This is a genomic window from Streptomyces sp. NPDC104226, assembly GCF_055584085.1.
On the sequence record NZ_JBVJMS010000002.1, the window covers coordinates 169686 to 624929 of the forward strand.

Annotated in this window: 393 protein-coding genes and 6 pseudogenes (2 of these 399 running past the window's edge); 194 read left to right on the plus strand and 205 right to left on the minus strand. The window is 72.6% G+C overall.

What is annotated here, in order from left to right:
- Together ACZ60J_RS06140 and ACZ60J_RS06145 are read left to right on the plus strand one after the other, a co-directional pair.
- Positions 1–37, plus strand: the 3' end of a protein-coding gene (locus ACZ60J_RS06140) for an MFS transporter (RefSeq protein ID WP_469679243.1). Its footprint begins 1319 nt before the window's first position; the window shows 37 of its 1356 coding nt (coding positions 1320–1356); the start codon falls outside the window, past its left edge; its stop codon occupies positions 35–37.
- 42 nt (positions 38–79) lie between these two features.
- On the plus strand, positions 80–1558 hold the full coding sequence (locus ACZ60J_RS06145; RefSeq protein ID WP_469679244.1) for a pyridoxal phosphate-dependent decarboxylase family protein: 1479 nt from the start codon (positions 80–82) through the stop codon (positions 1556–1558).
- Between the two features lie 80 nt (positions 1559–1638).
- Here the strand turns inward: ACZ60J_RS06145 and ACZ60J_RS06150 are convergent, their stop codons facing one another.
- Positions 1639–1827: a DUF4236 domain-containing protein gene (locus tag ACZ60J_RS06150; RefSeq protein WP_469679245.1), complete on the minus strand. Its 189-nt coding sequence runs from the start codon at positions 1825–1827 to the stop codon at positions 1639–1641.
- 207 nt (positions 1828–2034) lie between these two features.
- Between ACZ60J_RS06150 and ACZ60J_RS06155 the strand changes: the two genes are divergently transcribed.
- Positions 2035–2391 (plus strand): hypothetical protein, encoded by a 357-nt coding sequence (locus tag ACZ60J_RS06155; protein WP_469679246.1) that lies wholly within the window; start codon positions 2035–2037, stop codon positions 2389–2391.
- A gap of 28 nt (positions 2392–2419) precedes the next feature.
- Here the strand turns inward: ACZ60J_RS06155 and ACZ60J_RS06160 are convergent, their stop codons facing one another.
- Complete coding sequence (locus ACZ60J_RS06160; RefSeq protein ID WP_469679247.1) at positions 2420–3367, minus strand: LysR substrate-binding domain-containing protein; 948 nt, start codon at positions 3365–3367, stop codon at positions 2420–2422.
- Positions 3368–3602: 235 nt separating this feature from the next.
- Between ACZ60J_RS06160 and ACZ60J_RS06165 the strand changes: the two genes are divergently transcribed.
- The 11 genes from ACZ60J_RS06165 (at position 3603) to ACZ60J_RS06215 (ending at position 15578) form a co-directional block, all read left to right on the plus strand.
- Positions 3603–5018: a 2-hydroxymuconic semialdehyde dehydrogenase gene (locus tag ACZ60J_RS06165; protein ID WP_469679248.1), complete on the plus strand. Its 1416-nt coding sequence runs from the start codon at positions 3603–3605 to the stop codon at positions 5016–5018.
- Positions 5015–5917, plus strand: a complete 903-nt coding sequence (locus ACZ60J_RS06170) for a 2-keto-4-pentenoate hydratase (RefSeq protein ID WP_469679249.1) — start codon at positions 5015–5017, stop codon at positions 5915–5917. Before ACZ60J_RS06165 ends, ACZ60J_RS06170 begins: the two co-directional genes overlap by 4 nt.
- Positions 5914–6753 (plus strand): 2-keto-4-pentenoate hydratase, encoded by an 840-nt coding sequence (locus ACZ60J_RS06175; RefSeq protein ID WP_469679250.1) that lies wholly within the window; start codon positions 5914–5916, stop codon positions 6751–6753. The genes ACZ60J_RS06170 and ACZ60J_RS06175 overlap by 4 nt, the downstream gene beginning before the upstream one ends.
- A complete protein-coding gene (locus ACZ60J_RS06180; RefSeq protein ID WP_469679251.1) occupies positions 6750–7211 on the plus strand; it encodes a RidA family protein in 462 nt (153 codons plus the stop codon). Before ACZ60J_RS06175 ends, ACZ60J_RS06180 begins: the two co-directional genes overlap by 4 nt.
- Positions 7208–7777, plus strand: coding sequence for a 3-hydroxyanthranilate 3,4-dioxygenase (locus ACZ60J_RS06185; RefSeq protein WP_469679252.1), 570 nt, complete (start codon positions 7208–7210; stop codon positions 7775–7777). Before ACZ60J_RS06180 ends, ACZ60J_RS06185 begins: the two co-directional genes overlap by 4 nt.
- Positions 7774–8904 (plus strand): amidohydrolase family protein, encoded by a 1131-nt coding sequence (locus ACZ60J_RS06190; protein WP_469679253.1) that lies wholly within the window; start codon positions 7774–7776, stop codon positions 8902–8904. Before ACZ60J_RS06185 ends, ACZ60J_RS06190 begins: the two co-directional genes overlap by 4 nt.
- A complete protein-coding gene (locus ACZ60J_RS06195; RefSeq protein ID WP_469679254.1) occupies positions 8901–9860 on the plus strand; it encodes an acetaldehyde dehydrogenase (acetylating) in 960 nt (319 codons plus the stop codon). Before ACZ60J_RS06190 ends, ACZ60J_RS06195 begins: the two co-directional genes overlap by 4 nt.
- The gene (dmpG, locus tag ACZ60J_RS06200; protein ID WP_469679255.1) at positions 9857–10924 is read left to right on the plus strand and encodes a 4-hydroxy-2-oxovalerate aldolase; all 1068 of its coding nucleotides are present in this window, start codon (positions 9857–9859) and stop codon (positions 10922–10924) included. The genes ACZ60J_RS06195 and dmpG overlap by 4 nt, the downstream gene beginning before the upstream one ends.
- Positions 10918–12153 (plus strand): kynureninase, encoded by a 1236-nt coding sequence (gene kynU / locus ACZ60J_RS06205; protein ID WP_469679256.1) that lies wholly within the window; start codon positions 10918–10920, stop codon positions 12151–12153. Before dmpG ends, kynU begins: the two co-directional genes overlap by 7 nt.
- Before the next feature lie 105 nt (positions 12154–12258).
- Positions 12259–14034, plus strand: coding sequence for an LVIVD repeat-containing protein (locus ACZ60J_RS06210; protein ID WP_469679257.1), 1776 nt, complete (start codon positions 12259–12261; stop codon positions 14032–14034).
- Between the two features lie 95 nt (positions 14035–14129).
- Positions 14130–15578, plus strand: coding sequence for an amino acid permease (locus tag ACZ60J_RS06215; protein ID WP_469679258.1), 1449 nt, complete (start codon positions 14130–14132; stop codon positions 15576–15578).
- A 208-nt stretch (positions 15579–15786) separates the two neighbouring features.
- Here the strand turns inward: ACZ60J_RS06215 and ACZ60J_RS06220 are convergent, their stop codons facing one another.
- From ACZ60J_RS06220 to ACZ60J_RS06230, 3 genes are all read right to left on the minus strand, one after another.
- Complete coding sequence (locus tag ACZ60J_RS06220) at positions 15787–16533, minus strand: ABC transporter ATP-binding protein (protein WP_469679259.1); 747 nt, start codon at positions 16531–16533, stop codon at positions 15787–15789.
- A gap of 6 nt (positions 16534–16539) precedes the next feature.
- Positions 16540–17925: an FtsX-like permease family protein gene (locus ACZ60J_RS06225; protein ID WP_469679260.1), complete on the minus strand. Its 1386-nt coding sequence runs from the start codon at positions 17923–17925 to the stop codon at positions 16540–16542.
- A 77-nt stretch (positions 17926–18002) separates the two neighbouring features.
- Positions 18003–19280 carry an FtsX-like permease family protein gene (locus ACZ60J_RS06230; RefSeq protein ID WP_469679261.1) on the minus strand — a complete coding sequence of 426 codons (1278 nt, stop codon included), beginning with the start codon at positions 19278–19280 and terminating at the stop codon, positions 18003–18005.
- A 159-nt stretch (positions 19281–19439) separates the two neighbouring features.
- On the opposite strand from ACZ60J_RS06230, the gene ACZ60J_RS06235 reads away from it, so the two are divergent.
- Positions 19440–20102 (plus strand): response regulator transcription factor, encoded by a 663-nt coding sequence (locus ACZ60J_RS06235; RefSeq protein ID WP_469679262.1) that lies wholly within the window; start codon positions 19440–19442, stop codon positions 20100–20102.
- Positions 20093–21319 carry a sensor histidine kinase gene (locus tag ACZ60J_RS06240; protein ID WP_469679263.1) on the plus strand — a complete coding sequence of 409 codons (1227 nt, stop codon included), beginning with the start codon at positions 20093–20095 and terminating at the stop codon, positions 21317–21319. Before ACZ60J_RS06235 ends, ACZ60J_RS06240 begins: the two co-directional genes overlap by 10 nt.
- Before the next feature lie 32 nt (positions 21320–21351).
- On the opposite strand, the gene ACZ60J_RS06245 is transcribed toward ACZ60J_RS06240, so the two are convergent.
- Both ACZ60J_RS06245 and ACZ60J_RS06250 read right to left on the minus strand, forming a co-directional pair.
- Positions 21352–22305 (minus strand): tellurite resistance/C4-dicarboxylate transporter family protein, encoded by a 954-nt coding sequence (locus ACZ60J_RS06245; protein WP_469679264.1) that lies wholly within the window; start codon positions 22303–22305, stop codon positions 21352–21354.
- Between the two features lie 157 nt (positions 22306–22462).
- Positions 22463–23149: an alpha/beta fold hydrolase gene (locus ACZ60J_RS06250; RefSeq protein WP_469679265.1), complete on the minus strand. Its 687-nt coding sequence runs from the start codon at positions 23147–23149 to the stop codon at positions 22463–22465.
- A 213-nt stretch (positions 23150–23362) separates the two neighbouring features.
- Here ACZ60J_RS06250 and ACZ60J_RS06255 point away from each other — a divergent pair, with 213 nt between their 5' ends.
- A complete protein-coding gene (locus ACZ60J_RS06255) occupies positions 23363–24004 on the plus strand; it encodes a carbonic anhydrase (protein WP_469679266.1) in 642 nt (213 codons plus the stop codon).
- A 9-nt stretch (positions 24005–24013) separates the two neighbouring features.
- On the opposite strand, the gene ACZ60J_RS06260 is transcribed toward ACZ60J_RS06255, so the two are convergent.
- Together ACZ60J_RS06260 and ACZ60J_RS06265 are read right to left on the minus strand one after the other, a co-directional pair.
- A complete protein-coding gene (locus ACZ60J_RS06260; RefSeq protein WP_469679267.1) occupies positions 24014–25003 on the minus strand; it encodes an L-threonylcarbamoyladenylate synthase in 990 nt (329 codons plus the stop codon).
- 110 nt (positions 25004–25113) lie between these two features.
- The gene (locus tag ACZ60J_RS06265) at positions 25114–25863 is read right to left on the minus strand and encodes a GntR family transcriptional regulator (RefSeq protein WP_469679268.1); all 750 of its coding nucleotides are present in this window, start codon (positions 25861–25863) and stop codon (positions 25114–25116) included.
- A gap of 378 nt (positions 25864–26241) precedes the next feature.
- Between ACZ60J_RS06265 and ACZ60J_RS06270 the strand changes: the two genes are divergently transcribed.
- Positions 26242–27477, plus strand: a complete 1236-nt coding sequence (locus ACZ60J_RS06270) for a PTS transporter subunit EIIC (RefSeq protein ID WP_469679269.1) — start codon at positions 26242–26244, stop codon at positions 27475–27477.
- Between the two features lie 148 nt (positions 27478–27625).
- Here ACZ60J_RS06270 and ACZ60J_RS06275 read toward each other — a convergent pair whose 3' ends face one another.
- Positions 27626–28840 carry a cation:proton antiporter domain-containing protein gene (locus tag ACZ60J_RS06275; RefSeq protein WP_469679270.1) on the minus strand — a complete coding sequence of 405 codons (1215 nt, stop codon included), beginning with the start codon at positions 28838–28840 and terminating at the stop codon, positions 27626–27628.
- 923 nt (positions 28841–29763) lie between these two features.
- Here ACZ60J_RS06275 and ACZ60J_RS06280 point away from each other — a divergent pair.
- The 3 genes from ACZ60J_RS06280 (at position 29764) to ACZ60J_RS06290 (ending at position 32845) form a co-directional block, all read left to right on the plus strand.
- Complete coding sequence (locus ACZ60J_RS06280; RefSeq protein WP_469679271.1) at positions 29764–30831, plus strand: YVTN family beta-propeller repeat protein; 1068 nt, start codon at positions 29764–29766, stop codon at positions 30829–30831.
- An 89-nt stretch (positions 30832–30920) separates the two neighbouring features.
- Complete coding sequence (locus tag ACZ60J_RS06285) at positions 30921–31934, plus strand: SPFH domain-containing protein (protein ID WP_469679272.1); 1014 nt, start codon at positions 30921–30923, stop codon at positions 31932–31934.
- Positions 31931–32845: a hypothetical protein gene (locus ACZ60J_RS06290; protein WP_469679273.1), complete on the plus strand. Its 915-nt coding sequence runs from the start codon at positions 31931–31933 to the stop codon at positions 32843–32845. Before ACZ60J_RS06285 ends, ACZ60J_RS06290 begins: the two co-directional genes overlap by 4 nt.
- A gap of 19 nt (positions 32846–32864) precedes the next feature.
- Here ACZ60J_RS06290 and ACZ60J_RS06295 read toward each other — a convergent pair whose 3' ends face one another.
- Positions 32865–33521, minus strand: a complete 657-nt coding sequence (locus tag ACZ60J_RS06295; protein ID WP_469680249.1) for a TetR/AcrR family transcriptional regulator — start codon at positions 33519–33521, stop codon at positions 32865–32867.
- A gap of 198 nt (positions 33522–33719) precedes the next feature.
- Here ACZ60J_RS06295 and ACZ60J_RS06300 point away from each other — a divergent pair, with 198 nt between their 5' ends.
- Positions 33720–35174, plus strand: a complete 1455-nt coding sequence (locus ACZ60J_RS06300) for an MFS transporter (RefSeq protein WP_469679274.1) — start codon at positions 33720–33722, stop codon at positions 35172–35174.
- Positions 35175–35305: 131 nt separating this feature from the next.
- Here ACZ60J_RS06300 and ACZ60J_RS06305 read toward each other — a convergent pair whose 3' ends face one another.
- Positions 35306–35878, minus strand: coding sequence for a snapalysin family zinc-dependent metalloprotease (locus ACZ60J_RS06305; RefSeq protein WP_469679275.1), 573 nt, complete (start codon positions 35876–35878; stop codon positions 35306–35308).
- A gap of 264 nt (positions 35879–36142) precedes the next feature.
- On the opposite strand from ACZ60J_RS06305, the gene ACZ60J_RS06310 reads away from it, so the two are divergent.
- Positions 36143–36574: an OsmC family protein gene (locus ACZ60J_RS06310; protein ID WP_469679276.1), complete on the plus strand. Its 432-nt coding sequence runs from the start codon at positions 36143–36145 to the stop codon at positions 36572–36574.
- 99 nt (positions 36575–36673) lie between these two features.
- Here ACZ60J_RS06310 and ACZ60J_RS06315 read toward each other — a convergent pair whose 3' ends face one another.
- The 8 genes from ACZ60J_RS06315 to ACZ60J_RS06350 form a co-directional block, all read right to left on the minus strand.
- Positions 36674–36976: a hypothetical protein gene (locus ACZ60J_RS06315; protein ID WP_469679277.1), complete on the minus strand. Its 303-nt coding sequence runs from the start codon at positions 36974–36976 to the stop codon at positions 36674–36676.
- Positions 36977–37066: 90 nt separating this feature from the next.
- Complete coding sequence (locus tag ACZ60J_RS06320) at positions 37067–37873, minus strand: NAD-dependent epimerase/dehydratase family protein (RefSeq protein WP_469679278.1); 807 nt, start codon at positions 37871–37873, stop codon at positions 37067–37069.
- On the minus strand, positions 37870–39033 hold the full coding sequence (locus ACZ60J_RS06325) for a hypothetical protein (RefSeq protein WP_469679279.1): 1164 nt from the start codon (positions 39031–39033) through the stop codon (positions 37870–37872). Before ACZ60J_RS06325 ends, ACZ60J_RS06320 begins: the two co-directional genes overlap by 4 nt.
- Entirely contained in the window at positions 39030–40271 is a 1242-nt protein-coding gene (locus ACZ60J_RS06330) for a glucarate dehydratase family protein (protein WP_469679280.1), read from the minus strand. Before ACZ60J_RS06330 ends, ACZ60J_RS06325 begins: the two co-directional genes overlap by 4 nt.
- On the minus strand, positions 40271–41194 hold the full coding sequence (locus ACZ60J_RS06335; RefSeq protein ID WP_469679281.1) for a 5-dehydro-4-deoxyglucarate dehydratase: 924 nt from the start codon (positions 41192–41194) through the stop codon (positions 40271–40273). Before ACZ60J_RS06335 ends, ACZ60J_RS06330 begins: the two co-directional genes overlap by 1 nt.
- 76 nt (positions 41195–41270) lie before the next feature.
- Positions 41271–42119 carry a carbohydrate ABC transporter permease gene (locus ACZ60J_RS06340; RefSeq protein WP_469679282.1) on the minus strand — a complete coding sequence of 283 codons (849 nt, stop codon included), beginning with the start codon at positions 42117–42119 and terminating at the stop codon, positions 41271–41273.
- Positions 42116–42910, minus strand: a complete 795-nt coding sequence (locus tag ACZ60J_RS06345; RefSeq protein WP_469679283.1) for a carbohydrate ABC transporter permease — start codon at positions 42908–42910, stop codon at positions 42116–42118. Before ACZ60J_RS06345 ends, ACZ60J_RS06340 begins: the two co-directional genes overlap by 4 nt.
- 101 nt (positions 42911–43011) lie before the next feature.
- Entirely contained in the window at positions 43012–44364 is a 1353-nt protein-coding gene (locus tag ACZ60J_RS06350) for a sugar ABC transporter substrate-binding protein (protein WP_469679284.1), read from the minus strand.
- 119 nt (positions 44365–44483) lie between these two features.
- On the opposite strand from ACZ60J_RS06350, the gene ACZ60J_RS06355 reads away from it, so the two are divergent.
- Positions 44484–45263 carry an IclR family transcriptional regulator gene (locus tag ACZ60J_RS06355; RefSeq protein ID WP_469679285.1) on the plus strand — a complete coding sequence of 260 codons (780 nt, stop codon included), beginning with the start codon at positions 44484–44486 and terminating at the stop codon, positions 45261–45263.
- Between the two features lie 10 nt (positions 45264–45273).
- Here ACZ60J_RS06355 and ACZ60J_RS06360 read toward each other — a convergent pair whose 3' ends face one another.
- The 3 genes from ACZ60J_RS06360 to ACZ60J_RS06370 all read right to left on the minus strand — a co-directional run bounded on the left by ACZ60J_RS06360 (position 45274) and on the right by ACZ60J_RS06370 (position 50096).
- A complete protein-coding gene (locus ACZ60J_RS06360) occupies positions 45274–46755 on the minus strand; it encodes a cellulose binding domain-containing protein (protein ID WP_469679286.1) in 1482 nt (493 codons plus the stop codon).
- 16 nt (positions 46756–46771) lie between these two features.
- Positions 46772–49129, minus strand: a complete 2358-nt coding sequence (locus ACZ60J_RS06365) for a cellulose binding domain-containing protein (protein WP_469679287.1) — start codon at positions 49127–49129, stop codon at positions 46772–46774.
- Between the two features lie 334 nt (positions 49130–49463).
- The gene (locus ACZ60J_RS06370; protein WP_469679288.1) at positions 49464–50096 is read right to left on the minus strand and encodes a TetR/AcrR family transcriptional regulator; all 633 of its coding nucleotides are present in this window, start codon (positions 50094–50096) and stop codon (positions 49464–49466) included.
- Positions 50097–50234: 138 nt separating this feature from the next.
- Here ACZ60J_RS06370 and ACZ60J_RS06375 point away from each other — a divergent pair, with 138 nt between their 5' ends.
- The 8 genes from ACZ60J_RS06375 (at position 50235) to ACZ60J_RS06410 (ending at position 61192) form a co-directional block, all read left to right on the plus strand.
- Positions 50235–51689 carry a purine-cytosine permease family protein gene (locus ACZ60J_RS06375; protein ID WP_469679289.1) on the plus strand — a complete coding sequence of 485 codons (1455 nt, stop codon included), beginning with the start codon at positions 50235–50237 and terminating at the stop codon, positions 51687–51689.
- Positions 51690–51699: 10 nt separating this feature from the next.
- On the plus strand, positions 51700–53331 hold the full coding sequence (locus tag ACZ60J_RS06380; RefSeq protein WP_469679290.1) for an amidohydrolase: 1632 nt from the start codon (positions 51700–51702) through the stop codon (positions 53329–53331).
- Positions 53328–54428, plus strand: a complete 1101-nt coding sequence (locus ACZ60J_RS06385; protein ID WP_469679291.1) for a C45 family autoproteolytic acyltransferase/hydolase — start codon at positions 53328–53330, stop codon at positions 54426–54428. Before ACZ60J_RS06380 ends, ACZ60J_RS06385 begins: the two co-directional genes overlap by 4 nt.
- Before the next feature lie 189 nt (positions 54429–54617).
- A complete protein-coding gene (locus ACZ60J_RS06390) occupies positions 54618–55958 on the plus strand; it encodes an MFS transporter (protein ID WP_469679292.1) in 1341 nt (446 codons plus the stop codon).
- Positions 55959–55983: 25 nt separating this feature from the next.
- A complete protein-coding gene (locus tag ACZ60J_RS06395) occupies positions 55984–57174 on the plus strand; it encodes a PucR family transcriptional regulator (RefSeq protein ID WP_469679293.1) in 1191 nt (396 codons plus the stop codon).
- A 129-nt stretch (positions 57175–57303) separates the two neighbouring features.
- Positions 57304–58791 carry a long-chain-fatty-acid--CoA ligase gene (locus tag ACZ60J_RS06400; RefSeq protein ID WP_469679294.1) on the plus strand — a complete coding sequence of 496 codons (1488 nt, stop codon included), beginning with the start codon at positions 57304–57306 and terminating at the stop codon, positions 58789–58791.
- Positions 58788–60221, plus strand: coding sequence for a carboxylesterase/lipase family protein (locus tag ACZ60J_RS06405; protein WP_469679295.1), 1434 nt, complete (start codon positions 58788–58790; stop codon positions 60219–60221). Before ACZ60J_RS06400 ends, ACZ60J_RS06405 begins: the two co-directional genes overlap by 4 nt.
- Before the next feature lie 122 nt (positions 60222–60343).
- Positions 60344–61192: an SGNH/GDSL hydrolase family protein gene (locus ACZ60J_RS06410; protein WP_469679296.1), complete on the plus strand. Its 849-nt coding sequence runs from the start codon at positions 60344–60346 to the stop codon at positions 61190–61192.
- A 60-nt stretch (positions 61193–61252) separates the two neighbouring features.
- Here ACZ60J_RS06410 and ACZ60J_RS06415 read toward each other — a convergent pair whose 3' ends face one another.
- Positions 61253–62347, minus strand: a complete 1095-nt coding sequence (locus ACZ60J_RS06415) for a 2Fe-2S iron-sulfur cluster-binding protein (RefSeq protein WP_469679297.1) — start codon at positions 62345–62347, stop codon at positions 61253–61255.
- Positions 62344–64008: a hydroxylamine reductase gene (hcp, locus tag ACZ60J_RS06420; RefSeq protein WP_469679298.1), complete on the minus strand. Its 1665-nt coding sequence runs from the start codon at positions 64006–64008 to the stop codon at positions 62344–62346. Before hcp ends, ACZ60J_RS06415 begins: the two co-directional genes overlap by 4 nt.
- 147 nt (positions 64009–64155) lie before the next feature.
- Here hcp and ACZ60J_RS06425 point away from each other — a divergent pair, with 147 nt between their 5' ends.
- Positions 64156–64848 carry a Crp/Fnr family transcriptional regulator gene (locus tag ACZ60J_RS06425; RefSeq protein WP_469679299.1) on the plus strand — a complete coding sequence of 231 codons (693 nt, stop codon included), beginning with the start codon at positions 64156–64158 and terminating at the stop codon, positions 64846–64848.
- Between the two features lie 19 nt (positions 64849–64867).
- On the opposite strand, the gene fdhD is transcribed toward ACZ60J_RS06425, so the two are convergent.
- From fdhD to ACZ60J_RS06440, 3 genes are all read right to left on the minus strand, one after another.
- On the minus strand, positions 64868–65692 hold the full coding sequence (gene fdhD, locus ACZ60J_RS06430) for a formate dehydrogenase accessory sulfurtransferase FdhD (protein ID WP_469679300.1): 825 nt from the start codon (positions 65690–65692) through the stop codon (positions 64868–64870).
- A 12-nt stretch (positions 65693–65704) separates the two neighbouring features.
- Positions 65705–68017 (minus strand): FdhF/YdeP family oxidoreductase, encoded by a 2313-nt coding sequence (locus ACZ60J_RS06435; protein WP_469680251.1) that lies wholly within the window; start codon positions 68015–68017, stop codon positions 65705–65707.
- A gap of 180 nt (positions 68018–68197) precedes the next feature.
- Positions 68198–72157, minus strand: a complete 3960-nt coding sequence (locus ACZ60J_RS06440) for an nSTAND1 domain-containing NTPase (RefSeq protein ID WP_469679301.1) — start codon at positions 72155–72157, stop codon at positions 68198–68200.
- Between the two features lie 368 nt (positions 72158–72525).
- On the opposite strand from ACZ60J_RS06440, the gene ACZ60J_RS06445 reads away from it, so the two are divergent.
- The 5 genes from ACZ60J_RS06445 (at position 72526) to ACZ60J_RS06465 (ending at position 80990) form a co-directional block, all read left to right on the plus strand.
- Positions 72526–75882 carry a S8 family peptidase gene (locus tag ACZ60J_RS06445; protein WP_469679302.1) on the plus strand — a complete coding sequence of 1119 codons (3357 nt, stop codon included), beginning with the start codon at positions 72526–72528 and terminating at the stop codon, positions 75880–75882.
- Between the two features lie 192 nt (positions 75883–76074).
- Complete coding sequence (locus ACZ60J_RS06450) at positions 76075–76596, plus strand: hypothetical protein (protein ID WP_469679303.1); 522 nt, start codon at positions 76075–76077, stop codon at positions 76594–76596.
- Between the two features lie 2 nt (positions 76597–76598).
- Positions 76599–77810, plus strand: a complete 1212-nt coding sequence (locus ACZ60J_RS06455; protein WP_469679304.1) for a sensor histidine kinase — start codon at positions 76599–76601, stop codon at positions 77808–77810.
- Positions 77807–78481: a response regulator transcription factor gene (locus tag ACZ60J_RS06460; RefSeq protein ID WP_469679305.1), complete on the plus strand. Its 675-nt coding sequence runs from the start codon at positions 77807–77809 to the stop codon at positions 78479–78481. The genes ACZ60J_RS06455 and ACZ60J_RS06460 overlap by 4 nt, the downstream gene beginning before the upstream one ends.
- 166 nt (positions 78482–78647) lie before the next feature.
- Positions 78648–80990, plus strand: coding sequence for a M9 family metallopeptidase (locus tag ACZ60J_RS06465; RefSeq protein WP_469679306.1), 2343 nt, complete (start codon positions 78648–78650; stop codon positions 80988–80990).
- A gap of 100 nt (positions 80991–81090) precedes the next feature.
- Here the strand turns inward: ACZ60J_RS06465 and ACZ60J_RS06470 are convergent, their stop codons facing one another.
- The 8 genes from ACZ60J_RS06470 to ACZ60J_RS06505 form a co-directional block, all read right to left on the minus strand.
- Entirely contained in the window at positions 81091–81543 is a 453-nt protein-coding gene (locus ACZ60J_RS06470; RefSeq protein ID WP_469679307.1) for a hypothetical protein, read from the minus strand.
- Between the two features lie 158 nt (positions 81544–81701).
- Entirely contained in the window at positions 81702–82637 is a 936-nt protein-coding gene (locus tag ACZ60J_RS06475; RefSeq protein WP_469679308.1) for an SDR family oxidoreductase, read from the minus strand.
- Positions 82634–83248: a TetR/AcrR family transcriptional regulator gene (locus ACZ60J_RS06480; protein WP_469679309.1), complete on the minus strand. Its 615-nt coding sequence runs from the start codon at positions 83246–83248 to the stop codon at positions 82634–82636. The genes ACZ60J_RS06475 and ACZ60J_RS06480 overlap by 4 nt, the downstream gene beginning before the upstream one ends.
- Positions 83249–83349: 101 nt before the next feature.
- Positions 83350–83790, minus strand: a complete 441-nt coding sequence (locus ACZ60J_RS06485) for a hypothetical protein (protein WP_469679310.1) — start codon at positions 83788–83790, stop codon at positions 83350–83352.
- A 54-nt stretch (positions 83791–83844) separates the two neighbouring features.
- On the minus strand, positions 83845–84720 hold the full coding sequence (locus ACZ60J_RS06490) for an oxygenase MpaB family protein (protein WP_469679311.1): 876 nt from the start codon (positions 84718–84720) through the stop codon (positions 83845–83847).
- A 53-nt stretch (positions 84721–84773) separates the two neighbouring features.
- Complete coding sequence (locus ACZ60J_RS06495; protein WP_469679312.1) at positions 84774–86882, minus strand: MMPL family transporter; 2109 nt, start codon at positions 86880–86882, stop codon at positions 84774–84776.
- A 134-nt stretch (positions 86883–87016) separates the two neighbouring features.
- On the minus strand, positions 87017–88027 hold the full coding sequence (locus tag ACZ60J_RS06500) for a questin oxidase family protein (RefSeq protein WP_469679313.1): 1011 nt from the start codon (positions 88025–88027) through the stop codon (positions 87017–87019).
- Between the two features lie 474 nt (positions 88028–88501).
- Positions 88502–89962 (minus strand): nucleobase:cation symporter-2 family protein, encoded by a 1461-nt coding sequence (locus ACZ60J_RS06505; RefSeq protein ID WP_469679314.1) that lies wholly within the window; start codon positions 89960–89962, stop codon positions 88502–88504.
- Positions 89963–90314: 352 nt separating this feature from the next.
- Here ACZ60J_RS06505 and ACZ60J_RS06510 point away from each other — a divergent pair, with 352 nt between their 5' ends.
- Together ACZ60J_RS06510 and ACZ60J_RS06515 are read left to right on the plus strand one after the other, a co-directional pair.
- Positions 90315–91007, plus strand: coding sequence for a helix-turn-helix domain-containing protein (locus ACZ60J_RS06510; protein WP_469679315.1), 693 nt, complete (start codon positions 90315–90317; stop codon positions 91005–91007).
- 394 nt (positions 91008–91401) lie between these two features.
- Complete coding sequence (locus ACZ60J_RS06515; protein ID WP_469679316.1) at positions 91402–92832, plus strand: nucleobase:cation symporter-2 family protein; 1431 nt, start codon at positions 91402–91404, stop codon at positions 92830–92832.
- Between the two features lie 177 nt (positions 92833–93009).
- On the opposite strand, the gene ACZ60J_RS06520 is transcribed toward ACZ60J_RS06515, so the two are convergent.
- On the minus strand, positions 93010–93684 hold the full coding sequence (locus ACZ60J_RS06520) for a deoxynucleoside kinase (RefSeq protein ID WP_469679317.1): 675 nt from the start codon (positions 93682–93684) through the stop codon (positions 93010–93012).
- A gap of 357 nt (positions 93685–94041) precedes the next feature.
- Between ACZ60J_RS06520 and ACZ60J_RS06525 the strand changes: the two genes are divergently transcribed.
- A complete protein-coding gene (locus tag ACZ60J_RS06525; RefSeq protein WP_469679318.1) occupies positions 94042–95457 on the plus strand; it encodes an amidase in 1416 nt (471 codons plus the stop codon).
- 37 nt (positions 95458–95494) lie between these two features.
- Here the strand turns inward: ACZ60J_RS06525 and ACZ60J_RS06530 are convergent, their stop codons facing one another.
- The 3 genes from ACZ60J_RS06530 to ACZ60J_RS06540 form a co-directional block, all read right to left on the minus strand.
- The gene (locus ACZ60J_RS06530; protein ID WP_469679319.1) at positions 95495–97417 is read right to left on the minus strand and encodes a DUF2264 domain-containing protein; all 1923 of its coding nucleotides are present in this window, start codon (positions 97415–97417) and stop codon (positions 95495–95497) included.
- 107 nt (positions 97418–97524) lie between these two features.
- Positions 97525–98256, minus strand: a complete 732-nt coding sequence (locus tag ACZ60J_RS06535) for a hypothetical protein (RefSeq protein ID WP_469679320.1) — start codon at positions 98254–98256, stop codon at positions 97525–97527.
- A gap of 217 nt (positions 98257–98473) precedes the next feature.
- Entirely contained in the window at positions 98474–99169 is a 696-nt protein-coding gene (locus ACZ60J_RS06540; RefSeq protein WP_469679321.1) for a TetR/AcrR family transcriptional regulator, read from the minus strand.
- 105 nt (positions 99170–99274) lie between these two features.
- On the opposite strand from ACZ60J_RS06540, the gene ACZ60J_RS06545 reads away from it, so the two are divergent.
- Complete coding sequence (locus ACZ60J_RS06545; RefSeq protein ID WP_469679322.1) at positions 99275–100309, plus strand: aldo/keto reductase; 1035 nt, start codon at positions 99275–99277, stop codon at positions 100307–100309.
- A gap of 186 nt (positions 100310–100495) precedes the next feature.
- Here ACZ60J_RS06545 and ACZ60J_RS06550 read toward each other — a convergent pair whose 3' ends face one another.
- The 4 genes from ACZ60J_RS06550 to ACZ60J_RS06565 form a co-directional block, all read right to left on the minus strand.
- A complete protein-coding gene (locus ACZ60J_RS06550) occupies positions 100496–100756 on the minus strand; it encodes a hypothetical protein (protein WP_469679323.1) in 261 nt (86 codons plus the stop codon).
- The gene (locus ACZ60J_RS06555) at positions 100753–101058 is read right to left on the minus strand and encodes a DUF6247 family protein (protein WP_469679324.1); all 306 of its coding nucleotides are present in this window, start codon (positions 101056–101058) and stop codon (positions 100753–100755) included. The genes ACZ60J_RS06550 and ACZ60J_RS06555 overlap by 4 nt, the downstream gene beginning before the upstream one ends.
- A gap of 95 nt (positions 101059–101153) precedes the next feature.
- Positions 101154–101774, minus strand: a complete 621-nt coding sequence (locus ACZ60J_RS06560) for a TetR/AcrR family transcriptional regulator (protein WP_469679325.1) — start codon at positions 101772–101774, stop codon at positions 101154–101156.
- Positions 101771–102823: a redoxin domain-containing protein gene (locus ACZ60J_RS06565; protein ID WP_469679326.1), complete on the minus strand. Its 1053-nt coding sequence runs from the start codon at positions 102821–102823 to the stop codon at positions 101771–101773. The genes ACZ60J_RS06560 and ACZ60J_RS06565 overlap by 4 nt, the downstream gene beginning before the upstream one ends.
- 113 nt (positions 102824–102936) lie before the next feature.
- On the opposite strand from ACZ60J_RS06565, the gene ACZ60J_RS06570 reads away from it, so the two are divergent.
- Positions 102937–103845, plus strand: coding sequence for an NAD-dependent protein deacetylase (locus ACZ60J_RS06570; protein WP_469679327.1), 909 nt, complete (start codon positions 102937–102939; stop codon positions 103843–103845).
- A 132-nt stretch (positions 103846–103977) separates the two neighbouring features.
- Positions 103978–104517, plus strand: a complete 540-nt coding sequence (locus ACZ60J_RS06575; protein WP_469679328.1) for an EF-hand domain-containing protein — start codon at positions 103978–103980, stop codon at positions 104515–104517.
- Between the two features lie 68 nt (positions 104518–104585).
- Here the strand turns inward: ACZ60J_RS06575 and ACZ60J_RS06580 are convergent, their stop codons facing one another.
- Positions 104586–105647 (minus strand): oxygenase MpaB family protein, encoded by a 1062-nt coding sequence (locus tag ACZ60J_RS06580; RefSeq protein WP_469679329.1) that lies wholly within the window; start codon positions 105645–105647, stop codon positions 104586–104588.
- Between the two features lie 99 nt (positions 105648–105746).
- Here ACZ60J_RS06580 and ACZ60J_RS06585 point away from each other — a divergent pair, with 99 nt between their 5' ends.
- A complete protein-coding gene (locus tag ACZ60J_RS06585; RefSeq protein WP_469679330.1) occupies positions 105747–106394 on the plus strand; it encodes a TetR/AcrR family transcriptional regulator in 648 nt (215 codons plus the stop codon).
- A gap of 162 nt (positions 106395–106556) precedes the next feature.
- On the plus strand, positions 106557–108017 hold the full coding sequence (locus tag ACZ60J_RS06590) for an MFS transporter (protein ID WP_469679331.1): 1461 nt from the start codon (positions 106557–106559) through the stop codon (positions 108015–108017).
- A gap of 25 nt (positions 108018–108042) precedes the next feature.
- Here the strand turns inward: ACZ60J_RS06590 and ACZ60J_RS06595 are convergent, their stop codons facing one another.
- Together ACZ60J_RS06595 and ACZ60J_RS06600 are read right to left on the minus strand one after the other, a co-directional pair.
- Complete coding sequence (locus ACZ60J_RS06595; protein ID WP_469679332.1) at positions 108043–109680, minus strand: glycoside hydrolase family 13 protein; 1638 nt, start codon at positions 109678–109680, stop codon at positions 108043–108045.
- Positions 109681–109689: 9 nt separating this feature from the next.
- Entirely contained in the window at positions 109690–110664 is a 975-nt protein-coding gene (locus ACZ60J_RS06600; RefSeq protein WP_469679333.1) for a helix-turn-helix domain-containing protein, read from the minus strand.
- A gap of 141 nt (positions 110665–110805) precedes the next feature.
- Between ACZ60J_RS06600 and ACZ60J_RS06605 the strand changes: the two genes are divergently transcribed.
- Entirely contained in the window at positions 110806–111849 is a 1044-nt protein-coding gene (locus ACZ60J_RS06605) for a saccharopine dehydrogenase family protein (protein ID WP_469679334.1), read from the plus strand.
- Positions 111850–111945: 96 nt separating this feature from the next.
- The gene (locus tag ACZ60J_RS06610) at positions 111946–112557 is read left to right on the plus strand and encodes a GOLPH3/VPS74 family protein (RefSeq protein WP_469679335.1); all 612 of its coding nucleotides are present in this window, start codon (positions 111946–111948) and stop codon (positions 112555–112557) included.
- A gap of 4 nt (positions 112558–112561) precedes the next feature.
- On the opposite strand, the gene ACZ60J_RS06615 is transcribed toward ACZ60J_RS06610, so the two are convergent.
- Positions 112562–113563 carry a terpene synthase family protein gene (locus tag ACZ60J_RS06615; protein ID WP_469679336.1) on the minus strand — a complete coding sequence of 334 codons (1002 nt, stop codon included), beginning with the start codon at positions 113561–113563 and terminating at the stop codon, positions 112562–112564.
- A gap of 401 nt (positions 113564–113964) precedes the next feature.
- On the opposite strand from ACZ60J_RS06615, the gene ACZ60J_RS06620 reads away from it, so the two are divergent.
- A complete protein-coding gene (locus ACZ60J_RS06620) occupies positions 113965–114888 on the plus strand; it encodes a hypothetical protein (protein ID WP_469679337.1) in 924 nt (307 codons plus the stop codon).
- Between the two features lie 76 nt (positions 114889–114964).
- Entirely contained in the window at positions 114965–116344 is a 1380-nt protein-coding gene (locus tag ACZ60J_RS06625; RefSeq protein ID WP_469679338.1) for an MFS transporter, read from the plus strand.
- 84 nt (positions 116345–116428) lie between these two features.
- Here the strand turns inward: ACZ60J_RS06625 and ACZ60J_RS06630 are convergent, their stop codons facing one another.
- The gene (locus tag ACZ60J_RS06630) at positions 116429–116671 is read right to left on the minus strand and encodes a hypothetical protein (RefSeq protein ID WP_469679339.1); all 243 of its coding nucleotides are present in this window, start codon (positions 116669–116671) and stop codon (positions 116429–116431) included.
- 257 nt (positions 116672–116928) lie between these two features.
- Between ACZ60J_RS06630 and ACZ60J_RS06635 the strand changes: the two genes are divergently transcribed.
- On the plus strand, positions 116929–117969 hold the full coding sequence (locus ACZ60J_RS06635) for a vWA domain-containing protein (protein WP_469679340.1): 1041 nt from the start codon (positions 116929–116931) through the stop codon (positions 117967–117969).
- Positions 117970–117977: 8 nt separating this feature from the next.
- Here ACZ60J_RS06635 and ACZ60J_RS06640 read toward each other — a convergent pair whose 3' ends face one another.
- Positions 117978–118370, minus strand: a complete 393-nt coding sequence (locus tag ACZ60J_RS06640) for a YciI family protein (RefSeq protein WP_389693351.1) — start codon at positions 118368–118370, stop codon at positions 117978–117980.
- Between the two features lie 154 nt (positions 118371–118524).
- Entirely contained in the window at positions 118525–119061 is a 537-nt protein-coding gene (locus ACZ60J_RS06645) for a hypothetical protein (protein WP_469679341.1), read from the minus strand.
- Between the two features lie 340 nt (positions 119062–119401).
- On the opposite strand from ACZ60J_RS06645, the gene ACZ60J_RS06650 reads away from it, so the two are divergent.
- Positions 119402–120958 (plus strand): MDR family MFS transporter, encoded by a 1557-nt coding sequence (locus ACZ60J_RS06650; protein ID WP_469679342.1) that lies wholly within the window; start codon positions 119402–119404, stop codon positions 120956–120958.
- A gap of 17 nt (positions 120959–120975) precedes the next feature.
- Here ACZ60J_RS06650 and ACZ60J_RS06655 read toward each other — a convergent pair whose 3' ends face one another.
- The 6 genes and pseudogenes from ACZ60J_RS06655 to ACZ60J_RS06680 all read right to left on the minus strand — a co-directional run bounded on the left by ACZ60J_RS06655 (position 120976) and on the right by ACZ60J_RS06680 (position 127231).
- Positions 120976–121617 (minus strand): gamma carbonic anhydrase family protein, encoded by a 642-nt coding sequence (locus ACZ60J_RS06655; protein ID WP_469679343.1) that lies wholly within the window; start codon positions 121615–121617, stop codon positions 120976–120978.
- Between the two features lie 56 nt (positions 121618–121673).
- A pseudogene (locus ACZ60J_RS06660) lies at positions 121674–122136 on the minus strand (transposase); the annotation flags it as partial.
- 343 nt (positions 122137–122479) lie between these two features.
- A complete protein-coding gene (locus tag ACZ60J_RS06665; protein WP_469679344.1) occupies positions 122480–124045 on the minus strand; it encodes a multicopper oxidase family protein in 1566 nt (521 codons plus the stop codon).
- An 81-nt stretch (positions 124046–124126) separates the two neighbouring features.
- Entirely contained in the window at positions 124127–124693 is a 567-nt protein-coding gene (locus ACZ60J_RS06670; protein ID WP_469679345.1) for a 2'-5' RNA ligase family protein, read from the minus strand.
- Positions 124694–124752: 59 nt separating this feature from the next.
- A complete protein-coding gene (locus ACZ60J_RS06675; RefSeq protein ID WP_469679346.1) occupies positions 124753–126144 on the minus strand; it encodes a M1 family metallopeptidase in 1392 nt (463 codons plus the stop codon).
- Between the two features lie 187 nt (positions 126145–126331).
- A complete protein-coding gene (locus ACZ60J_RS06680; protein ID WP_469679347.1) occupies positions 126332–127231 on the minus strand; it encodes a LysR family transcriptional regulator in 900 nt (299 codons plus the stop codon).
- A gap of 58 nt (positions 127232–127289) precedes the next feature.
- Between ACZ60J_RS06680 and ACZ60J_RS06685 the strand changes: the two genes are divergently transcribed.
- A complete protein-coding gene (locus ACZ60J_RS06685; protein WP_469679348.1) occupies positions 127290–128105 on the plus strand; it encodes an NAD(P)-dependent oxidoreductase in 816 nt (271 codons plus the stop codon).
- 31 nt (positions 128106–128136) lie between these two features.
- Here the strand turns inward: ACZ60J_RS06685 and ACZ60J_RS06690 are convergent, their stop codons facing one another.
- Positions 128137–128811, minus strand: a complete 675-nt coding sequence (locus tag ACZ60J_RS06690) for a lysophospholipid acyltransferase family protein (RefSeq protein ID WP_469679349.1) — start codon at positions 128809–128811, stop codon at positions 128137–128139.
- A gap of 129 nt (positions 128812–128940) precedes the next feature.
- On the opposite strand from ACZ60J_RS06690, the gene ACZ60J_RS06695 reads away from it, so the two are divergent.
- Positions 128941–129390, plus strand: a complete 450-nt coding sequence (locus tag ACZ60J_RS06695; RefSeq protein ID WP_469679350.1) for a ribosomal maturation YjgA family protein — start codon at positions 128941–128943, stop codon at positions 129388–129390.
- Between the two features lie 226 nt (positions 129391–129616).
- On the plus strand, positions 129617–130366 hold the full coding sequence (locus ACZ60J_RS06700; RefSeq protein WP_469679351.1) for a TRADD-N-associated membrane domain-containing protein: 750 nt from the start codon (positions 129617–129619) through the stop codon (positions 130364–130366).
- Positions 130367–130413: 47 nt separating this feature from the next.
- Here ACZ60J_RS06700 and ACZ60J_RS06705 read toward each other — a convergent pair whose 3' ends face one another.
- Positions 130414–131976 (minus strand): serine/threonine-protein kinase, encoded by a 1563-nt coding sequence (locus tag ACZ60J_RS06705; protein ID WP_469679352.1) that lies wholly within the window; start codon positions 131974–131976, stop codon positions 130414–130416.
- Positions 131977–132105: 129 nt separating this feature from the next.
- On the minus strand, positions 132106–132831 hold the full coding sequence (locus ACZ60J_RS06710; protein ID WP_469679353.1) for a DUF4232 domain-containing protein: 726 nt from the start codon (positions 132829–132831) through the stop codon (positions 132106–132108).
- Between the two features lie 313 nt (positions 132832–133144).
- Between ACZ60J_RS06710 and ACZ60J_RS06715 the strand changes: the two genes are divergently transcribed.
- The 4 genes from ACZ60J_RS06715 to ACZ60J_RS06730 all read left to right on the plus strand — a co-directional run bounded on the left by ACZ60J_RS06715 (position 133145) and on the right by ACZ60J_RS06730 (position 136074).
- The gene (locus tag ACZ60J_RS06715; RefSeq protein ID WP_469679354.1) at positions 133145–133576 is read left to right on the plus strand and encodes a hypothetical protein; all 432 of its coding nucleotides are present in this window, start codon (positions 133145–133147) and stop codon (positions 133574–133576) included.
- Between the two features lie 30 nt (positions 133577–133606).
- Positions 133607–134950, plus strand: coding sequence for a hypothetical protein (locus ACZ60J_RS06720; protein ID WP_469679355.1), 1344 nt, complete (start codon positions 133607–133609; stop codon positions 134948–134950).
- Positions 134951–134994: 44 nt separating this feature from the next.
- A complete protein-coding gene (locus ACZ60J_RS06725) occupies positions 134995–135492 on the plus strand; it encodes a hypothetical protein (RefSeq protein WP_469679356.1) in 498 nt (165 codons plus the stop codon).
- Positions 135493–135561: 69 nt separating this feature from the next.
- A complete protein-coding gene (locus ACZ60J_RS06730; protein ID WP_469679357.1) occupies positions 135562–136074 on the plus strand; it encodes a hypothetical protein in 513 nt (170 codons plus the stop codon).
- A 14-nt stretch (positions 136075–136088) separates the two neighbouring features.
- On the opposite strand, the gene ACZ60J_RS06735 is transcribed toward ACZ60J_RS06730, so the two are convergent.
- Positions 136089–136517: a hypothetical protein gene (locus tag ACZ60J_RS06735; protein ID WP_469679358.1), complete on the minus strand. Its 429-nt coding sequence runs from the start codon at positions 136515–136517 to the stop codon at positions 136089–136091.
- Between the two features lie 5 nt (positions 136518–136522).
- Positions 136523–136723, minus strand: a complete 201-nt coding sequence (locus tag ACZ60J_RS06740; protein WP_469679359.1) for a hypothetical protein — start codon at positions 136721–136723, stop codon at positions 136523–136525.
- Between the two features lie 208 nt (positions 136724–136931).
- Here ACZ60J_RS06740 and ACZ60J_RS06745 point away from each other — a divergent pair, with 208 nt between their 5' ends.
- Together ACZ60J_RS06745 and ACZ60J_RS06750 are read left to right on the plus strand one after the other, a co-directional pair.
- A complete protein-coding gene (locus tag ACZ60J_RS06745) occupies positions 136932–137297 on the plus strand; it encodes a hypothetical protein (protein ID WP_469679360.1) in 366 nt (121 codons plus the stop codon).
- A 91-nt stretch (positions 137298–137388) separates the two neighbouring features.
- A complete protein-coding gene (locus ACZ60J_RS06750) occupies positions 137389–137802 on the plus strand; it encodes a TraR/DksA family transcriptional regulator (RefSeq protein ID WP_469679361.1) in 414 nt (137 codons plus the stop codon).
- A 14-nt stretch (positions 137803–137816) separates the two neighbouring features.
- On the opposite strand, the gene ACZ60J_RS06755 is transcribed toward ACZ60J_RS06750, so the two are convergent.
- Both ACZ60J_RS06755 and ACZ60J_RS06760 read right to left on the minus strand, forming a co-directional pair.
- Complete coding sequence (locus ACZ60J_RS06755) at positions 137817–138245, minus strand: VOC family protein (RefSeq protein WP_469679362.1); 429 nt, start codon at positions 138243–138245, stop codon at positions 137817–137819.
- A gap of 47 nt (positions 138246–138292) precedes the next feature.
- Positions 138293–139111 (minus strand): alpha/beta fold hydrolase, encoded by an 819-nt coding sequence (locus ACZ60J_RS06760; protein WP_469679363.1) that lies wholly within the window; start codon positions 139109–139111, stop codon positions 138293–138295.
- A gap of 408 nt (positions 139112–139519) precedes the next feature.
- On the opposite strand from ACZ60J_RS06760, the gene ACZ60J_RS06765 reads away from it, so the two are divergent.
- On the plus strand, positions 139520–140464 hold the full coding sequence (locus tag ACZ60J_RS06765; RefSeq protein ID WP_469679364.1) for a helix-turn-helix domain-containing protein: 945 nt from the start codon (positions 139520–139522) through the stop codon (positions 140462–140464).
- Here the strand turns inward: ACZ60J_RS06765 and cynR are convergent.
- A complete protein-coding gene (gene cynR / locus ACZ60J_RS06770) occupies positions 140449–141366 on the minus strand; it encodes a transcriptional regulator CynR (protein ID WP_469679365.1) in 918 nt (305 codons plus the stop codon). The genes ACZ60J_RS06765 and cynR overlap by 16 nt on opposite strands.
- A gap of 122 nt (positions 141367–141488) precedes the next feature.
- Between cynR and ACZ60J_RS06775 the strand changes: the two genes are divergently transcribed.
- Positions 141489–142088, plus strand: a complete 600-nt coding sequence (locus ACZ60J_RS06775; protein ID WP_469679366.1) for a carbonic anhydrase — start codon at positions 141489–141491, stop codon at positions 142086–142088.
- A 132-nt stretch (positions 142089–142220) separates the two neighbouring features.
- The gene (gene cynS, locus ACZ60J_RS06780) at positions 142221–142691 is read left to right on the plus strand and encodes a cyanase (RefSeq protein WP_469679367.1); all 471 of its coding nucleotides are present in this window, start codon (positions 142221–142223) and stop codon (positions 142689–142691) included.
- 39 nt (positions 142692–142730) lie between these two features.
- Here cynS and ACZ60J_RS06785 read toward each other — a convergent pair whose 3' ends face one another.
- Genes ACZ60J_RS06785 through ACZ60J_RS06795 form a run of 3 tightly spaced genes read right to left on the minus strand, consistent with a single transcriptional unit; the run spans position 142731 to position 146211 of the window.
- On the minus strand, positions 142731–143084 hold the full coding sequence (locus ACZ60J_RS06785; RefSeq protein WP_469679368.1) for a UBP-type zinc finger domain-containing protein: 354 nt from the start codon (positions 143082–143084) through the stop codon (positions 142731–142733).
- A complete protein-coding gene (locus ACZ60J_RS06790; RefSeq protein WP_469679369.1) occupies positions 143081–144538 on the minus strand; it encodes an ATP-binding protein in 1458 nt (485 codons plus the stop codon). The genes ACZ60J_RS06785 and ACZ60J_RS06790 overlap by 4 nt, the downstream gene beginning before the upstream one ends.
- Positions 144535–146211 carry an NAD(P)/FAD-dependent oxidoreductase gene (locus tag ACZ60J_RS06795; protein ID WP_469679370.1) on the minus strand — a complete coding sequence of 559 codons (1677 nt, stop codon included), beginning with the start codon at positions 146209–146211 and terminating at the stop codon, positions 144535–144537. The genes ACZ60J_RS06790 and ACZ60J_RS06795 overlap by 4 nt, the downstream gene beginning before the upstream one ends.
- 181 nt (positions 146212–146392) lie before the next feature.
- Here ACZ60J_RS06795 and ACZ60J_RS06800 point away from each other — a divergent pair, with 181 nt between their 5' ends.
- A complete protein-coding gene (locus ACZ60J_RS06800) occupies positions 146393–147046 on the plus strand; it encodes a TOPRIM nucleotidyl transferase/hydrolase domain-containing protein (RefSeq protein WP_469679371.1) in 654 nt (217 codons plus the stop codon).
- A 52-nt stretch (positions 147047–147098) separates the two neighbouring features.
- Here ACZ60J_RS06800 and ACZ60J_RS06805 read toward each other — a convergent pair whose 3' ends face one another.
- Entirely contained in the window at positions 147099–148010 is a 912-nt protein-coding gene (locus ACZ60J_RS06805; protein WP_469679372.1) for an alpha/beta hydrolase family protein, read from the minus strand.
- A 54-nt stretch (positions 148011–148064) separates the two neighbouring features.
- Entirely contained in the window at positions 148065–149294 is a 1230-nt protein-coding gene (locus ACZ60J_RS06810) for a serine hydrolase domain-containing protein (protein ID WP_469679373.1), read from the minus strand.
- A 316-nt stretch (positions 149295–149610) separates the two neighbouring features.
- Here ACZ60J_RS06810 and ACZ60J_RS06815 point away from each other — a divergent pair, with 316 nt between their 5' ends.
- Positions 149611–152523, plus strand: coding sequence for a collagenase (locus ACZ60J_RS06815; RefSeq protein ID WP_469679374.1), 2913 nt, complete (start codon positions 149611–149613; stop codon positions 152521–152523).
- Positions 152524–152600: 77 nt separating this feature from the next.
- Here the strand turns inward: ACZ60J_RS06815 and ACZ60J_RS06820 are convergent, their stop codons facing one another.
- Positions 152601–156005, minus strand: a complete 3405-nt coding sequence (locus ACZ60J_RS06820) for an endo-alpha-N-acetylgalactosaminidase family protein (protein ID WP_469679375.1) — start codon at positions 156003–156005, stop codon at positions 152601–152603.
- Between the two features lie 160 nt (positions 156006–156165).
- Positions 156166–158175, minus strand: a complete 2010-nt coding sequence (locus tag ACZ60J_RS06825; protein WP_469679376.1) for a hypothetical protein — start codon at positions 158173–158175, stop codon at positions 156166–156168.
- A 178-nt stretch (positions 158176–158353) separates the two neighbouring features.
- Here ACZ60J_RS06825 and ACZ60J_RS06830 point away from each other — a divergent pair, with 178 nt between their 5' ends.
- Entirely contained in the window at positions 158354–159670 is a 1317-nt protein-coding gene (locus ACZ60J_RS06830) for an ROK family protein (protein ID WP_469679377.1), read from the plus strand.
- Between the two features lie 35 nt (positions 159671–159705).
- Here the strand turns inward: ACZ60J_RS06830 and ACZ60J_RS06835 are convergent, their stop codons facing one another.
- The gene (locus ACZ60J_RS06835; RefSeq protein WP_469679378.1) at positions 159706–160266 is read right to left on the minus strand and encodes a hypothetical protein; all 561 of its coding nucleotides are present in this window, start codon (positions 160264–160266) and stop codon (positions 159706–159708) included.
- A gap of 290 nt (positions 160267–160556) precedes the next feature.
- Between ACZ60J_RS06835 and ACZ60J_RS06840 the strand changes: the two genes are divergently transcribed.
- The 5 genes from ACZ60J_RS06840 (at position 160557) to ACZ60J_RS06860 (ending at position 169363) form a co-directional block, all read left to right on the plus strand.
- The gene (locus ACZ60J_RS06840; protein ID WP_469679379.1) at positions 160557–162299 is read left to right on the plus strand and encodes a glycosyltransferase family 2 protein; all 1743 of its coding nucleotides are present in this window, start codon (positions 160557–160559) and stop codon (positions 162297–162299) included.
- 17 nt (positions 162300–162316) lie between these two features.
- Complete coding sequence (locus tag ACZ60J_RS06845; protein ID WP_469679380.1) at positions 162317–165343, plus strand: acyltransferase family protein; 3027 nt, start codon at positions 162317–162319, stop codon at positions 165341–165343.
- Between the two features lie 74 nt (positions 165344–165417).
- Complete coding sequence (locus ACZ60J_RS06850; RefSeq protein ID WP_469679381.1) at positions 165418–166146, plus strand: SOS response-associated peptidase; 729 nt, start codon at positions 165418–165420, stop codon at positions 166144–166146.
- 374 nt (positions 166147–166520) lie between these two features.
- Positions 166521–168290: an IPT/TIG domain-containing protein gene (locus ACZ60J_RS06855; protein ID WP_469679382.1), complete on the plus strand. Its 1770-nt coding sequence runs from the start codon at positions 166521–166523 to the stop codon at positions 168288–168290.
- Between the two features lie 182 nt (positions 168291–168472).
- Positions 168473–169363 carry an aminoglycoside phosphotransferase family protein gene (locus ACZ60J_RS06860; protein WP_469679383.1) on the plus strand — a complete coding sequence of 297 codons (891 nt, stop codon included), beginning with the start codon at positions 168473–168475 and terminating at the stop codon, positions 169361–169363.
- A 4-nt stretch (positions 169364–169367) separates the two neighbouring features.
- On the opposite strand, the gene ACZ60J_RS06865 is transcribed toward ACZ60J_RS06860, so the two are convergent.
- The 3 genes from ACZ60J_RS06865 to ACZ60J_RS06875 are packed head-to-tail and all read right to left on the minus strand — an operon-like array spanning position 169368 to position 172332.
- Positions 169368–170120, minus strand: a complete 753-nt coding sequence (locus tag ACZ60J_RS06865; RefSeq protein ID WP_469680252.1) for an amino acid ABC transporter ATP-binding protein — start codon at positions 170118–170120, stop codon at positions 169368–169370.
- A 23-nt stretch (positions 170121–170143) separates the two neighbouring features.
- Entirely contained in the window at positions 170144–171109 is a 966-nt protein-coding gene (locus ACZ60J_RS06870) for an ABC transporter substrate-binding protein (RefSeq protein WP_469679384.1), read from the minus strand.
- Positions 171106–172332, minus strand: a complete 1227-nt coding sequence (locus tag ACZ60J_RS06875) for an LLM class flavin-dependent oxidoreductase (RefSeq protein ID WP_469679385.1) — start codon at positions 172330–172332, stop codon at positions 171106–171108. The genes ACZ60J_RS06870 and ACZ60J_RS06875 overlap by 4 nt, the downstream gene beginning before the upstream one ends.
- Before the next feature lie 693 nt (positions 172333–173025).
- Between ACZ60J_RS06875 and ACZ60J_RS06880 the strand changes: the two genes are divergently transcribed.
- From ACZ60J_RS06880 to ACZ60J_RS06925, 10 genes are all read left to right on the plus strand, one after another.
- Positions 173026–174018 carry an amino acid ABC transporter permease gene (locus ACZ60J_RS06880; RefSeq protein WP_469679386.1) on the plus strand — a complete coding sequence of 331 codons (993 nt, stop codon included), beginning with the start codon at positions 173026–173028 and terminating at the stop codon, positions 174016–174018.
- 194 nt (positions 174019–174212) lie between these two features.
- On the plus strand, positions 174213–175175 hold the full coding sequence (locus tag ACZ60J_RS06885) for an amino acid ABC transporter permease (protein WP_469679387.1): 963 nt from the start codon (positions 174213–174215) through the stop codon (positions 175173–175175).
- Positions 175172–175990 carry an amino acid ABC transporter ATP-binding protein gene (locus ACZ60J_RS06890; RefSeq protein WP_469679388.1) on the plus strand — a complete coding sequence of 273 codons (819 nt, stop codon included), beginning with the start codon at positions 175172–175174 and terminating at the stop codon, positions 175988–175990. Before ACZ60J_RS06885 ends, ACZ60J_RS06890 begins: the two co-directional genes overlap by 4 nt.
- Before the next feature lie 174 nt (positions 175991–176164).
- Positions 176165–177187 (plus strand): transporter substrate-binding domain-containing protein, encoded by a 1023-nt coding sequence (locus tag ACZ60J_RS06895; protein WP_469679389.1) that lies wholly within the window; start codon positions 176165–176167, stop codon positions 177185–177187.
- A gap of 55 nt (positions 177188–177242) precedes the next feature.
- Complete coding sequence (locus ACZ60J_RS06900; protein WP_469679390.1) at positions 177243–178028, plus strand: GNAT family N-acetyltransferase; 786 nt, start codon at positions 177243–177245, stop codon at positions 178026–178028.
- 77 nt (positions 178029–178105) lie between these two features.
- The gene (locus ACZ60J_RS06905) at positions 178106–179146 is read left to right on the plus strand and encodes an LLM class flavin-dependent oxidoreductase (RefSeq protein ID WP_469679391.1); all 1041 of its coding nucleotides are present in this window, start codon (positions 178106–178108) and stop codon (positions 179144–179146) included.
- Positions 179147–179238: 92 nt separating this feature from the next.
- Positions 179239–179628: a GntR family transcriptional regulator gene (locus tag ACZ60J_RS06910; RefSeq protein ID WP_469679392.1), complete on the plus strand. Its 390-nt coding sequence runs from the start codon at positions 179239–179241 to the stop codon at positions 179626–179628.
- A complete protein-coding gene (locus tag ACZ60J_RS06915) occupies positions 179625–180518 on the plus strand; it encodes an ABC transporter ATP-binding protein (protein ID WP_469679393.1) in 894 nt (297 codons plus the stop codon). The genes ACZ60J_RS06910 and ACZ60J_RS06915 overlap by 4 nt, the downstream gene beginning before the upstream one ends.
- On the plus strand, positions 180515–181447 hold the full coding sequence (locus tag ACZ60J_RS06920; protein WP_469679394.1) for an ABC transporter permease: 933 nt from the start codon (positions 180515–180517) through the stop codon (positions 181445–181447). Before ACZ60J_RS06915 ends, ACZ60J_RS06920 begins: the two co-directional genes overlap by 4 nt.
- A gap of 151 nt (positions 181448–181598) precedes the next feature.
- Positions 181599–185012, plus strand: a complete 3414-nt coding sequence (locus tag ACZ60J_RS06925; RefSeq protein ID WP_469679395.1) for a molybdopterin-dependent oxidoreductase — start codon at positions 181599–181601, stop codon at positions 185010–185012.
- A gap of 39 nt (positions 185013–185051) precedes the next feature.
- Here the strand turns inward: ACZ60J_RS06925 and ACZ60J_RS06930 are convergent, their stop codons facing one another.
- From ACZ60J_RS06930 to ACZ60J_RS06950, 5 genes are all read right to left on the minus strand, one after another.
- Positions 185052–186392: a radical SAM protein gene (locus ACZ60J_RS06930; protein WP_469679396.1), complete on the minus strand. Its 1341-nt coding sequence runs from the start codon at positions 186390–186392 to the stop codon at positions 185052–185054.
- Between the two features lie 129 nt (positions 186393–186521).
- Positions 186522–186998, minus strand: a complete 477-nt coding sequence (locus ACZ60J_RS06935) for a hypothetical protein (protein WP_469679397.1) — start codon at positions 186996–186998, stop codon at positions 186522–186524.
- A 6-nt stretch (positions 186999–187004) separates the two neighbouring features.
- On the minus strand, positions 187005–188033 hold the full coding sequence (locus tag ACZ60J_RS06940; RefSeq protein ID WP_469679398.1) for an SCO0930 family lipoprotein: 1029 nt from the start codon (positions 188031–188033) through the stop codon (positions 187005–187007).
- Between the two features lie 114 nt (positions 188034–188147).
- Entirely contained in the window at positions 188148–189599 is a 1452-nt protein-coding gene (locus ACZ60J_RS06945; RefSeq protein ID WP_469679399.1) for an NADH-ubiquinone oxidoreductase-F iron-sulfur binding region domain-containing protein, read from the minus strand.
- A complete protein-coding gene (locus ACZ60J_RS06950; protein WP_469679400.1) occupies positions 189596–190759 on the minus strand; it encodes a hypothetical protein in 1164 nt (387 codons plus the stop codon). The genes ACZ60J_RS06945 and ACZ60J_RS06950 overlap by 4 nt, the downstream gene beginning before the upstream one ends.
- A 381-nt stretch (positions 190760–191140) precedes the next feature.
- Between ACZ60J_RS06950 and ACZ60J_RS06955 the strand changes: the two genes are divergently transcribed.
- Entirely contained in the window at positions 191141–192430 is a 1290-nt protein-coding gene (locus tag ACZ60J_RS06955; protein WP_469679401.1) for a PucR family transcriptional regulator, read from the plus strand.
- Between the two features lie 64 nt (positions 192431–192494).
- On the opposite strand, the gene ACZ60J_RS06960 is transcribed toward ACZ60J_RS06955, so the two are convergent.
- On the minus strand, positions 192495–193889 hold the full coding sequence (locus ACZ60J_RS06960; RefSeq protein ID WP_469679402.1) for a DUF1996 domain-containing protein: 1395 nt from the start codon (positions 193887–193889) through the stop codon (positions 192495–192497).
- A gap of 9 nt (positions 193890–193898) precedes the next feature.
- Positions 193899–194678 carry a DUF4142 domain-containing protein gene (locus ACZ60J_RS06965; protein WP_469679403.1) on the minus strand — a complete coding sequence of 260 codons (780 nt, stop codon included), beginning with the start codon at positions 194676–194678 and terminating at the stop codon, positions 193899–193901.
- 362 nt (positions 194679–195040) lie between these two features.
- Between ACZ60J_RS06965 and ACZ60J_RS06970 the strand changes: the two genes are divergently transcribed.
- The gene (locus ACZ60J_RS06970) at positions 195041–196720 is read left to right on the plus strand and encodes an alpha/beta hydrolase (protein WP_469679404.1); all 1680 of its coding nucleotides are present in this window, start codon (positions 195041–195043) and stop codon (positions 196718–196720) included.
- Positions 196721–196845: 125 nt separating this feature from the next.
- Here ACZ60J_RS06970 and ACZ60J_RS06975 read toward each other — a convergent pair.
- Both ACZ60J_RS06975 and ACZ60J_RS06980 read right to left on the minus strand, forming a co-directional pair.
- Positions 196846–197122 (minus strand): annotated as a pseudogene (locus ACZ60J_RS06975) (SRPBCC family protein); the annotation flags it as partial.
- 9 nt (positions 197123–197131) lie between these two features.
- Positions 197132–199228: an FUSC family protein gene (locus ACZ60J_RS06980; RefSeq protein ID WP_469679405.1), complete on the minus strand. Its 2097-nt coding sequence runs from the start codon at positions 199226–199228 to the stop codon at positions 197132–197134.
- A 129-nt stretch (positions 199229–199357) separates the two neighbouring features.
- On the opposite strand from ACZ60J_RS06980, the gene ACZ60J_RS06985 reads away from it, so the two are divergent.
- From ACZ60J_RS06985 to ACZ60J_RS06995, 3 genes are all read left to right on the plus strand, one after another.
- On the plus strand, positions 199358–200002 hold the full coding sequence (locus ACZ60J_RS06985) for a TetR/AcrR family transcriptional regulator (protein WP_469679406.1): 645 nt from the start codon (positions 199358–199360) through the stop codon (positions 200000–200002).
- An 86-nt stretch (positions 200003–200088) separates the two neighbouring features.
- The gene (locus ACZ60J_RS06990; RefSeq protein WP_469679407.1) at positions 200089–201309 is read left to right on the plus strand and encodes a cytochrome P450; all 1221 of its coding nucleotides are present in this window, start codon (positions 200089–200091) and stop codon (positions 201307–201309) included.
- Between the two features lie 301 nt (positions 201310–201610).
- Positions 201611–202195 carry a TMEM165/GDT1 family protein gene (locus tag ACZ60J_RS06995; protein WP_469679408.1) on the plus strand — a complete coding sequence of 195 codons (585 nt, stop codon included), beginning with the start codon at positions 201611–201613 and terminating at the stop codon, positions 202193–202195.
- Positions 202196–202270: 75 nt separating this feature from the next.
- On the opposite strand, the gene ACZ60J_RS07000 is transcribed toward ACZ60J_RS06995, so the two are convergent.
- The 4 genes from ACZ60J_RS07000 to ACZ60J_RS07015 all read right to left on the minus strand — a co-directional run bounded on the left by ACZ60J_RS07000 (position 202271) and on the right by ACZ60J_RS07015 (position 205381).
- Complete coding sequence (locus ACZ60J_RS07000) at positions 202271–203050, minus strand: VOC family protein (RefSeq protein WP_469679409.1); 780 nt, start codon at positions 203048–203050, stop codon at positions 202271–202273.
- Between the two features lie 161 nt (positions 203051–203211).
- A complete protein-coding gene (locus ACZ60J_RS07005) occupies positions 203212–203829 on the minus strand; it encodes a hypothetical protein (protein WP_469679410.1) in 618 nt (205 codons plus the stop codon).
- A 50-nt stretch (positions 203830–203879) separates the two neighbouring features.
- Positions 203880–204851 (minus strand): RNA polymerase sigma-70 factor, encoded by a 972-nt coding sequence (locus ACZ60J_RS07010; RefSeq protein ID WP_469679411.1) that lies wholly within the window; start codon positions 204849–204851, stop codon positions 203880–203882.
- 164 nt (positions 204852–205015) lie between these two features.
- A complete protein-coding gene (locus tag ACZ60J_RS07015) occupies positions 205016–205381 on the minus strand; it encodes an iron chaperone (protein WP_469679412.1) in 366 nt (121 codons plus the stop codon).
- A 126-nt stretch (positions 205382–205507) separates the two neighbouring features.
- Between ACZ60J_RS07015 and ACZ60J_RS07020 the strand changes: the two genes are divergently transcribed.
- The 3 genes from ACZ60J_RS07020 to ACZ60J_RS07030 are packed head-to-tail and all read left to right on the plus strand — an operon-like array spanning position 205508 to position 207163.
- On the plus strand, positions 205508–205954 hold the full coding sequence (locus tag ACZ60J_RS07020) for an SRPBCC domain-containing protein (RefSeq protein ID WP_469679413.1): 447 nt from the start codon (positions 205508–205510) through the stop codon (positions 205952–205954).
- Positions 205951–206322, plus strand: coding sequence for an ArsR/SmtB family transcription factor (locus ACZ60J_RS07025; RefSeq protein WP_469679414.1), 372 nt, complete (start codon positions 205951–205953; stop codon positions 206320–206322). Before ACZ60J_RS07020 ends, ACZ60J_RS07025 begins: the two co-directional genes overlap by 4 nt.
- Before the next feature lie 7 nt (positions 206323–206329).
- Positions 206330–207163, plus strand: coding sequence for a class I SAM-dependent methyltransferase (locus ACZ60J_RS07030; RefSeq protein WP_469679415.1), 834 nt, complete (start codon positions 206330–206332; stop codon positions 207161–207163).
- A 29-nt stretch (positions 207164–207192) separates the two neighbouring features.
- Here the strand turns inward: ACZ60J_RS07030 and ACZ60J_RS07035 are convergent, their stop codons facing one another.
- Positions 207193–207726, minus strand: a complete 534-nt coding sequence (locus tag ACZ60J_RS07035; RefSeq protein ID WP_469679416.1) for a rhodanese-like domain-containing protein — start codon at positions 207724–207726, stop codon at positions 207193–207195.
- Between the two features lie 124 nt (positions 207727–207850).
- Positions 207851–208882 (minus strand): helix-turn-helix domain-containing protein, encoded by a 1032-nt coding sequence (locus ACZ60J_RS07040; RefSeq protein ID WP_469679417.1) that lies wholly within the window; start codon positions 208880–208882, stop codon positions 207851–207853.
- 246 nt (positions 208883–209128) lie between these two features.
- On the opposite strand from ACZ60J_RS07040, the gene helR reads away from it, so the two are divergent.
- Positions 209129–211294 (plus strand): RNA polymerase recycling motor ATPase HelR, encoded by a 2166-nt coding sequence (gene helR, locus ACZ60J_RS07045; protein ID WP_469679418.1) that lies wholly within the window; start codon positions 209129–209131, stop codon positions 211292–211294.
- Positions 211295–211321: 27 nt separating this feature from the next.
- On the opposite strand, the gene ACZ60J_RS07050 is transcribed toward helR, so the two are convergent.
- Positions 211322–212830, minus strand: a complete 1509-nt coding sequence (locus ACZ60J_RS07050; RefSeq protein ID WP_469679419.1) for a cellulose binding domain-containing protein — start codon at positions 212828–212830, stop codon at positions 211322–211324.
- 339 nt (positions 212831–213169) lie between these two features.
- Between ACZ60J_RS07050 and ACZ60J_RS07055 the strand changes: the two genes are divergently transcribed.
- The 9 genes from ACZ60J_RS07055 (at position 213170) to ACZ60J_RS07095 (ending at position 222865) form a co-directional block, all read left to right on the plus strand.
- Complete coding sequence (locus ACZ60J_RS07055) at positions 213170–213769, plus strand: acyltransferase (RefSeq protein ID WP_469679420.1); 600 nt, start codon at positions 213170–213172, stop codon at positions 213767–213769.
- Positions 213770–214205: 436 nt separating this feature from the next.
- Positions 214206–215375 carry a hypothetical protein gene (locus tag ACZ60J_RS07060; protein ID WP_469679421.1) on the plus strand — a complete coding sequence of 390 codons (1170 nt, stop codon included), beginning with the start codon at positions 214206–214208 and terminating at the stop codon, positions 215373–215375.
- The gene (locus ACZ60J_RS07065; RefSeq protein ID WP_469679422.1) at positions 215372–216151 is read left to right on the plus strand and encodes a WecB/TagA/CpsF family glycosyltransferase; all 780 of its coding nucleotides are present in this window, start codon (positions 215372–215374) and stop codon (positions 216149–216151) included. Before ACZ60J_RS07060 ends, ACZ60J_RS07065 begins: the two co-directional genes overlap by 4 nt.
- Positions 216151–217407, plus strand: a complete 1257-nt coding sequence (locus tag ACZ60J_RS07070) for a nucleotide sugar dehydrogenase (RefSeq protein WP_469679423.1) — start codon at positions 216151–216153, stop codon at positions 217405–217407. The genes ACZ60J_RS07065 and ACZ60J_RS07070 overlap by 1 nt, the downstream gene beginning before the upstream one ends.
- 4 nt (positions 217408–217411) lie before the next feature.
- Positions 217412–218539 carry a non-hydrolyzing UDP-N-acetylglucosamine 2-epimerase gene (gene wecB, locus ACZ60J_RS07075; RefSeq protein ID WP_469679424.1) on the plus strand — a complete coding sequence of 376 codons (1128 nt, stop codon included), beginning with the start codon at positions 217412–217414 and terminating at the stop codon, positions 218537–218539.
- 93 nt (positions 218540–218632) lie between these two features.
- Positions 218633–219391 carry a YveK family protein gene (locus ACZ60J_RS07080; protein ID WP_469679425.1) on the plus strand — a complete coding sequence of 253 codons (759 nt, stop codon included), beginning with the start codon at positions 218633–218635 and terminating at the stop codon, positions 219389–219391.
- Positions 219388–220896, plus strand: coding sequence for an oligosaccharide flippase family protein (locus tag ACZ60J_RS07085; RefSeq protein WP_469679426.1), 1509 nt, complete (start codon positions 219388–219390; stop codon positions 220894–220896). The genes ACZ60J_RS07080 and ACZ60J_RS07085 overlap by 4 nt, the downstream gene beginning before the upstream one ends.
- A 4-nt stretch (positions 220897–220900) precedes the next feature.
- The gene (locus ACZ60J_RS07090) at positions 220901–222025 is read left to right on the plus strand and encodes a hypothetical protein (protein WP_469679427.1); all 1125 of its coding nucleotides are present in this window, start codon (positions 220901–220903) and stop codon (positions 222023–222025) included.
- An 18-nt stretch (positions 222026–222043) separates the two neighbouring features.
- Entirely contained in the window at positions 222044–222865 is an 822-nt protein-coding gene (locus tag ACZ60J_RS07095; RefSeq protein ID WP_469679428.1) for a glycosyltransferase family 2 protein, read from the plus strand.
- A gap of 3 nt (positions 222866–222868) precedes the next feature.
- On the opposite strand, the gene ACZ60J_RS07100 is transcribed toward ACZ60J_RS07095, so the two are convergent.
- On the minus strand, positions 222869–223780 hold the full coding sequence (locus ACZ60J_RS07100) for a glycosyltransferase (RefSeq protein WP_469679429.1): 912 nt from the start codon (positions 223778–223780) through the stop codon (positions 222869–222871).
- 2 nt (positions 223781–223782) lie between these two features.
- Entirely contained in the window at positions 223783–225822 is a 2040-nt protein-coding gene (locus ACZ60J_RS07105) for an O-antigen ligase family protein (RefSeq protein ID WP_469679430.1), read from the minus strand.
- An 82-nt stretch (positions 225823–225904) separates the two neighbouring features.
- On the opposite strand from ACZ60J_RS07105, the gene ACZ60J_RS07110 reads away from it, so the two are divergent.
- Positions 225905–226600, plus strand: a complete 696-nt coding sequence (locus ACZ60J_RS07110) for a hypothetical protein (protein ID WP_469679431.1) — start codon at positions 225905–225907, stop codon at positions 226598–226600.
- Positions 226601–226656: 56 nt separating this feature from the next.
- Here ACZ60J_RS07110 and ACZ60J_RS07115 read toward each other — a convergent pair whose 3' ends face one another.
- The 7 genes from ACZ60J_RS07115 to ACZ60J_RS07145 all read right to left on the minus strand — a co-directional run bounded on the left by ACZ60J_RS07115 (position 226657) and on the right by ACZ60J_RS07145 (position 236340).
- Entirely contained in the window at positions 226657–227703 is a 1047-nt protein-coding gene (locus tag ACZ60J_RS07115) for a glycosyltransferase (RefSeq protein ID WP_469679432.1), read from the minus strand.
- Complete coding sequence (locus ACZ60J_RS07120) at positions 227700–230999, minus strand: DUF4082 domain-containing protein (RefSeq protein ID WP_469679433.1); 3300 nt, start codon at positions 230997–230999, stop codon at positions 227700–227702. Before ACZ60J_RS07120 ends, ACZ60J_RS07115 begins: the two co-directional genes overlap by 4 nt.
- Before the next feature lie 45 nt (positions 231000–231044).
- Positions 231045–232160, minus strand: coding sequence for a DegT/DnrJ/EryC1/StrS family aminotransferase (locus tag ACZ60J_RS07125; RefSeq protein WP_469679434.1), 1116 nt, complete (start codon positions 232158–232160; stop codon positions 231045–231047).
- Positions 232157–232945, minus strand: coding sequence for a NeuD/PglB/VioB family sugar acetyltransferase (locus tag ACZ60J_RS07130; protein WP_469679435.1), 789 nt, complete (start codon positions 232943–232945; stop codon positions 232157–232159). The genes ACZ60J_RS07125 and ACZ60J_RS07130 overlap by 4 nt, the downstream gene beginning before the upstream one ends.
- Positions 232942–234120: a DegT/DnrJ/EryC1/StrS family aminotransferase gene (locus tag ACZ60J_RS07135; RefSeq protein ID WP_469679436.1), complete on the minus strand. Its 1179-nt coding sequence runs from the start codon at positions 234118–234120 to the stop codon at positions 232942–232944. Before ACZ60J_RS07135 ends, ACZ60J_RS07130 begins: the two co-directional genes overlap by 4 nt.
- On the minus strand, positions 234117–235139 hold the full coding sequence (locus tag ACZ60J_RS07140; RefSeq protein ID WP_469679437.1) for an NAD-dependent epimerase/dehydratase family protein: 1023 nt from the start codon (positions 235137–235139) through the stop codon (positions 234117–234119). Before ACZ60J_RS07140 ends, ACZ60J_RS07135 begins: the two co-directional genes overlap by 4 nt.
- Before the next feature lie 88 nt (positions 235140–235227).
- Positions 235228–236340: a Gfo/Idh/MocA family protein gene (locus ACZ60J_RS07145; protein ID WP_469679438.1), complete on the minus strand. Its 1113-nt coding sequence runs from the start codon at positions 236338–236340 to the stop codon at positions 235228–235230.
- Between the two features lie 418 nt (positions 236341–236758).
- Between ACZ60J_RS07145 and ACZ60J_RS07150 the strand changes: the two genes are divergently transcribed.
- The 4 genes from ACZ60J_RS07150 to ACZ60J_RS07165 all read left to right on the plus strand — a co-directional run bounded on the left by ACZ60J_RS07150 (position 236759) and on the right by ACZ60J_RS07165 (position 240545).
- On the plus strand, positions 236759–237625 hold the full coding sequence (locus ACZ60J_RS07150; protein ID WP_469679439.1) for a glycosyltransferase: 867 nt from the start codon (positions 236759–236761) through the stop codon (positions 237623–237625).
- Positions 237626–237752: 127 nt separating this feature from the next.
- On the plus strand, positions 237753–239117 hold the full coding sequence (locus ACZ60J_RS07155) for an MFS transporter (protein WP_469679440.1): 1365 nt from the start codon (positions 237753–237755) through the stop codon (positions 239115–239117).
- Positions 239114–240127 (plus strand): TolB-like translocation protein, encoded by a 1014-nt coding sequence (locus tag ACZ60J_RS07160; RefSeq protein WP_469679441.1) that lies wholly within the window; start codon positions 239114–239116, stop codon positions 240125–240127. The genes ACZ60J_RS07155 and ACZ60J_RS07160 overlap by 4 nt, the downstream gene beginning before the upstream one ends.
- 82 nt (positions 240128–240209) lie before the next feature.
- Positions 240210–240545: a hypothetical protein gene (locus ACZ60J_RS07165; RefSeq protein ID WP_469679442.1), complete on the plus strand. Its 336-nt coding sequence runs from the start codon at positions 240210–240212 to the stop codon at positions 240543–240545.
- Between the two features lie 21 nt (positions 240546–240566).
- On the opposite strand, the gene ACZ60J_RS07170 is transcribed toward ACZ60J_RS07165, so the two are convergent.
- The 6 genes from ACZ60J_RS07170 to ACZ60J_RS07195 form a co-directional block, all read right to left on the minus strand.
- A complete protein-coding gene (locus tag ACZ60J_RS07170) occupies positions 240567–242087 on the minus strand; it encodes a DEAD/DEAH box helicase (protein WP_469679443.1) in 1521 nt (506 codons plus the stop codon).
- A gap of 277 nt (positions 242088–242364) precedes the next feature.
- Positions 242365–242568, minus strand: a complete 204-nt coding sequence (locus ACZ60J_RS07175) for a cold-shock protein (RefSeq protein WP_469679444.1) — start codon at positions 242566–242568, stop codon at positions 242365–242367.
- 166 nt (positions 242569–242734) lie between these two features.
- Entirely contained in the window at positions 242735–243499 is a 765-nt protein-coding gene (locus tag ACZ60J_RS07180; RefSeq protein ID WP_469679445.1) for an SDR family NAD(P)-dependent oxidoreductase, read from the minus strand.
- 52 nt (positions 243500–243551) lie between these two features.
- A complete protein-coding gene (locus ACZ60J_RS07185) occupies positions 243552–244931 on the minus strand; it encodes an MFS transporter (protein WP_469679446.1) in 1380 nt (459 codons plus the stop codon).
- 93 nt (positions 244932–245024) lie between these two features.
- Positions 245025–245609 carry a TetR/AcrR family transcriptional regulator gene (locus tag ACZ60J_RS07190; RefSeq protein ID WP_469679447.1) on the minus strand — a complete coding sequence of 195 codons (585 nt, stop codon included), beginning with the start codon at positions 245607–245609 and terminating at the stop codon, positions 245025–245027.
- Between the two features lie 54 nt (positions 245610–245663).
- Positions 245664–245963 carry a hypothetical protein gene (locus tag ACZ60J_RS07195; RefSeq protein ID WP_469679448.1) on the minus strand — a complete coding sequence of 100 codons (300 nt, stop codon included), beginning with the start codon at positions 245961–245963 and terminating at the stop codon, positions 245664–245666.
- A gap of 332 nt (positions 245964–246295) precedes the next feature.
- Here ACZ60J_RS07195 and ACZ60J_RS07200 point away from each other — a divergent pair, with 332 nt between their 5' ends.
- Complete coding sequence (locus tag ACZ60J_RS07200) at positions 246296–247861, plus strand: oleate hydratase (RefSeq protein WP_469679449.1); 1566 nt, start codon at positions 246296–246298, stop codon at positions 247859–247861.
- A 59-nt stretch (positions 247862–247920) separates the two neighbouring features.
- The gene (locus ACZ60J_RS07205) at positions 247921–248406 is read left to right on the plus strand and encodes a peroxiredoxin family protein (protein WP_469679450.1); all 486 of its coding nucleotides are present in this window, start codon (positions 247921–247923) and stop codon (positions 248404–248406) included.
- A 61-nt stretch (positions 248407–248467) separates the two neighbouring features.
- Here the strand turns inward: ACZ60J_RS07205 and ACZ60J_RS07210 are convergent, their stop codons facing one another.
- The 4 genes from ACZ60J_RS07210 to ACZ60J_RS07225 all read right to left on the minus strand — a co-directional run bounded on the left by ACZ60J_RS07210 (position 248468) and on the right by ACZ60J_RS07225 (position 253537).
- Positions 248468–248668 (minus strand): hypothetical protein, encoded by a 201-nt coding sequence (locus ACZ60J_RS07210; RefSeq protein ID WP_469679451.1) that lies wholly within the window; start codon positions 248666–248668, stop codon positions 248468–248470.
- A gap of 424 nt (positions 248669–249092) precedes the next feature.
- Positions 249093–250010 carry a MurR/RpiR family transcriptional regulator gene (locus ACZ60J_RS07215; protein WP_469679452.1) on the minus strand — a complete coding sequence of 306 codons (918 nt, stop codon included), beginning with the start codon at positions 250008–250010 and terminating at the stop codon, positions 249093–249095.
- Positions 250011–250152: 142 nt separating this feature from the next.
- Entirely contained in the window at positions 250153–251460 is a 1308-nt protein-coding gene (locus ACZ60J_RS07220; protein ID WP_469679453.1) for a M14 family zinc carboxypeptidase, read from the minus strand.
- Between the two features lie 157 nt (positions 251461–251617).
- Complete coding sequence (locus ACZ60J_RS07225) at positions 251618–253537, minus strand: HelD family protein (protein WP_469679454.1); 1920 nt, start codon at positions 253535–253537, stop codon at positions 251618–251620.
- A 6-nt stretch (positions 253538–253543) separates the two neighbouring features.
- Between ACZ60J_RS07225 and ACZ60J_RS07230 the strand changes: the two genes are divergently transcribed.
- A complete protein-coding gene (locus ACZ60J_RS07230) occupies positions 253544–253891 on the plus strand; it encodes a hypothetical protein (RefSeq protein WP_469679455.1) in 348 nt (115 codons plus the stop codon).
- Between the two features lie 172 nt (positions 253892–254063).
- Here the strand turns inward: ACZ60J_RS07230 and ACZ60J_RS07235 are convergent, their stop codons facing one another.
- Together ACZ60J_RS07235 and ACZ60J_RS07240 are read right to left on the minus strand one after the other, a co-directional pair.
- The gene (locus ACZ60J_RS07235) at positions 254064–255137 is read right to left on the minus strand and encodes a DNA polymerase Y family protein (RefSeq protein WP_469679456.1); all 1074 of its coding nucleotides are present in this window, start codon (positions 255135–255137) and stop codon (positions 254064–254066) included.
- Positions 255138–255142: 5 nt separating this feature from the next.
- Positions 255143–258652 (minus strand): DNA polymerase III subunit alpha, encoded by a 3510-nt coding sequence (locus tag ACZ60J_RS07240; RefSeq protein ID WP_469679457.1) that lies wholly within the window; start codon positions 258650–258652, stop codon positions 255143–255145.
- A 299-nt stretch (positions 258653–258951) separates the two neighbouring features.
- Here ACZ60J_RS07240 and ACZ60J_RS07245 point away from each other — a divergent pair, with 299 nt between their 5' ends.
- Both ACZ60J_RS07245 and ACZ60J_RS07250 read left to right on the plus strand, forming a co-directional pair.
- Positions 258952–259395: a hypothetical protein gene (locus ACZ60J_RS07245; protein WP_469679458.1), complete on the plus strand. Its 444-nt coding sequence runs from the start codon at positions 258952–258954 to the stop codon at positions 259393–259395.
- A gap of 47 nt (positions 259396–259442) precedes the next feature.
- Entirely contained in the window at positions 259443–259574 is a 132-nt protein-coding gene (locus ACZ60J_RS07250; protein WP_469679459.1) for a hypothetical protein, read from the plus strand.
- A gap of 67 nt (positions 259575–259641) precedes the next feature.
- Here the strand turns inward: ACZ60J_RS07250 and ACZ60J_RS07255 are convergent, their stop codons facing one another.
- Positions 259642–260601 carry a helix-turn-helix transcriptional regulator gene (locus tag ACZ60J_RS07255; RefSeq protein WP_469679460.1) on the minus strand — a complete coding sequence of 320 codons (960 nt, stop codon included), beginning with the start codon at positions 260599–260601 and terminating at the stop codon, positions 259642–259644.
- Between the two features lie 93 nt (positions 260602–260694).
- On the opposite strand from ACZ60J_RS07255, the gene ACZ60J_RS07260 reads away from it, so the two are divergent.
- The 5 genes from ACZ60J_RS07260 (at position 260695) to ACZ60J_RS07280 (ending at position 266016) form a co-directional block, all read left to right on the plus strand.
- On the plus strand, positions 260695–261414 hold the full coding sequence (locus tag ACZ60J_RS07260; RefSeq protein WP_469679461.1) for an NADPH-dependent F420 reductase: 720 nt from the start codon (positions 260695–260697) through the stop codon (positions 261412–261414).
- A gap of 517 nt (positions 261415–261931) precedes the next feature.
- The gene (locus tag ACZ60J_RS07265; RefSeq protein ID WP_469679462.1) at positions 261932–262639 is read left to right on the plus strand and encodes an ABC transporter ATP-binding protein; all 708 of its coding nucleotides are present in this window, start codon (positions 261932–261934) and stop codon (positions 262637–262639) included.
- Positions 262636–263961, plus strand: a complete 1326-nt coding sequence (locus ACZ60J_RS07270) for an ABC transporter permease (protein ID WP_469679463.1) — start codon at positions 262636–262638, stop codon at positions 263959–263961. Before ACZ60J_RS07265 ends, ACZ60J_RS07270 begins: the two co-directional genes overlap by 4 nt.
- A gap of 62 nt (positions 263962–264023) precedes the next feature.
- Positions 264024–265328 carry a sensor histidine kinase gene (locus tag ACZ60J_RS07275; RefSeq protein WP_469679464.1) on the plus strand — a complete coding sequence of 435 codons (1305 nt, stop codon included), beginning with the start codon at positions 264024–264026 and terminating at the stop codon, positions 265326–265328.
- A 31-nt stretch (positions 265329–265359) separates the two neighbouring features.
- Positions 265360–266016 carry a response regulator gene (locus tag ACZ60J_RS07280; RefSeq protein WP_469679465.1) on the plus strand — a complete coding sequence of 219 codons (657 nt, stop codon included), beginning with the start codon at positions 265360–265362 and terminating at the stop codon, positions 266014–266016.
- A gap of 186 nt (positions 266017–266202) precedes the next feature.
- Here ACZ60J_RS07280 and ACZ60J_RS07285 read toward each other — a convergent pair.
- Positions 266203–266588, minus strand: a pseudogene (locus ACZ60J_RS07285) (barstar family protein).
- A gap of 374 nt (positions 266589–266962) precedes the next feature.
- Here ACZ60J_RS07285 and ACZ60J_RS07290 point away from each other — a divergent pair.
- Positions 266963–267259 (plus strand): hypothetical protein, encoded by a 297-nt coding sequence (locus tag ACZ60J_RS07290; RefSeq protein WP_469679466.1) that lies wholly within the window; start codon positions 266963–266965, stop codon positions 267257–267259.
- A gap of 103 nt (positions 267260–267362) precedes the next feature.
- Positions 267363–268532, plus strand: a complete 1170-nt coding sequence (locus tag ACZ60J_RS07295; protein WP_469679467.1) for a barstar family protein — start codon at positions 267363–267365, stop codon at positions 268530–268532.
- Here ACZ60J_RS07295 and ACZ60J_RS07300 read toward each other — a convergent pair.
- Positions 268438–269358: a hypothetical protein gene (locus ACZ60J_RS07300; protein WP_469679468.1), complete on the minus strand. Its 921-nt coding sequence runs from the start codon at positions 269356–269358 to the stop codon at positions 268438–268440. The genes ACZ60J_RS07295 and ACZ60J_RS07300 overlap by 95 nt on opposite strands.
- A gap of 323 nt (positions 269359–269681) precedes the next feature.
- On the opposite strand from ACZ60J_RS07300, the gene ACZ60J_RS07305 reads away from it, so the two are divergent.
- Complete coding sequence (locus tag ACZ60J_RS07305; protein WP_469679469.1) at positions 269682–270677, plus strand: DUF6236 family protein; 996 nt, start codon at positions 269682–269684, stop codon at positions 270675–270677.
- Between the two features lie 30 nt (positions 270678–270707).
- Here ACZ60J_RS07305 and ACZ60J_RS07310 read toward each other — a convergent pair whose 3' ends face one another.
- Positions 270708–271976: a DUF2716 domain-containing protein gene (locus ACZ60J_RS07310; RefSeq protein WP_469679470.1), complete on the minus strand. Its 1269-nt coding sequence runs from the start codon at positions 271974–271976 to the stop codon at positions 270708–270710.
- 296 nt (positions 271977–272272) lie between these two features.
- Between ACZ60J_RS07310 and ACZ60J_RS07315 the strand changes: the two genes are divergently transcribed.
- The 4 genes from ACZ60J_RS07315 to ACZ60J_RS07330 all read left to right on the plus strand — a co-directional run bounded on the left by ACZ60J_RS07315 (position 272273) and on the right by ACZ60J_RS07330 (position 273902).
- Positions 272273–272611, plus strand: a complete 339-nt coding sequence (locus tag ACZ60J_RS07315) for a Ser-Thr-rich GPI-anchored membrane family protein (RefSeq protein WP_469680253.1) — start codon at positions 272273–272275, stop codon at positions 272609–272611.
- Positions 272608–272853, plus strand: a complete 246-nt coding sequence (locus tag ACZ60J_RS07320; RefSeq protein ID WP_469679471.1) for a hypothetical protein — start codon at positions 272608–272610, stop codon at positions 272851–272853. The genes ACZ60J_RS07315 and ACZ60J_RS07320 overlap by 4 nt, the downstream gene beginning before the upstream one ends.
- A 226-nt stretch (positions 272854–273079) precedes the next feature.
- The gene (locus tag ACZ60J_RS07325) at positions 273080–273409 is read left to right on the plus strand and encodes a hypothetical protein (protein ID WP_469679472.1); all 330 of its coding nucleotides are present in this window, start codon (positions 273080–273082) and stop codon (positions 273407–273409) included.
- Positions 273410–273506: 97 nt separating this feature from the next.
- Complete coding sequence (locus tag ACZ60J_RS07330; protein WP_469679473.1) at positions 273507–273902, plus strand: hypothetical protein; 396 nt, start codon at positions 273507–273509, stop codon at positions 273900–273902.
- Positions 273903–273973: 71 nt separating this feature from the next.
- Here ACZ60J_RS07330 and ACZ60J_RS07335 read toward each other — a convergent pair whose 3' ends face one another.
- Positions 273974–276223, minus strand: coding sequence for a helix-turn-helix domain-containing protein (locus ACZ60J_RS07335; RefSeq protein ID WP_469679474.1), 2250 nt, complete (start codon positions 276221–276223; stop codon positions 273974–273976).
- Positions 276224–276466: 243 nt separating this feature from the next.
- Between ACZ60J_RS07335 and ACZ60J_RS07340 the strand changes: the two genes are divergently transcribed.
- Positions 276467–277489 carry a ribosome-inactivating family protein gene (locus ACZ60J_RS07340; protein WP_469679475.1) on the plus strand — a complete coding sequence of 341 codons (1023 nt, stop codon included), beginning with the start codon at positions 276467–276469 and terminating at the stop codon, positions 277487–277489.
- A gap of 184 nt (positions 277490–277673) precedes the next feature.
- Here ACZ60J_RS07340 and ACZ60J_RS07345 read toward each other — a convergent pair whose 3' ends face one another.
- Positions 277674–277901, minus strand: coding sequence for a hypothetical protein (locus ACZ60J_RS07345; RefSeq protein ID WP_469679476.1), 228 nt, complete (start codon positions 277899–277901; stop codon positions 277674–277676).
- A 325-nt stretch (positions 277902–278226) separates the two neighbouring features.
- Here ACZ60J_RS07345 and ACZ60J_RS07350 point away from each other — a divergent pair, with 325 nt between their 5' ends.
- The gene (locus ACZ60J_RS07350; RefSeq protein WP_469680255.1) at positions 278227–278559 is read left to right on the plus strand and encodes a GmrSD restriction endonuclease domain-containing protein; all 333 of its coding nucleotides are present in this window, start codon (positions 278227–278229) and stop codon (positions 278557–278559) included.
- A gap of 11 nt (positions 278560–278570) precedes the next feature.
- On the opposite strand, the gene ACZ60J_RS07355 is transcribed toward ACZ60J_RS07350, so the two are convergent.
- Positions 278571–278765 (minus strand): hypothetical protein, encoded by a 195-nt coding sequence (locus ACZ60J_RS07355; RefSeq protein WP_469679477.1) that lies wholly within the window; start codon positions 278763–278765, stop codon positions 278571–278573.
- 237 nt (positions 278766–279002) lie between these two features.
- Here ACZ60J_RS07355 and ACZ60J_RS07360 point away from each other — a divergent pair, with 237 nt between their 5' ends.
- The gene (locus ACZ60J_RS07360) at positions 279003–279554 is read left to right on the plus strand and encodes a YciI family protein (RefSeq protein ID WP_469679478.1); all 552 of its coding nucleotides are present in this window, start codon (positions 279003–279005) and stop codon (positions 279552–279554) included.
- Between the two features lie 270 nt (positions 279555–279824).
- Here the strand turns inward: ACZ60J_RS07360 and ACZ60J_RS07365 are convergent, their stop codons facing one another.
- From ACZ60J_RS07365 to ACZ60J_RS07395, 7 genes and pseudogenes are all read right to left on the minus strand, one after another.
- Positions 279825–280529, minus strand: coding sequence for a hypothetical protein (locus ACZ60J_RS07365; protein ID WP_469679479.1), 705 nt, complete (start codon positions 280527–280529; stop codon positions 279825–279827).
- Positions 280519–280950, minus strand: coding sequence for a hypothetical protein (locus tag ACZ60J_RS07370; protein ID WP_469679480.1), 432 nt, complete (start codon positions 280948–280950; stop codon positions 280519–280521). The genes ACZ60J_RS07365 and ACZ60J_RS07370 overlap by 11 nt, the downstream gene beginning before the upstream one ends.
- A gap of 148 nt (positions 280951–281098) precedes the next feature.
- The gene (locus ACZ60J_RS07375) at positions 281099–281416 is read right to left on the minus strand and encodes a hypothetical protein (RefSeq protein WP_469679481.1); all 318 of its coding nucleotides are present in this window, start codon (positions 281414–281416) and stop codon (positions 281099–281101) included.
- Positions 281417–281528: 112 nt separating this feature from the next.
- Positions 281529–281990 (minus strand): hypothetical protein, encoded by a 462-nt coding sequence (locus tag ACZ60J_RS07380; RefSeq protein WP_469679482.1) that lies wholly within the window; start codon positions 281988–281990, stop codon positions 281529–281531.
- Between the two features lie 96 nt (positions 281991–282086).
- Positions 282087–282497, minus strand: coding sequence for a transposase (locus tag ACZ60J_RS07385; RefSeq protein WP_469680256.1), 411 nt, complete (start codon positions 282495–282497; stop codon positions 282087–282089).
- A gap of 22 nt (positions 282498–282519) precedes the next feature.
- Positions 282520–282928 (minus strand): annotated as a pseudogene (locus ACZ60J_RS07390) (DUF4253 domain-containing protein).
- Positions 282929–283153: 225 nt separating this feature from the next.
- Positions 283154–284041 (minus strand): barstar family protein, encoded by an 888-nt coding sequence (locus tag ACZ60J_RS07395; protein WP_469679483.1) that lies wholly within the window; start codon positions 284039–284041, stop codon positions 283154–283156.
- A gap of 26 nt (positions 284042–284067) precedes the next feature.
- Here ACZ60J_RS07395 and ACZ60J_RS07400 point away from each other — a divergent pair, with 26 nt between their 5' ends.
- The 3 genes from ACZ60J_RS07400 (at position 284068) to ACZ60J_RS07410 (ending at position 286458) form a co-directional block, all read left to right on the plus strand.
- A complete protein-coding gene (locus ACZ60J_RS07400; RefSeq protein ID WP_469679484.1) occupies positions 284068–284550 on the plus strand; it encodes an ATP-dependent DNA ligase in 483 nt (160 codons plus the stop codon).
- Positions 284551–284934, plus strand: a complete 384-nt coding sequence (locus tag ACZ60J_RS07405) for a DNA ligase-like domain-containing protein (protein WP_469679485.1) — start codon at positions 284551–284553, stop codon at positions 284932–284934.
- A 465-nt stretch (positions 284935–285399) separates the two neighbouring features.
- A complete protein-coding gene (locus ACZ60J_RS07410; RefSeq protein ID WP_469679486.1) occupies positions 285400–286458 on the plus strand; it encodes a helix-turn-helix transcriptional regulator in 1059 nt (352 codons plus the stop codon).
- On the opposite strand, the gene ACZ60J_RS07415 is transcribed toward ACZ60J_RS07410, so the two are convergent.
- The 6 genes from ACZ60J_RS07415 to rox all read right to left on the minus strand — a co-directional run bounded on the left by ACZ60J_RS07415 (position 286449) and on the right by rox (position 292218).
- Positions 286449–287429, minus strand: a complete 981-nt coding sequence (locus tag ACZ60J_RS07415; protein ID WP_469679487.1) for an SDR family oxidoreductase — start codon at positions 287427–287429, stop codon at positions 286449–286451. The genes ACZ60J_RS07410 and ACZ60J_RS07415 overlap by 10 nt on opposite strands.
- 182 nt (positions 287430–287611) lie before the next feature.
- The gene (locus tag ACZ60J_RS07420) at positions 287612–288046 is read right to left on the minus strand and encodes a hypothetical protein (RefSeq protein ID WP_469679488.1); all 435 of its coding nucleotides are present in this window, start codon (positions 288044–288046) and stop codon (positions 287612–287614) included.
- An 11-nt stretch (positions 288047–288057) separates the two neighbouring features.
- A complete protein-coding gene (locus ACZ60J_RS07425) occupies positions 288058–289053 on the minus strand; it encodes a transposase family protein (RefSeq protein WP_469679489.1) in 996 nt (331 codons plus the stop codon).
- Positions 289054–289166: 113 nt separating this feature from the next.
- Positions 289167–289565, minus strand: a complete 399-nt coding sequence (locus tag ACZ60J_RS07430; RefSeq protein WP_469679490.1) for a YdeI/OmpD-associated family protein — start codon at positions 289563–289565, stop codon at positions 289167–289169.
- A gap of 116 nt (positions 289566–289681) precedes the next feature.
- The gene (locus tag ACZ60J_RS07435; RefSeq protein WP_469679491.1) at positions 289682–290734 is read right to left on the minus strand and encodes a hypothetical protein; all 1053 of its coding nucleotides are present in this window, start codon (positions 290732–290734) and stop codon (positions 289682–289684) included.
- A gap of 29 nt (positions 290735–290763) precedes the next feature.
- Entirely contained in the window at positions 290764–292218 is a 1455-nt protein-coding gene (gene rox, locus ACZ60J_RS07440) for a rifampin monooxygenase (protein ID WP_469679492.1), read from the minus strand.
- Between the two features lie 182 nt (positions 292219–292400).
- Between rox and ACZ60J_RS07445 the strand changes: the two genes are divergently transcribed.
- From ACZ60J_RS07445 to ACZ60J_RS07470, 6 genes are all read left to right on the plus strand, one after another.
- The gene (locus ACZ60J_RS07445; RefSeq protein ID WP_469679493.1) at positions 292401–292970 is read left to right on the plus strand and encodes a DinB family protein; all 570 of its coding nucleotides are present in this window, start codon (positions 292401–292403) and stop codon (positions 292968–292970) included.
- Positions 292971–293076: 106 nt separating this feature from the next.
- Positions 293077–293796 carry a hypothetical protein gene (locus ACZ60J_RS07450; protein ID WP_469679494.1) on the plus strand — a complete coding sequence of 240 codons (720 nt, stop codon included), beginning with the start codon at positions 293077–293079 and terminating at the stop codon, positions 293794–293796.
- 302 nt (positions 293797–294098) lie between these two features.
- Positions 294099–295451, plus strand: a complete 1353-nt coding sequence (locus ACZ60J_RS07455; RefSeq protein ID WP_469679495.1) for a discoidin domain-containing protein — start codon at positions 294099–294101, stop codon at positions 295449–295451.
- A complete protein-coding gene (locus tag ACZ60J_RS07460; protein ID WP_469679496.1) occupies positions 295451–296836 on the plus strand; it encodes an MFS transporter in 1386 nt (461 codons plus the stop codon). Before ACZ60J_RS07455 ends, ACZ60J_RS07460 begins: the two co-directional genes overlap by 1 nt.
- The gene (locus ACZ60J_RS07465) at positions 296833–297888 is read left to right on the plus strand and encodes a TolB family protein (protein WP_469679497.1); all 1056 of its coding nucleotides are present in this window, start codon (positions 296833–296835) and stop codon (positions 297886–297888) included. The genes ACZ60J_RS07460 and ACZ60J_RS07465 overlap by 4 nt, the downstream gene beginning before the upstream one ends.
- Before the next feature lie 163 nt (positions 297889–298051).
- Positions 298052–300379: a family 20 glycosylhydrolase gene (locus tag ACZ60J_RS07470; protein WP_469679498.1), complete on the plus strand. Its 2328-nt coding sequence runs from the start codon at positions 298052–298054 to the stop codon at positions 300377–300379.
- Here ACZ60J_RS07470 and ACZ60J_RS07475 read toward each other — a convergent pair.
- The 8 genes from ACZ60J_RS07475 to ACZ60J_RS07510 form a co-directional block, all read right to left on the minus strand.
- Positions 300372–301625 carry an alpha-L-fucosidase gene (locus ACZ60J_RS07475; RefSeq protein WP_469679499.1) on the minus strand — a complete coding sequence of 418 codons (1254 nt, stop codon included), beginning with the start codon at positions 301623–301625 and terminating at the stop codon, positions 300372–300374. The two genes, ACZ60J_RS07470 and ACZ60J_RS07475, sit on opposite strands and share 8 nt — an antisense overlap.
- A gap of 32 nt (positions 301626–301657) precedes the next feature.
- Complete coding sequence (locus ACZ60J_RS07480) at positions 301658–302686, minus strand: hydroxyacid dehydrogenase (RefSeq protein WP_469679500.1); 1029 nt, start codon at positions 302684–302686, stop codon at positions 301658–301660.
- The gene (locus ACZ60J_RS07485; protein ID WP_469679501.1) at positions 302683–303642 is read right to left on the minus strand and encodes a carbohydrate ABC transporter permease; all 960 of its coding nucleotides are present in this window, start codon (positions 303640–303642) and stop codon (positions 302683–302685) included. Before ACZ60J_RS07485 ends, ACZ60J_RS07480 begins: the two co-directional genes overlap by 4 nt.
- Positions 303639–304499, minus strand: coding sequence for a carbohydrate ABC transporter permease (locus ACZ60J_RS07490; protein ID WP_469680258.1), 861 nt, complete (start codon positions 304497–304499; stop codon positions 303639–303641). The genes ACZ60J_RS07485 and ACZ60J_RS07490 overlap by 4 nt, the downstream gene beginning before the upstream one ends.
- A gap of 179 nt (positions 304500–304678) precedes the next feature.
- Positions 304679–305986: an ABC transporter substrate-binding protein gene (locus tag ACZ60J_RS07495; RefSeq protein ID WP_469679502.1), complete on the minus strand. Its 1308-nt coding sequence runs from the start codon at positions 305984–305986 to the stop codon at positions 304679–304681.
- Positions 305987–306101: 115 nt separating this feature from the next.
- Positions 306102–307205, minus strand: a complete 1104-nt coding sequence (locus tag ACZ60J_RS07500; RefSeq protein WP_469679503.1) for a substrate-binding domain-containing protein — start codon at positions 307203–307205, stop codon at positions 306102–306104.
- A gap of 136 nt (positions 307206–307341) precedes the next feature.
- Positions 307342–308055: a ribonuclease H family protein gene (locus ACZ60J_RS07505; RefSeq protein WP_469679504.1), complete on the minus strand. Its 714-nt coding sequence runs from the start codon at positions 308053–308055 to the stop codon at positions 307342–307344.
- A 7-nt stretch (positions 308056–308062) separates the two neighbouring features.
- The gene (locus ACZ60J_RS07510; RefSeq protein ID WP_469679505.1) at positions 308063–310345 is read right to left on the minus strand and encodes an MMPL family transporter; all 2283 of its coding nucleotides are present in this window, start codon (positions 310343–310345) and stop codon (positions 308063–308065) included.
- Between the two features lie 114 nt (positions 310346–310459).
- On the opposite strand from ACZ60J_RS07510, the gene ACZ60J_RS07515 reads away from it, so the two are divergent.
- From ACZ60J_RS07515 to ACZ60J_RS07530, 4 genes are all read left to right on the plus strand, one after another.
- Positions 310460–311095: a TetR/AcrR family transcriptional regulator gene (locus tag ACZ60J_RS07515; RefSeq protein WP_469679506.1), complete on the plus strand. Its 636-nt coding sequence runs from the start codon at positions 310460–310462 to the stop codon at positions 311093–311095.
- Positions 311092–311832, plus strand: a complete 741-nt coding sequence (locus ACZ60J_RS07520) for an LmeA family phospholipid-binding protein (protein ID WP_469679507.1) — start codon at positions 311092–311094, stop codon at positions 311830–311832. The genes ACZ60J_RS07515 and ACZ60J_RS07520 overlap by 4 nt, the downstream gene beginning before the upstream one ends.
- Before the next feature lie 126 nt (positions 311833–311958).
- Positions 311959–312381: a hypothetical protein gene (locus ACZ60J_RS07525; RefSeq protein ID WP_469679508.1), complete on the plus strand. Its 423-nt coding sequence runs from the start codon at positions 311959–311961 to the stop codon at positions 312379–312381.
- 136 nt (positions 312382–312517) lie between these two features.
- Positions 312518–312928, plus strand: coding sequence for an SgcJ/EcaC family oxidoreductase (locus ACZ60J_RS07530; RefSeq protein ID WP_469679509.1), 411 nt, complete (start codon positions 312518–312520; stop codon positions 312926–312928).
- 22 nt (positions 312929–312950) lie between these two features.
- Here the strand turns inward: ACZ60J_RS07530 and ACZ60J_RS07535 are convergent, their stop codons facing one another.
- Complete coding sequence (locus ACZ60J_RS07535; protein WP_469679510.1) at positions 312951–313685, minus strand: SDR family oxidoreductase; 735 nt, start codon at positions 313683–313685, stop codon at positions 312951–312953.
- Positions 313686–313756: 71 nt separating this feature from the next.
- Between ACZ60J_RS07535 and ACZ60J_RS07540 the strand changes: the two genes are divergently transcribed.
- From ACZ60J_RS07540 to ACZ60J_RS07565, 6 genes are all read left to right on the plus strand, one after another.
- Positions 313757–314701, plus strand: coding sequence for a LysR family transcriptional regulator (locus ACZ60J_RS07540; protein ID WP_469679511.1), 945 nt, complete (start codon positions 313757–313759; stop codon positions 314699–314701).
- Between the two features lie 99 nt (positions 314702–314800).
- Entirely contained in the window at positions 314801–315748 is a 948-nt protein-coding gene (locus tag ACZ60J_RS07545; protein ID WP_469679512.1) for an ADP-ribosylglycohydrolase family protein, read from the plus strand.
- A gap of 25 nt (positions 315749–315773) precedes the next feature.
- Positions 315774–316529 carry a class I SAM-dependent DNA methyltransferase gene (locus ACZ60J_RS07550; protein WP_469679513.1) on the plus strand — a complete coding sequence of 252 codons (756 nt, stop codon included), beginning with the start codon at positions 315774–315776 and terminating at the stop codon, positions 316527–316529.
- Between the two features lie 107 nt (positions 316530–316636).
- Entirely contained in the window at positions 316637–317383 is a 747-nt protein-coding gene (locus ACZ60J_RS07555; protein ID WP_469679514.1) for a VanZ family protein, read from the plus strand.
- Positions 317384–317446: 63 nt separating this feature from the next.
- Complete coding sequence (locus ACZ60J_RS07560; RefSeq protein WP_469679515.1) at positions 317447–318142, plus strand: response regulator transcription factor; 696 nt, start codon at positions 317447–317449, stop codon at positions 318140–318142.
- 16 nt (positions 318143–318158) lie between these two features.
- Entirely contained in the window at positions 318159–319238 is a 1080-nt protein-coding gene (locus ACZ60J_RS07565) for a sensor histidine kinase (protein WP_469679516.1), read from the plus strand.
- Between the two features lie 5 nt (positions 319239–319243).
- On the opposite strand, the gene ACZ60J_RS07570 is transcribed toward ACZ60J_RS07565, so the two are convergent.
- Complete coding sequence (locus ACZ60J_RS07570) at positions 319244–320590, minus strand: D-alanyl-D-alanine carboxypeptidase family protein (protein ID WP_469679517.1); 1347 nt, start codon at positions 320588–320590, stop codon at positions 319244–319246.
- A 1138-nt stretch (positions 320591–321728) separates the two neighbouring features.
- Here ACZ60J_RS07570 and ACZ60J_RS07575 point away from each other — a divergent pair.
- Together ACZ60J_RS07575 and ACZ60J_RS07580 are read left to right on the plus strand one after the other, a co-directional pair.
- The gene (locus ACZ60J_RS07575; RefSeq protein WP_469679518.1) at positions 321729–322421 is read left to right on the plus strand and encodes a peptidoglycan recognition protein family protein; all 693 of its coding nucleotides are present in this window, start codon (positions 321729–321731) and stop codon (positions 322419–322421) included.
- An 84-nt stretch (positions 322422–322505) separates the two neighbouring features.
- A complete protein-coding gene (locus ACZ60J_RS07580) occupies positions 322506–323123 on the plus strand; it encodes an NIPSNAP family protein (protein ID WP_469679519.1) in 618 nt (205 codons plus the stop codon).
- Between the two features lie 14 nt (positions 323124–323137).
- Here the strand turns inward: ACZ60J_RS07580 and ACZ60J_RS07585 are convergent, their stop codons facing one another.
- Entirely contained in the window at positions 323138–324865 is a 1728-nt protein-coding gene (locus ACZ60J_RS07585; RefSeq protein WP_469679520.1) for a chloride channel protein, read from the minus strand.
- A 617-nt stretch (positions 324866–325482) separates the two neighbouring features.
- Positions 325483–327960: a YfhO family protein gene (locus ACZ60J_RS07590; protein ID WP_469679521.1), complete on the minus strand. Its 2478-nt coding sequence runs from the start codon at positions 327958–327960 to the stop codon at positions 325483–325485.
- A gap of 364 nt (positions 327961–328324) precedes the next feature.
- Between ACZ60J_RS07590 and ACZ60J_RS07595 the strand changes: the two genes are divergently transcribed.
- Positions 328325–328945, plus strand: coding sequence for an L-threonylcarbamoyladenylate synthase (locus tag ACZ60J_RS07595; RefSeq protein WP_469679522.1), 621 nt, complete (start codon positions 328325–328327; stop codon positions 328943–328945).
- A gap of 60 nt (positions 328946–329005) precedes the next feature.
- Here ACZ60J_RS07595 and ACZ60J_RS07600 read toward each other — a convergent pair whose 3' ends face one another.
- The 6 genes from ACZ60J_RS07600 to ACZ60J_RS07625 all read right to left on the minus strand — a co-directional run bounded on the left by ACZ60J_RS07600 (position 329006) and on the right by ACZ60J_RS07625 (position 335002).
- A complete protein-coding gene (locus tag ACZ60J_RS07600) occupies positions 329006–329266 on the minus strand; it encodes a hypothetical protein (protein ID WP_469679523.1) in 261 nt (86 codons plus the stop codon).
- On the minus strand, positions 329263–329856 hold the full coding sequence (locus tag ACZ60J_RS07605; protein WP_469679524.1) for a TetR/AcrR family transcriptional regulator: 594 nt from the start codon (positions 329854–329856) through the stop codon (positions 329263–329265). The genes ACZ60J_RS07600 and ACZ60J_RS07605 overlap by 4 nt, the downstream gene beginning before the upstream one ends.
- Positions 329853–331319 (minus strand): MFS transporter, encoded by a 1467-nt coding sequence (locus ACZ60J_RS07610; RefSeq protein ID WP_469679526.1) that lies wholly within the window; start codon positions 331317–331319, stop codon positions 329853–329855. Before ACZ60J_RS07610 ends, ACZ60J_RS07605 begins: the two co-directional genes overlap by 4 nt.
- Positions 331320–331478: 159 nt before the next feature.
- Complete coding sequence (locus ACZ60J_RS07615; protein ID WP_469679528.1) at positions 331479–332393, minus strand: hypothetical protein; 915 nt, start codon at positions 332391–332393, stop codon at positions 331479–331481.
- 78 nt (positions 332394–332471) lie between these two features.
- Complete coding sequence (locus ACZ60J_RS07620; protein ID WP_469679530.1) at positions 332472–333875, minus strand: uracil-xanthine permease family protein; 1404 nt, start codon at positions 333873–333875, stop codon at positions 332472–332474.
- The gene (locus tag ACZ60J_RS07625; protein ID WP_469679532.1) at positions 333872–335002 is read right to left on the minus strand and encodes an aryl-sulfate sulfotransferase; all 1131 of its coding nucleotides are present in this window, start codon (positions 335000–335002) and stop codon (positions 333872–333874) included. Before ACZ60J_RS07625 ends, ACZ60J_RS07620 begins: the two co-directional genes overlap by 4 nt.
- Before the next feature lie 203 nt (positions 335003–335205).
- Here ACZ60J_RS07625 and ACZ60J_RS07630 point away from each other — a divergent pair, with 203 nt between their 5' ends.
- On the plus strand, positions 335206–335787 hold the full coding sequence (locus ACZ60J_RS07630; protein ID WP_469679534.1) for a helix-turn-helix domain-containing protein: 582 nt from the start codon (positions 335206–335208) through the stop codon (positions 335785–335787).
- Between the two features lie 30 nt (positions 335788–335817).
- On the opposite strand, the gene ACZ60J_RS07635 is transcribed toward ACZ60J_RS07630, so the two are convergent.
- Entirely contained in the window at positions 335818–336984 is a 1167-nt protein-coding gene (locus tag ACZ60J_RS07635; RefSeq protein ID WP_469679536.1) for an AI-2E family transporter, read from the minus strand.
- Between the two features lie 307 nt (positions 336985–337291).
- Here ACZ60J_RS07635 and ACZ60J_RS07640 point away from each other — a divergent pair, with 307 nt between their 5' ends.
- The 7 genes from ACZ60J_RS07640 to ACZ60J_RS07670 all read left to right on the plus strand — a co-directional run bounded on the left by ACZ60J_RS07640 (position 337292) and on the right by ACZ60J_RS07670 (position 346326).
- Entirely contained in the window at positions 337292–337663 is a 372-nt protein-coding gene (locus ACZ60J_RS07640; protein ID WP_266901870.1) for a hypothetical protein, read from the plus strand.
- Positions 337664–337879: 216 nt separating this feature from the next.
- Positions 337880–341932 (plus strand): nSTAND1 domain-containing NTPase, encoded by a 4053-nt coding sequence (locus ACZ60J_RS07645; protein WP_469679538.1) that lies wholly within the window; start codon positions 337880–337882, stop codon positions 341930–341932.
- A gap of 225 nt (positions 341933–342157) precedes the next feature.
- Positions 342158–343006, plus strand: a complete 849-nt coding sequence (locus ACZ60J_RS07650) for a C40 family peptidase (RefSeq protein WP_469679539.1) — start codon at positions 342158–342160, stop codon at positions 343004–343006.
- 176 nt (positions 343007–343182) lie between these two features.
- Positions 343183–344397 carry a serine hydrolase domain-containing protein gene (locus ACZ60J_RS07655; RefSeq protein ID WP_469680260.1) on the plus strand — a complete coding sequence of 405 codons (1215 nt, stop codon included), beginning with the start codon at positions 343183–343185 and terminating at the stop codon, positions 344395–344397.
- Between the two features lie 116 nt (positions 344398–344513).
- The gene (locus tag ACZ60J_RS07660) at positions 344514–345314 is read left to right on the plus strand and encodes an NPP1 family protein (protein WP_469679540.1); all 801 of its coding nucleotides are present in this window, start codon (positions 344514–344516) and stop codon (positions 345312–345314) included.
- 146 nt (positions 345315–345460) lie between these two features.
- Entirely contained in the window at positions 345461–346042 is a 582-nt protein-coding gene (locus ACZ60J_RS07665; RefSeq protein WP_469679541.1) for an HPP family protein, read from the plus strand.
- A gap of 98 nt (positions 346043–346140) precedes the next feature.
- The gene (locus tag ACZ60J_RS07670) at positions 346141–346326 is read left to right on the plus strand and encodes a DUF6381 family protein (RefSeq protein WP_284717145.1); all 186 of its coding nucleotides are present in this window, start codon (positions 346141–346143) and stop codon (positions 346324–346326) included.
- A gap of 39 nt (positions 346327–346365) precedes the next feature.
- Here ACZ60J_RS07670 and ACZ60J_RS07675 read toward each other — a convergent pair whose 3' ends face one another.
- Complete coding sequence (locus tag ACZ60J_RS07675; RefSeq protein WP_469679543.1) at positions 346366–346716, minus strand: hypothetical protein; 351 nt, start codon at positions 346714–346716, stop codon at positions 346366–346368.
- 119 nt (positions 346717–346835) lie between these two features.
- Between ACZ60J_RS07675 and ACZ60J_RS07680 the strand changes: the two genes are divergently transcribed.
- Complete coding sequence (locus ACZ60J_RS07680; protein ID WP_469679545.1) at positions 346836–347420, plus strand: YdeI/OmpD-associated family protein; 585 nt, start codon at positions 346836–346838, stop codon at positions 347418–347420.
- Positions 347421–347446: 26 nt separating this feature from the next.
- Here the strand turns inward: ACZ60J_RS07680 and ACZ60J_RS07685 are convergent, their stop codons facing one another.
- A complete protein-coding gene (locus tag ACZ60J_RS07685; protein ID WP_469679546.1) occupies positions 347447–348640 on the minus strand; it encodes a cytochrome P450 family protein in 1194 nt (397 codons plus the stop codon).
- Positions 348641–348755: 115 nt separating this feature from the next.
- Between ACZ60J_RS07685 and ACZ60J_RS07690 the strand changes: the two genes are divergently transcribed.
- Both ACZ60J_RS07690 and alc read left to right on the plus strand, forming a co-directional pair.
- The gene (locus ACZ60J_RS07690) at positions 348756–349520 is read left to right on the plus strand and encodes a dienelactone hydrolase family protein (RefSeq protein WP_469679548.1); all 765 of its coding nucleotides are present in this window, start codon (positions 348756–348758) and stop codon (positions 349518–349520) included.
- Between the two features lie 209 nt (positions 349521–349729).
- Positions 349730–350860, plus strand: coding sequence for an allantoicase (gene alc, locus ACZ60J_RS07695; protein WP_469679550.1), 1131 nt, complete (start codon positions 349730–349732; stop codon positions 350858–350860).
- An 82-nt stretch (positions 350861–350942) separates the two neighbouring features.
- On the opposite strand, the gene ACZ60J_RS07700 is transcribed toward alc, so the two are convergent.
- The gene (locus ACZ60J_RS07700) at positions 350943–351353 is read right to left on the minus strand and encodes an organic hydroperoxide resistance protein (protein ID WP_382742284.1); all 411 of its coding nucleotides are present in this window, start codon (positions 351351–351353) and stop codon (positions 350943–350945) included.
- A gap of 127 nt (positions 351354–351480) precedes the next feature.
- Between ACZ60J_RS07700 and ACZ60J_RS07705 the strand changes: the two genes are divergently transcribed.
- Complete coding sequence (locus ACZ60J_RS07705; protein WP_250741572.1) at positions 351481–351954, plus strand: MarR family winged helix-turn-helix transcriptional regulator; 474 nt, start codon at positions 351481–351483, stop codon at positions 351952–351954.
- Here ACZ60J_RS07705 and ACZ60J_RS07710 read toward each other — a convergent pair.
- The 5 genes from ACZ60J_RS07710 to ACZ60J_RS07730 form a co-directional block, all read right to left on the minus strand.
- Entirely contained in the window at positions 351917–352609 is a 693-nt protein-coding gene (locus tag ACZ60J_RS07710; protein ID WP_469679552.1) for a cytochrome b/b6 domain-containing protein, read from the minus strand. The genes ACZ60J_RS07705 and ACZ60J_RS07710 overlap by 38 nt on opposite strands.
- The gene (locus tag ACZ60J_RS07715) at positions 352593–353393 is read right to left on the minus strand and encodes a molybdopterin-dependent oxidoreductase (protein WP_469679553.1); all 801 of its coding nucleotides are present in this window, start codon (positions 353391–353393) and stop codon (positions 352593–352595) included. Before ACZ60J_RS07715 ends, ACZ60J_RS07710 begins: the two co-directional genes overlap by 17 nt.
- A gap of 196 nt (positions 353394–353589) precedes the next feature.
- Positions 353590–354951: an FAD-dependent oxidoreductase gene (locus tag ACZ60J_RS07720; RefSeq protein ID WP_469679554.1), complete on the minus strand. Its 1362-nt coding sequence runs from the start codon at positions 354949–354951 to the stop codon at positions 353590–353592.
- A 104-nt stretch (positions 354952–355055) separates the two neighbouring features.
- Positions 355056–355385: a hypothetical protein gene (locus tag ACZ60J_RS07725; RefSeq protein ID WP_469679556.1), complete on the minus strand. Its 330-nt coding sequence runs from the start codon at positions 355383–355385 to the stop codon at positions 355056–355058.
- A 64-nt stretch (positions 355386–355449) separates the two neighbouring features.
- A complete protein-coding gene (locus ACZ60J_RS07730) occupies positions 355450–356256 on the minus strand; it encodes a hypothetical protein (RefSeq protein ID WP_469679558.1) in 807 nt (268 codons plus the stop codon).
- A 102-nt stretch (positions 356257–356358) separates the two neighbouring features.
- Between ACZ60J_RS07730 and ACZ60J_RS07735 the strand changes: the two genes are divergently transcribed.
- Positions 356359–356892: an HAD domain-containing protein gene (locus ACZ60J_RS07735; protein WP_469679560.1), complete on the plus strand. Its 534-nt coding sequence runs from the start codon at positions 356359–356361 to the stop codon at positions 356890–356892.
- Between the two features lie 90 nt (positions 356893–356982).
- Positions 356983–357717 carry a GmrSD restriction endonuclease domain-containing protein gene (locus tag ACZ60J_RS07740; RefSeq protein ID WP_469679562.1) on the plus strand — a complete coding sequence of 245 codons (735 nt, stop codon included), beginning with the start codon at positions 356983–356985 and terminating at the stop codon, positions 357715–357717.
- Positions 357718–357744: 27 nt separating this feature from the next.
- Here ACZ60J_RS07740 and ACZ60J_RS07745 read toward each other — a convergent pair whose 3' ends face one another.
- The 4 genes from ACZ60J_RS07745 to ACZ60J_RS07760 all read right to left on the minus strand — a co-directional run bounded on the left by ACZ60J_RS07745 (position 357745) and on the right by ACZ60J_RS07760 (position 361741).
- On the minus strand, positions 357745–358902 hold the full coding sequence (locus ACZ60J_RS07745) for a YncE family protein (protein WP_469679564.1): 1158 nt from the start codon (positions 358900–358902) through the stop codon (positions 357745–357747).
- Positions 358903–359045: 143 nt separating this feature from the next.
- Complete coding sequence (locus ACZ60J_RS07750) at positions 359046–359579, minus strand: GNAT family N-acetyltransferase (RefSeq protein ID WP_469679566.1); 534 nt, start codon at positions 359577–359579, stop codon at positions 359046–359048.
- 42 nt (positions 359580–359621) lie between these two features.
- Positions 359622–360617, minus strand: coding sequence for an isopenicillin N synthase family dioxygenase (locus tag ACZ60J_RS07755; protein WP_469679568.1), 996 nt, complete (start codon positions 360615–360617; stop codon positions 359622–359624).
- 59 nt (positions 360618–360676) lie between these two features.
- Positions 360677–361741: a GNAT family N-acetyltransferase gene (locus ACZ60J_RS07760; protein ID WP_469679569.1), complete on the minus strand. Its 1065-nt coding sequence runs from the start codon at positions 361739–361741 to the stop codon at positions 360677–360679.
- Positions 361742–361948: 207 nt separating this feature from the next.
- Between ACZ60J_RS07760 and ACZ60J_RS07765 the strand changes: the two genes are divergently transcribed.
- Complete coding sequence (locus ACZ60J_RS07765) at positions 361949–362701, plus strand: VOC family protein (protein ID WP_469680262.1); 753 nt, start codon at positions 361949–361951, stop codon at positions 362699–362701.
- 24 nt (positions 362702–362725) lie between these two features.
- Here the strand turns inward: ACZ60J_RS07765 and ACZ60J_RS07770 are convergent, their stop codons facing one another.
- Both ACZ60J_RS07770 and ACZ60J_RS07775 read right to left on the minus strand, forming a co-directional pair.
- Complete coding sequence (locus ACZ60J_RS07770; RefSeq protein WP_469679571.1) at positions 362726–363760, minus strand: PHP domain-containing protein; 1035 nt, start codon at positions 363758–363760, stop codon at positions 362726–362728.
- Between the two features lie 79 nt (positions 363761–363839).
- Positions 363840–364844 carry a hypothetical protein gene (locus ACZ60J_RS07775; RefSeq protein ID WP_469679573.1) on the minus strand — a complete coding sequence of 335 codons (1005 nt, stop codon included), beginning with the start codon at positions 364842–364844 and terminating at the stop codon, positions 363840–363842.
- Positions 364845–365028: 184 nt separating this feature from the next.
- Here ACZ60J_RS07775 and ACZ60J_RS07780 point away from each other — a divergent pair, with 184 nt between their 5' ends.
- From ACZ60J_RS07780 to ACZ60J_RS07790, 3 genes are read left to right on the plus strand one after another with little or no spacing between them, the layout of a single operon-like run.
- Positions 365029–365541, plus strand: a complete 513-nt coding sequence (locus tag ACZ60J_RS07780) for a mycothiol transferase (protein WP_469679575.1) — start codon at positions 365029–365031, stop codon at positions 365539–365541.
- Complete coding sequence (locus ACZ60J_RS07785) at positions 365541–367424, plus strand: carboxylesterase/lipase family protein (RefSeq protein WP_469679577.1); 1884 nt, start codon at positions 365541–365543, stop codon at positions 367422–367424. Before ACZ60J_RS07780 ends, ACZ60J_RS07785 begins: the two co-directional genes overlap by 1 nt.
- A complete protein-coding gene (locus ACZ60J_RS07790; protein ID WP_469679579.1) occupies positions 367421–368566 on the plus strand; it encodes a serine hydrolase domain-containing protein in 1146 nt (381 codons plus the stop codon). The genes ACZ60J_RS07785 and ACZ60J_RS07790 overlap by 4 nt, the downstream gene beginning before the upstream one ends.
- A 57-nt stretch (positions 368567–368623) precedes the next feature.
- Here the strand turns inward: ACZ60J_RS07790 and ACZ60J_RS07795 are convergent, their stop codons facing one another.
- The 3 genes from ACZ60J_RS07795 to ACZ60J_RS07805 all read right to left on the minus strand — a co-directional run bounded on the left by ACZ60J_RS07795 (position 368624) and on the right by ACZ60J_RS07805 (position 371155).
- Positions 368624–370147, minus strand: coding sequence for an MFS transporter (locus ACZ60J_RS07795; protein WP_469679580.1), 1524 nt, complete (start codon positions 370145–370147; stop codon positions 368624–368626).
- A 92-nt stretch (positions 370148–370239) separates the two neighbouring features.
- Entirely contained in the window at positions 370240–370797 is a 558-nt protein-coding gene (locus ACZ60J_RS07800) for a TetR/AcrR family transcriptional regulator (protein WP_469679582.1), read from the minus strand.
- A gap of 97 nt (positions 370798–370894) precedes the next feature.
- A complete protein-coding gene (locus tag ACZ60J_RS07805) occupies positions 370895–371155 on the minus strand; it encodes a DUF6158 family protein (RefSeq protein WP_469679583.1) in 261 nt (86 codons plus the stop codon).
- A 113-nt stretch (positions 371156–371268) separates the two neighbouring features.
- On the opposite strand from ACZ60J_RS07805, the gene ACZ60J_RS07810 reads away from it, so the two are divergent.
- Positions 371269–371949, plus strand: a complete 681-nt coding sequence (locus ACZ60J_RS07810; protein WP_469679585.1) for a TetR/AcrR family transcriptional regulator — start codon at positions 371269–371271, stop codon at positions 371947–371949.
- Positions 371950–371987: 38 nt separating this feature from the next.
- Positions 371988–373220, plus strand: a pseudogene (locus tag ACZ60J_RS07815) (MFS transporter); the annotation flags it as partial.
- A gap of 24 nt (positions 373221–373244) precedes the next feature.
- On the opposite strand, the gene ACZ60J_RS07820 reads toward ACZ60J_RS07815, so the two are convergent.
- The 4 genes from ACZ60J_RS07820 to ACZ60J_RS07835 all read right to left on the minus strand — a co-directional run bounded on the left by ACZ60J_RS07820 (position 373245) and on the right by ACZ60J_RS07835 (position 377062).
- Positions 373245–374159, minus strand: coding sequence for a LysR family transcriptional regulator (locus ACZ60J_RS07820; protein ID WP_469679587.1), 915 nt, complete (start codon positions 374157–374159; stop codon positions 373245–373247).
- Between the two features lie 198 nt (positions 374160–374357).
- Positions 374358–374756 carry a YunG family protein gene (locus tag ACZ60J_RS07825; protein ID WP_469679588.1) on the minus strand — a complete coding sequence of 133 codons (399 nt, stop codon included), beginning with the start codon at positions 374754–374756 and terminating at the stop codon, positions 374358–374360.
- Positions 374757–374864: 108 nt separating this feature from the next.
- Complete coding sequence (locus tag ACZ60J_RS07830; RefSeq protein WP_469679590.1) at positions 374865–375986, minus strand: LLM class flavin-dependent oxidoreductase; 1122 nt, start codon at positions 375984–375986, stop codon at positions 374865–374867.
- Positions 375983–377062, minus strand: a complete 1080-nt coding sequence (locus ACZ60J_RS07835) for an amino acid--tRNA ligase-related protein (RefSeq protein WP_469679592.1) — start codon at positions 377060–377062, stop codon at positions 375983–375985. Before ACZ60J_RS07835 ends, ACZ60J_RS07830 begins: the two co-directional genes overlap by 4 nt.
- Positions 377063–377376: 314 nt before the next feature.
- Between ACZ60J_RS07835 and ACZ60J_RS07840 the strand changes: the two genes are divergently transcribed.
- Positions 377377–378150: an SDR family NAD(P)-dependent oxidoreductase gene (locus ACZ60J_RS07840; RefSeq protein ID WP_469679594.1), complete on the plus strand. Its 774-nt coding sequence runs from the start codon at positions 377377–377379 to the stop codon at positions 378148–378150.
- On the opposite strand, the gene ACZ60J_RS07845 is transcribed toward ACZ60J_RS07840, so the two are convergent.
- Positions 378125–379117 carry an aminoglycoside phosphotransferase family protein gene (locus tag ACZ60J_RS07845; RefSeq protein WP_469679595.1) on the minus strand — a complete coding sequence of 331 codons (993 nt, stop codon included), beginning with the start codon at positions 379115–379117 and terminating at the stop codon, positions 378125–378127. The two genes, ACZ60J_RS07840 and ACZ60J_RS07845, sit on opposite strands and share 26 nt — an antisense overlap.
- Before the next feature lie 123 nt (positions 379118–379240).
- A complete protein-coding gene (locus ACZ60J_RS07850) occupies positions 379241–382441 on the minus strand; it encodes a TIM-barrel domain-containing protein (protein WP_469679596.1) in 3201 nt (1066 codons plus the stop codon).
- A 259-nt stretch (positions 382442–382700) separates the two neighbouring features.
- Between ACZ60J_RS07850 and ACZ60J_RS07855 the strand changes: the two genes are divergently transcribed.
- Both ACZ60J_RS07855 and ACZ60J_RS07860 read left to right on the plus strand, forming a co-directional pair.
- Positions 382701–384035 (plus strand): chloride channel protein, encoded by a 1335-nt coding sequence (locus ACZ60J_RS07855; RefSeq protein ID WP_469679598.1) that lies wholly within the window; start codon positions 382701–382703, stop codon positions 384033–384035.
- 137 nt (positions 384036–384172) lie between these two features.
- The gene (locus ACZ60J_RS07860) at positions 384173–385303 is read left to right on the plus strand and encodes an alpha/beta hydrolase (RefSeq protein ID WP_469679600.1); all 1131 of its coding nucleotides are present in this window, start codon (positions 384173–384175) and stop codon (positions 385301–385303) included.
- Here ACZ60J_RS07860 and ACZ60J_RS07865 read toward each other — a convergent pair.
- The 3 genes from ACZ60J_RS07865 to ACZ60J_RS07875 form a co-directional block, all read right to left on the minus strand.
- A complete protein-coding gene (locus ACZ60J_RS07865; protein WP_469679602.1) occupies positions 385275–385568 on the minus strand; it encodes a hypothetical protein in 294 nt (97 codons plus the stop codon). The genes ACZ60J_RS07860 and ACZ60J_RS07865 overlap by 29 nt on opposite strands.
- Before the next feature lie 152 nt (positions 385569–385720).
- A complete protein-coding gene (locus tag ACZ60J_RS07870) occupies positions 385721–386389 on the minus strand; it encodes a response regulator (RefSeq protein ID WP_469679604.1) in 669 nt (222 codons plus the stop codon).
- Positions 386386–387744, minus strand: a complete 1359-nt coding sequence (locus tag ACZ60J_RS07875; RefSeq protein WP_469679606.1) for a sensor histidine kinase — start codon at positions 387742–387744, stop codon at positions 386386–386388. The genes ACZ60J_RS07870 and ACZ60J_RS07875 overlap by 4 nt, the downstream gene beginning before the upstream one ends.
- 211 nt (positions 387745–387955) lie before the next feature.
- On the opposite strand from ACZ60J_RS07875, the gene ACZ60J_RS07880 reads away from it, so the two are divergent.
- A complete protein-coding gene (locus ACZ60J_RS07880; protein WP_469679608.1) occupies positions 387956–390169 on the plus strand; it encodes an MMPL family transporter in 2214 nt (737 codons plus the stop codon).
- A 115-nt stretch (positions 390170–390284) separates the two neighbouring features.
- Here ACZ60J_RS07880 and ACZ60J_RS07885 read toward each other — a convergent pair whose 3' ends face one another.
- The 5 genes from ACZ60J_RS07885 to malX all read right to left on the minus strand — a co-directional run bounded on the left by ACZ60J_RS07885 (position 390285) and on the right by malX (position 397524).
- On the minus strand, positions 390285–392090 hold the full coding sequence (locus tag ACZ60J_RS07885) for an ABC transporter permease/substrate binding protein (protein ID WP_469679610.1): 1806 nt from the start codon (positions 392088–392090) through the stop codon (positions 390285–390287).
- Positions 392090–393163 (minus strand): quaternary amine ABC transporter ATP-binding protein, encoded by a 1074-nt coding sequence (locus tag ACZ60J_RS07890; RefSeq protein ID WP_469679611.1) that lies wholly within the window; start codon positions 393161–393163, stop codon positions 392090–392092. Before ACZ60J_RS07890 ends, ACZ60J_RS07885 begins: the two co-directional genes overlap by 1 nt.
- A gap of 183 nt (positions 393164–393346) precedes the next feature.
- Entirely contained in the window at positions 393347–394378 is a 1032-nt protein-coding gene (locus tag ACZ60J_RS07895; RefSeq protein ID WP_469679613.1) for a SigB/SigF/SigG family RNA polymerase sigma factor, read from the minus strand.
- Between the two features lie 299 nt (positions 394379–394677).
- A complete protein-coding gene (locus tag ACZ60J_RS07900; RefSeq protein WP_469679615.1) occupies positions 394678–395925 on the minus strand; it encodes a MalY/PatB family protein in 1248 nt (415 codons plus the stop codon).
- Positions 395926–395928: 3 nt separating this feature from the next.
- Positions 395929–397524: a maltose/glucose-specific PTS transporter subunit IIBC gene (malX, locus tag ACZ60J_RS07905; protein WP_469679617.1), complete on the minus strand. Its 1596-nt coding sequence runs from the start codon at positions 397522–397524 to the stop codon at positions 395929–395931.
- 202 nt (positions 397525–397726) lie between these two features.
- On the opposite strand from malX, the gene ACZ60J_RS07910 reads away from it, so the two are divergent.
- A complete protein-coding gene (locus ACZ60J_RS07910) occupies positions 397727–399289 on the plus strand; it encodes a S8 family peptidase (protein WP_469679619.1) in 1563 nt (520 codons plus the stop codon).
- 95 nt (positions 399290–399384) lie between these two features.
- On the opposite strand, the gene ACZ60J_RS07915 is transcribed toward ACZ60J_RS07910, so the two are convergent.
- Both ACZ60J_RS07915 and ACZ60J_RS07920 read right to left on the minus strand, forming a co-directional pair.
- Complete coding sequence (locus ACZ60J_RS07915) at positions 399385–400869, minus strand: cellulose binding domain-containing protein (protein WP_469679621.1); 1485 nt, start codon at positions 400867–400869, stop codon at positions 399385–399387.
- A complete protein-coding gene (locus tag ACZ60J_RS07920; protein ID WP_469679623.1) occupies positions 400866–402449 on the minus strand; it encodes a beta-N-acetylhexosaminidase in 1584 nt (527 codons plus the stop codon). The genes ACZ60J_RS07915 and ACZ60J_RS07920 overlap by 4 nt, the downstream gene beginning before the upstream one ends.
- A gap of 231 nt (positions 402450–402680) precedes the next feature.
- Between ACZ60J_RS07920 and ACZ60J_RS07925 the strand changes: the two genes are divergently transcribed.
- Positions 402681–403526 (plus strand): GntR family transcriptional regulator, encoded by an 846-nt coding sequence (locus tag ACZ60J_RS07925; protein WP_250741612.1) that lies wholly within the window; start codon positions 402681–402683, stop codon positions 403524–403526.
- Between the two features lie 13 nt (positions 403527–403539).
- On the opposite strand, the gene ACZ60J_RS07930 is transcribed toward ACZ60J_RS07925, so the two are convergent.
- The 3 genes from ACZ60J_RS07930 to ACZ60J_RS07940 all read right to left on the minus strand — a co-directional run bounded on the left by ACZ60J_RS07930 (position 403540) and on the right by ACZ60J_RS07940 (position 407850).
- Positions 403540–405117: a M12 family metallo-peptidase gene (locus ACZ60J_RS07930; protein ID WP_469679625.1), complete on the minus strand. Its 1578-nt coding sequence runs from the start codon at positions 405115–405117 to the stop codon at positions 403540–403542.
- A gap of 112 nt (positions 405118–405229) precedes the next feature.
- Positions 405230–406051 (minus strand): GntR family transcriptional regulator, encoded by an 822-nt coding sequence (locus ACZ60J_RS07935; RefSeq protein ID WP_469679627.1) that lies wholly within the window; start codon positions 406049–406051, stop codon positions 405230–405232.
- A 125-nt stretch (positions 406052–406176) separates the two neighbouring features.
- The gene (locus tag ACZ60J_RS07940) at positions 406177–407850 is read right to left on the minus strand and encodes an IucA/IucC family protein (RefSeq protein ID WP_469679629.1); all 1674 of its coding nucleotides are present in this window, start codon (positions 407848–407850) and stop codon (positions 406177–406179) included.
- 109 nt (positions 407851–407959) lie between these two features.
- Here ACZ60J_RS07940 and ACZ60J_RS07945 point away from each other — a divergent pair, with 109 nt between their 5' ends.
- From ACZ60J_RS07945 to ACZ60J_RS07960, 4 genes are all read left to right on the plus strand, one after another.
- Complete coding sequence (locus tag ACZ60J_RS07945) at positions 407960–409537, plus strand: IucA/IucC family protein (RefSeq protein WP_469679631.1); 1578 nt, start codon at positions 407960–407962, stop codon at positions 409535–409537.
- A 33-nt stretch (positions 409538–409570) separates the two neighbouring features.
- Entirely contained in the window at positions 409571–410227 is a 657-nt protein-coding gene (locus tag ACZ60J_RS07950; RefSeq protein ID WP_469679633.1) for a class I SAM-dependent methyltransferase, read from the plus strand.
- Between the two features lie 127 nt (positions 410228–410354).
- Positions 410355–411875 (plus strand): FAD-binding oxidoreductase, encoded by a 1521-nt coding sequence (locus ACZ60J_RS07955; RefSeq protein WP_469679635.1) that lies wholly within the window; start codon positions 410355–410357, stop codon positions 411873–411875.
- A 101-nt stretch (positions 411876–411976) separates the two neighbouring features.
- Positions 411977–412903, plus strand: coding sequence for a serine protease family protein (locus tag ACZ60J_RS07960; RefSeq protein ID WP_469679637.1), 927 nt, complete (start codon positions 411977–411979; stop codon positions 412901–412903).
- Here the strand turns inward: ACZ60J_RS07960 and ACZ60J_RS07965 are convergent.
- Complete coding sequence (locus ACZ60J_RS07965; protein WP_469679639.1) at positions 412857–413249, minus strand: hypothetical protein; 393 nt, start codon at positions 413247–413249, stop codon at positions 412857–412859. The two genes, ACZ60J_RS07960 and ACZ60J_RS07965, sit on opposite strands and share 47 nt — an antisense overlap.
- Before the next feature lie 58 nt (positions 413250–413307).
- On the minus strand, positions 413308–414285 hold the full coding sequence (locus tag ACZ60J_RS07970) for an AEC family transporter (RefSeq protein WP_469679641.1): 978 nt from the start codon (positions 414283–414285) through the stop codon (positions 413308–413310).
- Positions 414286–414456: 171 nt separating this feature from the next.
- Between ACZ60J_RS07970 and ACZ60J_RS07975 the strand changes: the two genes are divergently transcribed.
- The 6 genes from ACZ60J_RS07975 (at position 414457) to ACZ60J_RS08000 (ending at position 420521) form a co-directional block, all read left to right on the plus strand.
- Positions 414457–415491, plus strand: a complete 1035-nt coding sequence (locus tag ACZ60J_RS07975) for an MDR family NADP-dependent oxidoreductase (RefSeq protein ID WP_469679643.1) — start codon at positions 414457–414459, stop codon at positions 415489–415491.
- A gap of 60 nt (positions 415492–415551) precedes the next feature.
- Entirely contained in the window at positions 415552–416004 is a 453-nt protein-coding gene (locus ACZ60J_RS07980) for a MerR family transcriptional regulator (protein WP_469679645.1), read from the plus strand.
- Positions 416001–417344 (plus strand): sensor histidine kinase, encoded by a 1344-nt coding sequence (locus ACZ60J_RS07985; protein ID WP_469679646.1) that lies wholly within the window; start codon positions 416001–416003, stop codon positions 417342–417344. Before ACZ60J_RS07980 ends, ACZ60J_RS07985 begins: the two co-directional genes overlap by 4 nt.
- Entirely contained in the window at positions 417341–418021 is a 681-nt protein-coding gene (locus ACZ60J_RS07990) for a response regulator (protein ID WP_469679648.1), read from the plus strand. The genes ACZ60J_RS07985 and ACZ60J_RS07990 overlap by 4 nt, the downstream gene beginning before the upstream one ends.
- A 170-nt stretch (positions 418022–418191) precedes the next feature.
- Positions 418192–419235, plus strand: coding sequence for an alpha/beta hydrolase (locus ACZ60J_RS07995; protein ID WP_469679649.1), 1044 nt, complete (start codon positions 418192–418194; stop codon positions 419233–419235).
- Positions 419232–420521 (plus strand): acyltransferase family protein, encoded by a 1290-nt coding sequence (locus tag ACZ60J_RS08000; RefSeq protein ID WP_469679650.1) that lies wholly within the window; start codon positions 419232–419234, stop codon positions 420519–420521. Before ACZ60J_RS07995 ends, ACZ60J_RS08000 begins: the two co-directional genes overlap by 4 nt.
- A 92-nt stretch (positions 420522–420613) precedes the next feature.
- On the opposite strand, the gene ACZ60J_RS08005 is transcribed toward ACZ60J_RS08000, so the two are convergent.
- Positions 420614–421036 carry a DUF350 domain-containing protein gene (locus ACZ60J_RS08005; RefSeq protein ID WP_469679652.1) on the minus strand — a complete coding sequence of 141 codons (423 nt, stop codon included), beginning with the start codon at positions 421034–421036 and terminating at the stop codon, positions 420614–420616.
- Positions 421037–421150: 114 nt separating this feature from the next.
- Here ACZ60J_RS08005 and ACZ60J_RS08010 point away from each other — a divergent pair, with 114 nt between their 5' ends.
- Positions 421151–423175: a GNAT family N-acetyltransferase gene (locus tag ACZ60J_RS08010; RefSeq protein WP_469679653.1), complete on the plus strand. Its 2025-nt coding sequence runs from the start codon at positions 421151–421153 to the stop codon at positions 423173–423175.
- Between the two features lie 932 nt (positions 423176–424107).
- On the opposite strand, the pseudogene ACZ60J_RS08015 reads toward ACZ60J_RS08010, so the two are convergent.
- Positions 424108–425319, minus strand: a pseudogene (locus tag ACZ60J_RS08015) (AMP-binding protein); the annotation flags it as partial.
- On the opposite strand from ACZ60J_RS08015, the gene ACZ60J_RS08020 reads away from it, so the two are divergent.
- The 5 genes from ACZ60J_RS08020 (at position 425318) to ACZ60J_RS08040 (ending at position 431096) form a co-directional block, all read left to right on the plus strand.
- Positions 425318–425701 carry a VOC family protein gene (locus ACZ60J_RS08020; RefSeq protein WP_469679655.1) on the plus strand — a complete coding sequence of 128 codons (384 nt, stop codon included), beginning with the start codon at positions 425318–425320 and terminating at the stop codon, positions 425699–425701. The pseudogene ACZ60J_RS08015 and the gene ACZ60J_RS08020 sit on opposite strands and share 2 nt — an antisense overlap.
- Before the next feature lie 117 nt (positions 425702–425818).
- Positions 425819–427474, plus strand: a complete 1656-nt coding sequence (locus ACZ60J_RS08025) for a hypothetical protein (protein WP_469679657.1) — start codon at positions 425819–425821, stop codon at positions 427472–427474.
- 102 nt (positions 427475–427576) lie between these two features.
- Complete coding sequence (locus tag ACZ60J_RS08030; RefSeq protein ID WP_469679659.1) at positions 427577–429505, plus strand: ABC transporter ATP-binding protein; 1929 nt, start codon at positions 427577–427579, stop codon at positions 429503–429505.
- 65 nt (positions 429506–429570) lie between these two features.
- The gene (locus ACZ60J_RS08035; protein ID WP_469679661.1) at positions 429571–429951 is read left to right on the plus strand and encodes a VOC family protein; all 381 of its coding nucleotides are present in this window, start codon (positions 429571–429573) and stop codon (positions 429949–429951) included.
- A gap of 119 nt (positions 429952–430070) precedes the next feature.
- Entirely contained in the window at positions 430071–431096 is a 1026-nt protein-coding gene (locus ACZ60J_RS08040) for a phytase (protein ID WP_469679662.1), read from the plus strand.
- A 32-nt stretch (positions 431097–431128) separates the two neighbouring features.
- Here ACZ60J_RS08040 and ACZ60J_RS08045 read toward each other — a convergent pair whose 3' ends face one another.
- The 3 genes from ACZ60J_RS08045 to ACZ60J_RS08055 all read right to left on the minus strand — a co-directional run bounded on the left by ACZ60J_RS08045 (position 431129) and on the right by ACZ60J_RS08055 (position 435569).
- Positions 431129–433276, minus strand: coding sequence for an ATP-binding protein (locus ACZ60J_RS08045; RefSeq protein WP_469679664.1), 2148 nt, complete (start codon positions 433274–433276; stop codon positions 431129–431131).
- A 54-nt stretch (positions 433277–433330) separates the two neighbouring features.
- Positions 433331–434563 carry a collagen-like domain-containing protein gene (locus ACZ60J_RS08050; protein WP_469679666.1) on the minus strand — a complete coding sequence of 411 codons (1233 nt, stop codon included), beginning with the start codon at positions 434561–434563 and terminating at the stop codon, positions 433331–433333.
- Positions 434564–434792: 229 nt separating this feature from the next.
- Entirely contained in the window at positions 434793–435569 is a 777-nt protein-coding gene (locus tag ACZ60J_RS08055) for an NAD(P)H-dependent oxidoreductase (protein WP_469679667.1), read from the minus strand.
- 137 nt (positions 435570–435706) lie between these two features.
- Between ACZ60J_RS08055 and ACZ60J_RS08060 the strand changes: the two genes are divergently transcribed.
- Entirely contained in the window at positions 435707–436591 is an 885-nt protein-coding gene (locus ACZ60J_RS08060; protein ID WP_469679669.1) for a helix-turn-helix transcriptional regulator, read from the plus strand.
- 36 nt (positions 436592–436627) lie between these two features.
- On the opposite strand, the gene ACZ60J_RS08065 is transcribed toward ACZ60J_RS08060, so the two are convergent.
- A complete protein-coding gene (locus ACZ60J_RS08065) occupies positions 436628–437356 on the minus strand; it encodes a FadR/GntR family transcriptional regulator (protein ID WP_469679671.1) in 729 nt (242 codons plus the stop codon).
- Between the two features lie 160 nt (positions 437357–437516).
- On the opposite strand from ACZ60J_RS08065, the gene ACZ60J_RS08070 reads away from it, so the two are divergent.
- Both ACZ60J_RS08070 and ACZ60J_RS08075 read left to right on the plus strand, forming a co-directional pair.
- Positions 437517–438032, plus strand: coding sequence for a gluconokinase (locus tag ACZ60J_RS08070; protein ID WP_469679673.1), 516 nt, complete (start codon positions 437517–437519; stop codon positions 438030–438032).
- A gap of 88 nt (positions 438033–438120) precedes the next feature.
- Entirely contained in the window at positions 438121–439518 is a 1398-nt protein-coding gene (locus ACZ60J_RS08075) for a GntT/GntP/DsdX family permease (RefSeq protein ID WP_469679675.1), read from the plus strand.
- A 6-nt stretch (positions 439519–439524) separates the two neighbouring features.
- On the opposite strand, the gene ACZ60J_RS08080 is transcribed toward ACZ60J_RS08075, so the two are convergent.
- The 7 genes from ACZ60J_RS08080 to ACZ60J_RS08110 all read right to left on the minus strand — a co-directional run bounded on the left by ACZ60J_RS08080 (position 439525) and on the right by ACZ60J_RS08110 (position 445934).
- Positions 439525–439830 (minus strand): hypothetical protein, encoded by a 306-nt coding sequence (locus ACZ60J_RS08080; RefSeq protein WP_469679677.1) that lies wholly within the window; start codon positions 439828–439830, stop codon positions 439525–439527.
- A complete protein-coding gene (locus ACZ60J_RS08085) occupies positions 439827–440984 on the minus strand; it encodes a hypothetical protein (RefSeq protein WP_469679679.1) in 1158 nt (385 codons plus the stop codon). The genes ACZ60J_RS08080 and ACZ60J_RS08085 overlap by 4 nt, the downstream gene beginning before the upstream one ends.
- Positions 440985–441121: 137 nt before the next feature.
- Positions 441122–442072, minus strand: a complete 951-nt coding sequence (locus ACZ60J_RS08090; protein WP_469679681.1) for a cytochrome P450 family protein — start codon at positions 442070–442072, stop codon at positions 441122–441124.
- Positions 442073–442258: 186 nt separating this feature from the next.
- The gene (locus ACZ60J_RS08095) at positions 442259–442822 is read right to left on the minus strand and encodes a protein-tyrosine phosphatase family protein (protein ID WP_469679682.1); all 564 of its coding nucleotides are present in this window, start codon (positions 442820–442822) and stop codon (positions 442259–442261) included.
- 40 nt (positions 442823–442862) lie between these two features.
- Complete coding sequence (locus ACZ60J_RS08100; RefSeq protein ID WP_469679684.1) at positions 442863–443732, minus strand: serine hydrolase domain-containing protein; 870 nt, start codon at positions 443730–443732, stop codon at positions 442863–442865.
- Positions 443733–443877: 145 nt separating this feature from the next.
- The gene (locus ACZ60J_RS08105) at positions 443878–444774 is read right to left on the minus strand and encodes a DUF4436 family protein (protein ID WP_469679686.1); all 897 of its coding nucleotides are present in this window, start codon (positions 444772–444774) and stop codon (positions 443878–443880) included.
- Positions 444771–445934, minus strand: coding sequence for an agmatine deiminase family protein (locus ACZ60J_RS08110; RefSeq protein WP_469679688.1), 1164 nt, complete (start codon positions 445932–445934; stop codon positions 444771–444773). The genes ACZ60J_RS08105 and ACZ60J_RS08110 overlap by 4 nt, the downstream gene beginning before the upstream one ends.
- 267 nt (positions 445935–446201) lie before the next feature.
- Here ACZ60J_RS08110 and ACZ60J_RS08115 point away from each other — a divergent pair, with 267 nt between their 5' ends.
- Positions 446202–447749 carry a serine/threonine-protein kinase gene (locus ACZ60J_RS08115; RefSeq protein ID WP_469679690.1) on the plus strand — a complete coding sequence of 516 codons (1548 nt, stop codon included), beginning with the start codon at positions 446202–446204 and terminating at the stop codon, positions 447747–447749.
- Between the two features lie 94 nt (positions 447750–447843).
- On the opposite strand, the gene ACZ60J_RS08120 is transcribed toward ACZ60J_RS08115, so the two are convergent.
- Positions 447844–451428 (minus strand): S8 family serine peptidase, encoded by a 3585-nt coding sequence (locus ACZ60J_RS08120; RefSeq protein ID WP_469679691.1) that lies wholly within the window; start codon positions 451426–451428, stop codon positions 447844–447846.
- A gap of 182 nt (positions 451429–451610) precedes the next feature.
- Between ACZ60J_RS08120 and ACZ60J_RS08125 the strand changes: the two genes are divergently transcribed.
- A complete protein-coding gene (locus ACZ60J_RS08125) occupies positions 451611–453107 on the plus strand; it encodes an MFS transporter (protein WP_469679693.1) in 1497 nt (498 codons plus the stop codon).
- A 19-nt stretch (positions 453108–453126) separates the two neighbouring features.
- Here ACZ60J_RS08125 and ACZ60J_RS08130 read toward each other — a convergent pair whose 3' ends face one another.
- Positions 453127–455244 carry the 3' portion of a glycosyl hydrolase family 28-related protein gene (locus tag ACZ60J_RS08130; protein ID WP_469679695.1) on the minus strand. It continues 24 nt past the right edge of the window, so the window shows 2118 of its 2142 coding nt (coding positions 25–2142); the start codon falls outside the window, past its right edge; its stop codon occupies positions 453127–453129.

Here is a 455244-nt window from a genome sequence, read left to right on the forward strand (position 1 = left end):
CCGCGAGGATCCCGTGCCCGAGTACACGGCCGTCTGAACCTCTCCCTCCGAACCGCCCTTCAGGAAGTGAAGAAGCCCCGTGTCCACTGAACCCACCCGTGCCCTGCCGGCCGGCCGCACCCCGGACGACGTCCTCGCCGAACTGCGCTCTCTGCGCGCGGCCGACGCACCCACTCGGGGAGGCCGCACCTTCGCCTACGTCTACGACGCCGGTCTCGACGGCCTCGACGAGCTGGCCGCTGCCGCGTACGGCGCGTACGCCACCGTCAACGGGCTCGACCCGACCGTCTTCCCGAGCGTGGCGCGGCTGGAGAACGACCTGGTGGGCGCGGTGGCCGCACTCCTCGGCGCACCCGGGGCCCAAGGCACGTTCACCAGTGGCGGGACCGAGAGCATCCTGCTCGCCGTGAAGACGGCGCGCGACCACGCGCGGGCCGCACGGGCGGTCACGGAGCCCCAGCTCGTACTGCCCTCCACCGCGCACGCCGCTTTCCACAAGGCCGCCCACTACCTGGGGCTGGAGACCGTCGTCGTCCCCGTCGACCCCGTCACCTTCCGCGCGGACGCCGGTGCCGTCGCGGCGGCGATCACGGACCGTACGGCGCTCGTGGTGGCCTCCGCGCCCTCGTACGCCCACGGGGTCATCGACCCGGTGGCCGAGATCGCCGGTGCCGCCGCCGCACGCGGTGTGCTCTGCCACGTCGACGCCTGCATAGGCGGGTGGCTCCTGCCCCACCTGCGGCGGGCCGGCCGGGAGGTCAGCGCGTTCGACCTGTCCGTCCCCGGGGTCACCTCGATCTCCGTGGACCTGCACAAGTACGGGTACGCCGACAAGGGCGCCTCCGTCGTCCTGTACCGGGATGCCGAACTGCGGCGGTACCAGTACTTCGCCCATGCGGGGTGGCCCGGCTACCCCGTCGTCAACCCGACCGTGCAGGGCACGAAGTCGGGCGGACTGCTGGCCCAGGCATGGGCGGTCCTCCAGTACGTCGGCGAGGAGGGCTACACCGCCCTGGCCGCCCGCGTGGCCGAGGCCTCGGACCGGGTGCTCGCGGGCCTGCGCGGCATCGACGGGCTGCGCGTGCTGGGTGAACCGGCCGCCGGACTGGTCTCGTTCACAGTGGAGAGCCCCGAGGCCGGCCGGGGGCCCGACCTCAGCCTGGTGCTGCACCTCGCGGACGAGATGCGCGAGCGCGGCTGGTACCTGCAGCCCCAGCTCTCCTTCGACGGCCTGCCGCCCAACCTCCATCTCACCCTGACCCCGGCCACCGTCGGCCAGGTCGATGCCCTGCTCGCGGACCTGCCCGACGCCCTCACAGCTGCCCGGAAGCTCCCGGCGAACACCGTGGACCCGGGGCTGGTCGAACTGGCCGCCGGCCTCGATCCGGCGAACCTCGGCCCCGAGGAGGTCGCCGCCGTACTGGCCTTCGCCGGCCTCGGCGGCGACACGGGACTGCCCGCGCGGACGGCCCCCGTACTGGCCCTGCTCGACGCGCTGCCGACGCCGTTGCAGGAACGGCTCCTCGCGGAGTTCGTCGGGTCCGTGTTCCGCGTCTGAACGGCGCCGCCCGGCACCGCGGTTCCCGCCAGGGCGTCGGCGGCCTCCGGGTCGCCGTCCGGGGGAGGCATCCGGGCGGCTCAGCCGCGGCGCGTCTTGCGCCAGCCGAAGGGGCCCGGCAGGTTCATCGAGGTGGTGCGGCGTCCGTTGCTGCTGCGGGTGCGGCGGGGGCCGTGCTTGCCGCCCGTGGTGATCGACCACGACTTGCGGTTGATGTTGAGCCGGACGCCCGGCAGGATCCTGAAGCTCTTGCGGAATGTCAGCGGCATGGCGTCTCGCCTTCTCCGTGCACGTAGGGACGACGGCGGCCCGACTGCTGCCGCATTCGGGCCAGTTGACGTACGTGTGTCCTGCGCGGGCCGGTCCATGCGCCCTCGGACCGGCCGAACCGCGCGCACAGGAGGCGGCGGATCGGCAAAGGGCCTTTGTTGCCGCCGGACGTAGACCGCACGGGCGCACCGTGGGAAAGTCGGCCTGTGATAGGTCTGGCGGACCCGCTCCGCTTCCTCAGCATGCTGGCCGCCTGGACTGCCACTCCGTGGGCGCTCGCACCGTATTCCGTGACGCTCGCCGTGGCCTCGGTCGTTCTCCTTCTCGCCACGGTGGCCCTGTTCGGCACCCCCGGTGACCACGGGATGGCGAGGGAGCACATCCTGGTACCCGTTCCCGGCGTGGTGACCGTCGGCCTGGTCGTACTCCAGCTGGGCGCGGCCGTCGCCGCCTCATGGGCGGCTTGGCCCACATGGGCCGCCGTCACCGTGACGGTGCTGGCCTCGGCGAGCCTGATCGCCGAGCAACCGCGCTGGCGGCAACTGCTCACCGCACGGGATTAGTTCGGCCGTACCGAGGTGGTGCGGCCCGCTACGCGTGGCCTTCGGCCAGGGTGTCCCGTAGGAGCGCCGCCTCCTCTTCGAGATGGTGGAGGAGGGCACGCAGGGCGGGGGTGCGGGTGCGGTGCGCCGCCTCCGTCGTGCCCACCGTCCGGCCCACCGACGGGAGGTCGACCGGCAGCGCCGCCAAACGCTCGTCGTCCCGCAGCACCAGCTCGGGCAGCAGCGCCACCATGTCCGTCTGCAGGAGCAGGGCCCGCATCGTCAGGATCGACGTGCACTCCACCCGGTCCGCCGGGAGCGGCAGGCCTCGCTCCACGAGCAGCGCGCCCAGCTCCTGGCGCAGGGCGGTCTGTTCCACAGGCAGGATCCAGGGGTGTTCCAGCGTGTCCGTCAGTGTGACCGGCCCGGTGTCCGGCCTCAGCAGGGGATGACCCGCGCGGACCGCCAGCATGATCCGCTCCCGGTACAGCAGTCGCTGGAGCAGCGGTTCGCCCGGCTTCGGAGCCGGCCCCACCCGGCCCACGATCACGTCCAGCTCCCCTCCCAGGAGGGCCGGGCAGAGCACGTCGAGCGTGCCCTCGCGGACGACCACGGTCAGCCGCGGGCGTTCCCGTTTGAGGCGGGCGATCGCCCGGGGTAGCAGGACGTTCGCACCGGCCAGGAGCGTTCCCACCGTGACGGTCCCCTCGTGGCCCTGGCGCAGCCCCTCCAGGTGCTCCCCGGCCCGGCGGATCTCGGTGATCACCGACCGCGCGTGTCCGGCCAGGGCCTGGCCGTAGACCGTGGGGCGCATGCCGCGCGGCTCGCGTACGAACAGCGGCAGGTCGGCGATGGCCTCCAGCTCCCGCAGCGTGCGGGTCGCGGCGGGCTGGGTCAGGTGCAGGGTCTCCGCAGCCCGTGCCACGCCCCCGTGCTGCACGATCGCGACCAGGAGGGTCAGGTGCCGGAACTTCAGCCGGCCGTCCAGGAGGTCCATCGGTCCGGTCCGCTCCTTCCAGAGGGGGTCGATCCCCCGTACGAGCCGCCGGGTGGCCGGTTCTCTTGTGTCCTGCAGTCTGCATTTCGCTCTTCCATACCCGAATGGCTATGGGAACGGCATCAATTGGCATTGGTTCGGCATATCGATGTCAGCGCATGATGTCCGCACGATCCGGGGTTCCGCAACCGAACACCCCGGCCTGGTATGGGAGGTCTGCAAGGTGAGTTCACCTGTGCGGCATTACGTGGGAGGCCGGTTCGACGCCTCCGGCGATCCGTTCCCCTTGGTCGACCCGGTCCACGGGCGCACCGTCGGCGAGGTGCCCTCGGCCCCCGTCGAACTGGTCGACCGCGCGGTGCGCGCCGCAAGGGAGGCGCTGCGCGGGCCCTGGGGGACCTGGAGCCCCGCCGACCGGGCGCGGATGCTGCACCGCATCGCCGACGGCATCGAGCGGCGCTCCGAGGAGTTCGTCGCCGCCGAGTGCGCCGACACCGGCAAGCCCCGCGAGCTCGCCTCCACCGTCGACATCCCGCGCGCCGTCGCCAACTTCCGTGCGTACGCGGAGCTCCTCGCCGGGCGCGCCGAGCAGTCCTGGCACACCCCGACCCCCGACGGGCGCGGCGCCCTCAACTACACCGTGCGCAAGCCGCTCGGCGTGGTCGCGGTGATCTCGCCCTGGAACCTGCCGCTGCTGCTGCTCACCTGGAAGGTCGCGCCCGCCCTGGCCATGGGCAACACGGTCGTCGCCAAGCCCTCGGAGCTCACGCCGGCCACGGCCTGCCTGCTCGCCGAGGTGATGGCCGACAGCGACCTGCCCGCAGGGGTCTTCAACCTCGTCCACGGTGAGGGCGCCGGCGCCGCCGGGCAGTGGCTCACCGAGCACCCGGGCGTGGACGCGATCGCCTTCACCGGCGAGTCCGGCACCGGCAGCACGATCATGCGTGCCGCGGCGGCCCGCCTCGCCCCCGTCTCCTTCGAACTCGGCGGCAAGAACGCCGGGCTGGTCTTCGCCGACGCGGACCTCGACCTGGCCGTGGCGGGCACCGTCCGCTCCGCCTTCACCCACAGCGGCCAGGTGTGCCTGTGCACCGAGCGGCTGTACGTCGAGCGGCCGATCTTCGACGAGTTCGCCGCCCGGCTCGCCGACGCGGCGCGTCGGCTCGGGGACTACGGGCCGATGATCTCCGCCGCCCACCGCGACAAGGTGCTCGGTCACCTCGCCCGGGCGTCCGCCGACGGCAAGGTCCTCGCGGGCGGCGGCGTGCCGGTCTTCGGGGACGACCGCGACGGCGGCTTCTTCGTCGAGCCGACCGTCCTGACCGGGCTCCCCGAGGACCACGCGGCGGTGCGCGAGGAGATCTTCGGACCGGTGGTGCACCTGGCACCGTTCGACACGGAGGCGCAGGCCCTCGAACTCGCCAACGCGGGTCCCTACGGACTGGCCGCCACGGTGTGGACCGGCGACCTCGCCCGCGCCCACCGGGTCGCCCCCGCCCTGGACGTGGGCATCGCCTGGGTCAACACCTGGAACCTGCGGGACCTGCGCACCCCCTTCGGCGGCGTGAAGGCCTCCGGCATCGGGCGCGAGGGCGGCGACCACTCCCTCGACTTCTTCTCCGAACCGATGAACGTGTGCGTGAAACTGTGACCGTTCAGCATCCGGCATCCGCCGCCACCGATCCCACCGCCGACCGTGCCTCCGGCTCCGGCTCCGGCCCCCGCCCCGGCTCCAGCCCCGTCGAGCAGGCCGCCGAACGCCTCGACCGCGCGCGCCGTACCGCAGTGCCCTGCACCCCCGTACGGGACGTCCTCGCGGCCGGCGACCTGGACGCGGCGTACGCCGTCCAGGCCCTGCTCACCGCGCGCCGGATCGACGAGGGGCGCCGTGTCACCGGCTGGAAGGTCGGGCTGACCTCGGCCGCCGTGCAGGCCCAGCTGGGGGTGGACACCCCCGACTTCGGCGTCCTGCTCGACGACACCGCCGTACCCGACGGCGCCGACCTGCCCTGGGGCGCCGTACTCCAGCCCAAGGCTGAAGCGGAAGTGGCCCTCGTCCTCGAACGCGACCTGGACCACGAGCGGCACACCGTCGCCGATGTCATCCGGGCCACGGCGTTCGTCCTGCCCGCCATCGAGATCGTCGGCAGCCGCATCCGCGACTGGGACATCACCGCCGTCGACACCATCGCCGACAACGCTTCCAGCGGCGCCTACGTCCTGGGCACCCGGCCCGTCCTGCTCCGCGACCGCGGGCTCGACCTGCGCACCGCCGGCATGGTCCTGGAACGGCGCGGCGAGCCCGTCTCCACCGGTGCGGGCGCCGCGTGCCTCGGGAACCCGCTGCACGCCGCGCTCTGGCTCGCCGACACCCTCGTACGCCTGGGCAGCCCGCTGCGGGCGGGCGACACCGTACTGACCGGCGCGCTGGGCCCCATGACGGCCGTCGCCCCCGGGGACGTCCTCGAAGCGCGGATCGACGGCCTCGGCTGCGTCCGCGCGGCCTTCGGTGCCGACCCGTCCGACCGACCCGAAGGGGACGCCCGATGAGCCCCACCCCGCATCACCCCGGCCCCATCGCCCTCGACGTCGCCGCCCTCGCCGAGCGGCTCGACACGGCCGCCCTCGATGCCCGTACCCTCCCCGGCGGAACCACCGGACTGACCACGACCGCAGAGGCGTACGCCGTCCAGAAGGCCCTGGTGGCCCGGATGACGGCACGCGGCGAGCGGGTCACCGGCTTCAAGCTCGGCTTCACCAGCCTCGCCAAGATGCGGCAGATGGGGGTGTCCGACCTCATCCACGGCCGGATCACCGACCGGATGCGGATCCCGGACGGCGGCCGCCACGACATCGGCGGGCTGATCCACCCGCGGGTCGAACCCGAGGTCGCCTTCCTGCTCGGCGAGACCCTCGTCCCCGGAGGCGACCCGGCGTCCGCGGTCGCCGCGGTGGCCCCCGCGCTGGAGGTCATCGACTCCCGCTACGACGGCTTCGCCTTCTCGCTGCCCGAGGTCATCGCCGACAACACCTCCGCCGCCGGGTACGCGGTGGGCCCGTGGACCCCCGCCGACGACCTGACCGCTCCCGGCGGCCTCGCCCACCTCGGCGTGCTCCTGGAGCTCGACGGGCGCACGGTGCAGACCGGATCGACCGCGGCGATCCTGGGGCACCCGCTCCGGGCCCTGGACGCCGCCGCGCGGCTCGCGGGGTCCCTGCCCGCGGGGACCGTGATCCTCGCCGGGGCGGCCACCGCCGCCGTCCCGCTGCCGTACGGCACGCACGTACGGGCCACGGTCGCCGGCCTCGGCAGCGTCCGGTTCAGCACGGCGGACCGCACGCACGAAGCCGCCGCCCCCGGTGCGCCGGACGGGGAGTCCGCATGATCGTCCCCGGAGCCGCGGAGCCCCGCGGCCGCTTCCCCCACCTGCGCCGCGCCGGTGACCTCGTCTATGTCTCCGGCACCAGCGCCCGCCGCCCCGACGGCACCTTCGCCGGCGCCGCCGCCGACCCGATGGGCGTCACCGACCTCGACGTCCGCGCCCAGACCCGGGCCGTCATCGAGAACATCGCCGCCCTGCTCGGTGCCGTCGGCGGCAGCCTGGCCGACCTGGTCTCCGTCACCACGTACCTCGTGAACATGAACGACTTCGGCGGCTACAACGAGGTCTACGGGGAGTACTTCGACGAGGGCGGGCCGGCCCGTACCACCGTGGCCGTCCACCAACTCCCCCACCCCCACCTGCTGATCGAGATCAGCGCCGTCGCCCACCTCCCGCAGGCCGGGGGGACCCGGCGTCCGCCGGGCCCGGCCTACGCACATGAGCAGGAGCAGTCCGCATGACCGTGACCCCGTTCAACTTGCACGCCTGGATCGAGGAGCACCGCCACCTGCTGCGCCCGCCGGTCGGCAACGTGCAGATCTGGCAGGAGGCCGACCTGATGGTGACCGTCGTCGGCGGCCCCAACCGGCGCACCGACTTCCACGACGACCCGATCGAGGAGTTCTTCTACCAGCTCGAGGGCGACATGGTGCTGCGCGTCATGGACGAGGAGGGCAGTCCGCCCCGCGACATCCACATCCGCCAGGGCGACGTCTTCCTGCTGCCGCCGCACGTACGGCACTCCCCGCAGCGCCCGGAGGAGGGCAGCATCGGCCTGGTCGTCGAGTTCGCCCGCCCGGCGGGCATCCGCGACGCCTTCGAGTGGTACTGCATGGACTGCCACCACCTCGTGCACCGCAGCGAACTCCAGCTCACGTCCATCGTCGAGGACCTCCCGCCGGTCTTCGACGCCTTCTACGCCGACGAGGCCGCCCGCACCTGCGGGAACTGCGGATCGGTGCACCCCGGGCGGGAATGGCCGCGGGCGCTGCGCCCGCGGACCCGGCGGGACGGGGCGGACGCATGACCGTCGTCGACATCCACGCGCACGTCTTCCCGGAGATCACCCGCGCCGAGTCGCGCGTCCTCACCGGGTCCGACGAGGGACCGTGGCTCCGCACCTCGGACGGTCCCGACGCCGGGATGATGATGGCCGGCGCCCAGGAGTACCGGCCGGTGCGCCGCACCCTGTGGGACCCGGCCGCACGCGTCGCCGACCTCGACCGGCTCGGCGTGGACGTGCAGGTGCTCTCCAGCACCCCGCTGATGTTCGGCTACGCGCTGCCCGCGGACCGCGCCACCGACTGGTGCCGGACCGTCAACGACCGCATCCACGCCTACAGCGCGTACGCCCCGGACCGGCTCGCGCCACTGTGCCAGGTACCGCTCCAGGACACCGAGGCGGCCTGCGCCGTGCTCTCCGAGGCGATGCTCCAGGGATTCCGCGGCGTCCACATCGGCAACCACCTCGGTGACCGCGACCTGGACCACGGCGCCCTGCTGGAGTTCCTCACCCACTGCGCCGACGAGGGCGCCGCCGTCCTCGTCCACCCCTGGGACCTGCCCACCGGGCCCCGGTTCTCCCGCTACATGCTCGCCTGGCTCGCCGGGATGGCGGGCGAGACCCACCTGACGATCCTGACGCTGATCCTGTCCGGTGCCTTCGAGCGGCTGCCCGCCTCGCTGCGGCTGCTGTTCGCGCACGGCGGGGGCAGCTTCCCCTATCTGCTCGGCCGCGCCGACAACGCCTGGCACCGCCGGGACCTGGTGCGCGCCGACAGCCCGCGGCCGCCCTCGGCCTACACCGACCGGTTCTCCGTCGACTCGGCCGTCTTCGACCCGGGCGCACTGCGCCTGCTGGTCGACGTGATGGGCGCCGAGCAGGTGCTGCTCGGCTCCGACCACCCCTTTCCGCTGGGCGAGGAGGAGATCGGCCGGCTGGTGCGGGAGAGCGCGCTGACCGAGGACGAGCGACAGGCCGTGCTGGGTGGCAACGCCGTCCGGTTCTTCGGCCTGGAGGACCTGGCCGGGAAGCGGGCCGCGGCCCGTACCGGTGCTCGTACGGACGCCCGTACCGATGCCCGTACGGACGCCCGGACAAAGCCCTGCGGCGTGGGACTGCGCGCCGACGAAGCGAAGGAGGCCCTGCGATGAAGGCCGCCGTCATCGGTTCCGGCAACATCGGCACCGATCTGCTCATCAAGCTCATCCGCGGCCGCGGCCTGGTCACGGCCGCGGCGATGATCGGCATCGACCCCGCATCCGAAGGGCTCGCCCGGGCCGGCCGCCTGGGCGTTCCCACCAGCGCCGGCGGGGTCGAGGGCCTCATCGCGCTGGACGGGTTCGAGGACATCGGGATCGTCTTCGACGCCACGTCCGCCGCCGCCCACCACGCGAACGCCGCGGCCCTCGCCCCGTACGGCAAGACCCTCATCGACCTGACTCCCGCCGCCATCGGCCCGTACGTCGTCCCCCCGGTCAACCTGGACGCCTGCCTCGACGCGCTCGGCACCGAGGGCGCGCAGGGCACGCAGGGCACCGCGGCCATCGGCAACGTCAACATGGTCACCTGCGGCGGCCAGGCCACCATCCCCGTCGTCGCCGCCGTCTCCCGCGTCACCCCGGTCCGCTACGCCGAGATCGTCGCCTCCATCGCCTCCCGCTCCGCGGGCCCCGGCACCCGCGCCAACATCGACGAGTTCACCGAGACCACCGCACGCGCCCTCGAACAGGTCGGCGGCGCGGCCAGGGGCAAGGCCATCATCGTCCTCAACCCGGCCGAGCCCGCGCTGCTCATGCGCGACACCGTGCACTGCGTGGTCGACGACTGCGACACCGCCCGCATCGCCGACTCCGTCCACGAGATGGCCGCGTCCGTCGCCGCCTACGTACCCGGCTACCGGCTCAAGCAGCAGCCCCAGTTCCGCACCCTGGCCGCCGACGACCCCCTGGTCGCGCTGGCCGGGGGCGGCCGGCTCCTCGTCTCGGTCTACCTGGAGGTCGAGGGCGCCGCCCACTACCTGCCCGCGTACGCCGGGAACCTCGACATCATGACCGCCGCCGCGCTGCGCACCGCCGAGCGTCTGGCCGAACGGAGCACGGCCCGATGACCCGCGTCTACGTCCAGGACGTCACCCTGCGCGACGGCATGCACGCCGTCTCCCACCGCTACACCGTCGACCAGGTCCGCGCCATCGCCGCCGCACTCGACGCCGCCGGCGTCGACGCGGTCGAAGTGGCCCACGGCGACGGCCTGTCCGGCTCCTCCGTCACCTACGGACCCGGCGCCCACACCGACTGGGAATGGCTGGAGGCGGCTGCCGACGTCCTGCACCGGGCCCGCCTCACCACGCTGCTGCTGCCCGGCATCGGCACCGCGGCGGACCTGCGCCGCGCCCACGCCCTCGGCGTCACCTCCGTACGCGTGGCCACGCACTGCACCGAGGCCGACATCTCCGCACAGCACATCGGCCTCGCCCGCGAGCTGGGCATGGACGTCGCCGGCTTCCTGATGATGTCCCACCTCGCCGAACCCGCCGAACTCGCCGTCCAGGCAAGGCTGATGGAGTCGTACGGCGCCCACTGCGTGTACGTCACGGACTCCGGCGGCCGGCTCACCATGGACGGGGTGCGCGACCGGGTCCGCGCCTACCGCGAGGTCCTCGATCCCGGCACCGAGATCGGCATCCACGCGCACCACAACCTCGGCCTCGGCGTCGCCAACAGCATCGTCGCCGTCGAAGCCGGAGCCCACCGCGTCGACGCCTCGCTCGCCGGACAGGGCGCGGGCGCCGGAAACGCCCCGCTGGAGCCCGTCATCGCCGTGTTCGACCTGATGGGCCTGGAGCACGGCTGCGCCCTCTTCCCCCTCATGGACGCCGCCGAGAACCTCGTACGCCCCACCCAGGACCGGCCCGTTCGCGTCGACCGCGAGACGCTGACGCTCGGCTACGCCGGGGTGTACTCCAGCTTCCTGCGGCACGCCGAGACCACCGCCGCCCGCCACGGCCTCGACACCCGGGAGCTGCTCGTCGAGGCGGGGCGCCGCCGGCTCGTCGGCGGTCAGGAGGACCTGCTGACCGACATCGCACTCGACCTGCGGCGGGAGCACGACTCCGCCGGCCCAGCCGCCACCGCCGCTCCTTCCTGTACCGAGGAGGTACCCGCATGCTGAACCAGCGCGCCGCCGATCTGGACTCCGCCGACCCGATCGCGTACGTACGCGACCGCTTCACCCTCCCCAAAGGCCTCGTCTACCTCGACGGCAACTCCCTGGGCGCCCTGCCCACCGCCGTCCCCGCCGCGGTCGAGGACGCGCTGCACCGGCAGTGGGGCACCGACCTGATCCGCTCGTGGAACGCCAACGGCTGGTGGGAGGCTCCCGTCCGCACCGGCGATGCCATCGGCCGGCTGATCGGCGCCGCCCCCGGCCAGGTCGTCGTCGGGGACTCGACGAGCGTCCAGCTCTTCAACACCCTGCTCGCCGCCGCCCGTCTGCGGCCCGGCCGCCGCCTGCTGCTCACGGACCCGGACCACTTCCCCACCGACCAGTACGTCGCCGACTCCATCGGCCGGCTGCTCGGCCTCGACGTCCGCCGCGTGCCCGCCCGGGAGGCAGCCGCCGTGCTGGCCGCCGAGGGAGCGCAGGTGGCCGTCGCCGCCTACGCGCCCGTCGACTACCGCACCGGCGAGCTGTACGACATGGCGGCCCTCACCGCCGCCGCTCACGCCGCCGGCGCCCTCGTCCACTGGGACCTGTGCCACGCCGCGGGCGCGCTGCCCGTCGAACTCGACGCCATCGAGGCCGACTTCGCGGTGGGCTGCGGCTACAAGTACCTCTCGGGCGGCCCCGGCGCCCCCGCCTTCGCCTACCTCGCCCACCGCCATCAGCAGGACTTCGACCAGCCCGTCACCGGCTGGCACGGCCACGCAGAGCCGTTCGCGATGTCCGGCAGGTACACCCCCGCGCCCGGGATCACCCGTGCCCGCATCGGCACCCCGCCGCTGCTCTCGCTCATCGCCCTGGAGGCGGCGCTCACCGCCTACGACGGGGTCCACATGAGCGCGGTGCGCGCCAAGAGCCTCTCCCTGACGGGCTTCTTCCAGGAATGCGCCGACGTCCTCCTCGACGGCCTCGGCTTCGACCTGGCCACCCCGCGCGACCCGCTGCGCCGCGGCAGCCAGGTCGCACTGCGCCACCCGGAGGCGTACCCCCTGATCGCCGCCCTCACCGCGCGCGGGGTCATCGGCGACATGCGCGCCCCCGACCTGCTGCGCTTCGGCTTCAACGCGCTCTACCTCACCCATGCGGACGTACTGCACGCCGTGGAGGCGCTGCGGGACGTCGTGACGACGCAGGCGCACCGGGCCGCGGAGTTCCAGCAGCGCCCGACCGTCACCTGACAGCCGCCGTCACCCGACGCCCGTCACCCGACGCCCGCCGTCACCTCACCCTCCGCCCCGCCTCCGCCCCGCCTCCCCCACCGGCCGAGAACCCCTAGGACTTACGTGAGATCCCTGCGCACCAAGGCTTCCCTGTCCGTGGCCGTCGCCACCGTCGCCGCCCTGCTCGTGCCCGGCACCACCGGCGCGAGCCCCGCCGCCTCGGCCACCACCGCCACCGCCACCGACCCCAACATCCCCGACGTCTGCGAGGACCGCCGCCCCGCTCCGGCCGACCCCGGCGCGTACGGCATGCAGCTCGACGGGAGCTTCCGCCATCCCGCCCTCACGCCGGTGGACGAGGAGCACGAGCATTCCTTCCCCGGCCGCGCCAAGGAGTACGACACCCGCTCGTACATCAAGAACATGAAGGTCGAAGCCGCCTACGAGGGGGCCGACTTCACCCCCGACTACTTCCACACCTGGCAGAACGTCGTCGACTTCGACGGCCGCCGCTACCTCTTCCAGTACGACCGCTCCGAAGGGCGCGTCTACGACATCACCGACGTGAAGAAGGTGAAGGTCGTCGAGAAGATGTCGCGAAGCGACGTCGGCGGTGACGAGAGCAGGGCCAACGGCTCCTGGGCCGCCAACGACTACTGGGGCGCCTCCACCATCCAGTGGAACAAGGCGATCGGCGCCTACGTCATGGTGCAGAGCTTCGAGGACAAGAGGCAGATCTCCGAGCTCACCGACGAGCCCGGTCACGACAAGTACGGTGACCCCGACGGCGTCCGCAAGCTCCGCGAGAAGCCTGGCCTCAAGGGCTTCAAGGTCTTCCGGCTCGACGGACCCCGCAAGAAGGACTGGAAGCTGCTGAGCACGGTGTCCACCGACTCCACGCAGAAGGACCCGCTGAAGTCCGACCCGAACACCGCGCAGCAGGGCTCCGGCTCGCTGGACGTGCCGTACTGGACCGGCGGCCGGTACATGTTCATCGCCACCGCCCCGAACGACACCTACTCCGGCACCGAGTACCCCACCAACCTGCACTCGGCCGGCTACCAGTCCTGGGACATGTCCGACCCCGCGCACCCGAAGCTGCTCGACACCTGGCACCTGCCCGGCCAGCTCACCGGCGAGGACGCGGCCTACCGCGCCAACCCGCGCTGCGGCAACCGCACCAGCTGGATGGGTGCGCGGATGCCGCTCTTCATCCCCAAGCCGGTCGAGCAGGGCGGACGGTACGCCTTCGCGGCCATGGGCGGCTACGGCCTCACGGTCCTGGACATCTCCGATCCGGCCCACATGAAGGCCGTCGGCCACCTCGACCTGCCGCCGTCCGTCTCCGGCACCGAGGGCGACAACATCGACGTCTCGCAGTACGAGAAGACCGGGCTGATCTACTACTCCGGCTACCCGCTCACCGAGGACTGCTACGAGCCGTACAAGGACGTCTACCAGATCGACGCCAAGGACCCGGCGCACCCGCGCGTCGTCGGCACCCTGCCCCGTCCGGTCCCGCCCAAGTCGGCGGGCTTCCAGGACTTCTGCCAACGGCGCGGCAGCTTCGGCCCCAAGCGCACCGGCTACTACACCAACCCCGGCAAGCACGACGCCGGAGTCCTCGGCTACGGGTTCTACAACGCGGGCGTGCAGTTCTTCGACGTGAAGGACCCCGCCGATCCCGAGATCGAGGCCTACTTCGTCCCCAAGGCGTACGGACCCGAGACCCCGGACTACGCGTACGGCAACCAGACCCACGGCGTGTACGTGGAGTGGGACCGCAACATCGCCTGGGTGCTGACCAATCACGGCATCTACGCGCTGTCCTCGCAGCAGGTGCTGGGCAAGCCGCGCCTGACCGCCCCCGACAAGCCCTTCCGCACCAGCGAGTTCTGAGCGGCGCGGCGCGCCCGCACCCTCGTCCCCCAAGCCGCCCACGCGCAGGCCGGCCTCCCCGCCGGCCTCCCCCCTCCCAGAAGGACGTCCCCGCCATGGCTGCTCCGGAAAGACCCGCCCCTGCCGGCACCACCGAGCCCCTGCCCCCGCACGCGGCGGAGGGCGGCGCTCCGGCGCCGGGCGGGGGGCTGGTCAGATCGCTCACCCACCGCCAGACCACCATGATCGGCCTGGGCTCGGCGCTCGGCACCGGTCTCTTCCTCGGCTCCGGCTCCGCGATGGGCGCCGCCGGACCGGCAGCCATCGTCTCGTACGCGATCGGGGCCTTCCTCGTCGCCGTCATCGCGGTGCTGCTGGGCGAGATGTCCGCGGCCCATCCGGTCCAGGGCTCGTTCGGCTTCATCGCGCACCGCTACCTCGGGCCCTGGGCCGGGTTCCTCACCCGCTGGACGTACTGGTTCAGCGCCGTCGTCGTCATCGGCACCGAGGTGGTAGCCTCCGCGCTGTACATACGCTGGTGGTGGCCGGCCGTGCCGATGACGGCCGCCATCCTCGCGGTCGCGGCGGTGGTCCTCGCGGTGAACGTCATCAACGTGAAGTCCTTCGGTACCACCGAGTTCTGGCTGTCCACCATCAAGGTGACCGCCCTGTGCGCGTTCATCCTGTGCGCCGGCTTCCTGGCCTTCTTCGGCCTGCCCGACGTCGGGGGCACCGGCTTCGCGCACCTCACCGACGACGGCGGCTTCATGCCGCACGGCGCGAAGTCGATCTGGATCGCGATGTCGGTGGTGATGTTCGCGTACGCCGGCTTCGAGGTCGTCGCCATCGCCTCCGCCGAGGCCGCCGACCCGCAGCGCACCATCCGCACGGCGATGCGGCAGCTCGCGTGGCGGCTGAGCGTGTTCTACGTCCTGTCCATCACCCTGGTCATGTGCCTGATCCCGTGGCGGCGCCTCGCCGCCGGTGACGGCAGCGTGGAGGCGAGCCCGTTCGTGCGGGTCTTCTCCGACGTCGGCGTGCCCGCCGCGGCCACCCTCACCAACCTCGTGGTGCTGATCGCGGCGATCTCCGCCGCCAACGCCCACCTGTACGGCGCCTCCCGGCTGCTGCACTCCCTCGGCGACGACGGCCTCGCCCCGGCCCCGCTGGCCCGCCTCACCAGCCGGGGCGTGCCGGCCGCGGCCCTGGCCGCCTCCACGCTGGGCATCGCGGTCGCGGCGCTCCTCGCCTTCTACGACGTGGGCGGCATCTTCGGCATCCTGATGTCCATCGCCCTGTTCGCCGTCCTGCTGGTCTGGCTGCTGATCCTCGCCTCGTACGTGGCCTTCCGGCGCCATCGGGACGCGCACCCGGCCGAGTTCACCGGCTTCAGCGTCCGCGGCGGCCCGAAGTTGGCGGTGGTGGCCGCCCTCGGTGTCCTCGCCGTCGCCGCCACGGCGATCGAGGTGCCGGACATGCGGCAGGCGGCGGGCGTCGGCACCGCGTTCACCGCCGTGCTCCTGGCCGCGTACGCCCTCATCGCGGCCCGCCGCCGAGCAGCCTGACCGACAACCCCCGCACGCCCGGAACGGACGGCCGCCCCCACGACGGGGACGGCCGTCCGTTCCCGCAGCGGGGCCGAAGTCCTCGGCAGGACCATGCGCCGACGCGCGTGGATGCCGTCGGCATCGCCTCCGACGACCTCACCGATCTCCTCCACTGCGGCGACGGCCGGACCTGTCCCTCGATGGGCAGCATCCGGCCCGACACGGCTTACCGCCTGTCGGCGGATCGGCGGCCCGGCGTCACGTCCAGTTCTGTGAGCTTGCCCTTGCGGAGGTTGAGGATGCGGTCGGACTGGGCTGCGAGTTGCTGGGAGTGGGTGACGACGACCACGCATTTGTCCTGGTGGTGGGCGAGGTCGCGGAAGGTGTCGATGATGCCCTGGGCGGTGTCCTCGTCGAGGTTTCCGGTGGGTTCGTCGGCGAAGAGGATGTCGACGTCGCAGGCGAGTGCGCGGGCGATGGCGACGCGCTGTTGCTGTCCGCCGGAGAGGTGCATGACGTTGCGGGTCGCCATCGCCTTGTCGAGGCCGATGTCTTCGAGGAGTTGCAGGGCGCGTGCCTTGCGGTTTCCGGTGGCGGGTTTCGCACCGGTGATCTCCATGGCGGTGGTGACGTTCTGGAGGGCGGTCATGTAGGTGAGCAGGTTGTACTGCTGGAAGATCGTGGCGGCGTGCTTGTTGCGGTAGCGGCCGAGGCCGAGCCGGGTGAGGTCCTGCCCGTTGAAGCTGATGGTGCCTTTGGTGGGGGTGTCGAGGCCGCTGGCGAGGGAGAGCAGGGTGGTCTTGCCGCTGCCGGAGGGGCCCAGGATGGTGTAGAAGGTGCCGCGTTCGAAGGTGTGGTCGACGTCGCGCAGGACGGTGGTCCTGCGGCGCTGGCCGGAGTAGGTGTGGCTGATGCCGGCGAGGCGCAGGAGCGGCGGGGCCGTGGTGTCGGGGGTCGTGGTGGGGGTGGTCATGGCGGGTCACTTGCCCTTCGTGAGGATGGTTCGGGGGCTCAGGCGCAGTACGGAGGCGGCTGGGACGACGGTGGCGAGGAGGCCGATGCCCAGGCCGATGCCGCCTACCGTGGCGAGGTCCGCCGGGTCGAGGGCGACGGTGATCTTGTCGATGGGGTCGGCGTTGTCCACGGGCCGGTCGTTGGGGTCGATGCCCTGACCGAGGCCGGTGCTGCCGGGGGCCGGGGGTTTCCAGGAGCCGAGCCTCTCCGCGGCGGCGGAGGCTTCCTTGCCGAGCAGGGCCTGGCCGGCGCTCTGGGTGAGCTGGGGGGCGAAGAGGGAGCTCACGCCGATGGCGACGGCCGCGACGAGCACGATCTCCAGGACCTGCTGGGCGATGAGCCTGCTCTTCTTCTCGCCCATGGCCAGCAGGATCCCGTACTCGGTACGGCGCTGCTTGACGGCAAGGTTCGCCAGGAGGGCCAGTACGGCGGCGCCGGCGAGGCCCATCAGCCACATGCCGAGCGTGGCCGTGGAGCGGATGCTCTTCAGGGGGCCCGTCATCTGCTGGACGGCCTTGTCGTTGGCGTCCAGCTTGAAGCCGGTCAGCGCCTTGCCCGCGAGCTGCTTCGCCCGGCTCTTGAACGCGTCCTGTTCACCGGCGTCCTTCAGGAGGAACGTCGCCTTGCCGACCTTCCTCGGACCTTCGCTCTCGGAGCCGAGGGCGGACAGGCCGCCCACCGTCGTGTAGAGCATGTTCGCGGGGCTGATGCCGTACTCGGGGTCGGCGTCCGTGGTCGGGCGCGGGTCCCGGTAGATGCCTCCGACGGTGAACTCGCCCGTGGTCTTCTCGTCGTTGCCGGTGAGGGTGATCCTGTCGCCGACCTTGAGGCCGTTCTGCTCGGCCAGGCGCTCCTCGATCAGGAGCTGCTTCTTGTCCTTGTCGGCGGCCGTGATGTGCGAGCCGGAGACGAGGGCGGACTTGCCGCTGCGGAAGTCGGGCAGCAGTGAGGAATCCAGGATGCCCATGGCTACGGTCCCGCCGGGGCCCATGTCCATGGGGCCCTTGGTCCCGCCGTCGACGAGTTTGTTCCTGCCTGTCAGGACGGCTCGGTCCCACGTGGAGTAGGTGTACTTCTGCACCTGGGGCAGCGAGCCGATCTTGTCGACGGTCGCGGCGTCGATGCTCGGTGCCTGCATCTGTGCCGCACTGCCCAGCTGGCTCATGTCCATGCCGAGGTTGACCTCGGCGCCGACCGAGCGTTTGGCGTCCTGTTCGGCCCGGGCCGTCGCACCGTTGATCAGGACGCCTGCCAGCACCATCACGGAGATGACGAGGAAGGTGGCCAGGGTGATGAGGGTCCGGCCCTTACGGGCCCACAGGCTCAGGCCTGCGCGTTTGACGAAGTTCATGGAACGGGCTTTCTCGGTGTGTGTCGGCGGTTGGCTGTTCAGTGCGGCGGGCCGGCTGGGCGGCGCCGGTGATGGAGCTATTCGGCATCGGTGAGGATGGATCGGGGGTGCAGGCGCAGGATCCCGATGCCGGGGACGACCGTGGAGACCAGGGAGATGCCCAGGGCGATGCCGGCGACCTTGCCGACATCGGCCGCCTCGACCCGTACGGTGGGCGGGGCGACCCCGGTGTCCGGCGTGCGGGCGGCCGAGACCGGCTTGTCGTGGTAGCGGCCCAGGAAGGCGTCCCCGGCGCTCTGTCCGGCGATCGAGCCGGCGAGAGCCGCGAGTGCCACGGCGGGCAGGGCCACGGCGGCCACCTCCACGGCGTGCTGGCCGATGAGCTTCCACTTCTTCTCGCCCATCGAGAGCAGCACTCCGAGCTCGGAGCGGCGCTCTCGGATCTGCAGCATCACGATGAGGCCGAGGATCAGTGCTCCGGCCACGGCGATCACCCAGACGAGCAGTCCCGCGAAGGCGCCGACCCGCCGGATGGGCACGACCTGGTCCTTGTACGCCTTGTCGTTGACCTGGAAGTCGAAGCCGCCCCTGCCCAGAAGCTCCTCGGCTTCGGAGTGGAGCTGTCGGGCCTGGTCAGGCGAGCCGATCTTGAACACCGCTTCGCTGACCGTCGCCGTACCGGAACCGAGCTTCTGCGCCGTGGCGACCGGAACGTAAAGGGTGTTGCCCGGCAGTTCGTCCGGCGCGACCCACATCGTCGGCTCCTGGGCCGGATCCTGGTAGATGCCTACGACGGTCACCGGGACGGTGTGCTTGCCGTCGGCGGAGCGCACCTGGAGGGTGTCGCCCACTTTCAGGTTGTTCTTGTCGGCCAAGCGCTGCTCGACCACGGCGACGTCGCGGCCGGCATCCTCAGGGGTGATGCCGCGGCCCGCCGTGAGCTTCGCCGAGCCGTACGAGAAGGGCAGCAGCATGCCCGAGTCGCGCACGCCGTCCACGGCCAGCTCGCCCTTCGCCTTCTCCGCGACCACGGTGGCGCCATCCGGCTCCGGGACCTTCGACGTCAGCGGCTCGAACCCCTGGGCCGCGGCCCGCACCCGGGTTTCCACGTTGTAGCGGTGCACCAGGCCCGAGCCTGCGAGGCGGTCGGCCAGGGCCGGAGTCAGACCCTCCTTCCTGACGGTCACGTCGACGCCGATGGTGCGCTGCGCGTCGGCTTCCTGGCGGGCCGCGGCGGCCTGCAGCAGAAAGCCGCCCAGGAGCAGGGTGCAGATGACCAGGAAGATCGCGAGCAGGGCGGCGGTCCTGGATTTTCTGGCACCAAGGCTCGTCCCGGCACGTTTGACGAAGTTCATGGCGATGACGAAAGCAGCCCGCTGTTTGCTGGGGGATAAGCGTGTTACAGCGGTATAAGGACCTGCTCTCGCAGTCCGGCCGCAGCCAGTCGTTCAGCTCTCCGGGAGCGCCCGCGCGTCCTTATCCGGCTGTAATCCTGATCTTGATTTCCTGGATCCATGAGAGTCCTGGTAGCCGAAGACCACCGTGTCCTGGCCCGCACCATCGCCACCGGTCTGCGCCGCCAGGCCATGGCCGTGGACATCGCCGGCACGGGAGACGAGGCCGAGCGGATGTGCCTGCTCACCGCCTACGACGTGCTGATCCTGGACCGCGACCTGCCGGTGATGAGTGGGGACGAGGTCTGCAGACGGCTGCGCGAGCTCGCCGACCCGCCCCGGATCCTGATGCTCACGGCGGCCGGCGAGCTAACGGACCGGATCTACGGTCTCACCGAGCTCGGCGCCGATGACTACCTGGCCAAGCCCTTCGATTTCACCGAGCTCGTCGCCCGGGTCAGGGCGCTGAGCCGGCGCACTCCCAAGCCTGCCCCGTCCCTGCTGCACTTCGGGCACATCACCCTCGACCAGACGCGCCGCGAAGTGTCCGTGGACGGGACGACGCTGGAGCTGTCCGCAAAGGAGACCGCGGTCCTGCGCATGCTGATGCGGGCCGGCGGTGGGCTGGTCGCACACGACGAGATCGTCCGCACCGTCTGGGACGAGCACCTCGACACCGGCACCGGCGTGGTCCGCACCACCATCAGCCGCCTGCGCGGCAAACTCGGGGACTCCTGCCTGATCCTCACCGACAAGGGAGAGGGATATCGGCTGTGCGAATGACCCCCCGGGCCCTGCTCGACCGCCTGCCCTTCCGCACCCGCCTCGCCCTGGCCTTCTCCGGCCTCTTCCTGCTGACCGGCATCCTCCTCCTCACCTTCGTCGTGGTACTCGCCCGCTACGGAACGGCCCAGCAGGTCCAGGGCATCGCGATCACCTACCACGACGCGCCCGACGGGCAGAGGACCCCCACCACGCCCGACCCCCAGACAGACCCCCAGGCCGAGCTCGTGGAGCCGCTCCCCTCACGGCCCGACCAGCTCCCCGAACCGCCGGGCGACAGCGCGTCGATCCAGAAGATCGACCAGACCGTGCAGGCCGTCCAGAACGCCGCACTGCGCCAGATGATGCTCTGGTCCGGCATCGGCCTCCTCGTCATGGCGTTGATCGCGGGGCTCCTCGGATGGTGGCTCGCCGGACGGGCGCTGCGCCCTGTCGCCTCGATGACCGAAGCAGCCCGCCGCATCAGCGAAGAGAACCTGCACCAACGCCTCGCACTGACCGGCCCCGACGACGAACTCCACCGCCTCGCCGACACCTTCGACACCATGCTCGACCGGCTCGAGCGGTCCTTCGAGAGCCAGCGCCGTTTCGTGGCCAATGCCTCGCACGAACTGAAGACCCCCCTCGCCGTCCAGCGCGCCACCCTCCAGGTCGGCCTCGCCGACCCCCTGCCCGACGGCCTCACCGAAGTCCGTGAGGACCTCCTCGACGCCAACCGGGAAGCGGAACGGCTCATCAACGCGCTCCTGCTCCTGGCCCGCAGCGACCGCGGCCTGGAGAACACCGAACCCGTGGACCTCACGGCGACGGCCCGGATCCTGACCACCGAACTGACGCCGCTCGCGGCCGAAAGCGGCCTGCGCATCAACACCGACGCGACCGCGCCCCTGTTCGTTCCCGGCGATCCCGTCCTGCTGCGCCACCTGCTGACGAACCTGATCCGCAACGCCATCCAGTACAACCACCCCGGCGGGCACGTCCTCGTACGATCCGGGGCCTCCACCGTGACGGTGACCAACACCGGCCCCCGCATCCCCGCCGACCGCATCTCCGACCTCTTCGAGCCCTTCCGTCGCCTCGACGCCGACCGCACCGCCACCACCGGCCACGGCCTGGGCCTGTCCATCGCCGCCTCCATCGCCCGAGCCCACCACGCCACCCTCACGGCCCGCCCCGGCCCCGACGGCGGTCTCGCCGTCACCCTGCGCTTCCCCTGAGCGCCAGAGGTGTCGGCTTCACCGCGCCCCGGTCAGGGCGCGGGGTGGCGGCGGGCCGGCACGCCCGTGTGGAGCATGCCGTAGGCGGTGAGGAGCCAGGCGGCTGCAGCGATCCACAGGAGGACCCGGCCGAGGGTGCCGAGCCAGGGCACCGAGGCTGCCGTGCCCGTCGACAGGGCGGCCACGGAGGTCATGCCGAGGGGGAAGACGGTGGCCCAGCGTCGCAGGTCGTAGCGCGGGCGGGGCCGCAGCACCTCGCCCGTCGCGAGGACCGCGTACCAGGCCAGGGCGAGGCCGAGCAGGACGAAGGTCGCCACGCGCAGCGCCTCGTACGCCGTACCGGACCAGACCCCGCAGGCCAGCAGCTTCGAGCCGGCGAGGGCCGAGATGGCCATGGCCCCGCCGGCCACCCAGTGGTCTCCGGCCCCTGCCAGGACTTGGCGGAAGTCGAAGCGGATCAGCGCGTCCAGGTACAGGATCTGTCCGAGGAGGAAGAGCACCAGCCCGGCCCACGCCAGCCAGTGGCCGGTGTGGGGCGCGAGGGTCGCGGAGAGGACGACGAGGCCCTGCGTGGCCACGCAGATGAGGAAGACGGCTCCGGGCGCACGCCACGCCAGATGGCGCAGCACCCCGGTCAGGAGCACCGGCCAGACGAGGAAGGCGAGGATCAGCAGGACCGCGGCGGCCGCGTCGCGGCCCAGGAGCGACAGCCGGACGCCCAGCACGGTGGTGGCCGCCACCGCGGTGAGGGCGGGCGGCGTGTCCGACCGCTCCTGCCAGGCGTGCCGGTCGCCGAGGAGCAGGGCCGCGAAATCGTAGGCGAGGACCAGCCACAGCGCCGCCGCGAGCGCGAGCAGCGCCAGGGACACCGTCTCGTACCCGGTGAGGTGGAAGCCGACGGAGACGATGCCCGTCGCCATCACGGCCGCTCCCGCGGCCGGGGGGAGGGTGGCCCACCAGGAGGTTCTGCCCGCGTCCAGGTCCATGCCCCCTATGGGATCGCCCGCTCCACGGCCCCGCCACCGGAGCGCCGGGACACGGAGGTGATCCGCCCGTGAGAGGGACGCCGGCGTCCCTCGGCCGCTGCGGGCGGACCCGCCCGGCCGGAGCAGACGGGCCGGGCTTCGTGCCCCGGTGGGGAACTCAGGCTGCGGCTGCGGCGGCCTTGCGGATCAGGTCGAGTACGGCTTCGGGCTGGGAGAGCATCGGGACGTGGCTGCTGTCGACCTCCACGGTGGTGGCGCCCATGCGCTCGGAGACGAAGCGTTGCAGGTCGGGGTGGACCGCCTGGTCGCCCGTGGTGAGGAGGTACCAGGCCGGCTTGGACTTCCAGGCGGGGTTGTCGGTGGTGGAGGCGAGGATCTCCGCGCGGGGTGCGCCCTGGGTCGCCCAGACGAGCTGCTGGTCCTCCGGGGGCAGGTCGCCGCAGAAGTAGGAGATGCCGTCGGCGGCGATCCAGATGCGCCCGTTCTCCTCCTGGAGGTGGGAGAACAGCTCGGGCGTGGTGAAGCGGCCGATCAGCTCCTGGGGAGTTTCGCCGGAATCCGGGCTCAGGGCCGCGATGTAGACGAGACCGGCGACCTTCTCGTGGTTTCCGGCGGCGGTGATCACGTATCCGCCCCAGGAGTGGCCGACGAGGATCGCCGGGGCGCTGACTCGGTCCAGGGCGCGGTGGACGGCGTCGACTTCGCTTTCCAGCGAGTCCAGGGAGTTCTGGACGGAGATCACCTCGTGGCCCTCGCGCTGCAGTGTGGGGATCAGCTTGCTGAAGCAGGAGCCGTCGGCCCACAAGCCGTGGGCGAATACGACGCTCGGTTTCGTCGGTGCCATCGGTACGTTTCCTCCGCTCGGCGCGGATCGCAGGGTGATCCGCACACCTGACTGACGGAGCCAGTCCACATCGGGGAGGGTGCTGCTACATCCGGGGTGACCCGATCAGGCGAGCGCGGTGAATCGGCTGCGCGGCTGCTGGGCGCAGCCGTCGGGATGGCCCGCCGGGGACCAGGCGGTGCGGCAGCCGGGGTCCGGTCGTAGGCTGCGGGCATGATCGAGATCCAGAACCCTACGCCCCGTGACGCCTTCGACCTGCTCATATCCGGCAATCAGCGCTTCGTCGCGGGCACGCCCGAGCACCCGAACCAGGACGCCGTCCGCCGCACGGAGACGGCTCCCTCCCAGCAGCCGTTCGCCGTGATGTTCGGCTGCTCCGACTCCCGGCTGGCAGCCGAGATCATCTTCGACCGCGGTCTGGGCGACCTGTTCGTCGTCCGCACCGCCGGGCACGTCGCCGGTACCGAGGTTCTCGGTTCCATCGAGTTCGGGGCGAGCGTCCTGAACGCACCGCTCGTGGTGGTCCTCGGCCACGACTCGTGCGGCGCGGTCGCCGCGGCCCGTTCCGCCCTGGAGAACGGGCAGACGCCGGGCGGCTTCGTCCGGGACGTGGTCGAGCGGGTGACCCCGAGCGTGCTCGCCGCCCGCGCCGCCGGACGCGACAGCGCCGACGAGATCCTCGCGGAGCACATCGAGCAGACCGTGGACCTGCTGCTGGAGCGCTCCCGAGTACTGGCCGAGGCCGTTGCCGCCGGGCGACTGGGTGTCGTGGGGATGTCGTACCGGCTGGCCGACGGCAGCGCTCAGGTCGTCACCACGCGCGGGCTCGACCCCGTGGACGCGACCGCTTCCTGACCGCCCGGCTCAGCGGGTGTCGTCGCGGGGTCCCGCCGCCCGGCGGAGCCGGTTGGCGATCGCCAGGCCCAGGCCCTCCTGGGCGGGCAGGGACGCCACGATCAGGTCGCAGCCCGCTTGGTCGAGCTCGCGCAGGTACCCGTACAGCCCCTGCGCGTAGGCGTCCATCGCCTCGGGCAGGGCCACGACGGCGTGGGCCTTCACCTCTGCGCCGGCGAAGGCCGCGGGCAGGAAGACGCCCACCCGGTGTCCCTGGTCCCGGGCGAGCCCGGCCTCGGCGAGGACGTCCTCCGGCTCGACGAGGACGACCCGCGCGGTGGGCGCGTAGTGGGAGGGGTGCTGGCCCGGGACCCGGACGCCGCTGGTGGCGGGAACCGCGAGCGTGCCGCCCAGCACCGCCTCGAGGTCTTCGCGGGTCACACCTCCGGGCCGCAGGATGCTCGGGGTGTCGCCCGTGACGTCGACGATGGTCGACTCGACGCCGACCTGGCAGGCGCCGCCTTCCAGTACGAAGTCGACGGCGTCGCCGAGCTCCTGCCTGACGTGGTCGGCGGTGGTGGGGCTGACCGCGCCGAAGCGGTTGGCCGACGGGGCCGTGACGCCGCCGCCGAACGCCGACAGCAGCGCGAGGGCCACGGGATGGTCGGGTACGCGCACGGCCACCGTCTCCAGCCCGCCCGTCGCCTCCAGCGGCACGCGCGGGCCCCTGCGCAGGACCAGCGTCAGCGGACCCGGCCAGAAGTGCTCCGCCAGCAGGCGCGCGGTCTCCGGTACCTCCGCCACCCAGTCGTCGAGCTGGTCCGCGGCGCCGATGTGCACGATCAGCGGGTGTGTGGGCGGGCGGCCCTTGACCTGGAAGATCCGCGCGACTGCCGCAGGGTCCTCGGCGTTGGCGCCCAGTCCGTAGACCGTCTCCGTCGGGAGGGCCACCAGGCCCCCGGCCCGCAGCACGTCGGCCGCCTTCTCGATGTCCATGCTTGTCGCCGTCACCCGCGCCATCCTAGGTCCGGCGGCGCGCCCTCGATGACGCGTCGGCTTCGGCTGGGACCGGAAGGGGACCCGGGCACGGCCGTCGAGTCGCGTCAGTTGCGTCAGTTGCGCCAATTGCGTCAGTCGAGCCTCAGGCGGAGTTCGTAGCGGCCTGCGTGATACACCTCGCGGCTCCATGCCAGGGGCGTGCGGGAGTCGCCCAGGAAGGTGAGCCGGCTGGCGTTCAGTACGGCGGCGGGCCGGGTCAGCCCGAGGAGGGCCGCCTCGTCCGCCCCGGCGAGGGCGGCGCGCGCGGTGTACAGCGCCGCACCCGCCGCAGCTCCTGCGTCGCGGAGCGCACCGAACAGGGAGGCGGTCGAGAAGTCCGTGTCCTCGAAGCCCGCGGCGTACGCGTCGGGTACGAGATCGTGCGAGACGCACACCGGCAGGCCGTCCAGGAAGCGGGTCCTGCGGAGTTCGAAGGTCCGGGTCCCGGTGGGGATGTCCAGCTGTTCGGCTTCCTCGGAGTCCGCCGGTCGTACGCGCTGCACCAGCACCCGGGCCGTGGCGGCGAAGCCCAGGGCCCGGTTCAGGTCGGCGAAGCCAGGCGCCGCGGATCCGGGTGTATGGGTGAAGGCGACGGGCCGCACCCGCCACCCGCGCCGGGCCGACGACTCGATCAGCCCGCGCTCCTGGAGCTCGGCGAGGGCGCGGCGGAGCGTCACCCGGCTCACGCCGAGCTGCTCCGCCAGGAAGCGTTCGGAGGGGAGGCGGCGGCCGGCCGGGAGCGCCCCGGTGGAGATCGCCCGGGCCAGGGCATCGCGGGTGAGGACGTAGGGCGGGTGGGAGCCGTCCTGGACCACGGGCGCGAGATCGGGAGACACGGACACGACGACGGCTCCTCCAGGGGTCGGTGCGGCGAGGGACGGCGCAGGCCGGGGGCACGGCACCCCCACCTCCCAAGTCTCCCCCACGGGACCTTCCGGCCGCCGCCGCGGAGTCCTGCGGTTCCGCGGTCCTGCGGTTCCGCGGCGCCGCGGTCCCGCGCCTGAGGACCGGTGGGCAGTTTCGGGGCTTTCGCCCCTCCCCTGGTGAGTCCGACGGCCTCGGATCATCTGGTCTGCATCTGGTACATCTGAGGTGTAGGAAACGCAACAGTGCGCGGCCTTGGCCCCGGGCGTGAGCCACAGCGGGTGGAGAGTCACCGGCCGCCCCCGGGTCCCACCCGAGTTGCCCACCTCCTCCCCTCCCCCTTCCGAAGGACGACGATGAGTACCGCCACCACAGCGAAACCGGCGAAGAAGAAGACCGGCGCCGTACTGATGCAGGGCCTGCAGAAGGTAGGCCGCAGCCTGCAGCTCCCCGTCGCCGTGCTTCCTGCCGCCGCCATCCTGCTGCGCCTCGGCCAGGACGACGTGTTCGGCAAGGACGGCCTCCACTGGGGCACCGTGGCCGACGTCTTCGCGACCGCCGGCAACGGCGTCTTCGCCAACCTCCCCCTGCTGTTCTGTGTCGGAGTCGCCATCGGCTACGCGAAGAAGGCCGACGGGTCCACGGCCCTGGCCTCCCTGGTCGGCTTCCTGGTGTACAAGAACGTGCTGACGGCCTTCCCCATCGCCGGATCGGTCACCGAGGCCCTGCCCAAGGGCGCGCCCCAAGACCCGGGAGTCCTGGGCGGCATCCTCGTCGGCCTGGTCTCCGCGATCGTCTGGCAGCGCTTCCACAAGACCCAACTCGTGGACTGGCTCGGCTTCTTCAACGGCCGCCGCCTCGTGCCGATCCTGATGGCCTTCATCGGGACCGCCTTCGGTGTCGTCTTCGGCCTGGCCTGGGGACCGGTCGGCGAAGCCCTCGGTTCGTTCTCCCAGTGGCTGATAGGCCTCGGCTCGGCGGGCGCCGGCATTTACGGCGTGTTCAACCGCGGACTGATCCCCGTAGGCATGCACCAGTTCCTCAACACCTTCTTCCAGCAGCAAGTGGGGTCCTTCACCAAGCTGGACGGCACGGTCGTGCACGGTGAGATCCCCCGGTTCTTCGCCGGTGACCCCACGGCCGGCCAGTTCATGTCCGGCTTCTTCCCGATCATGATGTTCGGTCTTCCGGCCGCGGCGCTCGCCATCGCCCACTGCGCCAAGCCGCACCGGCGCAAGGCCGTTCTCGGCATGATGGTCTCGCTCGCCCTGACCTCGTTCGTCACCGGTGTGACCGAGCCCATCGAGTTCACCTTCATGTTCCTGGCGCCGGCCCTCTACGCGATCCACGCGGTCCTGACCGGCCTGTCGATGGCGGTCACCTGGGGGCTCGGCGTCCACGACGGCTTCGGCTTCTCCGCCGGTCTGATCGACTACCTGCTCAACTGGAAGCTGGCCACCCAGCCGTGGCTGATCATCCCCATCGGCCTGTGCTTCGCGGTCGTCTACTACGTGCTGTTCCGCTTCACCATCATCAAGTTCAACCTGCAGACCCCGGGCCGCGAGCCCGACGACGAGGCGCCGGACGCATGACGCGCGACGGACGGCGTTGACGCCCGGGTCACCGCACCCTCCTCACGCGGCTCCTCCCCCGGATCCCGTACGGCCCTTCGGCCGGGCGGGATCCGGAGGCGCGCCCTCCGGGTCTCTCGGTCCGCTGCGCGGCCTGGGGAGCGCGCCTTCAGACCTTGTCCGTCTCCGGGGCGCGCGTCGCCGCCCTGCGCTGGAAGGCGAGGGCGATCGGCCGGGCGGACAGGCCGTGCAGGAGCACGCTCAACAGGACGGTCAGGCACATGGCCGCGACCACGAAATCGCCCTCCTCGTCGGGGAGCCGGCCCGCGGCCAGGGTGGCGAAGACGATCGAGGTCACCCCGCGGGAGCCGAGCCAGCCCACGGCCGCACGTTCGGGCAGCGACAAGGCCGTCCCGGTCAGGGAGAGCACGACCGGGAGGAACCGGGCCAGCGTGAGGGCGATCAGGGCGAAGCCGACCTCGGCCGCCGTGATCCCGTCGGCGAACTCGTCGACCGCCAGCCCGCCGAGGAGGAACCAGACCGCGAAGGCCAGGAGCTGCCCGACGTGGTGCACCAGGGACAGGTTCGCGTGACCGAGCGCGCGGGCGGCGGGCGCGTAGCAGACACCGGCGACGAAGGCCGCGACGAAGCCGTTGCCGTGGACGAGGACGGCCGCCGCGTAGGTGAGGAACGGCAGTGCCAGTGTCCCGAGCCTGAGGCTCTCCGTCGTGGCCCACTGCGCCGCGAGGGCCCGCCTGACCAGCCATGCCGCCCCCGCCCCCAGCAGACCGCCGATGACCAGTGCCAACGCCGACTCCCGCACCACCCTCCACAGCAGCGAGGCCACACCGCCGTCGCCGACCGCCGTCACGTGGGCGACGGCGAAGAGGAACACCGGGGAGATCAGCCCGTCGTTGAGACCGCCCTCCACGTTGAGCGCGGCACGCACCCGCAGCGGGATGCGCTCGTCGGCCAGCAGAGTGGAGATGGGCGCGAGGTCGATCGGCATCACCACCAGCGCGACCACCAACAGCAGCCACCACCCGGTACCGGGGAAGAGCAGGCCCCCTGCGAGAGTCGCCGCGCCGATGGCCAGGGGCAGTGCGAGACCGAGCAGGCGCCATGCGCCGACCGTGGTCTTCAGCCGGTGGTACTCGGTGGACTCGCAGGCGTCCAGGAACAGCAGCAACGCCAGGACGATCTCCACGCCCCGTTGGAAGCCGTGCCCGCTCAGGTTCTCCTGCACCCACGGATCGTCACCGGTGGTCAGGAAGGCACCCGCGACCGCGAAGGCTAGCGGCGCCGTCACGCTCCACCGGGCGAACCGTTCAGCGGTCACCGACCAGGCCAACAGCAGGCACGCCACGATGAGAAACGCCAGCATGAGCACTCGCACGGGGGAAGACCGGGCGAGCCTTCCGGCCCGTCCGGGAGCCGGACCTGATCACCATGGCCCGTCACGCGCCGGCGAAGACCGCCGCGGCGAGACCAGCCTCCTGGCACGCCGCCTACCGGCCCCGGGAGGCCCATGGACGGGGACGCTAACCCAGGAACCGCGCACGCGGACGGGGAGGATCGCAAGCCACAGGGCAATTACCCCCGGTTGGCCGCTCACGAAGGCGTGGGCGCAGGGGAACCGCAGCGCCTCTCGGCAGGCAGGACGTTCGAGGCCGCATTGATCGGAGCGGTCCTGCTCTGCGAGGATGTCGTCCATGACGAACCAACGAAAGGCCCATGGCGCGTAGACGGCCAGGCCAGGTGCGCGCCAAGCTGCCGCGCAGGCTCCGAGCGGCGCACGGCAGGAAGATGGTTTCCGGGGTCTCGGCGCGCACGCAGAGCGAGATCGCCACGTTCGAGGATTCAGGTTTGTGGCCAGGAGCTGTCGCCGACGCGATGGCCCGGTGGGTCCGTACTGTTCACGGGCCGACCCGCAAGCTGACAGAACCACAGGACCGTGGCTGCGGAGTCCAAGCGTGCTGTCCCTCTGACGCCCATCCCCGCGACATGCTGGAGCAGGCCCTGTGCGGACTGCCGCGACATGCTGCGCGGGAGCTCCAGCGGCTGGTGCATCCCCTTGACGAGGTTTTCCTTTCCCGCACGATCGTGGACTCCTATGGCGATCCGTCCCAGCCGTGGTGGATGCGGAGATGCTGAGGCTCGCACGGGGAGATGCCTCGTAGACGCCCCTCCGCCATCCGGCCGAAGTCCGGATCGTGCCTGCGCTGCGGTACCAGGCAGGACTACTGCGAACGGTTCGACGCAGCGTGGCTCGCGTGGGTTTCCGCTGCGGCGTTTTAGTTTGGCCCCATGACGAGGAGTCAGGACCTGGTGCGGCGAGCGGCCGTGGTGCTCTGCGGGACAGTGGTGCTGATGGGCCCGGGAAACCTGGCCGGCGCAGCCGTCGGGGCGACGGCGGTCGGGTCGTCGCCGCGGCCTGATGTCCTCGTCTACATCGCCGATCTCCACTCCGACACGGTGTCGGTCGTCGACTCCGACACCGGCACCGTCGTGGACAGCGTTCCCGTCGGGGACGGTCCGGACAGCGTGGCCGTCAGCCCGGACGGCTCCCGCGTCTACGTCACCAATTCCGCGGCGGACACCGTATCGGTGATCGACGCCCGTACCAGGACGGTCATCGACACCGTCGCCGTCGGGGACGAACCGAGCAGAGTGACGGTCTCTCCCGACAACCGGAACGTCTACGTCGCCAATGTCGGGTCGGACGACGTTTCGGTGATCAGCACGCGCACCCGCGCCGTGACGGACACCCTCGCGGTCGGCGATGCTCCCCTGGGTGTGGCGGTGGCGCCCGACGGACGCACCCTGTACGTCGCCAACGCCTCGTCCGACACCGTCTCGGTGGTCCGCACCGCCACCGGGACGGTCACCGGCACCATCCCCGTCGGCAGCGGACCGACCGCCCTGGTACTCACCCCCGACGGCCGTCGCCTGTACGTCTCCAACCTGACCTCGGACGACGTGTCGGTGGTCGACGTCCACGGCGGCACGGAAACGGACCGCATCCCGGTCGGGGACCAGCCGGCGGGGATCGCGGTGCGGCCGGACGGGCGACAGGTGTACGTCGCCGACATCGGGTCCGACACCGTCTCCGTGATCAGCACCCGGGCCCGCGCCGTCACGGAGACCGTTGCCGTCGGACACGGCCCCAACGGCCTCGCCGTCAGCCCGGACGGCTCGCTCGCCTACGTCAGCAACTTCGACTCGGACACGCTGTCCGTCATCGACACCTCGACAGCCCGTGTCACGGACACGGTGGCCGTGGGCGACGGGCCGACCGGCGTGGCAGCGATGCGCGGAGACGGTGGGCACGGCCCGAGGTCCGAGCACCGCGCAGGTGCGGCTCTCCCGCGTTGACGAGGCGCCTCGTTGCGCCCCTTTTCGTCCCCTTGACGATATGACCATGTGTCGTTATCGTCGCCTTGACGAAATTAAGGGGGGCCGCCATGGCCGACATCACCCGGCGCTTCGGCTGGCGTCATCTGCGCTCCGCGCCCACCGCCCACATCCGCCACCACAAGCGCGGCCGGCTCGTCCACGACGGGCTGGGGCTCAGCTTCTGGTACCGATCGCTCTCGGCGGCACTGTCCGAAGTCCCCGTCGACGACCGGGAGCTGGCCATGGCGTTCCACGCCCGTACGTCCGACTTCCAGGACGTCGCCGTGCAGGCCACCGTCACCTACCGGGTCAGCGACCCCGCCGAAGCCGCGGCCCGGCTCGACTTCTCCGTCGACCCGGACACCGGGAGCTGGCGCGGAGCCCCCTTGGAGCAGATCGCCACGCTCCTCACCGAGACCGCGCAGCAGCACACCCTGGACGTACTGGCCCGCACTCCGCTGGCCGTCGCTCTGGTGGACGGGGTCGCCTCCGTGCGGGCGAGCGTCACTGCCGGTCTCGCCGCCGAGCCCAGACTTCCGGCCACCGGCATCGAGGTGGTGGCCGTACGGGTCGTGGCGATCCGCCCCGAGGCCGAGGTGGAGCGCGCCCTGCGCACCCCCGCCCGCGAACAGATCCAGCAGGAGGCGGACCGGGCCACCTACGAGCGACGGGCCGTCGCCGTCGAGCGTGAGCGTGCCATCGCCGAGAACGAGCTGGCCAGTCAGATCGAACTGGCCAGGCGTGAGGAGCAGTTGATCGACCAGCGCGGCACCAACGCCCGCCGCGAGGCCGAGGAGAAGGCTGCGGCGGACGGCATCCGTACCGAGACCGAGGCGTCCCGCAAGGTCAGCCTGGCCCGCGCGGACGCCGAGGCGGCGCGCGAGACGGGCGCGGCGCAGGCAGAGGTCCAGGCAGCCTGGCTGCGGGTGCACGACGAAGCCGGCCCGGGCACGCTGCACGCCCTGGCGGCGACCCGGCTGGCGGAGAACCTGCCGCGGATCGAGAGCATCACCCTGTCCCCCGACGTCCTCACCGGGCTCCTCGCCAAGCTCGGACGCCCGGAAGGCGGCGCGGGCGCGTGAGCCTGGCCCCGAGGGCGGTGGTCGTGTACCGCAGAACGGAGTACGAGGAGCTGCTCGCCCGGCACGGGACGCACGGGCAGGCCGCGTTCTTCCTGTCCAGCCGGGGCCGGTCGATCGACGAGGTGGTCCGCCGCCACGAACGCACGCGGCAGGCGCTGCGGGAGGTGGCGGCGGCCGTGCCGCTCACCTGGCGCAGCTCCCGGGTGGAGCGGTCGGACCTGGACCGCTTCCTGTTCGCCCCGGAGGACGTGGTGGTCGTGGTCGGCCAGGACGGCTTGGTCGCCAATACCGCGAAGTACCTGCACGGACAGCCGGTGGTGGGCATCGACACCGACCCGGGGCGGAACCCGGGGGTCCTGGTCCGGCACCGCTGCGCCGACACGGCCGCGCTGCTGCGTGCGGCCATCGCCGCCGGAGGCCGGGCGGAGGAGTTGACCATGGTCGAGGCCGTCGCCGACGACACCCAGCGCCTGCTCGCGCTGAACGAGATCTACCTGGGCGCGCACGGTCACCAGACGGCCCGCTACCGCCTGGGTTCCGACGGTGACAACGGCGACGGCGACGGCGGCCAGGGTGAGGCCCAGGCCTCCTCCGGCGTGCTGGTGGGCACCGGCACGGGGGCCACCGGCTGGCTGCGTTCCCTGTGGCTGGAGCGCGGCAGCTCCGCCGCGCTGCCCGCACCCTGCGAGCGGCGGCTCCTGTGGTTCGTACGGGAGGCATGGCCCTCCCCCGCGACCGGTACGACGAGGGTCGCCGGGGAGCTGGAGCCTGGGCAGGCGTTGCAGCTGACCGTGGAGTCGGACCGGATCGTGGTGTTCGGCGACGGGATGGAGAGCGACGCCCTGGAGCTGACCTGGGGCCAGAGCGTACGGCTGGGCATCGCCGGAACCTCGCTGCGCCTGGTGACGTAAGCGCGTCACTCCCCTCGGTTCAGACGGCGCGCGCCGCGGCCTGGAGGCGGAGGCCTGCCAGCGTGAGGTCGAGTGCGGCGCGGAACTGGTCGATGTCCTGGTGGCCTTCGAACTCGTCGACGATCTCGTGGACGAAGGGGAATTCCGCCGGGTCCAGTTCCCGCCAGGTCTGGGCGAAGCGGCCGAGGTAGTCGTCGCGGTCCACCTCTCCGTCGAGGACTTCCCGGGGTGGTTCCTGGCCGAGGTCGATCGCGGAGCCGACGACGACGCCGGTGATGGCGGACACGGCGTGGAAGCGCTGGCGGGCGGTGAGGTCCAGGCGCAAGGTCTGCCTGCCCAGCAGTTCGTACAGGCGCAGGGTGTTGCTCTGGACGTCGGTGTTGCGCATGAAGTACGCGCCGAGCCAGGGGCGGTCGACGATGGCGTCGAAGAGGGTGAGGGCCATCGCGCGGAGGTCGTCGACGGGGTCCTCGGTGCCGGGGAGCTTCTCCACCTCGGCCAGGATCGAGCCGATCACGTGGTCGGTGGCGAGGTCGAGGAGCTCGTCCTTGTTCTCCACGTACCAGTAGATGCTCGCGACGCCGCCGCCGAGGCGCTGGGCGAGCGCCCGGAACGTCAGGGCCGGCGCCCCGGCCTCGTCGAGCAGGGCGACCGCCTCGGCCAGCACCGACTCCATGGAGTGCGATGCCCGGCGACGAGTCTTGCCGGTGCCGTTCTGTGGACGTGGCATGACGGAGTCCCCTTCTCGCTTTCCCGCCTTCTCACCTTCTCGCTTGCATCGTATCGAACGGTGTTCTACCTTAGCGAATGGAACAGCGTTCGATACTCGTGCGTCGTTCGATACTCGTACCGCGTTCTATCGGAAGGGGTCGCCATGACCACCACCACGACGCACGCTCCCGTCCCGCGCACCTATCCCTCCCTACGGGCGGCGTGGATACCCATGGCCGCCCTCTGCCTGGCCTTCTTCGTCGAGATGGTCGACAACACGCTGCTGTCGATCGCGCTGCCCACCATCGGCCGCGATCTCGGCGGCGGCACGACCGCACTGCAATGGGTCACCGGCGCCTACTCCCTCACCTTCGGCGGCCTGCTCCTCACCGCCGGATCGATGGCCGACCGGCTCGGCCGCCGCCGTGTGCTGCTCATCGGGCTGGCCGTCTTCGGTTCCCTCAGCCTGGCGGTGGTCCTGGTCACGACCACGGGGGAACTGATCGTCCTGCGGGCCGCCCTCGGGATCGCCGCGGCCGCCATGGCGCCGATCACGAACTCCCTGGTCTTCCGCCTCTTCGACGACCAGGCCCTGCGGATGCGCGCCATGACGGTGATGATCGTCGTCGGCATGTCCGGCTTCGTCCTGGGGCCGCTGCTGGGCGGGACCGTCCTCGCCCACGTCGGATGGCAGTGGCTGCTGATCGTCAACGCGCCCATCGCCTTGATCGCCTGCATCGGCGTGCGGCTCGGCGTCCCGGCCGACCGCCCCGAGGACCTCACCCGGGACGCCCTCGACCTGCCGGGCGCCGCCCTGAGCATCGCCGCCATCGGACTCGCCTGCTACACCCTGACCAGCGGCGTCGAGCACGGCTGGGGCTCTGCGATCACCCTTGCCTCGATCGCCGGCGCGGTGGCTTCCGCGATCGCCTTCGTCCGGCACGAACGCCGTACGGCCGCCCCGATGCTCGACCTGAGCCTCTTCTCCCGGGGCACCGTCCGGGGCGCGGCCGTTGCCCAGATCGGCACCTCCGTCGCCATGGCGAGCGTGATGTTCGGACTCATCCTGCACTTCCAGTACGCCTACGGCTGGAGCCCGATGCGCGCCGGCCTCGCCAACCTTCCGATCATCGTCACCATGCTCGTCGCGACCCCCCTCTCCGAGTGGCTCGCGCACCGCTTCGGCCACCGCATCGCCTGCCTGGTCGGCGCCGCCTGCATGGCCGGCGCGCTCGCCGGTCTCTCGTGGGGCGTCGGGCACGGCTACCCGGCCATCGCGGCCTGCATGGTCCTGATGACCATCGGCCTGCGCACCGTCATGACGATCTGCGCGGTCGCCCTCGTCGAGGCGATGCCCGCCAACCGCACCTCCCTGGGCGCCGCCCTGAACGACACCGCTCAGGAAGTCGGCTCCAGCCTCGGCACCGCCCTCGTGGGCACCCTGATCGCCGTCCTCGTCACCACGCAGCTGCCCGTCGGCACCTGGAGCGACGAGCTCGTCGCCTCCTTCTTCCACGGCGAACGCATCGCCTACGGCCTCCTCGCGATCGTCGTCGGCATCATCTCCGCCGGTGGCGCCCTGGCCCTCACCGACTCCCGCACCACGGACGAGCACTGAGGCCCCGAACGGGGCGCGGGGGTCAGAGCATGTTCTCGTAGATGTTCACGCGCGTGGGCCGGGACGGCGCCCTGCGGGAGTCGTGTCCCCCGTCAGGGCGCCGCACCGGTCCGCCCCTGGTGACCCTCCGGTCAGGGGGCGTCGATGAGCATCCGGCCGTCGGTCGGCACCACGGCCGCGAGTCCGTTCGCGTACGCGTTCTGCACGCGGGAGCGCTCGGTCGCGTTGGGCACGGCGTTGGTGCAGGCCGTTCCGGCGCTGGACCCGGACATCAGCTGGGAGCACGGGCCCGGCTTGGTGTCCGGGAGGCCCAGGCTGTGGCCCAGTTCGTGGGCGGCGATGCGCGTCTTGTCGTACCCCTGGCTCACGGCCTGCGCGCCGAGTTCGACGCGCACCTGTCGCCCGGGACGGACCGGACCGAGGGTGGCCTGCGGCCAGCCGGTGGTGGCCACGATGACGATCTCGGCCCGGACCCCGGGCGGGGCCTCCACCAGCCGAACGTTGCTGACGTTCGCGTTCCAGGAAGCGACGCCGGCGGTGATGGCCGCTTCCCAGCCGACGGCCCGGCTGTCGTCGTAACGGAGTGTCACTACGGCCGCGGAGGCGTCCGGCGCGGGCGTGGGGGCCGCGGTCGCGGCGGTTGCCGCCGCGAGGACCAGTGCGGCGGCGGAGGTGCCGACTTTCAGCCAGGTGCCCAGAGACATGGTCGTCTTCCTTCATCCGTGGGGGGACCCGGCCCCTCGGCGGAACCGGGGCACTGGAGACGCCGCCACCGCCCGCCGGTGGGCCCGCACGTTCGGACGGCCGCCCCTCCGGAGCCCTAAGAACGTAGCCCCGCACCCGGCCAACCCGTCATGCACCTGCCAGCCATTTCCGGCAGGCACTCCGGCCGCTGCCCGGTCAGCGGGCGCGTGATTCGAGGGTGCCGTGCGCGGGGTTGTGGTGGTGGGGGGACTACCGTCCATGGCATGACTGCTGATTCTCTGCGCTCCGTTTCCGTCGAGCGGACCGGTCCGGGCATGTTCACCGCGACCAACTCCCGCGGTGACACCATCACCTTCGGCACCGGGTCCGGCGGGGGCTTCACCCCCGTCGAGCTCTTCCTCGCCGCGATCGGCGGGTGCTCCGCGGCGGACGTGGACGTCGCCACCAGCCGGCACGCCGAACCCACCGAGTTCTCCGTCGCCGTCCAGGGACACAAGGCCGAGGACGCGGGCGGCAACCGCATGACCGACCTTCAGGTCGCCTTCACCGTCCGCTTCCCCGAAGGTGAGGGCGGCGACCGGGCCGCAGCGATCCTGCCGCGCGCCGTGAAGACCTCCCACGACAAGCTCTGCACGGTCAGCCGCACGGTGGAGGCCGGAACCCCGGTCACCGTGACAGTCGTCGACACGGACTGACGAGCCCTGACCGCCCTCGAGGCGAGTTCTTCCCCCACCGTGCCGGCGGCGACGCCCTGGGGAACGCGTCGGCGCCGGCAGGGCCCACCCGGGGTTCGACTACTGGACGAACAGGCTCATGCCGGGGGCGGGGCGGACCAGCTGACCGGGCAGCACGGTGCCCGTCACCTGGCCGTCGCAGTGGGGGCCCGACCACACGAAGGCGGTCTCGTCCGTGAAGTTGGCGACCTCCGAGGGCGCGAAGTCGCCGAGCGGGTAGCAGCCGGACGGGTCGTGCACCGGCGCCCGATCGATGAACAGCACCCCGTCCGCCGCCTGTGCCGTACCCGGCGCCGCCAGCGCCAGGGTCAGCGCCGCCGCGCACGCCCCCAGCACCCGTGCCACGCTTCGTGTTTCGCGCATCCCGGTCCACCTGCCTCTTTCGCCTTGCCGTGACCACTGCCGTTCGTTCGTCACCGAGGGTAGGGCATCCGCACTCACGGTGATGACGGGTCAGGGGGTGAGGCCCTCGCGGGTGAAGTGTCCACCCACGAAGCGGGCGTCCACGTGGTCGGGGTCGAGCTCGCCGTACTCGGCCAGGAGTCCGGGCGCGTAGGACTCCGCGTCGTCCTGCGGCACGTAGCCGAGGGCGCGGGCAGAGGTGAGGTCCCACCAGGCGCGGGTGTTGGCGCTGATTCCGTGGACCACCGTGTGGCCGACGTCGGGAGCGGTCAGGGCGGCGTGGACCAGACGGGCGCAGTCGGCCGGGCTGAGCCAGGTCGACAGCATCCGCACGGTACGGGGGCGTTCGAAGCAGGAGCCGATGCGTACCGACACCGTCTCCACGCCGTACTTGTCCGCGTACAGGGAGGCCAGGCCCTCGCCGAAGGCCTTGGACAGCCCGTAGTAGGTGTCCGGCCGGACCGGCAGCTGCTCGCCGGCCGGGAGGGGCCGGCCGGTGAGCGGGACGAATCCCTCGACGTGGTTGCTGCTCGCGAAGACCACGCGGCGCACGCCCTCCGCCCGTACCGCCTCGTAGAGGTGGTACGTACCGCGGATGTTGGCGTCGAGGACGGCCTCGAAGCCGTCCTCGAGGGAGATCCCGCCGAGGTGGACGACGGCGTCCACTCCGCGCACCGCCTCCCGTACGGCGTCGGTGTCCCGCAGGTCGAAGGTGAGGCGGTCCGGACCCCCGGCACCGTCGACCGACCGGACGTCGGCGAGGCGCAGTGTGTACCCGTAGGCGGGCAGGAGCGGGCGCAGCAGGGTGGCGACACCGCCCGCGGCGCCGGTCAGCAGGATGGTGCGGGGGCGGGTCATGCGCGGAACTCCTTCGCCAGGGCCGCGAGCAGCGGCAGTCGTTGCCTGGGTAGCAGGCCGAGGTGGTAGAGGCTGAGCCGGGTCGCGCCCGCGGCACGCAGCCGCCGTACGTGGGCGGGCAGTGCGGCCGGGGCGGCGGGGGGCAGGGTGGTGACGTACGCGTTGACCGGGAGTCCCGACTCGACGGCCTGCCACACCAGTTCGGCGCTCTCCGGTCCCGTCGGCCAGCAGGGGACGAGCAGGGCGTCCGCGTCCGCGGCGGCGCTCTCCGTGAGGCCGGGTGACGGGCCCGTGGCCCACGGGTCGGGGTGGGCGTGCAGGGTCACCTCCGCCCCGGGCAGCGTGGTCCGTACGGATTCCAGGACCCGCGCGCGCAGGGCGTCGGCGGCCTCGTGCCTGACGTGCAGGAGCGCATCCCCGAGCTCCGCCGGGAGGTCCCCTCCGCCGCGCAGGTGCCCGGTCACGCGCTCCGGATCGAGTCCCGCGGCCTGCCACGCGGCGCGGCAGGCCGCGCAGCAGCACACCGACAGGGCCCGCAGCTCGGCTGGCGAGTAGGCCCCGTCGGACTTCTCGTGGCAGCCGGCGTGTACGGCGCCCAGCTGGCCCGCGGATTCCAGCGAGACCCCGTGCACCGCGTGCGGGGGCAGGTCGCGCAGGGCTTCGGAGGCGAGGGTGGCGCAGTACTCCCGTACCTCTTCCTGTGCGGGGCAGAGCGCATAGGGGTAGGTCTCGCCGAAGCAGTTGGTGACGGCGAGATCCGGGTGCCGGGTGCCCAGGAGGCTGTTGTGGGCCAGTACCAGCCAGGCGCTCACCGGAATCCCGGCCTCGGCCAGGGCCAGGGCCGCGGCGGCCGCCGGGTCGGCGTCCTCCACCCAGGCGGCGCCGGCCGGCACCAGGCGGCGTCCCGCCCAGGCACCGGCCCGGACGGGGCGGTAGAGGGCGGAGTGCCGGGCGTCGACGAAGCGGTGGCGCGGGTGCAGCGGGGTGGCGGCCCGGGTGGAGTGGTAGCTGACGGCCAGGGTGACGGAGTCCAGCCCGGCTTCGCGGACCCGGTCCGCGAAGCCGGGATCGCCGACGACGTCCCAGGGGTAGGCGTGGCCGGAGACCGTGGGGGGCGGGGCCTGGGTCGGGGTCAGGTTCGGGGTCGGGTTCGGCGTCACCAACGCGGGCGCCTCTTCTCGTAGCCGGGGTCGAAGGTCTGCATGTGGCCGGTGTCGTCGCGCTCCCGGATGCCGCAGCGCAGGTAGTTCTCGTGCAGCCGGGCGAGCGCGTCGGGATCGAGCCGGACCCCGAGGCCCGGCCGGTCGGGGACCGGCACCGAGCCGTCCTCGATCGCCAGGGGTTCGGCGAGCACGTCGACCCCGCACTGCCACGGCGTGTGGGTGTCCGCCGCGTAGGTCATCTCGGGCAGTGCCGCGCCCAGATGGGTCATGGCGGCGAGGCTGATCCCGAGGTGGCTGTTGGAGTGCATGGAGACGCCGACGCCGAACGCCCGGCAGATCGCGGCGAGTTCGACGGAGCGCCGCAGCCCGCCCCAGTAGTGGTGGTCGGCCAGTACCACGCCTACGGCGCGCTGCCCGAAGCCCTCGGGGATGTCCTGGGTGCCGACGACGACCATGTTGGTGGCCAGCGGCATCGGAGCCGTCCGGGCCACCTCGGCCATGCCGGGTATTCCGGGAGTGGGGTCCTCCAGGTACTCCAGCAGGCCCTCGGTCTCCGCAGCCACCTTCGTCGAAGTCTCCACGCTCCAGGCCTGGTTGGGGTCCAGTCTCAGCGGGTGGTCGGGGAAGGCATCACGCAGGGCGCGGATCGCGTCGATCTCCTCCTCCGGCGGCCGCACACCGCCCTTCAGCTTCAGCGAGCGGAAGCCGTAGGTGTCCACCATCGCCCTGGCCTGCGCGACGATCCCGTCCGGGTCCAGCGCCTCCCCGTACGGATCGGGGCCGGCCCATTTGTAGAAGAGGTAGCCGGCGTACGGCACCCGGTCGCGGACCCGGCCGCCCAGCAGGTCGGCGACGGGCCGTCCGGCCAGCTGTCCCTGGAGGTCGAGGCAGGCCACCTCGAACGGGCTGAGCACCCGCAGGACGGTCTTCTCCGGGGTGGAGCCGCCCGTCAGGCCGTGCCGGTCCGGGGCGTCGGCACCGCCGAGCACGGACCGGATCCGGCGCAGCAGGCCGTTCGTGTCGTACGGGTCCAGGCCCACCAGGGCCGCGGCGGCCTCCCGTAGCAGCGCGAGGTGCGGGGCGTCCCCGTAGGTCTCGCCGAGTCCGGTCAGCCCGTCGCCGCAACGGAGTTCCACGATGGCGCGCAGGGCCCACGGCTGGTGCACCCCGGCCGAGTTGAGCAGGGGCGGGTCGGGAAACGCGACCGGGGTGACGACCACCTCCCGGACGCGCATCACACCTCCAGTGCGGCGAGGGCGGCGCGGCCGCGGGCGATGATGCCGGCGAGGCGGCGTTCGTGTTCCGGTGAGGCGTCCACGAGCGGCGGCCTGACGTGGCCCACGGCCAGCCCCGCGAGCCGCGCCCCGGCCTTGACCAGCGAGACGGCGTATCCGGGTGCGGCGTCGCGCAGGGCGACGAACGGCAGGTAGAACTCGGCGAGCAGTACCTGCACGGCCTCCGTGTTCCCGGTGCGCACCGCGCGGTGGAAGGCGGTGGCGAGGTCGGGGGCGAAGCAGAGCACGGCCGAGGAGTAGCAGGCCACGCCGATGGCCTCGTAGGCCTGGACGGAGAGTTCGGCGGTGGGCAGGCCGTTGAGGAAGCCGAACTCGGCGGCGCGCGGGTGGCCGCTGGTGCGGATGGCGGTGACGAGGCGCAGCATGGCGTCGACGTCGCCGCGTCCGTCCTTGATGCCGGTCACGGTGGGGATGTCGAGGAGCCCGACGGCGGCGGCCTCGTCGAGGACGGCGTTGGCCCGTTGGTAGACGGTGATCGGGAGCGTGGTGGCGGCGGCGACGTAGCGGATGTGTTCGAGGAGCCCGGCCGGGGTGGAGGCGATGAGGTACGGCGGCAGGAGCAGCAGGCCGTCGGCTCCGCACTCGGCGGCGGTCGCGGCGAACTCGCCGGCCATCCGGGGGCCGCCGCCGCAGCCGGCGACGACGGGGAGGCGGCCGTCGGCGACGCGGACGGCGGTGGCGACCACGTCGCGGTACTCGTCGGCGGCGAGCGCGGTGAACTCCCCGGTGCCGCATGCCACGAACAGGCCGGCCGGGCCGGCGGCGATCTGCTGCTCCAGATGGTCGGCGAAGACGGCCAGGTCGACCTTGTCGTCGGTGGTGAACGGGGTCAGTGGAAAGGACAGCAGCCCTTGCAGGCGCATGGGTTCCCCTTGTGAGTGGGTGCGGACGTGCGTGAGGTAGCGCGTGTGGATGTTTGTGTGGGGGGCCGTGGGCGGTTCAGCCCTTGACGGCGCCCGAGGTCAGGCCGCGCATGAACTGGCGCTGCATGGCGATGAAGGCGATGACGCTGGGCAGGAGGGCGAGGAGGGCGGCGGCCAGCAGCACGCCGATGCCGACCTCCTCGTCGGCCCGCAGGGTGCGCAGGGCGAGCGGCAGGGTGAACTGCCGCGCGTCGGTGGCGACCAGCAGCGGCAGCATGTACTGGTCCCAGATCATGGTGAATCCGAAGATGCCGATGACTCCGAGCGCGGGTCTGCACAGGGGCAGGATCACCGACCAGAAGACCCGCAGGTCGCCGGCTCCGTCGAGGCGGGCCGCCTCTTCCAGCTCCACCGGGATCTCCTTCATGAACTCCGCGGTGACCAGGATGGAGAAGGCCCAGGCGCCGACCGGGATGATCATTCCCCAGAGGCTGCCGGTGAGCGACAGGTCGGAGAGGACCAGGGACAGCGGGATCGCGAGGATCTCCTCGGGCAGCATCATGGTGCTGAGGATGAGCAGGAGCACGAGCCGCAGTCCCGGGAAGCGCTTGCGGGCGAGCGCGTAGGCCGCCGAGATGCTGACCCCGATCTGGAGCAGCAGCCCGCCGCCGACCACCAGGAAGGAGTTCAGCAGGTAGAGCAGTACGTCGCGGTCGATGGCGGCCCGGAAGTTCTCCAAGGTCGGCCTGGTCGGCAGCAGGGTCAGCGCGGTCGGGTCGGTGCTCCGGTTGAAGGCGCTGGCCAGCAGGGCCAGCAGCGGCCCCGCGAAGACCGTCACCAGCAGTACGTACAGCAGCAGCTTGCCGAGGGCGGCGAGCGGACCGCGCCGCTCTTCCAGTCCCAGGGCGGTGTCGAGACGGCTCACCGCGCCACCTCCTTTCCGCGGGCACCGGAGAGGCGTACGGCCAGGGTCAGCGCGACGGAGGCCGCGAGCAGCACCATCGACCCGGCGGCCGCGACGCCCAGCTCGCCCCGCTCCAGGCCGAGCTTGTAGATCAGGGTCATCAGCACCTCCGTGGAGCCGTTGGGCCCGCCGTTGGTGAGCAGGAAGATCTCGGTGAAGACCCGTAGCGAGCGGATCGCGGCGAGGGTGAAGAGGATGACGAACGCCGGGCGCAGGGCGGGCAGCGTGACGTGCCAGACCCGGCGGCGTACTCCGGCGCCGTCGGCGGCCGCGGCTTCGTAGAGGGACCGGTCGACGCCGGCCAGCGCGGCCAGGAAGATCATCATGTCGTAGGGGGCGCCGCGCCACACGCCCACCGCCATCACCGACCACAGGGCGCTGTCGGGGCTGCCCAGGAACTGCGAGGGCCCGGCGCCCAGCCAGCCCAGCAGGGTGTTGACGGCGCCGTCGGCGGCCGGGTGGTACAGGATCCGCCAGACCTCCGCGACCACCGCCATGGCGGTCACCGTCGGCAGGAAGACGGCGGTGCGGACGATCCACAGCCTTCGGGCGGTGCCCTCCAGCAACAGGGCGAGGACCAGCCCGAGCACGACCGAGCCGCCGGTCTGGCCGACGGCCAGGACGAGCGTGTGCCCGATGGCGTCGAGGAAGGCCTCGTCGGTGACCACCTGCCCGTAGTTGGCCGCGCCCACCCAGCGGTCGCCGAGGTAGGGCCGCACCTCGTGGAAGCTCATCTCGATCGCCCGCCACATCGGCAGGAACTTGAAGAGCGCGAAGAGGAGCAGGGCCGGGGCGAGGAACAGCCAGGGGGTCAGCCACCCCCGCCGGGGGCGGGTCGGCCGGGTCGGCCGGGTCAGGACCCCGCCCCCTGCTTCTTCAGCTCCTCGGCGAACGAGGCGGCGAGCTTGCCCAGCACGGCTCCGGGGTCGGAGCCGCAGTCGGCGACCATGCCGTTGAGCGCTTCCGCGGAGGCCTGGCGGAACGGGGTCCACTCCTTGACCACGGGCGAGTAGCGGCCGGACTCGCGGTAGACCCGGTCGAAGACCTGCCAGCGGGTGTCCTGGCGGACGGCGGACAGCTGGACGGACTTGTTGACGGGCAGCCGGACCACGTTGCCGGCGGTGTCCCCCGCCATGCCGGCGCTCTGTCCTTCGGCGCCGATGAGGAACTCGGCGTACTTCAGCTGGCCCTTGGGGTTCTTCGAACCGGCCATCAGGTAGGTGTTCTCGCCTTCGGCGAGTACGGCGCTCTTGCCTCCGGGGCCGGGTGGCAGGGGCAGGACCTCGTACGCGTCCTTGCCCAGGGCCTTGTCGAAGCGGGCCATGTTGTAGGGGCCGGTGAGATAGATCCCGCCCTTGCCGGCCTCGAACAGCGGGTGCGCCTGGGTGGTCTCGGCGGTGACCGCGCCCGGCACCACGCTCTTGTCGGCGCAGAACTGGTCCTTGAGGTGGCGTGCGGCCAGGACGGCCTCGGGGCTGTCGATCGCGGGCTTCAGGCTCTTGCCCTCCCCGGTGAAGTACTCGCCGCCCGCCGACCAGAGGAAGCTGGAGAAGTACCAGTCCATGTAGCCGCGCTTGGTGGTGCCGGGGATGACGTAGCCGTAGGTGTCGGCCTTGCCGTTGCCGTCGGGGTCCCCGGTGGTGAAGGCCGTGGCGAGGGCGTCGAGCTGGTCCCAGTCCGCGGGCGGTGCGATGCCCAGCTTCTCGCGCCAGTCCTTGCGCACGAAGAGGGCGAAGGTCTGCGCGGAGAAGGGCACGCCGTAGTACTTCCCGTCGGCGGCCCGGGCGGCTTCCCAGGAGCTGGGGATCAGCTGGTCGGCGCCCGCCACCTCGGACTGCCTGACCTCGCGGACCAGGCCTTGTTTGACGAGGGTGCCGAGCTGGGCGGTGTCGTTGACGATCAGGTCCGGCAGGTCCTTCTGGGCGGCGGCCTGCTGGAGCTTGGTCTCGAAGTCGTCGAACAGGGCGGTGACCTTGGCCTCGACTCCGGTGGCCTTGGTGAAGGCGGCGGCGAGGTCCTGGTGGGTCTTCTCGGTGGGCGAGCCGGGGGGCTTGCGGACCCAGATCTCCAGGGGGGCCTTGTCGTCCCCTCCGGCGCTGTCGGACCCGTCGTCCGCACCGCAGCCGGCGAGGGTCCCGAGGGCGAGTACGGCGGCCAGAGAGGCGGCCAGGACGGTGGGTGCTGTTCTGCGATCCGTGCGATTCATGAGAGGTGGACCCTCGTCTAGATATGTGGACAGGATCTGAGAATGTGGCTGCTCTGCAAGGGAAAGTAAGCGTCCGCTACCATGCCGGTCAACAGCCGTGCGGAACTTGGAGGATGTACATGCCCGAAGCCACGCCGGACGTCGCGACGGTCAAGTCCGCCGAGCGAACCGTGCGCATCCTGGAGGCACTTGCCTCCTCCCCGGAGAAGCTCACGGTGTCCGAGCTCCAGGACCGCCTCGGGTACCCGCGCAGCAGCCTGCACGCCCTCGTGCGGACCCTGCGCGAGCTCAAGTGGGTGGAGGCGGACGACAGCGGTTCCGCCTTCGGCGTCGGCCCGCACGCCCTGCTGTCCGGCACCGCCTACCTCGACCGGGACCCCGCCCTGCCGTACGCGCACGCGGTCATGGAGGACCTCCGCGAGGAGACGGGCTACACCGTCCACTTCGCCCGCCGGGACGACGCGTACGTCCTCTACCTCGCCAGCCGCGAGGCACGCGACAACGTCCGCGCCATCTCCCGGGTCGGTCGCCGGCTGCCCGCCCATCTGACCGCGCTGGGACAGGCGTTGCTCGCCGACCTCACCACCGGGGAGGTGGATTCGGTCCTGCCGGAGCACCTGGAGGCCTTCACCCCGAACACGGTCACCGACCGCGCCGAGCTGTACGCCGAGCTGGCCCGGGTACGGGACCGGGGCTGGGCCCTGGAACGGGAGCAGGGCACCACGGGGGTGGCCTGCCTGTCCGCGCCGGTGCACTACCGGATCCCCGCCACGGACGCCATCAGCTGCTCCATGCCGGTGGCGGCCGCGACCGAGCTGGAGACCGCACGCGTCGCGAGGGCGGTCGTGGCGCATGCCACGGCCCTCGCGAACACGCTGCGCCGTCACGGCATCAGATGATCCGTCACCTTCACGGGACGACGGGGACGTTGGTCAGGCCGGCCGTCGCTCCCGTGACGGTGTTGGAGGAATGGACGACGTTGGGCCGGGCGGAACACTTCGACACCGAGGTGACCTTGACGGCGTAGGCGCCGACGCCGCCGAGGTCCGACGTGTTGTTCCGCCACACCGTGCCGCAGCCGTTGGGGAAGGCCGGCGTGGTGGAGGGGTTGTGCGTCTCGTAGCCGTTGGCGAAGGTGCCCGGCGGGGCGAAGGTTCCCCTGTTGCCCTCGATCACGTAGTCGACGCCCTTGACGTCGACCCAGGAGTCGGCGGAGTTCTGCCCCGTGATCCCCCGGCCGTCGAAGGTGTTGCCCCGGATGGTCCCGGCGAAGGTCCCCTCCTTGATGTCGATGGCCTCGGCGGCCACGTAGGGGCCGATCCGGTTGTTCTCCACGAGCACCCGGTCGGAGCGGTCCACCCCGCCGGAGTTGCCGTGGCAGCCCCAGTTGGAGCCCGCCGAGCCGAGGTAGACGCCCTCGCCGTAGCCGGGCTGGACCAGACCGGTGTACTCGACGACGGAGTTGCGGATCACACCGTCGGCAGAAGACCGCCTGAAGTGCACCCCTTCCTCGTCGACGTGGTGGACGTACAGCCCGTCGGCCTTGACGTGGTGGGAGTTGTCGATCACCACGCCCTTCTTGGACTCCTTCACCGTGAAGCCGGTGAGGTTCCAGTACGGCGCCCCGTACAGCCACAGCCCGTAGCCGGAGTCCCAGCCCGTCGTGGGCACGGGGCAGGACGGGGCCTCGCCCGAGGGACCGTCGTTGACGAGGACGGCGGTACGCGGCCCGGTCAGGGTGATCGGCGCGGCCGCGGTACCGGCCCGCTCGGTGACGAAGGACCCCCGGTACTCGCCGGCCGCCATCCGGATGGTCTGGCCGGGTGCCGCCGCGGCCAGCGCGCTGCGGAGTTCGGCGGAGGTGCCGACGTCGACCACGGGGCCGGGCGGGAGGGTCGGCGTGGGGGTGGGTGTGGGAGTCGGTGTCGGTGTCGGTGTGGGGCTCGACGTCGGTGTGGGAGTCGGAGTCGGCGTGGGAGTCGGGGTTCCCGGGCCGCCAGCGCACGGCGCACCGTTGATCTTGCAGTTGAGCGGCAGTCCGAGGCCGGCGGCGTTGAAGCCGAAGCCCTTCGAGCCGCCCGGCGGGACTTCCCCGTTCCAGTTGACGTTGGTGAAGGTGAAGTGCTGGCCGCTCTGGGTCTTGTTCGCCGACCAGTGGCTGCTGACCGTGGTCCCCGCTGGCAGGTCGAACTCGACCTGCCAGCCGCCGGCGGCGGCGTCTCCGCCGTTCGTCACGGCCACGTCGGCTCCGTAGCCCGAGTCCCAGACGCTGGTCTGCGCGATGCGGGCGGTGAGGCTGGGTGCGGCGGCCTGTGCGGGCAGGGTCAGGGTCCCCGCCGCCACCAGACCGGCGACGGTCGCCACGACGGCTCCCGGTATCGCTCTGCGCATGTGTGCGGCTCGCTTCCTACTGGCGGACGACGGTGAGTTGGTCGGGGAGGCCGAGCCCGGTCGCGTTGAAGCCGAAGCCCTTCTCCTGGCCTGCGGCGACGGCTCCGTTCCAGGCCACGTTGGTGAAGCCGAACCGCTGGCCGTTCTGCGTCTTGTTCGCCGACCAGTGGCTGGACACGCCGGTGCCGGAGGGCAGGGTGAACTCGACCTTCCAGCCCGAGACCGCGGTGGTGCAGTCGTTCTTCACGAACACGTCCATCCCGTAGCCGCTGCTCCAGGCACTGGTCCGGACGGTCCGTACGCTCAGGCAGCCCGCCGGCGGAATGGTTGGCGAGGAGGTCGGCGTGGGGGTGGAGGTGGGCGTAGGTGTGGGTGTCGGCGTGGGGGTCGGCGTCGGCGTAGGTGTGGGAGTCGGTGTTGGTGTCTGGCCGCCCGTCAGGGACTTCAGGAAGAGCGAGGCCCCGGCGTCCGTCCTGGTGGCGTCCACGCCGTGGCCGCCCGTGTAGTCCAGCCGTTCGCGGCCCGCCCAGTCGGGGATCGCCGTACCGCCCTGGTCGAGATGCTTCCAGGCCGTGCCGCTCCAGCCGAACTGGTAGACCCGGCCGGTGTCGGAGTAGTAGGGGGTGTAACCGGCGCCCGCGGCGGCCTGCTTGCTCATGGTGTTGTTGAAGAAGACGTTGCGCGGCCCGCTGGAGCCGGACCACTTCACCGCCTTCTTGCCCGCGCCCCACCAGATCGGGTACCAGGTGGAGGCGTCGGGGCCGCCGCCGCCCTCCTCCCCGCAGTTCGCACGGCAGTTGCCGGAGCGGTGGTCGAAGGGCACGGTCACCGTGTTGTTCTCGAAGAGGTTGTTGCGCTCCCAGCCGCCGTGCAGGTTCAGGTCCGAGTCGAAGTCGTTTCCGATGACCACGTTCCCGGAAGCCGACCACTGGAAGGTGAAGTGGCGCAGGTTGCGGGAGGTGTTGCCCGCGTAGAGGGAGTCCCAGACGCGCGAGCCACGGAAGTACCCGTTGCCGCCCTTGCCCTTGTTCCACGACCCGTCGAGCCGGCTGTCGACGATCTGCAGGTGGTACGCCTCCTCGGTGACGATCGGGTGCGAGCCGGTCATCTCCGTCCTGATGCCACGGACCCAGGAGTCGGCGGCCCATTTGAAGACGATGCCGTGCATCTCCTCGGCCGGCGCCATGTTGCCGTAGTTGAACTTCGCGTCCGCCGCGTCGAGTCCGGGGATCTGCTGGGTGAGCGCGAAGTCCTCGAACCCGACACCGAGGACCGGGTCGACGAGCGGCGCGGCCTTGGAGTCGTAGACCGCACCGGCGATCGGCGCCGAGCCGTCCGAGGTGGAGCTGACGGGGACGTCGAACTCCAGCGGCTTGTCCAGGGTCAGCGTGCGGTTGGCGGTGTCGACGGCCGCGATGGTGAAGATCTGCTGGCGCATGTGCATGTTCAGGAGCGTGCCGTCGGCGGGCTGGACGTCCTGCTGGGCGTAGAACTTCAGCGTGTTTGCGGCCCGGATGTTGACCAGTCCGCCCGGCTGGAAGGCGCCGAGCGCCCCGGAGGAGGCCAGGTGCACGACCTTGTCCCCGGCACGGGCGGCGAAGCCGGTGTCGCCCGCCTTGTCTCGGAGCTTGAGCCCTGCCTTCCAGTGGACGTTGACGGTGCCCTCGAAGAGGTCCTTGCGGTTGGCGGGGGCCGCCGCGTACTCGGATGCGTAGGCGGAGTGCACGCCGCGCGACTGGACGCGGAACAGTCCGCGGCCCGGCCAGATCCAGCCGCCCTTGGCCGAGCCGGCGGTCATGCCGTCCTCGTCCCAGTCCGAGCCGTCCGGAGTGAGCGCGTCGTAGCGGGTGTTGGCGTCGGGCCGGAACACGAACCGGGTGCCGCCGACGCCGCTGCCCGCCCCCCGCAGGGTGAGGTAGTCGGCGTCGACCGCTATCTGCCGGCTCACGTCGAGGACGCCGGCGGGGAAGGTGATCAGCGACAGCTTGCTGTGGCCGGCGCCGGGCGAGCAGGTGGTGCGGATCTGGTCGATCGCCGCCTGGAGTCCGGCCGAATCGTCGGCTCCGTCGTTCGGTGTGACTCCGAAGCCGGCCAGTTCCGTGGGGGTGATCTGGCAGGCCGCGTCGGGGTTCGTCTGGGCGGGGCCGGGTAGGTCGGCGCCGCCCCGGTACCCGGCCTTCGACCAGTCGTAGAGGCCGTTGACCGGCGTGCGCCGGTTGTTCTGGGACAGGTCGAGGCCGCTGGTCACAGCGGCGGAGGCGGTCGCGGCAGCGGCGTGCGCGCCGCCGTCCAGGGAGCCCAGGACGGCGCCGGAGGCCATGAGCAGGGCCGTGGCGCCGCCGCATGCGGCGGCGGTTCTCCATCGTGCGGACAACGTTCCTCCTGCGGTGGTGGGGGGAGTTGGGGAGGCAGCCGCGGTACATCGTGCTGGCAGACGTCCACTCGGTCAATGGCCGTCTCAGGATCAATTCCGAGTCCACATATGTGGATTGATGGCAGGAGTCTTGTAGCGGGTCACGGGGGCTGGTACTAATTCCATGCCGTTAGGAAACTTTCCTTACGATCGCAGGATCGTCAACGCCCTGGAAGGATCCCGAGGCGGGCAGTCTGCCCGTCACCCCGACCCACGCTCCCCCGCACCGCGGCCACACCGCCCCGGAGACGCCGAGAGGCCGGCCCGGCCCAAACCCCGCCGGCCGGCGAACGCCTCAGCCGGCCTCGCGCAACGCACCTGCCCGGAGGCCGAGTTCGCGCTCGGCCGTGGTGAACACCAGCGTGTCGAGGGCCGGATGGGTGAACGGCGGTTCGTCGTTCGCGTAGGAGCCGAGCCCGTCGATCGCGACGAGGATGACCACACAGGCCCCCAGGGCATCGCCGGTGGCGAACTCGCCGCCGCGCACGCCGTCCTCGATCACCGCGGTCAGCGCATCGCGCATGACCGCCTCCTGGCCGGCAACGGCACGCTGCAGGTTCGGCCGGTAGCGGGCGAGGTGGCGGGCGTTGAGCCAGAGCCGGCCGAGGTCGGTGAATTCCTCCCCGCCGAGACGGTGCAGGAGGCGGCTCAGCCTCCGCGTCGGCGGGAGCGCGGCCTCCTCCTCCGGCAGCAGGGCATCGCGTTCGCGGGTGACCGCCCGGACGAACGCCTCGCACAGCAGATCGTCGACGGTCGGGAAGTAGTGGCTGATCAGACCGGGCCGCACCCCGAGCTCGTCGGCCACGAGCTGCATGGTCACGCGTTCCAGTCCCCGCTCCAGCGCGAGGCGGGCGGCGGTCCGGAGGATCTCCGTCCGCCTCTCCTCCGCGGTCTTGCGCGTCCGGGCGGGGCGGGGGGTTGACGTCATGCGGAACAGCCTATTGGATGGCGCACCAACAGCTTATTGGTGACGACACCAATAAGCTGGGTCGCCTGCGGCCCCTACCCTCCCGGACGCCTCGGTGCGAGGGCAGTGCCGTCTCCTCGCCTCCTCGAAGGGCCACTCATGCAGCGTTCCCCACAAGGCACCGACACGTCCGCACCTGCACCCGCACCCGCTCCCGGCCGCGACCGGGCCGGCTCGGTCGAGAGCCGGGGCATCGACGTCGTACCCGCCGCGGAGCGCCACGGCGCGCCACGCGAACTGTTCTCCCTCTGGGCCGCCCCGAACGTGAGCTACCTCAGCTTCGTGGTGGGCGGAACCCTGGTCCTGATGGGGATGTCGCTGGCCGAGGCGATGGCCGTCATCGTCGCCGGGAACGCCTTCTGGCTCCTGACCGGCTTCATCGCCGTCAGCGGCCCCGCCGCGGGCACCTCCGGTTCCGTGATCTCCCGCGCCATGTACGGGGTCGTGGGCAACAAGGTCGTGGTGGCCCTCACCGGCTGGCTGATCGCCTCGCTCTACCTCGCGCTGAACTGGTCGGCGGCCTCCACCGCCGGTCTCGGCCTGGCGGCCCGGCTCGGCCTGCCGCGGTCCGCGGCCCTGGACGCCGCGGTGGTCTGCCTGATCGCCGGCATCACCATCCTCATCGCCATATTCGGGCACGCGACGATCGTCCGGCTGTACGGCGTGCTCACGGTCCTGCTCACGCTGGTGTTCCTCGCCCTGAGCGCGATGGTCCTGGCGCACGCGGACTGGTCGTACGCGCCGGCCGAACCGCTCACCGGGATGCGGCACCTCGTCGTCCTGGCCTCCGGACTCACCATCGTCGCGTCCGCGCCGCTGTCGTACGCCAACAGCCCCGACCTCGCCCGCTACCTCCCGCAGCACACCAGCGGCCGGGCCATCACCCTGTGGACGGCGGCCGGCGCCTTCCTGCCGAGCGTGGCCTTCACGGCGGTCGGGGCCCTCGCCGCCACCGCGCTCGACATGAGCGATCCGCAGACCGCGCTGGAGAGCATCATGCCGCCGTGGTTCGTGCCCGCCTTCGTCGCCGCCGTGGTGGTGAACACCGTCGCGAACAACGGGATCACCGCCTACAGCTCCGGCCTCTCGATGCAGTCGATCGGCGTACGCCTGCCCCGCACGATCGCCGTGCTGGTCATCGGGGTCATGGGCACCGTCATGACCCTGTTCGCCCTGCTGGTCTTCGATTTCCTCGCCGCCGTCAACACGATGATGGAGCTGGTCGTGGTGATCACCGGTCCCTGCATGGCCGTCTACGCCACCGACATCGTCCTGCGGCGCAACCGCTACGACGGACACCAGCTCCACGACGAGAGCCGCACCAGCCCCTTCTGGTACCGCGGCGGCGTCAACTGGCCCGGCGTGCTCGCCACCCTGACCGGCATCGGCGCGGCGACGCTCTGCGCCGGCTCCACGTCCTGGTCCGGGCCCGTCTCCTCGGCGATGGGCGGCCTCAACCTCGCCGTGCCCGTCGGCGTCCTCGGCTCGGCGGTCCTGTACGGGGCCCTGACGCGCGCCTTCGGCACCCTCCCTCCCACGACCGTCCAGCACTGAAGGACCGACCATGAACGCCGACCTCATCGTGCGCGCCGCACGGGTCGAGAACTTCGACCCCGCACCCGACCGGAGCACCGCCACCGTGGTGGCCGTCCAGGACGGCAGGATCGTCGCCGTCGGCGGCGAGGACCTCCTGGGCGAGTGGGCGGGCGCCGCCACCCGGGTGCTCGACTTCCCCGGAGCCACCCTGGTCCCGGGCCTGACCGATTCCCACGCCCACCCGGTGTGGGGATCGATCGAGGTCGGCACCGGCCTGGACCTCGGCGGAGCGCGCACCCTCGACGAGGTCTCCGCACGGATCGCCGGCCGTCTCGCGGAGCAGGACGGCGGCCCCGGCTGGGTGACCGGCTTCGACCTCGACGTCAACGTCTTCGACGGGGAGCCCACCGGGCAGCCGCTGGAGGACCTCTTTCCGGGGGTGCCGATCTCGCTCATGACCCGCGACGCGCACTCCCTGGTGGTCAGCCCGGCCGTGATCGACCGGGTCGGCCTGACCGGTACGGAGACCTTCGACGACGCCTCGCGGATCGTCGTCGGCCCGGACGGCCGGCCCACCGGCTTCGTCCTCGAGCTCCAGGCCATGGACCTCGTGTTCGCCCACTACCCCGCCGTGCCGCCGGCCGATGCCGTCCGGCACGTCACCGAGCGGCTGCGCACGTTCGCCGCGACCGGGCTCACGGGGCTGCACGCCCTGGACTTCGCCTCGCCCTCCGAGGAGGTCTACCGCGCGATCGAGCGGGCGGGAGACCTGCCCGTGCGCGTGCGCTGCTCACCTCTCGTACCGGCCGACTCCACGCGGGAGGACTGGGAGGCCGTGGTCGCCCAGCAGCGGCTCGCCGGCCGCCGCTGGCACGTCTCGGGCGCCAAGTTCATGCTGGACGGCACCGCCGACAACGGCTCCGCCTGGTTCGAGCACCCCGACGTCTTCGGACAGAACCGCCTGCCGCTGTGGAAGGACGTGCAGGGCTACCGCGAGGCCGTCCGCTTCTTCACCGAGCACGACGTTCCCACCGCCACGCACGCCATCGGCGACCAGGCGGTCCGCACCGCCCTCGACGTGATCGAGGAGACCGGCCACGCCGCGTCCGCCCCCCACCGGATCGAGCACATCGAGTCGATCCCCGACGACCTCCTCCCCCGCTTCGCGGCCCTCGGCGTCGTCGCGGGTCTCCAGCCCGTCCACGCGACCCGGATGACCAGGGCGGACCGGAGCGACAACTGGTCCCACCGGATCGGCCCGGAGCGTGCCGCCCACGGCTGGCGCACCCGTGACCTGCTCGACCACGGTGCCGTCGTCGCCCTCGGATCCGACTGGCCCATCGGGATCGGCGACCCCCGGACCGCGCTCGCCGACGCCCAGCTGCGACGCCCCGTGGACGAGCCGGCGACCGCCCCGGTCCAGCCCGGCCAGCGGATCAGCGCCCGGGAGGCCTACGCCGGGATGACCCGCTCCCCCGCCATCGCCGCGGGCTCCTCCGACCGGCTCGGCCGGATCGCCCCGGGCTACCTGGCCGACCTCACGGTGTTCGCCCGCAACCCCCTCGACCTGGGCCCCAAGCAACAGGCCGACAACCCCGTCCTCGCCACCGTCGTCGACGGTTCCGTCCTCCACCACACCCCCCAGGAGTGCGCCTCGTGACCACTGCCCCGTACCCCCGCCCCGCACAACGCCTCCACGTGACCGCCGACGCCGCCGACCCGCGGGCCCGCGGCCGGTCCCGGGGCCGGCAGCTCGCCGACGGCCTGCACGGCGCGCTCGACGCCTACGACCGCCTCTTCGCGCTCGCCGGCATCCGGCCCGCCACGGTCCGCTCCGACGCGCAGCTCGCGCTCGACGCCGTCGACTCCTTCCGGCCGGCGCTGCGCGAACAGATCGAAGGCATCGCCGACGCGGCCCGCGTCGAGCCCTGGCAGATCGCCGCCCTCAACGCCCGCACCGAGATCCTCGCCCGCAGCCGCACCGTCCCGCCCGGCGAGTGCTCGACCGTCGTACGGCGCCTGCCGGGTCCCGGCGGCGCCACCGCCCCGGTCGGCGTGCAGACCTGGGACTGGCACGTCGAGCTCAGCTCCTCCTGGCACACGGTCGCCAGTACCGGCGCGACGTACCGGTACACCGGCATCACCGAGCACGGCATCCTCGCCAAGATCGGCGTCAACAGCGCCGGACTCGCCCTGCACTTCAACATCCTCGGACACCGGGACGACCGCGCCGGCGGCGTACCGGTGCACGTCCTCGCCGCCGCCGTCCTCGAAGAGGCGAGCAGCACCGAGCACGCCCGGGAGATCCTGCGCGACGCCCCGCTCACCTCGTCCGGATCCTTCGCCCTCTTCGACCGGGACGACGTCCTGCTCCTCGACCTCAGCCCGGTGGGCGTCTTCGAGGTTCCCGAAGCGGCCCCCGGAACGCACCTGCGCACCAACCACTTCCTCACCGCCGTCCCGGCCGCGCACGAGAAGAACTCCCTCTACCAGCCCGATTCCGGTGAGCGCTACGCGTTCCTCCGCGACCGCATCGAGCGGGCCCCCGTGGAGCGGGCCGAGGACCTGGTCGAGCGGCTGATCACCGGTCCGGGGGAACCCCCGCTGACCTGCATCCCCGACATGAACGCCCCGTCGGGGCACCGTTGGGCAAGTCTGGCCACCGTCGTACTCGACCCCGCCACCCGCACGGCACGGGTACTCGACGGCACTCCCGCCGAACACGCGAGCCGCCCTTGGCTCACCCTGCGGGCCTGACGGCCGGGTGCCCGTGCCCATCCGCCGGGGGCTCATGGTGGGCACGTGCACATGGCCCGGGTGCGCGGCCGTCCTCGAAGCTGAACGTCCACGAGCGGAGCACCCGCGACCGCCGGGCGGCGGGGTGCGGACGGCTCCGACTTCCACGACGGCCTGCCGTGCGCACCCGCGCCCGCGGGAAGGACTCCCATGCTCACTCCCCCCGAAGCGGTCCACGCGATCGCGACGCGCAAGGCGATGCGCCGGCTGCTGCCGCTGCTCGGGCTCGCGTACTTCATGTCGTACGTGGACCGGACGAACGTGGCGCTGGCCAAGAGCCAGCTGGAGGCCGACCTCGGCATCGGCGCCGCCGCGTACGGGCTCGGCGCGGGTGTCTTCTTCGTCAGCTACGCGCTCCTGGAGATCCCGAGCAACCTGCTGCTCTACCGGATCGGGGCCCGCGCCTGGATAGCGCGGATCGCGGTCACCTGGGGCCTGGTCTCGGCCGCGATGATGTTCGTGCAGGGAGAGACCTCCTTCTACGTGCTGCGGTTCGCCCTCGGCGCCGCCGAGGCCGGGCTGTACCCGGCCCTCATGTACACGGTCACCCTCTGGTTCTCCCAGCGGCACCGCGTCACCGTCGTCGGCCTCGTGTACACCGCACCGGCCGCCGCGACGATCCTGGGCGCCCCGGCCGGTGGAGGCCTCATGACCCTCGACGGGGTGGCCGGGATCCACGGATGGCAGTGGATGTTCCTGGTCGAGGGCCTGGTCACGGTCGGCGTCGGAGTCCTGGTCTGGTGCGCCCTCCCCAGCCGCCCGCAGGACGCCCGCTGGCTCACGGCGCAGGAGGCCGACGCCCTGTCGGAGGGCGCCGCCGGGAACGGCGAACCCTCGCCGCACCGGCTGCGCGGAAACCTCGGGCGTGCCTTCGGGCGCCCGGTGGTGCTGCTGCTCGCCGGCACGTACTTCCTGAACCAGATCGTCGGGTCCGCCATCGGGTTCAACCTGCCGTCCATCGTGGGAGGGCTGGGCGTCAAGGGTCCCTTCGCGATCGGGCTGGTCACCGGCAGCATGGGCGTGGCGATCCTCGCCGGTGTCCTGTTCTTTCCCTGGCTGCACGGCCGTACCGGCAAGGACACCGGACTGATCGTGCTGTGCGCCGTCGGCGCCACCGCCGTCATGGGCGCCTACCTGCTGACCGACTCGGTGGTGGCCCGCTACGCGCTGCTCTTCGCCGGGAACTTCTTCCTGACCGGCACCCTGCCCCTGTTCTGGTCCGTGGCGATGTCGCGGATGTCCGGTCTGATGGCCGCCGCGGGCTTGGCCTTCATCAACACCGTGGGCCTGCTCGGCGGCTTCTTCGGGCCGATGCTGTTCGGCCTGATCGAGGGCCGCACCGGGAGCGACCGCGCCCCGTTCTTCTTCGTGGTCGCCGCGGGCCTGGCGGGGATCGCCCTGGCCGGCCTCCTCAAGCGGACCGTCGCCCGTGAGAACGGGGACGGGGAGCGGGCCCAGGCCGCCCGGGTGCCCGTGATCGCCGCCGACTGACAAAGCGGCCGCTTATCCTTCGGGCATGAACGAGGAGCTGGCGCTGCGCCGCGAGCTGTCACAGACGCTGGTCGCCGACATCGACCGGCTCATCGACAGCCTGGTGGCCGACATCTGCGCCCACAGTCCGCGGTACGCCAGCGGCAGCCCGGTCACGCGCGAGGACCTGCGGCTCGCCCTGCGCGGCAACATGGAGCTGGCGCTGCTCGAGTTCGCCGGGATGCCCGCAGCCGAGCGCGGCTTCGAAGCCGCGGCCGCCGAGAACGGCCGACTGCGCGCCGAGCAGGGCATGCCGCTGGCCACGGTCCTGCAGGCGTACCGGCGCGGCGGGCGGGTCCTGTGGCAGGCGATGGCCGACTGGATGCGCGACCGCTCGCCCGACCAGCAGCACCTCGTGGGAGACATGGCCGGCGCCGTGTGGGAGACCATCGACCGGTTCTCCTCGGCGGTCGCGGACGCCTACCGGCTGCGCACCCTCGAACTCCAGCACCGCGAGTCCTCCCGGCGCGGAGCCCTCTTCGAGGCCCTCCTGGACGGCCGGGGCAGCGATCCGGCCGTGGCCGGCGCAGCGGCCGCCGCCCTCGGCGTGCCGAGGCAGGGCCGGTACGTCGCGGTCGTCATCGCCCAGGACGCCCAGGACCCGGCTTCCCCGCCCGACCCCGGACCCGCGCTCGAAGCCCTCGGCACCTGGTCGTTCTGGCGGCCCCGCGCCGAGACCGTCGCAGGGCTGGTCCGGGTCAAGGGCCAGGCCGGCGACCCCGGTCTGCTCGCCGGCGTCCTGCGCGGCCAGGCCGTCTGCCGTGCCGGGATATCGCCGCCCTTCGAGGAACTGGCGGCCGCCGCGCAGGGGTTCCGGCTCGCCCGGCGCGCCCTGGACACCCTCCCTCCCGGGAGCGGCGAAGTAGCCTCCCTCGACGAGCGCCTGGTGCACGCGGCCCTCGGCGCGGAGCCCGAGATCGCCGACCGACTGGCGGTCCGCTACCTCGCTGCGGTGCTGCGCAGCGGCCCCGAGCGGCCGGTGCTGCTGGAGACCCTGCGGGTGTGGCTCGACTCGGGTTGCTCGGCATCCAGTGCCGCGACCCGGCTGTTCTGCCACCGCAACACGATCCTCAACCGCATCAGCCGGGTCGCCGAGCTGACGTGCTGGCCGGCCGACTCCGGTGAGGCCCGGCTGGGTTGGGCGCTCGCCCTGCGCGCCCTCGAACTGGAGCACTGAGGGGCGGACCCGTGCCGCTGCCCACCGCGGGCACGGCGACCTTGGGCCCTTGCACATGGCTCAGCGACCGCGGGGTGCCGGAAGCTGAGGCCGTCGGACACCCCCGTCCGTACGTGCAAGGGAGCAGCCGTGCAGTTGAGCGTCGCCACCATCCTCAAGGAATCCGCCGTCCGCCATCCCGACCGGACCGCGGTCGTCGACGGCGGGGTCCGCGTCTCCTACCGCGCCCTGTGGCTCGACGTCCTGCGCTTCGCGGCCCGCTTGCGCGACCACGGCGTCGGCCCCGGGGACCGGGTCGCCCTGCTCCTGCCCAACACCGCCGACTTCCCGCGCGCCTACTACGCCGTCCTCGCGGCGGGCGGCACGGTCGTCCCGGTGCACGGCCTGCTCGTCGCCGACGAGGTGGCCTACGTACTGCGGCACAGCGGATGCCGCACGGTGGTCACCGCCCCCGGTCCCCTCGCGGCCGTCGCCGAGGCCGCGGCGGCCGGCGCCGGCGCCGACGTCCTGCGCGTGAGCACCGACGGCGAACCGCTGGAGCGGGCCGTACCCCGCGCGGCCCAGGACACCGCCGTGATCCTCTACACCAGCGGGACCACCGGCAGGCCCAAGGGCGCTCTCCTCACGCACGCCAACCTGGTGCTGAACGCGTCCGTCTGCGCCCAGGACCTGTTCGCGCTGACCCCCGAGGACGTGGTCCTCGGCTGTCTGCCGCTCTTCCACAGCTTCGGCCAGTCCTGCGCCATGAACGCCGCCCTGCGCGCCGGCTCCGCCCTCGTGCTGTGCGAGCGCTTCGCCGGCCCCGACGCGCTCGTCCTCATGATCCGCGAACGGGTCAGCGTCTTCATGGGTGTTCCGACGATGTACCACGCCCTGACCGAGGCGGTCGAGCGCGGAGCCGCGCCTCCCCGCAGCCTCCGGATGGCCGTGTCCGGCGGGGCCGCCCTGCCCGCGGCGCTGCTCGAACGCTTCGAGGCCGCCCTCGGCACGGTCGTGCTGGAGGGCTACGGACTGACCGAGACCTCGCCCGCCGCACTGTTCAACCACCCCGCGACCGGTCGCCGGCCCGGCACCGTCGGACACCCCGTCTGGGGGGTCGAGGCCGCCGTCGCCGACCCGGACACCGAGGACCGGATCGTGCTGTTCCCCACCGGGAAGGTGGGCGAGGTCGTACTGCGCGGCCACAACGTCTTCGCCGGGTACCTCGACGACCCGGAGGCGACCGCGGCCGCCGTCGTCGACGGCTGGTTCCGCACCGGGGACATCGGTGTGCACGACGCCGACGGATTCCTGACCATCGTCGACCGCAAGAAGGACCTCATCATCCGCGGCGGCTTCAACGTCTACCCCCGCGAGGTCGAGGAGACCTTGGCCCGCCACCCCTCCGTGGCCCAGGTCAGCGTCCTCGGCCTGCCGGACGAGACGAGGGGCGAGGAGATCTGCGCCGCCGTCGTCCTGCGCCCGGGCGCCGCCGACACCCCGCAGGAGATCGTCGACTGGGCGCGCGAACACCTGGGCAAGCACAAGTACCCGCGCGTGGTGCGCCTGTTCGACGAGCTGCCGCTCGGCCCGAGCGGCAAGGTCCTCAAGCGCGAGCTGAAGGCGGCCTGCGCATGAGCGTCGTCGAGACGGGGTGCGGTCCGGTCCGCGGCAGGGTCGAGGACGGCATCGCCGTCTTCCGCGGGATCCCGTACGCCGCCGCGCCCGTGGGCCCGCTGCGGTTCGCGCCGCCGGCGCCCGTACCGGCCTGGGAGGGTGTCCTGGAGGCCACCGCCTTCGGTCCGACCGCGCCCAAGAACCCGTACGCCCCGCCCCTGGACGCGCTCCTGCCCGACCCGGAGGTCCCCGGCGACGCCTGCCTGAACCTCAACGTCTGGACGGCCGCGCCCGATGACGGCGCCCGCCCCGTGATGGTGTGGATCCACGGCGGCGCCCTGCGCAACGGCAGTTCGGCCGTGCCCGGCTACGACGGGCGGGCCTTCGCCCGCGACGGGGTCGTGCTCGTCTCGGTCAACTACCGGCTCGGCATCGAGGGGTTCGGCGTCTTCCCGGACGCCCCGGCCAACCTCGGTCTCCGGGACCAGATCGCGGCGCTCGCCTGGGTCCGCGACAACATCCGCTCCTTCGGCGGCGACCCCGGCAACGTCACCGTCTTCGGCGAGTCCGCGGGCGCCGTCAGCATCGCCGCCCTCCTCGCGAGCCCGCACGCCGAGGGCCTCTTCCGGCGGGCGGTCCTGCAGAGCGGGGCGCCCTCGGCCGTCGACCCGGCCCGGGCCGCCCGCACCACGAGCGCCATCGCCGAACGCCTCGGCGTCCCGGGCACGGCCGCCGCCTTCGCCCGAGTCGGCCGTGACCGGCTGCTGGCCGCACAGCGCTCCGCCACCGCGGGCGGCACGCCGCTGACCGGCGGCCCCGGCTTCCACCTCGTCGTCGACGGCGACGTCCTGCCCGTGGACCCCGCCACCGCTCTCGCCGCGGGCGCCTGCGACGGCATCGACGTCCTGATGGGCGGCAACACCGACGAGTACCGGCTCTGGTTCGTGCCCGGCGGCCTCGTCGAGCGCATCGGCACCGCGACCCTGTGGGCCGCGGTCCTCAAGGACCGGGCGCCCTGGAGGGCACCGGGCGTGTACCGCGCGTCGAGGCCCGAGGCCCCGCCGGGCGAGATCCTCGGCGCCATGGTCACCGACAAACTGCTGCGCGTCCCCCTCAACCGCCTCGCGGACGCGCGCAGCGGCCGGCCCGGCCGGACCTGGGTCTACGAGTTCGCCTGGCCCTCGCCGCTCCACGATCTGCGCGCCTGCCACGCGCTGGAGATCGGCTTCGTCTTCGACACCCTCGACACCCCGGACAGCCTGCTCCTCGCGGGGCCGGCGGCGCCGCGCCACCTGGCCCGGTCCATGCACGGCGCATGGGTCGCCTTCGCGCACGGCGACGGTCCCGGCTGGACGGAGTGGAACGCCGAGCGGCCCGTCATGACCTACGGGGCCGAGGGCGCCCGGGTCGTCCTCGCACCCCGCGAGCGGGAGCGGCTCCTCTGGAGGTGAGGGCGGCGGGGACGCCCCGCCGTAGTCCGGCACGTGCCCGGCAACCGCCCGGCGCCACCCTCAGCGCACTCCCCCACGCACCGACCCACCAGCCTCCGTACCGCCACGAAGGGACTCTCCTGATGAAGACGCCACTGCGCGCGCTGCTGGTCACCACCCTGCTCTGCGGATCCGTCCTCGCCGCCCCGACCGCCACCGCGGCGGCAGGGGACCGCCTCCAGTACGTGGCCCTGGGCGACTCCTACGCCGCCGCCCCGCTGGTCCGCCCGGCCGACCCCGCCGACCCGAAGTGCGTGCGTTCGCTCGCCGACTACCCGCACGTGGCCGCCGCGGCGCTCGGCGCCGCCCTGACCGATGTGACCTGCTCGGGCGCGACGGCGGCCGACTTCCACTCGCCCCAGTTCCCCGGCACGGCGCCCCAGTACGACGCCCTCTCCGCCGACACCGACCTCGTCAGCATCACCGTCGGCGCGAACGACAACGCCCTCTCCGGCCTCACCGTCGGCTGTGTCAACCTGCTGCCCCGGCCCTTCGGCAGGAGCTGCGCCGCAGACAACACCGAAGGCGGCGCCGACCGGTACGGCACCGCCATCGACGCCTGGGCACCGACCTTCGACGCGGTCCTCGACACCGTCCGCCGGCGTGCGCCGCACGCGCGGATCTTCGTCGTCGGCTACGGCTCGTACTTCCGCGCCGGGGGCTGCTTCCCGTTCCAGCCCTACTGGGGCCAGGACGCCGACTACGTCCAGGCGAAGGTCGACCAGCTGGGCGCGGTGCTGCGCGCCGCGGCCGCCCGGCACGGCGCCCAGTTCGTCGACACCGGGGCCCTGGGCGCCGGCCACGACGCCTGCGCCCCCGCGGCCGACCGCTACATCGAGGGCGCCGTCTCCACCCGCGACGCCTTCCCGCTGCACCCGAACGCCCAGGGCTCCCGCGCCTTCGGCCTGGCTCTGGCCGACGCCGCGCGCTGACGGCCCGTACCGGCGGACCTCGGACGGCAGACCTCGGACAGTGGACCTCGGCAGTGGACCTCAGACGGCGGACGAGGCGAACTTCTCGCTGAGGATCCGTTCGGGGGCCACCCCGTGGTCCGCCGCAAGGCGTTCGACCGCGTCGATGAGCCCGGGAGATCCGCAGACGTAGAGGTCCGGGTCGGCCCCGCCCCGTGCCCGGAGCTCCGCGAGGTCCGAGGCGAGCGCCTCGATCATGCGGCCCTGCCGGTAGCCGGGGCGGTCGACCGGTTCCTTCACGGAGAACACCGTCCCGAGCTGCGGCAGCTCGTCCCGCAGCGCCTGCACGGCGTCCGCGCCGCACAGCCAGGCGGCGGTGTCGGCCCCGCTGTAGAACCGCAGCGGATGGCTCTCGCCGAACTCGGCCATCCTGCGGGCCATCGACAGGAGCGGCGCCACACCGGTGCCGCCGGCCACGAACCAGCGGGCCCGGAGTCCCGTCTCCACCAGGCCGAACGCACCCTGCGGGCCCAGGACGGCCAGGCGGTCGCCGAGCGCGGCCCCTTCCCGCAGCCAGTTCGAGAAGTACCCGTCGGGGCGGAGCCTGATGTAGAACTCCAGCTCGCCGTCCCAGTTCGGGGCGTTGGCGTACGAGTAGGCCCGGGACTCCGTGTCCTCGCCGGGGATGCGCAGCTGGGCGAACTGGCCGGGTTCGAACTCGGCGCCGCTGCCGAGCCCGGGGTCCTCGTCCAGCTGGAGCACCAGGCGCACCAGGTTCCCGGGGAGCGGTTCGAGGACGGTGACGGTGGCGGTGCGCTCCGCGATGCGGCCGGTCAGGACCCGGGAGCGTTCGTAGGGGAGGCTGATCGACAGCGGTTCCAGGGGGTACGTGCAGCACAGCAGTGCACCGCCCGCGCGGGCCCGTTCGGCGCTGAGGGCCTCGGGGTTGTGGGCGCCGTGGTCGTACGTGCCGTCGGTGACCGTGGCGATGCACGCGCCGCAGGTGCCCTTGCGGCACAGGGAGGGCAGGAGGTATCCGGCGTCGGCGGCGGCGTCCAGGACGGACTGGCCCGGGTCGCAGGGTGCCTCGATGGACTCGCCGTCGAGGGTGGTCATGCGCAGGGTGACCGGTTCCGTGCGGGCGGCGGCACGGGCCGTGTCGGGGGCGGCGGTCATCGGGCGGTTCCCAGTGCCTCTGCGAGGTCGTGTTCGACGCTCTGGCTGGCGCGCAGTCCGAAGCGCTCGCACAGGAGCTGCCAGACCGGTTCGGTGACGAAGGCGGGCACGGTCGGGCCGGTGCGGACGTTGCGCAGGCCCAGGTAGAGGATGGTGGTGAGGACGGCGAGGGCCTTCTGCTCGAACCAGGCCAGCACGATGGTCAGGGGAAGGTCGTTGACGTCGGTGTCGAGTGCGGTGGCGAGGGTCTGGGCCACCCGGATGGCGGCGTAGGTGTCGTTGCACTGGCCGACGTCGAGGAGCCGGGGCAGGCCGCCCGGAGTGGCGCCGTGGGTGAGCTTGTTGAAGCGGTACTTGTTGCAGCCCAGGGTGAGGATCACCGACTCGTCGGGGGTGGCCCTGGCGAGTTCCGTGTAGTAGTCGCGGCCGGGGGCGGCGCCGTCGCAGCCGCCGATGAGGAACATGTGGCGGATGTCGCCGGAGTGCACGGCGTCGATGATGTTCTGGGAGATCGACAGCAGCGCCTTGCGGCCGTAGCCGATGGTGATGATCTCCTCGGGTGCGGTCTCGGGGAACCCGGGGGTGGCCTTGGCGGCACGGACGACGCCGCGGAAGTCGTAGTCGTCGACGTGCCGGACGCCGGGCCAGCCCACGGGGCCGGTGGTGAAGGTGCGGGTCTTGTAGGCCGGCAGGGGTTCGATCAGGCAGTTGGAGGTCATGACGATCGGACCGGGGAAGGCCGTGAAGTCCTGCTGCTGGTCCTGCCAGGCGCCGCCGTAGTTCCCCGCGAGGTGCGGGTACTTGCCCAGCTCCGGGTAGGCGTGGGCCGGGAGCATCTCGCCGTGGGTGTAGACCTGGATGCCGGTGCCCTCGGTCTGCTTGAGCAGTTCCACGAGTTCGTCGAAACCGTGGCCGCTGATCAGGACGGCCTTGCCGGCCACCGGGGATATGCGGACCTTGGTGGGCGCGGGCGAGCCGAAGGTCTCGGTGTTGGCGCTGTCCAGCAGGGCCATGACCTCCAGGTTCACGCGTCCGACCTCCAGTGCGCGCGCCAGCAGGTCCTCCGCGTCGGCGGGTTCGCCCGCCAGGTAGTCCAGGGTCTCTTCCATCCCGGCGTCGATCTCGGCGCTGCGGTAGCCGATGACCCGGGCGTGGTGGATGTACGCGCAGACACCCTTGAGCGCGTACAGGACGAAGGCGCGCAGTCCGACCACGGCCTCGCCGACCTCTTCCTGCCCGACCCGGATGCCGGCCAGGTCCGCCTGCGCGAGGAGCCCCTCCACGTCACCGGCCGGCTCGAAGGCGGCGGGGCCCTCCGGGATCCAGGGTTCCTGTCCGGCGGCCCGCGCCGCGGATTCGTAGGCGGAGCGGACCCGGGTGCGGACCTCGGACGCCTCGTGGATCAGCTTCACGAACCGGGTGGCGTTGAAGTTGACGTTGGTCAGGGTGGAGAAGAGCCCGTAGGCCACGAAGGCGGAGGCCTGCGGATCGGTCGCGCCGAGCGCCCGGCCGCGCACGGCGTACTGGGAGATGCCCTTGCACAGGTGGATGAGCAGGTCCTGCAGTGCGGCGGTGATCTCGTCCTTGCCGCAGCTGCCCTTGGTGTGGCACCCGGGGGTCGGTCCGGTCCGGTCGGTCTGCTCGCACTGGTAACAGAACACGTTCGTCCTTCTGGTCTGGCCGGGCCGCATCGTCGCCCGGCCGACCCGGGCGGTGCGGCTTCCGGCACCTTCGAACACGACCGTAGGGACGGATCGGCGCAATGTCCTTGACCGAGGTCAAACCTGGTGAAATCTATACTCAAGGACATGTCGCAGCCTGTGCCCGTGCCCGACCTCGCGCTGATTCCCCTGTTCAGCGCGGTGAGCCCCGAAGACCTCAGCCGGATCCGCCGGAGCGTGAAGGCGGTCGGCCACCGCAAGGGCGAGGTGATCGTGGAGGCGGGTGACGCGCACCGGTGGTTCTACTACGTGCTCAGCGGGGACGTGCGCCTGGTCGTCTCCTCGGACACCGCCGAGCAGAAGGTGATCTCCCTGGTCTCGGCCGGCCAGACCTTCGGCGAAGCCCTCCTCTTCACCGGGCGGCCGTACCCCGTTTCGGCCGTGGCGCTCTCTCCTGTGCGACTCCTCGCCATCCCGCACGGCCCGGTGCTCGAACTCGCGCAGCAGAGCCCCGACTTCGCCCTGCGGATGGCCGGCGGCCTGGCCCGGCGGCTGCACCAGCTCGTCTCCGACGTCGAGTCCTACGCCCTGCACAGCGGAACGCAGCGGGTGCTGGCCTACCTCGAACAGCTCGCCGCGGACGGCCGCGGGCGGCCCCTGCGCTACCCGGCCCGCGTCCAGTTGCCCGCGGACAAGGGCGTCATCGCCTCGCGCCTCAGTCTCAAGCCGGAGACCTTCTCGCGGGTCCTGCGCCGGCTGTCCCAGGCCGGCACCATCCTGGTCGACGGGCGCCGCATCACCCTGCTCGCGCCGCCCGAGCCGGGCACCGGCCTGCTGTAGCCGGCCCGGTGCCGGACGCTCAGGCGCTCAGCCGCTGCGCGCCCGTGTACACGTTGCCCTCGCGTCCCCGCAGGAATCCCACGACGGTCACGCCGAGTTCGGTGGCGAGGTCCACGGCCAGCGTGGAGGGTGCGGAGACGGCGGCGAGCACCGGGATGCCGGCCATGGCCGCCTTCTGGGTCAGCTCGAAGGAGGCGCGGCCGCTGACCATCAGGATCCGCCCCCTGAGCGGGAGTTGCCCGCTGCGCAGTGCCCAGCCGACGACCTTGTCCACCGCGTTGTGCCGGCCCACGTCCTCACGGGCGCACAGGAGCTCCCCGTCCGCGGTGAACAGACCGGCCGCGTGCAGACCTCCGGTCGCGTCGAAGGTCTTCTGCCGCGCGCGCAGCCGTTCGGGCAGGGCGTACAGGACCTCCGGCGCGAGCCGTACCGGATCCCCGGCGACGTCCCAGCGGGACGCGGTGCGGACCGCTTCGATGGTGTCCTTGCCGCAGACTCCGCAGGCGCTGGACATCAGGAGGCTGCGGTGGGTGGACAAGGGCAACGGGGCTTCCCCGTCGCGCAGTTCCGCACTGATCACGTTGTAGGTGTTGTGACCGTCGGTGCCGGTGCCCGCGCAGTAGCGCAGGGACACCAGGTCCTCGGTGGTCGCGGCGAGGCCCTCGGACACCAGCAGTCCGGCCACCAGGTCGAAGTCGTCCCCGGGGGTGCGCATGGTCACCGTCAGCGGCTCCCTGCCGAGGCGGATCTCCAGGGGCTCCTCCCCGGCGAGCGTGTCGGGGCGCGTCGTGGAGGTGTCGCCGCGCAGCTTGAGGACGGGGCGTCGTCCGGTGACCCGGCTCATGGCGGCTCTCCTTCAGATGACGGCGACGGCGCCGGGGCCGCTGTCGGGTTCGAAACGGATGATGACGGCCTTGTAGACGGGGGTGTTGCTGATGTCCGAGGTGGCTTCCAGGGGCACGAGGACGGTGGCTTCGGGCATGTAGGCCGCCGCGCAGCCCCGGGCCGTCGGGTAGGAGACGACCTTGAAGTGGGCGGCCCGGCGCTCGCGGCCGTCGGGCCCGTCGGAGACCAGGTCGACGTAGCCGCCCTCGCTCAGTCCGAGACCGTCGATGTCCTCGGGGTTCACCAGGACGACCCGGCGCCCGTCGTGGATGCCGCGGTAGCGGTCGTCGAGTCCGTAGATCGTGGTGTTGTACTGGTCGTGCGAGCGCAGGGTCTGCAGCAGCAGCCGGCCTTCCGGGACGGCAAGGACCACCATGTCGTTGACGGTGAAGTTCGCCTTGCCGGTGTGGGTGGGGAAGCTGCGGCTGTCGCGGGGTGCGTGCGGGAGGGCGAAGCCTCCGGGTCGGCGCACCCGTGCGTTGAAGTCCTCGAAGCCGGGCACCACGCGCTCGATGCGCTCGCGCAGGGTGTCGTAGTCCAGGGCGAACTCCTCCCAGGGCACGTCGTCGCCGGGTCCCAGGGCGGCGCGGGCCATCGCGCAGACGATGGCGGTCTCCGAGCGGAGCGCCGGCTCGCTCTTCAGGCGGCCGCGCGAGGCGTGGACCAATCCCATGGAGTCCTCGACGGTCACGAACTGCGGTCCGGCCTCGGTGTGGTCGGCGTCCGAGCGTCCGAGGGTGGGCAGGATCAGGGCGCGCCGGCCGGTGACGAGGTGGGAGCGGTTGAGCTTGGTGGAGATCTGCACGGTCAGCGCGCAGCGCCGTACCGCTTCCTCGGTGACCGGGGTGTCGGGGGCCGCGGCGACGAAGTTGCCGCCCATGCCGACGAAGACCCTGACCTTGCCGTCGCGCATGGCACGGATGGCGTTGACCGAGTCGTAGCCGTGGTGCCGCGGCGAGGTGAAGCGGAACTCGGCGTCCAGAGCCTGGTGGAAGGCCTCGGGCATGCGCTCGAAGATGCCCATGGTGCGGTCGCCCTGGACGTTGGAGTGCCCGCGTACGGGGCAGACGCCCGCGCCCGGCCGGCCCACGTTGCCCCGCAGCAGGAGGAAGTTGACGATCTCGCGCAGGGTGGGCACGGAATGCTTGTGCTGGGTGAGCCCGAGGGCCCAGCAGACGATGACGCTCTTGGCCTCGCGGACCATGCCCGCGGCCTGCTCGATCTGGGTGCGGGGCAGCCCGGTGGCCGCCAGTACGTCGTCCCAGCGGGTCGTGCGGGCGTCGCGTTCCCAGGCTTCGAAGCCCAGGGTGTGTTCCTCGATGAAGGCCCGGTCCACGACGGAGCCGGGGGCCGCGTCCTCCTCTTCGAGGAGGAGCCGGTTCAGGGCCCGGAAGAGGGCGAGGTCGCCGCCGGCGCGGATCTGCAGGAAGAGATCGGTCAGCTTGGTGCCGTCACCCACGACGCCACGGACGTGCTGCGGGTTCTTGAAGCGTTCCAGGCCCGCTTCGGGCAGCGGGTTGACGCTGATCACCTTGCCGCCGTTGCCCTTGGTCTTCTCCAGGGCGGCCATCATCCGGGGGTGGTTGGTGCCCGGGTTCTGGCCGGCGACGATCACCAGGTCGGCGTGGTGGATGTCGTCGAGGGAGACGCTGCCCTTTCCTATGCCGAGGGTCTCGACCAGGGCCGATCCGGTCGATTCGTGGCACAGGTTGGCGCAGTCGGGCAGGTTGTTGGTGCCCAGGCGCCGGGCGAAGAGCTGGAGGGCGAAGGCGGGTTCGTTGGGCGTGCGGCCGGAGGTGTAGAAGACGGCCTGGTCGGGAGAGTCCAGGGCGGCGAACTCCTCGCCGATGATCTCGTAGGCCCGCTCCCAGCTGATGGGCGCGTAGTGGCTCGCGCCCTCGTCGAGGAACATCGGCTCGGTGAGGCGGCCCTGCTGGCCCAGCCAGTACCCGGACCGGCCGAGCAGTTCCGCCACTCCGTACCGGGCGAAGAAGGCGGGGGTGACCCTGCGCCGGGTGCCCTCCTCGGCGACGGCCTTCGCCCCGTTCTCGCAGAACTCGGCCTTGTGGACCTTCGACTCCTCGGGCCAGGCACAGCCGGGGCAGTCGAAGCCGTCGGGCTGGTTGACCCGGAGCAGCGTACGCGCGCTGCGCACGACGCCCATCTGCTGCTGGGCCATGCGCATCGCGTTGGTGACCGCGTGCACGCCCACCGCGTGGTGTTCGGGCGGGGTGATGCGGGGGTCGTCCTGAACGGGATCGGACCCGGGTGCGCGGCCGGCCATCATGCTCCTCGATGCGGTCGCCGTGCCCGCACCGGTCCCCTTCGGGTCCCGTGGGACCGGCGAAGCGATCACAACCCTACGAGGCTACGGCGGCCCGGACGGTCCACCGGCGGGACCAAAGCACCTGTTCGGCCGGCTGAAGGTCGCCGGTCCTGCCGGCCGAAGGTCCGGGGGCGTGCGTCAGCAGGTCTTCCGGTAGGGGAGGTCCGGAAGGTAGGTGCTCCAGTCGGACCGGGAGAGGCCGGTTCCCGAGCGGGTGCAGACGGACTCGGCCAGGCGGTCCGGGGTCACCTGGTGGGTGCGCACGGTGCTGTGTTCGCCCGCGCTGTGCAGGGTCGTGCCGTCCGGTGAGAAGGCGACGGCGACGATCCCGTCGCCGGGGGTCGGCAGCGGCGGTCCCAGAGGCCGGCCCGAGTTCACGTCCCAGAGCCGGAGCGTGCCGGAGGCGCCCCCCACGGCCAGGGTGCGGCCGTCGGGGGAAAAGGCCACGGCGGTGACGGCCTTCTCCGTCGCGGAGTCGAGGCCGATCGCGTCCGCGCCGGCCGGGAGGGTGGCCAGACGCCGCTCGGCCTCGCCGTCCCACAGGGTGACCCCGCCCGTCGTGTCGCCGACGGCCAGGCGCGTGGTGTCGGGGCTGTAGGCCATCACCCCGCCCTGTTCCGTGGTGGGGCCCCGTTCGGTGCGCCGGCCGGTGGCGATGTCGAAGGTCTCCGAGGAGGTTGCCAGCAGCCGGCCGTCCGGGCGGACCGCGACCCGTGCGGACCGGTCGCTCCGCGGGGTCGCCACGGGGGAGGTCCGGTCCTTCGTGAGGTCCTGGGGGCGGGTCCGGCGCCCGCTCTGCACGTCCCGGACGTCCAGGGTGTCGACGCCCGCCCGGGTCGTGAGCAGCGACCGGCCGTCGGGTGAGACGGCCATTCCCGTGATGGGCATCCGGGCGGCGAAGGGCGGTTCCGGGTCCGTGGGGAGGGGCCGGGCCGTGTTCGCCGGTACGTCCCACAGCGCCGGCTCCCGGGAGCGCGGTGCGCGCGCCCCGTCTGCCGGCCGGTCCTCCCCCGCGTCGGAGGCTTCGGCGAAGTCGGTCCGGGCGTGGGCGAGGGTGCGGCCGTCCGGGCTGAGCGCGAGGAGGCCGCGGCAGTCGTGTCGCGCGGGAGTTCCGGTGGGTTCCGGTACGGCTTTCGGGCAGTCGGCCGGCGGGGTACGGGCCGTGCGCCGGCCGTCGGCGACGGAGTAGGCCTCGAACCAGGTGCTGTCTCCCTGCCGGCGGTCGACCGCGACGGTCGTGGCGTCCGCGCTGAAGGTGCCCGTCGATGCCGGTTCGGCGTTCCAGTCCGCCGTCGCGGCCGTTCCGTAGGAGATCGTGCGCACCACGGTGTCGCCGAGCCTGCGTTCGGTCAGGTACCGGATGACGCCGTCCTTCGGGTCGATCCGGAGCTGGGAGGCGGCCCCGTTGGTGAGGGAGTACCGGAAGACCGGCCGTTCGGGTGCGGAGAGCCGCCACATCAGGATCTCCCGGCCGTCGACGGCCGCGGCGAACCGGCCGTCGGGGCTGGTGGTCACCTCGGTCAGGCCGGGGTGGTTGATCCCCTCCGGTTCCCGGCCCGTGACCGGGTCCCACAGGCTCAGGCCGGCCGCCTCCTGGGCCGCGAGGACGGCGCCGTCGCCGGTGAAGCGGAACGAGTCCACGGCGCACGCTCCGGGCCGGGAGGCGGGGAGCTCGGCGCGCCGGGCCACGTCCCAGACCCTCAGGGGCACGTCGGCCCGTTCGTAGGCGCCGACCGCGTCCCCTCCCCGGGCGCACACGGCCAGGTGGCGTCCGTCCGGGCTGAGCGCCCACATCGGATGCCGCCCGGTCGGCACCTCCAGCAGGGTGCGGCCGCTCCGTGCGTCCCGGAGCGAGAGCCGGCCGGCGGCGCCGTCCATGTCCAGGTCGGCGAGGACCTGTTCGGCGGCCGTCCAGCCGATGGAAGCGCCCACCGGGACGGGCACGGCGTCGAGCGCAGTCCCGGACACCAGGTCCAGCCGTCGCGCCCCGTTCCCGGTCGCGGGCTCGGGCTTCGCCCGGCCCCCCTGCACCAGGGCGGTGCGGCCGTCCGGGGAGACTCCGCGGAACAGGGACATCGGGTCGAGGGCCGTCTCCGGTCCGACGGCCGTCTTCTTCGTGACGTCCCAGGCGCGCAGGGAGTCCACGTCGACGGTGACCGCGATCCGGCCGTCCGCGCTCAGCCGGACCGGGGACGCGGGGTGGGTGGTCCAGGGGCCGGCCTCGTCCGGTACGTCGTAGGCGTCGACTTCGGCCTGCACGGACGCCGCGAGCAGCGCCGACCGGGTCTCGGCGGTCTCGGCGACCCGCCAGGCGGCCACGCTCAGCCGCATCGCCAGTGCGGGGTCGGAGCCCCGTAGGCCCTGGGCCACCGCTGCCAGCTGGGCGGCGGCCAGCTCCTGCCCCTTGGCCTTGCGGATCTCGGCGGCGACGCGCTGCCGGACGTTGTCGCGGCCCTGCTGCCAGGCGGTCGTGCTCGCGACCGTGAGGAGGACGAGGAGGAGGCCGACGACGGAGGTGACGCCGCGACGGATGCGGCGCGTGCGGGCGCGGGACGCCAGGCCCGCACGCAGGAACTCGCGCTCCGCCGGGACCAGCTCGGCGGCGCGTCCCGCCTCTGCGGCGAAGGTGGCCTCGGCCTCGGCCAGTTCGTCTCCGCGCAGGAGCGCCCCGGCGTCGCGTCGGCGGGTCAGCCAGTTCTCGGTGGCCTGGGTCAGCCGGCGGTGGCGCCGCAGCCGTTCGCGATCGGTGTCGATCCAGCCGCGCAGCCGCGGCCACGCGGTGATCAGGGCCTCGTGCGCCAGGTCCACCACGTCCCGGTCCAGGGTGACGAGCCGGGCCCGGGCCAGCCGGTCGAGCACGGCACCCGCTTCGGCGGCCTCCGGCGAGTCCGGGGGCACGAGGGTGTCGCGGGGTACGGGCCGCCGGGTGTCGGGGGCTCCGTCGCCGGGGGTGATCAGGTTCAGCAGGAGGCGGCGCGCGACGGGGGCGCGGTCGGGCCCGAGGGCCGCGTACACCTCCTCGGCGGTCTGGGCCAGGGCGCCTCGCAGGCCGCCGGCGGCCTCGTGTCCGGCCAGGGTCAGCGTGCGCCCGCGGCGGCGCCGCCAGGTTTCCAGCAGGGCGTGGGAGAGCAGCGGCAGGCTGCCGGGTTCGCGGGTGACCTCTTCCACGAGCCGGGCCGTAAGGGCGCGTTCGACGGTGAGGCCGGCCGCCGCCGCGGGGCGCACGATCGCGCCGCGCATCTCCTCGGCGGTCAGCGGGCCCACGGGGAGGGCCGCGGCCCGGGCGGCCTCGGCCAGGGCGGGGTGGGCCAGGCAGTTCGCGTAGAAGTCGGCGCGCACGGCGAGCACCACGCGGAGCCGGCTTCCGGGGTGGCGGGCGGCGAGGAGGGCCGCGAGGAACTCGCGTCGCTGGACGGGGTCCGTGCAGAGGGTGAAGACCTCCTCGAACTGGTCGACGATCAGCCAGGTCTCGCCGTCTCCGGCGGCGGGGGTGAGGACCGGTGCGTGGGTCTGCATCGGGTGTTCGCCGGGGGTGAGGACGCGCAGGGCCGCGGCGGGCGGCAGTGGTGGTGCGCAGCGGCGCAGTCGCGGGATGAGACCGGCCCGCAGCAGGGAGGACTTGCCGCTGCCGGAGGGGCCGAGGACGACGACGAAGCGGTGTTCGGCTACCAGGTCCGCCAGTTGGCCGGTCAGCCGTTCCCTGCCGAAGAAGACGGCCTCGTCCTCGGGTTCGAAGCGGGTCAGGCCCCGGTAGGGCGCCGTGCCCGCGCCGTCGGCGCCGGGTCCGAGGGAGGCCGGCGCGTCGGTCGCGGCTTCTGCTTCGGCTTCGGCGGCGGCCTCGCGCCACCGGCGTTCCCATTCCGTCCGGGCGCCTCCGCAGGCCCCGGCGTAGGCCAGGGTCACGGGCAGGCTCGGGAGGCGGTTTCCGGCGGCGGCCTGGGAGAGCGCCGTCACCGAGTAGCCGGCCAGCGCGGACAGTTCCCGGTAGGGGACGGAGCCGGCCGCGCGGCGCAGTGCGCGGAGCTCGGCGGCGAGCCGGGCCGTGGGACCGGCTCCCGGATCGAGCTCCTTCTCCGGCCTTCCCGCACCGCGTCCCATGGTGTTCCCTCCCCCGGGATCAAGATCTTTTCCACCGTATGCGGGGGCACCAGCAGCCACAAGGGCCTCTTCGGCCACGGAAAACAATTGTTCAGCGGCCCGGATCGAGGCTGCTGAACAATCCGTGAGCCGGTGGACTGCTGCCGTGCCCCGGTCGCCGAGCGGCCCGGACGGTCCGCCCCGCCCACCTCTGCTTCTCCCCCTGGAGGCTGGTGGGACCCGGGCCTGCCGGGCCCCGGCGGCCGGCGGCACCCCCAACCCCACGCACACACCGCGTACGCCACGTACGCCACACGACGGGGCGCGCGCCACGGCTCCGGCCGCCGTGCGCGCCTTCCACAGGAGCAGAGTTGTTCACACGGACACACATGCCTCGACGCGCCGCGGGGGCCCTCGCCCTCGCGACCGCCGTCGTCGCCCTCAGCACGGGGCTGACCGGCCCCGCGGGGGCGGCACCCGCCTCCTCCCCCACCCGGAGCACCACGGGTGCGCCCGTGACCGTCACGCTGATCACCGGTGACCGGGTGACCGTGAACGGCAGCGGCGCCGTCGTGCGCTTCGAGCCCGGCAAGGGCCGCGAGCGCGTACCGGTCCAGATCGAACGCGCCGACGGTCGCACCCTGGTCCTGCCCGCCGACGCCCGGGCCCTGCTGGCCGCAGGCAAGCTGGACCGGCGCCTCTTCGACGTCACCACGCTCGCCGACCCGGCGCTGCGCTCGCTGCACCGCGGCGGGCTCGGCCTGATCGTCCAGTACGAGGGCTCCGCCGGGGCGGCGCGTGCGGAGCTGCGGTCCGCCGCCGGCAAGGGTGCGGGGCGCACCCTCCCGACCGTCAACGCCGAAGCCGTCAAGGCCTCGCCCGCTGATGCCACGAAGGTCTGGGAGGCCCTGACGCAGCCCACCGCGCGCGGCCTGCGCGCCGCCGGCGCCGGCATCGGCAAGGTGTGGCTGGACGGGGTGCGCAAGGCGAGCCTGGACAAGAGCACGAAGCAGATCGGTGCCGACCGGGCCTGGCAGGCCGGGTTCGACGGCACGGGCGTGAAGATCGCCGTGCTGGACACCGGTGTCGACACGTCCCACGCGGACCTGAAGAGCCAGGTCGTCGGGGAGAAGAACTTCTCCGACTCCCCCGACACCATCGACCGCGTCGGCCACGGCACCCACGTGGCCTCCACCGCGGCCGGGACCGGGGCGGCCTCCGGCGGGGCGATGAAGGGCGTGGCGCCCGGCGCCAAGGTGATCAGCGGCAAGGTCCTCGACGACCGGGGCTACGGCTCCGATTCGGCGGTCATCGCGGGCATGGAGTGGGCGGTCGCCGAGGGTGCGTCCGTCGTCAACCTCAGCCTCGGAAGCCGCGACTTCCCCGGCGTGGACCCGGTCGAGGCCACCGTCGACCGGCTGTCGGCGGAGAAGGGGGTCCTGTTCGCCGTCGCCGCGGGCAACGACGGTGCCGGCGAGTCCACGGTCGGCTCGCCCGGCAGCGCCGACGCCGCTCTGACCGTGGGCGCCGTCGACAGCAAGGACGTCCTCGCGCAGTTCTCCAGCCGGGGCCCGCGCGTCGGCGACGGCGCGGTCAAGCCCGACCTCACCGCGCCCGGCGTGGGCATCGCCGCCGCGGCGGCCCCGGGGAGCAAGCTCGACACCGACCCAGGGGCCCAGCACCCCGCCCCGGGCTACCTGCGGCTCAACGGCACCTCCATGGCCACCCCGCACGTGGCCGGAGCGGCGGCGCTGCTGAAGCAGAAGAACCCCGGCTGGACCGGGACCGAGCTCAAGGGCGCACTGACCGCGTCCACGAAGGACGGCGCGGCCGGCGTCCAGGAGCAGGGCACCGGCCGCGTACAGGTGGACAAGGCCCTGACCCAGACGGTGATCACCGAGCAGCCGTCGGTGTCCCTCGGTACGGCCCAGTGGCCGCACTCCGACGACAAGCCCCTCACGAAGAAGATCGCCTACCGCAACCTCGGCGCGAGCGACATCACGCTCGACCTCGCGGTGGCCGGCACCGACTCCCACGGCAAGCCGGCCCCGGCCGGGTTCTTCGCGCTCGGCGCCACCAAGGTGACCGTGCCCGCCGGCGGACGGGCCGAGGTCGACCTGGCCGCCGACACCCGGCTCGGCGACGTCGACGGCGCCTTCTCCGCCTACGTCACCGCCACCGGCGGCGGCCAGTCCGTCCGTTCGGGCGCGGCGGCCGTCCGCGAGGCCGAGGCGTACGACGTCACCATCACGACCGTCGACCGCGACGGCGCCCCGGCCCGCGAGTTCGCCCACTCCCTGTTCGGAATCGGGGGCGCCGCCGACGGCATATGGACGGGGGTCGGCAACGAGTCCGGCTCCGGCACCCTGCGTCTACCCAAGGGCACCTACGCCCTGCACGGCGCCGTGTACCAGGACGCCTCGGATCTCACCAAGGGCGTCGACTGGCTCGTCCAGCCGCGGCTGGAGGTCGCCGGAACCACCAAGGTCACGGTCGACGCACGCACCGCGAAGCCGGTGGACATCACCGTTCCCGGTCTGGCCACGGCCGACTTCGCCCTGCCGTACTACCAGCAGGAGGTCGGCGAAGGCCACCTCGGCAACGGGTGGGTCCTCCCCAAGGGGTACACCGGGTTCCGCTCCGCCCACATGGGGCCGGAGGTGACCGACGGTTCGCTCACGCAGAGCTGGCTCGCGACCTTCCTGAAGGCGCCGGCCTCCCAGTACAACGTCGCCCTCGGTGGCGTCACGAAGCGTCTCGCCACCGGGTACGAGCGGCACCTGAAGGCCACCGAACTGGCGAAGCTCTCCGTGGAGATGGGCGCGTCCGCCCCCGGCAAGTCCGGTTACGCCTACGCCGCCCCCACCCTGCCCGGCATGGCCCAGGGCGACTTCTACGGGGCGGTCCAGCCCGCTCCCGGCACCCGTACGCTCATGCTCTCCGCCGTCGACGGAGCCACCTGGCGCAGCGGGTTCTGGCAGCTCGGCGCCCCGAACGCGGACGGCGAGCAGCGCGTCGAGGCGGACCAGGCCGCCCTGGAGCCGAAGCGCTACGCGGCGGGCTCCACCCACCGCGAGACCTTCAACACCGGCGTCTTCTCACCCCTCCTGGGCAGCCCGGGCCTGGGCGTGTTCCGCAGCGCACCCGACCCGGAGACGGGCAAGCAGACCATCACCGGAGCGGTGCCGCTGTTCGCCGACGGCGCCGGCCACGCGGGTTCCTCGGCGCTCACCAAGACCGCCACCACCCTGTACCGGGGCGGAGTCAAGGTCGGCGAGAACGAGGACCCGCTGAGCGGGTGGGAGCCCTTCACGGTCGACGCCGCCGATGCCGAGTACCGGCTGACGACCTCCGTCGAGCGGTCCGCGGACGTGTCCGCCGTCTCGACCCGCATCGACACGAGCTTCACCTTCCGCTCGGGTCAGGTCGCCGCCCACACAGCGCTCCCGGTTTCGACGGTGCGCTTCGCGGCCCCGCTCGACATCTCGTCCCGCGCCCCGGCGGGCAAGGTCACCCGGATCCCCGTGACCGTGCAGGGATCGGCCGCAGGGAAGAACCTCAAGTCGCTCACGATCTCGGTGAGCCTCGACGGCGGCACGACCTGGAAGCGGGTCAAGGTCACCGACGGTGCGTTCTCCGTCCGGAACCCCGCGAAGGACCAGGGCATCTCCTTCCGGGCCCAGGTCACCGACAAGCAGGGCAACGCGTCCGAGGTCACGATCGTCAACGCCTACCTGGGCAAGTGATCCCGGCTTCCTGAGCCCCGCTTGACCGCTTGATCGCCCGCCCGCCCGTCACGACACGGGGCGGGCGGGCGCTCGGGCGTCCGCCCGGCTCGGATCACGTGCGTGCAGGTGGTCCGGCCGCTGCCGATCTCCACCCCCCTTTCCACCCCTGGGTCCAGGTGTCGCGCGCCGCCCCGTAGCAGCCTTGAGGGCATGACAACGACCGAGTGGATCACCGACATCGCCCTCATCCTGATCGTCTTCCGGCAGCTCCGGGAAGGACGGCTCGACCTCAAGTCCTTCCTGCTCCCGCTGGGGATCGTGGCCTTCGTGGCCTACTCGTACCTGGACACCATCCCCACCGCCGGCCACGACCTGACGCTGATCGCGGTCCTGGTGGGCGCGGGCGCCGCGCTCGGCATCGCGGGCGGCGTCTACACCCGGATCCGGACGGTCGACGGGCACGTCCTCATCAAGGCCGGAGTGGTGTCGGCCGTCCTGTGGGTCGTGGGCATGGGGGCCCGGATGGGCTTCCAGCTGTGGGTCGAGCACGGCGGCGCCGCCGATGTCGCCCGGTTCAGCGTCACCCACCAGATCACCAGCGACAAGGCCTGGGTGGCGGCGTTCGTCCTCATGGCCCTCACCGAGGTGGTCACCCGGCTGGCGACGATCTTCATCCGGAGCCGCGCCCACACGGTGCTCCGCCCCGTGCCCGTCCTCGACCGCACGGCCTGACCATGCAGTATGTTCTGCGCATGCCCCCTCACGAGAGCCCGCCGTCCCCCGGGACGGCAGCCTCTCCGGAGGCCGCCCGGCGTCCGGTCCCCGGACAGGATCCGCGGGTCCGCTGGGCCATGACCCTGGCGGTCATCGTCGTCGGAGTCCTGACGATCCGGCCCTTGGGCTTCAGCGGCCAGGGCTTGGCCGTCCTCGTCCTCTTCGTGCTCAACACGGCAGCGTTCCTGGCCCGGGGCCTGCCCGAGACGGCCGCGACCCAGCGGTTCGCCCCCGTCTGGCTGACCGCCGGTGTCCTCGCGGCGGCCGCCCTGATCGGTGTCAGCAGCAGCGGAACGGGCTACCTCTTCGCCTTCTTCATCACCGGTCACATCGGATACCGGCTGGAGACCAGGTGGGCCCTCGGCCTCGCGGGACTCTGCAGCGTCCTCTGCGCCGCCGTCCTGTACTTCCACCTCGGGCCGGGGTACGAGCAACTGCCCTGGGTGCTCGGCCTCGCCACGGGCACACCCGTCCTGGTCGGCATCCTCAACCGCAGTCAGCGCCAGGCCGTACGGGCGGTGATCGCCGCGTCCGAGGCGGCGGAACGCGCCGCCCGGGCCGAGGCGCGGACGGCCGTGCTGAGCGAACGCGGCCGGATCGCGCGCGACGTGCACGACGTACTGGCGCACTCGCTGGCCGGGATCAACATGCAGCTGGAACTGACCGACGCACTGATCGACACCGGCGACCTGGAGAAGGTCCGGGAGGCCAACTCCAAGGCCCACGCCCTGGTCAAGGAGAGCCTGAAGCAGGCGCAGTGGACCGTGCACGCGCTGCGCGAGGACGCGCTGCCGCTCGTGGAGAGCCTGGCCGCGATGGTCGAATCCTCCGGTCACCACGACGCCCTCACGGTCATCGGCACGGCCCGTGAGCTACCGACCCACGTGACCCAGAACCTGCTGCGGATCGCCCAGGAGGCACTGACCAACGCCGCGCGGCACGCGCCCGGAGGCGACGTCGGCGTGGAGCTGAGGTTCACCGCGGCATCGACGACGCTGACGGTCCGCAACCGCCCCGGCACCCGCGAGGTGCACGCGGGGCCCGGCAGTGGGATGGGGCTGATCGGCATGCGCGAACGCGTCGCGCTCCTGGACGGAACCGTTACGGCGGGTCCGGTCACCGAAGGACCGGACCGGGGCGGCTGGCACGTGGAGGCAGTGATTCCGGGATGAGCGAACCGACCGAAGAGCCGCAGAAGTTGAGGGTGGTCGTCGCCGACGACCAGGCCGCCGTCCGGGAGCCGCTCGCCGCGGTGCTCGGCCTGTCCGGGGACATCGACGTCGTCGCGGCCGCCGCGGACGGAACCGAGGTGCTGACGGCCGTCGCCGCCGGGCCCGTGGACGTCGTCCTGATGGACCTGAGGATGCCGGTGATGGACGGGATCGAGACGACCCGCCGCCTGAGCGAGCAGTACCCGCAGGTGGCCGTGGTCGTCCTCACCACGTTCGCCGACGACGACTCGATCCTGGGCGCACTGGGCGCGGGCGCGCGTGGGTACCTGACCAAGAACGCGGGACGCCAGGACATCACCCGGGCCATCCGGGCCGCCGCGGCCGGCCAGTCCGTGCTCGACCGCGAGGTGCAGGACCGGCTGCTCGCCTCGGCCAGGGGTACGACCACGCAGGCTTCCGAGCCGGGACCCGCCCTGCCCGCGGACCTCACTCCCCGCGAACGCGAGGTGCTCGCGCTGATCGGCCAGGGCCTGCCCAACCGCGGGATCGCCGAGAGGCTCTTCATCAGCGAGGCCACCGTCAAGACCCACATCAACAACCTGTTCGCCAAGGCCGGCATCCGCGACCGGGCGGCCGCGGTACGGCGCGCCATCGAGGCGGGTCTGGCCTGACGCCGTCGCGTCCCCTCTCCTTCCCACGGCAACGATTCCACATCCGCCGGAGGTAATCCGGCCAAAAGTCTTCCGGCGCGATGCGACATGTGAAATTTTACATGTCACACATCAGTTGCCCGTGTATTTCAGCACGCGGCCACAACGGCCCCGGAGGCCCCCGCAGATGCATCCCTTCCGGATATCGAAGGCCACTACGCGCAGACTTCCCGCGCTGGGCGCCGCCGTCTTCCTTGCGCTCGGCCTGCTCGCACCCCAAAGCCACGCCGCCTCCGCCGGCGCCACGCCCCCGGCCGGTGCGTACGCACGCGGGACCGCGGCCCCGGCGCCCCGGTCGATCCCGGTCCCCAAGTCGCCCGATGCGCTGAGCAACGGCTCGCGTTTCCGGATCTCCTCGCAGGACAGTGCCGAGGAGTCCTCCCCCGCCCCCGCCCCGGCCGTCAAGCCCGTCCAGCCGTCCAAGCCCGGCAAGGACGGCCTGCGCTCCTCGGCCGCCGCCGGGGACGAGTGCGGTGACCTCTCCGGCGTGATCAACGCGACCGGCAGCGCCCTCGTCCAGCAGCTCAAGGCGCTCCCCCGGATCACCTGTACGTACCCGCTGTTCAACCTCACCGGGGAGAACGCCCGCAAGGCCTTCAACGAAGCCCAGATGGTGACGGTCGCGGGCGCGCTGCGCGACGCCTCGGCCACCTACTCGGGCAGCAACAGCGCCTCCATCGGGCAGTTGGTGCTGTTCCTGCGGGCCGGCTACTACGTCCAGGACAACTACGGGGACGTCGTCGGCCCCTACGGCACGGCCCTCGACGGTGCCGCACGCGGTGCGCTGGACGCCTTCTTCGCCTCCCCGCGCAGCAAGGACGTCACGGACGCCAACGGCGAGATCCTCAACGAGGTCGTCACCCTGATCGACAGCACCCACGCCGCAGGCCGCTACGCCGGCGTCGTCAAGTGGATGCTCGGCAGTTACGACGGCACGTGGCCCGGCCAGATGAACCTCGCGATGCAGCACGTCGAGTGGGTCGTCGAGAACGGCTTCAAGGCCAAGAACGACGACCGCGGCTGGCGGGCCGCCCTCAAGGCCGACCCCGCCATCCTCGACACCTGGGCCGGATTCATCACGCGAAACGGCGCGCAGCTCAACCGTCTCGACGTGGTCAGCAACGTCGGCCGCTTCCTCGGCTACGCCCTCGACGTCCCCGAGCTCAAGGAGCGGGTCCGCCCGCTGCTGAAGAACCTGATCAACCGCTACCCGAACGTCGGCCCCACCGCCCCGATCACCATGAACCTGGGCTGGTACACGCGCCAGTACGACAGGAACAACTGCGCGGCCTACGGCATCTGCGACCTGGGCGCGCGCGTGCTCCCGGCCATCCTGCCGATCCAGCACACGTGCACCCCGGGCCTGAAGATCCGCGCCCAGGACATGTCCCCCGGCCAGCTGGAAAGCACCTGCACCAGCCTGGTCAACCAGGACGCCTACTTCCACCGGGTCATCGGCGACAAGGGCGCGATCCCCGGCGACGTGAACACCAACCTCGAGGTCGTCGTCTTCGACGACTACACCAACTACTCCCTGTACGCCTGGGCCATTTACGACATCGATGTCGACAACGGCGGCATGTACGAGGAGGGCAACCCGGCCGCCGCCGGCAACCAGGCCCGCTTCATCGCCCACGAGGCGCACTGGCTGCGCCCCGACTTCCAGATCTGGAACCTCAACCACGAGTACACCCACTACCTCGACGGCCGCTACAACATGGCCGGCGACTTCGAGGCCAGCCTGACCACGCCGACCATCTGGTGGGTCGAGGGCATCGCCGAGAACATCTCGTTCGGCTACCGGGGCGAGCGCAACGCAGACGCGATCGCCGAGGCCGGCAAGAAGACCTACAAGCTCAGCGAGCTGTTCGACACCGTCTACGGCCAGGACGCGGACCCCGCGGTCAACTCGAACCGGGTCTACCGCTGGGGTTTCCTGGCGGTCCGCTACATGCTCCAGGCGCACCCCGCCGACGTGCAGACCGTGCTGGGCAAGTACCGCAGCGGTGACTGGAACGGTGCCCGCACCTTCCTGAAGCAGACCATCGGCACCACGTACGACGCAGGTTTCGCCACCTGGCTGACGACCGCCTGCGCGACCAACGACTGCGGCCCCCTGCCGGAGGCCCCGTCGACCCCGCTGTGCACCTTCGGCGACCCCCGCCAGTTCGACGCGAACTGCCGCCGGGACAACCTCGCGGCCGCCGCGGGGAACTACAGCTACCACTTCGTGTACCTGCCGGCCGGAGTCAAGCAGCTGACCATCACGAGCAGCGGCGGCACCGGCAATGCCGACCTGTACTACGGCGGCAGCAACTGGGCCACCACGAGCAGCTACCAGGCGAAGTCCACGAACGCCGGCAACGGCGAGACCCTGACGGTGGACAACCCGCCTTCCGGGTGGGTGTACTTCAGCCTCGCCGCCGCGCAGGACTTCAGCGGGGTGAGCGTCTCCACGCAGTCCGAGTGAGCCCGCCCGGCCGGTCCGCCCCGTCACGGGGGCGGACCGGCCGGGTGCCCTACGGACGCCAGTCGGCCTCCAGGTCGTGGGAGCCGGCCGCCGGGCCCGTTCAGCAGGGGAGCGTGACCTCATGGACCACCGGGTCGGCAGAGCGGGGGAACGCGGCCACGCCGAAGGTGCCGCGGACGGTCGCACCGCAGGGTGCGGTGACGGCGGGAGCCCGTACCTCGAGGGTGGCACCCGCGAACCGGAGCGTGTTCACCTGTGTCTGGGGCGGGGCGGCTCCGACGACCTCCACGGACAGGGTGGTGAGCAGTTCCTTGACCGCGGGCTGCGGGCTGCCCGGGGAGGGCGGGCCGGCCAGTCCGACCTTCCCGTAGAACGTGACGGCCGTACCGGTGATCTCCGCGCACACCCGTGTGGACAGCCCGGCCTGGAGGCGGGAGTTCCCGCAGGAGGTGACCGTCTCGACGGTGTCCGCCGGCGGGGCGGCGACGGCCGGGGTGACCGTGCAGAGGGCGAGGCCCAGGGCGGTGGATGCGAGCAGGGCTAAGCGGTTCATCGCGGTTCGTTCCCCTTGTGACGTGTGAGGGAGCGCCGTCCAAGGGTTCCTGGCCGGCGCTTATGTCATGTGATATTTCACATGACATAAGAACGGGACGTGTTCGCCGTCTGAACTCCTCCGGGACGCCTCGCAACACTCAGACCAGCGCGCTCGGGTTACAGCGGGTCGCCGAGGGGGCCGTACTCCTCTTCGAGGTTCTCGGCCCAGTGGGCGGCGAAGTCCGGCTGCGTGCCGTCGGCATCGGTGAAGCCGTACTCCTCGTACAGGCCCCAAGTGGCCAGGGCCCGGCCGGTCTTGGCCATGACGCCGGGGTCGGCGGCCAGTGCGGCGACGGCCCGGCCGAGGTAGGCCGGGGTCTCCGAGTGGGCGAAGTTCGGGTCCTGGGCCGCGCCGTCGCGCCAGTTGGCCTCGGTGACGCCGAAGTGGTCCAGCAGGGCTTCGGAGCGCAGGAAGCCGGGCGTGAGGGCCACGGCCGCAACGCCGTGGGGCCTGAGCTCGGCGGCTTGGGCGACGGCGAGGCGGATGACCGCGGACTTCGCCAGGTCGTAGAAGAAGGTGCCCCGGTAGCGGGCGGTGTTGCCGTCGGTGACCTCCACGACCAGGCCGCTCTTGCGGGCGACCATGAGGGGGAGCGCGAACCGGCTGGTGATGATGTGGGTCTCCACCGCCTGCCGCAGCAGCCGCAGACCGGTGTCCAGGTCCTGCTCCCACAGGGGGTGTTCCCAGTCGGTCAGCGGGTCTCCGCCCCATACGGAGTTCACCAGGACGTCGAGCCGCCCGTCCTGTTCGGCGGCGATCTTCTCGACGAGGGCCCGGACCTCCTCGGGGCGGCCGTGGTCCGTGCGTACGGGAATGCCCAGGCCGCCCGCCGCGGTGACCTGCTCGGCGGTCTGCTCGATGGTTTCCGGGCGGTCCAGTTCGGAGCGCCCGCCCGTGCTGCTGCGGCCGGTGACGTACACCGTGGCGCCGGCGGCGCCGAGCTCGACGGCGATGCCCCGTCCACCGCCGCGGGTACCCCCGGCGACGAGCGCCACCTTTCCTGCCAGCGGGCGTGCGCCGGTCTCCACGTCGGTCTTCGCGTCGGTCTTCATGATGCCTCCAGGTCGTGGCCGTCTCGGAGCGGAAGGTGAGGGGACAGTGCGGCGTCGAGCTCCTGCCGGAGCCGTTCTCCGAGGGTGCCTTCGCGTTCGAGTGCCCAGGTCAGGCCCGCGCCGGCGATGACCACCTGTACGGTGCGCGCCAGCGCGGCCGTATCGGTTTCGGAGCGGAGCTCACCCGCGCCGGCCGCCTCCGTCAGCAGTTCCTCGATCGCGCGCTGCGCGGTGCGGTGGATGGCCAGTGCACGCTCGTAGAGCTGCGGATCGGCCAGATCCATGCACAGGAACGCCAGATGGTGGGCGAAGCTCTCCGGCGTGGCCATCACGGCCGCCGACTCCACCGTCAGCGCCGCCAAGGCTCCGAGCGCCGAGTCGTGCGACCGGCGCACGCGCCCGGCCGCCTCGGCCGCGTCCTTCTCGGACTGGTCCGCGAGGGCCAGGAGCAGACCGCGCTTGGAACCGAACCGCTGCACCAGGGTCCCCGGTACCAACCCGACCTCGCGCGCCACGGCGGCCAGCGTGAGACCGGCCGGACCCACCCGCCCCATGACCTGCGCGGCCGCCCGCAGGATGACCAGGTCCTCGACCCCTCGGGGACGCCCCACGGCCGCTCCCTCCATAAGTAAATGCATGTTCATTTATTAAAGCACGCAGGTCCTTCCCGCGGCCACGGCGCGGGAAGGACGACGGTGCGGACGGTCCGCGGTCAGCGGCGGCCGGTGGCCAGGACGATGAGGAACTGCCCGCCACCGGACTGGACGTCGGCGGTCACCGGCATCCCCGGTACCAGCCGGGAGAACCGGTCCACGAGCCAGTCCGCCGCCTCCTGGGCGTCCTTCTTGGTGGGGCAACGGCCGACCATCTCGCGGCCGCCCTTGCGCTCCAGCCTCTCGGCGACGGCGATCAGCGGCGCGGGTTCGACCACGTACAGGCGCTCGGGCCAGGCGATGACCACCTTGACGGCGCCCTTGCGGGTGTTGCATCCGCGGTGCGCGAGCCGTTCGGCGACCTTCGCCTTCCGGTCGGCGGTGCGGCTGTCGACGCTGGGGCCCCGGGGGTCGTTCACCGACTCGTCGGGGTCGACCGGCTCGTCACACACCCAGCAGCGCCAGCCGTCACGTTCGGCCACATCATCAAGGAGACTCATCCGAGCAAGGTACCTGCCCGGCCACCACCCGGCGGACCGGGGCCGCGCGGCGGCTCAGCCCGGCGGCGGGGGTGGCGGGGTCATCGCCCATCGGATCGACCGCGTGAGGGCCTGGCCGGACAGGCGTACGCAGGTGTCCGCCGGGGCGGGTACGCGGCGCAGGCCGAGCAGGCCGGGCGCCCACGGGGGCAGCAGGGCGATCGCGTTCGCGGCGAGCAGCGCGTACGGAACCCGGGCCGGCCAGGGCAGCGGTGGGTGGCGCAGCAGGAAGCGCGCCGCTTCCAGCGCCTCAGGGGTGGCCCGCAACTCCGGCCGGTATGCGGTCAGGAGGGCGGTGAGCGAGGACCGGTCGCGGGGTGGGTCCACCACGCCGAGGGCCGCTGCCACCCGCGCGGTGTCCGCGACGTAGGCGTCGTATCCGGCCGCGTCCCACGGGTGCGCGCCGAAGCGCTCGTGTGCGCGCAGGAAGCTGTCGACCTCCGCCGCATGCACCCAGCCGAGCAGGTGAGGATCGGCCGCGCGGTACGGCTCGCCCTCCGCCGTGGTCCCCCGTACCCGCTCGTGGACCGCGCGGACGCCGTCGACGGCGAGCTGCGCGTCCTGCGCCGTGCCGTAGGTGGTGACGGCGAGGAAGGTGCTCGTGCGCTGGAGCCTGCCCCAGGGGTCGCCGCGGAAGCCGGAGTGGGCCGCGACGGCGCTCATGGCGAGGGGGTGCAGGGACTGCAGCAGGAGGGCGCTGAGGCCTCCGATGAACATCGAGGCGTCACCGTGGACCGTGCGGATGGGGCGGTCGGGGCCGAACCAGCGGGGGCCGGGTGTGGTGTGGATCCGTGCGCGGTTGGCGGGGCCGGAGGGGCCTGCCACCCGGCTGAACAGCGTCGAGCCGAGCTTCTCCCGTAGGGTCCGGACGCCGGCAGAGGACTTGTCCATGGTGGTGTCCTGCCCTCCCGGCGCCCGGTTCAATGCCTTCTTCGGTGGAGGGGTCAGTGGTCCTCCTCCTTGTCCGGGACCCGGCTGAGCGCGCCCGGCCACCATGCGGCCGGGCCGATGTCCCGGACGAGGGCCGGCACCAGGAGGGACCGCACGACGAGGGTGTCGAGGAGTACGCCGAAGGCCACGATGAAGGCGATCTGGAGCATGAACGCCAATGGGATGACGGCGAGCGCGGCGAAGGTGGCGGCGAGGACCACACCGGCGGAGGTGATGACGCCGCCGGTGGCCACCAGGCCGCGCAGTACTCCCCTGCGGGTGCCGTGCAGGAGGGACTCCTCGCGGACGCGGGTCATCAGGAAGATGTTGTAGTCGACCCCCAAAGCCACGAGGAAGACGAAGCCGTAGAGGGGGACGGAGGAGTCGGTGCCGCTGAAGCCGAGGAGTTGCTGGAACACGACCGCGGAGATGCCCAGGGTCGCGACGAAGCTGAGGGCGACGGTGGCGACCAGGAGGAGCGGCATGAGCAGCGAGCGCAGCAGCCCCACGAGGATGATCAGGATGATCACCAGGACGACGGGGATGATGAGCTTACGGTCCTGAGCGGCAGTGCTCTGGGTGTCGTACTGCTGCGCGCTGTATCCGCCGACGATCGCGTCGGCGCCCGGTACGGCGTGGAGCGCCTGACGCAGCCGGACGACGGTCTCCTGCGCCGCCCTGCTGTCCGAGGCGGCTTCGAGCGTGGCATCGAGGCGGACCCGGCCGTCCGCCACGAGCGGTGCGCCGCCCGGCGGACCCGGTGCGGTGAAGGGGGTGACCGCTGCGACGCCTTCGGTGCGCTCGGCGGCGCGCACGACCTGGTCGAGCCGGTCGGCGTCCGCGATCACGACGGCCGGGTTGCCCGATCCGCCGGGGAAGTGCTCGCTCAGGGTCTGCTGGGCCGCCACCGACGGGGCGTCGTGCACGAAGATCTCGTCCAGCGGCACGCCCTTGGCGTTGAGCGTGGGGGCGAAGGCCGCGCAGGCCAGGAGGGCGGCGAGGCTGAGGGCCCAGACCTTGCGCGGGGCGCGGTCCACGACGGCCGCCACCCTCTTCCAGATGCCGTGGCCGGCACCGTCCTCGGCGGTGTGCCCGATCTTTGCGGGCCAGTAGGCGGCGCGGCCGAGGAGGACGAGGACGGCGGGCAGGAAGGTGAGGGTGCTCAGCACCGCGCACACGATGCCGATCGCCCCCACCGGGCCGAGGGCGCGGTTGTTGGTGAGGTCGCTCAGCAGCAGGGCGAGCAGGCCCAGGGCGACGGTGCCCGCGCTCGCCGTGATGGGGCCGGCCGACCGGCGCAGGGCGGCCCGTACGGCGGCGAACCGGTCCGCGTGGGACTGGAGTTCCTCGCGGAAGCGGGCCGTGAGGAGCAGGGCGTAGTCGGTGGCCGCGCCGATCACGAGGATCGAGAGGATCCCCTGCACCTGTCCGTCGACGCGGACGATGCCGCGGTCGGCGAGCACGTAGACGATTCCGCAGGCGAGCCCCAGGGCGAACACGGCCCCGATGATGATCACCAGGGGGAGGAGCAGGCTTCGGTAGACCAGCAGGAGGATCAGCAGGACGGCGACGAGGGCAACGGCCAGCAGGAGTCCGTCGATTCCGGCGAAGGCATCGGAGAGGTCGGCCCGGCTCGCCGCGGGACCGGCCAACTGCACAACGGTGCCCGGGACCTCCGACGTGGCAGCCTTGATCTCCTCCAGGGTGCGGGGCAGCTCCTCCCCCAGGTCGGGCTGGAGCGCTACGACGCCCTGCAGCGCGCGGCCGTCGGCGGAGAGGAAGGCTGCGGACGCGGCCGGTGCGGGGCCGGGCGACAGGCCGGTGGCGCTCAGGCCGGCCAGGACCCGCGTGGCGTCCTCCTGCTGCCGGGGTCCGAGCTTCGCGCCCGGTGTCTTCGCCGTCCACACGACGATCACCGGCAGGCTCTCGTCCTGCCGGAAGGCCTTCTGCGCCTCGACGACCCGGGTGGACTCGGCGGTGCGGGGCAGGAACGCGGTCTGGTCGTTGGTGGCCACCTCGCCGAGCTTCCCCGCGTACGGGCCGAGCCCGCCTCCGACGAGCAGCCATGCCAGGACGAGGACGGCAGGAACCAGCCATCGGGTGAACCGTGGTGAGGCGGACATGACGCTCCCGGGCATCCGTCGAGAAGTTGCGTGACCGGCAGTATCGCTCGTGCTGCCCCATGTCTTCGCCGGGAAGGGCCGGTACGGATGCGGACCGGCCGAGGAGATTTCAGGCCCAGCCCCAGCCGGTGCTACTAGGACAAGGGCTCGCTCAGCTCCATGGAACGCAGCGCTGCCGCGAGGGCTGCTTCGTCGCCGATGTCGAGCGCCGTGTCGGTGAGTTTGATGACGTGTTCGTCGCCGTGGGCCAGGGCTCGTTCGAAGACCTCGGCGGGGGCGAGGACGCCCGGCGGGGTGACCGCCACCGGCGTGCCGGGTGCGTACATCGCGGTGACGGCGGCGGAGGCCGTCCAGGCGGCTCGCAGGCTGGGCGCCCACAGGGGGCGCGGGAGGGCCGGCAGGGTGCGCAGCACGGCGTTGGGGGCCGTGGCGGCGTGGACCAGCATGATCTCGTCGCCGTGGCCGTGGGTGGCGTAGCGGTGGGTGGCCGCGCGGACCAACTCGGCGAGGTGCAGGCGTGCCTGGTCGGGCTCCGTGCAGGTGGCCGCCCACAGCGGCAGGCCCGTGACCCGTGCGAGGCGGTCGGGGAAGGCTCCCTTCATCTCGGCGATGGCCGGCACCGCGTCGAGGGCGGCGGCCGCACCGTCGGCGCCGGGCAGTGCGGCGAGCGGCGCGACGGGGTGGTGGCGGGCGGCCCAGTAGCCGAGGCCGTGGGCGAGCTCGGCCAGGCGTGGTGCGGTGCTCTCGCCGGCCAGGAGGGTGCGTACGGCGTGGCCCACCCGGATCACCGGATGCGTCGAGCCGCCGTACAGGCCGGGCAGGAGGCGCGGCCACCACTGCGCCAGCACGTCGCGCCAGGGCCGGTCGGCGATCTCGCGCTCGAAGTGCCCGATCCAGTCGGCGGCGCGGCGCGGGTCGCCGAGCGCCGCCTGCCAGTTGGCGGCCGTGACCGGCTCGACGCGCGACGGGAACTCCTCCAGCTTGCGCGCGTAGAGATCGAGCCAGCGGTGCACCGAGCCGGCCTGCCCGTGAACGGACAGGGCCTCGACGGCCATCGGCGCGTGGTTGGTCAGCCGGCCGAGCCGCTCGGGGCCGGAGCCGTGCAAGCGGTGGAGCGCCTCATCGAGAATGCCCGTCGTGTCCATGCCGGCGACCGTACGTCGGCCACGGGGATCCCGTAACGGGCCGGAGGCCTAGGACCAGGCCTAGGCCGTCTCTTTCGGATCTTGTCGGCCGAGTCCGCGGTGGCTGGTGCCGTGCCTGGGCGTGCTGTCGAGGCGCTCGCGTACTGGGCGTACTCGGTCGCCTCGGCAGTGCGGCCAGGCGCGGTGCCAGGCGCCGCGGGCCCGGCAAGATCCGAAAGAGACGGCCTAGGCCCGGCCGGACTGGGAGCGCTGCGCACGAACGGCCGTCGACGAGCTCCTCTTCGCCGCCGCGGGCTCCCCGATGGCACTGCGCAGGATGCACGACCTGCCGGGGGGCTGACGGAGCGGATTCCGGGGAGCAGGCGCGGGATCGTACGGGAGCGGCTCCCGTGGGTCGACCGGGCGGGCAGGGAGAGGTACCCGCTGCTCTGGGCCGGTTCCGCCGCGCCGCGAGCGGCGGAACAGCGGGGTCCGTCAGCGGAAGGGGACGCCCCCGGTCGCGGTCGAACTGCCGATCCCTTCGAAGGCGTTGACCTGGGCGGCGGGGACGTGGCTCTCGTTCGCCTCGCTGCCCCGCCCGAAGTGGTTCAGGAGCAGGTTGAGCAGGACGGCGACGAGGCATCCCGCCGTGATGCCCGACCCGAGCACCATGGTGACGGGCGCGGGGAGCCTCTCGTAGAAGTCGGCCGATGTGACGGGGAAGAGGCCGAAGGCGAGGGCGACGGACACGATGATGCCGTTGTGCCCGGTGGCCAGGGAGGCCTTGGTCAGGGTCCGGATGCCGGCGACGGTGATCGAGCCGAAGAAGACGACCGCCGCGCCCCCGAGCACCGGCAGCGGCACGAGGGCGACGAGCGAGCCCAGGACCGGTACCAGGCCCATGAGGACCAGGATCGCTCCGCACAGGGTGACCGCGTACCGGCTGCGGATGCGACTGATCGCGACCAGGCCCACGTTCTGGGCGTAGGCGGTGCTCACGAAGGCCCCCAGGACGCCGCCGAGTGCGGTGCCCAGCCCCTGGGCGCGCAGGCTGCCGGCGATGACGCGCGGGTCGACCGGCCGGTCGACGACGGATCCCACGGCGATCAGGGAGGCGGTGGATTCCGTCATGGAGACGAGCATGACGACGAGCATGGTGGCGATGGCCGGCAGCTCGAACTGGGGCGCGCCGAAGGCGAAGGGTTCCGGGAAGGCGAACAGCGGTGCCTGGGAGAGCGGTTGGAAATCGACCTTGCCCATGGGCACCGCGGCAGCCGTGCCGGCGACGAGGCCCAGCAGGATGGCCACGCGCTGCAGGAAGCGTCCGCTGAGGAGCCGGTGGAGCAGGAGCGTGAAGGCGAGGGTCCCGGCGGCGAGCGCGAGGTTGGAGGGTGAGCCGTAGCCGGAGGACCCGGGGTCGCCGCCCCGGGCCCAATCCCCGGCGACCGGCAGCAGCGAGAGGCCGACCAGCGTGATGACGGAACCGCTGACGACGGGCGGGAAGAAGCGCAGGAGGCGGCAGAAGGCCGGCGCCAGGAGGAAGCAGACGATTCCGGCGACGAGGGTGGCGCCGAACACCAGGGGCAGGGCGTCCTGCCCCCGCGACACGGAGGCGGCCGCGAGCGGGGACACGACGGCGAAGGAGACGCCGTTGGTGACGGGCAGTGCGGCCCCCACGCCCCAGAAGCGGAGCGTCTGGGCGACGGTGGCCAGGCCCGCGACCACCAGGCTCGCGGCGAGCAGGGCGGTGAGCTGAGCCGCGGTCAGCCCCAGGGCGCCTCCGATGATCAGCGGGGGCGCCGCGAGGCCCGCGTACATGCTGGCCACGTGCTGCAGGGCGGCGGGGACCATCCGCCGCATCGGCAGGACTTCGTCCGCGGGATGGACGGGGACGGGCGGGGTCTGCGGTATCGACGAGGTGGAACGTTCGTGCGGGATGGGCGTTCGGGAGCGCAAGGGGAGAGTCCCTCCGAGGGACCTCCCCGCCGGCGGGCGGCGGGGACGGTCGGGGGCGAAGCACGGCCGGAAGAGCCGGACAAGTGGACGGACTTGCCCGGAGGGAGAGGGAAGTCGTGCCGGTTTCCGGGGTACGGAAAGCGGCCAGATTCCTCATTGCGGAATTTACTTTCCGCTGTGGACGACTGCGACCCTACGAACCGACCCCCCGGCCGTCAACTCCTCCAGCGGTGCGAATCGATTCCTCCGATTCTTTGGATGTACGCACAAGTCCATCGGGCCTTGGCTGCGGAGCCCTCTCGCCCTACGGTGTGCGGCTATGCCCTCCCAAAACGATCTCCACAGCCCCGCCGTGGGCGAAATCTCCCCCTACCCCCCTCTGGAGCCGCGCCGCGCCGCCGGTGTGCGCGAGCGGCTCGGACTCACGCCCGGCCAGGTCGCCTGGGCCGTATCGGCCTTCCAGGGCCATCCGCTCCACCCCGACACGCTGCTGGCCTGGGAGCAGGGCGAACTGGTCCCGACGGCCCATCAGATCAAGGCGCTGGCAGCCGCGTTGTGGTGTTCACCGGGCGAACTGCTCGGCGAACCGGCCACGCTCCTGCAGTGCCGCACGCTCCTCGGGCTGACCGTGGAGCAGGCGGCCACCGGGGTCGGCATGACGCGCGACCGCTACGCCGAAGCGGAACGGCGCAACCGGTGGCGCGGGTCGGGGCGTCAGACCCGGGCGCTGTTCGAGGTGCTCCGGCCGTCGCCCGCCTGCTACGTCGGGGCGTGCGGCCGGACGGGACAGTTGCGCGTACTGCTGCGCGAGGCGGTCACCGGGTGGTGGCCGAACTACGTGAGCCCCGTCGCGAAGATCGTGCCCGTGGAGCCGGCGGAGATCCAACGCGCCCTGGAGCGGCTCCACTTGGAGTACCAGCGGATCGACAACCACGGCCGGAGCGGCGCCGGCACCGGCCCCGATACCACCGAGCGGGAGGCCATGACCTTCCTCGACCGGATCGACGAACACCTGTGGCACCAACTGCGGCCGCGGGGAGCCTGACCACACCCCGGCTCCGGTGCACCCGCATTCCGCGTCCCCTCCCCCATCCCACGCCTCCCGCCTTCCGGATCCGGGGTCTTGACAGCGCCCCCTCCGCGTGAGGCACTAGAGCCACCCAGCCAGACGGAAACTGCTTTCCGCATCGTGGACGATCTGTTCAAGCAGTCTTCTGGCAGGGCCGTCGGGGCTCGCTCACCCCACGGCACCCCGGTTCGGGCAACCCGGTCACTCGTTCCCGCCGCTCAGGGCACTTCCCTGCCCCCGGGCCCTTCTGCCGCCCGCTCGACTGCGTCGTCGCACCAGCCCACACGGCCCTCCGAGGCACCGGCCGCACTCCTGCGCGCCCCTCCACCCCGGCGGCCGCCGTGCCACAGCAGTCCTGGAGGTACCTTCCTTGTCGCCCACCGCCGCACCCGGCCCCGCCCCGACACCCGAGCCGGACCCTGAAACGGCCACCGATACGGCCCCCACCGCCAAGCACCCTGTCGACCAGACCCTGCCCTTCGGGAAGCTCCTCGGCGCCGGCCTCCAGCACGTGGCGGCCATGTACGCCGGTGTCGTCGCCCCGCCCCTGGTCGTCGGCATCGGCGTGGGGCTGAGTCAGGGCGAGATCGCGTTCCTGATGAGCGCCAGCCTCTTCGCCGCGGGCATCGCCACCCTGCTCCAGACGCTCGGCTTCTGGAACATCGGCGCCCGTCTGCCCTTCGTCAACGGCGTCTCCTTCGCCGGTGTGGCGCCGATGCTCGCCATCGCCAAGGCGGAGGGCCCCGATGACGCACTGCCCGTGATCTACGGAGCCGTGATCGTGGCCGGTGTGTTCGGCTTCCTGCTCGCCCCCTGGTTCTGCAAGCTCATCCGTTTCTTCCCGCCCGTCGTCACCGGCACCGTGATCACGCTGATCGGCCTGTCCCTGCTGCCCGTCGCCTTCAACTGGGCCCAGGGCGGCAGCCCGCAGGCAGCGGACTACGGGGACGTCGAGTACATCGGCCTCGCCGCGGCGACCCTGCTGATCACCGTGGTGCTGCGCCGGGTGCTGCGCGGGTTCCTCAAGCAGATCTCCATCCTGCTCGGCCTCGTCGCCGGCACCCTGATCGCCCTGCCCCTGGGCCTCGCGGACTTCAGTGCCGTGGCCGATGCCGACGTGATCGGCTTCCCCACACCCTTCCACTTCGGCGCACCGCAGTTCGCCGTCGCCGCGATCGTCTCCATGATGATCGTCATGATCGTCTCCATGACCGAGAGCACCGCCGACGTCATCGCCCTCGGCCAGATCGTCGACAAGCCGGCGGACGAGAAGACCCTCGCCGCGGCGCTGCGCGCGGACGGCCTGGGCACCGCGCTGAGCCCGCTCTTCAACGGCTTCGCCGCCAGCGCCTTCGCGCAGAACGTCGGCCTGGTCGCGATCACCAAGGTCCGCAGCCGCTACGTCGTGGCCGCGAGCGGCTGCATTCTGATCCTCCTGGGCCTGTGCCCGTTCCTCGCGTCGGTCGTCTCCCTGGTGCCGCAGCCCGTTCTAGGCGGCGTAGGCCTCGCCCTGTTCGGCACGGTGGCCGCCAGCGGCATCCAGACCCTCGCCCAGGCCGGGCTCGAACGCGGTGACAACATCCTCATCGTGGCCATCAGCCTGGGTGTCGGCGTGATCCCGATGGCCAGCGACGGCTTCTACCACGGCTTCCCCGAGAGCATGCGCATCATCCTCGACTCCGGCATCAGCACCGGCTGCGTCGCCGCGGTGCTGCTCAACCTCGCTTTCAACCACATCGGCCGCTCCGATCAGGAGGACACCCCGGAGAAGGAGCCCGCCTCCGCCGTGCCCGTGCACTGACACCGGCGAAGGGCCCGGCCGGCACACGGCTGCCCCGTGTGTCCGGCCGCCCTGCCCGCATACCGGCTCTACGTGCGGCTAGAGCCCCGGTTCGACCAGTGCTTCGGGGACCACCGGGAAGGCCCTGCAGGAATTCGTGAGCTGCGCGTGCGCCGCCCCGGGTGTCGACGACCAGGCCTAGGCCTTGACCTGGGTCCCACGGCGGCCCGCCGCCAGGGCGTCCTTGACCTCGCGCGCCACGCGGGCCGCGTCCTCCGGGTTGTGCACCACGTCCGTGTGGTTCATGTCGATGACGAGGACCTCGCTGGCCGAGTAGTGCTTGTTCACCCAGTCGTCATAGCCGGCCCACAGCGTCCGGTAGTACTCGACGAGGTTCTCGTCCTGCTCGAAATCGCGGCCCCGCAGCCCGATGCGGTGCAGCACCGTCTCGAAGTCGGCCTTGAGGTAGACCATGAGGTCGGGCGCCTTGCGGTACGGCAGGCCGTCGATCTCGCGCATCATCTCGCCCAGCAGTCCCTCGTAGACCTGCATCTCGAGGGAGCTGATCCGGCCGAGGTCGTGGTTGACCTTGGCGAAGTACCAGTCCTCGTAGATCGACCGGTCCAGGACGTTGTCGCCCTGCTTGTACGCCTCCTTGATCGCGGCGAAGCGCGTCTGGAGGAAGTACAGCTGGAGGAGGAAGGGGTAGCGCTTCGCCTCGATCTCCTCGGGGCTCGCCGTGTAGAAGAGCGGGAGGATCGGATTGTCTTCGACGCTCTCGTAGAAGACCTCGCTGCCCAGCTCCTTGGCGAGCAGCTCGGCAACGCTCGTCTTGCCGATTCCGATCATGCCTCCGACGCAGATCACTGGCATTCCTCACTTCTCCCTGGGGGTCTTCTGTTCGCGGGCGCGTGGGCCGGGCGCCCCACCCCACTGAGACGCGTTTCGGCGGTCGCCCGATTCCCCGTGATCTCCGGATCGCCGGATCTTCGGGTCGTCGCATGTGCATGATCAGCGTCGTTCGGCCCCGTCCGGGCCCGCGCCAGGACGCGGGGCATCTCCTCGACGAGCCGGACCGGCCGTTCCGTAGGTGCCGCGGACAGCGACGAGCCACCGCTCCGCGGCCGCCATGAAGCATAAATGATGATCGGCCGGAGAACGTCTCGCCTGTTACTTGGCGGTAGGCAATGATGGCGGGCAACCATCCACACGGCGGAGGCTGAGGCAGCGGTGACGAGTTTCGACGGACCGACGATCGTGCACGCTTTCCGGGACGATGCCCTGGGAGAGCACGACGCCGTCGGTCTCGCCGCGGCGATCCGGCGGGGCGAGGTCTCCCCCGCCGAGGCCGCCCGGGACGCCCGGGCACGGGTGCGGGCGGTCGACGCACGACTGGGCGCGGTCCAGGTGCACGCCGACGGGCCGGCCCACACCGCCGGGACGGGCGGCGCCCTCGCCGGGGTACCGACCTTCGTCAAGGACAACACCGACTACCAGGGCCTGCCGACGGGCCACGGCAGCACCTCCTTCCGGCCGAGGGCCGCCAAGCAGCACGCCCCGTTCACCCGACAGCTCCTGAGCAGCGGGGTCACCGTCCTGGGCAAGACCCGGCTGCCCGAGTTCGGGTTCAGCCCGACCACCGAGTACGACGGCGCGGAGCCGGTGCGCAACCCCTGGCACACGGACTACTCGGCGGGTGGTTCCTCGGGCGGCAGCGCGGCACTGGTCGCTGCCGGCGCCGTGCCGATCGCGCACGCCAACGACGGCGGTGGCTCGATCCGGATACCCGCGGCCTGCTGCGGGCTCGTCGGCCTGAAGCCGAGCCGTGGACGGGTGGTGGCGAGTGCCCTGGGCCGCCAGCTGCCCCTCGACATCATCTCCGACGGAGTCGTGAGCCGTTCCGTGCGGGACGCCGCCGCGTTCCTCGCCGCCGCGGAGACCTACCGGCCGAGTCCCGGACTGCCGCCCGTGGGTCTGGTCGAAGGGCCCTCGGCGCGACGGTTGCGTATCGGGTTCGTCCTGGACTCGCCGAACGGCGTGCACTCCGACGCCTCCACCCGGGCGACGGTCACGGAGACCGTGGCGACGCTCGAACGGCTCGGACACACGGTGGAGCCGGTGGAGCTGGGGATGGATCCGAGCTTCACCGACGACTTCCTCACCTACTGGGGGATGCTGTCCTTCCTCCTCGGCGTCACGGGCCGGACCCTCGGCGCGGACTTCGACCGACGCCGTATGGACGGCCTGAGCCAGGGGTTGCGCGAAGAGTACCTGCGGAACTGGCGGCGGACTCCCGGCGTACTGCGGCGGTTGAAGCGCACGAAGGAGGCCTACGCGGCGTCCTTCCGCGGGCTCGACCTCGTGATGTCGCCGGTGCTCGCCCACACCACGCCGCCGATCGGCCACCTCAGCCCGACCGTTCCCTACGCGAAGCTGATCCAGCGGATCCTCGCGTACGTGGCCTTCACGCCGGTCGACAACGTCGTCGGCACTCCGTCGATCTCGCTGCCCTCGGCCGGCGCGACGCCGGACGGCCTGCCCGTCGGCGTCATGTTCGCCGCGCGCCCCGGCGGTGAGCGGCGGCTCCTGGAGATCGCGTTCGAGCTGGAGGCGGACCGGCCCTTCCGGCGCATCCAGGACCAGTGACCTCGGCGCGCGAGGACGGGGGCGGGGCCTGCGCCCGCTAGCCGGCGGCGGGCGGCAGGTGCTCCACCCGGAGGGGCTCGAAGGCGATCCGGGTCGTTGACCCGTCCCGCGCCCACCGCACCTCGATGGCGGCCTGGTCCGCCGTCACCCCGGCGACCGCTTCGGTCGCCGGCTCCGGACCGGTTTCGCCGGTGAGCGCGACCAGCGCCGCGTAGAGGCGCGTTCCGCCGCCCTCGGCCGTCAGCCGGGGCACGCGCGCCCACCGGGTGAAGGCGGTCCCGGCCGGCGCCCTCGCCTCGTCGCGCGCCTCCCAGCCGTGCAGCGGGTGGAGCTCCGAGCGCAGGGGCTCCTCGGGTCCCGTGGCCCAGCCCGTCTGTTCCACGCGGGCTCCGTACGGGGCTCCGTACACCCGGTGCACGCGCAGTTCGTGCCGGCCGCGGACGAAGGTGACGCTCTCCACGCGCAGGCCCGGGACGGTGGGCGGGCCGCCCGGGAAGACCGGCCGGTGCCAGGAGGCGGCCCAGCCCCAGCCGCTGCCCTGACCGGTCCCCAGCGGGTGGATGCGCCGCCGGACGCTGCGGGCGCCCGCGACGACCACGGCGAGGTGGTTGTCCGGGGTGTTGGCGCTCGCGGTGGGGCCGCTGCGGGTGGAGTAGGCCTGGCGGGAGTAGAGCGGGTCCTCGTCGCGGGCCGCTTCCGGCTGGTCGGGGCCGACGTGGTCGCTGCCGTGGTTGTGCAGTCGTACGATCCCGTCGGCGCGGGTGCTCTGGACGAGCAGCCCGGGCGCGGCCAGGGCGAGCACCTGGTCGGGGCCCTCGCTGGGCGCCGGCTGCTCCGTCGCCGTCCACAGCGGGTGCGACGCCGGGGCGAGCAGACAGACGAAGGCCTTGGAGGCCCAGTACGGCGAGGCCGGACCCGAATAGCGCTGCAGGGTCGCCTCGTGCGGGCCGTGCCAGCCGAGGCCCAGCAGGCCGTCGGTGCCGACGGCGCCCCGGTCCAGGAAGTAGCGCAGCGAGCCGCTGATCAGGCGGCGCGAGGTGCCGGGGGTGAGCGGGGTGTGCCCGGTGACCGCGCCGAGGCCGACGGCGGACGCGGCGGCGAAGCGGTAGGTGAGGGAGCGCCCGAAGTGGATCGGCGCCCCGTCCGCGCCGAAGAGGAGGGAGAAGCCGTCCAGGTGGGCCCGCAGGCGGTCACCGTGCGGGGCCGGCCCGTCCGGCCCGGCGGGGAGGGGGCCGTCGAGGTGGGTGCCGAGGTACGCGTCGAGTACCGGATACAGGTGCAGCGCCCAGCCGTTGTAGTGGTCGAAGGCCCTGCCGTCGCCGTCGGCGTACCAGCCCTGGCCGCCGTACCAGCCCTCCAGGAGGTCGAGGGCCCGGCTGCGGGCCCTGGCCGTCTCGGCGTCGCCGCGGCCCACGGATTCCAGGAAGCCGGCCACGGTGTACGGGAAGAGGTACCAGTTGTTGGGGCTGGGCACGTGGCGCAGGGCTCCGCGCAGCCACTCCTCGGTCCGGTCCTGCACGGCGCCGTCGAGGCGGTCCCACAGCCACGGCCGGGTCAGCCGCAGCCCGAGGGCCACCGATGCCGATTCGACCATCGGCTGACCGCCCGCGTGTACGTCGCGGATGACCGGCCAGGACTCCGCATCGTCGCGGCCCGGCGTCCCGGTGCCCGCCGCCAGCCCGTCCGCGTACCGCTCCAGCCAGCCGTGCGGGTCCGCTCCCCCGGCCCCCGACACCCGGAAGGCCGCGGCGAGGAAGGTGCGTGCGTAGCCTTCGAGCCCGTCGGAGCGCACGCCCGAGACCGACGGCCGTCCCGGCAGGTCCAGCAGGGCCCCGCGCGGCGTGGCCCACCGCCAGGCCGCGCGCAGCAGTCCGTCGGCCACCGCTTCCCAGTGCGCGCGGGTGTAGCCGGTGTACGGGCTCGACGCGCGGTCTTCGCGGGGCAGTCCGGGAAGGGTCATGCCGGGATCTTGATCGAACGGCCGGATCGGGTCAAGAGAACGGATCAAGGGAGCGGATCAAGGGGCGAGCGATCCGCCGGGGCCGGGCCGCGGCGATCGGACCGGGCTCAGGCCGCGGCGTCCCAGGCCGTCGTCAGCCCGTCCAGCCACGCGGGCGGCAGCTCCGCCGCGTCCCACTCCTCCCGCAGCGCCTGCGGCTCGGCGGCGAGCCGTTCGAGCACGGCGATGCTCGTGGCGGAGTGGACGAGCGAGAAGCGGCCGTGCACCGTGATGGCGCTGCCCGCTCCGAACGTCGCGAACAGCCGCCCCAGTCGGGCCCGGTGCTCCTCGGTGAACTCCGTCAGCCGCCCGGCGTACCGGGCCCGCTGACGCGGGCTCAGCGTGGCGAGGACGGCCGTGAGCACCTCCTCGGTCGCCTCCGGATCCAGTTCCGAGACCTCGGCGAACGACAGGTACAGGGGTGTGAGCGCCACCTGCGCCCGCTCCACCTCCATGCGCCGGGCCCGCGGGCGTTGGCCGGCCGCGTCCTCGTCGCCCTCCGGGCTGACCACCCGGAGCAGCGTCCGCTCGGTGACGGCGCCCAGCTCCGCCAGCACGTCCGCGGCTCCGTCGAGCCACCCCGAGTCGTAGGGCTCGCCCTTGTCCCCCGGCGCGCTCCGGTCCCGGCCGCCCAGTTCCTCGTAGGCGAGCGCCAGCGCTCCCGCCTCCAGCAGGCCGGTCAGTTCGCGCGCGTCATCGGCAGGGACCCCTGCTCGCGCGAGGAGTTGCAGGAGCGTCGTCCTCGCGTTGTCGACGCTGATCTCGTCCGGCCACTGCCGTCCCTCGTCGGCCCCGCTCATCAGGTCTTCTCCGTTCTCGGCCACCGCACCGCCCGGCACTTCCTTGTGACCGCGCGCTGTCGTGGAGGCCGCACCCCACGTTCCCCGGTTCGTTCCCGCAGCTGCGGGAACCGGCTTCCTGAGCTGGGACTCTATGCGCCCGTCCGCTGTCGTCGGGCAGTTTCCCTGCATCCGGCAATCTACCCATAACCTGCGCCCGGGGCCTCGGCGCCCGCCGTCACGCCCGCCCTTGCGGGAGAAGCCGCTCTCCCTCCCGTACGTACGCTCCGGCGCGGGCGGCCGCCGCCGCTGCGGCCGCCGCGCGGTCCGCCTCGGCCTCGTCGAGCGGGAGGGTCGTGGTCAGGAGGCGGTAGTAGAGGGGGGCGGACACCGCGCGGATCACCTCGTGCGGGTCGGTTCCAGCGGGCACCTCTCCGCGGGCCACGGCCTCGCGGACGCACTGCGCCCACTCCTCGACGCGCACGGCGTAGAAGCCGTGCAGGGACTCCGCCGCCTTCGGGTCGCAGGTGGCCGCCGCGATCACCGCCTTGAACAGGGCGCCTTGGCGCGGGTCGGCCAGAGTGCGGCACACCAGGCGGGCGTTGGCCGTCAGGTCCCCGAGGAGGGAGCCCGTCTCCGCCCGCGGTACGGACTGTTGCGCCATGTCCAGCAGTACGTCGGCCATGAGGCCGGCGACCGTGCCCCAGCGGCGGTAGACCGTGGTCTTCCCGACGTCGGCGCGCCGCGCGACGTCGGCGAGGTCCAGGTGGGCGAAACCCCGCTCGGCCAGGACGTCCTCGGCGGCCCGGAGCACCGCTTCCCGCACCCGCGCCGTACGCCCTCCGGGCCGCGCGCTCCCCGGCCCTGCGCCCGGCCCGGCCCCCGGTTCGGCCGGGCCGGCCACCCGGTCTGGCTCTGCTGCGGCGAACTCCATAACGGGACTCCAGTTCCATTAAGCGACAGGACTTGATACGCTCGGGCCATCTTAACGGAACCGCAGCCCCATTAGATGGGGTCGCGGGTGATGAGGGGATGCGTCATGGAGTACAGGCGGCTGGGGACGTCCGGGCTTCTGGTGCCGGAACTGAGCTTCGGAGCGGGCACCTTCGGCGGGCAGGGGCCGCTCTTCGGCGCCTGGGGCGACACCGGCGTGCAGCAGGCGCGCCGCCTCGTGGACATCTGCATCGATGCCGGGGTCACGATGTTCGACACCGCCGACGTCTACTCCGCCGGCGCCTCGGAAGAGGTCCTGGGGGCCGCCCTCAAGGGGCGCCGGGACCAGGTGCTGATCTCCACCAAGGCTGGCCTGCCCATGGGTGACGGCCCGGACGCGGCGGGGACCTCGCGGTCCCGTCTGATCAGGTCCGTCGACGAAGCGCTGCGCCGCCTGGGCACCGACCGCATCGACCTCTTCCAGCTGCACGCCTTCGACGCCGGCACTCCCGTCGAGGAGGTGCTGTCCGCCCTGGACGACCTGGTCCGGGCCGGAAAGATCCGCTACACGGGCATCTCCAACTTCTCCGGATGGCAGGCGATGAAGTCCCTCGCCGCGGCCGACCGGCACGGCCGCCCGCGCTACGTCGCCCACCAGGTCCACTACTCCCTCGTCGGCCGCGACTACGAATGGGAGCTCATGCCCCTCGGGATCGACCAGGGGGTGGGCGCGATCGTCTGGAGCCCGCTCGGCTGGGGGCGGCTCACGGGCAGGATCCGCCGCGGTCAGCCGCTGCCGGCCGGGAGCAGGCTGCACGACACCGCCGACTACGGCCCGCCGGTCGAGGAGGAGTACCTCTACCGCGTGGTCGACGCCCTGGACGAGGTCGCCGGGGAGACGGGCAGGGCCGTGCCCCAGATCGCCCTGCGGTGGCTGCTCCAGCGTCCGACCGTGTCCTCCGTCATCATCGGCGCCCGCAACGAGGAGCAGCTGCGCCAGAACCTCGGCGCCGTGGGCTGGACGCTCACCGCGGAGCAGATGGCGAAGCTGGACGCGGCGAGCAGCCGGACGGCCCCCTACCCCTACTTCCCGTACCACCGGCAGGAGGGCTTCGCCCGCCTCAACCCTCCGGCGGTCTGAAGCTAGCCCCTCGCGCGGGCCTTCGGTCGTCTCTTTCGGATCTTGTCGGCCGAGCCCGCGGTGTCCGGTGCCGTGCCTGGGCGTGCTGTCGGGGCGCTCGCGTACTGGGCGTACGTGGTCGCCCCGGCAGTGCGGCCAGGCGCGGTGCCGGGCGCCGCGGGCCCGGCAAGATCCGAAAGAGACGGCCTAGCCGAGCCACAGGATGTTCAGGACGGACAGCCGGTGCAGGGGCCGGTTGATCCAGTAGGTGACCGACAGCCGGCCGACGGAGGCCAGGCGCACGTCCTGGCCTTCGGGGTCGTCGGGGTTCCACTGGCGGAACCCCCACGGGTCGGCCACGGCGGCGTCCAGGACGTCCCACACCGCGTTCTCGGCGTCGTCGGGCAGGCTGTCGAGAACCTTGGCGGCGGGCCCGGAGAACCGGATCGCGTACGGCTGTCCGGTCACCGGCGCCTGCGCCGCGGTACGGCCGTCTCCACGAAGGCGCTGTCGTCGTAGCCGGAGGCGACGAAGGCGTCGACCTCCGGGGCGGAGGCGAGGCGGGCCTGCCAGACCTGCAGGGTCTCGTACAGAGCGGTGAGGGAGAAGGTGGCGCGGGACTCCTCCAGCGCGGCGGCCCACTCCCGCTCGAAGGCCGGCACCCACTGCGGGGCCCGGCGGTCGGCACGGAGCCGGCCGAGGAGTTCGGCCGGGGCTCCCGGAGCGGGGGCGTACGGCGTGACGGTGGCGTGGTCGGGCTGCGCGCTCATCGGCTGTTCCTCCCGGCGGGTCGTACCGCCACGGTACGCGTACCGGGACGCCCGGGATGCGGGCACGGCGGGATCCCCTGACGGACGGGCAGCCGTCACGCTCCGGGCGCCTGCACGAATGCGTCCGCCGCGGCCCTGGTGAGGGTCCGGTAGCGGTGTTCCGCCGTCCCGGCCGTGAAGTGGCCCGCGAGTTCCAGGGTGATCGAGCCGTGGGCGGCCGCCCAGATGACGTCCGTGACCTCGTCGACGTCCACGTCCGGGCGGAAGACGCCGGCCGCCACGCAGGCCCGTACGGCTTCGCGGAGCACCTCCAGGCTGGCGGCGGCGATCGCGCGGGCCTCGGGAGTGGGGGTGAAACCGGGGATGAGGCCGGCGAACATGACCTGGTAGAGGTTGCGTTCGGTCAGGGCGTTCTCGCGGTAGGCGCGGCCCAGGTCGGCCAGGTGGGCGGGCGGGTCGGCGGACGGGGGGACGGCCTCCAGGCTTCGCCGCAGGCGGGCGAAGCCCTCCTGGTACAGGGCTTCGGCGATGCCGTCCTTCGCACCGAAGTGGCGGTAGAGGACCGTGGTGGAACAGCCGGCCGCGGTGGCGATGCGGCGCATGGTCAGGGCGGCCGGCCCCTCCGCGGCGAGGAGCTGGGCGGCCAGGTCGAGGAGTGCGGCGCGGAGGGCTTCCTGGCCCTGGGCCTGGGTGCGGGTGTAGAGGTCGCCGCTCATGCCGGCTGCCAGTCGCCGAGGGGGCGGTAGATCGGGATGCCGGCTTCGGTGAGCGCCGTGCGCTTGGCGAAGTACTCGTCGCCCATCGGGTCCAGGCCGCGCAGGGGCATGGTTCCGCGCCAGATCGTCAGGTCCTCCGGGGCGAGCTCCTCGGCGCGCGCGAAGTGCGCTTCGGCTTCCGTCGCGCGGCCGTTCCGGTGGAGCCAGAGGGCGAGGGCCGCTTCCGTACGGGCCGACTGCTGGTTAGCCGTGGCGCGGCGGGTGTGCCGGGTGACGTCCTCGCCGGACAGTCCGCTGTCGCCGGTGAGGACCCAGCGGTCGAGTGCGGCCAGCGCCGCGCCGGAGTCCAGGCCGGACAGTTCGCGGAACAGGTCGGTGGCGAACTGCGTGTCGTTGGGACGGGCCACCTTCCCCTCCTCGTCGATCCACAGGACGGTCGGGACGTTCAGGACGTCGTAGAGGTCGGCCACGGCGCCGTCCACGTCGATCAGCGCGGGGTGGGTCACCGCGGCTTCGGCGATCCACGGCGCGGCGTCGGCGGCGCGGCGGTCCACGGCGACGCTGAGGACGCTGAATCCGTGCTCGGCGAGGGCGGCGTGGCGGCGCTCCCATTCGGGGAGGTCGTAGCGGCAGCCGCACCACGAGCCCCAGAAGACCAGGGCGACCTTCCGGCCGCGCAGGTCGCTCAGCGCGTGCGGCACACCGTCGGCGTCGGGGAGCGTGAAGTCGGGGGCGGTGGCTCCGGCGAGGGCCTGCGCGCGTTCCTGCGCGGAGACTCCGAGGGCGATCACCCCCGTGTCGGTCGCGACCGGGCGGTCGAGGATCTCCGCGAACGCCACCGGGTCGAGCAGGCCGTCGTGTTCGGCCCGGGCGGCGGCGAAGAGGGGCACGCACAGGTCACCGCGGCACCATCCGTGCGGCTTGCGGACCCAGCCGAGGGCCTCTTCGACCGCCTCGGGGGCTAGAAGGACACGGCCCTCCGGGCCCGCCTGCGCGGCTACGACGGTTTCCCTGCCGTCGTCCAGGATCGTGACGTGCTTGCTGTCCATGACAACCCCCGCCGCACTCGCGAAAAAACTTCGTGGTGAGAAAATAACATCGTTATTCCTTGTGCGGCAAGGGCACCGGGGCGGCAGCTTCGGAGCTTCCGTACGCTGGCGTCATGCGTACGCGTCCCACCTTGAGCTGGACCCCGACCGCGGACCTGCCCCCCGGCACCACGGACCCGGGGCCGGTCGCAGACGCCCTGCGGGCCGGCGGGGTGCTGGTGCTCAGCGGGGCCGGGATGTCGACGGAGTCGGGCATCCCCGACTACCGGGGCGAGCGCGGCAGCCTGCGCAGGCACACGCCCATGACCTACCAGGAGTTCACCGACAGCGCCCAGGCCCGGCGCCGGTACTGGGCGCGCGGCCACCTCGGCTGGCGCACGTTCGGGCGCGCCGCACCCAACGCCGGACACCGGGCCGTCGCGGCCTTCGGGCGTGCCGGGATCCTCTCCGGTGTGATCACCCAGAACGTCGACGGACTGCACCAGGCCGCCGGGAGCGAGGGGGTGGTGGAACTCCACGGAAGCCTGAACCGGGTCGTCTGCCTCTCCTGCGGCGACCTCAGCACGCGGCAGGAACTCGCCCTGCGCCTGGAGGAGGCCAACCGGGGCTTCGAGCCGACGCCCGCCGCGCTGAACCCGGACGGCGACGCCGACCTCACCGACGACCAGGTCCGCGACTTCCGCCCGGCGCCCTGCGCGCGGTGCGGCGGCATCCTCAAGCCGGACGTGGTGTTCTTCGGCGAGAGCGTGCCCCCGGAGCGGGTCGGACACTGCCGCGCACTGGTCGACGCGGCGGCCTCGCTGCTGGTCCTCGGCTCCTCGCTGACCGTGATGTCCGGGCTCCGGTTCGTCCGTCAGGCGGCGCAGGCGGGCAAGCCCGTACTCATCGTCAACCGGGACCCCACCCGCGGCGACCGCCACGCCGTCACCCGGGTCGCGCTCCCCCTCGGAACGACCCTCACCACCCTGGCGGACGGGCTGGGCCTTCCGCTCGACCTCGACGAGCGGCCCGCGCACCACTGAGGGGGACCGCTTCGCTCACATGTGCCCGTGGAGGCGGGGGCGCACCCCGACCTAGAGTTACGCGCTGTCCGCCACGGGCCGGGCAGGTCCGCGGCCGTGGGTGGTTCGGTTCCGCGACGAGGGAGGCCGGTCATGGCCAGCGCGTTTCAGGAGCGAAAGCTCAGGGGGATGTTCGCCGCGTTCGACGCGGACGGTGACGGCTATCTGCGCGAGGAGGACTTCGCGGCCCTCGTCGACCGCTGGAGCCGACTCCCGGGCGTGGGTCCGGGGACGGAGCTGCGCGCACGCGTCGAGACCCTGCTGATGAGCTGGTGGGAGGCGCTGCTCGAAGCGGGGGACGCGAACGGGGACGGGGCGGTCGACATGGGTGAGCTGCTCTCCCTCGTCGACAGGCTGCCCGGGATGGTCGCGGAGGTCACCGCGACCGCCGACACCGTCTTCGCGGCCGTGGACTCCAACGGCGACGGCCGCATCTCGCCGGAGGAGCACCACCGCCTCGTCGAGACCTGGAACGGGCAGCCCGTGGACATGACGGGCGTCTTCGAGCTGCTCGACCTCAACGGTGACGGGCACCTCAGCCGCGAGGAATTCGCCCTGCTGTGGCGGCAGTTCTGGATGAGCGACGATCCGGCGGAACCGGGCAACTGGCTCTGCGGCCGGTTCGCCGCATAGGGCCGGGCGCAGGAGGCGGAGCCGGGCGCAGGAGGCAGGGCCGGGTGCCGCCGGCCCTGACCGCCCCCTCAGGCCAGCGGGCCGAGCACCTCCTGGGATTCGACGAGCCCCTGGTCACTCGCGGGTTTCCCGTCACCGAAGACGCGTACGGCCTGGCGCGCCCTGAACTCGGCGTGTGCCTCGGCGGGCTTCGCGTAGCCGTACCGGGTGCGGGCCTCTTCGGGGGTGAGGACCTCCTTGGTGCGGGGAGGAACGCCGAGCTTGACGGGCGCGACCACCGCGACCGTGGAGGGGGAGAGCATCCCCAGCAGGAACAGTTCGACCCGGGGGCTGAGGTGGGCGAGCGCGAAGGAGATCCGCATGACCGGGACGACGAGCGCGTCCAGCAGGCGCGACTGCCGGATCTGCGCCATCTCCCGCATCCAGCGCGGCATGGTGGCGATGGTGGCGATCCGGTGCGTCCGCGCGACGACCGTCCGCGCCGGCTTCATCCACCACGCGGTCGGCGGGAGGACGAGGCTGGTGTCGAGGAGGTGGTGCATGGCCTGCCGGGCGATCGGGCTGGCCTCCAACTGCGGGCGCATGCGCTCGAAGTACGCCCGGATGCCCGCCCGGTCGCGCGGGACGTCGTCGGGCGAGCAGGTCTGGAACTCGGCGGCGAGGGCGCAGGACTCCCAGTACTCCCGCTCCTCCTCGGCGGTGAGCTTGCCGGGCCCGTACTTCTCGTAGGCGTAGAGGATCGAGTGCCAGCCGGTGAGCTGTATCCACAGCTGCGAGGCGGGGTCGTTGGCGTCGTAGGTGCCCTCTCCGTAGGGCAGGTGGCCGATGGCCTTCGAGTGGACCTTCACCAGGATGTCCGCCGCCTTGCACACCTGGTCCGAGCCGGCGAAGGCCACCATGGCGAAGTAGCGCAGCGTGCGGTCGTAGCGGGTGCGGGTGCGCTCGTAGATGCCCTGGGTGCCGTGGACCGCGGCCACCAGCGGCGGGTCGAGCTCCTCCACGACCACCGAGCGCTGGAAGCCCACCGTGGGCGCCGTCGGGTAGCTCCACACCTTCCAGACCACGGATCCGGGCCCGAAGAACCCGTAGTCCGCGTGCGGTTCGACTTCCTTGCCGTTCAGTCGGGCCATCAGACCGCTCCCTCTGTGTTCCCGGCAGCGGGTGCGTACCGCTCCCCCAATAAGACAGGACTGTCTTAAATTAAGACACGACTGTCGTAAGATGCCAAGATGTCGACACCGACGGATCCCACCGACAGCCCGCGCACCCCGCGCAGGCGGCGCCCCTACGCTCCGCGCGTCCCGATGGCCGAGCGCCGCGAACAGCTGCTCGACGCAGCCCTCGCCGTGATCGTGAGCGACGGCTACGGCCGGGTGTCGATCGACGCCATCGCCAAGCGGGCGCGGGTCGCCCGCTCCGTCGTCTACGGGGCCTTCGAGGACCTCGACGACCTACTGCTCACCCTCCTGGACCGGCAGCAGCTGCGCGCGTTCACCCGCCTGCTCGCGAGCGTTCCCGACACCCTCCGCACCAGCGACCCGGTCGACTTCGCCTGCGAGGCGGTGCACCGGATGGCGGCCATGCTGCGCGAGGACCCGGACACCTGGCGCCTGATCCTGCTGACTCCGGCGACCACTCCCCCGGCTGTCCACGCACGCATCGAAGCCGACCGGGAGCGGTTCCGGCGCCGGGTGGCCGCATGGATCGAGTCCGTGCCGGCCGCGGCAGGTCCCGCACCGGACCCCGAGGTCCTCGCCCACGCGCTGGTCGCCTCCGCGGAACACTTCGCCCGCCTCGCACTGACCTCCGCCGAGGCGATCGACGCCGACCGGCTCGCCGGCCAACTGAAGCTCCTGCTGGGCGGCATCTGGCGCTAGGCCGTCTCTTTCGGGTCTTGCCCGAGAGCGGGCCTGCTCTGCCGCCACGCCCGGCGACCCGGTCCGCGCCGGATCGGCCGCGTCCGTCCCATACTGGGCGGGCGCGGGAGCCCGGCCGCGCGAGCCGCCGAACGCCCCGGGGAGCAGGAGTCGACTCCGCACATGCGGCTTTCGCCCGAAGGACAGCTTCCGCCCCGCAGGCGCTACGTCGTCGCGGCCGTGGGATGCGCGGCGGGGATGGTCGGCCTGGACCAGACCATCGTCGCGGTCGCCCTCGAACCGATGGCGCGCAGCCTCGGGCTCACCACCTTCATGATGCACGGCGTGGTGCTCGTCTACGTCCTCGCACTGGCCGCGTTCGTGCCGGTCGGAGGCATGCTGGCCCGCAGGATCGGCCGCCTGACCACCTTCCGGGCCGGGACCGCCGTCTTCGCCGTCGCGTCGGGGCTCTGCGCACTCGCACCGCCGGGCGACGCCGCGGAGCCGTACCTGGTCGCGGTCCGGGCCGTGCAGGGCATCGGCGGCGCGCTGATGACGCCTGTGGCCACGTCCGTGATCACGGACGTGTACGAGGAACGGTCCCGGGGCCGGGCCCTGGCCGTCTACGCCGGTCTGGCGCAGCTCTTCCTCCTCCTGGGCCCGATCGTGGGCGCGGTCCTCACGCAACTCCTCGGCTGGCGCTCCGTCTTCCTCGTCAACCTGCCCGTCGGCGCCGCGTGTCTGTGGATGATCTCGCGGGCCCGGCTGGGCAACCGGGCGGGGGGCGGCCCGCTGTCCGTGGTGCAGCCCCTCGTGGTGATCTTCTCCCTGGTGGTGCTCGTCCTCGGGCTCTACCAGTGCGGTGTCTGGGGCGTCACCGACGTCAGGACGCTCACCGCGCTCGCCGTCGGTGCCGGGGCGATGCTCCTGGCAGTGCGGCTCGTCCTGAGGTCCCGCCGGCCCCTGCTCGACCTGCGGCTCCTGGGCATCCGCCCGTACACCGCGACTGTGGCGCTCACCTTCCTGGTGCAGGGCCCGCAGCTGATCGTGCTGGTGCACGGCACGGTGTACCTGCGCCAGAGCATGGGCTTCTCGCTCCTCGCCACCGGGACCGCCCTGCTTCCCCTGGTCGCGGCCTCCGCGGCGGGAACCTTCCTCTCCGGGTACCTGCTGGACCACTACCGCTCGGTCCGGGTGCCCGTCCTGCTCGGCCTGTCGGCGGCCACCGTCGGCACGGTGGCCTGGACGGTCGTCCTGCCGTCGCTCGCATACCCCTGGCAGGTCCCCGCGATGCTCCTCTCGGGGTTCGGGACGGGGCTGCCTGTCCCTGCCCTGAGCGCCGAGCTCATGCGCGTGGCGCCTCCGGACAAGAGGGCGGACGCCTCCGTCCTGCGCCAGTGCATCCGGCAGTTGGGCGGAGCCGTCGGGCTCGCGGCGGCGGGGGCCGTCGCGTTGGCCGTGAACGAGAACTCCGCCGACGGGGCCGGTGTCATTTCCGTCGCCGCAACCTCGGCGTCCTTCGTGGTCGCGAGCTGCGTCCTGCTCTTCGCCCTGCCGCTGGCGGCCGTCACCCTGCCGCGCCGGGCGGCCCGTACGGGCGGCCACCCGAGCGCGGGCGGGCGCCCCGGCCCGCGCTCCCCGTAGCCGCGCAAGCCGGCGCAGGTGTTCTTCAGCGCAGCCAGACCGCGGTGTCCCGGGGCAGGGCGCCGTCCTCCAGGGGGCCGCTCGCGATCAGGAGTTCGGTGTGCTCCGGCAGCGGAACCGGGCCGTCCGCGAGGTTCACCAGGCAGTGCACGGAGGACCCGGCCGCGGTCCGGGCGAAGGCGAGTACGCCCGGCGGGGCGGGCAGCCAGGCGAATCCGGCGCCGAGCAGGGCCGGTTGGGCGGACCGCAGCGCCAGTGCCCGGCGGTAGAAGCCGAGCATCGAGTCCGGGTCCGTACTCTGCTCGCGCACGCTCAGGGCCTCCCACGCGGCCGGCCGGGGCAGCCAGCTCCGCGCGTCCGGCGCCTCGTCTCCCCACGGGAGGGGTACCCGGCAGCCGTCCCGGCCGAGGTCCTCGCCCCCGCTCTGGACGTATGTCGGGTCCTGGCGGAGCTCCGACGGGAGGTCCTCGATCTCCTCCAGGCCCAGCTCGTCGCCCTGGTAGACGTAGACGCAGCCGGGCAGGGCCATCGTCAGCAGGGCCGCGGCCCTGGCCCGGCGCCGCCCAAGACCGAGGTCGGCGGGGACACCGTGCACCCGGCGGCCGTCGAGCGCGTACGAGGTGTCGGGGCGCCCGTAGCGGGTGACGTGGCGGGTGGTGTCGTGGTTGGAGAGGACCCAGGTGGCGGCGGCGCCGACCGGGGCGTGCTCGGCGCGGGTGGAATCGATGACCGTGCGCAGCGCGGTCGCGTCCCAGGGGCTCTGGAGGAAGGGGAAGTTGAACGCCGTGTGCAGTTCGTCGGGGCGCAGGTACCGGGCGAAGCGCTCCGGGTCGGAGGTCCACACCTCGCCCACGAAGACCGGTTCGTGGGCGTAGGAGTCGAGGACCTCGTGCCAGGCGCGGTAGATCTCGTGGACGCCGTCCTGGTCGGACCAGGGGCTGGGACCGCCCTCGTGGTCGGGCAGTTGGGGGTCCTTGACGAGGTTGTCGGCGACGTCGATGCGGAAGCCGTCCACGCCCCGGTCGAGCCAGAACCGCAGGATCGACTCGAACTCCGCGCGGACCTCCGGGTTTTCCCAGTTGAAGTCGGGCTGCTCGGGTGCGAACCGGTGCAGGTACCACTCGCCGGGTGTGCCGTCGGCCTCGGTCACCCGCCGCCAGCCGGGGCCGCCGAAGGCGGACTGCCAGTTGTTGGGCGGCAGTTCGCCGTGCTCGCCTCGGCCGGGGCGGAACCAGAAGCGCGCCCGTTCGGGCGAGCCGGGGCCGGCCGCGAGGGCCGCACGGAACCAGGGGTGCCGGTCGGAGCAGTGGTTGGGGACGATGTCGACGATGACCCGGATGCCCGCGTCGTGCGCCTCGGACAGCAACGCCTCGGCCTCCGCCAGGGTGCCGAACATCGGGTCGATGTCCCGGTAGTCGGCGATGTCGTACCCGCCGTCGGCCATCGGAGACGGGTACCACGGGCTGATCCAGACCGCGTCCACGCCGAGTTGCCGCAGGTACGGAAGGCGCGCACGGATCCCGGCGAGGTCGCCGATCCCGTCGCCGTTGCCGTCCGCGAAACTGCGCGGGTAGATCTGGTAGATCGCTGCGCTCCGCCACCAGTCGGAGGGCGCCGGGGAAGGAGGCTCGGACGTCGCGCCAGGAGCCTTGGGGGTCTGCATGGGGCGAATCTAGAGAGCGCTTTCTACGACGTCAACGGGGGTGGCGGTCCGGGAGCGGAACGTGCGCCGGTAGGCGTCCGGCGGGACGCCCACCGTGCGGGCGAAGTGGCGGCGCAGGGTGGTGGCGGTGCCCATGCCGGTGGCCGTCGCGATGGTGTCGACGGTGTCCCCGGTGGTCTCGAGCAGTTCCTGAGCGCGGCGGATGCGCTGGGTGAGGAGCCACTGCAACGGGGTGGTGCCGGTCACCGATTTGAAGTGGCGGCCCAGGTGACGTGAGCTCATGCGGGCACGGCGGGCCAGGTCTTCCACGGTGAGCGGCTCGTCGAGGCGTTGCAGCGCCCAGGGGAAGAGGTCGGCGAGCGGGTGGTTGCCGGGGGCGGGCACGGGGGTGGTGACGAACTGGGACTGGCCGCCGTCGCGGTGCGGCGCCACGACCAGGCGGCGGGCGATCTTGTTGGCGACGGCGGAGCCGTGGTCGAGGCGCACGAGGTGCAGGCACAGGTCCATGGCGGCGGCCTTGCCGGCGGAGGTCAGCACGCTGCCGTTGTCCACGTAGAGGACGTCGGGGTCCACGGTGACGAGGGGGTGGCGCCTGGCCAGTTCGTCGGTGTGCGCCCAGTGCGTGGTCGCGCGCCTGCCGTCCAGCAGGCCCGCGGCGGCCAGGACGAAGGCGCCCGTGCACAGGGAGGCCACGCGTGCGCCGGCCTGGTGGGCCGCGCGCACCGCGTCGATCAGCTCGGCCGGCGGGTCCCGGTCGACGTCGGCCCAGCCGGGGACGATCACGGTGTCCGCTCGCGCGAGGTGGTCGAGTCCGTGGTCGGGTTCCAGGCTGAAGCGGTCGATCCGTACGGCTGCCGGCCCGCAGAGCGTGAAGGAGTACCAGGGGTCCACGAGGTGGGTCAGGTCGGAGCCGAAGACCTCGCAGGCCAGGGAGAGCTCGAAGTGCAGCATGCCGTCGGTGACGGCCAGCGCGACGGTGGTCATGTCCGGAAGTGTATGGGTCGCGTCGTTCCGGACAGTGGCCTGCGTGCGGAGCTCCGCGACACGATGTCCATGACAGAGCGCGGCGGGCCACGGGGGCCTGCCGCGGGTCATCCAGTACGAGCGAACGACGGGGAGCGGGACATGGGAGCAGGCCTGAAGGTGGCGGTGTTCGGGGCGTACGGGCACACCGGGCGGTTCGTGGTGGCGGAGCTGGTGGAGCGCGGGTTCGTACCGGTGCTCTCGGGCCGCGACGGCGAGAAGCTGAAGGCGCAGGCGTACGAGACCGGTCTGGAGGCCCGGCCCGCGACGGTGGGCGATCCCGACGCCCTGGACCGGGCGCTGGCGGGCACGGCTGCCGTGATCAACGCCGCGGGGCCCTTCGCCTCTACGACCGGCCCCGTGATCGAGGCGGCCCTGCGGGCGGGGATCCCGTACCTGGACGTGGCCGCCGAGCTCGAGGCCAACATCGACACCTTCGCGCACTTCGCGGACCGGGCGCGCGAGGCCGGGGCCGTGATCGTGCCGGCGATGGCCTTCTTCGGCGGCCTCGGCGACCTGCTGGCCACCGCGGCGATGGGCGACTGGACCGAGGCCGGGGAGGCGCACATCGCCTACGCGCTGAGCAGCTGGCAGCCCACCGCCGGAACCAGGCTGTCGGGCGCGGTCTCGCGGGAGCGGCGCGGTGAGCGGCGCATGCGGTACGCGGGCGGGCAGTGGGAGTACCGTACCGACGCCGCTCCGACCCTCGAATGGACGTTCCCCGAGCCGCTGGGTGCCCGGCAGGTGATCGGGGAGTTCACGATGGCCGACGTGGTGACCGTCCCCAGCCACCTGTCGATCCCGGACGTGATCACCTACATGACGGTCGAGGCGGTCCGCGACATCGCGGCCCCCGATACGCCCGCGCCGACGGCGACCGACGACAGCGGACGCTCCGACCAGACCTTCCTCGTCGACGCGGTCGTCCGCTCGGGCGGCGCCGAACGCCGCGCCGTGGCCCGCGGGCAGGACATCTACGCCGTCACGGCCCCCCTCGTCGTGGAGGCCCTGGACCGGGTCCTGACCGGCCGCACCCGCACGGTGGGCGTCGCCTCCGCGGGCGAGATCTTCGACGCGCCCGACTTCCTGCGCGCCCTGGCCCCGCACATCACCCTGGAGCTGCTCCCGCAGCGGACGAGGATGTGACGTCCTGCGAACGGACGGGGCCGGGGCCGCCCACGGACGGTCAAGGCGATCGACAATGGGTCGGCGCCCTGCCTGCACGGTTGAGAGGAACCCTTGATGACCACACCGCGGCACTTGTTGATCATTGCCATGGACCCGGAGTCCGGCCGGGCCGTAGAACAGGGTGACCTGTCGCTGGCGCTCGCGGGCGCGGAGGCCGTCGACCTCCTGGCCGCCCGGGCCATCGGGCTGGACGGGGATCGGATCGTGCCAGGCGAGGGGGTCGCGCCGGGTGACCCCCTGCTGGAGGCGGCGGCGGACTCGCTCGTCCGCGAGGAGCCCTACGAGTCCGTCGGCGACTGGCTGTGGCGCAGGGGGCTCGGGCTGTCCGCGAGCTATCAGACCGTGCTCGAAGAGGAGGGACAGCTCGTACGCCGACGCCGGCGCGGGTTCTCCCTCCGGGCCGGCGAGCTGGTACCGGCCGATTCGGCCGCCCGACGGCAGGCCGAGGAACGGTGGCGGTCGAAGGAACCCGTGCTGGTGCTCCTGGCGGAGGCGCTGGAGGGCGCCGGCGACGGGGGCGCAGACGCTCCGGACGTGGCCGACGACGCCGTCGCGACGGTCCTGGCCGCCGTCAACGACGCCTTGGTGGAGCTGGCGGGCGTACGGCAGCGCCGGGCCATCGAGAACGCGGCCTTCGACAACATCTGGCGCGGCACCGGGGGTTGAGGACTCAGGGGGCTACCGGCGGGGCTCCGTCGACGGCCCACCACCACGCGATCGAAGCGATCGGCGGGGGTGCGAGGGGGGTGCCCTCCGGGGGGCCGTACGCGGTGCCTGCTCCTCGGGGCCGGTCGTGGTCCCCGTCCGGTTGCCCGGAGTGGTAGCGGGAGGTCGCCGCGCACCAGTCCCGTACGCCGTAGACGTACTGGGTGAGCACGTCCAGGTACCGCCGGATCCGCGGGTCCGCCGAAGCCCGCGCGGTCTGCTCCCCCAGGTCCAGGAACCGGCGCATGATCAGGTCCCGGAGCTCGGAGGCGGATTGAGGGCCCCGCCGGGCTCCGGCTCCCGGTTCGTCTCCGGGTCCGTGCGGGCCCTCCAGGAGGGCGATCAGGTTGCCGCTGCGGCTGCCGCGTTGGCTCTCCTTCGCGAAGGAGTGGATGTCGGTGTCGATCACGACGGCGCCCGCCGCCATCTCGGTCAGCGCGCGGATCCGCGGGTCCTCCCACAGGGGTGCGGGCAGCCCGGCCCCGACCGCGTCCAGGAGCACGGGAACGGCCAGGGCCGCTCCCGAGTGCAGGCGGGTGAGCAGGTAGTCGCTCACGTCCTGCGGGCTTCCCGGCGCCGTCGGGGCGGCGCCGGTGCCGGCCTCGGCGAGGAAGTAGCCGCGCATCGCGTCGACCCATCTCCTGACCTGTACCGGGGTCGCGACCGCCGCCACGCGGAGCCGGATGTCGTGCAGGGCCAGGCCGAAGGGGTCTTCGCCGAGGGGTACCCCGGGGGTCTCGATCGTCCGCTGGAGGCGTGCGACCGTCGTGAGCATCTCCGTCGGGGTGAGGTTCGGGAAGTCCTCGTCGCAGTGGTCGTCGAAGGCGAACACCCACACGGCGAGATCACTGAGGAGCTGGGCGGCGAACGGGTCGGCGTAGGGGGCGATCCGCACCGCGATCCGGTTCAGCCCCGCGGTCATCCGCGCGGTGCGCTCCGGGCTCCCGCCCAGGCCGAACCGGCTCATGAACTCCGCTGAGCGTGCGTCGACATCGGCCCCGCCCGGGCGAGGGGCCTTCGGACGGGGCAGGCGTTCCGGCCGGGCGTGTCCGCCAAGGCCCTCGGTGTGGTCGGCTTCGTGCGTCCGCGTTCCTGGCATGCGTCGTGCTCCCGGTTGGCGGTGTTCTGCGGTGAGGGCAGGGGCGCTCGGTCGCGGCCCATCTCATTGAACGCAGAACGTTTTCGGTGCCACAACGGGCAACCGGGAGCACACGCGGGGCGCCAGGAGCGCGCGACACGCGCCGTCCGTGCCTACGCTGGAAGGGTCCACTGCGAGGTGAGGCCATGGCAGCGAAACAGGGAGCCGTACTCCGAGGAGGGCGTCGCCGCCCGAGGCGTCGGACGCCCCTGGCCTCCACCGTCGTCTCCGTGGTTGCCGTCCTTGCCGCCACGTGCCTGGTTGCCGCCGCTCCGCAGGACGGTTCCTGCCGGACGGCTCCGCCGGACAGCTTCTGGCACGCTCCCGTGGACACGCTTCCCGTACACCCGGACTCGGCCCGGTACGTCGCCTCGATCGGGGCCGCGGAGCCCTTGCACCCGGACTTCGGTGCGGGGCTCGTCGACGGTCAGCCCTTCGGCATCCCCATCACCGTCTCGGACACGGCCGTGCCGGAATCGAAGGTCACGCTGGACATCGCCGAGGAGAGCGACCCGTCCGGGTACCGGATCCCGCAGGACGCCCGGATCGAGAACGGTCCGGCGAGCACCGGGGACCGCCACGTCGTCGTCTGGGACCGCGCCCTGTGTAAGTCGTACGAACTCTGGAACGCGACGCAGCAGGGCGACAACGCCTGGCACGCCGGCTCGGGCGCGGTCTTCGACCTGCGGAGCAACGCGCTGAGGCCCGCCGACTGGACCTCGGCCGATGCCGCCGGCCTCGCCATCCTGCCCGGACTCGTCCGCTACGACGAGGCCGCGGGCGGGCTGGTCGACCACGCGATCCGGATGACCGTGCCCCGCACGGACCAGAGCTACGTCTGGCCGGCACGGCACCAGGCGGGTGCAGCGGCGGACGACGCGCTGCCGCCCATGGGACTGCGGCTGCGGCTCAAGGACTCGGTGGACACCTCGGGCCTCGGCCCGCAGGCCCTGGCCGTCGCGGAGGCGCTCAAGAAGTACGGGGCCATCGTCGCGGACAACGGGTCGGCCTGGTACCTCACCGGCGAGGAGAACCCGGGCTGGGACAACGACCAGCTGGCCGCACTCAAGGGCTTCAAGGGCTCGGACTTCGAGGCGGTCGACGCATCAGGCCTCCAGCAGTCCCCCGACTCCGGAGCCGTGGCACCCCGGTGACGGCAGAGGGCAGAGGGCAGAGGGCAGAGGGCAGAGGCAGACCGCAGACCCCGGACCGCAAGGAGGAACGCTCCCCATGCGCGCAGAAGCATCCACGACAGCGCGGAAAGGGGCCTTCATCGCGGTCGCCGTCGCCCTGTTCTGCATCCAGCTCGACTTCTTCGCGCTCAACCTCGCCATCCCCGGCATCGCGAAGGAGCTCGGCGTCACCGTGTCGGCGGCGCAGTGGACCCTGTCCGGGTACATGCTCGCCATCGGCTGCTTCTTCATCATCGGCGGCCGGGTGGGCGACGTCTTCGGCCGACGGGGCACGCTGCTGGCCGGAATCGCCCTGTTCACCGCGGGAACCGTCGGCTGCGCCCTGGCTCCCGGCCTCGGTCCGCTGGTCGTGGCCCGGATCGCCCAGGGGGTGGGCGCGGCCTTCATCTTCCCGGTGGCCGTTTCGGTGATCACCAACACCTTTCCCGAGGAGTCCCGCGCCAAGGCCTTGGGCGGCGTGTTCGGCGTCGCCAACATCGGCACCGCGATCGGCCCCTTCGTCGGCGGCGGGTTCACCGAAGGGCCCGGCTGGCGCTGGATCTTCTGGCTGATGGCTCCGCTGAGCCTGCTCTCGCTGCTCACCGCCCTCGCGTACGTACCGGACTCGCGGGACGCTGCGGCGCCGCGCGAGCTCGACGTGCTCGGCTGCGCCCTGATCGCCGGTGCCCTGGCCGCCCTCACCCTGACCGTGGAGCGCGGGGACGCCTGGGGGTGGGGAAGCGCCCGCGTCTTCCTCGGCTTCGCGGTGGCGGTGGTGAGCGGCGTGCTGTTCCTGGTACGGGAGCGGCTGGCCCGGCACCCGCTGGTGGACCTGGGGCTCTTCCGCGACGTCCCGTACGTCCTGGTCACCGGGATGGGCACGCTCACGAACATGGGCTACGGGGTCACCGTCTTCCTCGCCACCCTCTACCTCCAGGGCGTACGGGGGCTCTCACCGCTGATGGCCGGCACGGTCTTCCTGGCGCCCGCCCTGCTCGTGGCGCTCAGCGGGCCGCTGGGGGCGCGGCTGGGCCGGCACCTGCAGCCGACGACGGTGATGGCGCTGGCCGGGATCGGCGCGGGCACCGGGATGTACGCGCTGACCCTGGTCACCGCCTGGTGGCTGTACGTACCGGTCTTCGCGTGGTGCGGCCTGGGCCTCGGGCTGGGCTGGACCTACGCCAGCGTGGCGACGCAGCAGCTCGTCGCTCCGGCCAGGGCCGGGGAGGCATCGGGGGTGCTCCTTACGTTCCTGGTCACCGGAGGTGCGATCGCGCTGGCCGGGACGGCCGCGGGGATCTCGGCGATGACGCCGCAGCGCTCGCCCGAGGCGGCCTACGACGTGATCCTGCGGCTGGGCGGTGTGGCCGCCCTCGCCACGGCGGTGCTCGTCGTGGCCGTGCGCCACCGGGTCGCCGCGCAGTTCCGTACCCGCTGACGCACCGCGGGCCGAGACGCCGCAGGGGCGGCGGACGTGACCGTCCGACCGCCCCTGCGCTCCGGCTCGGGCCGGATGGTCCTGCTAGGCGCCGAGGTGGCCACCCTTGACCCACTCTGCATCGCCACCCTTGTTGCAGGTGGAGGTGTAGGCGGGGCCGAAGGGCGCCGGGATGGCGGCCGCGGACGAGCAGTTGGACGTGAAGGACTTGTGACCGCCCGAGAAGTAGTCGATGTCGACACCGTCGTTGGCCAGGGCCGCGCCCGCGCCGCCCAGCAGGATGCCGGCAGCGAGGACGGAGGCGGTGACGGCAGAGCGAATACGCATTGGTTCCCCTAAGGACTCAAGAATCTGGTGACGCTCCCATGGGCGGATGCGTCAGCCGATTCAACGCCCGTCGGAGCCGACAGGAACGACCGTTCACTCGAACGCCACGGCCGAAACGATTCGACACGTCACATGACCCTCCGTGCGGCGCTGTTGGGGCTCGGTCGGGACCCCTCCCCGGGGATCGGAGCCATGATCGATTGTCAGTGGCGGGTGAGACGGTAGGAGCATCCAGTCGGAAACGAGGGGGAGCTTCCATGTCCGGAAACCAGAACTACATCAACCACGTCGCTCTTGTGTTGGACGCCAGTTCGTCCATGTCCCACCTGAGCCGCAAGGTGGTCGAGGTCGCCGACCAGCAGATCGCGTACCTGGCCCGCCGGTCGGGCGAGCTGGACCAGGAGACCCGCGTCACCGTGTACGTCTTCGCGGACAAGGTGGAGTGCGTCGTCTACGACAAGGACGTGCTGCGGATGCCGTCGCTGAAGCAGCTGTACCGGACCGGTGGGATGACCGCGCTGCTCGCGGCCTCGCTGAAGTCGCAGCGCGAGCTGGCGCAGACGGCTCAGCTGTACGGCGACCACAGCTTCCTGACCTTCGTGCTGACGGACGGACAGGAGAACGCCAGCCACCGCTGCCCGGACGCTCCTGCCCGCAATCCGCGCGACCTGGTGAAGGCCGTGGCCGAGATGATCGAGACGCAGCAGGACAACTGGACGCTGGCCGTCCTCGTACCGGACCAGATGGGCAAGCGCGAGGCCATGCAGTGCGGGTTCCCCAAGGAGAACATCGCCATCTGGGACGCCACGAGCACGCAGGGTCTGGAGGAGGCGGGACAGGTCATCAAGGACGCCACCGAGAAGTTCATGGTGGGCCGGGCGAAGGGCATCCGGGGATCGCGGGCCGTGTTCTCCACGGGCGCGGAGGTGGTCAACAAGGAGACCATCAAGGCGGCCGGTCTGACTCCGGCGGATCCGTCCGCGTACCAGCTGATCCCGGTGGCCCGGGACGCGGCGATCCGGGAATGGGTCGTCGAGTCCGGGCACACCTACCGCACGGGCGGGGCGTTCTACCAGCTGAGCAAGCCCGAGAAGATCCAGGCGAAGAAGCAGATCGCGGTGCTGGAGAAGAAGACGGACCGGGTCTACACGGGGCCGGAGGCCCGGGCGCTGATCGGGCTGCCGGCCGTGGAGGCGCGGGTCAAGCCCGATCACAACGACGAGTTCACGATCTTCGTCCAGAGCACCAGCGTCAACCGGAAGCTCGTATCGAACACCCGGCTGCTGCTGATGGTCTGAGCCCTGCGTCAGGCCTGGGTCGGGTCTCCGGGGATCGGGTGCACTTCGACGGGGTCGCTGCCGGGCTTGCCTCCCGGGCCGGGGCAGGCCGACGCCCGCGCGGCGATCTCCAGGGCCCGGTCCTCGCTCTTGACGTCGACCAGCCAGTACCCGGCCAGGATCTGACCCTCGTAGGCCGGCCCGTCGGTCACCTGCGGACGCCCGTCGCTTCCGGCCCGGACCGTCTTGACGAGCGAGGGGCCGCCGAGGCCCTGTCCGTCCACCCATTCCCCGGCGGCGGTGATGTCGTCGTTGAGGGCGCCCATGTGGGCGAACATGGCCTTCATGTCGTCCTCGGAGTACGACGACATGATGGCGTCCCACTCGGCGGCAGGCACGTTCATCTGGATCATGTACTTCATGTTCCTCACCCTTCCGGGGCGGCTGCTGGGGTTTCGGTCTTCCACAGGGGTAGACAGCCGGTCGCGGCAAAACTCATCGGTACTCCCAGCACCACATCACGGAAACCCGGTGATCGCCCCCAGGGCAGCTCGCGCGAGGGACTCGTAGCGCACGTCAGTCCGCTTCCGCCTCGGCCAAGGCCTCGGTGATCAGGCGGGTCGCGAAGTCGGGGTCGCCGGTCATGCGGTTGATGTACTCCGCGAGCAGGAAGGCAGTGGCCTCGAGCGGATTCATCTCCGCCTCGGTCCACTCCCCGTACTGCTTGCGCCACAGGTTGGGGCTCAGGCCGGTGCCCGCGGCGATGACGAGTCCGGCCATGGTGGGAATGGCCTCGGGGCGCACGCTCCTGGGCATCATGCGCATCGTGGCCACGATGTTCGGCACGACGTACTCGATGACGTCCTTGCCGTGCTCCTCGTGGGCCTGGCGCAGCCAGATCATGAACATGTAGATGAGCGTGCAGGCCCCGTCCAGCAGGTCGTCGGCTTCCGTGGGGCCGAGCGACGAGGCGTACTGGTCGATCAGCGCCTGCTGTTCGGGGTCCATCCCCGTCTTGCCGTCGTGAATGCCCTTGAGCCGGGAATCGATCATCAACAGCGCCGCGCCCACATCACCCGCGGGAGCGTGCTCGGGGTCGTACTGCGATGCCACAGGATTCCTCCTCAGGTCGCCACCATGGACGGCTCGGCTTGGTCCGCACAGTAGACGGCCTACAGGACGGCAGCCGCCCGTCCGGCCTTCCGTCACACCCAGGTGCACTTCTCAGGCCAATTCGGCCCCATCGTCCATGACTTGAGGAGCGGCGTCGGCAAGCGGGTGGGCAGCACACCCAGGCCCGAGGTGTACGGATCCATAAGTTGAGCGGTTGCACTTAATGAGCGGTTGTGGTCTTCTGGGGGTGTGAGGTCGGCTGCCGCCCGCGTGGTGCTCGCCTGCTTCGCCTCCTCCTCGTACCCCCTCGTTCCGCCACGCCCGAAAGGGGTGATCCGGCATGTCCGCGACCACGTCCGTCCCCTCCCCCGACCCCACGGCCGTACCGAAAGACGTGCGCTGGGTGCTGCTCGGCGTCATGCTCGCGATGTTGCTGTCCATGCTCGACAACATGGTCGTCAGCACCGCGATGCCCACGATCGTCGGCGATCTGGGCGGCCTGGAACACATCTCCTGGGTTGTCACCGCCTACACCCTGGTCACGGCCGTCACCACGCCCGTGTGGGGGAAGTTCGGCGATCTCTTCGGCCGCAAGCCCGTGTACCTGGCCTCGATCGCCCTCTTCATCCTCGGGTCCGCCCTCTGCGGGACCTCCGGCTCGATGGGCGAGCTGATCGCCTACCGCGTCGTGCAGGGCATCGGCGCCGGGGGCATCGGCGCGGGCGCCTTCGCGCTGATCGGAGCCCTCGTCCCGCCGCGCGAGCGGGGCAAGTACCAGGGCATGACCGCCTCCGTCATGGCGATCGGCACCATCGGCGGACCTCTCCTGGGCGGCTTCGTCACGGGCCACTTCGACTGGCGCTGGGCCTTCTACGTCAACCTTCCCCTCGGACTCGTCGCCCTGGTGTGGCTCTGGCTGAAGCTGCAGGTTCCCACCCGCCGCATCGCGACGAAGATCGACTGGGCGGGCATCGCCCTGCTCACCCTCTCCATCAGCTCGATCGTCCTGGCCGCGACCTGGGCCGGCAGCACCTACGCATGGAACTCCTGGCAGATCCTCTCGCTGGGCGGCGCCGCGATCGTGGGCCTGGCCCTGTTCGTCCGGGTCGAGAAGCGGGCCAGTGAGCCTCTTCTGCCGCTGAGCGTGTTCACGGGACACCGGAACTACCCGCTCGCGTTGGTCATGATCGCCGCCGCCGGCGTGGTCATGTTCGGTGCGGGCCTCTACCTGCCGCTGTTCCAGCAGACGGTCCAGGGCGCCTCGGCCACCGGCTCAGGCCTGCTGATGCTCCCGATGATGATCCCCGTCGTGATCGTCTCCACCCTGGCCGGGAAGGTCATGTCCGCCACCGGGAGGTACAAGATGTTCCCCGTCGTCGGCACCCTCTTCCTCACCGCGGGCATGGGCCTGCTGGCCACCATGGACGCCCATACCTCATCCCTGCTGACCAGCCTCTTCATGGTCCTCGTCGGCATCGGCCTCGGCTTCACGATGCAGATGGCAGGCACCATCGCCCAGAACAGCGTCTCCCTGAGGGACATGGGCGCGGCCATGAGCTCGGTCAGCCTCTTCCGCACCCTGGGCGGATCGCTCGGCGTCGCGGTCTTCGGCTCGCTGTTCACACGCGCCGTGCAGACCCACGTGCCCGCGGGCGCAGAAGGGGACCCGAACGCGCTGCGCGATCTGCCCGCCGGAGCCAAGGACGCCTACCTCGGCGCCTTCGCCACGGGCACCAGCCACATCTTCCTGACGGCCGCGATCCTCTGCGCCCTCGCCTTCGTCGCCGCCGTCCTCGTCGTCGAGGTCCCGCTGAAGAAGGCGGGCCCGCCCGCACCCACCGGGCCCACGGAGGACTCCGGGAGCGCCAAGGCCTCGCCCGCCATCACGGGGCGCTGAGGTCCGCCGATGCGCCGCTAGCCGTGATCCAGAATCTCATTGTCCGCGTGCGCGCCGAACTCGGCGACACGTACCTCCGCGATGCGCTCGTACCGGCTGATCCGGTCGGTCCACTCCGCGTCGACGCCGAACGCCACCTGCGCGAAGCCCACCCGGCTGATGGCCTCGGCCAGGCCCGGATCGCCCGGGGCCAGCAGCCGGACGGGCGTGTCGAGCGCCACGGTGTGCGGCGGCACGAAGTACTCGTCCGGCACGACGGTGCCCGCATGGACGAGCGCGCCGACGGCGACCACCGCGCCGGCTCCCACCCGTGCGCTCTGCAGGACCGTCGCCGAGGTCGCCACGTAGGCGCACCTGCCGACCTCGCAGCCCAGCAGCGTGGCATGCGGACCCACGAAGACGTGGTCGGCGACGAGCACCGGCTGATCGCCGGCGACCGCGGACCCGCGCAGGACCGCGTTCTCGCAGATCACCGCCGCTTCCCCGACCTCGATCCGGGACCCCTCGGCATCGAGCACCGCGCCGTACATCACCCGCGCCCTCGGTCCCACGCGGACATCACCGACGAGCGTGGCCGTCGGGGCGACGTAGGCGGTGGGATGGACCTGCGGCTCGTACCCGCGGTGCCGGACACGGATTCCCTGCGCTTCAGCGATCATGAGCGGATTCTCACCCGACTGACCGCGACTCTGCTGGCGAATTTCCGACAGCGCTTGGGCCTGTCTGACAAATGATCACTTGGCGGGCTCGGGGAGCCAGAGGATCAGGGAGGCCAGTACAAGTCCGGCCTGATAGCGGGCGGCGAGCTCGTCGAAGCGGGTGGCGATCGCCCGGAACTGCTTGAGGCGAGCGAAGCACCGTTCGACCATATTACGGTCGCGGTAGACGGCTCGGTCGAAGGCGGGCGGTCGGCCTCCTGGTCGCGACGCTCGGGGACCGTGACGGCGATGCCCCGGCGTCGCAGCAGGTGACGGATCGCCCGGTTGATCGTGGAGTCGATCGCGACGGTCCATGCCACCCGGCCCACCGCGTCGTCGCGGACCTGGACGTGCTCCAGCAACTTCGCTGCCATACCCCTCGGGCAGATCACGCCATGGACGGCCGCGCCCATCTACCTGCCGCAAGAGGGGTTCTGTCCGTTCCCACGCCGCGTCCGTCAACTCACCTCTGCCGGCCACGAGGCCAATGATCTCTAGTAGGTGATCTCTTCACCTGTAGAGTTCCAGACCCTGGCCCAGTTCCGCTCCTGACCAGGCAAGAAGTTGGGTTCCCCGATTGTCAATCGCCCCGGCTCATGGCAGAACATCCCAGACGTAGCCGGACCGGCAGAACTCTCGGGCCACTCGATCAGTATGTGGTCCCCCGGGTCGAGCACTACGTCCCAGGCGAGAGGTTCGAAGTGAACGATCAGTGGGTCGGGCCCGTCTGCTGCTACTCGGAATAGGAACACCAGGCGAAGCGTACGGGACTGTCTCGCACAGCCCGCAGCAGCTGACCCACCACCGACCTGGCAGACACGTCCTAGTGCTGGTGTGTGGCGGAGGTGGGCGGGAGTTCGGGGGGCGGTGTGGGCTGGCCCGGGTCGACCACCGTGAACTGGCCCATCATGCCCTTGTCCTCGTGGTAGAGGAGGTGGCAGTGGTACATGTACGGGGTGTTCGGGTCTGCGGGGCCCTCGAAGCGCAGGGCTATGCGGACCGTCGTACCGGACGGGGTGAACACGGTGTCCTTCGGGCCGCGCAAGGGCGGTGGCGGGGCTGCGCCGTTGATGTCGAGGATGCGGAACTGGACGTCGTGGACGTGGAAGTTGTGCGGCATCCCGTCGTCGTTGCGGAGGGTCCAGGTCTCGGCCGTGCCGCGGGTGACCGTCTCGTCCACGCGGGACATGTCCATCTTCCGGCCGTTGATGCCGGACATCTTGAGGTCGAAGAAGCGGCCGCGCACGGAGTCCTCGCCAGTGGGGAGGGTCGAGGGCGCCAGCGCCTGCGGGAGTTCGGCCGAGGGTCGAAGGGTGGGGGCCCCGCGCAGCTGCAGCACGTCGAAGGAGTCGTCGCCGCCCCCGAAGCGCTGGTTCCAGAAGTCCAGGCCGGCGTCCAGCGGGTGGGAGCGCAGGACCGTCCGCTCGCCCGGCCGTATGCGTACGACGATCTCCGCGCGCTCCCCCGGCGACAGGCGCAGGCGGTCGGTCGGGTGCGGGGCTTCGAGGAGGCCGCCGTCCGTGGCTATCTGGCGGAACTCCCGGCCGTCGTCGAAGCCGAAGGTGTAGACGCGGGCGGTGGAGGCGTTCAGCAGGCGCAGCCGGACCAGCTCGTCCTGCACGGTGACGTAGGGGTCCAGCGTGCCGTTGACCATCGTCCGGTCACCGAGGAATCCGACGTTGCGCATCAGCTTGTGGCCGTGGTCGAACTTCGCACCGTCGAAGGACACGTCCTGGACGATGACCGGTATGTCGTCGACTCCGTAGGTCCTGGGCAGGGGCAGGGCCGCCGACTGCGGGTCGTCGAGGAGGAACAGGCCCGCGAGGCCGCGCTGCACGTGGGACTCGGTCGCGCCGTGCGGGTGCGGGTGGTACCAGAGGGTCGAGGCGGGCTGATCGACCGTCCACTCGGGGGCCCAGCTGCCGCCCGCCGGCACCATCTGGTGCGGGCCGCCGTCCATGGCGGCGGGCAGGTGCATGCCGTGCCAGTGGACGGACGAGGCCTCCGGCAGGGCGTTGGCCACCTTCACCCGGACCTTCTCCCCCTTCGCCGCGCGGAGGGTGGGGCCGAGGTGGCTCCCGTTGAACCCCCAGGTGGGGGTCTTGGTCCCCGGGGTGAACTCGGTTTCTCCGGTCTGCATCCGCAGGTCGAACACCCGCGTTCCGTCGGCTTCGACCGTGGACTCCGCGAGGGGTGGTACGGCGAGGGCGTTGCGGAAGTCCACCGCGCCGACGGTGGACAGCTTGGCTCCCGTGTAGAGCCACGTGAACAGCACTCCGACGACCAGGGCGAAGGCCGCGACGAGCGAGCCGAGGATCAGCAACACCCGCTTCCACGGCGACATCCGGCGCGTGCTGCCCCCGGTCCCGTTCTTCCCGTTTCTCCACATGGCAACGACGCTACGGACGGCGCTCGCGCCGGACATCGGGGACCGACCCGGGGCTGCCCCCGAGACCGCCCCCGAGAGGGTTCAGGGGCGGTCTCGGGGGCGAAGGCCGGGGTCTCCGAGTGCGAAGGAGGCCCCTGCCCTGAACGTGGTGCCGTCGTGGACCATCAGCTCCACCGAGGAGACGTGGGAGGTGAGCGGGAGCCTGCCGTCGAGGTCGGCCTCGATCTCCTCCAGGACCGCGTCCTCCTGTCCTTGGGCGATGGTCAGGTGCGGCACGATCTCAGCGAACCGGCCGCCGTACGGCGGGGCCTCGGGCCAGCGGGCGGCGATCGCCTCCGTGAGCCGGATCAGGGGCTCAGCGGGCTCCGGTACGAGGTACAGGACCTCCGGGAGCCGGCCGCACCTCTCGAACCGCAGGTCGAACGGCGGATGGCAGCGCAGCACGTCCGCGAGGGCGGCGCGGACGAGCGGGTCGATGCGGCTCTCCTCCAGGAACGGGAAGAGCACGGTGACGTGTGCGGGAACCCCGGCCCCGGCCGAAGGGTCGAGCCGCTCGCGCCATCCGCGGACGGCCGGCTCCGCCTCCGGGATCCTGACGACGAGGCCCGTCTGGCCGGTCTGGAAGGTGCTGCTGCTGTCATCTGCCATGACACGACAGGGTGCCACGGGAAGCTCTGCGCCCGCCCGAGGGTTCGTGCCGGACCCGGTCAGTGGATCCTGTGTTCCGTCCAGAAGGGGGTGAGGTCCTGGGACGTTGCCGCCTGGGCCGCGCGCTTGAAGTCCTGGGTGGTGGAGACGCCCTGCCAGTGGTCGCGGACGTAGTCGCGCAGCATGGCCGTCATCGCCGGTGCGCCCAGGACGCGTTCGAGATCGCTCAGGGCGCAGGAGCCGCGTTGGTAGACGACCTGGCCGAACTCCCTGCGGTGGCCGTTCGCGTAGTAGGCCATGGAGTTGGTGAGGGCGGCCGTGTCGCTGGGCCAGGCTCCGCTGTCCTCCCAGCACGTGGTGGTGTCGTCGCCGTAGTAGGTCAGGTTCGCGTACTGGGCGAAGGACTCGTCCAGCCAGGGGGAGGTGAACTGGTCGTTGCCCACGATGCCGTAGAACCACTGGTGGGCGATCTCGTGGACGGCGGCCGACCCCTCCGGCTCGGTCCAGAGCAGCACCAGGCCCGGGAACTCCATGCTGCCGAACTCGTCGAGGTTGTCGCTCATGACGAGGTCGAGCTCACCGTACGGGTAGCGCCCGAAGCGCTTCCCGAACGCGTCGACCGAACCCACGGCGTCCTTTAGGTCGATGGCCACGCCCTCCGGCGAAGTGGCGGCGGTCCAGTACGCGTTCAGCCGTACTCCGCCCGGCGTGGTCACCGTCTTCGACAGGAAGGGGCCGGCGGCCCACGCGAAGTCCCGTACCCCGTGCGCGACGCTGGTGGTGACCGTGCGGCCGGGTGCGCCGGGGCGGCGCGTGGTGGTGCCCGTTGCGGGGACGACGAGCGCGCCGGGATGGTCGAGGACGACGCGGAAGTCCCCGGTCAGGGTGTAGAAGCTCTCGCCGAAGCCGACGTCGGGGTCGAGGTGGCGGCCCTGGGCGTCGCGTACGGACAGCAGGGGCAGCGCGTTGCCGAGGTAGCGGTGCGCACCGTCCCTGCCGAACCGGTGGACGCGGTCCGGGACCGTGATGTCCACGTCGAAGGAAACGCTGGTCCGCGCCCCGTACGGGAGCGGCGCGGGCAGATCGACCTGCAGGGCGGTGCAGTCGACGGTGAGCGGTCGCGGGGTGCCTCCGGTGACCCTGTCCACCCGGACCGGGGACTGCGCCCCGGGAGCTCCGCAGCCGTCGGTGCCGTTGCCCCACAGCCGGAGGTCGATCGAACGCAAGGGAGTGCGGGCGGAGTTGCGGAAGGAGACCGTCTGGCGGCCGGTCCAGTGGGAGCCGTCGCCGTTGCTGCGCAGCGACACCTCGTAGGACGGGCGGTCGGGCGTGGCCGCGGTCGCGGCGGCCGCGGGGTCCGGAGTGGTCTGGGCCGCGACGGTCTGCGGGGCACAGAGCAGGACGGATGCGAGGGCGAGCAGCAGGGCCCGCCTGAACCTGAGCGAGATCATGCCCGGCACGCTAGAACGTCCGTACGGCCGGACGGGAGGGTTCCAGGGCACTCGGCTGCGGCATCCCCGCAAGGAGATGCCCGTACGGGGCCCGAGACAGCGCGCAGGCGTACCGAGGCACACGGAAGGCACCAACACGGTTACGGTGCGCAGCCGTTGTGCTGCTGCAGGCGCAGGAGTTCTCCGGTCAGCCGGTCAACTCGGCGGCCACGGAGCGCAGGAGCGTCAGGAAGGCGGTCGTCGCGGGTGAGGGGGCCGAGCCGCGCGGGGTCGCCGCGTACACCTCGCGGCGCGGGGAGTCCTCCGTGCGCAGCGGGACGAGGACGATGTCCGCGCGGGCCGATGAGGCCGCCAGCTCGGGTACGAGGGTCACCCCCAGGCCTGCCGCCACGAAGCCCTGTTTCGCGATCCAGTCGGCGGCCAGGAAGCCCATCCGGGGCTGGAATCCCCGGGCCAGGGCGCCGGCCATGAGCGTCTCCTCGGGGCGGCTGCTCGCCGCGATCCATTCCTCCCCGGCGAAGTCGGCCAGCCGCGCCGAGCGCCGGCCGGCCAGCGCGTGGCCGCGGGGCACCGCCACGTACATCCTCTCGTCGAGCAGGTGGTGCAGTTCGCACCCCTCCAGCGGCTGCCCGCAGGCCGTCCCGACCACGCCGAGATCCAGCTCCCCGGCGGCCAGCAGGGCCAGTTGCCGGGCGGATCCGCCCTCGGTACGGGTGACGCGCACGGCGGGGTGCCGGGCCCTGAACGCCGCGAGGGTGCGGGGCAGCAGGGCGGCATCGGCCGTGGAGAACGCGCCGATCCGCAGACGGCCCCCGTCCAGGGCGCGCAGGGCGTCCAGTTCGGCGCGGGCGGTGCGCAGGCGCTCGTCGACCGCCTCGGCGTGCGGGAGCAGGGCCCGGCCGGCCTCGGTGAGCCGCACCCCGCGCGGCAGCCGGTCGAAGAGCGGGGTGCCCCACTCCTCCTCCAGGGTCTGCACCTGACGGGACACCGCGGACTGGGTGTAGCCCAGGACTTGGGCGGCGGCGGTGAAGGAGCCGTGGCGCGCCACGCTGCGGAACACCTCGTAGAGGTCATGCGGTATCGGCATGGGAGCCATGCTATTCATTCGCTTGTCGCATGGATCGGGCGGACCTAGCGTCGTGGCCATGAACACCACAGCGGACGACGCGCCGCACATCGCCTTCCTCGGCCTGGGCAGCATGGGCGCCCCGATGGCCCGCCGACTCCTCGCCGCCGGACACCGGCTGACCGTCTGGAACCGCACCCCCGCCAAGACCCGTGCGCTCGCCGAGGCCGGCGCGGTTCCGGCCGCGAGCCCCGCCGAGGCCGTCCGCGCGGCGGATCTCGTGATCACCATGCTCGCCGATCCGGCGGCGCTGAACGCCGTCGCGGATGACCTGCTGCCCGCCCTGCGCCCCGGTACGCACTGGATCGACACCTCGACCGTCGGGCCGCAGGCGGTACGGGAGCTGGCGGGACGGCTGCCTTCGGGGGTGCCGCTGACCGACGCCCCGGTCATGGGCAGCGTGGACCGGGCCGCCACCGGCGAGTTGTGGGTGCTGGCCGGGGGACCGCTGCCCGGCCCCGTCCGGCGGGTCCTGAACACCCTGGGCGAGGTGACCGAGTGCGGTCCGGCGGGCTCCGGCGCCGCGCTCAAGCTGGTCCTGATCAACGCGGCCATCGGCGGGGTCGCGCTGGTCACCGAAGCCCTGCAACTGGGCTCCGCGCTGGGCCTCCCGGAGGAGCTGCTGCGCTCGGAGCTGGCGCGCGGCCCCCTGGCCGGTGCGGTGGCCCGGGCCTACGCCGAGGGGTCCCACTTCCCCGTGGCGCTGGCGGCCAAGGACGTGGACCTGGCCCGCGGCCACGCCGAGCTGCCGGTCCTGGAAGCGGTGCACACCGCCCTGACGGCCCGTCCCGAACTCGCCGCCCGGGACCTGGCGGCCCTGCGCCCGGTCCGCTGACCGGCCCGTCGGAGCCGATGCTCCGCGCGGCCTACGGCGTGCCGATCCCGACCCCGACTCCGACGCCTGCGAGGCCGGACAGTGCGGTGTTCCAGGCCGAGGTGACCGCGCCGTGAGCCGCGGCCGTCGCCTCGGGCAGCCCGTCGGGCAGGAACAGGGGCGCGCCCACGTGCACATGGACCCGCGGCCGGCGGACCGGGGCCGTGAGGACTCCGGCGAGCTGTTTTGCCGTCGTACCGGAGCTCACCCGGCGGGCGCCCGCCTGGCCGACGGGGCGGACGGGTGCGCCGGTGGCCAGGGCGAGGCGGGCCAGGCCGCTGCGGAAGGGCAGGGGCGCCGCTTCCCCCGAGTCGCGCCGGGTGGGGATCGCGCCTTCCCCGTACATCAGCACGCACCGCCCCTCCGCCAGTGCCCGGGCGGCGTCGGAGAGCGAGGCGGCCGCGCGGGCCGTTCCCCGGTGAACCGGGATGTGTCCTTCGCGGGCGAGCGCCCGGCCGAGCACCGGGATCCGCCAGAGCCCGGCCGTCGCCATGATCACCGGCTCGACGCCGAGCCGGCGCAGCGCGGCGACCACGACGACGGGGTCGGCCAGGCTGGTGTGGTTGGCGGCCAGGATGGTCCCGCCGGCCACGGGGCCCGTGGTGTCCGCGGAGACGGTCAACCGCCCGAACACCGGGGCCAGGGTGGCGGCGATGTGGCTGATCATGGAATCGAACCTCCGGGACGGGGTGTGCGGTTGTGATGCTTCCAGCCTGTCGGCCACGGCCCGGTCCGGCATGAGTCGCCCTACTCAACCCGCCTGGGTACGCCGTCGCCCGTCTGGCAGTGTGGAGCCATGACCACCTACGTGCCTGCGAGCCGTGCCCGCACCGAAACCGGCCGGGCCCGGACCCGCACCCGTCTCGCGGCAGCCGGTGCGGTGGTCGTGACCGTAGGCGCGGGGCTCGGGCTACGGGCCGTGGCGACGGGGAGCACGGCCAAGTACGGCGGAGACGCGCTCTACACCGTACTGATCTTCGGCCTCATCGTGCTGGCCCTGCCACGGGTGACGGCCCTGCGGGCCGCCTTCGGTGCTCTCACGGCGAGTTGGGCGGTGGAGTTCCTCCAGCTGACCGGGGTACCGGCGGAGCTCTCCCGGCACAGCGGGCTCGCCCGGCTCGTCCTCGGCTCCACCTTCAACCCACCCGACCTCTTCTGGTACGCGGTCGGCGCGACAGCCGCCTGGCTCGGCCACACCGCGGCGCTGCGCCTCTCAGGCCGATCCGGACCGAAGGAATCCACCTAGAGCCCGCCACATCGAGGTGCTGCGGCTGCTGCCGATGGCGGAACCGCGGGCGGTACGAGGAGGGTTTCGCTAATCTGACGCCCCGGCACAAGGACGTGGGGGAAGCGTGGGAGTGGGAACCGGAGCTGAGCGGGCTGCTGCGCAAATGGCTGCGCAGTTTGTCCAGCAGAGCCACATCCAGAGCATCCGGAGCCAGACGCTCGCGCGGACGTCGATGATCACTGCGATGGCAGCAGGGGGTCTCGCCATGGCCACGGTTGGCATCGCTGCTACCCGGGGTGACGGCAAGCGTACGGCGACCGAACCGCTTCCCACCTGGTTCCTGCCCGTCGTGGGGGCCATCGCTCTCCTCCTCTCCATCGCCGTCATCGCAGCACTCGTCCTCAGAGAGCGACGAAAGGCCGCGGCCCGCCGAGAGGAACGCGAACGCCTGGAGAACGCGGCCGATCATCTAAAGGAGAGGATGGAGCTGGCCAGCCTGGTCAACTTCAACAGGCTCCTCCTCGACCGCTATCACCAGATCGCGACGAAGCAGGCCAACAAGTCCTTCTACAGCAGCCTCGGCGCCATGATCGTCGGATTGCTGGTGCTGGTCGGGGCGTTCATCGCCTCCATGCAGACCAACGTTCTCGGCGAGCGCATCTTCATCGGATCCCTCGCCGCCGTCTCGACCGTGTTCGTCGGCTACATCAGCAAGACGTTCATGGTGGTGTACGGCCGCTCCCTGCAGCAGCTCAACCAGTACTTCAACCAGCCGGTGCTCAACCAGTACTTCCTGAGCGCAGAACGCATCGTCGACCGGCTCGAAGACCCCATGAAGGAGCAACTGCTCACCCAGATCGTCATGGACGTACTGGCCACGGGAAAGCAGATGCACGGCGTGGCGGTCAATCCGCCGCCCGAGGCGCCCGCGGCCCCGCGCCGGCGAGGGGCCACGGCTCAGCAGGTACCGGCCCAGCAACCGCCGGCACCGTAGGACAGGACGGAGCCCCGTACCGCACCGGTCATCGGTGACGGGTACCGCTAGTGGCTGCGGGTCAGGCTTTCGGGGGCGCCCGCGGACTGGGCTCCTTCGGTTTCCAGGGTCAGGCGGTCGGGCTCCGTCAGGGTTAGTACGTAGAGGTTGCCCTTCGGGCAGTCGAAGGTGGCCGCCGTGTCGGTCGGATGGCTGGTCACCGCTGCGAAGACCGTTCTGTTCCCGCTCGTCTGGCGTAGTTCCAGGGCCTCCGTGCACCCCAGGTTCCGCCCGGAGAGGGTCTCCTTCACCTCGCTGACCTGCCGGCCCACGATCTCGCCGACCGAGCCCGCGTTCAGCGTGACCGTGACGGAGAACTCGCCGGTCCTGGCCCGTGTGATTCCGTCCGCGTCGGGGGTTCCGGGGCCGGTGCCGGTCCACGTGCCGACCCACGACGGCGGCATCGCCGACGTGGCGGTGGTGGAGGCGGAAGGAGTCGCCGGTCCGCGCCCGTCCCCGCCCCCGTCACCGTCCCCGCCCCACGGCATCTTGATCACGAGGGTGACCGCGGCGACGAGGACGGCCGCGCCGACCGCCCCCGCCGCCCAGGGCACGCGCCGCGTCCCGGCGGGACGGGGGGACGGCAGTGGCGGCGTCGCCGCGAACGCCGAGGGTTGTGTCGAGGGCGCCGGCGGCACGGGAACGGGCGTGGGCGGCGGTGACGGCTGGGACGCCGCCAGGATGCCCTGGAGCACGGTCGTCCGGCTGCCGACGTCCGCCGCGAGCGCAGGGGGTACCGCCGCGGTCCACTCCTGCTCTGCCGCGCCGATCCCGGTCAGCACCTCGTCGGCGGTCGGGCGCTGCTGCGGATCCTTGGCCAGGCAGGCGCCGAGCAGCGGGCGGAGCCCGTCCGGAACTCCGTCCAGGGAAGGCTCGTCGTGCACGATCCGGTAGAGGAGGCCGGGGAGTTCGAGCTCCTCGCCGGCGGCCAGGAAGGGGCTGCGCCCGGTCGCCGCGTAGACCAGTACCGCGGCGAGCGAGAAGACGTCCGCCGGGGCTTCGGCCACGGCTCCGGTCGCCTGCTCCGGCGCGAGGAACCCGGGCGTGCCGATGACGGCTCCCGTCCGGGTGTGGCGCGGGTCGTGCACGGCACGTGCGATGCCGAAGTCGATGAGGAAGGGCCGCTCGCGGCCGAGCAGCACGTTCCCCGGCTTGATGTCGCGGTGGACCACGCCGGCCGCCCGTACGGCCACGAGCGCGGCCGCCAGTTCCCGGGCCAGGCTCCACACGGCCGGGCCGCTCAGCGGTCCGTGCCGGTGCACCCACTCGCCGAGGGAGGGCGCGGCGACGTACTCCGTGGCGAGCCACTGCGGGGACGCCCCCGGAGCACTGAAATCGACCACCGAGACCGTCCACGCGGAACGTACGCGGTCGTTGGCGCGTATCTCCCGCGTGAAGCGGTCGGCGAAGTCGGGATCCCGGCTCAGTTCCCGGTGGACGGTCTTCAGGGCCAGCGGCCGGCCGGACGCCGTCCGGGCCAGGAAGACCTCGCCCATGCCGCCTTCGCCGAGCCGCGCCAGCAGGCGGTACCCGCCGATCTCCGGCGGGTCCCCGGGCCGCAGTGACTCCACCGACTCCCCCTGTCCACATGGCCGTTGCCCGCACGCTCCGAGCGCGCGGACCGGCCGGTGGAGTCACCTTAGAGGACGGCCCGGAGAGCCCGGAGGCCAGGACGGGACGAGGGCGGCATCAGGCAGGGATCAGGACGACATGACGAACCGCAGGGCCAGGCCCGAGGCGGTCATCCAGTGGGTGACCTTGGCGAAGTCGTTGTAGTAGACCGTGTCGACTCCGGGCAGGGCGACCTTGATCGGGTCCCCCTTCTTGCTCCCGGCCGTGGTGTCCTGGAGCTGGACGGTCATGCTCTTCGTCGGGGCCTCGTCCATGGGGCCGTTCAGGAGCAGTGCGGCGTACGTCTGCTTGCCCGGAGCGATGGTGTCGTACGGCGTCCCGGGCATCGGGGCGCTCTCCTTGATCTCGGGTACCGGGCGCGCGGCGCCGCCGAGCTGGACCTGGGGGTAGCGGTAGACCTTGCACGCCTTCCCGCTGGTGTTGGTGAGGGTGAGGAGGATGTGCCGGACGCCCTTGCTGATCTCGTCCTCGGTGCTGGAGGTGATCGAGACGTCGCCCGGGGCGCAGACGGCGGCGGCTCCGTCGCCGCTGCCGCCGGTGGCGGTCGGTGCCGGGGTGGGCTTCGCCGAGGGCGTGTCGCCGGGCTTCGGCGCGCTCGGGGAGCCGGTGCCGCTCGGCGTGCTCGACGGGCTCGGCGTGCTCGGGTTGCTCGGCTTGGCCGTGGGCTTGCCGTCGTCCGGCCCGTCGCCCCCGCTCGGCGAGCACGCCGCGGACGCGAGGAGTGCGGTGACCGTCGCGGCCCCGATGACGTAGGACTTCCAGCCTCTGCGACTCGTACGGGCTGCAGTGTTCATGGCGTTCCCCCGTTGGCGGCCCTGGGCGGCCGCTGTCGACTCCTGATGGTGAACGCAGACCGTGACGGCTCCGAGGAGGCAGCCGGCGGGCCGTCGTGGCTCCCGCCTGCTCCTTGCCCGCGTTCCCGCCGGCCTGCAGTAGCGAATTTCCCCCGTCACGGGGCTCCCAGACGCCTGTTACACAGCAGGGACAAGACCGGCACGCTTCGGTCAGATGACGTGCCGGCCCGGGGGGCCGTCACCTGCGCACGGGGTGGTTGACCTCTGTTCGATTGGCATGTATATGATCTTTCCCTTCGGACGGGGGAGCATCATGTCAGGGGATTTCACGCAGGAGTGGGAGCGTGAGCGCGCGGGCGTCACGGACCGCGACGTGACCGTGCGCCTGAACGGCGCGCCGACCGGGCCGTTCGCTCCGGGCGGGTCCGGTGACTTCGCCTCGACGCCCGCCGAGAAGCAGGCCGCGGCGAACACCATCGAGACCGAGCTGGAGCCCGACACCAAGAGGGCCTCCGAGCATGCGGACGATGCCACGAGCGCAGCCCAGAAGGGCTTCGACGGCTGGGACACGGCCGCCGGCCTGAAGAAGGTGTCGGACACCTGGGACCAGCAGGTGCGGACCTTGATGGGCCGTCTGTCCTCCGAGAAGGGGGCGCTGCGCGGGGCCTCGGGGCTCTTCGTGCGCAACGACAACGGGCTGGGCAGCCAGTTCCTGGTGTCCGGCTCGAAGCTGAACGGTCTGTAGGGGGCTGCGGTGCTGACGTATCACGAGGTCATGACCACGGACCTGGGCCTGCTGACCGCTGCGGCGGCCAAGTGGGAGTCCATGGCGGGCGAGTTGAAGAAGGTCGAGGGCCGCTACGGCGATAGCGTCCAGAAGATCACGCTCGGCCAGACCTGGGCCGGCGTCAGCGCGGGCGCCGCGCAGTCGGGTTTCGCGGGGACCCGCTACGAGTACGCCGCGGCGCAGACCCAGGCCAAGGCCGTCGCGAGCCTGCTGCTGGACGCCCACGCCGTGTTCACCGACCTCAAGTCGAAGCTCCGCAGCGCGCGCGACGAAGCGGTCGCCGCCGGGATGACCGTGTCGGAACAGGGCCGCGTCGCCTTCGACTACTCGAAGCTGACCCCCGCCGAGCGCAGCGCCTACCACCACGACCCCGACGGCGAAGCCTCCATCCGTACGGCGGTCACCTCCTGGCAGCAGTACCTCGACGACCGCGTGAAGGCCGCCTCCGAGGCCGATCAGCACGTGAAGGCCGCTCTGGAGGCCGCCGTCGTCGACGGCAACCGGGACGCCTTCGGCAAGGGGGCCGACCAGACCATCGGCGGGTTCAACGCCCACCCCGAGGGCGATCTGTCCAAGGTGCCGCTCCCCCGGTCCAAGGACGCCGAGGTGGGTACGAAGACCGACGGCTGGCAGGCCGAGGGCTCCGCGTCGGCGACCGGGCCCGACGCGGGCACCAAGGTCGCCGGGCCCAAGTACGGCAAGGAGGGCTCGGCCCAGGCGTACGCCGAGCTCGGCCACGCGACGGCGCAGGGATCGCTCAGCAACGGCTCGATGCGGCTCTCCGGCATCGCCGACGCCTACGCGGGGGCCCGGGCCAGCGCCAACGTCGGCATCACGGACAAGGGCCTCACGGGCAAGGCCGAGGTCTCCGCGGGTGGCCGGGCCCTGGCCGAGGGGCGCGCGGGATACGGGTACGTGGAGGGCTACGGCCGGGCCGAGGGGTTCGCCGGAGCCGAGGCGCAGGCCAGTGCCGGCGTCGGCCTGGAGGGGCTGAACGCCGGGGCGAAGGCCTTCGCCGGGGCGAAGGGGTCCGTCGCCGGAGGCGCCGAGGTCGCCGGGATCGGGGCCGGCGCCACGGCCGAGGGATGGGCCGGAGCGGGCGCCGAGGCGAAGGTGACCTTCGGCAAGGGCGACGACGGCAAGTTCCACGTCGGCGGCAAGGTGGGCGTCGCCCTCGGCCTCGGCGGTTCCGTCGGAGCGGAGTTCACGGTCGACCCCGGGAAGATCGCCGATGCCGCCGGTGACGCGGCCGACGCGGTGGGGGACGCCGCCCATGCGGTGGGCGATGCCGCGGGCTCGGTCAAGGACACTGTCGGCAGCTGGTTCGACTGACCCACGTTCCGTGGGAGTACAGAAGGAAAGAAGGAAAGCGCGCGATGCCCACGACACTGCCCGTACCGATCGAATTCCGACTGCCGGAGGGCTGGCAGCCCGCCCCGCCGGACGAGGTCGGCGCTCCGGGCGTGGCCTTCGTCGCGCTGCATCCGCAGCCGGATTCCGGTTTCACGGCCAACATCACCATCGACGGGGAGTTCCCGCCGGAGGAGGCGAGCCTCGACGAGCTCGCCGACGCCTCGGTGGAGCGGCTGCGCGAGGCCGGCGAGTCCGTGGTGGTGGCCGCCCGCCGAGAGATCGGCACCGACGGCGCGCCGGGTCTGACCCAGCGGGTGAGCTTCTCGGCGGTCGCGGGAGGCGTCCGCCGCGAGCTCGTCCAGTCCCAGGTCTACCTGTCCATGCTGGACGTCCACGACCCGCGCAAGCGTGCGGTGATCCGGATGGTGCTGACCGCCACCGCGGAGCAGCACGACGACGTCCTGGGCGACTTCCAGGAGTTCCTGCGTACGGTGGCACCGGACACGGCAGCGGGATCGTAGGATCCGGGCCGGGCCGGTCCGGGCCGTTCGATCTTGTCTCGAACGGCCGGATGTCCCTAGGGTGGTGCGATGGGTCTCTTCGACAAACTCACCGGCACCAGGCACCCCGACAGCGGCGTCGCACCGCGTTCCGCCGAGGAGGTGCGGGCGGCCCTGCTCGGACTCTTCGCGGCGGACGCCCCGTACGCCGTGCGCGGGGGCGCCCCCGAGGGCGTCGACCTGGTGGCGGAGTGGCGGATCCGGGAGCCGGCCTGGCACACCTTCTTCGCCCGGACCCAGGTGAGCCGGGTGCTCCAGATCCAGCTGCGCCTGGACGAGGCCGCCCGCGAGGTCCGCAGCGTCGACCGGCAGTTCGACGTCACCTGGCTGGGAGGCACGCCCCGGCTCGCCCTGTCGGCCGACGCCGCACGCGGGCAGGTGACCACCGTGTCCTGGCGCCGGAAGGTCGAGCGGGGGGACGACGGCGCCCTCGAGGCCACCGAAGTGTTCCGCTTCGACAACTCCGACCTGAAGGACCCGCTGCGCGAGGCGGTGCTCGCCGCGGGGTGGAGCTGGCGCGGGGTCGTCTTCGGGAAGCTCTGACCCGGAACAGCGCGTCAGAGTTCGGCGCGCGTGGCCGATTGGGCGGCCCGTACGGCGACGTGGGCCGCGTCCTCCACCAGCGGCGCCGTCGGCCGACCGCTGCTGGTCAGGGTCCAGCCGCAGAGGGCCGCCCAGACCAGCGCGGCCGAGGCCGCTTTCGCCCGCTCGGCGCGGTGGGGCAGGAACGTGCCGAAGAGCAGTGCGTCCCCGGCGTCGATGGCGATCCGTGACAGTACGGCCGTGCGCAGTGCGCCGCCCGCCGGGATCGCGACCATGGCCGCGCCGATGACGGCGTCCCGAACGCCGAGGGCTCGGATCAGCAGTGCGGAGGAGCCGTGCTCTGCCAGTCCACAGGGGCGGGCCAGCACCCTGGGTCGGCAGGCGACGGCCACTCCGTACCCGAGGGTGGCCACGCCCATCACCCGTGCCGCTGTGGTGCGCACCGCGATCACTCCGCCTCGTTGCGGGCGACGCCCGGGCGCTGCCGCTTCGTCTCGGGGCCGCCCCCACCCGCTTCGCCGTCGCCCTCGTCGGGGCGCCGTACGACGGCTTCGTCGGCCTGTCGGCGGGCCTCCCGGTCGCCGGCCTCGCCCTCGGCCTCGGACGGGGTGGTGCGCGGATGGCGCCGGGAGTTCTCGTGGGCCGTCATCTCGTCCTCCTTCGGTGGTGCGGTCCCTCGGCGGCTACCCCGTCCTGTCGCCCTCAGTCGCTCGACCCGGCCGGCTGACGGTCCGCGAAACGAAGCCCCTGCACTCGGCCATCTGGTGATCCCGACCGTGAAGGTCGCGCATGCCGGTCCCATACCCGGGCATCCGCACGGTGACCTGCCGAAGCGTTCGTGAGGACGAGGAGTGTCCGTGCTGCCCTTCAACGTGACCGAGAACGGTGTTCTGATCATCCGGCTCCGTGCCGACCTGGAGATCGCCGACCGGGCCGCAGCCGCCTGGGCGATCGACGGATGCCTCGCCGCCCACCGTTCCGCACCCGTCATGCTGGAACTCTCGGACGCGCCGCTGAGTACCGCCGCGGTGAGCACGGTCGTACGGACCCACCGCATGTGCCGCTCCGCACGCGTGCCGTTGGCCGTGCTGCCGGCGACCGCCGAAGCCCGCCGGGTGCTGGAGACGCAGGCGGGGGCAGAGGGGCTGGCCGTCCAGCCCCCGCGGATCATGGCCGCCGCCGCGCTCTCGGCTGCCTCGCCCCCGGTGGCACCGGCGGCTTGAGCCGCACCGTGGCCCTGCCGGGGTTGCGCGGGGCCGTGGGCAGCCCGGTCGTTCGGGAATCGGGGAGCCACGGCCCGGCGTTGACCCACGCATGAGCGACGCACCCCGGTACGGCCATGAGGAGCTCGAACCGCCCGACGTGGCGGCTGCCCGCGCACGTCTCGCGGCTGACCGCGACGCCACGCTCGACCGGGTGGCCGCACTGGGGCGCGACTTCGACGGGATCGTCGCGGCGAACGCCCTGGTCGCGGTGGACGACGAGCACGATCCCGAAGGGGCCAGCACGGCCTTCGAGCGTGCCCACGTGGCCTCCCTGATGGCCCAGGCGCACGACCATGTGGAGGAACTGGACCGGGCGCTCGAAAGACTCGACGCGGGCGAGTACGGGCAGTGCGAGGGGTGCGGCGCGACGATTCCGCCCGAGCGCCTGGAGATCCGGCCGGCCGCGACCACGTGTGTGCCCTGTGCCCAGTCCGGCCCTCGCCGTCCCCTACACCCCGGCTGACGGTCCTCTACTGGTCACCCGTCGGCAGCACGGTGCGCCACGGGTTCCTCGCGGACTGCCGCGAGGAGGAACGCGTGTCCGTCAGGGTCGCTGAACCGGCGCAGCGTCGTACGGTTGTCCAGTCTGGTGCCGTCCTCCTCGGCCGACAGCGGGCGTGCCCCGAGGGCCACGGCCTCCCGCTCGGCTTCGTCGAAGGAGTCCGCCGCCACCAGGATCCGCAGATGGGCCTGCTGGGAGTCTTCCGGCGCCGGCCAGCTCGGCGGCGCGTGGTTCGGATCGCGGCGGACCCCGAGGACCACACCGGAGCCGCCCGTGACGAGGAACAGCTCCCCGTCACCTGGTGCCGGGCCCACCACGGCTCCGAGCAGCTCGGCGTAGAACCGGGCCAGGGACTCGGGTTCGGCGCTGTCCATGACGAGAACGCCCGTCTTCAGTACGGTCATGAACCGCGCTTACCCTGAGCTTCCGCCCGTACGCGCAACGCGCGCACCTAACAGGGCCGGCCCTCCAGGGTCCGGCCGGTGAAGAAGGCGGTCAGGACGGGGGCCAGGGCCTGCGGGTCCACGGCGTGGGTCTGGCCGGGGAACGTGTGCAGGGTGTAGTTGTCGCCGTGGGAGGCGAGTTCCTTCGCCGCATGGGCCATGTACGCCTCGCCCGCGCCGCCGTGGCCGACCAGGACGGGCACGCTCACCGAGGACCACCGGTCGGTGGGCAGCGGCAGGCCGGACATGGTGCCGGCCATCAGCCGGCCGTCGTAGGGCAGGGTTCGGGCGGTGGCCTCCCACGCCGCCCACACCGGGGTGTTCCGCATTCTGGCGATGTCCTCGTCGGGCATGGCAAGGCCCGTGGTCAGGAAGTGGGTGAGCGCCTCGGTGGCGCTCCCCCGCGCCAGGGCCCCTTCCACGCGGTCCACGTAGTCGGCCGGCAGCGGCGGGCGGGTGCCGTCGACGATGAACGGCGGCTCGTACAGGGCCAGGGCCGAGACGGAGCTGCCCCGGGCCACGGCCTCCAGGGCCAGGACGGCTCCGGAGGACATGCCGAAGAGCAGCACCGGCCCGCCGACGCTCTCGATCAGCGCGTCGAGGTCGTCGATCTCGCGCTGCACCTCGTAGACGGGGTGGTCGCCGCTGTCGCCCCGGCCCCGCCGGTCGTAGTTGACGACGCTGAACTCGCTTGCCAGGAGGGCGGCGAGCGGTGCGTGCCGAACCCGGGTCATCAACGTGCCCCCGACGAGGACGAGCACCGGTCCCGTGGTGCCGTGGCGCTCGGCGGCGATGGTCGTACCGTCGGACGAGACAACCGTGAACATGAGAATCCCCCAGCATGTGGTCGTGCTGTCCTGCCGTCCCGCGCCCACGGAGCTCCACAGCCTACCCGGCACGGCCGGATCGCGAGCCCTCCACCCCCGTGGGAGGGCATCGCACCGTCCGTGCCGTGCGGCAACGAACGCCACGCTACGGCCGGGCAGTTCGGTTCTCGCAGGGCTGCACGCGCCAGCAAGGGGACCGGCCGCGCCACCAAGGGTCCCTGCGCGCCGTTTTGGGGGCAGTTGGCGCCTAACCCCCACGATGACCTGGCACTTCGGGCTGGACTATGCTCTGCCGCTGTGGTCTCGCACGCACATCAGGGGACAACCTCCTCCGCACTCGCCCGTCTGAGCGTCGGCGTCGCGCGGCTGGTCGGCATAGGTCCGCACGGATACGCCCACTTGCCGGGCATGGCGCCCCAGCACCTCAACGACGACCTGTGCCGCACCCCCTCGGCGACGGCCATCCGGATCGCGGAGCTCACGACGGTCCACGCCCCCTGGACCGACATGTCCGTGCTGCTGGCCCGGGAGTCGGGCATCGGCACCCTGGGGGTATGGGACTACCTGATCACCTCCGCGCCCACTCCGCTCGAGGGGATCCGGGACGCCGCCGCCTACTTCGCCACCGTCGCCGACCCTTTGACGGACGGCATGCAGATCACCGAGGACGGCGAGCGCGTCACCATCGGCCACGTCAATCGGGCCGACATCGCCCACGAGGCGGCCTGCGGGATCCGCGGCTACGCCCTCGGTCTGTACCGGCGCCGGCTCGGCGAGGCCGCGGGGCGGCGGCTCGTCCCGCTGCACGTGTCCCTCTCCACCCCGGCACCGCCGCGGCACGAGGGCCTGATCGAGCTCTACGGCACCCGGAAGATCGAGTTCGAGGCCCCGACCAGCTCGATCACCTTCCGTACCTCCGACCTGAACTCCCCGACGCCGCACGCCCAGCCCGGGCTGTCGGCCGTCCTCCGGCGGCACGCCGAGCAGAGCCTAGCGAGCGCGATCCCCCTGCACGACTGGCTGGACCTGTTCCGTACCGCCCTCGCGTCCGCGCACGACGCGGGTGCGCCGACCCTGTCCTCGGTGGCGCAGCGCATGACCCTCAGCGCGCGGACCCTCCAGCGCCGCCTGGAGGATCACGGGACGACGTGGAGCGCGGAGGTCGAGACCGTACGGCGGGACCACATCACCCGGCTGCTCCACGACACCGACCTGAGCGTGGACTCGATCGCCGTCCGGAGCGGTTACGCCGATGCCCGCGCCCTGCGCCGGGCCGTGAAGCGCTGGTACGGGACCACTCCCGGGGCCGTGCGCCGTGCGGGGCACGGCGGCGGGGTTCACGCCGGGGTGTAGCCGCGGGCCTGGACGTGCTCACGGGTGAGCCGGGTGAACGCGCCCGCGGCGGCGCTCCGGTAGGCGTTCTCCCGTCGCATGAGGGCGACGGTGCGGGTGGGCAGGGGCGGTTCCAGGGCCACCTGGGCCAGCCGGGGATGGTCCTCCGTGACCGCGTCGGGCAGGACGGTCGCGAGGCCGGTGCGCCGGACGATTTCGGTGAGGGTCTGGACGGAATTGGCCTCCACCGCGATGCGCGGCCGTACCCGGTGCTCCGCCAGGTAGGCGTCGATGTGTCCACGCGTGGCGAAATCACCGCTGAGCAGCGCTAGTTGGCGGTCAGCGAGAGCGGTCACGGACAGGGGTGGGCGCGGGTCGGCGGCAGGGGCGGGGGCAGGGGCAGCGATGACGAGACTGAGGGTCTCGGCGTACAGCGGGATCGAGGTGATGCCTGGCAGGTGCGGGCCGTCGAAGGCGATTCCCAGGTCGAGTTCGTCGGCGAGCAGGCCGGCTTCGATGCGGTCCTGGGCCATGTCCCGGACGTCCAGGGTGATACCGGGGTGGCGGGCGTGGAGCTCCGCCGCCAGGGGGCCGACGAGGTAGGCGGTGAAGGTCGGGGTCACGGCCAGCCGGAGGTGGCCCCGGGAGAGGTCGGCGACGTCGTGGACGGCGCGTTCCGCGGCGGCGAGGTCGCGCAGGGCCCGGCGGGCGTGGAGGACGTAGGCCTCGCCGGCGTCGGTGAGGCGGACGCCGCTGCGGCCGGTGCGGTCCAGGAGCTGGACGCCGATGGCGCTTTCGAGCTGCTTGACCTGCTGGGACAGGGTCGGCTGGGAGATCCGCAGCTCTTCCGCGGCGCGGGTGAAGCTCGCGTGTTCGGCGACGGCGAGCAGGTAGCGCAGGTGACGGAGTTCCAGGGTGGCCATGCGGTGAGTATAGATCGCATCTATAGGAGGAATGCCTACTACGTCTTGGACACTATAGATGCAGGTCGTGCAGGGTGGATCCCGTCGGCCCGACGGGTCGGCAGGCAGCGAAGGGAGTCACCATGCACGACCTCGTCGAGGGCGTCGCCCGGTTCCGGCGGGAGGTCTACCCGGCCAAGGCGGAGCTCTTCGCCCGGCTGGCGACGGCCCACCGGCCGCGGACCCTGTTCATCAGCTGCTCCGACGCCCGTGTGGTGCCGGAGCTGATCACCCAGAGCGAGCCGGGTGAGCTGTTCGTCATCCGGACCGCGGGCAACCTCGTGCCCGCCCACGCCCCCGGCACGGACGGGGTGGCGGCCAGCATCGAGTACGCCGTGGCCGTCCTGGGCGTGAGCGACATCGTCGTGTGCGGGCACTCCGCCTGCGGGGCCATGACGGCCCTGGCCGAGCGGCACGACCTCAGCGGCGCCCCGGCGGTCGCCGACTGGCTGCGCCACGCGGACGCCTCGCTCGCCCGTACCGGCGCCGCGCAGGACGGGCGGCCGGTCGATGCCCTGGTACGGGAGAACGTGCTCGCACAGGTGGCGAACCTGGCCACCCATCCCTCGGTGGCCCGCGCCCTGGCCTCGGGGTCGGTGACCCTGCGCGGCTGGGTCTACGACATCGGGGCCGGGGGCGTCGAGGAACTCGGCACCTCCCGGGCGGCCTCCCCGACGGGCTGACCGCCGCCACCCCGCGGATCCCGGACCCGCGCTCCCACCTCCGTCCCACCCCACCCCCGATGCAGTTCCCCCACCCCACCCGCCGCTCGCCCCTGCCCTGCGGTGCGCGGCCCAACCGAAAGGAAGCCCCTCATGGTGCACGCCCAGTTCGACAACACCGCCCGTCAGGCCCTGGCCGTCAAGGCCGTGGACGCCAAGATCCGCGAGGACCTGACCTGGCAGCGGATCGCGGACGCCGCCGGTCTGTCGGTCGCCTTCGTCACCGCCGCCGTGCTCGGACAGCACCCGCTGCCCCGGGCCTCGGCCGAGGCCGTGGCCGGCCTCCTGGGCCTGGACGCCGACGACGCGGCGCTGCTGCAGACCATCCCGACCCGCGGCTCGGTCCCCGGCGGCGTCCCCACCGACCCGACGATCTACCGCTTCTACGAGATGCTCCAGGTCTACGGCACCACGCTGAAGGCCCTGGTCCACGAGCAGCTCGGCGACGGGATCGTCTCCGCGATCAACTTCAGGCTCGACGTGAAGAAGGTCGCCGACCCGGACGGAGGCGAGCGCGCGGTCATCACCCTGGACGGCAAGTACCTGCCGACCAAGCCCTTCTGATCCGTCCTCGCCCGCTCCCGTCCGCCCCCGCCCGCCCGGTCAGCGGTGGAGCCGTCGGCTCCAGTCCTCGGGGAGCCGGTCCGCCGGACCCGGGGCCGGCTGGTCGGACGGGTGGCCGGACGGCGGGGCCAGCTCGGGGCCGGACTCGTACAGTTCGTTCGTCGCGTAGTCCCAGAACCAGTCCTCGCCCGGTTCGTAGCTCTGCACCAGGGGATGGCCGGTCGCCTTCCAGTGGGCGGTGGCGTGCTGGGCGGGCGAGGAGTCGCAGCAGCCGACGTGGCCGCACTGGGCGCAGCGCCGCAGGTGGAACCACCAGCCACCCGCGGCATCGCAGTCGACGCAGCCGCTGCCGCTGGGCGGGACGCTCGGGTCGACTCCGTCGATGGCGGTCATGCGGACTCCTCGGAGGGCTCGGGATCGGGTGCGGTCAGCGGGAGCAGCACCTGGAAGCGGGTGTCGCCCGGGACGGACTCGACCTGAAGGCTTCCGTGGTGCTTGTTGACGACGATCCGCCAGGAGATGTCCAGGCCGAGACCGGTGCCCTCGCCGACGGGTTTGGTGGTGAAGAAGGGGTCGAAGATTCGGCTGCGGATCTCGGACGGAATGCCGGGCCCCGTGTCGCGGAACTCCACGAGCAGCCGTTCGCCCTCGCGTGCCGTGCGGACCGTCAGGGTGCCCTCGCGGCCCGTGCTCCCGATGGCGAAGACGGCGTTGTCGATGAGGTTGGTCCACACCTGGTTGAGTTCCGCGGGGTAGGCCGGTACGTCCGGCACGGCGCGGTCGTACTCCTTGACCACCCGGATCCGGGGGCCGATCTTGCCGGAGAGCATCAGCAGGGTGCTGTCGAGGAGTTCGTGGACGTCGACCACCCGGTGCGGGGCGCGGTCGAGCTGCGAGTACTGCTTGGCGGCGTCCACGAGGTGGGAGATGCGGGTGGTGGAGTCGTCGATCTCGTCCATCAACAACTCGGTCTCCACCGTGTAGTTGAGCCAGCCGAGGGCCGACGGCAGCAGATCCTCGGCCACGCGCGCCGCGACCTGCTCCAGCCAGTCCGTGTCCAGGCCGGCCTGGACGAAGACCGGTGCGATGCGCCAGCCCTCGGCGAAGCCGTGGTCCTCCAGCCAGTCGGCGATCTCGTCCTCCCGGTCGGAGGCTTCCAGGGGGCTCAACGCCGGTGCCTTCGCCACCCGTTCGACGGTGCGTTCCTGGATCTCGATGAGCTCGGCGATGGCCTCCCGGGGGTAGTTGCCCTGGGAGATGTGGGCCAGCTTGTGCCGCATCTTGCCGACGCGTTCGCGCAGGGTGGCGGTGGCCCGGACGGCTGCCGCGGCCGGGTTGTTGAGTTCGTGGGTGAGCCCCGCGGACAGGGAGCCGAGGGCGAGGAGCCGTTCGCGCTGGCCGATGGCCTGCTGGGTGCTGCGGGCGCCGAAGAAGAGCCCCTCCAGCAGGTGCGCGGCCATGGGGAACCATTCCTGCATGACGTCCGCGAAGGACTGTGCGGGCAGGACGAAGAACCGTGTCGGCTCGGTCACCCGCATCGAGTTGTTGTACGTCTGCGGGACCCGGTCGCCCAGGTAGGCCTGCATGGCCCCCGCGTACACCCCGCGCTGGGAGGTCCGGCCGACTTCGACCTCGTCGCCGCCGACCCGGCGGGACAGCACGACGGTGCCCTCGATCATCACGTAGAAGCAGGTGGCGGTGGCGCCCTCGGCGTAGACGGGGCCGGTGTCGAACCGCTCGATGCGGCCCTCGGCGCACAGCCGGCCGAGCTGCTCCGGGGTGAGCTTCTCGAACAGGAAGAGCGAGCCGATCTCCTCGGGGGAGCACGGCATCGCCCGCCCGCTCACGATTCCTCCAGGTACCGGTGGACGAGCATCACGGCCATGGCTCCTTCTCCGACGGCGGACGCGACCCGCTTCGCCGACCGGGCGCGCGCGTCGCCCGCCACGAACACGCCGGGCACGCTGGTCTCCAGGTGGTAGGGCGGCCGGTCCAGCTCCCACTCGGCCGGGGGCCGCCCGTCCGGGGTGAGGTCCGGCCCGGCCAGGATGAAGCCGTGGTCGTCGCGCAGCACCGTACCGCCCAGCCAGTCGGTGAGCGGGGCCGCGCCGATGAAGACGAACATCCACTGGGTGTCGACGAGTTCGGTCGCGCCGGTGTCCACGTCGCGCAGCGTGAGCTGCTCCAGGTGGCCTTCGCCGTGCGCCGACTCGACGGTGGTGCGGGTGCGCACCGTGATGTTCGGCATCTCTTCGATCTGCTGGATCAGGTAGTACGACATGGACGCGGCCAGGGACTCCCCGCGCACCAGGATCGTCACCGATTTCGCGCTTCGGGCGAGGAACATGGCGGCCTGTCCGGCGGAGTTGGCGCCGCCGACCACGTACACGTCCTGCTCCAGGCAGGAGGAGGCCTCGGTGAGCGAGGAGCCGTAGTACACGCCGCGGCCGGTGAGTCCGTCGCATCCCGGCGCCCCGAGCTGCCGGTAGGTGACCCCGGTGGCCAGGATGATGCTCCGCGCGCCGATCGCCGAGCCGTCGGAGAAGCGGACGACGCGCGCCGCGCCGTTGACCTCCAGTCCGGTGACCTCGCGTGCGGTGAGGATCTCGGCGCCGAACCGGCCGGCCTGGCGGCGGGCCCGGTCCGTGAGCTGGGCGCCCGACACTCCGTCGGGGAAGCCGAGGTAGTTCTCGATGCGGGAGCTCTGTCCGGCCTGACCGCCGGTCGCCTGTCGCTCGACCAGTACGGTGCGCAGCCCCTCGGAGGCCCCGTACAGCGCGGAGCCGAGTCCGGCCGGGCCTCCGCCGATCACGACGAGGTCGTAGAACTCGGCGGTCGGTGTGGTCGCGAGCCCCACGTGGGCGGCCAGGTCGGGTGCCGCCGGTTCGACCAGCACGGTGCCGCCGGGGGTGATCACCACGGGCAGCCGCTGTCCGTCGGCCCCGGCCGCCCGGAGCAGCCGCTGCCCCTCCGGTTCCTCGCAGGAGTACCAGCGGTACGGGACCTGGTTGCGGGCCAGGAACTCCCGCACGGACGACGAGGGGGCCGACCAGCGGTGTCCGACCACTTTGGTGGCGGGCACGGGCCGGTGGTCGCCGGTGCGCCAGGCGGTGAGGAGGTCGTCGACGACCGGGTAGAGCTTCTCCTCGGGCGGGTCCCACGGTTTGAGGAGGTAGTGGTCGAGGTCGACGACGTTGATCGCGTCGATGGCCGCGTTGGTGTCGGCGTAGGCGGTCAGCAGGACGCGGCGCGCGCCCGGGTACACGGCGAGGGCCTCTTCGAGGAACTCGATGCCGTTCATCTGCGGCATGCGGTAGTCGGCGAGGATCACGGCCACCAGGTCGCCGCGGAGCTTCAGCTCGCGCAGCGCCTCCAGTGCGGACTCGCCGGACTCTGCGCGCACGATCCGGTAGCCGGAGCCGTACCGTCTCCGCAGGTCGCGGGCGACGGCCCGGGACACTCCCGGATCGTCGTCCACGGTCAGGATGACGATCCTCGCCGTGTCGGCGGCCTCTGTCATGGCTCTCCCACCCCGAGCGGCCTGGACTGGCGGCGTCGCGGCGAGCCGCCCGCACCCGGTTCCCGTCCATCCTAGGGTCGATCGTCCCGGTCCGCGCGGACGGGGGCGGGCCGGGCGGCCGGGAGCCCTCACCGGCGGAAATTCCGTACCGCGGCGCCGGGAAGTGGATCAGACTCGCCCCATGGCTGACATGGTGGCGTTCGGGGATGCGGTGACCGCGTGGGCGGCCGGTGACGCCGGTGGGCTCGGTGACGTCGGGCACGCCGCGGAGGCGGCGGACGCCGCGCGCGAGCTCGCCGCGCGGCTGCCCGTACGGACCGTGGTGCTGCTCGAAGGCGCGAGCGACGCCGAGGCGGTCGACGCGCTGGCCGTGCGACGAGGCCGGAACCTGGCCGCGGAGGGGGTCTGCGTCCTGCCGATGGGCGGTGCGATGAGCGTCGCGCGCTTCGCCCGCTTCCTCGGGCCGCGGGGCCTGGGCCTGCGCCTCACCGGCCTGTGCGACGAGGCGGAGCGCGGCTTCTACGAGCGCGGCTGGGAGCGGGCCGGTGCGCCGCCGCAGGGCTTCTTCGTCTGCGCGGCGGATCTGGAGGACGAGCTCATCCGCGCGCTGGGCGTGGCCCGGGTGCACGAGCTCGTCCGGGAGGAGGGGGACGACCGCGCCCTGCAGACCTTCCTGCGCCAGCCCGCACAGCAGGGGCGCCCGGCGCAGCAGCAGGTGCGGCGCTTCCTCGGTACGAAGAAGGGCCGCAAGATCCGCTACGGCCGCGTCCTCGTCGAGGCCCTCGACCCCGGCCGCGTACCGGCGCCGCTCGACGGCCTGTTCGCGAGCCTGTGATCCGGTGGCGATTCCGGGGTCAGGCGCCGCCCGCGGGCGGCGCCTGACCGGGTCAGCCCAGCTGTTCCAGGAAGAAAGCGGCGGCATCCTCGCCGGCCCGGACCCGGGCGGTCGGGTCGGCGGGCTCCGGGGCGAAGAAGTCGTCGTGCCGGACGTCCGGGCCGATCGAGCGGCCGCTCGCGGTGGGGACGTACTCCAGGTACGGCCGCGTGTCGGACTCGTACGGGGTGATCGTGTCGGCTCCGCCCCAGCGGACGGCGAACGGTACCCGTACGGCTTCCAGGCTCTCCCGGGTCACCAGGGAGCCGACTCCCGGAGCCATCTGGAAGACCGCCCGTACCCGGGGATCGGAGAGGTCACCGCCCGCGCCGTCCAGCGTGCGCCGCGCAGCCTCCTCCTGCGGGTACTTCGCGCGCAGGGCCTCCAGCACCCCGGGGAACTCGGGGATCTCCGGCAGCGGCACCTCGCCCGTGAGGACGGCCCAGAGGATCCCCGTGTCGACGCGGGCCCCGGCCAGTGCCGCGGCCGTGTAGCCGCCGATGGAGAAGCCCGCCACGCCCACCGGGCCGAGGGGCTGTTCCCGGGCGAGCACGTCGAGGGCGAAGGAGACGTCCCGGGGCCGTTGCCAGATGTGGAGGAAGCCCTCCGGCTCGTAGCCGTCGACGAAGTTGTTGCCGTGGTGGTCGAGGGCCACCACTCGGAACCCCGCCGCGTGCAGGGGGCCCACCAGCCACTCCATCTCGCTGCCCGAACCTCCGGTGCCGTGCGAGACGACGACGAGCGGGGCGGGTGCGTCGCCCGGATCCTCCGAGGCCTCCGAGGCCGCAGCCTCCCCCGAGGGAGTCGGCTCCCACACGTACAGGCGGACCGGCCGCGGTCGGGACGGATCGGCCAGGTCGGGACGGGACTCGTCGTGCAGGACGCGTATCAGCGGCTCTGGCGGCTCTGGCGCGGAGAGGATCATGGCGGCATCGTAGCGACGCGGTCCGTGCGCTGCCGCCTTCCAATCCCCCTCAGATCAGCGCATCTTGAGCTCGTGTCCGGGCGCGAGTGCGGCGGAGATGCGTTCGGCTATGGTCTGGGCCGAGTTGCCCGCGGGGCTCTTGGGGCCCTGGGTCACGGAGACGGAGATGGCGAGCTTCTCCGACGGCAAGTAGGCCTGGATGGCGGCGTAGCCGGAGAAGGACGGGTTCGTCAGGATCCAGTCGTCGACGACGATCACGCCCAGTCCGAAGTGGTGGGCCGCCGTGTTGGTCAGGAGGCAGACGGTGTCCGGGCAGGAGGCCGTCGGGTGGCCGAGGCCGATGGTGCCCGGGTCGAGCTGGGTCTTGAAGGACTTCGCGGACAGCAGCTCTCCGGTCCCGATGCCTCGCGCGGACCGGTCCAGGTCGCAGATGTTCTGCACGAGGACCGCACCGGGCGCCGTGGTCCAGGAGGGGTTCCAGAAGGTGGACTCCTCGTAGGTACCGCGCTCGGAGGTGAAGGCGTGCAGGACCGGTTCGGGGATCTGCGGGGTGTACTGGTTGCTGGTCGCGCTCAGCGCGAGCGGTCCGTACACGCGCTCCTTCAGCAGCTGGTCCAGCGGGAGGCCGCTGATCTTCTCCAGCGCCTCGCCGAGGAGGGCGAAGTTGGCGTGCGAGTAGCTCCAGTTGGTGCCCGGCTCGTAGAGGAGCGGCTTGTCGGTGGCGATGCCGATGACCTCGGCCGCCGTCCACGCGCGGAAGGGTTTGGCCTCCAACTCGGCCAGGAAGGCCGGGTCGGTGACGTAGTCGTGCAGGCCGGACGTGGAACTGCCCAGCATGCGCAGGGTGATCTCCGATCCGTGCGGTACGTCCGGCAGCCAGCGGGACACGGGGTCGTCGAGCGAGGCCTTGCCCTCCTCGACGAGCTGGAGCAGGACGGCGCCCATGTAGACGATGGCCACGGACCCCGTACGGAACCGCATCGACGGATCGGCCGGGACGCCCGTCATCGACTCCCCGAGGGCCGTCGTCAGCACCTCGCCGTCCGCGCCGGATACCCGCAGGACCACCGCGTTCAGCCCGAACTCCTTCTGGGCCTGCTGCGCGATGGTGAGGACCTTCAGCGCGTCGCCCTGGGCGGGGCCGGGAGACTTCACGCATGCTCCGGGGGCCACGGCCGCCCCGGAGCCCACGGCGGCCGGCTCCAGGCCCGCGGCCGTTCCCGCCGGTAGGGCTGCGCCCATCAGACCGGCGACGCACAGCAAGACCGTACGCGTACGCCTCACGCCCCCAGTATGGGCGGGGCCGGCAGGGCGCGCATGTGCTGCCTCCTGTGCTCCCTCCGGCGGGAATCCGGGACGACCCCGGCCGAACCGGACAGGTCTTCCGCCGCACAGCCACCTGACGGTCATTCAGATGCCGTGAACTGTCGCCCGGGGACTTCCAGAGCCATGTGATGTGTGCCATGTTACATCGCACACTGCATGGCCGTGTACACGACAGAGCTGACATCGCGACCAACTCCTGTCGACATCACGGTCCGCATTCCACATTCGCCGCGTCGCCAGCGCGGCCGCAGACCGGCTCGGAGGCCCACCCCTCATGCGAAGTTCCCCCACCACGAAGGGCCGTGCCCGGCCCCTGATAGCCGCTCTGGCCTGCTGTCTGGGCCTGACGCTGCTCGCCCCCGCCGGCCAGGCCTTCGCCGGCGAACCGAAGCCCGCCACCCCCGCTCCGGTCTTCAAGACGGGCGCCGCCCCGCAGCCGTCGACCGAAGCCGCCGCCATCGCGGCCCTCCGGGCCGAACACGCCTCGCGCCCGGACACGAGCCTGTCCGAGCGCGCCCCGCTCCGGGCCGCCAAGGAGCCGGCGCGCACCGAACAGCAGGCCGCGAAGGCGAAGTCGACGCCGAGCGCGGCTGCCGCGGCCGAGGCCCTGGCCGCGGCCTGCAACGTCGCGGACTTCACCTCGAAGACCGGCGCCGCGCTCGTCCAGCAGATCAAGTCCTCCGACCTGAACTGCGTCAACTCCCTGTTCCAGCTCAAGGGCAACGACGCGAAGGCCGCCTTCCGCGAGGCCCAGATGGTCTCGGTCGCCGACGCGCTGCGCGCCTCCGCCGCCACCTACCCCGGCGACAACAGCACCTCGGCCGGCCAGCTCGTGCTCTTCCTGCGCGCCGGGTACTTCGTGCAGTGGTACAACGAGTCCACCGTCGGCTCCTACGGCCCGGCCCTGAAGAGCTCCATCCAGGGCGCCCTGGACACCTTCTTCGCCTCCCCGCGCGCGGCCGACGTCACCGAGGCCAACGGTGCGACCCTGTCCGAGGCCGTCATCCTGATCGACAGCTCCCAGGAGAACGCGCGCTACCTCTCCGTGGTCAAGCGCCTGCTGACCGGCTACAACTCCTCGTACGACAGCTCCTGGTCGATGGTCGCGGCGGTCAACAACGCCTACACCGTGCTGTTCCGCGGCCACCAGACCGCCGAGTTCCTGCCCGCGGTCCAGGCCGACCCGAGCATCCTCACCGTGCTGCGCGACTTCGCCGTCGCCCACGACGACCTGCTGGGCACGGACAAGAGCTACCTGACGGCCAACGCCGCCCGGGAACTGGGCCGGTTCCTCCAGCACTCGGCGCTCCAGGCGACCGTGCGGCCGCTCGTCAAGCAGCTGCTCGACCGCACCTCCATCACGGGCCGGACCGCCTCCCTCTGGGTGCCGCTCGCCGAGATGACCACCTCGTACGACGCGGCCAACTGCTCCTCCTACGGGACCTGCGACCTGGCGGCCCGGGTGCGTGCCGCCGTCCTGACGGTCAACCACACGTGCAGCCCCAGCCTGCGGATCGTCGCGCAGCAGATGACCACTGCCGAACTCGGTGCGAGCTGCACCAGCCTGGCCAACCAGGACGCCTTCTTCCACAACGTGGCCAAGGACGGCGGCCCGGTCGCCAACGACAAGAACACCGCGCTCGAGGTGGTGGCCTTCGACTCCAGCGCCGACTACCAGACCTACGCCGGTGTCATCTTCGGGATCAGCACCGACAACGGCGGCATGTACCTGGAGGGCGACCCCTCGGCCACCGGGAACCAGCCGCGCTTCATCGCCTACGAGGCGGAGTGGGTCCGGCCGGAGTTCCAGATCTGGAACCTCAACCACGAGTACACCCACTACCTCGACGGCCGTTTCAACATGTACGGCGACTTCGACGCCGGTATGACCACCCCCACCGTGATGTGGGTCGAGGGCTTCGCCGAGTACATCTCCTACTCGTACCGGGGCGTCACCTACGACCGCGCCGTCACCGAGGCGGGCAAGAACACCTACAAGCTCAGCACGCTGTTCGACACCACCTACGACAACTCGGACTCCACCCGCGTGTACCAGTGGGGCTACCTGGCGGTGCGCTACCTGATCCAGTCGCACCCGCAGGACGTCGCCGCGCTCCTCGGCCACTACCGCACCGGCAACTGGGCGGCCGCCCGCACCCTGCTCACCTCCACCATCGGGACCCGCTACGACGCCGACTTCGCCGCCTGGCTGGTCAAGTGCGCGGCGGGAGACTGCGGCGGCACCACCACCCCGCCGGTCAACCAGGCCCCGGTGGCCGGGTTCACCTCCGCGGTGAACGCCCTCACCGTCAACTTCACCGACACCTCCACCGACGCGGACGGCACCATCGCCTCCCGCTCCTGGAACTTCGGTGACGGCGGAGCCGGTTCCACCGCCGCCAACCCGGCCAGGACCTACGCCGCGGCCGGCACCTTCACCGTGACCCTCACCGTCACGGACGACAAGGGCGCCACCGCCACCACCAGCAAGACCGTCACCGTGGGATCCGCCGGACCCGCCGAGTGCACCGACGCCGACGTCCGGGTGCTGGGCGACAACTGCCTGCGCTCCGGTGTCTCGGCCGCCGCGGGCGACTACCGCTACTTCTACCTGAACGTCCCGGCGGGCACGTCCGTGCTCAAGATCTCCGTCTCGGGCGGCACCGGCAACGCCAACCTCTACTACAGCCCCACGTCCTGGGCCACCACCGCCAACTACACGGCCCGCTCCGTCAAGGCCGGCAACACCGAAACCCTCACCATCGACAACCCCCCGGCCGGCTACGTCTACATCAGCCTGCACGCCGCCAAGGCCTTCGCCGGAGCCACCGTCTCGGCCCGGCTCCTGCCGGCGCCGGTCGAGTGCGTCGCCGCCGACACCCGGGTGCTCGGCGAGAACTGCCTGCGCTCCGGCGTGTCCGCCGCCGCGGGCGACTACCGCCACTTCTACGTGAACGTCCCGGCGGGCACGGCCTCGCTCAAGATCTCCGTCTCGGGCGGAACGGGCAACGCCGACCTCTACTACAGCCCCGACTCCTGGGCCACCACCAGCAACTACACGGCCCGCTCCGTCAAGGCCGGCAACACCGAAACCCTCACCATCAACAACCCCCCGGCCGGCTACGTCTACATCAGCCTGCACGCCGCCAAGGCCTTCGCCGGAGCCACCGTCTCCAGCCGCTACTGATCCCGGCCCCGCACGGCACACCGAGCCGGCCCCCACCCCTCGTTGCGGGGTGGGGGCCGGTTCCGCGTGCACGCCGGTCAGGAGTAGGCCTCGACCTCCCACAGCGAGTACCCGTAGCCGGTGGCCCGCTGGGTGCCGGTCACCCGGAGATGGCGTCCGCTGCCGTTCAGCCCGGTCAGTTCGTCCGTACCGCCGTCGCTCGTGGTGGTGGAGTACACGTCCCTCCAGGTGGTCCCGTCGTCCGACAACTGGACCTTGTAGGCGCGGCCGTAGGCGACCTCCCAGGTGAGGACCACCCGGTTCACGCTCTTCACGGATCCCAGGTCGACCTGGATCCACTGCGGGTCGGCGAAGGCCGAGGACCAGCGGCTGGTGGCGCTGCCGTCGGTGGCGGCCGTCGCCGGGTAGTCGGCCGACTGGACCGAGGAGGCCGTGGTCGGCTTGTTCAGCGCCAGGTTGGGCGAGGTCGTGGCGCCGAGGTCGTCCACGGTCAGGTCGTCGACGACCAGGTCCCGGTCGGCGTTGGAGGTCTCCGCCGTGAGCTTGCGCATGCCGATCCAGGCGTCCACCCCGGCCGTGAAGGTCTTGGTGAAGGTGTTCGTGGTCCGGGCCTGCGGCAAGGTGTCGGAGGTGACCTGGGCCGTGCCGGCGCCCAGGGTGAAGGCGTAGTCCCCGGCCACGGACTGCTGGTACCTGAAGGTGACCCGGTACTGGTGGCCGGGCTCGAAGCGCAGGGTCTGCGGGATGGTCTGGTAGAGCAAGCCCGGCCGTTCCTCGTGGGATTTGAGGGAGTTCCCGCCGGAGAGCACGTCGTCGATCAGCTTGCCGTTCCAGCCGGCCTGCGTATACGGGGCGTTGAGCTGGGCGATGTGCGTGCGCGGGTCGGCCGCAGCGCCGCCCGCCGGACCGACGACGAAGGGGTACCAGCCGGAGTCGACGTTCTCGAAGTCCTCCGCGAAGGTGTGGCCGCCCTGCGGGCTGCGGGCCGTCCGCACCACCCGTACGTCGTCGAAGACGGCCGTTCCCGCCGCGCCGTCGGCGCGCAGGGCCAGCGTGGCGGTGGACTGTCCCGCCGGGACGTCGAACAGCACCCGCATCCGCTGCATGGTGCTGCCGTTCTTCTCGTCCGCCCCGACGTTGTTCCGGTACGGGGAGCTCGTGGCGTAGGCGCTCTGCTCGGTGCCGCCCGCCGGGGTCACGGCCAGCGTGGCCCTGCGTCCGGTGGCGGTGGAGACGTACACGCTCGCCGCGTAGGTGCCCGGCATCAGGCCCGTGAGCTGCTGCGAGACGGAGGTGGCGCCCTGGCCGACGGTCAGCTGTGACTGGCCCAGCGCGTTGCGGGTGACGGACGCGGACCCGCTGACCGTCCACTTCGACAGGTCGCCGGAGGTGAAGCCGGGGTCCCGGACCGGGCCGCCCTCGCCGAATCCGGCGTCCGCCTGCGCGGGGGCCGCGGACGGGTAGACCACGTACGGGGTCTTCGCGGTGGCGGTGACGGTGATCCTGCCGCCGGTCACGAGAAGGTCCGAGACCGGGACCCGGCCCTGGTCGGTGAGCTTGTACAGCTTGGCCGTGCCGTTCTGGGCCCAGGAGGCGGGCACGTTCCAGGTGGAGGTGCCGCCCGCTCCGCTCCAGTGGTAGAGCTTCGATTCTCCGCTCTGGTTCCAGGGCAGCAGGTAGCTGTCGCCGATCAGGACGGGGTGGCCGTCCTTGCTGATGGTCCGGGTGCTTCCGCTCAGGGTGGCGCTGACTCCGCCGTCGAAGTCGATGCGGTTCGCCGCCCACTTGCGGATGGTGAAGCCCTGGAGGTACTTGGTGGGCAGGTTGGTGGTGAAGGTGCTGGTGAGGAACGCGGCGAAGTCCTTGGTGCCCTGCCAGCCCTCGTAGGCGGTCAGGGTGCCGCCGCCGAGCAGCGGGTCCCCCGCGATCCAGTCGTCGCGCTCGTGGTTGCGGATGAAGCGCACCACCTGGGAGTTGACTCCCTTGTAGTTGCTGCCGCCGTAGTTGAGGTCGTTGGCCCAGTGCGACCAGAGGGACTGGTCCTCGAACTTGTCGGGGAACTCGGTGGTGAGCTGGTAGCCGAGGCCGTTGATCTCGCGGGCCAGGGCCTGGGAGGTGTAGCCGTCGCCGTACCAGGTGTCCACGTAGAGGAACTTCAGGTCCGGGGCGACCGCCTTGAGTTCCTGGAGGCGGGCCAGGCGCTTGCCGCTGGTGCCGTCCAGCCGGTAGTTCAGGTGGTAGGACTGGTCGAGGTAGTCCCAGCCCTTGTCGGCCCCGCCGTTGTTGAGCAGCGTCGGGTCGAAGGTGCGGGCGACCGGGTAGGCCTCGGTGTCGTTGATGTGCACGCCGATGTCGGCGTTGTAGCCGGCGCCCGCCGCGACGAGGGTGTTCAGGTCGGCGGCGCCGCCCTGCCGGGTGCCGACCAGTCCGTAGTCGGGGTGGGCCGAGTCGTGGCCCTCGGAACCGTACCCCTTGAGCAGGACAAACTGGCCCAGGCCGTCCGTGGCCCGGGCCACGCGCTTGGTCTCGTCCAGGGTCTGGAGGAAGGGGTGCGTGGCCTGGGAGGCGAAGTTGTACGGGATGCGCTGCACCACGCGGCGGGAGGTGTCCTGCCAGCCCTGGGGGCTGTTCATGATCGAGCGGAAGGCGATGGCGCCGTCCTGCCAGTCCACGGTGGAGTCGGCGTTGCGGTCGCCGCTCACCACCACCTTGGCATACGGCAGCGGTTCGGTGCCCGGTGCGCCGGCGGCCCGGTGCAGCCAGTCGCCACTCCACAGGCCGGCCCGCCGGTAGCCGGACTTGGCCACCGTCTGCTTCTGGATCCGGCCGCTGTCCGCGGCGTTCTGGCCGGACGGGCTGTCGTAGTACGAGTTCGTGGCGATCGAGGCGGCGAGGGAACCGGTGTTGAGGATCGCGTACATGGCCCCCTGCGGGGTGGCGTCCGCGGTCGTGCCGGAGGTGAGCGCGGTGAAGGTGTCTCCGGTGCCGGTGGTGTTGGTGTTCATCCGGGTGGTTTCGACGGCGGCTCCGGGCTGGACGCTGCGCACCGAGACCAGGTTGTGCTGCGGGATCGACAGCGAGGTGACGGGGACGGGGCCGTCGGCGATCGAGGTGACGGCGAAGGTGAGGGCGCTGCCGCTGACGGACAGGGTGGCCTTGACCGTGTCCCCGTTGGCGAAGGCCATCGTGTAGTCGACGTGGTCGGCGGCGACGCTGCTGGTCACGGTCGGGGTCTGCGCGGAGCCGTTGAGGCTCACCTGGGTGAGGGTGTCCTCGTTGCCGTAGAGGACCGCGCCGGTGGCCTGGTCGGTGTACTGGACGACGCGGGGGAAGGCGGTGTCGACCTGGACCGCGAGGGCGGGTGAGGCGATGGTGACGGTCCCGGCCGCGGTGGCGGTGGCCGGCGCGGTACCGGCCGCCAGCGCGGCGCCGAGGCCCAGGACCGCGGCGCAGAGGAGGGATGTGGGGCGGAGCGGTCTCATGGGGCTCCCTGGTGGTGGGTCCGGTACGGGGTCCTTGCGTTGCGGGGCGGCAGGGGGGCTTGCCTGGTGGGCGGTACGGGGCCTTGCAGGGCGGTACGAGGCCCTGCGCGGGCCCAGCGGTGGACTCGTCTCGGGGCCGGCACGGTCCCGGCCGGGTGGGTCACCAGCGCAGGACGGCCCAGGCGCGGTGCGGGAGTTCGGGGTCCAGGATCAGGGTGTGGCCCCGCCGGGCGGTGTCCGCGGGGCGGGGCTCCGTGAGGGGCGTCAGGAGGCTCGCCTCGACCGCGTCCGGGAGCGCGGGCAGGTCCACCGCGGGCCGGGCGGGGTCCTGGCAGCCGTTGGCCACGGTCAGGGTGGTGAGGCCGTCGGCGTGCGAGAGGTGCGGGATCAGGTACGGGCCGCCGCTGACCAGGGGCAGGCCGGCCGCGTCGCCCTCCAGGAAGCGGATCGTGCGGTGCAGCAGCCGCTGCGCCTGGTCGTCGGCCGGCAGGGCGCGGGGCTCGGTCGCGGCGAGTACGGCGACGCGTCCGCCGAGGGCGTTGGTGAAGACGGTGCGGCCCGCCCCCCAGGGGCGGCCGTCCGGGGTGCGGACCTCGCTCCAGCGCCGGGCCCCGGGTGCCTCCCGGAGCCGGGCCAGGGCGGGTTGGGTGTTGACGCTGAGGAGGAGGCCCGCGAGGTCCTCGCCCGCCGCGGCGCACAGGTGCTCGGTGGCGTACGGGCCCGGCCCGCCCGTGGTGGCCGGGGCCTCCCGGTCCACCGGTTCGGCGTCGGTCAGCCCGATGAGGGGTCCGAAGCCGCGCCGGCAAAGGATCTCCGCGGCGGTCCCGTCGAGGAGCAGGCCTCCGGCCAGCAGGGCCCGTACCGCCCGGTCGTCGAAGGCCCAGGCCGAGGGGCCGAACAGGGCTTGCACCGGGGCGGGTTCGGCCGTCACGGGTACTCCGTAGCGGAGCAGGAACTCGGCCGCCGGGCCCGGGTCGACGGCCAGCTCGGTGAGGTCACCGCCGTGGGCCCGCACGTGGGCGGCGGCGTCCTGGGCGAAGGGCAGGCCGACGCCGAGGGTGCGCTGCCCGCGCGGGTGCTGCCGGTGGACGAGGTCCAGCGCGGGACGGGCGCGGCGGAGCAGCCGGGCGATCGCGGGGTTGCTGCCGGGGCGGGCGCCGTGCATGGGGTGGAGGTTGAGCAGGAGGGCGTCCGCTCCGGAGAGCTGGGCGGCGACCATCTCCGACCAGGTCTGGACATCGGATTTCGACCAGGCGGTGTGCGGCCAGTTCTCGATCTCCGGCTCGCTGTCCACGTACTCCGGCCGCAGGGAACGCTGCAGTTCCGGCATCCACAGCTGCCGGGCGAGCTCGCGCCCGGGAGCGTCCGCGTACGGGGCGAAGTGCGGGCGGTGCACGGCGCGGCCGCCGGGGGCGAGGGCCCCGAAGAGCGCTCCCCAGTCCCGGCCCTCCACGGACGCGGCGTCCAGGCCCGAGCTCATCAGCCCGGTACGGGAGCGGCCGGCCGAGCGCCGGTGCACCTCGGCGGCCACCTGGGCGGCCACCTCCTGCTGCGCGGTCCGCCAGACCTGCTGCCACAGGGCGCGCAGCGGGTGCGGGGGGCCGGGGGCGGTGAGGGCGGCGACGAGTTCCGGGCGGGGGACCGGGCGTCCGGCCAGGGCGGCCAGCCGGTCCAGCATCAGGGGTTCGAAGCCGCCGCCCCAGTCCAGCGGGGCGTGGTTGTGGAAGCGGAAGTCGTCCTCCAGCCACAGCACGCGGAAGCCCAGTTCGGCGAAGCGTCCGTAGTGCCCGGTCAGCCAGGCGCGCCAGCGCGGGCAGGCGAAGGAGGCCTGGGCCGCGGAGACCTTCCCGGTCGGGGACACCATCGGTGCGAAGCCGTGGGCGGCGGTGCGGCCCCGGTCGGCGTGGCCGGTGGTCACCCAGGGGTTGAGGCTCACGTCGAGGCCGGCGCCGAGGAGCACCTCCTGCGCGAGGGCCGCCGCTTCGTACCAGAGGTCCTCGTCGGGTCCGGAGAGGTGGCCGGTGAAATGCTCCTCGGCCCCCAGGAGCAGCACCACTTCCGCCACGCCCGCGTCGGTGCAGGTCTTGGCGAGTTCGGCCGCCGTGGCCGCGACGGCGGCCGTGCCTTCGAAGGGATGGATCTGGAACCGCAGGTGGTACCGGGCACTCACGCCGTCGGCCTCCTCGCCGTCAGCTCGCGGCCGGACGCACCGTCGAGCAATTAGTTTGGTTAGGATCTGAATTAATGAGGGTCCCGTCAACCCCACGGGCCGCATCCGCTCCCGGACACGGAGGCGGGACCGGGGCCTGCGGGTGGCAGACTCTCGGGGACGGCAGTGAGGAGCACCGGTGAGGACTGATCCGCGCAGGACGCAGCGCAGCGGCGACGAGGGCGGCCGGGGTGACGCCGGCATCGGCCCCGTCGTGATCAACGGCCCGGCCCGGCCCGCCGGGAGGGCGTCCATCCGCCGGGCCAACCTCGGTCTCGTACTGCGCCTCCTGCGCGACGCCGGACCGCGCTCGCGTGCGCGGATCGCCGACGACGCGGGGCTTCCGCGGCCCACGGTCACCGGCCTGGTCACCGAGCTCATCGAACTCGGCCTGCTCCGCGAGGGGGACGCCGAGCGGGACGGCTCGGTCGGCCGTCCCGGCCAGAGCGTCCGGATCGACGGCCGCGCGCTGTGCGGGATCGGCCTGGAGGTCAACGTCGACTACCTGGCCGTCGTCGCCCTGACCCTGGGCGGGGACACCGTCTTCGAACGGCGGGTCGCCCTGGACGTCCGCGGCGCCGGGTCCGAGGCCGTTCTGGACTGCGCCGCCGGGCTGGTCCGCGAGGCCCTCGCCACCCTCGACGCCGCCGGCATCGCCACGGCCGGGGTCACCGTCGCCGCCCCGGGAGTCGTCGACATCACCGCGGGCACCGTCGTCTACGCCGCGAACATCGGCTGGCACGGCGTCGAAGCGGTCGGCGGGATCCGTGCCCGCCTGGGGCGCGGGGCGCCCCCACTGCAGCTGGAGAACGACGCGAAGCTCGGCGCGGTGGCCGAGTACGTGGAGGCCTCCGCGGCCGGCATCCACGACCTGATCTACGTCACCGGCGAGACGGGCGTGGGCGGCGGCATCATCAGCGGCGGCCGGCTGCACCGCGGCGCCGCCGGGTTCGCCGGGGAGATCGGCCACATGCCGCTCGATCCGGGCGGCGCGCTCTGCGCCTGCGGGCGCCGGGGCTGCTGGGAGACCATGGTCGGACTCACCGCCCTGCTGCGGCACGCCGCCGCCCCGGAGGACCCCGTGCACGACCCTTCCCTCGACCTGGAGGCCCGGCTGACGGATCTCCAGGGGCGGGCGGCCGCCGGGGACGCCCGCACGCTGGAGGCCCTGGACCGGATCGCCGACGGCCTCGGCCTCGGGCTGGCGCTGCTGGCGGACGTCCTGAACCCGCGCGCGGTGGTGCTCGGCGGCTACTTCACCTACTTCGGCGACCGGCTGGCCCCGCGGGTGGAGCGGCTGATGGCCGAACGGGTGATGGCCCCGGACACGGGCGGCTGCCGCCTGCTGCTGTCCACCCTCGGCTTCACCGCTCCGGCCCGCGGCGGCGCCCTCCTCGCCCTCGACCCGGTGTACGAGGACCCGGCCCGGACGGTGGCGGCGGCGACGGGCGCCTGAGGCCCCCGGGGCCCGCGCCCGTCACGGGCCGCGCCTCAGGCCCCTGCGGTCCAGTACGGCCGGGCCCGGAGGGCCGCGGCGCGCACGGCGGCCCCGTCGAGGCTCCAGGTGGCGTCCCGCAGTCCGCGTTCCGGCCACGCGCACGACAGCGCGAGCGGGCCCGGCGGCGGAAGCGGCCACGTCCACAGGGTCAGGCGTACATCCTCGCCGTCCTCGGGGCCACCGCTCGCCGCCTGGTACCCGCTGACGACCATCACCGGCCCGCGCCCGTCCCGCAGTCCCGCGTCGTCGTCCTGCACCACGACCCTGCCGTCGCCGAGCCGGAGGCGGAAGGACGGCTGCGCGGGCTGGGTGAACCCCGGGAAGGCGTCGGGGCCGGACTCGCGCCCGCCCGGGGGCGAGGACGCGCCGCGCGCGTGGGCCTCCACCTCGATCTCGATCCCGGCCGGGTAGGCCAGGACCTGCCGCACGAACACCACGAGCCCGTCCGTCCGGCCGATCAGCTCCGGTCCCGCGACGTGTCCACCGATCATCTGCGGCGGTGCGTGCCACGCGCGCAGATCATCGGAACCCTCCCTGCCCGGTTCCTCGAACATGCCCGGAGCGTAGCCGGTTGAGAACCTCCCGGCGAGGCCGGAGCACGAGGACGCCGCGAGTCCGCACGGCCGCGCAAGTCTTCGGTCTCTGTTCACTCCCCCGTGACCTGCACCTTCCCGGCGGGATCCGGCACGGCCGGTCGAATGACCGGAGTAAAGGTCTGGACCACTTGAGATGCGCCAATCCCTTGGCCGATTGCATGTGTTGGCCGTGCGGAAACAAATGGTCTATACCTCTGGCGCTATGGTGGCCATCAGAAACGGGCGCATAAACAGCCGTGGGGGGCTTTATGACCTTTCATCATCTTCCGCAACCTCCTTCCGACGAGGAGCTCTACTGGTACTTCGGCCCGCAACGGCGCTGGGTCCTCATCAGTACGAGCCTCGCCTTCGTCTTCACCGCGGCGACCATGTTCACCTTCGCGCTGCGCACTCCGGCCCTGTGGGCCTTCCTCGCCGTCCTCGGGCTCAACCTCGTTGCGCTCGCGCTCTCTTCGGTGAACAGCCTGCGCCAGCGCAGGCTGACCCGGCCCTCGCACGAGGTGCTCGTCCGCGCCTGGCAGCCCGCCCGGCTGCCCACCGTGGACCTGTACTTGCCGACCTGCGGCGAACCGCTCCCGGTCCTGGACAACGCCTACCGCGCGGTATCGGCCGTCGACTGGCCCGGCTCACTGACCACATGGGTCCTGGACGACGCCGACCGTCCCGAAGTCGCCGCGCTGGCGGCCTCGTACGGGTACGAGTACGTCGTACGGCCGGACCGGGGCCACCTGAAGAAGGCCGGCAACCTCAATCACGCCCTGACGCTGAGCAGCGCCGAGTTCGTCGCCATCCTCGACGCCGACTTCGCGCCCCGGCCGGACTTCCTGCGCCATCTCGTGCCCTATCTGGCCGACCCGGCCGTCGGGATCGTGCAGAGCCCGCAGTGCTTCGACACCGACGGGACCATGGGCTGGATCCAGCGGGCCGCGGGCTCCGCCCAGGAGTGGTTCTTCCGCTGGATCCAGCCCTCCCGGGACGCGAGCGACGCCGCCATCTGCTGCGGCAGCAACGCCGTCTACCGGCGCGCCGCCATCGACCTGGCCGGCGGCTTCGCCCGCCTCGACCACAGCGAGGACCTGTACACGGGCCTGGCCCTGCACGCGGAGGGGTTCCGCACCCTGTACGTGCCGGTGCTGGTCGCCAAGGGCACCTCGCCCGACGAGGTCACCGCCTACGTCAACCAGCAGTACCGGTGGGCGATGGGCAACCTCCACCTGCTCACCTCGCCCGTCCTGCGGACGATGGGCGCGCCCTGGCGGATGCGCCTGTGCTTCTACGAGGGCGTGGTCGGCTACCTGGCCGCCGCCGTGAACACCTTCGCGGCGCCGCTGCCGCCGCTGGTGATGATGTTCTGGTACCCGGACGACATCCGGCCCTGGCACGTCCTGCCGCTGCTCGCCCCGCTGTGGCTCTGGCACGTGCTCCTCCCGCGGATCAGCAGGACCCGCTGGCGGGTGGAGGTGATCCGGGCGAACGTCCTGACGAGCGTCGCCGCCGCCACCGCCTTCCTGCACACGCTGCGCGGCCGCAGCGCCGACTGGGTGCCCACCGGCACCCGGGGGCCCGCCCGTTCCGGCGGCATGGCCCGCCGGGTGGTGGGCGTCTCCCTGGTCTGGCTGGTCCTCTCCAACGGCGCGGCCGCGGCGGGTCTCGCGCTGGCCGTGGCCCGCAACGGCTGGGAGCCCAACTGGGGTCTGCTCCTCTACTTCCTCGTGCAGTGCCAGATCAACGGCCCGCTGGTCCGCGACCTGGTCTCCGAGCTGCGGCCCGCAGCGGCGGCCGCGACGACCTCCGAGAACTCCTCGGCCGGGTCCGCACCGGCCGCGGGCGGCGGCCGCCCGCGCAGTCTCGTACGGACCTTCGCCGGCCGCACGTCCACCGGCGTACTGCCGCGCCGCTGGCCCGAGACCCTCGCCGCCTCGGCGGTGCTCCTGCTCACCGGCCTGCTGGCATCCGGGTGGGTCAACCCCATGCTTCCCTGGCTGAGTTGAAAGGCTCGACGACCACCATGCACTCCCCCGTCCCCGTCCCCTCCTCCCTGACCTCCCCCGCACCACCTCCCGATACCTCCTCCCCGGCGCGCTCCGGCGGCGAGTCCGGGCCCAGCCCGCACCGGTCCGCCTTCCGGCCCGACATCGAGGGGCTGCGCGCCGTCGCCGTCCTCGCGGTCCTCGCCTTCCACGCCGGGGTTCCGGGGCTCGCGGGCGGTTTCGTCGGCGTGGACGTCTTCTTCGTCGTCTCCGGCTACCTCATCACCGGGCTGCTCGTCCGCGAGGCCGTCACCACCGGCCGGATCCGGCTCCTGGACTTCTTCTCCCGGCGGGCCCGCCGACTCCTGCCGTCCGCCGCGGTCGTCCTCGGCGCGGTGGCCCTGGCCGGCGCCTGGCTGACCGTACCGCTGCGCCGCGCCGACCTGGAACAGGACGTGGTCGCGGCGGCGCTCTCCGCGGCCAACTGGCGCTTCACCGCCCAGCAGACCGACTACCTGGCCGCCGGGCACGAACAGAGCCCGCTCCTGCACTTCTGGTCCCTCGCCGTCGAGGAGCAGTTCTACCTGCTCTGGGCTCCCCTGCTCGCCCTGTTCGTGCTCGGCACGGCCCGGGCCGTACGCCGTGGCCGTGCCGTGCGGGCCGCCGTCGCCCTGGCCGCCGTACCGCTGGCGGCGGCCTCGTTCGCCCTGTCCCTGTACTGGACGGACCACTCCGCCTCCCTCGCCTACCTCGCCACGCCCTCCCGGGTCTGGCAGTTCGGCGTCGGCGCGCTGGTGGCGCTGTTGCCCTGGCACCTCATGCGCGGCCCGCGCCCGCTGCGGCTGCTGTGCGGCTGGGCCGGGATCACCGCGATCGTCTGGAGCGCCGTCGCGTACGACGCGGACACGCCCTACCCCGGCCACGCGGCCCTGGTACCGACCCTGGGGGCGGCGGCCGTCATCCTCGCCGCGATCCCCGGCCGGGGCGAACGCAGCACGCCGGGCGGCTACGGGATCGGCCGGCTGCTCGCGGGGCGGGCGCCCCGCGCCGTGGGCCGGCTCTCCTACACCCTGTACCTGTGGCACTGGCCGGTGCTCGTCCTCGCCGAAGCCCGCTTCGGCCCCCAGGACTGGCCGGTGAAGGCCGCGCTCACCCTGGCTGCCGCACTGCCCGCCTACGCCACGATGCGCTGGGTGGAGCAGCCGCTGCGCCGCAGCCGCACCGTCTCCGAATTCCCGCGCCGCGGGCTGTCGGTCGGCATCACGGCCGTGGTCCTGCCGGTGGTCCTCGCGCTGGTGGTGGGCACCACGACGCTGAACCTGCTGGGTCCGGCGACGCCGGTCCAGCTCGCCGGGCTGCCCCCCGGCGCCGTCTCCGGCCCGCACCTGCTCGCCCGTACGGGCTCCGCCCCGCCGGCGGCGGGACCGGTCGTGCCCGGCCCCGTACAGGCGCGGGGGGACTTCCCGCCCGACGGGGAATGCGAGGTGGCCCCGGCCGTGACCCGCAGCCCGGACTGCCTGTTCGGCGCGGTGGACAGCCCGGACCGGATCGTGCTCCTCGGCGATTCGCACGCGGGCCAGTGGTTCTCCGCGATGCTGGCCATGGCCTCAGAACGCGGCTGGGCACTGCAGGAGCTGGTGAAGCAGGGCTGCCCCCTGCCGCAGCTCGCGGTGGACAGTCCGCAGCTCGGCCGCGCCTACCGGGAGTGCGACACCTGGCGCGCCGATGCCCTGGAGCGGCTGCGGCAGCAGCCGAAGCCGCGGCTCATCGTGATCTCCTCGCTCAACCGCTACACGGCCGATTCCGGACTCCTCGCCGAGGCCTGGGAGAAGACCCTCGCACCCCTGCGGGCGATCGGTGCGCCGATCGTCTACATCGAGGACACCCCCGTACCGGGTACGGACGTTCCCGCGTGCGTCTCCGGCAGTCCCGACGACCCCGCGGCCTGCGCGTTCAGCCGTGCGAACGCCCGGCAGCCCGATCCGCTGGCCCTGCGGATCGCCGCGGGCGCCCTGCCCGGCGTACGCGCCGTGACCGTGAACCCGGTCCTGTGCCCGGACGGCCCGGACGGCCCTGACGAAGGGGCGACCTGCCCGGCCGTGCTGGACCGCATCCTGCTGTACCGGGACGACGCCCACCTGACCAACGTGGCGGTCGTCGTCCTGACCCCCCGCCTGGAACGGCTGCTCACGGATGCGGGAGCGCTGCCCGCCGTGGGCGGCGCGGGCGCCGCGTCCGGGACGGCGGGGCCCGCGGGCTGGACCGAGGTGTTCAGGGAGGAGTTCGACGGTCCCGCGGGCAGCCCTCCGTCGTCGGCGAACTGGCTGCACGACACCGGCACCTGCTATCCGGGGTGCCCCGCCGCCCAGTGGGGCACGGGTGAGATCGAGACGATGACCAACTCCACGGACAACGTCCGGCTCGACGGCAAGGGCGCACTGGAGATCGTCCCCACCCGCGTGGACGGGGCATGGCGCTCGGGCCGCATCGAGACCCGGCGCTCCGACTTCGCTGCCCCGGCCGGCGGGATCCTGCGGATCGAGGCCGCGATCGCCCTGCCGGACGTGACCGGCGCCAAGGCGGCCGGCTACTGGCCGGCGTTCTGGACGCTCGGAGCGCCGCTGCGCGACGGGTACACGGGCTGGCCCGGCATCGGGGAGCTCGACATCATGGAATCGGTCAACGGGCGGGACAGCGTCTTCGCCACCATGCACTGCGGGACCCCCGAAGGCGGCCCCTGCCGGGAGCCGGCGGGCCTGGGCTCGGGCCCGCAGCCGTGCGGGGACTGCCGTACGGGGTTCCACACGTACGCCGTCGAGGTCGACCGCTCCCCCGGCGCCGAGGAAGTGCGCTGGTACCGGGACGGCCGTGTGCACCACCGGGTCGCCGCCTCCACGATGGATCCGGACACCTGGAAGCGGGCGGTGGACCACGGCCTGTTCCTGATCCTCAACGTGGCCATCGGCGGCGGCCTCCCGCTGGCCGACGGCGCGACCCCGGGCCCGGACACCGAACCGGGCCACGCCATGCGGGTCGACCGGGTGACCGTCTCCACCCGGCACTGACCGCGGCCCGGGCGCGCCGCACCCGTGTGGCGCGCTCGGGCCCTTCCGGCCCGGGAGGGTGGGACAGTGGAGGCATGTGTGGTCGATACGCCTCCTCCCGTGCCCCCGAGGACCTCGCCAAGCTCTTCGATGCCCAGCTCGGGTCCGGTCCGGCGCCGGGGCCCTCGTGGAACGTCGCGCCCACCGACGAGGTGTGGGCGGTGCTGGAGCGCGCCGACCGGGACACCGGCGAGCTCGGGCGCCGGCTGCGGCCGGTGCGGTGGGGGCTGGTGCCGTCCTGGGCCAAGGACCCCGGCGTCGGATCACGGATGATCAACGCGCGGGTGGAGACCGTCCACGAGAAGCCCGCGTTCCGGCGGGCGCTGGCCAAACGCCGCTGCCTGCTGCCCGCGGACGGCTTCTACGAGTGGGTGGCCGTACCCGCCACCGGTACGGCCAAGGCCTACAAGCAGCCCTACTTCATCCGGCCCGAGACCGGCTCGGTCATGGCCATGGCCGGGCTGTACGAGTTCTGGCGCGACCCGGCCGTCGCCGACCGGGACGACCCGGACGCCTGGCTCACCACGGCCACGATCATCACCACCGAGGCCACGGACGCGGCCGGCCGCATCCATCCCCGGATGCCGCTCGCCCTCGACCCCGGCGACTACGAGGCCTGGCTCGACCCCTCGCACGAGGACACGACGGATCTCCGTGCCCTGCTCCACACCCCCGCCGGCGGCCGGCTCGCGGTGACCGCGGTCTCGACCGCCGTCAACAGCGTCCGCAACAACGGCCCCCAGCTCCTCGAACCGGCCGGCTGACGACACCCCGACAGGGCGCCACGACAACCTCGCATTCTCTCGGAAATTCGTACGAGTGCGGTGGCTGATTTCGGGGTTTCCAACGGTTTGGCGGGACGATCCGGCATTTGGCGCCCGCCGCGCCCCGGCCGCTGCGATGCTTCCGCCGGTATCACCGGGCCGCGTCCTTCCGACCGGCCCCGGAATACAGGCGAACGGGCGGCACCGCCGGAGGAAGCTGCGCTCCGGTCCGTCGTACGGGAGCGTCCGGCCGCGGCTTCCCGGGAGTATGCGACTCCGGCCGCCGCCGGACGGAGGCGAGAGGGGGAGACTCGATGTCTTCGACTGCTGTGTTACATGGTCCGCGCGCCCGGTGGCGGCGACGGCTGCTGGCGGTGGCCGCGTCCTCCGCGCTGGCCGCGGGGGGCCTGACGGTTCTGGCGCCCCCGGCGTCGGCGGAGGGGGTGTGCGCCGACCCGGTCCTGGTGGGTGCCACGACCACGATCACCTGCTCGGCGGGGGGTTCCGGAAGCATCACGGTGCCCGACGGCGTCTCCGTCGGTGTGGTGACCCTCGACGGCGCCGGCGGCGGGAGCGCGGCCGACGGCACCGCCGGGGGCAAGGGCGCGCACCTCGTCGCGACCGTCCCGGCCACGCCCGGGCAGACCTTCAACGTGACCGTCGGCCGGCGCGGCGCGAACGGCACGGCGAGCGCACAGTTCGGCGTGCCGGGCTCCGGCGGCGCTCTGGTCGCGGTGACCACCGCCGCCAACGCGCCGCTGCTGACCGCCGGTTCGGGCGGCGGGGCGGGCGGGGCGGGCATCGGCTCCCCCGCCTACCGGGGCGCGGCCGGCGGTGACAGCGGCAGCGCGGGCGCCGACGGCAACGGCCTGGTCCCGGATGCCCAGGGCGGTACGGGCGGCGGCCCGGGCACCGGCACGGCCGGCGGGGCCGCCGGAACCGGGGGTGCCGGCGCGGACAACGAGGGCCCCAACGGCTCCCCGGGCGCCTTCCCGAACGGATCCGGCGGGGCCGCCGGCCAGGGCGTGTTCAGCCCGACGGGCGCCGGAGGCCGCGGCGGAGCCGGGTACGGCGGCGGAGGCCGGGGCGGAGCCGGTGGTAGATACGGCAGCACCGGTGGTGGCGGAGGAGGGGGCGGCGGAGGGTCCAGCCTGGTCTCCGGGACGGTTGCGGGCTCCTCCGTGACCCTGACCGAGGGGGCCAACGCCGGTGACGGGCGGATCGTGTTCGCCTTTACCCCGCCGCCCACGGTCAGCTCCGTCGGCCCGGCCGCCGGACCCGCGGGCGGCGGTACGGCCGTCACCGTGACCGGCACCAACCTGTCGGGCGCCGTCCTCACCTTCGGCGCGGGCAACCCCGCCACCGGTGTCACGTGCACGGCGACCTCCTGCACCGCGACCGCTCCGGCGGGCACCGGCACCGTGGACGTCCAGGCGACCACTGCCGGCGGCACCAGCGCCCCGTCCCCCACGGGCCGCTACACCTACGTCCCGGTTCCCGTGGTGACCTCGCTCAGCCCCGCCGCCGGCACGACGGCCGGCGGTACGGTCGTCACCGTCGGCGGCACCGGCCTGGACGGCGCCACCGCGATCGTCTTCGGCGCCGGCAACCCGGGCACCGGACTCTCCTGCACCGCCACGGCCTGCACCGCGACCGCGCCCGCCCACGCCGAGGGGCCCGTGGACGTCCAGGTCACCACGCCCGGCGGCACCAGCGCGGTGACCGCCGCGGGCCGGTACACGTACCAGCTCCCGCCCGCCGACATCGACGTGGACCTGACCGCACAGCCGGGCCTCAGCCTGCTGGTCCCCTACCTCACCTACACCCTGACCGCCCGCAACACCGGTCCCGGTACGGTCACTTCGGCCACGCTCACCGCAACCCTGCCGCCGGGCGCGTCCGCGAACACCCTGTCCCCGGGCTGCACGGCCGCCGGGTCCACGGTGACCTGCGCCTACGGGACCATCACCAACGGCGCCACCGCCACCAAGACCTTCCGGGTACCGCTCGGCCTGCTCTCGCTGGGGCGCGTCACGGTCTCCGCCACCCGTACGGCGTCCGCGCCGACCGACCCGGGCCCGCTCAACGACAGCGCGACCGCCAGCTGCACGGTGGTCTCCGTCCTCCTGGCCACCTGCCCCTGACCCCGCACCGGCGTCACCGCCAACGGGACGCCCTGCACGGATGACGGCCGCCGGCCCGCCTCACCACGAGGCGGGCCGGCGGTGCGTCCGGGGCCGGAAACCCGGTCGACAGGCCGGGCCCGGCACGGTGGGATGGCTCCGAACACCCGCCGTCCGGAGCGGGTCGGACACGGGAGCCGTTCTTGGCGAGCCACGACGCGGCGTTGGTCAGGCAGCTGGTCGACGCACAGTTCCCGCAGTGGGCGGGGCTTCCCCTGCGTCTCCTCGACCCGGCCGGATCCGACCACGTGATCTACCGGCTGGGCCGGGAACTGTCCGTCCGGCTCCCCCGCGGGCCCGGGGTGGCCGGGCAGGCCGCCAAGGAAGCCGAGTGGCTGCCCCGGCTCGCCCCGCACCTGCCGCTGGCCGTCCCCGTACCGGTCGCCGTGGGCAGACCCGGCTTCGGCTGTCCGTGGCCGTGGTCGGTGTCCCGCTGGCTGGACGGGGAAGTCGCGACAGCTGCCGCGCTGGCCGACTCCCCCACGGCCGCCGTGACGCTGGCCGGGTTCCTGTCCGCCCTGCAACGGTTCACCTCAACCTCCACCGGCCTCAGCGCCGGATCCGCCGCCGGCCTGGCCGACTCTCCGCTGGCCGGCTCTCCGCTGGCCGACCGGGACCGTACGACGCGGGCCGCCATCGCGGAGGTCTCCGGCGTGTTCGACGCGGTGGCCATGACCGCCCTGTGGGAAGCGGCCCTGCACGCCCCCGGCTGGGACCGGCCTCCCGTCTGGTTCCACGGGGACTTCCACACCGGGAATCTGCTGACCGTCGACGGCCGCCTCAGCGCGGTCATAGACTTCGGCGGGCTGGGCGTCGGCGACCCGGCACGCGATCTGACCATTGCCTTCACCCTGATGTCGGCGCCCAGCCGGGCCGTCTTCCGGGACGCCCTCGGTGTGGACGACGCCACCTGGCTGCGCGGCCGCGGCTGGGCCCTGGCGACCGGCCTGAACGCCTACACCTTCCACGCCGCGACCGATCCCCGCGTCGCGGCGCAGACCACCCGGCAGATCACCGAGGCGCTCATCGGCTGATCCCTCACCACACCTTGGCGAGGAAGGCACGGGTGCGGGGGTGCCGCGGCTCGTCCAGGACGACTCCGGGCGGTCCCTGCTCCACGATGACCCCGTCGTCCATGAACACGACGGTGTCAGCGGCCTCCCGGGCGAAGCCGAGCTCGTGGGTGACGACGAGCATGGTGGTGCCGGTGCGGGCCAGGTCCCTGATGACGTCCAGGACCTCGCCGACCAGTTCCGGGTCGAGCGCCGAGGTGGGCTCGTCGAAGAGCAGCACCTTCGGTTCGAGCGCGAGCGCCCTGGCGATGGCCACCCGCTGCTGCTGTCCCCCGGACAGCTGCCGCGGGTAGGCGTCGGCCCTGTCGCTCAGACCGACGCGCTCCAGCAGCCTGCGGGCCGTCGCCACGGCCGCCTCCCGCGGCCGGCGCAGCACGGAGACCGGGGCCTCGACGAGGTTCTCCAGCACGGTGAGGTGCGTGAACAGGTTGAAGTCCTGGAAGACGAACCCGATGTGCGTGCGCTGCCTCAGCACCTCCTTGTCCCCCAGCTCGTACAGCTTGCCGCGGCGTTCCCGGTAGCCGATGAGCTCGCCGTCGACGCCGATCCAGCCGCGGTCGACCTTCTCCAGGTGGTTGATGGTGCGCAGGAGGGTGGACTTCCCCGAGCCTGAGGGTCCCAGGATCACGGTGACCTCCCCGGCACGGACCGTCAGATCGACCCCGCGCAGCACCTCCAGGGGTCCGAAGCTCTTGTGGACTCCGCGGACCTCGACCATGACGGGTCCGGGTGCGGGCCCGCTCACGCGTGCTCGGCCGGGTTGATCTGCGAGGTGTCGATCGCGGAGGGTGTGGTGCCCCACTTCTCCAGGATCCGCGCGTACGTGCCGTTCTTGATCAGCTCGTTGACGGCGGCCTGGAAGGCGGGGGTCAGCGGGGATCCCTTCTTGAAGGCGAAGCCGACGTCGAGGCGGTGGTACTCGCCGAGGAAGGTGGTCTGCGCGGCCGGTTGTGCGGCCTGGTGGCGCAGGCCGTTGATCGTCGACATGAGGACGTCGATCCGGCCCTGCTGGAGGGCCGTGGTGACGGCCCCGGGATCGGAGAAGACCTTGACCTCGTACGGCTTCTTGCCTGCGGCGGCGCAGACCTCCTTCTTCGCGGTGAGGGTCTTCTCGAAGGTGGTGCCGGCGCCGGTGCCGATGGTCAGTCCGCAGAGCCGGGTGAGGTCGGAGACCTGCCCGGTCAGGGTGGTGTTGCCCGTCTTGACGGCGAAGCCCTGGCCGTCGTTGATGTAGGTGACGAAGTCGACGGACTTCAGGCGTTCGGTGGTGACGCCGAAGTTGCCGGTGCCGACGTCGTACTTGCCGCTGCCGAGGGCGGGGAGGATCGTCTCGAAGGAGGCGTCCTGGCGTTCCAGCTTCAGGCCGAGGACCTTGGCGACCGCCGCGGCGATGTCGATGTCCTGGCCGGCGGGCGGCTTGTCCTGTCCGTCGGGGTAGTACGCCGACGGCGGGGATCCCACGGAGCCGCCGAGCCGCAGGCTGCCCGTCTTGCGGACCTCCGCGGGAAGCAGGGCCGCGATCGACTCCACGGCCCGTACGCCGGCGACCGGATCGTCGGCCGGCGCGGGTGAGGCGAGGGCGCCGGCCAACGGCGGGGATCCCTCCCCGGATCCGCAGGCCGTCAGGGCGGTCGCGAGGGGCAGGAGGGACAGGAGCACGAAGGCGGTGCGCAGGCGTCCGCGCGGTCCGCTCGGGTGGTGGCTCATCCGCGCACCGCCGTCAGGGTCTGGCGGGGCGAGCCGCTCTCGGGGCCGGTCCCGCTTGCGGTGTCCGGGGCGGCAGCCTCCCGAACGGCTGCTTCCCGGGCGGCTGCTTCCCGGGCGCTTTCCCGGGCGGCGTCCCGCTTCGCGACCTCCTCGCGGACGAGCGGGATCACGTACCGGCCGAAGTCGATGGCGTCGCCGAGCAGGTCGTAGCCGCGGGCCGACAGGATGTCCACGCCGAGGTCGTGGTAGTCCAGCAGTGCCCGGGCCACCGTCTCCGGGGTGCCGACCAGGGCGTTGGAGTTGCCGGCGCCGCCGGTGGCGGCGGCGGTCGGGGTCCACAGGGCCCGGTCGTAGCGCTCCCCCGCCTCGGCGATGGCGATCAGGCGCTGCGATCCGGTGTTCTGCGGCGCCGCGGCCTCCGTCACTCCGCCGCGGTGGCGCTGCACGGTCCCGGCCCGCCTGCGCTCGCGGATGGCGCCCACCGTGCGGTGGGCCTTCTCCCAGGCCAGCTCCTCGGTCGGGGCGATGATCGGGCGGAACGCGACCTGGATCCGGGGCGGTCGGGTACGGCCGGCGGCCCGCGCGGCTTCCCGTACCGCCTCGATCTGCTGCGCCGTCTGCTCCAGGGGCTCGCCCCACAGGCAGTAGACGTCCGCCTCCGCGCCGCCGGCCGCGTAGGCGGCGGGCGAGGAACCGCCGAACGAGACGTTCGGGCGCGGCTGCTGGACGGGGAAGACGTCGCTGACGAAGTCGTGGAAGCGGTAGTGCTCTCCCTCGTGGTCGAAGGCCTCGTGGGTGGTCCAGATCTTCTTGACGATGCGGATGTACTCGCGGGTGCGGGCGTAGCGCTCGTCCTTGCCGAGGACGTCGCCCTCCCGGCCCTGCTCGTGGTCGTTGCCGCCGGTGATGAAGTGCACGGCCAGTCGGCCGCCGCTGATCTGGTCGAGGGTGGCGAAGGTCTTGGCGGCGAAGGTGGGGTACGAGACGTTGGGCCGGTGGGCCAGCAGGATCTGCAGCCGGTCCAGCTTGGCCGCGATGTACGCGGCGGCCGGCGCGGGGTCCGGAGTGCCGGAGCCGTAGGCGAACAGCACCCGGTCCCAGCCGTGCTCCTCGTGCGCCCTGGCGAGGCGGAGCGTGTACTCCTTGTCGAAGGAGGCGCCGGACCGGGCGGTGGTTTCGGAGCCGTCGTTGGTGGCGGCTATGCCGAGGAACTCCACGGGCATGGGTGTGGCCTTTCGGAAGGTGCGGCGGATCGCCTCACCGCGGCGCCAACCAGCTTCGGCGCAGCGGTACATGAGGATTCGTCAGCCGCGAAGGAAGATGCACGGGGCAGCGGAGAACGCGTAAGTGCGGGCGTGGCGGCGTGCGAGCGTGACGACGCGGGGCGTCGGGATGAGGTGCGGTGCGGCGGCAGCGCGCGTCCGGTGCGCGGCGGCGTGAAGGCCTTGCGGCGGTCACGGACGGCACGGCGGTGGCGCGAAGGGAGATCTCGGCCCACGACGGGGTCACCGAGGGAGGGAAGGGCCGTTCAGGCAGCCCGCTGCCGCGTCAGGCGCAACAAGCCGCGGACCACACCCGACCGAAGTCGATGTAGTCGCGCGAGACCAGGCGCTGATGGGCGTTCATGCGACTACTTGAACAGTACGAACTGCCCCTCGTCAAGCAACGGCCCGAATGCCGGACGGTGCCGGACGGTCCCGACCCCCGCCGGTCCGGGCACCGTTGACACGGCCGTGCCGTCGCCGCATACGATCGGCGGCGGACCGGATCCGCCGTGCACGGAACCGGTCCGGCCGTGTTGAGGGACACGGCGAGCGTGACGACCGCACCCCTGTCCGGCGGCCCGGGCGTGCCCGCCCCGCCGCCGCCGGGCAGTCGTTGCCGCCCGCGATCCCTCCCACACCCGGAGCACCTCCATGAGCACCGCTTCCGATCTCTCCCGCCCGCCCCGCACACTCGATGCGCCCCACGCTGCACCCTCCGGCAAGGAGCCGCCGCCGATCGTGCCGCGGCGGCACGTCGGCCGGCAGGTGTCCGCTGCCGCCGCCCTGCTCGTCTTCGCGATGGTGCTGGCCTCCGTCGTCCGCAACGACGCGTTCCAATGGGGCCTGGTGGGGCGGTACTTCACCACCTCGGCCGTGCTCGACGGGCTGCTGCTGACCCTCTGGCTGACCGGCGTGGTGATGGTGCTGGGGTTCCTTTTCGGCACCGTCCTCGCCGTGATGCGACTGTCGGCCAATCCGGTGCTGCGCAGCCTGAGCTGGGGCTACGTGTGGATCTTCCGGTCCACACCGCTGCTGGTCCAGCTGCTGTTCTGGTTCAACATCGGCGCCCTGTACCCGACGCTCGGCCTGGGCATCCCCTACGGACCCCAGCTCTTCACCGTCTCGACGGTGAACCTGCTCGGCCCGACCCTCACCGCCGTCATCGGCCTGACCCTGCACGAGACCGCGTACGCCGCCGAGGTGGTCCGCGGCGGCATCCTCTCCGTGGACCCCGGCCAGACCGAGGCCGCGCAGGCGCTCGGGCTGAGCAGACGCCGCACGCTGTACCGGATCGTGGTTCCGCAGGCGATGCGCTCGATCGTGCCGACCGCCGGGAACATGCTCATCGGCACGCTCAAGGGCACCAGCATCGTCAGCGTGCTGGCCGTGCACGACCTGCTGTACTCGGTGCAGTTGGTCTACAACCAGACCTACCAGGTCATCCCGCTGCTGATGGTGGCCACCCTCTGGTACGTCGCCGTCACCACCGTGCTGAGTGCGGGCCAGTACTACGTCGAGCGGTACTACGCCCGCGGCAGCTCGCGGAGCCTTCCGCCCACCCCGCTGCGGCTGCTGCGCGTCCGGCTCGCCGGCCTGCGGGGCCGCCTGAACTCGGTGACCGCGCCCGGCGACCGCCGAGTTTGATTTCACGAACAGGCGTTGTGTGTACGGCGGATGAAATCGGAACACGATTTCACGCATTCCGATATCCAGGCCGTTGACACCCCTTCTCCGGGCTGCCTAGCTTACGCCGCAGATAAAGAGATATCGGCGGCCTCTCCTGTACTGCTTGACGGCTGCTTTTCGATTCTGCGCCTATTCGAAGCCGTGGAGTGTCCTTGACCGAATCACTGCTCCTCTCCGCGCCCGCCGGCCCTTCCGGGCCGCCCGGGCCGGCCGAGCGGGTCCTCCCGCTGCGCCGGCCCGGGCGGTGGGTCGCCGGCACCGTCGTCCTGGTGCTGGTCTCGCAGGCCGCCCACGGGCTGATCACCAATCCCTTCTACCAGTGGGACCGGTTCGCGTACTGGTTCGCCCGCCCGGTGATCCTGGACGGGCTGCTCATCACCCTCCAGGTGGCCGCGTACAGCGCGGTCCTCGGCCTGGCCGGCGGCATCCTGCTGGCCCTCGGCCGGCTCTCGGGCAGCCCGGTGCTGCGGTCGGTGAGCTGGACCTACATCTGGCTCCTGCGTTCCGTGCCGCTGATCGTCGTCCTGCTCTTCCTCTACAACCTCAGCGCCCTGTACCCCACCCTCAGCATCGGCATCCCGTTCGGCCCCGCCTTCCTGACCTTCGACGAGTCGCGGCTCGCCACCGACATGGCGGTCGCGGTGGTCGGACTGAGCCTGAGCGAGGCCGCGTACGCCGCCGAGATCGTCCGGGCCGGCGTGCTCTCCGTCGACCAGGGCCAGCACGAGGCGGCCGCGGCCCTGGGACTGCCGGGGCGCTACCAGTTCGCCCGGATCGTCTTCCCGCAGGCGCTGCGCTCCATCGTGCCGTCCTACGTCAACCAGCTGATCGGTCTGCTCAAGGCCACCTCGCTGGTCTTCTACGTATCGCTGCTCGACCTGTTCGGCTCGGTGCAGAGCCTGGCCAGCACCTATCCCGGCGACGTGGTCCCGCTGCTGCTGGTGGCGACCGTCTGGTACGTGATCCTCACCAGTCTGGTCTCCGTCGTGCAGTACTACGTCGAGCGGTACTACGCCCGTGGTGCGCTGCGCACCCCGGCGCCCACTCCCCTCCAGCGGGCCCGGGCGGGCCTGCACGACCTGCGGATCCGCTACCGGAAGGAGACGGCCCGATGACCGGGAGCACGAGTACCGCCACCGCCGTCACCGGCACCCCTGCCGTCGCCGCGCGGCCGGCCGCCATCGAGGTGCACGACGTGCACAAGTGGTTCGGCGGGCGGCGGGTCCTCGACGGGGTGAGCCTGACCGTCGCGCCCGGCACGGTCACCGTGATCCTGGGGCGCTCCGGATCCGGCAAGTCGACGCTGCTGCGGGTGCTCAACCACTTGGAGAAGCCCGAGGCCGGTCACGTCAGCATCGGCGGCGAGCTGATCGGCGTCCAGCGGCACGGGGGCCGGCTCAAGGAGCTGCGGGAACGGGCGATCCTCGCCCAGCGCGGCCGGATCGGCTTCGTCTTCCAGAACTTCAACCTCTTCCCGCACCTCACCGTGCTGGACAACGTCGCCGCCGCCCCGGTGGCCACCGGCAGGCTGTCCCGCCCCCAGGCCCAGGCACTGGCACAGGACCTGCTGAGCCGCGTCGGGCTCGGCGACCGCGGCGGGGCCTACCCGCGGCAGTTGTCCGGCGGGCAGCAGCAGCGGGTGGCCATCGCCCGGGCGCTCGCGCTGCGGCCGGGGGTCATCCTCTTCGACGAGCCCACCTCGGCACTCGACCCCGAGCTGGTCGGCGAGGTGCTCTCCGTGATCAAGGACCTGGCCACCGGGGGCACCACCCTCGTGATCGTGACCCACGAGATCGGCTTCGCCCGCGAGGTCGCCGACGAGGTCGTCTTCCTCCACGAGGGCCGCATCGTCGAACAGGGCCCGCCCGCACAGGTACTGGACCACCCCGCGCACCCGCGCACCCGGGAGTTCCTCAGCAAGGTGCTCTGACGACCCGGTCAGGCCCGCAGCCCTGCAAACGGCCCGGCCTCGGCCGGCCTTCCTCCGGCGTCCCTTGCTCCGGCGCTTCCTCCCTTCCACCGGCTCCCCTTCCTCCGGCTCCCCTTCCCTCACCCTCCGTTTCCCGGCCTTCCCCGTATCGCCGCACACCCGAAAGGCAACGCCATGCCCCGCCCGTCCCTCCTGCGCCACAGACTCGTCCGCGGCCTCGGCGCCACGACCGCCGCCGTCGCCCTCGCCGCCGGACTCACCGCGTGCGGCGGTGACGCGAAGGCCACCGGCACCGCACCGAGCTCGGACAAGGTGACCATCGGCGCCCTCTCCAACGGGGCCGCCCAGCAGGCCGAGCTGTCCGTCCCGGTCGTCGAGTCCCTGCGCGCACAGCTCCCGAAGGAGGTGCGCGACCGAGGTGAGCTGGTCATCGGCGTCGGCGCCCTGCCCGCGGGCTTCCCGCCCCTCGCCTTCGTCGGCACCGACCAGAAGACGCTCACCGGCTCGGAGCCCGACCTCGGCCGCCTCGTCGCCGCGACCCTGGGCCTGAAGCCCGTGGTGAAGAACTCCACGTGGGAGAACCTCTTCGTCGGCATCGACAGCGGCAAGGTCGACGTGGCCTTCTCCAACGTCACGGTCACCGAGGAACGCAAGAAGAAGTACGACTTCGCGTCCTACCGGCAGGACAACCTGGCCTTCGAAGCCCTGAAGGAGAACACCTGGGAGTTCGGCGGCGACTACCGCAACCTGGCGGGCAAGACCGTGTCGGTCAGCAAGGGGACCAACCAGGAGAAGATCCTCCTGGAGTGGCAGAAGAAGCTCCAGTCCGAGGGCAAGGACATCACGGTCAAGTACTTCCCCGACGCGAACAGCGTCTACCTGGCGCTGAGCGGCCGGAAGATCGACCTCAACTTCGGCCCGAACCCCTCGATCGCCTACCACATCACCCAGACCGCGAGCGGCAACGCCCCTACGCGCAACGCCGGTTCGTTCTCCGGCGCCGGTGAGACCCTCCAGGGGCTGATCGCAGCGACCGCGAAGAAGGGCAGCGGACTGGCCGAGCCCGTGGCCGGGGCCATCAGCCACCTGGCCGGGAGCGGAGGGTACGCGCAGCTCCTCACCGCGTGGAACCTCTCCAACGAGGCCGTTCCCACCTCGCAGGTGAACCCGCCCGGGCTGCCCGCGACCAACTCCTGATCCCGCGGCCGTCCCCGGCCACGGAAGGCATCCCACGGAAGGAGGGCTCCACCCCATGCCCGCCCCCATGCCCACCACCAGCCCCGGTCCCGCTCCCGGCCACGTGACCCCGGCGACCCCGGTAGCCACGCCGCCGCCGCACGTCCTCGACAATCCGGCCTGGGCCTCGCTGTCCGGCCCGCACGCAGCCTTCGCCGTGCGGGCCGGCGCCCACGCCGCCCGCTACGACCCGGACGTCGCCGTCTTCTCCGCGATCGCGGATCCGGCCGACGCCCGCTCCTGGGACGCGCTGGGCACCCTGGCCGGCCCCGGCGGGGTCGTCTCGCTCTCCGGCGTACTGACCCCGCCCCCCGGCTGGGAGACCGTCTGGTCGGGACAGGGGGTCCAGCTGGTCGACAGCTCGCTGCGCGCCGAGCCCGCCCCCGAGGCCGTGCGGCTCGGGCCGGCGGACGTGCCCGAGGTCCTGGAGCTCATCGAGCTGACGAAGCCGGGGCCCTTCCTGCCGCGCACCATCGAGCTGGGCGCGTACCTGGGCATCCGCCACCGGGGCCGGCTGGTGGCCATGGCCGGGGAGCGGCTGCGCCCGCCCGGCTGGACGGAGATCAGCGCGGTCTGCACCCATCCCGACTTCCGCGGCCGGGGCCTGGCCACCCGACTGGTCCGCGCCGTCGCGGCGGGTATCCGGGACCGGGGGGACGTACCGTTCCTCCACACGGCCGCCGAGAACACCCGGGCGGTCCGTCTCTACGAATCGATCGGCTTTTCCGTGCGCCACAGGCCCTTCTTCCTGGCCTTCCGAGCGCCGGGCGGCGCGGATGACGCGGCCGCCACACAGATGTGATCCTTCCGCATCAGAATTCACACTCCCGTCATTCCGCGCGCCTGATCCAGGGCCTGCCCCATTCGATAGGAGCGAGAATGAAATTCCTCGCCATCACCCTGATCACGGACGGGACGGACCCGGCGACGGGCGCCCCGGTCCCCACGCGCGAGCGCTTCCGGCAGGTGGTCTCCGCCGCCCTGCAGGCGGAGGAGCTCGGCTTCGACGGGTTCGGGGTCGGCGAGCGCCACGAGCGGCCGTTCCTGTCCTCCTCGCCGCCCGTGGTGCTCTCCCACATCGCGGCCCTGACCCGGAACATCCGGCTGTACACCGCCGTGACCACCCTGAGCCTGCTGGACCCGGTGCGGGCGTACGAGGACTACGCCACCCTCGACCATCTCAGCGACGGCCGACTCGAGTTGATGATCGGCAAGGGCAACGGCACCGCGCAGCGCGAGCTGTTCGACGTCACCCCCGAGGACCAGTGGGAGCGCAACTCCGAGGGCTACGAGCTGTTCCGGCGGATCTGGGACGAGGACAAGGTGACGGCCGCCCCTCGCTTCCGGCCCGCACTGACCGGCGCCGAGGTACTGCCGCGGCCGTACCAGAAGAGCCTGCGCGTGTGGCACGGCAGCGCCACCAGCCGGGAGTCCGTGGATCTCGCGGCGCGCTATGGCGATCCGCTCTTCTCCGCCAACGTCACGCACCCGATCGGCCCGTACGCCGCACTGATCCGCCACTACCGCGAGCGCTGGGAGCACTACGGACACGATCCGGCCCGCGCGGTCGTGGGCGCCGGCACGGCGGGCTTCCATACGGCGCCCACCTCGCAGGGGGCGGTGGCCGCGTACCGGCCGGCGTTCGCACGGTACCTCGCCGCCCACACGGCGCAGGGCGTGGATCCGGTGTTCGCGACCCTGGAGGACTTCGTCGAGCGCAGTTCGGCCCTGATCGGCAGCCCTGCGCAGGTGATCGAGAAAGTACACCGCTACCACGAGGAGTTCGGCCACACGGTCCTGCACCTCCAGGCCGAGCCGGGCGGCCTGACCGAAGCCCGGCACCGCGACTCCCTCGCACTGTTCCAGTCGGAGATCGCCCCGGTGCTGCGGCGCTCGATCCCGGATCCCGCCTTCGACTGAGGCGGCAAAGGGCGCCCAAGGCAGGGCAGTTGACAGCAGCACCCCCTTGCACCACCCTTTCACTACTTACCTAGTGAAAGGGTGGTGTTGTCGTGCTCGAGTACCGCATCGACCGGCGCAGCGGCATCGCCACGTACCTGCAGATCGTCCAGCAGACCAAACAGGCCCTGCGCCTGGGGCTGTTGGAGCCGGGCGACAAGCTGCCGACCGCGCGGGAGGTCGTCGAGGCGACCGCCATCAACCCGAACACCGTCCTCAAGGCCTACCGCGAGCTGGAGCGCGAGGGGCTCGTCGAGGCGAAGCGGGGGCTGGGCACCTTCATCCGCAAGTCCCTGGGCGGAGCCCCGGCGGAATCCCCGCTGCGCGCCGAACTCGCGGACTGGGCGCGGCGGGCCCGGGAGGGCGGGATGGAGCGGGACGACGCGGCCGCGCTCTTCTCGGCCGTACTGGAAGAGCACTTCAAGGGGGACGACAACGTATGACGCACACCGTGATCGAGGCGGAGGGCCTCGGCCTGCGCTACGGACGCCGGGGCAGGTGGGCACTGCGCGAGTGCTCCTTCCGGCTGCCGGAGGGCCGGGTCTGTGCACTCGTGGGACCCAACGGGGCTGGAAAGTCGAGCCTGTTGGCCATCGCGGCCGGCCTCGTGTCCGCGACGGAGGGCTACCTCCGCTCGGCGCCGCGCGAGGAGCTGGCGTTCGTGGCCCAGGACAAGCCGCTCTACCCGCAGCTCACCGTCGGCGAGACCCTGCGCATGGGCCGCGAGCTCAACCCCGGCCGCTGGGACGCTAGTACGGCGGAGCGGATCGTCGAGGCGGGGGACCTCGACCCGCGCGCGAAGGTCCGTACGCTCTCCGGCGGACAGCGCACCCGGGTCGCCCTCGCCCTCGCCCTGGGCAAGCGCCCGAGCCTGCTCCTCCTCGACGAACCCATGGCCGATCTCGACCCGCTCGCCCGGCACCGGCTCATGGGCGTGCTGATGGCCGACGCCGCCGAGAACGGCACCTCCGTGGTGATGTCCTCGCACATCCTCACCGAGCTGGAGGGCGCCTGCGACCACCTGCTGCTCGTCGACGGCGGCCGGATCCGTCTCTCCGGCCCCATCGACGAGGTCGGCGCGGCGCACGTGCTGCTCACCGGCCCGGCCGCCGCCCGTGAGGAACTCTCCGCGCACACCGTCGTCGAGGCCCGCACGACGGGCCGGCAGCTCACGGCGCTCGTGCGGCCCCGGGGCGCCGTCGACAGCGGCACCTGGCAGACGACCCGCCCGTCCCTGGAGGAACTCTTGCTCGCCCATCTGCGCACGCCCGAAGCCCCGGCCTTCACTGTCGACGCCGTCGCCGGTACCGGCACGGAGGAGGTCCCGGCATGAGCACCCTGACGCTGAAGGGGCCGTACTGGGTCACGGTCCGCCAGCACCGGTGGGTGCTGTGGGCGGTGCCCGCACTGGTGGCCTCGGCCCTCGTCGCGGTGCTCGCGCTGCGCGCCTGGAGCGCAGAACCGGTATCCGACCAGGGTCTCCGGACGAGCGCCTTTTTCGAGCGGCAATGGCTCGCGTTCCTCATGGAGTACGCGGGCAACGCCCTCCTGTTCGGCCCCCTTCTGGTCGGAGCCTTCGTCGCCGGCCCGATGGTCGCCCGCGAACTGGAGAGTGGGACCTGGCGGCTCGCCCTCACCCAGTCGACGACGGCGAAGTCCTGGCTCGGCTCGAAGGTTGTCGTGGCAGCCACGGTCTCGGCATTCGGTTCGCTCGCCCTGATCGGGATCTACCGCCTCGGCTGGGCGCCGGTCAGGGACTCGTGGCAGCTCGGCTGGGCCGACCGGGGGCCGTACGAGGCGGGCGGCCCGGTGCTCGTCGCCTACTGTCTGCTCGGCGTGGCCGTGGGCACACTCGTCGGGCAGCTGGTCCGGCGAACCCTGGTCGCCATGGCGGTCACCGGTGTCCTCACGGGCATCGTGCTGCTGATCATGGGAGCGCTGCGCTGGTCCTTCCTGCCCGTGGTGACGAACACCGCGCCGTTCCCGTCGGACAGGACGCCGCGGCTGCCGCTCGACGCGCTGATGATGGACACCGGGTTCCTCACCACCACCGGCGAGCGCCTCTCGGAGAGCATCTGCTTCGAGCGGACGCAGCGGCTGGACTCCTGCCCCGCCGACCTGAAGATCACCGCGCAGTACGTGGACTTCCACCCCGTCTCCCACTACTGGCCGACCCAGCTCATCGAGACCTCCGTCCTCCTCGTGCTGGCCGCGGCAGCCCTCTACGCCGCCTTCCGCCTGGTGCACGCGCGGCACCCCTGAGGCTCCCGCGCGGGCCGGACGTCCCGTCGGTTCCGGGCCGAAGGCCCTGGCCGGCCGGGACGTCCGCATCTCCGATCAAGACCATCGCCGCTGGTCAGCGCCGTGACACATGCTGTCCACTGGGAGGAGGTCAGCGAGTCAGGAGTACGCCGTGTCCGAAGAGAAGAGGGGTTTCTGCACCCTCTGCAAGTCGCGCTGCGGCGCGATCTTCACCATCGAGGACGGCCGCCTGACCGGCGTGCGGCCGGATCCCGACCATCCGACCGGCACGGCGATGTGCCCCAAGGGCCGCTCCGCCCCCGAGATCGCGCACAGCACCCGGCGGCTGACCACCCCGCTGCGCCGGACCAACCCCAAGTCCGACCCGGACCCGGGCTGGGTGCCCGTCTCCTGGGACGAGGCGATGGCGGAGATAGCCGAGAAGATCGGGACGATCGCCGCCGAGACCGGCCCAGAATCGGTGGCCTTCGCGGTGGCCACCCCTTCGGGGACCATGGTCTCGGACGCCACTGAGTGGATCGAGCGCTTCGTACGCCGCTTCGGCAGCCCGAACACCGTGTACAGCGCGGAGATCTGCAACTGGCACAAGGACTTCGCGCACGCCTTCACCTTCGGCTCCCCGATCCCGCCGCCCGACTACGCGAACGCCGGCCTCGCCCTGCTGTGGGGCTTCAATCCGGCCAAGACCTGGCTCGCCCAGTCCGCCGCCCTCTCGGCCGCGCAGGCGACCGGTACGAAGCTCGCCGTGGTGGACCCGCGCCGCTCCACCAGCGCACTGCGGGCCGACCACTGGCTGCGGGTGCGGCCCGGCACCGACGCCGCGCTCGCCCTGGGCCTGGCCCACCTGCTCATCGCCGAAGAGGGCTACGACGCGGCCTTCGTCCGCGCCTGGACCAACGCCCCGCTCCTCGTCCGCGCCGACACCGGACGGTTCCTGCGCGCGGACGAGCTCCCCGGCACGGCTGCGGCCGCCGCCCCCTCCGGCTTCGCCGTCTTCGACGAGGAGACCGGCCGCGCCGAGGCGTACGACACCGCGGGCGCCGCCGAGCGCCCGGAGCGCTTCGCGCTGCGCGGCACCCGCCCGATCACCCTCCGCGACGGCTCGGTCGTCCCCTGCGCGCCCGCCTTCGAGCGGTACGCGGACGCCTGCGCGGCCTGGCCGCCGGCCCGGGTCGCGGCCACCACGTGGATCCCGGAGCGGGAGATCCGCGCCCTCGCCGCGGAGATCGCCGCCGCCCCGTCGGTCACCTACTACGGGTGGACCGGAGTGGGGCAGAGCGCGAACGCCACGCAGACCGAGCGGGCCCTGGCCACCCTCTACGCACTGACCGGTTCCTACGACGCCCCGGGCGGCAACCACGTCGCCCCTCCCCCGCCCTACAACCCGGCCACGTCGGTCGCCCAGTTCGATCCCGGGCAGCGTGCCAAGGCGCTCGGCCTCGACAAGCACCCGCTGGGCCCGCCCGCCTCCGGCTACGTCAACTCCGGCGATCTGTGCACGGCCATCGAGTCCGGCCGCCCCTACCCGGTCCGCGCGCTCATCGGCTTCGGGTCCAACCTCGTCGTCTCCCAGCCCGACTCCGACCGCACCGCGCGGGCGCTGGGCGGACTCGACTTCCAGGTCCACCTCGACCTCTTCCACAACCCGACCAGCGCGAGCGCCGACATCGTCCTGCCGGTCAACAGCTCCTACGAGCACGAGGCCCTGCGGTTCGGCTTCGAAGTCAGCCACCGGGCACAGGAACAGGTCCAGCTCCGGCCCCGGATGGTCGAGCCGCAGGGCGAGTCCCGCAGCGACACGGAGTTCGTCTTCGACCTCGCCTGCCGGCTGGGCATGGGCGGGGAGTTCTTCGACGGGGACATCGAGGCCGCCTGGAACTGGCAGCTCGAACCCCTCGGCCTGACCGTGGAGGAGCTGCGCCGGCGGCCGGGCGGCGTCCGGGTGCCCCGCGAGGAGTCCTACCGCAGGTACGCGGCCCCCGTGGCGGCCGACGGCGACTCCGTGACCGGCTTCGCCACGCCCACCCGGCGCGTCGAGCTGTACTCCGAGCGGCTGCTGGAGCACGGATACCCGGCGGTGCCCGAGCACCACGACCCCGCTCCCACGGACGCCGCGTACCCGCTCGTACTGACCTGCGCCAAGCACGGGTACTTCGTCCACAGCCAGCAGCGGTCCCTGACCTCGCTGCGCCGCCGGGCCACCGACCCCTCGGTGGACCTGCACCCGCGGACCGCCGCCGCCCACGGCATCGGCGAGGGCCAGTGGCTGGAGCTCGCCACCCGCCGCGGCTCCATCCGGCTGCGCGCCCGCTTCGACGACTCCCTGCACCCCTCCGTGGTCGTCGGCGAGTACGGCTGGTGGCAGGACGCCACCGACCTCGCCCTCCCCGGCACCGACCCGACCTCGTCCACGGGCAGCAACTTCAACCGGCTCGTCGACCACGCCGAGACCGACCCGCTCAGCGGTTCCGTGCCGATGCGGGCGGCCGCCTGCCGGATCGGCCCGGTTCCCGGCGACGGCGCCTGGCTCGGGACCCGTCCCTTCACCGTCACGGCCCTCACCGAGGTGAGCCCCGGCATCCGCGGCCTGCGGCTGACCCCCGAGGACGGCGGAGCCCTCCCCGACTACCGGCCCGGCCAGCACCTGACCGTGCGCGCCGAGCACCCGGACGGCACCCTCCAGGACCCCGCGGACGGCCGGAGCTACTCCCTCACCGGACCGGCCCTCGCGAGCGGCCGCACCGAGTACGGACTCGCCGTGCGCCACATCCCCGGCGGAGCCTTCTCCACCCGGGTCCACGAGGAGCTCAGGGTCGGCGACCGGCTCCACCTGGCGAGCCCGGGAGGCGTGTTCGCCCTCCCGACGCACACCGGCCACCCGGTCGTGCTGCTGGCCGGCGGGATCGGGATCACCCCGTTCCTGAGCTACCTCGAAACCCTCGCGGCCACCGGCGGCACGGTCCCCGAGGTGGTCCTGCACTACGGGAACACCAACGGCGCGGACCATCCCTTCCGGGACCGGCTGCGCGAACTGGCCTCCCGCGTACCGGCGCTCACGGTCGTCGACCACTACGCCGCTCCGGGTCCGCAGGACGCCCCCGGCCGCGACTACGACCGCACCGGCTTCATCACCGTCGACGACATCGACCCCGGCCTCATCGCCCGCCGGGCCCGCTTCTACCTGTGCGGGCCGCAGCCCATGCTCGACGCCCTCACCGGCGCACTGATCGCGCGCGGTGTCCCGCGCTTCGAGGTGTTCAGCGAGAAGTTCCGCCCGGCCCGGCGGGAGGTGACCGTACCGGACGACGCCGAGTACACCGTCACCTTCGCCCGGTCCGGACGCAGCGCCGTCTGGCGCAAGAACGACGGCCCGCTCCTGGCCCTCGGTGAGGCGGCCGGGGTGGCCATGCCGAGCGGGTGCCGGGTCGGGCAGTGCGAGAGCTGTGCCTGCGGCGTGCTCGAGGGCACGGCCGCGCACCTGGTCACCCCCTCGGAGGACCTGCCCGACACCGACGTCCTGACCTGCCAGTCCCTGCCGACCTCGGACCTGGTGCTCGACGTCTGAGCGCCCCCGGTCCGAAGGCGCTCCCGTCGTCTCCCTGGCCTACTCCGTCGCTTCCTTCTCCTCCAGCCCCTCCAGGCTGTCCATGAAGGAGGAGACGGAGAACACCGCGCGCCCGGGGCCGGCCGGACCGTAGCCGGGCGGGGAGCTCAGTCCGAACTCCTCCAGGGTCGCCCGGTAGGTCTCCAGCAGCCGGACGTGGTACTCCAGCGGCGCGCCCAGCGGGTTGGCCTTGCCCAGCGGGGTCGTCGGCTCCGGGCACCAGGTGGTGAAGCGCGGGACGACACCGTGCGACATGAAGAACCGCAGGCCCTCCTGGGTGGACGCGATGGCCTCGCTCACCTTGGTGAAGCCGAAGGGCTCGGCCATCTCGATGCCCGCCACGAAGTTCGGGATCACGTTGCGCGGGCCGAACACCTCCGTGGAGTCCAGGATCCTGCGGTGCCATTCGTCGCGGCCGACGTAGCGCTCCTTGCCCGGGCAGTGGAGCTTGAACAGGTACTCGTCCCACACCTCGAAGTTGGGGTGGTAGATCTTGACCCCGTGGTCGTGGAAGCGCTGCACGGCGTCGCGGGGCAGGGCCTGCGCGACGACCTTGCCGGTCCAGCGGCCGGGGAAGCGCTCTTCGATGGCCTTGGCGTACTGGCCGTAGAAGTCCGCCTCGTCGCGGCCGCCTACCTGGGAGGTGATCGAGCCGCCCGTGAGGGTGTAGGCCCGGGAGATGCCCGCCGTGTCGTACCGGTCGATGATCTCCAGCGCCTCCAGTACCTCCTCGACCGGCTTCACCCCGGTGTAGGGGCGGCCCGCCGCCTTGTGCTGGCGCCAGTTGTGGTTGATGTCGCAGAACTGGCACTCCTCCTTCGCGCCGAAGTACTGGCACACGCGGAAGACGGTCAGGTAGATGAGGTAGCCCCACTGGATGGTCGGCGCGACCTCCATCACCGACTTGCCGTTCGACAGCTTGTGCTTGTAGTACTCCGGCATCGGCGGCAGGCCGACGTCCGCGATCCGTACACCGTCCAGGTACAGGCCGAGCGCGCCGTCCTCCCCGCCGCGCACCACGTACGGGGAGTCCGGGTTGACCCGTACCGAGACCACGGTGCGGCGCAGCTCGTACGGGCCGCCCGTGAGCACGATCTCCTCGGGGGGCCGGTTCAGCGCGGCGGCGCCGAGCTCCGGAAGGGTGCGGTGGTCGAAGGAGAAGATGAAGTACGACTTCGGCTTGACGTCGCCCGAAGCCCCGTCGGCGCCTCCGCTGAGCGCGGACTCGTCGAAGGCCATGCCGCCCCGCAGGAGGTCTTCCTTGATCACGGCTTCCCGGGGCACGTGCGGGAAGCGCCCCATCAGGTCCTCGATCAGCGCGGTACGGCTGGGACTCTCCATCTGCGGCTCCATTCCAGGCTCGTGCCGGTCCGCGGCGGTCCGCCCCTTCGGCGTCCCGCGCGGCGCGGCGGTGACCTCACTCTATTGACATCCTCCATGCCTCGGAGAAGGAGGGCTCCCACGGCTCGCTCACCCGGCTCCGTGGGCGTGGGCGTGGGTGTGGTCGGGGGCCGAGTCCAGGGCGCCGCCGAGGCGGGACCGGGCCGGGGCCAGGGCCTCCGCCGAGGGAGCCGTGATGATCCAGCGGTCGCCGACGAGGTACGTGCCGCCGTACTGCCGTGACTCCGACAGCCACGCGGCACGGCCCTCCTCCGTACCGAAGGTGGCGAGTCTGAAGGCCTGCGCGCCCACCGCGCAGGCGCCCTCGCGCACCTCCTGCGCGTCGACGGTCACCTCGGGGCTGCAGCCCAGGGCGGCCGCGATCCGGTCCAGCGTCTCGGGAGCGGGGGGCGGGGATGCGGCTCGGTCCCCTCCCCCGGTGCCCGGAGCGCCCGGAGTGCCCGGAGCGCCCGCGCAGCCCGCGCAGAGGAGGGCGGCGAGCAGGGCGATCGCGCGCGGGGCCCGGGGCGTGCGGCGCGCTTCCTTTCCCCGGCCGGGGGGCGGCACGGCCGGTCAACCCTTCGCCGGGATCTTCTTGCCCGCGTCGTTCACCGCGAACCAGAGGCCCTGGACGCCGTGGCCGTTGGTCTGGCCCGGTGCGGTGTCTCCGGTGAAGGTGTAGACCGGCCAGCAGTCGATCGTCAATTGGCGTGTTCCGTCGGGACGCTCCGCGGATCCGACCAGCCCGGCGGAAATTCCGGCGGCCTTTTCCGCTTCCACGGGTGCGGCGGGTTTCCACGTGTTCAAGCAGGCGTCGAGGCATGCGAATTTCATCGGCCAGGCACTGTCCTTTCCGAACCGGTAGAGGGTGCGTCCCTGGCCGTCCACCAAGAGCTTTCCGAGTTTCGGGTCGGTCACGGCGGAGAGCGGCGCGGATTCCTTTCCGGGTTCCGCCGCCTTTCCGGAGTCGGCCGCCTTTCCGCCGTCCACGGCCTTGCCGCCGTCCGCCGCCAGCGCGTGCCAGGTCCCGCCGACGCCCTCGCCCTTCGCCTCGCCCGGCAGGGTGTCCTTCGCGTAGCGGTACACGGGCCACCCCGCGAGCGTGAGCTGGCGGGTGCCGTCGGGCCGCTCGACCGAGCCGAGCAGCCCGGCGTCCACGCCGGCCGGGGCCTGGGCCCCGTCGGCCGGCACCGCGGGCCAGAGCGTGGCGCAGGAGTCCGCGCAGTTCGAGCGGGGCGGCTGGGCGGTGTCCTTGTCGAAGCGGTAGAGCGTCGCTCCCGCCCCGTCCGTGACCACCCTGCCGACCTCGGGGATCTCCCGGACGGACAGCTTGCCGGCCGGGCTCGGCTCCTCCGCCGCATCGGCATCGGCTTCGGCATCGATGTCCGCCTCGGCATCCGCGTCCGCTCCCGCCCCGGAGCCGTACCCCTCGCCGCTGCTCCCGCCGTCCCCGCCGCCGTGGCCCACCGCCCGTTCCGCTGCCGCGGCCCGGACGGTCACCGTGCGCACGTCGTCACCACCGCTGCCGCATCCCGACGCGAGCAGAAGTACCGTCAGCACCGATCCGGCGGCGGCCGTGGTCGCCCGGTTCCTGTTGCCCATGGTTCTCTCCTTCGATTTCCGTCCGGCGTGCTTCCGTCTGGATATTCATAAGGGCTGCGAGGGCCGCCGCATTCGATGGCGCGGGAATTTATCAGATCACGCCAAAGCGTGAACTCATTCCTGGATGCGGAGCGCGAGTGCCGGGCAACGTCGCACCGCGCGCAGCGCTTTGGGCCGCAAGGGAGCGGGGACCGGCATCACGCCGCGCGCCGGATAGCCGTCCTCGTCGAGCCGCACCACATCGGGAAGCAGGTCCACGCAGAGCCCGTGGCCCTTGCACAGCGTCCAGTCCACGACGAGCCGTTCGGGGCTCTCGTCCGCGGGCAGCGGCAGGGCGCCCAGCACGCGGCGTCCGCAGCCGCTGCCGAGCGCGTGGTCGCGGAACTCGTCGGGGAAGACGGCGAGCGCGGAGGCCACGAACGAGGACGTGCCGTCCGGGTGGGAGCAGGCTCCGCGGCCGCGCACCCCCCGCATCCGGGCCTGCACCGCATCGAGGGCCGTTCCGCCGCCGCCGGACACCAGCCGTTCCACGGCGTCCGCGAGCGAGGGGAGTCCCCGTACGCACGGACCGCACTGGCCCGCCGATTCCCGTGCCATCCAGCGCGTGACCCGTGCCACCTCGCCCGCCGGGCAGGTGTCCTCGGGCAGCGGGAGAACCGCACCGGCGCCCAGGACCGCGTCGTACGCCGCCAGGGACTTCCGGGAGATCAGCGCCTCGCGGGCCGCCCCCGGGTCCAGCCAGCGGCCGTGGAAGCCGCCGATCAGCACGCCCTGTCCGGGCACCGTGCCGCACAGGTCCAGTACGTAGGCCAGGGAGGTGCCCAGGGGCACCTCGACGACGCTCGTGCCGGCGACGGTCAGCAGGGTCGTGCCGGGTTCGTCGGGCAGCCCGGCCGTCGCGTACGCGGGCGCGCCGAGCCGGGCGCCGACGGCGAGCTGTGCGTACGTCTCCGCGTTGGACAGCAGGGTGGGCAGGCCGCCGAGACCGCGTTCGCTGGTCCGCGTACGGTGCCCCGAGGGCAGGGCGGCCCCGCCGTCCAGGCCGTTCACGAGGGCGCTGCCCTCGCCCGTGACGAAGCGTTCGGGGAGCCGGACCACGCGCACGCGCCGCCCGGCCGGGCCCCGTTCGGCGACGGCCTCGGTGAGCGAGCGCTCCACGTCCGGCCGGGTGACGCCGACGACCACGTCCTCGGCTCCGAGCGCGGAGGCGGCCACCAGCGCGCCGTCGAGGACGAGGTGGGGCGCGTAGAGGAGCAGGGCGGCGTCCTTGAGGCAACTCGGCTCGCCTTCGGTCCCGTTGACGACCACGGCGGTGCGTCCGTCCTGCCCCCGGGCGGACCGGGTGACGGCCCGGAGTTTGCGGGCGAAGGGGAAGCCGGCTCCCCCGCGCCCACTGAGGGCCATGCCCTCGGCGAGTTCGACGAGCCCTTCGGAGGGGTAGCGGGGCAGCGGGCCGTGCACGCTCAGGTGTCCGGCCCGGTCGAGGCGCTCGGAGGCGTCGAGCCCGGCCAGCAGCCGTGGTGCGCCCACGCAGCCGAGGGCGGGCCGCGTCCCGGAGCCGCTCACCGTCCGCTCCGTACGCCGTCGAGCGGCTCGGCGGAGGGTCCTGCGGACGGATCCGGGGCCCGTCCGGAGGGGCCGGGGAACACCGTGGTGTCCGGCTGCCGGGTGAGGCGTGCCGTCAGCAGCTCCGCCGCCCACTCCGCCGGCCGGCGCACGAAGGGCGCCGGCCGGTGCGGCGGCGCCTGCCCGGGCGGCCGGGAGGGTACGGGCGGTGCGTGCGGCGGCGACTGCGCCGGCGGCCCTGCCGGTGCGGCCGGGGCGCCGGACGGCCGCGCGGCCTGCGCACGCAGCGGCGCACCGGGCTTCGTGCGCGGCGCCGCGACGGCGAGCGTACGGAGCTTCGTGCGCAGCCGCAGCGCCAGCAGCCCCGCGACGGCGAGCAGGCACAGCGCGTACCCGGTCGCGACCCAACCGCTCGCAGCGCGGCCGGAGTTGAGCCCGTGCACCAGCGAAGCCCCCCAAGCCGGGTAGGCACCCATGTGCAGGGCCCGCCACCACAGCGACCGCCCGCGGGCGGCGAAGGTGCCGCGGACGGCGCCGGAGACGGCCACGGCCACGAACCCGTAGCCGGCCAGGCTGCCGAGGCCGATCAGCAACGGCCGCTGGCCGTCCGTGAAGGGCAGGACCACGGCGGCGGCGTCGGTCCGGGACCGCGCGACCTTGATCCACACGTGCAGGAGGAGGAAGCCGAGTCCGGAGACGGCGAGACCCCGGTGCACGGCCTGGGCGACGAGCCGGTGCCCGGACGCGAGCAGTCTGCGGTCGGTGGCCGCCAGGCCCCACAGGACGGCGCCGGTGAGGGAGACCAGCGAGAGCACGCCTGCCGCGTAGTCGAGGAAGTCCCACAGGCGGGTCAGCGCACCGGCGCGGACCGCCACGAGCAGGGCGGCTCCGGCTGCCAGGGCCGCCGCGCCCAGGGCGGCGGGGTGCGGCCCTCCGGCGGCCGACAGCAGCGGCGGACGCCGCACCGCCCGCCGGCCGGAGGCGCCCGGTGCAGCCGGGGCGGCCGGGGTCGACGCCGCCGGGGACACGGCCGCGGAGGCCGGGCCGGGCGCCGGGCCGGAACGGGCTCCGGAGGGGACTCCGGCGTGGCGCCGGGTGCGGCCTCTCGTGCGGCGGGCCCGGTGCGAACGGCCGGGCGGGCGGGGCTGGAGCAGGGGCATGTGGTCTCCCATACGCCCGGACCCGAGCACTTCCACCTCGCGCTCGGCGCCCGGGGGTCGACGTCGTAACCGCTCCTCGGCGGGCGGGAGATGGGCGCCTGGCCCACCGGGCCGGCCGGGAGCGGGGGGCCGGAGTGCAGAAGCATCGTGGAGGTATGCAAGCCCTCCACAGGATTTATCGAAACGTGATAATTTCTGGCCCTCGCGCAGCCATCGCATCGAACATCCCCGGAAGATTCCCTTCCAGTGGTGCGGTTGCGACGGGGTTGACGCCTGATCCGCCGCCGCACCTCCCCGACGGCGATCGAGCCGATGCCGCGGGACTGCGGGCTTGCCACCGTCCCACGGGGCAGGCCATACCCCGGCTTGAACGAGGTAACAATGTGCGAACTTCTGAACCGCATCTGGTCCCGGCCGCGGGGCGAGTGGACCCGGGTCCTGCGCAAGGAACTGCCCGCGCTGGCGGCGGGGATGGTGGAGGAACTACGGGAGACCGTGCCCGGATTCTCGGAGCTCGTCGAGGACATCGGCGACGAGGTGGTCAGACGCAAGGTGGAGGGGGCCCTGCTCACCGTCCTCGGTTACCGCGAGGGCGCCGGCGGCGCCGGATGCACGGTGACCGGCGGGGCCGACACGGACGACACGGGCCACGCGCAGGAACCGGCGGACCGGCACGCAGCGACCCGGTCCGACCCCGGACCCGCCACCGCGGCGGCCGACTTCGAAGCCGAACACGCCCGGCCCCACCCGCACGCACACCCGCACCCGCACCCGCACCCGCACCCGCACCCGCACCCGCACCCGGCCTACCGGGGCGGGGAGTCTCCACCCCTGCAAGCCGTGCCTTTACAACGGTTCGGCTCGGTGCGCGAGCACGCGAGGCGCGAGCTGTTCGCCCTGCTCACGGGTGACGCCCCGCACCGCGAACCGGCCCTCGCCGAACTGGCCGGCCCGGCCGGGTGGCCCCTGCCCGTCGCCGTACGGGCGGTCGCCCTGGCCTCGCCGGGCGAGACCCAGCAGCTCGCGGCGCTCCTCGACGACTGCCTGGGCGGGATGGTCGCGGGCCAGCCCTGCCTGCTCGTTCCCACCGCCGACCCGGAGGCCCGTACCGCTTTGGACGGCGCGCTGCGGGGCCGTCTCGCCGTGGTCGGCCACCCGGTGGCCCCCGGCGACACCCCTTCCTCCCTGCGCTGGGCGGTACGCCTCCTCGCGCTGGTCCCGCCTCAGGCCCGGTCCGGCCCGGACGCCCGGACGGTGTTCGTCGACGACCACCTCTCGACGCTGCTGCTGCTCCAGGACGAGCCGCTGGCGCACGCCCTCGCCGCACGCTGGCTGCGGCCGCTGGCGGACCTCACCCCGCGTCAGAGCGAGCGGCTCGAAGTGACGCTGCTCGCCTGGCTGGAGGGCGGTGGAGCACCCGAGGCGGCCAAGGCGCTGAGCGTGCACCCGCAGACGGTCCGCTACCGGATGCGCCAGCTGGAGAAGCTCTTCGGGCCCGGCCTGCGGGACCCGCGCACCCGCTTCGAACTGGAACTGGCCCTGCGCAGCCGCCGGTTGATGGCCCAGGTCCGGCTGCGGCCGGTCCGGGGCGGCCGTCGGGCACGTGTGGTGAGCGCCGACTTCCGCCCGACTCCGGGTGACGGACGCATCGCCCGCGTCAACGGCCTCTAGATAGCGGACAGATGGCGGTGCCGGCCCGGAGCGTGCTCCGGGCCGGCACCGTCTTCGCGTCCGGTCAGCGGCAGCTGCGTCCGCCGTTGACGCACCGCACCGCCCGGGCCATCAGCTCGTCCGGCATGACGTTGATGAAGTCGCCGTGGTCCGTCACCGGCTTGTGGAGCTGCTCGGGGAAGCTGTCCACCGCGAAGCGTGCGCCGGGGGGCGTCGCGTAGACGATCCGCTGGACCAGTTGCGGCACGGCCTTGAAGCCCGCCGGGCAGGAGCCGTCGCGGCCGGCGAAGGCGACGTGGGTGCGGTGGTTGGCGCTGTCGGTGTTCTTGCCGTCCCAGCAGCTCTGGAAGGAGAACGTCCGTACCACGTCCGTCCCCTTGGGGCAGATCGGGTACTTGTCCTTCAGCTGGCGGTTCTCGAAGCCGGTGCAGCTCCACGAGGCGTTGGCGTTGGCCGGGCCGTTGGTGAAGGCCTTCGCGTCGCCCGTGATGATCCGCAGGAAGCGGGGCATGGCGGTGACGCGGGAGACGGGGCTCCCCTTGAACTCGATGGTGACCTGCTTCGGCCGCAGGATCGTGCCCACGTTGGCGTCCAGACCGCCGCCCGGGGCTGCCGCGTCCTGCTCCGCCTTGCCGTCGCGCAGCCTCAGCACCGGCCAGTAGTAGGTGGACAGGTCGCCGTTCGTGCAGGTGGTCCCGGAGGCGGCGAGGCTGTTGTTGGTGGAGAAGGCGTCCGCGGTCTTGTTGCCCACGTAGTCGTGCATGTGGTGGGCGCCGTTGCTCACCCCGGGGGCGACGATCACGTTGTCGGGGTTGAGGTGGCGCTCCTCGTTGCGGCCGCATTCCACGGCGAAGGAGCCCTTGGAGGCACCGGACTTGGGTGCCGGACGCCGTACGTTGGGCTTCACCGAGCCGATGCGGACGAAGTCGGAGCGGGCCGGGCCCCCCTTCCGGGCGCCGCCGGCCGTGGCGCCCAGGGTGGTCTCCTCCTCGGCGGCCGGCGCCTCGCGCATCGCGCAGGCGCTCAGCTCCGCCAGCCCGTCCGGGCGGGCCGCGGTGCGTCCGATCGCCTCGGAGACCCGGCCGATCGACACGTCGCGCCGGTCCTTCAGTTCCCGCAGCAGGGTGTCCGCCGGCGCCCGGCCGGTGGCGAGCTGCTGGTAGGCCTCGGCGATCTGGGTGTCGAGACCGGCGAGTTCCCGGTCCACCTCGCCGCGGGCCTGTTCGGGAACCTCCCGCAGCTGCTCGCCCACGTCGGGGCAGTCGATAGTGGCCGTCACCGGCGCCGGGCGCGCCGGGTCCTGGCCCGCGGAGGCCACCTGGCCCGCGATCACGACCGCGCCGCCGCCCAGGATCAGTGCGGACGCGGCGGCGACGGCCTTGTACAGGGGGCGCCTCCTGCGTTTGTGCCCTGCCCCGTCCTGGCCTGCCGGGCTGTTCGGGGAGTCGTTGTGGCGCATGTGATCACTTCACTTCCTCGGTCGGGTGGCGGTGGGAGAGGGGTCCGCCGGCCGGGCGGCCGCGGGGGGAGCGGCCGTCGCGGGAGGGCTGTCCGCCAGGCCTTCGAAATCGACCAGGCCGCTGGCTTCGAGGACCGCGATGTGGTCCAGGACCGTGGTGTTGGCGTCCGTGGCCAGTTCGCGGACCACGGAGTTGCGGGTCTGTGCCCGCACTTGGGCGACGAGCGTGAACACCTTGCCGTGCGCCCGCCGCAGCAGTTGTACGAAGAGCCGCTCGTAGGTGGACCCTTGGGCCCGGTCGAGCTGGTCCAGCCAGGCCTGCTGCTGGCCGGACGGCCGGTCCGGCAGTTCGAGGCCGAGCGCCTCGCCCACCTCCAGGACCCTGCGGTCCAGTTCGGTGTGGCCTTCCACGAGGTGCTCGCCCGCCGTCCTCACCGACTTGCGGGTGCCCCGTTCCTGGGCCTGCTTGCCCGCGGGCAGTTCCCACAGGCCGGCGAGGCGGACCTTGCGCACGAACTCGCGGTCCTGCGGGGTCAGCGGCCCGAAGGCCGTGTTCATCACCCCGGCGCCGTCGTCGTCGGCGGAGCTGGACGCGGAGCCCGGGGCGGGCGGGGCGGCGACGGGCGCGGCGGCCGGGGCCGCCGCGGCGGTCCGGCCGCCGAAGCTCCGCACCGGTATCAGCAGCGCGATCAGCGTGAGGGCGAGGGCTCCGATGACGATGCCCGTGCCCATGACGTGCCGCGAAGCGACCGACATGCCGCCGAGGTTCGTCCGACGGATTGACAGCACTGTGCCTCCTTGGGTCCCGGGACGCCCGGGTGCCGCCGCACGGGGCGTGCGGCTCCCGCGGGTCCCCCGGGTGCCAAGGGACGCTAGTGCCGGCTCCGGCCCCTGCGCCGAAGGCCCATCAGGACTGGACAAACATCCGGGCGGTCCGCCGAAAGACTGCTACGGTGCCGCGCGCCCTGCCGCCGCGAGGCTCGCGCCGCGCCATCCGATGTGCGGACAAAAACCCCGGCGCGTCGGCCAGTTGTCCGGATTTCCAGTCATTCGCGAGGAGTAGAGGGCCCGGCCCCTCAGGGGGATTCGCCCGGCCCGCGGGGTGACCCAGGGTGGGGTGCGAACCGCCGCCCATCCGAAGGGAACGCCCCGTGCGCACAAAACGACTGGCATCCTTACTGGCCGCCGCCGGACTCCTCGCGAGTACCCTGCCGGTTCTCGCGGCCGCCCAGGCCTCCGCCCTGCCCACCGACGGCCTCCGGGCCGACAGCGTCCGCGCGGACGGAGCCCGGACCGACGGAGCCCAGACCGACGGAGCTCAGAGCGACAACGTCGCGGCCGACGCCGCGTACCTGCGGCAGAGGCCCGCCTGGCACCGGTGCGCCGCCGATCAGCCGGCCTCGTACGAATGCGCCACCATCAAGGTGCCGCTCGACTACCGGCGGCCGTCGGGACGCACCCTCGACCTGGCGATATCCCGGGTGAAGAGCACGAACCCCGCGAAACGGCACGGGGTCCTCCTGATGAATCCGGGCGGGCCCGGCGGCAGCGGGCTGGATCTGCCGCTGGCCCTCGGCGAGGCGGTCCCCCCGGAAGTGGCCGAACAGTTCGACCTCGTCGGCTTCGATCCGCGCGGTGTCGGCGCCAGCAGTCCCATCAGCTGCGGGCTGACCGAAGCCGAGCAGGGCATCGACCGGCCGTACCGGCCCGGCTCCTTCCCCTCCGACGTGGCCTGGGCGCGGAACATCGCCGAGAAGTGCCGGCAGAAGGCCGGCTCCGTGCTCCCGTACATCACGACCCGCAACACCGCCCGCGACATGGACACGATCCGTGCCGTGCTGGGCGAGCGGAAGCTCTCCTACCTGGGCTACTCCTACGGGACGTACCTCGGCTCGGTGTACACGCAGATGTTCCCCGGCCGGACCGACCGCTTCGTCCTCGACAGCGGCGTCGACCCGGACCTGATCTGGCGGAACATGTTCCGGAGCTGGGCCACGGAGGCCGAGCCTGCGTTCGCCCGGTGGACGCGGTGGGCGGCGGAACGCGCGGGCGAGTACCACCTGGGCGAGAGCCCCTCGGCCGTGTCGAAGACGTTCTGGGACCTGGTGGCGCGCGCCGACCGGGATCCGATCGTCTTCCAGGGGGAGAAGATCAACGGGGACGACATCCGCCGCGCCCGCGCGCTGTTCTTCTATCCCGCGCAGGTCACCCCGCTGGTGGTGGCGCTGAAGGACGCGGCCGACGGGAAGCCCGCCGTCACCCCCGGTGCCTCGGGGCCCGACTTCAGCATGAAGCGGGCGCTCGCCGGCGAGTCAGGGTCGGCCCCGGCCGAGCCGGCCTCCGACAACGCCGTCGCCGTCCTGTGGAGCGTGGTGTGCGGGGACACGGACTCCTGGCCGCGCGATCCCGAGCGGTACCGTCGCGACGCCGTCCGGGACAAGGCCGCGTACCCGCTCTACGGGGACTTCGCCTCGAACATCAAGCCCTGCGCCTTCTGGCCGCGGCCGCTCGAGGCGCAGACCCCGATGAAGGCGCGGGCCGGCGTGCTGACGGTGCAGAACGAGTGGGACTCGCAGACCCCGCTGGTCAGCGGCCAGGGCCTGCACCGGGCGCTGAAGGGCTCGCGGATGGTGCTGGCCCTGGGGGCCGAGGGCCACGGGGTGTACCTGGCCGATCCTTCCTCCTGCGCCGCGGCCCCGGTCACCGCGTACCTGACCACAGGGCGGCTGCCCGCCGAGGACATCGCCTGCCGTGCGCCGGCACCCGGCGGGGAGAGGCAGACGGCGCCGGCGAAGCCGCTGCCCATCCCGTCCGTACCCGGACGCTTCTGACCCGGTAACGCGATGACCCGGTGATCCAGTGATCCGGTGATCCGGTGATCCGGTGATCCGGTGACCCGGTGACCCGGTGACCTAACGGTCCCGCGACCGAGCCCCCCGGCGATCCGGCCCGGGCCTCAGTCCGGCCGCGGGGACGCCTCCGCCGCCGCCTTGATCCGGCGGCCGAAGTCGGGGGCGTCCTTGCGCGCCGCGCTCAGGGCGAGGCCGACTAGGAGGCGGCCGAAAGCCGTGCCCGGTCAGGGTGTTGAAGACGCGCACCCGCGTCCGGTCTCCGGGGAGTTCAGCCAGGTCGTAGCCGCCTTCGGCGGTGACCGGGTTGTGGCTCAGCTCCGTCCAGCGGATCCGCCGCGGCGTGTCGAGTTCGGTGATCCGGAACTCCCGGGCGGTCTTCAACGAGACGGCCTAGGCCGTCGCCCGCCGGTCGAACAGCGCCACGTCCGCGGTCAGCGAGTCCAGCCAGGCCATCGCGGTGTAGAACGCCGGGGGCGCGCCCTCGGGTCCGGCCCGGCGGGGGGCCGGACCGGGGTCCGGGGGATTCGCGGCGCGTGCGGGGTCCGCGGCTGCGGCCGCGCGGCGCAGCCCGGCCGCCACCCAGGACCCGTACTCCCGGACCATCGCCTCCTCGCCCGGGCCGGGCGGGGTGCCGAGGGGTATGCGGCCGCCCCAGAGGACGTGGTGGCCGGTCATCATCGCCGCCTGCCAGTCCTCGCCCGTGGCGGCGACCGGACGCTGCCGTTCCGTCTGGTACTGGGCGTACGCGCTCTCGGCCAGGGCCAGCGCGTGCCGCACCCGCTGGTCGGGCTCCACCCCGCGGGCCCGGCCGAAGGCCGCCGTGGCCGCCCGCACGTCGTCGGCCGCGGCGTGCAGCAGCTCGGCCACGGCACGCCTCAGCTCGTCGTGGGCGCCGCGCGGCCAGGCGAGCAGTCCGCACACCATCCCGATCGCGCTGCCGACCAGTACGTCCAGGAACCGGACCTCGGCCAGCTGCCACGTCACGGGGGCGAGCTGGGCGAAGGCCATGGCCACCACCAGGGTGAACATGGCCTGCGACCAGCCGACGCCGCGCACGGGACCGACGCAGAACGCGATGAGCATCAGCGGCGGCAGCACGATCGCGTACACCGTGCTCGCCTCCCCGGCCAGCGCGAGGACCCCGCCCGCGGCGACCGCGCCCACCAGGGTGCCGATCAGGGCGAGCCGGACGGTGGCCCGGGTCTGCACGGCGTTGGTCCGGGTCAGGCTGATGACGGCGAGCATCGCCCAGAATCCGTGCGGCAGGGAGTCCAGTCCGGCGACGGCCCGGGCGACGGCGAGGGCCACGCCGAGCCGGACGGCGTTCTGGAAGTGCACGGACCGGGGCCCGGTGTTCCCGGCCAGCCGGTACCACCAGAGCCGCACCGGCCCCTCCCCCGCGTACCAGAACCGGTCGGGTGGCCCGGCGGCCGCTCCCGCCCCCGGGGCCAGCGCCTCCGCGGCCCCCGCACGCCCTCGTACGGCGATCCCCGCGGCGCCGCGCAGCACGAGCGCGGCCTCCGCGAGCTCGACCAGGGCGGCGTTGCGGAACCCCGGCCCGGGACCCGCCACGGGGGTCCGGGCGAGGGAGAGCTGCAGGTCCCGCAGCCGCGTCGAGTCCGTCGCGGGCGGGTTTCCCGTGGCGAGCAGCGCGGCCGTCCCGGCGGCCGACTCGCGCACGGCCGCCACGAGGTCAGTGCCGGCCGACCCGGCCGCCGATCCTGTTTCCGGCGGGGGCAGGGACCGGAGGCGGGCCAGCAGGGTGCGGGCCGCCAGCCCGGTGTGGGCCAGCGCGCGTTCCCGTACGCCGGGCCCCGCGGGCCGCTGCGCCTCCCCGACCCGGGAGGACCGCAAGGACTGCTCCCGCTCCACGGCGCGGGCGGTCTGGACCGCGGAAAGGGTGTGGGGCGGCCGCTCCAGCACGGCGGCGCACTGCGCCGCCTCCCCCGCGGCCGCGGCGGCCAGCTCCCGGTAGCCGGGGACGGCCGGGTCGGGCAGCACGGTGGCTTCGGCGAGGATCAGCAGCAGGACCCCGGCGACGGTGCCGGTCAGCCGCTGGCCGAGGGTGTCGGGGGCGTACGGCGGGAAGCTGGGCAGGATGTACAGCAGCTGGAGCCCGGGCGCGGCGCCCGCGAGACGAGGTCCCGCCGCCGAGGAGAAGGCCACGCAGAAGCCGATGACCAGCATGCCCGCCACGGCGGCCCAGGTCCGCACCGAGAGCAGGGTCCCCAGGACCACCAGGGCGCAGGCGGCGGGGAGCACGCGGGCGACGACGAGGGCCCGCAGGCGTCCGCTGCCGGGTATGCGGGAGAGTCCGGCCAGCGCGACGGCGGCGAAGAGGGCGTACGTGGCCTCGACGGGCCGGTCCAGTCCGTACAGGAACGCGTAGAAGCCGAGGCCGGCGGCGAGGGTGACCCGGACGGCCCGTCGTGCGGCCTCCGGCGCGGGGCCGGTGCCGGTACGGAGCTCACTCAGGGCGGCACGCACCCTTTCAGCGTCCCACCGGGTGCCCGTTCGGTCCTGCGGTACCGCTTGACACTTCGTCAGGGAAGCCGCAACTTATATCGGCAACCCGATATAAGTTCCGCCCGGTACGGCCAGTGATCCGGAGCCCCCGTGGAGTCCTCCCGCATCCCAGAACACCCCCGGCGCCGCACCCCGCAGGCGCAGCGCAAGTCCGAGAGCCGCACCCGCCTCATCGACGCGGCAGCCGACCTCTTCGCCCGCAAGGGGTTCCACGCCGTCTCCGCCGAAGCCGTCGCCGAGGCGGCGGGACGCACCACGGGCGCGCTGTACAGCCACTTCGGCGGCAAGGAGGGCCTGCTGCTGGCGCTCCTGGAGGTCTGGAAGGAGCGCACGAGCGAGGAGCTGGCCGCCGAGATCGCGGCCGGGGACCCGGCCGATCCGGGCGTGCACTTCTCCGCGATGTGGGGCAGCCTCACCCGCCCGCACCCCGAGCACGGCGACTCCTGGCTGCTCCTGGAGACGGAGCTGTGGCTGCACGCCGCCCGCGGCCCCCTCATCGGGGACCGTCTCGCCCAGCGCTACACCGAGATCCGGGCCCAGCTCGGCGAGGGCCTGGCCGACTGGGCCGAGGCCACCGGCACCCCCCTGACCCGTACGCCGCAGGAGACCGGCGCCCTCGTGCTCGGCATCCTCCTGGGCCTCTCCATGCAGCACCGCCTCGAACCGCGCGCCGTCCCCGACGGGCTCGTCGTCGAGGCCCTCGGCACCGTCCTGGGACTCGGCAGGTCCTGCTGACGGGCGAGCCCCGCACAGCTGCCCGCAGAGCCGCCCCGCACCGCCGCCCGTACGACTCCGTTCCGTCCGACGAAGGGAACCGCTCCGTGCTGCCCACCACCGGCGAGATAGACCTCCTCGAGGACACCTGGGCCCGCGAGGTCCCGCACGCCCAGTTCACCCGGCTGCGCCGCGAGGACCCGGTCCACTGGCACGAGGTGCCGGGCACGCACGCCGGCTTCTACGCCGTCACCCGGCACGCCGACGTCAAGGCCGTCAGCCGCGACCCCGAGCTGTGGTCCACCGAACTCGGCTCGTTCATGATCCGCGACCAGAACCCCGAGTCCCTGGAGACCCTGCGCCTGGTCCTGCTGGGCATGGACGCCCCGCGCCACTCCCGGTACCGCGCGCTGGTCAGCGCGGGTTTCACGCCCCGGGTCGTACGCAGGCTCGCGGCCCGGATCCAGGAGCGGGCGGTGGCCCTGGTGGAGCGCGCGGTCACCCCGGGCCGGGACATGGACTTCGTCGCGGAGGTCGCCGCGTGGCTGCCGATCCAGACGATCTGCGAGATGGTCGGCGTGCCCGAGGGGGACGAACGGCTGATCTTCGACTGGAGCAACCGGATGGCCGGCTCCCAGGACCCCGAGCTCTCGGCGGGCAAACACGACAGCGATCTCGCGGCCGCCGAGATCTACGCCTACTGCGACGCCCTGGCCGACGAGCGGCGGGCCCGCCCCCGCGAGGACATCCTCTCGACGCTCGTCCACGCGGAGGTCGACGGGGACCGGCTGTCGCCGGACGAGATCAACATGTTCTTCGTCCTGCTCTGCGTCGCCGGCAACGAGACCACCCGCAATCTGCTCTCCGGGGCCCTGATCGCCCTGATCGACCACCCCGCGGCGCGCGCCGAACTGGCCGCGGCCCCCGAGGACGAGGCCCTGTGGACCACGGCGACGGAGGAGTTCCTGCGCTGGGGCGGCTCGATCCACAACTTCCGGCGCACCGCCACCCGTGACACCGTCCTGCGCGGGCAGCCCGTCGCAGAGGGGCAGAAGGTGGTCACCTACTACACCTCCGCCAACCGCGACGAGGAGGTCTTCACCGACCCCTTCGCCTTCGACATCCGGCGCACCCCCAACGAGCACCTCACCTTCGGGGGCGGCGGCCCCCACTTCTGCCTGGGGGCCGGGCTCGCCCGCACCCAGATCAAAGCCCTGGTCCGGGAGCTCCTGCGGAGGCATCCGGAGGTGTCCCTCACGGGGGAGGTGCGCCGCCTGCGCTCGGACTTCATCAACGGGGTCAAGTACCTCCCGGTGCGCTTCGGATAGCCGCTGCCGGGACGTCCGTCCCTGCCGGGGCACTCCGCTTCGCTGTTACAGTGGTGGCAGCGAAGGGGAGTAGTCCCGAAAACCGCTGGTCGACATACTGGACGCCGTTACGGGTCCCGGCCACCGGGCCACCGCGCTTCACGTGCGGGGCGGACGAGACCTTCGGCCAAGGCATGACCCGTCCCACATCACCGTGTGGGCCGCTTCGTCGTGCCGGGCCGAGTGGTTCTTCCCGTCGCCTCCCCGCTGGGTGCCGATCCGAGCCATCAGAGCCCGGCACCAGCAGAAAGCAGCACCCGGAATGGCTCTCGACCCCGTGGCGATCTTCACCGCCTTCGGTCTGATCTTCCTCGCCGAGCTCCCCGACAAGACCATGTTCGCCTCGCTGGCCATGGGCACCCGGATGCGGCCGCTGTACGTGTGGTTCGGCACCTCCACCGCGTTCATCGTCCACGTGGCCATCGCGGTCGGCGCCGGAAGCCTGATCGGCATGCTGCCGAACATGGCCGTCAAGCTCACCTCCGCCGCCCTGTTCGCCTTCGGCGCCGTCGTCATGATGCGCTCCGGCGCCGACGACGACGAGGCGGACTCGGCGGCCAAGGCCGTCACCGGCTTCTGGCCCGTCTTCACCACGGCGTTCATGGCCGTCTTCATCGGCGAGTGGGGCGACCTGACGCAGATCACGACCGCCAACCTCGCCGCCACCAACGGCTGGCTGTCCACCGCCATCGGCTCGGCGGCAGCCCTCATGTCGGTGTCCGCCCTCGCCCTCGTCGTGGGCCGGTTCATCGCCAAGCGGGTCCCCCTCAAGACGGTTCAGCGCTTCGGCGCCCTGTGCATGGCCGTGCTGGCCGTCTGGACGCTCGTCGAAGCCTTCACCGGCTGATCCTCCGCCTCATCCGGCTGGTCCGGCTCGTCCGGCTCGTCCGGCAGACGGGCCGGGCCGGGCCGGCCCGTGGGGTCACTCGCCCCGCGGCGCGGCCTTGAGCAGGGCGAAGACCGCCCCGCTCGGGTCCGCCAGCCAGGCGATCCGCCCGACGTCGGGCACGTCCGCGCCCGGCATCAGCACCGTGCCGCCGCCGGTGCGCGCGGTGCTCACCACGGCGTCCACGTCCGCGACCGCGAAGTACGGCACCCAGCGGGCGTCCCGCTCCCCCTCCATCAGCGGTGCGACCCCTCCGAAGGACCCGTCCTCCTGGTCCCCGTCCGCGGTGCTGAGCACCTGGTAGGTCATGCCGGGCGCCTCCATCGGCTGGGCGCGCGTCCCGAAGAGGGCTCCGTAGAAGCCCAGCGCCGCCATCGGGTCCGGTACGTGCAGTTCGACCCAGCACAGCGCGTTGTCGGCCGCGGTCAGCTCCAGACCCGGGGTACGGCCCGGCTGCCAGACGGCGAAGTCGGCGCCCTGCTGGTCGGTGTACTGCGCGAGCCACCCCTCTCCCATCACGTCCATCGGCTCGACGCGTACGGCGCCCCCGCCCTCGCGCACACCCCGGGTGGTGGCCTCCGCGTCGTCGGTCCGGAAGTACACGGTCCACGCGGAGCTCGCCCCCGGGTCGAGCTGCCCGACCGCGGCGACGGTCTTCCCGTCCACCTGGAAGAACCCGTACCCGCCGGTCTCGGGCCCGAGCAGGTGGAACTCCCAGCCGAAGACGGCCCGGTAGAAGGCGGCGGCCCGGGGGATGTCGGGGCTCCCGAGGTCGATCCAGTTGGGCGAGCCGGTGCGGTAGTCGGTACCGAGCATGGTGGTGTCCTCCTGCGATGGGGGTGTCGGATGCGAGGTACCCGCAGAGTGGCCCCTCACCCCGGCATCCCCTCCCAGCGCCACACGTACGGGTCCCCCCGGCGCACCGCATTCGGCCGGTGCGTACCCCCGCGGCCCACCGGCCGGGCACCGGCCAGGTCCTAGTAGGGGCCGCCGCGGAACAGCACGCTGCCCTGGTGGCGCGGGCGGTCGCCCCGGTCGTGGGCCGCGTCGGAGCGGTCGGCCGGGGCCGAGAGCCCGGCGAGGATCCGCAGGGTCTCCAGCCCGGCCAGTACCTCGTCACGGCGTGCCGCGGACTTCATCCAGGCGGGGAGCCGGGCGAACATCGACAGCGTCGGCGAGGTGTGCCGCTCGCGCAGCCGGGCGCCCACGTAGGCGGCGAGTGCTTCGACGTGCTCCTCGTCGTAGGCCCACAGGATCCGTCCCGCACAGCGGGTCTGCAGCCAGAGCGGGCGCCGGAAGAAGGGGTCCTCGGTGCCGCCGACCGAGACCCCGACCAGGGCGGTGCCGCGCTCCTGCGCCGACCAGTCGGCGAGGGCCCCGCAGCCCGCGCAGGCGAGCCGGCGGGGCTGGAAGAGCAGGGCGCTGACGTACTTGGGCTCCGGGAGGCCGGGCCGCGGCAGGACCAGCGCCCGGCCGCCGCACCGCGGGCAGACCACGAGCACCCGGCCGGTGAACCCGGCCAGCCATGTGCCGTGGTCCTGGTGGCGGACCGGTCCTGCGGGTGCGGGCTCGTGCTCCGGGGAGGGGGAGGGCATGGGTGACATGCTGCCAGCCGCTCCCCCGCCGGGCACGTGCCGCCCGGGGCTCACCGCAGGGTGGGCGTGGTCTCGGTGTCGACGTGGGACAGCTTCTCCGGGTTGCGGACGAAGTAGAGGCCGCTGATGCGTGCGGCCTCGACGCGGACGGCGATGACTCCGTCGAGCTCTCCGTCCACGTGGACGGCCAGGGCCGGGGTGCCGTTGACCATGGTCGGAGTGAAGGAGAGGCCGATTCCGGCTTTGCCGGCCTTGCCCGTCATGCCGGTGAACAGGCGGGCCACGTGGAGGGCGCCGACGACCGGCCGCAGTGCGGCGTGCTTGATGCCGCCGCCGTCGCCCATGTAGACGACCTCGGGGGCGAGCACGTCGAGGAGGCCCTGCAGGTCCCCGGTTTCGAAGGCCCGCTGGAACAACTCGACGGCCACCCGCGCCTCGCTCGCGGAGACCGCCTGGCGGGGGCGGCGCGCGTCGACGTGCTTGCGGGACCGGTGGGCGATCTGCCGGACGGCCGCCGGCGTCTTGTCGACGGCGGTGGCGATCTCCTCGTAGTCGAGGCCGAACACCTCGCGGAGCACGAAGACGGCCCGCTCGGTCGGCCCGAGGGTCTCCAGGACCAGCATCATCGCCATCGACATGCTCTCGGCCAGTTCCACGTCCTCGGCCACGTCCGGCGTGGTGAGCAGCGGTTCCGGCAGCCACTGGCCGACGTAGGCCTCCTTGCGGCGGCTCATGGTGCGCAGCCGGTTCAGCGCCTGGCGGGTGGTGATCCGCACCAGGTAGGCGCGCCGGTCGTCGACCGTGTCGAGGTCGACGCCCGCCCAGCGCAGCCAGGTCTCCTGCAGCACGTCCTCGGCGTCGGCCGCCGATCCGAGCATCTCGTAGGCGACGGTGAAGAGCAGGTTGCGGTGGGCGACGAAGGTGTCGGTCGCCGTCTCGGGCGTCTGCGAGGGAGGTATGTCCACGGTTGTTTCTCTTCCCGTCAAGTGCCGCCGATCGTCCGGCGGTTCGGATCCGTTCATGATCGACTCACGGTTCGACTCATGATCGGGGCACATGCCGGTCGACTCAAGCGTTCTGTTCGACGGCGGGTGCTTCGAGGTTTCGGACACAAGACCCGCGACGGCCATGAGGGGTTGTACGGGGAACTCGCCTTTCGGAGTCCCGGCGGCTCGGGCCGCGACGGTCAGCCGGTCTTCCCGGGCACGGCGGCCGTGGCCCGCAGCAGGTCCTTCAGGAGCGCGAAGTCGATCTTCTCCGGCGTGCGGAACCGCAGGCAGGACTTGCCCATGTCGTGGCCCGCGAGCCGCTCCGCGAAGGCCTCGCGGACCTCGTCGCGCATCAGGTAGAAGGCCACGTACTGCTTCTGGCTCGCGAAGGCGATCTCCCCGGCGCCTTCGCGCGCGTACACGGGCATCCCGTACGCCATCGCTTCGGTGAATCCGCGCAGTTCGGTACGGCACAGCTCACGCAGCCGGGTCAGCGCCTCCCTGCGCTCCTCGGGGACCTCGGCGAGGTATGCGTCCACGTTCTCCGCCCGGCTCTGCACCATGGGTCCGAGCCTAGAGGAACCCGTACGGCCCGTCCTCGCGCAACCCTAAGGTTGCGGGATGCGAAGCGACGTGCAACTCTGGAGTTGCACTGAATCATTCGACGGCTTGCGACGAAGGAGTCCCTGATGAACGCGGACCGGATCGAACGCGACACCCTGATCGAGGCCTCCCTGGACCGGGTCTGGTCCCTGGTGGCCCAGCCCGGCTTCTGGGTGGCCGACGAGGGGAGCCTGGCCGGCACGGTGGCCCGGGAAGGGGAGTCGATCGTGGCGAAGAACAGCGAGTACGGCGAGTTCCCTGTACGGGTGGAGAAGGTCGACCCTCCGACCTACCTGGCGTACCGGTGGGCCAGCGCCTTCCCCGGGCAGGAGCTGCGCGACGGCAACAGCACCCTGGTGGAGTTCACGCTGAGCCGCGAGGGCGACAAGACGCGGCTCCGCGTCGTGGAGAGCGGGTTCGCGGCCCTGGAGGGGTCCGAGGAGCTCCGCGACAAGGCCCTGAAGGACAACACCGGCGGCTGGCCGCAAGTGCTCGACGCCTTCAAGAAGCGCGCCGAACAACCGGCCGCGTGAGCGCAGAACACCCCGGCGCCGACGAGGCCGTCGACCAGGTCCTCGTCGCGCTGGCCGACCCGACCCGGCGCAAGCTGCTCGGCCTGCTCGCCGCACACGGAGAGGTCACCGCGACCACCCTTGCCGAGGGGCTGCCCGTCTCCCGGCAGGCGGTGGTCAAGCACCTGGCCGTCCTGGACGCCGCCGGGCTGGTCTCCGGCAGCCGGGTCGGACGCGAGGTCCGGTACACCGTGCGTCCCGCCGCCCTGGACACGACGGCCCGGTGGATGGCCACCCTCGCCGCCGACTGGGACCGGCGGCTCGCGGCCGTCAAACGGATCGCCGAGGCGGCGGAGCGGGATGCGGGCCAGGGCTCCACGGGCCGATAGTGGAACCGTGAGCGACTGGCCAGAAGAAAGCGGACGGGACGCACGGGCCGGGGCGGGCGGCGCGGACCGCGGCGGCGGGCAGGAGCCCGTCGCCTGGTCCGGGCCGGAGGGCGCGCGGGCCTTCGCCGCGGTGGAGGCGGCCACGGACTGGCTGCTCGGGTATCCCTTCGTCTTCCGGAGCCTGGCCCGGTGGGTCGGCGGCGGATCCGTCCTGGTGGACTACGGGTGCGGTCCGGGCAAGGTGGCCGACCGCGCGGCCCGTCGGCTCGGAGCCAAGGTGCTGGGGGTGGACACCTCCCCCGAGATGCTCGCGCTGGCCCGCGGCTCGGGCACGGCGGTCGCCGAGTACCACCTGGTCACGGACGGGCGGGCGGCCTGCCTGGCCGACGGCAGCGCCGACGCCGTGATGTGCAGCCACGTCCTCGCCTCACTGCCCACCGAGGAGGTGGTGCTCACGGTGTTCCGGGAGATCCGCAGGATCCTGCGGCCCGGCGGCCCGTTCGTCCTGCTGGCCACCGATCCCGCGTGCAGCGGGAGGGAGTACGCCTCGCTGAGCATCGGCGACCCGGGTGGCACGTACGGCCCGGGCGACGAGCTGCCCGTACGGCTCCGGCGCACGGACGGCAGCTGGCAGACGATGCCCAACCACGCCTGGCCCGTGGACTTCTACCCGGCCCTCCTGGAGCGGGCCGGCTTCGCGGACCTCGTCCAGCACCGCCCGACGGTGGACGAGGCACTCGGCCTCCCCGGTCTCGTCGACCCGGACCTCGCCGCCGGCCGCACCTGGGCGGCGGAGCGGGCCGCGCCCCCGCTGGTGATCACCACCGCGCTGGCCGTCTGAGGGCGCGGAGCAGTGCCGCCACCTTCTGCTCAGCAGGCGCAGGAGATGCCCGAGCGCGGGGCGGTCAGGTCGTCGATGGCGCGCTGGTCGGTGCCCTGGGCGGTCTCGAAGGCGAAGCCCTCGCGGACCCAGTACTCGAATCCGCCGAGCATCTCCTTGACCTGGTAGCCCAGGCGGGCGAAGGCCAGCGCGGCGCGCGTGGCGCCGTTGCAGCCGGGGCCCCAGCAGTAGGTGACCACCGTCAGCGCCGGGTCGATCAGCGCCGGCGCCAGCTCCGCGATCCGCGCGGTCGGAAGGTGCAGCGCCCCCGGGATGTGGCCCTGGTCCCAGGCGGCCTCGCTGCGGGAGTCGACCACCACCAGTCCGGGGACACCGGAGAGCAGGTCGGCCCGTACGTCCGAGACGTCCGCCTCGAAGGCGAGCCGCGCGGCGTAGTGGGCCGCCGCGACGCCCGGAGCGGCGGCGGGGACGGAGAGCACGGCGCTGGTGGGCTCGGCGGACCGGGCGGTCGAGGCGGTCAGGGTGGTCGAGGCGGCGGCGACGGACGAGGCGGTCACGGACATCGGGGAGCTCCTTGTACGGGGCGGAGGGCGGGGGGCTCGCCGGCCGGGTGGACTCCCTTGCGGCGATGACTCCATCCTCTGGCTCTGCCGCCTCCGCGACGAGTGGCGTAAACGCCGCCACTCGTCAAGATCCCGCCAGGGGTGCGGTGACCCTGACGAACGCCTTCCGGTAGGCCGTCGGCGTCGTCCGCATCTGCCGGGTGAAGTGGTGGCGGTACGTCGCGGTGGAGTCGAAGCCGACCGCCGCGGCCACCTCGTCCACCGTTCCCTCGCCCGACTCCAACAACGGCAGGCTCGCGGCGATCCGCTGGGAGACCACCCAGCGGATCGGGCTCACACCGTTGCGGCGGGTGAAGTGGCGGAGGTAGGACCGCTCGGACATGTTCGCCGCGCGCGCCAGGGCCGGGACCGAGAGCGGACCGTACAGCCGCTGGAGGGCCCAGGCCATGCTCCGCGAGATCCCGTCGTCGGCGCCGTCGGGTCCGATCTCTCCCACGGCCGCCTCGATGAACTGGGCCTGGCCGCCCTCGCGATGGGGCGGGACGACGAAGCGTCGGGCCACGGTGTTGGCGACGGCGGCGCCGTGGTCTGCGCGGACCAGGTAGAGGCAGAGGTCGATGCCGGCGGCGCTGCCCGCGCTGGTCAGGACGTCGCCGTTGTCGACGTAGAGGACGTCCGCGTCGACCTCGACCGCGGGATGGCGCTCCGCGAGGGTGCGGGCGTAGCGCCAGTGGGTGGTGGCCCGGCGGCCGTCGAGGAGACCGGTCGCGGCGAGCGCGAAGGCACCCGAGCAGATGGAGACCAGGCGGGCACCCCGGGCGTGGGCCTTGAGCAGGGCGTCGACCAGCGCGGGTGCGATGGTGCCGCCCGCCGGGGAGACTCCGGGGATGATCACGGTGTCCGCGGCGGAGAGGGCGTCGAGCCCGTGCTCGGCACGGAGGGTGAACCCGCCCACCACGCGCAGGTCCCGGCCGGGTTCCGCCGAGCAGACCCGCAGCTCGTACCAGGGCAGGTCCCCCAGCTCGGGGCGGGCGAGACCGAACACCTCGACCACCACGCCCAGTTCGAAGGGTGCCATTCCGTCGAAGGCGAGTACGGCCACCACATGGGCCGGGGCCGGCTTCGTCAGGTGAAGGGGTACGGCCTGGGAAGTCATGGCCGTACTGTAGCCAGCCGTCCCCACCGGGCGGGTGGAGGAGGGGGGCGCGAAGTGCGGGGAGAGCGGCAAGGAGGGATACGCACTCCTTGCCATGTACAACATATAGCGCACTGGGGGGCTTGCGGCAAGGCCCCCGGCCTGGGGCAAAATCGCGGACCTAGGCCAGAACTTGCCGAAAAATGGGAGATTCACTCAGTGCGTTCCGATATGTCAGCTCTTGGATCACACGGTTCCGTCGAGGCGGTGGCGACCACCACCAGTGCGTTCGAACTTCCCGACCACCTCTCCCCCAAGGCCGACCCGGCGCTGATCTCCGGCGACGAACGGCACTTCGCGGCCGTCTCGCACTGCCTGGAGCAGACGATCGCCGAACTGGCCGACCGCCTGGAGGCCACGCGCAGGGCTCCCGGCGGCATCGGCCGGGAGGCGATGGACCGCGACGCGGAGATCCACCGGCTGACCAGCCGGCTGCGCACCCTGCGCCGCTTCGGGCTGGACCTGTGCCTGGGGCACATCGTCCCCGCCGACGGCTCCGAGCCCGTGTACATCGGCCGCCTCGGCCTCACAGACAGCGCGGGCAACCGGCTGCTGCTGGACTGGCGCTCCCCCGCGGCCGAGCCCTTCTTCGCGGCGACGCACGCCTCCCCGATGGGCCTGGCGAGCCGCCGCAGGTACCGCTGGACCCGCGGGCGGATCAGCGACTACTGGGACGAGGTGTTCAGCGCGGACGGGCTCGAAGGGCGTGCCGCGCTCGACGACCAGTCCGCGTTCATCGCGAGCCTGGGCGGCAACCGGTCGGCCCGGATGCGCGACGTGCTCGCCACCATCCAGACCGACCAGGACGCCATCATCCGGGCCGGCTCCCGGGGCGCCCTCGTCGTCGACGGCGGTCCCGGCACGGGCAAGACCGTCGTCGCCCTGCACCGCACCGCCCACCTGCTCTATTCCGACCCCCGGCTGGGCCACCGGCGCGGCGGCGTGCTGTTCGTCGGCCCGAGCCGGCCCTACCTGGCCTACGTCTCGGACGTGCTGCCCAGCCTGGGAGAGGAGGGCGTCCAGACGTGCACCCTGCGCGACCTCGTCACCGAGGGGGCCGCGGCCTCGGTCGAGGCCGATCCGCGTGTGGCCCTCCTCAAGTCCTCCGCCGGCCTGGTGAAGGCGGTCGAGGACGCGGTGCGCATCTACGAGGAGCCGCCCACCGAAGGGACGACGGTCTCCAGCCACTGGTCGGACCTCTGGCTCGGTCCCGACGACTGGGCCGCCGCGTTCGGGGCGGTGGAACCGGGTACCCCGCACAACGAAGCGCGCGACCAGATCCTGGAGGAGCTGCTCACGATCCTGATGGACCAGGACGACAGCGACGTCCCGCCCCAGCTGCTGCGCCGTTCGCTGCTCCAGGACCGGGAGTTCATCACCACCCTCAACCGCGCCTGGCCGATGCTCGATGCGGGCGAGCTCGTCGGAGACCTCTGGTCGGTGCCCGCCTACCTGCGCAAGTGCGCTCCGTGGCTCGGACCCGAGGACGTGTCCCTCCTCCAGCGTGCCGACGCCCAGGCCTGGACGGTGTCGGACCTGCCGATCCTGGACGCGGCCCGGCAGCGGCTCGGCGACGCCGAAGCCTCCGTGCGCAAGCGCCGGCACGAGGCAGCCGTCGCCGCCGAGCGGGCGCGCCGGTCCGAGGTCATCGACCGGCTGCTCCAGGACTCCGAGATCGACGAGAGCCAGGGCGCGGTGGGGATGCTGAGGGGACGCGATCTGCAGGACGCCCTGATCGACGGGGACGCGCTGCCCGGCGCCGAACCCGACCTGCTCGCGGGCCCGTTCGCCCACATCGTCGTGGACGAGGCGCAGGAACTGACCGATGCGGAATGGCAGATGCTGCTGGCCCGCTGCCCGTCGCGGAGCTTCACCATCGTCGGCGACCGCGCGCAGGCCCGGCACGGGTTCACCGAGTCGTGGCGGGAGCGGCTCGAGCGGGCCGGGGTCGACCGGATCACCATGGCCTCCCTGAGCGTCAACTACCGTACGCCCGAGGAGGTCATGGCCGAGGCGGAGCCGGCCATCCGCGCCGCGCTTCCCGACGCGAACGTACCGACCTCCGTCCGCAGCAGCGGCATCCCCGTCACGCACGGGCGCACCGCGGACCTGTCCGCGCTCCTCGCCGAATGGCTCGACACCCACGCCGACGGGGTCGCCTGCGTCATCGCCGCCGACGGCGTCGACGACGGCACGTTCCCGGGGAGCTCCCGCGTCCGCGTGCTGACGCCCACCCTGTCGAAGGGACTCGAATTCGACCTGGTCGTCCTCATCGACCCGGAGGCCTTCGGCGAGGGCGTCGAAGGCGCCGTCGACCGCTACGTCGCGATGACCCGCGCGACCCAGCGCCTGGTCATCCTCAGGAGCTCGTGAGGAGCTCGGGACGAGCACCTGAGCTGACTAGCGCAGGGCTCCGAAGGCCCTGGTGAAGGCGAGGGGCTGCTGGAGGATCGAACTGCACGTCGCGTCGGCGTAGTTCACGGCTCCGGCCGGGCACTGCCGGTCGCGGGTCGCGGACCACATCGCCAGCCTGCCGATTCCCTTCTCGCTCGCGAACTCCACGAGCTGGGTGGCGTCGGCGACGGTGAAGATCTCGGTCGTGACGTCGTTGACGCCGATCATCGGCGTGACGGCCACGGCCTTCCAGGCCGCCGCGTCGGTGAGGCCCAGTACGCCCTTGATCTGGGCCTGCGTGGCCGTGGCGGCCTGGATCGCGTACCGGCCCATGTCGCCGCTGTAGGCGGGTCCGTAGTCCATGGCCATGATGTTGACGCCGTGGATGCGCACGCCGGCCTTCTTCGCGTCCGCCAACAGGGCCACGCCCGGCTGGGTGAGCCCCTCGGGCATCACCGGCAGCGTGAAGGCCACGTCGAGTCCCGGGTGGGAGGCCTGCAGCAGGGCGATGGCCTGCGCGCGGCGGGTGTTGGCGGCGGTGTCGGGCAGGGCCGCGCCCTCGATGTCGAAGTCGACCTTGGTCAGCCGGTACTGGTCGACGACCTTGCCGTAGGCGGCGGCGAGTTCCTGCGCGGAGCCGCAGTTCAGGGCCAGTTCGTGGCCGGCGGCTCCGCCGAAGGAGACGCGCACGTCGCCGCCCTTGGCCCGCAGGGCGCCGATCTGCGCGGCGACCTTGTCGTCCGCGAGCGCGGTGACCCCGCCCCACAGCGGGGCGCAGGCGCCGCCGGAGGTGATGAAGGCGAGGTGGAACTCCTTGACGCCGGTCCTGGCCGCCGTGTCGAGCAGGTCGTAGGCCGGGTGGAGGGAGGTGTCCACGTACGGCGCGAAGCGCGCGCCGCCGGCCGGGTTCCCGGTCGGCGGCGGGGTCGTGGCGGTGGCCGTCGCGGTGGGCGGGGCGGGCTTCGTCGGGTGCCCGGTGGGGGTCGCGGGAGCGCTCGTACCGGCCGTCGGCGCCGCCGTCGGGGCGCCCGTCGGGACGGTGGTGGGGCGGCCTCCGGGCGGGGGCGTCGGGCCCGGGTCCGCCGAGCACTTGGCCCCGTTGATGCGGCAGGCCGTCGGGTTGCCCGGGTTTCCGCTCGCGCTCGTGACGAAGCCGATCGTGACGGAGGCGCCCGCGGCCAGCTCCTTGTTCCATGCCGCCGGTTTCACGGTGACGTGGCGGCCGCTGACCGTGTGCGAGCCGTTCCACAGGGAGGCGACCGTCGTGCCGGCGGGCAGGTCGAACTCCAGGGTCCAACCGGGCTGGGTCCGGGTCGTGTTGTTGGTGATCACGTAGGTTCCGGTGTAACCGCCGCTCCAGGAACTCGACTTCGTGTACACCGCGCCGACCGAGGCGGCCTGGGCCGTACCCGTGAAGGCGAAGGCCGCGGCTGCGATCAGCACCGCCACCGCCGCACCGCCCGCGGCCTTGGCCTTCGTGCTCGTCCTGCGCCGGTGACCGGTCGTGCTGCCCATCGCGTGCCTGCCTCTGTATTGCCGGGGAGTTCGGGGTGCGGCAGCACGCTAGCCGCCCGGAAACGGACATTTGATCGATTCGGGGCGGCCATGGCGAACCTTAGGTTCCACTTAAGGAAGCGATCGGGCGACCTTAAGGCGGCGGGCCGGACCTCCGGGCGGGGAACCCTCAAGTCCACTCCGTGAACAGTCGGTTGATCTTCGGGGCACACACGGCCGATGCCGCATATGCTCCCTCCGTACCTCAATGCGGCGTACCTCGACGCGACGCACGCCCCTGTGGCGTACGTCCGCGCGGGCTGCGTCCGAACACCTCGCGAGCCGTAAGGGGACCGCCCCGTGAGTGTCCGAATTCAACCCTCCTCCCAGGTCGACGAGACCGCCGAACTCGGCGAGGGGACCACGATCTGGGATCTGGCGCAGGTGCGGGAGGAGGCCAGGCTCGGCCGCGACTGCATCGTGGGACGCGGCGCGTACGTCGGCCCCGGCGTACGGATCGGCGACAACGTCAAACTGCAGAACTACGCCCTCGTGTACGAGCCCGCCGAACTCGGCGACGGGGTGTTCATCGGCCCGGCCGCGGTGCTCACCAACGACTTCTACCCGCGGGCCGTCGACCCCGACGGCCGGCAGAAGCGCGGCGGCGACTGGGAGGCGGCCGGGGTCGTCGTGGCCGAGGGAGCCTCCCTGGGGGCCCGTTCGGTGTGCGTGGCGGGGGTGCGGATCGGGCGGTGGGCGCTGGTCGCGGCCGGCGCGGTCGTGTCCCGGGACGTACCCGACTTCGCGCTCGTGGCCGGCGTACCGGCCCGGCGCATCGGCTGGGTGGGCCGGGCCGGGGTGCGCCTGCAGGAACGCGACGGCGAGCCGGGCGTATGGGAGTGCCCGACCACGGGAGCCCTGCACGACGAGACCGACGGAACCCTGGCCGAGCGCACCTGACGCAACGTCGGCAATTTGGGTCAATGGCATTTCCTCAAAACCACAATCAATGAACACCCTTGGGCATACCTTGTCCCTGTACACGGGATCTGAGCAGGCAACAGGCTGTGTTCAGTGGGGGGTTGTACACGACGAGGGCAATCGCGGACAGGATGACGGACGGCGCAGTTCCATGCGCCCGTCCGCCGCCGTCCGCGCGCGCCCGGATCCGGGACTTCGCTGGAGGGGGATCCAGCGGACCCGGAACGCTCGTGCCATCGGGGGGATCACACCGTTGGCACGCGCAGCGTCATGCGCAGTCCCCTCCACTGGACGACGGCCGCCGGGTCTGTCCTAGGAACGATTTTTCAGAGGGGGTAGGTGTGTTGGAGCAGTACGGCTACAGCTCGGACATACAAAGCCGGCAGGGCATGCGGGAGACCGAGGTGGGGACCCGGTGACCGCCAGACGATTAGCAGCACTGGCCGACGAGGACCCGTCGCTGCACGCCCTCGCCGAGCGGCTGCTCGCGCTGGCCGAGGCGGGGCTGCCCGAGATGTACCTGCCGGGAGCGGAGACCTTCGTCTTCACGCGGGTGGGGACCGTCTCCCCCGAAGGCGCGAGGCGCATGGAACGGCGCGGCACGAGCACCCGGTACGCGGCCATCACCGCGCTGGGAGCGCGCTTCCTCCCCGAGGAACGCCAGCGCGCACTCTTCGACGGACGTAGCGCCGCGGAGTTCACGTCCCTGCTGGTGGAGCGGCTGCCCGCGGTGACGAACCTCGGCGACGCCGCGCTCATCACGTGGGCGGCGGCCGAGACCGGCCATCCCAAGCTCGCGGACGCCGTGGCGCGGGTGGCCGAACTGGACGTCCCCGGACGTCCGCAGTACACCGTGGAAGCCGCCTGGGTGCTGTCCGCCCTCACCGCGGCCCGTGCCTCGGTGGACGTCGAGTACCGGCTGGCGGCCGCCCGCGACCGCCTGCTGGCGGCCCGGATCGGGGACGGCCCGCTGTTCCCTCACGCCACCGCGCCCGGGCTGGTTCCGGGGTACCGCTCCCACGTGGCCTGCTTCGCCGACCAGACCTATCCGCTCCAGGCACTGGCCCGGCTGCACGCCAGCGCCCCCGACCCGGAGGCCCTCGCGGCCGCCGACGCCTGCGCCGCCCGGATCTGCGCCCTGCAGGGGGACGGCGGACAGTGGTGGTGGCACTACGACGCCCGCACGGGCGGCGTGGTGGAGGGGTACCCCGTCTACAGCGTGCACCAGCACGCCATGGCGCCGACGGCCCTCTTCGACCTGGCCGAGGCGGGCGGCACCGACTTCGGACCCGAGATCCGCCGGGGTCTGCGCTGGATGACGGAGGTGCCCGAGATCAGCGGGCCCGACGGCGTGCCGCGCGAGCCCATGATCCGCGAGGATTTCGGGGTCACCTGGCGCAAGGTCTACCGCGGCGACCCCGCCAAGGCCGTGCGCGCCGCCCGCGGACTCACCACCCGGGTCGCCCCGCGCGCCCGGCTGGCCCCGCTCGACCGGATCTTCCGCCCCCTGGCGGTGGACCGCGAGTGCAGGCCCTACGAGTTCGGCTGGATGCTCCACGCCTGGCTCGGGGGGCTCGGGAGATGAAGCACAGACAGTCCCTCTTCGGGGTGGCGCTCGACCCCCTGACCATGGACGAGACGGTCCGGCGCTGCCTCGACGCCGTCCAGCGCGGTGAGCAGATCGAGATCGGCATGGTCAACGCGGCCAAACTGGTCAACATGCGCCGCGACCCCCGCCTGGCCGCGGCGGTCGCCGGCTGCGACCTCGTCCTGGCCGACGGCCAGGCCGTGGTCTGGGCCGGTCGCGTCCTGGGGGTCCGGCTGCCCGAACGGGTCGCGGGAATCGACCTGTTCATGCGGCTGCTGGCCGCGGCGGAGACCGCCGGGATCCCCGTCTACCTGCTCGGCGCCCGGCAGGACGTACTGGACATCATGCTCGGGCGGATCTCCGAGCGGTTCCCCGCCCTGAACGTGGCGGGGAGCCGCAACGGCTACTTCGAGGACTCCGGGCAGGGCGAGATCGCCGACGCCGTGGCCGCGAGCGGGGCCCGGATGCTGTTCCTCGGCATGACCTCGCCCAAGAAGGAGATCTTCACCGCCGGCTACGGCAAGCGCACCGGCGCCGACGTGGTGCACGGCGTGGGCGGCTCCTTCGACATCCTGGCCGGCATCACCAAGCGCGCCCCCCTGCTCTGGCAGCGGATGGGGCTCGAATGGTTCTACCGGACCCTCCAGGAACCGCGCCGCCTGGGCAAGCGCTACCTCACCACCAATGCCGCTTTCCTCCTCATGACGGTCCGCGAACTCATCCGTCGCACACCGTCCACACCGCCTTCCGGTTCCGCGAACAGGAGTCACTGATGCGCGTCGTCGTCGTGGGACAGGGATACGTCGGCCTTCCGCTGGCCATCAGGGCCGCCGAGGTCGGGCACCAGGTGGTCGGTTACGACGTGGACGCCCGGCGGGTCAAGAGCCTCGCCGCCGGCGAGTCGTACGTGGAGGACGTCTCCTCCGCGCGGCTGGCCAAGGCGCTGGAACTGGGTACGTACCAGGCCAGTGACCAGGCCCGGGACTGCGGCGGCTTCGACGTCGCGGTCGTCACCGTCCCGACCCCCTTGCAGGACGGTGCCCCCGACCTGCGCTACATCGAGGAGTCCGCGCACACCCTGGCGCGGTTCCTGCGGCCGGGAGCCACCGTCGTACTGGAGTCGACCACCTACCCCGGCACCACCGAGGAGCTGTTCGGCCCGATCCTGGAGGACGGCTCCGGCCTCACCGCCGGAGCGGACTTCCACCTCGGCTACAGCCCGGAACGCATCGACCCGGGCAACAAGGTGTGGGGCTTCCAGCAGACCCCGAAGGTGGTGTCCGGCGTCAACGGCCTCTCGCTCAAGGCCGTGGAGAGCTTCTACGCGGGCCTCGTCGACACCACGGTGCCGGTGCGCTCCCCCAAGGAGGCCGAACTGGCGAAGCTGCTGGAGAACACCTTCCGGCACGTGAACATCGCCCTGGTCAACGAGATAGCCATGTTCGCCCGCCACCTCGACATCGACGTGTGGCAGACCATCGAGGCCGCCTCCAGCAAGCCGTTCGGCTTCATGAAGTTCACCCCGGGTCCCGGAGTCGGCGGGCACTGCCTGCCCATCGACCCCTCGTACCTCTCGTGGCGGGTGCAGCGCGAACTCGGCCAGAACTTCCGGTTCGTGGAGCTGGCCAACGACATCAACAGCCACATGCCCGAGTACGTGGCGCGCCGCGTCATGGACGCGCTCAACGCCAAGCGCCGCTCGGTCAACGGCTCCCGGATCCTGCTCCTGGGACTGGCGTACAAGAAGAACACCGGCGACGCCCGGGAGTCTCCCGCCGTACGCGTCTCCCAGCTGCTCCTGGACATGGGCGCCAAGGTGCGCGCGGCCGACCCCCACGTGGTGGAGGGCATCAAGGTCGACGCCCGCCTCTCGCGGGTGGAGCCGACCCGCAAGGAGCTGGCCGCAGCCGACGTGGTCGTCCTGCTCACGGACCACGACTCCTTCGACTACCCGATGATCACCGAGCACGCCTCGCTGATCCTCGACTGCCGCAACCGGCTGTCGGGGCCCACGGTGGAGGTGCTCTGACTCCATGACCAGGATCGTCTGCGTGGCCGGGGCCCGGCCCAACTACATGAAGATCAAACCGGTGATGGACGCGCTGGAGCGCCGCGGCGCCGAGGTCGTCCTCGTCCACACCGGCCAGCACTACGACGAGTCCATGAACGACGTCTTCTTCCGCGACCTCGGCATCCGCTCCCCCGACCGCTACCTGGGAGCCGGATCCGGCAGCCACGCCCAGCAGACCGGCCGGGTGATGGAGGCCTTCGAGCCGCTGCTCGAGGAACTGGTCCCGGACGCCGTCGTGGTGGTCGGGGACATCAACTCCACCCTGGCCTGCGCCCTGGCCACCGCGAAGGCCGGGCCGCTGCTGGCCCACGTGGAGGCGGGGCTGCGCAGCCGGGACTGGAGCATGCCCGAGGAGGTCAACCGGGTCGCCACCGACCGGATCAGCGACTACCTGCTGGCCCCCTCGCCCGACGCCGCCGCGAACCTGCGGTCGGAGGGGTACCGGGAGGACCAGATCCACGTCGTGGGCAACGTCATGATCGACACCCTGTTCTCCAACCTGGACCGGGCCCGGCGCTCCGACGTCCTCGACCGCTACGGGCTCACCCGCGGCGGGTACGGCCTGGTCACCCTGCACCGGCCGGCCAACGTGGACGATCCGGACGCCCTGCGCGGGCTGCTCAAGGCGCTGGGCGAGATCGCGGGCCGCTGCCCGCTGCTGCTGCCCGTGCACCCGCGGGCGGCAGCACGGCTGGCCGAGATCGGCGTCCCCGGCGGCATCCGGCTGGTGCCGGCCGCCGGATACCTCGATTTCATCGCCCTGCAGGACTCCGCCCGCGTGGTGCTCACCGACTCCGGGGGCGTCCAGGAGGAGACCACGGCGCTCGGCGTGCCCTGTGTGACCCTCCGGGAGAACACCGAGCGCCCGATCACCGTCGAGCAGGGCACCAACGTCCTGGCGGGCACCGACCCGGACCGCATCACGGCCACGGTGCACCGGGTGCTCGACGATCCGCCCGCGCCCCGCTGCCCCGAGCTGTGGGACGGCCGCGCGAGCGAGCGCATCGCGCAGGTGCTCCTGGAGGGCGGGAGCGCGGCGACCCGGCCGCGACCCACCGACCTGGTCCCGGGCACCGCGCCCGTCGGCTAGCGCCGTGGCCGGAAGGGTCCGCCGCGCCACGGCGGACCCTTCCGGCCACGGCACCGTTTCCACCCCTGTTCCACCTGGATCGAAAGAAGGCTGATGGACCTCGCGGAGATCTGGCGGGTCATGCGCAGGCGCTGGTACGTGCTGCTGCCCGGGCTGCTGCTCACGGCCGCGCTCATCACCGGCGTGTACCTGCTGGTTCCGGTGGAGTACGTGTCGCAGAGCACCGTGACCCTCCTGAACTCGAAGAAGGCGACGGTCGCCTTCGACGGCAACCCGTTCCTCAGCACCCAGGCCTCGCTCACCGGCATGGCCGACGGGCTGGCCCGCAACCTCAATTCCGACGACTCCAAGGCCGACCTCAAGGCCAAGGGAGTCACCGGCGTGTACGAGGCGAAGATCGCCGACAACGCCCAGGGGCCCTTCATGTGGCTGAGCGTCACCGGGACCGACCCGGCCGCCGTCCTGGAGTCCGACAAGATCTTCACCGCGTACGCCGAGAAGCGGCTCCTGGAGTTCCAGGCGCAGCAGTCGGTGACCCCAGAGGCGATGATCCGGATGGCGACGATCGTGCCGCCGCAGAAGCCGGAGGCGCAGACGAAGACCCGGCTCCAGTACCTGGTCATGGCGGCGCTGCTGGGCTTCGTCCTCAGCCTGGTGGCCACCTTCTTCGTCGAGGCCCGGCGCCGCAAGGCCGACAAGCCCGGCCGGCGCAAGCCCGTTCCGTCCGAGCCCGGTCCGCCAGAGGACTCCGGTTCGGATCCCGCTGACCTCACGGACCCGGTGGACCCCACGGCCACCATGGCGCTCAAGGTCCTGCCCCCGTCCGCCTTCCGCTCCAAGGCATCGAAGTGACCACTCCCGCCACGGACACCGGCACCGGCACCGGCACCGGCACCGAGGAATCGCCCGAAACGCACTCCCTGGGCCGCAAGGTGGGGTCCGCCGCCCGGTGGAGCCTGGTCAACACCATGGTGATGCGCCTGGGCAACTTCGCCATGGGCATCGTCCTCGCCCGCTTCTTCCTCGGTCCCGAAGCCTGGGGCGTCTACGGCATCGCCCAGACGGTCCTGCTCGTCCTGCTCTCCGCGAACGAGCTCGGGGTCTCCCTGGCCATCGTGCGCTGGGAGGGCGACCCGCGCCGCTTCGCCCCGACGGTCCTGACCCTGAGCGCCGCCTCCAGCGGCCTGCTCTACGCGCTGCTGTTCGCGCTCGCCCCGGCAGTGGCCGGTGTGCTCGGCTCGCCCGAGGCCTCCGGTGTCCTGCGGGTGATGTGCCTGGTCGTGGTGCTCGACGGCCTGTCGCAGGTACCCGCCGGCTTCCTCACCCGTGCGTTCGCGCAGGGCCGGCGGATGGCCGTCGACGCGGTCAACTTCGTGCTCAGCACCACGGTGACCCTGCTCCTGGCGATGCAGGGCTGGGGCGCGATGAGCTTCGCCTGGGGCGCCGTCGTCGGCAGCGCGGGCGCGCTCGTGGGCTGCTGCCTCGCGGCCCCGGGCACCCTGCGGTTCGGCTGGGACCGGGAGCAGGCCCGGGCCCTGCTCGGGTTCGGGCTGCCGCTCGCCGGAGCCAGCCTGCTCGCCCTCGGCGTCGCGAACGTGCCGCCGATGGTGGTGGGTTCGACTCTGGACCAGCTGGCCCTCGGCTTCTACGTCCTCGCGTTCAACATCTCCGGCTGGCCCGTACGGATCGTCTCCGAGGCGGCCCGCCGGGTCTCCTTCGCCGGGTTCTCCCGACTGGCCGAGTCCCCCAAGGCACTGGCCGACGGATTCGGCCGGGCCCTCGGCGTCCTGGTGACGGTCACCGTCCCGCTCTGCGTGCTGCTGGCCGGCCTCGCGGGACCGATCGTGGTGCTCGTCTACGGGGAACGCTGGGAGCCCGCAGCCCGTGCACTGCCCTGGCTGATGCTCCTCGGCCTGATCCGCATCGGCTCCGAACTCGCCTACGACTGTCTGGTGGCCATCGGGCGACGCCGCTCGCTGATCGCCGTACAGGCCCTGTGGCTCCTCCTTCTGGTCCCGGTCCTCGTGGCCGGCGCCCGCACCGGCGGGATCGCCGGGGTGTCCCAGGGCCAGGTCCTGGTCGCCGGGGGCGTCGTGGTGCCGGTGTACCTCGTCGCGCTGCACCGCGGCGGTGTCCGGCTGGGCATCGTGGCGCGCGCCTGCGCCTGGCCCCTGCTCGGCGGGGCCGTGATGGCGGGTGCCGTTCTCGGCCTGGAGCAGGTCCTGGGCGACAGCGTACTCGCGCTCCTGGCGACCTCGGCCGCCGCCACCCTGTGCTATGCCGTGTGCGTCCTGCCCAGCCTCGGGTTCCTCCGCGGCACCGCACCGGCCGCCGCGTCCACGACGATCAAGGAATGACACCATGGCACGCCTTCGCAGACGACTGTGGGCCTGGCTGCTGGCCGGGTTCTTACTGGTCGCCGCCCTGACCCTCTACCAGGCCGAGCGGACGGGCCGCAGCGAGTCGGCAGCCGATTCCTGCCCGGAAGCCGCCCTGGAGTGCCCCGGCGAGGAGAAGCCCCTCCCGCTGCCGGTGCCCTCAACCGAGCCCTCCGCCTCGCCGTCCGCATCCGTCAGCCCGAGCCCCTCCGCGGCTTCCCCCTCCTCGTCGGCCGCTCCCCCGCCGGGCAGCAGTGCACCGCCGCCCGCACCGGGCCCCGGCTGCAACGGCACCTCACCCGGCGCCTGCGGCTTCCCCGACGCGCGCTCCACCGGCCCGCGGATCGCGCTGGAGCGGCACGACACCGGGAACATGTCGATCAAGACCGACGGCACGGTCATCAAGGGCTGGGACATCCGCGGTTCGCTGGACGTCTACGCCAACAACGTCACGATCATCGACAGCCGGATCACCTCGACCAACTGGTGGGGCGTCAACCTCCGTCCGGGCTTCAAGGGCCTGCGGGTCCTGCACACCACGATCACCGCAGTACCGGGCAAGGGCCCCGACAACGGCGGCGTCAACTACGCGGTGTCCAACATGGGTGACAGTTCCGTCGAGGTCGGCTGGTGCGACGTCTCGGTGTTCGGCAACGCCCTGTCCATGGGCCAGGGCGACCTGCACGACAACTACGTCCACGACATCGTCGCCTTCCGCAACCTGGGCGGGGAGTGGCAGCACACCGACGCCGTGATCAGCGGCGGTGGCAACAAGGGCCGGCTGACGGTCCGCCACAACACCCTGCTGAACTCCGTCCCGGTCGACAAGGGCGCCAGCGCGGCCCTCGGTCTCTTCGCCGACACCGGCGTGGTCTCCAACGTGATCGTCGACAACAACTGGCTGGCCGGAGGGGCGTACGCGCTCTACGGCGGCGGCCCGGGGGCCACCGGCATCCAGGTCACGGACAACGTGTTCTCCACCCAGTACCACCCCAAGAGCGGGCTCTACGGGGCGGTCGCCGCGTGGAACGCGGGCGGCGCGGGGAACGTGTGGCGCGGCAACCGGATGTCGGACGGGCGTCCCGTCGTACCCGAACCCTCCCCCTGACCACCGAGAGGACATGACATGCGCCGCATCGCCCGGGCCCCCTGGGAGCTGCTCAAGCGGGCCTTCGGCTGGCTGGTGCTCTTCGAAGCCAGGAACAAGCTCCTGCTGGCCCCCTCCGCCCTGCGGCTGCGCCGTTTCGAGAACGCGGAGGCCCGCCGGCTGGGCTCGCTCCTGGAGCGGCCGCCGTCCGCCCTGGTGGCCACCGTGATCGCCACCCACCGCCGTCCCGAGGCCCTGCGCGCGGCCGTGCGCTCGGCCCTGGCGCAGACCGTGGCCGACCAGGTGGTCGTCGTCGTGGACGACGGCGCCGGGCTGCCCGAACTCCCGGCGGATCCGCGGCTCTTCGCGGTCTCACTGGCACGGAACACGGCCACGGCCGGGGTGGTGCGCAATGTGGGGATCCGGCTCAGCCGCTCCCGGTACGTGGCCTTCCTGGACGACGACAACCTGTGGGAGCCGGACCACCTGGAGCAGGCCCTGACGGCCCTGGAGTCGCCGGGCGGACCGGACGCGGTGTACACGGCGCTGCGCAGGATCCTCCCCGACGGCACCCAGCGGGACGTGCTGTCGGTGCCCTTCGACCGCCGCCGCAGCGCGCACGAGGCCTTCCTCGACACCAATGCCTTCGTGGCCCGCCGCACCCCGGCCCTGTACTTCAGCCGGCTGCGGCGGACCCCCGAGGTGCTGCCCCGTGAGGACTGGGAGCTGATGCGCCGCTACAGCCGGCGCCACGAGCTGCGCCACCTGCCCCGTCCCACGGTCCGGTACCTGGTCAACCCGGAGAGCTTCTACACCGCCTGGGAGGGGCCGGCGCCCACCGGTCCGGCCCCCGTCAGCTAGGTGTCAGGGCCCCGGCGTGGCGCGCAGGGCGGTCCGGCTGGCCAGGGCGCGTGCCGCGGCCCGGTTCGCCGGGCGGCCGAGCGCCGCCCGGGAGGTCTCCCGTAGCAGCACGGCCGCGCGGAAGGCCGCGGTGGCGGGCGCCGAGTGGCGGCGGCCGTAGAGGCGTACGCGGTTGAGGGTCAGCAGGGTCCACAGCCGCGGGGAGACCTGCGAGTCCCCGCCGAGGTGGACGGCCGAGGCCGCGGGTTCGAGCCGGGTGGCGAAGCCCCGGTCGCCGGCCCGCAGGCAGTACTCGGTCTCCTCCGAGTAGAGGAAGAACGACTCGTCCCAGGCGCCGCAGTCTTCCAGGCACTCCCGGGAAAGTGCCATCAGGGCGCCGGTCGCCCAGTCGGCGACCGTCCTGCGCCCGTACGCCGACGGGTCCGTGACCAGCTCGCTCCAGCGCGGGAAGCGCCCCGCGCGGCGGTTGCCGATCACGGCCTCGCCCAGGGCGCGGGTCACCCGGGACTCCCGGCGCAGCGAGTAGTGGAGCGTCCCGTCCTCCTCGTACAGCAGCGGGACGCTGATCCCCACCCGGCTCCCACCGTCCACCGGGGCGCCGAGCGCGCCCACGAGGAGCTCCGCGCAGCCCCGCCGCATCCGGATGTCCGGGTTGCACACCAGGGCGGCGCGGAAGCCGCCCTCCCATCCGGCGGCGGCCGCCAGGGCGGCGTTCACTCCGGCCGCGTAGCCCGCGTTGCGGCCCGTCTCGACGACCGTGGCCTCGGGAGCCAGCGACCGGACGAGGTCCACGGTGCCGTCGGCGGAGTCGTTGTCGGCGACGACGAGGCGCCAGTCGACGCCGGCCATGCCCTCCGGCAGGGAGGCGAGGAACTCGGGTATCACCCGGGCACTGTTCCAGGTGACGACGAGCACGGCTACGGGGCCGGCTGCAGCCGTGCTGCCGGTTGAGGCTGTGCTGTCGGAGGCTTTGCTGTCGGAAGACACGGGGACTCCACGTTTCGGGGCTCGGGCGCGGCGCGCCGGATGAAGCCGAGGTAGCTGCCTCCGGCGGCGATCGTCAGGAAGAACATCCCGGCGAACATCGGGAAGCTGAGGGCGTCGAAGGTGGCCGCACTGACCAGGGCGACGAGGGCCGAGGCGAAGAAGGCCTGGCCGAGCTCCCGGTCGGACTCGTCGGCGGCCAGACGGCGGATGGCGCCGCCCTGGTGGATTCCGGTGAGGAACAGCGCCAGGATCGCGAGCAGACCCAGCAGCCCCATCTCCGCCAGGGTCAGCATGTACTGGTTGTCGGTGAAGAAGTAGAGGTCCGGGGTGAAGGTGCCCAAACCCCGGCCGAACAGCGGGCGTTCCTCCAGGTAGGGCACGATCGCGCTGTACTTCACCGTGCGGGCCTGGGTGCTGCTGTCGGAGTTCCCCAGGAACGACGCGAAGAGCGTGGTGATCGTGCCGATCAGGCCCGGGACGAGGACCTTGAAGACGGCCACCGAGCCGAACAGCAGGCCGAAGGCGGTCCAGCGGCGCTGCGGCTTCCACCGGGGCACCATCACCAGCACCACGATCAGGGCGCCGATGATGGAGGTCCGGGACACCGTCAGCGGCAGGGCGCCGCCCATCAGCACGACCGGGGCCCAGCGGCGCCAGCGGCTGAGCTGGGCCCGGGCCGGATCGAAGGCCTGCTGGATCGCGAAGGGCAGCAGCAGGGCGAGCATGCCGCCGAACTCCAGGGGCTGCGCGGTCGTCGACCGCGGCCTGGTGAACGCCCCGCGGTCCAGGGTGGTGATCTGCGCGACGCTCGACTGGAGCCCCGGGATGCTGATCTTCTCGGCGATGTTCGTCGCGGTGAAGAAGTCGTAGTAGCCGATGGCGGCGACCACCGCCCCCATCACCACGGCCCGCCGCAGCAGCACGTCCAGGCGTGCCCGGTCCTGGATCCCGGCGGAGACGAGCACCACCAGCGATACCCAGACCAGCAGTCCGATCAGCCCCCGGTCGGCGCCCAGCACCTCCTTGTGCGAACTGCCCCGGGAGGCGTTCGCGAGGTACGAGGCCAGGACCGAGACGGCCAGCAGCCACATCACGACCCGGGGCAGCCGGGTCCCCGGGGCCGGTCTGATCCGGCCGGTCAGCCAGGTCGCCAGGTACCAGAACAGGGCCAGGAGCGCGAAGACGTTGGCCGGGGTGCCCACGCCGCCCAGACCCGGCAGGGTCAGGTTCGAGGGGATGAAGAAGGCAAGCCCCAGGTAGCCGGTCAGCAGGGCGGCGGCGTCCAGCTCCCGGTGGCGCGTCCGCCTGCGCACGCGCGGGGCGGCCGTCCCCGCGGCGGCCGCGGCGGTCTCGCGCCGCCGGCGGCGGCCCGCCAGCATGCTCTCCAGGACGAAGGAGGCCGTGAAGCCGGCGACCAGGCCGGCGATGAGCACGGCCAGGACCTGCTGGTAGCGGGTCTTGAGCTGTGGTTTCGGGGTCTGCGGCAGCACCACGGGGGCGGTCTGCACGAAGTACGCGGGCTGCACCTTGGCCGCCGCCTGGAGCGCGTTGAGCTGCTCCCCGGCGAAGTCGGTGAGCAGGCTGGTCTCCCTGAGCACCTTGGCCCGGTTGGTGCCCGTGACGGTCAGCGTGAGCATCGGGCCCGAGGCGTTCGCCGCGAAACCGACCGTGTAGGGGTCGGTCACCCCGAGCCCGTGCAGGTCCCGGGCCGCATCGGCGCCCGACAGGGTCCTGATGAGCACGTCGGCGGTCACCACGAGCGAACCGCCCGCGTTCGCGATGGGGTTGCCGAAGGCGGGGGCCAGCTGGGCCACGGCCGCGGAGTCCAGCAGGGCCACCGAGCTCTGGGACTGGTAGGACACCGGGACCGACTGGTACAGCTGCGCTCCGGCGAGGACGCCGCACAGCGTCAGGGGCGCCATGACGTACCAGCGGCGCCGCAACACCGCTCCTATCTCACCGATGTTCACGAACGCTCCCTCGCAACTGCCCGGGAACCGTTGGCGTGTTGCCCGGCGTCCTGGGAAGATCGAACACGACGGAAGGAATCCTGTGTCGCCTGGTGAGCTGTTCCGCACATTGCGCCGCCGCTGGTACGTACTGGTCCTGGCGGCAGTGCTGGCGGCCGCCGGGGCGCTCCAGGTGCTCCGGCCCACGACCACGTACGTGAGCACCGCGATCGTCGTCCTCAAGCCGCCGGTGACCGGCAACCAGCCGAACCAGCTGGCCAATCTGCAGCCGCCGCTGGCCGCCGTCTCGCTGGCCGCCGTACAGCAGTTGGACTCCTCCGACGGGGAGGCCGAACTGCGCGCCGCCGGGGTGCAGGGCAGCTACCGGCTGATCCCGCGCAACAGCGGCACGAGCGTCACCCCGCGCTATCTCATCCCCTCCCTCCAGATCCAGGTGCAGCACACGGACCCGGCCACGGCCGACCGTTCGGTGCGAGCGGTCCTGGAGGTCTACGGGAAGCACCTCTCGGACATGCAGGCCGAGCAGCAGATCCCGGCCGCGGGCCGGATGAGCGTCACCCTGCTGGTGCCGCCGTCCGCGGTGGCGCAGCTCGGGACCAAGAGCCGCGGGCTGGCCGGGACGGCCCTCCTGGCCCTGGTCGCCGGCACGGCCTGCGCGCTGTGGACCGATCAGTTCCTGGCGGGCCGCGCCCGGCGCCGGCGCGAACGCGCCGACGCCGGGGGCAGCGGGACGGAGCGGGACGGGAGTCCCGTGCCGACGGCCGCGGCGGCCCGCTGAATCAGCGGGCCGCCGGGCCGCCAACGCCCCTGGTTCGGGGCGGTGGTGCGATGTCATCAGATTCCTCGGCGCTTCCAGGACTGCCACCAGAGCCATTCGCGGCCCCGGTCGGCGACGGCCGACAGCACGAACGGCTGGAGGTACGGCATCACCCGGGCCCCGATCCGCCGGCGCCGGCGCAGCGCCCCGTACTCCGCGAGCGCGGTGTACCGGGGCAGGCATTCGGCGGCGAAGGCCTCCAGTTCCTCGACCGGTACCACCGCGGTGCGTCCGCGGTCGTAGGCCCGGTAGGCGCGCCGCAGCGCGTACCGGGCGAGCCGGGTGCGGGCCGCGGTGGAGAGCCGGCCCGCCTCCGGGAGCTGCCCGCCGCACTTCTCCAGCACCGAGTCGAAGGCGACGAGGCGCTGGCGGAGGTCGTCGAGCTGCCCGCCGAAGTCCGTGGTGGACATGTTGTTGCCGTGGACCCGGTAGAACGCCTGGTCGGCGCCGCGGACGTAGCCCACGTCGGCGTGGGCCGCGAGCCGCATCCACATCTCGATGTCACCGGCGTGCGGAAGCTCCGGGTCGTACCCCCCGACCTTGCGCTGGAGGCTGGTGCGCACGACCACCTCGGGTGAGGTGATGCAGCCGGTGCCCTCCCGGAAGCGCCGCTCCAGCCACCACCGCCCGGGATAGACCACCGAGCCGGTGGACCGGGTGCGGGCCGCCGGAAGCGGCCCGCCGTGCTGGAACCGCAGCGGCCTGCCGTAGGCGAAGCCGGCTTCCGGATGGGCGTCGAGCAGGGCCGCGGCGCGCACCAGGGCGCCGGGGACCAGCCGGTCGTCGGCGGAGAGCAGGGCGACGTAGTCCCCGTCCGCCCACTCCAGCAGGCCCTCGTTGTAGGTGGCGATGTGGCCCTGGTTCTTCTCGTGGACCCGGACCTCGATCCGCGGGTCGGCCGCCGCGAGGGCGCGCGCGACGTCCGCGGAGTCGTCGGGAGAGGCGTCGTCGATGATCAGTACCCGTACGTCGACGCCTTCCTGTTCGTCCAGGACGCTCTTGACGCAGTCGGCCAGGAAGTGGCCGTACTTGTAGCAGGGGATCACCACGCTGACCGTGCTCACTGCCCGGACACCTCCGTGGATCCCTCCACCAGCGGGGCGGGGGGCGTGGTGGTGAAGACCGGGCCGACCCAGTAGTTCACCGATCCGAAGGTGTTGTTCGGGAAGACCGTGGCCGCCCCGTACTTGTAGAGGCCGTTGCCGGTTCCCGCGGTCCCGCCGTCGGCCGGGGCCACCAACGGGTAGGAGCGGTGCGCGGCGCCGAAGTAGCCGCCGTCCACGGAGTACTTGCCGTTCGGCGCGTGGTACGAGGCCACGTACTCGGTGTTCGCGGTGATGGCGACCGGGGTGGTGAAGTGCAGCTGCTGCCAGCCCGAGACGGTCTCGCTGCCGAAGGTTCCGGTGGCCAGCAGGGTGCCGTCGGCCTTCCAGAGGCTGCCGGTGTGCGTGCCGGTGTTCCCGGGGCCCTTGTAGAAGGTGATGCCGGTGACGTAGCCGGCGACCGTGGACTGGAAGCGGGTGCCCAGTTCGACGGAGTTGGTGTCGTCGTTGACGTTGGCGGTGGTCGGTGTGGCGTTCGGACCCCACAGGGTGCAGGGGCAGTTCACCGCCGGCGGGCTGGTGCTGGTGGTGAAGGTCCAGGTGACCGGCGCGGCCATGGCGTTGCCCCACAGGTCGGAGGCTTGCACCGAGGCTGTGTAGGTGGTGCCGAGTGCCAGTTCGCTGGACGGGGTGAAGGTGGCGCTGTTGGAGACGTCGAGGACCTTGCTGCCCGGGACGGAGGTGCCGCCGGGATCCTTGACGGTGAACACCAGCGTGTCGGCGTCCACGGCGGTGCTGAAGGTGGCCTTCACCGTCGTGGTGATCGAGGTTCCGGTCGCCGCGGACTGCGGGGTGGTCGTGGTGACGGTCGGGGGCGTCGTGCTCGCGGTGGCGGTGTCCAGGACCGCGTCCACCCAGTAGTTGCTGCCGGACGACGCTGTGGACGGGAAGCCGCCGGTGCCGCTGTAGCGGTAGACGCCGTTGCCGCCGTCGGTACCGCTCTTCAGTGCGGTGAAGGGGGCCAGTCCGGCATCGGACGAGGCGAAGGTGGTGTCGAAGGAGTATCCGCCGTTGGGGGCGAAGTAGGAGGCGACGTAGGTGGTGTTGGCCTTGACGGGGATCGGCGAGGAGAAGTTGAGCTGCTGCCAGCCGGAGGCCGTCTCGTTGGTGAAGGTGCCCGTGGCCAGGCGCTGGCCGGTGGCGGTCCACAGGCTGCCCGTGTGGGTGCCGGTGTTGGCCGGGGACTTGTAGAAGCGGATGCCCGTGATCGAACCGGGCACCGAGGAGCGGATCTTGACGCCGAGTTCCACGGCACTGCCGTCTCCGGCGTTGACCGTGCCCGGTACGGCGGCTGCGGGCCAGACGGTGCAGGGGCACTGCTGGGGTCCCACGGTCAGCGGCACGGTGGTGGTGGCGCCGATGTTGACGCTGTCGTCGACCGCGCGGACCTTGATCTGTGCGGGCCCCGGGGTGGTCGGGGTCCACTTGTAGCTCCAGGACGCGACGCCCGTGGTGGCCTTCCAAGTGGTTCCGCCGTCGGTGGAGACCTCCACGCGGGCCACGACTCCGCCGCCGCTGTCGGAGGCGGTGCCCGTGATGGTCACAGGCCGCAGGGCGGGGACCGTGGCGTTGGCCGCGGGGCTGGTCACGGTGATGACCGGGCCGGTGGTGTCCGTGGAGGCGGTGGCCGCGACGAGGTTGCTCTGCAGGGACTTGGGCTGGACCCCCATGTCGGCGAAGATGTTGACCGTCGCCTGCTGCATCCGCTTGTCCTCGGTGACCACCGCGTCGTCCGGGTTGCCGGTCGGCATGTTGGTCAGGCCCCAGGACCACTGGACGGTGCCGGAGCCGAAGACCAGGGCGCCGGAGGTCTGGTCCCGGAAGGCGACCAGGCTGTGCGTCGCCGTCCCGTTGCCGTAGGTGTTGCCGTAGTCGAGGCGGTACTTGCCGTCGTTGATGTCGACCGTGGTGGAGGACATCGCGATCTGGCCGGGCGGGCGGGCCGCGTCCTCCACGTCGCTGTCCCACTCGTAGCCGAGCGTGCCGACGGGGAAGGTGGCGGTCTGGGAGGGGGTCAGGTTCGCGACGGTGGTGTTGCGCCAGAGCCGCATCTTGGCGTAGGCGCCCGGCACGGTGATCGCGTCGCTGCGGTAGCCGTTCACGGTGAACAGCGATCCGGTCAGCTGGTTCTGCGGCTGGTAGGGACGCCCGTTGGTGGCGCTGGCCGGGTCCATGAAGGTGCCGGTCCAGATGCCGCTGGGGTCGGGAATGCCGTTGGGCTGCGGGAAGGAGAGCTTGGTCTCCTTGTAGCAGACGAGGGTGCGGTTGGCGGTGTTGGTCCCGTCGATGCTGGGGGCCAGCCGGGTCTTCCAGAAGATCTCGTTGCCGGCGAAGTAGGTCTGGTGGTGGCCGGCCTTGCGGGCGTTCAGGGCGTTGGTGAACTGGTCCTGGGTCCAGTACTCGTCGTGTCCGGAGGACATGAAGACCTTGTGGTTCTGGAGCAGGGTCGCGCCCCTGGTCGACATGTCGATGCCGGACATGTAGCTGACGTCGTACCCGTTGCGCTCCAGCCAGGCGACCATCTGGTACTCGGATCCGTAGATCCCGTTCTCGCCGCCGATGTCCATCGGCCGGTTGTAACTGACCTCGTAGGCCCGGCCGTCGGGGGCGGGGCCGCCGCCGTCGTACAGGTCCTGGCCGCCGTAGTTGTTGTACGCCTGCCAGGTCTGGTCGCTGGTCTGCACGACGATGTCGGAGTGGCTGGAGTCGTTGCGGACCACGAACGGGTAGGGCATGACCCCGTTGCCGTCGGCCTGGTCGAAGTTGGCTATGTAGAGGCCGGAGACGGCGTCGGAGGGCACCGTCCAGCTCGCGGTGGTGGGCCAGTTGCCGCAGTCGACGAGGCCGGTGGAGGCCTTCTTGTTGCAGCTCGCCGGGTTGCCGCCCTGGGGGAAGTTGGCCGGGTAGGTCTGGGCCGCCTGGGCGGGTGTCGACATCAGGCGTGCGCCGTCACCGCCGTAGTGGCCGAGCCGGTAGACCGACACCTTGTAGGCGGTGGGCGACTGGATCTTGAACTGCAGGGTCTCGCCCGCCTGCACGCTCTCCTTGGCCGGGAAGCCCTTGATGTCGCCGTAGGCGCTGGGTGCGAACCAGTCGGACATCGGGGTGCCCGTCTTGGAGTTCTCGCACACGATCGCGTTGGAGCCGGGGCCGCACGGGTCCGCCGCGACCGCCACCGATGGCGGTAGCGCCGCCGCCATCAGGGCTGCCACCACGGTGAAGAGCCCGTACCGCAGCAGCCTTGTCCGTCTGTTCATCCGAACCTCATTCGGGGAGTGCCTGGGGTGATGCGACGCCTGGCGTCAGCGCAGCGCTGCTGAGAGCGCGTCCACGACCCGCTGCTGTTGGGCGGCGGTGATCTGGGGGAACAGCGGCAGGGAGAGCATCCGGTCGGCCGCCAGTTCCGCGTGCGGGAAGGCACCGCGGCCGTGGCCCAGGTGGGCGAAGGCCGGGGTGAGGTGGACCGGGGCCGGATAGTGCACGCCGGCTCCGATGCCCTCGGCGTTGAGCTTGCCGACGACCGCGTCGCGGTCCGCTCCGCTGACCCGGATGACGTACAGGTGCCATACGTGGACGTTGCCCTCGGCCGTGACGGGCAGGGTCAGGCGTCCGGTGGCGGCGAGGTCCGCGAGCAGCCCGTCGTAGCGGGCGGCGGCGGCCCGGCGGGCCTCGTTCCCCTCGGCGAGCCGGGCCAGCTTGGCCCGCAGCACGACGGCCTGCAGACCGTCGAGCCTGCTGTTGAAGCCGGCCACGTCGTGCCGGTACTTGGCGACGCCGCCGTGGTTGGCCAGCGCCCGGACCAGGTCGGCGGCCTCCTCGTCGTCGGTCACCACCGCGCCGGCGTCCCCGTAGGCGCCCAGGTTCTTGCCCGGGTAGAAGCTGGTCGCGGCGATCCCCCCGCTGCCGGGGGTGCGGCCCTCGCGGGAGGCTCCCTGGCTCTGCGCGGCGTCCTCGACAAGCTTGGCGTACGAGGGCAGGCCCGCGGCGAGCGCGGAGGTGTCGGCGCACTGCCCGTACAGGTGGACCGGGACCACCGCGCGGGTGGCCTTGGTGACCGCGTCGAGCGCGGCCTGCGGGTCGAGCAGCAGGGTGTCGGGGAGGCAGTCGGCCAGGACCGGCCGGGCGCCGATCCGGGCGACCGCGCCGGCGGTGGCGATGAACGTGTTCGCGGGGACCACGACCTCGTCGCCGACGCCCACGCCGCTCGCCCTCAGGGCCAGTTCCAGGGCGTCCGTGCCGTTGGCCACGCCGACGCAGTGGCCGACTCCGGAGAAGTCCGCGTACTCGCGCTCGAAGGCCCGTACCTCCTCGCCGCCGATGAAGGCGGTGTCGGCCAGCACGCGGTCGAATCCCGCGCGTAAGGCGTCCGCGACCTCGGCGTGCGCGGCCTTCAGGTCGACGAGCGGTATCTGGTTCATGCGGTTGTGCTCCCCATCCGTGTCTCCGGCCTCCGGCCGGTCTCCGACTCATCGGCCCGGAGCTCTTCGAGCGCCGGGCCCCCCGCCTCGCGCAGCCGGCGGGCGGGGCTTCCGGCCCACACCTCGCCGGCCGGCACGTCGGCCAGGACCGTGCTTCCCATGCCGGTCAGCGACCAGGCGCCGACCTTCGTGTACTCCCTGACCAGTGCGCCGGCCCCCACATAGGCGCCGCGCCCCAGCCGGACCCCGCCGCCGAGGCGGACCCCGGAGGCCAGGGTCGCGAAGTCCCCGATCTCGTCGTCGTGGGTGAGCACCACGTGCGGCATGACCGCCACGTGGGCCCCCACCCGTACCGCGGCCGTCAGGACGCAGTGCGCGAGCAGGACTGTGCCCGGCCCGAGGACCGAGGAACCCGAGAGCGCCGCCGTGGGGTGGACCACGACGGCGTAACGGTTCTCGGGCAGCGCGAGCCTGCGCACCAGGCGGGCCCGTACCCCGTAGTCGCGGGGGCTGCCGACGCAGACCACCACGCGGGCGTCCGGGCGGGCGTGCACCAGCGCGCTGCCGCCCAGGACGGGGACCCCGTCGACGTCCCGGCCGTGCAGGGCCGGATCGTCGTCCAGGTGCCCGTCGAGCCGCCAGCGCGGGGCCCGGCCGGCCGCCAGGTCGGCGGCGGCCGCCTCGCGTACGGCCTGGGCGGTCTCCCGGGCGAAGCCGCCCGCACCGACGATGAGCAGGCTCTGCGTCGCAGCGGCCCCGGCGACCGGACCGTGCGGCCCGCTCATCCGCCGCCCGCCTGCCGGCGCAGCGCCGCCACCACCCGGTCCTGCTGCTCCTCGGTCATGGTGTGGAACAGCGGCAGGATCAGGGAGTCGCGGGTGATCCGCTCGGTCACGGGCAGCGCCGCCGCACCGTGACCGGCGTACGCCGGCTCCAGGTGGGAGGCCATGATCCCGCGGCGGGCCGAGATTCCGGCCTCGGCCAGTGCCGCGAGCAGTTCGTCGCGGCCGACGGGGAAGTCCTCGGCCAGGAGCACCCAGTAGGACTGGAAGTTCCCCTCGCCGTGGGCGGGGTCCCGGATCGGGGTCAGGCCCGGGACTCCGGCGAGGAGCTGCGCGTACCGGGCGGCGAGGAACCGCCGGCGGGCCACGATCTCGTCCAGCTTGCCCAGTTGCACCAGGCCGACCGCGGCCTGGATGTCGGTCATCCGGTAGTTGTAGCCGACCTCGAGGTAGCTCTCGGCGATCGGCTTGCTGCTCGCGTGCCGCTGGGCCGCCGACACGTTCATGCCGTGCTCGCGCAGCCGGCGCAGCCGCTCCGCCCATGCGGCGTCGTCCGTGGTCACCATGCCGCCCTCGCCGGTGGTGATCACCTTGCGGGGGTGGAAGGACCAGGCGGCCAGGAGGGCCCCCTGGCCGACCGGCTTGCCGCCGACGGTGGCGCCGATGCCGCAGGCGGCGTCCTCCACCAGGGCGAGGCCCCAGTCGGCGCAGGCGGCGCGCAGGGCGTGCACGTCGGCCGGTACTCCGCCCTGGTGGACCGCGATCACGGCCTTGGTGCGCGGGGTGCGGACGGCGTCCACGGTGGCCGGGGTCAGGTTCCCGGTGGCTTCCTCGACGTCCGCGAAGACCGGCTGTGCGCCGACGTAGCGGACCGCGTTGGCCGTGGCGATGAAGGACAGCGAGGGGACGACGACCTCGTCGCCCGGACCGAGGTCCAGTGCGATGAGGGAGAGGTGCAGGGCGGTGGTGCACGAGCTCACCGCGATGCCGTGTTCCGCGCCCACCCGCTCGGCGAAGGCCCGTTCGAACTCCGCGACCCTGGGTCCCTGGGCCACCCAGCCGGACAGGACCGCCTCGGAGGCGGCCCGTGCCTCATCCTCACCGAGCCACGGGATCATGACGGGGATGCGGGCGGGGGCCGTGGAGCCGGCTGCGGCTCCCGTCTCCGGGGCGCTCATCGGCCGGTCTCCGCGGCGGTGGCGCCACCGGTGGCCGCATCGGCCGCCGCGGCCTCCGCACGCTCGGCCCGCCACCAGTCGACCAGGTCCCGCAGGCCGGTGCGCAGGTCGATCTCGGCCGTGAAGCCGAGGCGCTCGGCGGCCTGCGAGGTGTCCGCGAGCCGGCGGGTGACCCCGTTCACGGCGCGGGCCGGTCCGTGCTCCGGCTTCAGGCCCTCGGCGCCCATGGCCTCCAGGAGGCCGTTCGCCAGCTCCAGCAGGCTGGTCTCGGATCCGCTCGCGACGTTGAACACCTGGTCGGTCAGGTCCGATTCGGCGGCCAGCAGGTTGGCCCTGGCGATGTCGCGGACGTCGACGAAGTCCATGGTCTGGGTTCCGTCGCCGAGGATCAGGGGCGGTTCGCCCGCGGCGATCCGCTCCATCCAGCGGATCAGCACCTCGGTGTACAGCCCGTGGATGTCCATCCGGGGGCCGTACACGTTGAAGTAGCGCAGTGCGACGTAGTCCAGCCCGTACATGGCGTGGAAGCTGCGCAGCACGCCTTCGTTGAAGGCCTTCGCGGCCCCGTAGAAGGTGTCGTTGTTGTACGCGTGGTGGCGCTCGGTGGTCGGGAAGGACTCGGCCATCCCGTAGACGGAGGCCGAGGACGAGGCGATGACCTTGCCCACGCCGGCGGCCGCGGCGGCCTCCAGCACGTTGAAGGTCCCGTCGACCATCACCTCGTTGGCCAGCCGCGGTTCCTCGGCGCACTGGGTGATCCGGATCGCCGCCAGGTGGAAGACCAGGTCGGCTCCTTCGGTCGCCTTGCGCACGGCGGCTATGTCCCGGATGTCTCCCTCGACCAGGTCCACGACCCCGCTCGGCAGGGCGCGGGCGAGGTTCGCGGTGCGTCCCCGTACGAAGTTGTCGAGCACGACGATCTCGCGCGCCCCGTTGTCCACCAGCAGGTCCACCAGGTGCGAGCCGATCGTGCCCGCTCCGCCGGTGACTAGAATCCTCTTGCCTCGTACGCTGCTCAACGCCCTGCCCCTACTGAGTCGGTCATGGTCTTTCCTGCTGTGCCCGGAGCGCCGTACGCGGCTTCGCTCCGGGCGGCGTCGTCAACGCTCAACGTCCGGTGCGCAGTCCGACGACGGCACCCTTGAACTCCAGGCTGCGGGAGGCCGCTTCGAGGATGTCGAGGACCTGGAGTCCCGCCCGGCCGTCGGTGAGCGGGGGCCGGCCCGTCCTGATCGACGCGGCGAACTCCTCGACCATGCTGCGCAGGGCCTCCTTCTCGCCGAGTGCGGGGGCCACCATGTCGCCGGTCCGGTAGGAGACGAGCATGTCGCGGCGCTCGTCGGCGCCGATCTCCTGCGGGGCCGTGAGGTCGACGCCCCGGTCGAAGACGGCGACGCGCTGGGTGGGGTTCATGTCGTCCCAGACCAGGGTCCGCTTGGAGCCGCCGACCATCGTGGTGCGGACCTTCACCGGGGAGAGCCAGTTGACGTGGACGTGCGCGATGGCGCCGGTGTTGAGCTGGAGCGTCAGATAGGCCACGCAGGACTGACCGGCGCCTATCGGGTCGGCCCCGTGCGCGGCGACCGCGACCGGGTGGACGTTCTCCGGGAGGATGAAGTCGAGCACCGAGAGGTCGTGCGGGGCCAGGTCCCACAGCACGTCGATGTCCTTCTGGACCAGCCCGAGGTTGATCCGGACCGAGTCGAAGAACTGGATGTCGCCGAGTTCGCCGGAGTGGACCATGTCCCGGATCCGGGCCACGGCCGGGGTGTAGCAGAAGGTGTGGTCGCACATCAGTGTGAGGCCGCGTTCCTCGGCCTCGTTCACCAGCCGCAGCCCGTCCTCGTAGGTGGCGGCGAGCGGCTTCTCCACGAGCACGTGCTTGCCGGCGCGCAGGGCGGCCAGCGCGACGTCGAGGTGGGTGCCGGCCGGTGTGGCCACGGCGACGGCCTCGACCGCGGGGTCGGCCAGGACCGCCGCGTAGTCCGCGGTCGCCTGGACCGTGGAGTAGCCGCCGAGCACCTGCCGGGCCCGGTCGACGTTCAGATCACACAGCCAGCGGAGCCTGAACTCCGGACTGGACTGGAAGTTGCGGACGAGGTTGGGGCCCCAGTAGCCCGCTCCGACGACGGCGACCCCTAACGGCTCGGTCCGTCCCGCACCCGCACCTGCGCCCGCGCCCGCGGCGTCCCGCCCGGCGTCCTTCGCGGTGTCCTTCACAGCGTTCCCTTTCCTTCCGCGCACGCCCGCAGGCGTGTCGACGACCCATGGCCGGGACGCGTGCGAAGGAAGGGGGTGCCGCCGAGGGCATGCCGGGCGCCTGTGCGACCCGTGCGTGACCCGCCGACGGTGATGGCCCCCACGACCGATGCCGTACGTGTTGCACGTACTTCCGCCCCCCGGCCGTCCGGCACCCCTAGCGCCGGCCGGCCCCGGACAGGCGGCCTGTTCCCCCAAGCCGCCGTACCCGTAAACCTGCCCCAACTACCCTGTGCCGACAGGAATGCAGCGTGGACCCCGGTGTTGCCGAAGCACGCCGATTCCGGTCGGCTGCGTTCAATCTAGACCACGTGGCGTACCCCCGGGGAGAGTTGGAGGAAACGGTCGGTACGGGCGTTCGACCGTGCATACTTCCCGGGTGACCAGCATCGTGATCCCGGCCCACAACGAGGGCCGGGTCATCGGCCGGCTCCTCGACGCGCTCCTGACCGAGGCCCCGGCCCCGGGACCCGACATCGTCGTGGTGTGCAACGGCTGTACGGACGACACCGCCGAGGTGGCCGCCGCGCGCGGCCCCCGCGTACGGGTGGTGGAAATCCCGACTCCCTCGAAACATCAGGCACTTCGGGTGGGCGACGAGCACGCGCACGGCTTCCCCCGCCTCTACGTGGACGCCGACGTGGTGGTCGGCGCGGCCGACGTACGGGCCCTCACCGACGCCCTCGCCACCGGCGCGGGCCTGCTCGCCGCGGCCCCCGGCCGGGACATTCCGCTTACCGGCTGCGCCTGGCCGGTCCGGGCGTACTACCGGGTCTGGCAGTTGCTGCCCGCGGTCCGCGAGGGGCTGTTCGGGCGCGGGGTCATCGCGGTGACCGAGCCGGGGCACGCCCGGCTCGCCGCCCTGCCGCCGCTGATGGCCGACGACCTGGCCGCGTCCCTGGCCTTCGCGCCGGGAGAGCGACGGGTGGTGGAGGCGGCCAGGGTCGTGGTGCTCCCGCCGCGCACCTGGGGGGACCTGATCAAACGCCGGGTACGGGCGGCGACTTCCTCCGCCGAGCTGGAACGGTTCCAGGCCGCGCGGGCCTCCGGACCGGAGGAGACCCCGCCGTCCGCGCGCACCGGTACGGGAGACCTGCGGGCGCTGCTCCGGGCCCAGCCGCGGCTGTTCCCCGGGGTGCTGGTGTTCGTCGTCGCGGCCCTCGTGGCCCGCCGCGGTTCCCGCAGGGCCGTCCGCAGCGGGGACTTCTCCACCTGGCTGCGCGACGAGAGCAGCCGGCAGGGCTGAGCCACCGGCAGTTCCGGACGGCCGAATAGCGCCATAACCAGCCCAGTTGGCCCGTACAACCATTAGGGTGCCATTCGCACGTACGACTGGCTCACCGCACAGCCGCACGACCGGGAGTTCGAAAAGCATGTACCTCGCGGACCGTTCCGCGCCCGAGGACGCGAAGACCACCTCCGACGGGTCCGCCGTCCGCGGGCCCGCCGTCGCCTCGGCCGTCCTCGCCCTGGGCTCGGTCAGCCTGATCACCGACGTCTCCTCCGAGATGGTCACCGCGGTCCTGCCGCTCTACCTCGTCGCCGGACTGGGCCTGAGCCCGCTCGGCTTCGGCGCCCTCGACGGCCTGTACAACGGGGTCAGCGCGCTGGTGCAGCTGACCGGCGGCCACCTGGCCGACCGGATCCGCAACCACAAGCTGATCGCCGGGATCGGCTACGGCCTGTCCGCGGCGTGCAAGCCGCTGCTGCTGCTCGCCCACAGCCTCGGCCCGGTGGCACTGATCCTGGCCCTGGAACGCACCGGCAAGGGACTGCGCACCGCCCCGCGCGACGCGCTCATCTCCCTCTCCACGCCACCCGAGTTGCAGGGCCGGGCCTTCGGGGTGCACCGCGCCATGGACACCACGGGGGCCCTGCTCGGACCGCTCGCCGCGTTCTTCATCCTGAGCGTGACGGTCGACGGGTACGACGCCGTCTTCGGCGTCAGCGCCTGCGTGGCCGCCCTGGGCGTCGTGGTGCTCATGCTGTTCGTCCCGTCCGGGGCGCAGCCGCGACCCGGACGCCCGAAAGCAGCCGCTCCCCCGGTCCCGGCTCCGCGGGGGCCCTCCGCCCCCGTGGCCGCCTCCCCAAAGCCGGACGCGGTGAACCTGCGCGACGCGCTGGGCCTGCTGCGGCTGCCCCGGCTGCGCGCGCTGGCGGGCTGCGCCGCCCTGCTCGGGTTCACCACCGTCAGCGACGCCTTCCTGTACCTGCTGCTCCAGGACCGCACCGGCATCGGCGAGCGGTGGTTCCCCCTGCTCCCCCTGGGCACCGCGGCCGTGTTCCTGCTGCTGGCCGTCCCGGCGGGCGCCCTCGCCGACCGCATCGGACGCCGGACCGTGTTCCTCACCGGGCACGCCCTCCTGCTGGCCGGTTACGGACTGCTCCTGTGGGCTCCCGGCCTGCCCGCGCTCCCCTACCTGGTCCTCGCCCTGCACGGGATGTTCTACGCCGCCACCGACGGGGTGCTGCCCGCGGCCGTCGCGGCGACCGTCCCCGCGAAGCTGCGGGCCACGGGCATCGCGCTCGTGGGCACCGGCCAGGCCCTCTCCCGCTTCGGCTGCTCGCTGGCCTTCGGCGCCGCATGGACGGTCCTGGGCTCGGGCCCGGCGCTCGCCGCCGCCGCGGCCGGCCTGTGCTGCTGCGCGGCCGTCGCCGGTTTCGTACTCCGCCCCACGGCCCCGGACGGCGCCACCGCCCGGGCCCCGCACCCCCGACGCACCCGAGGAACCCGATGACCCGCTCACGCCGGCTGCTCGTACTCGCCCTGGCCGTGCTGCTCCTCGGAGGCGTGGCCGGCGTGCTGGTGGTGCGCGCCTCCGCCCGCTCCGAGCAGACCCGCGCGGGCGACCCGACGGCCGCCCCGGGCAAGGTCACGCTCGACCGGCGGGGCGGCCTGGCCTTCCTCAACGGCGCGCAGGGCCCGCACCGCGGAGCCCTCGTCTCCGTACCGGACCGCTCGCCGCAGGACGCTCGGACCGCCTCGGGACTCACCTGCATGCGGTTCCACGCCGCGGCCGGGACCGGCGTGTGCCTGAGGTCCTCCCCGGGCGCCCTCGCCCAGGACAACCGGGCGCTGATCGTCGACTCCGAGCTGCGCACGCAGCGCGAGTTCCCGCTCGCGGGCACCCCCTCGCGGGCCCGGGTCTCCCCGAGCGGCCGCTTCGCCGCCTGGACGGTCTTCGTCTCCGGGGAGTCCTACGGCTCCGCGTTCTTCTCCACCCGGACCTCGATCGTGGACACCCGTACGGGGGCGCTCGAACCGGACCTGGAGAAGTTCGCCATCGAGCGGGACGGCCGCCCCTACAGCGCGAGCGACATCAACTTCTGGGGCGTCACCTTCTCCAAGGACGACGACACCTTCTACGCCACCCTCAACACGGACAACCAGACGTACCTGGTGAAGGGTTCGCTCGCGCGGCGCAGCGTCACCACCCTGGCCTCGAACGTCGAGTGCCCGTCCCTGTCCCCCGACGAGACCCGGGTGGCGTACAAGAAGCGGGTGCAGCGCGGTGCGTCCCTGTGGCGCGAACACGTGCTGGATCTGCGGACGTTGAAGGAGTCGCCGCTGGCGGAGAAGCGCAGCGTGGACGATCAGGCGCTCTGGCTGGACGACCGGACCCTGGCCTACGCCCTGCCCGCCGAGGGCTCCGTGGACACCACGGACCTCTGGACGGTCCCGGCGGACGGCACCGGGACACCCAGCATCCTGGCCCCGGCCGCCTCTTCGCCCACCCGGCTGGGCTGACGGGCTCCCCGCCCCCGCCCCGCGCTCCATCCCGCCGGTCCCGGAGGCGTGCCCGGGAGCCCGCAGAATCGTTGGGGCGGGCATGGGTACTCCACAGGCCACTCCCCGCGCCGCCTCCCCGGCCCGGCACCGGGCACCCGACCGCGTCCCCGCCGCATTGGCTCGGGGCATTCCGCGGCAGCAGTCGGGCGGCAGTCCCGCCCCCTCGGGCGGGGCGGTCGTCTTCGAGCAGCTCGCCCGCGAGTGGGAAGCGCGCGGGGCCACCGTTCCGGGCCGTCCCGACCCGCTGTGGGAGCGGCTGATCACCTACGCGCACTTCCAGCGCGAAACGGACGCCACGCTGCGCAGCCTGCGCCTGGACGGAGCCGAACCCCCGCCGGCCCCCGCCGCGGCGGGCCCGCGCTGGACCCGGGCGTAAGCCGGGGCCCTGGACGGCGGCCTAGGCCGCCGTCGTGGTCGGGGACGGGCGCTGCCCACGGGCGGCGGAGGTCCTGCTGCGCCGGTCCTGTGCGGGCCGGCTGCGGCGACCCCGGGCGGCGCCGCCGCCCCTGGGCCGCTCGGTGGCGGGCGCGGTGATGACGACCGGGACGCCGGACGGCGCCTGGGCGCCGGTGATCCGGCTCAGTTCGGCCTCGCCGGAGCGGACCTCCGCGGTCTGCGGGGTGATGCCCGCTGCCTGCATGAGACGGGCCATGTCGCGGCGCTGGTTGGGCAGGACCAGGGTGACGACGCTGCCGGACTCGCCGGCGCGGGCCGTACGGCCGCCGCGGTGCAGGTAGTCCTTGGGGTCGGTCGGCGGGTCCACGTTGACGACGAGGTCGAGGTTGTCGACGTGGATGCCGCGGGCCGCGACGTTCGTCGCCACGAGCACGCTGACGTGCCCGGACTTGAACTGCGTGAGCGTACGGGTCCGCTGGGGCTGGGACTTGCCTCCGTGCAGCGCCGCGGCGCGCACCCCGCTGCTCAGCAGGTGCTCGGTGAGCCTGTCCACGCCGTGCTTGGTGTCCAGGAACATGATCACGCGGCCGTCGCGGGCGGCGATCTCGGTCGTGGCGGCCTGCTTGTCGAAGTTCTGGACGTGCAGGACGTGGTGTTCCATCGTGGTGACGGCGCCCTGCGAGGGGTCGACGGAGTGCACGACGGGGTCGGTCAGGTAGCGGCGGACCAGCAGGTCGACGTTGCGGTCGAGGGTGGCGGAGAACAGCATCCGCTGGCCCTCGGGGCGGACCTGGTCGAGCAGCGCGGTGACCTGGGGCATGAAGCCCATGTCCGCCATCTGGTCGGCCTCGTCCAGGACGGTGATCCCGACCTGGTTCAGCCGGCAGTCGCCCCGCTGGATGAGGTCCTTCAGACGGCCCGGAGTGGCGACGACCACTTCGGCACCGCCGCGCAGCGCGCCGGCCTGCCGGTGGATCGGCATACCGCCGACGACGGTGGCGATCCTCAGCTTCAGCGCACGCGCGTAGGGCGCGAGGGCCGCCGTGACCTGCTGGGCGAGCTCGCGGGTGGGTACGAGGACCAGCGCGAGCGGCTGTCCCGGCTCGGCCTGGCGGCCGGCGGTACGGGCCAGCAGCGCGAGCCCGAAGGCCAGGGTCTTGCCGGAGCCGGTACGGCCGCGCCCCAGGACGTCCCGGCCCGCGAGGCCGTTGGGCAGCGTGGCCGCCTGGATCGGGAACGGGGTGGTCACACCCTCACGGGTGAGGGTGGCGAGCAGCTGCGACGGCATCTCCAGATCGGCGAACGCCTCGACGGCGGGGAGCCCGGGGACCACGGTGACCGGCAGGGCGAACTCGCCCTGCGGTGCGGCGGGGCGGCGCCCGTAGCCGCCGCCACCCGAGCGCTTGGGAGCACCGGAGCGGCTGCCGGAGCCGGAGGAACCGCTGTAGGAGCGGTAGGAGCCGTTCGAGCCACCCGTACGGGAGGACGAAGACCGGTCGTTCATTCGGGTCGTGCGGTTCATGCAGAACCTTCCTCGATTCGGCACACATCGAGGAGTTCCCGGCAGCGAAAGTCTGGCCGCACGAGGATTCACAAGAATGAGCCGGAACATAAAAAGATATGGGCGGCGCGATCGAACCTCGCTCGATCAACCGGCCATGAAAGTATTATCACCCTTGGCGTCGGCGAAATACGTGCCGCACGCGGGCGGGGAGCCGGACGGCCCCGGATCCGAAAACGCAACGAGCTGGGGCCCGCACCCAAGGTGCGGGCCCCAGCTACGCGGTTACGCGCGAACGTCAGGCGGTGACGATGTTCTCGGCGGTCGGGCCCTTCTGGCCCTGCGCGATGTCGAAGCTGACCTTCTGGCCCTCCTGAAGCTCACGGAAACCCTGAGCGGCGATGTTCGAGTAGTGGGCGAACACGTCAGGACCGCCACCCTCCTGCTCGATGAAGCCGAAGCCCTTTTCCGAGTTGAACCACTTCACGGTGCCATTTGCCATGTTTTTCTTACTCCACTGCTCAAAAGTTTTGGGAACCACAACTGCAACTCAAACCACACTAGCACGCCGGGTCGGATCGGCCGGGGAATAAAATCCGCTCCTTCCGGCCGGCGAAAAACCCTCGCCCCCGTGCCGGTTTCTCCGGAGCCGTTTCCGGGCCGGTTCGTCAGGCTGCGGCGCCACCGTCGACCACCAGGTCGGTGCCGATCACGGAGGCGGCGTCCGGCGACGCCAGGTAGAGCACGGCCGCCGCGACCTCTGCGGTGGAGGACACCCGGCCCAGCGGCGATTCGTCCCGCATCCGGGCGGCGCGGTCCGCTTCGGTCTCCCCCGGCCGGAGCGACATCGTGGTGGCGGTGGCTCCGGGGCTGACCGCGTTGATGCGGACCCCGTCGGCGATGTGGTCCAGGGCGGCGGCCCGGGTCAGGGCGGAGACGGCCGCCTTGGTGGTGAGGTAGCCGGCGACCCCGGGGATGCGGGTGTGCGCGCCGAGGTTCGAGGAGATGTTGACGATCGCCCCGCCGGTGGGCTGGTCGCGCATGGCGGCGACCTCGGCCTGCAGACTGAGCAGGACACCGGTGACGTTGATCTCCAGCATGCTGCGCCAGTCCTCCTCCGCGAGGTCCGCGACGGGGCCGCCGCCCCGGAAGACGCCCGCGTTGTTGACCGCGACGTCGAGGCTGCCGAAGTGTTCCACGGTACGGCGCACCACGGCCCGTACGTCCTCGGCGCGGGTCACGTCCGCGGTCACCGCGACGGCCCGGCCGCCCTCCTTCTCGATCAGCCGGACCGTCTCGTCGAGCGGCGCCGCGGTGCGCCCTGCCACGGCCACGGCGGCCCCCTCGGCGGCGAAGGCGAGGGCGATGGCCCGGCCGATGCCGGAGCCGGCGCCGGTGACGAGGACGTTCTTGCCGGTGAATCGTGCGGACATGATGGTGATTCCCCTACTTGTTGTCTGTCGGTCTTGATGTGGGTGTCGTCGGTTACTTGATGCGGGTGTTGAGGAAGGCCGCTGCGGCGAAGGCGACCGCGGTGGCGGCGAGGGAGACCGTGTCGGAGCCCAGGGAGAGCACGGCGGCGAAGACGACCGTCGGGCCGAGCTCCATCGCGGTGTTCATGACGCCGCCGGCGAGTCCCGCCTGGTGGGGCGCCACCCCGTCGGTGGCGAGGACCGCGGCCCCCGCGAAGGCGGCCGCCGCTCCGGCGGGCAGCAGGAGCAGGCCGGGGAGGAGGCCGTAGGCGTACGGGATCTGCGCGGCCAGGCCGGTGAGTGCGAGGAGCGCCAGCCCGGCCGCGGCGACCACGAGGCCCGCGGTGGTGACCCGGGGCGCCCCGTACCGGCCCACGAGGGGACCCGCCACCCGGCCCGCCACCAGGAGCACCACGGCGAAGGGGAGGAACGCGGCCGAGGTCCGCAGCGCCGACCAGCCGAGTTCCTGCTGGAGGTGGAGCGAGAGCAGGACGAAGGTCAGCGCGGTACCGGCGGCGGTGAGGCCGATGGCCGCGAGGGCGAGGCCCCGGCGCCGGTCACGGAGGAATCCGAGCGGGAGCAGCGGGTCGCGGACGCGGCGCTCGACGAGCGGGAAGGCCAGCAGGAGCGCGGCCGCGACGACCAGGGCGAGCAGGACGTTCGGCGATCCCCAGGACCGGACGTCCGTGAGCACGAAGCCGTAGCTGGCGAGGCTGATCCCGGCGGTGGCCAGCAGCGCGCCCGGCAGGTCCAGGGACCGGCCCTCGCCCTCCGGGGTGGCGGGCAGCAGACGGGGGGCGAGGAGCAGCGCGGCGGCGGCCACGGCGACCGGGACGGCGAAGGCCAGTCGCCAGCTGCTCAGGGCAGAGATGACCCCGGAGAGCAGGTTCCCGGCGGTCGCGCCGAGCACCGACAGTCCGCCCCAGGTGGCCATCGCCCGTCCGAACGCGGCGGGTTCGGGGAAGACGGCCCGCAGGACGGCCATGGCGGCCGGTGCGGTGAGCGCGGCGCCCACACCCTGGGCGAAGCGGGCGGTGAGCAGGGTCCCGGCCCCCTGGGCGAACGGTGCGGCGAGGGAGGCCGCGGCGAAGAGGAGCAGTCCTGCGGTGAGCACCCGTCGCCCGCCGAACCGGTCGGCGAGGCGGCCCCCGAAGAGCAGCAGGCCGGCGAAGCTCAGTCCGTAGGCGGCGCTGAGGAGCAGCAAGTCGTCGCGGCCCAGGGTGAATTCGCGGCCGATCGCGGGCAGCGGCACGATGAGCGAGGTGAGCGCGAAGATCAGCGTCATCTGCACGGTGCCGAGCAGTGCGAAGGCCGGGCCGGGCGCCGGGCGGGCCGCCCTGGGTCCGGACGCGGTGAGCGTCTGCGTGGTGCGTGTGGTCTGCGTGACGGCCATTACTCCCCCTCATGATGTGAACTGGATCGTACGTTCCAGAATGAAGCCTGAAAAGAACCTCCCCGAAGGGAGGCGTCAAACGTCGTGCAGCGGTCAGTCGAGCAGGGCCAGGGCCTGCTCCGCGGCGGCCAGTACCCGGGCCGGGTCCTGCGAGGCCTTGCCCACGACGCGCATGCCCTGCATGAGCACCAGCAGCATGCTGGCGAGCGTGCGCGGATCGCGGTCCGCCGGCAGCTCGCCCTGGGCCTGGGCCCGGGTGAGCGCCGAGTGCAGCAGCGTCTCGATGTGACTCCAGCTCGCTTCCACCTTGCGGGCCGCGTCCGGATCGTGCGCACCGAGCTCCGCGGCCGTGTTGGTCACGAAGCAGCCGGTCTGCCGCAGGTCGCCGGTGCTCGATTCGGCGGCGAAGCGACGTACCACCGTGCGCACGGCCGGCAGCGCGGGCCCCGGCTGGGACAGCTCGCGCAGCAGGCCGGGGTCGCGGTACTCGTTGTAGCGGTCCAGCGCCTTCAGATAGAGCTCGCGCTTGTTCCCGAAGGTGGCGTACAAGCTGGCCCGCCCGATGCCGAGCCCTTCCACGAGGTCCGCCATCGACGTCGCCTCGTAGCCGCGCCGCCAGAACAGCTCCAGAGCCGACTGCAGCGCGGCGTCCGGATCGAATTCCTTGGTCCTGGCCACATCCCGTACTCTACGGATACTGGAACGGTCAGTCAAGTAATCCGTGCGGTTCGTTCAAATGACCCGCGGCTCCCCCGCCGGGTGGGCGCTCAGCTGGACCACCTCGACGCACCGTCGGAGCTTGGCCTGGACGCGCGGCGAGTCCGCCTCGGGCACCACGATCTCGCACACGGCGAGCCCGCCGCCCTCGGCCGCCCTGAAGGACAGCGTCCTGACGGAGAAGTTGTTCAGGAGCGCGGAGATGCGGGTGAGGGCGTGGCCGCCGTCCCGGACGGTGACGGTCAGCGCGTGGCAGGCGGTGTCGCCGGTGCGCACGGCGTCGTCGACGGCGGGGAGAACATCGCTGCGGGTCATGAAGGGTGGGCTCCTGTCCTGGGGCGGAGGTGCGTGGTCCCGGAAAACAAGAAGACCCCTCGCGGATGCGAGAGGTCTGCGTGCGGGCGGTGGGCTGCTGGGGTGGTCTCAGTTCAGCTCCGGGCCGGCACGCCGGCGCTAATCTTCTGCTGGCGCATGCGGGAGAGTCTGGCACGCCGCCGCCGACATGTGACACCGCATCTCACGATGCGGATGGCACGGCACCCGCCCAATGGCGCACCCCGGTCGCGACCCGCCGTGGGGGGTGGTGGCCTGGGTGGGTGACCGTACGGCCGACCGGGGCCCGTACGGCCGGGGCGAGGAGACACGTCGTGGCCAAGGCCTATCTGGTGGGTGCCGGCATCGCTTCCCTGTCGGCAGCGGCGCTGCTGATCAGGGAGGGCGGGTTCGCGGGATCGGACATCACGATCCTGGAGGCCCAGGGCCGCACCGGCGGGAGCCTGGACGCCGCCGGGGACCCCGAGAACGGCTACACCATGCGCGGCGGCCGGATGTTCGAGCTGCACTTCGAGTGCACCTACGACCTGCTGCGCTCCATCCCCTCGCTGGACGCCCCGGGCACCTCGGTCACCGAGGACACCTTCGCCTTCCACGAGGACTTCGCCTGGAACGACAAGGCCCGCCTGGTCGACTCCACCGGCCTGCGGGTGGACACCCGTTCCATGGGGTTCTCCGAGCGCGACCGTCTGGACCTGGTCGCCTGCGTGGCCTCCCCCGAGTCCCGGCTCGACGGAAAGCGCATCTCCGACTGCTTCACCCCCGCGTTCTTCACCACCAACTTCTGGTACATGTGGTGCACGACCTTCGCCTTCGAGCCCTGGCACTCGGCGATCGAGTTCCGGCGCTACCTCAACCGGTTCGTGCACCTCTTCAAGACCTTCGACACCATGTCGGGCATCTACCGCACCCGCTTCAACCAGTACGACTCGATCGTGCGCCCGCTCCAGAGCTGGCTGCGGAGCAAGGGCGTCGTGTTCACGATGAACACCACCGTCACCGACGTGGAGCTGGCCGCCGGTGAGGGCACCACCGTCACCGCCCTCGCCTGCACCCGGGAGGGTTCGGCCGAGCGGATTCCCGTCGCCGACGGGGACCTGGTGTTCGTCACCAACGGATCGATGACCGCGAACTCCACCCTGGGATCCACCGACACCCCCGCCGTCCTGGACACCTCCGCACCGGACGCCTCGTGGCGCCTGTGGCAGACCCTGGCGGCCAAACGCCCGCACCTGGGCGACCCTTCGGTCTTCGACTCCTCCGTCGCGGACTCCACCTGGGGCTCCTTCACCGTCACCTCCCAGGACCCCACCTTCTTCAAGGCCATGGAGGAGTTCTCCGGCAGCGAGGCCGGCAAGGGCGGCCTGATCACCTTCAAGGACTCCGGCTGGCTGCTGACCATCGTCCTCAACCACCAGCCGCACTTCCACGAGCAGCCCGAGGGCACCTACGTCTGGTGGGGGTACGCCCTGTTCCCGGACAAGGCCGGCGACCACGTGGACAAGACGATGGCCGAGTGCACGGGCCGCGAGATCCTCACCGAGGTCCTCGGACACCTGCGCCTGGAGCAGAGCGAGCAGATCCTGGAATCCTCGGTCGTCGTTCCGGCCCTGATGCCGTACATCACCAGCCAGTTCCTGGTGCGCAAGGCCGGCGACCGGCCCGAGGTCGTCCCGGAGGGCTCCACCAACCTGGCCTTCATCGGCCAGTACGCCGAGGTCCCCGACGACGTGGTGTTCACCGTCGAGTACTCGGTGCGCACCGCGTGGACCGCCGTGGCCCGGCTGCTGCACCTGGACCGGCAGCCGCCGCCGGTCTACAAGGGCGGCCACGACCCCAGGGTGCTCCTCGAAGCCCTGCACACGATGCACCGCCGCTGAGCCGCGGTCGGGTACCGTACGCCCCTCGACGACAGAGACGACAGAGAGGTGCGGCCATCGTGACCCGAATCCCGGACGTGGGCGATGTGGTGGGCGATTTCTCGCTCCCCGGCGGCCGGCTCAGCGAGGACGTGTTCGTCCGCGGGCAGTACGCGCTCGGCGAGCAGCGCGGGAACCCGGTCGTTCTCGCCTTCTACCCCGGCGACAACACCCCCGTCTGCACGAAGCAGTTGTGCTCCTACTCCGACGGGCTGGAGGCGCTCTCCGCGTGCGGTGCCCAGGTGTGGGGCATCAGCCCGCAGGGCGTCGACAGCCACGAGGCCTTCGCCCGGGCCCGCGGCCTGCGGATGCCGTTGCTGGCCGACACCGACCGCGAGGTGGCCCGCGCCTTCGGCATCGCGGCTCCCGTGATCGGTCTGCGGCGGGCCGTCTTCGTCATCGCACCGGACGGCACCCTGCACTGGAAGCACGTCGGAGCCCTGGGCATGAGGTTCCCTTCCGCGGACACCATCGCGGAGCAGCTCGCCGGTGTGACCACCGGCTGACGCGCCGGGTCCCCGGCCGTCCGGCGGAGCGCCGGACGGCCGGGGACCCCTGAGCCCGTGCTCAGTTGTTGGAGCCCACCGTGTTGTTGAGGCCCGCGTTGAACACGTCGTCGGCGGCGAACTGCACCCAGTCGCCGAAGACGAGGGTGTACGACTTCTCGGTCGGGGCGTTGACGGTCACATCGGCGGAGGCGGCGGAGGCGCAGCCGAGGACGATGACACCGGCGGCGACGACGGCGAGTGCGGAGCGGACGGAACGCATGGATCCACCTTTCGAGGGGGGCTGTGGGCACCCTCGAACCTAAAGAGGCTCCGCCCGTCTGTCCCGTCACACCGCCGGGCGGAGCCGAGAGCAAGCCGATCGGCCGAACGTCCCGGCCGCCGGTGGAGAAGGTACTGGGCGGCCTCGGCCCAGGGGTTGGCCGAGGCCGCAGAGGCGCTGCGGGATCCGAAAGCCGGACGGGAACACCTGGCGTCACGTGAGGAGGAGAAACGTCACGCCGGGCGTCGGTTCTAAGACGGTGTGGGGACACCGCCCTTGGCATCTCGACGGATGACCGCGCCGCCATCAGTAAACATATATACCGCCGAGTAAGCAAGGGTATGAAAATATTCATGTGTAAGGGTGGTGTGAATATGGCACCTCAGGCCCTTGCGCGACCCTTGCCGTCGGCTGTCCGCAGCCCTCAGAGGAAGAAGCCGTGCTGGTCCGCGGCCTGCTCGTAGCTCTCGAGCCGGGCCTGCGTCCGCTCCGGGTCCGCGTCCGCCATCGCCTGGAGCAGCGCAGCGGACAGGACGCCCGGCGCCGCGTAGGAGTCGAAGACCAGCCGCGAACCGGTGCCGGCCGTCAGCGCCACGTCGGCCTCGTCCACCAGCGGCCCCAGCGTCCGGTCCGTGATCAGCGCGATCCGCAGCCCCGCCCCGCGGGCCACCCGCAGCGCCGCAAGGGTCTCCTTGGCGTGCCGGGGCATCGCGAAGGCCAGGACCCAGCTGCCGCCCGCCGCACGGGCCTGCAGCAGTGCGTCGGAGGCGACGCTGCCGCCACCGGTGATCAGGCGCACGTCGGGGTGGATCCGGCGGGCCGCGTACGCGAAGTACTCCGCCAGCGAGACGGAGATCCGCAGGCCGAGGACGGTCAGCGGCACCGACCGGGCCAGCTCGCGCCCGATGTCGAGCACCTGGTCGGTGTCGGCCAGCAGCTGGCGGACGGTGCGCAGGTTCTCGATCTCGGCGTCGACGGCCGCCTGCAGTTCGTTGCGCCGCGTCTGCTCGGGGCTGTCCGGGGTGCCGGCCACCGCGCTGAGCGCGATCGGCTGGAGCACGTCGCGCAGGGCCGGGTACCCGCTGAAACCGAGGGCCGCGGCGAAGCGGGTCACGGAGGGCTGGCTCACCCCGGCCCGTTCCGCGAGCTCGGTGATCGAGAGGAACGCCGCCTCGGTGAGGTGGTCGACGAGGTACTGGGCGATCCGGCGCTGCCCCGGCGAGAGGGGATGCCCGTCGAACAGGGAACGGACCCGGTCGGCCGGGGCCCGCTCGTGGTCGACCGCCTGCCCGCTCGGCGTGATCGCTGCCGCCTGTGCGCGCGCCTGCTGCCCCGATGACACCGCCGGTCCTCCCTTTCGTGCCGCTCAGTGATCCCAACATAGCTCACGGCATCCGGCTGACCAGCGCGCTTCCCCCGCAGGCGGCCGTGCGCACGCTCCCGGCGCCCGCGGATGCGCGGCACCGGCCCTTGCTGACTGGGCATCAGCACTGCTGCACGGGCTGGCCTGTTGTGAGCGGGTACGGGGCGCGGCCGTCGAGGAGGAGCACCACGAGGGCCCGCAGGGGCTGGTCCAGCGGGACGAACGCACCGCCGCCTTCGGTCGGTACGGCCCGTACGCCGTGCAGGGCCAGGCGGTCGCCGGTACCGGCGTACTGTGCCGGGGTGAGCCGGTAGCCGCAGGGCGGGTCGGCGAGGATCTCGGCGGCGGTCGCGGGGGCGTTGTCGGCGCCGGCCAGCGCGACCGGCCCCGGCACGCTCCCCGCGGTCCGGCGGGCCGCGTCCGGGGCGGCCGCCAGGGGGCCCGCACGCGTGGAGACGTAGGCGAACAGGCCGCGCAGGGCGGCACGTTGGGAGTCGACCCGGCGGCGGTGGTTGAGGGACGCGTTGGCCCTCTCCGCGTCACCGGCCGCGCCCGCGGGCGGTTCGATGCGGCTTTCGATCAGCAGCGCGACCGCGTGCTTCACGCCTGCCGTGTTGCGCAGGATCCGCTCCTGCCCGTCACCCGCGGTCTGCCCGGCCGGGGCGCCGGTCACCGGGTCGGTGCGGATGCCGTAGGTCCCGGTGGAGTGGCCGGCCGAGCGGGCGGCCCGGCGTACGTACGCGTCGGACAGGAGCCGGGACTCCGCGTACACCGCCGGGTCGGTGTTGGGATTGCGCGGCCAGAGGTCGAAGAGGTCCTTGTCGTAGGTCCCCGGCGTCGACCGGTACTCGTGCAGGTCGTACACGAGGTGCGGCCGATGGTCGCGCAGCACGGCGGCCATGGCCCGCGCCTCGGGCGAGGTCAGGGCCATGTGGTCGCGGTTGATGTCGGTGCCCGCGGCGTTGGTTCGGGTGCCGGCCGCCCGTCCGTCCGGGTTGGCCGTCGGGATCACGAGCAGCGTGATGGTCTCCAGGAGGCGCCGGGCCGCCGCGTCCCGGGCCCGGGCGAGGTCCCCTACGGTGCTCAGGCACGCCTCGCGCCCCGCCGGTTCGTCTCCGTGCTGGCTGCACACCAGCAGGACGGTGACCGGGCCCCGCCCCAGGCTCACGAGGCGCAGCGGACGGCCCCGCACGCTCGTCCCGATGGTCCGGACGGTACCGGCGGCGTGCTCGCCGTGCCGGCCGACCGCGTGGAGCAGGTCCCGCTCCTGGGACTCGGTGGTCCACCGCGCTCCGTACGTGGCCTCGAAGCCGGTGCGGGGCACCCCTTCGGCCGCCCGCACCGGGCCGGGGGCCAGCACCGTCGCGAGCACGGCCGTCAGGGTCGCGGCGAGCACGGAGAGACCGCGCGCCGTCGTCGTCTCGATCACTCCCCGGTTCTAGCGCGCCCCGGACCCCGACGGCAGGGACCCGCTCCCGAACTCACCCGGGTGGCCGGGCGAGTTCCTCCCGTACGGGACACCGCGCCCCTGCCGACGGCAGGGGCCGGCCCGCGGATCCGCCGTCCGTGGATCCCCGCCCGGCTGCCTACGGCTTCTCGTCCAGGCCCTGCGGCAGTCGGCCGGTGTGGAGCACCGTGAGGGTCTGGGTCGCGCGCGTCAGGGCGACGTAGAGGTCGCTGGGCTCGTGGTCCGCCGGTTCCACGACGACGACCGTGTCGAACTCCAGGCCCTTGGCCTGCCGCGGTGCGAGCAGGACCACCGGGCGGGTGAGGTCGGGCTCCTCCCCCGCCCGTACGCCCGGCAACGCGGCCGCCAGCTCCTCGTGCAGCGGGCGCGGGGCGATCACCGCGAGGCGTCCTTCGGCCCGCGCGCCGTCCCGAACGGCCTCGGCCACCGCCGCGGCCAGGTCGCCGGTCCGCTCCACCCGGGGCGGCCGCCCCGTGGAACGGACCGAGCTCGGCGGCTCGAAGCCCGGGTGGCGGGCCCGGAGCACGGCTGCCGCCAGCTCCATGATCTCGGCGGGCGTGCGGTAGTTGACGGCGAGGCGCACGAGCTCCCAGCGGTCTTCCACGTAGGGCGCCAGGATCTGCTGCCAGGAACCGCACCCGGCCTCGTCCCCGGTCTGGGCGGGGTCGCCCACCAGCGTCATGGAACGGGTCGGGCAGCGCCTCATGAGCAGGCGCCAGGCCATCGCGGACAGTTCCTGCGCCTCGTCCACGATGACGTGCCCGAAGGCCCAGGTGCGGTCGGCGGCGGCCCGTTCCGCCGCGCTGCGGTGGTCGGCCTCCTCCTGCCGCTCCGCCATCCGCTCGGCGTCGATGATGTCGTGGGCCGCGAGGTACTCGTTCTCCGCGTCCTCGAACTCGTACGACTCCGACCCGGCCGACAGGTCCAGGACGCCCTGTGCGTACGCGACGCGTTCGAGGCGCTCGCGCTCCTCGGCGGCGCGTCGCGCGGTGTCGTCGACTCCCAGCAGTTCGGCGGCCTCGTCGAGCAGCGGGACGTCGGCCGGGGTCCAGTCCGTCTCGCCCGTCGTCGTACGCCGGATCAGCGCGGCCTCCCGCTCGGGGAGGTACGTGGGCTCGGCGAGGTAGTCGGCGATCAGCTGCCGGGGCGTCAGCGGGGGCCACAGCGTGTCGATGGCCGCGTGCACGTCGGCGCTGGTCGCGATCTCCTTGCCCAGCTGGGCGACGTCGTCGGGGCCGAGCAGGTTGGGGCCGCCGTAGGGGTCGGCGCCGAGCCGGTCGGCGAGCTGTTCGGTCAGGGCGTCGATGATCCGGAAGGCGAAGTAGGGGCGTGCCAGGTTGTGCGGCAGACCGGTGGCGCGGGCCCGGTCGCGGGCATCGTGGGCCATGGTCCGGTCGAGCAGCAGCGTCCCGTAGTCGTCGTGGTCGATCTCCAGGGCCGGTTCGGGGACCACGTCGGCGTCCTCGCCGCTGCCCGCGGGCACGGTCTCCGGCAGCGCCTGCCGGTCGCGCACGACGCGGGCGAGGATCCCGGCCATCTCCGCGCGCCCCTTGACGGCGGCGGCGCCGGGGTGGTCGGCGGCGGTGGCGCGCACGCCGGGGAACAGCTCGCCCGGGGTGGCGAGCAGGACCCCCGTCTCGCCGAGGGCCGGCAGGACCTGGCCGATGTAGCCGAGGAAGGCCGGGTTCGGCCCGACGATCAGCACGCCTCGCTTGGCGAGCAGCTCGCGGTGGGCGTAGAGCAGGTAGGCCGCCCGGTGCAGGGCCACGGCGGTCTTGCCGGTGCCCGGGCCGCCCTCCACGACGAGGATGCCGCGGTGGGTGGAGCGGATGATGCGGTCCTGCTCGGCCTGGATGGTCTGCACGATGTCGTGCATCCGGCCGGTCCGGGCGGCGTCGAGTGCGGAGAGCAGCACGGCGTCCGCGTCGGTCCCCTCGTGACCGGTGCGTTCGGTGTCGGCGAGGTCGAGGATCTCGTCGTGCAGGGCGGTGACCTCGCGGCCCCGGGTGGTGATGTGGCGGCGCCGGCGCAGCCCCATGGGGGAATGACCGGTCGCGAGATAGAACGGGCGAGCGACATCGGCCCGCCAATCGAGTACGAGAGGGGTGCGCTCCCGGTCGCCCTGCCTGATTCCAATGCGGCCGATGTGGTGGTCCGAGCCGTCGGAGAACTCCAGCCGGCCGAAACACAGGCCGCTTTCGCCGGAGTTCAGAGCGGAAAGCAGACCGGACTGTTCGGCGACCACGATGTCCCGTTCCAGTCGCGCCTGGAACCCGCTGCCGACTTCCCTGAGCGCACCCTGAACGGCACGTTCGGCCTGGTCACGCAGGTCGTCGAGGCGTACGTAGAGATCCGTGATGAATTGCTGTTCATTCCGGAGTTCTTCGGTTGACAATTCCACTCCTGACGCGGTACGGTGTCCCCATAAGCTTTTTCACGTCTTGGCTCCGCCTTGATGTGAAACATCAAATATACGCAGACGAACACCCCGGCCGTCAATCGGTCCGGGGTGTTTTTGCGTGGTGTTCATATACGGGCGGTATTCACTCGGTGCGCCGCGCCTCCTACGGCGCGCGGGCGGCGAGGGTCGCCGGTTTGACCGCGTCGGGGCCGTAGCGCTCCCGGGCCCGGTCGGCGGCCGCCTCGACGGCGAGGGCCCGTTCGTCGGCCGGGTCGAGGCTGAGCTGGCGCCTGGCCTCCGAGGCGGGGCGCAGGGCTTCGGCGCGGAGGTCGAAGGAGCGTACGCGGGCCCGTTGGAGGCCGAGCAGACCGTAGAGCTCGTAGGCGACGCCCGCCAGGGGGCCGGTGTGGTGGGTGGGCTCGGTCAGGGTGCGGGTGCGGGTGGTCGTGGTGCGGTCGGCGTAGCGGACGGTGAGGGCGAGGCCGGCGGTCACCTGTTCCTCGTCGCGGAGCCGGGCGCCGAGCCGGTGCGCGAGGTCGAGGAGGGCCCGGCGGTGCAGGTCCGTGTCGAGGCAGTCGGCCTCGAACGGGTGGTGGGTGGTCAGGGACTTGGGGACGGGGCGGGCCTCGACCGGGCGGAGGTCCTCGCCCTGGGCGCGGGCGTGCAGGGCCCGGCCGGTGGCCGAGCCGAAGATGCGGGTCAGCGTGGGCAGCGGTGCGTCGGCGAGGTCTCCGATCGTGTGCAGCCCGTACGCGGCCAGGGTGGCGGCGGTGGCCGGGCCGACTCCGTAGAGCGCTGCGACGGGGCGGGGGCGCAGCCAGGCGGTGACCTCCTCCTCGGCGAGGACGGTGGTGGCGCCGAGGGGGGTGAGGGCGGCCGTCATCGTGGCGAGCATCCGGTTGGGTGCGATCGCGCAGGTCGTCCGCACGCCGTGCAGCCCGACGGTCCGCATCCGCAGGACGGCCGCCAGGGCCTCGGCGTCGCGCTGCCAGTAGCGCAGGGCTCCGGTGATGTCGAGGTGGGCGGCGTCGGGCGGGATCGGCTGGACCCGGGGGGTGATGTCGGCCGCCATGTCGAGGAGTTGGGCGTAGAGGCTGGTGGCTGGGGCTGCGGCTGCGGCGGGGCCCGGGCCGGCGCCGAGATCCGTACCGGGATCCGTCCGCGGGTCCGCACCCGGATCCGCGCCGGGGCCGGTCCCGTAGGGGAAGTGGAACTGGGCGTGGAGGATCTGCTGCACCGCGGTCACCCCGCCGAGCCGGGGCTGGTGTAGCCGAGGGACGTGAGGTCGGCGGCGCGGGTGCCCGCGGGCTGGAGGTCCGCGTACGGGTGGAGGCGGGCTCCGCTGGTGCCGTTGGCGAGGGTGCGCGGCCGGGCGGGGCCCTGGGCGGGCGTGGGGGCCGGGTCGGCGCGGCCGAGCAGGGCGAGTGCGGCTTCGGGGCCCTGGTCGCGGCGGGCGGCCGCGATCTCCTCGAGGTTCCAGACCATCTGGCCGACCACCGTGCGGCGCGGCCCGCGGGCCTCGACGGTGCCGCGGACCAGGAGCAGACCGGAGTGGAAGACCGTGTGGGCGCAGGCCGCGTGGCTGTCTTCGAAGAACGCGATGTCGACGAGGCCCCGGCCGTCCTCCAGGGTCACGAAGATGACCCTCTTGCCCGAAGGGATCGGCGGTGTCTGCGTCGAGGCGCGGACTCCGGCGACCAGGACCCGCTGCCCGGGGCGCATCGCGCCCAGGTGGGCGGAGTCGACGGCGCCGATCTCGCGGAGCAGCCGGTGGTGGTGCTCCATGAGGTGCTGGGAGACGTCGATCGACAGGACTTCGATCTCGGCGTTGAGGGCTTCGCGGCTGGTCATCTCCGGCAGCCCCGACGGTGCGGCGGTGACGAGTGCCCCGCCGAGGGCGAGTTGTCCGTCGACCGCGCGCCCCCGGGTGTGGCGGTGGAGCTCGGAGACCTGGAGCAGGAGGTCGCGGCGGGTGAGGGGGCCGCGCAGGGCGTCGAGGGCGCCGATCCGGATCAGGCGCTCGGCGGTCGGGAGCGCCGGGCGGGCCCGCTCCCAGAAGTCCTGCAGCGAGGCGTAGGGCCGGCCGGCGGCGATGCGGGCCACTTCCCCGTCGCCGGTTCCCTTCACCGTCGACAGCGAGAGCCGTACCGCCCAGGCCCCGTCCGCCGTCCGCTCGACGCGGTGGTCGGGCGCGGAGTGGTTGACGTCCACGGGGAGCACGGGCACGCCGTGGCGGCGGGCGTCGGAGACGATCACGCGGGCGGGCCACATCCCGGGGTCGTGCTCCAGCAGCCCGGCGTAGAGGGCCGCGGGATGGTGGGCCTTGAGCCAGGCCGACTGGAGGGCGGGCACGGCGAAGGCGACGGCGTGCGCACGGCAGAACCCGTACGCCCCGAACGCGGCGACGATCTCCCACACCTCGTCGAGCACCTCCCGGCCGTAGCCGCGGGCGCCCGCCCGCTGACGGAACCACGCCTCCACCCGGGGCAGCCGGTCGGGGCCCGCGAGGGCGCGGCGCGCGATCTCGCCGAGCGCCCGGTCGCAGCCGGTCATCACCGCGAAGATGTCGATGATCTGCTCGTGCCAGATGGTCACGCCGTAGGTGTCGGCGAGTACGGGCTCCAGGTCGGGGTGCGGGAAGCGGGGAGCGGCGCCGTGCCGGGCGGCGATGTAGAGGGCGGGCATGCCGCCCTTGACCGGCCCGGGCCGGAACAGGCTGATGTCGGCGATGACGTCCTGGACCCCGCGCGGCTGGAGGCGGCCGACGAGGTCCTGCTGGCCGGGGCTCTCCAGCTGGAACATGCCCACGGTCCGGGCCTGCCTGATGAGCTCGAACGCGTCGGGGTCGTCCAGCCGGACGTGGTCGGGGTTGTCGAGGTCGAGCTGGCGGCCGGTGGTGCGGCAGATCTCGGCGACGGCGTGCGCCATCGCCGACTGCATGCGCACGCCGAGCACGTCGAGCTTCACGAGCCCGAGGTCTTCGACGTCCTCCTTGTCCGCCTGGACCATCGGGTACCGCCCGCCCGGGGTGGGCTGCACCGGGAGCCGGTCCAGGAGGGCGGCGTCGGAGAGGATCACTCCGCACGGGTGCATGGCGTAGCCGCGCGGCAGGGCGTCCAGGCCTTCGGCCAGCTCCCACAGCAGGCCGTACGAGTCGGCCTCGGCGGCCAGTTGCTTGAGTTCGGGGAGCTCCGCGAGGGCGCCGCGGATGTCGCAGGCCCGGATGTGCGGGAAGGACTTCGCGATCGTGTCGACGGTCTGCGGGGCCAGGCCGAGGGCGAGGCCCGTGTCGCGCAGGGCGTGCCGGGCCCGGTAGGTCTCCGGCATCGAGGCGACGGCCACCCGTTCGGTGCCGAACCGTTCGATGATCCGGTCGTAGACCTCCAGCCGGCGGGCCGACTCCACGTCGAGGTCGATGTCGGGGAGCGAGCGGCGGCGGACGCTGAGGAAGCGTTCGAAGAGCAGGTGGTGTTCGAGGGGGTTGGCCGTGGCGATGAAGAGGGCGTGGTTGACCATGCTCCCGGCGCCGGATCCGCGGGCGGCGACCCGGATGCCCAGGGCCCGGATGTCCGTGACGACCTGGGCGACCGCCAGGAAGTAGGACTCGAACCCCAGCTTCCCGATCACGCCGAGCTCGTACTCCAGCCGCCGCACCGCCTGCCGGTCCCGGTCCAGGCCGCGCGCGAACATCCCCTCCGCACAGCGCCGGCGCAGCAGGGCCGCGGCCTCGTCCGGTCCGGGTCCGGCGCCCACCGACTGCGGCTCGGGGAAGCTGGACCGCGCGTGGGCGGGGCCGATGCCGATGCCGAGGTCGGCCACCGGGTCGACGGTGCACAGCTCTGCCGTACGCACGGTCTCCGCGAGCAGCTCCGCCGCCCGGGCCGGGTCCGAGGCGGCGCCCGAGCCGGCGCCCGGGCCGGTGGCCGCGGCGATCTGCTGGGCGGCGCACGCCATCGCGTCCGGCCCCTTCAGCCAGCGCTCGCCGCAGTCCAGCCGTCGGCGGTCGACGGGGCGCAGCAGCCGGGCGGAGTCCAGTACGTCGGCGATGCGGTGCTGGGCGGGGTCGGCGTAGCGGACGGCGTTGGTGAGGACCGCCGGGATGCCGAGCCGGTCGGCCAGCCCCAGCGTGCGGGCGGCCAGCCGCAGCGATCCCGGTCCCGTGCCGGGCAGCCCGTACCAGAGCACCTCCAGCCGCAGCCCCGGGCCCGCGACCTCCCGCCACGGGGCGAGCAGCCGCTCGGCCAGGTCGGGCCGGCCGGCCGCGAGGGCGCGCACGGGCTCGGACACGGGGCCGAGCATGACCACCAGCCCCTGGTCCGCGTACCGCTCCAGCACGGACCAGGACACGACGGGCGGGGCGGGGGCGGCGCCCTCCCCCGCTCCCCCGTGAGCGGCGGAGACCAGGCGGCACAGCCTGGCCCATCCGCCGGCGTCCTGCGCGAGGAGGGTGACCCGCAGCGAGGGCTCGACGACGTACGCACCACCCCGCGCGGGCGTCCGCGGTCGCGCCCCGACGGGGACGGCGGTTCCAGCGGCAGGGCCGACGGCGACATCGACCCCGAACACCGGCCGGACCCCCGCCCGAGCCGCCGCCTTCGCGAACCGGACCGCCCCCGCGACGGTGTCGCGATCGGTGAGCGCAAGGGTCCCGACACCCCGCTCGGCGGCACGTTTCACCAGGTCAGAAGGGTGAGAGGCGCCGTACCGGGCCGAGTAGCCACTCGCGGCATGAAGGTGCACACCCACACCCATGGGCCACCTCCGATCGCCGGACCACCCCTTTCCAGCCACCCTGACCAGATACGACCACCGTATCGAACAAAATTCGAACAACGCGACTCTTCGTGTTCGCGGCATGATCCCCACCGCGTGTCTGTGACTGAACGCGCTAGTTGGCAGAGCACGCTTGTTGGCACTGAGCGTTCCAGTTGGCCCTGCGGCGCCATTGCAGCCCAGCGCACTGTGACGCCCGGACCTGATGGAAAATCGATCGACGACCCTGCGCTCCATGGGTGAGCATGCGTGGCTACGCCACGCTGACCGGAGGCTTTGTGGGATCCAGAGACGCCGACATCGACTTCATGTTCACGCGCCCGACCACCGTGCGCGCGGTCGTGGATGCCCTCACCGGGGCGGGCTGGTCGGTTGAGGACCCTGCCGGGGTTGTCGCCCACATGATCAACGACGCGGATGACAACTACGAGTGGTACGCCAGCTCCCCCGAAGACATCGACGAGGTCCTGGTCCGCCTGGACGCGCCCGGCACCCTGCCGTACACCGTGGCCGTCAACGTCTACCACCCGCAAGCCGGGACCGGCGGGATGTTCATGTTCATGCCCGGCCGCAAGGAAGCCCTCTTCTCACCCGGCATCGACCGCCGGCACATCCCGGCGGCGCCCGCGTTCACCGACCTCGCCTGGTACTTGCACGCCCTCGTACCCGCCCTCGCCGCGGCAGGGCTCGAAGGGTACGAGGCCAAAGAGATCAAGTACTGAGCAGAGCGACCGGGCCTTGATCATGCGGCCCACGCTGTGCATCGCAGGTGTCCATCGGTGCCAGGTACGGCGCTCAGTCGGTCCGCGGAGCCACCGGCATGTTCGGCCAGTCGAAGCCCGCCCCCGCCGACGCCCCGGACGCCGACCGCCTCGCCGCTCGCTTCGGCCGCACCATCTGATCCGAGCACGCCACCCGGCTCAGAACCTGAGCGTCGTAGCTGGGCCGCAGGGCAGATACCGGACCTGTCATCCGGTGGCGTGCAAGGTGCGGTGGGCGGTGGCGCGGAGGTGGTCCAGGACGTCGGGGTCGGCGTCGAGCGTGTAGTCGGCGGGGAGACCGGTCAGGGTCTGGGCGATGCGGGGGAGGGCATCGTCGGAGGCGTCGACGATGCAGGTGGCCTCGTCGACGGGGCGGATGCGGGTGGCCAGGTGGCGGGTGTGCGCGCGGACGTGGTCGGCCGGGGCGTGGACGGTGGCGATGGCGCGGTGGCGTGTGGGGGCGGCGGACAGTTTCGCGGCGACGAAGGCGGCGGGGTCGTCGCCGGGCGGAACGCGGGCGGGAACGCGGCGGCCGGTGACCGTGACGGCGGTGATGCGGTCCAGGCGGAAGATGCGCCAGTCGTCCCGGTCGGTGTCGTGAGCGAGGAGGTACCACAGGTCGCCGGAGGCGACGAGGTGCTGTGGTTCGACACGGCGCGGGGCGGCCCGGCCGGTGCGGGTGGCGTAGTCGAAGGTGATGATCTCGTGGTCGCGGCACGCAACGGCAAGGGTGGCCAGGAGGGTGGGGTCGGCGCGGGGGCCCCGGGTCTCCCAGGGGATGCCGGCGACGGTTTGCTGGAGAGCGGTGACCTGGGCGCGCAGGCGGCGGGGAAGGACCTGTTCGAGTTTGCCCAGGGCTCGCAGGGCGGTCTCCTCGATGCCGGTCAGGCCGCCTGCGGCGGTGCGCAGGGCGACGGCGATGGCGACGGCCTCGTCGTCGTCGAGGAGGAGCGGGGGCAGGTCGGTGCCGGCGGCGAGCCGGTAGCCGCCGGCGTGGCCGCGGGCGCTGTCGACGGGATAGCCCAGGTCGCGCAGGCGGTCGATGTCGCGGCGGACGGTGCGGACGGTCACCGCCAGGCGGTCGGCGAGGTCGGCACCGGACCACTCCCGGCGGGTCTGCAGCAGGGACAGCAGGCGCAGCATCCGGCCGGTCATGTCGCTCGTCATGACCTCCACTATGACCGAGTCAAAGGACAGATCCTGTCCTGAAAGGGTCCTACCGTGGAGCTGTCAAAGCGCACCAAAACGGAAGGTATCCCCATGAAGATCGCAGTCCTCGGCACCGGTGGGGGCGCACGCGCGCACGCGGGCAAGCTTGTCGAGCTCGGGTACGAGGTGTTCGTCGGCACCCGGGACCCGGAAGCCACCCTTGCCCGTACCGAGCCGGACATGATGGGCAACGTGCCCTACGGCCAGTGGCTCGCCGAGCACTCCGGCATCACCCTCGCGTCCTTCGGGGACGCGGCGGCAGCCGCCGACGAGGTGGTCGTCAACGGCATCGACGGCCACAACGCCGTCGCTGCCCTGACCGCCATCGCCGACCGGCTCGCCGGCAAGACGCTGATCGACTACGCCGTCCCCTACCTCTACCGGCACCAGAGCGAGCACCCCTGGCCCACCCCGTGGGGCGTCATGCCGAAGCTGGACCCCTGCGACACCGACAGCCTCGGCGAGCAGATCCAGCGCGCCCTGCCCGAGGTGAAGGTCGTCAAGAGCTTCGTCACCCAGGAGCAGACCACCGTCGTCAACCCGGCCTCCGTCGGCGGTGGTGACCACACCATGTTCGTCGCAGGCGACCACTCCGAAGCCAAGCAGCAGGCCACCGACCTGCTGAAGTCCTACGGCTGGACCGATGTTCTCGACCTCGGCCCCCTGGTGTGTGCCCGCGGCATGGAGATGTACGCCCACATGCACTCCGCCATCGGCTTCGGCCTCGGCCAGCAGTTCGGCGGCCACTTCGGCATCAAGGTCGTGCGCTGACCCACCCCGCCCGCACCCGGCCGCCCCGCTGAGCCGGACAACCCGCCGCGTACCGACCCTGCCGCCACAGATGCGGGGTCGGGTCGCCGCTCAGCCCTGCCATCGCACCCCTGCCCTCAAGGGGCCGTGCCACCAGATGGAGAACCCTCTTGACCCGCACCGGCCCGGCACCCCTGGACGGCACGATCATGTGCCACGCCATGTGGCCCGCGACGGCCGCGAGCTGGCCGACCTCTACGCCGCCGCCCTGGGCACCGAAGCGGCGCGGCAATCCGCTTGGTGCAGATGGCCACCGGCTGGAGGCCGCACGACGCCGCAAGACACCTCAGCGTTCCGCCCGGTACCTATGCCGCGACGAGTCTCGCAATCCGCCGCTGTGTGGAGCCGGGCCCGGCCTCTCTGGGGGTTTTCCCCCAGAGGTCTCGGAGGACAGCCCCGTTACGGCGTCGGTACCCGGTCCATAGCGTGGAACGCGTCAGATCAGGAGCCGTATCGCCGGCACATCAGCAAGGACCCCATGAACGTCGTTCTCGAACTGGATCACGTCTGCCGCAGCTACGGCCGCGGGCCGGACGCCGTCCATGCACTGCGTGATCTCGACGTCCGCTTGCAGGCCGGCACCCTCATTGCGGTCGTGGGGCCCTCCGGTTCCGGCAAGTCGACCTTCCTGCAGTGCGCGGCCGGGCTGGACCGGCCGACCTCGGGCACTGTGCGGCTGGCCGGTCGGGAGATCAGCGGGATGCGGGAGCGTGAGTTGACCCGGCTGCGGCGTGGGCGCATCGGCTTCGTGTTCCAGTCCTTCAACCTGCTGCCCGCGCTGACCGTGCAGGAGAACGTGCTGCTCCCACTGCGCCTCGACGGCAAGCCGCGCGACCCCGAGCGGGCACGCCGCATGCTGGCCCGCGTCGGCCTCGACGGATGCGAGAACCGGCGGCCCGACGAGCTGTCCGGCGGACAGCAACAGCGCGTCGCGATCGCCCGCGCGCTCATCACGGAGCCGGACATCGTCTTCGCGGATGAGCCCACGGGAGCGCTCGACCAAGAGACCGCCTCCGGGGTCCTCGCTCTGCTGCGCGAAGCGGTCAGCGAGCACGCGGCGACGGTCGTCGTCGTCACCCACGATCCGGCGGTGGCGGGCACGGCGGACCGTCTGCTGCGGCTCTCGCAGGGCCGCCTGGTCCAGGACACCACTTCGGCCCTGCCCGCCGCAGGGGTGCGAGCATGAGCCTGTTCAAACCGACGGGGCTGGCCACAGCCTCGGTAAAGGCCCGTCCCTCCGCATTCGCCGGTACGTTCGCTGCCCTGGTCTTCTCGGCCACGATCACCACCGCCTGCGTGGCCATGGCCGTGTCCGCCTCGCGCGTGCCCGCCTCCCCACAGCAGGCCGAGCTCTACGACACGGGCATCGCCTTCAGCAACCTCACCGTCTACATGGCCATCTTCGTCATCGGCCAGGTGATGTCCCTGGCCGTGGCCCAGCGCGGCCGCGAGAGCGCGCTGCTGCGGGCGATCGGTGCCGAACCGAAGCAGATCCGTCGCATGGTGGCGATGGAGGCGCTGTGGATCTCGCTGCTCGCGCTGCCCGTCGGTTACGGGCTCGGCGCGCTGCTCGCCCACATCTGGTTCGACGGCTTGGCCGCGGGCGGCATGGCCCCCGATGGCATGGTGATGGGTGTCGGCCTGATCCCCCTGTTCACCACGGCCGGTGTCCTGGTGGTCTGTTCCCAGCTGGGCGGGAAGATCGCAGCCTGGCGCGCCTCGCGAATCCGCCCGTCAGCGGCCCTGGCCGATTCGGCGGTACCGGGCAGCGGCCGGTCCGGCCGAATCCGTGCCGCCGCGTCACTGGTCTTCCTCACGGGTGCGTGCGTGCTTTCGGTGATCGCGGGCGTGAGCCCGGCCAAGGACGCGGGGTCCGAGATCCCCGTCGTGCTGCTCGCCTACCTCGTCGCGATCGGCCTGGGCGGCCCCTGGATCGGGCGGTTGGCGACCGCCGTCGCCACGCCGCTGCTCCGCCGCTACGCAGGTGTGGCCGGTGAGCTGGCCATTGCGGGGGCCCGTGCACGCTCGCGCCGCCTCGCGGCGGCGATCACACCGATCGCGATGATGACGGCCTTCGCGGTGGCCCAGTTCGTGACGCTGGCCGGGGCCGCGGAGATGGACCGGATGGCGGTGTTCGGAACCCTCCTCTACGCGGGCTTCACCGCGGTCGTGGCCGCGAACACGCTGGTGATGCTGACCCTGGAGAGGCTGCGCGAGTTCTCCCTTCTGCGGATAGTGGGTGCCCAGAAGCGGCAGGTCACGGCAGTCGTGGTGGCCGAGAGCGCGATCACGGCCCTCGCGGGCCTGGGCGCCGGAACGCTGGCCGCGCTCGCGGTCCTCGTCCCGCTGGGGCAGAAGGTCGGCACGCCGGTGTCGGGACTGCCGGTCTGGGTCTGGGCGGCGATGCTGGTCAGCGGGGCCGCTCTCGTCCTGGCCGCGTACTGCGCACCGCTGGCGCGGATGCTGCGCGTACGGCCCATCGACGGCGTTGCCCGGCGCAGCGCATGAGGAGCCGCCATGACCAAGGCCATGGGCCCGCGGGGTCAAGGAAGGCAGGAGAGGACGGTGCGATGAGTGAACCACGCGCCACCCGCACCGTATCGGCCCTCCGGGCCGCACTGACCGCGCCGTTCTCACGGCAGGCGTGGCAGGAGACGGCGTACTGCCTGCTGTCCTTCATCCCCAACCTGGTGGGATTCACCCTCATCGCCGTGATCCTCGTGGCCCTCGGCTGTGCTCTCACCCTCACCGTGCTCGGCGCGGTGCCCGGCCTGCTCTTCCTGGTGGCCGGCCTCTCACTCGCCCGGGGCATGGGGACACTGCAGCGCCGCCTCGCCCGGCAGCTGCTCGGCGAGCACATCGCAGCACCGCACCGGCCGCAAGCCGGCTGCGGACGAGCCAAGGGCATCAAGGCACGCCTCCAGGACGTCACCGCGTGGCGCGCGGTGGCGTACGTCATGGTGAAGCTGCCGGTAGCGGCCCTCGGGCTGTGGGCGGTGTCGTGCTGGGTGATCGGCGCGCTGCACGTCATCGCGCCGCTGCGCTGGGCGGCCGGGCAGCACGACTTCAGCCTGCTCTCGCCCTTTCCCGGTCTCAGGCTGAGCCCGCACTCGCTCGGCGCCGCCTTCGTGGCGACCGCTTTCGGCTGCGCGATCCTGCTGGCCGCGCCCTGGCTCACCCGTGCCGTCGTCGTCCTGGACCGCCAGCTCCTGCGCGCCCTGCTCGGTCCAGCCGCCTTCGACGAGCGGGTACGCACCCTGGAGGAGACACGCGCCCTAGCCGTCGACGACGCCGCCGAGCGGCTACGCCGTCTCGAGCGCGACCTCCACGACGGCGCGCAGGTCCGCCTCGCGGCCCTGGCGATGAGCCTGGACATGGTGCGCGAGCAGCTCGACGACCGCGACCGTCCCGAGCTGCACCGCTTGGTCGAGACCGCCCGTGACAACGCCGCCGAAGCCCTGACCGAGCTGCGAGACCTCTCCCGAGGCCTGCATCCGCCGGCCCTCGACGCCGGCCTGCCGGACGCCCTGACCACGCTCGCCGCACGGGCCGCGCTGCCCGTCGACGTGACTGTGGACGTCACCGACCGCCCCACCCCTGCCATCGAGGCCCTGGCCTACTACTGCGTGTCCGAGCTGCTCGCCAACGCCATCAAACACAGCGGGGCGCGTGCCTGCAGCATCGAGGTGTCCACCGGGGACGGGACACTGCGTCTGAGGGTCGGCGACGACGGCCGCGGCGGCGCGCACCTCACCCATGACGGCGGTCTGACCGGACTGGCTCAGCGCGCACGCACGGTCGACGGTGAACTGAGCATCCACAGCCCCCATGGGGGTCCCACCACCATCAACGTGAGGCTCCCGCTCCATGCCTGAAGACCACCAGGTGGTGTGCGAGGCTGCACCTATGCGCGTAGTGATCGCCGAGGATGCCGCAGTACTGCGTGAACTGCTGAGCCAGATGCTGACCATGCGCGGCCACCAGGTCGCGGCCGCGGTCGCGGACGCCGACGCACTTCGCACGGCCGTCGCCGAGCACCGGCCCGACATCGCCGTCGTGGACATCCGGATGCCGCCGACCCACACCGACGACGGGCTGCGCGCGGCGATCGACATCCGCCGGCAGCACCCCGGAACCGGTGTCCTGCTCTTCTCCCAGTACGTCGAGACGAAGTACGCGACCCGGCTGCTCGCGCAGGGCTCAGCGGGTGTGGGCTACCTGCTCAAGGAACGGGTAGCCAACGTCGCGGAGTTCACCGACGCGCTCGAACGCGTAGCAGCCGGCGGCACCGCGCTCGACCCGGAGGTCGTCACCCAACTGGCCGGAGCAGGCCGCCGCGCCGAGGAGCTGCGGGTACTGACCGACCGCGAGCGCAGCGTCCTTTCCCTGATGGCCGAGGGCCGCTCAAACTCCGCCATCGCCCAGAACCTGCACGTCTCCGCGGGTACGGTCGAAAAGCACGTCGCAGCCATCTTCGCCAAGCTGGAACTTCCGGTGTCAGAAGACCACAACCGCCGCGTCCTGGCTGTCATCCGCATGCTCCACCAGGACCCGAGGCACTGAGCCGCGGCCCCCTCCCCCCTCCATCACAGCGAGCCGCCACGGCCCCCGGCACCGCATGCTCTGGGCGCATCAACAGGCCGACTCCGATGCTCAGAATCAGCCTGGTGGCGGCCGCACGGGAAAGCTCGTCCGCTCGTGTCGAGCAGGGCAACCGGTGCCTCGGCCGTGGGTCCAGGCGTGAAGGGATCAGCGCAGCACCAGAGCGCCGGGCACCTGCCGGTCGAGGATCTCGACGAGCCAGTCGAAGACGGTCGGGCCCTCGCTGCCACGCGCCGCGGCAAGCTCCTTAGCCACCCTGGGGCGGTTCATGTGGTGGCAGCGCCCCAGGCGGAGCCCCAGTTGACGGGCTGTCTCTGCGTACCCGAGGGCTTGCTGCGAGTAGGCATGGTCGTGCCACTCCACAGTGAAATCATCGTCGTCCGGCGTGCCGAATCCGCCCCTCAGGCAGTCGTTGAAGCATCGAGGCTCCGTCCGAAGTAGCCGCCGGGGCCGTTGACCGCCTCGCCCATGACCAGCCAGAAGTCCTCCAGAGAGCGAATCCGGCTGCCATCCAGTACGTAGATCATTGTCACGCCGTGACGTTAAACGACGCCCTGGCATCTGCGCATCGGAGTTGTCCATCCGGGCCACCTTGGATGCTCAGTCACACTTGTTGTGACTGAGCACCCTGGTTGGCGCTCGAGCGCTTCAGTTGGCACCTTGAGCGCGATACCTGGCGAGCGCGCCAGGGCGGACAAGGCGGGGGTAAGACGTGGCAGTGTGCTTCGAATTGGTAGCGGACTTCGGCGACGACGTTGAGGCGGCCAAGGCGGCTGCGCGCGTTGAGCCCTGGCCGTACACACTTCCCGCGGGCACGCATCGGATCCCGCTGCACCGCCCCATGCTGTCGACCGATGGGCCCTCCGTGCAGCTCTCCGTCCTGCCGGTAGCTGTCGGCTATGGAGTCTTGGCCGATGGCAGCCTGCCGAGATTCGAACTCACTGACGAGGAGCTGAAGGAACTGGAACGGGGCCTCTACGCATTGCTCTCGCGGTTCGATGGCTACGTCACCGCCATGGTCGGCTGGGACCCGGAGTCCTTCCTCGACATTGACGAACTGACGACCGGCTGGTCGCAGGAACTCGTCGACGGCACTCTGTCCGGCCTGGTCCTCTCCGACCGTCTCCGATCTCGACTCTCCCTCGGACCGGCATGGGTCCCCTTCCGCCCGGGCTATCTATGGATCCCCCATGCCACGACGTGATCCACGCCGTCCACAGCGGCGGAAGCGTTGTGCACTCCAGATGACGAACGGCGCCACCTAGCGCGCACAGTCACAGTATGAGGACGGGAACAATCGCGGGCGCATGCGGTACACGCTGAGCGAGACAGAGCACGGTCGCGCCTGGGGCGTCTGCGTCGAGGCAGAGGGCCTGTTCGGAAACCCGCGGCGTGGGACGTACGAAGTGCTCGGCGGGGTACCGGACCGAGCTGAGGTGCGCGGCTGGGTCGGCAGCCGGGTCTGGCTGGTACCGGACGACGAGGCACTCGGGCCCTGGCTGCTTGAGGACGCGGAGAGCCTGGGGGCGTTCGCCGGGACGGACAGTCTCGTACTCACCGGTCTGGACGGCTACGAAGGTCCGCCGGAGGGATACACGGGCCCTGTCCGCGTGCACGACGGGCACCGATGGCTGGGCTCGTGCCAGGAGTTCGCCCGCGTCCTACCGCACGGGCAGGCGGCTCGCCCGCTCGTCCTACGAGGACTCGCCCCAGGTGATCAACTGCGGGCGGCGCTACTGAAGGGCACCCGACGGACGCTGGATCTGGAGGAAGCCTCCCTCGAGATACGAGACGACCAGGGCGAGCCGCTCGCCGAGCGCCTGCTGTGGGCCCGAGTCAGCGCCTGGCGCCCCTCCTCCTACGGGGCGGAACTCCTCGACCTGGAGCTCGACGGAGAGCCCTTCGCTCCGGTCCCCGAATACGCCCGGACCGTCTGGAAGCAATGGCTCGCCGGGCCCCCTGACACCCTGGGCGCCTGGAGCGGGCTCGACAGCCGACTCCGTGGGGCCTGGCTCGAACTCGTACAGGAGCGAGCCTGCCGACGCGCACACCACGACCGGCCGGCCGGGCACGCGTACGAACTCGACGGCCGGCACATCACCGATGAAGCGGGCCTCTACCTGGCGCTCGGCGAGGCGGTAAACGGCCCGGGCGGCTATTTCGGCAGCAGCCTGGCCGCCTTGGACGACTGCCTTGGCGGCACGTTCGGCTACACCGCCCCGGCCACTCTGCTCTGGCGGAACGCCACGATCGCACGCGAGTGCCTGTCCCAGACCCTGACAGCAGACGGACAACCTCGCGACCTGTTCTCCTCGGTCCTCGACGTCCTGGCCGAAGGGGGCATGCAGGTCACCTTGTCCCCGGCGCCACCACCGCGAGGGGTCATGGCACGGCCAGCACCCACCACTGCCGCAACGTGCGAAGGGCGCGCAGGAAGATGCGCGGACCCCGGCATACGGGACGGGCGTAGCGCCTGACGGGGTCGCCGTTCGGGAAGACGAGGTCGTCACGGCCGACGACCGTGGCTCCGTCTTTCGTCAGCCGGATCTGGTGCAGGGCGTACGCCCGGGCAGGGGTGACGGCACCCTGCTCGCTTCCTCCGAGCAGGAGCAACCGGTCACCGCGGGTCGCAAGGCCGGACGGATGGGAGACAGGCAGGGGGCGGATGCGGACTATCCCGTCGGGCGCCGTTTCGACGAGTGGTGCACTGGGCCAGTAGGTGGCGTGGACGGTGGCGTCGAAGACGTTGACCGCGTTCATGTGCGCCACATGGTGGTACGGCTCCGGTGGGTTCAGAGAGCCGGCGATGTTTCCTCTGCTGTCCCAGTGGACCAGCCCGCCCGCGCTGACGCCGTCTCCGCTGTATATCCCTTCGTCGGCGTACCCGGTCCAGAAGCCGGCCCTTCGGTCTGCGACGAGGTGTGTGAGGTGGGTTCCCAAGGAAAGCCGACGTCGAGAGCGCCCGTCCGGGCCGAAGATCTGGCCGCACGGAGCATTCGGCGCTCCGCTTCCGGAGAGGACGAACCCGCCACCCGGGAGGGCGTCGAAGGCCGTCGGGTCCACAGCCACGCCGTACAGGGTCCGCTCCCGGACCTGGCCGCGGTCGCTGATGACAACCAACGCGTCGAAGGGCATGTTCACGGGAACCGGGACGTCCCGCCCGCCCCATCTGTGGGGGAAGCGAACATCCGGGCAGATGAGCCAGAGAGCACGGCCCCACGGATCGATCGTGGAGGCCAGCACCTTCCGCTCGTCGTACTGCCGAGGCAACAGTGCGTAGGGACGCAGCGCCACCTTCGTCAAAAGATCACCTCGCGGGCGAAGGAATGCAACGCCTCATGATCACACGATCGCTCCGGGATCAGCCACGGGGCATTGCGGGTACAACACGCACTTCGGAGAGCCGGTCGCGCAGCCGGGTCAGGTACTCGGTGGAGAAGTACGTCTTGTCGGCGCCGAGTTTGACGGGTCGACACATCTGACCCGCACGCTGCCGACCCAAGTCGTATGCTCCCAGAGGGGCGAACGAGAAACGGCTCTGCAGCCGGAACCCCCTCACGACGAGGCGCGCCTCGGCACTGACCGGCGTTGGGAAGTGGCCGAGGGCAGTAGCGAGGAGAGACCCTGTGCCCACTCTGCTCTACTACCCGATGATCAAGCCCCCCATCGAGGTTCTACACCATGCATTGCTGTATTGGGACGGAATCGCTTCGCTGGTTCCGAGTGACCCAGTGATTGCAAATTCCAACTTATCGAACGAACTGAGGAATCTCAGGGACAGAGGGCTTTATCACCCACTGGATTCATCGAACTATGCACTAGTCGATGAGCACCACTATGACGTCCTGTTGGGCGAGCTGCGCAGAATCGCGGCTGCCGACAGAGGGCAATCCCAGTCAGGCCCGACCGTCTCCATGCACTACGGAAAAATCGGATATAACCTGGAGCATCAAGTCGTGAGTCTGGGGCTCGGGCACGCAGTGGGAAACTCATCAGAGCCTTGGACGCACCTGCGCTTGGCCGTAGGTCGTGACGTACGACTGCTCCTGATGGGGGCGATAGCCGCCGAGGTCGTCGCCCAATCATACGAGCGCGCCTACGTACTCCATACCGATCAGCGGTCAGCTGAGGACACTTTGCTGCGATCGCCACACGGCAGGGCAGGGGAAGGCGCCTGGCGAGTGGAACTCGGGCGACTCCTACCCAGCCCCGCCCCAGGGACACCGACAAGTGACGTTGTGGCATTTCGCGAACGCTACGCCGACGAACGGGAGCACCTGATCGGAACGACCCAGTCGCTGCTGAACAATCTTCGCAGCGACTGGGAACACCCAGCAGATGTTCTGCAGCGCATGCAAATGGAAATCACCCGAGCGCGCAAAAATTACGAGTCGGCCGCGAAGGGTGTCCGAATGTCCTGGGTCTACAAATCAGTCTCGGCGACAATTGCCATTGCCGCCACGACCGCAGGGGCATTGATGGTCCCCGATTTGGCATGGGCCGCCGCTATCGCAGGGAGCATCGGATTCAACATCGCCACACGCGAAGCCCGCACCATCCCATCTTCGCATAATGATCATGCCTATAGTTATCTCCACCGCGTGGATCGAGAGCTGGCGTAATTCGGGTTTCCGCATGGAACGGTCGATTGCTCAGTCGCGGCGCCTGACCGGGTCACCGAGAAGGCCGGTCAACTCGGCCTCTACGGCTACGAGGAGCGAGGTTCCCCAGACGGTCAGTGTCTGCTCCCAGGGATGCCCGAAGGTGCCCAGCCGCAGGTCATGGGTGACGTGGAGGTAGTAGTCGCCGTTGGGGTAGGTGCCGTAGCCCGGGACAGGGGGACGGCCGGGTACGCCGACGCGACGGGGGTCGTAGCGGTAGCCGTCGTGCTGCCAGTCCAGCCAGTGCACGAACTCCCCGGGCTCGGTGGCGGCGAGCAGTCCGCGTTGGACGATCGCATCGAGCTCCCCGGGGAGGTCAGGGACGAGCCGATGGTGGGAGTGCAGGTTCCAGACGGCCGAGGGGGACGGCTCTGTGATCGCGGGCCGGTAAGTGGTGCTCGGCTTGAAATCGAAGTCCGCGTAGAAGCGGTCCCACAGCGGCCAGTCGTCATGGAGCCAGTCGAGGAACTGCGCGGGCCGGCTGGTCTCAGGGGCGCCCGGCGGGCGCCAGTGGTAGGAGCGGACGGTGGTGGCCTCGGTGAATCCGTTCTCGAGGAGCCGCTCGCGCAAACTGCCGTCGGCCTCGGCGAGCACGGGCCTCCCCGGCCAGGACCGACGACGCCAGCGATCTGTGCAGGCCTGGACGAAGCATGCGTCGTGGCTGCTCAGACCCCCGATGAGAGTGAATGGGTGGGACGTGTCGGGGTGGGCCCAGGCGACCGCGACGACGAGGCCGTCCTCCACCAGGACGTCGACGAAGACGTCGCCGTCTTCCGAGGCTCCGTCGGCCACCATCTCGATGTACGGCATCCCATGTGGGCCGGGGGCACCGACGGCGATCTCCCGGGCCCGGTCACCTTGGCTCCGCACCACGTACAGGTTATGGACTCCGTCCTGGGGTTCGTTCTGAGTCGCGGAGCCGGGCCGCGTCTCGGGCAGGACGTCGGCGATCAGAACGGAACGGGCCCACCCGGCAGTGAAACCTGCCGCGGTCAACGCCGGGCCCAACTCCTCGCAGTCATGCCCGTACACCTTCCACTCCACCGGCTCCCCGCGCTCCGCGAAGGCCTCTTGCTGCCGGCTCACCAGCGCGACAAGGTCGGTCCCGGGCACGATGGGGGCGTGCTCGGCAGTGCCGTGCGTCCCGTAGTGCCGACGCACAACCGGCCCGTCGGCCGCGACCACCACGCCGACCGGATGCCACGCGGGAACGCGCCCTCGCAGCCTGTTCCACTCCGCCCACCGCTCACCCGCATCCATGATCGGGATCCTATGTGGGCCTGAATCCGCCCCGGCGATGGGTCGTGCGGGTTCGTGGGGCCACGGGCCGAGTGGCCAAGCGGTTCGTTCGTTGCGGGTCCTGGGGCCGGAGTGGGCGGGCCATGGGACCCGTGTGTGCTGCTGATGGTCCTGATCCGGTGTTCGTGGGGGGAATCGGGCAGGCCGGCTTCCTAGGCTGGCGGAATCATCCTGTGCCTCTCTTGCTGATCGGAGTCCGTATGTCCGTCGGGATCATGTCTGTGCGCCGCCGTGGTCTGCCGGCGCGTGTGAGCCGCATGCTGCGCGTCCCGCTGCGGGCCCTGGCCGCCGCCGGCGACGACTTGGTGGTCGCGGAGCCCGCCCACGGGTCCGTGTGGGAGCCGGGTAGTCGGCAGGCCGTCGCCTGGTACTTCACCGCAGGAGCCGGCGAGGAAGCGGACGTCGAGCTCGTACGGATGCAGGGCGGCCAAGCCGTCCCCGTCGCCATCCTCGCCGAAGCCGTGCCGGCCGGACGGACCTCGGTCGCCGTCACGGTCCCTGAGGTACCCGCAGGCGTCTATCGTGTCCAGGTCCGGGCCCGGACCGTCCTGGACGGCTTCAGCACCGGTATCCAGATCACCCCGATCGCATCGTGAAGCGCCTCTCCTTCGCACACGACGGCCGCATCGTGACCCTCGCCATGCGCGCGGGCAAGCCCGCCGGCCACAGCGAATCCGATCCCGATGTGGATGTGGATGCTCCATGGCACGCACAGGGGCTGGACGGGATCGTCCCGGTCCCCGCCACGTTCGAAGGGTTCGGGCCCGAGGCCCTCCCCGGGCCGCCGTCCCCGTCCGAGCCGGAACGCATCGCCCGCCTCATGCAGGGCTTCATCTGATACCCCCACCGCCCGCCCTCGGGATCCGGGCGGACCTGCCGCTCTGGTGGGGTGATGGGGCTCCTTGAAAACGGGAAACGGCCACGCCTTGCTCTGGTCTCCCCCTACCTGCTCAGTGGATCTCCCCTGACACAACCGCGCTGGCAGCTTGCATCCTGTACCTAAGTACAGGCTTACCGTCGGAGGTGTAACCACCACTGGGCACGTGATGACGGGAGCAAGAGCGATGAGTGCTCTTGCCTGGGCGCCGCAGTCCTGCACCCTGCCCACCGAGGAGCGGCCTCTGCGGGTCGCCGAGTGGGATGCGCTCTTCTCCGAGCGGCTGACCTCCCGGCCGCAGCCGCTCCACCTGTGCCTCGACCGGGCCGGCGGCGACGGCGTGGAGGAGCGGGTCCGCGACCTGGCGGCCCGGGAGAGCGACTGCTGCTCGTTCTTCACCTTCACCCCCATCCCCGGCGCCGACGTGATCCGGCTGGACATCTCGGTGGACCAGGCGCACGGGCCGGTCTTGGACGCCCTCGCCGCCCGGGCCGCTGCCGCCAGGGAACAGCGATGAGTACGGGCCTGCGCAGCGGACAGGTCGCCGAGACGGCCGGGGTCGCCGACCGGGAAGGTGGCGGGCGTAGTGGTGCAGGGGGGGTGTGCCGCGCACGATGCTCTCCCTCGACAACGTCTTCGACGCCGACTGGGCCGCCGGTCTGGAGCGCCGTCTCGCGCACCCGGTAACCGGGTGGTGCGTGGAGCCGAAGCTCGACGGCCTCGCGGTCGCCGCCCGGTACCGGGGCGGCGGACTCGTTCAGGTCCTCACCCACGCCGCCGACGCCGTCCTCGGTTTGCCGTCCGTGCTCACCCGCCCGAACCGATGTCGAGCTGCGCCCGTACCGGATCGAGCTGACCTTCTTTGCTTAAGCGCGATTGGCCTGGACGACCTCGGCCACGTCGCTCTGCTGGAGACGCCGGCCGAGCTCGGCGCGAGATCGGCCGTCGGCACGGCCGCCGCCCCGGTCAGGTGCGGCACGTGGATTTCTGGGGGTTCGTCAGGCACGTGAGGTAGGTCGGGGGTTGCGGCGCTGGCGTGGCCTTCCGGCTGCCCGGGCCGCCGGTGTGGGTGCGGCCGCGGTCAGACCCGGGTGGTGAGTCGTGCGAGTGCCGTGTCGTAGCGTGCCTGGATCTCGGGGTCCGGTGCTGCGCGCAGGAGGGCGGCGAGGGCTCGGACCGTGCCGTCGTCGTAGCGGGCGGCCTCCGCTTCCCGGGCGGCGAGATCGAGTTGGGCGACGCCGGCGGTGTGGTGGCCGAGTCCGACGAGTGCTTCGCCCTTGATGATGAGCAGCAGGATGTGGGGGATGTCGGTGGTGCCGGGCCGGTAGTTGAAGTCGATGGCGCGGGTGGCTGTGGTGAGGGCTTGGTGCCAGTGGCCGGCGTCGGCCTGGTGGCGGGCGAGGTGCTGGGTGGCGAGGCGTTCGATCCTGCTGTCGCCGATCCGGCGGGCCAGGTCGGCGGCGCGCTCGCAGCTGGTGGCGGCCTGGTCCAGGTCACCGAGGGCGGCTTGGGCCATGGCGAGGACGATCAGGGCGTTGGCCTCGGCGAAGGCGTCGGCGGCACGGGTGGCGAGTACGACGGCGGCCTCCAGATGGACGAGTGCCTCCGGGGTGCGGTCCTCCTCGGTCAGGACCCAGCCGAGCATGTTGAGCACCCGTGCCTCTCCGTGCTCGTCGGCGTCGGCCCGTGCGGCGGCGAGGGCGGTTTCCAGGAGCGGGGCCCAGCCGTCGCGCACCCGCCACACGATGAGCGGCCACATCGTCATGACGATGCGCCAGGTCCGCTCGTGCAGGCGGGCGGTGTCCGCGGCGGCGACCGCCTGGGTGAGGTTGTCGCGCTCGGCGGTGAACCAGGCCACGGCCGCGGCCCGGTCGCCGAACTGGCGCACCGCGGCGGGAGGATGGAAGCCGGCCGGGAGGGGGAAGCAGTCCTCCGAGCCGGGCTCGGCCGCCGCCACGGCGGCGATCGCGGTGGCGGTGTAGTGGTCGAGGACGCGCGCGAGGGTGTCGGGGTGGGCGTCCAGGCCGCGGGCGAAGAGCCGGACCAGGTCGTGCATCGTCCACCGGCCGGGCGCCGTCTCGTTCACCAGGTGTGCTTCGGCGAGGCGCTCCAGGGCCGTCTCCGCGTCGGTCGGGTCAGTGGCGGCCAGGGCCGCGGCGGCGTACCGGTCGACGTGGCTGCCGGGGTGGCGGCCCAGGGCGGCGAACAGAGCGCGGGCATGCTCGGGGAGCTGACGCAGGGTCAGGCGGAGTGCGGCCCGGACACCGGTGTCCTCCAGCTCCAGCAGGCCGAGGCGACGTGTCTCGTCGGCGAGTTCGACGGCCATGGCGGTCAGAGACCGGTCGGGTCGGGTGGCGAGGCGGGCGGCCACCACGCGCACGGCCAGCGGCAGGCCGCCGCACAGCTCGGCCAGTTCCTGTGCGGCCGCCGGCTCGGCGGCAACCCTGTCGGGGCCGAGGACCTGGGCCAGGAGCGCGGTGGCGTCCTGGGCCGGAAGGACGTCGAGGGCCAGGGGGCGGGCGGCGTCGGTGACGATCAGCCCGTCGAGGCGGTGGCGGCTGGTGACGACGGTGACGCAGCGGTCGCCGCCGGGCAGGAGCGGGCGGACCTGGTCGGAGTCGCGGGCGTTGTCGAGGACGACCAACAGCTGCCGGTCTGCGGCCAGGGAGCGGAACAGCGCGGCCGCGGCGTGCTCCGACTCCGGTATCCGCTCCGGCGCAACGCCGAGGGCCAGCAGGAACTCGCGCAGCACCTCGGCGGCGGCCGGCTCGCCCATGTCGCTGAAGCCGCGCAGATCGGCGTAGAGGCGACCGTCGGCCAGGCCGGCCGGGTCGTGGCGGGCCCAGTGCAGGACCAGGGCGGTCTTGCCGACCCCGGCGGGCCCCACCACCAGGCACACCGGGGCCTCGCCCGCGGTGGCCCGGGTGAGCGCGGCGAGCTCGGCCGCCCGGCCGTGGAAACCGCGCGGCGCACGCGGCAGCAGGTCGGGCGCGTTCACAGTGGCCTCCGATGCCAGGGCGGGCACCGGGACGTCCGGCGGCGGGGTGACCGATGGCGGTGTGGCATCCGTGGTGCGGACGGGGCGGGGCCGGCCCGCGCTCGCGGCGGCCTCCAGCTCCCGGGCACCGGCCGGATCCAGGCCCAGCGCCTTCGCCAACGCCTGCACGGTACGGCGCTGCGGTCCGCGGGAGCGGCCCTGCTCCAGGTACGACAGGGTACGCACGCTCACCCCGGCCGTGTGCGCCAGGTGTTCCTGGCTGAGCCCGGCCCGGCGGCGCAGGGCGTGCAGCAGCGTACCGAAGGAGTAGTCGGCCGGTGTGGTCGAGGCCATGCTGATGATCTTCCTGTGTTCGACGTGGCCCCGCCGAACCGCGAACCCAACGCGCAAAAGTATGCGGCCCCTACTTTCGCGGGCGAAATTGCCTGGTCCACGCCCATCCGCACGGGTTGGGTAGAGGAACGAACCCAGGGGCCCGGCAGCAACCGGACCCTGCGGACCACCACCTCCTGCATGCGGAACCTGTCGCGCCCGAGCGCGTAGTCCGCATCGAACACCTCCGGGGAAGTCACGCCGATGCATCATCCGAGCACCACCCTGCGCCGCGCCGGCAGGCGTCTGGGCATCATGTTCCTGGCACTTTTGGCAGCCTGCACCTTCGCGTCCACCAGCGGAATCACATCGGCCCATGCGGTGGCACCGAACCTCACCAACTGGACGGCTGTCGACTGGCACCTGGAAACATACGGGGACGCTGACGCCGACCAGTACGGGACCCAGCGGGCCTGGGACCGCAGGAACCGCTACAACCGCTTCATCAGCGATTTCCGCGCCGCAGTGAGCCAGCAGATGAGCCGTACCAGCGACCGTGACATGTTGGACACCCGGCAGAGCGGGGCCACCGACCGGATCATTGAGGTCCGCGTCTGGACCAATATCGGGGGCGGCCCCGCTGCGAGCCACGTCGCGCTGTACTTCAACGCCGCCAACCTCTACCTCGTGGGATTCTCCTCCCACAACCGGCACTACGAGTTCCACGACAGCAGCCCGCGCGCGGGCGTCAACGACCCCGTCCTGCGCTCGAACCTGGGCGCCCTGATGGGCGTGGCCCGCGGTACGTCCGCCCTGCTCTTCCAGGACCTCGGCTACAGCGGCAACTACAACGCCCTCGACCCCAACGGAGCACGGCAGAACTTCCAGCACACGCCCTGGAACATCGTCAGCGAGGTGGCTGAACTCGCCACCGACCAGCCGCTGGTCCCGAACACTCTGCGCTCTACCCTGGCCAACATCATCGGTATGACCGCCGAGGCCGCCCGGTTCGGGTGGATCGAGCGCCGGATCGACCAGTCCATCGCCTACGGCGGCGACTCAACCGACCCCGGCCGCCCCTCGCACATCGGCAACTTCGGCTACCAGCTTGAGAGGCACTGGGCGGACCTGTCCCGGGTGGCCCACCGTAACCTGGCCGGTACCACCCCCACCTCCGTGAACATCGACGGCCGCGTGTACGCGTCCGCGACGCAGATCGCAATGGGCAGCATGAACACCGACGTCCCCCGGATCGCCCCCTTCATCGGCCTGCTCAGCAGCAAGTGACCATGGGGAGAGATGATCGACAGCCGAGCCGAAGGGCCAGGTCAGCCCGCGGCACCCGGCCGGGCCCTAATCCACTGCGGATTTGGGCCCGGCCGCCGTCCTTCCCCGCAGCCAGGCATGGCTCGCCCTCCGATGAACATTCGCCAGCAAGCGTGAACGGTCACACGGGTCTTCAGCTTGATCTTTAAGAGGTCGGGCAGCGGGCAGGGACGGCGGCCTGGGGCGCGATCCGCATTCGGGCCCCGTCCCACACCACGGTCTCCGCGGGCAGGATCAGCAGGCCAGGCTCTCCGTCGTCCCACGCCGCCCCGGTACGCCGCACCTGCACGGCCGCGCCGCCCGCGCCGGCCATGTAGACCGTTGGATCCACCTCCCAGCCGTGCCCGGCCAGCCACAGCTCCAGCCGGAACATGTCCGACGGCGTCGCCCCCGCGCGGCCACACGTGCGTGTGCTCGATGTCCATCCCAGTCCCCCGTCACGGCCGGAATGCCGGCCGCCGACGATCCTTTCACCCGGCGCTGACACGAGGCTGCCCAATTTCACGGCGCCGGATCGAGTACCAGAGGGTAGGCCGAGGCAAGGGCCGACGCGGGGCGGCTGGCGGCGCGCTCCCACACCCGCGACCGAGCAGGCGCCCCACACCTTGAACGCCCGCCCGAGGGCGGAACGCCCCAAACAAACCGAGACGCCCCAGGCGCCAGCCGCATAACCAAGCACAACAGGGACGCAGCACCCACTGCCTCAACGGATCAGATGGCCGCTGATCTCTGGGGCCTCGGCCTGGACCGCGAAGCGCCGCGAGGCCTACGCCAACGACCTGGCCACCCCGACCTCGCTGATCGAGGTCACCGCGAAGTCCAACCGGTCCAAGGCCGACAAGGACCCCGCCGAGCGGCTGCCCCCGACCTCGACCTACCACTGCGCGTACGTCACCGGCTGGGTCGAGACCAAGCTCCGCTGGTCCCTCACCGCCGACGACCACGAGCGCGAAGCGCTCCTCGATCTCGCCGAGGACTGCCCCGGCGCCACCATCGTCTACGAGACCGTCCCCTTCACCACCACGAAGTAGACGACCTTCTCCTACGAAGGCACGGCCAGCCGGGACCCGATCCGGAACCGCAGCTCCACCGCCCCCTGACAGACCTCCTCGAGCTGCTCGCGATCGTCGAGCCGCGCGACGAGGACTATCACGGCACGCGCCTCGTCCTCGCTGATCAGCTTCAGGCGCGGCCCGGTCGCCCCGTCGAGGAGCACGTCCAGCAAGTCGTCGTCCATACGAGGAACAACGTTCGTGCGGCCCGTGCGTCGCCACTGACCCCCGTCAACACCGCTCCAGGCCGAGCGCGCTGGAGGGTCTGCAGCATGCCCGCCGAAGTCGTCTCCCCCTCGGCGGGTACTGACAGCAGTCCTCCGGTACTGGTGAGAGGAACCCCGACGAACAGTGCTGATCTCGAACGGTCATCGCAGGGAAACCCCTCGCCGTCTCAGCCTGTTCCAGGGAACAGTGCTGCCATGGAGTTCCTCTGCTACCACCGAGACCGCACCGGCTCCCTGTCGCTGCGCTACGAACTGAACGCTGCGCACCTGTCCTACATGCACGGATTCGCGAAGGAGATGATCGCCCGAGGGCCGACCTTCGCTGACGACGGCGAGACCCTCACCGGCAGCGTGCACATCCTCGACCTACCCGATCCCGCTGCCGCCCGCGCGTTCGCCTTCGACGAGCCGAACTATCAGGCCGGCGCCTACCGGGACGTCCTCGTGCGACGGTGGCGCAACACCTTGGGGCGCACCATGTGGGACTTCCCCGGCGGCCGGAACGGAGGCAACCGATACCTGGTGCTCGGCCTCGGCACAGGAGAGGCCGCCGACCTCGCGCTGCCGCCCGAGACGACGGAGCTGATCGCCTACGGACCGCTGCTCTCCGACGACGGGACTCTCTGGCTGGGCACGGCGGCGCTCCTCCGGGCCCCGGACCCGGCCACCGCGCGCGCCATCCTCACACACGACCTGTACGCCGACATCGAGGTGCACAGCTGGGAGTTCGGCGGGCTACCGTCATGAACGAGAATGCCCACCGATGCGATCGCTGGGTTGTGAGGCCCTCGCTGTCTCAGCCGACACCGCGCCCTGGGTCCTCACCCTGCTCCTCGCCGGGTGCGGCTCAGGCGCTCTGTGCGGACAGAGGGAGAGCGGTCCCTGGGAGCCGGCGGTCCCGCCGTCGTCGAGGCGCTGGACAACGGGTTCGCGTACGCCACCCGGTGGACCGTGTCCGCCGTCGCCAGGAGCGGTCGGTGGTCGGGTACCCCCGCGACGCGTGGGAACCCCCTTCTCCTACGTTTCTTCCTGCGAGTCCTGAGAGGCAGCGGCGACTTGCGAGTTCGAGCCCGAGACAGTGATTGACGATGAGTGCCCGTCGAAGTGGACGTTGTGGGGCTGCCGGTCGACGTCATCTGCCAGGAGCTTGAAGAGTGCGAGCACCTCAGGCACGTCTTCCATGTCTTCGGCTTCGTCTTCGGCGGGCCCGATGCCGGCGAGGCGGTACACGGTCTCCTCCAGGACGTGACTGAGCTGATCCAGCTCAGGGCTGTGGCTCAGGTCCTGGGCGTGGAGGAGTCCGAGGATCTCCCGGAAGATCCACGGATCCCGCACTTGAGCCACGATCTGGGGTCGCGTCCGGAGGATCCGTGTCACGGCCATCGCGAGCGTGGATCGGGTCTGCTCGCGGTCCTGTTCTTCAGATTGGGAGGGGGGCGTATCGCCCTGGGGGTCGTTCTGTTGAGGCTCCTGGGGCGATATCGACCTCGGCCCGACCTGGCGTGATACCTCGTCAGGCCGGACCCGCATTGCGTCCGGGCCGGTGGAATCCTCGTGCAGCGGCTCGTAGGCCAGGGCGTGGAACAGCCGGGAGAGGAACGAGCGCGGCGCGCTCCCAGGGGTGGTGCGGGCATCGGCCGGACGTTGCTGGGGCTGTGCGAAGGGCGGGGCCGTCCTGGCGATGTTGGCGAGGGTGCGGAAGGCGAAGGAGTCAGAGCGCACCGTACTGCCCTCCCTGGTTCGCCGTCGCCTCCGGAGCCGGTGACTGCTGCTGAGCCGCCCCCTGCTGGGGATGGGGGACGGGCGTCTGTGCAGGGGCAGCAGCGGCTTCCACGGGCGGGGCCGTCACCGCCACATGGTTGAGGCCTTGTTTCGCCAGCTGCTGCAGGATCTTGGGGGCGGCGATCCCCACCGTCATGGCTGCGAGCGGCCCGGCCACCTGGCCTGACGCGGCGAAGCCCAGGGCGAGCCCGGTCCCCATGCTCAGCCTGATGGCCACGGCGGTCAGGTACGGGGCGAGCGCGGGTTCGCCCTTCTTCTTCCAGGGCCAGCCGTCAGTGGTGTGGATCGCGGTGTAGAGATCCAGGCCCTCGATGAGCGCCGCTCCCAGCAGCCCCCATAAGCACCCTTCCAGAACCGTCATCCCGGCTCCCTCCCGCTGGCGCGGCCAGCCGTCCGTAAGACGCGTCGGGACAGCATCCCAGGCCTCGCCTGCGGGATTCAGGCCGTCCCGGAAACCCGTTCGCCGGGGATGGTCGGAATCCCCGGGCGTCGGTTGCCCGGGCCGCCGGTCACAGCAAGCGCGGGTCCAGCGTCAGCGTGGCCAGGCCGGCCGGGCCGTGGAGGTGGAGGACCGGGCCCGCCGGGGTGGTGGCGACGGTCAGGGCGTGGACGGGGGCGCCGGTGAGCAGGGTGTGCCTGAGGTCGCCGGTCAGGGGGTCCGAGATGCGGACGCCGCTCTGGTTGCCCGAGGCGAGCAGGGTGCGGCCGTGGTCGACGGGGATCGCGGTCAGGGCCAGGGTGTCGGGGGTGTGCCAGTGGGCGACCGGTGAGCCGGCGGCGGCGTCCCAGAGCTGGATGTCCGAGGAGGTCGTGGACGCCAGCATCATCCGCCCGGGTCGCGTAGGAGCGATTTGAACGGTCGAGGTGCAGGGCGAGAAGCGGGTTCTGGCACAGGTCTTGGGGAGCAGCCGCAGAGGGTGACGGTGGCGTTCGATTCGCTCAGAGCGCGATCGGCCGGTAGCTCAGTGCTTCATCGACAATCTGCTCCGCAGATGGGTCTTGAAGGACGTCCGTGGGGTAGAAGACCAGGTCACTCACCCGGGGATGCGGCACGTTCGCCTCAAGAAGCCGCCGATAGTGGTCGCTGTTCGCGGAGGCGGTCAGGAGTCTGCGAACGATCTCAACGAGCTCGTCCCTGGTAATGTCCGCAACCACGGGGCGAGCCGGCCGGGCCGCCTCGTTCGCGAAATCCTCCAGGCTCCTGCTGCCGTCGTATTCAGCGAAGTCGAGAGCCACGTAGTCGTGACCGGTCATCGCGTTGAACGCCGCGATCGCCTCGCACGCCGCTTCTGGACAGGCGGCCAGTAGCTCAGCGATCCGCTCAACTTCAGTACACAGCTCGTTCATTCGCGGCTGGCTCACGGGCAGGGGCAGGGGCAGCAGCTCCGGTCTCAGGTCCACAGCGGCATTATGTGCGGCGGTGCCGACATGCCCCAGCCAAGCTCGTTGTGTGCTGTGAGTTCTCGGTTTGGCGCAGGGTTCGGAGGGCTTGGAGTGCTACTGGAGCAGGATCGTCTTGCGGAGTAGTTCGAATCCGGCGCGGCCGTAGAGCTGCCGTTTGATCTTCTTGATGCGGTTGACGGCGCCCTCGATGCTGCCGGAGCTCCAGCGCAAGGTGAGCCCTGCTGCCACGGCGTCGAGGTCGCGGTGCAGGTGGAGTGCGAAGCCGGTGAGACTGGGTAGCTGACTGGCGTCGACTGCGTCGATCCAGGTGGGCAGTGTCGAGCCAAGGCGGTCGGTAAGGATCTCGCCGAAGTCGCGGACATGCCCGGCGGCCTGCTCCAGTCGGGGCAGCGGGCCAGGACCCCCTTCAGACCAGCCTTGTCTTCCTCTGTCGGGTTGTTCACGAGTACCGCTGATCAGGCACGCGTGAAGCCCTTGAAGGTCGCTTCCCGCGAGCTGGGTGATCGTTTCCCGGGTGTGGGACGGATCAGTCCCACCAGAAGTCCCAGCGGTGGGCGCCGGTGATCCGCGCTGCGTACGCGGCCAGGGTGTACGGCCTGCAGCCCTGCCAGATGTTGTCCGGGCACAGGGCGAAGTCCTCGGCCGCTACCAGGAGCGCATCCTGCTCGCTCACCGGCGGCGCGGCGACGCTGAGGTGCAGCGTGTCGAACCCCGCTGCGACGACACGGGCCGAACCGGTGCTCCCAGTCCAGGAGGACCACGGAGATCCTCGCGGTGTCGTTGTCGTAGTTGCAGGGTCCGAACCAGCCCGCGGCCGTCAGCGCTGCGGCACCCGAGCCTGCGGCGATCAGCCCCAGACGTGTCTGCGGCCGGTCGACGAGGAAAGCCCCGGTTCCCCCAAGGACGGAACTCACCGTCCTTGGGGTCCAGTGCATCGAGCAGCAGGGGCCACACGCCTGTGTGGGGGTGCTGGTCGCGGATCCGCTTCCACGTCTCCGCGGGTACGGCGCCGTCACTCAGCCACAGAGCCTGGACGTCTCCGTCGCCTTCATCGGACGTGATCAATCTGCCGGGCGGGAGGGGGCGGCAAAAGTCGTCAGTAGCTCAGGGGTCACGGGCGGATGCTAGTCGGGGCCCCTGACATGCTCGTGATCACCTGCTCAGCCTCGGCGGTTGGCGTCCATCCATTCGTCGCTGTTCCACATGACGGGCATGGCACCGACCGGGTCAAATCGAATGTCGGGGTCGTTGCTGTGAACCAGGCAGATCAGCCGGCGCTGAAGTACGGCAGCACGGCGGGCCCGGTCGGCGATGATGTCGAGTACGATTTGCGCGGCCCGCGGGCAGGTAGCTGCAAATCGGTCGTAGTCGGTGAAGGCGAGAACCAGCCCCGCGCCTTCCACAGAGTCATCGTCGTAGCCGCCGTAGCAGGCGACATCGCCGAGGCAGTCGTTGAGCGCGTCGAGGTTGTGGCCGTAGTAGTCGGGAAAGTGCAGGGCGGCGGCGATGGCGCGGTGCATGTCCTTCTCCGTGCTCCATTGGCCTGCTGCCAGCCGGATGGCGCGGAAGTCACGGTCTTCGAGACGCTGCACGGCCTGGTTGAGGAGACGCTGGCGCCAGAAGAGGGTGACGAACGTGTTGCCCATGTACTCGATGCCGGGGAAGCCGGCCTTCGACGTTCTCGGCGCCGGCTTCGAGGCGGCGTGGCGGCGGTATTCGTCAAGCAGTCGGAAGAACTCCTCGACCGGGTTGGAGTCCTCAGGCGTGGTGCGTTCGATCTCGGCAGCCCAGCTGAGGGAACTGGATGTCCCTCGGCTCACGTGAAGCCATTGCGTGAACCGCTCTTCGGGCCAGAAGTCGAAGGGTTCGTCGATCGCGTGCACGCCCAGGGCGACGCGGTAGCCGGCGAGGAGCGCTTCCAGGTGACGCAGTGAGTGACCCGGCAGCCACATGCCGGGGCGGAGGCGGATCTGCTCGAGGACGTCGTACACGTCCGTGCAGTCCTGCCAGTGCTTGACGGTGTTCTGCGCGCTGTCCTCTATCGGCATGGTGTGAGCCTACGGGGCGGGCAGGAGTGGTCTTTCAGCGCAGGGGTGCGGACCCGCGGCGGGCGAGGGCGGTCGTTGGGGGGCATCTGTGCCACCGCGCGATCCTCTTCACCCCCACAGGCACCGAAGGCCGGCTGCTGCTCCAGAGCAGGCGCGGCTCCCTGATCCAGGACCGATTCCCCGACCTGACGGCTGCCGCCGCCCAGCTGCCCGACGGCCTGGTCCTCGACGGCGAGCTCGTCGTCTGGGCCACAGAAGCTGGCCACCTGTCCTTCGAAGCCCTCCAGTGCTGGGCCGCAGCCCGCGAGCGTACCGCAGCCGCGCTCGCCGCGAAGAACCCGGCCTTCTTCATCGTCTTCGACGCCCTGCAGTTGGACGGCACGGCACTGCTCACTCTCCCCGATCGCGAGCGTCAGCGCCGGCTCGAGGTCCTGTTCGCGGCCCGGGAGCTGACCACCCCTTGGATGTGGTGCCCGATGACCACCGCCCCGGCCACGGCCACGGAGTAAATGGAGCACTGGACGGACGTCCACGGCGTCGAGGGCGTGGTGGCGAAGCGGGCGGCGTCCCCGTACAGGGGCGGCCAGCGCATCTGGCAGAAGGGCCGGCACACGCAGAACGTCGACGCCAGAGTGATCGGGTACACCGGCACCCTGGCTCGGCCCCACCACCTCGTCGTCGCACTTCCCGACGGCAGGATCGCGCGCTCCCAACGGCTCACCGCGCTACTGGCGAGCGAGATCGCGGCATCCCTGCAAGCCCCAGACGAGAAGGGAACGGGCCGCACCGAGGACGGGGAGACGTACCGCAGGGCGAGCGGCGTCATGATGGTGGAGGTCGCGGCGGGGACCACCCGGCACCCCGTGGTCACGGTCATAAGGCGTCACGACTGAGGCAGCCCACGCCATCCCTATCCATGCGGTCCGCGCCAGTGCCTGAAGACGTCGGGCCGGCCCGTCCGTCACCCTCAAAACGCCGGTCCTCGATCGGGGCGTACCTACTTGCCTACAGCAGCCCAAAGATGTGGGCGGCCCACAAGCCACCGCTCCCCGCCCGTGCAGCCGTTTGATCCGGCGTCCCGCCGCGACCGCGATCGTGTCCACGGTGTCGTCGCACATGAACGGCCAGCCCGGTCGCAAACGAGATCACGCTTCGTCTGCAACGGGAGTGTCACCGTCACCCCACTGCATGAGCACACAGAGAGTCGTCTGACAGCCGTCAGCTCCTCGTCGATCCGCTGATGCAGAGCCGTGGTCGGCCCGTACGGTCGAGTACCGCGCTCCGTCCTCGGGCTGTCCGGGGTGGACCAGCGGCGGTAGGAGGTCCCGTTTGTCCGTCGGGTCGGTGATCCTTGGATGATGCGTGCCGCCCGCCTGATCCGTATGGCTCTCCTGATCCAGTCGAACCCCGGCCTAACCGCGGCTGCCCTCGCCCGTGAGCTGGAGATCTCCGAGCGGACCGTGATGCGCGACGCACAGGCGTTGCAGGAGGCCGGTGTCCCCGTCCGATCGGAGCGGGGCCGGGTGGGCGGGTACTTCCTGGCCGCGGGATACCGGACCCGTCTCACCACGCTCCATCCGAACGAGGCGGAAACGCTCTTCCTGTTCGGTCTGCCCTCGGCGCTGCAGGATCTGGGGCTGTCGGACGCGGCGGAAACGGCCCGGCTGAAGCTGACCGCGACCCTGCTCCCGTCGGTGCGCCAGGCCGCCGAGTCCTCGGTGCGCCGCTTCCACCTCGACGCCCCGGCCTGGTTCCGCGAACCCGCCACCCCGCAACTGCTGCCGGAGCTGGCCCGCGCGGTCTGGGCGGACCGGGCCGTCCAGTTGTCCTACGCACGGCCTTCCAGGGCCGACGCCCGGTCCTCCGCAGTGGTGCGGGTGGTGGAGCCGTACGGGCTCGTACTGAAGGCCGGCACCTGGTACGTCGTGGCCCGCATCCCCAGTGAGCAGGACGGCCGCGACGGCGGTTGGCGTACCTACCGCGTCGACCGAATCGCCGCCCTGGAACCCGTTCCCGGCTCGGAGGCGCCCTTCGTGCGCGATCCGTCCTTCGATCTGGCCGCACACTGGGAGGCCCGCTCGGCCGCCTTCGCCCGCACCCTGCTGTCCACCACCGTCACGATCCGGCTGACCGGCGGGGGGCTACGACGGCTGCCCGCAGTCGTGGACGGGGCCGCCGTCATGGACGCGCTCGCCTCCGCGAGCGCCCCCGACCCCGCCGGTCTGGTCACCCTCGACCTGCCGGTGGAGTCCGAGGAGGTCGCCTTCGACCAGTTGGCCCGGCTCGGTGCGGACGCCGAGGTGCTGGCCCCGGCTCGCCTGCGCGCCCGCTTCCGCGAGCGCGCCGCAGCCCTGGCCGCCGTCTACAAGGCGGACTCCCGGGAGGGGGACCTCGATGAAGCCGAGGCTCAGCGGTAGTCCTCGGGGGAGGCTTCCTTCCCGCCATACGTGACGTCCTCGAAGTAGGCCCAGGCGTCCGGCCGGCTGCCGTCCACGTCCGTCACCCCGTACACCCTGGCAAGTTCCCCGCTGGAGGTGGACTTGCCGTTCCACCGCTTCGCCCGGTCCGGGTCGGCGGCGAGCGCCGCGACCGTGCGGGCCAGGTAGCGCGGGGACTCCGCGATCGCGAAGGCCGGCTCCTGGGCGATCGCGTCGCGCCAGTTCTCCTCGCTCACACCGAAGTGGGAGAGCATCTGCTCCGAGCGCAGGAAGCCCGGCGAGACTGCGACCGCCGTGCCTCCGTACTCCGCCAGCTCATGCCCCAGCCCGAACGCGAGACGGATTGGGGCGTTCTTCGCCAAGTCGTAGTACATGTTCTCCCGGTAGCGGCGGTTGGAGTGCGCGGTGCCGTCGGTCACCTCCACGTGCAGCGGCGCGGCGGATCGGATGAGCAGCGGGAGCAGCAGCGCCGCCGTGATCACGTGCGAGCGTGCACCGAGCTCCAGGATCCGCAGGCCGTCAGCGAGCGGTGTTTCCCAGCTCTTCTTCCCGAACACCGAGGTGGTCAGAAGGTGCTCGCCGCCCCACAGGTCGTTGACGAGGATGTCGAGGCGCCCGTAGTCCCGGGCGATCCGGTCGGCGAGGGCGCGGACCTGGGCTTCGTCGAGATGGTCGGTGGGGACCGCGATCCCGGTGCCCCCCACTGCGGTGACGAGTTCGGCGCTCTCCTCGATGGTCTCGGTGGTCCGGCCGACCTCGCTGACCCGGGCCCGGGTGGTACGACCGGTGACATACACGGTCGCCCCTGCCCGGCCCAGTTCCACAGCCAGAGCCCGGCCCGCCCCGCGGGTAGCACCCGCCACGAGCGCGACCCGCCCAGCGAGCAGACCTTCCGGGCCGGTTTGCACACTGTTCACACTGTTCTGGATGGTGATGTCCTTGTTGGTCATGCCATCCATCGTTCATGCCAAAACTGACAGAACACGTCACCTTTTCTCCAAGGACCCGCACAGCACCCCGATCCCGACTTGCCGGCTCCTACGCCAGCTGCGCGTGTCCGGGTTCTCGCAGTTCCAGCGCCAAGCTCCGGCGTTCGAGCCGGCCCGGGCCGCCGGTCAGAGTGCGGCTGCGGTCAGACCCGGGTGGTGAGTCGTGCGAGTGCCGTGTCGTACCGCGCCCGGACCTCCGCTCCCGGGGCCGCCTCCAGGAGGGCGCCGAGGGCTCTTACCGCGCCGTCGTCATAGCCGGCGCCCTCCACCTCCCGCGCAGCGCGGTCGAGCTCGGTGATGCCGTCGACGTGGTCGCCGAGTCCGAGCAGTGCTTCGCCCTTGATGATGAGCAGCAGGATGTGGGGGATGTCGGTGGTGTCGGGGCAGTAGTCGAAGTCCAGGGCGTGGTTGGCGGTGTCGAGGGCTTGCTGCCAGTGGCCGGCGTCGGCTTGGTGGCGGGCGAGTTGCTGGGTGGCGAGGCGTTCGATCCAGCGGTCGCCGCTGTGGCGGGCCAGGTCGGCCGCACGGTCGCAGCTCTCCACGGCCCGGTCGAGGTGGCCGAGGGTGGCTTGGGCCATGGCGAGCACGATCAGGGCGTTGGCTTCGGCGAACGCGTCGTCGGTGCGGGTGGCGAGCGCGACGGCGGCTTCCAGGTGGACGAGCGCCTCGGGGTGCGGTCTTCTTCAGTGAGGACCCAGCCGAGCATGTTGAGCACCGGTGCCTCGCCGTGCTCGTCGGCGGCGGCGACCGCCTGGGTGAGGTTGTCGCGCTCGGCGGTGAACCAGGCCACGGCCGCGGCCCGGTCGCCGAACTGGCACACCGCGGCGGGAGGGTGGAAGCCGGCCGGGAGGAGTCCTCCGAGCCGGGCTCGGCCGCCGCCACGCCCGCGATCGCGGTGGCGGTGGCGGTGTAATGGTCGAGGACGCACGCGAGGGCGTCGGTCCCGGCAGATGACCCTGATCTCGGGGTGGTCGGCGAGCCGGGAGGCCACGGTGTCCGCGGTGCGGTCGGGCAGGAGGTCGATGGGCCGTCGCGTTTCGACGTCGATGAGGACCGTGCCGTAGGTAGCGTCCCTGCGGAACGCGAACCCGTCGATCCCCAGCACCGTGACCTGGGCGGATGGTAGGTCCGGGAGTCGCTGAAGTTCCCGCAGGACCACGTCCCGGCTCGCCCGTACCGGCAGGTAGCCGGCGAGCCGGGCACCGGCGCGGCCTCCGACGGCGAGCCCGATCGCCTGCACCATCCGGACGAGGGCCGTGGTTCGGCGACGGTATCGCGTGGTCAGGCTCGATACCTGCGCCGCCATGGTCCGACGGGAGCACAGGCCGTTGTCGCAGAAGAACCGGCGGATCCGCAGGCGGAGTAGCACCCGTCGCCCGCCCAGCGGGCGGTCCGCCAGGCTCCGCACATACGTGCTGTGCACGCGCGACGCCGACGCGCCGCACGACGGACACGGCACCGTCCGCTGCCGAGCATGCAGGTCGATCCGCACCGCCTCCCCCACGACGTCCACGGCGTCGATGACCAGCCCCTCGACATCGGGCCACACCAGATCCCAAAAATGTTCGGCCCCCACGAACACCATGCTGGCGAACGGATATTTCCGGTCATGACAGATGTTTAGAAGTGACCGTCACGAAATATCCGCCACAGCCGTCTTCTCCCAAGAATCCCCCATAACGGGCTGGAGGCCGGCGGTCAGCCTCGCAGGGTGGTGATGGCCTTCTCGATGCGGCGTTGGCGCGTCTCGGGCTTCTTCGCGCTCTCGATGGCGCGCACGTGCTCGCGCTTGCGGCTGTGCGTGAGGGTGTCGTAGGCGGCGCGGGCGGCCGGGTCTTCGTCCAGGGCACGGGCGAAGTCCTCAGGCTCGACGACGACGCGCGGCTCGGTGTCGAGCTCGACCTCGACCTCGATCTCCTCGCCGATCTCCACCTCTGCGGCCTGCCGGTTGGCATGGCTGAGGCCGATCAAGTGGCGGCCGCGCAGGAGGGCGATCCTGCTCTGCCAGGAATGCCCGTTGATCGTGATCGTCACCGGCGGCCGCGAGCCCTCGCCGAGCGCTGCCACCACCTCGGGCGGAACCTCGAGTCCCCGCATGGGCTCGGGTGGTTCAACGATGGAGTGAAACTTCAAGATCTTCCCCTGTGTTCCCGTGTGGTGTTCCCGTGTGGTGTTCCTGTACTGGATCTGCCGGTTCGTGGGTGCTCCGCTTGTTACGTGGCTTCGCTCCAGCGGTGCAACGTGGCGGTGCTGTCGTCGTACGTGAGCCAGGTGCCGTCGCCGAGCGGGCGCACGTAGCTGTCGACCGGGCCCGACGGATACCCGACCGTCCCGCGTGTCTCCAGCGTGCGGGCATCGAGCAGCCAGTGCCGGGCCCGGTCCGGGTCCTCGTCGGCTTCGACCGTGGAGGCGATGACCGTGTCGGCGTCGACGAAGCCGCAACTGTAGTCCCAGTAGGGCGGTTCCTCGCCGTCAGCCGGTTCGGGCTCCGACTCGGAGACGACGGTGCCGTCCAGGGTGTGGAGTTGGAGGTCGGCGCCGTAGTGCTCGACCGTCAGGAAGCCCGGGTGCCCGGCGTGGACGTCCGCCAGGATGCGGTCCATGCCGGCGTTGAGGTCCCAGCCGGTCAGCGTCTCGCCGTTCCAGCGCGCCCAGTGGAGCAGGATGCCGTCCTGGCCCATGCCGACGCACAGGCCCACGTGGACGCCGTCGGGGTGGGAGAGGTGGTGCGAACCCGCCGCGGCGCCGTCCAGCGGCAGGCGGGCCAGTTCCCGTCCGTCGCGGGCGTCCAGGACGACCCAGCATTCCCCTCCCTCCGGGCCCGTCACCACGTGCGCCCAGACGAGTCGGCCGTCGTCGGAGATCCGGCAGGATCCGTGCTCGAATCCGCCGCACACCGCCTGGCCGTCGCCCGTGTGTGCGTGGCCGGGTCCGGGCGCCCAGCAACCGTGCCGGTACTCCCACAGCGTTGCGCCGCCCGCGCCCACGGCCCTTACCGCGCGCTGGCCCGAGAACACCGCGAAGGAGCCGTCGGGGCTCACCGAGTGGACGCCGTGGTCCCAGCCGGGCCAGGGAACGGGGAAGACGGCGGCCGGCGTGCGTTCCCCCGCGAAGAGCGCGTGCAGGTCGTGGACCTGCAGTTCTCGTCCCTTGCGGAGGAGAGCACGGCACGACCCGTCCCCACGCCCCTCGAAGGCGAAGCCGTTGACGAGTGCGTCCCCACCCGGCAGCTCCACCGAGTCGCGCAGTTGTGCGGTGATCACCATGGGCTGAAGATATCGCCCCGCCGACGTGCTCAGGCCGTGGCGCTGCCGAACCACTTCGCCAGCCGGGCGTCCAGCTCGTGCTGGTCCTCCCCGACCCATGCCACATGGCCGTCCGGGCGCAACAGTACGGCCGGTACGTCCAGTTCCTCACTGACGTCGACGACGTGATCGATGCGGTCGGCCCATCCGGAGACCGAGAGCCGGCCGGTCTGGTCGAGCAGGAGTCCGCGGCCGGTGTGCATCAGCTCGTAGAGGCGTCCCCGCTTCAGCTCCACGTCCCGCAGCCTGCGGCCGAGCAGTTCGTGGCCCTCGCCGAGGTCGTAGCGGACGTCGACCGCGGTGATCATCCCCGTCACGTACCGGTTGACCTCCTCGAAGTCCATCAGCTTCGCGAACAGCTTCCGCAGCGCGGTGGGACCCGCGTCGGCCCCCATCAAGGTGATCTGTGCGCGGGTGTTGTCCAGTACGGCGGCGCCGACCGGGTGGCGTTCGGTGTGGTAGCTGTCGAGGAGGTCCTGCGGGGCCCAGCCGTTGACGGCGGCGGCGAGCTTCCAGCCGAGGTTGAAGGCGTCCTGCACGCCGAGGTTGAGTCCCTGGCCGCCGGTCGGCGGGTGGATGTGCGCCGCGTCGCCGGCCAGCAGGACCCGGCCGACCCGGTACTGCTCGGCCTGCCGGGTGGCGTCGCCGAAACGGGACAGCCAGCGCGGGGAGTGCACACCGAAGTCGGTTCCGCCGAAGGCCCGCAGCTGCTGCTTGAACTCCTCCAGGGTCGGCGCGCTGCGGTCCTCGGACACGCCGTCGGCGGGGACGATGATGCGGCACGACCCGTCCTCGCTCGCGTGGACGCCGAAGCGGAGCTGGGTCTTGTTGACCTCCGCGACGACCGTGTCGATCGTTTCCCGATCCGCGGCCACCTCCATGTGGCCCAGCAGGGTCTCGACCGTGGCGGGTTCGCCCGGGAAGCCGACGCCGAGCAGTTTGCGCACCGCGCTGCGGCCGCCGTCGCATCCGACGAGGTAGCGCGAGCGCAGGCGCGTACCGTCCGCCAGCTCTGCGGTCACCCCGTCCTCGTCCTGGCTCAGGCCGACCACTTCGCAGCCGCGCCGGATCTCGGTACCGACTTCGAGGGCGTGCTCGCCCAACAGCTGCTCGGTGAGGGGCTGCGGGATGGCGAGGCCGTACGGGTGCGCCGTGTCCAGCCGGTCCGGCCACGGCTTCATGACTCCGCCGAACAGGCCGCCGACCTGGAACTTCTCGCTCGCGGCCAGGAACCGGTCCAGCAGGCCGCGCTGGTCCATCAGTTCTACGCTGCGCGTGTGCAGGCCCTGACCGCGAGACTCTCCGGTCGGACGGGCCAGCTTCTCCAGCACCACCACGCGGACACCGTGGAGGCGCAGCTCGGCCGCCAGCATGAGACCGGTCGGTCCGCCGCCGACGACGGTTACGTCGATTACATCGGTTGTGTTGGGGGTTTCGGTCGTCACGCAATCACCATTTCCGCAGGTTCCGCCTTCGATCGGTGATTCTGCGTCACGACCGGGGCCTTGCCGCAAGCCCCCCGGTGCGCTATAAGTTGAGAGTGGCAAGGAGTGGGAAAACCTCCTTGCCTTTCTGCGTTCCGTTCCGGGAGAAATCAGCTGGCGAGCCGGTTCCTTCGTGGACGATCATGCACCGCATGAGTGATCAAGACGCGCGATGGACCCGGTCGACCCTCTACACCGACATGTGGGTGGACCCGGACGAAGACCCCCGCAACAACGACGGGAACAGCGCCGAGGGCGAGCTCGCGACCTTGCAGGACTACCTCAAGGACTACCGCCTGACCCTGCGGATGAAGTGCGAGGGCCTGGACCCGGAGCAGCTGGCCCGCCGGTCGGTCCCGCCGTCGACGATGTCGCTGCTCGGCCTCCTGCGGCACCTCGCCGAGGTCGAACGGGACTGGCAGAACTGGATCACCGACGGCGATCCGCTGCCGAAGCTGTACGGCACGCGCGACGGGGACTTCGAGGGAGCCGTCGCCGAGCAGGCCGTGGTCGACGGTGCGTACGCCGATCTGGAGCGCGAGCAGGGCGCGACCGACGCGGCGCTGGCCCGGCATACGGATCTGGGCGAGCGGCTGGGCAAGGACCGGGTCTCGGTACGGGAGCTGCTGGTGCACCGGATCGAGGAGTACGCGCGCCACTGCGGGCACGCCGACCTGTTGCGCGAATGCGTCGACGGGCGGGTGGGCCAGTGACCGCTCCTGCGCGGTCGTAGCCGGGGCGGTCAGGGCCGCCTGCGGGAACGGGCGCAGCCCGTGTGACCATGGCTTCCTTCGCACAACAGCACCTCATGGGGGGACCATGCGCACCCGTACCACCACCGCCTCGGCCGGCCTCGCCGCCATGCTCGCGGCGGCCCTCGTCCTGTCCGGCTGCTCGGCCGGGAAGGGTGCGGGGGCCGGAGCAGCGGCCGGCGCCTCCTCCCCGGCGGCGTCCCCCGCGCCGGTGCCCGCCGGTGGCGGGTTCGAGGGGCCTCGGCCGCAGGACCAGAACCTGCTGGCCTGGACCGGGGATCCGAACGACGCGGGGCACGTCACCGCCCAGTCCGCGGCCGGGGTCGGCGGACGGGTCACCCTGGTCCGGATGGTGCTGCGCGAGGAGATCACCTGGTCCAACATCTGGCTGGGGCTGGCCGGCATCGACCCGAACGCCCAACTGTCCAACTGCTACCTCGGCGTGTACGACGCGAAGGGCACCCTGGTCGCGTCCACCGCGGACGTCTCCCCGCAGTTGATGACCGAGGCGATAGCCAAGCCGTTCCCCCTCGCCAAGCCGTTCACCGCCGCCCCCGGCACGTACTTCGTCGCCCTCCTCCTCAACGGCAACTGGGCCACGAACGCCCTCACCCTGAAGGCCACGGGCGCCGGGATCTCGGTGAACGCGGGTCTGAACCCGCCGAGCCTGCGCTACAGCACCGTCCTGACCGGTCAGACCTCGCTCCCGGCCACCGTGAACCTCGCCGAGCAGTCGACCAGCACGATCAACACCGGCTGGGCCAGCCAGTGGTACGCGATCTCCTGAACGTCCCCGATCTCCTGAACGTCCCCGACCTGCCCGGCCTCCCCGACGCCTCTGACGTCGCCGAAGTCCGTGCCGGGCAGGCCCGAAGCTCCCGTGGCGAATGACTAGTAGGAAAGTTTCCTGTTTGCTAGCATCCCGCTTCGGCGGCTCGGCGCGGTGCCCGCATCCGTGGGCATGACGCGCTCAGCGAGAGCTCTGACCCGGCCGCTGTGACCACGCCCGCCCCTGCCCGCATCCGGGCAGGGGAGCGGGGTCTCGTACCGGTGCCAGCTCTCGCCACCCACCAGGCCAGGGAGTCAGGAATGCACCTGAGCACCCCCAGCACACTGCACGTTCATACACCACGCCGCACCATCGGCGTGGTCATCACCGCCGTACTCCTCCTCGTAGGCGGCCTGTTGCTCGCCTATCCCGAACGGGCCGGCGCCGCCGCCGACCCCCTCATCTCTCGCGGCAAGACCGCCACGGCGTCCTCCGTGGAGACGTCGAGCCTCGGTCCGCAGAACGCCTTCGACGGCAGTTCCACCACCCGGTGGGCCAGCGTCGAGGGCAAGGACCCGCAGTGGATCCGCGTCGACCTCGGTGCGAACGCCACCGTCTCCCGGGTCGCGCTGCGCTGGGAGGCCGCGTACGCCAAGACGTACCGGGTCGAGATCTCGGCCGACGGCACCACCTGGACCCGGCTCGCCAACGAGACGGCCGGGAACGGCGGCACCGACGACTGGACCGGCCTCTCCGGCAAGGGCCGCTACCTGCGCGTGTACGGAACCGCTCGCGGCACCTCCTACGGGTACTCCCTGTACGAGGTCGAGGTGTACGGCACCCTCGACGGGGGCGGCGAACCCCCGCAGACCGGTGCCTTCACCGTGGTGGCGGCCGGTGACATCGCCGCCCAGTGCACCGCTTCGGACAGCAACTGCGCCCACCCCAAGACCGCGGCGCAGGCCCAGAAGATCAACCCGAAGTTCTACATGACGATGGGCGACAACCAGTACGACGACGCCCTGCTCTCCGACTTCAAGGCGTACTACGACAAGTCCTGGGGCGCCTTCAAGGACAAGACCCGCCCGGTGCCGGGCAACCACGAGACGTACGACCCGGCCGGGTCGCTCGCCGGCTACAAGGCGTACTTCGGGTCGATCGCCTACCCGCAGGGCAAGAGCTACTACAGCTTCAACGAGGGCAACTGGCACTTCATCGCCCTCGACTCCAACTCCTTCGACCAGAAGGCCCAGATCGACTGGCTCAAGGCCGACCTCGCCGCCAACTCCAAGTCCTGCATCGCCGCTTACTGGCACCACCCGCTGTACTCCTCCGGCGGCCACGGCAACGACCCGGTCAGCAAGCCGGTCTGGAACATCCTGTACGGAGCCAAGGCCGACCTCGTGCTGAACGGCCACGACCACCACTACGAGCGGTTCGCCCCGCAGGACCCGAACGGGAAGGCCACCGCCGACGGGATCACCGAGATCGTGGGCGGCATGGGCGGCGCCGAGCCGTACGACATCGAGACCGTCCAGCCCAACAGCCAGAAGCGGATCAGCGGTACGTACGGAGTCCTGAAGCTGGACTTCACCGACTCCGGTTACAGCTGGAGCTACGTCGCCGCCGACGGGACCACGAAGGACACCAGCCCGAAGTACACCTGTCACTGATGTACCTGGCCACCACCGGCCGCCGGGCCGCTCCGGCCCCGCCCCCCACCACGGGGGCGGGCCGGCGCGTCCCCGCCGCCGTCCTCGCACTCGGTGCGGTCAGCCTCGTCACCGACATCTCCTCCGAGATGGTCAGCGCGGTACTGCCGCTCTACCTCGTCCTCGGACTCGGCCTCTCCCCCCTCCAATTCGGCTTCCTGGACGGCCTGATGGGAGCTGCCGGCGCGGTCGTGCGGCTCCTCGGCGGACATCTCGCCGACCGCGGCCACCGGTACAAGCACGTCGCGGGCATCGGCTACGCCGTCTCGGCCTGCTCCCGGCTCGGCCTGCTGCTCGCGGGCGGCGCCACGGTCGGAATCGCGGCGTCCCTGGCCGCGGACCGGGTCGGCAAGGGCATCCGTACGGCCCCCCGCGACGCGTTGATCACCCTCAGCAGCCCTCCCGAGGACCTCGGCCGGTCCTTCGGCGTGCACCGGGCCATGGACACCACCGGGGCCCTGCTCGGCCCGCTCGCCGCCTTCGCCCTGCTCTGGGCGACCGCGGACGCGTACGACGCGGTCTTCGTCGCCAGCTTCTGCGCCGGTCTGCTCGGCGTGCTGCTGCTCGTCCTCCACGTTCCCGGCCACCACCGCCCGGCGGCCGCGACCGCCCCGGCTCCGTCCCGGGGCAAGGCCTTCGCGGCACTGCGCGACCCCGGCTTCCGCCGGATCCTGCTGGCCGCCGCCCTGCTCGGCGGCGCCACCATCGGCGACGCCTTCGTCTACCTCCTGCTCCAGCGCCGACTGGGCCTGGATCCCGGCTGGTTCCCGCTGCTGCCGCTCGGGGCGGCCGCCGGCTACCTGCTCCTGGCCGTCCCGGTGGGCCGGATCGCCGACCGGGTCGGGCGCAGGCTGCCGTTCCTGTACGGGCACCTCGCCCTGCTCGGCGCCTACCTCGTCCTGCTCGCCCCGGCGGGCGGGCCGGCCCCCCTCCTCCTCGCTGCCGTCCTCGCCCTGCTCGGGGTGTTCTACGCGGCCACCGACGGGGTGCTGATGGCCCTCGCCGGGCCGGTGCTGCCCGCCGGGGGCCGGGCGGGCGGGCTGGCCGTGCTCCAGACCGGCCAGGCCCTGGCCCGGATGCTCGCCGCGGCGGGCTTCGGCGCAGCGTGGACGGTGTGGGGGCCGCGGCCCGCCCTGTGGGGGGCCACGGCGGTCCTGCTCGCCGCACTGGCGGGCGGCTGGGCCCTGCTGCCGCGCGACCCGGGCACGGCGGGCGGTCCCGGCGCCCCGGACGCCGCGGGCGTCCCGGACTCCCCGGACTCCCCGGACTCCCCGGACTCCCCGGACTCCCCGGACTCCCCGGAGGAGTACCTGCAATCCCCCACCAGCGAGCGGAGCACCTCATGACCACGCAGCCCACCGACCCGGCTCCCGTACGCCGGCTCGGCACCCGGGCCCGCACCGCCGTCACGGTCGCCGCGGTCGTCCTCCTCGCGGGCTCCACCGCCGGGTACGCCCTGCACGCGGAGAACCGGTCGGCCGGCGGACAGGCGGCCGACGCCTCCTTCGCCCTCGCCGGGCCCGCCCTGTACTTCCGGGACAGCGCCACGGGCCGGGTGGCGCACCAGCCCCTCACCTCGACGGCGGGCGCCGCCGACCGCACCGCGGGCGGTCCCGCCTGCGACCGTTTCCATGCCGCCGGGGGCACCGCCCTCTGTCTGCGCGCCGAGCCGGGGGTGCTGCCGAAGACGTACGCCGTCGTCCTCGACCGGAAGCTGCGCGAGGTGAGCCGGACCGTCGTGCCGGGGGTTCCGACCCGGGCCCGGGTGTCGGCGTCGGGGCAGATGCTCGCCTGGACGGTGTTCGCCACCGGGGACTCCTACTCCGCCACCGGCTTCTCCACCCGGACCGCCGTGCTCGACCGGCGCACGGGGTACTTGGTGAAGTCCCTGGAGGAGATACCGCTCACCATGAACGGTGTCCGGTACCACTCCCCCGACGTCAACTACTGGGGCGTGAGCTTCGCCCGGGACGACAGCCGCTTCTACGCGACCGTCTCCACCAAGGGACGTACGTACCTCGTCGAGGGGAACATGTCCGACTGGTCGGCGAGGACGCTGCGGGAGAACGTCGAATGCCCCTCCCTGTCGCCCGACAACACCCGCGTCGCCTTCAAGAAGAAGGTGTCCGACGACCCGGCGGCGCCCTGGCGGCTGTACGTCCTCGACCTGCGGACGATGGTCGAGACCCCGCTCTCCGAGACCCGCAACGTGGACGACCAGGCGGCCTGGACGGACGACGGGACGGTCGCCTACGCCCTGCCGGGCGCGGACGGCCGCGCGAGCGACGTCTGGACCGTCCCCGCGGACGGCACCGGAGCCCCCCGGCTGTCCGTCGCGGGCGGGTCCTCGCCGGTGGCGGTGGCGGCCGGCGCAGCCGGCGCGGCCGGCGCGCAGTGATCCGCAGGTCTCCGATGCTCGATGATGCTCATTCGGCCGCCACTTCGAGCATCTATTGACATAGACCTGACACTGCGTTGCACTGTGGGCGACTCCCTCCGGCAGTCACGGCCGGAGGGAGATGCCGCCGTGCACGCCTGCAGTGAACACCTGGGGACTCGCCATGCGTCTGCTCGGATTACTGACCGCCTCCGCCCTGGCCCTGGCCCTGGCCGCGGCCTCCCTGCCCGCCCAGGCCGGAGCCGAGCCCCTGCGGGCCGGGGCAGCCGGGGCCGCCGCGGCGCCGCAGACCGTGCCGGCCCTGCGCCAGTGGACCGCCGGCAGCGGGTCGTACGGCTTCACGAGCACCAGCCGGATCGTCGTCGACCCCGCCCACACGGCGCAGCTCTCCGACGAAGCGGCCACCTTCGCCGAGGACTTGGGGGCACTGACCGGGCGTCCGGTGGCGGTCGTCACCGGCAGCGCCTCCCCCGGCGACATCACCCTGGGCCTGGGCGACGGTTCGCTGCCTGCCGAGGGGTACCGGATGACCGTCGGCTCGACCCTCGCCCTCCAGGCCGGGACCGACGCCGGGGCCTTCAACGGCACCCGCACCGTGCTGCAGCTGCTGCGCCAGTCGGCCTCCGTGCCGGCGGGAACGGCGGTGGACTGGCCCACCAAGGCCGAACGCGGCCTGATGATCGACCAGGGGCGGAAGTTCTTCACGGTCGACTGGGTCGAGCAGCACATCAAGGAGCTGGCCTACCTGAAGCTCAACTACTTCCACTTCCACCTGTCGGACACCTTCGGCTTCCGCCTGGAGAGTTCGACGCACCCGGAGATCGTGTCCGCGGACCACTACTCCAAGCAGGACATCGCGGACCTGGTCGCACTGGGGCAGAAGTACCACGTCACGATCGTGCCCGAGATCGACACCCCGGGGCACATGAACCAGATCCTGGCCGCCCACCCCGAGCTCAAGCTCAAGGACGCTTCGGGCACCGCCAGTTCCGAGTTCATCGACCTGTCGCTGCCCGGTTCGTACACCCTGATCAAGGACCTGATCCAGGAGTACCTGCCGCTGTTCCCGGCCCCGTACTGGCACATCGGCGCCGACGAGTACGTCACCGACTACGCCAGGTACCCGCAGCTGCTCGGCTACGCCCGCGCCCACTACGGGGCGAACGCCACCGCCAAGGACACCTACTACGGGTTCGTGAACTGGTCCGACGCCCTGGTCCGCGCGGCCGGCAAGACCACCCGGATGTGGAACGACGGCATCAAGTCCGGCGACGGGACCGTCACGCCCGACGCCCGCATCCTCGTCGAGTACTGGTACAGCTACGGACTCACCCCCCAGCAGCTGGTCGATGCCGGGCACACGGTGGCCAACGACTCCTGGACGCCGACCTACTACGTGCTCGGCGGTGCGAAGCCGGACACCAAGTGGATGTACGAGACCTGGACCCCGGACCGGTTCGAGGGCGGCGCCACCATCAACGACCCCTCGAAGAACCGCGGTTCGCTGATCCACGTCTGGTGCGACAACCCGAACGCCGAGACGGAGACGCAGATCGGCGCCGGCATCATGTACCCGCTGCGCGCCCTCGCCCAGCAGACCTGGGGTTCCCCGAAGCCGGTGGCCACCTATGCGGCGTTCACGCCGATCGTGGCGGCGATCGGGCACCACCCCGGTTGGCCGGGGACCTCCCAGCCGGGCAACCTCGCCCAGGGCCGCCCCACCACCGCCTCCAGCACCGAGACCGCCGGCTTCCCGGCCGTCCTGGCGACCGACGGCGACCCGGGCACCCGGTGGTCCAGCGCGTACGCCGACCCGCAGTGGCTGCAGGTGGACCTCGGCTCCGCCCGGGCCGTCAGCCGTGTGGTGCTGCGCTGGGAGGCGGCGTACGGGAAGGGCTTCCAGATCCAGGTCTCCGACGACCAGAGCACCTGGCGCACCCTGTACTCCACGACCACCGGCACCGGCGGGGTCCAGGACCTGACCGGCCTGTCCGGCTCCGGCCGCTACATCCGGGTGTACGGCACCCAGCGCGGCACCGCCTACGGCTACTCGCTGTACGAGTTCGAGGTGTACGGAGGCCAGTTGAGCGGGACCCGGACCCTCACCGCGGCCGGGAAGGCCCTCGACGACCCGGCGAGCTCCACCGCCTCCGGCACCCGGCTGATCACCTGGACCCCGCACGGCGGCCCCAACCAGCAGTGGCGGCTGACCCTCACCGGCGACGGCAGCTACACCATGGCCAACGGCTCGTCCGGGCTCTGCGCGGACGTGGCGGGCGGATCCACCGCCGCCGGCGCGGCCGTGGTGCAGACGGCCTGCGGCAGCGGCGACAGCCAGCGCTGGGTGGTCACCCCGATCGGCTCCGGCGAGCACACGGTGGCCAACAAGAAGAGCGGACTGCTCCTGACCACCGCGTCGGGCGCGGACGGAGCCCTGGCGAGCCAGCAGGCCGACAGCGGTTCGGTCTACCAGCGCTGGCGGATCAGCTGACGTCGGGCGGCGGTCCGGCCGCCGATACCGAGGCCAGCCGGGCCCCGGGTCCGGTCAGCCGGATCCTCAGTTCCCGCACGGTGAGGGGCTCCACGCGGTGGACGCGGCGGACCCCCACCGTGTGGCCGGAGGCGATCAGCCGGCCGTCCGCCCAGACCTCGTGGCCGTCCACGCGCTGTCCCAGGGCGAGGTCCTCGCGCAGCTCCACGTGGTCCACGCGCACCGGACGGCCGAAGTCCGCGAGGACGGCGTCCCCCTCGACCGTGAGAGCGGCGGGGACGGGATCGCCGAGACGGCGCTGCAACTCCGCGGTGAACGCACGGAGTCGGGCCCGGTCCGTCTCGTCGATCAGTCCGCGCCGGTCGGGCGGTACGCCCAGGAGCAGACCGGCACCGAGCCCCACCGAGGAGTACCAGATCTCCAGCAGGTCCTCCCGGCTCTTGAGGGTGTCCTCGTTCCCCGGTTGCCAGAACCAGTCGCGGCGGAGGGGGACATCGCATTCGGGGGGCAGGTAGGCGGCCGCTTCGAGCGCGGTCTGCCCCTCGTCGTACAGGCTGATGCCCGTGGCGTGCGTGACGTAGCGGCAGGGGTCGGCGGCGAGTCCCTCCTCGTTGCCGATCCAGCGGATCGTGGGACGGCCCATGTTGAAGACCATGGCGTCCGGCTGGTGCCGGTCGATCACGGCCATGACCGCGTCCCAGTCGTACGTGCGCCCCTCGGATCCCGCGCCGTCGAACCACAGCTCGCACAACGGGCCGTATCGGGTGCAGAGTTCGGTGAGCTGGCGGAGGTAGAAGGAGTCGTAGTCGGCGGGCTGCCCGTAGCAGTCCGCGTTGCGGTCCCAGGGCGAGAGGTAGAGCCCGAGGCCGAGGCCCGCCTCCCCGCAGGCCTCGGCCAGTTCGGCGACCACGTCGCCCGCTCCATCCTTCCAGGGCGAGGAGGCCACGGAGTAGGCGGTGGTGTCGGTCGGCCAGAGGCAGAAGCCGTCGTGGTGCTTGGCGGTCAGCACGACGTACTTCGCTCCGGCCTCGGCGGCGGTACGCACCCACTGGCGCGCGTCGAGCTGCGAGGGCCGGAAGGTGGCCGGGTCCAGGGTCCCGTCGCTCCACTCGACGCCGTTGAAGGTGTTGATGCCGAAGTGCAGGAAGATCCCGAATCCGGCTTCCTGCCAGGCGAGTTGTCCCGGCGTGGGCACGAGGGAGGTTTCGCCTGGACCGGCGAGTGGTGCGGAGGTACCGAGGGTCATGGTGGGCTTCCGGGTTTCGGCGGCGGAGGGGGTCAGGCCGAGTGGGCCAGGCTCGCCTGGTGGACGGCGTAGGCGAAGGGGAGTCCTCGGGCGTACCGCTCCAACTCCTCGGCCGCGCAGGCCGCGAGCCTTCCGAGTTCGTTGCCGAGGGATCCTGCGATGTGCGGGGTCAGCAGCACGTTCGGCAGGTCGTAGAGCGGTGACCCGGCCGGCAGCACGTCGGGGTGGGTGACGTCGAGGACGGCGTGCAGCCGGCCGGAGACCAGCTCCGCGGTGAGCGCCTCGGTGTCGACGAGCGTCCCGCGTGCGGTGTTGACGAGGGTCGCGCCGTCGCGCATGAGGGCGAGGCGGCGGGCGTCGACGAGGTGGCGGGTCTCGGGGGTCTGCGGCGCGTGCACCGTCACCACGTCGCTGCGGCCCATCAGTTCGTCCAGGTCGACGGGTTCGACCCGCAGGGCCCTCGCCTCGTCGGCGTCCAGGTACGGGTCGTGGACCAGCACGCGGGCGTCGTAGGAGCGCAGCAGCTCGATGACGCGGCGGCCGATGCGGGAGGCGCCGATGATGCCGACGGTCCTGCCGTAGTTGCCGATCCCGGGGTAGAGGGTGAGCGGGTTCAGCTGCGTGCGGACCTCCCGGTAGGCCCGGGCGGTGGTGAGGACGCGCTTGTTGGCGAAGACGATCGCGGCCACGGTGAACTCGGCGACGGGTTGCGCGTTGGCCTCGGCCGCGCTGGTGACGGTCAGGCCGCGCCGCCAGGCCGCCTCCGTCATCATCCCCTTCACGGATCCGGCGGTGTGCACCACCGCGCGCAGGGCCGGGAGGAGGTCGAGGGCCTGCTCGGTGAGGGGCGGGCAGCCCCAGCCGGTGAGCAGGACCTCGGCTTCGCGCAGTCGGGCGGGGTCCGCGGCGGCGAAGTCGGTGACCAGGAGGTCGGGGTCCAGGAGGGCGGTGGCGCCGAGCCGGGCGAGGGTCTGCTCGTCGAGCAGGGCGGCCTTCGTGTCGGCGCCCATGGCGAGGAGGGTGCGGGGTCGGCGCGGTCCGGCCGGCGCGGGGTTCGTCACTTGACCGCTCCCGCCGTGAGGCCGGAGCGCCAGAACCGCTGGAGGCCGATGAAGGCGAGGGCGAGCGGGATGACGGCGACCAGGGATCCGGTGATCGCGAGGGAGTAGAACTCCGGGTACTGGAGCACGACTTGGTTCCAGCTGTAGATGCCGAGCACCGCCGGGTACAGGTGGTGGTCGTTGAGCATGACCAGCGGGCCGAAGAAGTTGTTCCAGCTCGCGGTGAAGGAGAAGAGGAAGAGGGTCATGAAGCCGGGCATGAGCATCGGCAGCGAGATCGACCGGAAGACGCGCAGCTCGCTCGCTCCGTCGATGCGGGCCGCCTCAAGGACTTCACCGGGCACGTAGCCCTCGGAGAAGACCCGGGCCAGGTACACGCCGAAGGGGTTCACGAGTGCGGGGATGAGGATCGCCCAGTAGGTGTTGACGATCCCGGTCTCGGAGGCGAGCAGGTACTGCGGGAGGGTGATGACGACGGTGGGCACGAGGGTGCCGGTCAGGACGAGGCCGAAGAGCGCGCCCTTGCCGCGGAACTCGTACTTGTCGAAGCAGTAGCCGGCGGCGACGCTGATCAGCGAGGACGCCAGTGATCCGACGACGGAGTAGAGGAGGCTGTTGAGCAGCCAGCGGCCGAAGATTCCGTCGTCGTGGGTGAAGACGGCCCGGAGGTTGTCGAAGAGGTGGAACTCCCCGAAGCCGAAGCCGGCCGTTCCGAAGAGGTCCGCGTGGTTCTTGGTTGCGGCGATCAGCAGCCAGGTCAGCGGCATCAGGGTGTAGAGGACCGCCACCAGGAGGACGGCGTTGACCACGGCCTTGGAGGCCATCGCGCCGGTCCGGCGCGGCCTTCCGGCGGGGTTCCGCTTCCCCTGCGGGGCGGGCGGGGGTGCGGGGGCGGGCGCCGGCTCGACGCCGGGGGCGGCCGCGGGCGGGGCCGAGGGGGCGGTCTGGGTGCTCATGCCGAGTCACCTCGCTTTCCGATCCGGGTGACGACGTAGGAGAGGGTGCCGGCGACGAAGGCCACGATGAGCGAGGCGGAGGAGGCGAGCCCGTAGTCGTGCCGCTCGAAGGCCGCCTTGTAGATGAACATCATCGGGGACCAGTCCGAACCCATCGAGCCGGCCCGCTTCGAGAGGAGCATCGGCTCGCCGAAGATCTGGACCACGCCGACACAGGTGAACAGGAGCGTGAGGAAGACGGCGGAGCGGATCATCGGCAGTTTGATCTGCAGGGCGATGCGCAGGTCACCGGCTCCGTCCATGACGCCGGCTTCGATGACCTCGCGGGGCACGGCCTGCAGGGCGGCGAAGAAGATGATCATGTTGTAGCCGATCCACTGCCACGCGGCGACGTTCACCAGCGAGGGCACGACGCTGCCGGGGGCGAAGAAGTCCCACTGGCCGCCCGCCGCTTCGATCCAGTCGAGGACCGGGCTCAGGCCGGGGGTGTAGAGGTAGGTCCAGATGATCGCCGCGATCAGTCCGGGGACCGCGTGCGGCATGAAGACGGCGAACTGTACGAGCCGCTTGGCCTTGGCCGCGGCCGAATCGACGAGCAGGGCCAGGGCGAGCGCGGCGCCGATCATCACGGGGATGTAGACGGCACAGTACGCGGCCACGTGCAGGAAGGACGAGGTGAAGCCGTGGTCGCCGAGCGCCTTGGCGTAGTTCCCGAACCCGCTGAAGACCCTTTCGGTGCCGCCGAATCCGAGACCGGAGGAGCGCTCGGTGAAGAAGCTCATCCAGAGCGCGTACGCGACGGGCAGGATCAGGACCGCGGTGAAGAGCAGGAAGAACGGGCCGAGGAAGACGAGCACCGCCCTGCCCTGGCCTGGCCGGCGCACGGGCGCGGCGCCGCGCGCTGAACGAATGAGTGGTGCTGCCACCGGATCTCCTTGGTGGTGCGCTGCGGAGGAGCGGACGGGGAAAGGGGGGCGGGGAAGGGAGACGGGGCGGGGCCCGGGGGTGCCGGAGGGCTACGGGCCCCGCGCGGCGCCTACTTCGCGAGGTTGAGCCCCCGGCCCTTGATGGCGGCCTCGGCAGCGGTCTGGCCGGCCGCGAGTCCGTCGGTCAGGGTGCCCTTGAGGGCGGCGTCCTGGATGGCGGTGTTGGTGGCGGTCTGCACCGGGCCCCAGACCCAGCCCGGCACGATGGTGTCGACCTGCGCGCCGGCGATCTCGTAGACCTTGTCGCCGCCGAAGAAGCCCTTGTCGTCGAAGGCCGCGGCGGCGATCGGACGCAGCTCGGGGCTGGCGGGCAGGCTGCTGCTCGGCGCCTTCAGGCTGCTGAGGCGGGCCTTGACGCCTTCGGGGCTGGTGGCCGCCCACGTGGCGAACTCCGCCGCTTCCTTGACGTGCTTGCTGCCCTTGGTGACGGCGTAGCTGGTGCCGCCGAACATGCCGGTGGCCGGGGTGCCCCAGTGCGGCAGCGGGGCGACGCCCCACTTGCCCGAGTCCTTGGCCAGGGCCGTCATCGTGCCGCCCGCGCTCCACGAGGCGCCGATGAAGCTGGCCATGACCCCGTCGGCCTTGGCCTTCGCGAACTCCGGGCCGTTGATCTTCAGGTTCATCACCAGGTCGTCCTTGACCAGGCCCTGCCAGTACGAGGCCACCTTCTGCGAGGAGGCGTCGTTGATGTCGACCTTCCAGCCGTCGCCCTCGGTGCCGTACCACTTGGCGCCGGCCTGCCAGGAGAGCGCGGCCAGCAGCGGGGCGTCGTCGTTGCCCCAGCCGCCTATGCGGACGTTCTTGTCGGCGGCCTTGATCTTCTCGGCGGCCGTCTTGTACTCGTCCCAGGTCTTGGGGACTTCGACGCCCGCGTTCTTGAAGAGGTCCTTGCGGTAGTAGAGGAGGTTGGGCGTGGCGTCGTACGGCACGGCCCAGGTCTTGCCGCCGAGGGTCACCCGGTCCTGGACGCCCTGGGGGAACTTCGCCTTCACCGCGGCCCCGGCCGGGCCGCTGATGTCCTCGAGGAATCCCTGGCTGACGAACTCGGGGAGGGTCGGGTACTCGATGCCCGCGACGTCGGGAGCGTTCCCCGCCTTGATCGCGTTGCTGATCTTGGCGTACCCGTCCGGTCCGCCGGTGATGGCCGAGAAGGTGACCTTGATGTTCGGGTGGGACGCGTTGAAGGCGTCCACCACCTGCTGGGCACCGCCGGTCCAGCCCCAATAGGTCAGGTTGACGGGCTCTTTGGGGGCTTCGGCCTTCGGCGCGGCGCCCTCGCTCCCACCGCAGGCAGTGGCGAACAAGGCCAGCGAGAGGGTGGCGAGGGCGGCGCGGGAGGTACGGGAAGTGAGCTTCACTGCTCTGCTCCTCAGGTGCGAGCCGTCGATGCGGCGAGGTGATGCACATCATTCGGCCAGAGGAGAAGCGAGTCAATAGAAAAGGAAAGTTTGAGAAAGAAAAGCGAAGTAACGGTTAGGCCTCGCTGGACGCGCGCACCCTCAGTTCAGGGAGGATGGCGATCCGGCGCCGCGGACGGCCCGGCTCGCGAAGCCTTCGTACGAGCAACTCCACTCCCGTGACCCCGACTTCGTGCTTCGAGGGGGCCACCGCGCTCAGCGGCAGGTCCGCCAGGGAGGCCACCTCGTCGTCGTACGAGACCAGCGCGACATCGCCCGGCACGGACAGCGAGGCGGCGCGCAGCCGCTGTATCAGCACCATGGCCTCGTGGTCGGGATGGACGAGGGCGGCGTCGACACGGCCCTCCCGAACCGCTGCCACGAAGGCGTCCATGACCTCTTCGTAGGCGGCGTCACCCGCACCGAACTCCTCGAGATCGAGGAAGAGGGCGTGCTCGGCCGTGTCGGGGCCGGCCTCCTCCATCGCCGCGTCGTAGCCCTTCTTGATCCAGGGCGCGGTGGGGGTCCCGCCGCGCATCACGAGGCCGATCCTGCGGCGCCCCGTGTCCAGGAGGTGGCGCACCGCCAGCCTGGCTCCGTACCCGTGGTCCGTGCCGACGTGCTCGGCCGCGGAAGCCTGCTGTTCGGGGCGGCGTTCGATCAGGACGACGGGCACGCCGAGCTCCTCGTACCACTGGCCGCCCGGCTTGCCCTCGCCGGCGGAGGGCGCGAGCAGCAGCCCGTCCACGCCGTCCTCGACCATCCGCGCGGCCTGCGCCTTCTCGGTGTCCACGTCGTACGTGGACACGGCGAGGGTCAGCCGCACCCCGAGGGCGTCCGCCGCTTCCCGGGCGCCCTTGATCACCTCGGGGTAGTAGTAGGCGGAGGAGGGCACGATCAGCCCGAGGACCAGCGGCCGGCCGGATCCGGCGGCGGGGGCGGGCACGGCCGTACGGGCCGCCGCCGGGGCGGCGGTCACCGGGGCGGTCTCCGCCCAGTCCTCGGGCAGCATCGCGCCGCCGTGCACCCGGGCCAGCAGGCCGCGTTCCGCGAGGACTTCGACGTCCTTGCGCACCGTCACCACGGACACGCCGAGCTCCGCCGCGAAGTCCGTGACGCGCATCGACCCCGCTTCGCGGACCCGTCGCAGGATCGCCTGCTGTCGTTCCTCTGCGTGCACGGTGGAGCTCCCCTCAACTGCGTCCCTGGCCGAGGTCAGCGTAGCGCGCGGAAGCCGAATCTTACGTTTCCTTTCGAACGAAAGGATTACATAGTGTCCCCGTGATCGACCGGCGGGGCCGGCGCCGGCGTACGGGCTATCCGGCGTCGGGAGCGGCTGCGCCGCAGTCGGGGTGGCCCCAGCGCGAACCGAGCTTGCCGATCTTCTCCCCCGCCGCGTACTGCTTCCCGCAGGGGCAGGTGCCGGGGAACTTGGCCTTGATGGTCACCCCGGCCCGGCCGGCGGTCGCGCCCTTGGCCGACGCGGCTCCGGCGGGGCGGCGGGCGGAGGTGCTGCGGGCCGGGGTGCTGCGGGCCGGCGCCGGGACGGGCATGGACGCGTGGCCCAGCGCGGTGCCGGCCGGCTCCTGGCTCACGGCGGCGTCGCTGGCCGCCTGGTCGGCGATCGCGTTCAGGTGGTCGCCGTCCTCGCGGTGCGCGGGGACGTAGCGGAACTCCACGTCGCGGTCGGTCAGCAGGGCGTCGATGCTCTCGACGAGCTCCCGGTTGGCCACCGGCTTGCCCGCGGCCGTCTTCCAGCCGTTGCGCTTCCAGGCCGGGAGCCACTGGGTCACGGCCTTCATGGCGTACTGGGAGTCCATCCGCACCTGCACGGCCGTACCGGGGGCGACCGCCTCCAGCAGCCGCTGCAGAGCGGTGAGTTCACCCACGTTGTTGGTGGCCCGGCCGAGCGGCCCGGCCTCCCAGCGCTCGGGGTGCCCGTGGACGTCGGCGATGACCCAGGCCCAGGCGGCAGGCCCGGGATTTCCCTTGGCCGCCCCGTCGCAGGCGGCGATGATGCGATCAGACATCCCCCGATCATGCCTCACCGCGAACGTCACCCGTGCCCACGGATGCCGCCGGGCCGGGGGAAGGGTAAGGGGCCATGGCCCCGGCCGAGGGCGGCTCCGGGTCCGGCTCCGGGTCCGGCGAGGGCTCCGGTCGTTCCCCGTCGTGCTGCCTCGGCAGGAGCCGGTCCAGGAAGGGCGGGAGCCACCAGTTGGCCCGGCCCATCAGGAACATCGCCGACGGCACCAGCACCAGCCGCACCACGGTCGCGTCGAGGACCACGCTCACCGCCAGGCCCACCGCGAGCATCTTGACCACGACGGTGGGCGAAGCCGCGAAGGACAGGAACACCGCGGTCATGATGAACGCCGCGCTGGAGATGACCCGGCCGGTGGAGGCCAGCCCCGTACCGACGGCGAGGGTGTTGTCCCTGGTGCGGTGCCAGGAGCCGGCGATGGCGGAGAGCAGGAAGATCTCGTAGTCCATCGACAGCCCGAAGACGATCGCGAACATCATCATCGGTACGAACGACTCGATGGGGACGGGCTCCGACACCCCGATCAGCCCGCTCCCCCAGCCCCACTGGAACACCGCGACGAGGACCCCGTAGGACGCGGCGGTCGTGAACAGGTTCAGGGCGACCGCCTTGAGCGGGACCACCACGCTGCGGAACACGAAGGTCAGCAGGACGAGCGCGGCGGCCAGCACGATGGCGATGATGAGCGGCAGCCGGTCCTTGACGGTGTCGCGGAAGTCCAGCTGGCCGGCGGTGGATCCGGTGAGGTAGCCCTCGGCGCCGGTGCCCTCGAGTGCGGAGGGCAGCGTGGTGCCGGTCAGCGTCGTGAACAGGCTGCCGGTGCCGGCGCTCTGCGGTCCGGTGGCCGGGGTGACGGTGGAGACGAGCAGCCGGCCGTCGGGGCTCGGCGCGAGCGGGGTGAACCCGGCTATCCCGGCGGTGTCCCGCAGCGCGGCGGTGAGTTCGGCGCCGATCCGGTCGGCCGGTACGGCGGCGTCGTGGAGGTCGGCCACCAGGACGAAGGGGCCGTTGGCCCCGGGGCCGAAGCCGGGTCCCTCGCCCTCGGCGATCCAGTCGTAGGCGGTGCGCGTGGTGCTTCCCGCCCGGTCGGCGCCGTCGTCGACGTGGCCGAGGCGCATCGAGAACAGCGGTACGGCGCACAGCGCGAGCAGCAGCGTTCCCGCGGTCAGGAACTTCCACGGGTGCCGGGCCACCAGGGCGGCGTAGCGGTGCCAGCCGTCGTGGTCGCCGGAGGTCTCGGCGACCGGGCGGCGCAGCGCGAACCGGTCGATCCGGCGCCCGACAAGGCCCAGGGCCGCCGGTACGAGGGTGAGGGCGGCCGCCCCGGTGACGATCACCACGAGGGTGGCGGCCAGCCCCATGCGGCCGATGAAGGTCAGTCCGCAGGTGTACAGGCTCAGCATGGCCACGGCGACGGTGACGGCGGCCACGACGACGGCGCGCCCGCTCGTGGCGGCGGTACGGGCGGCCGCGTCGACCGGATCGTGCCCCTCGAGGAGGTCCTGCCGGAAGCGGGTGGTGAGGAAGAGGGCGTAGTCGATGCCCACGCCGAGCCCGATCATGGTGGCCAGGGTGGGCGCGGCGGTCGCGAAGCTGATGATGCCCGCCACGATGCCGACGATGCCGAGGCCCACGCCGACGCTGACCACCGCGGTGAGCAGGGGCAGCAGGGCGGCGGCGACGCTGCCGAAGGCGAGCAGGAGGATCAGCAGGGCGACGAGGACGCCCGCCACCTCGCGGGCCCTGTCGTCGACCGGCGGCCGGACGACCTGGTTCAGGTCCCCGCCGTACGCGACCTCCACGCCGGAGTCGCGGGCCGCTGCGGTGGCCGCGTCGAGGGTGCCGGTGTACTCGTGCCCGAGGGTCTTGACCTGCCGGTCGAAGGACACCGTGGTGTAGGCGGTACGGCCGTCCGCGCTGGTGACGACCGGGGAGGCGGCGGTGACGTGCGGCATCCGCGCGAGGCGGGCCGCGCTCTCGTCGACGGCTTGGCGGTGTCCGGCCAGGGAGCCGGAGTCGACGTGGAAGACCACGCGTCCGTTGGGGTCCCCGAGCCCGGGTGCGGACGCGGCCAGCAGATCGGCTCCGGTACGGGACTGCGTGCTGGGGAGGCTGATCTGGTCGCTGTAGACCGGGTCGGCGAGCCGGCTGCCGGTCATCGCGCCGGCCAGCAGCAGGAGCCAGGCCGCGATCACCCAGACGGGGTGGCGGGCACAGAAGCCGCCGAGGCGGCCAAGGCGGCCGAGGCTGCTCGTTCGGCCGAGGGGGGAATGCACGTCGCCTCCAGGAAGTGTCAGGACTGACACGAAGCACCTTGACAGAAAATGTCAGGAGTGACAATTGTCAGCCATGACAATTGACAGGGGTGACGGCATTGCTAGTCTTCGACGGTGAACCACGATCCAGATCCGGAGTCCGGCCTGCGCGAGCGGAAGAAGGAGCGGACCCGCACCCTGCTGCGCGAGGGCGCGGCCGCGCTGTTCGCTGAGCACGGCTTCGCGGGCACCACGGTCGCGGACATCGCCGCCTGCGCGAACGTCTCCGAGCGGACCTTCTTCCGCTACTTCGAGAGCAAGGAAGCCCTGCTCCTGCCCGACAGCGTCGACCTGTTCGCGTACGTCGAGGCCGAACTGGCCCGGCGTCCGCCGCAGGAGGACCCGCTCGACGCGGTCTGCAACGCCCTGATCGCCGCGGTCGCCCCGTTCGCGGCGTCCAGCCTCACCGCCCTGACCCACTCCGTGGCCATCGCGGGTGACGAGCGCGTGGTGGCCGCCCAACTCGTGCAGCTCTTCGCCGATTTCGAGGACCGGCTCACGCTCCTGGTCCTGGACCGGCTCCCCGCCGACACCCCCGCGGCCGACCTGCGCGCCGGGGTGATCGCGGGGGCCGCCCTGTCCGCCGTCCGTGCCGTCCTGCGCACCCAACGCCGGCGCCGCGCGAACGGCACCTTCACCGACACCCCGCCCTCCTCGCTCGTGCTGGAGGCCTTCGCCATGCTCAAGCAGATCGGATCCACAGCGCAATGAAGCTCCGACGCACCCCCGCACTCGTCACCGCCGGCATAGCCGTCGCCCTGGCCGGCACCTTCGTGGCCGACGTCGTGGTCGAAAACACCGCCCAGGAGCGCATCGCGCGGGCGGCCGGCTGCCGCCTCCAGGCCCGCGGACCCGTCACCGCGGAACTCTCCGGCACCTTCGCCGGACTCCGCACGCTGACCGGCCGGCTGGGTTCCGTACACCTGGCGGCCGAGGGCGTGCGCCGCGCCGACACCGACATGGACATCAAGGCCGACCTGTACGACGTCACGCGCGACGGCGGCATGAGCGGCGGCCGGGCGACGGCCACCATCCCCTACGAAGCCCTGCAGAAGCGTTTGGCCGACTCGGGGGACGCGGCCGGGGGCGCGGAGGGGCTGACCGTGGGCGGCGACGCGAAGGGACTCACCCTCACCGGGACCGTGGGCGGCCTGGGCCTCCCCGTCACCGTGCACGCGAGCACCAGCGCCACGGCGACCGGCATCACGATCACCCCGACGACGGTCACCGTACTGGGCCGCGAACTGCCGATAGCCACCGTGAGCGGGCTGCCCGGTGCGGCGGGCCTGGCCGAGCGGCTGGCACCCCGGACCGTGGACGTCGGCGAGCTGCCAGAGGGGGTCAGCCTCACCGGCGCACGGACGACCGGCGACGGCCTCACCCTGGACGCCTCCCTCGCGAAGTCCTCCTCGCCGGACACCGACGGGAACCGCTGCATGTCGGCGTAGCTCATCGACCGGACCCCCCGCCCCTTTCCGGTTCGCAAATACCACAAGCCACCGAACCCGCCCAATCCACCGCCCCACAGCAGCCGGAAATTGACTTTACGGATTCTTTAAATTTACCCTCCGGCCATGCGCAAATCTCCTTCCACCGTCCTGTCTGCCCTCTCCCTCGCCTGCCTGGCGCTCGCCGCGGCCGGCTGCTCCGCCGCTACGACCGACAAGGCCGTGGACCAGGTCGACAAGGTCGTGAACGAGAGCTACGAGGTCACCTACGAGGTGACCGGCAAGACCGTCGACTCCGTCTCCTTCCACGACGGAGGGGGCACGGCCACCGCGCCGAACCTCGTGACCGCCGAGCAGCCGGGCGCCTCGTGGACCAAGACGGTCACCCTGCGCGGCATCATGCCCCCGGCGGTCTCCCCCAGCTCGGTCGAGAACACCGCCGACCTGGCCTGCAAGGTCATCTACAAGGGCAAGGTCATCAAGGAGGCCACGGGCGAGGCCGCCATGGCCGGCGGCTGTGTGGCGGTGTCTCCGATCGCCGGGCAGTAGTCCGATCACCGCGCAGTGGTCCGATCACCGCGTAGCGGTCCGCTGAGCACGCGGGAGGCGGGCCGCCGGCCTCAGGGGCACTTCGTACCGCAACAGGCTTGACCTCAAGTCCGCTTGAGGGGTGATCGTCGTCCTCATGACCACGCAATCACCGTCCCGCGCGGCGGACATCGACGCGATCAACCGGCTCGTCGCCACCGTCGAGCACTCCCAGCGGACCAAGGACCCCGAGGAGTTCCTCGCCCTCTTCCACCCGGACGCGATCTGGACGACGGCCCACGGCAAGGTCCTCATCGGTCTCGACGCGATCGCGGAATTCACCCGCAAGGTCCTGCCCGCGGCGGACTGGGACGGCCAGGTCACCTACGAGGTGGTCCACGTGCTCTTCATCCGCCCGGACGTCGCGGCCGTCAAGGTCCGCCAGCGCTACCTGTCCCCGGACGAGGAGAGCGAGGGAGCACCCCTGTACGTGATCACGAAGCAGCCCGACGGCCACTGGCTGCTGACGGCCTGCCAGAACACGGGGGTGCTCGCGGACGCCTCCTGAGCCGGGGCCGCGCGGCACGGTCTCACCAGGGAATCGGCCCGTCCTCGGCCAGGAAGGCGCCCGTCGGGCCGTCCTCGCCCGCCGTCGCCAGGTGGACCGCCATGGCCGCACCCTCCTCCGCCGTACGCATCCCGGTGTGGCGGTTCAGGTCGGTCGCGCAGTAGCCGGGGCTCACCGCGTTGACCAGGATCCCCTCGGCGCGCAGTTCGTTCGCGTAGAGCGCGGTGATGGCGTTCAGAGCGCTCTTCGAGGTGCAGTACGGCAGCAGGACCGCGGAGTAGGCGGACCACGGGCTGCCCGGGTCGGCCAGGTGGGCGAGGGAACCGAGTTCGCTGGACATGTTGACGATGCGTGCGGCGGCGGAGCGGCGCAGCAGGGGGAGCATGGCGTGGGTCACCGCGACGACGCCGAACACGTTGGTCTCGTAGACCTGCCGGACGGCGGCGGCCGGGGTTTCGCTCGGCTTGTGCGGTCCGGCGGCGATCGCGGCGTTGTTGACGAGGATGTCGAGGCGGCCGAACGCGGCGTCGATCTGCCGGGCCGCGGCCTGCACCGAGGACTCGTCGGTGACGTCCAGCGGAACGCACCATACGTCGCCGCCGCCCGCGCGGAGCTCCTCGGCCGCCGCCTCTCCGCGCTCGGCGTTGCGGGCGCCGATCAGCACGGTGATGCCGAGGGCTGCGAGCCTGCGCGCCGTTTCCTTGCCGATGCCCTTGTTCGCGCCGGTGATCAGTGCGGTCTTCCGTGAAGTCGTCATGGCACTCAGCCTCCCCGCACCCACGGGTGCGAGGGAAAGACCGGAACGCTCTGGATCTATAGTCCACGGGTATGAGTGAGCTGGAGGTTCGGGAGCTGAGGTACTTCATCGCGGTCGCCGAGGAACTGAACTTCAGCCGGGCCGCGCAACGTCTGGGGATGGCGCAGCCCCCGCTGTCCAAGGCGATCGCTCAGATGGAGTCCCGGCTCGGGGTGCGCCTGCTGGAGCGCACCACCCGGCAGGTGAAGCTGACCGACGCCGGTCAGGTGCTGCTCGACCAGGCGCGGATCGCGGTGGACGCGGTACACGCGGCGGCCCGGCGAGCGCGCCGGGCCGGTCAGCCGGAACCCCGGCTCGTCGTGGCGGTCAAACCGGGTGGCGATGCGGGGCTGCTGCGGGAGGTCCTCGCCGCCTACCGGGAAACGGGTGCGCATCTGCCGCCGCCCGAAGTCGTCGTCGGCGGCAGCGGGGAGCCGATCGCCATGCTGCGGGACGGCCGCGCCGATGTGGCGCTGCTGCGCAGCCCGTTCGACGGTCAGGGCCTGGATTCCGAGACCCTCGTGGTCGAACCGCGCCTGGCCGTCCTCCCTGCCGCGCACCGCCTGGCCGGACGTCGGCGACTGCGGCTGGCCGACCTCGAAGGCGAACCGATCCCGCGCTGGAAGGGCGCCGCCCCCTCCACCACCGCCTACTACACCGGACGCGAGGACGCAGAAGCAGCCGACGGCCACCCGGGCCCGTGGCCGGCCGGCACTCCCGAGGGGCCGCTCGTGGCCGGCGTCGAGCAACTCCTGGAGGTGGTCGCGCTGGGCCAGGCGGTGGCGTTCCTGGCACGCTCCACCACCGAGCGGCACCAGCGCCCGGACATCGCCTACCGGCCGGTCGCCGGCCTCAGCCCCAGCGCAGTCGTGGTCGCCTGGCCGGAGACCTCCCGCTCCACAGCTGTCGCCGCCTTCGTCCGAGCCGCCCACGACGTCGCCGCCCACCACCCCGACCACATGCCCACCCTGGTCTGACCGGCATATCGGCTCGCGCACGGCATCCGCGTACGGGCAGGATGGCTTGACCGATCCGCCAGTCCGTCAGTGCGCCAACCCCCGTTCGAAGGACCTCCGATGAGCAGCCCGCCGTACGCCCCGGCAGCCCGCGCCTCCCTCGACGGGCTGGTGATGGGCGATGCCTTCGGCGACAGCTGGTTCACGCTCTCCGGTGAGGACGTCGAGGAACAGTGGGCGGCGCGCCGGCTCCGGCCCACCCCGTGGCAGTGGACGGACGACTCCGCCATGGCGTTCGTGCTCTTCGCCCACCTGGCTGCCTGCGGGGAGGTCCGGCCCGATGCTCTGGCGCGGGAGTTCGCCGCCGAGTACGCGCGGGATTCGGGGCGCAAGTACGGGGCTTCCATGCACGAGGTGCTGGGGCGGATCGGCGCGGGCGAAAGCCGGCGCCGTGTCACCGCCGAGCAGTTCGGCGGGCAGGGTTCCTACGGCAACGGCGCCGCGATGCGGGTCGCGCCGCTCGGTGCCTGGTTCCGTGGCGACCCGAAGGCGGCCGCTGCGCAGGCCCGGCTGTCCGCGCTGGCCACGCACGCCCATCCCGAGGCGGTCGCGGGCGCCGTCGCCGTGGCGGTGGCCGCCGCGCTGGCAGCGGCAGGCGCGGGCCACGACGCCCCGGTCCGCGCGGAGTTCCTGCGGGAGGTCGCCGCCTACGTACCGGGCAGCGAGGTCGGCTCGGGGCTGCGGGAAGCCGCGGGTCTCCCCGCGGAGACCCCGGTGGGCCGGGCCGCGTCCGTACTGGGCTCGGGGTGGCGGATCTCGGCCCCCGACACCGTGCCGTTCGCCCTGTGGTCCGCCTCGGGGCACCCGGACGACCTGCCGGAGGCCTTGTGGCAGACCGTCGGCGGCTGGGGCGATCGCGACACCACGTGCGCGATCGCGGGCGGGGTCGTCGCGGCACGGACCGGCACCGGCGGCGTTCCGGCGGACTGGCTCGCGGCGCGCGAGGCGATTCCCTCGTGGAGCGGGTGGACGCCCGAGCAGCAGGCTCCCCAGGGCCTTTCCGGGTAGATCATGCGGTTATTAGGCTGCCGCGATGGAACATGATCGGGAACGGGAACGGGAAGCGGATCGGGACAAGGAACGGGCCAATCACTACGACGGCTTCGCCGAGGCGTACGCGGCGGAGAACGAGAACAGCCTCGTGAACGCCCACTACGAGCGGCCCGCGATGCTGGCCCTCGCCGGAGACGTGGCCGGCCGCCGGATCCTGGACGCGGGGTGCGGCTCGGGCCCGCTCACCGCTGCGCTGCGGGACCGGGGTGCGGTCGTCACAGGTGTCGACTCCAGCGCCGGCATGCTGACGCTGGCCAGGCGGCGGCTGGGTGAGGACGCGGCCCTGCACGAGGCCGACCTGCGCGGCCCCCTGCCCTTCCCCGACGGCGCCTTCGACGACGTGGTCGCCTCGCTGGTGCTGCACTACCTGGAGGACTGGGGGCCGACGCTGGCCGAGGTGCGGCGCGTCCTCAGACCGGGCGGCCGGCTGATCGCGTCGGTGGACCACCCCTTCGTGGCCTACACGTTCCAGAATCCGCGGCCCGACTACTTCGCGGCCGGCAGCTACACCTTCGACTGGACCTTCGGCGGACGGTCCGTCCCGATGAGGTTCTGGCGCAAGCCCCTGCACGCGATGACCGAGGCCTTCGCCACCGCCGGGTTCCGGCTGTCCGTCATCAGCGAGCCGCAGCCCGACCCCGCGGCCCGTGAACTGTTCCCCGAGGGCTTCCTCGACCTTTCGAGCAAGCCCTGCTTCCTGTTCTTCGTCGTCGAGGCACCGGCACGACACCCATGACGTCCGTGATCCGTGACGTCCGCGATCCGTGAGGTCCGCGGCGGATATCGCGGGCGTATCGAAAAACGCATACGCCCTCGCAACGTCCCACCGTCTCCCCTGGGAACATGAACCACAACGCCTCCACCTCACCACCGCCCCGCCGCACGCTCAGGGTCGTACTCCTCGGCTTGGCGGCCCTCGGCTTCGCCGGCCTCCTGTACGTCGTGCGGGGGCCCCTCATGATGTCCGCTCCGAGGTGCATGGCCGGGCAATGGCACGGGTGCCTCGACACCTTCAACGGCGTGGTGCTCATGACCCTCGTCACCGTGCCGTTGTCCCTGCTGGTGGTGTGGGCACTGGCCCGCCGTCGGCGTGCCGCCGGAATCGGCGGCACATCGGCGTGGCGGCTGTCGCTGGCCGAGGTGGGCATGGTGCACGGGACGGTGCCGTGGGTGTGGATGACCATGATGCCGGGCTCCGGGGCCGGGATCGTCCCCGGCCGGTACAGCCTGGTGCCGATACGGGACCTGCTCACCATGGGGCCGCTCGGGATCGGCGGGAACCTGCTGGTCTTCGCCGCGCTGGGGTTCTTCGCCCCGATGCGGTGGGCGGCACTGGCCTCCGTGCCGCGGGTCCTGGCCCTCGGGGCGGGCTGCTCGGTCCTGGTCGAGACGGCGCAGTACGTCCTGCAGCTGGACCGGGTCTCGTCCGTCGACGACGTCCTGGTCAACGCCACCGGCGCCGCCCTGGCCGCGTTCGCGTCGCGCCGCTGGTGGCGCACCACGGCACCGGAGCCGTCGGACCTGCCCCGCCCCTCGCCGGAACCGGAACCGGAACCCGCGGCGGCCCCGACTCCGACGCCGACGGGCTGATCCCCGTACCCGGTGCGCGCCGCGCATACGACGGCGATATGTCCCGGTGCTTAGGCTTCGGACATGCGCGTACTGATCGTCGAGGACGAGCCCTACCTGGCCGAGGCCGTCCGTGACGGTCTGCGGCTGGAGGCAATCGCCGCCGACATCGCCGGCGACGGCGACACCGCCCTGGAACTGCTCGGCGTCAACTCCTACGACCTCGCGATCCTCGACCGCGACATCCCCGGACCCTCCGGCGACGAGGTCGCCCGCCGCATCGTCGCCTCCGGCAGCGGCATCCCGATCCTCATGCTCACCGCCGCCGACCGGATCGACGACAAGGCGTCCGGGTTCGGGCTCGGCGCCGACGACTACCTCACCAAGCCGTTCGAACTGCGTGAGCTCGTCCTGCGGCTGCGGGCGCTCGACCGCCGGCGTGCGTACGCCCGGCCCCCGGTCCGCCGGATCGCGGGCCTGCGGCTGGACCCCTTCCGCCGGGAGGTCTTCCGCGACGGACGCCTCGTCGCGCTCACCCGCAAGCAGTTCGCCGTGCTGGAGGTCCTCGTCGCCGCCGAGGGCGGGGTCGTCAGCGCCGAAGAACTGCTGGAGCGGGCCTGGGACGAGAACGCCGACCCCTTCACCAACGCCGTGCGCATCACCGTCTCGGCGCTGCGCAAACGGCTCGGCGAACCGTGGATCATCGCCACGGTGCCCGGCGTCGGCTACCGCATCGACAGCCGGCCGGAGACCACGCCCGAGGGGGCCGACCGTGGATAGGCGGCGAGCGCCCGGTTTGAGCGTTCGTGCCAAACTCACCTTCAGCTACGCCGGATTCCTCATGGTCGCCGGCGTCCTGCTGCTCGCGGCGGTCTGGCTCTTCCTCCTGCGGTACGTCCCCGATCGGGCGCTCGTCGTCTCCGCGGACACGCCCACCCCCGGCGTCTTCCCCATCCGGTCCAACCTCCTGCGCGTCTTCGCGCCGAGGGCGGCCGCCGTACTCGCGCTCCTGCTGGTGATCGGCCTCGTGGGAGGGTGGATCCTGGCCGGCCGGATGCTCGCGCCCCTGACCCGGATCACCGATGCGGCGCGGACGGCCGGGAACCGGTCGCTGTCCCACCGGATCCGCATGCGGGGCCGCCGGGACGAATTCCGCGAACTCGCCGACGCGTTCGACTCGATGCTCGAACAACTGGAGTCCCACGTCGCCGAACAGCAGAGGTTCGCCGCGAACGCCTCCCACGAGCTGCGCACCCCGCTGGCCATCTCCCGGACGCTCCTCGACGTCGCCCGCAAGGACCCGACCCGGGACCGGGGCGAACTCATCGAACGCCTGTACTCCGTCAACAGCCGGGCGATCGACCTCACCGAGGCCCTCCTGCTCCTCAGCCACGGCGACCGCGCGGACTTCGCCCGCGAGAGCGTCGACCTCTCGCTCCTCGCCGAGGAAGCCGCCGAAACCCTGCTCCCCCTCGCCGAGCAGCGCCGGACCACCCTCGACGTCACCGGCGGGACGGCCCGCACCGACGGCTCCGCCGAGCTCCTGCTGCGGATGGTGACGAACCTCGTCCAGAACGCCGTCGTCCACAACCTCCCCACCGGCGGGACCGTGACGGTCCACACCGGGGAGCAGGGCGACACGAGCGTGCTGCGGGTCGAGAACACGGGCCCCCTGCTCCCGCCGGACATGGTTCCGACGCTCACCGAACCCTTCCGCCGCGCGACCGACCGCGTACGCACGGACGAGCACGCCGGGGTGGGCCTCGGACTGGCCATCGTGCACAGCATCGTCCGGGCCCACGCCGGGACCCTCGACCTCGTCCCGCGCCCGTCCGGCGGCCTCCTCGTCACGGTCCGGCTCCCCCGGCCGACCTAGGCCGTCTAACCCAGGCGGAGGAGTTTCGTGCCGAGGGTCGGTGCGGAGAGGTCCGTCTGGAGGGCCACGGGAACCGTCGGGGCGCCCGGTCCGGTACCGATGGTCAGGACCCCGATCTCAGTGCCGGCCGGCGCCTTCTCGGGGAGTCCCTTCTCGCCTACGGCCAGCGTCAGCTCGAGCCGCTGCCCCGGCACGGCCACGGCGGCCGTGTCACGGGTGGCGACCACCGGGGTCCGGGTACCGAGCCCGTCGTCCACGTAGCCGACGACCTGGCCCTTCTTGACCGCGCCGGCCGAGGTCAGCGCCTCGCGGACCGCCTCGATGACCTTCTTGCTGTTCTGCTTGACCAGTTTCAGGCTGTTGGCGCCGTCGGGGTCGGCGCCGGTGACGTGCTGGTCGAGCATCGTGCCGAGGATCAGCGGGGTCTTGTCGCCGACCGTCTTGTACGCCGCCCACATCAGCGCGCCGCCGGCCGCCGAACTGGATCCGGTTTTGATGCCCTTGATGCTGAGTCCGGCGATGAGCAGGTCGTCGTTGTTGTTGATCAGCGGATCCTGCAGGCCCGGGACGGTGGCGTTGGGAAGCTGCACGATAGCCCGGAAGGCGTCGAACTTCATGACCTCCTCGGCCAGTTTCAGCTGATCGACGGCGGTGCTCACGGTCTTGGCGTCGAGCCCGCTCGGGTCGGTGTACGTGGTGGAGGTCATGCCGAGCGCCTTGGCCTCGGCGTTCATCTTCTCCACGAAGGCGGCCTCGGAGTCGCTTCCGGTGTCCCAACGGGCCAGCAGGCGGGCGATGTTGTTGCCCGACGGGATCATCAGCATCTTGAGCATGTTCTGCTGGGAGAAGCGGGTGCCGGCCGTCAGTCCCTGGACGCGCGATTCGCTCGCCGAGGTGCCGTCCGCGACGGCCTTGGCGTCCACCTCGATCTGCGGGCCGCCCTCGTCCTTCTTCAGCGGGTGGTTCTTGAGGATCACGTAGGCCGTCATGACCTTGGCGACGCTGGCCGTCGGCACGGGCTTCTGCTCCCCGAACGTCCCCACGTCGCCCGCGCCGCCGATCCGTACGGCGGCCTGGCCCTTCTCCGGCCAGGGCACGTCGAAGCGGCCGTCGAGGGCGACGGAGGACGCGGCGCCCTCGTTGGTGAGGACCGCGTCGGGCAGCGGCCGCAGCGCCTGTACGACGGCCAGTACGGCCACCAGCAGGAGCAGCAGCGGCACCCAGATCCGCACCCGCCGGGCCACGGTCCGGCTCGTGGTCTCGGGCGGCGGCGGAGTGTTGGTGAGCTGCGCGAGCAGATCGAGCGCGGGCAACGGCTGCTCGGTGGTCCCCTCGGGGACGGCTGCCTCCACGGGGGCGGAACCTGCAGCCCCTCCCGTGCCGGGGGCGGTTGCCGGAGTCGCCTCCCTGACCGGGGCGGTTGCCGGAGTCGGGACCGGCCCCACAGCCGGCGCTGTCGGCGCCGGAACCGGTCGTGCGGGTGCCGGGGCGGGCACCGACCGCCGCGCCCATGACGGCACGGGCGCCGACGCCGAGGGCTCCTCGTCGAGCGGCTTGAGGGCGATGAACTGGCTCGTCCTCTCGGAGTCCGACTCCGGACGGGTGCCGGGACCGCCATCGGGACGGGCTGCCGACGTCGAGACGACCTCCGGCTCAGCCACGGACTTGTGCTCGGGCTTGCGCTCGGGCTCGGACTTGGGCTCGGCCCCGGACTTGGGCTCGACCCCGGGCTGGGGCTGGGGCTCGGACTTGGGCTCGGACGCAGACGCGGACTTGGACCCGAACACGGACTCGGGCTTGGGCTTGGACCCCGGTTCGGGCTCGGCCTCGGGCCCGGGCGCAGACGTCGGCTCGGACGCAGACGTGTACTTGGACCCGAACGCCGACTCGGACTCGGGCCCGGGCGCCGGCTCGGAATCAGGCCCGGACTTGGGCCCGGGCGCAGACGCCGGCTCCGACGCAGATGCGGACTCGGACGCAGGCTCGGGAGCAGCCCCGGATGCGACCTCGGGCGCAGCCGCGGGCTCGGGCGCTGGTGCAGCTGCCGGGACGGACGTAGTCGCGGCGGCCGGCCTCGGGGCCGGCACCGTGCGCGAGTCCGGGACCGGAGCGGGCTCCGGCTCCCGATCCGGGCCGAGTGCGGGGCGCTGGGCGGGAGTCGGTGTCTGCGCGTCGTGCGGTCCGGGTGTCCTTCCCGGATGCTCGTCCTTCGTCGCGCCGGGCGTCTCGCCCTCCACCGGTACCGCCGTCATGCCGTACACCGCCTTGCTCGTGCCGTTCTGGATCACCCACAAGTCTCCGTGCCGCATATGCGCAGGTGATGCGCGCTGCATGACCAATTGGTCACAATCCGTCCGGCCGCACCCCGGCCGAACCCTGGCCGGAACCCGTCATCAAACGATCATCAAACGATCACGACCCCATCATGAGCGCCCCGAAGGATCGGCCTTCCCCCCACGCACCGCACCACCCAGGAACCGGACACTGCTCATGCACCCCACCGACCCCGGCCACCCGGCGCCGTCGAGGCGGCGCATGCTCGTCGGCGGCGGCGCCCTGTTCGTCACCGCGACGGCCGCTTCCCTGCTGGCCGCCCGGCCGGGCGGTTCCGCAGCGAGCGACGACGACCGCGGCCGGGGGGCGGTACCGTCCGGGGCCTCCCCCACCGCCTCGCGCGCCTCCGGATGGATGCCCGGGGTGACGAGGATCCCCCTGGAGCGCAACTTCGTCCGTGGCGACCGCGATGCGCAGCGCGGGCTCGTGCTCCATGTCCAGGAGGGCGAGGGGTCGTTGTACGAGCAGTTCAACACCCCGGGGATCAAGACCTCCTCGCACTTCTGGGTTTCCCGGGACGGGGAGACGGAGCAGTACGTGTCCGTCCTGGACCGGGCCTGGGCCCAGGTGGAGGGCAACGGGTCGTGGGCCTCGGTGGAGACCTCCGGTTTCGCCACCCGGTCGCTCACCGAGGCACAGGTGGAGGCCGTCGCCCGGATCTACGCCTGGGGCTTGGGCGTGCACGGCTGGCCGGCGGCCGTCAGCGAGCACCCGGACCGGCCGGGGCTGGGCATCCACGCCATGGGCGGCGCCGCGTGGGGCGGCCACGCGTGTCCCGGCACCCTGCGGTCCGCCCAGCGCGCCGAGATCATCCGCCGGGTGCGCGAGCGGCTGCCCGGCGGTCAGTGAGCCGGGCACGTGCCGAACGGGAGCGCATGCCCCCGCCGGTTCACTGACATGAGGTGTCAGTGAACCGGCCCTAGGGTCCGGGCCATGAACCTCATCGTCGAACTCCGCCAGTACACCCTCCACCCGGGCGCCCGGGACACCCTGATCGACCTCTTCGAGCGGGAGTTCGTCACCGGGCAGGAGGCGGCCGGCATCCGCGTGGGCGGCCGGTTCCGGGACCTCGACGACCCGGACCGCTTCGTCTGGCTGCGCGCCTTCCCCGACATGGCGGCACGGGCGCGGGCGCTGCACGCCTTCTACGGCGGCCCCGTCTGGCAGGCCCATCGCGAGCGGGCCAACGCGACCATGACCGACTCCGACGACGTGCTCCTGCTGCGCGGACCGGGCTTCCCCGCCCCGGCCGCCGCGGGGCCCGTGGTCGCGACCGTCTGCCATCCCCTGGACCTCACGGCCTTCGCCGGCCATGTCGAGCAGCACCTGCGCCCCGCCCTGGCCGCCGCCGGGACCCCCGCGCAGGCGGTGCACGTCTCCGAGCACGCGGAGAACACCTTCCCCGCACTGCCGGTCCGGACCGGTGAGGACGTCCTCGTCTGGTTCACGGCGGGGCGGTCACCGCGCCTGCCGGACCTCTCGTCCCATCTGAAGTCGGCTCCGCAGCAGCTCCGGCTGGAGCCCGTCCGGGGGTTGCAGCCCCGGCCCTGAGCCCTGTCGCCGCGTCAGGGCTGGGGGTGCAGGGCCAGCAGGGCCGAGCGGTGGGAGACCCAGCCCATGAGGTGGAGCCGTTCCTCGTCGAGGACCGGGAGCCCGTCGCCCTCGCTCGCGGAGAGCAGCGGCAGCGCCTCCTGGAGGGACTGGCCGGCGAGCAGGGCCGGCGGGTGGTCCCGTAGGGCCTCGACGGGGGTGTGCTCGGAAAGGCCTTCGTGCAGCGCCCGGGAGAGGGCGGACGCGCGGACGGTGCCCGCGTAGTGGCCGTGCCGGTCGACCAGCGGGAGGCGGCCGGCGTCCGCCTCGATCATCGCCGTGATCGCCTCGCGCAGGCCGGTGTCGGGTGCGAGCGCGGGCGGCGGTGGCCCCATGGCGGCCCGGACCTCGATCGCCGCCGGGCCGGTCAGGTCCAGGTCGACCCCGCGGCGGCGGAGTTTGGCCGTGTAGACGGTGTCCCGGCTGAGCGCGTGGCTGACTCCGGTGGCGACGGCGACCGCGACCATCAGCGGCAGGATGATGCCGTACTCGCCGGTCAGTTCGTAGATGATGACGACGGCGGTGATCGGTGCGCGGGCCGATCCGGCGAAGACCGCGCCCATCCCGATGACGGAGTAGGTCATGGCCTGGCCGGTCACCCCGGGGGCGATGCCGTCCATCGTCTGCCCGAAGGCGCTGCCGAGCATGGCGCCGACGAAGAGGCTGGGCGCGAACACGCCGCCCGAACCGCCGATCCCGATGGTGACGCTGCACGCGACGATCTTGCCGACGAGCAGGACCAGCAGGAATCCGATCGCGTACCCGCCCACCGCGGCCTTGCCGAGGACCGGGTAGCCGACCCCGTACATCTCGGGCAGCGCCAGCAGGATCGCGCCGAGCACGAGGCCGCCGACCGCCGGGCGGAGCCATTCCGGCCGGCCGTTCCAGACGGAGTCGCAGAGGTCCTCCACCCCGTAGAGCACCTTGGTGAAGAGCACCCCGACGGCGCCGGCCACCGCGCCGAGCAGGACGTACAGGGCGTACGCGGCCAACTGGCCGGCGCTCACCGGCGCCAGGTCCAGGAACCGTTCGTCGCCGAGGGCCGCGCGGCCGATCACGCTGGCCGTGACCGCGGAGACGGCGACCAGGCCGAAGGCGCGGGCCGTGAAGTCGCGCAGGATCAGTTCCATCGCGAAGAAGACGCCGGCCAGGGGCGCGTTGAAGGTGGCGGCGATGCCGCCGGCCGAGCCGCAGGCGACCAGCAGCCGCATCCGTTCCTCGCGGACGCGCAGGAGGGATCCGGCGGTGGAGCCGAGGGCGGCCCCGATCTGGACGATGGGCCCTTCGCGGCCCACGGAACCGCCGCCGCCGATGCACAGCGCGGACGCGAGCGATTTCACCACCGCGACCCGGGGCGGGATCCGGCCGCCCTGGCGGGCGACCGCGTACATCACCTCGGGGACACCGTGGCCGCGCGCCTCCTTGGCGTAGCGGTAGACGAGCGGTCCGTAGAGCGCGCCCGCGACCACGGGCGCGAGCAGGACGAAGTACGGGCCGAGCCAGGGCACATACGGGTTGTCGGCGTGGCCGGCGGAGGAGTAGTCCTCGTGGCCGGACAGGGCCCGGGTGAACACCTCGATGAGCCAGCGGAAGGCCACCGCTCCCAGTCCCGCCCCGGCGCCCACGAGCACCGCGGGCAGCAGCATCGCGGCCTGGGTGCGGTTCAGCGCGTCCCGTGCCGCATCCGCCGAGAACGGACCCATCTCCACTCCTCAGGAACCGATCCGCTGCCGATCGCGCGCCCGGCCCCTGACCACGATCCCCGAAGCCCCCATCCAACGGGCCGCATCGCGCCGGGCCCCGGAGGCGGGCCGCAGGTACACCCGCCCGGCGTAGGGGGCGTCGCGGGTCCCTCCCGGGGAGCGGTGCCGCCGGCCGGCCGACCGTGCTGGTCACCGGCCCCGATGCGGTCCAGCACGTGCCGGCCCTCCATCCGCAGCGCTGCGACGAACGCTCGCACCGCGCCCGGCTGCTGGTCGGGGCGGTCGTGATCAGGATCACCGTCGGAGGGCCCGTCCGCGCATTGATCGATCGCCGGCGGGGGCGGCGACGGAAGGTGTGGGCGGCGGGGCTTTTCGATCATCGATTGGCAGGAGGGGAGGGCCTGCGGCCGTGGACCGGTACCCGGGCCGGGACCGGCTGCCGGCCGCCTCGGGACCAAAGTCCCTGGCCGCCCGCCCGGCCCGAGCCCACCCTTTTCAAGGCGTCCCGCGCCGGCGGACGGGCCGGCCGCGGGGCAGGGCCGGGCACGAGCGGTGTGCCGGCCCCGGAGCCGGGTGCCGGATCGTCCCCCGCGGTCCGGCATCCGGCGGCCAGTGCCCTACGGCCTGCGGGTCCCGCGGCTCCGCCACAGCGCGCCGGCCAGGACTCCCGCGATGAGCAGCAGGCCCGCGCCGGCGCCCCCCAGGCCTGCGCGGAGTCCTTCGGGGACGTACGAGCACGCCAGCCGGTCGGCGCCGCCGGATCCCAGGGGGACGCCGAGCAGGCCCTGGTACGAGACCGGGGCGCGGGCCGGGCCGCCGTCGACCGAGCAGCTCCAGCCGGGCGAAGCCGTGGTGGCGAGCACCGCGGTGCCGGCCGAGCCCTTGGGGAGGCGGGCCTCGATGGTGTGTCCGCCGGCCGTGACTCCCGTGGCCGCGCCCGCCTTCAGCCCGGCCACGGCCGCGTCGAAGGCGGCCTGGTCCAGGCAGCCGAGCGCGTCGGACGGCAGGACCTGGCCGTCCTTCGGGGTGCGTACGGAGAAGGTGAAGCGGCCGTCGGCCGCGGCCGTGCCCAGTTCCCGGACCGGGGCGCTGACCGCGGGCGGCCTGCCGGAGAAGCCGGCGAGCCGGCCGCTGTCGTCGGCGCGGACGAGCGCGTTCAGGTCGGGTGCGTGGAGGAAGGCGCGGGCCCCCGGGGCGCACCGCCCCGTGAACGCGGTCCAGGTCTCCGGTCCCCAGCCTTCGGCCCTGGTCAGGGCGAAGCCGGGTCCGGCCGCCGGGGCCGGGGCCGGTGCGGCGGGCCCGGCGGCGCGGGCGAGGGCGGGGACGGTGTAGACCCTGGCTCCGAGGGCGGCCTGGCGCCGGGCCCAGACGGAGCCCACGGGAGCCCCGTAGGCCTGGTCGCTGTGCGGTGCCCGGAGGGTGACCAGGGGCGGGGCGGGCAGGCTGCGGACGGTGACTCCGTCCTCGCCGACCGGTTCGAGGACGGTGCCGATGCCGAGCAGGGCCCGCAGCACGGGGTCTTCGGCGGGCCACAGGTGACGGCCGCCCATGGCCTGGCCCAGGCCGAGGCCCCGTAGCCCGCGCGCGGTCTCCACGCTCACGTAGCTGCTGTAGTAGGCGCCGCCCTGGCCGCCGACCAGGAGCGCGTCGTTGTTCGTGACGAAGACGCCGGGTCCGGCGTCGGCCCGGGTGGCGGGCCAGTTCCTGTGCGCTTCGAGGGCCTGGCGTGCGCCCTTGCCCAGCTCGGTCATGGTCTGGGCGCGTACGGGGCCGCGCCGACGGGGGTCGTCGGCTACGGAGTTGCCGTACACGGAGTACACGGTGCCGGCGAAGACCGAGGCGGCCAGCAGCAGCATGACCCCGATGCGGGCGCGGCGGCGCAGTCCGCGCGCGTAGAACAGCAGCAGGGCCGTGGTGACGGAGCCGCCGATGAGGACGCCGGTGAGGGCTTGGGCGTTGACCGGCGGGAGGTCGTGGGTGGCTGCGACGAGCAGGGCCAGCAGGCTCGCACCGCCGAGCAGGGCCCGGGGCCGGGGCATGTGTGCGAGACAGATCCAGGCGGCCATCGCCAGCATGCCGCTGAGGACGAAGGACTCGCGGAAGGGGGCGCCGTGCGGGAGGGCGCCGCCCTGCCAGAGCTTGGCGGTGGGGGCGAGGACGAAGGAGACCCCGGTCGCCAGCAGGAGCGAGATCCAGGCGAGGCGTTCACGTCCGCGCACCTTCGACTGGAAGGGCAGCGTCAGGACGAGGAGGAGGACGAGCACCCCCGCGTAGACGTTCGGCGCGGGGCGGACCGGGTGGGTGCCGGGTATGAGCATCGAGAGGAAGGTCAGGGGGTCGGTCTTCACGCTGACCACGTACAGCTCGGTGGGCTGGGCCCGCTGGTTGGCGAAGGCGCACACCAGGATGGCGGGGGCCGCGAGGAGCAGTCCGGTGCCGGTCATGGTGACGGCCCGCCACAGGGCCCGGCCGCGGGTGCGCATGTCGGTGTCGGCGAGCAGGAGCCGTACGAGGAAGACGAGCGCGGTGGCGGTCGTGGCCATGGCGGCGGTGTAGAAGTTGGCGAACCAGCACAGGGCGACGAAGAGGCTGCCGAGGACCCAGCGGCGGCCGGTCAGACACCAGTCGGCGGCGATCCCGAGCAGGGGTATCGCGACCAGGCCCCAGGTCCACATCGGGACGACGGTGCCCTCGGCGACTCCCCAGCCGCAGACGGCGTACCCGACGGAGAGCAGCGCGCGCAGCCAGGGAGAGCCGGGGCGCAGGCGGCCCAGGTACACGGTCATCAGGGCGGCGGCGAGGCCCATGCTGCACAGGCTGACGAGGTAGACGGAGAGTTCCGCGTGCTGGCGGGGCAGAAGGCCGCTCAGCAGGGAGAAGGGATTGGAGAGGTAGGTGAAGAAGTCACCGAGGAATCCGACGCCGTAGCCGCTCTGCCAGTTGAAGAGCAGGTCGCCCTGGGCACCGCCGTGCTGGAGGTCCCAGAGGTGGGCGTGGAACGGCACGTATTGGTGGCGCAGGTCGTTGTCGGCGCGCGGGACGGGTCCGAAAGGGTAGACCCCGCGCGTGGCGAGACCGGCGCTGTAAGCCGCCATGGATATGAGCGCGGCCGTGAGAGCAGAAAGGAATGCGAGATTCCGATTCACCCCGCCGACCTGGGACGCAACCTTCCTGGGGCCTCCCCTGGAGAGGCGTTTTCCGGCAGGCGGGAGCGAAGTGGCGGTCATGTGTGGCAAACCCTCGTGCGTGACTAATCGGCCACGGAGGGGCCGCCTATTCCCGCAACCCTATGTACACCGCAGAAGAATTCATGCACCCGGCGCACGAATATGATCGCAATCACGGGAAGGTCCGGTCCAAGCAGCATAAAAAATGGACAATCGACCACTTTTTGGTCGACCGCCCTCGGGGAGCCGCCGGCCGGGGTGCCGGAACCACCGGATCCCGTAGGCTCGTCGGATGGCAAAGTACTTCGACGTACACCCCGAAAACCCCCAGCCCCGCGCCATCGGCAGCATCGCCGACGGCATCCGCGCCGGAGGACTCGTCGCCTACCCGACGGACTCCGGCTACGCGCTGGGCGCCCAGCTGGGCAACCGCGAGGGTGTGGACCGGATCCGGTCCATCCGGCAGCTCGACGACCGCCACCACTTCACCCTGGTGTGCGAGAACTTCGCGCAGCTCGGCCAGTTCGTCGTCATCGACAACGACGTCTTCCGTGCGATCAAGGCGTCCACCCCCGGCAGCTACACCTTCATCCTTCCGGCGACGAAGGAAGTGCCGCGCCAGCTCCAGCACCCGAAGAAGAAGACGGTGGGCGTGCGCATCCCCGACCACGTCGTGGTCCAGGCCCTGCTCGCCGAGCTCGGCGAGCCGCTGCTGTCGAGCACGCTGCTGCTGCCCGACGAGGCGGAGCCGATGACGCAGGGCTGGGAGATCAAGGACCGGCTCGACCACGTCGTGGACATGGTGGTCGACTGCGGCGAGTGCGGGACGCTGCCGACGACGGTCATCGACTTCTCCAGCGGCGAGGCCGAGATCGTCCGGCGGGGCGCCGGGGACACCTCCCGCTTCGAGTAGCGCGATCCCGCCGAGCGGGGCGGCGGGAGGGCCGGTCCTTCCCGCCGCCCGGACGGCGTGTCAGGTGCGCGGGAGCACGACGGGCTTGAGTCCGTAGTCGAGCTCGGAGCCGTCCACGAGGAGGGCTTCCACCGTTCGGGTGGCCGGGTCGATGTCCGCCACCATCCCGTCACCCGAGTAGCGGGGGTAGCCGGAGGCGCCGTTCTGGCCGGTCGGTGCCACGACGGCCGAGCGGACGGCGTCGTCGGCCGACCCCTCCACCACGTGCTCGGGCACCAGCAGGATCTCGTAGGTACGCGGGGTGTGCGGTTCGGTGCTCATCCCCCGACGCTAACCGGCTCCCGCGGATCATGCCGTCCGGCGCCGCCGTCGATGAGCCCCTGGAGTCCGGGCGCGTACAGGTCCGCCAGTCGCCCGGCAGGGGTACGGGTACCCGCGCCATCGGGCCGGTGCAGACTCAGCGTTGCCCCCAGACCCAGCAGCTGGCCCGCGATCAGCTCGGCGCGCAGCTCCCGGTCGGCGCCGGCGAGGAGGGCGGCCAGCCGGGCGGTGACCTGTTCGCGGAAGCGTTCCCGCAGCAGGGTGCGCTCGTCGTCGATGCCGAGGGAGAAGACCACCCGCAGCAGCGGGTCCCCGCGGAGCTCGTCGCGCAACCGGACCGTGGTCAGCACGAGATGGCGGCCCAGGACGGCCGGCTCCGCCGCGAACAGGGCGTCGGCGGCCGGCTGGAAGTCGGCGACCGTGTTGAACAGCCCCTCCTTGCTGCCGAACCTCTTCACGATCAGCGACGGGCTGACGCCGGCGTCGGCCGCGATGCCGCGCAGCGTGACTTCGGCGTAGGGGCGCAGGGTGAAGGCCCTGCGGGCGGCGCGCACGATGGCGGCGCGGCCCGACTCCTCGGCGGTGCTCATAGGCCCTCCCGGACCGCGGGCGCGGACTTCGTCCCCCCGACCGTACCGGCCTGCGCGGACGCGGCAGGCCTGCCCGGCGGCAGGCAGAGGGCCGCAGCCAGCGCGGCGAGCGCGGCGCCGGCCGCGATCAGGAAGACCAGCAGGTACGCGTGCAGGGTGGGGACGCTGCGCCCGTCCGCCAGGAACGTGACCCGGGCGAGCACGGCCGCGACGACGGCGCTGCAGCAGGCCTGGCCGACGGAGCGCATCAGGGTGTTGAGGCCGTTCGCGGCGCCCGTCTCGGTCACGGGGACGGCCCGCATGACGAGCGCGGGCAGCGCCGAGTAGGCGAGGGCGGTACCGCAGGCGACCACCGTGGCGCCGGCCACGATCAGCCAGAGGGCGTGGCTGGTGAAGAACCGGACGAGGTAGCCGAGGGTCATGACCGCCGCTCCGAGGGCCAGCGCGGCCCGGGGGCCGTGGGCGGCGGAGAGCCGCGCCGATACCGGGGACAGCGCGACCATGGCCAGGCCGCCGGGCAGCAGGCACAGGCCGCTCACCACGAGGGAGGCGCCGAGCCCGTACCCGGTGCTCACCGGCTCCTGCACCAGCTGGGCGGTGACCAGGGAGTTCGCGTAGAAGGCGAAACCGACGAGCAGGGCCGCGAGGTTGGTGAGCAGGACGGCGGGGCGCGCCGAGACGCGGAGGTCGACCATCGGGGAGGCGGTGCGCAGCTCGTGGCGCCCCCAGAGCGCTCCGACGGCCAGGGAGGCGGCGAACAGCGCGAGCGTGGGCGGGGCGGTCCAGCCCCAGTCCGCGCCCTGGGTGATCGCGAGGAGCAGGGCGACGAGCGTGGTGGCGAGCCCGAGGGTGCCCGGTACGTCGAACCGGCCCGCGGTGCGCGTCGGGGACTCGGGGACGGTCCACAGGACGAGGAGGACGTCCAGCAGGCCGAGGGCGGCCGAGGCCCAGAACATGGTGTGCCAGTCGAAGTTCTCGACGACGAGGGCCGCGGCCGGGAGGCCGATCGCGGCGCCGATCCCGAGGGTGGAGCTCATGAGGGCGATGGACGGCAGGACGCGTTCCGGCGGGAGTTCGTCGCGGATGATGCTGATGCCGAGCGGGATGACGGCGAGCGCGGTGCCCTGGAGGGCGCGGCCCGTGATCAGGACGGCGATGTCGGAGGTGACCGCGCACAGCACGGACCCGGCGGTGAGGACGCCGAGCGAGCCGAGGAGCACGCGGCGTTTGCCGTACATGTCGCCGACCCGGCCGAGTACGGGGGTGCAGACGGCGCCGGTGAGCAGGGTGACGGTGACGAGCCAGCCCGCGGCGGCGCGGCTGCTGCCCGTGAGGTCCGGGACGTGCGGCAGCAGGGGGACGACCAGGGTCTGCATGACGGCCACGACCGCCCCGCAGAACGCGAGGACGGCGACCATCGCGCGGGGGCGGGGGCGGAGGAGGGGGTGCGTCTTGGTGGACATACGGCTCCCGAACACTGGCCCGACGGAAGGGGTGCACACGCGTTCACCCCCAGGGTAAACGCGTGTGCACCCCCCTGTCCGCCCCGTGGGGCCACCGAGTTCGGGCCGGCCCGCCGAGCGGCCTGGGCCGTCTCTTTCGGATCTTGCCGGCCGGGTCCGCTATGTGCGGCGGGCGCCGTCCTGGGGCCCGGCCGCCTCGGCCCCGGGTGCCGAGGGGTGGCGCAGCAGACCGCGTGCCCACCGTTCGTTGAGGCCCGCGAGGAAGCCGATCGCCCCCCAGAAGAACCAGGTCTTGACCAGGGCCCCGTGCCCGTCGGCGGAGAGGGGGCCGGGCCCGCACAGTTCCGCCGGGGAGCCCGGCGGGGTGAGCAGGGTCAGGATCCCGCCGGCGACGAGGAGGTAGAGGGCGGTGGCCAGGAACCATCCCACCACCACCCGGTACCAGCCTTCTTGGCGCAGCGCGCGGGACAGCTGGACCGGATCCACGGCCGGGCCGGCCCCGCCGGGAGCTCCTGGACCGCCGCCGGCTGCCAGGCCGTCGCGGATCAGCTGCCGGGGATCGCGCAGCCGGACGATCACGCTGAAGACCGCGCCCATCGCACCACCGGCGAAGCAGACCAGCGCCCCTGCCAGGGCCAGCCGCTCCTGGCAGCCGAGGCCCGCTCCGAAGAGCCCGGGCACCCACTCCCCGAGTGCGAAGACCACGAGCAGGATCACCGGACTGATCACGATCCCGCAGGTCAAGCCGGTGTTCAGGCCGCGCGCGCCAGCCGTGGCCGCATCGGCCTCCAGCCGCGCCCCGGCCAGTGCGACGGCCGCCTCCAGCCGGGCCACGTCCGCCCCCTGGGCCACGGCGCGCAGGGCGCGGAGCAGCTCCTCGGTGACCGCGACCCGCGTCCGGCGTTCGAAGGCCCGCTGCGCGGCCGTGTGCAGGCCGTCGAGACGGAGCATCAGCTCCGGTTCGGCGCACCACAGTTCCCGCAGCCGTTCCGGATCGATGCCGGGCACCTCTTCGAGTGCCCGTATTTCCCCGTCGGCCGCGCCGTCGAACCACTCGCGCACATCGCGCAGCATCGGCTTCCCCTCTTCGCACAGCAGTCGCATCCGCCTTCGCCGCGCGAGGATATCCGTCGGCCGGGCGGAGCGCCGCCGTCAGTCCGCGGGCCGGTCCGCGGGCCGCTCCTCGTGCCCGGTCCGGCCCGGCGGCTCGGCGCTGCCGACGGCACGGAAGAGGGCGTGGAGCAGGACCGCGGCGAGCGTGCCCGCCACCACCCCGCTGCCGAGGACGGTCCGGGCCCAGGTGGGGAACCCCTGGTAGAGGTCGGGGGCCACCACCGGCAGCAGTCCGGCGGTGAGGGCCAGCGCGATCACGGTGGAGCCCCCGCCGGCGCCGGGCGCGGTCCGCCCGAGCATGTCGACGCCCATCACCGCGATGATCCCGTAGATCACCAGGGCGGATCCGCCCACGACGGGTGCGGGGACCGCGGCGATCAGCCGGGACACGGGTGCCAGCAGGCCGACGGCGACGAGCAGCACTCCCGCGCCGGCGGTCACGAAGCGGCTGCGGACCCCGGTGAGCCGTCCGATGCCGATGTTCTCGGCGCTCGTGACCATCAGCGAGGTGCCGAACAGTCCGCCGAACACCGAGACCAGCGCGTCGGCCCGGGCCACGCGGGGCACGTCGCGTCCGGGGTCGCCCGCGCGGCCGACGGTCTCGCTGTTCAGGACGGTCTGCCCGGTGATCTCCGCGAGGGTGGTCAGGCTGAAGACGAGGAGGGGCAGCGCGGCGAGCACGTCGAAGTGCGGTGCGCCGTACGGCAGGAGGTGCGGGAGGGTCAGTCCCCCGCCGGCTCCGCCCACGGGCGCGAGGTGGCCGAGGCCCGTCGTGAGCGCGATGAGGGTGCCCGCACCCATGCCGAGGAGCACGGCGGTCTGCCGCCAGATCCCGCGCAGCACCAGCAGGAACAGCACGGTGCAGCCGATGGTGGCGGCGGCCAGCACGGCGGCCGAGGGCGCGGCGTACCCGGGACTCCCGGGGCGGCCGGTGACCAGCTGGGCGGCGACCCGGATCATCGCGATCCCGATGAGCAGCACGGTGGTGCCCATGACCAGGGGCGGGAAGAGCCGGACGACCTTCGCGTAGAAGGGCAGTACGGCGAAGAGCAGCGCCGCGGCGAGGAGCACCGAGCCGGTCGCGGTCGCGGGGCCGTGGTCCTTGGCTATCTGCAGGAAGAGCGCGGTGGCCGCCCCGCCGGGGAGCATGACGAACGGCAGCCGGGCCCCGAACCGCCACACCCCGAGGGACTGGAGCAGGGTGCCGGCGCCGCAGAGCACGAGGGTGGCGCTGAGCAGGGAGGCGGTGTGCGCGGCGCCGAGGCCGAGGGCCTGGCCGGTCAGGAACGTGGTGGAGACGGGCGCGGCCACCATGGCCAGGACGTGCTGCGCGGACAGCGGGGCCAGCCGGCTCAGCGGCAGCCGCTCGTCCACCGGGCTCACCGGGGCCGCGGTCTTCGCTTCCTTCGCCGTCTTCGCCGTCTTCGCGGAGGCGGTGCTCATCGGGCGGCCTCTCTGTTCAGCCAGGGCAGCTCTTCCGCGGTGTACCGGTAGGCGCGGAAGACCGCGTCGGGTTCGGACGGGAACAGGCCGCGGACCTCGGACTCCCGGTAGGCGCCGAAGTGGGGGACGACGTACTCCCAGCAGAGGTAGCCCTCGGGGGTCACCTCGAAGAGGCGGCCGGACGGGGAGTCGGTGACGAGGGTGTTGCCGCCGGCGAGGCGCTGGGCGCTGCCCATGAACGGGGCGAAGAAGGCCTCGCGGGCTGGGTCGTGGTACTCCCAGACGACCTTGCCCGAGGCGCGCTCGACCTCGATGACCCGGGAGTAGGGGACGTCCGATCCGGGACGGAAGACGCCGTTGTCGAACACCAGCACCCTGCCGTCGGCGAGTTCGGTGGGCGCGTGCTGCTGCGAGACGACTCCGGGCTCCGTGCGCCAGAGGATCTCGCCGGTCTCCCGGCTGATGACGACGACGGCGGAGACGCTGCGGAGGCTGGCGAGGACGTTCCCGTCGGCCAGCGGTACGACGCTGTTGATGAGCGGCCAGTGTTCGCGGGCATAGTCGGGGTGCAGGGCGTACTCGGCCCGGTCGAGGTGTTCGGCCGCGCTCCACGACCAGCGTACGGAGCCGTCGGCGTCGACCTCGGTGATGGTGTCGGCCCACACCGTGCCGTCGGCCGCCTCCGAACCGGGCACTCCCCCGAGCACGCCCTCCGCGTCGGCGCCCCGCAGCGGTTCGAGCGCGGTGTAGAGCACGCGGCCGCCGCCGAGGTGGTGGGCGTCGTGGTGCTGGAGCGGATCGCGGTGCTCGTGCAGGACGGTGCCGTCCGGGGTGGCTTCGAGCATCACGCCGCCGCGGTACTTGTGCCACATCGGGAAGAGCGCCTCCTCGCCGGGGAGGACGCCGCTGTAGGCGAGGTTGCCGTTGTCGAGGATCCGGGCGTGCCGGCCGGGGCGGTAGGGCAGCCGCCACTCGTGGACCACCTGGCCGTGGATGTCGATCAGGTACACCTCGCCGGTGCCGGTGAGCGGGGCGAAGAGGGTGTACCCGCCTTCCGAGGCGGCGGGGTCGAGGGCGATGAGACCGGTGCCGCGGCGGCGGCGGAAGTTCTGGTCGACCGGGGGCATGCGGGTGTCCTCCTGGAGGGGTGGGGCGGGTGGGGGCGCGGCCGAGCCGGCACGCTCCGCGCTGTGAAACTTTCTTTGATGCGAGCAAGCTCCTTTGAAGTTAGCGGCGCATTGTTGCCGCACTGTGAAGGGAGTGCGAAGCCCGCGACGGGGTGCGGGAAGATGATCGTCAGTGGAGCGGAACGAGCGGGGTGGGCGGCCAGATGGAAGACGAGACGTCCGAGCGGAGGATCGGTGCGGGCATCCGCAGGCGGCGCAGGGCGCTGGACCTGACCCTCGCCGAGGTGGCCACGCGCAGCGGGCTGTCCTCGCCCTTCCTCAGCCAGATCGAGAACGACCGGGCCCGCCCCAGCATGCGGTCGCTCCAGCGGGTGGCCGACGCCCTGGACACCACGGCCGTGCAGCTGCTGGCCGCAGGTGAGACCCCGCGCCGCGTGGACATCGTGCGGGCCGACGCCGACCCCGGGCTCGATGTCTCCGGGCCGGATCCGACGGCCCGGGTCCGTCCGCTCGTACGCGGCCAGCACCAGATGCACGCGCTGGAGTTCACCGGGGACCACGACGCCGAGCGCGCGTTCCGGCACCGCAACGACGAGTTGATGTACGTCGCGGACGGCGCCGCCGAGGTGGAGGCGGACGGGCGGACCCACCGCCTGGGCCGGGGCGACACGGTGTACCTGACCGGCGGGGTGGAGCACCGCTGGCGGGCCCTGGAGGCGGGTACGCGGGTGCTGCTCGTGGCCGTCGCCGATCACGTCGAGGCCGTCGTGGACCCCCTCGGCTGAGGCGGCGGGGGCCTGGGCGGCCCCGCCGCCTCAGCCCGTGCGCACCTTGCGCAGGGCCTGGTGGACGGACCAGGCCACCGAGACCAGGGGCACCGCCACCACGGCCCCCACGATCCCGGCGGCGATGGCTCCCGCGACCACGGACAGGGCCACCACCATCGGGTGCAGGCGCACCGCCCAGCTCATCACGAGGGGGTGCAGCAGGTGCCCCTCGATCTGGCCGATCACCACGATGAGCGCAACCACCAGGGCCGCCACCAGCGGCCCCTGGGTGGCGAGGGCGACGACCGCGGCCACGCCCAGGGCGACCGGGGACCCGATGAGCGGGACGAAGGCGGCGACGAACTCCAGCAGGGCGAGCGGGACGGCCAGCGGAACGCCGAGCAGGTAGAGCGCGATGCCCACGAGGATCGCGTTGGTCGCGGCCACGAGCACGATGCCATGGGTGTAGCCCGTGAAGGTCCGCCACGCGGCCCCTCCGGCCACGGACACCCGCTCCCGTGCGCCGCCGGGCAGTTGGTCGCAGAACCAGTTCCACTGCCGGTCGCCCGAGTAGGTGAAGAAGACCGAGCAGAACAGCCCGAGGGCCGCCACGGTGAACACCGCCACGACCCGTCCCGCACCGCTGAGCGCCGTACTCAGCAGGGTGGAGCGGTGGCTCGAAAGGTAGTCGCCGATCTTCGACTGGACATCGTCGAGGGCGTGCGCGTCGAGCCGGAACGGCGGCCCCTGGAGCCAGCTCTGGATCCGGCCCAGCCCGTCGCGGAACTCGCGCACCAGCGTGGGCCATTCCCCCGCGACGGCCTCGCCGACCAGCGCGAGGGCGCCGAGCACCAGGATCAGGCTGCCGATCAGCGCGCAGGCCACGGCGAGCCCGCGGGGCATCACCCGGGCCAGCAGCCCGGCGGGCGGCCGCAGCATGGCCGCCGCGACCAGGCCGAGGAAGAGGGCCAGGGCGATCTCGTGGAACCGTCCCAGGACGGCGAACACCGCGTACGCCGCCGCGCCGACGACGAGCAGGCGCCAGGCGTATCCGGCCGCCGTCCGCAGGCCCGGGGCCACCGGGATCGCCGCCCGTCCGGCTGCCCGGTGTTCCGCACCGGCCGGCGTGCGGTCCCGGCCCGTCCGGCCTGCGCCGCGGGGGCGGCCGCCGGGCGGCAGCCGTCGGGCGGGCCGCGTCACGAGTCGCCTGGTCATGTGCGGCCGCACCTCCGGGGTGTGTTGGTCCCCTCGGGCTATCACCCCGGCCGCGGCCGCCCCGTGCGCCGCGCAGCGGGTTCGCCCGAAGGCCTCATCACCGTTGGGCCGAAGGAGCCGAAGGAGCCGATTGGGCCTAAGGGGGCGGAGGCGCAGGCCCGGGTGTTGCCCCTGCTCGGGCTGGTTCGCTGGTCACAGGGGGTTTCCCGGACCGGGCGGCCGACGGGCGACGGGAAACCCGTCGACCCCGGTGCCCGCCGGGGACAGGCTCTTGGTGTCAGCACGGAGCAAGACCCGAGGGGACACCATGCGCAAGATGATCCGCGGCGCCGCCGCGTTCGCCACCGCCGCGGCCGCCGTCGTCGCACTGAGCGGAGCCGCCGGAGCGTCCGGCGCGCAGCCGGCCGACACGTGGGCCGGCTGCCCGGACGGGGCGGTCTGCATCTACCCGCAGAACCAGAACCCCGCCGTCAGCCCGAGCCACGTCTTCTACAGCTACGGGGCGCACAACCTCACCAACCAGTACGGCAACCACTGGGTCCTCAACAACCAGTACGGCGGGGCCACCGCACGTCTGTGCGCCGGCTCCAACGGGGTCAACTGCGGCAACCCCATCGCCCAGGGCACCGGGGTCTACGCCGACCTCGGGCCGATCAACTCGATCACCCTCAACCGCTAGCGGCGAACGGGCCCGTCCGTCAGGCCGTCGGCCTGACGACAGCCCACCAACAGATCGTCCACCTTTTCGACATGCACACACGCGTTCCGGAACCCGGCAGCCGGCCGGGCTCCGGAACGCCTGCGTTTGCCGCCACACCGCACGGACGGCCGGTCCGCCGTCCGACCCCCGCGATAGCCTGGGCACCTGCCTCTCACAGCCTGGGCGCACATTGCCATGGGGGTCGTCTTGGGGGATCCGGACCGCACGAGCGGGACCACGGCGGCCTTTCCCGCCCAGTTGAGAAGGCTGCGCGTGCAGCGCGGCCTGTCGCTCGGCGACCTCGCCCGGCGAACGCACTACAGCAAGGGCTACCTCAGCAAGATCGAGACCGGTGCGAAGCCGGTCACCCTCGATGTCGCCCGCAGCTGCGACCGGGCCCTCGAAGCCGGGGGCGAACTCCTGCGGCTGGTACCGGAGCGCCCGGAGCACGACGAATCCGGGCACCCGGCGGCCGGATCCCGCGACGAGCAGGCCCACCGGCCCGGCCCCTCCCACCCTCCAGGCGCCCCCGGTCCGCCCCACCAGCGCGGTCCGCAGTCGGACGGCGCATGCCCCTACCGTGGCCTGTCCGCGTTCACCCCGCAGGATTCCCGGTGGTTCTTCGGCCGGGAGCGGGCCACGGCCGCCCTCGTCGAGCGGGTCCACGACCGGCTCGGGCACGGCCCGTTGCTCCTCGTCGCCCGGTCGGGCGCCGGCAAGTCCTCCCTGCTCAGTGCGGGTCTGGTACCGGCCCTGCGGCGCGGCGGCCTGCCCGTGGCGGGGGCCGACGGCTGGCCGGTCGTCCGGTTCACCCCCACCGCACACCCGCTGCGTGAGCTGCTCGAAGCCACCGTCAGGGCGGTGGGGGGCGAGCTCGGCGTCACCCCGGAGCAACTGAGCCGCCACCCGGAACGGTTGCTCGAATCCGTCCACCGGCTGGCGGGCGGGACCGCCTCGCCGACCGGCCCCCTCCCAGCGGCGGACGGGCTCCGGCCTGCGACCGTGCGGCCGGTGTTGCTGGTCGACCAGTTCGAAGAGCTGTTCACCCTCTGCTCCGACGAGGAGGAGCGTCGCGCCTTCGTCAGCGTGCTCCTCGCCCTGTCCACCGCTCCCCCGACCGCGGCGCCCGACCCGATGCCCACGCCCACACCCGAGCCCGCGCCCGCGCCCGCGCCCGGTGGTGCGTACGACCCCGCCGTCGTCGTGCTCGGTGTGCGGGCCGACTTCTCCGGGGAGTGCCTGGACCTGCCGGAGCTGGCCGCCGTGTTCAGCGACGGGCTGTTCGTCCTGCCCCCGATGTCCGTGGCCGAGCTGCGGGAGTCGATCACGCGCCCGGCGGAGCTCGCCGGACTCGTGCTGGAGCCGGGACTGGTCCCGCTGCTGCTGCGGGACGCGGGCGTACGGGACCCCGGTGCGGGGGATTCCGCTGCGGGGGACCCCGGCGCCGAGGACCCCGCGGCGCGCCCCGGGGGCGGCCCGGACGCCTGGCCGGGTGAGGCTCCGTCCAGCGCCCTGCCCCTGATGTCCCACGCGCTGATGGCCACCTGGCAGCGGCGCGAGGGATCCACACTCACCGTCGCCGGGTACGCGTACGCCGGTGGCATCCAGGGTGCCGTGGCGCGCAGTGCCGAGCAGGTGTTCGCCCGCCTGTATCCGGCCGAGCAGCGGATGGTCCGGCGGCTCCTCGTCCGGCTGGTGCACATCGCCGACGGAACGGGCCCGACCCGGCGCCGCATGAGCCGCACCACCCTGCTGGAAGGACAGGCGGACTCCGCGCGGGCCGCGGCCGCCCTGGACGCCTTCGTCCGGGCCCGGCTGATCAGCGCCGACAGCGACACCGTCGAGATCACCCACGAGGCCCTGCTGCACGCCTGGCCGCGGCTGCGCGGCTGGATCCACGCCGACCGGGCCGGGCTGCTCGTCCACCAGCAACTGGCCCAGGCCGCCGACGAATGGGTCCGCGAGGGCCGCGACCCGTCCGTGCTGTACCGCGGCAGCCGCCTCGCCACCGCCCGCACCTGGGCCGACGAGCTGGACGGCCGCAGCCGGCTGGGCACCCGGGAGGCCGCCTTCCTCGACGCGAGCCGGGCCGCGCAGGAGGCCCGCCACCGGCAGGACCGGCTCCGGGTCCGCCTGCACCAGCGGATGCTGGCCACCCTCGTCGTCCTGCTCCTGCTGGCGCTGACCGCCGGCGCGGTGGCGTACCAACAGCGGGCGGGGGCGCTCGGGCAGGAGCGGACCGCCCGTTCCCAGGCCCTGGCCGCCCGGTCGCTGTCCCTGTCCGCCGGGCAGCCCGAGGCCTCCATGCTGCTCGCCGAGGAGGCCTACCGGGCCGAGGCGACCCCGGAGGCGCGCGGCGCCCTGCTCAGCACCCAGTCCCAGCCCTTCCTGGCGCGGCTCGGCGGGCACGGCGGGCCGGTCAACGCGGTGGCCTTCGCACCCGACGGCCGGCTGCTGGCGACCGCCGGCTCCGACGGGAAGGTGCTGCTGCGGCAAGTGGCCGACCGGAGCACGGTCGCCGCTTTCACCGCGCCCGGCCGGGTGCGCACCGTCGCCTTCAGCCCCGACGGGCGGACCCTGGCGGCCGGTTCCACCGACGGGCCGGTCCGGCTCTGGCCCCTCGGCGGCGGCGGTTCCGGCGGCCCGGTGTCGGTGCTGCCTGCGAGTACGGCGGGTGCCCGGGCGGTGGCCTTCGCCCCCGACGGCGGCAGCCTGGCCGTGGCCACCGCCGACGGGACCATCCAGGTGCGGGACACCGCCGGGGACCACCGCGAGCGGGCCGTCCTGACCGGGCACACCGCGCGGGTCAACTCCCTGGCCTACGCCCCGGACGGCCGGAGCCTCGTATCGGCCGGGGCCGACGGGACCGTACGACTGTGGGACACGCGGCGGGCGGAGCAGGCCGCCGTTCTGGAGGGGCACACCGGGGAGGTGCTGGGCGCGGCCTTCGCGCCGGACGGGCGTACGGTCGCCACCGGCGGGGTCGACCGTACGGTGCGGCTGTGGGACGTCGACGGGCGGCGCGCGACCGCGACGCTGGCCGGGCACAGCGACGACGTCAACTCCGTGGCCTACACGCCGGACGGCACCACCGTCATCAGCGGGGGCGGCGACGGCACCACCCGCCTGTGGGACGTCAAGGGCGCCCGGCTCACGGCGACCCTGGCCGGGCACACCGACTACGTGCTGGCCGTCTCCGTGGACCCGACGGGATCGGTGCTGGCCACCGCCGCGTTCGACCAGTCCGTCGTGGTCTGGGACCTGCGGGGGCCGGTGCTGACGGCGCGTCCGTTCACCGAGGTGTGGCACGCCGCGTACAGCCCCGACGGGAAGCTCCTCGCCACGGCCGACGCGGCGCACACGGTGCGGCTGTGGGACGTGCCCGAACGGCGGATTCTGGCCACTTTCACGGGGCACGCCGAGACGGTGTTCTCGGTGGCCTTCGCCCCCGACGGGCGCACCCTCGCCTCGGCCGGCGCCGACGGCACCGTACGCCTCTGGGACACCGCGACGCGCGCTCCGCTCGCCACCCTCACCGGGCACACCGGGACCGTGTTCTCGGTGGCCTTCGCCCCCGACGGACGGACTTTCGCCTCGGCCGGCGCCGACGGCACCGTACGCCTCTGGGACACCGCGGCGCGCAGTCCGCTCGCCATCCTCACCGGACACACCGACTTCGCCAACGACGTGGTCTTCAGCCCCGACGGACGGACCCTGGCCAGCGCCGGGGACGATCTGACCGTCCGGCTGTGGGACGTCGCCGGGCGCCGCCCGCTGGCCGCCCTCAGCGGGCACGCGGGAGCGGTCCGGGCCGTCGCGTTCGGCCCGGACGGGCGGACCCTGGCCAGCAGCGGCAACGACGGCACCGTACGGCTGTGGGACGCCGAGCAGCGGCGCGTCACCGCGGTGCTGACGGGGCACACCGGCTCGGCGCGGGGCATCGCCTTCTCCCCCGACGGGCAGACCCTGGCGAGCAGCGGCAACGACCGTACGGTGCGGTTGTGGGACGTGCCCGGGCACCGGCTCCGGGCCGTGCTGTCGGGCCACACCAACGCGGTGTGGGGGGTCGTCTTCTCCCCCGACGGGCGGACCCTGGCGAGCAGCAGCAACGACGGCACCGTACGGCTGTGGAACCCGGATCCCGGCGCCCGGCTCGCGGACATCTGCCGGACGGTGGGCCGCCTCGGACCGCGGGAGCGGCAGGCACTGGTGCCGGGCCTGCCCGCGCGGGCCTCGCGCTCCTGCTAGGGCTCCTGGGTCCCGGCCTGATCCGGGAGACGCGCCCTAACCCGTCCGGGGTTTCCTCGGGGGTTTCCCGTTGCCCGTTCGGGTGGTGCCGCGTCCGGACCTCGACGGGGCGCGGCGGGGGGCGACAGGCTGGTCCACGGATCCGGATCCGGAGCCGGCGGCCAAGTGCCGTTCGGACGGCCGTGCTTCAACCCCACCCCGCCGCGTGAAACGAGGTCTCCCACCGTGCTGCGCCGAACAGGTCTCATCGGAACGCTCCTCGCACTCCTGACCGTGCTCCTCTCCACCCCGGCCGGCCCGGCAGCCGCCGACGACGGCTGCCGGGTGCTGGCCCCCGGGGCCTCGGCGGCGGCCGAGCGCGCCGTCGCCGCGGCCTGCGAACAGGTGGGAAAGGGGGTCTGGTACACCTGGGGCGGTGGTCACGGCCCGGGGCCCGGTGCCACGTACGGGCAGGTGGACCCCACCGATCCGGCGAGCGAGCACGATCCCGAACGGCTCGGCTTCGACTGCTCGGGGTTCGTCCGCTACGCCTACGCGCAGGCTGCCGGCTCGGACCTGCTCGACGGGGTGGCCAGTGCCCAGTACTACACGCACCGCGCGGCCACGCGCTTCACGGCCGCGCAGGGTCTCGCGCCGCTGCTCCCCGGCGACCTGCTGGTGTGGGGCACCTCCCGCGACCTGCACCACATCGCCCTCTACCTCGGGGCGGGCAGGATGGCGGAGGCCCGGCAGTCGGGCACCAAGCTGATGGTCAGCGAGGTCACCGAGGCGCGGCTGTCGAACGGCTATTACGGGGCGGTGCGGGTGGACACCGGCCCGGTCACCGGGCACGTGTTCCAGACCTGGGGCTCCGGTGTCTGGACCAAGGAGCAGCCGGCGACGGCGTCCGCGCGCGTCTACGCGTTCCCCGGTCCGACGACCGTCCGCGTCGCGTGCCAGAAGCACGCGGAGTCGGTGACCTCGGACGGATACACCAATGACGCCTGGTCGTATCTTCCGGACTATCAGGCATGGATGACGAACATTTACGTGCGCGGGGCGGCTTGGCTGGAAAACGTCCCCACCTGTCGTTGATCATCCGTAAGGTCGGAATCGAACCACAACCCCCCAAGCCGGCCGACCCGGCCCATCCGAGGAGCAACGTGCGCACGTCCACGTCCCCGTCGTCCCCGTCGACCCTGCCTTCCCCCTCTTCCCCGTCGTCCCCGGCGCCCTTCTCCCGCTCGCAGCGCCTGGCCGTCGGCGCCGCCCTGCTCGCCGTCGTGGCCGGCGGTACGCTGCCCGCCACCGCCGCCCACGCGGCGACCGTGCCCGGCTCCGCCGCGCAGGCTTCCGTCCAGCCGACCGCCGCGCCCGATCTGGAGGCGCTGGCGCAGGCGTTGCGCAATACGACGGCGGCCGGGGCCCCCGGAGCGATGGCCCGCTTCACCGGTCCGGACGGGGTCCTGTCCCGGGTGGAGGGCGTACGGGACCGGGAGACGGGCGCGGCCATGGACACGCGGGCCCGCTTCCGGATCGGCAGCGTCACCAAGACGTTCTCCTCGGTCGTCCTCCTCCAGCTGGTGGACGAGGGCAAGATCGAGCTCGACCGGCCGGTCAACACGTACCTCCCGGGCCTGCTGCCCGACGACCGGATCACGGTGCGCCACCTGCTCACCCACCGGAGCGGTCTGGCGGACTACACGAACGCGATGTTCGAGCACACCGTGCCCGGCTTCGAGGCGGTCCGGAACAAGGTGTTCACGTACAAGGAGCTCGTCGGGCTCTCGCTCGCCGAGCCGAGGACCACCGAGCCCGGGGTGGCGTACAAGTACTCGAACACCAACTTCGTCGTGGTGGGGATGCTGATCGAAAAGGCCACCGGGAAGCCGGTGGCCAAGGAGTACGAGCGGCGCATCATCAAGCCCCTCAAGCTGAAGAACACCTCATACGTGCACCCCGGCACGACCATCAAGGGTCTGCACGCCAACGGGTACCTGCACCCGGACGAGGCCGGCGCCCCGCTGGTCGACTCCACCGAACAGACCGTCTCCTGGGCGCAGTCCGCGGGTGCGATGATCTCCAACGCGGCCGACCTCAGCACCTTCATGTCCTCCCTGCTCGGTGGCAAGCTGCTGCGTCCGGGCACGCTGGACGCCATGCTCACCGTGACCCCGACCGACGCGACGAACACCCGGTTCTACGGGCTGGGCCTGCGCCGGTACGACCTCTCGTGCGGTGCGCAGGTCTACGGGCACACGGGCACCGTGCAGGGCTTCTACACCTACGCGTTCACCACCCGGGACGGCAAGCGCTCCCTGTCCGCCATGGCGAACACCTCCAACCGGGGCCAGGCCAACACGGCCCTCGGCGGCACGCTGGAGGCCGCCTTCTGCGGTAAGGCGCCGGTCGCCGCGAAGACCACCGCGCGTGGTTTCGCGTTCGCTCCGGCCGCGGCGGAGGCGGACCTCCCCGAGAACCGCTGACGTCGATTCCCGGACACGGGCCCGCTCCCACCCCTTGGCGTGGGAGCGGGCACCGGGAAAGCTGAACTCCGCATTCCCGCACGGGTGTTGCCCGTGTGACCGATGAGGAGGACACGATGGCCGACGCACCGCCCGTGAAGCGTTCCCGCAGGGGGCCGGGCCGGCGGACCCGCAGGATGCTCGCCGCCGCGGCGGGGGCCGCGACGCTGGTCCTCGCGGTCCCCGCGGTCGCGTACGCGGCTCCCCCGCAGGCCCTGCCCGCCAACGCGGACGGGCTGGAGCAGACCTTCCAGCCGGCCTACGACTACGACCGCGACGGCTGCTACTCCAGCCCCGCCATCGGTCCGGACGGCACCCTCAACGGGGGCCTGAAGATGGGCGGCGACGTCAACGGCCAATGCCGTGACCTCTCCGACCTGAACAACACCAACGGCTACTCCCGCGCGAAGTGCAACAACGGCTGGTGCGCCGTCATGTACGCCCTCTACTTCGAGAAGGACCAGGTCTCGCTCGGTCCCGGCAGCGCCGGGCACCGGCACGACTGGGAGCACGTCGTGGTGTGGATCCAGAACAACCAGGTCGCCTACGTCTCCACGTCGGAACACGGGAACTTCAAGGTCCACGCCGCCTCGCAGATCCGCTTCGACGGCACCCATCCGAAGATCGTCTACCACAAGGACGGCATCAGCACGCACTGCTTCCGTGCCGCGAACTCGGGCGACGAGCCGCCGGAGAACCACAAGGGGACCTGGCAGTACCCGGCGCTGGTCGGCTGGAACGGCTACCCGGCCGGGCTGCGCGACAAGCTGAGCCAGGCCGATTTCGGCAGCGCCCTGCTCGGCATCAAGGACGGTCAGTTCAACGGCCACCTGGCCAAGGCCAAGCCGGCCGGGATCCCCTTCGATCCCAACGCGTGACGGGCGTCACGGCCGCGGGACCCGCAGGCCGGGGCCGGAAGGGGGCCGGATAGGGTCATGGCGGGAACGCGCCGCACCGCCGCCCCGCTCCGCCCCTGCCCGGCCGCCGACCGCCCGGCGGCAGCCCTGCCCGGAAACCTGCCTCGATGAGTACCGCACTCCACCCCGCCTCACCCGGCGACTCCCCCGGATCTCCGGACTCGCCCGGATCCTCCGCCCCCGAACCGCCCCGCCGCCGGACGATCGGCGGCCGGGCCCCGGCCCGGCCCACGGCCGCCGCCGCGCTCCACAGCATCGGCGCCGCCACGGCGGTCCTGCTGTGGCTCGTGGCGATCGGAGCCATGCTCCACGAGCCGATCCTCATACCGCCGCTGGCCGCCAGCGCCGCCCTCGTGCACAGCGCGCCCACGCTGCCGCTCGCGCAGCCCCGCGGGGTGATCATCGGCCACATGGTCGGGGCGGCCGTCGGCTACGGGGTGCTGGCCGCGGCCGGGAGCAGTGCCTGGGGGGCCGCCGTGGCCGCGGGTCTCACGCTGGCGCTGGTCATGGCCGCGCGCACCCCGCATTCACCCGCCTGCGCCACCGCCGTGGTGGTCGTGCTCCAGGCCCCGGTGGCGGCCCGGTTCGTGCCGTTGCTGTTCGGATCGGCCGTCCTGATCGTCCTGACCGGGTACGCGGCCTCCCGCCTGCGGCGCAAGGCTCCGAGTTACCCCGCGTACTGGTGGTGACCGTACGTGGTCGCCGGCGTGGTTCGAGATGCGCTCCGGGTGGACTGCTGGTTCGCTGAAAGCCGCCCGGCGTCCCCCCACAGCGCCCAGGAGTGATCATGAGTGCAGGCGAATCCCACGGCCGGTCCCGGCAGCTGCGCGACAAGGCGCAGGAGCTCGACGAGGCCGCCACCCGCTCGACCGACCCGGACGAGAGCCGGCGGCTGCGGGACAAGGCGCGCCGCCTGCGCGAACAGAGCGAGCAGGAGCGCGTCATCGACGACCCGGGCATGGACCTGCGCTAGCGCCCGCGGGCCGGGCCCCGGCTACGGGCCTGCCGGCACTTACGGGGCCGCGGCCGCCGCGGGGGCCTCGTCGAGCTCCCACGCGTGGTGCTTGAAGGCGTGGACGAAGTCGGCGTGGTCCTCCCACTGGCGGGCGATGCCGCGCAGCACGTCCCAGTGGTGCTCCACCGCCTGGTCGATGACCCGGCGGACCGCCGGCTCGGCCGCCTCCCGCTGCTCGATGAGGCCCTTGGCCACCGAGGCCTCCAGCGCCGCGTTGCGCAGGGCACGCAGGGCGCGGGAGGTGTCGTCCATCCCGAAGCCGTTCTCGCTGCCCGTCTCCTCGGCGAAGAGCGGGGTGAGCCGCGCCTCGATGAAGGCGGTGATCCGCTCGAAGTGGCGTACGTCCATCGGGGGCTCCATCTCGGGTCGCTGCACTGTCCGGCGCGAACCGGGCCCGCACCGGCGATCATTATCCCGCAGCCGGACACCCGCTCCGCTCCGGGGTGCGGGCGCCTAGCCTGGCCCGCATGGACGAGCTGAACGAGCTGGACGGCGTGGAGGTCATCGCGTTCGCCGATGCCACGGCCTTCGAGGAGTGGCTGGCCGGGCACCACACCCGGCACGAGGGCGTGTGGGTCAGGCTGGCGAAGAAGGCGTCCGGGATCCCCTCGGTCTCCTCGGACGAGCTGGTCGACATCGGGCTGTGCTACGGCTGGATCTCCGGTCAGCGCCGGTCCCTGGACGAGCGGTCCTACCTCCAGAAGTACGTTCCCCGCAGGCCCCGGAGCCTGTGGTCGCAGGTCAACGTCGCCAAGGTGACCGAGCTGACGGCCCTGGGCCGGATGCGCGAACCGGGACTCGCCGAGGTGCGCAAGGCCCAGGAGGACGGCCGCTGGTCGGGGGCCTACGCCTCCCAGCGGACGGCGGAAGTGCCGCCGGACGTCACGGCGGCCCTCGCGGAGAACCCGGCGGCCCGGGCGGCCTTCGAGGCCCTGGACCGCACCGGGCGCTACCTCGTCGTCCTGCCCCTCCTCCAGGCCCTCACCCCGGAAACCCGCCGGGCCCGCCTCGACCAGGCCGTACGCCTCCTGGCGCGGGGCGCCACCGGCTGACCCCGGGCGGGGCCGGCCCGGCGGGGCTACCAGCGCAGCGGAAGGCGGCTGACGCCGTGCATGAGGGTGCCCGGCAGCCAGGCCGGCGGGCCGGGCTGCGGGTCCTCGGCCAGGTCGGGGAAGCGTTCGAGCAGGGAGCGGATGGCGATGCGGCCCTCCATGCGGGCCAGCGGGGCGCCGAGGCAGAAGTGGAGTCCGTGGCCGAAGGCCAGGTGGCCCTGCGGGGCGCGGCCGATGTCGAACGCCCCGGGGTCCGTGAAGCGGGCGGGGTCGCGGTCGGCGCCGGCCAGGGAGACGAACACGGTGGCCCCGGCCGGGATGACGGTGCCGCCCACGTCGAGGGGTTCGCGGGCGTAGCGGTACGTGGTGTGCTGCACGGGGCCGTCGTAGCGGAGCATCTCCTCGACGGCTCCGTCGATCAGCCCGTCCATGTCCCCGCGCAGGGCGGCCAGTTGGCCGGGGTGGGCGAGCAGGGCCCGTACGCCGTTGGAGATGAGGTTGACGGTGGTCTCGTGGCCCGCGACGAGCAGCAGGAAGGCCATCCCGATGACCTCGTCGGGGGAGAGGGAGTCGCCGTCCTCGTCGCTGGTGCGGATCAGCGCGCTCAGCAGGTCCTCGCCGGGTTCCTTGGACTTGGCCCCGATGAGCTCCACGAGGTAGGCGCCCATCTCCCGGCTCGCGGTGCTGTTCGCTTCGACCGAGGTCGGGGAGACGATCTCGTTGGACCAGTACCGGAACCTGGCCCGGTCCAGGTCGGGAACGCCGAGCAGCTCGCAGATGACGGTCATCGGGAGCGGGAACGCCAGCGCGTCGATCAGGTCTCCGCCGCGCTCCGGCCGGGCGGCCATCGCGTCGAGCAGCCCGTCGGTGATCTCCTGGATGCGCCCGCGCATGCCCTCCATCCGGCGCGCGGTGAACTCCCGCGAGACCAGGCGCCGCAGCCGCGTGTGGTGGGGCGGATCCAGTTCCAGCATGTTGGAGTTCACGGCGCTGAGCTGGGCGTCCGGGAAGTTGCCCGAGGTGCGCCAGTCCTTGGACAGGGCCGGGTGGTTGAGGGCGCGGCGCGCTTCCTCGTGCCCGACGATCATCCAGCTCGGTTCGACCTCGCCGGGGGCGAGGATGATGCGGTGGACGGGCCCCGCCGCACGCATCCTCTCGTAGAAGGCGTACGGGTCGGCATCGAACTCTTCCGCGCTGGCGCTGATGTCCATTACTGGCATCGGACCACGGTACGCCCCCTGGTGGGGCCGGGTGAGGGCGGTTTCCGGACACTCCGGGGCAAGAGCCCGATCACGGTAGTCTGCGGCCTTCGCCACACGACGGAGGGGGACGGCCATGACCACCGCAAACGAGTTAGTCCGGACGACGGTTGAGGTCGTCACCCGGGACGGCGCCGCCGATGCCTATCTGGCCCGGCCCGACGGGGACGGACCGTACCCCGGGGTGCTGCTGTACGTGAACGCCCTCGGGATCCGTCCGCACATCAAGTCGGTGGCGGACCGGATCGCGGCGGCCGGCCACGTCGTCCTGATGCCCAACCTCTTCTACCGGCACGGGCGCGCACCGGTGTTCGAGCTTCCGGAGTTCGTGGACTTCGGGCGGCAGCCGGAACTCTTCGACCGGGTCGGGCCGGTCCTCCAGTCACTGACCGCCGAGCTGGCGATGCGCGACGCCGAGTCCTATCTGGAGCGGCTCGAGGGCCTTCCGGAGGTCGCCGCCGGGCCGGTGGCGATCACGGGGTACTGCCTGGGGGCCCGGCTGGCCCTGCTCACGGCGGGGACGTACCCGGACCGGGTGGCGGCTGCGGCCGGCTTCCACGGCGGGTTCCTGGCCACGGACGCGGCGGACAGCCCGCACCTGGTGGCGCACCGGGTCACCGCCGAGCTGTACTTCGGCCACGCGGACCAGGACCCGACGCTGCCGGCCGAGGAGATCGACCGGCTGTCGAAGGCCCTCTCGGCTGCGGGTGTCCGCCACCGGGCGGAGGTGTACGAGGGCGCCGCGCACGGCTACACCCTGGCCGATACCAGTTCCTACGACGCGGCGTCGGACGAGCGGCACTGGTCGGAGCTGTTCGCGCTGCTGGACCGGACGTTCTGAGCCCCGCGGGCCCGGCGCACTGCCGGGCCCGCGGCGCTTCGTGGTGCCGATGGCCTGGCCGGCCGATCCACCCGCCTGCACCTTTCAGTCCTGCTGAAAGGAACGGTCGAAAACAATCGATGGACCTGAGCGGTGCCGAAGAGCGAGAGTCGGGACATCCCCCCGAGCCCCAACTCCCTTCCTCCGCAACGGAAAGCAGGCTTCCGCACATGCAGATCCCGACCACCGACTTCGCCGCCGCGCCCTACGTGTCGGGCGACCCGTACGCCGACTACCGGGGCGCCGCCTTCGACTTCTCCCACCTGACCGACCTCGCCGACCGGCGGCTCGGCGCGGGGGTCGTCGCCGCCAACGACGAGTTCTTCGCCGAGCGGGAGAACCTCCTGCTGCGCACTCCGGCCGTCTTCGACGTGCACGACTACGGCAACAAGGGGAAGGTGATGGACGGTTGGGAGACCCGGCGGCGGCGCGGGGCGGGCGCGGACGAGCCGTTCCCGACGGACTCCGATCACGACTGGGCGCTGATCCGCCTCGGCTCCCCCGGCATCATCCGCGGGATCGTCGTCGACACCGCACACTTCCGGGGCAACCACCCGCAGCAGATCAGCGTGTGGGCGGCCGCCTTCGAGGGGACGCCCTCGACGGCCGAACTCCTCGGCCGGACGGACGCCTGGGAGGAGATCGTCCCCCGCACTCCGGTGTACGGCCACGCAGCGAACGGGTTCGCGGTCGGGTCCGGACGCCGCTGGACCCACCTGCGGATCAACCAGCACCCCGACGGGGGCATCGCACGCCTGCGGGTCCACGGCGAGGTGCTGCCCGATCCCGCATGGCTGGCCCTGCTCGGCACGGCGGACATGGCCTGCGTGGTCAACGGCGGGGTCGTGGAGGAGGCCTCGGACGGCTTCTACTCCTCCCCGGGGAACACGATCATGCCGGGGCTGTCGCAGAAGCAGGACGACGGCTGGGAGACGCGTCGGCGCCGCGACAAGGGGAACGACTGGATCGTGTACCGGCTGGCCGGGCAGTGCGAGATCCGTGCGGTGGAGGTGGACACCGCGAACCTGAAGGGGAACGCGGCCGGCTGGGTGTCGCTGTCCGTCAAGGACGGCGTGGACGGCGCGTGGACGCAGGTCCTCCCGCGCACCCGGCTGGAGCCCGACAGCCCGCACCGGCTGCCGCTCGCCGCACCGGTCCTGGCCACGCACGCCCGGATCGACGTCTACCCGGACGGCGGATTCGCCCGGCTGCGGCTGCACGGCCGCCTCACGGACGCGGGAGCCGCCTCGCTCACCGCCCGCGCGGCGCGCGCGGCGGGGACGGCGGGCGCGGAGTCCTGACGAGAAGGGGCGGTGGCTCCGGGATCCCACCCGGAGCCACCGCCCACGGACGCCTGGACGCCCCGACTGCTCGACGCCCGGACTACTCGACGACGAGCTCGACGGGGATGTTGCCGCGGGTGGCCCGGGAGTAGGGGCAGACCTCGTGCGCCTGCTTGACCAGCAGGGTGCCGGTCTCGCCCATCAGCGCCTCGGGGAGTTCCACGCGCAGGACGACGGCCAGCCCGAAGCCCGCGCCGTCCTTGCCGATGGAGACCTCCGCGGTCACCGAGACCTCGCTGGTGTCGACCTTGGCCTGGCGGCCGACCAGCCCGAGGGCGCTGGCGAAGCAGGCGGCGTACCCGGCCGCGAAGAGCTGCTCGGGGTTGGTGCCCAGGCCGCTGCCACCGAGGGCCGGCGGCATCGCCAGCGCCAGGTCGATCTGGCCGTCGGAGCTGACGGCGCGGCCTTCGCGGCCGTTGGCGGTGGCGACAGCGGTGTAGATCGCGTCCATCTCGGGGGTTCCTCTCAAGGGGCGGAGGCGGTGCCGCCGTCCGGCGGCCTCGCTCCATCAATATGGCACACAATTCAGTTGTGCACAATTTAGTTGCCGACACGGCGCCCCGGGTACACTGGCCCACATGACCGAGCAATCGACCGACGCCCTCCCCGACCAGGACTTCCTGCGCCTCGACGGCCAGATCTGCTTTGCGCTCGGCGCCGCGAACCGTGCCTTCGGCGGGCTCTACCGGGTCGTCCTGAAGGACCTCGGGCTCACCTACCCCCAGTACCTGGTGATGCTGGTGCTGTGGGAGCACGGGGAGCTGCCGGTCAAACAGCTCGGACAGCACCTGCGGCTCGATTCGGGCACGCTCTCCCCCCTCCTCAAGCGGCTGGAGGCGGCCGGTCTGATCGTGCGCGAGCGCAGCGCTGCCGACGAACGGTCCGTGCACGTACGCCCCACCGAGGCCGGTACGGCCCTGCGCGCGCGAGCCGTCGAGGTGCCCCGGCGCATCGCGGCCGCGACCGGATTCGAGCTTTCCGAGGTCAAGGACCTTCAGGACCGCCTGCGGCGGCTCACCGCCGCCCTCGACGCGGCGGTTCCGCCGGAGTAGGGCGTACGGCCCGTGCGGCGGAGGTTCCGTGCGGGCGCCACAGGGGGTGCTCGCGCCGGGCCCAGTCTGCGGCGACCGAGCCCGTGCGCATGCCGCGCCGGGCCTCCGGATCGCCGACGGCCATCCGGACGTGGCCCAGGACGGCCACGGCCGTCGCGAGGGCCAGCCAGTCGTGGACGAAGGTGGCCCCGGTCCGCCAGGGCAGCGGTGCCAGGTCGGTGAACCACATCAGCAGACCGGTGCCGAGCATCACGAGGGCGGCCCCGGCACTCCAGCTCGCGTAGAGCTTCTGCCCGGCGTTGAACTTGCCCGCCGGGCGCGCGTCCGGCCGGTGGTCGCGGCGCAGGGCGGAGCGCAGCCAGGTGCGGTCGTGCGGGCCGAAGCGGTTCAGCCGACGCAGGTCCCCGCGGAACGCCCGGGAGCCGAGTCCCAGCAGGGCGGGGGCCGGGATCAGCAGTCCGGACCACTCGTGCACGGTGACCACCAGGTGGCGGCGGCCGACGAGTTCGGCGAGGGGCGGCAGGTAGAGGCAGGCCGCGCTCGCCAGGCAGACGCCCGTCAGGATGGCGGTGGCCAGGTGGACCAGCCGGACGGCGGGGCCGAACCGGCCCACGCGGGCGGGGTGCTCGGCCGGGGCTTCAGACGGTCGGGGCATCGTCGCGTCCGTTCGACTTGCCGACCCAGGCGTCGACGTCGTAGCCGAGTTCCTCCCAGTAGCCGGGCCGGACCTCCGGGGTGAGCGTGATGCCCGAGAGCCATTTCACCGACTTGTAGAAGTACATGGGCGCCGCGTAGAGGCGGACCGGGCCGCCGTGGGCGTGGCTGAGCGGCTTGTCCTGCATGTTCAGGGCGACCATGACGTCCTCGCGGCGGGCCTGCGGGAGCGTGAGGCTCTCGGTGTAGGTGCCGTCGAAGCAGGTGAACCGGATCGCGCGGGCCTCGGGGCGCACCCCGGCCGCGTCCAGCAGCCGGAAGAGCGGGACGCCCTCGAAGGGGGTCGCGGGGACCCGCCAGCCCGTCACGCACTGGACGTCTCGGACGATCCGGGTCTGCGGCAGGGAGCGCAGCGCGTCGAGGGTGTACGTGGCCGGGCGCTCGACCAGGCCGTCGACGGTCAGCCGGTAGTCGGCCGGGCCGCGTTCGGGCACCGAGGAGGCGACCGAGTAGTACCGGAACCCGCCGCCGCCCGGCAGCAGTCCGGTCAGCCCGGTCGGGTCCTTGCTCGCGGCCGCGCCCAGCACGGAGTCGAACCCCGACTGGAGCTTCGGCGCGAGGACCAGACCGAGGGCGCCGAGCCCCACCATCCCGAGGACCAGCCGCCGGCCGACGGGCGCCCCGAGGCCGTCGGGGTCCGGGGCGGGGCCGGGGGCGGGCGCGGGGGACCTGTCCGGCTCGGGGTCGGATCGCTGGTCTCGGTCGGGGTGCCGGTCTGTGCTCACGTGGCGATTCGACCACCTGCCCGGTCCCGGCGGCCAGGGTCCGCGCCCGCCCGTCAGAGTTCCGTAAGACGCACGGGTGCACGGGGGTGTACGGGGTGTACCGCGCGCACGCACTCACGCGCCTGCCGCCCGTACAGCCGTCCGGCCGGGCCCGCACTCGGCGGGACCGGCCGGACCGGGGACTACGGGGGCCCGATTACGCGCCGCTCGCCTTGAGCATGTCCTCGCGCTCGACGAGCTTCACGCGCTCGCGGCCCTGCGGCTCGCCCAGCGCCTTCTCCGCGGCGTCGAGCTTGTACCAGCCCTCCCACGTCGTGAAGCGGATCTCCTTCTGTGCGAGGAAGGTCTCGACCGCCTCCGGCTCGGGGGCGGCCGGGGTCAGCAGGTTGCCGGCCGCGTGGTCGGCGAGCAGGCTGGCGACCGTCTCGTTCGCGTCGCCCTTGGTGTGGCCGATGAGGCCGATGGGACCGCGGCGGATCCAGCCGGTGACGTACGTGGACGCCAGGTGCGCGCCGGCCTCGATGACGCGGCCGGCCTCGTCCGGAACGGTGCCGGAGTCGACGTCCCAGGGCAGCTTGGGCAGCTCGTCGGAGAGGTAGCCGACGGCCCGGTAGACGGACTGGACGTCCCAGTCGGTGAACGTGCCGGTGCCCTTGACGTTGCCGGTGCCGTCGAGCTCGGTGCGCTCGGTGCGCAGGCCCACGACCTTGCCGTCCTCGCCGAGGACCTCGGTGGGCGACTCGAAGAAGTGCAGGAAGAGCTTGTGCGGGCGCTCGCCTATGTCGCGGATCGCCCAGTTCTCCAGGGTCTTGGCGACCATGTCGGTCTGCTTGTTCTTGCGGCGCTCGGCGATCGAGCCCTCGTCGTACTCGATGTCCTCGGGGTTGACGATGACCTCGATGTTCGGCGAGTGGTCCAGCTCGCGCAGCTCCATCGGGCTGAACTTGGCCTGCGCGGGGCCGCGACGGCCGAAGACGTGGACCTCGAGGGCCTTGTTCGCCTTGAGGCCGTCGTAGACGTTCGCCGGGATCTCGGTCGACAGCAGCTCGTCCGCGGTCTTGGCGAGGATCCGGGCCACGTCGAGGGCGACGTTGCCGACGCCGAGGACGGCGACCTTCTCCGCCTCCAGCGGCCAGGTGCGCGGCACGTCGGGGTGGCCGTCGTACCAGGAGACGAAGTCGGCGGCGCCGTAGGAGCCGTCGAGGTCGACACCGGGGATGGTGAGCGCGCGGTCCGCGGTGGCGCCGGTGGAGAAGATCACGGCGTCGTAGAAGGAGCGCAGCTCGTCGAGGCTGACGTCGTTCGGGTAGTCGACGTTGCCGAAGAGGCGGACCTGCGGCTTGTCGAGCACCTGGTGCAGGGCGGTGATGATGCCCTTGATGCGGGGGTGGTCGGGAGCGACGCCGTAGCGGATCAGACCGAAGGGGGCCGGCATCCGTTCGAAGATGTCGATGGACACACCCGGCTCGGTGGCCGCCTCGGACTTCAGCAGGGCGTCGGCGGCGTAGATGCCGGCGGGGCCGGCACCGACGATTGCTACCCGCAGGGGGCGAGGCATGGCTGGGTTCCCTTCGAACGACGGATACTCGATCAAGAAGAACCCTAAGCTAAGGGCAGCCTAACCCGGCACCCACCCCCTGGTTATGCCCCCATAACCCAACCTTATGACTTCCCCAAGTGATGGTTGGGGTCGCCGTGAGCCTTGCGGGCCTCCATCTGCCCCTGGAGGAAAGCATCCATATGGGGAGAGTACGGACCACCGTGGTCGAAGAGCAGCTCCGTGATGCGCCGCCATTCCGCGACGGCGGCGCGGGTGGCGGCATCGGCACTCTCCAGGTCGCCCTCGGTCTCCACGGCGGCGGCCTCGGCGGCTTCGAGCGCCTCCTCGGTCTCGTGGTGGGTCAGGCCGGTGGCCTGCTCACGCACCCGGGCGCGGGCCGTGCGCTCCGCGTCGGTGGGGACGTGCGGTTCGTTGGCGGCGTCGTCGGTCACGGCGGTCCTGCCTCTGCTTCCTGGTTCGGGGTGGGCGGGCGTTCCGCGGGGAGCCCGTCCGGGGTCACCAGGCCTCGGTGACGGTCACGGGGTGCTCCTCGCGCGTACGAACCGTGACGGTGCCCGCATCCGCGTCTCCGTACACCTCGTGCCGCCAGGCCGCGAAGACCCGTACGACCCTGCGGGCGTCGTCGCCGCGGCCCTTGCCCGCGGCGCGGGTGGTGAAGGTCACCTCCGCGAGGCCCTTCCCGCGCACCTTGCGGACGCGGACCTCGCCGATGCCGTCCGCGGAGACGAACGCGTCCTCGTCGGTGCGGTGCTCCGCGTAGTAGGCAACGAAGTCCCGCCGCATGTCGAACCACCCGGCCGCGCCGCAGGGTCCCGCGCCATTGGTGGCGGCGCCGCCTCCGGAGGCCCCGTCCGTGGGCGGGCCGGGCACACCGGTGTCCTGATCGGTCGGCGGCCCGGCGTATCCGCCCGTCTCCTCGTCCGTCGGGGGACCGGCGTATCCGCCCGACTCCTCGTCCGTCGGGGGACCGGCGTCGGCGCCCGACTCCCCATCGGTCGGGGGACCGGCGTATCCGCCGGACTCCTCGTCCGTCGGCGGGCCCGCGGGACCGCCCGTCTGGTCCTCCGTCGGGACGTCGGGCGCGGTGGTGGCCCCGGCCGCGCCGGCGTCCGTACCCGTCGTCCCGTCCAGGTCGCAGCGCTCCGGAGCGGGCGCCGCCACGGGAGCGGCCGGCCCGGACGGCTCCCCGGCCCGTACGGTGCCGCAGGCAGCTAGTCCGGCGCACAGGAGCACGGCCAGCCCTGCGAAGGCCGTCCGCCCGGTCCGGGATACCGCAGTCGTCGGTACCGCAGTCGTCGTCATGTCGTCTCCCCCTTCTGCCCGTACAGAGGGCTCCGCCCGGGGCGCGGTTGCCTTCCGGCCCCTCGTTCCCGCAGTCCCGGGTGCGTGGTATTGCTGTGCCGCATGGCGAACCCCCCGACTCCCCCGGTCCCCCGCGCGACGCGGCCCGTCCTCTTCCTCGACGTGGACGGCCCCCTCATCCCGTTCGGGTCCGCGCAGGGCTACCCGGTCTACGCGTCCCCCGGTGCGCCGACCGAGGCCGACGGGCACCCGCTCCTCCCCCGGCTCGATCCGGCGCTCGGGCCGCGGCTCGCCGGTCTGCCGTGCGAGCTCGTCTGGGCCACGACCTGGATGGACGACGCCAACGCCTGTCTCGCCCCTCGGCTCGGGCTGCCGGCGCTGCCGGTGGCGGACTGGCCCGAGCCCTCCGCCGGGGACCTCCGGGGCGGCATCCACTGGAAGACCGCCGGTCTCGTCGCCTGGGCCGCGGGCCGGGCGTTCGTGTGGGTCGACGACGAGATCGGGGCTGCGGACCGGCGTTGGGTTTCCGAGCACCACCCCGGCCCGGCCCTCCTGCACCGCGTCGACCCCCAGGTCGGCCTCCAGGACGGCGACTTCGCCGTCCTGGAGGCGTGGCTGCGCGGCCACGCCGGCTGAGCACCGGTGGCGGCGGGCCCTGCTTCGGTTCCCCTCCGGCATGGGTAGGCTTCCCGCGACACAGTGTGCGGCGGGGTTCGGGGTGGGGTCATGGGGCGTCAGATGCGTGTGCCCGGTGCGGTACTGGCAGCCGTGCTGCTGCTGGCCGGCGCCGGATGTTCCGGAGCGGGGAGCGGGTCCGGGGCGGGTCCCGGCGACGATCCGAAGCCGGGCGGCGGCACACCCGCCGCGTCGTCCGCTCCCGCCGACGGGAAGCCCTCCACCGGTGACGTGCTCCCTGGCATGGTCGGCGTCTCCGTGGCCCGTACCCAGCTGGCCGCGTTGAAGGTGGCGGCCCCGGGAACCATGTCCGGTTACAGCCGGGACAAGTTCACGCACTGGGCGGAGCAGGGCGACAAGTGCGACACCCGCGAGGTCGTCCTCCAGCGGGACGGTGCGAACGTCACCCGGGACTCCCAGTGCAAGGCCGTGTCCGGCACGTGGAAGAGCCTGTACGACGAGGTGGTGGTCACCGAGGCCTCGAAGATGGACATCGACCACATGGTGCCCCTCGCCGAGGGCTGGCGCTCCGGCGCGGCCGGCTGGGACGCCGCGAAGCGCAAGGCCTTCGCCAACGATCTGACACATCCTCAACTGCTGGCGGTGAGCGCCTCCTCGAACCGTTCGAAGGGCGACCAGAGTCCCGACCAGTGGCAGCCGCCGTCGAAGGCGGCCTGGTGCCAGTACGGGCGGGCCTGGACCACGGTCAAGTCCGTGTACGGCCTGACCGTCACCGAGCCCGAGAAGAAGATGCTCTCGACCATGCTGGACACCTGCGCGGCCTGACACCCTCCGCCCGCGCCCCGCGCCCGTTCACCCCAGGACGGCGATGCCCAGCGGACGCGATCCCGCCGCGAGCCGGCGGCTGCTCCCGGTGTCGAGGTCCACGACCGTGATGCCGTTCCAGTAGCCGTCCCGGGTGTAGCCGCCGGTGACGTAGGCCGTCCGCCCGTCCCGGGACACGGCCACGTCCTCGTGCGGCCCGTCCAGCGGGTACACCCGCTCCGAGCCGTCCGGGGAACGGACCGTGAGGGAGGGCCCCTTGCCCTTGCCCGGTTCCACCGCGCCCGTGCCGACCACCAGCAGCCGGCCGTCCGTCGTGACCGCGGCCCCGTGCTGGTGGGTGTCTGCGGTCATCTGCTCCACCGTGCTGCGGCCCGTCCGCGGATCCACCACCGCGAGCCGCTCCCCCTCGAAGGGCAGCAGGAGCATCCCGTCCGCCGGCCGTACGACGGCGTAGTGCGGCTTCAGCCAGGATCCGAGGCCGCCCTCCGTCCCGTACGGGGCGACCTCGATGCGGCGCGGCCCCGCCGGCCCGACGGAGCCGCCGGATCCGACGGGCACGACGGTGACGTCGAAGGAGTCGTGGCCGGTGACGTACACCTCCGAGCCGTCCCGCGAGACGTCCACGTCGAAGGGCCGGCGGCCCACCGGGACCACCGCCGTGACCTCGTTCTTCGCCGTGTCGATGACCTCCAGGACGCCGGTGGTCCCTGGCACGTTGACCCCGGCGTACGCGTGCGCGCCGTCGGGCGACAGCGCGATGCCCATGCCACCGCCCCGGTACTCGCCGCCGGTCACGGGCCCGGTGCCGGTGGTGCGGTACGGGATCAGCGCCAGCCGGGTGCGCGTCCGCGTGTCCACGACGGCGACCCCCTCGGCCGTGGCCACCCAGGCCCGGCCGTCCGCGCCGACCACCAGGCCGTACGGGGCCCTGCCGACCGGCACCGAGCCGACCGCGCCGCGCTCCGGGTCCACGAAGGTGACGGTGTCGGCCCCGAAGTCGGCGACGAGCAGGGTGCCGCCCGGGGTGGTCTCGGCCGTCGCCAGCGCAGAGGCCGCGGGGGCGGCGGCCGGGGGCGCGTCGGGGGTGGAGCAGGCCCCCAGCAGCAGTGCTCCGGCGAGGACCGCGAGGGCGGTACGGGTTCCCCGTACGCGGCGGCGCGGGTGCGGGCGGTCGTGCTGCGGCATGGGCGTGGCCCCTTTCGGTTCCGGGGGCGGGGCCGGTGGTGCGCCCGCTCCCCCGTACCCATCCTCACCTCGCGCGGCCGCCCGGCCGCTCGGCCCGGCGGCCGACAGCGGGGTCAGCCGATCGGTCGATGCGGGGGGGCTGCTCAGCCCTCGTACTCCGTCAGGTCGATGCCGTGGAGGTTGAGGAGCACGCCGCTCTGCGGGTGGCTGAGGTCCTTCTCGGCGGTCATGCCCAGCTTGCGGATCACGTTCTCGGACTCGTCGTTGCCCGCCCGGTTCACGGCGACGACCCGGTCGAGGCCCCGGTCCTGGAGGGCGAACTCCAGGGTGGCGTGCGCCGCCTCGGAGCCGTAGCCCTGGCCCCAGAAGGAACGCCCGAGCCGCCAGGTGATCTCGGCCGCCGGCAGGACCTCGGGCAGCCACCACGGCATGGACAGGCCCACGGCACCGATCAGCTCGCCGGAGGCGAGCAGCTCCACGGCGAAGATCCCGAAGCCCTCCTCGTCCCACTCGTCCTCCCACCGCTCGATGGTCTCGGCGGTCTCCTCCAGGTCGAGGGTCTCGCCTTCACCGATCCAGCGCATCACCTCGGGGTCGGCGTTGATCTCCGACAGGGGGACGAGGTCGTCCTCGGACCAGCGGCGGAGGAGGAGGCGGGGGGTACGGATCTCGGTCATGGGCCCCATCCTGCCGAACGCGCCGGACATCGGGTAATCGGGTCACGCTCCGGATCCCCCCTCCCGGTCCGCCGCCGGGACGGTGATCGCGTCGAGCTGCGCCCTCAGGTAGACGTGCGAGTCGACCGGCTCGTGCACGACCCGTCCCAGGGGCGCCGCGAGGGACTCCACGCGGGTGTGCGCGTCGCACTCGTAGAAGTAGACCAGCGAGATCAGCTCCTCGGCGGGCACGTCGGCGGGCGGCGGCAGGACCCGGTGGCGGCCGGCCCTCCACCGGTCGCCCGTCCAGCGCGCCATCAGGTCGCCGATGTTCACGGTGAGCGCCGCCGGATCGTACGGGGCGTCCTGCCAGCCCTCGGCGTCGGTGTGGATCTGGAGTCCGCCGGTGCCCAGCTGGCGGTCCAGGACGGTGACGGTGCCGAAGTCGGTGTGCGCGCCGATGCGGAACTGGCCGGGCAGCGGCGGCCCGAGGATCTCGGTGCCGGGGTACCAGTTGACGTTGAACCCCCAGGTGGGGTGGCCGGTGTGGCGGGTGAAATGGTCCGCGCCCAGGCCCAGGGCGGTGGCCAGCAGCTCCAGCAGCTCGTCGGAGAGCGCCCGCATCGCGGCCAGGTACTCCGTCACCAGCGAGCGGAGCTCGGGCACTTCGGCCGGCCAGGCGTTCGGCCGGAACCACTCGGCGTCCACCGAGGCGATCCCCGTCGGCTCCTCCGCCGCCCAGGACCAGGATTCCTTGAGGTCGGGCGGGGAGGCCGCGCCCTCCGCGTAGCTGTTGGCCTCGGCGCCCGGGCCGAGCCAGCCGCGGCCGCCGACCGCCACGGCGTACGGGGCCTTGGCGGCGGCCGGGAGCCGGAAGAAGGTCCGCGCGGCCTCCCGGATCCGCCGGGGCAGTTCCGGGTCCACCCCGTGCCCGGCCACCAGTAGGAAGCCGGCCGTCCGCAGCGCCTCGTCTACGCGGGCGGCCACGAGGCGGCGTGCCTCGGGCCCGCCGGTGCGCCACGGGTCGAGATCGATCAACGGGACCTGGGAACTCGCCATGTGCGACCTGCCTTCCGAGCCGGGGGCGCGGCGGGAACCAGGGCCTGGCCGGGCTCCGCTCAGCCCCTTAGGACGTACCGGACCAGGCCCTCCCCGGTGGCGGCCTCGGTGAAACCGGCCCGCCGCAGCACCGCCCGGGAGGATGCGTTGTCCTCGTCCGCCTCGGCCTCCAGCCGGGTGACGCCCGGCTGCGCGAAGGCCCAGGCCGACAGCGCCTTCAGTGCCTCGGTGGCGTAGCCGTTGCCGCGTGCCGAGGGGACCAGGTCGTAGCCGATCTCGGTGCGGCCCTCCGCGTCCGGGGCGGCGTGGAAGCCCATGCCGCCGATGGCCTTGCGGTCGCTCGCGCGGACGATGACGTACGGTCCCCAGCCCGGCCGGTACGTCCCGTCCTCGCGCGCCTTCGTCACGATCCCGCCGGCCTCCCGGGTGCCGTCGGCGGGTCCGTCCTCGGCCCAGACGAATCCGCCGGTGCCGCCCGCTTGCAGGTCGGCCGCGGTGTTCGGGCTGATCTCGCAGAGCAGTACGCGCTCGGCTCGGACGGGGTCGGCGAACCAGCGCCAGACCGTCTGCCGGGGCAGGCCGGGCAGTTCGCCCCGGCCGGTCGCCCACAGCAGTGTCCGCCAGGAGTCGTCGGCGTCCCCGTGCGGGAGGTGCGGGAAGAGCACGTCCAGGACCCGGGCGGGGAGCTCGGGGCCGGGCTGCCAGTCGTGCACGCCGAACGCGCCGAGCACGTCGCGGGTGTGCAGCAGCAGCTCGATGACGCCCATCGCGGCGAATCCGTCCGGACCCGCCGCCCCGGCCGGATGCCACCCCCGGACCTCGGGCCCGCTGACGGACACGACGGCGGACAGGATGCCGCCGCCGGCCGTGATCATGTCGAGCACCCCGGCCGGGGTGGCGCCCTCGTCCGCCCGGACCTCCAGGGGGACGTAGTCGTCGGTGGCGCGCAGCACGAGCTGTGCGGCGTAGGCGACCAGGCACTCGCCGACGTGCACGGCGGTGTCGTGGCAGCTCCAGTCCAGCCCCGCGGCCCGGGTGGTCCAGTCGCGGTGTGCCACCGAGCGCAGCCCTTCGACGCAGAGCGACACCGCCCTGTCGAGGTCCTTGGAGGTCATGATCGTCATGAGTGGCAGCCTAGGCCGGGTGCCGCCAACGGGATATCCGTGCCCCACGGCCGGTGGTGCCGGTGGCGCGCCTGCGGGCCGGGGCCGGGGCGGGGGCGCTACTGCTTGTGCTCGGACGGCGCGCTGACCGCGCCCCGGTGAAGGGCGGAGCACACGGTGGAGATTTCGACGAGGGACGTCTTCGGGGCCCCGTGCTGGGTGAGCCTGATGGCTCGGGACCTCGGCGCGGCGCAGCGGTTCTACGGGGAGGTCGCGGGCTGGCGGTTCCGGACCGCGCGGCTCGGCGAGGCCTTCTCCGTCGCCGAGCTGGACGGGATGCCGGTGGCCGGGATCGGGGCGCTGGCCGGGGATCTCGCGGTGGCCGTGGCCTGGACCCCGTACTTCGCCGTCGACGACGCCGACGTGGCGGTGGACCGGATCCGGGAACGCAGCGGCACCATCGCCGTCGGCCCGGTCTCCTTCGAGTCGGGGGGCCGCGGGGCGCTGGCGGCGGACCGGGACGGGGCGGTGTTCGGGATCTGGGAGGGGCAGGTCTCCTCGGGCTGGCGCGTCGGTTCGGGGCAGGCACCGGCCTGGCTGGAGCTGCGCACCCGGGACGCCTTCGAGTCGGCGATCTTCTACGGGGAGGTGCTGGAGTGGGCCACCGGCCGCGCCGGGTGCTGCGAGGTCGCCTACGAGGAGGACCGCGTGGTGCTGCGCCAGGAGGGGGAGCCGGTGGCCCGCCTCGACAGCGGTCCCGTGGAGCCGGGTTCGTACAGCCCGTACACCCGGCCGCGCTGGCACGTGCACTTCCGGGTGCCCGCGCTGGAGCCGGCGGTGGAGGCTGCCGTCGCGCTGGGCGGCCGCACGGTGTCCGAGCCCGGGACGAGCGCGAGCGAGCGGTGGGTGTCGCTGCGCGATCCGGACGGGGCGCTCTTCACCCTCACCTCGTCCCGGACGGATGTCGGGACCGAGGCGTAGGCGGGGCTGCGGGAGCCATGGGCCCTACGGCAGTCGGCGGGTCCGGGTCCAGTCGATCAGCTCCGCCGCGGACCAGGTGTTGACCACCCGGTCGGCCGTCACCCCGCATTCCAGGGCGCGTTCGCAGCCGAGGGTCTGCCAGTCGAGCTGTCCCGGGGCGTGGGCGTCGGTGTCGATCGCGAAGAGGGTGCCCGCGGCCACGGCGAGCCGCAGGAGCCGGCGCGGGGGGTCCAAACGTTCGGGCCGGCTGTTGATCTCCACGGCGGCGCCCGACTCGGCGCAGGCCGCGAAGACGGCCTCGGCGTCGAACTCCGACTCCGGGCGGGTCTTGCCGGTCACCAGCCGCCCGGTGCAGTGGCCGAGGACGTCGAGGTGCGGGTTGCGTACGGCGGCGACCATCCGCCGGGTCATGGCGCGGGCTTCCATCCGGAGCTTGGAGTGGACGGAGCCGACGACGAGGTCCACCTCGGCCAGGAGTTCCACTTCCTGGTCCAGCGAGCCGTCGTCGAGGATGTCGCACTCGATGCCGGTGAGCAGCCGGAACGGGGCCCAGGTCGCGTTGAGTTCGGCGACCGTGCGCAGCTGTTCCCGCAGCCGCTGCGGGGAGAGGCCCCGGGCGACGGTGAGGCGCGGCGAGTGGTCGGTGAGCACCGCCCAGTCGTGCCCGAGGGCCGCCGCGGCCCGGGCCATCGCCTCGATGGGGCTGCCGCCGTCCGACCAGTCGGAGTGCAGGTGGCAGTCGCCGCGCAGGGCGGCGCGCAGGGCGAGGGCCCCGGGGCTGGGCGGCGGGCCCGCGGGGTGGGCCGCGACCTTGTCCTCCAGCCCCTGCAAGTACGCGGGGATCGCTCCGCCGAGGGCTTCGCGGACGACCTGGGCGGTTTTCGGGCCGATTCCCTTGACGGCTTCCAGGGTGCCCGCGCGGACCCGTTCGGCCAGCTCCTCCTCGCCCATGCGGCCGACGGCGGCGGCTGCCGTACGGAAGGCCTGGACCCGGTAGGTCGGCTCCTGGGCGCGTTCCAGCAGGAAGGCGATCCGGTCCAGCGCGGCCACCGGGTCCATCGGGCGTCTCCCTCCGCGAAGCGGCGAAACGGCGGAGAGGGGGCCCGGGTGGTGAACCCGTGCCCCCTCTCCGCCCGGGTCAGGCGCCGTCGGCCGGGTCGGCCGCCGGACGGAACTGCAGGGCCAGGCCGGCGAGTACGGCGCCGGCCGCGGCGCTCAGGACCGCGGTGATGCCGGCCCACTCCAGGGAGCCGCCGACCGCGCCGCCGAGCGGGTCGAATCCGGCGACGCCGCCGACCACGTGGAGCACGGCCACGCCGAGCGCGACCACCGCGCCGGCCCGCCACGCCGCGGCCGTGTCCCGTACCGCGAGCAGGGCGCCGGCCGTCAGGCAGAGCAGGGTGACGGCCAGGGCGAGCAGCCCGCCGGGGTCACCGGAGGCCAGGCCCGCCAGATCGCCGGGCACGTGCAGCGCACCGCAGAGGAGCAGTGCGAGGGCCACCGGCCAGCGCAGTATGTGGCGCAGGGCGCCCGTTCCCGGGCGCCGGGCCCCGGCGGTGGACGGGCCCCGGACCGGGGCCCGAGCCGGGGCTTGGGCCTGAGCCTGGGCCTGGGCCTGCGGTGCGGGCCGGTGGACGGGGGTCCGTACCCGGTCCGCCTGGTCGGGACGGTGCTGCGGGGGCTGTTCGCCGGTGCCGAGGATGCTGACGAGCAGGGCCACGTCCTCGATGGGCCGGCCGAGGGCGGCGGCCCGCAGCGTGATGTCGGTTTCGACCAGCTCGTGCGGGGGCTCCCCGAGCAGGGTCACCAGTTCTTGGACCTCGTGGACGGGCCGGGAGACGGCGGCCGCGCGCAGCGCGGCGTGTCCGGGGTTGGGGACCTGGCCGGAGTCCTTGAGGAGGTTCACCAGATGGGTGACCTCCCGTACGGGGCGGCCGGTGGCGGCGGTCTCCAGCACGGTGTGTGCGGAGGCCGCCCCGGGCCGGGCTCCGGGATCGGGGCCGGCCTGGGCCTCGGGAGCGGCCCCGGAGCCGAGGTCGTCGGTGTCGGGGACCGGAGGCCGGACGTCCGTGGTGTCGGGGAGCCGGCGCGGTTCTTCGTACTCTTCGTACTCCGTCGCGGCGAGCGTGATCGGGTCATTCATGGAAAGCTCCGTTCGCCGACGCGCGGGTCTACACATCGCACGCCGGTCATCGTGCGTCATGGGAAGCGCACGCTTTGTTACATTCAGCGGCACCCGACCGCGCTGCGCCATTCGGGGCGGGCAAACGGGGGTCCCCCGCGGTGCCGCGGGCCCGGTCGGCGCAGGCCGTGCGCATGGTGGGGGCATGAAGGGTACGGAGGTACTGACCGACGCGTTCGGCCGGATCCACGACGTGGTGCACGAAGTGGTCGAGGGGCTGGAGCCCGGGTGGCTGGACGCGCGGATCGATCCCGGCGCGAACTCGGTCACCTGGCTCGTCTGGCACCTGACCCGGGTCCAGGACGACCACGTGGCGGATGCGGCCGGCAGCGAGCAGGTCTGGCACGAGCAGGGCTGGGACGAGCGGTTCGGGCTCGCGCTGCCGCCCGGGTCGACCGGCTACGGGCACACCGCGGAAGAGGCCGGCGCCGTCCGGGTCGACTCGGGGGAGCTCCTGCTGGGGTACTTCGACGCGGTCCACGCGCGGACGGGGCGGTTCCTGGAAGGTCTGTCCGCCGCCGATCTGGACCGGGTGGTCGACGAGCGGTGGGACCCCCCGGTGACGCTCGGGGTGCGGCTGGTCAGCGTGATCGGCGACTGCCTCCAGCACGCGGGGCAGGCGGCCTTCGTCCGGGGCGTGCTGTCGAGGGGCCGCTGATGGCGTCCCGCGGCGCCCTCCTCCTGACCCTGCTCCTCCTGACCACCGCCCCGCACACCGGCGCCACCGCCGTCCCGACGGCGGGGTCCGTCGGCGGGGCCGGAGCTCGGGGCGGATCCGGAGCCGTTCACTGGACAGCAGCCGAAACCGAAGCCTGGACCGGGGCCGCAGCCCCGGCCGGAGCCGTGCCCGGGGCTGCGGCCGGGGCCTTTGCCGGGTTCGGAGTCGTCGGCGGATTCGGGGCACGCGCCCTGCCCCGCGCCGGGGCCCGGCCCGGGTCCGGTGACGGGGGGCGGCCCGTGGTCGAGACCGATCGGGGGGCCGTGCGCGGGCGGGAGGGCGACGGGTACCGAACCTTCGAGGGGATCCCGTACGCCGCCCCGCCGACCGGGCCGCTGCGCTGGCGGCTGCCGGAGCCCGCCGTGCGCTGGACGGGTGTCCGGGACGCCGGTGCGCCCGGGGCCCGGTGCGTCCAGCTGCCCGCGGTGGGGCCGGGCGGCCCGAGCGGCTCGGAGGACTGCCTGTTCCTCAACGTCACGGTCCCGGCGGGAGCGGCCCCGGCGGAAGCGGTCCCGCGTACGAGCGGAACCAAGGGGGTCCCGCCCCGGCCCGTGATGGTCTGGTTCCACGGCGGCGGGTTCATGAACGGTGCCGGGGATCTGTACCGGCCGGGCCGGCTGGCGTCGGCGGGTGGAGCCGAGGGCGGGGCCGGGGCCGTGGTCGTCACGGTGAACTACCGGCTCGGGATCTTCGGTCTCCTCGGGCATCCCGCGCTGCACGGAGCTCCCGACTTCGCGCTCGCCGACCAGCAGGCGGCCCTGCGCTGGGTGCGGGCCAACGCCGCCCGCTTCGGCGGCGATCCGGGCAACGTCACCGTGTTCGGCGAGTCCGCGGGCGGCCTGAGCGTCTGCCTGCACCTCACCTCCCCCGCGTCGGCCGGCCTGTTCCACCGGGCGATCGTGCAGAGCGGTTCCTGCTCGCTCACCATTCCCCCGCACGCGTTGCTGCCCGCGCTGGCCGCCTACGAGCCGTTCGTGCCGGAGTCCCGGACCGTGGCCCGGGGCACCGCGGCGGCGGTCCGGCTCGGCTGCGGCCGGCCGACGGACGAAGCGGTACTGGAGTGCCTGCGCGGCCTGGCCCCGGAGGCCCTGGCGACACCGGAGCTGATGCTGCTCTTCTCCGCGGTGTCCTACGGCACCCCGCTGCTCCCCACCGAGCCCCGGCGGGCCCTGGAACGGGGCGAGTTCCACCGGGTCCCGGTGGTGCAGGGCTCGACCCGCGACGAGATGCGGCTCTTCCTCGGGCAGACCCTCGCCGCCTACCCGGTCGCCGGCCCGCAGGGCTACCGGTCCCGGCTGCGCGCCGCGTTCGGGGCCGGGGCGGCCGGACTCGTCGAGGCCGCCTATCCGGTGACGGCCCATCCGACGCCCGCGCTGGCCTTCGCCGCCGTGCTGACGGACGCCTCCTTCGTCTGCCCGCAGCTGCGGGACAGCCGTGCGCTGGCGCGGCACGTGCCGACGTACGACTACGGTTTCGACGACCGGCTCGCGCCGGACTTCACCGGGCTGCCTGCGGTGCCGGACTTCCCGTACGGGGCCGCGCACGGGTCCGAACTGCCGTACCTCTTCGACACGGGGCTCCCGATGAGCGCCGCGCAGCGGGTGCTCGCGGAGCGGATGACCGGCTACTGGACCCGGTTCGCGGCGACCGGCGATCCGAACGCCCCCGGGGCGGGGCCCTGGTGGCCGCGCTCCCCCGCCGTACTGTCACTGGCGCCGGAGCCCTCGGGCGGCATCCGCCCGGTGGACGCGGCGGCCCGGCACCACTGCGGGCTGTGGGACTCCCTCTCCCCAGGACAGGCTCTCGAAAGGGCAGGCTCGTGACCGGTTTGACCGACATCCTCCAGCCGTACGTTGACGACGGGACCCTGCCGGGGGCGGTGGCCCTGGTGGACCGGGGCGACGGCAAGGAGCCCGAAGTGGCCGCCCTGGGCAGCGCGGACGCCGGGGGCGGGGCCCCGATGGTCCGCGACTCGATCTTCCGGATCGCCTCCCTCACCAAACCCGTCACGGCGGCGGCGGTCATGATGCTGGTGGAGGACGGCCGGTTCGCGCTCACCGACGCCGTCACGCCCTGGCTGCCGGAGATCGCCGCACCGCTGGTCGTACGCACCCCCGGAAGCCCGGTCGACGACGTGGTCCCGGCGAAGCGGCCGGTGACGGTGGCCGACCTGATGACCTTCCGTGCCGGGTGGGGCTTCCCCTCCGACTTCTCGCTCCCGGCGGTCGCCCCGCTCTTCGAGGAGCTGCGCCAGGGCCCGCCGCAGCCGCAGGAGGTCGCGGGGCCGGACGCGTGGATGGCCGCGCTGGGGCGGATCCCGATGCTGTACCAGCCGGGAGAGGCCTGGCTGTACAACACCTGCTCGGACGTGCTCGGGGTGCTGATCGCCCGGGTGGCGGGGTGCTCGCTGCCGGAGTTCCTGGCGGAGCGGATCTTCGAGCCGCTGGACATGCCCGACACCGGTTTCGCCGTGCCGGCGGGGCAGTCGGGCCGGTTCACGCACGCCTACCGGGCCGGCGCGGACGGGGGCCTCGACCTCGTGGACGCCCCCGACGGGCAGTGGAGCACCGTGCCCGCCTTCCCGTCCGGTGCGGGCGGGCTGGTCTCCACGGTGGACGACTACCACCGCTTCGCCCGGATGCTGCTCGAGGAGGGCGGTCCGGTGCTGTCGTCCGATGCGGTGCGGCGGATGACCACCGACTGGCTGACCCCGGCCCAGCGGGCCGGCGCGGAGCTGTTCCTGGAGGGCCAGGGCTGGGGGTTCGGCGGGTCGGTCGACGTCACGCCGGCCGAGCCGTGGAACGTGCCGGGCCGCTACGGCTGGCTCGGCGGCACCGGCACCGCCGCCCACCTCGTCCCCTCGACGGGGGCCGTCACCGTCCTGCTGACCCAGCGTGAGCTGGCCGGCCCGTCGCCGGCCCCGGAGTCGATGCGCGCCGTGTGGGCGTACGCGGCCGCCTCGTAGGCCGCGTACGCCCACACATGGGCGCACTCCTCAGGACTCCTGCTCCCCTGCGCTCCGTCAGTGGTTCTCGGTCGGCCGCAGGTCGCGCGGGATGAGCGTCCAGGTGGTCGCCGCGGCGGCGATCGCCAGGACGCCGGCCAGCAGGAACGCCGGGGTGATCGCGAGGGTGTAGGCCTGCGAGGCGGCGTCGAGCAGGGTGCGGCCGAGGCCGCCGCCGAGCAGTTCGGCGGTGTGGGCGGCCTCGCCCACGGAGTCCCGTACGGCGGCGAGCGTCGGGGCGTCCAGGTCCAGCGCCGGGAGGTTGCCCCGGTAGAGCGCGGCAGCGGTGGAGCCGAGGATGGCAACACCCATGGCCGAGCCGAGTTCGTAGCAGGTCTCCTCGATGGCGGCGGCGCTGGAGACCTCGTCGGCCGGGGCCGCGGAGATCAGAGTCACCGAGGCGACGGTGGTGGCGATGCCCGCACCGAGGCCCATGATGGTCAGCGCCGCGGCGAAGGCGGGGTAGCCCAGGCCGGTGAACTGCTGGAGGGTCCAGGGCAGTGCCATGCCCGCGGCGAGGATCACCAGACCGCCGCCGAGCACGTGCCGGATCGCGAAGCGCTGCATGAGGCTCGGGGCGACCATCGAGGCGCAGATCAGCGCGAGCGGGGCGGGCAGCAGGCGCAGGCCGGCCTCCAGCGGGGTGTAGCCCTGGCCGTACTGGAACCACTGGGTGACCAGGAACAGGATCGCGCCCATGCCCACCATGGGCAGGAAGATCGCGGTGGCGGCCACGCTGAAGGCGGGCTTGGTGAAGAGCCGGACCTGGAGCAGCGGGTTGTCCACGCGCAGCTGGCGGCGGACGAACAGGGTCAGTGCCAGGGCGGCGAGGGCCAGCAGGGCCCACGGCAGCGGGTCGGCGACACCGCTCTTGCCGAGCTGCTTGATGCCACCGGCGAGGGCGAGCATGCCGACGATCGACTGGCCGACGCCGGTCCAGTCCCACTTTCCGGCGGAGCGCGGGGAGCGGGATTCGGGGAGGTAGCGCAGGCCGGCCGCGACGATCACCGCGGTGACGGGCAGGTTGAGGAGGAAGGCGGAGTGCCAGCCGTAGTCCTGGACGAGCAGGCCGCCGACGACGGGGCCGAAGGCCATGCCGCCGCCGAAGACGGCGGCCCAGACGGCGAGGGCGAAGGCGCGTTCCTTGGCGTCGGTGAAGACGCTGCGCAGGATCGACAGGGTGGACGGCATGATCGCGGCGCCACCGACGCCGAGGAGGGCGCGGGCCGCGATGACGTGCCAGGCCTCGGTGGAGAGGACGGCGATGAGCGAGGCGAGGGCGAAGATGCCGAAGCCCGCCATGAGGAGCCGCTTGCGGCCCCAGCGGTCGCCGAGGGCGCCGGCGGTGACGAGCAGCCCGGAGAGGGCGAGTGCGTAGATGTCGATGATCCACAGCTGCTGTACGGCGCCCGGCTGGAGGTCGCCGACGAGCGAGGGGAAGGCCACGTTGAGGATCGTGGTGTCCATCGAGATGAGCAGGAGACTGCCGGAGAGGATCGTGAGCACGATCCAGCGGCGCGGGTCCTGCGTGGGGGTGTGCATTTCGGTTCCGTTCACGGTTGTTTCACGGTCGTACGCGGGAAGGGTCCGCGGATGCAGGGCCGCGGGGCGCGGCGTGCGGCTGCGGCGCCGGCTCAGGCCGGCGTCGGCCGGGTTCCGCTGAGGAACGAGGCGAGGACGAGCCGGCCGATGTCGCGTCGGGCGAGGTGCCCGTCGCGGACTCCCTCGGCGGCGGCGTCGAGCAGTCCCCACAGCGAGTACCAGATCCAGTACGCGGGCAGGTCGGCGCGGAGCCGGCCAAGGCGCTGGCCGAGGCCGAGGAAGGCGAGGGCCCGCTCGTCCTGGCGCTGGATCCCGGCCCGGAACTCGGGGTCGGCGAGCACGGTGGCATCGCGCGAGGTGAATCCGTAGAGGTGCGCGGCGGGCAGCAGCCCGGTGACGAGCCGCTCCAGCGCGGCGTCGAACTCCGCCCCGTCCGCGGTGCCGGGCAGGTCGGCGGGTGCGAGACACCCGTCGACCACGTCGATGGCCCGCACGGCGACGGCTTTGAGGAGCGCCTCGCGGGTGGCGTACCGGCGGCTGAGCGTGGCCCGGCTGGTACCGATGCCCGCGGCGATGTGCGCCATGGAGGCACTGTGGTCCCCGGCGAGCACGCGCGCGGCGCCGTCCAGCAGCTCTTCTTCGTTCATCATGCGATCCTCCTTCGTATCAGACGATACAAATTTGTCTCACATGATGCAAATCTGTTGCGTGCCGCGATCGGTCACGGCCGGCCGGATACGGGTGGCGTCAGCCCTGCTCCTCCATGCCCGTGCGGGCCCGGGCGCCCGAGCGGGTGCGGCCGGTCGTCTGGGCGCGTTCCGGGTGGCGGCGTACGTACTCGCGTTCCAGTTCGTCCATCCGCCGGGTGTGCGTGACCAGTGCGTCGTCCGAGCCGTGCAGCAGGGTTTCGTGGCGTGTGCGGTGGATGGCTTCGAGTTCCTTCATCAGGCGGCCCTCTTCGAGTCCGCCCGCCGACGGCCCGGCCTCGCGCGCCTCGTGCTCCGCCATGGCAGGTCACCTCTCCCTCGGCCGGGCCAGGCGCTACGCCCGGCCGCGCTCACTCCATCATCCCGGAAGGGTGGGGATAGACACTGTCTACGCTGCGCTGGTAGACAGTGTCTATGGATCAGTGGGAGCAGCGGGAGCAGCAGGAGCAGCGGGAGAAACGTGGTCCGCAGGAGTCGCAGGACGGCGGGCTGCGTGAGCGGCTGATCGACGTCGGTGTGGAGCTCGTGACGGCCGAGGGGACCGCCGCGCTCGGGCTGCGCGAGATCGCCCGGCGTGCCGGGGTCTCCCACGGGGCGCCGCGGCGGTACTTCCCCACGCATCACGCCCTGCTGTCCGCGATCGCCCGGCGCGGGTTCGGGGAACTCGGCTCCCGCATCCCGGCCGCCCTGGAGGGCCCCGGTGCGGACGACCCGCGCGGGCAGGTACGGGCGTTGGGGCGGGCGTACGTCGGCTACGCGCTGGAGCACCCCGGCATGTTCGAGCTGATGTTCCGCCACGACCTGCTGGACAGCTCCGGGACGGCCGGAGAGGCCGGGCCGGATGAGCCGGAGGAGCCGCAGGCGGACCGGCTGCGCGATTCCACCCTGCCGATGTTCGAGCTGCTCGTCGCCCTGGTCGCCCGGTGCCGGACGGGCGACGAGCCCCGGATCACCGCCGCGGCGCTGTGGGCCAATCTGCACGGGGTGGCGCAGCTGTGGTCCCGGGGCAGTCTGCCGCTCGCCCTCGACGGCGCCCCGGAGGGCTCCCTCGACCGGGTCGTCGATGCCGCCGTCGACGCACACCTGCGCCCGTGAGGCCCCGACTCGCGCTCGGCGTCAGCGCAGCCGGCGCCATGCTCGTCGCCCTCGACGGGACCGTGCTGCTGATGGCGCAGCCCAGCCTGCGGCGGGACCTCGGCGCGAGTCTGGCCGAGGTGCAGTGGACCAGCGGGGCGTACCTGCTGAGCGTGGCCGCCTTCCTGGTCCTCGCCGGCCGGCTGGGCGACCGGTACGGGCACACCCGGCTGCTGTTCACCGGCGCACTCGGCTTCGCGGCCGCCTCGGCGGGTATCGCCCTCGCTCCCGGGGCCGGCTGGGTGATCGCCCTGCGTGCGGCCCAGGGGCTGTTCGGGGCGCTGCTCCAGCCGGCGACGCTCGCCCTGCTGCGGCTCGCGTACCCGCCCGAGCGGATCGGCGGACCGATCGCGGTGCGGACCGCGGCGATCGGGCTGGCCGCGGCGGCCGGGCCGCTCCTCGGGGGCGTGCTGGTCGAACGCTTCGGCTGGCGCGCGGTGTTCGTGGCGAACGTCCCCGCCGCCCTCGCGATCGCGGCGGCGGCCCTGTTCGTACGGGTACCCGCGGGCGCGCCCGCGGAGTCCGGCGGCCGGATCCGGCCCGGCGGGGCAGCCCTCCTCGCGACGGCCCTCGCGGCGCTCGTCCACGCGCTGGCCGGCGTACCCGAACACGGCTGGTCGGGGCCCCGGACCCTGGCCGGGTTCGCCGCGTCGGCCGCGCTGGCGGCCCTGCTCGTACGGTCGGAGCGCCGCTCTGCCCAGCCCCTGGTGCCGCGCCCGGTGGCCCGCTCCGTCCCGGTGACGGCGTCCGTCGCGCTGCTGGGCGTGGTCTCCGCCGCCCTGTTCGGGGCGCTGTTCGGAGCCAGCTTCGCGCTCCAGGACGCGGCGGGGCTGGATCCGCTCGCCACCGGGCTGCGCGTGCTGCCGATGACGGCCGCCATGGTCGTCGGCGCTCCGGTGGCGGGGGCCCTGCTGCGCCGGTTCGGTGCCCGCGCGACGGCGATGGCCGGGACCGGCCTGGTGGCGCTCGGGATCACGGGACTGGGGCCGGGCTGGAGCTTCGGGGTGCTCGGCGCGGGCTTCGCCGCGGTGATGGTGACGGCCACCGGCACGGTGGTCGGGGACGCCCCGGCCGGGCACGCGGGGGTGGTGGGCGGGCTCAAGCAGACCGCGATGAACGTGGGGCCCGCCCTCGGCATCGCGGTGGCCGCGGGGACCGGGGCGTCGACGGCGGTGCTGGCCGCGCTGGCCGCCGTAGGACTCCTGCCCGCGTCACGACTGCCCGCCTCGCAACTGCCCGCCGCTCGGCGGCCCGCGTCACGGCCCGGCGGGGCCGGCCACACGGGCCACGCAGCTGCGGGCCACCTCGTCGGCGAAGGCGCGGGCGAGCGGGGCGAGGGCGGACCAGCGCCGGACGGCCCAGCCGACGGCCAGCGGCGGCAGGGCGGGGACCGGAACCAGCCGCAGCGGCCCGTCTGATCCGGGGACCTGCCAGCCGGGCAGCGCGGGGACGACGGCGTGGCCGAGGCCCAGTTCGGCGAGGAGGAGGGCGGTGTCCCAGTCGGCGGCGCTGGTGTCGGAGCTGATCCGGATGCCCGCCTCGGCGAGGGCTGCGTCGAGGTGGGCGCGGGAGGTGGAGTTCTCCGGCAGCCGGATGTGGCGGACGGAGCCGAGGTCGGCCGGCTCCAGACGGGGACGGGAGGCGAGGGGGTCGTCGGCGCGGACCGCGAGGACCCAGGGCAGCCGCATGACGGGACGCTGCTCGATGCCGCGCACGGGGGCGCCGATGGTGATCCAGGCGAGGTCGAGGTCGTCGGCGGCGAGCGCTTCGAAGCAGCTGCGGCTGGAGTTCTCGGTCTGGAACTCCAGGCTGACGCGGGGGTGACCGCGCCGGAAGGAGACGATCGCCTCGGCCATGAAGTGGCGCACTGTGGTGGCCCCGGTGGTGACGCGGACCGAGCCGCCGTCGTCCCGTACGAGGGCGTCGAGCCGGCGCAGGGCTCCGTCGAGCCCGGCGATCCCGTCGGCGGCGGCCGCCTGGAGGATCAGCCCGGCCCCGGTCGGCGAGACTCCGCGCGGATGCCGCTCCAGGAGCGCGGCGCCGGTCTCCTTCTCCAGGCGGCGGATGTGCTGGCTGACGGCGGACTGGGTGCGGCCGAGGTCGCGGGCGACGGCGCTGAGGCTGCCGGCCCGGCAGACGGCGACGAAGACGCGCAGATCATCGAGGGTCACAACCCCAAGGTATCCCTTGGGGGTTACCAGAAAACCGAAGGATTGACTGGGATGTCGGGCTGTCCGACGATCAGTTCACGGCCCAGGGCGGCAACCCGGTCCCGCCATCGCGAGGGCGGGACCGGGTGTCGACCCGCTGCCGCCGGGTCTCCGGTCTCGGAACTCAGGCCTCGGAGCTCCGAGCTCGTACCTCGGACCTCAGGCCTCTGCCGTGCGGGCGAGCTTGGCCATGACCTCGTCGCGCAGGAGCTCGTACTCCGTGCGCAGGCGGCGCAGTTCGCTGTCCGGGGGTCGGGGGACGACGATCCCCTCGGTGATCTTCTCCTCCGGTGCGAACTGCTCGCGGGTGAGGTCGATCTCTATGCCGAGGCCGAGACGGTTCCACCAGTGGTAGTCCACGCGTTCGCCGTCGACGAGGACCTCGCCGCGGATCAGCTCGCCGCCGAGTAGATCGTTGAGGACGAGGGCGGTCACACCGCACTGGTCACGGGCCGGGTTCTCCCGGGTCCACCGGTCGCGGTACTCGGGCGTGCACGTCTGCTCGCTCCAACTGCTGCGGACGGCACGGTCGATGTCGGTCAGAAGGAAAGGTGTCATGGCGCCCATCCTCGCAACCGGCACTGACAGACATCCATACCCCGGCCGACCGTACGGTCGGGTCGGGCGCGTTCCTGTCAGTCCTGCCGCCGATCAGTCGCGTTTGGGTCAGTCACGCACCGGCCCGTCGTGCGCCGGGTGGGTCCAGAGCTTCTCCCTGGCGAGCAGCGGGAGCACGCCTTCGCCGAACCAGTACGCCTCTTCGAGGTGCGGGACCCCCGAGAGCACGAACTCGTCGATGCCGAGCCGGTGGTACTCGATGATCCGGTCGGCCACCTCCCGGTGGCTTCCCACCAGGGCCGTGCCCGCTCCGCCACGGACCAGGCCGATGCCGGCCCACAGGTTGGGCGTGACCTCCAGGTCGTCCGAGCGCCCACCGTGCAGCGCCCGCATCCGGTGCTGCCCTTCCGATTCGCTGGCACGCAGGCCCTCCTGGACCGACCGGATCGCCTCGGGGCCGAACCCTTCGAGCAGCCGCCGGGCCTCGGCCCACGCCTGCCCGGCGGTGTCCCGGGTGATCACGTGGAGCCGGATGCCGAACCGCGGTCGGCGCCCGGCCCGTGCGGCGCGTTCCCGTACACGGGCCAGCTTCTCCGTCACCTGCAGGGGCGGTTCCCCGAACGTCAGGTACACATCGCTGTGGAGCGCGGCGACCTCGATCGCCTCCGGCGACGATCCGCCGAAGTAGACGGAGGGCACCGGGTCGGGCAACCGGCCGAGCCGGGCGCCCTCCACCCGCAGATGTGCTCCGCCGAAGTCGACCGACTCGCCGCCCCACAGCCGCCGTACGACCTCCAGGAACTCGGCTGTCCTGCCGTACCGGGCGCGCTTGTCCAGGAAGTCGCCGTAGGCACGCTGTTCCCCGCTCTCCCCACCGGTGACGACGTGGAGGAGGAGCCGGCCCCCCGAATGCCTCTGGAAGGTGGCGGACATCTGGGCAGTGAGGGTCGGGGAGACCAAGCCGGGCCGCAGGGCGACCATGAACCTGAGGCGTTCCGTTTCCCGCGCGAGCATGGCGGTGGTCACCCAGGCGTCCTCGCACCAGGCGCCGGTCGGGGTGAGCGCACCGTCGAAGCCCAGTTGTTCGGCCGCCACCGCGATCTGCGCGAGGTAGCGGACGGTGGCGGGCCGCTGCTCCTCCTTGCTGCCGGCGATGACGTCGTGGCCGCCGCCCACCACGTGCCGGCCGTCGCCGTACGTGGGCAGGAACCAGTGGAAGGACAGCATCACCGTTCGCCCGCACCGATCCGCCGGTTCGGGCCGGAGTCGTGGGCCGCCAGGAGGTCCAGGACGCTGTCGGCACCGGCGATGTGGCGTACGAGCCGTTCCAGGCCGAGCCCGAAGCCGGCCGTCTGTATCCCGGACCGCTTCTTCCATTCCGCGTACACGCGGTTCGGCTCGCCACCGAGCAGCCGGGACTGCTCGGAGATCTCGTCCGCGTCCTTGGGCCGGAGTCCTCCGGTGGCGAGCTCGCCGTGACCCCCGGGCAGCATCAGGTCGTAGGTCTCCTGGAGCCCGTCCTCACCCTGCTGGTAGAGCGAATCGCGTACACCGAGCGGATAGCGGTGAATCCAGAACGGTGAAGTGAACTTCCCCGTGAGGATCCGCTCCTCCTCATGGGTCAGATCGGTGTTCTGCGGCTCCGTCGGCCCTCTCCCGGCAAGGGTGAGCGCCTCGGCGAAGGAGACGCGCGGGTAGGGGCCGCTCCGCAAGCCGGCCAGGCGCTCCGCCGCCCCGCGGTCCTCGTCCGGGAGAATCGGTTCCAGTTGGCGGGCGAGCCCGCCGAGGATGCCCTCGGTGACCGAGAACACCTCGAGCGCGTCCGCGGCCCGCCACTCGACCACCACCTGGAAGAACGTGTACAGGTGCCTGCCCGACGTGTCCTCGCCCTCCATCAGAAGCCGCAGACACGGGGTGACGCAGTAGATCCGGTCCGCGTGCTCGAGAGCCATCTGCTTCTCCACCGAGTGGCTCACGGGAAGCTGATAGGCCCATCGGCCCTCCACCGAAACGCGGTCGCCCTCGTCCTTCACGTGCGGGCGCGCCCGGTCCCCCAGGACCGCGACGGAGTGCCGTGCGCCCGGCTCGTCCTGCGAGGACAGCAGCGCGGGGAGAATTTCCAGGAACCCTTGATCGAGAAGGCTTCGGCGCAATGCCTGAAGGATTCGGCCGGTCCATTGGTACGACTGCGCGGGCGAGAAGTCCATTGCCACTCCGGTGATGTCGGGGCGAATGCAGGTCGAATGCTGGGCGATTACTGGGCGCGCACTGGTCGAATACAGGTCGAATATCGTCCGGGCGAGCACCGTGCGGTTCCTTTTCAGTTTTGCGCATCACCGGCAAAAGAAAAACGCCAACCCGCCACTATGGCCTGATCCCGCTCCACCGCCTTCTACCTGCACTGTCTTCGATGCCGGGAAGTGAACCACGGCCCGATCAGTGCAATCCGCCACGGCGAGGCCCCCACCGTCCGGCACGGGAGATGAAATGGAGAATTCAATTCCGTAGCCCGATCCGGACAGTTTTCCTCGGCACACCTTTGCCCGTTGCCCGCCGAATGGGTACGCGATAGCGTGAATCATTCCCATGAACTTGTTCGCGTCGAAGCAAGGATGTGCTCATGGCCGAAGTGCGTACGGGTGGCCTCGGATTCTTCGATCTGGACGGGAAGGTGGCTGTAGTCACCGGTGGCAGCAGCGGCATAGGGGCCGCGTGCGTCCGGCGTCTCGCCGAGGCCGGAGCCCGCGTGGTGGTCGGCTACGACTCCGGTGAAGGCCGGGCGAAGGACGTCGTCGCCGCCCTGCCCGGTGACGGCCACGGCGCGATCCGCATACCGCTCGACGACTCCGGCGCCGTACGCCGCGCCGCCGGTCTCGTCGCCGACCGCCACGGCGTGGTGGACGTACTGGTCAACTCCGCAGGCACCACCCGGCAGGTCGCCCATGCCGACCTCGACGGGCTGACGGACGCGGAGTTCGACCGGATCCTGACCGTGAACGTACGGGGCACCTTCTCCGTGATCCGCGCGTTCACCCCGCTGCTGCGGTCCTCCGGCGACGCCGTCATCGCCAACATCTCCTCGATATCGGCCTCCACGGGGCTGGGCAGCAGCATCGCCTACTGCGCCGCCAAGGCGGGCCTGGACGTCATGGCCACGTCCCTGGCGCGCGTTCTCGGCCCGCAGGTGCGCGTTTTCAACCTCTCGCCGGCAGCGGTCGACACCGGCTTCGTCCCCGGCCGCGATCCGGCCGCGGTCCGCACCCAGGCAGAGGCGGCGCCGCTCCGGATCGCCGCGGACCCCGACGACGTGGCCTGCTCCTTGATCGGCGCCGTCACCTCGTTGCGGCTCAGTACCGGCACGGTGGTCGTCATCGACGGTGGTGTGCGCCTGTAGCCGCCGGGCCGCCGTCGAGGAGTTCGGCGAGGACGTGGCGGGCGATGGACGCCATGACCGGGTTCGTCTCCTTGTAGTAGTTCAGTTCCATCAGGGCGATCGACAGGGCCCAGCCGCGGGCGCGCGTCCACATCGCCTCGTCCACGGCCAGTGCGGCCCGGAAGGCGGGGCGGGCTGCGGGCGGCAGGACGTACCAGGCCGCGATCAGGTCGACGGCGGGGTCGCCGAGACCGGCGCAGCCGAAGTCGATGACGGCGGCGAGCCTTCCGTCCGCGAGGAGCAGGTTCCCCGGTTGCAGATCGGCGTGGATCCACACCGGCGGCCCGGACCAGGGCTCGGCCCGCAGGGCCTCCTCCCACAGGGCGGTCGCCGCCTCGGTGCCCACGTCCGCGTCCGCGTCCGCGTCTGCGTCTGCGCTCGTGGCCAGCTCCGCGATCGCGGTGCGGGTGGCGGCGTCCCGGGCCGCCAGGGTCTCGCTGCGGTAGGAGGCCGGGGCGTCCGCCGGATCGGCCCGGTGCAGCGCGGAGACGAACTCGGCGAGGTCCTCGGCCAGGAGGTCCGGCTCCGCGATCCGGCCGGGCACGGGGTTCTCGCCGGGGACCCAGCCGAAGACGGACCAGGACCAGGGGTAGCCCTCGGCGGGCCGCCCCATGCCGAGGGGGACCGGGATGGGGGCCGGCAGGCCCGGGGCGAGCCGCGGCAGCCAGACGTGCTCCATGCCCACGTCGCCGGCCGCGCCCGGCGTCCGGGGAAGGCGTACGACCAGGTCCGCGCCCAGCCGGTACATGGCGTTGGACGTGCCGGCGGAGTCGACGCGCACGACGGACAACCCGGCCCACTGCGGGAACTGACCTGCGATCAGCCTGCGGACGAGGCCGGCGTCGATGTCGGGTTCGTCGGCGTGCATCTTCCCGGCGGGCGTCTTCCCAACGGGCGTCGTTCCGGCAGGCGTCGTTCCGGCGGTCATGAGCACCTTCCTGGACGGGCGGAGGATCGCGCCCCACGGTAACCGCCGGACCGTCAGACCCCGGAGCCCGGCCCGGCTGGATGCCGGGCCGGGCTCGGTGGGGGGTGTCGGAGGGGGTCCTTGTCAGGGGGTGAACGTCCAGCGCTGGGCCGCGGTCGTGGCGCACGCGACCCGGGTGAGCCGGGTGCCGTTGGCCGTGGCGGAGCCGGCCGGGGTCAGGCACTGGCCGGAATTGCGCAGGCTGCCGTCCGGGCCGGTCTGCCAGGTCTGGCCGGAGCTGCCGTTGCAGGTCTGGATCGCGACGGCGCCGGCGGTGGCGGCGTCCAGGCAGACTCCGCCGAGGCCGGTCAGCCGGCCGTCGCTCTGGAGGGTCCAGCGCTGGTTGGGGCCGCCGTGGCAGCTGTAGAGGGTGGGCTGGGTGCCGGGGGTGGTGGCGCTGCCCGGGAGGTCCATGCAGGTGGCCGAGGCTCCGTTGACCAGGGTGGCGGCCGCGGGCAGCGGGGTCGGCCGGCCGGTGAGGGTGATCTCGGCGGCGCTGGTCCAGGGGCCCCGGCCGCCCGCCTCGGTCAGTGCCTTGAGGCGGAGGTAACGGCCCGCCTTGGCGGACAGGGGGACCGACTTGAGGGCCGCGGTGTCGGCGAAGGTGCCGGTGGCCACCGGGGAACCCCAGTCGGTGGTGGTGTCCGAGACGTAGACCTCGTAGCCGCCGATCCGGCCGTTGACGCCGCCGTCCTGGCGGGGCAGGTAGCCGAGGCCGTCGGCCGTGTAGCGGGCGCCGAGGTCGATCTGGATCTCGTGCGGGATCGGGGCGGGGGTGCCACCGGACCAGGCGGTGTGCCAGATCGTCCCGGTGTTCCCGTCGAAGGCGTTGCGGGCTGCGCCGTTCTCGCTGCCGGTCTCCTGGCTGTCGGCGGAGACCAGGGTCCAGGCCGACTGGGGGACAGGGCTGGAGGTGACCGGGATGGGGTCGGCGGCCGGGACGGAGGTGCCGGTGGCCGAAACGCTGAAGGCGGCCGACTTCGTGCCCGTCTTGGTCCACAGGATCCCGCCGCGGTCGGCGGCGTCGAAGAACCAGCCCGTTGCGGCCGCGTCGTAGGCGGCCTTGCCGGTCAGCCGGGTGAGGGCGGCGCCGTCCACGGTGAGCGCCGTGGGGGCGGTGGCCACGTGGAGGCTGAACTCGTAGCCGCGCGAGGCCGGTTTGCCGGTGTAGCTGCCGGCCGGGGCGGAGACGGACACGGTGACCGTGCCGGAGCCCGAGGCGGGGGCGGTGACGTCGACCTGCTGGCGGGCGAAGGCTCCCGTCTGGTGGGCGCGGGTGATTCCGTCGTCCTCGTACAGGCTGAAGGAGGTGGCGCCGCGCGGGTGGATGTCGTAGGTGAGGGTGGAGACGGGCTTCTCCCCCGTGTAGTTCATCTGCGGCCACATCGGGACGATCGCGCCGCCCTTGACGAACAGGGGCAGGGTGTCGAGCGGGGCCTGGTAGCCGTTGAGCCAGCCCGGTCCGGCGTAGGTCTTGCCCGTCCAGTAGTCCGTCCACGTGCCGGCCGGGAGGTAGATGCCGTCGCGGACGGAGGTGTCGGAGACGACGGGCGCGACGAGGAAGGAGTCTCCGGCCATGAACTGGCCGCTGGTCAGGTTCCCGCGCGCCACCGGGTCCTCGGGGTACTCCAGGACCATCGCGCGGGTGCTCGGGACGCCGGTCTCGTGGGCGGTGCGGCTCATCGTGTACAGGTACGGCATCAGCCGCATCTTCAACTGGAGGTACTTGCGGTTGATCGAGAGGTAGGGCTCCGCGAACCGCCAGGGCTGCTTGTCCTGGTAGCCGGCGGACGGGCCCGTCGCGCCCCAGCCGGACATGGTCATGAAGGCCGGGGTGAAGGCCTTCCACTGGAGGTCGCGGGCGTACGTCTTGGGGCTGCCGGCGAAGATCCCGTCCACGTCTCCGGTGGCGTAGTTGAAGCCGGAGAGTCCGGCGCCGGTGATGGCGGGGACGTGCCAGCGCATGTCGTCCCAGGTGCCGTTGGTGTCACCGGTCCAGACGACGGCGTTGCGCTGGGTGCCGGCCCAGCCGTCGACGGTCCAGACGTACCGGCGGGCGTCGGAGTTCTTCTCTATCCCGTCGACGGCCTGCTGCACGCCGGAGAAAGCCGTCTTGTAACCGCCGCCGATCCAGGCGACGTCGGTCTTGACGCCCCGCGAACCGGCCACCCCGACCTCGTCGTTGATGTTGCCGAGGCCCGTCGAGGTCCACAGTCCGGTCTGAAAGCCCTTGGCCTTCAGGGCGTCGACCGTGGACTTCAGGGGCGCGGTGTAGCCGCAGCCGTAGCCGTCGTTGGGCAGGAACCAGCCCGAGGGCATGTCGGCGGCGCGGGCGTCCGTGGCGTAGCCGACGACGTCCGGGGTGGTCTGGTGGCGCAGCCGGTTGTGGTCGCCCTGGTAGGCCGGGTTGGAGGCGTTGAAGCAGTCGGCGTTGCCGAGTTCGAAGCCCCACGCCGGAGCCATGAAGGGCTTGCCGCTGACGTCGGTGTAGGCGTCCAGGACGGTCTTGAGGGAGTCGCCGGTGAAGTACCAGGCGTCGAAGCGCTTCTCGTCGTGGGTGAGGGTGGTGGGCGCGTTGAACCCGTACGAGCCCGGGGCCCAGGTGTTGCGCATCACGCCGTAGTTGTTGGTCGACACGTAGAAGGGCGCGGGGCTGGCGTTGTTGTTCTCGCGCCATTTGTTGTCGACCGCGATCGGGACGGTCTTGCCGCGCAGGGCCCATTCACCCAGGCGCAGGCCCGTTCCGTAGAACTGCTCGTCCGTTCCGCGCGCGAGGTACTGGGTGGTCTGGCTGCTGGTCCAGGAGGTGGGCTGCGTCTCCTGCCAGACGAGGGTGGAGTTGTCGGCCCGGTAGACGGAGAACTGCAGCGGGGTCTTGTTGGCCCGGATGGTCAGGGAACCGGTGGTGATCTTGTAGTACGTGCCCGCGTCGGTCCAGGCGGCGCTCACGGGGCCGAAGTCGGTGGTCGGGGCGAGATCGGTGCCGGCCGGGTCGTTGGTGAAGGCGCCGTCGGGGGAGAGCCAGAGCCGGAAGATGTCGGCGCGGGCGACGACCACCCGGACCTTGGCCCCGCCGGAGGTTGCGATCGTGAAGGTATTCCCGAACTGGGTGAGGCCCGTGGCGTTCCCGGCCGTGGCGGGGGCGGGCGCCGGGGCGGCGGCCGAAGCCACGGAGGAGAGGGGGCCGGCGGAGGCCAGACCGGTCACGGCGAGGGCCGCGGCGAGCAGTGCGGCCGCCGGGGCGCGCCGCCGCCGTGGGGTTCTGCGGATGCGGATGAGTCTCATGGGGCGGCTCCTCGTGCGGTCCGGCTGCGGACACACCATTTGGCATGCACCGGGCAACATAGCGGTCCGGCGGCCCCATTTGAAGGAAGTTGATTGGAATGGCTGGTCAACGAGCATCTTTGAACATGCATCGGCAACCACGCGCCACCCCGCCCACCCCCGTCCACCCCTCACCCGTTTGGCTCACCCGCCCTGCGGCACCCGACCGGCGCCGCGACCCTGGGACGAACTACGGACTTTCCCGGAGGGCCCCGAACCCATGGAACAGGCGCCACAGCCCGCATCGCTCCGCCAGCTCCTCCTCGCCCCAGCGACCCTGCGACTGCTCGTGCTCTCGGCGCTCATCGGCATCCCCGTCTCGTTGTTCGCCTTCGGCTTCGTCAGCCTCGAACACGAGCTCCAGCACTGGGTGTGGCGCACCGCGCCCGACCTGCTCGGGTACTCCCGCGCCCCGTGGTGGTGGGGTCTGCCCACGCTCGCCCTCGCCGGACTGCTGGCCGCGCCGATCATCACGCGGATGGCCGGCGCCGGCGGACACGTTCCCGCCCACGGCCTCGGCGGCCCGCCGACGCTGCCCCGCGAGACCCCGAGCGTGATCCTGGCCGCACTGGCCTGCCTGCCCCTCGGTGTGATGCTCGGACCCGAGGCGCCCCTGATGGCCATCGGCAGCGGACTGGCCCTCCTCAGCATGCGCGCCGCCCAGCGCGCCACCCAGCCCGAGCTGGCCACGGTGCTCGGCATGGCCGGATCCACCGCCGCGATCAGCACGATCTTCGGAAGCCCGCTGATCCCGGTGGTGATGGTGCTGGAGGGAGCCGCCCTCATGGCCGGGGGCCCGCGCCTGTTCGTCCTGATCCTGCCCGCCCTGGTCGCCAGCGGCGTCGGAGCGCTGGTCTTCACCGGCTTCGGACACTGGACCGGCCTCAGCATCGGGGCGCTGACCCTCCCCAAGGAACCGGCCGCCGGCCTGCCCGACGCGGGCGACTTCCTGTGGGGCATCCCCATGGCTGCCCTGATCGGCGTCATCATCGCCCTCGGCAAGTCCGCCGGACTGCGCGTCCACTCCTGGACCGGCACCTCCGCCCTGCGGATCGTCCTGTGCGCGGTGGCCGTCGGCGTATGCGTCACCGGCTACGCGCTGGTCACCGGACGCTCCCCCGAGGAGGTGGCGCTGTCCGGCCAGAACACCGTCGCCCAGCTGGCAGCGGATCCCTCGTCCTGGGCGGTGGGCGCACTGGTGGCCCTCACGGTCTTCAAGGTGATCGGCTGGACCATCGCCCTGGGCAGCCTCCGAGGCGGCCCCATCTTCCCGTCCCTCATGATCGGGGCGGCGATCGGCATCGCCTTCGGCAGCCTTCCCGGCTTCGGCATGGCCCCGGCCCTGGCGGCCGGCATCTGCGCGGCCGGGGTGGCCGGTACCCGGCTCGCCGTGACCGGCGTGGCCCTGACGGCCGCCCTGCTGGGCAAGGAAGCGGTCGCGCTGATGCCGATGCTCGTGCTCTCGGCGGTCACGGCGCTGCTGGCCTCGGCCCTGATCGACCGCGCGCGCCCCGCGGACGCGGCCCATCTCCGGCCCGCCACCGCCGACGACTGAGCCGGGAGGCCGCCCGGATGACCGGCTCTTTGCCCTTTTCATAACCTTTGGTGGCGAACCGTTCCCTTCGTCCGTGACTCTCACTCCCCGGCAGCCATACCGGCGGCCTCCGTAACAGGGCTCAGGAGTCACGCACGATGAAGCACGGCAATCGCCGGGAGGCGCAGCACGGACACGCCCGGGTCCGGGGCCACGCCCCCGACCGGCCCCCCAGGTGGCGGCGGTGGGTGGGAGTGGCCGTCCCGCTGACGGCCGTGGTCGGGCTGACCGTCGGGTTCCTGACCCACCTCTACCGGTCCGACGGCAGCGACGACGTCGGCGCCACCGTGCACCTCGACGAACCCCGCGCCACGGCCGGGGGTAAGGGCGGTGACGCGCCGGGCGACCCGCTGACCCTGATGCCCACCGGACCGGCGCCCGAGCTGAAGGTGTCCGGCATCATCCCGGAGGACGGCAGCAAGGTGATGGTGACCACCCTCACGGGGAAGAAGTCCCAGTTCACCGGCAAGGTCTGGCTCTGGGTTCCGCCGCAGTACCACGACCCGAAGTACGCGCACAGCGGCTTCCCCGTGATGATCGCGCTGCCCGGCGGGCCCGGCTTCAACGAGAACTACTGGAGCGGGAGCAACCTCAAGCTGGAGGCCGACATCTCCAAGTGGTCCAAGAAGGGCACGAGCCTCCCCTTCATCCTCGCCATGCCGGTGCTGAACCCGGCGTCCGACAAGGACGGGCTGTACTGGGACGGCAGCGACATCCCCGGCCAGCCGAAGATGGGCACCTGGCTCACCGAGGACGTCCCCGACCTGGTCCGCGCGACGTTCCGTACGATCAGGTCCCGCGACGGCTGGGCCTTCATGGGGAGCTCCTCCGGCGGGTTCGCCGGGCTCAAGGCGGTGCTGAAGGATCCCGAGCAGTTCCGCGCCGTGATCGCCGGCGGGCCCGACATCGTCCCCGACTCCCGGCTGTGGAACGGCCACCCCGAGGAGAAGGCGGCGAACAGCCCGCCCGAGCTCGCGCAGAAGCTGATCGACCGGGGCGGGCCCGAGGTGGACCTCGCCTTCCAGGTCGGCACCAAGGGCAGCGACATCCAGCTCCGGCCCCCGATCGAGAAGTTCGTCAAGGACTACGGCAAGGGGCCCGTGAAGACGAAGTTCCACGTCGACGAGGGCGGCGGCCACGACGCCTACACCTACGTCCCCGGCATGTACGACGGCGGGCTCATCCAGTGGGTCAGCAAGCTCATGCGAGGGCCCGTCCCCAGCCCGTGACGGGCGGCGGGCTCACGGCCAGGACCGGCGCCGCCGGTGAGCCGTGCCGGTGCCCGCAGGGCTCGAAGACCAGAACCACCGGCTGCCCCGGACGCTGTCGCCAGGAGATGCGTTCCGGGGCGTCCTCGCACACCGGGCAGCACGGCAGCGGGCCCGGCTGATCCGGCCGGCCCGTCGGGCCCATCGGCCGCGCCGGGCTCGGCCGCCCCGGCTCCGCCCGGTACTCGGGGGCGGCCGCGAGCTGCGTGGAATGCGGATCGCTCATGGAGACTCCCTGGTCGTGCGGTTGGACTGCTCGCACTGTGCCATGGACGTGCCCCCTGGCGCACGGGTGAATCCTCCAGTGTTCCCGCGATGTTCCGGCAGGTCAGGGGGTGCGCCCCGGGCTCCTCCCGGTGCTTCCCCGGGACTTGGCGCTCAGTGCGGCCCGCCGGCCACCTCCACCAGACCCGATTCGTACGCGGCGATGACCGCCTGGGCCCGGTCGCGGACGCCCAGCTTGCCGAAGATGCCGGTGATGTGGTTCTTGACCGTGGAGACGCTGATGTCCAGGTCCGCGGCGATCTCCGCGTTGTCGAGGCCGGTGGCGAGCAGCTGCCAGATCTCCCGCTCCCGGGGGGTGAGTTCGGCCGGGACCTCGGCCGTCCGCCTGGCGGGCCGCGCGGGGACCCGTACGTACGTGGAGATCAGCCGGGTCAGCAGGCGCGGCGCCACCGCCGCCTCTCCGGTGTGGACGGTGCGGATCGCGGCGGTCAGCTCCTCCGGGGAGACGTCCTTGGGCAGGAACCCGTAGGCTCCGGCCCGCAGGGCGGCGACCACGTACTCGTCCATGTCGAAGGTGCTCAGCGCCAGGACCCGGCACTCCGGCAGCAGCCGGGCCAGTTCCCCGGTGGCTCCGACCCCGTCCAGGACCGGCATCCGGATGTCCATGACCACCACGTCGGGCCGCAGCCGCTCCGCGAGGGCGACCGCCTCGACGCCGTCCCCGGCCTCGCCGACGACCTCGAACTCCGGCTCGGGGGCCAGGATCAGCGCCAGGCCCCTCCGGACGAGCGGCTGGTCGTCCGCAATGAGCACACGGATCATCCGCGTTCTTCCTCTCCTTCTCCCCCGGGTCCTCGTCCCCTGGGTCCTTCTCCCCCGGGCGCGTCCGGACCGGGCGGCGCCGGAAGGCGCGCCGCCACCCGGAACCCACCGCAGTCCAGGTGGGCCGCTTCCAGGGCGCCGCCCTGCAGGGCGACCCGTTCGCGCATTCCGATCAGACCGTAGCCGGAACCCGATGCCGACCGCGAAGGCGGCTGCCGGTCCCCGGCCCCGTCGTCGCGGACCTCCACCGTCACCTCCTCCGGGTGATACGTCAGCCGTACGCGGGCCCGGGCCCGCCGCCCGGCGTGCTTGCGGGTGTTGGTCAGCGACTCCTGCACGATGCGGAACACCGTCAGGCCGAGGGCCGGCGGCAGCGGGCGGACCGGCCCGTCCACGGTGAAGTCGGTCTCCAGGCCGCCGAGCCTGGCCTCGGTGACGATCCGCTCCAGGTCACCCGTGCCGGGCTGAGGCGGCGGCGGGGTGTGCTCCGGCTCCTCCCCCGCCCGCAGCACGTCGAGCAGTTGCCGCATCTCGCGCAGCGCCATCCGCCCGGACCCCTCCAGGGTCACCAGGGCCTCGCGGGCCACCTCCGGGTCGCGCGCGAGGTTGGCCCGCGCTCCGCCGGCCATCAGCTGCATGGTGGTGATGTGGTGGGCCACGATGTCGTGCAGTTCGCGGGCGATGCGGCGGCGCTCCTCGGTCACGGCCCGTTCGGCGAGCAGGGCGCGCTTGGCCTCGGTCTCCTGCTGCCAGCGGCGCGTCAGCAGCGCGGCGGCGACCACGAGGAGGACGGCGACCGCGTTGCCGAGCAGGCCCATGAACCAGCCCGTCCCGCCGCGGCTGCTGCCGCTTCCGATGACCGTCAGCGGGACGGCCGCCAGGGCGGCCGCGGCGGTGACCGCCGGGCCGCGCACACGGGCCACGGAGAAGAGGGCGACGATCGCTCCCCCGGAGAAGTGCGGGCCCTGCGACGTGATCAGGTTCAGCACCATGCCGAGGGCGAGTACGGCGCAGAGCACGGCGACCGGCCTGGCCCGCCGGGCCAGCAGACAGAGCGCGGTCAGGACCACGAGGACGAGGGCGGGCACCGAGAGCGGCCGGCCGTCGTCGGCCGCGCTGAACGCATAGCCGACGAGGTCCACGACGACGACGGCGATGGCCACGAGGGCGTCGTTGCGGGTCCAGTTCAGGGCCTGCATCCGGCTCTGGACGCGGGCCCCGCTCAAGTTCCGGGGCCCGGCACCACTCAAGGCCCTGGCCCCGTTCAGGTTCGGGTCCAGGTCCCGGTCCCCGGTCAGGTTGCGGTCCCCGTCCAGGGCCCGGGCATCCTGCGGACTCAGGTCCGTTCTGATCATCGGCATATTCCATCTTCCCATCGGGCGGACCCCGGTCTGCGGGCCCCGAGGAGGAGTGCGGACCAGGACCCGAGTCCTGGTCGGGGGCCCGGACCGGCCCCTGCTCCCGGGTGCGAGCTCCTCCCGGCACCCGATGTTTCGGGGTGCGCCCGCTGATGAGCTGGTGAGCAGGCCGGGGACCCCCGGCCACCGCCCCGCTACGGAGGACTCCTTGATCCGCGCCCTGACCGCCTTCGCCACCCGAAGTCCCTGGAAGGTCATAGCCCTGTGGGCGGTGCTGGGCATCGCCCTGACGATCCTCGGCCAGGCGCTGGTGTTCCGCGCCACCCAGACGAGCACCGGTGCGTTCCTTCCGGCCTCCTACGATTCGGCGGCCGCGCTGAAGCTCGCCGAGGAGCACTTCGGGGCCAAGCCCGATGCCAACCCGCTGACCGTGCTGGTGGCCCGGGCCGACGGTGCGCCGCTGACCGCCGACGACGAGCGGCGGATCGACTCCGAGGCGGCGAAGCTGGCCCGGCAGCGGATCGCCATGCCGAAGCCCGAGGACATCCCGCCCGTCCTGGTGCAGGACCGTTCCCAGCTGCCGCGGATCAGCCCGGCGATGACGGCGCCCGACCGGAGTTTCCGGCTGCTGTCGGTCGAGCTGACCGGCCATCCCCTGGATCCCGGGATGCAGGACCTGTACCGGGCCTTCCGGGACCACACCCGGGCCGCCTTCGCGGAGGCCGGCCTGCGGACCGGGTTCACCGCCGGACTCGCGGACACCGTGGACACCGCCGACGCGGAGGAGACCCGGTCGAGGATCGTGGGCTCCGCGATGCTCGCGGTCATCGTCCTGCTGCACGTGCTGGTGTTCCGCAGCGTTCTGGCGGCGCTGCTGCCGCTGGTCGCCGTCACCATCATCGGCGGGGCGGCGGCCGGGGTCGTGGTCGTCGCCGCGCTGCTGACCGGGATCGAGCTCGACGCGTCCACGCCCCAGCTGATCAGCGTGGTGCTGGTGGGCATCGGCATCGACTACTTCCTCTTCCTGCTCTTCCGCTTCCGCGAGCACCTGAGCAGGCATCCGGAGCAGTCGGGCCGGGCAGCGGCGGCCGAGGTGGCCGGCCGGGTCGGTACGGCGATCACCTGTGCGGCACTGACCATCGTCGCCGCCTTCGCCACCCTCGCGGTGGCCACCTTCGGCCAGTTCCGGGTGCTGGGGCCGGCCATCGCCGTGTCCGTACTGGTGATGCTGCTCGGCAGCCTGACCCTGATGCCGGCCGTCCTCGCGGTCACCGGCCGCAGGATGTTCTGGCCCTCGCGGGCCCTGAAGCGTGAGCCCCGTGCGGGTGTGGCCGCCCGGCTGGGCGGCCTGGTGGCGCGGCGGCCGCTGACCCTGGTGGTGGCCTCGGTGGCCCTGCTGGGGGCACTGGCCGCGGGGATGGCCGGGATGCGGATGGACTACGGGCAGAGCAGCGCGGGCGGGAAGCACACGGCTTCGGCGGCGACGGCGGCCGAGATCGCCCGCGCCCTGCCCGCCGGGGTGTCGGATCCGGCCGGCGTGTTCGTGACCGCCACCGACGGGGGCACGCTGACGGCCGAGCGCCTCGGCGGACTCTCCCGCGCGCTGGCTTCGGTCGACGGAGTGGGCCGGGTGGCGCCGACGGTGCTGAGCGAGGACCGGCGGGCGGCCCGCATCGACGTGTTCCCGACCGCGGATCCGCACGGGCAGGAGGCCCGCGACCTGGTTTCCGGCCCGGTCCGGGAGGCCGTGGCCGTGCACCTGCCGAAGGGTACCGAGGCGCATGTCGGCGGTACCGCGGCGGTCTTCTCCGACATCGCGTCCGCCGTGGACGAGGACCTGAAGGTGGTCTTCCCGGTGGCTGCGGCCCTGATCGCGCTGATCCTGTTCCTGCTGCTCCGCAGCCTGCTCGCTCCGGTGGTACTGATGCTTTCCGTGGGTCTGGGCTTCGCGGCCACGCTGGGTGCCTCGACGCTGGTGTTCCAGCACGCGGCGGGCCGGCCGGGCGTGGACTTCTCGCTGCCGCTGGTGCTGTTCCTGTTCGTGGTCGCGCTGGGCACCGACTACAACATCCTGATCACCGACCGGATCAAGGAGGAGATGGACCGGCCCGGTCCGGCCCGTGCGGCCGTGGCCAGGGCCGTGCGCCACACGGCGCCCGCCGTCGCGACCGCGGGCCTGGTGCTGGCGTTGTCCTTCGGGAGCCTGGCCGCGAGTCCGGGATCCGCGACGCAGCAGATCGGCTTCGCCACGGGCCTCGGGATCCTGCTCTCGGCGTTCGTGCTGTCGCTCGTGCTGGTGCCGGCCCTGGCCGCGCTCCTGGGCTGGTCCCTGTGGTGGCCGATCAGGCAGCGCCCGGCCTCCGAGGCGTCGGTGCCGGGCGGCGGCGGGCACCGGGAGCCCGAGCGGATCATGACCGCCTGATCCGCCGGCCGAACCGTGCGGGGGCCGGTGCGCGAAGCTCCGTAGAACGGGCTTCGCGCGCCGGCCCCCGCACGCGCGCGTCGGCGCTCGGCTCAGCTGCGACTCAGGCTCAGGCTCAGGCGAGCTTGGCGACCTCGGGGTGGTCGGCCAGCCAGGCGCGGACGGCCTGCTGTTCCTTGCCCTTCCCGGATTCCTGGATCTTGGCCTCCAGACCGGTCAGCTGGGCCTCCGTGAGTTTGAAGGAGCTCAGCCACTGGGCGACCTTCGGCTCGTCGGCCGCGAAGCCCTTGCGGGCGACGTTGTGGATGCCGTCGCCCTTGCCCCAGGCGCCCTGGGGATCCTCGAGCTTCGTCAGCTCGTAGGAGGCGTACGCCCAGTGCGGCGACCAGAGGACGACCGCGACGGGCTCCTTCTTCTCGTAGGCCCGCTTGAGCTCGGCGAGCATGCCCGGGGTCGATCCGTCGACGACCTTGTACTCGCCGTCGAGACCGTACTGCGGCAGCACCTTGTCCTTGAGGAGGCCCATCGCGCCGGCGCTGGGCTCGATGCCGATGATCCGGCCCTTGAACTCCCCTGCCTTGCCCTTGAGGTCGGCGAGGGTCTTCACGTCCTTCATGTAGGAGGGCACGGCCAGCTCGATGGAGGTCGGCCCGTACCAGGAGCCGAGGTCGTCGAGCTTGTTGCCGTACTTCTTCCAGTACTCGGCCTGCGTGGCCGGCAGCCAGGAATCGGTCTGGAAGTCGACCTGCCCCCCGGCGAGCCCGGTGTAGAGCGCGCCGAGCTCCAGCTGCTTGGCCTCGACCTGGTACCCGCGGCGCTCCAGGAGCTCCTTCCAGAGGAACGTGGAGGCGATGCCCTCGTCCCACGGGATGTAGCCGATGCTGAGCTTGCGGCCCTTGCCGATGTTCTCGACCCCGGCCCCGCCGGCGGCGTTGACCTGCGTCTTCCCGGAGTCTCCGAAGATTCCGAGGCCGCCCGCGACGAGGGACAGCACCACGGCCGAGGCCACGGCGAGGACGGGCTGCGGACGGTGGCCCCACAGCTTGGCGGTGCCGGTGGCGGCGGAGCGCGCCTTGGCGAGGGCGCGGCGGCCGAGCGGGGACACCTGGCGGCCCAGGGCTCCGGTCATCCGGTCCAGGTACATGGCGAGGATGACGATGGAGATGCCGGCCTCGAAGCCGAGGCCGATGTCCACGCTGCCGATGGCCCGGTAGACGGCGCCGCCGAGGCCGCCGCCGCCGACCATGCCGGCGATGACCACCATGGACAGGCCGAGCATGATGACCTGGTTGATGCCCGCCATGATGGTGGGCAGCGCCAGCGGGAGCTGGACCCGTACGAGGGTGTTGCGCGGAGTCGTGCCGAAGGCTTCGGCGGCCTCGACGAGTTCGGCGTCGACCTGCCGGATGCCGAGCTCGGTCATCCGGACACCGGGCGCCAGCGAGAAGATGATGGTGGCGATGATGCCGGGCACCACGCCGACCCCGAAGAAGATGATGCCGGGGATGAGGTAGACCATGGCCGGCATGGTCTGCATGAAGTCCAGGACGGGCTTCAGGGTGGCGCTGACCTTGTCGGAGCGCGAGGCCCAGATGCCCATCGGGATCGCGAAGACCAGCGTGACCAGGGTGGCGACCAGGACCAGCGCGAGCGTGGACATGGCTTCGGGCCACAGGGCGACGGAGTCGACGAGGGCGAAGCCGGCGAAGGCGAGCAGGGCGGCGAGCAGCCCGCGCAGCCACCAGGCGGCGACGGCGAGGACGCCGGCCAGCAGCAGGGGGTTGGGCGCGGACAGGACGGCTTCGATGCCGTCGTAGAGCCCGGTGACGAGCGCGGCGATGGCGTCGAACAGCCAGGACAGGTGGCTCTGGAGGAAGTCGACACCGCTGTCGACCCAGGATCCGAGGTTCAGGCGGGGCATCAGGCAGCCACCTCCGCGCAGTCCAGCGCGTCGCGTCGCTCGTCGCCGATGAAGGCGACGAGGCGGTCCTGCGGGACGGAGCCGACGACGGTGCCGTCCTCGGCGGTGACGGCGACGGCGTGCGGGACGCGGGCGCTGACGGCGCACACGTCGGCGAGCGGCGTGCCGGCGGAGACGGTGGGGCAGCCGCAGTCGGGCCGGCCTCCGGGGTCCCCCGTCATGACGGCGTCGGCCGTCAGCACCCGCGAGCGGTCCACGTCCTGGATGAACGAGGCGACGTAGTCGTCGGCGGGGCGGGTGAGGATGTCCTCGGCCGTGCCCTGCTGGACGATGCGGCCGTCGCGCATGACGGCGATGGAGTCGCCGAGCCGCATGGCCTCGTTGAGGTCGTGGGTGATGAAGACGATGGTCTTGCCCAGGCTCTTCTGGAGTTCGAGCAGCTGGTCCTGCATGTCGCGGCGGATCAGCGGGTCGAGCGCGCTGAAGGACTCGTCCATCAGCAGCAGGTCGGCGTCGGTGGCCAGGGCGCGGGCGAGGCCGACGCGCTGCTGCATGCCGCCGGACAGCTCGTCGGGCCAGGACTTCTCCCAGCCGCCGAGCCCGCAGAGGGCCAGCGCTTCGGCGGCCCGCCGTTCGCGCTCGGCCCGGGGGACACCCTGGACCTCCAGGCCGTAGCCCGCGTTCTCCAGCACGTCGCGGTGCGGGAACAGGGCGAAGTGCTGGAAGACCATGCTGATCTTGGTGGAGCGTACGCGGCGCATCCCGGCCGGCGAGAGTGCGGTGAGGTCCTCTCCGTCGAAGAGGATCCGGCCCGCGGTGGGCTCCAGGAGGCCGTTGAGCATGCGCAGCAAGGTGGACTTGCCCGAGCCCGACAGACCCATCACGACGAAGATCTGGCCGGGCTCGACCCGGAACGAGGCATCGATCACCGCCGCCGTCGTTCCCTCGGCGCGCAGCTCGTCGCGGTCGGTCTCGCCGCTTTCGAGTGCGCGGACCGCCTTCGCGACGGCCTCGCCGTTGTCGGGTCCCTGACCGAACACCTTGTACACGTGCTCGGCTATGAGCGTGGACACATACACCCCAAGGTTCGTACCGGAGACGGCCCACCGGCGTGCGTGCGGCCGGCGGGCCGTGGAGCGCGACGGGATCCGCCCGTCACCCGCGCCCGGCCGCCAGCGGCCGGCGGACGGGTGCCGCTCCAGACAGCCCTAGTGCCCCCGCTTAACCCCTGCAAACGGTGAAGTGAGTCATGTCACTTACGCTGCGTCGCCAATCGCATCCACTGCCGCGCCCGCACAACCGGATTCCGCTTGCTGCGGTGACCCGGCTCCGGACCCTTCCGGGTCGGCGAGCATCGAGGCGCGCAGATGGGCGAGCACCCGGGTCAGGAGGCGCGAGACCTGCATCTGCGAGATGCCGAGGGCGGCGCCGATCTGTGCCTGGGTGAGCTCCTCGCCGAAGCGCATCGACAGCATGCGGCGCTCGCGGTCGCTGAGGCGTTCCAGCAGCGGAGCCAGGGTCTGGATGTCCTCGACGCGTTCCAGCGCCGGCTCCTCGGCCCCCATCGTCTCGGCGAGGCTGTGGCCCTCGGTGCGGCCGTCGACCCGTTCGGAGCCCGGGGCGTCGAGGGAGCCGCTGGTGTGGCCGTTGGCGGCGACGAGCCCCTCGATGACCTCTTCGTCGGTGAGCGAGAGGTGGGCGGCGATGTCCGCGACCGTCGGCGGCCGGTCGAGGAGCGCGGTCAGCTCCTCCTTCGCCTTGGCCAGGTCGATCCGCATCTCCTGGAGGCGGCGCGGTACGCGGACCGCCCAACTGGTGTCACGGAAGTGCCGTTTGACCTCGCCGGTGATGTACGGCATGGCGAGGGAGGCGAACTCGACCTCGCGGGCCGGGTCGAACCGGTCGATGGCCTTGATCAGGCCGATGGTGCCGACCTGGAGCAGGTCTTCGAGGTCGCCTCCGTCGCCGCGGCCGCGGAAGGGCCGGATCGCGAACCGGACGAGCGAGATGTTCATCTCGATGAGGGTCTCGCGGACGTAGCGGTACTCGGGAGTGCCTTCGTCGAGCTCGTGGAGCCGGCCGAAGAAGAGCCGCGTCAGCTCGCGCGCGTCCGCGGGGGCGACCTCCCGGGGCTCCGCGATCCGGGGCGGCGGCACGGTGGGCGCGGGCTGGACGGCGGCGGGGCCGGAGGGTCTGCCGGCGGCGGGGCCCTGTACGGGGCCGACCAGCCGGCCGGCGCAGGGGCCCGGGCGGCGGCCGGTCCGGGGACCGGGGACGGAACCCGGCATGGACCCTGCCCCGGGACGGGGAAGGGGGCCGGGGAGGGAGGCCGGCGAGGACTCTGCCCGGGGGCCGGGAAGGGGGCCGGCGGTATGGGAGAACGGGGCGGGTATCGGCACGGGGTCGCTCCTTGGGCTGGTCGGCTTGCGGCGCATGACCTTGACGGGCGTTCACCCTAGCCGGTTCCGCATCCGTTCCCCAGTTCCCTTCTTCGTAGATCAACCGGGTGGATCCCGGCCGCATTTGCGGCAGGGATCCGTTCCGGTCGCACATCGGCCGTCCGGCCGTACTCCCCTCGTCCGTCCGGTCAATTCCCCCCGGCGGCGGGCCCGGTTGCCGCGCCGGAAGGGGCTTCGGGAGCGATGTCGGCCGTGCTGCCCGAGGTGGTGCGGAGCGCCCGGATCAGGGCCTCGACGCCCGCCTCCGCCTTGGCGCGCGGGCATCCCGCGTTGAGGCGTACGAAGCCCGCACCCTCGGGCCCGTAGGCGGTTCCCGGCATGATCGCGACCTTCTCGGTATGAATCAGCTCACGTTGGAGCACCTCGTCGGGCACCCCGAGGGGCCGGAGGTCGATCCAGGCGAGGTAGCCGGCCTTCGGGGGCCGCCAGTCGAGCGCGGGGAAGGCCCGGACGAGGCGCTCCCCCACCATGTCCAGGTTCTGCGCGACGTACGCGTTGAGCGCGTCGAGCCACGCTCCGCCCTCGCGGTAGGCGGCGATGTGTCCGGCCACGGAGAGCACGGCCGGGGAGGAGAGTCCGTCGGCGTCCTTGAGGAGGGTGAGGTAGCGCTCGCAGGACTCCGAGTCGCCGAAGATGCCGTAACTGCCGGTCAGCGCGGGGATGTTGAAGGACTTCGAGGCCGAGGTGACGATGGCCCAGCGGGTGCCGGGGCGGCCGTGCAGCGCCCAGGGGCGGTGCCGGTGGGGGGCGTGCGCGAGGTCGGAGTGAATCTCGTCACTGATCACCGCGACCCCGTGGCGTTCGCACAGCTCCGCCATCCGCTCCAGCTCGGCCGCGCTCCACACGTGGCCGGTCGGATTGTGCGGGGAGCAGAGCAGCAGCACGGTGGTGTCGGGGCGGGCCAACTCCCTCTCCAGGGCGTCCTCGTCGTGGAGCGGGACTCCGCGCATCTCCCGGTCCCGGGCCGCGAGCAGGCGCGGGAAGGCGTCGTAGGCCGGGGTGTGGACGACGACCCCGTCGCCGGGTGAGGACCAGAGGTCCAGGATCCGGCCGAGCTGGTAGAGGACGGCGGGGGCGTAGGCGATGCGCTCTGCGGCGATCGGCGTGTCGTAGCGGGTGGCGTACCAGTGCCGGACGGCTTCGAGGAAGTCCTCGTGGCGCCAGCGGGAGTAGCCGAGGACCCCGTGTTCCAGGCGGCCGCGCAGGGCGGCGAGCACCTCGGGAGCGGTCTCGAAGTCCATGTCGGAGATCGTGAAGGGAAGCAGGTCCGGGGCACCGAAACGGTCCTCGACGTAGTCCCACTGGGTGCACCAGGTGCCGTGCCGGTCGACCGGCGCATCGAAGTCGTACGCGGCGGGGGCGTGGATGTCGGCCATGGGTCAGCCGACCGGGGTGAGCTCGGCGAGGGCGTCCTTCACGGACTGCACCTGGGGACCGATGATGACCTGCACGTTGTGCTCGTCGAGCCGGACCACGGCGATCGCTCCGAGCTTCTTCAGGCGGGCGTCGTCCAGCAGGGCGGCGTCGCCGACCGTCATGCGCAGGCGGGTGATGCAGTTGTCGAGGGCGTGGATGTTGGCCGGTCCGCCGAGTGCTTCGAGGATGGCCACCGGGTCGTACTTGCCGGCGACCAGATCGGCCTTCGGGGCGGCCGCCACCCCGGCCTCCGGGGCGCCCGTGGAGTCCGAGGGCTCGTCTTCGCGTCCGGGGGTCTTCAGGTCGAACCTGGTGATCGCCCAGCGGAAGAGGAAGTAGTACACGGCGAACCAGACCGCGGCGATCACCGGGACCAGGTACCACTTGGTGGTCGTGCCCTGGAGGACTCCGAAGACCAGCAGGTCGATGATGTTGCCGTCGGTGTTGCCGATGTACACGCCGAGGACGGCGGAGACCAGGAAGCCGAGGCCGACCAGGACCGCGTGGACCAGGTACAGCCACGGGGCGATGAAGAGGAAGAGGAACTCGAGCGGCTCGGTGACCCCGCCGACCACGCACGCGACGACGCCGGAGACGAGCAGTGCCTTGATCTCCGGGCGCATGGTGCGCTTGGCGCAGTGGTACATGGCCAGCGCCGCGCCCGGCAGACCGCCCAGGTACGCGGCCATCTTGCCCTGGGACAGGAACTGTGTCGCGGTGTGCGCCGCGCCGGAGGGGGTGGGGCAGGAGAGCTGTGCGTAGAAGAGGTTCAGGGCTCCGCTGACGTTCTCCCCGCAGACCACCCCGGCGCCGCCGGCGTCGGTGAAGCGGAACAGCGCGACGAGGATGTGGTGCAGTCCGATGGGGCGCAGCAGCACCTCGCCCATGCCGAAGAAGAAGGGGCCGAAGACTCCGGCGTGCGCGATGCCGGTGCCGACGGAGGCGATCCAGCTTCCCAGGGTGGGCCAGACGAGCGGGACGAGGAGTCCGACGATGCTCATGGCCAGGGCGGAGACGATCGGTACGAAGCGCAGGCCCCCGAAGAAGGCGAGTGCGTCGGGCATCTGCTTGGTGCGGTAGCGCTTGTGCAGCAGGGCCACGATCACACCGACGGCGACCGCGCCGAGCAGTCCGGTGTCGATGGACTTCACGCCGAGCACGTCGGCGATGCCGTAGTGCGCGATCTCGCCCTTGTCCTCGAAGTCGACGCCGCGCGTGGCGAGGAAGAAGTTCACGGCGAGGTTCATGGAGGCGAAGCCCACGAAACCGGAGAAGGCGGCGACGCCCTTGTCCTCCCGGGCGAGGCCGAGGGGAATCGCCATCGCGAAGAGGACCGGAAGGAACTTGAAGGCGACGAGACCGGTGTTGGACATCCAGGTGAACGCCAGCTGGAGGGGTTCGTTGTCCAGGAAGGAGAGGTTCTGCAGGACGGCCGGGCTGGAGAGCGAGGAGCCGACGCCCAGCATGATGCCGCAGAAGGCCAGGAGCGCCACGGGCAGCATGAAGGTCTTGCCCAGGCCCTGGAGGAATTCCCAGAGCGCTGCCTTCGTCTTCTTCATGGTGGATCTTTCGTCCGGAATAGGCGGGGGTCTCGCATAAAGATTCCGTTCTGTAAACGGATGGCGCTAAGAGGAGAAGGGCCCCAGTCCGTAGGGCCCGATGCCGACCGCGCGGGCCTTTGTGCGGGCGCTCCCGCGGGCCTCTTGTGCGGAGCTTGTGAACGCAGCACTCTGAGCGGACGACTCAGGGGGGTCTGATTTCATGATCATGCGATCGCGTTTACTGCGGCGGTACGGAGCCGTGTTCGCACTTGCCTCGGCACTCGCTCTCGGGGTGGACACCGGCGCCTCGGCCGCCTCGCCGCCGGAGGGTGAGGTCCTGTACGCCGGGGCGCCCGGAGCCGTCGGCGACAGCTACCTCGTCCTGCTGGACCCGGCGCGCGCGCAGTCCCGTACGGAACAGGGCCGGGCGGTGGTCGAACGGTTCGGCGGCACGGTCGGCCGGACGTACGAATCGGCCGTCAACGGGTTCTCCGTCAAGATGACGGAACGCCAGGCACGGCGGCTCGCCGCCGATCCGGCGGTGGCCACGGTGGCGCAGAACCGGAAGCTGCGCCTGGACGCCACCCAGCCGACCCCGCCGTCCTGGGGCCTGGACCGGATCGACCAGCGCAGGCTGCCGCTGAACGACTCCTTCACCTACGCGACCTCGGCCGGGCTGGGCGTGACCGCCTACGTCATCGACACCGGGGTCAACATCGACCACCAGGACTTCGGCGGGCGTGCCCGGTACGGCTACGACGCCATCGACAACGACTTCGTGGCCGACGACCTGCACGGGCACGGTACGCACGTGGCCGGGACGGTCGCGGGCAAGACCTTCGGCGTGGCCAAGAACGCGAAGGTGGTGGCCGTCCGCGTCCTGGACTGGAACGGCGAGGGCACCACGGCGCAGGTGGTCGCCGGGATCGACTGGGTCACCAAGAACGCCGTGAAGCCGGCCGTCGCGAACATGAGCCTGGGCGGGGACGCGGACACCGTGCTGGACACGGCCGTCCGCAACTCCATCGCCTCCGGGATCACCTACGCGGTGGCCGCCGGCAACCAGAACAAGGACGCCTCCACGCACTCGCCGGCCCGGGTCTCCCAGGCACTGACGGTCGGGGCGACGAGCGTCCACGACGCGCGCTCCACGTACTCCAACTACGGTCCGCTGGTGGACCTGTTCGCCCCGGGCGACTCGATCACCTCGGCGGCCTACTGGAGCAACGACTGGAGCACCGTGATGTCGGGCACCTCGATGGCCAGCCCGCACGTGGCGGGCGCGGCGGCGGTGTACCTGGCGCTCCATCCGACCTACACCCCGGCCCAGGTGGCGTACTACCTGAAGGCCAAGGCCACCACGGGCGCCGTGCTCTCGCCCGGCAAGGGCTCCCCGGTGCTCTCCCTCTACATGGGGAACGTGCCGAACAAGGTGGCCGGCAAGCGCTTCGCCAACGGAACGAACTACAACGTCGGGGACCTCAAGACCATCCAGGCCCCGATCACGGTCAGCGGGGTACCGGGCAAGGCTCCGGCCCAGTTGGACGTGGAGGTGTACGTCAAGCACCCGGACTCCGGGACCGTGCGGATCGACCTGATCGCGCCCGACGGGTCGGTGTACCCCATCAAGGACGAGTACACCGACTGGGGCGAGACCAACCTCACCGGCCTGTACGGGGTGAACGCCTCGTCCGAGACGGCCAACGGGGTGTGGAAGCTGAGGGTGTTCGACGCCTTCTCCGGGAACACCGGTTACCTGGACGGCTGGGCGCTGCGCTTCTGAACGGGCTGCGCTTGCGAACGGCGCTCGGGTAGGCGAGGGGCGGCGCGCTCCGGGGCTGACGGCCCCGGAGCGCGCCGCCTTTCGCGGTGGCCCGATCAGCCGTTGGGGACGGTGTCCACGAAGGCCGTGCCCGCGGTGCGGTAGCCGGCGACCTTGGCGGCGACCTGGGCCGGGGTGAGCACCTGGTCCTTGACGTGCAGGACGTAGTCGACCTTCTGGTCGTAGGCCCGCGGGGTCGAGCCCGGCTGCCCGTTCAGGTCGATCAGCCACTGGTTGAAGTTGATCGACATGCCCCGCTCGGGCAGGTACTTGGCGTCGTGCGTGCCGAAGAGCTGGCCGTCGATGTAGTAGGTGATGGCGTTGTTGTCGATGGTGAGCACCAGGTCGTGCCAGCCGGCGTAGCTCTGCCGCGACTCGGTGTGCTGGTTGACGGCCACCCACGGGTCGGCCTGGTACGTCTCCCACGAGGTGGTGTAGAGGATGTTCGAGGGCTCGCCCCAGCCGCCGTTGGGCAGGTACTCGAAGTCGTACTCCGAGTAGTCGTCGGCCAGCGGGGCCTTGAGGTCGTTGATGGGGAAGAAGGTCTGCACGAGGTGGTCCCCGTCCGGACCGTACTTCGGGGCGTCGGAGAACTTCACGCGTGCCGCGTACGTGCCGTTCTTGAACTTCATCGTCTTGGTGAGGATCTCGGTGTGCTTGGTGCTCTCGCCGGTGCCGGCCGTCGAGGTCTCCAGGTTCATGATCGTGTTGCCGCCCTCGGCCGCGAAGGTGACGTTCTCGGGGGCCCAGGTGGCGCCCGGGACCCCGGGGCCGCCCGCGTTGGAGCGCACGCTCCAGCCGTGGGCCCCTATCGCCGGGTCGGTGGAGGAGGTGTAGGTGAAATCGTCGAAGAGGGTGGCTCCGGACGGTCCCGGGTCGGTCGGGGTGGGCGTGGGGGTGGGGTCGGTCGGAGTCGGCGTCGGGTCGGGGGTGTTGCCTCCCGGCGCGGTGCCCCAGACGGTGCCGGTGCCCAGCTTGGCGGTCACCTTGTCCCAGTCGGCGTACGCCGTGCGGGACGCGTCGAAGGAGTAGTCGTCGGACTGGCGCAGCGTCTGCCAGTCGGCGCGGTAGAAGCGCAGCTGCATGTCGCCGGTGTCGGCTCCCGGGGCGAGGCTGCCGGCGCCGCCGGTGAAGGAGATCTCCAGGTAGCGGTCGGCGGTGGCCGTCGGGGTGGCCAGGGTGCCGAAGGTGCCGGTGATGTTGGCGCAGCCCTTGACCGCCCAGGAACAGGCGAAGCGGTACTGGGTGTTCGGACCGTCCGCCTTGAAGTAGTAGCGGAAGGTGACCTGGTTCAGCGCGACGGTGCTCGAGCCGTTGTTGACCACCTTGAACCAGGGCTCCGCCTGGTCGGCGGTGGCCCCGGTCGCGCTGGTGCGGTACTGGACCTTGACGGAGTCGGCCGCGGCGTTGGCCGGCAGGGCCGTCAGTGCGGCCGAGCCGAGACCGGCGGTCAGGGCGATGGCCAGGGCCACGGCCGTACGGCGCTTGCGGGCCGGGGTGTGCGTCGGGGCGTGGCTCGGGCTGTGGCTCGGGGTGTTCATGCTGCGTTCCTCTCGGGGTGGGGGGAGGGAAGGGATCGGCCGCGCACGCCGAGGGCGGCGAGCCGGGTCTGGTGGTGGCCTTGGCGGCGCAGGAAGTCCGGCCAGTCGCGGTGCGCCGACCAGGCGGTGTCGGCCAGGGCGCACAGCCGCGGGAAGGCCAGGTATTCGAGCTCGGCCGGGGTGCTCGCGTACTCGGTCCACAGCTGCGCCTGGGTGCCGAGGACCCGGCGTACGGCCTCGGGTTCCCAGTGCGCGGGGGCCGGGTCGTTGTCGTAGACGCCGCGCAGGTCGAGCACGCCGCCGTCCTGGCCGCGCGGTTCGCCGGGGTCGGTGGACTGCGGGTAGTCGAGGTAGGTGGAGCGGTAGGGGGTCATGATCACGTCGTGGCCGCGCAGGGCGGCGGCCCGCCCGTGGTCGGCGTCGAGCCAGGCCAGGGCCGTGAAGGAGGCGGGCAGGTCCGTGCCGGTCCCGGTCCAGCCGAGCGGGCGGCGGCCGAGCCCGGCCAGGTGCGCCGCGACCTCGCCGAGGAACCAGCCGTGGAGGGCTCCCGGGCCGGCCAGCCCCTCGGCGGCGATCCGGGCCCGGGCGGCCGGGGAGGCCTCCCATTCCGTGCGGGGGCATTCGTCGCCGCCGAGGTGCACGTAGGGCCCGGGGAACACGTCCGCGACCTCGTCCAGCACGCTCCGGAAGAAGTCGAGGACGGCGTCGTGGACCCCGAAGACGTTCTCGCAGACGCCCCATCGGGTCCAGGTGTCCAGCCGGGCGCCGGGCCGGTTGCCGAGTTCGGGGTAGGCGGCGAGGGCGGCGCGGGCGTGGCCGGGCATCTCGATCTCGGGGACGATGCTGACCCCGCGCCGGGCCGCGTAGGCGACGAGCCCGGCCAGTTCCGCGCGGGTGTAGGCGCCCTCGTGCGGGATCCCGTCCCCCGCGGTCTCGGCGCGGCGGCCGCCGGTCTCGGTGAGCCGGGGGTAGGCCGCGACCGGCATCCGCCAGCCCTGGTCGTCGGTGAGGTGGAGGTGCAGGACGTTCAGCTTGTGCAGTGCGAGCAGGTCCACGAAGCGGCGTACGTAGGCCACGGGCTGGAAGTGGCGGGCCACGTCCAGCAGGGCCCCGCGCCAGGCGAACCGCGGCCGGTCGATGATCCGTACGCAGGGCATCGACCAGCCGGCGGCGGGTGTACGGGGCTGCGTGCCCCCGGTGGCCAGCGCCTCGGGCGGCAGCAGTTGGCGCAGGGTCTGCACGCCGTGGAGCAGTCCCTCGGGGCGGTCGGCGCGGAGCAGGACGGAGTCGGGGCCGACGGTGAGGGCGTACCCCTCGGCGCCGAGGGGCTCTGCGCCGGGGGACGGGTTCCCTGGGGTCAGGAGCAGGGTGATCCGTCCGTCGGGGTCCGGGGGCAGGGGCAACCCGGTGGTGGGGGCGAGCAGTTCGCGCAGCAGGTCGGCCGCCGCTCCGGCGCCGGGACCGGCACGCAGTCCGGTGCGGTGGTCCAGGGCGAAGCGGCCGGGCAGGGCGGTGACCGAGTCGGGGCGCGGAACGAGCGCGAGGTCGGGGTGGAGGGGAGCGGCGGCGGGATCGGTCACGGTCTCGGGAGTTCCTCACTTAGTCGCTGCGTCAACTCGTTCGACGAGTACTGGAGTTGACCATCTGACCAATTGGTTAGCTGAGTGGCTAGAAGGTGACACGGCCCACGCACGCCGTCAACCCCGCACGGGCCGAAAAATTTCAACGGACTCCTCGCGCGCCCCCTCCTCCGAGTGGTTAGATGCACATGACCAGTTGGACAGATCAGCAGAGAGAAATGGGGGCGGGCCATGACGAAGGACGCAACCGACTCGTCGGGATCCGTACTCAAGCGCGAACGGGTCCGCGAGCACCTGCTGGGGCTCATCGACATCCGGCGACCCGGCGACGCCATCCCCTCCGAACGCACCCTGTGCGCCACCCTGGAGGTCTCCCGCCCGACCCTGCGCGCGGCGGTGGACGAGCTCGTGGCCACGGGGCTGCTCGTACGCGAGCACGGCCGCGGGATGTTCGTCGCGCCCGCCAAGATCACCCAGGAACTGGCCGCCGACGAGGCCGCCTTCGCGATGCGGCAGGCGGCCGGCCACTGGTCCAGCCGGATCCTGGAGCACTCCACCGTCCAGGCGGGCGCCCGGATCGGCCGCCGCCTGCGCATCTCCCCCGGCGCGAGCCTGCTCTACATCGCCCGGCTGCGCCTGGTGGACGGGGCTCCGATGGCCATCGAGCACCTGCACATCCCGGCCGACCTGGTGCCGGCCCTGACCCCGGCGGAACTGGAGGCCGGGGACCTCTACGAGCACCTGCGCGACCACCACGGCGTGTACGTCCACGAGGCGCAGCAGTCCATCGAGCCGACGGTGGTCAACGAGGGGGAGGCCGGCCTGCTCGACGTTCCGCTGCTCTCCCCCGCCCTGCTCATCGAGCGGCTCACCACCGACTCCACCGGCCGGCCCGTGGAGTACGTGCACTCCGTGTACCGGGGCGACCGCTACCGGATCGTCTCCCGCCTGGCCCTCGGAGTGTCCCCGGGAGCGGGCCGCCCGGGAGGCCACCACCCGGGGATCCCGCCGGGCGACCTCGGCCGCCGGGCGGTCATCACCTCCACCACAACCGGGGACGTGCACACGAGCACGTGATCCGAAGGTGGCACTAGGCGCGGACGAACAGCGCCTTCAGGTCGTGGGCCCGGTCCATCGTGACGTTGACCTGGTTCGCGGTGATCTCGTAGCGCCGCCCGTCCAGCTCCCACGCCGCGATCCGGTACCCACGCGGCGGGGTGGCGGTCACCTTGATCGAGGTCCCCGGCCGGTACGGGCCCCAGGTGTCGGGGCGCAGCCCCTCGCCCAGGGTCAGTGCGTGGCGCGGGCGGGGCTGCGCGGGGGCGCGGTAGCCGGCGACGATCGGGGTGGTCAGCCGGGCGACGGCCGCGTTGTTGTTGTAGGCGTCGCCGAGCGGCTGGCCGTCCCAGGTGTTCTCGGTGTTCGAGTACTGGTTGACGGCCGTGCAGGGTCCGCCGCAGGCCGAGGAGTAGGCCATCAGCGTGTGGAAGCGGCGGTCGGGGGTGATGTAGCCGGTGCTGTAGGGGGTGGTGAGGTAGGGGCGGTAGTCTGCGCCGCCGAACTGCTCGTCCAGGGTGGCGCGGTCGTGCCACAGCCCGAGGTTGTGGCCCACCTCGTGGCCGAAGTTGTACCAGAGCGCCACGGTCCGGTAGTCGACGACCGAGTACGCCTGGTCGTCGGTCTTCTCGCTCGGCGGCTGCGGGAGGTTGCCCTGCCCGCTGCTCGTTCCGTTCGGGACCTCGATCATCAGGGAGACCAGATCGGCGCCGTACTGCTCGCGCAGCGCGGCGGCCGGGGCACCCAGCCGGGGCTCCCTCGGGTTGGAGAGCAGGCCGTGGACGACCGGCGCGGTCTCCTGGTCGGCCGGGGCGTGGTAGTTCGCCTTGTAGGTGGCCACGATGTCCACGCTCGCCCTGATGTTGCTGTCGGCGAAGGCGTGGTTGATGCTCGTCTCGGCGAAGGCGATCCGGGCGAGCATCGCCTCCTCCCCGCCCATGCCCCATTCGGCGCGCGGGGTGTAGCCGACGACCATGTCGATGACGACCGGCTCCGCGGACGCGGCGCGGGTCATCAGCTGCCTGCGCGCCTCGGCGATGACCGCGGGGTCGGGGTTCTCGTACTGCGGGTCCGCGTCGTCCTGCGGGGGCTTGACGTGGAGGTCGGGGTCCTCCTGCGTGATCAGCAGCCGGCCCGGTTCGTTGCGGGGCTGCGCGATGCGGTACGCCGTCGCGCCCAGGTCGAAGAGGGCGTCCACGCCCACGTTGTCCGGGGTGGCTCCGGGGTCGCACACTCCGGTGGTCGACAGCACCACCCGGCGGTGCACCCCGGACTCGACGGGGTGCCCGTCGACCCTGACGACCTCACCGCTCCACTTGACGGCGCCTCCGGCGGGGTCCCGCTCCACGCCGGACTCCACCACCTCGAGGGAGGTGTCGGAGAACGGCCTGAAGGTGTGCCTGCGCGGCGTGCCGAAGGGCTGGTCCGTGCACAGCCAGCGGTAGTCGGCCAGGTCGAGGTCGATGGTGCGGCTGCGCAGCACGTGGCCGGGCGGCGGGGGCTCGGCCGCCGGGTGTGCGGGCGCGGCGGCCAGGGCGGGCGGCAGGCCGAGTGCGGTGGCGGAGAGGGCGGCGAGCAGCCCGGTGGCCAGCCCGAGACGAGAGATGATCATGGCCGTACGAACGCACGCCCGCACCGGCCCGTCCACGCCGACACCCGCTCCCGCCACCGCGTCACCCGGCCACCCCGCCCGGCCTCACCCCGACGGTCCCCGGCCGCGCCTGCTACGTCACGCGGAAGCCGATGGCGGCCGGGGACCGGTCGAAGGTCAGCCGGTCCCAGGTGGGGAACGCGAGATCGGTCACGGCGAGCAGCCGCCCGGAGGCGTCGTGCAGGGTGCGGCGCACGGTGAGCCCGCCGGCCGCGGCGGCCTGGGGCGAGTTGGTCCGGGTCATGGTGATGGTCTCGGCGACCCGGCCGGCCCGCGCGGCCCCCTCCAGCCAGTGGTGCAGGGGACCCAGGTCCACGTCCCGGACGCCCGCGACCAGGCGGTCCCGGTAGCGGGACAGCTCGGGGGTCCGTCCGACGGTGCGGGGGCACAGGTACGTCACCGCGTGCCGCCGGGTCTGGCCCGTCGGGCCGCTCTCGCGGTGGTGGTGCACCAGGGTCTGCTCCCCGCCGCGCATGCCGAGCTGCTCGGCGAGCGCCGGGGCCAGGGTGACGAGGGTCAGCCACGCCTGGGCCCGGACCCCCGGGGGCGTCGGCGCGGCCGCCGGTTCGGGGGCGGCCTCGGCCACCGGCCCGGAGGCCGGGCCCGGTACCGGGCGGCCGGCCGGGGACACCGCCGGGCGACGCTGCGGCGGCGCCGGGAACGCCGGCCGGGTGCCACGGCGCCCGGTGACGACGAGGCCGTCCTCCCTCAGGTGCTGGAGGGCGGCCCGGATGGTCTGCCGGTTGACCTCGTAGCGGGCCGCGAGGCTGCGTTCGGAGGGCAGTTTGGCGCCGGGGGTCAGTGCGGTGAGGTCGAGCTCGCGCCGCAACGCTGCGGCGATCCGCTGGTACTTGGGCATGGCGGCCGGGCCGCCGCCCCGCGAAGGGGAGGGCATGGCTTCTCCTCTGACGGGAGGTCAAGGACTGCGCGGTCTGCTCGACCAACGTAGCATTGGTCTATACCTGTCGAGGAGGGGGGATCCGGTATCCGGACCCCGATTGGCCGGAACCGCATGTTCCCTCAGGGCCGCAGCGGGTTGGGAAGCGGCAGGTAGCGGGAGTCGGCACCGTCCGCGCGGGTCCAGCGCAGCAGCAGATTGGTCTTGGCCGGGAGGCTCGGGGCGGCCAGCAGCGCAGCGACCTCGGGCAGGCCGTGGACGGCGTCGTAGCGCAGGAACTCCGCGCGGGCGGCGGGCCACAGCTCTCCGGCCGCCTCCGGGTGGCTCTCCGCGAGCGCGCCCGCCACCTCGGTCAGGTGGTTGACCACCAGGCAGTAGACGAGGCGCTGCCAGGCGGCGTCCCGGTCCAGGTCCGGAAGGAGTTTGACGCCCTCCGCGTCCCGGAAGAGGGCCTGCGCGGGCATGCCCTGGGCGTCGACGCCGACCAGGGTGTTCTGCAGGTGCGCTTCGAGGACCACGCCGTGCCGGGCGAAGAGGTGCAGCACGGGCGGCACCACCTGGCGCAGGTACGCCCGCCACCACGCGGCGGGGTCGGCCGCTTCCGCCAGCGGGCTGCCCGGGAACCCCTCCGCCAGCGCGGCCGCCAGCAAGGGGGTGATGCCGGGCTCCGCGTGCGCCGCGAGGCCGTCACGGACGAGTACGGCGAGCTCCTCGAAGGCGAAGGCCGCCGTCCGGTAGCCCCGGTCGGGCAGCCAGGCCGCGACCGACCCGGACCGGCGCAGTTCCGCGAAGCCCGCCTCGACCGCCGCGTCCGTGCGGCGCAGTTTCAGCAGGTCGTGCCGCCACAGCCGGCGCACGTCGTTGGTGATCCGCACGTCGAGGCTGAACTTCACGAACAGGTCCCCGGCCGCTCCGTCCCCCGCCCCCGGCCCCGCCCACGGCCCAGTCCCCGCGCCGCCGGGAACGTACAGGGTCCGGATCGAGGCGGTCGGCCAGACCGGCACCCTCCCGGTGCCCAGGGACAGCAGCCTCCCGTCCGCGAGGGCTTCGCGGACGGCGGGCCTGCCCGCGACGAGGTCGAGCTGCCAGGGGTGGGCGGGCAGCAGCCGGTAGCCGGCCGGCGGGCGGGGGCCGCCCAGCGCCTCCGCGAGCGAGTCGACGGCGGCCGCCGCGGCCGGCCCGCCCTCCTCGGCCACCTGGTCCTCGCGCACGGCCAGGAAGGCCAGCGGAAAGCGGGCGTACGCCTCGGGGGCGTACGGCAGCCAGCCGTTGGCCGGCCCGCCGCCCCGGGCCTTGGGGGCCGGGTGGTGGGGGTGCCCCATGACCAGGGACTGCTCGGAGCGGACGTACGCGTCCGCCGGCGGCGGCGTGGCCGCGCGGGCGGCGAGCAGCGCGGCGATGGTCTCGCGGCTGTCGGCGATCTCGACCGGGAGCTCGTCGTTGGACACTCCGGTGTACTGGCGCAGCTCGTCGGAGACGAGTTTGACCAGCTCGGTGTGGGACAGCGGATGCCAGCCGGCCCCGGTCCCCACCTCGGGCCGCGCGGGCCTGCGCCCGGCCCGGACCCGCAGCAGCCGCCCGCTGCCCGACAGCCGGTACGTGCACCAGCGGTCCCCCGCGGAACCTGCGACTCCCCCGGCTCCCCCGGCCCTCCCCGCTCCGGCGGATCCGGCGGCCCCCGCGAGCGGGAGCGGTTCGGCGGCCTCCCTCAGGAGGCAGTTCAGGAGCGGGGCCGCAGCATAGGTGTCGGCGGCGTTGTCGGTGGTGTTGAGGTCCACGGATTCCATTCGGTCCATCCGGAGCGCCGGAGGTGCGCGGGGCGTACCACCGGCCGTGATCTTCAGTATCCGCGATGATGAAGTGATCATCACGTCATCCGAGAGGACCGGGGCCCTGGATCCCAGCATGCACCTCCCCGCCACCGCGGCCGAAGAGGCCGTAGCCGCCGAACTGGCCGGGCTGTCCGAAACCGGCCCCGCCGCACCGGCCGGGTCCGCGTACGCCGCCGCCCTCCCCGGCGCGCGCGCCGCCGTGCTCACCCGGCTGTGGCGGGCGTTCGCCTTCGAGCCGCTGCCGTACGTCACCCACCGGGAGCGGGGTTCCGGTGGGCTCGCGCTCCGGCTCGCCTCGGGCTCCCGGCTGGAGGGCCCCCTCCCCGACCCGTACGCGACGACCTTCTCCGCGGCCCGCGCGAGCGCGCCCCCCGTGACGGAGCTGCTGCTCGACGGCCGGCCCTACCGACGGGCCTCCCTGCTGGTGGCGGCGCTCGGACTGCCGTACGGGGAGGAGTTCGCCGCCGAGCTCGACGAGAGCACGGCCTCCCTCGCCCTGTCCCGCGCCGGTCAGCCGGCCGGCCCGGACGCCGGGGACCCCGCCGCCGGGGACCTCACCGCCTGGGAGTGGGAACAGCGGGTGGTGGACGGCCATCCGTACCACCCCAACTGCCGCTCCCGGCCCGGTTTCACGGTGGCCGAGCAGCTCGCGTACGCACCCGAGCACCGGCCCGTGGTCTCCCTCGGGCTGGCCGCCGTACGGGCCTCGGAGTGCCGGGTGACCGGGGAGTGGCCGGACCCGTGGCGGGAGGGCGGGAGACTCCTCGTACCGGTCCATCCCTGGCAGGCCGAGCACGTGGTGAAGCAGGAGAACGGGCCCGAGGTGCGGCCCGGGCCCGCCGCGCACCCGTTGATGGCCCTGCGCACCCTGTCGACGGCGGACGGCGGCCCGCACGTCAAGACCGCCCTCAGCACCCGCCTCACCTCCTCCGTGCGGGACATCTCCGTCTACTCCATCGAGACGGCCGCCGTGGTCTCCGCCTTCGCCCGGAGCCTGTCGGAGCGGCTCGACGGCCGCCTGCACATCACCCGCACCCTGGGCGCCGTCACCGCCGGCACCCCGGACCTGGCCGCCGTGCTCCGCGAACCGCCCGAGGCGTACGCGGACCGGGGCGCGGGCGAGCGCGTCCTGCCCGTGGCCGCCCTGGCGCTGACCCCGTACGCGCGCTCCGACGCCTGGCGGGCCGGTTTCGCCCGCCTCGCCCTGTCGGTGTGCCTGCGCGTCCTGGACCTCGGGGTGGCCCTGGAGGCCCACGGCCAGAACCTGCTGGTCGTCCTGGACTCCGACGGCACCCCGCGGCGGCTCGTGTACCGCGACCTCGCCGACATCCGGATCAGCCCGGCCCGCCTCGCCCGGCACGGCCTGGCGGCGCCGGCCCTGTCGGGGCGGCTGATCACCGACGACGTGGCCCTGCTGCGCCGCAAGCTCTTCGGGTCGCTGGTGGCGGGGGCGCTCGGCTCCACGGCCGGTTCGGCCGCCGCGCTCGCGGCGGACCTGGCGGCGGCCGCGCCCGGGCTGCCGTCCACCGAGGACACCCGGGCGCTGCTGACGGGGCCGCTGCCGACGAAGGCGCTGACGCTGATGCGGCTGAGCCCGGGCGTGCCGGGCGATCAGTGGGCGGAGCTGGACAATCCGCTGACCGGGGGCTGAGTTCGGGGCGCGGTCGGGCTACTGTCCGTGGGCATGGCATCGACTTCGCACCTGAACTCCGTCCGGTCGTCCTACGACGCCGTCGCCGCCGACTACGCCGCGCTGCTGACCGGGGAGCTGGAGGGCAAACCGCTGGACCGGGCCATGCTGGCCGCCTTCGCGGAGCACGTGCGCGGGGACGGGCCCGGCTCCGGCCGGGCGGTCGCCGACCTGGGCTGCGGCCCGGGCCGGGTGACGGCGCACCTGGACGGCCTGGGGGTACGGGCCTTCGGAGTCGACCTGTCCCCCGCGATGGTGGCGGTGGCCCGCCGGACGTATCCGGGGCTGCGGTTCGAGGTCGGCTCGATGGCCGCGCTGGACATCGCCGACGGGGTCCTCGGCGGGGTGCTGGCCTGGTACTCCACCGTGCACACCCCGCCCTCCGGGCTTCCCGCGCTGTTCGCCGAGTTCGCCCGGGTGCTGGCTCCGGGCGGGTACCTGCTCATCGCGTTCAAGGCCGGCGACCGGAAGCTCCGGCTGGAACACGCGTACGGGCATCCGGTCGACCTCGACGTGTACTGGACCCCGCCCGAGCTGATCAGCGAACTGCTCGCCGGAGCGGGCCTGGCCGAGACGGCCCGCCTGGTCCGGGAACCGGACGCCGCGGAGAAGTCCCCGCAGGGCTTCCTGCTGGCCCGCCGGGCGGGCTGACCCGGCCGGAGCGCGACCGGGCGGGAGGGGCCGGAGTCCGGCCCGGGCATGGGCCGTTCGGGGGGCAGGCCGGCCCCCGTGGGCCCGCCTTCGCGCCGAACGGGCAAGGCGGTGGCAGGAAGGAGGGATGACCCTCCACCGCCGCCAGGTCCTCGCGGGAGCCGCCACGGGCGTCCTGGCCTCGATCGGCGCGACGGCCCGCCGCGCGGACGCGGACTACGGGGCGCTGGCCCGGAGCCTCGACGGCCGGGTGGTGACGGCGGGCGACCGGGACTACGACGAGGCCCGGCAGCTGTTCCAGCCCCGCTACGACGCGGTCCGGCCGGGCGCGGTGGCCTACCCCGCGCACCCCGGGGACGTGGCCGCCTGTCTGGACTTCGCCCGGCGCTCGGCCGTCCCCGTCGTGCCGCGCGGCGGCGGCCACGGCTACGCGGGCTGGTCCACCCGCGAAGCCGGACTCGTCATCGACACGGGCGCCATGGCGGAGGTGGCCGCGGAGTCCGGGACCGGTGTCCGGATCGGCGCGGGCGCCCGGCTCGGGGAGGTCAACGCCGTCCTCGCCGCGCGGGGCCTGGCCGTCCCGACGGGGCTGTGTCCCTCCGTCGGCATCGCCGGTCTCACCCTCGGCGGCGGGCTGGGCCTGTCCTCCCGCGCCTGGGGCGCCACCTCCGACCGGCTCACGGGGGTGACCCTGGTGACCCCCGACGGGACGGTCCGCGAGGTCGCCGCCGACCGCGAACCCGACCTGTTCTGGGCCCTGCGCGGCGGCGGGGGCGGCAACTTCGGGGTGGTCACCGGGTTCCGCCTGCGCACCCACCCGGTCTCCGACTGCGCCTTCGCGGAGCTGCGCTGGTCCGCCGCCGGCTCCCCCGCCGTCCTGCGCGGCTGGCAGCGCTGGCTGGAGGCGCTGCCCGATCCGTTCTGGAGCCAGGTGGAGTTCACCGTCGACGGCGGCCCGGTCGGCGCCCCGGCCGTGCGGGTGCTCTGCCTGGACGGCGGTCGCGCGGAACTGGAGCGGCAGCTGACCCGGCTGTCCGACCTGGTGGGCGGTCCGCCCCGGGAGAGCTGGACCGTCGTACGCGGCTACGGGGACACCGTGCGGGCGATGGCGGGCTGCCTCGACCGGAGCCCCGCCGCATGCCGCCTCCCGGGCAGCCTGCCGGGACACGATCCCCAGGGGCGGCTCGGCCGCGACTCCTACGCCGCCCGGTCCGACTTCTGGGCCCCGGGCGGGCTCACCGAGGCGGCCGCAGCCGCGGCGCTGGCCGCCCTGCGGCGCTACGCCGGGAGCGTGCCGCGCGGCGGGTTCGGCGTGGTGCAGTTCGACGGGGTCTGCGGCGGGGCCCTCAACCGGATCCCGGCGCGCGCCACCGCCTTCGCCCACCGCTCGGCCGGGTTCCTCGCCCAGTACCTCGCCTACTGGCCCGCCGCGGCTCCGGCCGCCGACGTCGGCCGGCACCAGGTCTGGCTGGACGGGCTCTGGCAGGACCTGCGGCCCTGGGCGGGCGGAGCCGCGTACCAGAACTACGCCGACCCGAAACTGACCGGCTGGCGCGAGGCCTACTACGGGCCGAACCTGGCCCGCCTCGAAGAGGTCCGGCGCCGCTACGACCCGGACCGGCTGTTCCGCTTCCCCCAGGCCGTGTAGCCGCCGAGCCGTACGGCCCCCGGCCCAGACTCCCCTACTCCCCTACTCCCCAGCTCTCAGCCCTTCGCCCTCCCTGCCCATCCCCGAAGAAGGAGACGGACATGCGACGTACGTTGACGGTGGCGGCGGTCACGGCCGCCCTGCTGCTGCCCGGCGGGCCCCAGCCCGAGGCCGAAGCCGGCACCGCCCCGGCCAAGGCCCCGGCGACCGACCGGTGGTCGGCCCGGGAGGCGGAGTCCTTCTGGACCCCCGACCGGATGGCGTCCGCGGTGCCGATCAGCCGCGGCGGCGCCCCGGCGGCGGTGGACGGGACCGGCCGCGACTTCGACGGCATCCCGGTGGTCGGCCGGATGTTCGTCATGAAGGGCGGCGGAGCGTACTTCTGCACCGCGAGCGTGGTCGCCTCCCCCGGCCGCGACCTGGTGCTCAGCGCGGCGCACTGCCTGCTGGGGACGGACGCCCGCCAGGTGGCCTTCGTACCGCAGTACACGGCCCAGAACCCGCAGCCGTACGGGATGTTCCCGGTCCTGCGCGACGCGGCCGGCCGCTCCAAGGTGTGGATCGACCCGCGCTACCGGGAGCTCGGCGCCGACAAGGGCGCCGCCCTCGACGTGGCCTTCGCCCAGGTCGGCCCGGACGCCGACGGCTACCCCGTGGAGGACGTGGTCGGCGGGAACCGGCTGGTCACCGGCGCCCCGTACGCGCACAAGCAGGTCTCGCTGATCGGCTATCCGGCCTCGGCCGCCCGGCCCCGGCTGTGCGTGAACCGGACGACCAAGTTCACCAGCACCGATCCGGGGATCCCCGGCTCCTTCCTGCGGATCGACTGCACCGGCTATCCGGGCGGCACCAGCGGCGGACCGTTCCTGACCGGCTTCGACGAGCGGACCGAGACGGGCGACGTGATCGGGGTGATCGGCGGCTGGAAGACGGGCGGGGACACCCCCGACACCTCCTACAGCTCCTACTTCGGCGCGGACGTCAGGAAGTTGTACGAGACGGCTCTCGCCGGGGCGCGGGTGGCGTGAGCACCCGCACCCGGCGGGTGCGGCGCGGGTTGCCCACCGTGCGCGGGGTCGCCGGCAGCCCCTCCGCGGTCAGCGCTTCGGCGGGCGCGAGGCCCAGCTGCCGGCGCAGGTCCGCGAGGGCCGTGTGCACGGGTCCGAGGATGACCTCGGCACGCGGATGGGCGTACGCGAGGGCGTGCGCGGCCGTCTCGATGGCCTCGGCGGCGTCCTCGGCGGCGCCCCGGCTCCACCCTCCGGGAGCGGCGGCGCCCCACGGCGCGAGGGCGTCGTAGAGGTGGCAGGCGGCATCGGCCACGGCGTCGGCCTGTTCACCGACGCCGGGCGCCGCGATCGACGGAAGCTCCATACCCGCTCAACGAGCGGAGCCCGCCCGGGGAACGGAGGCCGCCGCGGTCGCGGCGCCGTCACATGGAGACCGCCTGCAACCAGAGCGGCAGCAGCAGGAGGGAGACCAGGGAACTCTTGATCACGACGGCGGCGGAGAGGTTCACGCCCACGTCGTAGCGCTGGGCGAAGATGAACAGGTTCTGGGGCGTCGGCATCGCCGCGATCAGCACGAGGTACGTGAGCCACTCGCCCCGGACCCCGAACAGCGCCCCGCACACCGCCCACGCCAGCAGCGGGAACGCCACGCACTTGAAGCCGATGAGCGCCAACTCCTCGCGGGTGGTGCCCCGGACGTCGAGGCCGATGCCGCCGAGGTGCAGTCCGAGGGCGAAGAGGGCCACCGGGGAGGCGCTGTCCCCGACGAAGGCGGCCCCGTCGAGGATCACCTCCGGGACGTGCACGGAGAGCAGGTTGAGCAGGATCCCGGCGTTGCAGGCGAGGACCAGCGGGGTGACGAGCGAGGCGCTGACGGCGCGGGACAGGCGTCGTGCAGGGCCGCCCGAGCCGGGGCCGGCCCGGCCCAGTTCCATGATCGCGATGACGACGAGCGACAGCACGCAGACCTGGAAGAGCAGCACCGGGAAGATCGGCGCCGCCGTACCGAAGAAGGTGATGAAGACGGGGACGGCGAAGTAGGCGGTGTTGACCTGGACCCCGGCCATCACGCGCAGCGCCACGGCCCGCGGGTCGCGCAGTCCGGCCGCCGCGGAGGCGGCCGCAACGGCCACGACCGCGAGGGCGGCGGCGGCCGCGTACCCGCCGATGGCCCGCCAGTCGAAGAGGGCGGAGAGGTCCGCGGCGTAGATGTTGCCGAACAGGTAGCAGGGGACCGCGAAGAGGAAGGCGTAGTCGGCGAAGGCCTTGGAGGCCTCGGCTGGGACCACCTTGCGGCGCGCGAGGAGCACTCCGGCGCCGAAGGCCAGCGCGACCGGTATCAGTTTCTCCAGCGCGGCAGCCCCGCCCATGCCTACCCGCTCCCCGCCGTTCCCGATCATCCGTGCCGGGCGCAGTCTATGCCGGGCCCGCTCCCCACCCAGCGACTGCGGCGGCCGGGGCGGACTTGCCCCTGACGTGCGGGTCAGGGTTTAGCTTCGGCGCATCCACCCGCCCCGGCCCGGTGGCGGCCGTCGGGGCCGTCGCCGGCCGCGCCCTGCCGAGGAGCCCCGATGGCCACGGAACTACCCCGTACCGCACGCGAGATCCGGCTCGCCGCCCGTCCCGAAGGACTGCCCGAGCAGGGGGACTTCGCCGTCGTCGAGGTACCGGTGCCGGAGCCCGGTCCGGGCCGGGTGCTCGTCCGCAACCGGCACTTCCTGGTGTTCCCCGGACTGGTCACCCTGATCGGCGACGCGGTCGAGGGGCTGCCCCTGCCCCCGCTGCACGCCGGTGACACGCTGTTCGGGCCGGCCGTCGGCGAGGTGGTGGCCGCTCCTGCCGGCAGCCCGCTGCGGCCGGGCACGCTCGTCACGCACCTGCTCGGCTGGCGGGAGTACGCCCTCGTGGACGCCGCCGACTGCACCCCACTGGACGACACCCTGCCCGACCCGGTGGCGTACCTCGCCCAGGGCTCGGCCCCGTACGGCGCACTGACCCGGCTCGCCGGGGTGCGGCCCGGGGACACCGTCCTGGTCACCGGAGCGGCCGGTGCGGTCGGGACGCTCGCCGGCCAGACGGCGCGGCTGCTGGGCGCGGGCCGGGTGATCGGCACCACCGGCTCTCCGGAGAAGGCCGAGCGGCTGGTGGCGGAGCTGGGCTACGACGCGGTCCTCCTGCGGGGCACCGGGCGGCCCTTCGCGGAGCAGCTCGCCGGGGCGGCGCCCGAGGGGATCGACGTACTCGTGGACACGGTGGGCGGCGAGCAGCTGTCCGCGGCCCTCGGCGCCGCCCGGCACGGCGCCCGGTTCGCCCTGGTCGGCGCGGTCTCGGACCAGTTGGCACCGGGACGGGCCGGCGGCGTCGCCCCGGTGGAGGTCGACTCGTTCCGGCTGGTCGTCAGGGGCGTCTCGGTGCGCGGGTACCTCGGGTCGGAGCATCCGGAGGTGCCGGAGGAATGGAACGGGCGTTTCGGGGCGTGGCTGCGTTCCGGCGAGATCCGCTTCCCCCATGTGCGGATCCCGGGCATCGATCGCGCCCCGCAGGCGTTGCGTGAGTTGGCAGGAGGGTCGCACTTCGGCGCCGTGGTGGTGGAGTTGCCGGAGTAGTCCGGGTTGCCGGGCCGTCGGTGGCGGCGCGGTGGTGCGAGGACACGGGGGTGGCACGGGATGCGGATCGGTGACGCCGCGGCGGCGGCGGGCACGACGCCGAGGGCGCTGCGGTTCTACGAGCAGCGCGGACTGCTCGCCCCGCAGGGCCGCAGCCCCTCCGGGCAGCGGGAGTACGGTCCCGGGGACGTGGCCAGGATCCGGATCATCCGCGATCTGCTGGCCCACGGGTTCACCGTCGAGGACCTGCGCGGCGTGGCCGACCGGCTCCATCTGCTCGCGGCGGACCCGCCGCCGAGCTGCGGTTCCGCCGGCGGGGTGGTCGGACACCGGCTCTCCGTGCTCGACGCGGAGATCGAGCGGCTCACCCGCCTGCGCGAGGCCCTGGCCCGCCGCGCGGGCCTGCCCGGGTCCGCGGCCCCTCCGACGGCGGCACCGGAGCGGCCCGGGCGGCCCACGGGCGGCGGCCGCGGCCGGGGCGGGCCGGGGGCGCATAGGCTGGACCGATCATGAGTGAGCGAGCCCGATCCCGATGGCGATCCCCCTTCCGAGCCCGGTCCGGGTCCCGGTCCGCAGCCGCCGCAGGCGGGCCCGCCCGGCGGGGGGAGTTCGCGGTGGCGTTGCGTACGCCCGCTCGGGCGGCCGAGCCCCTGCTCGCGCAGGCGCCCGAAGCCTGGCAGCGGATGCTGCCGTACGCGGTGACCGCCGTGTGCGTGATGGCGCTGCTGCCGGTGACGATCGCGGTGCTGACCAACGACTACAAGGCGGGCGGCGGCTGGGCCGGGGCGCTGGGCGTGGCCCAGACCCTGCCGCTGCTGCTCGCGGTGACCCGGCCGCGCGCCGCGTGGGGCCTGGTGCTGGCCGCCGACACGGTGGGGGCCGCCGTACTGACCCAGGCCGACGGGGTGGCCGGGCACGCCTGGCCCTGGACCCCGATGGTGATCATCGGCTACCTGGTGCTGATGGCCTGCCTGGGGCTGCGCGAGTCCATCCGGACCCTGGTCGGGGTGTGGCTGGCGACCGGGGTGACCGGGGCGCTGCTGAGCGCCTTCACACCGGACGGGGTGACCAACACGGTCGCCCTGCTGTTCGTCCTGGCCGGGGTGGTGCTCGCGCTGACGGGAGCCCTGCGCGGGCTGGGCGACGCGCGCCAGAAGATCGCCGAGCAGGAGGGGATCAGCGAGGCCGAGCGCGCCCGGCGCACCCTGCTGGAGGAACGTGCCCGCATCGCGCGGGAGTTGCACGACGTGGTGGCCCACCACATGTCGGTGATCACGGTGCAGGCGGATTCGGCGCCGTACCGGCTCCCCGGGTTGGCGGATCCGGTGCGCGAGGAGTTCGCCGCCATCGCGTCGAGCGCGCGCGAATCGCTGGGCGAGATGCGGCGGCTGCTGACGGTGCTGCGCGGCGACGAGGCGAACGGCGCCGACCGGACCCCGCAGCCGGGGCTCGACCGGTTGCAGCAGCTGGTGGAGGCGACCGTACGGGCCGGGCAGCCGGTGGAGCTGGCGCTGGCCAAGGGCGCGGCCGGGGCGGCGCCGCCGGCCGTGGACCTGTCGGCGTACCGGATCGTCCAGGAGGCGCTGGCCAATGTGGTGCGGCACGCGCCGGGGGCTGCGACGCGCATCTCGGTGACCTTCGACGAGGAGGAGCTCCTCGTGCTGGTGGTCAACGGCCCGGCGCGGGACGCGGTGGTGGCGCTGGAGACCTCGGGCACCGGGCACGGGCTGGTGGGGATGCGGGAGCGCGTACGGTTGACGGGCGGGACGCTGGACACCGGCCCGCTGCCCGACGGCGGCTTCCGGGTCGCCGCCCGCATGCCCATCAACACCGCCCCCGAGGAACCAAGTTGACCATCCGCGTGATCATCGTCGACGACCAGGCCATGGTGCGGGCCGGTTTCGCCGCGCTGTTGTCGGCGCAGGCCGACATCGACGTGGTGGGCGAGGCGCCCGACGGACGCCAGGGGATCGAGGTCTCCCGGACCGTCCACCCCGACGTGGTGCTGATGGACGTCCGGATGCCGGAGATGGACGGGCTCAGCGCCGCCCGCGAGCTCCTCGATCCCCCGCCGGGGGTGGTGCACCGGCCGAAGGTGCTGATGCTGACCACCTTCGACATCGACGACTACGTCTACGAGGCCCTGCGGGCGGGGGCCTCCGGCTTCCTGCTCAAGGACGCCCCGCCGGCCGATCTGATCGCCGCGGTGCGGGTGGTCGCCTCGGGCGAGGCGCTGCTGGCTCCGTCGGTGACCCGGCGTCTGATCGCCGACTTCGTCGAGCGGCGGCCCGTGCCGCGCCGCGATCCCGCACTGCGGCTGAACGGGCTGACGCCGCGCGAGACCGAGGTGCTGGAGCTGATCGCGCGCGGGCTGTCGAACCAGGAGATCGCCGGCCACCTGGTGGTGGCCGAGCAGACGGTCAAGACGCACATCGGGCGGGTGCTGGGCAAGCTGGACCTGCGGGACCGGGCGCAGGCCGTGATCTTCGCCTACGAGGCGGGGCTGGTGCGGCCGGGCGACGGCGGCTGATCCGCCTCCCGCGGACGTGCTCCGCCGGGCTCCTGCAGCGGCGCCCACAGCAGGGCCGGCCTCCTCCACCCCCTACCGGGGTATGACATCCGACTTGGCTCCACGGTGCGACGCCCGGTGCGACGCCTCCTTCCTACCTTCCTCCTCGTCACGAGGAGAGGAGAAGGGGCATGCGCCGCTTCGCAAGGACACTGGTCACGGCCGCACTGGCGGCGGCGGTCGTCGCCGGGACCGCGGGATGGGCCTCCGCGGACGCCCAGGCGGTGGTCTCCGGCCCGCTGCCGGGCACCGCTGCCTGGCGGGCCGACTCGGTGTCCGGGCGGCCGCTGCCGGATCCGGCGAAGGCGACGCCGGCCGAGGTCGCGCGGTTCTTCGCCGGTCTGGACGCGGCCCGGGCACGGGATCTCGTACGGGCCCACCCGCTCGTGGCGGGGAATCTGGACGGGGCTCCGCTCCCCCTGCGGTACGAGGCCAACCGGCTGGCCGTACGGGCGAGCGGCGAGCCGCGCTTCGCCTCCCTGGCCGCGCCCGGCCGGCAGATCCTGGCCTTCGACCCGCGAGGGCGGGGCACCGTCGCCGAGGTGTTCGGTGACCTGGAGCGGTCCGCGCACGTATCGGTGATCGTCCCGGGCTCGGACAACGACGCCACCACCTACGACCGCCCGCGGGCGGCGTACACCGGCCCGGCGGGCATGGCCCGTTCCCTGCGGTCCGCGACCGGGGAGACGGCCGCCGTCATCGCGTGGACCGGCTACACCACGCCCGTCGGCGTGGGGCTGGACACGGCCCGCGGGCGGCTCGCGGAGGCGGGCGCGGTCCGGCTCGCCCGGTTCACCGAGGGGCTCGAGGCGGTCGGCGCGCCCGACCCGGTGCTGTTCTGCCACAGCTACGGCTCGGTGGTCTGCGGGCTGGCGGCCCGGCACACGCACGCCACCGACATCGTCGCCTTCGGCTCCCCCGGCATGCGGGCCGACAGCGTCGCGGGGCTGCGCACCGAGGCCCGGGTCTGGGCGGCGCGCGGGCCCTCCGACTGGATCTCCGACGTGCCCAACGTGGAGTTCGCGGGGCTCGGCCACGGAGCCGATCCCACCTCGGCGGCCTTCGGCGCCCGCCGGATCGACGCCGCCGACGTGGCGGGCCACACCGGCTACTTCACCCCCGGCACCCGGTCCCTGAAGGCCTTCGCCGCGATCGCGACGGGAGCGGGCCGATGACCACGATGGACACCGGGCCGGAGACCGGGCAGAACAGCGGGCCGCGGACCGGGCCGGCCCGCGCGCCCGGCGTCCTCACCAGGGTGCGGGCGGCCGCCGGCCGGATCGACGCGAAGACCCCCGCCCACCGGGACCGGGCGATCGACGGACTGCGGGCACTGGCCCTGCTGGCCGTGCCGACCGGGCACTGGCTGCTCGGCGGGTTCACCCTCGACTCCGACGGGGCCCTGCACAACGCCAGCCCCCTCACCGCCTTCGGCGGTCTGGCCCCGGCCAGTTGGGTGCTGCAGATGCTCGGCGTCTTCTTCCTGGTCGGCGGCTACGCCTCGGCGCTCTCCTTCCGGCGGCGCACCGGCTCGGCCGGGGCCTGGCTGAAGGGCCGGATCGTCCGGCTGGGCCGGCCGGTGCTCGGGGTCACGGCGGTGTGGGCGCTGGCCGTGCCCGTGCTGTACGCGGCCGGGGTGCCCGAGGCCACCCTGCGGACCGGGGCGAAGCTGGTGATCCAGCCGCTGTGGTTCGTCGGGGTGTACGTGGTGGTCACCGCGCTGACCCCGTACTGCGTGCGTGCAGCACACCGGCTGGGCGGCTGGGCGGCGGCCCCGCTGCTCGCCTCGGTCGCCGTGGTGGACTTCCTGCGCTACGGGCCCTTCGCGGACTCGGTGCCCGGGTGGGTGGCGCTGGTGAACATCCTGCCGGGCTGGCTGTTCGCGTACCAGCTGGGCGTGGCCTGGGGCGAGGGCCGCATCGGGCGGCGCGGTGGATGGCTGCTGCTGGCGGGCGGGAGCGTGCTGTTCGCGGCCCTGCTGACGGTCTTCCACTACCCGGCCTCGATGGTCGGCGTGCCGGGTGAGGCCCGGACCAACTCGCATCCGCCGTCGCTGCTCGTCCTGGCCCTGGCCGCCGCCCAGTCGGGGGCCGCGATCCTGGTGCGGGACCGGCTGGCGCGGCTGCTGGCCCGGCCGGTGCTGTGGGCGCCGGTGGTCGTGATCAACCTGTCCGCCATGACGATCCTGTGCTGGCACCAGACGGCGATGCTGGCGGCCGCGGTGCCCGGGTCCTTCGCGGGCGGGCTGGCCGGGCTGACGACGGCCCCGGACAGTGTCGGGTGGATCGTGGCGCGGCTGGCGTGGATGCCGGTGTTCGCGGCGCTGCTGCTGGGCATCGCCCGGTACGCGCGCCGGTTCGAGCGGCCTGCGACGGGCCTGACGCGGGCCACGGCAGTGCGCCGGACCGTCGCGGGTCTGCTGGCGGCCGGGTTCGCGGTGTTCGCGCTCGGGTTGGCGTAGGCGCGCGGCCGGAGCAGCCGTACGAAACGAGAGCGCCGCTCCCCGAGGGGAGCGGCGCTCTCGTGCGATCGCGGTGCGGGCGTCGGCGCGCCTCAGGCGATGGAGGCGGCGACGATCGCGGCGACCGCGAGGTTGCAGGAGGCCGTCACCCACACCGCGGGGTGCGGCTCGGGGTCGACCACGATGGCGCCGAGCTTGCCCGGGGTCACCAGGTCCAGCACCAGGAAGGCCACGGCCATCAGGACGAGGCCGAGCAGGCCGAACGCGGCCGTGGAGAGCAGGCCCTTGCCGAAGCTGTCGTACGTGGTCCAGATCGAGGTGAAGACGATGCCGCCGATGCCGAGCAGCGCCGAGGACAGCAGCACGGAGGCGTTGCGGTTGCGCTCTTCCCAGATCTGCTTCGGCAGCTTGCCGGGGGTCAGCACGTCCACCAGGACGATGCCGAGGATGAGCAGCACCAGGCCGACGCCGCCGAATGCGGTGGTGCGGCCAAGTCCGTTGATGATGTCGCTCATTGGGAAGCCGTCTCCGGGGTGGGGTAGGTGGGGTAGGAAGTACGTCGCGTGCCTGTCGGCGCGGTGGCCGAATCTATCGCACGGCATGGCACCCGACCATGGGGAGGTCAGGAAATGGCAGAGCTCAGGGCCGCGCGGGCCGGGGAGGCCGCGGAGCTGACGGCGCTGGTCATGCGGTCCAAGGCCCACTGGGGGTACGGGGCGCAGTTCCTCGCCGCGGTCGCCCCGGAGTTGCTCGTCCGGGACGGGGACGAGGTGCGGCGGCGGATCGTGGTCGCCGAGGGCGCCGACGGGGCGGCCGGCTCCCGTTCCGGCGGCGGCCCGGCGGTCGTGCTCGGGCTCGCCTCCCTGGAAGGGGAGCCGCCGATCGGGCGGCTGGGACTGCTCTTCGTCGAACCGGCCGCCATCGGCGGGGGTGTGGGCCGCCTGCTGTACCGGGACGTGCTGCGGCGTGCCGCCGGACTGGGCTTCCGCCGGCTCCTCATCGACGCCGATCCGCACGCCGCCGGCTTCTACCGGGCGATGGGGGCGGTGGCCTCGCACCCGCAGCCGGGGGCGGAGGGGCCGGGGCCTGATCCGGACGCCACCGGCCGACTGGTGCGGTTCGAGGTGGCGCCCGTGGCCCTGGCCGGCTGGGCGCGGGCCTGGACGGGCGGCAGGGCGGCCGTGCACGTGGGCAATGTCGCCGAGTACAACGCACAGTTCGCGGACGCCTCCCTCGACCGGGAGCAGCGGGCCGCCCACCACTACGCCTGCCTGGCCGCCTTCTACAGTCCGCGGCCTGCCGCGCTGGTGCTGCCGCGCCCGGTGCCGCCTGGCTGGATCTCCCTGCTCGGGCGCCAACTGGACTGGCCCGCCGGGGTGGAGGTGTACGACGGGCTCGCGGAGCGGGATCCGGGCCTGTCGCAGGCCGTACGGGCCCGGCCGGCGCTGGCCGCGCGGCTGACCGGGACCGGGGCGCCCCTCGTACCGTGGGGCCTGACCGCACCCTTCGCGGGCCTGGCCCGGCGGTCCTGGCGGCCGGAGGAGCTGCGGTACGAGTCGAAGTCGGCGGCGCACAGCCTGTTCGGGCGGATCCTCTCGGAGGGCGGGCACCCCTCGATCACGCTGCCGGCCCAGTGGCGGGCGGACACCCGGTGGGCCGCGGTCCGGCTGCTGGCGTCCCGGACCAGGGCGGGGAAGAGCACCGTTCTCAAATCGGAGCACGGGGTCGGCGGATCGGGCACCACGGTGCTGACCCCCGAGCGGGTCCGTGCCGCGGGCGGGGCCCGGGCGGTGGTCCGCGCGCTGCCGCGCGGACCGCTGCTGGTGGAGGAGTACGTACGCGGTCCGGCGGATCCGGCCGAACCGCGGGACCTCACGTACGACGGGTTCGTGGACGCGGGGGGCCGGGTCCACGAGGTCGGCGGGGCGGTGATGGACGTGGCGGACGGCGGGTACCGCGGGGCCACGGTGGGGCCGGGGGTGGTCCCCGGATGGGCGCAGGAACCCCTGCTGGCCTTCGGCCGGGCGGTGGGCACGGAGCTGTCGGCGGCGGGCTACCGGGGCTGGTTCGACGTGGACTTCGTCGCCGACGGGGCGGGCCGGCTCGCCCCGACGGAGACGAACCTGCGCCTGACCGGGCCGTCCGTCGCCTTCGTGGTGGCGGCCCGGCTCGACGAGCTGCGGGGCGCGGGGCATTTCGTACGGATCGCCGACCGGGTGGAGCTGGGAGCCCGGCTGCCGGAGGCGGCCTTCGGCGAACTGTGCGAGCGGCTGTCCCGCCGATGCGCCGCGATGGGCGCAGTGTTCCTCCCCGCCATCCCCACCGGAGCCTTCGAGCCGGCGCCCTGGATGGGCGCCCTGGTGGCCGCGACCGGCAGGGAAATGCTGGACGCGGCCGAGCGGTTGGTGCGGGCGGAGGCGATGTCCGTCGGGGCGATGTTCGAGCAGGCCGACGGGGCTCAGCCGGCCGGATCGACGGTCCGGGCACTGTCCCGGGCCGACGCCGAGCCCGAGCCCGAAGCCGGCCCCGAGCCCGAGCCCGACGCCTGCCGCGGAACCGGTGCCGATGCGGATGCGGATGCGGATGCGGATGCGGCCACCGTCGCCGGGTCCCGGTCCTCGTCGAAGACGCTGAGCGGCGGACGGGAGGCGTAGACCGCCACGATCCCGGCACAGACCATCAGCGGGATGTTGAAGGCGTAGACGAGCGCGGCCTGTTGGGGCCAGTCCTGCTTGGCCGCGAGCCGGTAGAAGTTGTCCTGCGGCCACCAGGCGGCCAGCAGGTAGACGATCGCCAGATGGGCGGCCGCCGTGATGCCGGGGCCGCGGCGCCCGTGGCGGCGCATCAGGGAACGCCCGACGAACAGGAACCCCACACCGGCGGCGAACGCCCAGGACTCGACCAGGTACAGGACGAAGAAGAGCGTCGCGTAGGGATTCGGGACGCCGTAGAGGTCCGTGGAGCCGGGCCAGAGAACCTTGGCGAGGATCAGGAGGAGGCCGCCCAGCAGAAGCAGGCCGAGCACGGCGAGGAAGCCGAACCCCGCCCACCCCGGGACGCCGGCCCCCGTGGACGCCCGCACGTACTTGCTCCCGGTTCCACGCCCGCCCCCGCCGCCTCCCGCTTCGTCCCCGGCGCGACCCGGCGGCAGCGGGAGCGCCTCCCGCTGCTCGCGGCCGGCCCTGTCCCGGGGGATCCTGCGCAGCCGGAACACGGCGCCCGGCATCACGGCCCCCGGGAGCCTGCCCGCCAGGTGGCGGCGGAGCTCCCCGCTGTCGGGGAGGTCGGAGCCCGGGGGCCAGGTGTCGTTCTCCGCGGCCGGGGCGAGGAAGGCGACGAGCACCGGCCGCGCGTTCACGCCCGTACCGGCGCCCTTGACCTCGGCCAGGAGTGCGGAGCCGACCGCTTCGTGGCTGCGGATCGCGGCCTCGACGGGATGCGGGTCGAGGGCCTTGCCGTCCACCGTGAGCCGGTCGCGGATCCGGCCGCCGTACGCGAGCAGTCCGTCGGGGCGGAGCACTCCGAGGTCACCGGTCGGGATCGGTGCGCCGCCACCGGGCACGGCGAGGTGGATCTCCCCGTCCCGTACGTCCAGTCGGCAGCCCGGGAAGGCGGTTCCGATGAGCGAGAGCTCCTCGGCCCCGTCCAAGGGGGCCGCGAGCTGCGGGAGTTCGAAGCGGGCGCCGAGGCCCGCCGCTTCGGTGGGCCCGTAGACGTTGAGCAGCCGGGCGCCGGGCCGCAGCCGGGCGAGGAGGGCGGCCTGCTCGTCGAGGTAGAGGCGGTCTCCGGAGACCGTGACCATGCGCAGGGACCGCAGCCCCCCGTCGGGGCGGTGCAGGGTCCGCGACAGGGAGGCCTCCCCGTCCCGTACGAGGAGCTGAGTGGCGGCGCCCGGGTCGGTGTGCAGGACGGTGACCCGCTCGGCGTCGACGGCGCGGCGCAGCGACTCCGGGGTCCAGCGCGGGGCTTCGGGCAGGACGAGGGCCCCGCCTTCGCACAGGGCCCGCGTCCATCCCGCGGCGAAGCCGGTGAGGTCCGGGGCGGCGGTGATCAGGTGCCGGTCTTCGGGTACCGGCCCCGCGACGCCGGCCCAGCCCTCGTGGGCGGCGAGGAACCGTTCGTGGGAGAGCGGGACGGCCCGCCGGTCCGTCCCCCCGGTGAAGAGCACGGCGGCCGTGTCCCCCCGCGGTGCCCGGTCCGGCGGGTCGGTGGACAACCCGGCGGTGGCCACCGCGTACTGACCGTCGGTGCGGATCACCCGCAGGTCGCCGCCGTCGTCGAGGCGGGCCTGGTCGGCGGCGTCGGCGAGCAGGGCGAAGGGGCGGGCGGCGGCGAGCTGGCGCTGCCCGGTGCGCGGGTTCTCCACGTCGATGACGGTGTAGGCGGCGCCGGCCTTGAGGATGCCGAGGAGGAGGACGAGGAGCTCGGCTCGCGGGGCGGAGCACACGGCGACGACGGCCCGTTCGGGCAGTCCGCAGTCGAGCAGGTGGCGGGCCGACTGGTTGGCGCGTGCGTCGAGTTGCCCGTAGGTGAGGCTCTCGGTGCCCGCGGCCACGGCCTGGGCTCCCGGGGTGTCGCGGGCCCAGCGTTCGAAGCGGGAGAGAACGGTGTCGCCGGTGGGCCGGCCGGAGTGCGTGAAGGGCTCTGATCCCTGCGTCATGGGCCGATTCTGGCACCGGGCACCGACACGGACGAGGGGTGCGAAAATCCCTCGTACGAGCGACGGTTGATCCACTATCGTCCTGCGCTGGTGCCAACTGGCCCCGGTGGACAGGTTTCGAATGGTCGGAGGCCACATGGCCAAGGAAATCCAGGTGACGTACGACTGCGCCGATCCGGGCGCGCAGGCGGAGTTCTGGGCTCAGGCGCTGGGCTATCGCGTCCAGCCGACGGGGGGCTCCGCCGACTGGGCGGCCATCTCGGATCCGGACGGCAAGGGGCCGCGGCTCTACTTCCAGCGGGTCCCGGAGGCCAGGACGGAGGCGAAGAACCGCCTGCACCTGGACGTGCGCTCGGCGCCCGGCCTGAAGGGGGACGAGCGCATGGCCGTGCTGGAGGTGGACGCGGCGAGGCTGGAGAAGCTGGGCGCGAAGCGGCTGTACCGCCTGGAGTCCGACGAGGAGAACGAGGGGATCATCGTGATGACCGATCCCGAGGACAACATCTTCTGCCTCGACTGACGGGGCTTCGGTGGGACCGGCGGCACGGCCCCCACCTGCGAACAGGTAATCTGATCACGAAATTTTGCAATGGTGAACATGCTTGGATTTGGGGGGCCGGTGTTCCGTCACCGTGTCATGATCTCAGCCGCCGTCGCCGCGGCGTCCGTCGGCTTCGTACCCGTCACCGCCCTGGCCGCGCCGACGCCTGCGCCCACTGCGCCCGCGCCGGCCGCGAAGGGCCCGTCGGACGGGACCGCGGCCGCGAAGGAAGCAGCCGGGAAGGCCGTCTCGAAGGAGATAGCCGCGAAGGAAGCGGCCGCGAAGGCCCGGTCCTCGGCCGCGTCCGGCCCGGGCACGCGAGCCCGGCAGAGCACGTACTTCGACGTGTCGATGGGCACGAGCACCTCCGACGCCCTCTCCGCCGGGCTGGCCACCGGCGTCAGCACCGACCTGACGTACGGCGTCGTCCGGTACGACATCGACTGGGGCGACGGCGTCGTCACCACGGACTTCGGCCTCGTCGAGAACATCGTGTACGCCGATCACACCTACGCCCGCGCCGGCGCCCACACCATCACGATCAAGGCGACCGGACCCGGCGGCGAGACCGCCGTCACCACCGAGACGCTGGTGATGGAGGGCTCCGAGTTCACCCCGCACGCCCCCACCCGCCTGCTGGACACCCGTGACGGCACCGGTACGGGGACCGCCGCCGGCCGCCCCGTCGGAGCCAACGGCACGACCCGCGTGAAGATCGCCGGCAGTGGTTCCATCCCGGCCGGGGTGACCGCCGTGGCCCTCAACATCACGGTGACCAACGCCGCGACCGCCGGGCACGTCATCGCGTACGCCTCCGGCACCGAGCGTCCGGCGACGTCGAACGTCAACTTCGTGAAGGGCCAGACCGTACCGAACCTGGCGATCGTGCCGGTCGGCGAGGACGGGTACGTGGAGCTGGCCAACCGCAGCTGGGGCTCGGTGGACCTGATCGCCGACGTGACCGGCTACTTCAGCCGGACCGCCGCCGCCGGCTTCACCTCCGTGGAGCCGACCCGGCTCGTCGACACCCGCCAGTCGCTGGGTGCGCCCATGGGCGCGCCCGGCCCCCAGAAGACCTTCGGCGTCCAGGTCGCCGGAGCGGCCGGGCTGCCGACCACCGGCGTGACGGCCGTGTCCCTCAACGTCACCGTGGTCGACCCGGGGAAGGAGGGCCACCTGACCGTCTTCCCGGGTGGCGGGCAGGCTCCGTCCACCTCGAGTGTGAACTTCACCGCCGGGCAGACCGTCGCCAACGCGGTGATCGTTCCGGTCGGAGCGGACGGCAGGATCAGCATCCGCCACGCCTCCTTCGGGAACTCCAACGTGGTCGTGGACGTCACCGGCTACTACGGCGCCGACGGCGAGGCCGCCTACCTGCCGGTGAAGCCCGAGCGCCTGACCGACACCCGGGCCTACGGCTGGCCCCTCCAGGCGCTCGACTACGAGAAGCAGATCCGCTGGGGCGCGAGCGGCCTGGAGGCCCTCGTCGTGAACACCACGGTGACCAACACCGGGAGTGCCGGTCACCTCACGGTCGCCCCCGACCCGAACACCAAGAACGACTACCTCAATGGCACGGCGAAGCGACCGACCCCGCCGAACACCTCGGTCCTGAACTGGACGAAGGCCACGACCGTCGCGAACCTGGTCCAGGCGGGCACCGGCAACAACGACATCGTCGACTTCTGGAACCGCGGCTGGGAGCCGACCGACCTGATCGTCGACCTGTTCGGCGAGTACAAGAGGAAGTAATCCGCACCGCCTGGTAGCCGCCCGCGGCTACCAGGCTCCCGTGCGGCACGCACGCCTCCACCCCTTGACCTCAACCTTGGTCGAGGTCCTACCGTTCCTCTCATGGATATGGAAGTCACCGCCTGGACCTCGCTCCACAGCGCGATCAACGCCCAGCAGGACCGGCGCCCGCTCTCGCGGGCCGGGCTGCGCCGGATCGCCGCCTTCGCCCGCCCGCACCGGCGCGGGCTGACGTTCTTCCTGCTGCTCAGCGTGGTGACCGCGCTGCTCGCGGTGGCCACGCCGGTGCTCGCGAGCCGCGTGGTCACCGCGATCGTCGACGGCCGCGAGGGCGGTACGGTCACCCGCCTCGCCCTGCTCATCGCGCTGATCGCGGTCGCGGAGGCGGGTCTGGGGCTCGTCCTGCGCCGGCTGTCGTCCACCCTCGGTGAGGGGCTGATCCTGGATCTGCGGACGGCGGTCTTCGACCACGTGCAGCGGATGCCGGTGGCCTTCTTCACCCGGACCCGCACCGGGGCCCTGGTCAGCCGGCTCAACAACGACGTGATCGGTGCGCAGCGCGCGTTCAGCAACACCCTGTCGGGGGTGGTGTCCAATACCGTGACGCTGCTGCTGACCCTGACCGTCATGCTGGGCATCTCCTGGCAGATCACCTTGCTGGCCCTCGTGCTCCTTCCGGTGTTCGTGCTGCCCGCCCGCCGGATGGGCGTGCGGATGGCGGCCCTGCAGCGGGAGGCTTCGGCGCTCAACGCCTCGATGGGCACGCAGATGACCGAGCGCTTCTCGGCGCCGGGCGCCACGCTCGTCAAACTGTTCGGGCGGCCCGACGAGGAGTCGGCCGAGTTCGCGGCGCGCGCCGCCCGGGTGCGTGACATCGGGATCCGGACGGCGATGGCCCAGTCGGCCTTCATCACCGCCCTCACCCTGGTCTCCGCTCTGGCCCTCGCGCTCGTGTACGGGCTCGGCGGCCACTACGCACTGGCCGGCACCCTGGACGCGGGCTCGGTGGTCGCCCTCGCCCTGCTCCTGACCCGGCTGTACGCGCCGCTGACGGCGCTCGCCGGGGCGCGGGTGGAGGTGATGAGCGCGATGGTCAGCTTCGAGCGGGTCTTCGAGATCCTCGACCTGAAGCCGCTGATCGCCGAGAAGCCGGACGCCCGCCGGGTGCCCGAGGGGCCGGTGGCGGTCGAGTTCGACAGGGTCTCCTTCGGCTACCCCTCCCCCGACAAGGTGTCCCTCGCCTCCCTGGAGGAGGTCGCGACCCTCGACGTGCGGGGCGGCACCGAGGTGCTGCACGAGGTGTCCTTCCGCGCCGAGCCCGGGCAGATGATCGCCCTGGTCGGCTCCTCGGGCGCCGGCAAGTCGACGATCGCCCAGCTGCTGCCCCGGCTGTACGACACGGACGAGGGCGCGGTCCGCGTCGGCGGGATCGACGTACGGGACCTCACCGCGGACTCGCTGCGCGCCACGCTGGGCATGGTCACGCAGGACGGCCACCTCTTCCACGAGTCGGTACGGGCCAACCTGCTGCTGGCCCGCCCGGAGGCGGGCGAGGACGAGATCTGGGAGGCCCTGCGCCGGTCCCGCCTCGACGGGCTCGTGGCCTCGCTCCCGGACGGGCTGGACACGGTCGTCGGTGAGCGCGGCTACCGGCTCTCCGGCGGGGAGCGCCAGCGGCTGACCATCGCCCGGCTGCTGCTGGCCGGCCAGCGGGTGGTGATCCTGGACGAAGCCACCGCCCACCTGGACTCCACCTCGGAGGCGGCCGTCCAGGAGGCCCTGGCCGAGGCCCTGTCGGGCCGGACCGCCGTGGTGATCGCGCACCGGCTGTCGACCGTACAGGCGGCCGACCTGATCCTGGTGGTGGAGGACGGCCGGATCGTGGAACGCGGCACCCACGCCGAGCTGCTGGCGGCGGGCGGACGGTACGAGGAGCTGTACCGGACCCAGTTCGCGGGGGCCGGCCAGGACGGGGACACGCCGACGGCGCAGGCCGTCCCGGGCGGCGCGGCGGCGGTCTCCGGCGGATGATGGCCAACGGGGCGGCCGGCACCGGCCGCCCGGAACCACGCAGACACCGGAGTCAGGGGAAGCCGATGGACATCAAGCTGGAACTGGTTGCCGTACCGGTCACCGACATCGACCGGGCCAAGGCCTTCTACGAACGCATCGGCTTCCACGCCGACCACGACATCACGGTCAGCGAGGAGATCCGCTTCGTCCAGCTGACCCCGCCGGGCTCGGCCTGTTCGATCGCCATCGGCAAGGGCCTGACCCGGATGACACCGGGTTCGCTGGACAACATGCAGGTCGTCGTCGCGGACATCGAGGAGGCCTTCGCCGACCTCAAGGGCCGGGGCATCGAGGTGACGGAGATCGAGGACATGCCCTGGGGCTCCTTCGTCTACTTCTCCGACCCCGACGGCAACGGCTGGGCGGTCCAGCAGACCACCCCGCGCACGGCCAGGACGGACTGAGGGGGGCGGCTGCGTGTGCGGTCGGGGCTTCGCCGCCCCCGGTTCAGGTGCCGTTCACGCCGGGCTTCCCGGGCCTGCCTAGCCTCCCCCTGTCCACCCCCCGACCTGAAGGGAATCCGGTGTCCTTCACCGTCTCCGCCCGTCGAGCAGTGCTCCCCGCCGCGGTCCTGGCCGCCCTGGCCGTCCCGGCCGCGCCCGCGCAGGCGGCCTCCTTCTCCGTCTCCGCGACGGTGGAGACGGCCCCCGTCTCGCACAGCGGCGACGCCGCCGACGACCCGGCGATCTGGGTGCATCCCACGGATCCCGCCAGGTCCGTCGTCGTGGGCACCGACAAGAAGGGGGCGCTGGAGGTCTACGACATGACCGGTGCCCGGATCCAGCGGATCAGCGGCGACTACGGCAACAACGTCGACCTGCGCGGCAACATCGTCGTCACCGCCGACGACGAGGCCGCCGGCGGCAACGGTGCGATGCACATCTACCGCATCGACCCGGCGACCCGGCAGCTCAAGCGGCTGAAGGACGTGCCCACCGAGGTCACCGCCCACGGCATCTGCCTCTACACCTCCCCGGCCTCCGGGAAGCTGTACGCCTTCCCCAACTCCACCTCCGGGCGCGTCGAGCAGTGGGAGCTCGCGGTCAGCGGCGACTCGGTGACCGCGACCTCCGTGCGCCTGTGGGACGCGGGCTCCGCCGTCGAGGGCTGCTACGCCGACGACACCACCGGCAAGCTCTACCTCGGCGAGGAGGACGTCGGCGTCTGGATCTACGGCGCCGAGCCCGCCGCCGGGACCACCCGCACCAAGCTCGACTCGACCGGCTCCGCCGGCCACATCACGGCCGACACCGAGGGCATCACCGCCGCCGGCAACCGGATCTACGTCTCCTCCCAGGGCAGCAACGACTTCACCGTCTACGACCGCACCACGCACGCCTACCTGGGCCGCTTCTCCGTCGCGGGCGGTACGGCGGCCGACGACTGCGAGGACACCGACGGCATCGACGCCTCGGCGGCGAACCTCGGCCCGGCCTTCCCGCAGGGCGTCTTCGTCTGCCAGGACGGCTCCAACGGCGCCCCGGGCACGAGCGGCAACCAGAACTTCAAGCTGGTCCCGCTCCAGCGCATCACGGCGAACTTCGGCTGACCCGCAGGGGAGCCGACGGCCCGTAGCCGGGCTCAGCTCTCGTACGGGTGGGGCCGGGTGCGCAGGAGGTGGCCGTGCCGAAGGCCCTCCCGGAAGGCCGCCTCGTACCCCTGGTCACCGAGCGCCCCGCGCGCCGTACGCTCGAACTCCGCCCTTACGGAGGCCAGTTCGGGCGTACCGCGCTGCGGGTGGCCGACGGCCTGCCAGTAGGCGTGGCCGGTGCCGTACGCGCGCGCCGCGCCCGCCCCGTCCCCGGTCGCCGCGCGGGCCGCGGCGAGCAGGTCGAGGCCCAGGGCCGTCCCGAAGCTGTCGCCCAGCTCGCGCTTGCTCTCCAGCATGGCGCGGGCGTGGACGGCGGACTCGGCCGGGCGGCCCTCGAAGAGGCAGATCAGGGCCAGTTGGTAGTCGGCGTAGGCCCGGGTCCAGTGTTCGCCCCGCTCGGCGCAGCCGGCGCGCAGCAGTTCCGCCTCGGCCCGGGCGTCGGTGAACAGGCCCGTGCCGGTGAGCGCGAAGACCCGTACGAGGTGGCAGCGGATCCGGGGCCCCGAGTCGAAGGGGGTGCCCGGGAAGGCCTCCAGGGCGTTGTCGGAGACGATCCGCGCGGCCAGCGGCCGCCCGGCCAGCAGGTGGCTCAGCCCCAGCAGGTACGCGGCGTCCAGCGCCGGGCCCCCGTCGTCGTCCGGGTCCTCGTCGAGCCCCGCGGCCAGGGACTCGCAGCCGACGGCGATCCGGTGGGCCTGCTCGTGTTCGCCCTGGAGCAGCAGGGTCACTCCGAGGGCCCACAGGGCGCGCACCCGGATCCGCGGGGCCACCTCCTCGGGCCGTGCGGCGGCCAGCGCCCGCTCCAGGTAGCCGCGCGCGGCGTGCAGGTGGCCGCAGCAGGCCCAGTAGAAGCCGACCCGGGCGGCCAGGTCGAGGGCCCGCTGCGGGGCGGTGGCCAGGTAGTGGTCGAGGGCCGCGCACAGGTCTCCGTGCACCGCCTCGACGCGCTGGTACCCGCTCCGCTGGGCGGGGCCGAGCCAGTCCCGTTCGGCGGCGCGCACGAGCTCCGCGAAGTACGCGGCGTGCGCCTCCCGCAGTGCCTCGCGCTCCCCCGCCTCGTCGCGCCACATGGCCCCGTACTCCCGGATCGTGTCCAGCATCCGGTACGAGCCGTCCGCGCCCCGGCGTACGACGGACTTGGCGACCAGGGCGTCCAGCAGCGGGGGGACGTCGGTCTCCGTGAGCGGGGCCGCGGAGCAGACGGCGCGTGCGGCCGCCAGGTCGAAGGGTCCCCCGAACACGGACAGCCGGAGCCAGAGCAGCCGTTCGCGCGGTGCGCACCACTCGTGGCTCCAGCCGATGGCGGTGCGCAGCGCGCGGTGGCGCGGCGGCCGGACGGAGGCGACCTCTGGGGCGGGTGCGGATGCGGGGCCGGGTGCGGACAGCGGGCCGATCCTGCGGGCCAGTCGTGCGGCCAGCTCCTCCACGGTGTGGTCGGTCAACTGGGCGGCGGCCAGCTCCAGCGCGAGGGGGATCCCTTCGAGACGGGCGCACACGGAACGGGCGGCCGCCAGCCTGGCCTCGGTCCAGGGCGGCGCCTGCCCGGGGGCGGCAGCGGCGGCCCGCCGGGTGAACAGGGCGAGGGCCTCCTCGGCGCCGGACGGGTCGACGGCGTGCGGCAACGGGCCGATGTCCAGGACCCGTTCCTCAGCGAGCCCGAGCGGCTGCCTGCTGGTGACGAGCAGGACGAGGTGCGGGGCCGCGTCGAGCAGCTCCCGTACGAGGCCTCGTACGGCGGTCACCAGGTGCTCGCAGCAGTCCAGTACGAGGAGCAGCCGGCGCCCGCCGATCCACTCCCGCACTGCTGCGGCCGGGGTGCGGGCGGTGTGGTCGGCGAGGTCCAGCGCGTCGGCCACGGTGGCCACGAGCAGCCGCTCGTCGGGCAGAGGCGAGAGGTCGGCCCAGTGGACCCCGTCGGGGAAGGAGGCGGGTGCGGCGGCGCCGGCACCGCCGTCCGCCCCCGCCCCCAGCCCCGCCGCCGCGCGGCGGGCCAGGCGGGTCTTGCCGACGCCGCCCGGCCCGGTCAGGGTGATCAGCCGTTCCTCACGCAGAGCCCTTGCCAAGAGGGCCAGTTCGCCGGCCCGTCCCACGAAGGAGGCGGATTCCGCGGCCTCGTACCCGTCACCATGTCCCAGCACCCGCCCAGTGTGGCGCACGGGACGGGTGCCCGAAGGCGGTTGCTCCGTCCCGGATCAGGCCGCCGGGGGCGGGGGCGGGACCGTTCCGGGCTGCGGGTGCACGGGCGCCCAGGGTGCGTCGCAGGTGACGGCGCGCCCGTTGGTCCCGCAGTGGGTGTGGTAAAGCGTGCCCGTCTTGGTGATGGCCTTGACCTTCACGTCGTTGCCGTTGATGGCCAGGGCCACCGTGCAGACGTCGGCGGGGTAGCCGGTGACCGGTGCCACGGTGAGGTCGGTCCAGCTGAAGTCGCCCCACTGGCCCGCCATGTCGCGGGTGCGGCGGCCGAGGTAGGTCTTGCCGTCCTTGAGGACGAGTGCGAACTCCTCGGAGTTGTTGGGCATCTGGTTGTCCACCGAGGCGCAGGGCCCGAACGGGCCGGGCACCCCCTGCGGTCCAGCCGGTCCCAGCGGGCCGAGCGGCCCGGTGGCACCGGTCGGGCCCGGTGCGCCCTGCCGCCCGGGCGGTCCCGCGACCCCCTGCGGGCCGGCGGTGCCGGGAAGCCCGGGCAGCCCCTGCGCGCCCGCTGGCCCGGCCGGCCCCGCGGCCCCTTGCTGCCCCTGCGGCCCGGCCGCCCCGACGTCTCCGGTCCGCCCGGCATCCCCCTTGGGCCCCGCATCCCCCTTCCGCCCGACGGCCCCCCGGTCTCCCTTGGGCCCGGCGACCCCCTTCTCACCCTGCTCCCCTTTGAGCCCGGGCGGACCGGCATCACCCTTGGCGCCCTGCTCCCCCTTGAGCCCGGGCGGACCGGCATCGCCCTTGGCGCCGGTGCTCCCCTTACCGCCCGGCTCGCCCCTGGGACCCGGAGGGCCCGCGTCGCCCTTGGGTCCGGCGCCGCCCTTCTCGCCCTTGGCACCCTTCGGGCCCCTTGGACCTTGCGCCCCGGCCGGAGCCGGGCACGGGTGGCCGCCTTCGGAGGCCGCCTCGGCGCGCGGCCGCGCACAGTTGGCGTCGGGGCCGCCGGGGCCCGACCCCGGGGCGCCGACGGCCCGCAGCGACTGCGGAGCGTTCACCGCACCCTGCGCCGGGTCCGCGCCACCGCCCGAAGGCGGCGCCGACACCACACCACCGCCGGAGGCCACCGCAGCACCCTCGAGGGCCGACACCACACCACCGCCGGAGGCCACCGTTTCACCGCCGGAGGCCAGCGCCACCGCCGGGGACGCCAATCCGCCCAGTGCAACGGCCACCGGCAGGACCAGGCCCCCGGCCAGCCGGGCCCTTCGTCCGGTTCTTGCTGTGGAAGACATGCGAGTACCCCTTCGCCGCACGGAAATGGTCGTCTGCTCCGGCCGAAGCGAGGGGGAGCATCTCCCGGAAGCGGGTCCGATGAAGATCAAAAACGCTCATTCCGCCGCAGCGTCAACGAGTTGGTCCAACGACACGCGGTACGCGTACGCCGGACGGCGGGGGCACCCGCACCGCCACCCCGGCCCGACCCGGCCGGCACGGCCACCCCGTCCACCCCGCGGTCCGCGGTCACCGCACGTGCAGTCCGAAGCCCCCGCGGCCCGCGGGCTCCAGCCCCTCCTTCAGGTGCAGCGAGGGGATCTCGTAGTCGCCGAAGTTCTGCCGCCGGAAGGCGATGGGCTCGGTCGACTCCAGCGTGAGCAGGCGCTCCACCCACGCCTTGGCCACGTCCGCGTAGCCCTCTGCGCCCATCCGGTCGGTTCCGTACAGCACGAACGGCGGCAGCGGCTCGATGCCGGGGTAGTACAGGATCCCGTGGTGGATCGGGAACAGCAGGTCGTCGATGGGGCCGTTGATCCCGCGCGCCGCGTAGTGCGACTCCGGGCCGCCCGCGGTCACCGACAGCAGGGCCCTGCGGCCCGCGAGGGTGCCTTCGCCGAAGCGCTCCCCGTACTTGGTGTCACTGTGCTCGCCGACTCCGTACGCGAACCGGTAGGTGAACACCCGGTCCACCCAGCCTTTGAGGATGGCGGGCATCGAGTACCACCACAGCGGGAACTGGAAGATGATCGTGTCGGCCCACAGCAGGTTCTCCTGCTCGGCGCGCACGTCCGGGGTGAGCACCCCGGCTTCGAAGGCCCGGCCCGAGTCCAGGGCGACCTTCAGCGGGCTCGATGCGTGCGGGCCGTAGTCCTCGGCGTCCACGACCGCCTTCCAGTTCATGGCGTACAGGTCGCTCACCCGCACCTCGTGTCCGGCGCCCTCCAGCGTGGACACAGCCAGGTCCTTCAGCGAGCTGTTGAGCGACTTCGGCTCGGGGTGGGCGTAGACGATCAGCGTCTTCACGGGAACTCCTCGGGATCGGATGCGTCGATCCTGCGCCCCGCGGCGCCCGCTGTTCAGGGGCGCGCCTTCCGTCGGACCGGACTTCCTGGTACCGGCAGGGCCACCCTCGCGGGCGCCGCCGCGGTCATACTGGGCCCATGGACGATCTTGCGGGCTTCCTGCGGACCCGGCGCGCGCGGGTCGACCCGGCGGCCGTGGGCATACCCGCCGACAGCCGCCGCCGGGTCGAAGGCCTGCGCCGCGAGGAGGTCGCCCACCTGTCGGGTGTCAGCGTCGACTACTACGTGCGCCTGGAGCAGGGCCGTGCGACCCAGCCCTCCGAGCAGGTCCTCGACGCGCTCGCCCGTGTCCTCGGCCTCGACGAGACCGAGCGGGAGCACCTCGACCGGCTCGCCCGGCAGCGCCGCCGCCGCGCGAAGGCGCCGGGCGGCAGGATCCGCCCGGAAGTGCTGCGCGTCCTCGACCTCGTCGCCGGTGCACCCGCGCTGATCATGGACCACCGGCTGAACGTGCTGGCCGGGAACGGCCTCGCCGGACTCCTCTTCGGCCGGCCGGTGCCGGGCCTGAACATCGCCCGGAACCTCTTCCTGGAGGAGGGCGAGCACGGCCTGTACGCGGAGTGGGAGCACTGCACCCTCGACGTGGTCGGGCACCTGCGCCTGGCCGCGGGCCAGTACCCCGACGACCCCGGCCTGGCCTCGCTGATCGGCGAACTGGCCATGGGCAGCGAGCGCTTCCGCCGGCTGTGGGCCCGTGCGGACGTGCGCGCCCGCACCCACGGACGCAAGACGTACCGGCACCCGCTGGTCGGACTGCTGGAACTGCACCAGGAGAACTTCGCGTTGCCGGGAGAGTCGGGCATGGAGCTGCTGGTGCTGTCCGCAGCCCCCGGCAGCCCCGCCGAGGACGGCCTGCGCCTGCTCGCGGGCCTGGGAGCGAACGGCTCCGGCGGCACGGACGGCGTGGACGCCGTGGACGGCTCCGGCGTGCATCCCCCGGTGAACGCCCGGGTGCGCGACTAGGGCGTACCTGGGGGGGGACCCGGACCGGTCCCGCATCTACGGGGCGAGCACGTCGAGTTCCTCCAGCGCGCCGACCGCGATCTGCCGGGTCAGCGCCTCCGCGGCGGCCGCGTCCCCCTCCCGTACGGCCTCGGCCACCCGCACGTGCAGGGTGACGGCCGCCGGGTCGGGGTCGTGGAACATCACCGCGTGCCGGGTGCGCCCGGTCAGGACCTCGGCGACGACGTCGCCGAGCCGCGCGAACATCTCGTTGCCGGAGGCGTTGAGCACGATCCGGTGGAAGGCGATGTCGTGGTGGAGGTACTCGTCGAGCTGGTGGCCGCGTGAGGTGCGGACCATGCCCAGGGCCGCCTCGGTGAGGTCGGCGCACTGCTCCGGGGTGGCGCGGGCCGCCGCGAGTCCGGCAGCGACCGGTTCGACGGCCGAGCGCAGCACGGTGAGTGAGCGCAGCTGCCGGGGGCGGTCCGCGCCGGCGAGGCGCCAGCGGATGACGCGCGGGTCGTAGACGTTCCACTCCTCGGTGGGGCGGACGGTGACGCCGACCCGGCGGCGGGACTCGACCAGCTGCATCGATTCCAGTACGCGGACCACCTCGCGGACCACGGTCCGCGAGGCGCCGAAGCGTTCGGCGATCTCGTCGGTGCGCAGCACGCTGCCGGGCGGGTGCTCCCCCGCCGTGATCGCCAGGCCGAGTGTGTCCAGTACGCGGGAGTGGAGCCCCTGGCCTCCCGGCCCGTCCGGTCCGCCCGGCCCTTCAGTGGTCATGGCGTAAGCGTACGGTGACGCCCGGAGGGACAAAAGATGTGATGTTTTACCGAGCAGACCTTGAATAAGTACTACGTAATGCGATTCAGTGGTGCCCAGGCCTTCGGGCCGACGTCAACGAGGACGAAGCACGACGAGAAGAACGAAAAAGAGGTGCGCGATGACGCGCGTCATTGTGGTGATGGGTGTGGCCGGGACGGGAAAGACGACCGTGGGCCGGCTGCTCGCCGACGCGCTCGCCCTCCCCTACGCGGAGGGCGACGCGTTCCATCCGGCGGCCAACGTCGCCAAGATGTCCGCCGGCGTCCCCCTGGACGACGCGGACCGCCGGCCCTGGCTGGACTCGATCGGCGAGTGGATGCGCAACCGGGCCGGTGTCGGCGGCGGGGTCGTCTCCGCCTCCTCCCTCAAGCGGGCCTACCGGGACCGGCTCCGGGCCGTGGCCCCGGACACCGTCTTCGTCCACCTCACCGGCGACCGGTCGCTGATCGAGGAGCGGATGGCCGCGCGCAAGGGGCATTTCATGCCCACCACGCTGCTGGATTCGCAGTTCGCCGCTCTGGAGCCGCTCCAGGGCGACGAACTGGGCGTCCTCGTCGACGTGTCCGGGACCCCGGAAGAGATCACCGCACGGGCCCTGGCCGCACTGCACCGCCTGCCGGCCCCGGCCGCATGAGCGCACGGGCCGCCACCCGGGCTCCAACCCGGTCCCCCGCTCCGCCCCTTGCCCGCACGTACGCCGCAAGAACGAAGGAACCGTCACCGTGACCAGTCTCAGCGTCGAGACTCTGGCAGCGGCCGCCACCGAGCCGATCACCTCGGCCGGCAACACCCAGCTGGGGATAGCCGTCCTCGCGGGCATCGCCGTCATCGTCCTGCTCATCACCCGCCTCAAGCTGCACGCCTTCCTGGCGCTGACGCTCGGTTCGCTCGCCCTCGGGGTGTTCGCCGGTGCTCCCCTGGCCAAGACCGTCGCCAGCTTCACGGCCGGGCTCGGCTCCACCGTCGCGGGCGTCGGCGTGCTCATCGCGCTCGGCGCCATCCTCGGGAAGCTCCTCGCCGACTCGGGCGGCGCGGACGAGATCGTGGACACCATCCTGGCCCGCGCCAAGGGCCGGGCCATGCCGTGGGCGATGGTGCTGATCGCCTCGGTGATCGGCCTCCCGCTCTTCTTCGAGGTCGGCATCGTGCTGCTGATCCCGGTGGTCCTGCTGGTGGCCAAGCGGGGCAACTACTCGCTCATGCGGATCGGTATCCCCGCGCTGGCCGGCCTGTCCGTGATGCACGGGCTGATCCCGCCGCACCCGGGGCCGCTGGTCGCCATCGACGCCCTGGACGCCAACCTCGGCCTCACCCTCGCGCTCGGCGTGCTCGTCGCCCTCCCGACCGTCGTCATCGCGGGTCCGCTGTTCTCCCGGTACGCGGCCCGGTGGGTGGACATCCCGGCGCCCGAGCACATGGTCCCGCAGCGGCCCTCGGAGGAGCTGGAGCACCGGCCGCGCTTCGCGGCGACGGTCTTCACCGTGCTGCTGCCCGTGGTCCTGATGCTGATGAAGGCCCTGGTCGACATCGTGGTCAACGACCCGGCCAACGCGGTCCAGCGGGTCACCGACGTGGCGGGCTCGCCGCTGATCGCCCTGCTCGCGGCGGTGCTCGTGGGCATGTTCACCCTCGGCCGGGCGGCCGGCTTCACCAAGGCCCGGCTGTCCTCGACGGTGGAGAAGTCGCTGGCCCCGATCGCGGGGATCCTGCTGATCGTGGGTGCGGGCGGCGGTTTCAAGGCGACGCTGATCGACGTGGGCGTCGGCCAGATGATCATGGACCTGTCGGAGAACTGGGCGATACCCACCCTCCTGCTGGCCTGGCTCATCGCGGTGGCCATCCGCCTGGCGACCGGCTCGGCCACGGTGGCCACCATCTCGGCGGCCGGCCTGGTGGCCCCGCTGGCGGCGGGCATGTCCTCCACCGAGACCGCCCTGCTCGTGCTCGCCATCGGAGCCGGGTCGCTGTTCTTCAGCCACGTCAACGACGCCGGGTTCTGGCTCGTGAAGGAGTACTTCGGCATGACGGTCGGCCAGACCCTCAAGACCTGGTCGGTGATGGAGACCATCATCTCGGTGGTCGGCCTGGGCTTCGTCCTGCTGCTGTCCCTGGTCCTCTGACCTCGCTCAAGGTCGTCCGGTATCCGGCCAGTCGGCCTTCCGGTGCCTGCCCCGCGCCCCCTCCCGGGAGGCGGGGCGGGCCAGTTGGGCCGCCGCCAGGTCGAAGCCGCCCGCCGCGGTGGCGCAGCGCTCCGCCAGGGACTCCACCTCGGCGCGGAAGGCGTCGCCCCCCGGGCCCTGCCAGCGCAGGTCTCCGGCGGCGCGGCGCAGCCGCTCGGCGTGCGAACGCAGGGCGGCCGAGTGGGCGCGCAGGCCCTCGGCCGGGGCCGTACGGGGCTCGGACCGGGGCAGGGGCCCGGCGGTGTCCGTCACTGGGGCCGCCCCGGAACGTAGACGTCGGGATGACCGGGCAGCCGTACGAGGTGGCTGCCGGTGACGCGGCCCCCGAAGGCGGCGAGGGCCGCCGCCGGACCCGGCTCGGGGCCGGAACCCACCCAGGTGACCCGGTACACGGTGGTGAACTCCCGGCTCCCGGCGAGCCGTCCGGCCGTCCGTGCGCCCGGGCCGTGGCCGAGCAGGGCGAGTTCGGTCCCGGAGGGCACGAGGCGGCGTACGGTCGCGGCCACGTGCCGGACGTGCGCGGCCGGCTCCTCGTACGGGGCATCCGCGCGGCCGGAGTCCGTTGGCGGTCCCGCGAGTTGGAGCACGCACCGCTCGACCCCGTCCGGTCCGACGACCTGCTGGACCAGGACCGCGCCGGGGGATCCGCCGATCCGGTCGGCATTGCCCCGGTACCCGGCCGGGGTGCCGGTGGTGTCCAGTTCTGCGAGGAGACGGCTCCCCGGCTCGGAGCAGGCGGGGCCCCGGTCGAAGAACGCCCGCAGGGCGGCGCCGATCCCCAGGAGCGGTTCGGCGGCCACGGCCCTGCCGGTGGCGACCTGCCAGCCGGCGTGGTCGTTGAACGGGTTGTCGTCGGTCAGGGCGTTCCAGGCCAGGATGTCGGCGAAGGAAGGGTTCAGCAGCGCGAAGGCGGGCCCCTCCCCGCGTCGGCGCACGAGCTCGCGGAACGCCCGCGCGGCGTCCGCCTGCCGGTCCTCCTCGACCGCGAGGAACACCTCGGCGGCGTCCGGGTCCGCCGTCCTCGCCGGGTTGCGCGTGCTCTCGGCCCGGATCCGGCCCCTGAGGCCGCACACCGCGAGGCTGACGGCCAGGCTCTCCCGGCCGGTGAAGACCCCCGCGAGCCATCCGGCCCGCGCCACGCCCCGTCCCCGGGCCGCCCAGCCGAGTCCGTCCGGGTCGCAGAGGGCGCGCAGCAGCGTACGCCAGGCCGCGCGGCGGCGGCTGCCGAGGCCCAGCGCGGTGACCGGGAGCCGGGAGCCCAGGGCGAGCCGGGAGGCGTAACGGCCGGCTTCGCCGACGGCGTCGGCCGCCTCGGCCAGCTCCCGGCACAGGGCGCCCAGTTGGTCGGCGTCCGGGTCGGTGGGCGCGGAGGTCGCGGAGGTCCCGGGGGTCGCGGCGTCGGACATGGATTCCTCGTCGGGTCGGGTGAACGTCGGGCAGGACGGGGCGGGACGAACAAGTCGGCGGACAGGGCGTGCGGGGAGCCTGGAGGCGGGCGAGCCGGGTCGCCCGCCGCCGGGTGCGGGCAGGGCCGGTGACGGGGTCAGCGGCAGCGTCCGCCGGCATGGCTGAAGGGGGCCATCCGGACCTCCCGGTCCGCTTCGCGCGAGGCCCGGCGACCGGGCACGAAGGCCTGCACGGCGGTCACGCGTTCGGGGTCGCGCCGGTGGAACAGCACGGGCAGCACCACGCGGGTCCCGGCGGGATGCCGGACGCCCCGCCATTGGGTCTCGGCCCGGGTGACCCGTATCAGGTCGGGCACGGCCGGGTAGAGGCACAGCGATTCCCGGACCCAGGCCCGCAGCCGGGGCGGCGCGCCGAGGAGCAGCAGGGTGCGCAGCAGGCCTAGGTCGAAGGCCGCCGGCCACTGGCGGACCTGCCCGTCCGGGTCCCGCACGGCCCGGTCGGGTCCGGAGGCCGGGCCGACCGGCCCGGAGAAGGGTTCCGCGTGGCGGCGGGCCCACCCGATGACGGCGTGCGGCTCCGCGAGGGCGGCGTACGCGGCGATGCGCGCGCCGGCCTTCTCGTGGAAGCGCCCGGGCCGGCGGCCGGGTTCCGCGTCCTCGGCGGCCGCGTCGCCGAGGCCGATGCGCCGTGCCGCACGTGCCGCGGAGTGCCGGCCGCGGGCGAGTTCGAGGGAACCGCCGGCGGTCAGGCGCCGCGCCTCGTCGGTGAGGACCAGGAGGAACGCCTCGCAGGAGGGGTGCACGGTCAGGCCCGCCGCGAGCACGGAGTCGTCGACCGCCCGCCGCTCGTCGCGGAGCCCGGCGTGGGCGCGGCCGACCGTGCCGAAGGCGGCCCGGCCCGGTGAGCCGACGGGTTCGGCGTGGAACTTCCGGACGCCCTGAGGGTCGAGGATCAGCAGGGCGGTGCCGGACAGCCCCCGTACGAGCACGGGCGCCCCGCCGTGGCGGTGCCGCAGCGCCCGCGGGGTGGCGGCGGACCAGCGCGGCCGGTCCGGCCCCGCGTGGCCGCGCGCCGCCCGCGCCGTCATACGGGCGCCTCCGCGGCCGGGGCCGGGGGCGTGCGCGCATCGCGGGCGGTCTCGTGAGCCGTACCCATGGGTGTACCTCCGCGCGGCCTGGAGTCGACGTTCGGTGATCTCGCGCTCACCGTACGTCGACCGTCCCGGCTCCGCGCTCCGAGGACCACGAGGGGGGTACGCGAGCCCACGGGCGGGCTACGGGCGGGACGGTACGCCCGGTTCGGAGCCGCGACCGGCATCGGGGCCGGGATCGGGGTCGAGGTCGACCAGGAGTGCGGCGATCTCCGGACCGGCGGCGAGGTAGTCCGTGAAGGCCTCGTTGTGCAGGGCCCAGGGGGAGCGTCCGAGGCGGACGAGGCCGATGGCGGCGGCCGGTGCGAGGCCGCCCTCCACCAGGCACTGGGCGACGACCAGGCCGGAGCGGTTGTAACCGGAATGGCAGCGCACCAGGATGCGCCGTCCGGAGTCGAGGGCCGCGCGGGCGGCCGCGGCGAGCCGGAGGACGGTGTGCAGCTGCGCACCCGTGAGCGGGGCGTCGGGGATCTCGCCGACCAGGTGTTCCACGTGGAGGTCGGGGCCGTGGCCGGGGCGGGTGAAGAGGCTGATCACGAGGTCGAACTCGGCTCCGACGACGACCGGGCGCAGCTCCCCGGCAGGGTCGGTCCAGTAGTGGCCGCCCATCCACAGCCCGGGGGCGATCTCGTCCCAGGGACTCTGCGGACCGGGTACGTCACGGTCTTTCTGCCGGGTCTTCTTCATCGAACTCCGAAGATACAACGGCGTTGCCCTGGAGGGGAGTTCAGGCGAAGACGGCTTCGCGGAAGGCGGTACGGAGCGGGGCCGACGGGGTGGTGGGGAGGAGGGCCGCCCAGCGCCGCCCGCGTGGGGAGATCCACAGGGCGGGGCCGTCGCCGTGGGACCAGGACCCGTGCGCGCCGGGGTGCCAGAGGAGGCCCCGGGCGGGCAGGAGTTCCCCGGTGCGGATGCGCAGGGACTGCTCGGTCCAGGCCCGGCTGACGGGTCCGCCCGCCGGGGCGAGGAGGTGGCTCAGGAACCGGCCGAGGTCGGCGGCGGAGGCGTTCAGGGTCCCGTCGGGGGCGAAACCCGTACGGGTCATGCCGAGCGGCCCCCAGATCCGTTCGGCGGCAACCTGGGCGAGGGGGGTGCCGCACAGCCGCTCGGCGAGCCCGGTGAGCGCGGGCGACACCCCGGAGCCGTGGGTGAGGAGATGGTGTGCGGTGGTTCCGGCGGGCAGGCCGTCGCCCGCCCCGTAGGCGGTGAGCGGGGTGTGCAGGGCCAGCTCCCCCGCGTCCACGAGCATCCCGATGACGGGCCAGACGACGAGCGCCCCCACCAGCCCACCGGCATCGGCCGCGCCGCTGCGTCCATGGCCCCGGGCCCCGGACTCGGCGGAGGCTCCGACGCCGGACTCTCCCGCGATTTCGGATCCGGCCCCGGATCCGGGTCCCGACCCGGCTTCGACCACCGCGTACGGCCCCTCCGGGCCTCCGATCGCCCAGCCGGCCCCCGGGTCCGCGTCGCGGACGAGGGCCCCGATCCGGTCGGCGCGGTCGGCGCGGTCGGCCGGGACGGGCTGCGTGCCCGGCTCGCGCCGCTCGGCGTGCGTGACCGGCTCGGCCGGCTCGGCCCGGTCGCTCTGGAGCGTCATGGTCAGCCACGGTACGGCGCCCGCCGCACCGGTCCCGCGCGTCGCGCGGTCCGGTCGCGGCGGGCCACCCGAATGCCCCGCACGCGCCCGGTACGGCCGGTCAGGTGCGGGGCCGTCGGCCGGTCCCCTTGGCGGGCCCCGCCCGTCAGGGCCGGTCCGCCCCGGCCGTCTCCTCCCCGCGCTCCGCCGGAGGCTCCGCGCGGATGCCCGCGACCACGACGGTGATCAGGCAGAACGCGATGAGGATCTCCGCCCAGAGGAAGGCGAGGTAGTCGAGCAGACAGCCGATCGGCGGTGTGCCCGGGGCGGTGTTGCGGAAGGCCGCCAGGGCGAACAGGGTGGCGGCCATCCAGCCGAGGGCGGGCCAGGTGAGCCCCTTGCGGCGGGTGACGAGGAACCATCCGCCGATCAGGACGGACACGGCGAGCGCCCACATCGCGATCATCATGAACACCGCGAACACGAGCACGCTGTTGGAGCGGGCGAGCCCGATGTCGAGGACGGCCGCGCCGTCGTCCGCCGTCGTGGCCTCCACCGTGGACGCGAAGAGCACGTCGTTGTTGGAGAACAGGACCCGCACCGGAACCTTCTCGTGGCCCAGTACGGCCGCGAACTGCACGTCCGCCCCGTAGGCGTCGAAGGGGTAGTCCGTGATGGAGCCGCCCGTCAGGGCCACCGGCACGTCCAGGGTGGAGATGCGCTGGTGGGCCTTGAAGGTCAGGTCCCCGCGGGTGGCCGTCGAGGTCTGGAGGGTGAGGTCGTCGGCCGGGGCGATCCCGCCGGCCTCGGCCAGCGCCCCGCGGGGCGTGACCAGGACCCGCAGCACCAGTTCGCGCCCGGCGGCGTCGACGCGCTGGATCGTCGCCTCGACGTCCACCCGGTCCGGATCGGCCCGGCCCGCGGTGTGGACGGTGTCCTGGGCCTGGCGTTCGCCGAACTGCAGCCAGGCGCCCACGCCGACCGCCGCCACGATCGCCACCAGGAACAGGACCGGGAGCAGCGTGGAGCGCCGCCCGGACGGGCGGCGCCGCGCCGCGCTCACGCGGCGGGCTTGCCGGGCTCGTCGTGGGTAGCGCAGTGGATGCCGCCACCGCCCGAGGCGATGGTGTCGATCGACAGGGGCACGATGTCCCGCTTGGGGAAGTGCTCCTGGAGGATCCCGCGGGCCCGGTCGTCGGCCTGCCGGTCCCCGAACTTCGGCATGAAGACGGAGTCGTTGGCGATGTAGAAGTTGGCGTAGGTGGACACGAAGTCGTCGCCCTCACCCGTGATCTTGTCCAGGTCGGGCTGCGGCAGGTCGATGATCTCGAACTTCCGGCCGCGGGCGTCCGTCGCCTTCGAGAGCACCGATTTCGCCTGGTCGGCGGAGCGGGACCACGAGTCCTTCGGGGTGTTCGGGTGGGCGCGGTCCAGCAGGACGACGCCGGGCGCGACGAACCGTACGAGGCTGTCCACGTGGGCGTCGGTGATGTCCTCACCGCGTACGCCGGCCAGCCAGACCACCTTCTCGACGCCCAGGCTCTGCTTGAGCTCGGCCTCGATCGTGTCCCGGCTCTTGCCGCGGTTGCGGTTGTCGTTGACGATCGAGCTCTCGGTGATCAGCAGGGTGCCCTCGCCGTCGGTCTCGAAGGAGCCGCCTTCGGCCACCAGCGGGGCCTGCACCCGGGGGATCCCGTACTTCTGGAGCAGGAGGCGCCCGACCTGGGCGTCGTTCTTGTGCTCCTGCTTGTTGCCCCAGCCGTTGAAGTTGAAGTCGACGCCGAGGACCTTGCCCTCCTCCTCGACGAAGACGGGGACGGTGTCGCGCACCCAGAAGTCGTCCACGGCCAGCGGGATCACCTCGACCTCGGAGCCGCAGGCCTTCTGTGCCGCGGCCACCTGCTCCGGGCGGGCCATCATGACGACCTCCTCGAACCCCCCGACGGCCCGGGCGATCCGCGCGATGTCCTCGCGCACGTACTTGAGGTCCTCCATCCAGACCGCGTCCAGGGCGGGCCAGGCCATGAAGGTGCGGGTGTGGCTCTCCCACTCGGCGCCGAACCGGCGCTTGGCCCCGGCCGGGGACGGCGAGGTGGAGCCCTCGGGGGCTTGGGCGCTCGGGGCGCTCTGCGAGGGGCCGCAGGCGGCGGCACCGAAGGCCACCGCGCCGATCCCGGCGAAGGTGCGGAGGACGGTCCGGCGCGTGGGGGGCAGGTGGGACACGGGAGGACTCCGATCAAAGGCTGGCGGGACGACTGCATCCGGCCAGGACGGGCACGGGGCACGGCACGGCACGGGCCGACGCTCCCGGGCCCCTGAGACAAGGGTGCGCCCTCCGTCCGCGAAGGGCGGTCACGCGGGGCGGATGGCGCGGGAACGTGTCGCCCACTCTGACACTGACTGAAAATTCAGTCAATTCATGGCACGATGCGCGCAGGCCCCTGCCGCATCGCAGGGCATCTCGCCCCGCACCGTCGAAGGAGCCACCGCATGTCCGAACAGCACTCCGGCACACAGCCGACCCGTACGGCACTGTCCGCAGACGATCCCGACGAGATCGGCGGCTACCGCCTGCACGCCCGGCTCGGCTCCGGCGGCATGGGCGTGGTCTACCTGGCCCATACGCCCGGCGGCCGCCCCATCGCGCTGAAGGCAGTCCGCAGGGAGCTGGCCTCCGATCCGGAATTCCGCCGCCGGTTCGCCCAAGAGGTGGCCAGCGCCCGCCGGATCCACGGGCTGTTCACGGCCCAGGTGATCGACTCCGGGGTCGAGGACCCCACGCCGTGGCTCGCCACCGCATACGTGTCCGGCCCCTCGCTGCACGAGGTCGTACGGCGGCACGGGCCGCTGCCGGCCCGCACGGTCCTGCTGCTGCTCGCGGGCATGGCCGAGGCGCTCCAGGCCATCCACGGGGCGGGGGTCGTCCACCGCGACCTGAAGCCGGCCAACGTGCTGCTCGCGGAGGACGGCCCCCGGGTCATCGACTTCGGCATCGCCCGCGCGGCCGACGCCGCCGCGCTCACCGGCACGGGGATGCGGATCGGTACGGCGGCGTTCATGGCGCCCGAGCAGGCCCTCGGCCATCAGGCGACGCCGGCGACCGACGTGTTCGCGCTCGGGACCCTGGCCGCGTACGTCTCCTGCGGGATCACGCCCTTCGGGAACGGGCCGGAGTCCAGCGCGCTCTACCGGGTCGTCCACGAGCATCCCGACCTCACCCGGGTGCCGCACGAGCTGTACGGGCTCGTCTCGTGGTGCCTCGCGAAGCGACCCGAGGACCGTCCGCAGCCGGCCGAACTGATCGCCTCCGTGCGGGCGCACCCCCTGGTGTGCGGGCGGCCGGAGTTCACCGACGGCTGGCTGCCCCGGCAGGTCCGGGAGGAGCTCGGGGGCGGGGGCGACACCGCCCGGCCCGCCCCTGCGCCGTTCCGGGCCACCAGGCCGGCCACCGCACGTCCGGACCCGGCGGGCGCCGCTCCCCCGCCCCCCGTACCCACACCGGCATCCGTCCCCGAACCGGGCCGCGGCGTGCCGGGCCGCGGACGCCGGTTCGCGCTGCCGGCCGCCCTCGCGGTGGCGTGCACCCTGCTGGCCGCTGCCGGAGCCCTGTACTACCTGGACGACCCCGCGGACGAGCCCCCGAGCACCGGCCCGGCCGACCCCGCCGCCGCGTACCTGCCGGGCTACGCGGAGGTCAGGCTCACCGCGCCCGACTCGGGATACGAGTTCGACCTGACGGCCGGGAAGGTGGTGCCCGCGGATACGGCCGCCTGGTACCTGGCGCCCGACGGCCAGGCCCTGGTCCCCTCCGAGGAGTCGGAATCCTTCGTCTCCGACTCCGGGGAACTGACCCCGGCCGCCTGCCTCCAGGGCATCGAGACCCGCCCGGCCTCCTCCCTCCCCTTCGCGGCGCTCGGGAACTCCCGGCCGTTCTGCGTGCGCAGCCCGGACCGGAGCCGGATCGCGATCGCGAGGTTGGCCGGGGCCCCGGCCGACGGCTCCGTCACGATCCTGGTGGACCAGTACCTCAGGAGCTGATGCCCGGGGTGGCAGGGGTGCCACGGCGAAGGGCGGGGCGCCCGGAGGCACCCCGCCCGTTGTGCTGTCGCCGGAGATCAGGCCGTGCCCGAGGTCAGGCCTTGTCGGGCCGGTCCGTCACGCGCAGGGAGTTCAGCAGGGGTTTGCCGAAGCCGGTGTGGGTGACGAAGCGGACGTTCAGGGTGCCGTCCGTGACCGTGACCGTGTAGGTGCGGGTCAGGGCCGTGTACGAGCCCGCCTCCAGGGCGATGTCGAGGGAGGGCAGTACCTGGGTGCCCTCCGCCAGGACGTCGAAGACGCGCTTGTTCGGCTTGGTGGAGGAGAGCTCCGCGAAGCCCAGTTCCACGGTGTAGGTGCCGTTGGGGACGTTGTCGAAGCGGTACTCGTACATGCCCTCGCGGGCGTTGCGGAAGAGCTTCTGGTCGTCCGTACCGGCGATCGTACGGCTGGTGGACCGGTCCGAGGCGTTGCCCTGGTAGCCGTACGAGCCCGCCGTGTACTTGCGGTCCGGGGACCAGCCGTCGCCCAGCGCGTCCGTGCTCGCGCTCGTGGATCCGGCGTCCAGGGCGACCTGGTAGCGCGGCACGACGAGCTTGACGGGGACGGTGAGCACCGGGGTCCGGCCGCTGGCCGAGGTGATCTTCAGGTCGGCCGTGAGGACGGTGCCCGGGGCCAGGCCCGTGGTGTCCACGGACAGGGTGAGCGGGGCCTTCCCGCCCGTCGGGAGGTTCCCCGAGCCCGGGGTGACCGTCAGCCAGGCCGCGTCCTCGGCCGCCGTGAAGGCCGTACCGAGACCGGGGTTGGTGAGGTCGAGGGTCCGGGTCCGCTTCTGGCCGGGCGGCAGGACGATCTCCACGGCCGTCTTCGAGGGGGTCGCCTTGCCGGTGCGCAGGGACCGGGTCACCTGGGTGACATCGGCCGCCTTGACGTCCACGGTGGCGGACGCGGGCTCGTACTGGGCTGCGGTCAGGGCGAGTTCCCGTGCTCCCGAGGGGCTCTGGACCACGTACCCGCCGTCGGCCGCGGTGGTGGCGGAGACCGCGGTGGCGCCGGTGCCGATGGTCACGGTGGCTCCGGCGACGCCGTTGCCGTCGTTCGCGTCGAGCACCCGGCCGGCCACCACACCGCTCTTGGTGGTGCGGAAGGAGACGGACAGGCCGTCCGTGATCACGGGCGTGTTGAAGGAGTACCGGAAGGCGTCGGTGCCGGTGGCGTTCTCCACGCCGACGGTGGCGGTGGAGCCGCCCTTGATGCCGGTGCCGCCGGTGCCCCGGTAGGCGTACCGGACGGTGCCGTCCTCGCCGATCGCCGCCGAGAAGGAGAACTTCTCGGACTGCGCCGACCAGTGCGACACCTCGCGCCATTCGATGACGTAACTGCGGTGCGGCGCCGTGCCGGTGACCGCGGTGAAGACGCCGGACCCGCTGCCTTCGGCGCCGACGACCAGGTCGTCCCAGAAGGGGTAGAGCGCGGCGTTGGGCGTGGCCGCGCTCGGGATGTCCCCGTTGACGTCCGCGGTGTTGTTGCCGCCGAAGCTGACGGTGCCGTTCGTGCCGATCCAGGCCTGCCCGTACGTCTTACCGTACAGCGGCAGCGGGAAGGGCAGGTCCACGCGCTCGGTGGTGTTGTCGCCGGTCAGCGCGAGCCGCCGGTCGCCCGGCTGGTACGGGCTGCCGGTCGCGGCGGCGCAGGCGTAGCCGTAGCCGTCGGTGCGCTCGGGCAGGTTCACCGAGACGGTGGTGTCCCCGGCGACGGTGACCGCGGCCGCGCCTGCGGTGAGGCAGCGGGAGGAGTGGGTGGCGTTCACGGTGTAGCTGCCGTGCGGCAGGGTGACCTCGAAGCGGCCCTGGGCGTCGGTGGTCGCGGTCACCGGGGTGTCCGCGACGGTCACCGCGGCACCCGCGACGGGGCCCGCAGCCGAGGCGACGGTGCCGGTGAGCTTCCCGGAGTCCGCCTGGACGAGGTCGATGTCGCCGGTCGCGGTGGCGTTCTCGGTCACCGCCACGGTCGCGCCCTGCTGTCCGTAGCCGAACTTCGAGGCGGTGACCGTGTACGAGCCCACGGACAGGGTCGGGAAGCGGTAGGTGCCGTCGGCCGCGGTGGTCGTCGTACGGTCGATCGGGCCGTCGGCGGCGACCTTCACCCCGGCGACGGGCTGTCCGCCGGAGCGGACGGTGCCGGCGAGCGCGCCGAGGGCTCCGCGCGGCGCGGCGGTGACGGCGGCGAGCACGTCGAGCTTGCCCTCGCCGAAGACGTTGTTGTCGGCGGCGGTCCCGCCGCACTGGCTGCTGTCGGTGTCCAGCGCGGTGCCGTCGAGCAGCGCTTCGGTCTGCGCGATGTCGCCTTCGAGGGCGGGCGCGGCCGACCAGAGCAGGGCCACGGCGGCCGCGGTGTGCGGGGAGGCCATGGAGGTGCCGGAGAAGGACGCGTATCCGCCGCCGGGGACGGAGGAGCGCACGTTCACCCCGGGGGCCGCGATGTTCGGCTTGACGATCCCGCCGGGGCCGGCGCCGCGCGAGGAGAAGGAGGCGATGGCGCCGTTGATGTCGAAGGCGCCGGAGCTGTAGGAGCTCGCGTAGTCGCCGGGCGATCCGCTGGTGGCGCAGCCGGGTCCGGAGTTGCCGTTGGAGAAGGCCGGGAAGATGCCGGCGGCCCGCCAGGTGTCGACGATCTGCTGGTACCAGGTGTCTCCGCCGGGGCCGCCCCAGGAGTTGTTGACGATGTGCGGGGCCAGGTCGGGGCGCGGGTTCTGGCCGTTCAGGTCGGTCGGGGCGACGATCCACTGGCCGGCGGCGAGCAGCGAGGCCTCGGAGCAGGAGGTGCTCTCGCAGCCCTTGGCGGCGATCCACTTGGCGCGCGGGGCGACGCCGGTCTTGTTGGTGCCGCCGTCGTCGCCGACCATCGTGCCCATGGTGTGGGTGCCGTGGTCGTTGTTGTCGCAGGGGGCCGCGGTGGGGCACACGCCGGCCGGGTCGAACCAGTTGTAGTTGTGGTCGTAGGACCCGTCCGCGGCCCTGCCGCGGTACTGGGCGGCCACGGCCGGGTGGGTGTGGTCCACGCCGCTGTCGATGTTGGCGACGACGATGCCCTCGCCGCGCACGCCGAGCTGGTCCCAGACCTGTGGTGCCTTGATCCGGTCGACGTTCCATTCGACGGCGTCGGCCGCCGTCTTCTCCCGGGCGCCCTCTTCCGGCTTGGCCAGGGCGATCCGGTCGTCGGCGTCGATCCGGGCGACCTCGGGGCGCTGGGCCAGGGTGGTGGCGAGCTTCTCGGTGCCGACGACGCGGACGGCGTTGACGATCCAGTACGAGGTGTACTCGGCCTGCGTGCCCTGCAGGGCCTTGATCACCTCGGTCTGGCTGCGTGCGGCCTGTTCCTTCTTGAGCCGCAGCACCGTTTCGGCCTTCGCGGCGCGGGTCGGCTGGGCGGCCGCGGCGGTCAGGTCGGCGGCGCTGTCGAGGTAGACCCAGAAGACGGCCTTGGCCGAGCCGTCGAGCTGGGCCCGCAGGCTCGGCTCGATCTTGCGCTCGGCCGCGCCCGGGGTGGGGGCCGGGTCGGGGGCGGCCGCGGCCACGCCCGCACCGAGGGGCAGGAGCAGGGCCGCGGTGAGGGCGGCGAGCCCTGCGCGCAGGGCTCGTAATCGTGCTCGGGAGGTTCGTCGGCTGTCGCTTGGGGCCACGTGTGTCTCCTCGTACGCCGTGTGCAGAACGTGCGGAAAGGGTGTGCGTGACGTGCGCGGGCCATGGTGCGGGAGATGTCATGGACCCTACAAGAATGCCTAATGAGCCGTATTCCGCCCGGAACCGCCTGCGGCCGGGCGGCCGGGTGGCCGTTCCGGGCCGCGCGGGCCAGCCTGGGGGAATGTCTGAGGGAACATCCGTCCCCGCCCCGTCCCCCGCCCCCGCGGTGCGGCTCGGTACCGCGCAGGGCCGGTGGATCGTGCTGACCACCGTGCTCGGGTCCGCCATGGCGCTGCTCGACTCGACCGTGGTCAACGTGGCCCTGCCCGCCATCGGGCGGGATCTCGGTGCCGATCTGGCAGTGCTCCAGTGGACGGTCAACGCCTACCTGCTGACCCTCGCGGGTCTGATCCTGGTCGGCGGAGCGCTCGGGGACCGGTTCGGACGGCGCCGGATCTTCGTGCTCGGAGTGGTGTGGTTCGCGGTGGGCTCCCTGCTGTGCGGGATCGCGCCGAACGCCGGGGTGCTCATCGCCGCCCGCGCCCTGCAGGGGATCGGCGGGGCGCTGCTGACGCCCGGTTCCCTCGCGCTGATCCAGGGTTCGGTCCATCCCGACGACCGGGCCCGCGCGGTCGGGCTGTGGTCGGGCTTCGGCGGGGTGGGCGCGGCCGTGGGGCCCTTCCTGGGCGGCTGGCTGGTGGACGGGCCGGGCTGGCGCTGGGTGTTCCTGCTGAACGTGCCGGTGGCCGCGCTCTGCGTCCCGGTCGCGCTGCGGCACGTACCGGAATCACGGGATCCGGCGGCGCACGGGCGGTTCGACGTGGCCGGGGCGGCGCTCGGGGCGGCCTCGCTCGCGCTGCTGACCTACGCGCTCATCGAGGCCCGGTCGGGCACCGCGCTGGTGGCGGGCGCCGCCGTGGGCGGAGTCCTGCTGGCCGGGGCGTTCGTGGTGGTCGAGCGGCGGCGGGCCGATCCGATGGTGCCCCCGGACATCTTCTCCTCGCGCCGGTTCACCGCCGTCAACCTGGTCACCCTCTGCGTGTACGCGGCCTTCGGCGGGTTCTTCTTCCTCGTGGTGCTCCAGCTCCAGGTGGTGTCCGGGTACTCCGCCCTGGGCGCCGGTGCCGCCCTGCTGCCCACCACGGCCCTGATGCTGCTGCTGTCGGCCCGCTCCGCGCAGCTCGGGGAGCGGATCGGCCCGCGGATCCCGCTGACCGTCGGGCCGCTGCTGTGCGCGGCGGGGATGCTGCTGATGCTGCGGGTGGGCCCGGAGGCCTCGTACGTACGGGACGTGCTGCCGGCGCTGCTCGTGATGGGCCTGGGCATGGCGGCCCTGGTGGCACCGCTGACGGCGACCGTCCTGTCCTCGGTGGATCCGGGGCGGGCGGGCCTGGCCAGCGGCATCAACAACGCGGCCGCGCGCGCCGCCGGGCTCCTCGCGGTGGCCGCGCTGCCGCTGCTGGCCGGGATGGGCCCGGACGCGTACCTCTCGGCCGGGGCCTTCGACGCGGCCTTCGGGCGGGCGATGTACTGGTGCGCGGGGGTGCTGGTGGTCGGGGCCGCCGTGGCCTGGACGACCGTACGCTCCCCCGCGCCCGGGGCCTGTCACCCGCAGTGCCGTACGAACTGCGCGGTGACCGCTCCGCCGCTCGAACCCCCGGGAGCGGCGGAGCGGTGACCCCTTCGGCGGCCCGCCCCTACCAGGGGCTCGGCGCCGGCGGGACGACCACCGGCGGGCGGTCGTCGCAGGTGATGGTGTTGGGCAGTTCCCAGCCGGCCAGCCAGGGGCCCGTGGTGCCGCCGCCGTCGTTGCCGCCGCGGTCGACGAGGGTGAACTCCGAGCCGGTGGCGGGGAAGTTGAAGGAGCCGCAGTTGTTGACGCCGACGGCCCCGACGCCCCGGGCGTCGACGTTCTCGAAGCTCGCTGAGCCGGCCACGCGCGCGCTGACCACCGAGGTGCCGGTGCCGTCGACGCGGACGTCCTTGAAGTGGACGTTCTCGATGCGCACCTTGTCCTTCACCGGCCAGTCGCTGACCAGCATGATCGCGTTGTAGGTGCTGTCGAGGAAGGAGTTGCCGGTGACCTGGATGTCGGCCTGGTCGATGCTGCGGTCCAGGGCGTAGAACCAGATCGCGCCGAGCCCGATGTTCCAGTTCAGCTCGTACGTGCCGGAGCGCACGGTGGTGTTGCCGTCGATCCGCAGGCTGCCGGTGAAGGGTTCGGCTCCGAAGCGGGAGCCGACATGCAGGGCGCTGCCCTCGCGGACCGGGTCGGCCACGAGGTTGGCGGTGACGGTGGTGTCGGCGCCGCCGTAGATCGCGATGCCGTTGGCCAGGGTGGGGCTCTGCACGGTGTTGTGGTCGAAGGTGTTGCGGGCGTTGGTGGTCTTCTCGGCCCACATCGCGAGGCCGTCGTCGCCCGTGTTGCGGACGAAGTTGTCCTGGACGAGGGAGTCGGTGACTCCGGTGTGGAAGTTCAGGCCGTCGGCGATCTGGTCGGTGATGACGTTGCGGGTGACCTTCACGTTGCTCATCGGGCCGTCGAACCAGAGGCCGACCTTGGTGTGGTGGATGTAGAGGGAGTCGATGGTGGAGTCGCTCATCGCACCCCCGACCCCGTTGACCTGGTCGGTGTCCACGCGTTCGCGGACGTCGCCCTCGATGGCGAAGCGGGAGAGGTGGACGTTGCGGCTGCCGCCGTCCGCGGCTTCCTTGCCGTAGAAGCCGACACCCTTGCCCTTGACGGTGGTGTACCAGCTGCCGGCGCCGGTGATGGTGACCCCGTCCACGATGATGTGGCGGTTGACCTGGTAGGTGCCCGGCGGCAGGTAGACGGGGAGCCGGTGGCGCTTGGCGAAGGCGATCGCCCGGTCGATGGCGTCGGCGGAGTCCCGGCGGCCCGTCGGGTCCGCGCCGAAGAGGAGCGCGTTCGCGGCGGCCACTTCCACGTGCGGGGCGCCGACGCGCTGCGAGTCCAGCAGGTCGATGACCGTCCAGGCCGCGGGACTCCCGGCCGGGACGGTGAGCCGGACCTTGTCGCCGGCCCGGTAGGTGCGGCCCAGGAGCAGGCGCTGCTCGTCGTACATGTGGGTGGGCCGGAAGGGCTTGGCGATGACCGGTGCCGGGGTGGTGGCCGCCGGGACGCAGCCGCACTCGGTGATCCACCAGTCGGGGTGCAGGAGGCCGGCCTGCGGGTCGTTGCTGAAGGGGTACTGGTTGTACAGCCAGGAGTACTGCGAGGTCAGCGTCATCGAGCGGCGGTTCTTGCCGTTGACGGTGACGTCCAGCGGGGCGGTGATCCCGCCACCGGCGGGGGCGTCGGGAAGGCTGTAGCGGACGGTGACGGCATCGGCCGCGGCGGGCAGGGTGAACTCCACGTACTGGCCCGGCACCAGCTTCACCGCCTTGCGGCCGGAGGCCTCGGCGGGCAGGGAGTACGCGGTGCGGTCGGGACCGATGACGGTGCCGGAGGTGGCGGCGTTCTCCGCCTCCTGCTCGGCGAAGTCCACCCGGGCGCCGCGACCCTCGGCCAGTGCGGGGTCGAGGGCCGCCCGGGTGACGGCCGTGGGCGCCGCGGGCTCCGCGACGGCGGGCCGGGCCTCGGCCGCACCGGCGCCCAGGGCGCCGAGGCCGAGGGCGGACGCGGTGAGCGCCGCCAGGACGGCGGCGGCGCGTGCGGCGGCCCGGGCGGGGACGGGTAGGGCGGCGACGGGTCGGGTGGGGACGGGTCGGGTGGGGACGGCTGTTCCGGCCGGGACGGCCGTACTGGCTGCTGCGCCGGCTGCGGCTCGGCTCGCGACTCGGATTGCGGCTCG

Coding starts and splice junctions, on each gene's coding strand:
- ACZ60J_RS06865 (WP_469680252.1), bottom strand. CDS start 170,120: ATGGTCGAGGTCCGCGGAGTCCACAAGAGCTTCGGACCCCTGGAGGTG.
- ACZ60J_RS06320 (WP_469679278.1), bottom strand. CDS start 37,873: ATGACCCGCCCCCGCACCATCCTGCTGACCGGCGCCGCGGGCGGTGTC.
- ACZ60J_RS07680 (WP_469679545.1), top strand. CDS start 346,836: ATGGACGAGCTGAACGAGCTGGACGGCGTGGAGGTCATCGCGTTCGCC.
- ACZ60J_RS06640 (WP_389693351.1), bottom strand. CDS start 118,370: ATGAAGTACATGATCCAGATGAACGTGCCTGCCGCCGAGTGGGACGCC.
- ACZ60J_RS07015 (WP_469679412.1), bottom strand. CDS start 205,381: ATGGTGCAGAGCCGGGCGGAGAACGTGGACGCATACCTCGCCGAGGTC.
- ACZ60J_RS07915 (WP_469679621.1), bottom strand. CDS start 400,869: ATGAACACCCCGAGCCACAGCCCGAGCCACGCCCCGACGCACACCCCG.
- ACZ60J_RS07225 (WP_469679454.1), bottom strand. CDS start 253,537: ATGGGGCTGCGCCGGCGCCGCCACATCACCACCCGGGGCCGCGAGGTC.
- ACZ60J_RS07970 (WP_469679641.1), bottom strand. CDS start 414,285: ATGATCGGGAACGGCGGGGAGCGGGTAGGCATGGGCGGGGCTGCCGCG.
- cynS (WP_469679367.1), top strand. CDS start 142,221: ATGGTGCACGCCCAGTTCGACAACACCGCCCGTCAGGCCCTGGCCGTC.
- alc (WP_469679550.1), top strand. CDS start 349,730: ATGCAGATCCCGACCACCGACTTCGCCGCCGCGCCCTACGTGTCGGGC.
- ACZ60J_RS07070 (WP_469679423.1), top strand. CDS start 216,151: ATGCGCGTCGTCGTCGTGGGACAGGGATACGTCGGCCTTCCGCTGGCC.
- ACZ60J_RS07585 (WP_469679520.1), bottom strand. CDS start 324,865: ATGGGTCCGTTCTCGGCGGATGCGGCACGGGACGCGCTGAACCGCACC.
- ACZ60J_RS07415 (WP_469679487.1), bottom strand. CDS start 287,429: ATGACCAACAAGGACATCACCATCCAGAACAGTGTGAACAGTGTGCAA.
- ACZ60J_RS06730 (WP_469679357.1), top strand. CDS start 135,562: ATGGGTCTCTTCGACAAACTCACCGGCACCAGGCACCCCGACAGCGGC.
- ACZ60J_RS06275 (WP_469679270.1), bottom strand. CDS start 28,840: ATGCTGGCGTTTCTCATCGTGGCGTGCCTGCTGTTGGCCTGGTCGGTG.
- wecB (WP_469679424.1), top strand. CDS start 217,412: ATGACCAGGATCGTCTGCGTGGCCGGGGCCCGGCCCAACTACATGAAG.
- ACZ60J_RS06635 (WP_469679340.1), top strand. CDS start 116,929: ATGTCCGGAAACCAGAACTACATCAACCACGTCGCTCTTGTGTTGGAC.
- ACZ60J_RS07635 (WP_469679536.1), bottom strand. CDS start 336,984: ATGACCAGGCGACTCGTGACGCGGCCCGCCCGACGGCTGCCGCCCGGC.
- ACZ60J_RS07840 (WP_469679594.1), top strand. CDS start 377,377: ATGGCCGAAGTGCGTACGGGTGGCCTCGGATTCTTCGATCTGGACGGG.
- ACZ60J_RS07005 (WP_469679410.1), bottom strand. CDS start 203,829: ATGCCCTCCCCCTCCCCGGAGCACGAGCCCGCACCCGCAGGACCGGTC.
- ACZ60J_RS06575 (WP_469679328.1), top strand. CDS start 103,978: ATGGCCAGCGCGTTTCAGGAGCGAAAGCTCAGGGGGATGTTCGCCGCG.
- fdhD (WP_469679300.1), bottom strand. CDS start 65,692: ATGAGCCGGGTCACCGGACGACGCCCCGTCCTCAAGCTGCGCGGCGAC.
- ACZ60J_RS06190 (WP_469679253.1), top strand. CDS start 7,774: ATGACCGTCGTCGACATCCACGCGCACGTCTTCCCGGAGATCACCCGC.
- ACZ60J_RS06630 (WP_469679339.1), bottom strand. CDS start 116,671: ATGCGTATTCGCTCTGCCGTCACCGCCTCCGTCCTCGCTGCCGGCATC.
- ACZ60J_RS07965 (WP_469679639.1), bottom strand. CDS start 413,249: ATGGAGCTTCCGTCGATCGCGGCGCCCGGCGTCGGTGAACAGGCCGAC.
- ACZ60J_RS07465 (WP_469679497.1), top strand. CDS start 296,833: ATGACCACGCAGCCCACCGACCCGGCTCCCGTACGCCGGCTCGGCACC.
- ACZ60J_RS08020 (WP_469679655.1), top strand. CDS start 425,318: ATGGCCAAGGAAATCCAGGTGACGTACGACTGCGCCGATCCGGGCGCG.
- ACZ60J_RS07925 (WP_250741612.1), top strand. CDS start 402,681: ATGACGAAGGACGCAACCGACTCGTCGGGATCCGTACTCAAGCGCGAA.
- ACZ60J_RS08085 (WP_469679679.1), bottom strand. CDS start 440,984: ATGTCCGACGCCGCGACCCCCGGGACCTCCGCGACCTCCGCGCCCACC.
- ACZ60J_RS07450 (WP_469679494.1), top strand. CDS start 293,077: ATGCGCACCCGTACCACCACCGCCTCGGCCGGCCTCGCCGCCATGCTC.
- ACZ60J_RS07770 (WP_469679571.1), bottom strand. CDS start 363,760: ATGGACCCGGTGGCCGCGCTGGACCGGATCGCCTTCCTGCTGGAACGC.
- ACZ60J_RS06245 (WP_469679264.1), bottom strand. CDS start 22,305: ATGGACCTGGACGCGGGCAGAACCTCCTGGTGGGCCACCCTCCCCCCG.
- ACZ60J_RS07980 (WP_469679645.1), top strand. CDS start 415,552: ATGCGGATCGGTGACGCCGCGGCGGCGGCGGGCACGACGCCGAGGGCG.
- ACZ60J_RS06415 (WP_469679297.1), bottom strand. CDS start 62,347: ATGACCGCCGCCCCCGACACGGCCCGTGCCGCCGCCCGCACGGAACCG.
- ACZ60J_RS07425 (WP_469679489.1), bottom strand. CDS start 289,053: ATGGTGTTCGTGGGGGCCGAACATTTTTGGGATCTGGTGTGGCCCGAT.
- ACZ60J_RS07270 (WP_469679463.1), top strand. CDS start 262,636: ATGAGCCTGTTCAAACCGACGGGGCTGGCCACAGCCTCGGTAAAGGCC.
- ACZ60J_RS07360 (WP_469679478.1), top strand. CDS start 279,003: ATGGAGTTCCTCTGCTACCACCGAGACCGCACCGGCTCCCTGTCGCTG.
- ACZ60J_RS06335 (WP_469679281.1), bottom strand. CDS start 41,194: ATGCGCCTGCAAGGGCTGCTGTCCTTTCCACTGACCCCGTTCACCACC.
- ACZ60J_RS07535 (WP_469679510.1), bottom strand. CDS start 313,685: ATGACGACTTCACGGAAGACCGCACTGATCACCGGCGCGAACAAGGGC.
- ACZ60J_RS06540 (WP_469679321.1), bottom strand. CDS start 99,169: ATGGAGTTCGCCGCAGCAGAGCCAGACCGGGTGGCCGGCCCGGCCGAA.
- ACZ60J_RS07675 (WP_469679543.1), bottom strand. CDS start 346,716: ATGGACGTACGCCACTTCGAGCGGATCACCGCCTTCATCGAGGCGCGG.
- ACZ60J_RS06715 (WP_469679354.1), top strand. CDS start 133,145: ATGTCAGGGGATTTCACGCAGGAGTGGGAGCGTGAGCGCGCGGGCGTC.
- ACZ60J_RS06215 (WP_469679258.1), top strand. CDS start 14,130: ATGGCTGCTCCGGAAAGACCCGCCCCTGCCGGCACCACCGAGCCCCTG.
- ACZ60J_RS07170 (WP_469679443.1), bottom strand. CDS start 242,087: ATGAACCGCACGACCCGAATGAACGACCGGTCTTCGTCCTCCCGTACG.
- ACZ60J_RS07120 (WP_469679433.1), bottom strand. CDS start 230,999: ATGAACAGACGGACAAGGCTGCTGCGGTACGGGCTCTTCACCGTGGTG.
- ACZ60J_RS07180 (WP_469679445.1), bottom strand. CDS start 243,499: ATGTCCGCACGATTCACCGGCAAGAACGTCCTCGTCACCGGCGCCGGC.
- ACZ60J_RS06615 (WP_469679336.1), bottom strand. CDS start 113,563: ATGAGCCGGTTCGGCCTGGGCGGGAGCCCGGAGCGCACCGCGCGGATG.
- ACZ60J_RS07335 (WP_469679474.1), bottom strand. CDS start 276,223: ATGGCCTCGACCACACCGGCCGACTACTCCTTCGGTACGCTGCTGCAC.
- ACZ60J_RS07460 (WP_469679496.1), top strand. CDS start 295,451: ATGTACCTGGCCACCACCGGCCGCCGGGCCGCTCCGGCCCCGCCCCCC.
- ACZ60J_RS07375 (WP_469679481.1), bottom strand. CDS start 281,416: ATGATGCTGGCGTCCACGACCTCCTCGGACATCCAGCTCTGGGACGCC.
- ACZ60J_RS06330 (WP_469679280.1), bottom strand. CDS start 40,271: ATGCGCGTCCGGGAGGTGGTCGTCACCCCGGTCGCGTTTCCCGACCCG.
- ACZ60J_RS06255 (WP_469679266.1), top strand. CDS start 23,363: ATGATCGAGATCCAGAACCCTACGCCCCGTGACGCCTTCGACCTGCTC.
- ACZ60J_RS06565 (WP_469679326.1), bottom strand. CDS start 102,823: ATGGACAGCAAGCACGTCACGATCCTGGACGACGGCAGGGAAACCGTC.
- ACZ60J_RS08090 (WP_469679681.1), bottom strand. CDS start 442,072: ATGACGGCGCGGGCGGCGCGCGGCCACGCGGGGCCGGACCGGCCGCGC.
- ACZ60J_RS07010 (WP_469679411.1), bottom strand. CDS start 204,851: ATGAACGGATCCGAACCGCCGGACGATCGGCGGCACTTGACGGGAAGA.
- ACZ60J_RS07020 (WP_469679413.1), top strand. CDS start 205,508: ATGAACGCGGACCGGATCGAACGCGACACCCTGATCGAGGCCTCCCTG.
- ACZ60J_RS06180 (WP_469679251.1), top strand. CDS start 6,750: ATGATCGTCCCCGGAGCCGCGGAGCCCCGCGGCCGCTTCCCCCACCTG.
- ACZ60J_RS07975 (WP_469679643.1), top strand. CDS start 414,457: ATGGCCACGGAACTACCCCGTACCGCACGCGAGATCCGGCTCGCCGCC.
- ACZ60J_RS07595 (WP_469679522.1), top strand. CDS start 328,325: ATGGCAAAGTACTTCGACGTACACCCCGAAAACCCCCAGCCCCGCGCC.
- ACZ60J_RS06700 (WP_469679351.1), top strand. CDS start 129,617: ATGGCAGCAGGGGGTCTCGCCATGGCCACGGTTGGCATCGCTGCTACC.
- ACZ60J_RS08030 (WP_469679659.1), top strand. CDS start 427,577: ATGGATATGGAAGTCACCGCCTGGACCTCGCTCCACAGCGCGATCAAC.
- ACZ60J_RS07525 (WP_469679508.1), top strand. CDS start 311,959: ATGCGCAAATCTCCTTCCACCGTCCTGTCTGCCCTCTCCCTCGCCTGC.
- ACZ60J_RS08050 (WP_469679666.1), bottom strand. CDS start 434,563: ATGTCTTCCACAGCAAGAACCGGACGAAGGGCCCGGCTGGCCGGGGGC.
- ACZ60J_RS07885 (WP_469679610.1), bottom strand. CDS start 392,090: ATGCCCCGCCTGAACCTCGGATCCTGGGTCGACAGCGGTGTCGACTTC.
- ACZ60J_RS06395 (WP_469679293.1), top strand. CDS start 55,984: ATGAACGAGGAGCTGGCGCTGCGCCGCGAGCTGTCACAGACGCTGGTC.
- ACZ60J_RS07995 (WP_469679649.1), top strand. CDS start 418,192: ATGCGCCGCTTCGCAAGGACACTGGTCACGGCCGCACTGGCGGCGGCG.
- ACZ60J_RS06520 (WP_469679317.1), bottom strand. CDS start 93,684: ATGCCAGTGATCTGCGTCGGAGGCATGATCGGAATCGGCAAGACGAGC.
- ACZ60J_RS07065 (WP_469679422.1), top strand. CDS start 215,372: ATGAAGCACAGACAGTCCCTCTTCGGGGTGGCGCTCGACCCCCTGACC.
- ACZ60J_RS07275 (WP_469679464.1), top strand. CDS start 264,024: ATGAGTGAACCACGCGCCACCCGCACCGTATCGGCCCTCCGGGCCGCA.
- ACZ60J_RS07740 (WP_469679562.1), top strand. CDS start 356,983: ATGGGGCGTCAGATGCGTGTGCCCGGTGCGGTACTGGCAGCCGTGCTG.
- ACZ60J_RS07720 (WP_469679554.1), bottom strand. CDS start 354,951: ATGCCTCGCCCCCTGCGGGTAGCAATCGTCGGTGCCGGCCCCGCCGGC.
- ACZ60J_RS07670 (WP_284717145.1), top strand. CDS start 346,141: ATGAGTGCAGGCGAATCCCACGGCCGGTCCCGGCAGCTGCGCGACAAG.
- ACZ60J_RS06220 (WP_469679259.1), bottom strand. CDS start 16,533: ATGACCACCCCCACCACGACCCCCGACACCACGGCCCCGCCGCTCCTG.
- ACZ60J_RS06800 (WP_469679371.1), top strand. CDS start 146,393: ATGGCTGACATGGTGGCGTTCGGGGATGCGGTGACCGCGTGGGCGGCC.
- ACZ60J_RS07985 (WP_469679646.1), top strand. CDS start 416,001: ATGAGTGAGCGAGCCCGATCCCGATGGCGATCCCCCTTCCGAGCCCGG.
- ACZ60J_RS07195 (WP_469679448.1), bottom strand. CDS start 245,963: ATGACCCGCAGCGATGTTCTCCCCGCCGTCGACGACGCCGTGCGCACC.
- ACZ60J_RS06300 (WP_469679274.1), top strand. CDS start 33,720: ATGACCACCACCACGACGCACGCTCCCGTCCCGCGCACCTATCCCTCC.
- ACZ60J_RS06570 (WP_469679327.1), top strand. CDS start 102,937: ATGCGTACGCGTCCCACCTTGAGCTGGACCCCGACCGCGGACCTGCCC.
- ACZ60J_RS06295 (WP_469680249.1), bottom strand. CDS start 33,521: ATGGAGTCGGTGCTGGCCGAGGCGGTCGCCCTGCTCGACGAGGCCGGG.
- ACZ60J_RS06455 (WP_469679304.1), top strand. CDS start 76,599: ATGCAGTATGTTCTGCGCATGCCCCCTCACGAGAGCCCGCCGTCCCCC.
- ACZ60J_RS07620 (WP_469679530.1), bottom strand. CDS start 333,875: ATGAGCACCGCCTCCGCGAAGACGGCGAAGACGGCGAAGGAAGCGAAG.
- ACZ60J_RS07035 (WP_469679416.1), bottom strand. CDS start 207,726: ATGTCCGTGACCGCCTCGTCCGTCGCCGCCGCCTCGACCACCCTGACC.
- ACZ60J_RS06940 (WP_469679398.1), bottom strand. CDS start 188,033: ATGGGCAACAGGAACCGGGCGACCACGGCCGCCGCCGGATCGGTGCTG.
- ACZ60J_RS07230 (WP_469679455.1), top strand. CDS start 253,544: ATGACCGGTCGCGAGATAGAACGGGCGAGCGACATCGGCCCGCCAATC.
- ACZ60J_RS07330 (WP_469679473.1), top strand. CDS start 273,507: ATGCTCTCCCTCGACAACGTCTTCGACGCCGACTGGGCCGCCGGTCTG.
- ACZ60J_RS06500 (WP_469679313.1), bottom strand. CDS start 88,027: ATGGACACGACGGGCATTCTCGATGAGGCGCTCCACCGCTTGCACGGC.
- ACZ60J_RS06725 (WP_469679356.1), top strand. CDS start 134,995: ATGCCCACGACACTGCCCGTACCGATCGAATTCCGACTGCCGGAGGGC.
- ACZ60J_RS07310 (WP_469679470.1), bottom strand. CDS start 271,976: ATGGATGCGGGTGAGCGGTGGGCGGAGTGGAACAGGCTGCGAGGGCGC.
- ACZ60J_RS06690 (WP_469679349.1), bottom strand. CDS start 128,811: ATGATCAGCCACATCGCCGCCACCCTGGCCCCGGTGTTCGGGCGGTTG.
- ACZ60J_RS06185 (WP_469679252.1), top strand. CDS start 7,208: ATGACCGTGACCCCGTTCAACTTGCACGCCTGGATCGAGGAGCACCGC.
- ACZ60J_RS07755 (WP_469679568.1), bottom strand. CDS start 360,617: ATGGCGAGTTCCCAGGTCCCGTTGATCGATCTCGACCCGTGGCGCACC.
- ACZ60J_RS07295 (WP_469679467.1), top strand. CDS start 267,363: ATGCGGTACACGCTGAGCGAGACAGAGCACGGTCGCGCCTGGGGCGTC.
- ACZ60J_RS06695 (WP_469679350.1), top strand. CDS start 128,941: ATGACCACCTACGTGCCTGCGAGCCGTGCCCGCACCGAAACCGGCCGG.
- ACZ60J_RS07950 (WP_469679633.1), top strand. CDS start 409,571: ATGGCATCGACTTCGCACCTGAACTCCGTCCGGTCGTCCTACGACGCC.
- ACZ60J_RS07260 (WP_469679461.1), top strand. CDS start 260,695: ATGAAGATCGCAGTCCTCGGCACCGGTGGGGGCGCACGCGCGCACGCG.
- ACZ60J_RS06175 (WP_469679250.1), top strand. CDS start 5,914: ATGAGCCCCACCCCGCATCACCCCGGCCCCATCGCCCTCGACGTCGCC.
- ACZ60J_RS07960 (WP_469679637.1), top strand. CDS start 411,977: ATGCGACGTACGTTGACGGTGGCGGCGGTCACGGCCGCCCTGCTGCTG.
- ACZ60J_RS07505 (WP_469679504.1), bottom strand. CDS start 308,055: ATGTCTGATCGCATCATCGCCGCCTGCGACGGGGCGGCCAAGGGAAAT.
- ACZ60J_RS07550 (WP_469679513.1), top strand. CDS start 315,774: ATGGAACATGATCGGGAACGGGAACGGGAAGCGGATCGGGACAAGGAA.
- malX (WP_469679617.1), bottom strand. CDS start 397,524: ATGAAGAAGACGAAGGCAGCGCTCTGGGAATTCCTCCAGGGCCTGGGC.
- ACZ60J_RS07530 (WP_469679509.1), top strand. CDS start 312,518: ATGACCACGCAATCACCGTCCCGCGCGGCGGACATCGACGCGATCAAC.
- ACZ60J_RS07805 (WP_469679583.1), bottom strand. CDS start 371,155: ATGGCGGAGCACGAGGCGCGCGAGGCCGGGCCGTCGGCGGGCGGACTC.
- ACZ60J_RS06795 (WP_469679370.1), bottom strand. CDS start 146,211: ATGACAGAGGCCGCCGACACGGCGAGGATCGTCATCCTGACCGTGGAC.
- ACZ60J_RS06270 (WP_469679269.1), top strand. CDS start 26,242: ATGAGTACCGCCACCACAGCGAAACCGGCGAAGAAGAAGACCGGCGCC.
- ACZ60J_RS06915 (WP_469679393.1), top strand. CDS start 179,625: ATGACGCACACCGTGATCGAGGCGGAGGGCCTCGGCCTGCGCTACGGA.
- ACZ60J_RS07435 (WP_469679491.1), bottom strand. CDS start 290,734: ATGGTGATCACCGCACAACTGCGCGACTCGGTGGAGCTGCCGGGTGGG.
- ACZ60J_RS06870 (WP_469679384.1), bottom strand. CDS start 171,109: ATGAGCCACCACCCGAGCGGACCGCGCGGACGCCTGCGCACCGCCTTC.
- ACZ60J_RS07640 (WP_266901870.1), top strand. CDS start 337,292: ATGCGCAAGATGATCCGCGGCGCCGCCGCGTTCGCCACCGCCGCGGCC.
- ACZ60J_RS06375 (WP_469679289.1), top strand. CDS start 50,235: ATGCAGCGTTCCCCACAAGGCACCGACACGTCCGCACCTGCACCCGCA.
- ACZ60J_RS06675 (WP_469679346.1), bottom strand. CDS start 126,144: ATGATCTCGCTCAGGTTCAGGCGGGCCCTGCTGCTCGCCCTCGCATCC.
- ACZ60J_RS06955 (WP_469679401.1), top strand. CDS start 191,141: ATGTGCGAACTTCTGAACCGCATCTGGTCCCGGCCGCGGGGCGAGTGG.
- cynR (WP_469679365.1), bottom strand. CDS start 141,366: ATGGCCACCCTGGAACTCCGTCACCTGCGCTACCTGCTCGCCGTCGCC.
- ACZ60J_RS06445 (WP_469679302.1), top strand. CDS start 72,526: ATGCCTCGACGCGCCGCGGGGGCCCTCGCCCTCGCGACCGCCGTCGTC.
- ACZ60J_RS07265 (WP_469679462.1), top strand. CDS start 261,932: ATGAACGTCGTTCTCGAACTGGATCACGTCTGCCGCAGCTACGGCCGC.
- ACZ60J_RS06160 (WP_469679247.1), bottom strand. CDS start 3,367: ATGGACCTCCTGGACGGCCGGCTGAAGTTCCGGCACCTGACCCTCCTG.
- ACZ60J_RS07420 (WP_469679488.1), bottom strand. CDS start 288,046: ATGGCCCAAGCCACCCTCGGCCACCTCGACCGGGCCGTGGAGAGCTGC.
- ACZ60J_RS07760 (WP_469679569.1), bottom strand. CDS start 361,741: ATGACGATCATGACCTCCAAGGACCTCGACAGGGCGGTGTCGCTCTGC.
- ACZ60J_RS07745 (WP_469679564.1), bottom strand. CDS start 358,902: ATGCCGCAGCACGACCGCCCGCACCCGCGCCGCCGCGTACGGGGAACC.
- ACZ60J_RS06150 (WP_469679245.1), bottom strand. CDS start 1,827: ATGCCGCTGACATTCCGCAAGAGCTTCAGGATCCTGCCGGGCGTCCGG.
- ACZ60J_RS07850 (WP_469679596.1), bottom strand. CDS start 382,441: ATGAGACTCATCCGCATCCGCAGAACCCCACGGCGGCGGCGCGCCCCG.
- ACZ60J_RS07945 (WP_469679631.1), top strand. CDS start 407,960: ATGCACCTCCCCGCCACCGCGGCCGAAGAGGCCGTAGCCGCCGAACTG.
- ACZ60J_RS06355 (WP_469679285.1), top strand. CDS start 44,484: ATGCCCGAAGCCACGCCGGACGTCGCGACGGTCAAGTCCGCCGAGCGA.
- ACZ60J_RS07780 (WP_469679575.1), top strand. CDS start 365,029: ATGAAGGGTACGGAGGTACTGACCGACGCGTTCGGCCGGATCCACGAC.
- ACZ60J_RS07395 (WP_469679483.1), bottom strand. CDS start 284,041: ATGCCGATAGAGGACAGCGCGCAGAACACCGTCAAGCACTGGCAGGAC.
- ACZ60J_RS06460 (WP_469679305.1), top strand. CDS start 77,807: ATGAGCGAACCGACCGAAGAGCCGCAGAAGTTGAGGGTGGTCGTCGCC.
- ACZ60J_RS07645 (WP_469679538.1), top strand. CDS start 337,880: ATGGGGGTCGTCTTGGGGGATCCGGACCGCACGAGCGGGACCACGGCG.
- ACZ60J_RS08010 (WP_469679653.1), top strand. CDS start 421,151: ATGGCAGAGCTCAGGGCCGCGCGGGCCGGGGAGGCCGCGGAGCTGACG.
- ACZ60J_RS07540 (WP_469679511.1), top strand. CDS start 313,757: ATGAGTGAGCTGGAGGTTCGGGAGCTGAGGTACTTCATCGCGGTCGCC.
- ACZ60J_RS06475 (WP_469679308.1), bottom strand. CDS start 82,637: ATGAAGACCGACGCGAAGACCGACGTGGAGACCGGCGCACGCCCGCTG.
- ACZ60J_RS06440 (WP_469679301.1), bottom strand. CDS start 72,157: ATGGGACGCGGTGCGGGAAGGCCGGAGAAGGAGCTCGATCCGGGAGCC.
- ACZ60J_RS06600 (WP_469679333.1), bottom strand. CDS start 110,664: ATGACCACCGTCGCGCTGGCCGTCACCGACGGCATGCTGCACTTCGAG.
- ACZ60J_RS06890 (WP_469679388.1), top strand. CDS start 175,172: ATGACCGGGAGCACGAGTACCGCCACCGCCGTCACCGGCACCCCTGCC.
- ACZ60J_RS06670 (WP_469679345.1), bottom strand. CDS start 124,693: ATGGCAGATGACAGCAGCAGCACCTTCCAGACCGGCCAGACGGGCCTC.
- ACZ60J_RS06895 (WP_469679389.1), top strand. CDS start 176,165: ATGCCCCGCCCGTCCCTCCTGCGCCACAGACTCGTCCGCGGCCTCGGC.
- ACZ60J_RS06535 (WP_469679320.1), bottom strand. CDS start 98,256: ATGAGCGGGGCCGACGAGGGACGGCAGTGGCCGGACGAGATCAGCGTC.
- ACZ60J_RS07040 (WP_469679417.1), bottom strand. CDS start 208,882: ATGACTTCCCAGGCCGTACCCCTTCACCTGACGAAGCCGGCCCCGGCC.
- ACZ60J_RS06685 (WP_469679348.1), top strand. CDS start 127,290: ATGAACACCACAGCGGACGACGCGCCGCACATCGCCTTCCTCGGCCTG.
- ACZ60J_RS07340 (WP_469679475.1), top strand. CDS start 276,467: ATGCATCATCCGAGCACCACCCTGCGCCGCGCCGGCAGGCGTCTGGGC.
- ACZ60J_RS06595 (WP_469679332.1), bottom strand. CDS start 109,680: ATGCAGACCCCCAAGGCTCCTGGCGCGACGTCCGAGCCTCCTTCCCCG.
- ACZ60J_RS06820 (WP_469679375.1), bottom strand. CDS start 156,005: ATGAGACCGCTCCGCCCCACATCCCTCCTCTGCGCCGCGGTCCTGGGC.
- ACZ60J_RS07175 (WP_469679444.1), bottom strand. CDS start 242,568: ATGGCAAATGGCACCGTGAAGTGGTTCAACTCGGAAAAGGGCTTCGGC.
- ACZ60J_RS08025 (WP_469679657.1), top strand. CDS start 425,819: ATGATCTCAGCCGCCGTCGCCGCGGCGTCCGTCGGCTTCGTACCCGTC.
- ACZ60J_RS08070 (WP_469679673.1), top strand. CDS start 437,517: ATGACGCGCGTCATTGTGGTGATGGGTGTGGCCGGGACGGGAAAGACG.
- ACZ60J_RS06370 (WP_469679288.1), bottom strand. CDS start 50,096: ATGACGTCAACCCCCCGCCCCGCCCGGACGCGCAAGACCGCGGAGGAG.
- ACZ60J_RS06655 (WP_469679343.1), bottom strand. CDS start 121,617: ATGATCGCTGAAGCGCAGGGAATCCGTGTCCGGCACCGCGGGTACGAG.
- ACZ60J_RS07625 (WP_469679532.1), bottom strand. CDS start 335,002: ATGCCCCCGGTCGACCAGAACTTCCGCCGCCGCCGCGGCACCGGTCTC.
- ACZ60J_RS07155 (WP_469679440.1), top strand. CDS start 237,753: ATGTACCTCGCGGACCGTTCCGCGCCCGAGGACGCGAAGACCACCTCC.
- ACZ60J_RS06345 (WP_469679283.1), bottom strand. CDS start 42,910: ATGTGGCGGGCGATCGAGATGAGCTTCCACGAGGTGCGGCCCTACCTC.
- ACZ60J_RS06805 (WP_469679372.1), bottom strand. CDS start 148,010: ATGATCCTCTCCGCGCCAGAGCCGCCAGAGCCGCTGATACGCGTCCTG.
- ACZ60J_RS06195 (WP_469679254.1), top strand. CDS start 8,901: ATGAAGGCCGCCGTCATCGGTTCCGGCAACATCGGCACCGATCTGCTC.
- ACZ60J_RS06835 (WP_469679378.1), bottom strand. CDS start 160,266: ATGTTCGAGGAACCGGGCAGGGAGGGTTCCGATGATCTGCGCGCGTGG.
- ACZ60J_RS07895 (WP_469679613.1), bottom strand. CDS start 394,378: ATGCCGGGTTCCGTCCCCGGTCCCCGGACCGGCCGCCGCCCGGGCCCC.
- ACZ60J_RS07935 (WP_469679627.1), bottom strand. CDS start 406,051: ATGCCCTCCCCTTCGCGGGGCGGCGGCCCGGCCGCCATGCCCAAGTAC.
- ACZ60J_RS07865 (WP_469679602.1), bottom strand. CDS start 385,568: ATGAGCGATCCGCATTCCACGCAGCTCGCGGCCGCCCCCGAGTACCGG.
- ACZ60J_RS07940 (WP_469679629.1), bottom strand. CDS start 407,850: ATGGACCGAATGGAATCCGTGGACCTCAACACCACCGACAACGCCGCC.
- ACZ60J_RS06310 (WP_469679276.1), top strand. CDS start 36,143: ATGACTGCTGATTCTCTGCGCTCCGTTTCCGTCGAGCGGACCGGTCCG.
- ACZ60J_RS06590 (WP_469679331.1), top strand. CDS start 106,557: ATGCGGCTTTCGCCCGAAGGACAGCTTCCGCCCCGCAGGCGCTACGTC.
- ACZ60J_RS08125 (WP_469679693.1), top strand. CDS start 451,611: ATGTCTGAGGGAACATCCGTCCCCGCCCCGTCCCCCGCCCCCGCGGTG.
- ACZ60J_RS07555 (WP_469679514.1), top strand. CDS start 316,637: ATGAACCACAACGCCTCCACCTCACCACCGCCCCGCCGCACGCTCAGG.
- ACZ60J_RS06710 (WP_469679353.1), bottom strand. CDS start 132,831: ATGAACACTGCAGCCCGTACGAGTCGCAGAGGCTGGAAGTCCTACGTC.
- ACZ60J_RS07410 (WP_469679486.1), top strand. CDS start 285,400: ATGCGTGCCGCCCGCCTGATCCGTATGGCTCTCCTGATCCAGTCGAAC.
- ACZ60J_RS07700 (WP_382742284.1), bottom strand. CDS start 351,353: ATGGACGCGATCTACACCGCTGTCGCCACCGCCAACGGCCGCGAAGGC.
- ACZ60J_RS07660 (WP_469679540.1), top strand. CDS start 344,514: ATGGCCGACGCACCGCCCGTGAAGCGTTCCCGCAGGGGGCCGGGCCGG.
- ACZ60J_RS06585 (WP_469679330.1), top strand. CDS start 105,747: ATGTCGACACCGACGGATCCCACCGACAGCCCGCGCACCCCGCGCAGG.
- ACZ60J_RS06750 (WP_469679361.1), top strand. CDS start 137,389: ATGAGCGACGCACCCCGGTACGGCCATGAGGAGCTCGAACCGCCCGAC.
- ACZ60J_RS07455 (WP_469679495.1), top strand. CDS start 294,099: ATGCACCTGAGCACCCCCAGCACACTGCACGTTCATACACCACGCCGC.
- ACZ60J_RS07315 (WP_469680253.1), top strand. CDS start 272,273: ATGCTGCGCGTCCCGCTGCGGGCCCTGGCCGCCGCCGGCGACGACTTG.
- ACZ60J_RS07900 (WP_469679615.1), bottom strand. CDS start 395,925: ATGGCCGACATCCACGCCCCCGCCGCGTACGACTTCGATGCGCCGGTC.
- ACZ60J_RS06470 (WP_469679307.1), bottom strand. CDS start 81,543: ATGAACCGCTTAGCCCTGCTCGCATCCACCGCCCTGGGCCTCGCCCTC.
- ACZ60J_RS07590 (WP_469679521.1), bottom strand. CDS start 327,960: ATGGCGGCTTACAGCGCCGGTCTCGCCACGCGCGGGGTCTACCCTTTC.
- ACZ60J_RS07855 (WP_469679598.1), top strand. CDS start 382,701: ATGGAACAGGCGCCACAGCCCGCATCGCTCCGCCAGCTCCTCCTCGCC.
- ACZ60J_RS08065 (WP_469679671.1), bottom strand. CDS start 437,356: ATGACCACTGAAGGGCCGGGCGGACCGGACGGGCCGGGAGGCCAGGGG.
- ACZ60J_RS07730 (WP_469679558.1), bottom strand. CDS start 356,256: ATGACGACGACTGCGGTACCGACGACTGCGGTATCCCGGACCGGGCGG.
- ACZ60J_RS06930 (WP_469679396.1), bottom strand. CDS start 186,392: ATGGAGAGTCCCAGCCGTACCGCGCTGATCGAGGACCTGATGGGGCGC.
- ACZ60J_RS07050 (WP_469679419.1), bottom strand. CDS start 212,830: ATGGGCAGCACGACCGGTCACCGGCGCAGGACGAGCACGAAGGCCAAG.
- ACZ60J_RS07000 (WP_469679409.1), bottom strand. CDS start 203,050: ATGCTCGGTACCGACTACCGCACCGGCTCGCCCAACTGGATCGACCTC.
- ACZ60J_RS07280 (WP_469679465.1), top strand. CDS start 265,360: ATGCGCGTAGTGATCGCCGAGGATGCCGCAGTACTGCGTGAACTGCTG.
- ACZ60J_RS07870 (WP_469679604.1), bottom strand. CDS start 386,389: ATGATCCGTGTGCTCATTGCGGACGACCAGCCGCTCGTCCGGAGGGGC.
- ACZ60J_RS07615 (WP_469679528.1), bottom strand. CDS start 332,393: ATGCTGCGCGATGTGCGCGAGTGGTTCGACGGCGCGGCCGACGGGGAA.
- ACZ60J_RS07545 (WP_469679512.1), top strand. CDS start 314,801: ATGAGCAGCCCGCCGTACGCCCCGGCAGCCCGCGCCTCCCTCGACGGG.
- ACZ60J_RS06280 (WP_469679271.1), top strand. CDS start 29,764: ATGACGAGGAGTCAGGACCTGGTGCGGCGAGCGGCCGTGGTGCTCTGC.
- ACZ60J_RS08115 (WP_469679690.1), top strand. CDS start 446,202: ATGTCCGAACAGCACTCCGGCACACAGCCGACCCGTACGGCACTGTCC.
- ACZ60J_RS06230 (WP_469679261.1), bottom strand. CDS start 19,280: ATGAACTTCGTCAAACGTGCCGGGACGAGCCTTGGTGCCAGAAAATCC.
- ACZ60J_RS07875 (WP_469679606.1), bottom strand. CDS start 387,744: ATGATCAGAACGGACCTGAGTCCGCAGGATGCCCGGGCCCTGGACGGG.
- ACZ60J_RS07520 (WP_469679507.1), top strand. CDS start 311,092: ATGAAGCTCCGACGCACCCCCGCACTCGTCACCGCCGGCATAGCCGTC.
- ACZ60J_RS06995 (WP_469679408.1), top strand. CDS start 201,611: ATGGCTCTCGACCCCGTGGCGATCTTCACCGCCTTCGGTCTGATCTTC.
- ACZ60J_RS07430 (WP_469679490.1), bottom strand. CDS start 289,565: ATGCGGGGACTCGAGGTTCCGCCCGAGGTGGTGGCAGCGCTCGGCGAG.
- ACZ60J_RS07125 (WP_469679434.1), bottom strand. CDS start 232,160: ATGAACCAGATACCGCTCGTCGACCTGAAGGCCGCGCACGCCGAGGTC.
- ACZ60J_RS07810 (WP_469679585.1), top strand. CDS start 371,269: ATGGATCAGTGGGAGCAGCGGGAGCAGCAGGAGCAGCGGGAGAAACGT.
- ACZ60J_RS06495 (WP_469679312.1), bottom strand. CDS start 86,882: ATGTCCGCCTCACCACGGTTCACCCGATGGCTGGTTCCTGCCGTCCTC.
- ACZ60J_RS07370 (WP_469679480.1), bottom strand. CDS start 280,950: ATGACGGTTCTGGAAGGGTGCTTATGGGGGCTGCTGGGAGCGGCGCTC.
- ACZ60J_RS06610 (WP_469679335.1), top strand. CDS start 111,946: ATGACCACACCGCGGCACTTGTTGATCATTGCCATGGACCCGGAGTCC.
- ACZ60J_RS07160 (WP_469679441.1), top strand. CDS start 239,114: ATGACCCGCTCACGCCGGCTGCTCGTACTCGCCCTGGCCGTGCTGCTC.
- ACZ60J_RS07795 (WP_469679580.1), bottom strand. CDS start 370,147: ATGCACACCCCCACGCAGGACCCGCGCCGCTGGATCGTGCTCACGATC.
- ACZ60J_RS07240 (WP_469679457.1), bottom strand. CDS start 258,652: ATGGGTGTGGGTGTGCACCTTCATGCCGCGAGTGGCTACTCGGCCCGG.
- ACZ60J_RS06720 (WP_469679355.1), top strand. CDS start 133,607: ATGACCACGGACCTGGGCCTGCTGACCGCTGCGGCGGCCAAGTGGGAG.
- ACZ60J_RS06775 (WP_469679366.1), top strand. CDS start 141,489: ATGCACGACCTCGTCGAGGGCGTCGCCCGGTTCCGGCGGGAGGTCTAC.
- ACZ60J_RS07325 (WP_469679472.1), top strand. CDS start 273,080: ATGAGTGCTCTTGCCTGGGCGCCGCAGTCCTGCACCCTGCCCACCGAG.
- ACZ60J_RS07955 (WP_469679635.1), top strand. CDS start 410,355: ATGACCCTCCACCGCCGCCAGGTCCTCGCGGGAGCCGCCACGGGCGTC.
- ACZ60J_RS06875 (WP_469679385.1), bottom strand. CDS start 172,332: ATGCCCGTGGAGTTCCTCGGCATAGCCGCCACCAACGACGGCTCCGAA.
- ACZ60J_RS06450 (WP_469679303.1), top strand. CDS start 76,075: ATGACAACGACCGAGTGGATCACCGACATCGCCCTCATCCTGATCGTC.
- ACZ60J_RS07475 (WP_469679499.1), bottom strand. CDS start 301,625: ATGACCCTCGGTACCTCCGCACCACTCGCCGGTCCAGGCGAAACCTCC.
- ACZ60J_RS06760 (WP_469679363.1), bottom strand. CDS start 139,111: ATGTTCACGGTTGTCTCGTCCGACGGTACGACCATCGCCGCCGAGCGC.
- ACZ60J_RS07765 (WP_469680262.1), top strand. CDS start 361,949: ATGGCTCGGGACCTCGGCGCGGCGCAGCGGTTCTACGGGGAGGTCGCG.
- ACZ60J_RS07580 (WP_469679519.1), top strand. CDS start 322,506: ATGAACCTCATCGTCGAACTCCGCCAGTACACCCTCCACCCGGGCGCC.
- ACZ60J_RS06740 (WP_469679359.1), bottom strand. CDS start 136,723: ATGACGGCCCACGAGAACTCCCGGCGCCATCCGCGCACCACCCCGTCC.
- ACZ60J_RS07735 (WP_469679560.1), top strand. CDS start 356,359: ATGGCGAACCCCCCGACTCCCCCGGTCCCCCGCGCGACGCGGCCCGTC.
- ACZ60J_RS06680 (WP_469679347.1), bottom strand. CDS start 127,231: ATGCCGATACCGCATGACCTCTACGAGGTGTTCCGCAGCGTGGCGCGC.
- ACZ60J_RS06625 (WP_469679338.1), top strand. CDS start 114,965: ATGCGCGCAGAAGCATCCACGACAGCGCGGAAAGGGGCCTTCATCGCG.
- ACZ60J_RS07665 (WP_469679541.1), top strand. CDS start 345,461: ATGAGTACCGCACTCCACCCCGCCTCACCCGGCGACTCCCCCGGATCT.
- ACZ60J_RS06350 (WP_469679284.1), bottom strand. CDS start 44,364: ATGAATCGCACGGATCGCAGAACAGCACCCACCGTCCTGGCCGCCTCT.
- kynU (WP_469679256.1), top strand. CDS start 10,918: ATGCTGAACCAGCGCGCCGCCGATCTGGACTCCGCCGACCCGATCGCG.
- ACZ60J_RS06485 (WP_469679310.1), bottom strand. CDS start 83,790: ATGAGTCTCCTTGATGATGTGGCCGAACGTGACGGCTGGCGCTGCTGG.
- ACZ60J_RS06850 (WP_469679381.1), top strand. CDS start 165,418: ATGTGTGGTCGATACGCCTCCTCCCGTGCCCCCGAGGACCTCGCCAAG.
- ACZ60J_RS06960 (WP_469679402.1), bottom strand. CDS start 193,889: ATGCGCCACAACGACTCCCCGAACAGCCCGGCAGGCCAGGACGGGGCA.
- ACZ60J_RS06435 (WP_469680251.1), bottom strand. CDS start 68,017: ATGGCCGGCCGCGCACCCGGGTCCGATCCCGTTCAGGACGACCCCCGC.
- ACZ60J_RS07405 (WP_469679485.1), top strand. CDS start 284,551: ATGGAGCACTGGACGGACGTCCACGGCGTCGAGGGCGTGGTGGCGAAG.
- ACZ60J_RS08000 (WP_469679650.1), top strand. CDS start 419,232: ATGACCACGATGGACACCGGGCCGGAGACCGGGCAGAACAGCGGGCCG.
- ACZ60J_RS08005 (WP_469679652.1), bottom strand. CDS start 421,036: ATGAGCGACATCATCAACGGACTTGGCCGCACCACCGCATTCGGCGGC.
- ACZ60J_RS07185 (WP_469679446.1), bottom strand. CDS start 244,931: ATGGCCGTCACGCAGACCACACGCACCACGCAGACGCTCACCGCGTCC.
- ACZ60J_RS06465 (WP_469679306.1), top strand. CDS start 78,648: ATGCATCCCTTCCGGATATCGAAGGCCACTACGCGCAGACTTCCCGCG.
- ACZ60J_RS06950 (WP_469679400.1), bottom strand. CDS start 190,759: ATGCCCCTGCTCCAGCCCCGCCCGCCCGGCCGTTCGCACCGGGCCCGC.
- ACZ60J_RS06840 (WP_469679379.1), top strand. CDS start 160,557: ATGACCTTTCATCATCTTCCGCAACCTCCTTCCGACGAGGAGCTCTAC.
- ACZ60J_RS06410 (WP_469679296.1), top strand. CDS start 60,344: ATGAAGACGCCACTGCGCGCGCTGCTGGTCACCACCCTGCTCTGCGGA.
- ACZ60J_RS06555 (WP_469679324.1), bottom strand. CDS start 101,058: ATGAGCGCGCAGCCCGACCACGCCACCGTCACGCCGTACGCCCCCGCT.
- ACZ60J_RS07600 (WP_469679523.1), bottom strand. CDS start 329,266: ATGAGCACCGAACCGCACACCCCGCGTACCTACGAGATCCTGCTGGTG.
- ACZ60J_RS06900 (WP_469679390.1), top strand. CDS start 177,243: ATGCCCGCCCCCATGCCCACCACCAGCCCCGGTCCCGCTCCCGGCCAC.
- ACZ60J_RS06225 (WP_469679260.1), bottom strand. CDS start 17,925: ATGAACTTCGTCAAACGCGCAGGCCTGAGCCTGTGGGCCCGTAAGGGC.
- ACZ60J_RS06260 (WP_469679267.1), bottom strand. CDS start 25,003: ATGGCGCGGGTGACGGCGACAAGCATGGACATCGAGAAGGCGGCCGAC.
- ACZ60J_RS07775 (WP_469679573.1), bottom strand. CDS start 364,844: ATGAATGACCCGATCACGCTCGCCGCGACGGAGTACGAAGAGTACGAA.
- ACZ60J_RS07785 (WP_469679577.1), top strand. CDS start 365,541: ATGGCGTCCCGCGGCGCCCTCCTCCTGACCCTGCTCCTCCTGACCACC.
- ACZ60J_RS08095 (WP_469679682.1), bottom strand. CDS start 442,822: ATGAAGAAGACCCGGCAGAAAGACCGTGACGTACCCGGTCCGCAGAGT.
- ACZ60J_RS06380 (WP_469679290.1), top strand. CDS start 51,700: ATGAACGCCGACCTCATCGTGCGCGCCGCACGGGTCGAGAACTTCGAC.
- ACZ60J_RS06880 (WP_469679386.1), top strand. CDS start 173,026: ATGAGCACCGCTTCCGATCTCTCCCGCCCGCCCCGCACACTCGATGCG.
- ACZ60J_RS07845 (WP_469679595.1), bottom strand. CDS start 379,117: ATGACCGCCGGAACGACGCCTGCCGGAACGACGCCCGTTGGGAAGACG.
- ACZ60J_RS07710 (WP_469679552.1), bottom strand. CDS start 352,609: ATGCCCCGACCGTCTGAAGCCCCGGCCGAGCACCCCGCCCGCGTGGGC.
- ACZ60J_RS07575 (WP_469679518.1), top strand. CDS start 321,729: ATGCACCCCACCGACCCCGGCCACCCGGCGCCGTCGAGGCGGCGCATG.
- ACZ60J_RS07860 (WP_469679600.1), top strand. CDS start 384,173: ATGAAGCACGGCAATCGCCGGGAGGCGCAGCACGGACACGCCCGGGTC.
- ACZ60J_RS07750 (WP_469679566.1), bottom strand. CDS start 359,579: ATGACCGAGATCCGTACCCCCCGCCTCCTCCTCCGCCGCTGGTCCGAG.
- ACZ60J_RS06235 (WP_469679262.1), top strand. CDS start 19,440: ATGAGAGTCCTGGTAGCCGAAGACCACCGTGTCCTGGCCCGCACCATC.
- ACZ60J_RS07800 (WP_469679582.1), bottom strand. CDS start 370,797: ATGATGAACGAAGAAGAGCTGCTGGACGGCGCCGCGCGCGTGCTCGCC.
- ACZ60J_RS06250 (WP_469679265.1), bottom strand. CDS start 23,149: ATGGCACCGACGAAACCGAGCGTCGTATTCGCCCACGGCTTGTGGGCC.
- ACZ60J_RS06305 (WP_469679275.1), bottom strand. CDS start 35,878: ATGTCTCTGGGCACCTGGCTGAAAGTCGGCACCTCCGCCGCCGCACTG.
- ACZ60J_RS06490 (WP_469679311.1), bottom strand. CDS start 84,720: ATGGACAAGTCCTCTGCCGGCGTCCGGACCCTACGGGAGAAGCTCGGC.
- ACZ60J_RS06665 (WP_469679344.1), bottom strand. CDS start 124,045: ATGTGGAGAAACGGGAAGAACGGGACCGGGGGCAGCACGCGCCGGATG.
- ACZ60J_RS06845 (WP_469679380.1), top strand. CDS start 162,317: ATGCACTCCCCCGTCCCCGTCCCCTCCTCCCTGACCTCCCCCGCACCA.
- ACZ60J_RS07470 (WP_469679498.1), top strand. CDS start 298,052: ATGCGTCTGCTCGGATTACTGACCGCCTCCGCCCTGGCCCTGGCCCTG.
- ACZ60J_RS07825 (WP_469679588.1), bottom strand. CDS start 374,756: ATGACACCTTTCCTTCTGACCGACATCGACCGTGCCGTCCGCAGCAGT.
- ACZ60J_RS06425 (WP_469679299.1), top strand. CDS start 64,156: ATGTCGCAGCCTGTGCCCGTGCCCGACCTCGCGCTGATTCCCCTGTTC.
- ACZ60J_RS07165 (WP_469679442.1), top strand. CDS start 240,210: ATGGGTACTCCACAGGCCACTCCCCGCGCCGCCTCCCCGGCCCGGCAC.
- ACZ60J_RS07210 (WP_469679451.1), bottom strand. CDS start 248,668: ATGCGTTCCGTCCGCTCCGCACTCGCCGTCGTCGCCGCCGGTGTCATC.
- ACZ60J_RS06815 (WP_469679374.1), top strand. CDS start 149,611: ATGCGAAGTTCCCCCACCACGAAGGGCCGTGCCCGGCCCCTGATAGCC.
- ACZ60J_RS07345 (WP_469679476.1), bottom strand. CDS start 277,901: ATGTTCCGGCTGGAGCTGTGGCTGGCCGGGCACGGCTGGGAGGTGGAT.
- ACZ60J_RS06405 (WP_469679295.1), top strand. CDS start 58,788: ATGAGCGTCGTCGAGACGGGGTGCGGTCCGGTCCGCGGCAGGGTCGAG.
- ACZ60J_RS07560 (WP_469679515.1), top strand. CDS start 317,447: ATGCGCGTACTGATCGTCGAGGACGAGCCCTACCTGGCCGAGGCCGTC.
- ACZ60J_RS07630 (WP_469679534.1), top strand. CDS start 335,206: ATGGAAGACGAGACGTCCGAGCGGAGGATCGGTGCGGGCATCCGCAGG.
- ACZ60J_RS06390 (WP_469679292.1), top strand. CDS start 54,618: ATGCTCACTCCCCCCGAAGCGGTCCACGCGATCGCGACGCGCAAGGCG.
- ACZ60J_RS07080 (WP_469679425.1), top strand. CDS start 218,633: ATGGACCTCGCGGAGATCTGGCGGGTCATGCGCAGGCGCTGGTACGTG.
- ACZ60J_RS06530 (WP_469679319.1), bottom strand. CDS start 97,417: ATGACCCTTCCCGGACTGCCCCGCGAAGACCGCGCGTCGAGCCCGTAC.
- ACZ60J_RS06560 (WP_469679325.1), bottom strand. CDS start 101,774: ATGAGCGGCGACCTCTACACCCGCACCCAGGCCCAGGGCCAGGAAGCC.
- ACZ60J_RS08060 (WP_469679669.1), top strand. CDS start 435,707: ATGGACGATCTTGCGGGCTTCCTGCGGACCCGGCGCGCGCGGGTCGAC.
- ACZ60J_RS08035 (WP_469679661.1), top strand. CDS start 429,571: ATGGACATCAAGCTGGAACTGGTTGCCGTACCGGTCACCGACATCGAC.
- ACZ60J_RS06755 (WP_469679362.1), bottom strand. CDS start 138,245: ATGACCGTACTGAAGACGGGCGTTCTCGTCATGGACAGCGCCGAACCC.
- ACZ60J_RS06785 (WP_469679368.1), bottom strand. CDS start 143,084: ATGACCGCCATCGACGGAGTCGACCCGAGCGTCCCGCCCAGCGGCAGC.
- ACZ60J_RS07930 (WP_469679625.1), bottom strand. CDS start 405,117: ATGATCATCTCTCGTCTCGGGCTGGCCACCGGGCTGCTCGCCGCCCTC.
- ACZ60J_RS06285 (WP_469679272.1), top strand. CDS start 30,921: ATGGCCGACATCACCCGGCGCTTCGGCTGGCGTCATCTGCGCTCCGCG.
- ACZ60J_RS06580 (WP_469679329.1), bottom strand. CDS start 105,647: ATGGCCCGACTGAACGGCAAGGAAGTCGAACCGCACGCGGACTACGGG.
- ACZ60J_RS06605 (WP_469679334.1), top strand. CDS start 110,806: ATGGGAGCAGGCCTGAAGGTGGCGGTGTTCGGGGCGTACGGGCACACC.
- ACZ60J_RS07130 (WP_469679435.1), bottom strand. CDS start 232,945: ATGAGCGGGCCGCACGGTCCGGTCGCCGGGGCCGCTGCGACGCAGAGC.
- ACZ60J_RS07090 (WP_469679427.1), top strand. CDS start 220,901: ATGGCACGCCTTCGCAGACGACTGTGGGCCTGGCTGCTGGCCGGGTTC.
- ACZ60J_RS06315 (WP_469679277.1), bottom strand. CDS start 36,976: ATGCGCGAAACACGAAGCGTGGCACGGGTGCTGGGGGCGTGCGCGGCG.
- ACZ60J_RS07355 (WP_469679477.1), bottom strand. CDS start 278,765: ATGGACGACGACTTGCTGGACGTGCTCCTCGACGGGGCGACCGGGCCG.
- ACZ60J_RS07095 (WP_469679428.1), top strand. CDS start 222,044: ATGCGCCGCATCGCCCGGGCCCCCTGGGAGCTGCTCAAGCGGGCCTTC.
- ACZ60J_RS06650 (WP_469679342.1), top strand. CDS start 119,402: ATGTCCGCGACCACGTCCGTCCCCTCCCCCGACCCCACGGCCGTACCG.
- ACZ60J_RS07485 (WP_469679501.1), bottom strand. CDS start 303,642: ATGAGCACCCAGACCGCCCCCTCGGCCCCGCCCGCGGCCGCCCCCGGC.
- ACZ60J_RS07135 (WP_469679436.1), bottom strand. CDS start 234,120: ATGAGCGCCCCGGAGACGGGAGCCGCAGCCGGCTCCACGGCCCCCGCC.
- ACZ60J_RS07690 (WP_469679548.1), top strand. CDS start 348,756: ATGACCACCGCAAACGAGTTAGTCCGGACGACGGTTGAGGTCGTCACC.
- ACZ60J_RS07445 (WP_469679493.1), top strand. CDS start 292,401: ATGCACCGCATGAGTGATCAAGACGCGCGATGGACCCGGTCGACCCTC.
- ACZ60J_RS06545 (WP_469679322.1), top strand. CDS start 99,275: ATGGAGTACAGGCGGCTGGGGACGTCCGGGCTTCTGGTGCCGGAACTG.
- ACZ60J_RS07705 (WP_250741572.1), top strand. CDS start 351,481: ATGACCGAGCAATCGACCGACGCCCTCCCCGACCAGGACTTCCTGCGC.
- dmpG (WP_469679255.1), top strand. CDS start 9,857: ATGACCCGCGTCTACGTCCAGGACGTCACCCTGCGCGACGGCATGCAC.
- ACZ60J_RS07610 (WP_469679526.1), bottom strand. CDS start 331,319: ATGTCCACCAAGACGCACCCCCTCCTCCGCCCCCGCCCCCGCGCGATG.
- ACZ60J_RS08100 (WP_469679684.1), bottom strand. CDS start 443,732: ATGACGCTCCAGAGCGACCGGGCCGAGCCGGCCGAGCCGGTCACGCAC.
- ACZ60J_RS06765 (WP_469679364.1), top strand. CDS start 139,520: ATGGCGCCCCAGCACCTCAACGACGACCTGTGCCGCACCCCCTCGGCG.
- ACZ60J_RS06920 (WP_469679394.1), top strand. CDS start 180,515: ATGAGCACCCTGACGCTGAAGGGGCCGTACTGGGTCACGGTCCGCCAG.
- ACZ60J_RS06905 (WP_469679391.1), top strand. CDS start 178,106: ATGAAATTCCTCGCCATCACCCTGATCACGGACGGGACGGACCCGGCG.
- ACZ60J_RS06360 (WP_469679286.1), bottom strand. CDS start 46,755: ATGCGCAGAGCGATACCGGGAGCCGTCGTGGCGACCGTCGCCGGTCTG.
- ACZ60J_RS07255 (WP_469679460.1), bottom strand. CDS start 260,601: ATGACGAGCGACATGACCGGCCGGATGCTGCGCCTGCTGTCCCTGCTG.
- ACZ60J_RS07685 (WP_469679546.1), bottom strand. CDS start 348,640: ATGCCAGTAATGGACATCAGCGCCAGCGCGGAAGAGTTCGATGCCGAC.
- ACZ60J_RS07605 (WP_469679524.1), bottom strand. CDS start 329,856: ATGAGCACCGCCGAGGAGTCGGGCCGCGCCGCCATCGTGCGCGCCGCC.
- ACZ60J_RS07910 (WP_469679619.1), top strand. CDS start 397,727: ATGATCATGCGATCGCGTTTACTGCGGCGGTACGGAGCCGTGTTCGCA.